We start from the raw sequence: 461,373 nt of genomic DNA, 5'->3' as shown, positions 1-461,373 counted from the left end.
CACTTGGACTTGCCGGATTCCACTAAGGATGCGGCCAAGCAACTGCGGGAGTTGGAGAAATCTGTCCGCAATCCTCTAGCTCACTTGATCAAACCCTTTGATGAAGAGGAACTCCACCGGACGACTGGATTCTCTTCCCAGCATTTTATGGAGCTTCTGGTGAGCTTGGCTCAGGAGACGGGGATTGTTTACCAGCGAGAACCTTTTTATTTCGATCAGGCCAATGCTGTTATCGAAGCACTCTTGTAAGGAGGAATACATGGATAAAATAAAAGACTTGCAAGAAATCATTGATCAGAGTAAACGGATCGTCTTTTTCGGTGGGGCTGGCGTCTCAACGGAGTCCAATATTCCAGACTTTCGTAGCTCAGATGGGGTCTATAGTGTCACCTTGGGTCGGCATTTTACGGCTGAGCAACTGGTCTCTCATACCATGTTTGAGCGTTATCCAGAGGACTTTTTCGACTTTTACAAGAAGTACCTGCTCTATCCAGATGCCAGGCCCAATGCAGCCCATCGCTATCTGGCTTGGCTGGAAGAAACTGGTAAACTCAAAGCAGTCGTGACGCAAAATATTGATAGTCTCCATGAAATGGCAGGGTCTAAAAAAGTCTTGAAACTCCATGGTAGTGCCGACCGTAATTACTGTACCGGTTGCCAGCGCTTTTATGATTTAGAGTCCTTTCTAGCTTTGGAAGGGCCTGTTCCACACTGTCTCGATTGTGGTAAGGTGGTCAAGCCGGATGTAACCCTCTACGAGGAACCTCTAGATATGGAGGTCTTTAGCCAAGCAGCCCAAGCCATCCAAGAAGCTGATCTACTGATTATCGGTGGTACCTCCCTCGTTGTCTACCCAGCAGCCAGCTTGATCCAGTATTTCCAAGGGAAGAAGCTGGTCGTCATCAATAAGACCAGTATCCCACAGGACAAGCAAGCAGACCTGGTCATCGAAGGGAAGATTGGGGAAGTGTTTTCGAAATTAAGACAATAAAAGAACACCTGAGAGAAGTGGAAACCCACTTGTTTCAGGTGTTTTATTGTGCTTGTGTAGCTAGTTAGTTCTTATTTATCAAATTGGACTTCCTCAAGTAAGTATTCGATAAATTTTTCACCCATCTTAGAGAGGCTAGCTTTTTCGTGTTGGATGTAGACCAGCTCGATTGGATCATCGATATCTAGCGGGATGGAAACGATATTGTCTCCATTGAGGTTGCTATTAAGGATCCCAGTCGCAATGGTGTAGCCGTCTAGACCAATCAAGAGATTGAAGAGGGTGGCACGGTCACTGACAACGATGGACTTCTTGTGATCCTCTTGGGAGAGGATCTCTTCTGAGAAGTAGAAGGAGTTGTGGGTCCCTTGGTCGTAGCTGAGATAAGGGAAGTCTTCTAGATCTTCTAATTTCACCACCTCTTTGTTCGCTAGAGGGTTAGTCTTGCTGACGAAGATATGAGGTTGGGCAGTGAAGAGGTGGGTTGCCTTAAGGTGGCTGTCATCCAGCATTTTTGAAAGGACATCCCGGTTGTACCCATTAAGGAAGAGGACACCGATCTCACTACGGAAGTTCTTGACGTCATCGATGATTTCCCAGGTTCTAGTCTCCCGTAGAAAGAGCTCGTATTTCTCCATGTCGCTTTTCTTTAGGAGAGAGACGAAGGCTTCGACAACGAAGGCATAGTGCTGGGAGGATACGCTAAAGAGCTCCCGATTGGCTACTGGATTTTTATAGCGTTCTTCTAGGAGTTGGGTCTGCTCGACAACTTGACGGGCATAAGAAAGGAACTCCATTCCATCCTTGGTCAGAGTAATCCCTTTGGGATTACGGATGAAGATATCAATCCCCATTTCTTTTTCCAAGTCCCGCACAGCATTGGACAAACTTGGCTGGGTGATGAAGAGTTGCTTGGACGCTTCATTCATAGAGCCTGTTTCGACGATTTTGATAATGTAATGTAATTGTTGGATTCTCATGCTTATATTTTAACATACTTTTGACAGAAAATCCTAGCTAGTATCAGTCTCTAGGAGGATTTTTTCCTATAAAACAGGTTTAGAATTGAAGGATTGATTGTAGCTTGATAGAATGATGGAAAAGATGATCTCTGGAGGCCTTATGAAAAGAATTGCTCACTGGTACAAAAAATGGAACCAGGAACTGGAAACTAAATTTTTAGCCAGTTTAGTAAAGATAAACTTTATGACCAACTTCCTGATATTTCTTAGTTTGTCTGTCTTTCTAATTATCAGGAGCTTGCCAGGAAATATCCAATCTTTGGGTTTCTGGAATGCTATTTTTGGAGTCGGAATTTACAGTGTTACAATTCTTGTTCATGCCCTAGTGGTTAGTTATTTTGTTCCAAATATCTTTGTGATTCTGTATGTTATTTCTCGCTGGTCTACGATACAGGCCCAGACCCTGGAAAAGGAGCTAGTCGGTGTCTATGAAGAGAAAGAAGAAGAAAAAATTAAACGAAGGGTCAACAATCGCAAGTACTTTGTGATCCTTTGGATAGGAGTCTTTGGCAGCATCCTGGAATTCTTCGTCATCTATCTAGTAAAAGATTTGACGAGTTATGATTGGACCCAGCAGCTCATTAATGAGCAGAAGCATACCATGATTTGGTCGGAGGCGCTACCGACGATCCTTATTTTGGCACTGATTTCCTTCCTAGCTTTGGTCATCTATTCTTACCGAGATGCCAATTCCTTGTCCCCACTTTTGAATATCTTTTGTATCAGTGGGATATTGATGGGATTGGTGCTAGTAGTGGTATTTGACATCCAGGTGCAAGTCATCGGTTGTCACACGGTCTTCTTGTTGGTTTATTCTATTAGTCTTCTGCGGACCAGGATGAAGGAGTGGGAGGGCGAGTCTGATCCCAATAGGGCCTATGACAATCCAATTCTCCAGCGCTTTCACCTGATCCTCCACCAATCCAAACACTGGCCTTGGTTGGCAGTCGTCTTTGCCCTCCCCTTGTTAGCGCTATTGGTCATGATCCTCATGCTCTTTGGTCAACGTCCTGATAGCTTGGTCAAGGCCTGGACCAATACGGCAGACTGGACCTTTTCGGAAAAGATCCCTCCTCAGAATCTCATCATGGATGAGCACTATCTCTGTACGGTTGCGGCTGGTGGCCATGAAAAAGTTGTCAAGCCCCAACAGATGGGAGTCCGGCACGGTCATCCTGTTGTGGTGAATCGCCAGCTCTGTATTTCCAATGCCTTTGAGCAGGTTCTAGAAGAAAAGACGCCACGTTTCCATCGATTCCTGCGTCGCAATTATGACCGCTATGGCTATCCCTTTGCCAAACATATCAAGAAGAAATGGGCCATGGATGTCATTTACTATCTGATGAAGCCCCTGGAATGGGTCTTTTTGTTGGTTCTCTACTTGGTCGATCGCAAGCCAGAAAATCGCATCGCTTTACAGTATATCCCACCGGTACCAGAAGGGTTTTCTCCTGAGACAGATGGGAAATGAGCGGAGCCATCGGCTTCTACTTGACAAGCGACAAGGAGAGCGATATAATGAGACAAATTTAACCTTTAAGGGGTCCAGAGAGGCCTGCAAGGAAAGACAGAAAAAAGATCAGCGGACTGAGTCTAGCTGATCATTTGTAGGACCTTGCTTTTGCGAGGTCTTTTTTGCTGGAAGAAAGAAGAGGAAACCAATGGTCAGTGACAGCTGTAAAAAACGGTTTGGAAAAATCATGATGGAAGACATGGAGTTAATCGCTCAAGAAGAGATTGCGCCACGGATTTTTTCAATGGTCTTGAAGGGGGAAATGGTGGAGCAGATGTTGCCGGGGCAGTTTCTCCATATTCGTGTACCGGATGACTCTAAGCTCCTCCGTCGTCCCATTTCTATCTCTGAGATAGATCCAGACAGCCAGACCTGTCGCCTCATCTATCGGGTAGAAGGGGGAGGGACAGCCATCTTTTCTCAGCTGCCTGTCGGTAGGTTCCTCAGTGTCATGGGTCCTCAAGGAAATGGCTTTGACCTAAAAGGTCTTGGTCAAGGGGCGCGTGCTTTAATTATCGGCGGAGGGATCGGAGTGCCTCCTTTGGTCCAAGTGGCCAAACAGCTACATGAGCAGGGAGTAGAAGTCCATTCTGTCCTTGGATTTGCCAATAAAGAAGCTGTGATCCTGGAAGAAGAATTGAAGCAGTACGGCCAAGTCACCATTACAACAGACGATGGTTCATATGGTACCAAGGGTTATGTGTCAACAATCGTTGATCAGATGGACCAGGAGTTTGATGCTATCTATTCTTGTGGGGCACCTGGTATGCTCAAATATGTCAATACCAAATTCCATGACCATCCTCGCGCCTACATTTCTATGGAATCGCGTATGGCTTGTGGGATGGGTGCTTGCTATGCCTGTGTAGTGCATCTGGAAAATGAAAGCCAAGCAGCTAATAAGCGCGTGTGTGAAGACGGACCGGTCTTTGAAACTGGTACGATTGTGATGTAGGGAGGAAAGTATGACAAGTAATCGATTAGCTGTATCCTTACCAGGATTAGACTTGAAAAATCCCATTATTCCGGCTTCTGGCTGTTTTGGCTTTGGTCAGGAATATGCCAAATACTATGACTTAGACCTGCTTGGATCCATTATGATCAAGGCGACAACTGCTGAGGCTCGCTTCGGAAATCCGACACCACGCGTTGCTGAGACGCCAGCAGGCATGCTCAATGCCATTGGGCTCCAAAATCCAGGCGTAGACGTGGTCCTAGCAGAGAAACTTCCTTGGTTGGCCCAGCATTATCCGGAGCTACCGATTATCGCCAATGTAGCTGGCTTCTCCAATGAAGAGTATGCAACGGTATCTGGCAAGATCTCGCAAGCGCCAAATGTCAAGGCCATCGAGCTCAATATCTCTTGTCCAAACGTAGATCATGGCAACAATGGCCTCTTAATCGGACAGGTTCCAGAGTTGGCTTATGATGCAGTAAAAGCAGCGGTAGAAGCTTCCTCCGTCCCTGTCTATGTCAAATTAACACCTAGTGTGGCGGACATTACTCAAGTCGCCAAGGCTGCAGAAGATGCAGGAGCGAGTGGCTTGACCATGATCAACACGCTGGTCGGGATGCGCTTTGACCTCAAGACAGGCAAGCCCATCATTGCCAATGGCACCGGAGGTATGTCAGGACCAGCTATCTTCCCAGTAGCATTGAAACTCATCCGCCAAGTAGCCCAATCGACCAAACTGCCGATTATTGGCATGGGTGGCGTGGATTCAGCAGAAGCAGCTATTGAGATGATGATTGCTGGTGCCTCTGCAATCGGAGTCGGAACTGCTAACTTTACAGATCCATATGCTTGTCCGACCATTATCCAAGACTTACCAAAGGTCATGGATCAGTATGGAATAACTAGCTTGGAAGATTTGCGTCGGCATGTCCGAGAAAATCTATTATAAGGATCATCAAGAGAACAAAAAACGCCTGCTGGCTACAACTCCAACAGGCTACTGAGTAAGCTACAACTAAAACAACCCTTACTCAGCATACAAAAATTTTACAGGAAAATCGAATCTTCGTCAAGAATTTGACATGTTTGTGAATCTTACCTAGTCGAAGAATGAAAAAAACAGATTGAATCCGAACGTTTTATGATTATTTCTTGACTTTTCTTTCATATCGTACTACAATGTAGAAAAACCTTTAAAGTGGTCCAGAGAGGCTCCTAAGGTCTAGACGGTGAATCAGGGTAGATACTACCTAATTTTCGTGTAACCTTGCCTCGGGCAAGGTTTTTTTGTGGAAAAAATGTCAGCCATAAAAAGGAGAAACCCATGCGTGAAGAACGTCCCATCATCGCCCTTGACTTTCCAGCTTTTGAAGATGTCAAAAACTTTTTAGAACATTTCCCAGAAGATGAAAAACTTTTTGTAAAAATCGGAATGGAATTTTTCTATGCAGTCGGACCAGAAATTGTTCACTATCTGAAAGGTCGTGGCCATAGCATTTTCTTGGATCTAAAATTGCACGATATCCCAAATACGGTTAAGTCAGCCATGTCTGTCCTAGGTACCTTTGGAGTGGATATGGTGACAGTTCATGCAGCCGGTGGTGTAGAGATGATGCGCGAAGCCAAAAAGGCACTTGGACCAGGAGCTAAGTTGGTGGCGGTGACTCAGTTGACCTCTACCAGTGAAGAAGACATGCGAGATTGCCAAAACATCCAAACCACTGTCCAAGAATCAGTTGTTAATTATGCCCGTAAGGCTCAAGAAGCTGGCTTGGATGGTGTCGTCTGCTCAGCCCATGAAGTAGATTTGATCAAGAAAGCTACATCCGAAGAGTTTGTCTGCGTCACCCCAGGGATCCGTCCTGCAGGAGCAGAAATTGGTGACCAAAAACGGGTCATGACCCCACAAGAAGCCCATGCCATCGGTTCAGACTACATCGTGGTTGGACGTCCGATCATACAAGCAGAAAACCCATGGGATGCCTACCATGAAATTAAGAGACAATGGAATGCGTAAGAGCTACTAAAAGTGGAACTTTTGGTAGCTCTACGGGAAGTCCTATGGGACCTTCCCTAACGCATTCACTAGATCACAGAAGAGAAAAAATCGTTTCTCTTCTGTGATCGTCGGAATAATAATTGCAAGTAAAAGTAAAACTTTTGTAGCTCTACGGGAAGTCCGATAGGACCTTCCCTAAACTATTCACTAGATTATGAGAATAAAAAGTATCGTTTTATTCTCATAATCGTCGGAACACTAATTGCTACTAAAAGTTAAACTTTTGTAGTTCTACGGGAAGCCTGATAGAGCCTTCCCTAAACTATTTACTAACCTGTACAGTTATTTAAAAATAAATCATTGATTTAATTCGTATTCGATTAAAATCGTAAAAAAGGAGTTATCATGTCATTAGCTAAAGATATTGCCAGCCATCTTCTAAAAATTGAAGCTGTTTATTTGAAACCAGAAGAGCCTTTTACTTGGGCTTCTGGGATCAAGTCCCCTATTTATACGGATAATCGTGTGACCCTCGCTTATCCAGAAACTCGTACCTTGATTGAAAATGGCTTCGTGGACAAAATCAAGGAAGCTTTCCCAGAAGTAGAAGTGATTGCTGGAACGGCAACTGCGGGGATTCCTCATGGTGCCATTATTGCGGACAAGATGAATTTGCCATTTGCCTACATTCGTAGCAAACCAAAAGACCATGGTGCTGGAAACCAAATCGAAGGCCGTGTACCACAAGGTCAAAAGATGGTGGTGGTTGAAGATTTGATTTCTACTGGTGGGTCTGTCTTAGATGCTGTCGCAGCTGCGAAGCGTGAAGGAGCAGATGTCCTTGGTGTGGTGGCTATCTTCACCTACCAATTGGAGAAAGCAGATAAGAAATTTGCGGAAGCTGGCGTTCAACTTGAAACCTTGTCAAACTATACTGAATTGATTCATTTGGCTGAAGAACAGGGTTATATCACTAATGAAGGTTTGGAACTGTTACGCCGTTTCAAAGAAAACCAAGAAACCTGGCAAGACTAAAGAAATAATGGAGGAGGGCCAAAGCTTGGCTCTCCTTTTGTTTTTGTGATGAAAGGAAATTTCATGAAGCTTGAAAGACGGATTCGTCTAAGTTTAGAAGAAAAAAAGCAGTGTGAACAGCTTGTAAGAGCCTGTCACCAAATTGACCATACTTATCGCTTGCCCTATTTGGATAATCTCTATAATGCTGATTTAACGATGCCAGCCTTTATCCTTGCATCGGTGGAGGGACAACTGGTTGGATTTTTGTCCATCTATGCGGATGAACCCAAAGAAGCTGAGGTTCAGCTCTTTGTGACACCTTCTTTTCGTAGACAAGGGATTGCTCGTTCCTTATGGGAAGACTTTATGGACTTGGCCCAAGACTATCAGTTAGAAGACCGACTGTATGTATCAGAGGTTCGGTTTTTGGAGCAACATCCGGAATTATTCAGTCATTTTCATTTTGTGGAGGCAGAGGAGGAAGACCACGAACTGTGGTTGGAGGCAACTTGTCAGGTCACCGACCATGAGAAGAGAGAAGGGCTGATGGTGTTAGAAGTTCAGGAGTCCATGCTCCAAGAGATCGCGCATTTTCAATCCAAGGCTTTTGAGACAGATCTTGACTATGCCCTCAAGTATGCGACCGAGTCTCTCGAGGGGCAGGATACCCGTCTCTTTGTCTTGCGTGACCAAGAGCAAGTTCTTGCTTCTGTTACGGTGGATCTATCTCAGGGAACGACCTATTTCTTTGGATTAGCCGTTGACCCGGATCATCTCCGCAAAGGGTACGCACGCTATCTCTTACGAAGTGTGATGAATCAGATGGCTGCAGAAGTGGAGCAGCAATTTCAGATTGTCGTTGAAAAAAAGAATCAAGCAGCCCTGAGTCTATATCTAGGGCTTGGCTTCACCATCCAAACTGAAGTCCTCTATTTGATGGAGAGCCGATAGAATCCAGCGAAATCCCTATTTTTTGCTATAATGGAGCTATGTTAGTAAAAAGTAAAAACATCTTATTTGGGGTGCTCCATCTGGTTATGTTGCTCCTGATGGTGCACTGGTTTGTCATTAGTGTCGTCTACCTAAAAGATATTTCGGGATGGGGCCTTGTAGTTGGGGGACTTATCTTTCTCCTAGCTTATATTGGTCGCTCCTATCTCAAAAGGGCCTTTGCCTGGTTGATGAAATACAAGACTGGATTGATGGTTGGAGCGATTCTAGTTCAGATTGTTTTTATGCTGTCTGCGGAACTCTTAATCCGTCGGGATGCTGCGGTGGTCTATACGGGAGCTTTTGGCCTTCTAAAAGAGTCCTCTATCTCTAGCTACCTGAGCCGGAATCCCAATAATCTTCCCTTGTTCTTGTACGAACGCTTTTTCTACCAACTCTTTGGTGGAGCGGGCCTCTGGGTCATGCAAGTTCTCAATATGGTCTTTGTGAATGCAGGAGCTATCCTCTTGTATCGTTTAGGGCTGAAACATTATGACCAAAAAGTGGCAGACTGGGTGTATACCCTCTATGTGGTCTTAATCTGTTATTCCCCTTATTTTTACTCCATGTATACGGATATTCCGCCTCTTCCTCTCATCGCCTTGCAATTAGGGCTAGCCTTGGATCTCTTAAAAGAGAGCGACAGTGGTGCACAATGGAAGACATCCTTGTGGCTAGGCCTCTTATCAGGGCTTACTATGCTGATTCGTCCGACGACTATTATTGTCGTGATGGCCTTTTGGATGGTCCTCTTCTTTAAAGGGCAGTGGAAGGTCTTTGGAAAAGTCTTTGCTTTAACCCTTTTATCAACTGGTCTGGTCTTTGGAGCTCTGAATACAGCTGTCAAACACCAAACAGCTGTCCCTATTTTAAAAGGGGAAGGGCTGGCTAAAGGACCGCTCTTGTTTATTAACTTGGGCTTGACGGATATTGGGCACAACCAAGCAGATATGAAAGAAGGGCTCTTGAAATATGTCGACGAAGATAAGCGAGACGAGTACAATAATGGGATGTTCAAGAACGAATATATCATTAAAGAAATCAAACGGCGCTTGAAGGAATATGGTCCGATTGGACTCCTGGGACATCTTTATACCAAGCAATCCTTAACGGTTGCAGAAGGGACACTTGGTTGGCTCTATCGGGATGTTGAATACGAAAAGACTCCGGTCATTAACCCTCTTTACGAGCCTTATACCAAGGATTTACCAGTTGCCAAATGGATTCGTACCTACTTCTTAAGTACAGATCGTCCTCAGTATCGTTATTATGAGTTCGTTAAACAGTTGTTTTGGATTGTGATGGCAGCTGGCCTGGTCCTTGTCTATCTCAGGAAGAAGAACGATGACGATTTCCACTTCCTATCGCTTGCTGTCTTTGGTGGTCTTCTCTTTTTGACCATCTTTGAAGGTGGCAAGACTCGTTATCTGATCCAATTTCTACCACAAATTCTCTTGTTAGCCTCTATTGGTTTGGCTGCTGGTCCAAGGAAATCTCAAGAGAACGGTTAATTATTTTATACTGTAAGGAGAAGCGATGGAACATTCAAGATGGCACCAATTGCTTAAGGAGCAGCTTCCAGAGGGCTACTTTAAGCAAATCAATCAATTTTTAGATCAGGTCTATGCATCAGGGACCATCTACCCACCTCGTGAAAAGGTTTTTCAGGCCTTAAAGACAACGAATCTGGAAGAGGTTAAGGTCGTGATTCTGGGTCAGGATCCCTATCACGGTCCTGGTCAAGCACAGGGGCTCAGCTTTTCTGTACCGGATGATATCCTAGCACCTCCATCCTTGCAAAACATTTTAAAGGAGTTGGCGGAAGATGTGGGGCTTAAGCCTTCCCATGACTTGACGCCTTGGGCAGAGCAAGGGGTTCTCTTACTCAATGCCTGTCTGACAGTGCCTGCTGGCCAAGCCAATGGGCACGCTGGCCTGATTTGGGAAGAGTTTACAGATGCAGTTATTCGCCTAGTCAGTCAAGAGGAAGAGCATGTTGTCTTTATTCTGTGGGGTGCCTATGCTCGGAAGAAGAAGTCTTTGATTGATGCAAGCAAACACTTGATTATTGAGAGTGCCCATCCCAGTCCCTTATCGGCCTATCGCGGTTTCTTTGGCTCTCGTCCTTTTTCAAGGGCTAACGCTTATTTAACAGAGATGGGTCGCGAGCCGATTGATTGGCTGCGAAGTTAGGAAAATAGAAAGAAGAAATAATGCCACAATTAGCTACAATTTGCTATATCGATAATGGAGAAGCGTTTTTGATGCTTCATCGCAATAAAAAGCCCAATGATGTCCATGAAGGCAAATGGATCGGTGTTGGTGGAAAATTAGAACGCGGGGAAACTCCTCAAGAATGTGCTGCTAGAGAAATTCTTGAAGAAACGGGTCTAGTTGCTAAGCCAGTTCTAAAAGGAATTATCACCTTCCCTGAATTTACTCCCGATCTAGACTGGTACACCTATGTCTTCAAGGTGACTGAGTTTGAAGGGGAACTCATCGAGTGTAACGAAGGGACGCTGGAGTGGGTGCCTTATGATCAAGTCTTAAGTAAGCCAACTTGGGAGGGGGACCACACCTTTGTTGAGTGGCTCTTGGAGGATAAACCCTTCTTTTCAGCTATGTTCCGCTATGATGGGGATCGCTTGCTAGAGACCCATGTTGATTTCTATGAATAAAGGAGTAGAAGATGTTAGTCATTAAAAATGGTCGGGTAATGGATCCAAAAACTGGTTTGGACCAAGTATGTGATCTTTTGGTAGATCAGGGGAAAATTGTGGAAATAGGTCCATCTCTTTCTTATGAAGGAGCCCAAGTTATCGATGCGAGTGGCAAGGTGGTAGCGCCAGGTTTGGTGGACATTCACGTTCACTTCCGTGAACCAGGTCAGACCCACAAGGAAGATATTCACACTGGGGCTCTCGCAGCTGCTGCAGGTGGTTTTACGACAGTCGTCATGATGGCCAATACCACTCCAACAATCTCGGATGTCGTGACCTTAAAAGAAGTCTTGGATTCTGCTGCTAAGGAAGCCATCCATGTAAAGACCGTTGCGACGGTTACCAAGAACTTTGATGGCCAACATCTCACCGACTTTGAAGGCTTGTTACAAGCTGGCGCTGTCGGTTTCTCAGATGATGGGATCCCGTTGCAAAGTACCAAGGTAGTCCGTCAGGCTTTGGAAGAAGCCAAACGTCTGGGGACCTTCATTAGTCTCCACGAAGAAGATCCAGAGTTGAACGGCATTCTGGGACTCAATGAGCACATTGCTCGGGAGCACTTCAAGGTTTGCGGAGCGACTGGAGTGGCAGAATACTCGATGGCAGCGCGGGATGCTATGATTGCTCACGCAACAGGTGGCCACCTCCACATCCAACACCTCTCGAAAGCTGAGAGTGTCAAGGTGGTCGAGTTTGCCCAAGCGATCGGTGCTCCTGTTACAGCAGAAGTAGCTCCTCAGCATTTTTCTAAGACTGAAGATCTCTTGCTGTCTAAGGGAAGCAATGCCAAGATGAATCCGCCTCTTCGTCTGGAAGAAGACCGTCGTGCAGTCATCGAAGGCTTGAAGTCAGGAGTCATTACCGTAATCGCAACGGACCACGCGCCTCATCATGCGGATGAAAAGAACGTAGCCGATATCACCAAGGCTCCTTCCGGCATGACAGGATTAGAGACTTCTCTATCGCTTGGTTTGACCTATTTGGTCCATGCAGGAGAGCTCAGCTTGATGGAACTCTTAGAAAAAATGACCTATAATCCCGCTAAATTATATAATTTTGAAGCGGGCTATTTGGAAGTCGGTGGACCAGCAGATATTGTGATTTTTGATCCGGATGCTGACCGTTTAGTGTCTGATCATTTTGCTTCCAAGGCAGCCAATTCCCCGTTTGTCGGTGAATCCCTCAAGGGACAAGTGGCCTATACTATCTGCCAGGGCAAGATTGTCTACCAAGCCTAAACCTGACTTAAAAATAAGAAAGTCAAATTGAAAGCTGGACGAATGAGGAGTATATGAATAGTAGAAAAATACTAGAGATGATCTTGTATTGTTTGGTCACTTTTCTGGTCTGCTTTTTTCTGGTCAATTGGCTCCTTCCTTCGGCAGAACCAGTGATGACCAAACCGTCAACAAGTGCCAAAAAGAAGGTAGTCACCTATGTAGCGATTGGGGATTCCTTGACTAAAGGCGTAGGAGATAGCACCAATCAAGGAGGGTTTGTCCCTCTGCTCGCTCAGAGTTTGACCAATGAAACAGGTCTTGAATTCAAAGCGATCAACTATGGTGTCTCTGGCAATACGAGTAGTCAAATTTTGTCACGCATACGGGAGAAAAAGGAGATTGGAAAGGACCTGAAGCAGGCTCAGTTACTGACCATTACTGTCGGGGGCAATGACCTGCGAAAGGCCATTCTTGAGGATACCAGTAACTTAGATCTGGACCGCTTTGAAAAAGCATCGAAGACCTATGAGAAAAATCTCAAACAGATCATCGAATTGGCTCGCAAGGACAACCCGGATCTGCCCGTTTACGTGGTGGGGATCTATAATCCCTTGTATCTCAATTTCCCCGATCTAACGGAATTGCAGACCCTTGTCGATCAGTGGAACCAAAGAACGGAGGAGACCCTCTCTGCCTATCAAGGCGTCTACTTTGTTCCAATCAATGACCTCCTCTATAAGGGAATTGATGGCAAGAGTGGGGTGACAGAATCCGAATTAGGAAAAGAAACTGTGACCAATGATGCCTTGTATGATGAGGATAGTTTCCATCCCAATAATACAGGCTACGAGATCATGAAAGAAGCCGTACTGGAGAAAATACATGCAACTGAGAAAAAATGGTTCGAGTGAGAAGAAGGTTAAGCCAGCAACCACAGGACCTCATTTTAAGGAGAGACGAGAAAAAACGCCGATTAACATCTGGAAATGGCTCTTTCTAGGCTTGGTCAGTTTCTTGCTGGCAACAAGTTTAGTCGTATGGACTCGTTTCTCAACGGTACGAGAGGATGTCCGGCAACTACAGACTCCTAGCCAAGGAGGAGATGTCAAGATCGGCAGTATGACCACAACTAGGGCTCAACTAAATGAAACCATCAAGGTCATGCTTAAAAGTTATCATTTGAGTGATTATCAACTGTATGCAGACAACCAACAGATGTTACTAGAGGGGAGGATGGACTTTTTAGGGAAGGAGTACCCGCTCTATATCTATTTCCAGCCAAGTAAGCTAGAGGATGGGAGTATCCTCCTGACCCTCAAGGATTTTTCAGTTGGGACCTTGAAACTTCCTAAGAAGACCGTGATGCAGGTGCTGTCTACAAACAAGGATCTACCTGACTTTGTGAAAATTGATAGCAAAGAAGCGACGATTAAGATCGAGCTTGCTAAGATTAAAAATGAGATGGATTTCTATGTCAAGGCCAATACCATTGATCTATACAATGATCAAATCATCTTTGATCTCTACAGGAAAAAATAAGAAGATCAGGCGAAAGTAAGAAAGTGACTTTCGCCTTTATTTTGTTTCTATTCAAAAAATTCAGAATATTGTAGAAAATTCTTGACATTCAATTTTCCCTATGCTAAAATACTAAACAAGACATCAATCAAAGGAGAAAGTCAAACATGAAAACAGCTAAGTTTATTCAATTTGCTTTGTTGTTGAGGTACTCGGGCTAGTGCAAAAGCATTAGTCCTGTTTGGCTTACCAAGCGGGAGTAACAAAACATCTCGCTTAGGTAACTGGCGAGATGTTTTTATTTTATTCACTATGTTTAGAAAAGAGGAGACCCTATGCGTAAAGTTGAATTTTTAGATACCAGTCTTCGGGATGGTGAACAGACTCCAGGAGTCAATTTCTCCATTAAAGAAAAGATTGCCATTGCCAAGCAATTGGAAAAGTGGGGCATTTCTGCTATTGAGGCTGGTTTTCCTGCAGCCAGTCCAGATTCCTTCACAGCTGTGCAGGAGATTGCAAAAGTCTTGACCAAGACAGCCGTGACAGGTTTGGCTCGCTCCGTTAAATCCGATATCGATGCTTGCTATGAAGCCTTGAAAGACGCCAAGTATCCGCAAGTTCACGTCTTTATCGCAACGAGTCCCATTCATCGGGAATTTAAACTCAACAAGACCAAGGAAGAAATTCTTGAAGCGATCAAGGAACACGTTTCTTATGCGCGTTCTAAGTTTGAAGTTGTTGAATTTTCTCCAGAAGATGCAACACGGACTGAATTGGATTTCCTCTTGCAAGTCGTCCAGACGGCAGTCGATGCAGGGGCTAGCTACATCAATATTCCGGATACAGTCGGTTTCACGACACCAGCAGAGTACGGAGCTATTTTCAAATACTTGATCGACCATGTCAAGACAGACCGTGAGATTATCTATTCCCCTCATTGCCATGATGATCTGGGAATGGCAGTCGCTAATAGCCTCGCCGCTGTCAAGAATGGAGCTGGTCGGGTCGAAGGTACTATCAATGGGATTGGGGAACGGGCTGGAAATGCTGCCCTTGAAGAAGTAGCGGTCGCTCTTAATATTCGCGAAGACTATTTCCAAGTGGAGAGTCCGATTGTCCTTAATGAAACCATCAACACCTCTGAGTTGGTCTCTCGTTACTCTGGGATTCCAATTCCTAAAAACAAGGCAGTGGTTGGCGGCAATGCCTTCTCACACGAGTCTGGGATTCACCAGGATGGAGTCCTTAAAAATCCTCTTACCTATGAAATCATCACTCCTGAGTTGGTGGGTGTCAAGAGCAATAGCCTCCCTCTTGGAAAATTGTCTGGTCGCCATGCCTTTGTAGAAAAACTGCATGAGTTGGGACTGGAATTCACAGAAGAAGACATCCAGCCATTGTTTGCTAAGTTCAAATCTCTGGCAGACAAGAAACACGAGATCACTGATGCCGATATCCGCGCCCTTGTTGCCGGTACAACAGTGGAAAATCCAGAAGGCTTCCACTTTGATGATCTTCGTCTCACAACCAATGAAGATGAAAGCATCACTGCAGCAGTCAGTCTGAAAAATGAAAATGGTGAAATTCTTGAATACCTTGCCAAAGGTCAAGGTTCAGTGGAAGCAATCTTTAACGCTATTGATCAATTCTTCCACCAAGAAGTTCGTCTGACTTCCTACACCATTGATGCGGTGACAGATGGAATTGATGCCCAAGCGCGTGTACTGGTCACTGTTGAAAACGAAGCAACGGATACCATCTTTAATGCCTCTGGTTTAGACTTTGACGTATTGAAGGCGTCAGCGATTGCCTATATCAATGCCAATACCCTAGTGCAAAAAGAGAATGCTGGAGAGATCGGTCACATTGTATCCTATCGTGATCTACCAGATGCCTAAAGGAGAACACTATGACCAAGAAGATTGTCGCCCTAGCTGGAGACGGGATTGGACCAGAGATCATGGAGGCTGGCCTGTCCGTGCTGAAAGCAGTGGCAGAAAAAACAAATTTTGACTATTCGGTCCAAGCTCATCCATTTGGGGGAGCAGGGATTGATGCGGAAGGTCATCCTCTACCAGCTTCTACTCTAGAAGCTACAAAGGAAGCTGATGCCATTCTCTTAGCAGCTATCGGAAGTCCTCAGTATGACCAAGCGCCGATTCGGCCGGAGCAAGGTTTGTTGGCTCTTCGTAAGGAGCTCAACCTTTATGCCAACATTCGTCCGGTCAAAATCTATGATGCCCTTAAGCACCTCTCTCCTTTGAAGGAGGAGCGCATTCAAGGTGTGGACTTCGTAGTGGTTCGAGAGCTCACTGGTGGGATCTACTTTGGAGAGCATATCTTAGAAGAAGATCAAGCACGGGATATCAACGACTACTCTGTTGAAGAAGTAGAGCGAATCGTGCGGAAGGCTTTTGAGATTGCACGGGGACGTCGCAAGAAAGTCACTAGCATTGATAAACAAAATGTCCTCGCAACCTCCAAGCTTTGGAGAAGAGTAGCTGATCGAGTGGCTCAAGACTTCCCGGATGTGACCTTGGAGCACCAGTTGGTAGACTCAGCAGCCATGCTCATGATTACCAATCCTTCTCGCTTTGATGTCATCGTGACGGAAAACCTCTTTGGTGATATCCTCTCAGACGAGTCGAGTGTCTTGTCTGGCACTCTTGGGGTTATGCCATCGGCTAGCCATTCAGAGTCAGGTCCGAGCATGTATGAGCCTATTCATGGATCGGCTCCAGATATTGCGGGTCAAGGCGTGGCGAATCCAGTCTCGATGATCCTCTCTGTTGCCATGATGATGCGAGAAAGTTTTGATCGAGAAGAAGATGCTAGCCGCATTGAAAAAGCAGTCGAAACGACTCTTGCTGCAGGAATCTTTACGAGAGACCTAGGAGGCAGTGCTTCGACAAAAGAAATGACAGAAGAGATTATAAAACGATTATGAGTGTAAAAGGAATGATTACTGGCTTGATCCTTCTATGGAATCTCTTCGTAGGGATTCTCTACGGAGTTGATAAGGAAAAGGCCAAAAGAAATGCCTGGCGGATACCAGAAAAGACCTTGCTCTTTTATGCTTTTGCAGTTGGAGGGCTTGGAGCCTGGATAGGAGGGCTACTCTTTCATCACAAGACACAGAAATGGTATTTTAAGGTCACCTGGCTCTTAGGAACCCTTCTCACACTTTACACACTCTACGCTTTATGGAGGTAAGGATGGCAGGAAAATCAATTTTTGATAAAATCTGGGAACGGCATGTAGTGACCGGTGAGGAAGGCCAGCCCCAACTCATGTATGTGGACCAACACTATATCCACGAGGTGACCAGTCCCCAGGCTTTTCAAGGGCTTAGAGACACTGGTAGACAGGTTCGGAGACCAGATTTAACCTTTGGAACCTTTGATCACAATGTCCCAACGGTTAACATTTATGATATCCGGGATGTGATTTCCAAGGCTCAAATTGATAAATTAGCTGAAAATGTCAAGGACTTTGGGATCGATCATGCAGGTCATGGTTCAGAAAAACAGGGAATTGTCCATATGGTTGGTCCTGAAACTGGCCGTACCCAGCCTGGAAAGTTCATTGTCTGTGGAGACAGCCATACGGCGACCCATGGAGCTTTCGGTGCCATTGCCTTTGGGATTGGGACCAGTGAGGTGGAGCATGTCTTTGCGACTCAGACCATCTGGCAGGTTAAACCGAAGAAACTCTTGGTCGAGTTTACTGGAAAGCCTCAGAAGGGGATTTATGCCAAGGACTATATTTTGGCCTTGATTGCTCGTTATGGCGTAGCCTGTGGGGTTGGCCATGTGGTCGAGTATAGAGGGGAAGCAATCGATAGCCTCACCATGGAAGAGCGGATGACCATCTGCAATATGTCCATTGAATTCGGCTCTAAGATGGGGATTATGAATCCAGATGAGACGACTTTTGACTATCTCCGTGGTCGTGAATGTATGCCAAAAGATTTTGAAGCTGCAGTAGCCGATTGGCAGTCCCTGGTCAGTGACAACGATGCGACATATGATAGAGTCATCACCATCGATGTATCCCAGTTAGCACCCATGGTGACCTGGGGGACCAACCCTTCTATGGGAGTCGACGTGGAAACAGCCTTCCCAGAAATTCGGGATATGAATGATGAACGGGCCTATGCCTACATGGATCTCCAACCAGGTCAAAAGGCTTCAGACATCGAGTTGGGCTATATCTTTATCGGATCTTGTACCAATGCCAGACTCAGCGATTTGCAGCTGGCTGCCCGTTTCGTAGAAGGGAAGAAAATTACCCCTAATTTAACCGCCATCGTAGTTCCAGGTTCCCGTCCTGTCAAACGAGCAGCGGAAAAAATGGGTTTGGATAAGATCTTTCTGGATGCTGGCTTTGAATGGCGTGATCCAGGATGCTCTATGTGTCTCGGGATGAATCCAGACAAGGTGCCGGATGGCGTCCACTGTGCCTCTACTAGCAACCGAAACTTTGAAGACCGCCAAGGATTTGGGGCTAAGACCCATCTCTGTAGCCCCGCAATGGCCGCTGCAGCAGCAATAGCCGGTCGCTTTGTCGATGTGCGCCAAATGCCAGAAGTTGAGTAAAAGGAGGAATCATGGAGAAATTTACCATTTATACGGGAACTACGGTTCCTTTGATGAACGATAATATCGATACCGACCAAATCCTCCCCAAGCAATTTTTAAAGCTGATTGATAAAAAAGGCTTTGGTAAATACCTCATGTACGCTTGGCGCTACTTGGATGATCAATACACCGAGGATCCAGAATTTATCTTTAACAAACCAGAATACAGCAAGGCAACCATCTTGATTACTGGCGACAATTTTGGGGCTGGTTCTTCTCGGGAGCACGCAGCCTGGGCTTTAGCTGATTATGGCTTTAAAGTCGTTATCGCCGGCTCTTTTGGAGATATCCATTACAATAATGAACTCAATAATGGGATGCTACCAATAGTCCAGCCTTTAGAGGTTCGTCAAAAGCTGGCAAGCTTGAAGCCGACAGATGAGGTAACGGTGGATTTGGAAGAGCAGAAGATCATCTCGCCTGTTGGAGAATTTAGCTTTGAGATCGATGGGGATTGGAAGAACAAATTACTCAACGGTCTAGATGATATTGGGATTACCCTCCAATACGAGGACTTGATTGCTGCTTATGAGAAGAATCGGCCCGCCTATTGGCAATAAAAATTGTATAGTTAATTAAGAATTTTCAGAAAATATATTGAAGCTTTTTGGGAATTTTGATAGAATAGAAAAAAAGAAATAGAAGAGGAACAAATTTATGACAAAACACATTCAATGGGACGGAACACTTTCACAAGAAGGATTTGACATTCTTAAAGGCGAGGGTGGTTGTATCGTCTGCCCTACCAAAGTCGGCTACATCATCATGACCAGCGACAAGGCTGGCTTGGAACGCAAGTTTGAAGCCAAAGAACGTAACCGCAACAAACCAGGTGTCGTTCTTTGCGGAAGTATGGATGAACTTCGTGCCCTTGCGCAATTGAATCCTGAAATCGAAGCCTTCTACCAAAAACATTGGGATGAAGATATCTTGCTTGGTTGTATCCTTCCTTGGCGTGAAGATGCCTATGCCAAATTACAAGCCTTCGGCGATGGACGTGAAGAACTCATGACAGATGTTCGTGGAACCAGCTGTTTTGTCATCAAATTCGGTAAAGCTGGTGAGCAAATCGCCAAAGAAATGTGGGAAAAAGAAGGCAAAATGGTTTATGCCTCTTCAGCTAACCCATCTGGTAAAGGAAATCGTGGGAAAGTCGAGGGAATCGGAGAGCGAATCGAAGGTGCCGTGGATTTGGTCATCGAAGCCGATGATTATGTAGCCTCTATCCAACCAGACAAGACTATTGAAACTCGCTATGAACAAGGAGTGATGGTTTCTATGGTTGATGCAGAAGGAAAACTCATCCCAGAACAAGGAGCAGGTAGCCGTTCTGTCAATACTTGCCCAGTCGTGATCCGTAAGGGATTGGATATCGACAAGATCATGATGCACTTATCTGATCATTTCAACTCTTGGAACTACCGCCAAGGGGAGTACTATTAAAAGATAGAAAAAAGGTCGTTACAGTTCGTAACGACCTTTTACTTGTCTATTTTATCGAATAGCTGATTTCCAACTTTAATAAGTCACGACATTAATCTCACCCTTGTCGTACTCAGCGATAAAGATGTCATCGACATTTTCAAATCCTTTTTTATTCAGTTCGGCCATAAGCCATTCTTCAGTTTTACCGATGGTCTCTAAGATTTCTACTTGGACTACACCATCTGTAATGATTGGGTATTTGGGATTTTCTTCTCCCATTCGAACGATTATGAGTTGGCCATTTTGTTCGATGACGGCTCTTTTGACTTCTTTCAATTGGAAGACCCCTTGAGAGCGCAACTTAAGAGCGACGTCAGAAGCAGAAAGGCCTTTTGAGCGACAAGCTTCTGGATCTAATTTTCCGTTTTTTATGATAATAGTTGGTTTTCCATCAATCAGATGTTTGATGAAGTAAACATTGGTATTAAGCCATTTGAGTGACAGAATCAAAATCGTCCAGATGATGAGGATGACGACATATTGAAGGATGGTAATCGAGCTATTGTAGATGACCCCGCCGATAATACCCCCGAGAACAAAGTTCTGTATTTGGTCTACTGCAGAACTTGGCGCTAAATTTCCTTTTCCTGTTACGTTAATAACAAAAACAAGAGAAAGAAGCCCCAGGCCAATTTAATTGCAATTGTAGCAAAAAAGCTTATCATTTTTCAACCTCCACCAGTTCTACATCTGTTTTATATAAGTCCATTTTTTCAAGTAAATAGCCATCTGGGTCTGTTCCGCTAATCGCACGATAGAATTGCTTGTCTACCTTGATAATAGCTCCGTCGGTCGTATCCGAAGTATTGACATAGACATCTTCTTTATCTACACCTAATTCTTTTGAAACAACTTCGATAAAGTGTAGGGAAGAGCGGAATTGATTGTCATTAGACTGATTGTTTTGAAAATTTGAAATGCCAATCAAAACAACGGCTACTAAGATTAAGACAGAAATAATAGACAATTCACGGAACTTACTTCCACGTTTATCCTTATATGCCTTAAATGCGAAAAAAGCCGTTACCAACACTAAGAGAATGGACATGATCACCATGACCCAATTTTGCTGGCTAATCTGACTCAATACATAATCATATGAATAGAATTTCATAAAAATCCTCCCGATTTTGAATTCAAGATATTATAAACTAAATCCTCCTTAACTGCAATGATTAAAAACAAAAGGAAGAAAAAACTTATAGAACTTTTTTAAAGAGAAGTGCTGACAAAGTGATCGCAAACAAAAAAACTAGAGCAAAAGCTCTAGTCTTTATGTTTTTGATGGGTGATGTTTTTTCCCCAGGAGATGATATTTTCATTCTTGTTGAGGATTCGTTTGATATTGTCCTTGTGGCGGATAATAATCAAGGTCGCTAAAGCGAGGACGACGATGGTAAAAATCAGATCGTAGCTCGGGAGAACCCAACCAGTCAGCGGGAGGATGAGGACTCCGATACTTGCCAAAATTGCGACTGTCACACTTGAAAAGGAAATCATGCTGGTCAAATAGAGGCTAACAAAGAAATAGATGGCTAAGAGGATGAGGAAAACGGGAGAGAAACCAATAAGAACCCCAGCACTGGTCGCGACTGCCTTGCCTCCTTTAAATCCTGCAAAAATGGGGAAGGTATGACCAAGGACTGCGAGAAGACCAAAGACCATTGGCGAAATCCCTGTAACCCCAAAAATAGTCGGCAATAAAACAGCCAAGGTTCCCTTGAGGAAATCAACAGCAAAGACGACCAGACCTGCCTTCGTACCTAGGATACGGAAGGTATTGGTGGTTCCTGTATTTCCAGAACCGTGTTCGCGGAGATTGATGTTAAAGAAGGCTTTTCCTATCCACAAACCAGAAGGGATAGAGCCTAATAGGTATGCTAATACGAGTAAAAGAATTGTTTTCATCATAGTTTCATTATATCAAAATTGCTTTGAATGAAAAAGAAAATTTCGTCCATAATTGTCACATCGGATAGTTGTTTTAAGCTAATCGCACTTAAATGGGCTACTTAAAGGGAGAGAAGAAAGAAAAATTTTGCAAAATTTCCTAAAAAGCTGTAATATAGAAAAGATGAACAAACAGGAGGTTCCTTGTGTCTAAAAAGGAAATCAACATTAATAATTATAATGACGATGCCATTCAGGTACTAGAAGGGTTGGATGCGGTCCGTAAACGTCCAGGGATGTATATTGGATCGACAGACGGGAATGGTCTCCACCATTTGGTCTGGGAAATTGTCGACAATGCCGTCGATGAAGCCTTATCTGGTTTTGGTTCTCAAATTGACGTTACAATTAACAAAGACGGTTCCCTATCTGTAGCGGACCAAGGTCGGGGGATGCCGACAGGGATGCATGCCATGGGTAAACCAACCGTTGAGGTCATCTTTACCGTCCTCCACGCAGGTGGGAAGTTTGGTCAAGGTGGGTATAAGACCTCTGGTGGTCTCCACGGAGTGGGATCTTCGGTCGTAAACGCCCTCTCTAGCTGGCTTGAGGTTGAGATTACCCGTGATGGAGCGGTCTATAAACAACGCTTTGAAAATGGTGGGAAACCAGTTACCACTCTTGAGAAGATAGGATCGGCACCTAAGTCTAAGACAGGGACCAAGGTTACCTTCATGCCGGATGCAACCATCTTCTCAACGACGGATTTCAAGTTTAATACTATTGCCGAACGGATCAAAGAATCAGCTTTCTTGCTCAAGGATGTGACGTTGACGCTGACTGATCTCCGTAAGGAAGAAGACAACCATGTGGCCTTCCATTACGAGAATGGGGTACAGGATTTCGTTGAGTACTTAAATGAAGATAAGGAAACCTTGACGCCGGTTCTCTACTTTAATGGAGAATCAGAAGGATTCCAAGTAGAAGTCGCTCTCCAGTACAATGATGGTTATTCTGACAATATCTTGTCCTTTGTCAATAATGTCCGCACCAAAGATGGGGGAACCCATGAGACAGGACTCAAGACTGCCATTACCAAGGCCATGAACGACTATGCAAGAAAAACAGGACTTCTCAAAGAAAAAGACAAGAACCTAGAAGGATCAGACTATCGTGAAGGTCTTTCAGCTGTTCTTTCGATCTTGGTTCCAGAAGCCCATTTGCAGTTTGAAGGGCAAACCAAGGACAAACTAGGAAGTCCACTGGCTCGTCCAGTTGTTGATGGCATTGTCGCTGACAAGTTGACCTTCTTCCTCATGGAAAATGGGGAATTAGCTTCCAATCTGATTCGCAAGGCCATCAAGGCCCGGGATGCGCGTGAAGCAGCTCGGAAGGCGCGTGATGAGAGTCGAAATGGCAAGAAGAACAAGAAGGACAAGGGGCTCTTGTCTGGTAAATTGACCCCGGCCCAGTCCAAGAATGCTGCTAAGAATGAACTCTATCTAGTCGAAGGAGACTCAGCTGGTGGATCGGCTAAGCAAGGTCGGGACCGCAAGTTCCAGGCCATCCTTCCACTTCGAGGGAAGGTTCTCAATACTGAAAAGGCCAACATGAGCGATATCCTCAAAAACGAGGAAATCAACACCATGATCTACACCATCGGTGCTGGAGTTGGGGCTGACTTTACGATCGAAGATGCCAACTATGACAAGATTATTATCATGACCGATGCGGATACGGATGGTGCCCACATTCAGACCTTGCTCCTAACTTTCTTCTATCGCTATATGCGTCCCTTGGTCGAAGCAGGACGTGTCTATATCGCCATGCCTCCTCTTTACAAGATGTCTAAAGGCAAAGGGAAAAAAGAAGAAGTGGCTTATGCCTGGACAGACAGTGAATTAGAAGACCTACGTCGAACTTTTGGCCGTGGAGCAACCCTTCAACGGTACAAAGGGTTGGGGGAAATGAATGCGGACCAACTTTGGGAAACCACCATGAACCCAGAGACCCGTACCTTGATCCGTGTCACCATTGATGACTTGGCGCGTGCAGAACGCCGTGTCTCAGTCCTAATGGGCGATAAGGCGGCCCCACGTCGTCAATGGATTGAAGATAACGTTAAGTTTACCCTGGAAGAGAGTGGAGTGTTTTAAGATGTTTATTATTAGAGTATTATTAGACATATTAAACAGATTCACAAAAAGATGTAATATTTTATATTTAGTCTATGATAATAATCAAAAGAAAAAGGTACAAGAAAGACTCGATGCATTGAAAGTTCTAGCAAATAAAGATTACATAATGAATAATGTTAGTTCTAAAACTAAACTTAGTGGCTATTTAATAAGAGCCATTGTTATGACAATTATAATGATATTTTTATTTATTATAATTATGTTCCTGGGTATATCTAACAATTTATTAATTGGAATCTTATTTATTTTTTTACTTTCTTTGTCACTGTCTTATGCATACAATACTATTTTATTACTTATATTATCTTTTAATAGATATTTACGTCGAATTTTATTTACTATTTTAATTTTTATAAATTCATTTATTTTGGGTGATATAATAATGGCAAGTATCTCAGATACAAATACTCCCAATAGAATATTAAACTTTTTCGATAATCTATTTAAGGAGTATTTATTAAAAACTTCTTGTGGTGATTTCGTATGCCTGTTTTGGTTAATTTTTACTTCAATTTCAGCCGGTTCTTGCATATCTCTTTATCTCGTTTTAAAGATACAAGATGTTTTTGAGATTGAAGCTATGGAGACTGAAAATCGCATGATACTTTTGATTCTTGCTATAGTAACATTTATAATCGGTATTGACATAGACAAAATTAGGCTAATTGGCATTCTTTGTTTAATATTAGTTGTTCAGACAGCTTTTTTTGAAGCTTATAATTCGTATATTCTTTCAAAAATGTATGAAAAAGCTCAAAATATTTTTCAAGAGCAATTGCTTTTAAAGAAACCAAGGTATAAAGAATTAAAGAAATGCTATTATTTTGGTGGAGAAAAGTATAAAGAAAAGTTATTAAGTACAGAAAAGTTTTTATTAATTATTGTAAAAAATGAACTAAAATCTTTAAAAGATTTAAAAAACTATGATGATTATAGACTTTATAAAGCAGTTAGGGCAAGAAATATAAAATTATGTAAGCAATACAGAAATAGCTCCAATAGTTTTATCTAGTTTTAATAAATTAATAAGATAAATAAATTCTTCATAAGAATATTATTTGACAAACTTTGATGTAATTCAATGTACTTTTTTTATTCTTGATGAGTTTTCTAGAATAAAGAGAGCTAGATAAAAATTGTGTATGTTAGTTTATCTATGATTTATCTATTTTTATGAAGTATTACTTAATTTATAGAGATAGTTTCAATTTTTTATACGAAGTAGGTGTTCCATGAAAACTGAAAATAAAATGATGGAACTGATTCTACAAATTGCTGAAACCCTGCAAGTGGAAGCAGTTGCCTTATCCGGATCGCGGACCAATTCAGAGTCTCCAAAAGATGAATTTCAGGACTACGATGTGGTCTATATTGTTGAGAATTTGAACGACTTGTTATCTGATTTATCTTGGCTAGACCAGTTTGGAATGCGTCTGATTGAACAGCACAATGTCCTTGGACACCGTCGTCTGTATCTCATGCTTTTTGAAGATGGCAATCGTATTGATTTGACCCTCTGTCCCAAGGAACACATCCAAGAGTGGGTGGATAGCGAGGCAGGTTTCAGAGTGCTAAAAGAAGAAAATGGTTTATTTGAAGCCTATCAGCCTAATGCCAAGCGCTATTGGACCGCTCCGCCCTCCGAAGAGGAATTTGCAGCATCCTGCAATGAATTTTGGTAGGTATCGACTTATGTCGTCAAAGGGATCCGAAGAAATCAGCTCATCTATGCGACCGATCACCTCTATGGCATTTGCCAGCAAGAATTGCTCAAGGTTCTAGCTTGGCAGGTGACAAGTGATAGGGGAGCAGTTGATATCGGAAAGAATTACAAGTACCTCTTTCACTATCTCCCAGCTGAGAAAGAGAAGGAATTCTCAGCACTGCTTGATTTATCCAGTTTCGATAAAATCACTCAGTCTTTATTTTCCACCATGAAGGGATTCGATCGAGAAGCTCAAATTCTGGCTCAAAAGATGGGGTTTACTTACGATAAGGAAGTGGCTGAGAAGATGATAGCTTATGCTAAAGAGAAACTTTCTAATCATTAATGAATCTATTTTAAACTAAAAAAAGATCCTTTGGTTACTTGGTGTAACTGAATACCTATATATATAAAAGACTACTCAACATTCTTTGAAAGGAGTTAAACGCGCCCAAAGTACTGTGTGAAAAAGATAAATGTTCTATTATCCTTAGCATTTTACGGGCGTTGTACCCTATATGAGTAATATCCAAAATATGTCCTTGGAGGACATCATGGGGGAGCGCTTTGGTCGCTACTCCAAATACATTATTCAAGAACGGGCTCTTCCTGATATTCGGGATGGCTTGAAACCTGTTCAACGGCGGATCCTTTATTCTATGAATAAGGATGGCAATACCCATGACAAGGGCTACCGCAAGTCGGCTAAGTCTGTCGGAAATATCATGGGGAATTTCCACCCTCACGGGGATAGTTCGATCTATGATGCCATGGTCCGCATGTCTCAAGACTGGAAGAATCGTGAGATTCTTGTTGAGATGCACGGTAACAATGGTTCCATGGACGGTGATCCACCGGCTGCCATGCGTTATACGGAAGCCCGTCTATCTGAAATTGCTGGTTATCTCCTTCAAGATATCGAAAAGAACACCGTACCATTTGCCTGGAACTTTGACGATACAGAAAAAGAGCCAACTGTTTTGCCTGCAGCCTTTCCTAACCTGTTGGTCAATGGAGCTACAGGTATTTCTGCTGGTTATGCGACAGATATTCCGCCCCATAACCTTGCTGAAGTCATCGATGCCGTGGTCTACATGATCGACCATCCTTCTGCTAAGGTAGACAAACTCATGGAGTTTCTACCTGGACCTGATTTTCCGACTGGTGCCATTATCCAAGGGCGCGATGAGATCAAGAAAGCTTATGAAACTGGTAAGGGACGGGTGGTTGTCCGCTCTAAGACAGAGATCGAGCAACTCAAAGGGGGCAAGCAGCAAATCGTCGTCACTGAGATTCCTTATGAGATCAACAAGGCCGTCTTGGTCAAGAAGATCGACGATGTTCGTGTCAATAACAAGGTGGCCGGTATTGCAGAAGTTCGGGATGAGTCTGACCGGGATGGTCTTCGCATTGCCATTGAGTTAAAGAAAGATGCCAATGCAGATCTAATCTTGAACTACTTGTTCAAGTACACAGATTTGCAGGTCAACTACAACTTCAATATGGTGGCAATTGACAACTATACCCCTCGTCAAGTGGGGATTGTACCGATTTTATCAAGCTACATTGCTCACCGTCGAGATATCATTGTCGCTCGCTCTCGCTTTGACAAGGAAAAGGCCGAACGACGCCTCCACATTGTAGAAGGTTTGATCCGCGTGATTTCCATCCTTGATGAAGTCATCGCTCTGATCCGTGCTTCTGATAACAAGGCAGATGCTAAGGAAAACCTTAAGATCAGCTATGATTTCACAGAAGAGCAAGCAGAAGCCATTGTCACCTTGCAATTGTACCGTTTGACCAATACAGATATCGTCACCTTGGAAGAAGAGCATGCTAACCTCAAGGAGCAAATCGCGACCTTGGCTGCTATCATAGGGGATGAACGGACTATGTTCAATCTCATGAAGAAGGAATTGCGTGAAGTTAAGAAGCTCTTTGGCAATCCGCGTCGTAGTGAGCTACAAGACACTGCTAAAACAATTGAGATTGATACAGCCAGCCTCATTGTCGAAGAAGAAACCTTCGTTAGCGTGACCCGTGCTGGTTATATCAAACGGACCTCTCCTCGTTCTTTCAATGCATCTACAGTGGAAGAAGTCGGTAAGCGGGACGACGATGAATTGATTTTCGTAGAGCCTGCTAAGACTACCCAGCATCTCTTACTCTTTACCAACTTGGGAAATGCCATTTATCGACCTGTTCATGAATTAGCAGATACCAAGTGGAAGGACATCGGTGAACACCTCAGTCAAACCTTGACCAATTTCGAGCAGGAAGAAGAAATTCTCTTTGCGGAGATTGTGGATCAATTTGAAGGAGTGACCTACTTCGCAGCTACCCAACAAGGCCAAATCAAGCGCTTTGAACGCAAGGAATTGAGCCCATGGCGGACCTATCGTTCTAAATCAACTAAGTACGCTAAACTGAAAGACCAAGAGGACCGTATCATAGCGGTTGCACCAGTTGTCCTCGAGGACATCATGATCATTACCAAAAATGGTTACGGCTTACGCTTCAATATTGAAGAAGTCCCAGTAGTTGGGGCCAAAGCAGCAGGTGTTAAAGCCATTAACCTCAAAGACGGGGATCAAGTGGCAGCCGTCTTTAAGTCGACGACGCCAAGCATGTACATTCTGACCCAGCGAGGCAGTCTGAAACGGATGTCCCAGGACGATATTCCAGTGACCAGCCGGGCTAAGCGGGGACTCCAAGTCCTTCGTGAATTAAAGTCTAAACCACACCGTGTCTTCAAGGCAGGTCCAGTCTTTACGGACCAAGGAGATTTTGATCTCTTTACGAGCCAGGAAGAAGTAGCAGAGCAGGATCAAATCCTTCAGATTACCTCCACAACAGGTCAGGTGACAGAAGTAGATGTTACCCAGCTCAGCTTGTCAGAACGAACTAGCAATGGTTCCTTTGTCAACGATCAAATCTCTGATCAAGAAGTCTATTCAGCTAGAATTAAGTAAGTAAAAGTCAGCTCATTTGTGGCTGGCTTTCTTGATTGATAAATTTTCAGAAAATTGCAAACTTCACTTGAAATTCTCATGAAATGGTGTAAAATAGAGTACATGAATAAAGTCATCTTCACAGGTGGCTCTTGCTATTTAGCAAGTCTTGAATGGAAGAAGGATAACAGACATGACAGTATCACTTGATTGGGAAAATCTTGGATTTTCTTATATGAAATTACCTTACCGCTACATCGCCTATTACCGCAATGGTGCTTGGGAAAAAGGAGAACTATCCGAAAATGCTACACTTCATATTTCGGAATCTTCTCCAAGTTTGCACTATGGACAGCAAGCTTTCGAGGGGCTGAAAGCCTACCGTACAAAAGATGGCAGTATTCAATTGTTCCGTCCAGATGAAAATGCCAAACGCCTGCAACGGACTGCTGATCGTCTTTTGATGCCTCAAGTTCCAACGGATATGTTTGTGGAAGCTTGTAAAGCAGTAGTGCGTGCCAATGAAGAATATGTCCCACCGTATGGAACAGGTGGAACACTCTATCTTCGTCCGCTTTTGATTGGAGTCGGAGATATCATAGGAGTGAAGCCAGCAGAAGAATACATCTTTACTATCTTTGCTATGCCAGTTGGAAACTACTTCAAGGGTGGCTTGGTTCCAACCAACTTCTTAATCCAAGACGAATATGACCGGGCAGCTCCTCATGGGACGGGTGCAGCGAAAGTCGGTGGAAACTATGCCGCTAGCCTCTTACCTGGTAAATTAGCTAAGTCTCGGAACTTCTCAGACGTGATTTACTTGGATCCAGCGACCCACACCAAGATTGAAGAAGTGGGATCTGCTAACTTCTTTGGAATCACAGCTGATAATGAGTTTGTGACTCCACTTAGCCCATCTATTCTGCCATCTATTACCAAGTATTCCTTGCTCTATCTTGCTGAGCATCGTCTTGGTTTGAAACCAATCGAAGGGGATGTCCCAATCGATCATCTAGACCGCTTTGTCGAAGCAGGGGCTTGTGGAACTGCCGCAGTTATTTCACCAATAGGTGGAGTTCAACACGGAGATGACTTCCATGTCTTCTACTCAGAAACAGAAGTAGGACCAATTACCCGCAAGCTTTATGATGAATTAACGGGCATCCAGTTTGGTGATATAGAAGCACCAGAAGGATGGATCTTCAAGGTAACTGAATAAATCAATCATAAGAGGGGGGGACTCCCTCTTTTTTCATAGGAATAAATACTAGCAAAACAAAATAATTTAATCATGAAACATTTTCGGCTTGCAAGCATGTGAAAATTTTTGTAAAATAAAGGGGTTGAAATGAGGTAGAAGAATGAGTAAAAAAGATAAAAAAATCGAAATTCAAATTGCAGATAGTAAAGTGGTTGTAGGTAAGGAAACCTTTGATGGCTATCAATTAACGATTGGGAAGAAGGCTATTGCTGAGATTGCTGATATGGGGGCTCAATTTGCCCTCGTTAAAAATGCATCTGTAGACAGTCTTTATAAATCCCTTGAAAAAGCAGTGGAAAGTGCCATCGAAAATTATAATTTGAACAAATAAGGGGTTGCATTTTAATAAAATCAATGGTATAATTGTGACTGTTGATTTGCTTGGAGAGATAGCGAAGAGGCTAAACGCGGCGGACTGTAAATCCGCTCCTTCGGGTTCGGGGGTTCGAATCCCTCTCTCTCCATTAGCGTTCATTGTGACGATGATAAAGTGACTAAGGTCAGCGCTCTTTTTGGGGTATAGCCAAGCGGTAAGGCAAGGGACTTTGACTCCCTCATGCGTTGGTTCGAATCCAGCTACCCCAGTTCTAGGTAATATCAGATAAGGTGGTAAAATATCTACTCAGGTATTTTATTTCTTTATATGAAGATGTCGTTGTAGATCATTTTGATTACGTTGCGAGTGCTTGCTTAGGAAAAATAATTATAAGTATGTCAAGTTTAGAAAACTTGATTGTTGGAGGATTTTTTAGATGAATGAATTTGAAGATTTGCTAAACAGTGTTAGCCAAGTTGAGCCAGGTGATGTTGTTACTGCTGAAGTTTTGACAGTTGACGCTACACAAGCTAACGTTGCAATCTCTGGAACTGGTGTCGAAGGTGTCTTGACTCTTCGCGAATTGACAAACGATCGTGATGCGGACATCAACGACTTGGTAAAACCAGGTGAAACACTTGAATTGCTTGTTCTTCGTCAAGTAGTTGGTAAAGATACTGATACAGTAACTTACCTTGTATCTAAAAAACGTTTGGAAGCTCGCAAAGCATGGGACAAATTGGTCGGACGTGAAGAAGAAGTTGTTACTGTTAAAGGAACTCGCGCTGTTAAGGGCGGACTTTCAGTAGAATTTGAAGGACTTCGTGGATTTATTCCAGCTTCAATGCTTGATACTCGTTTTGTACGTAACACTGAACGTTTCGTAGGTCAAGAATTTGATGCTAAAATCAAAGAAGTTGACGCTAAAGAAAACCGCTTCATCCTTTCTCGTCGTGAAGTTGTTGAAGCTGCATCAGCTGCAGCTCGCGCTGAAGTATTTGGTAAATTGAACGTTGGTGACGTTGTAACTGGTAAAGTTGCCCGTATTACTAGCTTCGGTGCTTTCATCGACCTTGGTGGTGTTGATGGATTGGTTCACTTGACTGAATTGTCACACGAACGCAACGTTTCACCTAAATCAGTCGTAACTGTTGGTGAAGAAATCGAAGTGAAAGTTCTTGACTTGAACGAAGAAGAAGGTCGCGTATCACTTTCATTGAAAGCTACAACACCTGGACCATGGGATGGCGTTGAACAAAAATTGGCTGCTGGTGATGTAATCGAAGGTACTGTTAAACGTTTGACTGACTTCGGTGCATTCGTTGAAGTATTGCCAGGTATCGATGGACTTGTACACATCTCACAAATTTCACACAAACGTGTTGAAAATCCAAAAGATGTGCTTAAAGTTGGACAAGAAGTAACTGTTAAAGTTCTTGAAGTAAATGCTGCTGATGAACGTGTATCACTTTCTATTAAAGCTCTTGAAGAACGTCCAGCTCAAGAAGAAGGCGAAAAACAAGAAAAACGTCAACAACGTCCACGTCGTCCAAAACAAGAAAAACGTGACTTTGAACTTCCAGAAACTCAAACTGGATTCTCAATGGCTGACTTGTTTGGCGATATTGAATTGTAATATTCAAAAAGCTTACCTCTCGGTAAGCTTTTTTTACTTGTAAAATTCTCGAGAATTTGATATACTATAACAGTTGCCACCCTTAGTGTAATGGATATCACGTAAGATTCCGGTTCTTGAGATGGGGGTTCGATTCCCTCAGGGTGGATGATTCATAACGAGGCTCCTCGGAGTCTTTTTTGCTCTTTCTTGGAGGAACATGCAATGTCAATAAAATTAATCTCCCATACCTTGATTGAGAAAGACGGGAAGTATATGCTTATCAAACGCTCGAAAATAAAGCGAGGTCTCCCTAATGTCTATCCATCTTATTGGGATATTCCAGGTGGAAGTGTAGAAGAGAATGAATTGCCCAACGAGGCTGCTCTACGTGAGTCTATGGAGGAGGTTAATCAAAAGCTTCGGATTAATAAGATTATCCACGAAGATAGTCAATTTGATGCTAGCAAAGATACTGTCTTTACACGCCTAGTTTATGCTGGCGAGATTTTGGAAGAGCGTGATTTTATATTAGATCCAGAAGAGCATACAGACTTTATCTGGATTTCTTCTTTGAAAGACATAGAGAGCAATCTCGTTGTGCCTTATTTGCTTGAAATCCTTGCTGACAAATCCAAATAAAGCAACTAAAAAACATCCCCTTTTAATAAGGAGATGTTTTTTTCTTAGTTTTTAGAAGCTGCTTGGAATTCTGGGTTCTTCCATGCTTCGTCGATAATCGCTTGCAATTCTTTTGCAGAAGCTTGCATTTTTTGTGTTTCAGCGTCGTTCAATGGAATGTTTACTGGACGAACGATACCGTGTGCACCAACGATCGCTGGTTGACCGATAAAGACGTTCTCAACTCCGTATTGACCTTCTTGGAAGACTGAAAGTGGAAGTACTGCATTTTCATCATCAAGGATAGCACGAGTAATACGAGCAAGGGCAACGGCGATACCGTAGTAAGTAGCACCTTTCTTGTTGATGATTGAGTAAGCAGCATCACGTACAGAGATGAAGAGATCTACAAGGTCAGCTTCGTTCAAGTCACGGTTTGCTTGCAACCACTGTTCCAATTTCACACCAGCAACGTTAGCATGTGACCAAACAGCGAACTCTGAGTCTCCGTGTTCACCCATGATGTAGGCGTGAACCGAACGTGCATCAACACCGATAGTTTCAGCAAGAGCTTGACGGAAACGAGCTGAGTCAAGAGAAGTACCAGAACCGATAACACGTTCTTTAGGGAAACCTGAGAATTTCCAAGTAGAGTATGTCAAGACGTCAACTGGGTTTGCAGCTACAAGGAAGATACCGTTAAATCCTGAAGCAACGACTTGCTCAACGATAGATTTGTTGATGGCAAGGTTTTTACCAACGAGGTCAAGACGAGTTTCGCCTGGTTTTTGAGGAGCGCCTGCTGTAATAACAACTAAGTCTGCATCCGCACAGTCTTCGTACTTAGCAGCATAGATCTTCTTAGGTGAAGTGAAGGCAAGGGCATGGCTAAGGTCTTCTGCATCACCAACCGCTTTTTCAAATAATTGAGGGATTTCGATGATACCAAGTTCTTGTGCGATTCCTTGAGTAACAAGTGCAAAAGCGTAAGATGAACCTACCGCACCATCACCAACAAGGATAACTTTTTTATGTTGTTTAGTTAAAGTCATTTTCTAAACGTCTCCTTCATTTTTTTTGGGCTTTCCCCATTCGGTTTTATTCTACCACTTTTGCATTTTTTTGTCACGATTTTACGCCTAATTTGGATGATGTAAACGTTTTTACTCTTGTGTTCCGAAGGAGAAAAAAAGCACTAAATGTGTTATAATAGTATGGTGAATTAATTAAAGAGAGGCATTGTTTTAATGCAGGATAATAACTTAGTTGATGTTAATTTAGCATCGGAAATGAAGACCAGTTTTATCGATTACGCTATGAGTGTTATCGTGTCTCGGGCTCTTCCTGACGTTCGAGATGGTTTAAAACCAGTTCATCGTCGAATCCTATATGGAATGAATGAACTTGGTGTTACGCCAGATAAACCGCATAAGAAATCTGCCCGTATTACTGGGGATGTTATGGGTAAATATCATCCGCATGGGGACTCCTCTATTTATGAGGCTATGGTTCGAATGGCTCAATGGTGGAGTTATCGTTACATGCTTGTAGATGGGCATGGGAACTTTGGTTCTATGGACGGTGATGGTGCTGCCGCGCAACGTTATACCGAAGCACGTATGAGCAAGATTGCTCTTGAAATGCTTCGCGATATCAATAAAAATACCGTTGATTTTGTTGCTAATTATGATGCCAATGAACGAGAACCTGTTGTTTTACCAGCTCGTTTCCCAAATCTTTTAGTCAATGGTGCCACAGGGATTGCCGTTGGTATGGCGACAAATATCCCGCCACACAACCTCGGTGAGTCTATTGATGCTGTCAAGTTAATGATGGACAATCCTGATGTGACAACGCGTGAGTTGATGGAAGTCCTTCCTGGACCAGACTTCCCTACTGGGGCCTTGGTCATGGGCAAATCAGGTATTCATAAGGCCTATGAAACAGGAAAGGGCTCAATTGTCTTACGTTCTCGCACGGAGATTGAAGAGACTAAAACAGGGCGCGAACGCATTGTCGTTACAGAATTCCCTTATATGGTCAATAAGACTAAAGTGCATGAACACATCGTTCGCTTGGTTCAAGAAAAACGAATTGATGGAATTACGGCAGTTCGAGATGAGTCCAACCGTGAAGGGGTTCGTTTCGTCATTGAAGTCCGTCGCGATGCATCAGCCAATGTTATCTTAAACAACCTCTTCAAGATGACCCAAATGCAGACCAACTTTGGTTTCAACATGTTGGCTATCCAAAACGGTGTCCCTAAGATTCTCTCTCTTCGTGAGATCCTAGGATCTTATATTGAGCACCAAAAAGAAGTAGTGACTCGTCGGACGATTTTTGATAAAGAGAAGGCGGAAGCTCGTGCCCATATCTTGGAAGGTCTCTTAATCGCTCTTGATCACATCGATGAAGTGATTAAAATCATCCGTAATAGCCAGACAGATGCAGAAGCTCAAGCTGAATTGATGAGTAAGTTTAAGCTTTCTGAGCGCCAAAGTCAAGCTATCTTGGATATGCGTCTTCGTCGTTTGACTGGTTTGGAACGTGATAAGATTCAAAGCGAATACGATGACCTCATTGCTTTGATTGCTGATCTCGCTGACATTTTAGCCAAGCCAGAGCGTGTGGTCGCGATCATCAAGGAAGAGCTGGATGAAGTAAAACGCAAGTTTGGAGATCCACGTCGCACGGAGTTGATGGTGGGAGAAGTTCTTTCACTGGAAGACGAAGACTTGATTGAAGAGACCAATGTATTGATTACACTGTCTAATAAAGGCTACATCAAACGCTTGGATCAGGATGAATTTACTGCTCAAAAACGTGGGGGACGTGGTGTTCAAGGTACAGGGGTCAAGGATGATGACTTTGTCCGTGAATTGGTTTCTACCAGTACCCATGATCGTTTGCTCTTCTTTACCAATAAGGGTCGGGTATATCGTCTCAAAGGCTATGAAATCCCTGAATACGGCCGTACAGCTAAGGGACTTCCGATTGTCAACTTGCTGAAGCTAGACGATGGAGAATCCATTCAGACAATTATAAACGTCGCTCAGGATCGTAGTGAAGACGCCTATCTCTTCTTTACAACCCGTTCAGGTTTGGTGAAACGGACTAGTGTAGCTGAGTTTGCCAATATTCGTCAAAATGGGTTGAAAGCTCTTAACCTCAAAGATGAGGATGAACTGATCAACGTCTTCCTCACTGATGGGAATACGGACGTTATCATTGGGACTAAATTTGGGTATTCTGTCCGCTTCAAAGAGTCTGTTGTACGGAATATGGGGCGTTCAGCAACTGGTGTCCGAGGTGTCAACCTTCGTCCAGGAGACCAAGTGGTCGGTGCAAGTGTCATTACAGATCAAGATGAAGTATTGATCATCACTGAAAAGGGATACGGTAAACGCACGCGTGCAGATGAGTATCCAACAAAAGGACGTGGTGGTAAAGGGATTAAAACTGCTAATGTAGCTGATAAAAATGGTCCTCTAGCTGGACTCATGACTGTCAAAGGAGATGAGGATTTGATGATTATCACCAATACAGGCGTCATGATTCGTACCAGCGTTGCCAATATTTCTCAAACTGGACGTTCGACCATGGGTGTAAAAGTCATGCGTCTGGATCAAGATGCCCAGATCGTAACCTTTACAACGGTTCAAGCTGACGAAAAAGATGAGTCAGAGACTGAAACTGAAAGTGAAGGGTAGGATAAGAAATGGCTTCAAGAAGAAAAAAGAAGAAAACAAGCTTACGCAATCGCTTGATTAATATCTTTGCTACCTTGCTGATCCTTTTGTCTATTGCTCTGATCTTTAATGCTCCGATTCGGAACATGATCATGGTTTGGCATACCAATCAGTACCAGGTTAGCAAGGTATCGAAAAAGACCATCGATAAGAATAAAGATGCCAAGACTAGCTTTGATTTTAAAGAAGTTAAATCGCTTTCTACAGAATCTGTTATCAATGCCCAGTGGCAGGCACAGAAGTTGCCTGTTATTGGGGGGATTGCCATTCCAGAATTGAAAATGAACCTTCCGATTTTTAAAGGCTTAGATAATGTGGGACTCTATTATGGGGCAGGTACTATGAAAGAGGACCAAGTTATGGGGCAAAGGAATTACTCCCTGGCTAGTCACCATGTCTTTGGTTTGACCGGGGCAAATGAAATGCTCTTTTCTCCATTAGAACATGCCAAAGCTGGAATGAAAATCTATATCACTGATAAGGAAAAAGTCTATACCTATGTCATCAATTCTGTTGAAACAGTGACGCCAGATCGAGTCGATGTCATAGCAGATAGAGAAGGGGTAAATGAAATTACCCTGGTGACCTGTGAGGATGCTGCAGCAACTTATCGTACGATTGTAAAAGGTACTTTGGAAACTTCAGTAGATTACTCAAAAGCACCAAAAGATATACTAGAAGCTTTCACTGAATCTTATAATCAAATGCAATTATAATCAACTTAAAAAGAGGTCCTTGACCTCTTTTTTTGTTAATTTTCTGCCAACTTGTAAGAGGATAGTCATAAAATGTTACCTGACTGACATATTTTTGCATGCTTTCTATTTTATAATAGAAGAGTGATAGAAAGAAGCTTGGAGGAACCGAATGCACACAGAAGATATCTATACTTTGTTAAGAAACTTCTATGGCTTACTGGTCAATGATTTTCCAAAAACGGGGCTCATTACCAAGGGGATCTACGAAGTTGAACAGGTCTTTGAAACCATTAAAAACCTTCCTGATAATCAAGAGCACTTAATTCGATACGAAATTCGTCAATTCCTAGCGACTTTGGAACAAGTGCAAGAAGGCTATAGAATTAACTTTTCAAACGAAGAAAATCGAATCCTTGAAAACCTAAGAGAAGTAGTTTGTCCTATATAAATTTATACAGAATCATCCATTTTCCTCCTCAATTGCGAATTATTAATTGAGGAGGTTTTTATGTATCATATTGTATTTCAAGAATCTGGTCTTTTACCTAGAGAACGTTTGCTAACAGAAGGCCCTGATAAACTCAGTCATCAAGAATTGCTATCCATCTTATTACGGACGGGGAACAAAAATAAAACAGTCTACGAGATTGCTCAGGACTTGTTGGGCTCACTAAAGAGTTTAAAGGAACTGGCTAGTATGAGCCTTCAGGAGTTACAGGAAGTTCCAGGAATTGGGAAAGTAAAGGCCATTGAGCTATTAGCTGCTATTGAACTTGGGAAACGAATCCAGACCTCCCAAGTGATTGAAACGGAACAAATCATGAGTAGTCAGAAGCTAGCAAAAATGATGCAACAAAAAATAGGCCATGAGAAACAGGAGCATTTACTGGCCTTGTATCTGAATACCCAAAATCAAATTATTCATCAGCAAGTGATTTTTATCGGTACAGTCAATCGTAGCATTGCAGAACCTCGAGAGATCTTGCACTATGCCATCAAGCATATGGCGACGTCCTTAATCTTAGTTCACAACCATCCATCCGGAATCATTCATCCGAGCAAGAATGATGATGGCGTTACTCAACAAATGATTGAAGCCTGCAATTGTCTAGGAATTGTTTTTCTTGACCATCTGATTGTCTCAACTGATGATTATTACAGCTACCGGGAGGAGACAGATTTATTGGTATAGAAAAGAGGCTGGGACAAAAGTCCTAGCCTCTCAATTGTCTTTGGATTATCGAGCAAGACGCAGTGGTTGAGTGGGCTCTAATATGCTGATTTCATCAGCTTTTACAGCCCTACTCAACTGTGCGGAGGTGGGACGACGAAATCGAATTCTAACCAATTACCGATTTCTGTCCCACTCTCTTGCTTATCATGAATTTTTGCGCATAAAGTAGAGAAGGGTTTGCAGTTCGCTGGTTAGATCGACATATTGGACAACCACATCCTTTGGAACTGTTAGGTGTACTGGAGAAAAGCTAAGGATTCCCTTGATACCAGCTTCAACCAGTAAATCTGCAACTTCTTGAGATTTTACACTTGGAACGGTTAAAATAGCTGTTTGAATCTCTTGACCCTCTAGTTTTTCTTTTAGTGTTGAGATGCCGTAAATCGGAATGTTATCTTTACTTTTAGTACCGATTAAGTCATGATCATCCGTATCAAATGCCATGACAATCTTCATTTTGTTTCGCTCATGGAAGCGATAGTGAAGCAGGGCACTTCCCATATTTCCAATCCCGACGATAGCAACATTGGTGATGGAGTTATCATTTAAGAGATCTGCGAAGAAGTTCATTAACTTTTTGACATCATAACCAAAACCACGTCGTCCTAACTCTCCGAAGTAGGAGAAGTCGCGACGAACAGTCGCGGAGTCAATACCGATGGCTTCAGCGATCTGTTTTGAATTTGCTCGCTCGATTTTCTCTGCATTAAAGCGTTTAAAAATGCGGTAATACAAGGAGAGTCGTTTGGCAGTAGCACGAGGAATTGGATTAGTCTTATCTTGTTTCACAATATCACAACCTTTCAAATCTATTGTATAAAAAGTTTGTGAATAAAGCAACTATCTTCTACTAAAAAAACACCAAAATGGTGCTTTTCTTTGTTAGTTGGAATTTCTTAAATTCTGATCAAACTGAATCAGATAGCGATAGAAGTCACCGATTCTTCCAGTGAAAGGTAAAATTTGTCCCTTGTAGGTCACGGAAACAACCTGATAGGAATCTGGAAGGGTCACACAGCCTGAAAAAGCTAATAGACAGTGATCCAAATTATCGTAGCTAATCTGACGTTCCTTTTGGTATGCATCCAAATAGGTGAGGACTAGAGGAGCATTGGTCATTACTTCTCAATCCTTTCAAAGATTTCGCGCTCAACTAAACTGTCCATGAGGAAGTAGAATTTTTGTTGGATGATTTTGTTTTCTGGATTTTTAAAAATATTTACCAAACGAAGGCCTGACTTGTCAGTAATGTTAATTTTAAATCCTGTTAAATCCTTATTGATAATAATTTTTAGCTTAAAGCCATCTCCGCTATTTGGGACAGCTTCTAATAGACGATTTAATTCGTAGTTTCCAACCTTTGTTTGGGCAAAGGTATTGTCGCGTAGGGTATATTTTTTAATATTTGAATGGATTGCGTATGTGTAGTCGCAGTCTGTTAATGAGACAGAGGTTTCAAATGCCATGTAATTCTCCTAAAATTTTTTGAATAGTGGTTATAAAAGTATCGACCTCAGCAGTCGTATTGAATTCAGATAAACTAATGCGAATAGATTCCTTCAAGCGAGGCGAAGCTTCGCCGTAATACGCTGCAAGGACATGACTTGGTTGAACAGTTCCTGCTGTACAAGCAGAGCCGGTTGAGACTGAAATCCCTGCCATGTCTAAACGAAGCAGTAAGATATCATTGCTGATACCAGGAAAGCCAATATTTAAGACATGAGGAAGTTTGGAGTCTGTGCTATTCAGATAGAAATCTAGATCTTCTAGGCCAATTAGGATACGTTCAGATAAGCTCTGAACATACTGATAATTTGCTTCTAACTGATCAGTTGCTTCTTTGAGGGCTTGAGCCATTCCAGCAATTGAAATCAAGTTCTCTGTACTAGCCCGACGCTTGTCTTCTTGGTCACCCCCGTGTAAGAGATTGAAAAAGTCAGGCTTTCTAGCATAGAGGATGCCAACCCCTTTTGGCCCATGAAATTTATGGGCGGATGCAGTTAGGAAATCGATCCCTAGCTCTTCTGGTGCTACAGAAAGTTTACCAACGGCCTGGACAGCATCGACATGAAAAGTAGCAGGATGGTCTTTTAAAAGGTCAGAAATGGCCTTGATGGGTAAGAGATCGCCTGTTTCGTTATTGGCATACATGGTGGATACCAAAATAGTATCGGGACGAAGTGCAGCTCGAATATCTTCAGGACGAATCTTTTGATCAACGGGTTGAATAACGGTCACTTCAAACCCAAACTCCTCGACCAAGTAATCAATCGGTTCCAAAACGGCATGGTGCTCAATAGCCGTGGTAATAATATGTTTTCCTTTTTGTCTATGTTTGAGACAGTAGCCCTTTATGACAGTGTTATTGCTTTCTGTCCCGCCAGAAGTGAAGGTGATCTGTTGACTAGAGGTTTTTAAACAAGTTGCAACACATTCCCTGGCATCTCTAAGAATTTTTTTTGCTTGGCGACCGTGGGAGTGGAGACTAGATGGATTTCCAAAACTGGTTTCCATCGTTTCTGTCATGACCTTAATTACTCCTGGGCTTAGAGGAGTGGTTGCTGCATTGTCAAAATAAATCACGCCATCACCTTATTTCTTATGGTATGCAAAGAGTGGACTAACTGGTTTACGCTCTTGGATACGAACAAGGGCATCCCCAATCAAATCGCTTGCAGTAATGTATTTTACATTTTTTGGTTTTTGTTCTTGGGTTGCTACAGAGTCTGTAACTAAAATTTCTTTAATCGGTGCTTGGTCTAGTAATTCTGCAGCTCCTTTAACGAAAAGTCCGTGACTAGAAACAGCATAAATCTCAGTAGCGCCATCTCGTTGGACAATTTTTGCAGCTTCAGAGAAGGTTTTTCCTGTATTCAAAATATCATCGATAAGGATTGCTTTTTTGCCTTTGACATCCCCGATGATGTAGCCTTCGTCACGACTGGCATCGTCTTGGGCGTAGTCAATGATGGCAATTGGGGCATCTAGATATTCAGCAAGATTACGTGCTCGTTTCACTCCGGAGTTTTTAGGACTGACAACCACTACATCTGAACCGGTTAAGCCCTGTTTGATATAGTGATCAGCAAATAGAGGAATCGTGAACAAGTTGTCTACTGGGATATCGAAGAAGCCTTGTACTTGAACAGCATGAAGATCGAGTGTTACAACACGGTCTACTCCTGCCTTGACCAACATATTGGCAACCAATTTTGCTGTAATCGGTTCGCGAGGAGCAGCGGTACGGTCTTGACGAGCATAACCAAAGTATGGAAGAACGACGTTAACGGTATGAGCACTAGCTCGTTGGCAAGCATCTACCATGATTAACAATTCCATCAGGTGATTGTTAACAGGGTAGCTGGTAGATTGGATGATATAAATATCATAGCCACGAACACTTTCTTCGATATTAATTTGGATTTCACCATCTGAGAATTGACGTGAAGAAAGCTTTCCGAGTGGGATCCCAGCAACTTCCGAAATTTTTTTTGCAATTTCTTGATTGGAGTTAAGTGCGAAGAGCTTCATATTGTTTTTTTCTGACATGTGTTTGATCCTCATTTAGATATTTTTGTCTAGTCTTATTTTAGCAAAAAAATTCAGTAATTTCAGCTTTTTAGCAAACTTTGAGCTAATCTTGCCACTTTACTTTTTGCTGGCTTGTATTCGATTTGTTTTTCCTTGAGAAATTCGTGAAAATAAGTTTCATCTGAGGCTGCATCCACCTCCATTTCCAATTCATAGTCCTCAATAGAGTTATACCGACTACGGTCAAAGGCTAATAAGCCTTTAGGGATTTTTTTCTCTCGTCTCTCTGTTTCTAGACTTCCCCAGACATCTAAGGCAGCTAGTGGAATTTCTAAATCAGTGAGAAAGTTGGCAATCTCACCTTGAGGGATTTTTTTCTTGGATAGAAAAGCTTCTACTTGATCAAATGTAAGGGCTTGATTGTATTCGAAATGTCCTGCCTCTTGCGGTACTTTAAGGGTTAGCTCAGCCCGATCCGCTAAGGTACGAATGCGCAAGGCCATCTTATGATTTCGGATAGCTTGGTCAGGCGTATCGATATAGTGATTGGTTTGTTCGATAGGAGGTTGGTCCTTGAAAAAATCTTCAAGAGAGTGGTATTCTTCCTTGGTTAGTAAGGTTTTAAATTCAATTTCTAAATGATTCATAGCTACGTCCTTTTCTTTCGTTTGCAAGCTCTTTATGATATAATAATAGATGTGTTTATTTTATACAAAAAACTTTGAGATGACAAGGTGATTCAATGGCGATTGATTGGGAAAATTTTTTAGATCCCTATATCCAAGCAGTTGGTGAGTTGAAGATTAAGCTTCGTGGGATAAGAAAGCAGTATCGCAAACAACAAAAGCATTCCCCAATCGAGTTTGTGACCGGTCGTGTGAAGCCGATTGAGAGTATTCTCGAAAAAATGGAACGCAGAAATATTACTGAAGAAAATCTGGCTCAAGATATGCAAGATATTGCTGGTCTACGGGTTATGGTTCAATTTGTAGACGACGTGGATGAAGTACTAGAAGTCCTGCGTAAGCGTCAGGATATGCGCGTGGTCCAAGAACGCGACTATATTCGTCACAAGAAATCAAGTGGGTATCGAAGCTACCATGTAGTGGTTGAATATCCAGTAGATACCATTAATGGCTATGAAACGATTTTGGCAGAGATACAGATTCGTACCCTGTCTATGAATTTTTGGGCTACCATTGAACACTCACTAAATTACAAATATAAAGGAGATTTTCCGGACGAGATTAAGAAACGTCTTGAAGTCACTGCGAATTTGGCCTATCAACTCGATGAGGAAATGGGAGCCATTCGTGATGCCATTCAGGAGGCGCAAGCTCTTTTTGATCCTATGCATCGTAAATTAAACGATGGCGTCGGAAATAGTGATGATACAGATGAGGACTACAGGTAAGAAGGTTTCGATTATTCGAAATCGCAAACGCCAAAGCGAAGAGGTCTTTCAACAACTTCGTTATAAATTAAAAAAGAATAATTTTATCTTGACTGAAAAACATCCGGATATCGTGATCTCCATCGGTGGGGATGGCATGTTGCTTTCGGCTTTTCATAAATACGAGAGTCAATTAGATCGGGTTCGTTTCGTCGGGGTGCATACAGGCCATCTTGGATTTTATACGGACTATCTAGATGATGAGATTGACAAACTAGTAGAAAATCTTAAGTATGATACGGGTGCCAAGGTGTCTTATCCAATCCTGAATGTCAAAGTGACTTTTGAAAATGGGGATACGAAGATTATGCGAGCTCTTAACGAAGCGACGATAAAACGCAGTGATCGAACCATGGTAGCTGATTTAACCATCAATGGCGTTCATTTTGAGCGGTTTAGAGGGGATGGTATTACGGTTTCGACCCCTACAGGTAGTACAGCTTACAACAAATCTTTGGGAGGAGCTGTTCTTCATCCGACCATCGAAGCGCTTCAGATTGCTGAAATCGCTAGTCTGAATAATCGTGTTTATCGAACTTTGGGGTCATCAATCATTGTTCCCAAAAAAGATAAGATTGAAATCACACCTAGCCGACCAGGTTTTCACATTCTCTCTGTTGATAATTCAACCTATTCTTATCGAAATATCGCTCATATCGAGTACCAGATTGATAACCACAAGATCAATTTCGTAGCGAGCCCAAGCCATACTAGTTTCTGGAATCGGGTCAAGGATGCCTTTATTGGAGATATTGACGAATGAGGTTTGAATTTATCGCTGACGAACATGTCAAGGTTAAAACCTTTCTGAAAAAGCATCAGGTTTCAAAGGGGTTATTGGCCAAGGTAAAGTTTTCTGGAGGGCAGATTTTAGTGAATGGCATTGAACAAAATGCCATATATCTTCTTGATATAGGAGATAAGGTAACGATTGATATTCCCTCTGAGGAAGGCTATGAAGCCTTGGAGGCCATTGATCGTGATTTGGAAATCTTGTATGAAGACGATCATTTCTTGGTCCTCAACAAACCGGCAGGAGTGGCATCCATTCCTAGCTCTCTTCATTCCAATACCATTGCAAACTTTGTCAAGGGCTACTACGTTCGTAACCAGTATGAGAATCAGCTGGTTCATATTGTCACCCGTTTAGACAAGGATACCAGTGGGATCATGCTCTTTGCTAAACATGGCTATGCCCATGCTCGCTTAGATAAACAACTTCAGGCCAAGACCATCCAAAAACATTACTTTGCATTGGTAAAGGGGAAGGGTGAGTTGGCAAGTAAGGGTGACATCATTGCCCCCATTGCGCGTGATGAAGACTCCATCATTACGCGAAAGGTAGCAAAAGGTGGCAAGTATGCTCATACCAGCTACCAAGTTGTTCAGTCTTTTGGTGATATTCATCTAGTAGATATCCAGTTGCATACAGGTCGGACCCATCAGATACGCGTTCACTTTTCCCATATCGGTTTTCCACTTTTGGGAGATGATCTCTATGGAGGGTCGTTAGAAGATGGGATTCTTAGACAAGCCTTGCATTGCCATTCCTTGGCTTTCTATCATCCTTTTTGGGAAGAAGAACTTCGAATTGAAAGTTCTTTGCCAGATGATTTTAGCCAAGTCTTAAAACAGTTATCAAATATTTAATTTTTTCAAAGGAGAAACTCATGGAAGTTTTTGAAAGCCTCAAAGCCAACCTCGTTGGTAAGAATGCTCGTATTGTATTACCAGAAGGTGAAGAGCCTCGTATTCTGCAAGCAGCAAAACGCATTGTCAAAGAAACAGACGTAACGCCTGTTTTGCTTGGTAATCCAGATAAAATTCGCATTTACCTTGAAATTGAAGGGATTTTGGAAGGATACGAAGTTATCGACCCGCATTCTTACTCAGACTTTGATGAGATGGTAGCTTCCTTGGTAGAACGTCGTAAGGGTAAGATGACAGAAAAAGAAGCGCGTCAAATTTTGCAAGACGATGTCAACTACTTTGGTGTCATGTTGGTACATCTGGGAATCGTTGATGGTATGGTGTCAGGTGCGATTCACTCAACAGCTGCAACTGTTCGTCCAGCTCTTCAAATTATCAAAACTCGTCCAAATGTCAAACGGACTTCTGGTGCTTTCCTTATGGTTCGTGGATCTGAACGTTACTTGTTTGGAGACTGTGCTATTAACATCAATCCAGATGCTGAAGGCTTGGCTGAAATTGCCATCAACTCTGCTATCACAGCCAAGATGTTTGGGATTTATCCGAAAATCGCTATGTTGAGCTATTCAACAAAAGGTTCTGGTTTCGGTGAAAGTGTTGATAAAGTTGTTGAAGCAACAAAAATTGCTCATGAACTTCGTCCAGACTTAGAAATTGATGGAGAATTGCAATTTGATGCTGCCTTTGTACCAGAAACTGCAGCTTTAAAGGCTCCAGGAAGCAAGGTAGCAGGACAAGCCAATGTCTTTATCTTCCCGGGTATTGAAGCAGGTAATATTGGTTACAAGATGGCAGAACGTCTTGGTGGGTTTGCCGCAGTAGGTCCAGTTTTGCAAGGGTTGAACAAGCCAGTGAACGACCTTTCTCGCGGATGTAATGCAGATGACGTTTACAAATTGACCTTGATCACAGCAGCTCAAGCTGTTGAACAATAAGAATGATTGAAAGGCTCGGGATTTCTCTGGGCCTTTTTATGGTAAAGCCAGAATCGCTAAAGAGAAGTCATTCTATGGTATACTAGGAATATGATGGATTTAAAAGATTACGGAATTACCATGTGGGAGGAGGAAAAAATTGCCTCTTTCCGAGAAAAGTTATTAGCCTGGTACGATGCGCATAAGCGGGACCTTCCATGGAGACGAACACAGGATCCCTATAAAATATGGATTTCAGAGATTATGCTTCAGCAGACACGAGTGGATACCGTCATTCCCTATTATGAACGCTTTTTAGACTGGTTTCCAACTATTAAGGATCTGGCCAATGCACCAGAAGAAAAGCTTCTAAAAGCTTGGGAAGGTTTGGGCTATTACTCAAGGGTTCGCAACATGCAGAAAGCTGCTCAGCAGATGATGGAAGACCACGGTGGTGTGTTTCCATCAAGCTATGAGGCTATCTCAAAACTTAAAGGAATTGGACCTTATACTGCTGGTGCCATTGCGAGTATTGCTTTTGGTTTGCCAGAGCCAGCTGTGGATGGCAATGTCATGCGTGTTCTAGCCCGCTTGTTTGAGGTGGACTACGATATAGGAGTCCCGACCAATCGCAAGATTTTTCAAGCGATGATGGAGTTCTTGATTGATCCGGACCGTCCTGGTGACTTCAATCAAGCCTTGATGGATTTGGGCTCAGATATTGAGTCCCCGGTCAACCCACGGCCTGAAGAGAGTCCTGTAAAAGAGTTTAGCGCGGCTTATCAACATGGAACCATGGATCGTTATCCCATTAAGGCTCCTAAGAAGAAACCAGTGCCAGTCTATCTAACAGCCTTTATTATAATGGATAACCAAGGACGTTACTTGCTGGAGAAAAATGAGCGAGAAGGACTATTGTCAGGCTTTTGGCATTTTCCTTTGATTGAAGTGGATAGTCTATCTGAGAACCTGGGCCAATTGTCTCTACTGGATGGGCAGGGGCATTCAGTAGACAACCCAGAAATTCTTTCCTTTGAACAGGACTATGACTTGACCATTGATTGGCAGGACAGATCTTATCCTATCGTCCAGCATGTCTTTTCACATCGCAAGTGGCAGGTTCAACTTCGTTACGGACTGGTAAAAGAAGGAGAGCAAGAATCAAGTGAATCGACTGTTTGGTTAAGACCTGATGAATTTTCAGATTATCCTTTTGCCAAACCCCAGCAAAAGATTTGGACGACTTTTACGGAAAACGAAAAATGAGAGTGGGACAGAAATCGGTCATTCGTTAGAATTCGATTTCGTCGTCCCACCTCCGCACAGTTGAGTAGGGCTGTAAAAGCTGATGGAATCAGCGTAGTAGAGCCCACTCAACCAATACGTCTTGCTCGACAATCCAAAGACAATTGAGAGGCTAGGACTTTTGTCCCAGCCTCATTTTTTTTATAGATGAGCGAATGTTTTGATTTCTTCTTCTGACATGGATGAGTCGCAGCGAACGCTAACTTCCCCAGCTTCGACATGTAAAAATCCTGGGACAGTTGGAATACCATAGGTAGAACGGAAGGCTTGCAAAGCATCAAGTTGACTTGGTTCTTCACTATTAATGAAGTAGATATGAGCTTTTGTTTCAGCTACGACAGTTGCTAATTTAGCAGCGAACTTCCGGCAGTAAGGACAAGTCTTGCGTCCAATAAAGAAGGTTGCTGTTTCTTTTTTGTCGATGGCTTCTTGTGCACGCGCAACAGTGGTTACTTCAAGATCTTTAATATCTTCTAAAAATTGTTCCATGAGATTACCTCGCTTTCTTATAAATCTAGTATGCCATAAAGGACGAAAAATTGCTGTATTTTGATACGAAAAAAGATGAGATTGATTGATCTCATCTTTTGTGGTTGCTTATTTTACAAAGGCATTGATTTCAGCTTCGATGTTAGCAATTTTAGCTTGAGAATCTTCGTTGCTTTCACCAACAACGGCAATGTAGAACTTGATTTTTGGTTCTGTACCTGAAGGGCGAACGGCAATCCATGAACCATCAGCAAGTGTGTATTTCAAGACATCACTTGGAGGAGTCGTTAAGGCTGTTACAGTGCCATCAGCTGCAGTAGATGTTTGTGCTTTGAAGTCTTCAGTGATTGAAACTGCTGTTGCGTTAAATTCTTTTGGACCATTTTCACGGAATTTCGCCATGATTGCTTTGATTTGCTCAGCACCATCGACACCCGAAAGGGTAACAGAGATTGTCTTTTCTGCGTAGTAGCCGTATTCTTTGTAGATTTCTTCGATACCGTCAGCAAGTGTTAAACCACGAGAACGGTAGTAAGCTGCAAGTTCAGCAACGACAAGAACGGCTTGGATGGCATCTTTATCACGTACGAAAGGCTTAATCAAGTAACCGAAGCTTTCTTCAAATCCCATCATGTAAGTGTGATTGTGTTTTTCTTCGAATTCTTGAATTTTTTCAGCGATAAATTTGAAACCAGTCAAGACGTTAAACATGGTTGCGCCGTAGCTTTCAGCAATCTTTGTTACCAAGTCAGTTGAAACAATCGATTTGCAGAGGGCTGCATTTTCTGGAAGAGTTCCAGCGTTTTTGTGAGCTTCCAAGATGTACTTAGCCATGATGGCACCGATTTGGTTCCCTGAAAGGTTGAGGTAGCTGCCATCTTTTTGAAGAACTTCAACACCGACACGGTCAGCGTCAGGGTCCGTTGCAACAAGAACATCTGCACCAACTTGACGACCAAGTTCTTCAGCAAGGGCAAAGGCTGCTTGGCTTTCTGGGTTTGGAGATTTTACAGTTGAGAAGTCTGGGTCAGCAGTTGCTTGCGCTTCGACAACTTGAACAGAGTCAAATCCTGCTTGGGCAAGAGCACGACGAGCCAACATTTCACCAGTACCATGCAGTGGTGTGTAGACAATCTTCATGTCTTTACCAAATTCTTCAATTAAGGCAGGGTTGATGTTAACGTCCTTAACTTCTTTGAGGTATTCCACATCTACAGCTTCGCCGATGACTTCAATCAAGCCAGAAGCTTTTTCAGCTTCTACATCAGCAACTTCTACAGCGAAAGGATTGTCGATAGCACGGATGTAGGTAGTCAAAGCGTCTGCATCGTGTGGAGGCATTTGTCCACCGTCTTCACCATATACCTTATAACCATTAAATGGAGCTGGGTTGTGGCTAGCAGTAATCATGATACCCGCAAAGCAGTTGAGGTGACGAACAGCGAATGAAAGCTCTGGAGTTGGACGGAGACTTTCAAAAACATAAGATTTAATTCCGTGTTTTGCAAGAACTGCTGCTGATTCAAAGGCAAACTCTGGAGAGAAGTGACGACTATCATAAGCGATGGCTACACCACGTTCTTTCTCGTTTCCACCTTTTGATTCGATCAAACGAGCCAAACCTTCAGTTGCTTGGCGAACAACGTAGATATTAATGCGGTTTGTACCAGCACCAATCAAACCACGCATACCAGCAGTACCGAATTCAAGGTTTGTGTAAAAGGCATCTTCCTTTGTTTTTTCATCCATGCTTTCCAAATCACGACGAAGATAGTCTGGAAGATCTGCGAAATCAACCCATTTTTGGTAGTTTTCTTGGTAAGTCATAGTGCAACTCCTTATTTCTATAAATTAATCGCTTACATTATAGCAAATTTTTTCAGAAAATTCTAGCGATAATTGTAAATCTTTTCAAAAATAAGGAGGGAATTTCGGATAAAAAAAGGTCCAGACAAATCTGTCTCGACCTAACCTTTTATTTTATTTTTTCAAGAGATGGGATGACAGCAACCGTGATAAGGACTGTCGCTATGACCTCAATGAGTGAGTTAGTGGATACAATTAAGCCAAGAAAATGTTGAATTCCTTTTCCAAAGCTGTTACCGAAGAAGAAGTAAATCCCGCTTAAAACGAATACAGTATTCGTCATAGAACCAATCATCCCAGCTAGCATCAGTCCTGTACGATTGCGGATCCATCTATAGACAAAATAAGGTGTTACCCCGATGAGAATACGCGGTACTATAGCGATGACGAGGGAGTAGAGATTTCCGTGAGGGACAAAAGGACTAAAGAGATAGCTTGCTGGGGTTAAAACCAGTGTATTCATGGTGACACTAAAGAGTCCCATAAGCAATCCTAAAGTAGCTCCAATTCGTGGCCCGTAAATAATGGAGGCAATCACAACAGGAATATGAACCAAGGTTGGTTGAATGCCTGATGGAACAAATTGCAGAATGAAGGATGTCACAAAATGAATGGTAATCATGACCGCAAAAAATATAGCAATGCGTGAAATGGATGAGGATTTTTTCATAAACAGTTCTCCTTAATAGTTTGGACAATAGTATCTACAGTTGCAAGAGCTCCAGCTCCTTGATCGCCACAAGCCAGTAATGCTTCACGCGGTGGGATGATTTGGTAGCCGTAGCTTTTTAGGGTTTCAAGATTGTTTTGAGTAGCGGGGTGGTCCAACATCTTGGTATTCATAGCGGGTGCTAGGAATTTCTTTACCTCAGATGGTAGGGCCAAAGCAGTGCTTGTTACGATATTATCTGCTAAGCCGTGGGCTAATTTTGCAATGGTATTGGCACTAGCAGGAGCGACTAGAAAGAGATCGGCCTCTTTCCCCAAGTCAATATGTTGGATTTGTTTTGGATCCTCTTCCGTCATAACCTCCACCAGGACAGCTTGTTTGGAGAGAACTTGAAGAGTAAGAGGAGTGATAAAAGCTGTGGCTGCAGGAGTCATGAGAACCTTCACCTGGTGACCGAGCTTGGTCAATTGACTGGTGATGTCTGCCGCCTTATAGGCAGAAATACTCCCTGTTACAGCTAGTAGAATATTGGCCATAGGGTTTTATCCTTTGTTTGTAATGTGATGGTAGATTTTTTGAGCAATATCTGATTTTGTTTCAGCTAGTTGAACATCTTGATCACTGACTAAGTAAGCACGATGTTTTCCGTCTTGAATTTCGCTTAAGTCATTGGCAACAATCATTTCTGCCTGATTCTTTTCGAGACTAGCACGTGCGACGGATAGGAGTTGATCCTGTGGTACATTAACCAGCAGTTTAAAGCCAATTAAGCGAATGTCAGGATTCCACGTTTTTACTAAGGAAATCAACTTAGGATTTTTCTTCAAAAAGAGGATTTGGTAATCTTCTTCCGATGAAATCTTCGGTTCTTGATTGGTTTGCTGGAGAAATTGCTCTAAATTAGCAGCTTCTTTGACGGCTTGAAAACCTGACATATAGACAGGACTGTAGTCAGAGACAGCCATTGCATGGATGAGGACTTGGTGTGTTGGAGTTTCTTTCTCAAGAACTGTCTGAAGTTCAGCGACATCTTTGATGATCACTTTTGTTAAACGAGGATGTGCTTTCGGTTGAACCGCAGTTGGGGTGGTCACCAAAGTCACAGAAAATCCTGCCTCTAAAAATTGTTCGGAAATGATTTTTCCAAGTTGACCAGTGGAATGGTTAGTAATCGAACGAACTTGATCGATTTTTTCACTCGTTCCACCAGAAGTAATCAAAATATTCATAGGCTTATTTTACAAGAATTTTATATTTTAGTAAAGCCAAGAACACGGGTCTTCTTTTGTTTTTTTGTGGGGGAAAATGGAAGTAATGGGTAGGAATAGGGGACTCATAGTTATTTCGTATAGAGAGCTATAAAAAATTGGAATAAAGGGCGAAAAGGTCCATTTTAAAGGCAAAATCCGAACGAACTGGTAAAGTTTGAAATTTAAAATATATATCCTTGTGATATTTCTGTATAATAGATTTATTATATAGTGAGGAGATTCAGATGAAGACAGATATCGAGATTGCACAAAGTATTGAATTGAAACCAATCACAGATGTGGTAGAGAAATTGGGGATTCAGTTCGATGACTTAGAACTCTATGGAAAGTACAAGGCGAAATTAACCTTTGATAAGATCCAAGCGGTTCAGAAGGAAGAGCCAGGAAAACTTATCTTGGTGACAGCTATTAATCCGACTCCAGCAGGTGAAGGGAAGTCTACCATCACCATTGGTTTGGCAGATGCTTTAAATAAAATCGGGAAACAAACCATGATTGCCATTCGTGAACCTTCCTTAGGTCCAGTAATGGGGATTAAAGGGGGAGCAGCAGGTGGAGGCTATGCCCAAGTTCTCCCTATGGAGGATATCAACCTTCATTTCACGGGTGACATGCATGCCATTACGACAGCCAACAATGCTCTTTCAGCTTTGATCGACAATCATTTGCATCAAGGAAATGAGCTAGGCATCGACCAACGTCGGATTATCTGGAAACGGGTAGTGGACTTGAATGACCGTGCTTTGCGTCATGTTTCTGTCGGTCTCGGCGGCCCTCTCAATGGGATTCCTCGTGAAGATGGGTTTGATATCACTGTTGCTTCTGAGATTATGGCCATTCTTTGCTTGGCGACAGATATTGAAGACTTGAAAGGCCGTTTGGCTAATATTGTGATCGGGTACCGCTATGATAGTAGTCCAGTTTATGTCCGCGATTTAGAAGTGGAAGGGGCGCTTGCTTTAATCCTGAAAGATGCGATCAAGCCAAATTTGGTTCAAACCATCTATGGAACTCCAGCCTTTGTTCATGGGGGACCTTTTGCTAATATTGCCCATGGATGTAATTCGGTTTTAGCTACCTCAACCGCTCTTCGTTTAGCCGATTACGTGGTAACAGAAGCAGGTTTTGGGGCGGATTTGGGAGCTGAAAAATTCTTGGATATCAAAACACCAAATCTTCCTGTTAGCCCATCTGCAGTTGTCATTGTCGCAACGATTCGTGCTTTGAAGATGAATGGTGGAGTTGCCAAAGATGCTCTTTCTGAAGAAAATGTAGAAGCTGTTCGTTCAGGTTTTGCTAACTTGGAGCGCCACGTAGAAAATATGCGTAAGTTCGGAGTTCCTGTAGTAGTGGCTATTAATGAATTTGTCACAGATACAGAAGCTGAAATTGCAGCTCTGAAAGAACTCTGTGCTTCTATTCAAGTTCCTGTTGAACTGGCGAGCGTTTGGGCTGATGGTGCTGATGGAGGGTTGGCCCTAGCAGAAACAGTAGTGAAGACACTTGAAACAAGTCCAGCCAACTACTCTCGTCTTTATGATAATGACCTTTCTGTTGAAGAAAAGATCACTAAGATTGCCCAAGAAATTTACCGTGCAGACAATGTTGTCTTTGAGAAAAAAGCCAAAACTCAGATTGCTCAAATCGTGAAAAATGGCTGGGACAAGTTGCCAGTTTGTATGGCTAAAACCCAATATAGTTTTTCAGATGATCCAAGTCTCCTCGGGGCGCCAACTGGTTTTGACATTACCATTCGCGAATTGGTACCTAAGACTGGCGCAGGCTTCATTGTCGCTTTGACAGGTGAAGTGATGACCATGCCTGGATTACCAAAACGTCCTGCTGCTTTGAACATGGATGTAGCAGAAGATGGTCTTATTATTGGTTTATTTTAAAAATTAATAATTACATGGAGAAGGTTATGTTTGAAAAGTATTCGGAACAGATTCTATCAGAGTTTGATGACACGATTGGAAAATATGAAAGACTTTTAGAATATACTAAAACTACGCTAAAAAGTTTATTAAATGAAAAAAACATTAAGTTTCATGAAATTGAAGGAAGAATAAAAGATAAAGAAAGCTTAAAAAAGAAAATTGAAATAAAAGATAAATATACTGAGCTTTCTGATATAACTGATATTTGTGGTCTGAGGATTATAACTTTTTTTTCGGATGATGTAGATAGAATTGCCAACCTTTTAGAAAAGGAATTTAATTTAGATAAAGAAAATTCCATAGATAAACGAAAAAGTCAAGATCCAACAAAATTTGGTTATGTATCTTTACATTATATTTTACAATTAGATGGTATTAGAGCTGACCTGTCTGAAAATTTATGTTTGAAAGGTTTGAAATTTGAAGTTCAGATAAGGACAATTCTACAGCATGCTTGGGCTGAGATTGAACATGATTTCGGTTATAAAACTGAGCGAGATGTACCTGAAAATATAAGAAGAAGATTTTCTAGATTAGCTGGTTTAATAGAATTGGCTGATGATGAATTCATTGAAATTAAAAAATATGAGAAAGATTATCTTAATAGAGTTGAGGAAGAAATAATTAACCAATCAAAAAGTACTCAAATTGATTCTGTTAGTATTACTGCGTTATTAGATAGCGATTCTTATATGAATTTTATTAAAGAAAAATATAGTGAAAACAACATAGAAATTAGAACTCCTGGAGGTAAGTTCAAAGATGAAAGGATTTCTAAAATAGTTAGTTGCTGTGAATCTTTAGGTATTAATACAATTGAAGAATTGTTTGGAAGATTTAAGGAAGAATTTCCAGCATATTTTGAAGATTGGATTAAGGATAGAGCAAATTATTTTTATACATGGAATATTACACCATTGTTAGATATTTTATTATATATTAAACAATCTAATTAAGAATATAATATAGAGGTTGGCTGACAACCTCTATTTTTGTGTTTTGAGTTATAATAGAGAGATAGAAAGCGAGAGGAACATGCTGAAGATACGACCAGTCACTCTTAAAGATGCTCCTGAACTTGTCAGGATTTATGCTCCTTATGTTGAGAAAACAGCCATCACTTTCGAATACCAGATTCCGACAATTGAGGAATTTGAAGGGCGTATCGAAAAGATCCTTCAACGATTTCCCTATTTAGTAGCTGAAGAAGACGGTCAAGTCCTTGCTTATGCCTATGGGTCGACCTATTATGATCGATCAGCTTACGATTGGGCCGTGGAAGTATCCGTTTATGTGGATCAAGACCATCGTGGGCAAGGATTGGGTTCTCGTTTGTATGAGGCGTTAGAAATGGAATTGGAGGCGCGTGGTTATTTACGTTTTTTAGCTTGTATCGCTCTTCCTAATCCAGCTAGTATTGCTCTGCATGAGAAACGGGGCTATGTGAAAGTTGCTCATTTTCCTAAGATTGGCTATAAATTTGATCAATGGCATGATATTGTCTGGATGCAAAAAACAATCGAAGGGCCTGTAAAGCCCCTAATGTAAAAAACTGATGAAACTTGGCTTTCCTCTATTCTTTGAGAGGAATTCTAAAGCGAGCCTCTTGACAGCTCATATAATGTCATGGTAGACTAGATTCATGCGATGAGTCGATTGGCTCTTAGGAGCCTTTTGCGCTGAGGAGGTCTACATTCAATTGTAACGCAGGAGCGGACCTTGAACAGTTTTGTGAACCGGCTGTTCTCATCGAGAGATGCCTCGATCCCTTACCATTTGGTAAGGGATTTTTTTGTAGAAATTCATTGCAAGCAAATACTTAAATTTGTTTGCCACTTAAGACTACCGGTGATATAATGATGTAAATAAATGGTTTCATTTGTGTTTGAAAGGAGATGGTTATAGTGTATGATCAAAACAGTCCAAACAACAAGTGGTCACAAGAAACGTTTCAACGTATCAGTGAACTGGAGAAATTAGAACAATATCAGGCTAAGTTGCTAATTATGAAGGAACAAATGAAGAATAATCTTCATTGGAGAAACGCCACTATTCTTGGTGGTATTCTAGCTTTTCTCTCCTTCCAACTTGTTAGATGGCGAGCAGCGATTGTTATCATTCTTCTTGTAGTGGTGTTTTATTATTTACCAGCATACAAAAAACGAAAAGCCTTATTCGGAGATCAGGTTCGATCCAATGAAGAGATTTATATTACAGATTTTCTTTGTCCCATCCTGAAAGAAGTTTTTCCTCAAGCGGAGCTAACTCTGACAGCTGACTACCCAATGAATGTCCTGCAGGTCATTAGTCCGAGATCGACTAAGTTTGATTTCTTTCATCAATTGTCTTTCCATGATGAAAAGAATCTCGTAGTAGCCAATCTCTATGCTTATCACATCGAGACGCGAACCGAAAGAGACTCTAGTGGGGAAACTCATACGGTCAGAGAAGAAGTTGAAGATTTTGCTGGTCAGATTTTTTCATTAAAGGCTCCCATCTCATTTCCAGGGCACTTGAGAGTTGTTCCAACCAAGAAATCTTTGTTTTTAAAAAGAGAACTAAAAGGTGCCTATCCGGGTGCTGGACCTAATGAAGTCCAAATTGAAACAGAAGATATCCGAAACAATGAAAATTACAATATTTATTGTACAGATGAACTGGCTGCTCGAAAATTCTTAAAACCCAAGATCCTAGAATGGTTTGATCAGCAAATTTCTCAAAATGCTATGTGTGTGTATTTAGTACAAGATACACTCTATATTTCCTTATATACTAACCGCTACTTTTTCCCAACCCCCAATAGAAAAGAGGCAATCGAAAGTCTTTCGATTGCTGCAGAGTATCAAAAGCTCTGTAGAGAGATTGATCTCATTGATGAATTAACCAATATTTTTAAAGGAGAATAACTATGTCAGGTTTATTGATTGCCCTTATTGTTTTTGCTTTAGTAGTTGTTATGTGGTTTATCGGAGAAAGCAATCGATTGAACCGTTATCAAGTCATGATTGAAGAATCAAAGAGAACGGTCGATATCACCTTGGTTAAACGTTACGATACCATTTCGGAAATGTTGAAGGTCGCTAAGGCTTATGCTAAACATGAGGAGAAAGTCTTTAGTGAATTGGTAGCCCTTCGCCAAGGTGCTTCTATTCAAGAATCCAACCAAGTTATTTCCAATCAAAATGATGTTTTGGCCCAAATCCGAGCAGTGGGTGAGAATTATCCAGAGCTATTGTCTTCTAATCAATTCTTGGCCTTGCAAAAAGAAATTGCAGACGAAAATGAAGATTTGGCGGCTTCTAAACGCATTGTCAATAGCAATATTAGCCAAATCAACCAAGCCATTGTAACCTTCCCAACTTCAATAGTTGCAGGTATCAAAGGAATGCAACAGGTCCAGTTCCTATTGGAAGATACTCAAGGTAAGAAGGATTTGAGTGATTTGGATTATGAGATCCATTAATTTTTATAAAATGCGATTTTATATCTAGAAACTATCCCGGTCTTAGATCGGGATTTTTGTTTTTATAAATGCAAAATACGCTTTTCATTTACCTGGAAAAATAGTATAATAGATGAAATTCACAAATTTTTAGAAAATTCCGAAAGAGGTTTTATTATGGGATATACAGTTGCTGTTGTCGGTGCGACAGGTGCCGTTGGTGCTCAAATGATTAAGATGTTGGAAGAATCAACTCTTCCAATCGATAAGATTCGCTACCTTGCGTCTGCACGTTCTGCAGGAAAGGTCTTGCAATTCAAGGGCCAAGATGTGACTATTGAAGAAACAACAGAAGAAGCTTTTGAAGGAGTTGATATTGCTCTCTTCTCAGCTGGTGGTTCAACTTCTGCAAAATATGCACCTTATGCTGTGAAAGCAGGAGCAGTAGTTGTTGATAATACATCTTACTTCCGTCAAAATCCAGATGTACCATTGGTAGTTCCTGAAGTAAACGCTCATGCTCTCGATGCTCATAATGGGATTATCGCCTGTCCAAACTGTTCAACGATTCAAATGATGGTAGCTCTTGAACCAGTTCGTCAGAAATGGGGCTTGGACCGGATCATCGTTTCAACTTACCAAGCTGTTTCAGGTGCTGGTATGGGAGCCATTCTTGAAACCCAACGTGAATTGCGTGAAGTATTGAATGACGGCGTGGATCCACGTGATTTGCATGCGGATATCTTACCTTCAGGTGGCGATAAGAAACATTATCCAATCGCTTTTAACGCACTTCCACAAATTGATGTCTTCACTGATAATGATTATACCTATGAAGAGATGAAGATGACCAATGAAACTAAGAAAATCATGGAAGATGATAGTATCGCAGTTTCTGCAACTTGTGTGCGTATCCCCGTCTTGTCAGCTCACTCAGAGTCTGTCTACATCGAGACCAAGGAAGTAGCTCCAATCGAAGAAGTGAAAGCGGCCATTGCTGCCTTTCCTGGTGCTGTCTTGGAAGATGATGTCGCTCATCAAGTATACCCACAAGCGATTAACGCTGTTGGTTCTCGCGATACCTTTGTTGGTCGTATCCGTAAAGACTTGGATGCTGAAAAAGGGATCCATATGTGGGTTGTTTCCGATAACCTTCTTAAAGGGGCTGCTTGGAACTCAGTGCAAATCGCAGAAACCCTTCACGAACGTGGATTGGTACGCCCAACAACTGAGCTGAAGTTTGAGTTGAAATAATTCTATAACTGAATAATTTGTAATGGGGACAGTCATCAACTTTGGTGCTGTCCCTCTTCCCTATGATTGATTCGAGAAGGAGCATCAATGTCTTATCAAGATTTAAAAGATTGTAAAATGATTACCGCCTTTATCACCCCCTTTCATGAAGATGGCTCGATCAACTTTGAGGCCATTCCGCCCTTAATTGAGCATTTACTAGCCCATCACACAGATGGAATTCTCTTAGCTGGTACCACGGCCGAAAGTCCAACTCTGACACACGATGAAGAGCTCTTATTATTTGCTGCAGTTCAAAAGGTGGTGAACGGACGTGTTCCTTTGATTGCTGGTGTCGGGACCAATGAGACCCGAGATTCCATTGAGTTTGTAAAGGAAGTAGATCAGTTTGGTGGCTTTGCTGCTGGTTTGGCCATTGTTCCATACTACAACAAACCTTCTCAAGAAGGTATGTACCAGCATTTTAAGGCTATTGCGGACGCTTCTAACTTGCCAATTATTATTTACAATATTCCTGGGCGCGTGGTTGTTGAAATGACACCTGAAACTATGCTTCGATTAGCAGAGCATCCAAACATCATCGGTGTCAAAGAGTGTACAACCCTTGCCAATATGGCTTACTTAATCGAGCACAAGCCAGAGGAGTTTCTCATCTATACAGGGGAAGACGGGGATGCTTTCCACGCTATGAACCTTGGAGCAGACGGTGTGATTTCAGTAGCATCTCATACGAATGGTGATGAAATGCACGAAATGTTCCAAGCTATTGAGAATAATGATATTAAAAAGGCAGCGGCCATCCAGCGCAAATTTATCCCTAAAGTCAATGCTCTCTTCTCTTATCCAAGCCCAGCTCCTGTCAAAGCAGTCTTGAACTATATGGGCTTTGAAGCAGGGCCAACCCGTCTGCCATTGGTGCCAGCACCCGCTGAGGAAGCTAAGCGCATCATCAAGGTTGTAGTGGATGGAGATTACCATGCGACTAAAGAAATCATTACGGGAGTTCTTCGTCCGGATTATTGATGTCTTAGATTCTTGACAAATCCCCTATTTATTAAGATAATAGAAGTATATTGATGATCAAGGAGAATAAGATGGAAGTCATTAAACGTAGTGGTGAAGTTGTAGAATTTGACCCAGATAAAATCTATCAAGCTGTTTTGAAGGCGGCACAAACAGTCTATGTCTTGACGGATGATCTTCGCCAAAACTTGGCGCAAGTGACTAAGAAAGTTGTGATGGATTTGGAAGAAGCTAAAGTGGAACGTGCCACTATCAGCATGATCCAGTCAATGGTTGAGCACCGCTTACTTGGTGCTGGTTATATTACCATTGCTGAACACTATATTTCTTATCGTTTGCAACGAGATTTGGAACGAAGTGGTTATGGTGATCACATTGCTGTTCACTTGCATTTTGAGCAAATAAGATAAAAGAATACGCGGAGTTACGGTTGTAGCTTCGTTTTTTTGTAGGGCGAAAATGGGAAGCAGTTTCAAAAGCAAAAATCTGAATTCATGGTATAATAGATAGGATTGAATGTTGAAAGGATTTCATTTCATGGCGATTATTCAATGGTTTCCTGGACATATGTCCAAAGCTAGAAGACAAGTACAAGAAAATTTGAAATTTGTGGATTTTGTGACGGTTTTGGTGGACGCTCGTTTGCCTCTATCAAGTCAAAATCCCATGTTAACAAAAATTGTTGGTGACAAACCTAAATTGATGATTTTAAACAAGGTTGACTTGGCTGATCCTGTCGCAACAAAAGAATGGCAGGAGTATTTTGAGTCACAAGGAATCAAAACTTTGGCTATTAACTCTAAAGAGCAATCTACGGTTAAGAAGGTCACGGATGCGGCTAAGTCTTTGATGGCTGATAAAATTGCCCGTCAGAAGGAACGAGGGATTCAAATTGAAACTCTTCGGACCATGATTATTGGCATTCCCAATGCTGGTAAATCAACGCTGATGAACCGCTTAGCGGGGAAAAAGATTGCTGTCGTTGGAAATAAACCAGGGGTGACCAAGGGACAACAGTGGTTGAAAACCAATAAGGACCTTGAAATCTTGGATACCCCAGGAATTCTTTGGCCAAAATTTGAAGATGAAGATGTAGCTCTAAAATTAGCATTAACGGGTGCTATTAAGGATCAGTTATTGCCTATGGATGAGGTGACTATTTTTGGTCTGGAGTATTTTAAATCCCACTACCCAAAAGAGTTGCAAGAACGCTATAAGCAAATGAATTTGGAGCAGGAAGCGCCTGAAATTATCATGGAGATGACCCAACGCTTAGGTTTCCGAGATGATTATGATCGCTTCTACAGCTTGTTTGTCAAGGATGTACGAGATGGTCGTTTGGGTCGCTATACCCTTGATCGTGTAGGTGAAGTGGATGCCAACGATTAAAGAAATCAAAGAGTGTTTGACAACGATTGATAGGCTGGATCATCCTTTGTTTGAAGAGTTGATTGCTGATGGTCGAGCAGGTGTTCAGGCTGCTATTAGTAAACGAAAACGCGAACTCCAAAAGCAAGTTGAGGAAGACCTGCGTTTGGAAAAAATGTTAACCTATGAAAAAGAGCTCTATGCTCAAGGGATTCAACTCATTGCAGGAGTAGATGAAGTAGGGCGCGGCCCTTTGGCTGGCCCTGTAGTTGCTGCAGCCGTTATTCTGCCTGAAAATTGTAAGATCCTAGGTTTGAATGATAGCAAGAAAATCCCTAAATCGAAGCATCAAGCTATTTACCAAGCAGTTCTAGATCAGGCTCTTTCGGTTGGGATTGGGGTTAAAGATAATCAGGTCATTGATCAGGTCAATATTTATGAAGCAACGAAATTAGCCATGTTAGAGGCTATTCAAGAATTGGACCAACAGCCTCAACATCTCTTGATCGATGCTATGAAATTAGATGTTCCTATTTCACAGACTTCCATTATTAAAGGAGATGCTAATTCCCTGTCTATCGCGGCAGCTTCTATCGTGGCGAAGGTGACACGAGATCAGATGATGGCGGCATATGACCAAGAGTATCCAGGCTATGATTTTGGTCAGAATGCGGGGTATGGGACAACCAAGCATCTTGAAGGATTGGAAAAACATGGGGTTACTCCTATCCATCGCCGAAGCTTCGAACCCATTAAATCCATGACAGATGTTTACTAGGGGGGGAAGGAAATGCTCTTAGCCTTTGACATTGGAGGAACTTTTATTAAATATGCCTTAGTCGATGAAGATTATCAGGTGAGTGATTCTTCTAAAGTCCCGACACCAGATACTATTGAGGACTTCTGGGAAGCCCTCGAGCGCGTGATTTCCTCGTTCCAAAACCAAATTTCAGGGATTGCCATCTCATGTCCGGGTGAAATCAATAGTCGACTTGGTTTTGTCTTTAGAGGTGGACTTATTCCTTATTTAAGGAATATTCCTTTAGCTTCTCGTTTAACTAAGATGTTTCAAGTCCCTGTGATAGTTCTCAACGATGGAGATGCTGCAGGTTTGGCAGAAGCTCGAATTGGGAACCTCCAGGATTGTTACTGTGGTGCAACCTTTGTATTAGGAACTGGAGTAGGCTTGGCCTTGACTTCCAACGGTTCCTTAATTTCTACCTTGAATCTCAAGGATTATCTTCGTTGGCCAAGCTTAGGGGAGAAGCAAGTGTCTCCTGAACAAAAGCAATATCAGACCGAGATTTTGAGACATGGGATTTCCAGTTTGGTTCAAAATTTAGGATCTGCAGTCAATTTTGTGGCTAAAGCTAGTCATCTCTTAGAATTACCAGAAGAAGATGGAGTTCAAGTTTTTGAAGTCCTTGAAGCCGGCCATCATGAGGAATTGCAAGAATTATTTACTTCTTATTGTCGGGAAATTGCGATCCTAATCTATAACCTTCAGTCTTTGGTTCGGCTTGAAAAAGTGACGATTGGTGGGGGAATTAGTAGTCAACCCCTTCTTTTAGGAGAGATCAACCGTCAGTATAAAAGCCTGATGGAGGAAAGTGGGGAGCAACGATTTTCTTTAGTGGAGATTCAAGCAGCTCGTTACCACAACTCAAGTAATCTTTTGGGGGCAGTTTGTCATTTTAACATCTTAGAAATTCATTAAAAAGTTCTAGTTTTAGAGCTTTTTTTGTTTTCTTTTACGAATATTATAAATAGATAGTAGAAAATGAGGATTACGAATGAACAAATATGAACTTTATAAGTTAAAGGTTGCTGGCCTTTCTAATCTACAGGTTTTTAACATTGTTAATTACTGGGAAATGAATGGGGAATGGCCTTCTTTAGAATTAATTGCAAAAATTGCAGGGTGTCGCAATCAAGCTCTATTTATGGAACGGTACATTCGGATTGATGACAAGGTCTTAAGGGAAGAGTTTAAGGAGTTTGATTCGATCTCCATTATGGATCCGGAATATCCTGAAGAGCTTCTCTGGATGCATAACCCACCTGTTTTGTTGTTTTATTCAGGCAATATTGACCTACTTAAACATCCAAAAATAGCAGTTGTCGGGAGTCGATCCTGCAGCCGTACAGGAATTCAATCTGTCGAAAAAATCATTAACGAGTTAAACAACGAATTGATTGTGGTGAGTGGATTAGCCAAGGGGATAGACGCTGCGGCCCATTATGCTGCTATTCGAAACGGAGGAAAAACAATCGGGGTGATTGGTACTGGGTTAGATGTCTTTTATCCTAGATCCAATAAACAGTTGCAGAAGTACATGAGTGGGAGCCATTTAGTTTTAACAGAATATGGTCCCGGCCAAGGCCCTCAAAAACACCATTTTCCAGAACGCAATCGGATTATTGCTGGGCTTTCTAGAGCAGTGATTGTGGCGGAAGCGCGGTTGCGATCTGGAAGTTTGATCACCTGTGAGCGTGCTATGGAAGAAGGGCGGGATGTTTTTGCTATTCCTGGTTCAATCTTGGATGGACGTTCAGACGGCTGTCATCACCTCATTCAAGAAGGAGCAAAGCTGGTCACCAGTGGAAAAGATGTCCTAGATGAGTTTGAATTTTAAAATGAGTTTCTCTATAGGAGAACTTCACGGTTGACATCACGAAAAAAATAGTTTACACTCTATGAGGTTTATTACAAATAGAGGTAAAAAAGTGGCTACTAAAACAAAAAAGAAAACTACAACAGCTAAAAAGAATTTAGTTATTGTGGAGTCTCCTGCGAAAGCGAAGACGATTGAGAAGTATCTTGGTAGAAATTATAAGGTCATGGCCAGCGTGGGTCATATTCGTGACTTGAAAAAATCTACCATGTCTATTGATTTTGAGAACAACTACGAACCAGAGTACATCAATATTCGCGGAAAAGGTCCTTTGATCAATGATTTGAAAAAAGAGGCCAAAAAGGCTAAACAAGTCTTTCTCGCAAGTGACCCGGACCGTGAAGGAGAAGCGATTTCTTGGCACTTGGCGCATATTCTTCAGTTGGATAAGGAAGATAAGAACCGCGTCGTTTTCAACGAAATTACGAAGGATGCGGTAAAAAATGCCTTTCAAGAACCCCGTAAGATTGATATGGATCTGGTAGATGCTCAACAAGCGCGTCGTGTCTTGGACCGGATTGTAGGGTACTCCATTTCACCAATTCTATGGAAAAAGGTGAAGAAGGGACTTTCTGCTGGTCGGGTGCAGTCCGTTGCCCTTAAATTGATCATTGACCGGGAAGAAGAAATCAATGCCTTCCAACCAGAAGAATACTGGACAATTGATGGAACCTTTAAAAAGGGAACCAAGCAATTCCAAGCCAATTTCTATGGAATGAATGGCAAGAAGATGAAACTTCAAAACCAGGAGGATGTGAAAGCTGTTCTTTCGCATCTCGATGGGAAAGAGTATATCGTTGAAAAAGTTGAGAAAAAGGAACGTAAACGCAATGCACCGCTTCCTTACACAACTTCTTCCATGCAGATGGATGCAGCCAATAAGATTAACTTCCGTACACGTAAGACCATGATGGTGGCCCAGCAATTGTACGAAGGAATCAATATTGGATCTGGTGTTCAAGGTTTGATCACGTATATGCGTACGGACTCGACTCGGATTAGTCCAGTTGCTCAAAATGAAGCAGCTAGCTTTATCGTTGATCGATTTGGAGACAAGTATTCTAAGCATGGTAGCAGGGTTAAGAATGCTTCTGGTGCTCAAGATGCCCACGAAGCCATTCGTCCTTCTAGCGTCTACAATACTCCTGAGAAAATCGCCAAGTACCTAGACAAGGACCAGCTCAAGCTCTACACCTTGATCTGGAATCGTTTTGTGGCTAGTCAGATGACAGCAGCTGTTTTTGATACCATGAATGTCCGTTTGGGGCAAAATGGGGTCCAATATACAGCAAATGGAAGTCAGGTGAAGTTTGACGGCTATTTGGCGATCTATAATGATTCGGACAAGAATAAGATGCTACCGGACATGGAAGAAGGGGACACCGTCACTCAGGTCAACAGCAAACCTGAACAGCACTTTACCCAACCACCAGCTCGTTATTCTGAAGCGACCTTGATTAAGACTTTAGAAGAAAACGGTGTTGGTCGTCCTTCAACCTATGCACCGACCATTGAGACCATTCAAAAACGCTATTACGTGAAGCTTGTAGCTAAACGCTTCGAGCCAACCGAGTTAGGGGAAATCGTCAATAAACTAATTGTTGAATTCTTCCCAGATATCGTTAATGTGACCTTCACAGCGGAGATGGAAGGGAAACTCGATGATGTCGAACTCGGAAAAGAAGAGTGGCAAAAAGTCATTGATGCCTTCTACAAACCATTCTCTAAAGAAGTCGCGAAGGCTGAAGAAGAGATGGAAAAAATCCAAATCAAAGACGAACTAGCTGGTTTTGATTGTGAAGTCTGTGGCAGCCCGATGGTGATTAAATTAGGACGTTTTGGTAAGTTCTATGCTTGTAGTAATTTTCCAGATTGTCGTCATACTCAAGCCATTGTCAAAGAAATCGGGGTGGAGTGTCTTAATTGTCATCAGGGACAAATCATCGAGCGTAAAACCAAGCGCAACCGTATTTTCTATGGCTGTAATCGTTATCCGGAGTGTGAATTCACCTCTTGGGACAAGCCGATTGGTCGGGACTGTCCAAAATGTAGTCACTACCTAGTTGAAAAGAAAGTTCGTGGTGGTGGTAAGCAGGTCGTATGTAGCAATGGAGACTACGAAGAAGAAAAAGTGAAATAAGATTTTAGAATGATTCGATGTCTATTATAACGGCAATTTTTTAAAATGTCTGTTATAATAGACATTTTTGTTTTTTTCGTTATAATAGACACAAGGAGGTGAGCTTATGTATCTTGCTTTGATTGCAGATGTCATTGATTCCAAAATGGTTCAAGAACGTTTTGAGCTGCAAAAACAGGTAGAAAAAACGCTTCAAAAGATGAACGAATTATTTGGAGATTACCTGGCATCCCGTTTTACTTTGACCTTGGGGGATGAGTTTCAGGCACTTTTAGAAGTGGATGCTCCGGTTTTTCAAATCATAGATACCCTGCGTTCAGAACTAACCCCGACTCAACTTCGTTTTGGTATTGGTCTTGGAGAAATTGTAACAGCTATTGATCCCTTGCAAAGTATTGGAGCAGATGGCCCAGCCTATTGGAATGCACGCGCAGCCATCAATCTGGTTCATCAGAAAAATGACTACGGTAATACCCAGATTTATTTTTCAAGTGGGAAGGAAAACCAAGACTTTTTTGTGAACGCGCTTATTGCTTCAGGAGAAGCCATTCGTTCGAGTTGGCGTGGCAGTCAGGAAGAAATCCTGCTCGATCTTCTTAAGAGATGTGTATATAGTGAGAATTTTAGCCAGCAGGACTTGGCCCAATCACTGGAGATCAACCCAAGTGCTCTCTCAAAACGATTGAAAAGCAGTAGTATTCGGGTTTATTTACGAGGAAGAGCAGCGGCACTAGCTAGTATTCAAAGCTTAGCGAAAGGAGAAGCCTATGACCGGATTGTCTAGTATCGTCATGAATCCATACTTGCTTCTCTTGTTGAGTTGTCATTTGTTATCGGATTATTATTTTCAAAGCCAAAAGATGGCGGATCGCAAGGATCGGGATAGGAAAGTGTTAGGTCTTCACATTCTGTATGTAGCTCTGCCTCTGTTTGTCGTTTCCCTCTGTCATCTGGATTTGTGGTGGATTTGCTTGATTATTTTGCTGACTCATGCAGTGATTGATTACGGAAAACCTTGGGTGCAGAAGCAATTGAATTATACAGCTGCAAGGACTTTTGCGTTGGATCAAGTCTTGCATGTTGGTATCATTAGTTCCCTAGTCCTTTGGGGAGCTAAAAATGGCACGACTTACCTGTCTACTGATATCCTAAAGCTAATCTTTTATGTCCTTCTAGTAGGAAAGCCGACCAATATCGTCTTTAAAATTCTCTTTGCCAAGTACCAGCCGACGATGGCGGATAAAATGGATACCATCACTGGGGCTGGTTCCATGATTGGCTTCTTAGAGCGGTTGGTTATCGGTGCCTGTCTTGTGTACGGCCAATTTGCTTCTATCGGCCTGGTCTTTACGGCCAAATCCATCGCCCGCTACAATAAAATTTCGGAGAATCCAGCCTTTGCGGAGTATTACTTGATTGGGTCCTTATTCAGTATTCTATCGGCCCTCTTAGCAGCTTGGTTGTGCTTATAAGAAAACAACTAACAGACGAAAGTCCAGACAGGAAGAACTATCCTCCCTGTCTTTTTGCTTGTCTTTTTGGTATAATGGACCAAGTATGAATTTAGAAAGATTTGTGGGTGGCTAACAATCCAGTGGCTTGTTTTAATCTGGCCTTAGTTTTCACCCAAAGAGGTATTAGTGTCATGTCTCAATCTTATATCAATGTTATCGGTGCAGGCCTTGCTGGCTCGGAAGCGGCTTTCCAGATTGCCCAACAAGGAATCCCAGTGAAGCTTTATGAAATGCGTGGGGTCAAATCCACTCCGCAACACAAAACAGACAACTTTGCTGAGTTAGTGTGTTCCAACTCTCTCCGAGGAGATTCTCTAACCAATGCTGTTGGGCTCCTCAAAGAAGAAATGCGTCGTCTGGGTTCAGTCATCCTTGAAGCAGCTGAAGCGACTCGTGTACCGGCCGGTGGAGCACTTGCTGTGGACCGGGAGGGCTTTGCTAGTCGGGTAACTGAGAAGGTGTCCCAACACCCACTGATTGAAGTGATTCGCGATGAAATCACTGAATTGCCGACGGATGCCATCACAGTGGTCGCAACAGGACCCCTAACTAGCGATGCCTTGGCGGAAAAGATCCACGTGCTCAATGGTGGAGATGGCTTCTATTTCTATGATGCGGCAGCACCAATCATCGATGTCAATACCGTCGATATGAACAAGGTTTATCTCAAGTCTCGCTATGACAAGGGAGAAGCAGCTTATCTCAACTGTCCGATGACCAAACAAGAGTTTATGGATTTCCATGAGGCTTTGGTGAATGCGGAAGAAGCCCCACTCAACTCTTTCGAAAAAGAAAAGTATTTCGAAGGTTGTATGCCAATTGAAGTCATGGCTAAACGAGGGATTAAAACCATGCTCTATGGTCCTATGAAACCAGTTGGACTCGAGTATCCAGATGACTACAAAGGACCTCGTGACGGGGAGTTTAAGACCCCTTATGCGGTAGTCCAATTGCGCCAAGACAATGCAGCTGCTAGCCTCTACAATATCGTTGGCTTCCAAACTCACCTTAAATGGGGCGAGCAAAAGCGAGTCTTCCAAATGATTCCAGGTTTGGAAAACGCGGAATTTGTCAGATACGGCGTCATGCACCGTAATTCTTACATGGACTCCCCAAATCTGCTTGAACAAACCTACCGTTCGAAGAAACAAGCCAACCTCTTTTTTGCGGGGCAAATGACAGGGGTAGAAGGCTATGTCGAGTCGGCAGCTTCAGGCTTGGTTGCTGGGATTAATGCAGCTCGTCTCTTTAAAGGTGAAGAAGCATCTGTGTTCCCTGAAACAACAGCTATCGGAAGCTTGGCCCACTATATCACCCATGCTGATAGCAAGCACTTCCAACCAATGAATGTCAACTTTGGAATTATCAAAGAGCTAGAAGGCCCACGCGTTCGGGATAAAAAGGAACGTTATGAGAAAATTGCCGAACGTTCTTTACAAGATCTGGCAACATTTATTGGAAAATAAAGTCAATTAATGAAAAAGTTTGGAGAAATTCAGACTTTTTCTTATAAAAATGGTATAATGAATAAAAATTTAGAATATAGAGAGTTTTCTGACAATGAATAAATCCTATTTTTATTTAGAGATGAAGACACACGAGTTGAAAGTGCCTTATACCGGAAAACTCCGTCGTGTGCGAGTCTTATTACCTAAAAATTATGAAACAGATACTGATCGGCGCTACCCCGTAGTTTATTTCCATGATGGGCAAAATGTCTTCTATAGCAAGGAAGCCTATGTAGGTCACTCTTGGAAAGTCATTCCAGCCATTAAGCGGAATCCCGATATCAGTCGGATGATTGTCGTTGCCATTGACAATGATGGTTTGCAACGGATGAACGAATATTCTGCCTGGAAGTATAAGGAGTCTAATATTCCTGGGATGCAATTTGGTGGCAAGGGTATTGAGTACGGAGAGTTCGTTATGGAAGTGGTCAAACCTTTCATTGATCAAGAATATCGAACGCTTGCTGATCGAGAACATACAGCCATGATTGGCTCTTCGCTTGGTGGAAATATTACCCAATTTTTGGGCCTAGAATACCAAGATCAAATCGGTTGTCTGGGAGTCTTCTCCTCTGCCAACTGGTTGCACCAAGAGGCTTTTGACCGCTATATCGAGCGTAAAAAATTATACGCAGATCAACGCATTTACATCTATGTGGGGACTGAAGAGGCTGATGATACAGATAAAACGCTGATGGCGGGGAATATCAAGCAAGCCTATATTGACTCATCTCTTCGTTACTATCATGATGTCATTCAACAAGGAGTAGCTTTAGAAAATATCGCCATTCGGATTCAATCTGGGGCTATCCACCATGAAGAAGCCTGGGCAGAGCATTTACCGGAATGTCTTCGTTTCTTAGCAGAGAAGTGGGACTAGAAACTTTTAAATTTTTATCATAAAGAAAGAGGGAACCTATGAATATAGAACATCTTAGCCACTGGAGTGGCCAACTGAACCGTGAAATGTATCTAAACCGTTATGGACATGCAGGGATTCCTGTAGTGGTCTTTGCTTCATCAGGTGGAAGTCATAATGAGTACTATGACTTTGGTATGATTGATGCCTGTGCTCAGTTTATCGAAGAAGGACGGGTTCAATTTTTCACCCTTTCAAGTGTCGATAGTGAAAGCTGGCTTTGTAATTGGAAAAACCCTCACGACCGTGCAGAAATGCATCGTGCCTATGAACGCTACGTGATTGAAGAAGCCATTCCTTTCATTAAGCACAAAACGGGTTGGTTTGACCCAATGATGACAACCGGTTGCTCTATGGGAGCCTACCATGCCCTTAATTTCTTCTTGCAACATCCAGATGTTTTCAACAAAGTTGTAGCTTTGAGTGGTGTCTATGATGCTCGTTTCTTTGTTGGTGAGTTTGGTGGGGATGAAGCGATTTACCAAAACTCTCCATCTGATTATATTTGGCATCAAAATGATGGCTGGTTTATCGACCGTTACCGTCAGGCGGAAATTGTCATCTGTACTGGTCTTGGGGCTTGGGAACAGGACGGCCTTCCATCTTTCTACAAACTGAAAGAAGCCTTTGACCATAAAAATATTCCTGCATGGTTTGCAGAGTGGGGACACGATGTAGCCCATGATTGGGACTGGTGGCGCAAGCAAATGCCATATTTCTTAGGACAAATGTATCTATAAGTCAAAAAGGGAGGAGACCTCTATGAATTATCTTGTTATTTCACCTTATTATCCACAAAATTTCCAACAATTCACTATTGAACTAGCTAACAAAGGAATCACTGTCTTGGGTATTGGTCAAGAGCCGTACGAACAGTTAGATGAGCCTTTGCGCAATAGTTTGACAGAGTATTTCCGTGTAGAAAATATGGAAGACTTAGATGAAGTGAAGCGTGCAGTAGCCTTTCTGTTCTATAAACACGGCCCAATCGATCGCATCGAGTCTCACAATGAATACTGGTTGGAATTGGATGCAGCACTTCGTGAGCAATTTAATGTCTTTGGGGCCAAACCTAAAGATTTGAAGAAAACCAAGTTTAAATCAGAAATGAAAAAACTCTTCAAGAAAGCAGGAGTTCCTGTCGTTCCTGGTGCTGTGGTAAAAGCAGAAAAAGATATCGACAAGGCTGTGAAGAAGATTGGGTTGCCATTGATTGCCAAGCCTGATAATGGAGTAGGTGCAGCAGCGACCTTTAAACTTGAAACACCAGAAGATGTCGACCATTTTAAAGCAGAATGGGATGGACATACGGAGTACTTCTTTGAGAAATTCGTCACTTCTAGCGAGATTTGTACCTTCGATGGTCTGGTCGATCGCGATGGTAACATTGTCTTCTCAACTACTTTTGACTATGCCTATACGCCACTTGACTTAATGCTCTACAAAATGGACAATTCTTATTATGTCCTCAAAGAGATGGATCCAAAATTGCGTCAGTATGGGGAAGCGATTGTTAAAGCCTTTGGCATGAAGGAACGTTTCTTCCACATTGAGTTCTTCCGTGATGGGGATGACTATATTGCAATCGAGTACAATAATCGTCCAGCAGGTGGCTTTACCATTGATGTCTACAATTATGCACACTCTATTGACTTGTACCGTGGCTATGCAGCTCTCGTAGCTGGAGAACCTTTCCCAGCTTCTGAATTTGAGCCTTTGTATTGCTTGGCAACTTCGCGTCGTGCTAATGCGGCCTATGCCCTTTCTGAGGAAGAAGTTTTGGCCAAATACCAGCATCAATTCCGAGTGAAGAAGGAGATGCCTGCAGCCTTTGCGGAACTCCAAGGTGATTACCTTTACATGTTAACAACACCAAGTCGTGAAGAATTAGAACAAATGATTCATGACTTTGGTCAACGCGCTGAATAAAATTGTGCCGATAGGTCTCTCCTATCGGTTTTTTATTCCCAAATTATCAAGAATACTTCAATATAAAACTTTGTGAATCTTTTATATAACAGTTGTTAAAACCATTTATATCAAGAACTTATGAAGATTAGTTTGTGAAGAAAATTGAGCATTATTTTTGACAGTGTTTTCATTTTTGGCTAGAATGAAAATGAATGAATAATTGCTTAGAAAGGCGAAATAATGGCAACATTAGACAAAAGTCTCTTATTGGATATGTTCCGTAAAATGGAAGAAATCCGTCGCATGGACTTAAAAATTGCACAGTTAGTAAAAAAAGGGAAAGTGCCAGGAATGACGCACTTTTCTGTAGGTGAAGAAGCAGCCAATGTTGGAGCGATGTTGGCTTTAAACGATGACGATTTGCTGACCTCTAACCACCGTGGTCACGGACAAGCCATTGCAAAAGGAATCGACCTGAATGGAATGATGGCTGAAATCCTTGGTAAGTATACCGGTACTTGTAAAGGAAAGGGTGGCTCTATGCACATCGCCGACCTTGATGCCGGGAACCTCGGTGCCAACGGTATCGTCGGTGGTGGTATGGGGATTGCCGTAGGTGCAGCTCTTACCCAACAAATGCATAAGACTGGAAAGATTGTTGTCTGCTTCTTTGGGGACGGCGCAACCAATGAAGGTGTCTTCCACGAAGCGGTCAATATGGCTTCCATCTGGAATCTTCCAGTTATTTTCTACTGTATCAATAATGGTTATGGAATCTCTGCTGACATCAAGAAAATGACCAATGTGGAGCACATTCATGAGCGTAGTGCTGCTTACGGCATTCCAGGAATGTTTATTCCTGATGGTAACAACGTCATTGATGTCTATGAAGGATTCCAAAAAGCTGTTGAACACGTCCGCTCCGGTAAAGGTCCTGTCTTGATCGAAAGTGTCACCTATCGTTGGCTTGGTCACTCTTCATCTGACCCTGGTAAATACCGGACTCGTGAAGAAGTCGAAGAGTGGAAGAAGAAAGATCCGATTGAAAATCTTCGCAAGTATCTCCTTGAAAATGAAATTGCGAGCGCAGAAGAATTGGATCAGATTCAAGAAGAAGTGAAAGAAGCCGTTGAAGCTTCAGTGAAATTTGCGGAAGAAAGCCCATTCCCTCCACTCGAATCAGCTTTCGAAGATATTTACGCAGACTAAGGGGGAGTAGAGAATTATGGAAACAAAATTAATGTCATTCCGCGATACCATTATCCTTGCTATGTCTGAGGAAATGCGTCGCGACGAAAATGTATTGTTGATGGGGGAAGATGTCGGAGTTTTCGGTGGAGACTTTGGAACTTCTGTAGGGATGCTAGAGGAATTTGGTCCAGAACGTGTTCGTGATTGTCCGATTTCTGAGGCTGCGATCTCAGGTGCAGCAGCTGGTGCAGCCATGACTGGACTTCGTCCAATCGTTGATATGACCTTCATGGATTTCTCAGTGATTGCCATGGATGCTATCGTTAACCAAGCTGCGAAGACGCGCTACATGTTTGGTGGAAAAGGGCAAGTACCGATGACCGTTCGCTGTGCTGCTGGTAACGGAGTTGGTTCTGCAGCTCAACACTCCCAATCCTTGGAATCATGGTTCACCCATATTCCTGGTTTGAAAGTTGTTGCTCCAGGAACTCCAGCGGATATGAAGGGACTTCTCAAGTCATCTATCCGTGATAACAACCCCGTTATCATTCTTGAGTACAAATCAGAATTCAACCAAAAAGGGGAAGTGCCTGTTGATCCCGACTATACCATTCCACTTGGTGTCGGAGAAATCAAACGTGAGGGTACTGATGTCAGTGTCGTAACTTACGGGAAAATGCTTCGTCGTGTTATGCAAGCAGCTGAAGAATTAGCTGAAGAAGGCATTTCAGTAGAGGTAGTTGACCCACGTACCTTGGTTCCACTTGATAAAGAGATTATTATTAATTCTGTTAAGAAAACAGGAAAAGTCGTCCTTGTCAATGATGCCCATAAAACAAGTGGTTATATCGGTGAAATCTCAGCTATCATTTCTGAATCAGAAGCATTTGATTACTTGGATGCACCAATCCGTCGTTGTGCGGGGGAAGATGTGCCAATGCCTTACGCACAAAACCTTGAAAATGCAATGATTCCAACAGTTGAAAGCATCAAAGATGCCATTCGGAAAACGTATAATAAAGAATAAGACATAATTTAAATTATGTAGTATCTGTTGAATTAGACGAAGAAACTTTGTATCTTTAAGATGCAAAGTTCTCTGCGTCCTTGATATCTTAGATTAGAGCACGGGCTAAAAGCTCAGAAAAAAGATAAATCTCCTTGACTTCATCGAAGTCTGCGTAGATTTCCTATTTTTCGGTCGCTTTTAAACGCCCTTAGTATCTTATAATTGAATCCGGACGGAGGTCTGTGAAAAAAAGATAGATTTCCTTGTGTTCATCGAACACATCGTCAATCTCCTATTTTTTCTTTGTCCTCTTCGTCCTTGATATCTTAGTATAGAATAGGAGAGGTCATGGCTGATGATAAGCTAAGAGCGACTCCTGCGGCTAGAAAATTAGCGGATGATTTAGGGATCAACCTCTATGATGTTTCTGGTTCAGGCGCAAACGGTCGTGTCCACAAAGAAGACGTGGAAACATATAAAGACACAAATGTGGTTCGCATTTCACCACTTGCAAAACGAATTGCTTTAGAACACAATATTGCTTGGCAAGAAATTCAAGGAACTTGTCATCGTGGCAAGATCATGAAGAAGGATGTCCTTGCTTTCCTTCCTGAGAATATTGAGAAGGATACCATTAAGTCACCTGCTCAAATTGAGAAGGTAGAAGAGGCTCCTGATCATGTAACACCTTATGGTGAAATCGAGCGAATTCCGATGACACCAATGCGTAAGGTGATTGCTCAACGGATGGTGGAATCTTATTTGACAGCACCAACCTTTACATTGAACTATGACGTCGATATGTCTCAAATGTTGGCCCTTCGTAAGAAGGTATTGGATCCAATCATGGAGGCAACTGGCAAGAAAGTCACTGTAACAGATTTGCTTTCACTTGCAGTTGTTAAGACTTTGATGAAACATCCATACATCAATGCGTCATTGACGGAAGATGGCAAAACCATCATCACTCACAACTATGTCAACTTGGCTATGGCGGTTGGGATGGACAATGGACTGATGACACCGGTTGTCTATAATGCAGAAAAGATGACTTTATCAGAGTTGGTGGTAGCCTTCAAGGACGTTATCGGACGTACCTTGGATGGTAAGCTTGCTCCAAGCGAATTGCAAAATTCAACTTTTACCATCAGTAACTTGGGGATGTTTGGTGTTCAATCTTTTGGACCGATTATCAACCAACCAAACTCTGCCATTCTTGGGGTTAGCGCAACTGTTGAAAAACCAGTTGTAGTTAATGGTGAAATCGTCATTCGTCCAATCATGAGCTTGGGCTTGACCATTGACCACCGCGTTGTCGATGGTATGGCTGGTGCCAAATTCATGAAAGACTTGAAAGCCTTGATTGAAGACCCGATTTCAATGTTGGTCTAATCAACGAGAGAGAATAGAAACAAGAAAAAGAGGGAAATAAAATGGCCTTAGAAGTAATTATGCCAAAAGCCGGCGTAGATATGACCGAAGGACAAATCGTTCAGTGGAATAAAAAAGTCGGCGAATTTGTAAAAGAAGGAGAAATTCTCCTTGAAATCATGACAGATAAAGTCAGCATGGAATTGGAAGCTGAAGAAGATGGCTACTTGATTGCTATCTTAAAGGGGGACGGCGAGACTGTTCCTGTAACAGAAGTTATCGGTTACCTTGGTGAAGAAGGGGAGAACATCCCAACAGCTGGAGCAGCTACTCCAGAAGCAAGTCCAGCGCCAGCTGTAGCAAGTGCTTCAAACGATGATGGTAAGAGCGATGATGCTTATGATATCGTTGTTATTGGTGGTGGACCTGCTGGTTATGTTGCTGCCATTAAAGCAGCTCAATTAGGTGGTAAGGTTGCTCTTGTTGAGAAATCTGAACTTGGTGGAACTTGTTTGAACCGTGGATGTATCCCAACTAAGACTTACCTACACAACGCTGAAATCATTGAAAATATCGGTCATGCGGCAAACCGTGGGATCATCATTGACAATCCTAGCTTCACAGTAGATATGGACAAGGTTCTTGAAACCAAGAACAAGGTCGTAAATACTTTGGTTGGTGGTGTTGCAGGACTTCTTCGTAGCTACGGAGTTGATGTTCATAAGGGTATCGGTACCATTACGAAAGATAAGAATGTTTTGGTCAATGGTTCTGAGTTACTTGAAACTAAGAAGATTATCCTTGCTGGTGGTTCAAAAGTCAGCAAGATTAACGTTCCTGGCATGGAATCATCCCTTGTGATGACTAGTGATGACATCTTGGATATGAACGAAGTCCCAGAAAGCCTTGTGATCATTGGTGGTGGGGTTGTCGGTATCGAACTTGGTCAAGCCTTTATGACCTTTGGTTCTAAGGTTACGGTCATCGAAATGATGGACCGGATCGTGCCAGCTATGGATGCGGAAGTATCTAAGAACCTTCGTTTGATCCTTGAGCGCAAGGGTATGACTATCTTGACAGATACTAAACTGCAAGAAATCATTGAAGAAGATGGCAAACTCCGTATCAAGGTTGAAGGAAAAGACGATATCATCTCAAACAAAGCTCTTCTTTCAATCGGTCGTGTTCCAGATCTTGAAGGAATCGGTGAAGTGGAGTTTGAATTGGATCGTGGTCGTATCAAGGTTAACGAGTACATGGAAACATCTGTTCCAGGTATCTATGCGCCAGGTGATATCAACGGTACGAAGATGTTAGCTCACGCTGCCTTCCGTATGGGTGAAGTAGCGGCTGAAAATGCCCTTAAAGGAAACCACGCTGTTGCCAAATTGAACTTAACTCCTGCAGCTATCTATACACTTCCAGAAGTTGCGGCTGTTGGTTTGACAGAAGAACAAGCTCGTGAGAAATATGATGTCCAAATCGGTAAATTCAATTTTGCCGCAAACGGACGTGCCATTGCATCAGATGCGGCTCAAGGTTTTGTTAAGGTCATTGCAGACAAGAAATATGGTGAAGTTCTTGGGGTTCACATCATTGGTCCAGCAGCTGCTGAATTGATCAACGAAGCTTCTACTATCATTGAGATGGAAATCACTGTAGAAGAAATGCTCAAGACCATTCATGGTCACCCAACCTTCTCAGAAGTGATGTACGAAGCCTTTGCGGATGTACTTGGCTTGGCAGTTCATTCACCTAAGAAGAAATAATATTATTCTTTCAACTAAATTTTCTTTAAGTAGTACGGACGGCAGCGACCTCTATTAGAGTTCCATGCCTAAAAATTGAGCCACTTGTCTCAATTTTTCCGAGAAATGTAACGATAACTCGTTACATTTCTTTTTACTACTTCAGAAAATTAAGTGAAATTTAACTATTTTGTCTAATGCTCATTCTGCTATGAGTAGGATTTATAAAACGAATTTTTTGGAATTACTATGAAATACATTATCAATCATTCAAACGACACTGCTTTTAATATTGCTTTAGAGGAATATGCTTTTAAACACCTTTTGGACGAGGATCAAATCTTCCTTCTTTGGATTAACAAACCATCTATCATTGTAGGTCGTCACCAAAATACCATCGAGGAAATTAACCGTGACTATGTTCGTGAAAATGGAATTGAAGTAGTCCGTCGAATCAGTGGTGGTGGAGCTGTTTACCATGATTTGAACAACCTAAACTATACAATCATTTCAAAAGAAGATGAAAACAAGGCCTTTGACTTCAAGAGCTTCTCTACTCCAGTTATCAATACTTTAGCTGAACTTGGTGTTAAAGCTGAATTTACAGGCCGTAATGACTTAGAAATCGACGGTAAGAAATTCTGTGGGAATGCCCAAGCCTACATCAATGGTCGGATCATGCACCATGGTTGCCTTCTCTTTGACGTTGATTTGTCAGTCCTTGCCAATGCTCTCAAGGTATCTAAAGACAAGTTCGAGTCTAAAGGGGTTAAATCGGTTCGTGCTCGTGTGACCAATATTATCGATGAATTGCCAGAAAAAATCACGGTTGAAGAGTTCCGTGACCTGCTTTTGGACTACATGAAAAAAGAATATCCTGAAATGACAGAATATGTATTTTCAGATGAAGAATTGGCTGAAATCAATCGCATCAAAGAAACTAAGTTTGGAACTTGGGACTGGAACTATGGGAAGTCCCCTGAATACAATGTTCGTCGTGGCACTAAATTCCCTAGCGGTAAGGTGGAAATCTTTGCGAATGTTATTGAATCCAAAATCCAAGACATCAAGATTTATGGAGACTTCTTTGGTATCGAAGACGTAGCAGCAGTAGAAGATGTCCTTCGTGGTGTTAAATACGAACGCGAAGACGTCCTCAAAGCCCTTCAAACCATTAACTTAGGTCGTTACTTCGCAGGAATCACTGCAGAAGAAATTGCTGAGGCAGTGGTTGAATAAAGTCATAAGAGAGTGGGACAGAAATCGGTAATTCGTTAGAATTCGATTTCGTCGTCCCACCTCCGCACAGTTGAGTAGGGCTGTAAAAGCTGATGAATTCAGCCTAGTAGAGCCCACTCAACCACTGCGTCTTGCTCCACAATCCAAAGACAATTGAGAGGCTAGGACTTTTGTCCCAGCCTCTTTTTTGAAACTAGTTTCACATAGAAATTATTGTTTTACGAAGGATTTTGTGGTATAGTAAAGGTGAAAAAGTGTATTCGCTTACAAAGAATGTAACTGTAATTTATAAAACTCAGGAATTACGAAACAACGAAAATGATTGACTAGCTAGGTATTACTTTCCTTTTCTGCTTTAGAAAGTGTGATGATATGAAACGTGTATTTATTATTTTATCAAACCTTTTCATCTCTAGCTTTTTGATTTGGATTGCCTTTATTTTTCCAAATACGGTTATCCACCAAAGTCTTCCGGTAGTAGGTGTGGTAAGACAAGATAAGAGCGTCACATATGAAGAGTTATCTTCCAGTTTAGACCGCTTGGCAAGGGAAAATCATAGTATAATTGCCCGTCAGATACAAAGAACAGACTCTAAGGGGCAGGTTGTTTTCACCTATGAAATCTACGGAGAAGGAAAACTTCCTCTTGGGATTAAAAGAGAGAAGAAAGAACTGGCTGCCAAAGAAAGCCTGCTAACGAATTATTATGTATTAACAGGTGAATTGGAAACTGAAAAGCTGGATCAAACTCTTCATACTCTTGGTTTCTCACAAACCTTTATTGTGAAACCGAATCCTCTGCAGACCTTTATTGCCTTTTTTGGCTCCGGTTCACAATCACTTGCCTTAGTCATTTTTATCATTAGTTTTAGCGCTTTGACGATTATACAAAAAACACTTGAAATGAGAAGCGCTGGGATTCGATATATCTCAGGAATGAGACGCTTGCAACTTTTCGGACATTCTTTAAAAGCTGATAGTATAGAGTTGCTTTTGGGGTGTATAGGCGCAAGTATAATGGGTGCTGTTCTGATTTATTGCTTTCAATTGACACCTTTTTCCTATTCCCTCGTCATTTCCAGTAGTATTATTTACAATGGGATTTTACTAATTTTGTCTGTTTTCTTATCCTTCCTCTTTGCATATAGTATTCAAACGATTCATTTAGTCCCCCTTTTAAAAGGGAAGGTTCCATTGAAGCGCATATTGGTTTTCCTCTTTATTTGTCAATTTCTCGCTGTGGCATTAATTGGCCTTGCGATTCATCGAATCAGTATTTATGGATCAGTCTGGCAAACTCACCAAGAGGGAAGTGAGGCTTGGTTAAAACAGTCGAATTGGGTCCAAATTAGTACAAGTCGGGAGGATTTTTCACAGAAAACAAACAAAGAGACGCAAATTGAGAACAGTGCAAAATGGTCTAAGCTCATCGAGTCTGGAATCGAAAATGGTGGTCTTTTAGCTTATCATAATCTCGTATCTTTTAGTTCAAAAGGAGTTATGACGGATCCTAGTACAGGTAAAGAGTTTTCCATCACAGATTACGATCCTCTTGCACGAACTCTCTATGTAACTCCAAATTACCTCGAAATCCAAGGTGTTCCAGTTTCTCCTGAAGAAAAAGATCACTTAAATCACTTACAAGCAGGAGAATTTGGCCTCTTACTTCCGGAAAAATTAAAAGGTCGAGAAGAGGAGATGATCAACCGATATGAAGATTATCTATCTCCTCGAGATGACCAAGGAAATATCACCTTATCAATGAAGGCGCAGGTAACGTATATTCCGAATCATCAAAAACGCTTTATCTACAACAACACACCAATCAGCTATAAACAATTCTTTACAGATCCTGTTTTAGTGGTTATACAACCTGAAAGTTTTGGAGGCTATGAAAATCCATATTTCACCGATCTAAATTCCTACCTTTATTTTAATGGGCTTCAAAATAGTAAAAAGCTAGTCGCTGAGTATAATCTTGAAAAAAGTGTTAGTCAGTACGACTATGCAGTGGACGTTTACCAGCAAATGGCCCAATTCATACAAATAGAAAATCTCATGGCGATTGCAGGAGGAGTCTTTGGTATAGCAACCTCTGTTCTTCTCTTTAACACCATGAATTTCCTATATTTTGAAGAGTTTAGGAAACAAATCTTCTTGAAGAAGATTGCAGGTCTGGGATTTGTAAACATTCACCAAATGATTATGCTTTCAGAAAGTAGCCTCTTACTATTAGGAAGCCTCCTGGTATTCATTCTCACTTCGGAATGGTGGATTGCTCTTGTCACTCTCTTGCTATTTATTACTAATGCTTGGTTCATTCTCCTGTATCGGTCTCATAAAGAAGACCACTTGTTAGCCACTGTATTGAAAGGAGCCTAATATGATTAGCATAGAACATTTAACCAAATCATTTGGCCAACGAACGGTCTTTCAAGATTTGAGCTTGCAATTTACAGAAGGTAAGGTCTATGCTCTGATCGGAAATAGTGGGTGTGGTAAAACAACCTTGCTTAATATCTTGGCGAAGATAGAGCCTTATGAAGAAGGGAGTATAAGCTATCAAGGGCAAGAACTGAAACAGATCAAACAGCATCACTTCTTTAAGAATGAATTAGGTTATCTCTTTCAAAACTTTGGCCTACTTGAAAACGAGACTATCGCTACAAATTTAGATTTGGGATTGATTGGGCAAAAATTAACGAAAAAAGAGAAGAAGCAGCAAGAAGAAGAAGTGCTCAAAAAAGTAGGATTGGCTTACCTTGCTCTGGATCAAAAGATTTATGAATTATCTGGGGGAGAGGCGCAACGTGTCGCATTAGCTAAAGTTATTTTAAAAGATCCACCTTTAATTTTGGCAGATGAACTAACTGCAGCACTGGATCCAGAAACCTCACAAGAGGTGATGGACTTGCTCTTAATGTTAAAGAATCAAGAGCGTATAATCATTATTGCAACCCATAATCCAGCGATTTGGGAAAAAGCTGACGAAGTGGTAAAACTCAACTAGTCCATGACTGAAGAATAATGGTAGGATCTTCTGTATTATCTTTTATAGTTAGCTATTCAGGAGGTAAGAGCTGATGAAAAAAGATTCGTTCAAACAAAAATTTTTAGGTTTTATCATCGTTGCTATTATCATTCTATTATCAGCCTGCACTCTTGTAGGACCACAAAAAAAATCTCCTTCCTGTAGTACCAATGTGTCTAGGAAAATAGGATTCGAGGAAAGAAAGGCAGAAGATTTATTAAAAAATTCTATTTCTATCCCTTATCCAGATGGAAAAATCTTTACACCTACCGCGCTGTCAAATGATGGGATTGCTTATGGCGAGGCTGTTGATCAAGGACACGAAGATCAGAATTATCTTGCCAGTATGAATTTACATACCAAGGAGTTTCAAAAGATAAAAGATGTTGAAAAGACATCTAATCTGACTCATGTAGCTGTTAGCTATGTAGATCATGATATTGTTGTTTTTGAAGAGTATGATCAACTCAATCAGACAGGGATTTACTATCTTTGGAAGATAAAAGACAAATCTTTAACGACACTGATTGATAGGAGACCTATCGGAACGGTTCCAGTTACTCAAGTAGCTCGATCCAACCAGAAACTCTTTATAAATTATGAAGTAGGCGATAGCCTATATCAAATTGAAGAATTTGACCTTGAAACAGGGGTTCATCAGACGATTGAATCAGGAAATAGCGGTTTTCCAACTGTCTTTAAGGATTGCTTGTATTATGTACAAATTGATAACACAACTTTAACCACAAAAATTGTAGCCTACTCCTTAAGTGATGGGCAGAAAAAGGTTATAGATCAAACAAAGGATGATCAACGCTATTATGTCGATTTATTGACGAATGGGCACAATCTCCTTTACTTGGTTGCAAATAATAAAGATGCTTCATTTACCTTTGAAAATAAAAACCATAAGAAGATATTTTCTACTTCACAGGCAGAAACCTCCATATATCGCAATATTTATCTCACCTATATGGGAGAAAGAAGAAGTGAGGAGCGTGTTAAATCACAGTATTATTTGTGGGATTTAAAGCATCAGATTCATTATTTATATGATCATGGACCAATTTTGCTATCAGATAAAGGAATTTTATGGATTCAATTCAAAAAGAAGGATAGTGAGATTCCAAAAGGTGAAATCTATCGAAATGAAAACTCTGTAATGCGCTATCAAGAATGGTAGAAAGGAGAAAAAACTTGAAAAAGTTTATCTATTCATTGTATTTCTGACTTTTCTTTGTTTATCTGGCTATACAGAGACACAAATAGAAAGCCAAATAATTTCTTCCATCTCTCGTAAAGTAACTTCCTCTTCATCAACAACAGTCATTGTAAAAAAAAAGGATTGTAAGGAATACCGTACCAATGACAGCAGAAGTGATGAGTGATTAAAAATAAAGAAGGGAAGACGAAATGGCACTATTACAAATTATTGGTCTAAATAAATCGTATAACAAAAAGAAAGTAATTGAAGATTTGTCATTTGAGTTGCAGAGTGGCGAAATAATGGGACTCATTGGACAAAATGGTTCTGGGAAAACTACAATATTCAAGACGATTTTAGGTTTAGTAAAAAAAGAATCTGGTGAAATTAAAATCAATGGGAAACTAATTGAAGGGAACTCAAAGGGTTATTTGAATACTATCGGTACGATTATTGAATATCCTACATTTTATGAATCTTTAACAGCTAGACAGAATTTAATGCTTATTTCTAGTCTTTATGATGAAGTAAACTTATCAAAAGAAGATCTTTTAAATTATCTGCATTTAGTAGGTTTAGACAATAGTGTGGATTGTAAAGTATCTAGTTTTTCATTAGGTATGAAACAACGTTTGGGACTTGCTCAAGCCTTAATTCATCAGCCAACTATCTTATTATTAGATGAACCATTCAATGGACTAGATCCCATAGGAATGAAAGAATTTAGAGACTTGCTCATTGAATTGTCTAAAAAAGGAGTTGGGATTGTAATTTCGAGTCATTCATTGGAAGAATTAAGTAAGTTAGTGGATACAGTTACAATTATCAATCAAGGGAAAGTAATTTTCCAAGGGAAAAAGACAGAATTTTTATCACTTGGATCTATAAAGAACGTTTGGTTGTTGAAAACTGATAACTTAGAACTTACAAAGTCTATCTTAAATAACTTAAACATTGTTTTTACTGAGAGAATAGAGCAACTTGAGTTATCTTTAGATATAGAATCAATGAAAGAGGTAAAGGAGAAACTACTCACAGAGTTATTACGTCAGGATATCTCCATCATATATTTTTCTGAGAAACAAAATAATTTTGAAGATATTTTTATCAAAATGCAGAGAGATATGGAGGTTTGATATGCTTAAATTAATAAAGATTGAGTTGTTCAAATTATTTGCTGGGAAAAAGATTTTCTATGTTTTTGGAGGGTTTGTTTGTGTCATTTCTCTATTGATACTGTATCTAAGAATGGTTGCACCAGAATCTTCATTTGGAAATGTTTTTAAAACCTCCAGCGATACATTTTCGATATTTGCTTTGATAGTAGGAGTTATAGTAGCATTAGTACCGTTTTATCAAGAAATTCAGCAAAAAACAATTAAATCATTGTTAGTCACACCGGTTAAACGAGTAGAAATTTTGTTTTCGAAATTGTTAGCATCTATTTTTACCTCATTCTTAATTTTAGTTGTTTTAAGTTTAACATCTTTTATAGCGACAACATTACTATTTGGATTTTTTAAAGTTGGAGCTTACTCTTCATCTGCAGATAATATGCTTACTTTTACGGCCGGATTAATTCAAATTATTACAACGTTTTTTACAACTATTTTTTATAGTACTACAATTATTTGTTTATTTTTGATAACAAATTCTTTATCGAGTACCTTAGTTGGAGTTGTTTTGTTAAGAGGTTTAGGAGAACTGATTTCAAGAAGTTTATTAGACAAAAATAACTTATTATTATCTTTTAGCCCATTAGGAGTATTGAATATTTTAAACCCTGTTTCAAGGAATATTTCGATAATTAGCTACACCATTCAACTACTTTTAACTGTTATTTATTCAATTGTAATTTATTACATTGCTATTAAACGGTTTGAAAACAAAGAATTCTAAAGATTGCTTCAAAATCAAATTCATGAATCGGGAGAATGGTTTTCCAATTGGAGTAAGAAATCATACAAATTAATGAAATTAAAGAAAATAAAGAATAAAAGAGCGTAAGATTCGATAAAAAATGAACCGCACCCCACAAGTTAGACAGAAAAAATCTAACTTTTGGGGTGTTTTATTATGAAATTAACATATAAGGATAAGGTTCAGATATATGAACTTAGAAAACAAGGGCGAAGCTTCAAAGAGCTTTCAAATATATTCGGAATAAATATTCCTAATCTTAGGTACATGATTAAATTGATTGATCGTTATGGAATAGAAATCGTCAAAAAAGGAAAGAATTGTTACTATTCTCCTGAACTAAAACAAGAGATCATTGATAAAGTTCTTCTTGAGGGGCGTTCACAAATTAGGGTGTCTCTGGATTATGCTCTTCCAAGTAGTGGATTACTTTCGAATTGGCTGGCACAATATAAGAAAAACGGGTATACTATTGTTGAGAAAACAAGAGGGAGACCACCTAAAATGGGACGTAAGCCAAAGAAGAGATTTGAAGATATGACAGAATTAGAACGTCTTCAAGCAGAAAATGAGTACTTGAGAGCGGAGAATACCATTCTAAAAAAGTTGAGAGAACTCCGATTGAGGGACGAAAAGGAGCAAGAAGAAAAACGGAAATTGTTCAAGGACTGGTAATAGAGTTTTCTTTAGATATCCTTCTAAAGATTATTATGCTTGCCCGTTCAACCTATTATTACCACTTAAAACAGCTGGAACAAAGCGATAAGGATTATGATATTAAAGCTGAAATTCAGTCAATTTATACTGAGCATAAAGGAAATTACGGCTATCGTCGTATGACTCTAGAATTACTAAATCGTGGCTTCGTAGTGAACCATAAGAAGGTGCAGCGTCTTATGAAAGTACTTGATTTAACGGCTCGAATTCGCCGTAAAAGGAAGTATTCTTCATACCAAGGAGAGGTTGGCAAGAAAGCAGATAACCTTATTCAACGTCAATTTGAAGCAACCAAACCAATGCAAAAGTGCTACACAGATGTGACAGAATTTGCCATTCCAGCAAGCAGTCAAAAGCTCTATTTATCGCCGGTTTTAGATGGATTTAATAGCGAAATTATCTCCTACAATCTTTCTACTTCGCCGAACTTAGCACAAGTAAAGACGATGTTAGAACAAGCCTTCTCAGAGGAATACTACGAGAACACTATACTCCATAGTGACCAGGGCTGGCAATACCAACACGATTCTTATCATCAGTTCTTAGAGAGTAGGGGGATTCAGCCATCCATGTCACGTAAGGGTAACAGCACAGACAATGGCATGATGGAATCTTTCTTTGGCATTTTGAAATCCGAAATGTTTTATGGCTATGAGAAGACCTTCCAATCACTTAACCAATTGGAACAGGCTATTGTAAACTATATTGATTATTACAACAACAAACGAATTAAGGTAAAACTAAAAGGACTTAGTCCTGTGCAGTACAGAACTAAATCCTTTACTTAAATTATTTGTCTAACTTTTTGGGGTCAGTACAAAATCCTACGCTCTTTTTCTAACACTAAAATATTACATAATTTATATTATGTATCTTACAAACTATCCAAGGCATTTTTCTGTTCGTCATTAACGATATGCGTATACAAGTCCGTTACCTGTGTGCTAGCATGTCCCAGCTGATGGCTGACCAAAACTTGGGATTTGGTTGCATCATAGAGACGGGTTGCAAGAGTATGGCGCAGTTTGTGGGGAGTTACGCGGACTTTAAAGTCTTCTGAATACTTGGCCACCATCTTTTCAACACTAGAAGCATCAATTCGGTTTGGAACACCTCGATACAAGGTCAGAAAGAGGGCTGTATCAGTCTTTTCTGTCTTATAACGTTTGTCTCGAATAGCAAGATATTGCTCTAAATAAGGCTTAGCAAAGGCAGCGACATTAACTGAGTCTCTTTTTCCACCTTTTCGAGTGACGTCAATCACCATCATCTTAAGATTGAGATCTCGAAGATCTAGGTTAACTGCCTCAGAGAGACGGACACCAGATGCAAGAAGGAGTGCGATAATGGCTAAATCACGCTCTTTATTCTTATTAAAGGAAGATAAGGCACGATTGGAGAGTGTTTGAGGGTACTCCTGGTCGATATAGTTGAGAAAACCTTCTGTTTCATCCCCTAAAAAGAGCTTTTGCTTGATATTTTCAGCTCGGGCCGCCAAGGTTTCTTTCTTTTTCTTGGTAGCAACCTTCTTCATGACATTACGGTAGAAATAAGGTTCCCCTTGCTCGTTTTCAACTTCCTCAGTCAAATACTTATACAGACTAGAAAGTGCCGAAAGGGTACGGTTAATGGTTGTTTGAGAAACCCCGTTTTTCGTCGTATTGGCATTGAGCAGAGGACGTTCACGCAAGTAAAGGATAAAGGATTCCATGTCTTTCTTCGTCATGTGCTCCAGAACCTCTAAAGGGATATTAGCCATGGTGTCAGCATCTGATATACCAGATTCCAAGACCCAGGTGAAAAATCGATCGTATTCCTTTAAATATTCGTATAAGGTCGTAAAACTATATGGAACGGCCAGTTTTGATTGGTAATATTCTAAGACGTACCATGGCATGACTTGTTTGAGTTTATCAATCCGTTCTAATAAGATCTCGCGTTTCATGTTATTCTCCAAATCTTTCTATACTAGTAGTATAGCATAGCTAGACATATTTTTCAAGAAAATTATAGTTTTTCGGAAAGATGTTATAGGGGATCTATAGGACTGTTTTAGTTTTCTTTCTATACATTTATGTAACCAAAAATTTATTTTAAGCCAATTATACTTAATTATGTACTTTATTTAAGTGAAAACTAAATATTTTTTCAAATGTACATTTTCTTATACCTCAATTTGTAAAATTAAGCTAATCAGAAAAAGAGTTCTACATATAAATAGAACTCTTATAATCTAGGATATTGTGTTGACTCTCTAGTTATTCTTTAATGCTTCTTTAATTTCACCGATTGTTGCTGATACAGTTTTATCTTGAAATGATTTTACTTCTTTATTGCCATCTTTATCAATTGTTTCAACTGGGTTACTGTAATCGTTGGTTGAGCTAGTTGAAAATCCACCTGAATCGTCCGCAATAATTAGTTGATCATCGGGTAGGTTTAAGAAATATTCGTTAATTTCTTTTTCTGACTTGTTTTTTAGAAGTTCCTTATAAATTTCAATTGTTTGATTTTCTTTTTGAGCACTTCCTAACGAATTGGCAATAACAGGGTTTAATAAAGCAAATGAAATTAATCCCACAGTCAAAATAGTTAATGTTAAAGGTAAAATTTTTTTAGTCATTTTTTAAACCTTCTTTCTTTTAATTTATTAAGAGTATACTAACCAGTTGGTTTCTTACTTAGAATGCTTAAGTTACAGCAAATCTCCTTTCTGGGTAAATCTCTACCCTACCCAACTTAATTATATTCATGATTGTGTTAGAATTCAATTTATTGTATTTGAAACTAGTTCCAGATTTTGAACTTTAAATTTCTTATTAAGCATTAATTATTATTGAAAAAGTGTACAAATAGATTTCTTAGATTAGATGATATAAAGTACTAAAAAACATACAAAATAACACTAGAAAATAATGTACAAAACAAAAATAAAGCACACTTTTTAAAGAATGTACTTTATGCTTCTAATTCAGTTGTATCAATGGTTTAGCTCTAGTTAGGTCAATTGTACATAAACTTTTAGTTTTTTTAAACACAATAAAATCAGCAAATCTCACGGATCTACTGATTGTTTTTTTCTCTAACTTATTTTTCTACATATCGAAGGGAAATCTTGCTACCACAGAGCCAATTGTACACACGATCATTGACTTGGACGTTCATAGCTTCATGGGCATATTCTGGCATGATTAAATGCTCTTTTGGACCTTCTAATCGATTATAAATGGCAAACTGTGTCACAGGATAACAGACATCATCATCTAATCCTGTAATCATGTGAACCTTTCCTTTAATGCGATGGGCAAAATTTTTCACATCAATATAGGCTAATGTCTCCATGATTTGGTCTTCCGTTTCATGGAATGGATCATGGAATTTGAAATAACGGAAAAGCTCGTCATAGGCTTCGCTAGTGTTCCCAATCTCTAATACACGTCTGAAATCCGATAAGAATGGATAAATGGCTACAGTTTGTTGAATCCGTGGATTCAGTCCAGCAGCAACCAGGGCCAGGGCACCGCCTTGAGAGGCTCCATAGCTGGCGAGTTTGCTGTTGTCAACTTGAGGAAAGCTAGCTACAATTTCTATTAACTGGTAAAGATCTAAGTAAACATCCTTATAAAATAGCTCATCTGGACCTTCCACAGCTCCGCGGATAATCTGTCCTTTTACAGTATTTCCAAGTGGTGATCGATCTCCGTCTGTTGAATAGCCTGATTGACCTCTTACGTCCATAGACACAACTCCATAGCCAGCTACTGTATAAGCCAGCATGTCTGTCCAATCCCAACAACGGCCCATATAACCATGAAAATGGAAAATAACTGGAATCTTTTGATCTGTTTTTGGGAAAACAATTCGCGCATAAACAAGACCATCTCGTGTTCCTTTAAAGGTCAATTCATAACAAACAACATTTGGAATGCTGAAATCTCGTTCTTCAAGCTTGTATTCAGGAAGTTCAGCAATGTTTGCTAAGGCTTGATTCCAAAAGGTATCAAAGTCTGCGGGCACTTCATCACGCCCCTTATAATCTTTCATTGTTTTTAATAATTTGGGATTTTTCATAAAATCTTCCTTAAGTATGTGTAATCGCTACCAAAAATGTACCATATTTACTTAAGGATTGCAAGAGACAAATAAAAATTACATAACCGAAATTATGTAATTAATTATAGATTCAAAAATAGATTTAATTGTTTCACTAGCTCTGGATTAGTGGGTAATGCAGAATGATGAGCCTTTCGACCTTTTAAATTTACTTCTGTATAGGCTTGTTTCTCAAAAATAGATTTTGCTGCTTGTGCACTAGAAAGAGGGACGATGCCGTCTGATTTCCCAGCAAAGCTACCAACAAAGTTAAGGACCTCTACTTCTTTTCCTAGGCGATGCTTCCATATTTGAAAATCATCATACATCTCTTGATTGAATCGGTAAGGACTACCAATAATAGCGAGCTTGCTTACGGTCAGCTTTTTCTTCTCTAAAAAGCCACTCTCCAATAAACCAGTCAAAACTAGTCCACCATTGGAGTGTCCGACTGCCTTAAACTCTGTAAAATAATAGTGATCAAGAAGATAGGTTAAAGCTTTCTTAAGGGATTCGATTTGCTGCTTGATATTGCTGTAGCCATCTCGATTGTTTTCAAAGCCAATCACAATCATCGGGTTCGGCTCTTTCGTATTCAGTCTTCCTTCCATCTCTATAGAATCATCTTTGTTGACTTTTATTTTTAAGAGACTCTGTTTTTTTCTAGAAAAGCGATGGAGCATGCGGATGGTTCTGTTGAATCGCTGGATACTAGCCGAACTTCCAGGTACAAAGATGATCGGTCTGATCGGTGGTTTCTTCGACCCTTTAGGAAATTCAAAGGGCTTTCTGTGCGAAGAAAACAGTCTTATAAAGAAACGAATGAGTTGTTGAAATAGTTTTTTTAACATGTTTCCTCTAGTAGTAGTTTCTAAAAGAACCCAGAACAGTGTGTTCCAGGCCCTTATTAGAAAGAATTATTTCCGTTTTTTCTTATTCTTGCGCATTTGTTTGGCCATCTTGTTCATCGCCCGTTTCATCATGAACTCGCCGGCTTTTCCTTTGAGACCACCACCGAACATTTGGCTCATGTCAGGCATCCCAGCGCCTCCACCAAGAGCTGACAAGTCAGGCATCCCGCCTTGTCCCATCATGCCTTCGAGGGCTGACATATCAGGCATGCCACCAGGCATATTCTTCGGCATATTATTTGGATTAAGCCCCATTTGTTTCATCATCTTGTTCATATCGCCTGATAGGACACCTTGCATCATCTGTTTGGCTTGGTTAAAGTCTTTTATGAATTTGTTGACTTCGACAAAGCTGTTTCCTGAACCAGCAGCAATCCGACGGCGACGGCTAGGGTTCAACAAATCTGGATTCTCCCGTTCAGCTGGGGTCATGGATGATACAATCGCGCGTTTGCGAGCAATTTCTCGTTCATCGACTTTAAGGTTCTTCATGGCTGGATTGTTGGCCATACCTGGAAGCATCTTGAGCAGGTCTTCCATTGGTCCCATGTTTTGAACCTGATCTAACTGATCGATAAAGTCGTTGAAATCAAAGGTATTTTCCCGCATCTTCTCAGCGAGTTCAATGGAGCGTTTCTCATCGTATTCTTGAGAAGCCTTCTCGATCAGCGTCAGCATATCCCCCATACCGAGGATCCGGCCAGACATGCGGTCTGGGTGGAAGGTTTCGATATCAGTGATTTTTTCACCAGTACCAGTGAACTTGATTGGTTTTCCAGTAATCTGACGGACAGAAAGGGCCGCACCACCACGGGTATCCCCATCAATCTTGGTCAAGATGACCCCGGTCACTTCGAGTTGTTCGTTGAACTCACGCGCCACATTGGCCGCTTCTTGACCGATCATGGCATCGACGACCAAGAGGATTTCATTCGGCTCAGCAAGAGCTTTGACATCGCGCAACTCGCCCATGAGTTTTTCATCGATTTGCAGACGACCAGCAGTATCGATCAAGACATAGTCATTGTGGTTGGCTCTTGCTTGCTCCAAACCTTGACGTACGATCTCGACTGCAGGGACTTCTGTTCCCAATGAGAAGACAGGGACATTGATCTGTTGACCAAGCGTCTTCAACTGGTCGATGGCAGCTGGACGATAGATATCGGCCGCAATCATCAAAGGACGTGCATTTTCTTCCTTGACCAATTTGTTAGCCAATTTCCCAGCAAAGGTTGTTTTACCAGCCCCTTGAAGACCGACCATCATGATAATGGTTGGAATTTTTGGAGATTTGATAATGTCTGCTGTCTCAGAACCCAAAATGGCTGTCAATTCTTCATCGACAATCTTCACGATTTGTTGGGCAGGGTTCAGGGTTTCAATAACCTCATGCCCTACGGCCCGCTCGCGGACCCGTTTGATGAAGTCTTTTACAACAGGAAGGGCAACGTCGGCCTCTAAGAGGGCTAGACGAATCTCTTTGGTTGCCTCTTGGACATCCGCTTCAGAGATTTTCCCTTTCTTACGAAGATTCTTAAAGACGTTCTGTAAACGTTCGGTTAAACTTTCAAATGCCATACTACTTCTCCTATTACAGGTATTTTAATCTTGTTTATTCTCGGTTATCAATGCTAGATAAAACAGCGATTTGCTCTTGTAGATAAGCGTCATTAGGATACTTGTCAGAGATCTGGTCGAAAATCTGGCTACGTACAATGTAATCCGAGTACATGTGTAATTTCATCTCATAATCCTCTAGGATTTTCTCCGTCCGCTTGATATTATCATAAACAGCTTGGCGACTAACACCGAACTCTTCAGCAATCTCAGCCAAGCTGTAATCATCTGCATAATAGAGCTCGATATAGTTCATCTGCTTGTCTGTCAAAAGTGCTGCGTAAAACTCAAAGAGAGCATTCATTCGGTTGGTTTTCTCAATTTCCATACCTTTCATTATATCAAAAAAGCCCACTAAAGACTAGCGGGACTTGATGCTTTTTGAGTTGAAATAAGAGGATTGATCATCAGAGTTTCAGAGCTAACATATTAACCGTCATCCCTGCGGCAGTTCCCATTAAGAAGATGGTATCTCCTTCTTTGACAAGGCCATGATCTAGGGCGTAAGCTAGGCCAAAAGGCACCGCAACAGAAACCATGTTTCCGTAATCGCTAACGATGTTAAGATACTGATGGTCTGGTACTCCTAATTTCTCCATGACTAAAGGAAGAGCACGACTGGCTTGGTGAGGAATGATATAGTCTACATCGGCAAGCGAAAGACCAACCTTGTCTTGAAATTCTTGGAACATTTCTGGAATAACACGCGCAGAAAGTAAGAGAATTTTCTTCCCTTTCATGTCAAACATGAAGTCGGTTTTGGTCGCTTCGCTATAATGTTTTGGATGGTAGGCTGTTAAACCGCCGCGAATCTCTGTATCATGGGCCCCCTTAGACCAGGTCCGTTGAAGGCTTGCAATCACTCCTAAATCTTCCGTCGTGCTTTCAAAGATAAAAGCAGCTGCCCCATCACTAAACAATTCATAGCTTTCTTTCTGCTTTGGATTAAGACCTAGGCTTCCCACCTCACTTGAAACAATGAGGACACGCTTGTACTCGCCACCTTCGATCAGATAAGAAATGGTACTGAGGGCTGAAATAAAGCTGGTACAAGTGGTATTGATATCCATAGCTGGAATGGTCAAGTCTTTGGCCACTCGTTCATGGATTAGAGCTGCCGTACATGGAATCGGCTGAACCCCAACGGCGCTCGCTGAAACTAGGCAGTCAATATCTGCCATGGTCAATTCTGCCTGCTTTAGAGCCTGTTCAATAGCACGAGCGGCTAGGTCGATCTGAGATTCTTCATCTTCTTTTATGCGGTAACGTGTCTGGTCCTTAAAGGTGACTTGATGCTTGGGTAAGGCTGTTCCATAGCCTTTAATACGAACGTGTCTTTGTACACTTGTCATAATGCTTCCTCCTATTTTTGAAGACGTTGTACGCGCTTGAGTTTGCGACTTGTGTCCCATTGGTAGTCAATAAAGGTAAGAGTGGGCATGATAAAGCCCTTTTGATCTGCTAAGACTTGAAATTGGTTGCGGATAGCCTCTTCTATCTCAGGTGAACGTTTGCTGAGAGCAACCTGAACTTGTCCATCATCTGTTTGAGTCACTTGATAGTCTTGAATCCCTTCGACAAAGAGGATACAACGCCGAATGAAGTCTGGATAAACCATCTGTAGCTCGCCGTCTGCTTTCTTGAAATAAAAGATATCGTCTGATCGCCCCTCAATTTTAGCAATCCGTGTAAAGACAGAACCACAACTGCAGAGTTCAGGATCCTCTACCAGAATATCATTGAGCCGGTAGCGGAAAATGGGTTGGCTACTACGTTTAAAATCTGTAATGATAGGATAAAAACGGTGGTCATCCAAATAGTCTTTTTCCACTGATAAAATGTCCTCGTTGAGGTGCAAGTTCCCCTCAGAACAGGTACAGGCTAAGAAACCTTCTGTCGCTTGGTAGACCTGATCGACCTTAGACAGATGAAATGCCTGACGGATAAGGTCCCGGTCCCGATCCTCTAAGATTTCAGCGACGGAAACGACCTTTCGGGGTTGAATCTGTAGGGCCTGACTCTCTAGATATTTGGTTAAATCCAATAAGGTAGAGGCTGGAGCCACAAGGATAGTCGGCTGGTAGTCATTCAAACGCCCGATATGCTCTTGGCTATCTTTGAAAATATCAAAATATTCTAAGCGAATCAAGGGAGAATTGATGGTTTGATAGAGCTCGTTATCAGCACGGAGGAAAAAGGCAATGCGGTGCCCAAAGAGCTTCCCTTTGGGAAGCATTTTAGCGAGAATAGCGGCTGCCCACATACTACGTTCTGTCTCTGTCGTGATAAAAATGCCTCGGTGGCCGGAGCTACCAGAGGAAAGACCAACTGCTACTTCTCCTTGCATCTCTGTAAAATCACGAGACTGCTCTCCTCGAATGGCCATTTCAAGAGCCTTGTCCCGATCGATTCCTTGGGTGTTTAACTCATTGAAATGCTCCATCATAAAGGTCTTGTCCATATAGCGGAAGTCCTTTGGAACGTCTTGAGCGAAATAGGGCGAATGTTGGAGTAAGAAGTCCTGGTATTTTTGCAGCTCTTTCTCTTGGTAGCGCTCGAGTTCCTCTCGGTTCTTAAAGCGGTGCCCCCAGCGGGTCTGGCAAAAGGTTTTAAGAAAGGTCCATTTTTTCATCTAGTATCCTTTCTACCCGATCCATTGGATCATGACTGACAAGAACAGCGATCCCTTGATGTAGCAATGACCGCAAGAAATTGACGTTTTCTAAATAGGCCTCAACATTATCCTGAACTTGACTAGGAATCCAGCGCATCTGCTCTGTCAAGGGAAGAAGGTCAATTCCCCAACAGAGATCAGCCCCGATAAACAATTGGTACTCTGGAAGGAATAGGCAACCCTGTCCCTTAGCGTGCCCATCATGGGAACTAAGGAGAATACTGCCGTCTCCAAAGATATCCTCTGTTGCCGTATAAGGAAAAAGAGGATTGGTTTCTTGAGGTTGCATGATTTGGACGGATTCTTCAAAATGATCCGGCAAAAACTCTTTAAAAATTAAATCCTTAAAGCTGGGCTTCTGGTAGACCTGATAGGCTTTCTCGGTGACCAAGAAGCGCGCCTGTTTGAAACAACCCGCTCCTCCTAAATGGTCTGGATGAAAATGCGAGAGGATGACATAAGAAATGTCATCTGGTGAAATCCCTGTCGCTTGAAGCAAGCAATCAATCTGGTCTTCCTTTTTCATCTGCATAGGAGTTCCAAGACGGTAATAAAGATAACGGAGTTTACTTTTGATCTCATAATGATAGCCAGTGTCGTAGAGAATACAACCGTGTTCTCGGTGTTTGAGGAGATAGACGCCTGCTGGAAAAACCATCTTCTTTCTTTTCTGCCCTTTAAAGAGCAAGGCGAGATTGCTAGTACAAAAGCCAGCAGGGAAGTACTTAATGCTTTCGATAATCTTGGACATACTGGGCAATTCCCTCCTTGATGCTGATGCGTGGCTCATAGCCCAACTCTTGTCTTGCTTTTGAAATATCAAGAGTCTGACTATAACGCAATAGGTAGTAGGTATAGCGAGTTAATGGTGGCTCTCCCTTTAGAGGTAAGACCCGATAAAGAACCTCTAAGCTAGAAGCTAAGCCACCTAGAAGAAAGGCAGGTAGCTTTTTATAACGAATAGGAAATCCCAAGCCCTGCAAGGCTTCTTCTATTAGTTCTTTAAAAGGAGTCGGCTCGCCGTTGGTAATGTTATAGACTTGCCCTTCTGCCCTATCTGCTTTCAGAGCCAAAGCGATGGCCAAGGCAACATTCTCGACACAGGTCATGTCCATCAATTGCTTGCCCTCTTTGATTAAGGGGATTCCAATTTCCTGGCTTAGCTTGAGAACTCGCGGAAGGATGCTTGTATCCCCAATGCCAAAGAGCCCACGTGGACGAAGGATGATACTTGGAACATCCGGGTAAGAAGGAAAGAGCTTCTCTGATAGCAGCTTACTTTTGATGTAGTTATTTAAATGATTTTCAGCTGGAGCATCTTCTTCTTTGATGTCGATTTGGTCTTTTGGTGCAGCGTAAATACTTGGTGAAGAAACATAGACCAAGCGATGTATTTTATTAGTACGACAAGCTTCTAAAACATGCTGGGTACCAAGGACATTGGCTTGGTAAAAACTTTCCCAAGGCCCCCAAACCGTTGATAAAGCTCCAGCATGGACGACCATTTCAACGCCCTTGCATGCCTCTTCTACTGCTTGCTTGGAACTTAGATCCCCTTTGAAAAACTCTACCTGGTCAGAAACCAAGCTTTTTCCTACTGCTTCATTCCGACCAAAGGCGCGAACAAAGTAGCCTTCTGCTACTAACTCTTTTACCACGTATTTTCCGAGAAAACCTGTTGCTCCTGTTACGAGTACTTTCATGGCGCCTCCTTTTTAATTAAGCGATGAATTTCTTTCTTTAAAATGCTGGTGGGATCATAGGCTAGAGCTCTTTTTTGGAGCTCTTTGAGTTGGGCCCAGTCTTTTCTTGCAAGTAATTGCTCAAAGGCTTGGGCAATCTTTTGACTCTTGTCCTTGGGAGCTTGCAAGGCTACTCCTGCTTCTACTCCACGAACAGCATAATCATATTGGTCATAGTCATGCGGAAGGATTAAGGCTGGAATCCCATTTTTGATGCATTGAAAGAAAATCCCTGCTCCACCATGGTGGATAACATAATCCATTTGTGGGATATAACTTTCATAAGGGAGATAAGTAAGAATGGATACATTGTCTAAGAGCTTCTCTGTTTGGAAAGATTCAGCCCCTTTGCCTAAGGTAACAAAGAACTGGCATTCTGGATGTTGTTGAGCCAAGATTAGGGTTTGCCGAACGATGTTATCCTGCGCCCAGGCAAGTTGAGTGCCTAAGGAGACTAGAACCTTTTTTTTATTCGAAAAAGGAGTGAGATCAAAGTGATAATCAGAAGATTTCTCAACAGATGAGCCAACTGGTCCTACCCAATGATAATAGGGAGGAAAGCCTTTTTTTAATTCCACTTCTTCCATTCCGATGCCAAGGATTGAGTAGGGAGAATAGATGGTTTCCCATCCGTCCTTATTGTAGAGACGGAAATGATATTGTTTTAAACGACTTCTCAAAGAGAAAGTCGCTAGACGCTTGATAAGTCTGGTCAATTTTCTAGCTAAGCTATGCTTCAGTTGATCAAACCTAGTTTGCTCACTTCCCATCCCTGCAAAAAAGCAAGGTGGGCCAAGAGGTGTTTCCATTGCAAATTGGGTCGCCATGCTAGTCATCCAAGGGATTTCCAATTCCTCTGCAATCAAACCACCAGAAAGTGTCACATAGTCCGCAATGACTAGATCTGGACCATGAGCAGTCCATTCTTCTCGTAACTGGTCAGAAACGATATTCATTAAATCTAATCCATTAGAAAGCTGCTTATAGGCAGTCAGCAGATTTAATTGACGATGGTTAGTAGATATTTTATCGAAAAAATCCACCTGGTCTTTCATAATTGGGACAACAGTAAAGCCCATATCTTCAGCTACTTTTTGCTTTTGTGGTCCTGTAAAAATTTGAATCTCATAGTTAGGATCATGCAATAATGGGGCTAAAAGTAAAAGGACAGGATAAAGATGGCCACTGAGAGGCACCACAACAGCATCGATTTTAATCCGAGACATAAAACCTCCGTGTGTTGAATTGACATGATAGGGATTGTGTCGTCTAATTATTTTCTAAGTAAAATTCAAACCGCTCTCCAACATACTGACTCTTTACATATTCAAAGGCTGTGCCATTATCTAAGTAAGAAACTTGCGTCAGCCCAAGGATGGCCTGTCCTTTAGGGATTTCTAGATATTCAGCAATCTTTTCTTTAGCTAAGCGAGCGTAGATGGTTTGTTGAGATTTACCAATGCGATAGCCATGCTTTTCTAAGGTTTGGAAGAAATGGCTGGTTACTTCTTCTTTTTTGAAGTTCTTGATAAATTTCTCTGGGATGGAGGTGACTTCATAAACAACAGGGACACCATCCGCATAACGAACCCGTTCCATACGTACGATGGTTTCAGTCTTGTCGATACCAAGCTTATCTACTTCTTGTAGGCTTGGTATGGTGCGTTTGTATGATATAACCTGTGTCGAAGGGATCTTTCCTTGGGCCTTCATGATTTCAGTAAAACTGGTTGTCCCCCGCATCTTTTCCTGGACGCGCGTGCTAGCGACAAAGGTCCCACTGCCTACACGACGCTCCAGTACTCCTTCTTCTACCAAGAGAGTGATGGCTTGACGGAGGGTCATCCGACTCACCTGGAACTTTTCTGCCAGGTCCCGTTCGCTTGGTAAGCGTTGTCCGATTTTCCAGATTTTCTGGTCAATCTCTGCCTTGATTTGGTCGTGAATTTGAATGTATGCTGGGATCATATTGCTACTCTTTCTATCTATTACAACCTATTGTAGCGCAAATTTATCAAATCTTCAATCCTAGTCAGTCTTGATTGGTAATGAAGGGCCTTTTGTGTTAGAATAGAGGAAAAGATTTTTCTAGAAGAAGGGGAAAAGATGACAAACCTATCAACTGATTTGCATGATGTTGAAAAAATTATCGTGCTTGACTACGGTAGCCAGTACAATCAGCTTATTTCACGTCGTATTCGTGAGATTGGTGTCTTTTCAGAATTGAAGAGCCACAAAATTACTGCAGCTGAAGTTCGTGAAATCAATCCAGTTGGGATCGTTCTTTCAGGCGGACCAAACTCAGTGTATGAAGAAGGGTCTTTCGATATTGATCCTGAAATTTTTGAACTTGGCATTCCAATTCTTGGGATCTGTTATGGAATGCAGCTATTAACTCACAAGCTTGGAGGAAAGGTTGTACCCGCAGGGGACGCTGGTAACCGTGAGTATGGTCAATCTGAGTTAAACTTAGCTGAATCTTCTGCCCTCTTTGAGGGAACACCTGATAAACAGTTGGTCTTGATGAGCCACGGTGATGCTGTAACAGAAATCCCTGCTGACTTTGTCCGTACAGGTACTTCTGCTGACTGTCCGTATGCTTCGATTGAGAATCCTGACAAGAAAATCTATGGTATCCAATTCCACCCTGAAGTTCGCCACTCAGTTCACGGCTATGATATCCTTCGCAACTTTGCCTTGAATATCTGTGGTGCCAAAGGTGACTGGACCATGGATAACTTTATCGAGATGCAAATCAAACAAATCCGTGAGAAAGTTGGAGACAAACGTGTTCTCCTTGGTCTCTCTGGTGGTGTTGACTCTTCTGTTGTTGGGGTTCTTCTCCAAAAAGCTATCGGAGATCAATTGATCTGTATCTTTGTAGACCACGGTCTTCTCCGTAAAGGGGAAGCTGACCAAGTTATGGATATGCTTGGTGGTAAGTTTGGTTTGAACATTGTCAAAGCAGACGCTGCCAAACGTTTCTTGGACAAGTTGGCAGGTGTATCTGATCCTGAACAAAAACGGAAGATTATCGGTAACGAGTTTGTCTATGTCTTTGATGATGAAGCAAGCAAGCTGAAAGATGTGAAATTCTTAGCACAAGGAACACTCTATACAGACGTCATCGAGTCAGGTACGGATACTGCTCAAACTATCAAGTCTCACCACAACGTGGGTGGTCTTCCAGAAGATATGCAGTTTGAACTCATCGAACCACTCAACACTCTTTACAAGGATGAGGTTCGTGCTCTTGGAACTGAACTTGGTATGCCAGACCACATCGTATGGCGCCAACCATTCCCAGGCCCAGGGCTTGCTATCCGTGTCATGGGTGAAATTACTGAAGAAAAACTTGAAACAGTCCGTGAATCAGATGCTATCCTTCGTGAAGAAATCGCTAAAGCTGGTCTTGACCGCGACATCTGGCAATACTTCACTGTTAACACTGGCGTTCGTTCAGTAGGTGTTATGGGCGATGGTCGTACTTACGACTATACCATTGCCATCCGTGCTATCACTTCTATCGACGGTATGACAGCTGACTTCGCTAAGATTCCTTGGGAAGTTCTCCAAAAAATCTCCGTTCGTATCGTAAACGAAGTTGACCACGTTAACCGCATCGTCTATGATATTACAAGTAAACCACCTGCAACTGTTGAGTGGGAATAGAATGAATTGACAACATAACGCTTGAAATCATTGATTTCAGCGTTTTTTTTATATATGTAAGACAGCATTTATAATCAAAATGCCCCAAATGAAAAAACCTCTTGTATGAATCTAGCGCTTATGTTATGATAGTTTAAAACTATTCCTTTTGAGTAAGGAATTCATAAAGTTAGGAGAATCAAATGTCAGAAATTACCGTATCTCGTCAAACTGGCCTTGTAGGTGTATTAATGAAGGTAAACGTTTATATCAATGGAGAATGTGTTGCCAACTTAAGCAAAGACGAAACCGTTACACTACCGCTTCCTGAAGGGCTTGATATGGTTAAGCTCTACGTAGATCAAAGAGGAGCCTTCACACGTTCTAAGGAAGTGATCGTAAAAGCTGGTCAAACTGCTGTTATTAAAGCATCAGCTATGAAAACACTTCTAGGTATTTTCGGAAAAATCTTAGGTATTCCTTATCTCTCAATCGAAGTAACAGATTAAGAGAGTGGGATAGAAATCGGTAATTCGTTAGAATTCGATTTCGTCGTCCCACCTCCGCACAGCTTAGTAGAGCCCACTCAACCACTGCGTCTTGCTCGATAATCCAAAGACAATTGAGAGGCTAGGACTTTTGTCCCAGCCTCTTTTTTGTAATCTTTATTTCTTCTTGATTTGATGACGATGAACATGATAAACCATTAATCCGATTCCAAGGAGAACCAGGACTCCCAGTCCAATCATAGGATACAAAGGAAGCTTGTTGGTTTCTTTCAGTAGTGTTTCTGTATTGAGCTTGGTATCAATCGTATTAAAGCTATCTCCTGCTTTCTCAATGATATCCTGTTTTAGAGCTTTGAGGGACTTGACAAGGTTTTTATCAGAGCTTAGCTGACTATTAGAAAGCTTACTAGCAAAATCAACTAATTGTTTGGTTTGTTCATCCGTTATAGCGTCCTCTAGTTGGTAGTTTTTTAGAATCTTTGAAACCAGTTTTTGGAAATCTTTCTTCTCGAGCTTTTTGTCTTGATTGCTTCCTGTTAGCGCTGCGATTTTAAGATCGATGACAGCTACATTGAGTTTATCTTCATGAAAGTCTTTTTTACGGGCACTGTCTTTATAGATGGTTGCAAGCAGGGATAATTCTTCCTGAGCAAATGTTTTGTTTTCATCAGATATGGTGCTACCATTTTGCTCAAGGGAGTATGCTACCGCTGCAAGGGCACTCAGGCCTGATGCTTCTATTGGAGACGCAATCGTGATATCCGCATGCTCTAGCCCAAGAGTGGTCAGTGCATTGCGATGCATATCCGCTGTTACTTCTGTTATATTTTGAGGAGTGACAATGTGCACGCTAATAGGCGCTTTCTTGGCTTGTTTCTGTAGTTTAACGGAGGAATAATGATCTCCGTTCTCATCAATAGTAAAACTTGTATAAGCAGAAGGATTCATGGTTTTCCATTCCTTCTCCTTTTCTTCGTTATACATCAAGAGACTGAGGGTTTGCTTGACTTGAAATTCATCCAATGATGAGCCAATGACATAGTCAGGTTGGCTATATTTTTGATCAATGACTTTCTGAATGGTTGCGTCTGCAAAAACTGTTGAAGAGCTTGCAAGGAGTGCAAACCAGCTTGCGATAAAGAATCCAATAAATTTTCTGACTGGTTTCATACTTTCTCAATAACCCCTTCTAGAATACTAATACGTTTTCGGACAATAAAAAGGAAGCAGGTTTTATCCCTTTGCCTCCTTTTTAGTTTATCCTTTTTATCTTAAGACTGCCTTACAGCTTCTTTAAAAACAGATGACAGTTTTCTCCATAAAAAAACAAGGGATCCTTCCCTTGTTTAGAGTGATTGTTTGTATTAGAACCAGAAAAAGAGTTTCATGATGAACTGATTCATTTCAACGAGACGTGAATAATAATAATTTCCCCCATTAACGTAGAGCTCTGAGCCATGTAAAAATGAAATAGGATGGAGATAAAGATAGGTCTTACCAGTGACATTTCCAAGACTCGGTGCAACCACTTCTTTTGAGTATTTACGGGCTAATTCAAGACTATTTTTCCCGCCATTTTTAGCTACATATTCAATGTAATCTTGTCCAAAATTATAAGCCTGGACAGCAGTCCAACGATCAACACCCTTCTCCTTTGCTTTTCGCAGATTCTCAGAGAGGGTTTGAATCCCTTGCCGGATACTTTCTTTGTTATTGGTGATGGAATTTGTCTGGCCGGTTGCACTTTCACTGGCCTGCATGACATCATCTTCCTTGCCCTTGGTCTCTGTATAAATCATAGCAAGAATCAGGTCTTCATTCGTACCGGTATCTTCTTCAGCCAGTACTTCACGCACTAAGGTACGATAAGTCATGACCTGCTTGACATCCCGGTGTATCTGATAGCCCTTGTATATGAAAAAGACGAGCAAGAGGCAAAAGAAAACTTTTATTATTCGTTTCATCATTATTTATTCTGAATGTCCTCTATATTCTTGATGAGGATCGAGTAGGTCCCATTCTCATTCTGGATGAACTCTACTGATTCAGCATCTTCGTAAACATGGTTAGGGACCAAAAGCTCAATTCCGTTTGAAAGGGAGAGTTTTTGGTTTTCAAATTTTTTCAATTGGCGACTGGCATCAATCTCATCGAAGCGAACAGGGTCTGGAATAGTCTCTTTCACCTGATCGACAAAACTGAGTCGAGCCGTTAGGTTGTTATCAAACAAATCATTGGCTAATTTTTCAGGTGACAGTTCATTCTCTTCTTCCAATTGATTGAAAATAGCTGTTTTGACCTTGGATTGGAACTGAAAATCATCTTGTTGGAAATTCTCAGCAATCCGTTGGGCCGTTTTTTCGATTTCTTTGATCGATTTTTTAGGTGAAATCTTGGGTTGCTCCTGGAGGAGATTCTCAGAGAAATAGTTTAAGAAAGACCCATTGTACTTGATTCGTTTTTCAATCAAATGGTACTTGCGGCTTTGAAGATTGATCACCAAAGCTTCATCGGCACCCGTTCCGAAACCAGGTAGATTGTTTTGTGTCAGCTTGATTGGATTGTCTACTTCTCCCCCAAGATGGGTCAAGGTTTCCCGTAAGGCAATCCGAAGAAAGGCAAAGTGGTCGACTCCTTCTTTTGAGAATTGGATGAACACCAAATCGTTGGTCTTTTGATTCTCAGATACGATAAATTCTTCTTTCCAGCGGTTGGCTACGGCTACTGAAGTTTCTAGCAGATCATCCGTGATCATCTCAAGGAATGGATGATCTTCCTCAAAAATGCCGGTCTTGGCCTCATCAGAATAGACCCGTTCTATCTTTTTACGCAAGTATTCCTCAATTTTTGGTGTAATATTGAGGAATTTATCTGCTAAATAGAGTTCTGTATCATCTGGGCTGAATTGATGAATGATGGCTTTCTTTACGTAAATATCCATAAGATGGTTTAGTCCTCATAAAGTGGAAAGGCATCCGTCAAGGATTTGACTTGGCCACGCACTTCTTCTAATACAGTTGGGTTATCTGCGTTTTTCAAGGTTTTGATCATCAGTTCAGCCACAGTACGGCTTTCCTCTACACCAAAACCACGAGCGGTGATGGCTGCCGCCCCAATTCGAATCCCACTAGTCTTAAATGGAGACAAGGTTTCGTAAGGGATGGAGTTCTTATTGAGGGTAATGTTGACCTCGTCCAGTAAGTTTTGCGCCACTTTCCCATTTTCAACGACTTTAGTCACATCAACAAGGAAAAGGTGGTTCTCAGTTCCGCCTGAAATGACACGGAAATCAGGATCTTGTAAAAAGACATCAGCCATGGCCTGACTGTTTTTAATCACGTTACCGGCATATTCTTTAAAGGCTGGATCGAGGGCTTCTTTGAAAGCAACGGCTTTGGCTGCAACGACGTGCTCCAGTGGTCCTCCTTGGATACCAGGGAAGATGGCAGAATTGATCTTTTTCGCCAAGTCTTCATCATTTGTCAAAATCAAGCCGCCACGTGGGCCACGAAGAGTTTTGTGAGTCGTCGTAGTCGTGATATGAGCATAAGGAACTGGGCTTGGATGAAGACCTGCAGCGACCAACCCAGCTATATGGGCCATATCGACCATGAGTTTAGCCCCTACTGCATCTGCAATCTCACGGAATTTTGAGAAATCAATGATGTGAGAGTAGGCTGAAGCACCTGCTACAATCAACTTTGGCTTGACTTCTTGGGCTTGTTTTAAGATAGCGTCAAAATCTAAGAGTTCTGTTTCCGGATCTACGCTATAAGATACAAAGTTATAAGTTTGCCCTGAGAAGCTTACAGAAGCTCCGTGAGTCAAATGCCCACCTGCAGCCAGATCCATTCCCATAACAGTGTCTCCAGGCTCAATCAAAGCCATATAGGCAGCACAGTTGGCCTGACTACCTGAGTGGGGTTGAACATTGGCAAACTTAGCCCCAAAAATTTCCTTAGCGCGTTCGATGGCCAGGTTTTCGACGACGTCTACGACATCAGTCCCACCATAGTAACGACGACCCGGATAGCCTTCTGCGTATTTATTGGTCAGGATAGACCCTTGTGCCGCCATAACAGCCTTGGAGACCACGTTTTCAGAAGCGATCAACTCGATATTGTTTTGTTGGCGCTCTTCCTCTTTTGCAATCGCATCCCATAAAGCCGCATCATAGGCTTTGTAATCTTCTTTGTCAAAAATCATAGGTCTTCTCCTTAAATAAATTTTATAAAACGTTTTTGTAGCTTATCACAGCTATAACCGACATGTTCGTAGAAGGCGTGAGCTTCGGTGCGGTAATCTGCAGAATTCAAGCGAATAAAAGCGTACCCACGTTGATTGGCTTCTACTTCTAAACCTTGAAGCAAGGTTTTACCAATCCCTTTGCCTTGTTGATAGGGCAAAACGGCTAAGGCCAAAATATTAAAACCTGGATCCGAGTAAAGTGACTGGTAAATTTCTGCATGAACATAACCAAGCAGTTGTTGGGTCACGCTATCTTCAAACCCGATGAAAAAATGGTGAGCATCTTTAGTTAGTTTAGCTAGTTGCTGGGCTGTTTTCTCAGTAGAAAAAGAGTAGCCTAATGCTTGCTCGTTAATCTGACACAAAGCTTCCACATCTGTTAATAACAGGTTACGTAACATCTTCTTCCTCCTCGAAAGGAATCTCTGGTACACGCTGAAAAATCTCCGAACGTGTAATGGCCCCCTGACGCAAGATGCGAGCTTTAGGACCCGTGAGGTCAAGAATAGTTGAATCCTGCCCAGTTAGAAAGCTATCATCTTCAAGTCCTAAAACTCCATGGCCAAGTTCCTTAAGAATTTGCTGGCACTGGGTTCCACTAGCTTTCCCTGAGAGATTGGCAGAAGGTCCAATCAAGGGACCTGTTTTATGAATTAATTCCAACGTCTTTGGATGGGCTGGCATGCGAAAGCCAACCGTAGCCATTCCAGAATTGATCCAAGCTGGAACCTTTTCATTAGCCTCAAGGATGATGGTTAAAGGGCCTGGTAAAAAACTTGCGATTAGTTTTGATAGATAGGGTGGTTGATTCTTCGAATAAAATCGAATTCCCTCTTCACTGGAAATATTGAGGTTCATAGCCTTCTCGCGAGGGCGCTGCTTTAGAGCATAGACCTGATCAACCGCTGCTTTATCCAAGGCCTTGGCAAAGAGCCCATAGACAGTTTCAGTCGGTAAGACAACTGCATAACCAGCTTCTAATTCTTTCTCAAATAGATCCATTGTCCACCACCACCATTCTATCCTGTCCAAATTGGTCTTTCAGAACGCGAACTCGTTTGTTGGGAAAAGCCTCTTGAAAGAGCTCTTTTACTTTCTTACCTTGCTTATAACCGATTTCTAGATAGATTTTTCCATCTGGTGTTAATACATTCGGTGCTTGCTGAGCAATCTTTTCATAGATGGCATAGCCGTCTCTATCTGCAAAGAGAGCCAAGTGGGGTTCAGAGGCTAATACATTGGCTCCGACTTCTTCTAGATCATCCCGAGAGATATAGGGAGGGTTGGACACAATCAGGTCATAGGAACCTGCTATCTGGTCCAGAACGTCTGAAGTTTTGAAATCAACGACTGCTTCTAGCTGGTTAGCATTTTCCTGAGCAAGCTCCAAAGCCTCTTCTGACACATCACTAGCTTGAACCTGCCAGTTAAGTCTAGCAAGGGCTAAGCTAATGGCAATGGCACCACTTCCTGTTCCAATATCCAGAACTCGTAGGGGTTCCCCGTCGTTTTCTTCAAGAATGAGTGCAACCAATTCTTCCGTTTCAGGTCTAGGAATTAGCACTCGCTCATCAACTGTAAAAACATGGCCACAAAAGTCGGCGCTCCCAATAATATACTGGGCAGGGATGTGCTGTTTCAACTGCTCAAAGATGGAATCAAGTAAGGCCTGATCCTCTACTTCCACTTCTTTTTGCAAGGCAAGGACAAAGTCTGTAAAGGTCCAGTTTTTTAAAGCACGATATGCGAAGGAGAGGCTTTCTGCTTCCTCTCCAACGGCTATTAATGCTTCTTCATACTGGGCTAATAATGGTCCCAACAACATTATTTGTTCAACTCTTCTAGTTTTTGTGTTTGATCATACAAGACTAAAGCATCGACCACTTCATCTAATTTACCAGATAAGATGGTATCCAATTTTTGAAGGGTCAAGCCAATCCTGTGATCGGTCACACGGTTTTGAGGGAAGTTGTAAGTCCGGATCCGCTCTGAACGGTCACCAGTACCGATAGTAGACTTACGCTCAGCGTCCTGCTCGTCTTGGGCAATCTGAGCAAAGTGGTCAGCCACACGCGCACGGATGATCTTCATGGCTTTTTCACGGTTCTTCTGTTGCGTCCGTTCTTCCTGCATCTCTACCTTGATGTTAGTAGGTAAGTGGACGATACGAACGGCTGTTGCGACCTTGTTGACGTTCTGTCCACCCGCACCAGATGCGTGGTAGATATCGATCCGAAGGTCTTTTGGATCAATGTCGTATTCAACTTCTTCGATTTCTGGCATGACTAGAACGGTTGCTGTCGATGTATGGACACGACCTTGGCTTTCCGTCACAGGAACTCGTTGTACCCGGTGGGCACCTGATTCGTACTTAAGTTTTGAATAGACAGATTGACCAGATACCATGGCCACTACTTCTTTGATCCCGCCAACGCCATTGTAGGAAGCTTCCATGACTTCAAAGCGCCAGCCTTGACTTTCCGCGTATTTTTGATACATCTGCAAGAGGTCACCAGCAAACAACTGGGCTTCGTCTCCTCCTGCTGCTCCACGGATTTCCAAGATAATGTTCTTATCATCGTTTGGATCTTTTGGAAGAAGTAAGATCTTTAGTTTTTCTTCGTACTCTTCTTTTTCAGCCTTGGCGTCTTTGAGCTCTTGCTTGGCCATTTCTTCCAAATCTGAATCGCCGCCTGCTTCCTTGATCATTTCTTCAGCATCAACGATATTTTGAAGGACTTGTTTGTACTCTCGGTAGGCTGTCACCGTGTCACGAGTGGAAGCCTCTTCTTTTGAAAGCTCCATAAAGCGTTTGGTATCAGAGACCATATCTGGGTCACTCAATAACTCTCCTAACTCCTCGTATCGGTCTTCCACAGCTTGTAGTTGATCATAGATATTCATGTTTGCTCCTTAATTCTTGGTTGTTAGATCATAGATTGCTACAATTTCGTCTTCTATGACTTGGCCAGTTTCTTTAAATCCATAATGGAGATAACAAGATCTCGCATGTTTATTTTCTGGTTCATATGATAACCAAAGACTTGTTGCTTTTCCAGCTGGCTCTGTTCGAACAAAGTCAATGACTGCATCCATAGTTGGTTTAAAATAGCCTAAACCTTGAAATCGCTTATCTATCATAAAACGAAATAACAAGTAGTTCCCCTTGCTGATCCCAATTTTCTGGTCATAGGCAATCATAACAAAACCAACTAATACTTCCTTATCATAAATTGCTAAGGGAGCTATAAAATCACCATTTTTATCATATACATAGGCTTCAGCTAAACTAATGGAATTGGATGCAATAAAATTCCTTTGGTTTGGATGAACTTCTAGATTTAAAACGTCAAAATAATTCTCTATTGTAATATATTTTAAACAAATAGACATTTTTATCCTCTCTAAAACGTTCTAGACGCTTTCAGTTGGAATGTCCAGATTAAAATAATGTTTGCGGCAAACCGAGATATAGGTCTCATGCCCACCAATCTGGATTTGCTCTCCATCATAGACAGGTTTCCCGGCTTGCGTGCGCAAGACCATGGTCGCTTTTCGAGAACAGTATTGGCAGATAGTCTTGATTTCCTCGATCTTGTCCGCTAGCAACAGCAAATGTTCAGAACCCTCAAAGAGTTCGTTTCGGAAATCATTTTTGAGGCCAAAAGCCATGACAGGCACATCTAGTTCATCGACGACTCTGGCAAGATCATAGACGTGGTGACGTTTCAAAAACTGAGCTTCATCGATTAAGACACAGTAGGGTTTCTCTTCCAAACTTTGGATATAACCGAAGATATCTGTCTCGTCTTCAATTGCGATGGCTTCCCGTTTCATACCAATCCGGCTAGAAACAACTCCAAATCCATCGCGCGTATCGATCGCAGAGGTCATGATGACCACGCTTTTACCTTGCTCTTCATAATTATGGGCCACCTTCAAAATTTCGATGGTCTTCCCCGAGTTCATCGTCCCATATTTATAATATAATTGTGCCATTTTCCTTCTGATCTCTCTAAAATGTGTTTCATTATATTATAACACGGGCCGTAAATTAGGGCAACTTATAGAAAGACTCTCCATTGTATGGGAAGCTTTCTCAGGAAGATGATTCGGAATCCTATAGAGCCTTCATTTCTCTTGTTCAATCACGCAAAAATTTAACTTGGTTGCCACATATTTTTCCTAATTTGAGAATAAAAAAAGCGTCTATCATTTCCCTGACAAAATGACAAACGCATGGTGAGAGACCACTTCTCACAAATTAATTATACCATAATTCCTGAAGCTATGTAAGTAGGTAGTACTAAATATTGGTAAAAAATTTTTATATGGTTATTGAATCTATACTAGTAGCATCTACATAGACTCCTCCTTTTTATGTAAAATGTGATAAAATAAGATTAAGATTTATGAAGGAGGTGATGCAATGCCATTTGTACGTATTGATTTATTCGAAGGGCGCACCTTGGAACAAAAGAAAGCTTTGGCCAAGGAAGTAACCGAGGCTGTCGTTCGGAATACAGGTGCTCCCCAATCTGCAGTTCATGTCATTATCAATGATATGCCTGAAGGAACCTATTTCCCCCAAGGTGAAATGCGCACTAAATAAACAAAACAACCAGAAGCGCATTCTGGTTGTTTTTGTTTTTAAGAAATTTGGTATTTCTTTTGAATCTGCCATAGTCGCATTTGGTAACAAATACCACTAACGACAATGCTCGAAATTAAACCAATCCAGTAGGCGTACGGACCTAAGTTAGTGACATGATCTAAAAAGATCCCCAAGGGAATAGAGACACACCAGTAACTAAAGACACCAAGTAGGAAGGGAACGGTAGTGTCCTTGTAACCCCGAAGAATCCCTTGAATCGGTGCTGCGACCGTATCCGCTATTTGGAAAAGGAGGCTATAGGTCATGAAAATGGCTGTCTGATGAATAAATTTTGAGTCAGTTCCATAGAGTCCTGCCACTTGATAGCGATATAAATAAAGAAAAGAAAGGGTAAAAAAGGCAAACCCAAAGGCTGTCCATCGTCCAATCCTGCAATATTGACGAACGACATCGGGACGACCAGCCCCAATCTCGTAGGATACAATAATAGCCATGGTATTGGAGATGCTAGCTGGAAAAGCGTACATGAGAGTTGAAAAATTCATGGCCGACTGGTGACTGGCAATAGTCATAGATGGGAATTTAGCCATGAGCAAGCCGACTAAAGAAAAAATAATCACTTCAGCAAACACAATTCCACCAATCGGTAAGCCCAATCGAATCGTCTCTTTCATCTCTTTGAGATTGAGAGGTTGAATCTTCCATAGTTGGTAGATAGCTACTTTAGGGTGCTTAAAGAGGATCAAAAAAGCAATGATGAGAAGGACCCAGTAGGCCAAGGATGTCCCTAGTCCCGCTCCTGCTCCTCCTAGCTCAGGTAGTCCAAAAGCACCATAGATCAACATGTAGTTAAAACTAGCATTCAAAGGCAATAAGAGGAGCATGAGGTACATGGATAAGCGAGTGAGGCCCAAGGTATCCAGCAAGGAACGGACCACACTAAAGAGTAAGAGGGGCAAAATTCCTAGAGAGAGAAAGGCTAAATAATGGGTCGCAATCCCAGCTACGACACTTTCTAAACCAATTTTTCTTAGGACAATCGGTGCAATCAGCAAGACAAAAGCGATCAAGAGGACAGCCATCATAAAAGAGAGATAAATGAATTGATAAAAATCAGAAGCAATTCGTTTTTTATTGCCCTGCCCTAAATGATGACCGATAATTGGTGTTAAAGCTGACACAATCCCTGTTAAAAAGGTAAAAAAGGGATTCCAAAGACTTGTGGCAGTCGAGACTCCAGCTAAGTCTAAGGTATTGTATTGTCCCGTCATGGCTGTATCCACAAAACTAGCAGAGTAGTTGGCAAGTTGATAGACCAGGAGAGGGATAAATAGACTGATAAACAAGCGCAAGCGCTCTTTAAAATGATGGGTTAGATACATGGTAGGACTCTCTTCTTATCATGGTGAAATTTTCTCTTACCACTCTACTATATGTCTCCTTAAATGTCAAAAAAATTAAAAAACTGAAGATCTAACGGATCCTCAGTTTTTTTAGATTATTTTTTATTATGGTTCAAGATGGCGTTCAGAATGATAGCCAAGACACTGGCAACAACAATTCCGTTTGCAAAGAACATTTTAAAGGCGCTTGGTAGGCCATTAAAGAGGGTACTGTTGTTCAATCCTACCCCTGCTGCGATCGATACAGCTGCGATGAGGAAATTGTGCTCATTGTGTTCAAAATCGACACGAGCCAGAATCTGCATCCCCTGAATAGATACAAAACCAAACATAACCAGCATGGCTCCACCAAGTACTGGACTTGGAATGATTTGTGCCAAAGCTCCAAACTTAGGAAGGAGACCAAGGAGAACGAGGAAACCAGCTGCATAGTAGATTGGAAGACGAGTCTTGATACCAGACAATTTCACCAAGCCTACGTTTTGTGAGAATCCAGTGTAAGGGAAGGTATTGAAGATACCACCGAGAAGTACGGCCAACCCTTCAGCGCGGTAGCCATTACGGAGGCGCGTGCTATCAATTGGATCTTTTGTAATATCCGAAAGTGCAAGATAAACACCAGTCGATTCCACCATTGAAACAGTTGCGATGATACACATCATAACGATTGAGGTGATTTCAAACTTAGGAGCTCCAAAGAAGAACGGTGTTGGAACATGAAGAATAGGGGCCTGATCCACGGGCGTGAAGTCCACCAAGCCCATAGAAGCTGCAATAGCTGTCCCAACGATCAACCCAATCAAAATAGAGATGGATTTGATAAAGCCTGTCGTATAGATATTAACCACGAGAATGATGAGAATGGTAATCACGGCCAAAAACAAACTTTGAACCGTTGGTTCTGCTGCATTGTTTCCCATGTTCCCAATCGCAACTGGAATCAAGGTCAAACCGATTGTGGTAATGACAGATCCTGTCACAATAGATGGGAAGAGGTTGGCAATTTTAGAGAAGAAACCTGAGACCAGAACGACGTAAATCCCGGAAACAATCAAGGCTCCAAACATAGCCCCACTACCATGGCTAGCCCCAATCATGCTAAGAGGTGCCACGGACTGGAAGGCCACCCCGAGGACGACCGGTAGACCAATCCCAAAATATTTGTTTAACTGCAATTGCAGGAAGGTGGCTACCCCACACATAAAGATATCTGTAGAGATCAGATAGGTTAGTTGGTGGGCATTATAGCCCAAAGCGCCCGCAATCATAATCGGTACTAAAATAGAACCCGAATACATGGCCAATAGGTGCTGCAAGCCTAGAATGGCTGCCTGTGAATGATTTTCTTGCTTTTGCATTAGATGTCTGCCTCCTTGAATACAACTTGACCATTTTCAAAACGGTCCAAACGAGCTAGGGATACAACAGGGTAGCCGAGTTCTTCTAACAGTCCACGGCCTTCTTGGAAGGATTTTTCAATGACGATTCCAACTGCTTCTACACGTGCCCCAGCTTGTTCGATAATCTGGATCAAGCCTTTAGCAGCTTGGCCATTTGCTAGAAAGTCATCAATGATCAAGATGCGATCATCTGGTGATAAAAACTTGCCAGCAATGGAAACGGTACTGGTCACTTGCTTGGTAAAGGAATAGACTTCTGCTGTCAAAATCCCTTCATTCATGGTAATATTCTTGGCTTTTTTAGCGAAGATCATAGGAAGTTCCAAAGCTTCTGCCACATAGAGGGCAGGAGCGATTCCGGAAGCTTCGATGGTGACAACTTTAGTCAGTCCAGCATCTTTAAATCGATTCGCAAAAGCCTTCCCAACTTCTTTCATCAACTGGTAATCCACTTGGTGGGTCAAGAAGGAATCGACCTTGAGGATATTCTCTCCCAGGACATTTCCGTCTTTCAATATGCGTTCTTCTAATAATTTCATGTTTTCTCCTAAACAGTTTGGAACAAAAAATAGAGACTTACCAAGTAAGCCTCTACAGAATCCAAGTATTCCTGGATCAATCTAAGACTTACTTATTGTTAGGTGTTCCGGCACCTTGTAGAGACCTTGCGCCAATCCGCAAGATAAATAAGTAATTGTAGTTTTAATGAGAGTCACCATTCCAGATAGAATTCTTTACGATGACATAATCGACATGCTTGAGATCAGCAACCTTGCGACCTCCAGCATAGGAAATAGAACTTTGCAAGTCTTGCTCCATCTCCGTCAAGGTATCTTGCAGGTGACCTTTGGCTGGTAGGAGGATTTTCTTACCTTCAACATTTTTATAGGCCCCTTTTTGGTACTCAGAAGCAGATCCATAATACTCTTTGAAGGATTCCCCATCGACTTCAACGGTTTTCCCTGGGCTTTCAATGTGGCCTGCAAAGAGTGAGCCAATCATGACCATGCTGGCACCAAAACGAATGGATTTAGCAATATCTCCGTGCGTCCGAATCCCCCCGTCCGCAATAATCGGCTTGCGAGCTGCTTTTGAACACCAACGAAGGGCTGCTAACTGCCAACCGCCAGTACCAAAGCCAGTCTTCACTTTGGTGATGCAGACCTTACCAGGACCGATCCCGACCTTGGTAGCATCCGCTCCAGCATTTTCCAACTCACGAACGGCCTCAGGTGTTCCGACATTTCCTGCGATGACAAAGGTATCTGGCAACTCCTTCTTGATATGCTGGATCATTTGGATGACACTATCTGAGTGACCGTGAGCGATATCGATGGTGATGTATTCAGGGGCATCGTCCTTGAGTTGAGTCACAAAGTCGTACTCATAGTCTTTTACTCCAACTGAGATAGAAGCGATTAATCCCTGATCGTGCATACGTTTGATAAAGGGAATACGTCCATCTTCGTCAAAGCGGTGCATAATGTAAAAATAGCCCCCTTTAGCCAGTTGCTCAGCTACGTCCTCATCTAGGATGGTCTGCATGTTGGCAGGTACGACTGGCAACTTGAAAGTGTGCTTACCAAACTGAACTGTGGTGTCAGCTTCTGCACGACTTTTGATAATGCACTTGTTAGGGATTAATTGAATATCTTCGTAATCAAAGATTGGAAATTCGTTTAACATACGGATTGAAATCTCGTTTCTAAATTTTAAATCGTGATAGGTCATCACTACGCCTTCCGACGTTTCCATTCAAGATTATAACAAAGATACGGAGTCGATTCAATTAGAATGCTGATTATATAATTAATGTTCGGAAATTACTAGACGATTATTTAGAACAACTTCTATATATGAGTTATTTATGAACAAACGCCAACCCAATTGATGATTTCTTTGCTGACAAGCTTAGGGACTGCTGTATAAAAATCGTGACCGAGATCCTTTAAGAGTACCTTCTTGATAGAGGGATCTAATGTCTCAAGGGCTTTAGCTCTCCAAGTGGGTTCTTCCTTGTATTTAGGACCAATGAATAAGGCCTTGGTATCTGTGAGAGGAACTTGAAAAGATCGGAGGTTCCGTCTGAGTCTCAGCAAGGTAAGAATAACTTGTGGATCTAAATCCAGTTCATAATGATGGAGGTCAGAATTCCAACGATAACTGGCTTGGATGGCCTTTATAGTCGCTGGCGAAGGATTGTCCGTATCTCCAAGTTCACTCGCAACCGCTTCTTCTAGAGATGAAAATACCTGATGCTTCAGATAGGCGACTGTCTCTTCAAGTTCCTGCTCTAGTGGTAAGATCTGGTCCATGTCAAGATAGCCACCATCTAGCAGAACCAGGTGTGTAATTTGCGGTATCTTGGATGCTAGGTATCGAGCCAAATCTCCACCTAGTGAATGGGCAATGATGCAAGTAGTTTCATTAGTATCCACATGCGCTTTAAACCAATCTACTAAATGGTTTGCAGATTCCAGTTTTACCTTATAGGGATCTAGATAGGTGATGGGGTATGGAAAGCAGTGAGCGAATTCGGTTATATGATTTTCGTTACTTCCGAGACCTCCGATAAAGTAAAACCTCATTCTTTCACCTCTATTTCCTTAATGATTCTGGCTGGATTTCCAGCTAGGACTACATTATTCCCGAAGGATTTGGTCACCACTGCACCAGCTCCAACGACAACATTATTGCCTAAGGTAACGCCTGGAAGAATGATAGCTCCACCCCCCGCCCAAAAGTTGTCTCCAATCGTTATCGGAGCTCCATATTCTTTTCCTGAATTCCGCTCATATGGATCTAGCGGATGGAGAGGCGTGAGAAATTGGCAATTGGGGCCAATCATGGCGTTCTTTCCAATCCTGATTGGGCAGACATCCAGCATGGTTAGGTTCCAGTTGGCATAAAAATTTTCACCCAAGTGGATATTCACCCCATAATCACAAGCCAAGAAGGGATGCAAGGATAGATTTTCTCCAGTAGACCCGAACCAACTTTTTATGAGTTGACTCCGCTTCTCTCCATCTGCTTCCTGGTTAAAGGCATATTGCTTGGCCCGAGCTTCTTCTGCCAACTTCCTCAATTCTGGATCCATGGGACTGTAAAACTCGCCAGCAATCATCTTTTCATATTCCGTTTTCATAATTATCTCCGCTCTATAGTAAAAAACCACTCATAGTGAGTGGACTTGTTTATCTCTTAATGGTACATCAGGTAGCCATCGAAGAGCTCAAATATTTTTCCTATCGCTCGGAAAACAAGAGCCGCAACAAGGGCAATCAGCAAGAAGTAAGCTACAGCAAAAATCACACTAATGATCATCATGACACACTCCTATTTAATGTACTTTTTCCACCCTCTATTATACTCCTGGCCTATTTTAGATTCAAGGAAAACGCTATCAAAACTTGATTTGTTTTCAATTTGTAATTTACAAAAATTTTCAGACGGTTCAAAAATAATAAAAAGCAGGATTCTTACTCAGATATCGTTTTAACTATCTACTCCTGCTTTTACTATTATTGAAAATGAAAGAACAAAAGATAGTTCTGTCAGAAAATATTATGAAAGCTAAGCTATTATTCTTCGAGCTTATCCGTCTTTTCTTTGTCCTCTTCTTTTTCAGGAGCGCCATTGTTGACAGCTGACTTGAATTCAGAGAACATTTTTCCAAGCGAGTGTCCTAACTCAGGCAAACGCTTTGGTCCAAAGATTAAGAGGGCTCCCAGGATAATTATAATCAGTCCTGGTGCACCGATATCACGTAAAATTCCCATATTTATCTCCTTTTTTGTATGCGGTTATAGATGACGCGACTGATGCCCAGACTTACTTCGTAAAGCAAGATCAGTGGCACGGTCATTGCTAAATCACTGATAAAATCAGCTGGTGTCAGGACGACTGCCAGTACCAGCAATAGAAAGTAGGCTATCCGGCGGTAGCGCCTTAACCAGTCTGGCGTTAAAATATGAATCGAGGTCAAAAAAGCTACAAGGACCGGCAATTCAAACAAGACACCCAAAGGCACTGTCGTATGAAAGATAAAGGCCAAGTAGTTCTGTGCCGTTAACTGAATGGTAAACTGGCCTTGTCCTAACGTTAAGAGTACCTCTAAGATAGCTGGACTAACTAGATAATAGCCGAAGAGTAAGCCAACCAAGAAACAAATCAAACTGGCTGGCACATAGAGTAGGATAACTCCTGCTTCTCCTTTTCTTAAAGCTGGCTTTACAAATTGCCAGACTTGAAAGAGGGTGAAGGGCAGGGTGATGGTAAAGGCCATTAAGCTCGCCAACTGAAGGTAGATGCTTAAAATGTCATTAGGGCCAAGGACCAAGAGTTTCTCTCGAAATCCAGCCGTCAAAAAGGCATAAAGCTGATCAGAAAACAAGAGGGCTCCACAAAAGACAAGGAAAAAACAAAGAATACAAGCGATGAAGCGTCGCCTAAACTCGCTTAAATGCTCTACAATAGTGAGCCTTCTATCTTCATTTTTCATGTTGCTTCACCGTCACAATCCCGACAATAAGAACGAATAGAACTTGGCAAGCAAGAACTTCCCAGCTCGGATAGATTCCCGCCCAATCAATGGTTGGGAAATTACTCAAGATATGATTTGGAAGCATGTTGGTTAATTGGAGCGCGTGCAGGCTCACCCCTAGCATCTTAAAAGCCAGTGCATAGATCATCCAAGTCAGGACGAAGAAAATCTTATGTGGCTTGACTAGATGACTTGCCTTGGTCATAAGAATGGCGAGAATGGCTAAAACTTCAAGTGCCAAGCCAATCCCTAGGAAGAAATCAAAGGAGCGAATACGAGGGAGGATTCCCACATAGAAGAGAATGGTCTCAGCTCCCTCACGGAAGACAGCTAAGAAACTGAGGGCAAACATGGAAATGAAACTGCCAGTTGCTGTCACAGCCTTCATCTGACTTTCCATGAATTGGTTCCATTTTTTAACGGAGGACTTACGATGTAGCCAAATCCCAATGACGATCATCATGCCTACTGCGATAATTCCTACTGCTCCTTCAATGACCTCACGGTTGGAAGCTGAAGTAACAGCTGGGAATAAGAATTGAAGAGCTACTGCAATGGCTGCACTCGCTAGAATACCTAGAAGAGCCCCTGCATAAACCCATTTCAAGCCTTTGAATAGTTTTGCTGACTTGAGAACGGTCACTAAAGCCATGACAATCAAAAGCGCTTCAACTCCCTCACGTAAGAGGATCAACATAGCGTCAACCGCCGAATAGGAAGCGGTGGTATCAATAGCAGATAGATCACTAATCAGAGCTTCCAGTTGTTTTTGATACTTGCTTTCGTTCCCCTTGACCATGATGACAGGACTCTGACTTTCCACCCGAGTATAGAGACCAGGATTGGTCGTGCTGACATCGCCCTCGATTGTTGGCCAAATGGTAATGAATTCCTTCATGGCTTGACTAGCTTGGCTAGTGTCATTGGCTTGGAAGAGGCTCAGAGCTTTCTTAAGGAGCTTGATCCCGTCTGAAAGGGTCAGATTGGAGCTTGTTTCCTCAATCTTTTCCCCACTAATAAATTGATCCAACACATTTTTTAGGTCATTGTAAGAAGATTGGATGGAGTCAAAGTTTGTAGGCTCTGTTTCGATCGCACTTCTCAAGAAGGAAATGGCTGTTTCTACCTTTCCGTAATAAGCGGTACTGTGATCTCTGACAACCGCTTCATTCCGGGTCCAGGTGTTGTTTAAATCAGCGTAAGCCTTTCGTGTCGCTTGGAGATCCTTTGCCGTGATCGCCTCTTGTAGCTTCTCAAAGTAAGGCTGCAAGCGAGTTTCTAGCTTCTCCTTTTCAGCATCCAGATCGACTGGATTTTGCTCTTTTTCAAAGGCTAGCAAGGAAGTGGAGACAGTCACCAATTGCTTTTCTGTGATCTCGCCTTCCAAGTCCAGACTTTTCTGGACTTCTTTTCCTGCCTTGGAATCATGATTGGCTTTCTTCAGAAATTCTTCTTTTATCTCTGCAACAAGAGTGTGAGCCTTTTCTTGATCCTTATCCCGAACTGCTGTCGTTGCATCTGTGATTTTGATAAAGAGATCACTATAAGACTCAGCTTGGACAGGGGTGACGATGAAAAAGAGACAGGCTACTAGGACGACTATCAATTTATTCAAATAAGTCTTGACCAATGTATCCTCCTTCCTTCACACCTCCGAAGCAGGCAAAGAGGCCACTGCCAATATGGGTCACATATTCATTCATCTTATCGTCTGCCCCAAGATTGGTTTGGATTTTCACAAAGCTGTCTGGATCCTTTTGAAAGGCAATAAAAAGCAATCCTGCATCAAACTGCCCCGTTTTCGGATCAATCCCATCAGAGTAAGAATAAGAGCGTCGCAAAATTGGCAGATCCACTTCTTTGGCCAAACGGACATGTGAGTCAACTGGTAAGAGGGAGAGGTCCACTTCGTCAAACTCGTTTTGCTTTCCAAATGGTGCGCCACTTTCTTTATAGCGTCCAAAGGTATTTTCTTGCTCCTGCAGGTTGGTCCGGTCCCAGGTCTCTAGGTGCATGATAATCCTGCGGACAGCCATATAAGAGCCGTTTTTCATCCAGTCATTACTATCAGCCCAGACCACCTTATCAAAATATTTCTCCGTTGTGACGTTGGCAGTCCCATCCTTAAAGCCAAAAAGGTTCCTTGGAGTTTCCATACGATCCCCAATAGCAGCAAAGCCTAATTGGCTCCACTTCATGGTCACCTTGTTCCGTCCTTTACGGATTAGATTGCGGACAGCATGAAAGGCCACCTGCTCATCATCTGCACATGCTTGGATAACGATATCACCACCCGTATACTGCTCTCTCAACTGTTCCTTAGGAAAAGCTGGCAGATCCCGGAAGAGTTTGGGACGTTTCTTCTCAAGGCCTAGTTTGGCCAGAAAGCTTGCCGAAACACCAAAGGTTAGGGTGAGGCGGTAAGGATTTAGTCCGACTGTTTCTCCTGTATCACTTGGAGGCAAGAGAGCGTTGGATCCATCTTTTTTGACCAGTTCCCCATTGACTAATTTCTGGCTATAATCTGTCCAGTCTTTAAACAACTGAATCAATTCGTTTTTATCTGTCGTCCGGAGATCCAGCACCACAAAATAGATATTCTTCTGCATGGGTGTGGTAATTCCAGCCTGATGCTTGCCGTAAAAACTAATCTCTTCTTGACCGTCTGCGATATTCTTGGAGCCTTGCTCCTTATTAGCGAAAAAAGCAGAAGCACCGGAGAGACCAAGTGCTAAGCCTGCTCCCCCAATACCTGCTTTTTTCAGAAATTCGCGACGATCCATCTTCTTTTCAAAAAATTTATCGTCTTTTGTCATTGTTATTTACCATTTAAAATGATTCCCATTTGAGAGAGTGGTTCCCCCAATTTTGTAACTGCTTCTGCTAGTTCTTTGGTATCTTTTTCTGTTAGATCTGTATATGATTTATAGTTGGAATCATCTGTCATATGTTTGTCTAACAGGTCATTCACCGCCTTGAATTCTGTTTCAAGGTTTTTCACTAGCTTGGCATCCTTCTTCTCAATAAGAGGTTTGAAGAGAGCAAAGATCTTTTCAGCCCCTTCAATATTGGCACGGAAGTCATAGAGATCTGTATGAGAGAAAATTTCTTCCTCCCCAGTGATCTTTTGTGTCGCCACTTCATTCAAGAGGTCAACCGCACCTGTCAACATCAAATCTGGCGTCACTTCTACTGTCGCAATCTTAGCTTTCAGCTCTTTGATATCATTGACCAATTGTTCTGCATATTTTTCAGTGCCTTCGGTGGTATTTTCTTCCCACAAGATGCGTTCGATACGGTGGAAGCCTGACCATCCTTCTTCAGATTTGTTTTCGTCAACATAGTCAACTAAACGGAAGTCAATCTTGACATCAGACTCCCCAAAGCTTTCAGCGATCGGTTCAGATCGTTCATAAGACATCCGAATCAAAGGATAGACCTTCTTGGCTTCTTCTAAATCACCACTTTTGAGGACTCTTTGAAATTCCTCTGTATCTTTTAACAATTGATCGATTTGGCCTTGCACAAACTCCTTGTATTCACTTGTCGCTTGATCCAAGGCTTTTTGGTCTTCTTTAGACAATTTCACTGTCGAAGAGGAACTATTTGTAGTCGTGTTTTTTGAAGATGGATTGGCACAGCCTGCTAATAAAGCGACTGATAAGAGTGTTACTGCAAGTTTTTTCATGAGAATTTCTCCTGGATTCGTTTTTTCGTAGTCTATTATAGCAAAGATTTTCTCATTTTTCAACAATTGTCAGAAAACTTTAATAAAATGAATTAAAGGAGTAATTCTTTCACCCGACCGATATCTGTCTCTTTTACTACCAGATAGATGCTATCTCCTAGATAGAGGCGGGTGCTACCATGTACTGTACTATTTTTGCCATTATGCTGGTGAGTTGTGATCAGGAGGTCTCTCGGTAGGTCTAAATCTCGAACCTGACGGCCTGCTATTTTCTCTGATACTGGAATTTCGATCAGGGTTAAGACATCTGAACCGCTGGTCACCTCAGGCATCAATTGCTCCAGCATAGCTTCGTAGACAGGGGCACCTTTTACTAGATCCATGGTAATGTAAGCTGTCAAAGTCACCAAGCCAATCGGCATCAAGGTTCGTACATCTCCTACCATTTCGGTCACTAGAATCATGGCTGTCAAGGGCGCTTTTGAAATGGCACTGAAATAACCACTCATTCCTAAAATGACAAACAAGGGGAGTTGATTAGAATGTATGAGACCAAACTGCAATAACACTGTAGCAACCAAGGCTCCTAAGACAGAGCCAAGAGCTAGAATCGGAAGAAAGATGCCACCAGGAAGACCACTACCGTAACTGATCATACTCCAGATAAAACGAATAGCAAAATAAAGGAACAAGGTCTGGACACTAAGAGGAATGTGGGCTAGGTCTAAAACTAAGTGGTGACCACCTCCCAGTAGATGAGGGAAATAGAAACCAATTGGTAGAATCAAAAGAAAGGCAAAGATGGAATGATAAGGAGCTGTTACATGAAGCCAGTTGCCTAGTTTTTCATAGACACGTCCAATATTTAAAACAGCTATTTCATAGAGATAGCCAGATAGTCCGAGAAAAATACCCATGGCAAGAAAAATCCAATAGCTGGATAAATCGATATGGGGGATGTGATCGGGCATGTTTAAAACAGGAGTTTGACCGAAAACGTTGAGAGAGACAAAGTTGGCGACCAAACTAGCAGCCAAGGTAGATATCCAGAAGACTCGAGAAAAGTGATGATAAACTTCTTCTACTACAAAGAGAAGACCCGCAATCGGAGCGTTGAAAGCTGCTGCCAAACCTGCTGCAGACCCACTTGCAATCAAGGCCCTTTCTTCTACTGGACTAAGAGCAAGTTTTTTAGACAAGCCCTTTCCTCCCATGGCGCCAAGCTGGATACTTGGACCCTCACGACCTAACATCAAGCCACTTGCAATTGCTAGGATTCCTAAAATGTATTTCTGCCAAAGTGTGGTCCACCAGTCTATTTGAAGTAATCCTTTTAATTCTGCTTCAACTTGGGGAATACCGGAGCCCTTTACGTTTTGGTTCTTTTTGATCAGTTGGCTTGCTAATAGAATAATAAAAAGATACATAGAGAGGATGATGATCCAATTGATCGGACTTCTTCCAAGATCTTTATATAACCCCTGAACAAAATGAAAGAAATGCTCAATAAAAAAACGAAAACTCGAGACGATCGCGCCAACTACGAGTCCCACTAAAGCACCTCTGCTAACCTGAGATAAAATAGATCTTGAGGTCGATTTAAATTCTTTTTGGATTTGCTGACTTTGTTTCATAAATTTTCTTAAACTCCAAGATTGATTGTCTTTATTATACTATTTTTCAATGTTCTTGAATATGAGCAAAGTGAAAAAACGCTCGAATGAGCGTTTTTTCACTTAATTATTCAGCAGTTAAAGCTGCCATTGTGATGTAGTTGTATGGTTTATTGAAGTGTGGCAAGAAGAACAAGTCTGTCAATGCCAATTTTTCAATTGTTACATGTTCTTGGATTGCCAATGAGAACATGTGGATACCCATTGAGATTGCAGCATCGCGTGATACCATTTGGGCACCAAGGATTTGACGGTTATCTTTATTATAGACGATCTTGATGGCAACTTCATGGTTATCGTGTTTGATAAATTCAGGTTTTTGAAGGTCATTGAAGCCAGTTTCTCCAGCATTGAAACCAGCAGCTTTTGCTTTTTCAAGAGTCAAACCAGTTGAAACCATGTGAAGTCCATAGATAGAGATACCGTTAGAACCTTGCACACCGATTCCTTCAAGCTCATGTCCGCAAGCGTTATAAGCACCTACGATACCAGTACGTACCGCGTTTGATGCAAGAGCGATGTAGCTAGTGTCTTTACGAGCATTGTCATAAACAGTCGCACAGTCACCTACAGCGAATACGCCTGGGATAGAAGTTTCTTGTTTCTTGTCTACAAGGAAGGCACCGTTACGGAAGAGTTCGATTTTACCATCAGCAAGATCTGTGTTTGGACGGAAACCAACTGCAAGGACAACCATATCTACATCAAATGTTTCTTTGTCAGTGATCAAGCGTTCTACTTTACCGTCACCTTGGATGGCTTTAACAGTTTGACCAAGTGCCAAACGGATATTGTGGTCTTCCAAGTTTTTCGCCATCATTTGAGTGAAGTCTTTGTCATAGTATCCGTTCAAGACAGTGTCTACGATATCAACAAGGACCACTTCTTTTCCAAGACGTTCGAAAGCTTCAGCAAGCTCAACACCGATGTAACCACCACCGACAACAGCGATACGCTCCAGGTGTTTGCTCTTATCTTCAAGTTTGTTAATAACTTCTTCAGCATTTTGGTACAATTTAACGAATTGGACGTTTTCAAGAGTTGCTTTGAATTCACGGTTACCTTTAACAATTTCAACACCTTCGATTGGTGGCAAGATTGGAGTTGAACCAGTTGCGAAGATCAATTTTTCATATGATTCTTTGTGTTCTTTACCTTCGACTTCTGCAGTCACAACTTTGTTGTCGTAGTCGATCGAAAGAACTGGTGAGTTCATGTAAACTTTAGCACCTTTAGCTTCTAATTTTTCTTTATCAGAATAGAACAAGCCTTCAGGTCCATCAATTTGTTCACCAATCCAAAGAGCCATTCCGCATCCAAGGAATGAGATGTTTGAGTTTTGGTCAAAAACAACGATTTCATTTTCGTTTCCAAAATTATCCAACATTGTGTTGATACATGCAGTCCCAGCATGGTTAGCACCCACAACTACGATTTTACTCATAGAAATAATCCTACCTTTAATTTTATTTACCATACAATTATAACATGAAAATGGTATCGTTTCCAATTTTTTTGCTTACAATTTGTGATATTATTTTCATGTTATAATTGCATAAGTCCTGAAAAATGTCAATAAATTTGCTCAGGGGGATTGTGAAATGGCTTTCTTTTTGTTAAACTTGAAGTAGGTGAATATTGGAAAGGTGGTTTACTATTTGTGGAACTAACTAGTCGATCCGAACGCCTAATGGGCTCCACCATAACCGTTTCGATTTCTCATCAACAAGCTGACCAAATACTGGCAGATTGCTTTAGTCTCCTGCGATCCTATGAGCATCGCTTTAGTGCTAATGACCCTTCTTCTGAATTGATGGAGGTCAATCAAAAGGCTGGCATTGAACCCGTAGAGGTTCATCCTGATCTTTTTTCACTGATTGCTCTAGGAACCAGCCATAGTCAAGCGCAAGGAAGTCATTTAAACATTGCGATTGGTCCACTTGTCCAAACTTGGAGAATTGGTTTCTCTGATGCTAGGAAACCTGATCAAGGGGAAATTGAACAAGCCCTAACAGTCATCGACTCTCATCAGATTTGCTTGGATCCGGATCAACAAACTGTTTTTCTCAAAAGAAAAGGGATGAAAATTGATCTAGGTGCTTTAGCAAAGGGATTTAGTGCTGATTTACTAGCTAACTATCTCAGGAGTCAGGGGATTGAACAGGCTTTAATTGATTTGGGAGGCAATATCCTTACCCTTGGTCAAAACCCTGTCAGTCATCGCCCTTGGCGAATTGGGATCCAAGACCCTCAGCTTCCAAGAGGAGAACATTTACTGGTTCTATCTGTAACAGATAAGTCCGTCGTTACGTCAGGTACCTATGTTCGTCACCTCGAAGTTGACGGCCAGTCCTTCCATCATATTTTTGATCCCCAAACCGGCTATCCTGTCGAAACGGAACTGGCAAGTCTCACGATTATTTCTGATCGATCAGTTGACGGAGAGATTTGGACCACCCGCTTGTTCGGTGAAGAACCGAGCAACATTTTAAACATTGTTGAAACCTTACCTGGCATGGATGCTATTCTAGTCTATCAGTCAGGTCGCATCGCCTATACTAGTGGGCTTCATGATTATTTGTAATTTTAATTTCAGAAAGGAATTTCCATGACAAAACTTATTGCGATCGTTGGAACAAACTCCAAACGTTCAACAAACCGCCAACTACTTCAATATATGCAAAAGCATTTTGCTGACAAGGCAGAGATTGAGTTAGTTGAGATCAAAGATATCCCTGTCTTCAACAAGCCAGCCAACAAACAAGTTCCTGAAGCTATCTTAGAGATTGCTGCGAAAATTGAGGAAGCTGATGGCGTCATCATTGGTACACCGGAATATGATCACTCCATCCCTGCTGTATTGATGAGTGCACTTGCTTGGCTATCTTATGGGATCTACCCATTATTAAGCAAACCAGTGATGATTACTGGTGCTTCTTATGGTACACTTGGTTCATCTCGTGCCCAATTGCAACTGCGTCAAATCTTGAACTCACCAGAAATTAAAGCCACTGTCCTTCCAGACGAATTCTTGCTTTCTCACTCTCTTCAAGCATTTGATCAAAATGGTGACTTAGTAGATCTTGACGTCATCAAGAAATTGGATGCTATCTTTGATGACTTCCGTATCTTTGTTAAAGTTACTGAAAAATTGCGCAACGCTCAAGAATTACTTCGTAAAGATGCCGAAGACTTCGACTGGGAAAACTTGTAAGATAGGAGACATACTAGCATGAAATTTGTAGGACTTGTAGGATCTAACTACGACCAATCATATAACCGCAAACTTTTGGAATTCATCCGTCGTCATTTCAAGATCAAATTTGAATTAGAGGTTCTTGAAATCGACGAAGTTCCAATGTTCAACCAAGATGAAAAATGGGACGAAAGCTTCCAATTGCGTCTCCTTAACAATAAAATCACTCGTGCCGATGGAGTCATTATTGCAACTCCTGAACACAACCACACCATTTCAGCAGGACTAAAATCTGTTTTAGAATGGCTTTCCTATGAAGTGCATCCTTTTGAAAGCAAACCTGTCATGATTGTAGGTGCTTCTTACTACGACCAAGGAACTTCTCGTGCTCAAGTTCACCTTCGTAAGATTCTGGATGCTCCAGGTGTCAATGCCTATACCCTTCCAGGTAACGAATTCCTTCTCGGAAAAGCGAAAGAAGCTTTTGACGCAGATGGCAACATCACGAACGAAGGAACAGTTAAATTCCTTGAAACTTGTTTAGATAACTTTGTGAAATACGTAGGAGTCGTTTCTAAATTGAAAAAACCAAAACCAATTGAACCAGAAGATTTGGATTGCGGAAAACCAATCGCTACTACCATCACTGAGGTTGACCCAGATGATCCAGATTGGGTAGAAAAAGTTGCAGAAATTACAGGTGCTGTATCAGGCGATACTTATGTCAAATTGGACCACGGTATCCTGACTGTTAATCAAATCGATATGTTCTTAAAAGCTATGCCATTTGAGTTAACTTATGCGGATGATAACAACCAATTCCTCTACTACAACAATGCTCACCAAGATCCAGATACGATGTTTGCTAAACGCGTGCCACCTCAATCTGGTAGCCGGATGTCAACTGTTCATGGTTCACTTCCACCAGCACGTATGAAAAACGTTGAATGGGTAATCGGCACTCTTCGCAACGGAAACCAGGAATATGTACGTACTATTGTTCCAGGATCCCCTGAAGGCGTGATTAATACTCATAACTACCAAGCAATGTACTATCCAGATGGCTCATATGCTGGTATCAATGAGATCGTCTTTAACTTCCAACCATGGTTGGACTGGTATCTTCAAACAACAGGTCAACGCCTTGTAGGCGGTAGCGGACCATTTGCTCCTGCTGGTGGTCATGGTGATGCAGATGCAACTTCAGGTGCTTCAGATGCTGGAGGACACGGTGACGGAGCTGCTGATGCTACATCTGGTGCAAGCAACTAATAAAAAGAGGCTAGGACTTTTGTCCTAGCCTCTTAATTGTCTTTGGATTGTCGAGCAAGACGCAGTGGTTGAGTGGCCTCTACTACGCTGATTTCATCAGCTTTTACAGCCCTACTCAACTGTGCGGAGGTGGGACAACGAAATCGAATTCTAACGAATTACCGATTTCTGTCCCACTCTCTTTTTTATTTCAACTCTTTGATAATCTTCTTGGCATCTTCGTTTGAAATAGCCCCTAATTGAACATGTCCAATCTTTCCTTGGCTATCGATAAAGACCTCAGTAGGGATCGAACGAACCTGGTAATCCATAAAGGCAGATCCGTCTGGATTGTACAAAACAGGCACTGATTGATAATCTTGTTGGGCAAACCATTCAACAAACTCATCTTCTGTTTTTTCCCCTTGCATTCCAGGCGCCATAACCGTGAGAATCTCAAAGTCACGGTCCTTTTCTTCAACTAATTTATTGAGTTCAGGCATGCTTTGGCGACAAGGACCACACCAAGTCGCCCAGAATTTCAAGTAAACCTTTTTACCTCTGTAGTCTGAAAGTTTAATCGTGTTCCCCTTCATATCCTTTAGCTCGAAGTCACTCGCTTCTTTTCCTACTAAAGGATGTTTGCTAGCGGTTGTGTTGGTCATTGATTGATTATTCATTGATTGATTATTCATGCCACTTTCGGACTGATTCATAGAGCAAGCAGTCAGGATAGACAGAGAAAGAAGCGAAAAACAGGCGTATTTAATAACTTTCATAATGAGTAAACCTCCATTTGATTTATGAAAAGATAGCAGACAAGCTATTCAATTGTCCCAAGAGTAACAAAATCCCCATAATGATGATGATCAAGCCACCAATCTTCTTTAGTAACAAGAGATGGGGTTTTAGACGATTAAAGTATGGGAGAACGATCCCAGATGCTAGAGCTAGGAGTAAGAATGGGATAGCCATCCCTAATGTATAAATGAAAAGGTAAACGGCTCCCATAAGGGCATCTTGGCCATTAGATGCTGCTAAGGCAAGTACAGAGCCAAGAACAGGACCAATACATGGCGTCCATCCAAAGCTAAAACCAAGTCCAAGGAGAAAAGCTGAAAATAATTCATTCTTGTGCTTGTTTGCCCCGAAATCCATTGTCTTCTGTTTCTCTAGGAAATTAAAATGAAAGACTTCCATCTGATGAAGACCTAGGATAATGATCAACGCTCCCATCAGGTAACGGAACCAGTTGGTGTACATGATCTGACCAAGCAAACCTGCCCCAAAACCAATGAGGAGGAAAATAACAGAAATCCCTGCGATAAAACACAAGGTCTTTACAATCCCATGCCAGCGAATCTTTTTCCCAAAAATCTGAACTGATTTTTCCTGATCGCTTCCTAGCAAGACGCCGATATATACCGGAAGCAATGGAAAGACACAGGGAGAGAAAAAGGAGAGAATGCCTGCCAGAAAGACCGTAAAGGAGAAAACAATTTGATTCATAAAACACTCCGTATATTGATATGCTACAACTAGTATAACACTCCAACAGCTAAATTAAAAATTTCTGCTACGCTTTGATTATTAAATATTCATTTAGAAACTAGTTTCAAAACCAAACAAAAACTCCAAAGAACATAACTTTGGAGTTCAATTGACTACCTATTCCTCTTCTGCACTTTGTTTATTTGGCAAGAAAAGCGAAAGGACAATACCAACTATTGCTGGTAGTAACCATGGGAGGGATTGAGCAGCAAACGGCAAGTGCTTAATGATGTTTGCTAGTCCTGCAAGTTTAAAGGTACTTGACAGAACATCTGCAATCGCAACCAAGCTAACTAGAAACATAGTCAGTTGCATTCCTGGTTTTGATAATTGAGTAAATTTATTTACAATCACAATCAACACGATAGTAATGGTGATTGGATAGAGGACCATCAAAACAGGCAATGAATAGGCAATAATGGCACTCAAACCAAGATTGGCAATTGAGAATCCAATCAAAGTGAAGACTGTCGCATAGACCTTGTAAGAGATTTTAGGGAAGGTGTTATGGAAGAATTCCCCAGTTGACACGATCAAACCGGCTGTTGTTGTGAAACAAGTCACCGTCACCATACCTGCGAGGAAGATTTGAGCAACTGGGCCAAAGATAGCCTTGGTCGCTTCTGAGAGGACATAGACCCCTTTATTGGCATCAGATGCCATCACTTTTGCTGGAATTGGGAAATGATTTCCAAGGTAACCCAAGCCAATGTATAAAATACTAAAGCCAATGGCTACGACGATCCCAACGATCCAGATGGTTTTAATGTACTCTTTCTTGCTGGTGAAACCAAGTTGATTAAGAGTAGTCACTGCGATAACGCTAAAGGCTACTGAAGCAAGGGCATCCAAGGTGTTATAGCCTTCAAGGAAACCTTGACCAAAGGCAGATGCTTGGTAGGCTTCTGTTGCCACTTGAGGCGCGTGTCCGCTGTACTTGAGAGCACCTAGGACAACCAGTACAACGATCAAGATAGCAAAGACAGGGGTTAAAATCCGACCAATACTATCTAAGATTTTAGAAGGATACAAGGCAATCAAATAGGCCAAACAGAAATAAATCAAGGTAAAGATAAAGAGACTCAGTCTACCACTTGATTGTCCTAACAATGGAGCGATCCCAACCTCGTAGGAAACAGTAGCCGTTCTTGGAATAGCAAAGAAGGGACCAATAGACAGATACAAGGCTACCAGATAAACGATGGCAAACCAAGGAGCAATTTTTCGTGAAATCTCATGGATATACCCTTTAGGATTGAGTGTCCCAATAATCAAGGTGATAATCGCAATCCCTACTCCTGATAAGACAAATCCAGCAATAGCTGGCCAAAAATGGCTACCCGACTGGGCACCTAGCGCAGGTGGAAAGATCAAATTCCCTGCACCGAAGAAAATACCAAATAACAACAAACCTGTTAAGGAACCTTTTCGTAACATGTGTTCTCCTTTACATTTTTCAATCTTTTCTAGTATAACAGCTTTTATCCACCACGGCAATTCTTTTTTTCTGAATCTATTGATTTTCTCAATTGGCAGCTAAGGCTTTTAACAACATTGAACGATTGTGGAGTTAATGAGCACATTTTAGTCAATTGTGCTACAATATAACTACTACTACATCTAGGAGTCATCATGTTTCTAAATATATTCTGGTTGATTCCAGCTACCATTTTTTTATTTTTCTTTTTGAACGACCGCAGAAGACTGATCAATGCTTACCTCTTTTCAATAAGTTTCGGCCTTTTCCTCCTAATTTCCGCCCTTCTACTAGTTGTTCGTACGGAGCTTTGGTTTAACCAAAAGGTTGCCATCATTATCTTTTCAATACTTGCTATCCTTGTTTTACTCAGTATTATTTTCTCAACTGTTTTTCTTCTTTTTAACGGCCATCAAATGATATCTTTTGAAGGCAAAAGGTTGGCTAATCTCCTCTCGCTCCTATATGGGATCTTTATTATCGGCGCCTTGGCGCTTCATTTCCTTCCTGATTTCCCAGGAAAAGATATCTTGATTTACCCAACAGACTTCGCGCTCTTTTACTCGACTTTTCTTTATCTTTCTTATGTTTTATATGGGACTTTTTGCAATTACTTCCCCGTTCGTAAAGAGCCGGATGCTATCATTGTCCTTGGCTCTGGTCTAATTGGGGATAAAGTACCACCACTTTTGGCCCAGCGTCTCACTAAAGGAAAGGCTATCTATGAGCAGTTCGAGGGGCGACCAAAACTAATTGTTTCTGGTGGACAAGGAGCAGACGAATTGACTTCTGAAGCTACTGCTATGGCAAACTACTTGATAGAACAGGGGGTACCAAAGGAAGACATTTTGATCGAGAATCGTTCTCGAACGACTTTTGAGAATCTGACCTTTAGCAAGGCTATTCTTGAAGATCAGGGACTAGGAAAGAGTGTCCTGGTGGTGACCAACTCCTTTCACGCTCTTCGGGCTGGTGTCTTTATGAGACGATTAAAAATCCCTGGACGCAGTGTCGGTTCAAAAACAGCTTTTTATTATCTCCCATCAGCTTGGATCCGAGAAACGGTTGGGCTAGTTTCTCTCTATTGGAAATGGCATGCTGCTTTCTTAGCTTTTCTGTTTCTGCCTTGGTTTTTTTCACAAATCATGAGACTGATTGAGTTCATTATTCAGCATCTAAACTAAAAACCATGGGATAACCCATGGTTTTCTTGTCTAATGATCACTAAAGCGTCTGTATTCAATACGGAAATCAAAGTAATTCTCTGCTTGCAGTTTATGGAAGATGTCCCGATAAGCCTCTTCATCAAATTGATCGCCTCGATAAAGAATCTCAAAACTCAGATCATCGTATTCTAAAAAGGCATTGGCTGTTTTGAAGCCGTTCCGCAAATAGAAGTCCATCCGAGCCCGTCGTTGTTCTAGATTGTCACATTCTTCATCCAATCGCTCAACTTCTAACAACATTGTCCGTTGGTAAAACTCGACTAATTTTTCAATGATTTCTTGACCATAGCCGTGGCTTCGCAAGTGTGGCATAATGGCAAAGAAGCTGACGTAAAAGGCCTTGGCATTTGAAATAGCAAAGGCAAATCCGACAAATTCTTCCTCATTGTAAAAAGCAAAAAAATGAGCATCATCATTGTCCGTATAGCGTAAAAACTCCGATAAAGGAATCCGTTCCTCTTCAGGGAAAGCCTCGATATTCAACCGCTCGACTTTATCCAGATCTGAGAACGTTTCAGTGATTAATTGGCTGGTTAAGCGCATAAAGCCTCCATTTCTGCTTCGATTATAGCAAATAAAATAACCCCTTTCAAGAAATCCGACTTTTAACAAAAACAAGTGATTTGCCAAACAAAAAAAGAGCTAATGCTCTTTTTGTTTGTCTTATTTTGCCACTTCTTCTTTTTTGGAGAATTGGCTCATATACAAGTCGTAATAGAATCCTTTTGCATCCAAAAGAGACTCATGAGTCCCTTGTTCGATGATCTGCCCCTCTTTAAGGACTAAAATCTTATCTGCTTCTTGGATAGTAGACAAGCGGTGGGCAATGACAAAGCTAGTCCGCCCCTTCATCAAGTTCTTCATAGCCTTTTGAATCAAGAGTTCTAGACGGGTATCCACTGAAGAAGTTGCTTCATCTAAAATCAATATTTTTGGATCGGCCAGAAGAGCACGCGCAATGGTCAACAATTGTTTTTGCCCCAAAGAGATATTGCTAGACTCCTGGTTCATCTCCATGTTGTAGCCCCCCGGAAGTGTCCGGATAAAGTGATCGACATTGGCAGCCTTGGCAGCAGCAACAATCTCTTCGTCTGTTGCTTCCAAGTTCCCAAAGCGCAGATTTTCTTTAATGGTCCCTTCATAGAGCCAAGCATCCTGAAGAACCATCCCAAACTGTTTGCGATAGTCTTGGCGAGATAGGTCGCGGATATCATGACCATCCACTGTAATAGCACCCTTGGTCACGTCGTAGAAACGCATAAGAAGATTGATCAGGGTCGTTTTCCCTGCTCCTGTCGGTCCGACAATAGCCACCATCTCCCCAGGATTGACCTCTAGGTTAAAATCACGGATCAACGGTTTATCTTCCACATATTGGAAGTCTACATGGTTAAAGCTAACCTGCCCTGTCAATTCCGTGTCCAGAGATTCATTTTTACCGAGCACTTCATCTGGTTCATCAAGGACTTGGAAGACCCGGTCTAGTGAAGATTTGGCACTTTGCAAGGTGCCAGCTAACTGACTCAAGTTTTGAACAGGCTGATTGATTTGCCAGACATACTGGACAAAAGCCTGCATGTTCCCAACTGTAAGTCGACCGGCAAGAACTTGAATAGCCCCGATAACTGCGACCAAAAGGTAGGTCAAATCAGAGATCGCATTAAGAATAGGCATCATCAGTCCAGAAATAAAATTCGCTTTAAATCCAACTTGCTGGAGTCGACGGGTAATGTCGCGGAAGTCTTCTTGCGATGATTCTTCACGTACATAAAGTTTTAAGACGTTGAAGCCGCTCAAATTTTCTTGAACAAAACCATTTAAAGCCCCAAGGACATCAGCCTGCTCTTTAAAATAAGGCTGGGATTTCTTCATAATAAATTGAGCACCGAAGAAGGTGATTGGAATAGAAGCAATCACGATTAACCCCAAAGTGAGGTTGAGATAAAGCACCATAGCAATGACCAAGGTTAAGGTGAAAATCGCATTTACTATTTGAAGGAAAGACTGTTGCAAGGCATTAGAAACCGTTTCGACATCGCTGGTAAAGCGACCGAGAAGATCTCCGAATTGGTGCTGATCAAAATAAGAAACAGGGATGCGATTGATTTTTTCAGATAAGTCATTGCGCATATCCTCAATCATGCTTTGAACAGTATTGGTCATGAAATAGTTGGAATAATAAGAACCAAGTTCATATAAAACTCCACGGAAGAGATAGACAATCATAACCCAGCCAACATAGCCAACATTAATCTGAGCCCCTGCTACTCCTCTAGCCATATCTGTCAGGTTAGCTGTCAATTCAGTAATAGCAAGCCCTAGGATATAAGGTTCAATGACACTCATAACCACACTCAGAATTTTTAGAAGAGTAGCAAAAATAACAGCATAGCGATAAGCTTTTAAGTAGCCCCAAAGGCGTACAAAACTAGAACGTTTTTCTTTCATTTTCTCCTCCCTCCTAATCTTCTGTTAATGATTGGTTATTCAACTGGGAACGAGCAATCTCGCTGTAGATTTCATTGGTTGCTAATAGTTCCTCGTGTGTGCCACGACCAACGATTTCTCCATGATCCAAGACAATGATTTGATCCGCATCCATAATGGTCCCAACCCGCTGGGCTACGATTAAGACAGTTGCATCTCCAGTTACTTCTTTTAGACGTTTTCGAAGTGTTGCATCTGTCTTGTAGTCAAGAGCCGAGAAGGAATCATCAAAGATATAGATATCTGGTTCCTTAACAACCGCACGCGCAATGGATAGACGTTGCTTTTGACCTCCAGAAAGGTTGCTCCCCCCTTCAGCTAAATGAGTGTCAAACTGCTCTTCTTTGCTTTCGATAAACTCTTTAGCTTGGGCCACATCTGCTGCCTTGTCTAGCTCTTCAATGCTGGCATCTTCTTTTCCGTAACGAAGGTTTTCAGCGATGGTCCCTGTGAAGAGCAAGGCCTTCTGTGGAATGAATCCAATCTTATGACGCAAGGCTTTAACATTGAAATCACGCACATCTACACCATCCACTAAAATTTTCCCTAAGGTCACATCATAGAATCGAGGAATGAGCTGGACCAGAGAGGATTTCCCAGAACCGGTCGATCCGATAAAGGCGATGGTTTCACCCGGTTTAGCCTTAAAGGAAATATTATGAAGGACTGGACTCTCCGTTTCACCAGGATAGGCAAAGGTAACATTGTCAAATTCAAGATAGCCCTTGGTTTCTGTCTCAGTAACCCCTTTTTCATTAGGATCAATGGAAATGGGCATGTCCATGATTTCTTTCAAACGATGACTAGAGACAGACGTCCGTGGATACATAGTAAAGAGATTGGCTAGGAAAAGGAAAGAAAGCAAGGCATGGAAACTGTATTCGATAAAGGCGACAAGATTCCCGATTTCTAAGCTCCCATCCCCTAGAGGATCCAAGGCAAACCACACAATAGCAACAATCATGGCAATGATGATTTGAACAAAGAGTGGCTCCGTCAAACCGGTCAATTTAAAGAGTTTATTAGAGTTGTCCGCATAAACTGCATTGGCTTTGCCAAACTTTTCTTCTTGGAATTCCTCACGCGCAAAGGCACGAATAACCCGAAGGCCTGTGAGATTTTCTCGCGCATATTGATTGAGCTTATCCAGGGTTTCCTGCTGCTTCTCTGACAAAGGTCTGGTCTTGATAGCTACATACCAGACGACCACGGCCAAAAATGGCATCGAAATCGCCACAATCCAAGCAAGCGATGGACTCGTTTGTAAAATCAACAGAATACTTGACAGCATCATGATAGGGGTAATGACCCCAAGTTTTAACATCTGGTCAGAAAACTGCATCAGGACAAAAGCATCAGACGTCATCCGCGTCACTAAGGAAGAAACACCAATTTTTTCATACTCATGGTGAGAATATTCCTGAAGCTTCTCATAAAGGTCATTGCGCATATCCATGACCATGGTTGTAGTAATCTTTCCAACCGCATAGGCTAGAACGATTCGCCCGAGAATCCCTACGATGATCACACCAAACATAACCCAGGCCCAGAAATAAACTCGCTCTATATCTCTCGGATTGATCCCCTCATCAATCATACGAGCAAGAACAGTTGGCAGCCCAAGGTTAACAATCACAAAAAAGATGGCAGCTGTAAAATTCAAGCACAACCATTTTGGATATTTTCTCAAATAAGACCAAATATATCCCATACCTTTCTCCTCCCTATACAATAAAAAAGCACCCTTAAGTACTTTTTAAGCTATTTTAGAAAGCACGTTGCCTCCTCCAATTCATCCCTATTATATCAGATCCCGCTTAGGCTAGCAAGGAAAAGAGCAGATGAAAAGCAAGGAATAAAAAAGAGGATAGCCTCAGCTATCCCTTCTAAATACGATTATTTTTGACGTTTGAATTTTGCATCTTTGAAGAAAGCAAATGTTTCGCTATCGTTAGACTTAAATTTACTCAAGTCCAAAGTTAAAACATCCCCGTCAATCTTATACTTGACTTTATCATTACCACCTTCTTCTGACTCAAGAGTTTTGCTACCTTGATCAGCTTTTAGGTCAAATGATTTCTTTCTATTATTTCCTAGGGCATTCATTTCAACAGTCAATTTGGCTTTTTTATCTTTAATTTCGATCGTCATTGATAATGCAATTTGACCAGCGACTTTCTCAAGCTGCTCATCAGTAGCTCCTTGCTCTTTAAGGATACTTTCTATTTTCTCCTTATCAGCTTTATAGACATATTTCCCATTATCGCTAGTTGTAGAACCACAAGCTACAAGGAAAACCGCACCAACTGCCAACAAAGCAGCAAAGACAAGACGTTTAAAGTATTTCATCAGAAATCTCCTTTTTTGTTTATAGGAACTATTTTAGCAAAAAAATAGAAGTCTAACAACATAATAAATTAGTAAGAACTTGAAAAGATATGGAAGTGGCTTGTGATTATAGAATCGCTAAATGAGATTTAAAGGTGGAAGTTTATTGTATGAGTTAAAAACTGTATTTTAACAGTACAATACTTTTTCTTGTAAATATAAAATATTTCCAATATATTGAATAATAGAATTTAAATTTAAGGCAGTTTATTTATGAAAGGAAACGATCATTCTAAAGACAAAGATTAATACTCTCCTTTTTCTTATTAATAATTTCAAATTGTTAAAATGCTATATATACTCCAATAAGACTTAGATACTATCTAGAAATATAGCTTTTCATTAAAGAAAATTATAACAAGGGTCATACACTCGACATAGGACAAAAGTAAATCTGTACAATATAGATCTATATTCAAAATTGTACACAAAAAACCGAGGCCTAAACCTCGGTTTTCATTTTGATTGGAAACTCTATTATTTAAGAGTAACTGAAGCTCCAGCTTCTTCCAATTTAGCTTTGATTTCTTCAGCTTCAGCTGTAGCAACACCTTCTTTAACAAGTGCTGGTGCTCCATCAACAAGTTCTTTAGCTTCTTTAAGACCAAGACCTGTGATTTCACGTACAACTTTGATAACGCCGACTTTCTTGTCGCCTGCAGATGTCAATTCAACGTCGAATGAATCTTTAGCAGCACCAGCGTCAGCAGCACCAGCTGCAGCAACAGCTACAGGAGCAGCTGCAGTTACACCAAATTCTTCTTCGATAGCTTTTACAAGGTCGTTCAATTCAAGAATTGAAGCTTCTTTAATTTCAGCAATAATGTTTTCAATGTTCAATGCCATTGTTATTTCCTCCAAATAAGTTTTAAATTTTTAATTTATATTTTTTTGTAGCTAGGCTACGCTGCGTAGCTTAAAATTAAGCTGCGTCTTCTTTGTTGTCTGCAACCGCTTTGACTGCAAGAGCAACGTTGCGCACTGGCGCTTGAAGTACAGAAAGGAGCATAGAAAGAAGTCCTTCGCGGTTTGGAAGAGTTGCAAGAGCAAGAATCTCTTCTTTAGATGCGACAGCGCCTTCGATTGCACCACCTTTGATTTCAAGTGCGTCAGCGGTTTTAGAAAAGTCGTTCAAGATTTTCGCTGGTGCGATAACATCTTCGTTAGAAAATGCTACTGCAGATGGTCCAACAAATACAGATGCCAATTCTTCAAGACCAGCTTTTTCAGCTGCACGACGTAAGATTGAGTTTTTAATAACTTTATACTCAACTTCGCTTCCACGAAGCTCACGACGAAGAACTGTATCTTGGTCAACTGTTAAACCACGAGCGTCAACAACGACGATAGAAGCAGCAGCTTTCATTTTCTCAGCTACTACATCAACTAGTTCCGCTTTTTTAGCAATAATTGCTTCACTCATTAGTGTGTTCACCTCCGTAATTATTTTGCTTGGGGAATTTTTCCAAAAGAAAAACGCGCCCAAACCTAGACACGAAAGTACAATACGCTTCTTTTTACATGATACGTTTTGTCCTTGGTAGGATATTTATGAGTCTAGCTCCCCTACTGTCTTAGGCAGTTTTTTCAAACCGTTATTAAGTGTATCACATAAAAAAAAGAATGCAAGTATTTTTGCAAACTTTTTTAAAAAATCTTAATCTTTATAAATAGTCTTTGTACGATTGAGCCACGCATAGGCCAAGCCCATGATGACTCCTCCTCCTACCCAATTCCCTACAAAAGTGACAGTGTAATGACGAAGAACATTGAAGAACTCTAGATGAGGCAAATCTTTCGCAATAGAATTAAAAGTAGCTAATGAGAAAGAAGCAAAGTTCGCCGCAATGTGTTCATTGGTAAGGAAAACAAACATATAAATTGCTGACAAAGCCATCAGAACTTTCGCTGTTTCATCTTTAAAGAATAAATAGGACAAAATAGCTATATTAACAAAGATGTTGGCAATAACCCCTTCAAAGAAGACCAATTGATTCGAACGTTGGAGCTTCATCTCTACAACCGATCCAAGAAAGCCTTTTGGATTTAGGTTTGAAAATGCACTAGTCTGTCCAAAGAGGAAAGCAAGGAACAAAGCACCGACTAGGTTAAAAAATGTACAATAGAGTAAAATTTCTAAAGCTTTCTTCCAATTAATCTTCTTTAAATAAACACCAGCTGTAAGGTACATCATATTGGAAGTCGTTAACTCACTATTTAAGAATAGTAAATAAACCAATCCCCACGCAAAAATAAATGGGAATAAGAAACGACCAGAACCAGGCAAGAAAGTGTTGAGAAGGTCTGCCCCCACAATCCCTACTGCAGTACTCATTGTCAAAAACGCACCCGCGAACATAGAGCGAACCGCATAACGAGCTTTAGAAGCCGTATACAATTCTTCCTTCTTCTGACATGCTGCTTCTACCTTAAGAACAAAATTTGATTCTCCCATCTGAATCTCCTTATATATTGAATTTGTGAACTTCTTCATTATATCATAGAATAGACTATCTGAAAAGGTTTTCAGAAAAATTTAAAGTAAAAATCCTAAGTCCCACAAGAAAAATAAAAAAATCGATTTAAAACGATAAAATAAAAAACAGACTTTGAGAGTCTGTTTAAAATTCAATTTAAATCATATCTTACAAGAAACGATTCGCCCAAGCAATATCCAAGTTCAAGATTTCTTGTGTTGTATATTGTTGGCGATAAGGATTGTAGACAGTACCTTCATAGCCACCATACACACTAGGTGAGTCATACTGAGTAAGGTTGTAAGTTTCAATGATATGGTTCAATTTTGCATAGTAACTAGTGTCAGTAGCATAGACACCGGTTAAAGCAGCTGTTGCATCCTGATAGCTTGTTGTATTGCTCTTCCAAGCGCCAGCAAAATGACCTTGTTTCAAAACTGCAACGTAGTCTTGCAATGATTCATAGTAGCTAGGGTATGAACGGAAAGCATCGTTGATGGTATAGGCATTCCCAGCACCATCATCTTCCCATGTTTGCATCACTGTTGATTGACCAGCATAACTACCTTTAATACCAAAAAGGTTGTAGTGTGGATAAGATGACAAACCAGATTGACCAGCTCCACTTTCTAAGATAGCTTGAGCAATCATAACTGATGCATACAGATCATTTTCTTGACCAAGCTGACGAGCAGATTCACCGATTTGTGAGATGAAAGCTTCTGTTGGATCTGCGTATTGAGAATAAGCCTCATCGTTAGCACCAACGTTTCCTACATGCTCGCTCATTGCTGCCGCTACTGTTCCTGCAGCTACCAGAGCTACTAAGGATCCAACCAATTTCGATTTATTTAGTATTTTTTTCAATGTGATAATCTCCTAATTTTTTAACGAAAACTCTTTAAGATGATTATAGCACATAAAAGCATTAAATTGTTGAGTTCAATATTACGTTTTAATTACAATATCGAGATAAATCAAACAAATAAATAACAGGCTAGCGACAATACGATTTATTCCGAAAAACTATAGTCGAAAATTGCATCCCAAGCTTCTTCCACTCCAGTTTTATTGACCGATGAGAAGATGATAAAGGTATCTGTTTTATCAAAATCCAATTTCTTCTTGATCATGGATTCATGCTTGTTCCATTTTCCTCTTGGAATTTTGTCGGCTTTCGTCGCAACCAAGATAACAGGAATCTCGTAATATTTTAAAAACTCATACATCTGGACATCATCTGCTGAGGGTTCATGACGAAGATCTACCAAGCTGACAACCGCTCTTAAATTTTCTCTCGTTGTCAGATATTCTTCAATCATCTTGCCCCATTTCTCGCGTTCTTTTTTGGAGACACGGGCATAACCATAGCCGGGTACATCGACAAAACGAAGCTGGTCATCGATATTGAAAAAGTTTAATAATTGTGTTTTTCCTGGTTTTCCTGATGTACGGGCCAAATTCTTGCGATTCAACATGGTATTAATAAAAGAAGACTTGCCGACATTTGATCGACCGGCAAGTGCAACTTCTGGGATATCATCTTGAGGATAATGACCTTTATTGGTAGCGCTCAAGAGGATATCCGCATTATGAGTATTTACTTTCATAGAATTTCTTTCTAGGCAGTTTCTAAAATTGGTTTTTCGGTTCCGTTAACTGCTTCTTTAGTGATTCGAACCAGTTTGACGTCTTCTTGACTTGGAACTTCAAACATCACATCCAACATAGTTTCTTCGATGATAGAGCGTAGTCCACGAGCACCTGTCTTGCGTTCGATAGCTTTACTTGCAATCTCTTCAAGTGCTTCGTCATCAAATTCTAATTCAACATCATCAAAGGATAAGAGAGCTTGGTATTGTTTCACCAAGGCATTTCTTGGTTCTTTCAAAATACGAACCAAGTCATCCACTGTCAATTGCTCTAATGCAGCAAGAACAGGAAGACGACCGATTAACTCAGGAATAATACCGAATTTTTGAATATCTTCTGCAATGATTTCTTGCATATAAGAGCTGGATTCATCAATGGCTTTGTTATTTTTCCCAAATCCGATAATCTTTTCACCAAGACGTTGCTTCACAATTTCTTCAATTCCATCAAAGGCTCCACCAACGATGAAAAGAATGTTTTTGGTGTCAACTTGGATCATCTCTTGTTGAGGATGCTTGCGTCCGCCTTGAGGTGGAACACTCGCTACAGTACCCTCGATGATCTTCAAGAGGGCTTGCTGTACCCCTTCACCAGATACATCACGAGTGATCGAGACGTTCTCGCTCTTCTTAGCAATCTTATCGATTTCATCAACATAGATGATGCCACGTTCTGCACGTTCAATATTGAAGTCAGCCGCTTGCAAGAGCTTAAGAAGGATGTTTTCAACGTCTTCTCCGACGTAACCCGCTTCTGTCAAGGCTGTGGCATCGGCGATGGCAAATGGAACATTCAAGCTCTTAGCAAGCGTTTGAGCCAAGAAAGTTTTTCCTGAACCTGTAGGACCGACCATCAAAATGTTTGATTTTTGTAAATCCACATCATTGTCATCTTCACGATTTTCGTGGAAGTTAATCCGTTTGTAGTGATTGTAGACAGCTACTGCTAGTGCTCGTTTAGCACGATCTTGACCGATGACATAGTGGTTAAGGATATTGAGAAGTTCGATTGGTTTTGGAACCTCTGAAAGGTCTGCCAAGACTTCCTCAGCTAATTCTTCTCGAATGATTTCTTGAGCTAACTCAACACATTCATTACAGATAAAGGCATTGTTCCCAGCAATAATCTTCTGTACTTCGTCTTGGTTCTTACCACAAAACGAACAATAAACCATCATATCGTTTGATTGATTTGTAGGCATTTTCTTCTCCCGATTCTATAGTCTGTTTGTAATTTATTTAAATAAAGTCATATAAAAGGCGTGAATAGAATTCACAAGATTAGTAAAGGCATTTAATAAGAAGAGGGTGGCTAAGCCATAGCGCTTTTTCCGAAGAGTCTGGGAAGCACATACCAGGCAAATCACGCATAAAACTGCTGTAAAAAAGCCAAAGATACTACGTTCCATCAACTAGTCTTCCTTTCTTTTAAAATGTCTAATAGTAAAGTCGTAAGGGTTTTTTTCATCTTTTTCGATTGTCCGCTCGTCTAATAATTGAAACTGGTCCCACCGGAAGTCTTCCGGGAAGTAGGTATCTCCTTCCAATTCGGCATCGATGACAGTCTGATAGAGCTCCTCTAGATGAGGCTCGAAAAGACGGATGACCTTCTCACCACCGATAATAAAGAGTGACAAATCCTGTCCCTTATACCAGTTTAAAACGTCTTCAACTGAGGTTTTTAACAAAACCTCTTCATTCTCTACATCATACTTGTCATCTCTAGAGAGAATGATATTGGTCCGATTTGGGAGGACTCGTTTGTTTAAACCTTCGTAGGTAACTCTTCCCATAAGGATCGCATGGCCTGTAGTCGTTTGTTTAAAGTGCTGCAATTCAGCTGGTAAATGCCAAGGCATCACCTGGTCCTTGCCGATCACTCCATTCTTCGTCTGAGCCCAAATGCCAATTACTTTCTTACTCATTCTTACATCCTTTACACTGATACTTCTATTTTATCAAATTTTTCTAGAAAAGACTGTTTCTAACTATTGCTTCCTCGATCAAAAATTTCTATTTTTTCCGTTAAAAAAACCGCGATTTCTCGCGGTTTTAATGAGACAAATCCTAGATCTTAGTCTTCTTTTTTGCGTTTAGCAAATCCGAACAATGAGAGACCTGCTAAAGCACTAAAGATTGCAAGACCAGCAGTAGAAGATTCTTTTGTTCCTGTATTTGGAAGTTGTGCAGTAGGATTTTGTGGATCGATATACTTCACTTCTTCTTTCGTTTCTGGAACGACAGGAATCGTTGGCTCTTCTGGTTTTGGTTGTGGAGTAGGTTGTGGTTGCGGCTGTGGTGTCGGAGTTGGATCCGGCGTTGGAGTTGGTGTCACAGTCTTCTTGTAGATATGTTGAGTATTTCCATCTTTATCTACAATAGTCTTCACGAAGTCATAACCTAGGATATCTTTCTTCGGTTGCTTACCATCTTCTGTTGGGTAACCTGGGATTACTTTTCCATCTTCATCCACATGAGTCGTTACTAATTTTTCATAGACATGCTCTGTATCACCATTTGGTAATTTTTTCGTTTCAACAAAGCGGTATCCTGGAATTTCAGCTTTCGGTTGTTCGCCATCAACTGTAGGGTATCCTGGGATTTCCTTGCCTTCCTTATCAACAAACTTAGTGATTGGAAGAACAGTTGGTGTGTAAGTTGCAGAAGCTTTTGTTCCGTTCACATCTTCACGAACTACTGTCACTGCTGGTGCAGTACCAGTAAATTCAGGTTCTGGAGTGAAGGTTACTGTTCCGTCTGCTGCTACTGTGTAAGTACCAACACCTGGAATTGTCTTCGTAGTTGAACCATCGTCAAAGGTTGCTGGAACTTCGTCATTCATTGGTACACGGCTATCACCTTCTGTGAAACTTGGTTTACCTGTTTGAGTAGCACCCTTCTTACCAATTGAAGTAACTGGTTCAGCTGTTGGTGCAACAGGAGTCACAGTTGGTGTGTACTTCGCTGTAATAGCTGTACCGTTCTTGTCAACACGTTTCACAGTTACGCCTGTACCTGTTCCTGTGAATGATTTTTCTGGTACGAAGGTTACTGTTCCATCTGGAGCAACTGTATAAGTTCCTTCGCCTGGAATTGTCTTCGTAGTTGATCCATCTTCAAAGGTGGCTGGAACTTCATCATCCATTGGTACACTTGGGTTACCAGGCGTGAAGCTTGGTTTACCAGATTGTGTTTGACCTTGGATGTCTGTAGAAGTTGCTGGCTCAGCTGTTGGAGTCACCGGAGTCACAGTTGGTGTGTAGGTCGCAGAAGCTTTTGTTCCGTTCACATCTTCACGAACTACTGTCACTGCTGGTGCAGTTCCGACAAATGATTTCTCTGGTACGAAAGTCACTGTTCCGTCAGCTGCTACTGTGTAAGTACCAACACCTGGAATTGTCTTCGTAGTTGAACCATCGTCAAAGGTTGCTGGAACCTCATCATTCATCGGTACACGGCTATCACCTTCTGTGAAGCTTGGTTTACCTGTTTGTGTAGCACCTTGTACATCAGTAGATACTGCTGGAGTACCAGTTGGTGTTACTGGTGTTACGGTTGGTGTGTACATAGCTTTCACAACTGTACCATTCTTATCTTGGCGTTGAACCACGATTCCTGCTGCGGTTCCAACAAATGATTTTTCTGGTACGAAGGTTACAGTTCCGTCTGGAGCAACTGTGTATGTACCTTCACCTGGAACAACCTTAGTAGTTGAACCGTCAACAAATGTTGCAGGTACATCATCGTCCATTGGCACTGCAGGATTTCCTTCTGTGAAGCTTGGTTTGCCTGTTTGAGTAGCACCTTGAATATCAGTTGATGTAGCTGGTTCTGCTGTTGGAACTACTGAAGTGATGTATGGTGTGTACGTTGTACGTGCAAAGGTACCATTTGCATCTTCCATTGAAACGCCTACAGGAAGAACTTCACCTGAGTAAGCTTTGTTAGTTGGAGTGAAGATCACTTCACCTTTCTCTTTATCTACTGTGAAGATACCGATGATATCTCCTGCAGGTGAGAAGGCATCCAATTGATCAGTTGGGTTACCAGAATCATCGTAAAGTTTCAAGGTTGAAGGGTTCATTGGGGCAATTGGGTCCCCTTCTGTGAAGGTTGGTTTGCCTGTTTGAACAATTCCTTGAGGTGCTTCTGATCTAGCTGGTTCTGCTGTTGGAGTAATTGGAGTTACAGTTGGTGTGTAAGTTGCAGAAGCTTTGGTTCCGTTCATATCTTCACGAACCACTGTCACTGCGGGTGCTTCACCAACAAAGCGTGGGTCTGGTGTGAAGGTTACGGTTCCATCTGCTGCTACTGTGTAGATACCAACAGTCGGAATTTCCTTAGTAGTTGAACCATCTTCAAAGGTTGCAGGAACTGCATCGTTCATAGGAACATTTTCATGACCTGCTGTGAAGCTTGGTTTACCTGTTTGGGTTTGACCTTGCTTATCAGTTGAAGTTGCTGGCTCAGCAGTTGGGGTTACTGGTGTCACTGTTGGTGTGTAAGTTGCAGTAACTGGAGTACCGTTCTTATCAACACGTTTCACGGTTACTCCTGTACCTGTTCTTGTGAATGATTTTTCTGGTACGAAGGTTACAGTTCCATCTGGAGCAACTGTGTAAGTTCCTTCACCTGGAATGGTCTTCGTAGTTGAACCATCTTCGAAGGTTGCTGGAGTATCCTCATCGATTGGAACATTTGGATTTCCTTCGGTGAAGGTTGGTTTACCAGATTGTGTTTGACCTTGGATATCTGTCGATGTTGCATCTTCAGAAGTTGGAACGACTGGAGTAATCTTAGGTGTGTAAGTTGTTTCTACAGTTGTTCCATTTGTATCAGCTGCTTGAACCTTAACTGGAACCACATCACCTGAGTAAGATTTATCTGTTGGTGTGAAGGTTACAACACCTGTTTCTTTATCAACTGTGAAGGCACCGATCACGTCACCTGCAGGTGATTTCGCTTCTACTGATGCGGCTAGTTGACCATTTTCATCAAGAAGAGTAATGGTATCCTTGTCGATTGGTGCAACGGGGTCACCTTCAGTGAAGGTTACGGTTCCAGTTTGAACCAAACCTTGAGGTGCTTCAGATTCAGCAGGAGTTGCTGTTGGGGTTACTGGAGTCACAGTTGGTGTGTAAGTCGCAGAGGCTTTGGTTCCATTCTTATCTTCACGAACAACTGTTACGGCTGGTGCTTTACCTGTGAATGATTTTTCAGGGACAAAGGTTACAGTTCCGTCTGCTGCTACTGTGTAAGTACCAACACCGTCGACTGTCTTAGTCGTTGAGCCATCGTCAAATGTTGCTGGAACATCATCGTTCATTGGTACTCGGCTGTCACCTTCAGTAAATTCAGGCTTACCTGTTTGGGTTTGACCTTGTTTACCTGTTGTTTCAACTGGTGTAGCAGTTGGAGTTACTGGTGTCACAGTTGGTGTGTAAGTAGCAGAAGCTTTGGTTCCGTTCTTATCTTCACGAACAACCGTCACGGCTGGTGCAGTTCCAACGAATGATTTTTCTGGTACAAATGTAACAGTACCGTCTGCTGCTACTGTGTAAGTACCAACACCGTCTACGGTCTTAGTTGTTGACCCATCGTCGAATGTTGCTGGAACATCTTCGTTGATTTCAACAGTCTTTTCAACGCCATCAACCGTTACAGTTCCACCCTTGAATTCAGGTTTACCTGTTTGAGTGGCACCTTGAACATCTTTTGTTTCAGCTGGTGTTGCAGTTGGTGTTACTGGAACAATCTCTGGTGTGTAAGTTGTATCCACCTTGATACCGTTTGAGCTTTCAGCTTGAACCTTGGCTGGTGTGACTGCACCAGTGTATGATTTATCAGTCGGTGTGAAAGTTACTTGACCAGTTGCTGGGTCGATTGTGAAGTTACCAATTACGGTTGTACCGTCTGCCGCATAAGCTGGTGTCGTTGAAACTTCGTTACCATCTTTATCTAGCAATGTGTAGCTATTGTCTTTAATGGTAATAGCTTTATCTTGACCATTTACTTGAACAGGTGTTCCTGCAAAGGTTGGTGTACCGGTTTGAGTCGCACCTTGGATATCTTTTGAAGTTGCAGGGTTTGCAGTTGGAACTGCTGGCACAACAGTTGGTGTGTAGGTCGCATCTGAAGTAATGGTTGCAGTCTTACCATTAGCATTTGTAATAGTAGCAGTTGCCTGAACAGTTACTCCTTTTGCAGTACCAACAAAGTCTTTTTCTGGCGTAAATGTTACTGCTCCAGTCGTTGGGTCGATAGTATAGCTACCTTCACCTGCTACTGTCACTGTTGTTTCATCAGTTGGTTGACCAGTTGCTGGATCCATCAATTTCTTGCTAGTGATTTCAGCAGTCTTGTCGTTACTCAAATCAAAGGTTGGTGTTTGGGTTTGTGGAACGTTTTGGATGTCCTCAGAAACTTTATTTGTTGGAGTAAGAGTAACTGGGTTCACCGTTGGTGTGTAAGTCGCAGATGCTTTGGTTCCATTCTTGTCTTCACGAACAACGGTGACGGCTGGTGCTTTTCCTGTAAAGCTTGGTTCTGGAACAAATGTTACAGTTCCGTCGGTTGCTACTGTATAAGTACCAACGCCATCGACTGTCTTAGAAGTAGATCCATCATCGAAGGTTGCTGCAACAGCATCGTTCATTGGTACACGGCTGTCGCCTTCAGTGAATACAGGTTTACCAGTTTGTGTAGCCCCTTGAACACCTGTTGTTTCAGCTGGTGTTGCTGTTGGCGTTACTGGTGTTACGGTTGGTGTGTAAGTAGCTGAAGCCTTAGTTCCGTTCATGTCTTCACGGATAACAGTTACTGCAGGTGCTGTACCGATAAATGTTTTTTCTGGAACGAAGGTTACTGTTCCATCTGCAGCTACTGTGAAAGTACCTACACCGTCTACAGTCTTCGTAGTTGAACCATCGTCAAATGTCGCTGGAACATCTTCATTGATTTCTACTGTTTTCTCAACGCCATTAACCGTTACAGTTCCACCCTTGAATTCAGGTTTACCTGTTTGTGTTACACCTTGAATATCAGTTGTTTCAGCTGGTGTTGCTGTTGGGGTTACTGGTAATACTGTTGGTGTGTATGTTGCAGAAGCTTTGGTTCCGTTCTTATCTTCACGAACAACTGTCACAGCTGGTGCAGTTCCTACGAATGATTTTTCAGGAACAAATGTAACAGTACCGTCTGCTGCTACTATGTAAGTACCAACGCCATCTACTGTCTTGGTAGTTGAGCCATTATCAAATGTTGCTGGAACATCATCGTTCATTGGTACACGGCTTTCGCCTTCTGTGAAGGTTGGTTTACCTGATTGAGTGGCACCTTGAATGTCTGTTGTTTCCGCTGGTGTCGCAGTTGGTACTACTGGAATGATCTTAGGTGTGTATGTTGTTTCAGTAACAGTTCTGTTTGTGTCTTTAGCTTGAACCTTAACTGGAACAACTTCACCTGAGTATGATTTATCAGTTGGTGTGAAGGTTACAACACCTGTTTCTTTATCGACTGTGAAAGTACCTATTTCTTTACCTTCTGGTGATTTAGCAACTACAGATGCAGCTGGTTGACCATTTTCATCAAGAAGAGTAATGGTATCTTTATCGATTGGTGCCACTGGATCACCTTCTGTGAAGGTTACAGTTCCAGTTTGAACCACACCTTGAGGCCCTTCTGATTCAGCTGGAGTTGCAGTTGGAGTTACTGGAACAATCTCAGGTGTGTAAGTTGTATCAACCTTGATTCCGTTTGAGCTTTCAGTTTGAACCTTAACAGGTGTTACTTTACCTGTGTAAGATTTAGCAGTTGGTGTGAATGTTACAGTACCAGTTGCGGGATCGATAGTGAAGGTACCGATTGGTGTTGTACCATCCTCTGCATAAGCTGGTGTGCTTGAAACTTCGTTCCCGTCATTATCCAAGAGTGTATAGCTATTGTCTTTAATCGTAATAGCTTTATCTTCACCATTTACTTGGACAGTCGTTCCTGCAAAGCTTGGTGTCCCTGTTTGTGTTGCCCCTTGAACATCTTTAGAAGTTGCAGGGCTTCCAGTTGGAACAGCTGGCACTACAGTTGGTGTATATTTCGCGTCTGAAGTAATTGTTGCTGTCTTACCATTAGCATTGGTAATAGTCGCAGTTGCTTGAACGGTTACACCTTTTGCTGTTCCAACAAAATCTTTTTCAGGAGTAAATGTCACAGCACCAGTAGTAGGATCGATTGTGTATGTTCCTTCCCCTGCTACTGTTACAGTTGTTTCATCAGTCGGTTGACCAGTTGCGGGATCCACCAATTTCTTGCTTGTTATTTTCGCAGCCTTGTCGTTACTCAACTCAAATGTAGGAGTTTGAGTTTGAGGAACATTTTGAACATCCTCAGAAACCTTGTCTGTAGGAGTCACTGTGATTGGTGTGGCAGTTGGTGTGTACTTAGCAGTTGCAGTCTTAAGAGCATTATCTGGCACTCTACCATCTTTGTCACGACCAACTGGAGCCGTAAGAGAAACTGTTACCCCCTTGGCAGTTCCAGTAAATCCTGGTTCTGGTACAAAAGTAACCTTGCCAGTCAACTCGTCTAGATAGTAAATCCCTTCTCCTTCTACAGTCAAAACAGGATCATTGATGACATTTCCAGTCGCTGGATCGACAAACTTAGCCGGATAATCAAAATCAGGTGTAATTTTAACTTTCTCACCATTACTATTTGTTCCTTCAAGAGAGAATTCTGGCGTACCAGTTTGACTAGCTCCTTGAACATCCGTAGATTTCTTGTCTTCCCCTTCAATATTTTTAGGAGTAACAGTTGGAATGTAAAGGCCATCCATACTATCCATCACTTCATTAATTGAAGGTAATATTGTTTTATCTTTAGAAATCCAATCTGTTGTATAACCATTGTCATCTGTACGACGGATACTTATACCGCTCGCAGTTCCTACAAAGTTATCTTCTGGAGTAAATTCAATATCTACGTTATTACCGTTTGGAGTAGCTTTATATTTACCTTCTCCTGGTATTACATAATATCCATCAGCTTTTGGATTTACTACTTGTTTCGTTCTATTATCAATAATAACTGGAGCTACAGTTTGATCGATTTCTGCATTTTTATCACGGTTGTACTTGTATAGTCCTTGAGCCGTGAAAGCAACTGTTGCTGTTTGTGTCGCTCCTTGAACATCAATTGTTTCTTTACGTTCACCTTTTGGAGGGAAAGTAATTTGAGTTTTAAAGTCTTCTACTTCTCCAGATAGTGCTAAACCTGTTGGGTTTTCAACGTCTGATGAATTGTTAGCAATACGAACACGTGTACCTAATTCAGTAACACTTGGGTCAATCATTGTTTTTGCATTTCTGAAATCAAGTCTAACTGTTCCATCTTTTGTAACAGTTGCCAATTCAGAACGTTCATCCTCATCGAATGTTCCATTTTGGTTAAAGTCGATCCAACCGTAAACATACGCTTTAGCAGCGCCACCAGTATGTGCTTCAACATCTAAAGTATACGTTCCTGGACGAGTACGGTCTAATTTAATCATATCATTAGTTTGACCTTTTAAGTTATCAGGTAAGATTTGATCAACACCTTCATCGGCTGAAATAGTGTTGTCATCACCTGTCCAGTCTTTTGCGTTATTTTCATCCATATCAGGACTTACAGTTCCTAAGTATGGTTGAGCAAGTTTTGTACCTGTTACACCGTCTACCGTTCCAATTGAGTGTTGTGCTTTTCCATAACTTTCTGGAGCGTCTCCTTCATCAAGAGGGAAGAATCCAAGCATAGCAGATTGTTTCCCTGATGAAGCGATATAAAGTCCCACTTCTGAAGCTCCTTGAGTCATAACTAGAGGTACTGAAAAACGGTTAGCAGACACGTTTGGTCCGAAAACTCCAGTTCCTAATCCTCCCGTAACTTGGTCTGGACTACCAAAGTATTTCCACGCTACTGGTTTTTTATCTGGGCCAACCTCATTAGCATTACGAAGTAGTTCTAAGTTTAGTCCTGTTATTTTAGTACCATTTACATCAACAAATTTTGATCTACTGTATTTATTTGCGGGATCAAAATAATTGTGTGTGTCTTGAACTACATACGTTTCCCCATTTCTCCCATAAGGAGTTTTTTTCCATTCTCCGATATGTTTCCAACCAGTACCATTTGTAGTGAATAATACTAATTCACCAGGGTTAGCTGACTCACCATCAGCAGCTACTACTGCTGGTTTTACTGACTTACCACGGAATGTTGCAGAAATCTCAAATTGAACACCGATATTCCCACCATTATAATCTGATGAAATTGTTGTTCGTTTTGTACCAGTATCAATTCCTTCTAAACGAATTTCAGTCCATCGGTTTTGAGCATCTGCTACTACTAGTGCCTCTTCTGAGTTTGCAAAAGCTGCTTTAGTTTTAGGATCTCCAATAGTTCCAATGTATCCATTTTTTGCATTTGGATCATATGTAGCTTTTTCTGCTTCTGTAGCACCTTGTGCTTCCATACGGTTTTTATAGATTTCAGTTGCTTGGAATGGTTTAAGACTCTTAACCTTAATGTTAACTATATATCCAGGCATAATTTCTTTAGTGTAAGTTGATCCTACTTGAAGAGCTGTTCTACCGTCTTTAGATGTTGTAGTATTAGTCCAAGCAGTTGTATCTCCAAAATCTAACCAGTTAATTTGTTTAACTAGTTCTTTTGCATTAACTTTAGAAAATTCTGTTGGTTTTTCTGCTTTTGGTGTTGATGTTGCATCTTCAACATCATCTCCGATAAGATTGGGATCATTAGCTTCTCTCAAAGCACGACGACTTCGACGACGTCCACCTGTTTCAGCAGTAAATGGCGTGTTAGATACAGGTTGAACTGAAGCAAGTGTAGCTACTTCTTTGTTAGCTGTTTCAGTCGTAGCTGTAGTAATGTTTTCAGGACGATCCACTGCTTCAACTTTTGGAGTTTCTGAGCTTGTTACTGCCTGTGACTCCGCAGATGCTACCGAACTCGCTGAGGACGAAACACTAGCAGGAGTTTCCGTTACTGGTGTTACTGGTGCGTCAGCTTGATAAGTTGTCGCTACCGTTAAAGCACTTGGATTACTTGTTGTAGTGCTTGCTGTAGCTGTTGATGTTTCTGTTGGACTAGCAACTGTAGAAACTGCATCATAAGCAGCTTCTGATGCTTCTTCAGCATCAACACCAGTTGCTGTACCAACCATCACGAGCGTTCCTAAGAGGACCGAGCAAACTCCCACATTCAATTTACGAATAGAGAATCGGCTTATACGGTCGTTGAATAAATCCTTACTCATTTATTGCCTCCATGTTTTCTGTTAAAATATTTATATTAAAATGTGTTTAGCTATTTTAGCTTGAACTTTTTTATTCTACCAAATTTATGTGATGGCTCAAAGAGATTTGCTTAAAAATATTGAATAATATAATTTGAATTTTTGTAAAAGAAAACAAGCTCCTTATTCCACATGGAATAGGAGCTTATGCGCTTTCGCTAAATAGCCAAATCAAACTTCAATTGAGGTTTGACTGGATCATAATCTTCCAAAACAAAGTCCTCGGCTTTAATCTCAAAGAAATTGGTGCCATCTGGCACATTCAGTACCAAGCGAGGCTGGCAATCCGAGGGCTCGCGCCGGAGTAATTCCTCCGCCTGTTCGAATTGGTTATCATAGATGTGAAGGTTGTTGATAAAGTAAAAGAACTTGCCAACCTTCCAGCCAAAATGCTTGGCGATCATCATCTGAAGAGCTACATACTGCATGGCATTGATATGGTGCGCTACCAACATGTCATTCGAACGTTGGGTCAAGGTCGCATCCAGATAGATTTCCCCGTCGACACGCCGCACATCAAACATGGTTTGAAAAGCACAAGGTAAGAGCCCTTCGCTCTCCTCAAAGGCTTGATAGTCCCAGAGAGAAATGATATTGCGTCGATTCCAGGGATTGGCTTCCAGCTGTTTGAGAATCTTGTTGATGATGTCGTGCTTTTTAACGACAGCACCATAACGCTCTCCAATTGTTCCCGTTTCTCCTACTTCCCAGTCATTCCAGTAATGAACTTGGTATTTATCATTTAGGAGTTCCAGACTATTGGACTGGTCCTGGTAGATCCAGAGCATCTCCTTGATGGCGGACTTGATGGCGATAGGACGAAGAGTCGTAATAGGAAACTCGCCCTTTGCCAGATCAAACTCCATAAATGCCCCAGTGATGTATTTGGAATTGGCAGTTGTGCCATCCTTGTACTTGGGCCGAGCTTGCTCAGACCAGACGCCTTCTTCCATAATTCTTCGAATATTTTCTTTAAAAAGGATATCTGCTTTTGTCATTCATTCTCCTTAAATACTGTAATACCTTCATTATAACACAGGATAAAAAAAGGAGTGGGAAAGAACTTCGCAAAATATAAAAGGTTCCCTAAACCTTTTCAATCTTCTCACCCCCGCATAGCTTCAACAGTCTGGGAGACTGTTGAAGGTTGCAGATAAATGAAACTTTGTTTCCCTCATTAGGTCATCTTTGAAGCTTTAAAAGCGAGCAAATACTTAGGAAACTAGCTTCGCAAGTTTAATATGCCACCTCAAAGCAGTGCTTTGAGCAATCAACCACTGTGCCCTGCTGTTATTGCTATCAATCACAAAGGCTGGACAATTTTTGCCCAGCCTATTTCTGTATGATTCTATTGTAGTACAAGTGATGCAGCACCAATCACACCTGCATCATTTCCAAGATTAGCAAGCACCAGTTGGGTTGAGGTCCGAACTTGTGGGAAGGTATTTTCATTAAAGACCTTTTGAACCCCATCCAAGAGGAATTGACCAGCTGCTGATACACCACCACCAATGACGATGTTGGCTGGGTTCAAGACACTAGCGATGTTGGCACAAGCAATACCCAAGTATTGAGAGAAATGACGGTAGACAATCAAGGCCAACTCATCTCCATCTTTAGCAAGATCAAAGACTGTCTTAGCTGTAACTTCTTCGCCATCATCAATGAGACGTTTCAAGGTCGCATCTCCTGCATATTCATCTGCATAGCGACGAGTCAAATTGACAATCCCAGTCGCTGAAGCCACTGTTTCCAAGCAACCTTTCTTACCACAGGTACAATCAAATGGACGATCGAAGTCTACTGTGATATGACCAAGCTCACCAGCTACACCACCAGCACCGTGCAAGAGTTTTCCTTCCGCAACGATACCGCCGCCAACACCAGTTCCAAGTGTCATGAAGACGACATCTGGTTGATTTTCACCAGCACCTTTCCAGCGTTCCCCTAGGGCAGCTACGTTGGCATCATTATCGATGAAGAAAGGAATTCCCAAGGCAGACTCAATATCTTTCTTGATGGGTTGTACGGTTTTCCAGTTGAGGTTGTAAGCTCCAACGACAGTTCCTTCAAAACGATCCACTGCACCAGGAGATCCCATCCCGATTCCAATAAAATCTTCTGCGGATAAGTTTAATAACTCCAAGCGGTGTTGGATGGAAGCGATGATATCAGGAACGATGTGGCTTCCTTCGTCAAGGATGTTGGTCTTGATAGACCACTTCTCTTGAATCTCTCCTTCTTGCGTCAAAATGGCAAATTTAACAGATGTTCCACCTAAGTCAATACCAATAATTTTTTTGGACATTTTATACTCCTTTGTTCCTATTCTCTTGACACTAGTATACCAAAATGTGAAAAGGGTTTCAATTGTTTTTCAAGAATTCTCTCAATTTCATTTGCAAAAAAAGAACCTGTCCGCAAAAACACAGACAGTTTTCTTTACTCTTCGTTATGAAGTTTTAAAAAGAGTCTCAAGGATTGAACGCCAATTATGAAGAAGAACAATCCTAAAATATGTAACAAGAAGACACTAATAGATAGAGGACTAACAATGAGAAACAATCCTGTAAACAGTTGAATAAGCCCCCAAAATGTAAATTTCTTGGATAATTCTTCAGATCGTTTGGAAAGGTAATGGGCCTTTTTCAAACTCAAAGCAGACTTATACAAGAGCCAAATACCGAGTGTGATCGGAAAGACAATTGGCAAGGTCTTGTAGCCATATAGTAAGAGATAGACTGCAAAGACTAGCGAGACCACACTTTGAAATAAATAGGGATCCGACAAGGTCGCTTGGGTCCGTAGACGGTAGTAACGTGATAAGCGCGAAACTGAAATCAAGAAGAATCCCAGAGAAATCAACCAACTAAAGGTGGCAATTTTTTCGATTGGATTCACAAAGAGAATAAAACCAATGCCACAAAATAAAAATGATGACAATAACAGACTGTATTTGCTAATATGATGCATTCTTCCTCCTTTAGTTTTCTGCCAACTCACTCAAGTACTCATACCGTTCATACTTGGCTAAGAGACGCTCGTTTTCTTCATCCATCTGACGTTGGAGACTGGCCAACTTACCAAAGTCAGAACCATTCTCATTCATCTCAGTCTCAATGGCTACGATTTTGTTTTCAATCTCTTCAATATCACTCTCAATGGTCGCCCACTCCTGCTTTTCCTGGTAGCTCATCCGTTTCTTCTCTTCTCGGACTTTGACTACCTTTTCTTTTTCAGGTTTGCTACTTTCAGCAACCATTTCTAGCTCAAACTTTTTCTCATCTAAGTAATCCGTATAATTTCCAAAGAATTCGCGGATGCCACCATTTTCAAAAGCTAAAATTTTTGAAGCAACCTTATCTAGAAAATAACGATCGTGGCTAACGGTGATGACTGGTCCACCAAAGCCTTGTAGGAAGTTCTCTAACACTGTCAAGGTCGCGATATCCAAATCATTGGTCGGTTCGTCCAAGAGCAAGACATTTGGTTTTTCGATGAGAAGTTTCAAGAGATAAAGACGCTTCTTCTCCCCACCAGAAAGTTTCTCAATCAAGGTGCCATGGGTCGAACGCGGAAAGAGGAATTGTTCCAGTAGCTCCGCAATCGATGTAGATCCTGCACTAGTCTTGACTTCTTCTGCTACTTCTTGCAGGAAGTTAATCATCCGCTTACTTTCATCTAAACCTTCGATCTGCTGCGAGAAGTAAGCAATTCGCACCGTTTCTCCGATAACGACCTTTCCAGCAGTCGGTTGGAGTTTTCCGGCAATCAGATTGAGCAGAGTTGATTTCCCAACACCGTTATCACCCACAATACCAATCCGATCCTTGTTTTGAACCAATAGGTTAAACTGCTGCAGAATCGGCCCTTGGTCATAGGCGAAATCGACATCTTGAAATTCAATGACTTTCTTACCAATCCGACTAGTTTCAAAGGACATTTCCAAATCTGTTTCTGTCGTCTGATGGGATAGATCCTTCTTGAGGTCGTGGAAGCGATTGATCCGCGCCTGTTGCTTGGTAGCACGCGCCTGCGGTTGCCGACGCATCCAGGTCAATTCTTGCTTATAGAGCTGCTGCTTCTTGTGAAGAAGAGCCGCATCTCGCTCATCCTGCTCAGCTTTCAAGCGGACATAATCCTGGTAGTTCCCTTGGTATTCAACTAGACCAGCACGATCCAGCTCAAAAATACGAGTTGAAATATTGTCCAAGAAATAACGGTCATGGGTGATGAAAAGAACGGTTTTCTTAGAGTTCTTCAAAAAATTAGTCAACCATTCGATGGTATCAATATCCAAATGGTTGGTTGGTTCATCTAACAGCAGCAAATCATGGTCTCCTAGGAGAACTTGTGCCAGCTGGACACGGCGACGCAAGCCACCCGATAAACTTCCAACCTTAGCAGATAGATCCTGAATGCCTAGTTTGGTCAGGACTGTTTTGACCTGGCTTTCGATTTCCCATGCATTGAGAGAATCCATCTCCGCCATGACTTTTTCCAGTTTCACTTGCTGACTTTCATCGTACTGGCTCGTCAACAGTTCATACTGACGAATCAATTGGAGTTCTTTCACATCTTCTGACAACACTGTATCGAGGACTGTCTTGCTATCATCAAATTGAGGTTCTTGGGTCAGATAACCAATCTTATAATCATTCTTTGCAGAAAAAGGAGAACGATCTCCGTCATAGCCTGAACGACCAGACAAAACATCTAAGAGAGTTGTTTTCCCTGTCCCATTGACCCCGATTAGTCCAATCCGGTCCAGCTCATGAATGATAAAAGAAATCTCTTTAAAGACCGTCTTATCCCCGACGGACTTGGTTAGTTTTTCAACGATAAAATCGCTCATGCTTCTCCCTTCATCTCTTCAAGATAGTGGCTCAAAAAATTGCCAATCGCTTTTTTGTCATTCTCTAATTCCCCATCTACAATGGCCCATTCAATGGCAGATAGCACTTGTCCTAGACTTGGACCTGGTTTTAAGTTGTATTCCTTCATCAGCATCCCACCATTGACTACAATTTCGTGTTTATCATGAATAGCTAGACTATCATACAATTCTTCGATAACTTGGAAATCTACGGGCAAGCCATGAGCCTGACGTAGTTCTTCCGCTGACAAGAGGAGATTGCGATCATAACGATAGACATCCCGACGATTTAAGCTAGCCTTTTCACGCAAGCGGTAGATTTCAACCAGCTGTTCTACCTTCTTAGCAAAGTCTCGTGACGTTTTCCATTTCTTGAAAAAAGCAGAGACCTTATTCTCATCTAAGGTTAAGAGTAAGGCAGCCCAAGCTTGTTCCGAACTCGTAAAGGTATAGTCCATAGACAGCTGAAAAAGTTTCTCTAGTGACAATTGGCTATTTTGTAAGAGAGGTAGATACTGATAGCTCTGGCTAGCAATCACACCCTCTAAGCCCTTGCGCCAATAAGGAGCCAAGAGGAGTTTATCCAACTCAATAAAGATCCGCTCGACAGAGATTTTCTCTAACAAGGGGGCGCAATCTGCCATGGCCTTAAAGGTCTCTTCTTCTAGATCAAAGCCAAGACTGGCCTGAAAGCGAAAACCACGCATGATCCGAAGGGCATCTTCGTTAAAACGTTCTGTCGCTACACCTACAGCTCGTAAAACCCGATTCTCCAAATCTTCTAGTCCGTTGAAGAGGTCAATAATTTCCCCTTCCTCACTCAACGCAAAGGAATTGACGGTAAAATCGCGGCGCTTGAGATCTTCTTCTAAGGAACGGACAAAATTAACCGCACTTGGTCTGCGAAAATCGACGTAGACATCCTCTGTCCGAAAGGTGGTAATTTCATATTCTTGATGATTTTCAAGAACCAGGACCGTCCCGTGTTCAATCCCGACATCAATGGTTCGCTCAAAAATAGCCTTGGTCTCTTCTGGGTAAGAGGAGGAAGCGATATCGACATCGTGGATGGGACGACCTAAAATGGCGTCTCTCACAGAGCCACCGACAAAATAAGCTTCATAACCAGCTCTACGAATCTTTTCTAATATTGGCAAAGCCTCCTGAAATTCAGAAGGCAGTTTTTTTAATCTCATAATAGATGTTCTAAACCATAGACAAGCTCATGACGCTTGACTACTTCTTTTACTCCTAGATTGACCCCTGTCATGAAGGACACCCGATCGTAGGAATCGTGGCGTAAGGTCAATCCTTCTCCTTGACTACCGAAAATCACTTCTTGATGGGCTACCAGACCAGGCAAGCGAACCGAATGGATGTGCATGCCTTGGTAGTTAGCACCGCGTGCACCTGGAAGGCTTTCTTCTTCATCTGGCGCTCCCTGCTCTTTTGGTTGACGGACCTGACTAATGAGTTCAGCCGTCTTCACAGCAGTCCCACTCGGTGCATCCTTTTTCTTATCGTGGTGCAACTCGATAATCTCTACATTTGGAAAGTACTTCGCTGCTTGCGCTGCAAATTGCATGAGCAAGACTGCTCCAATGGCAAAGTTTGGCGCAATGAGGCCTCCAAGATTCTTCTCACGAGACAATTCAATCAAGTCAGTGATTTCTTCCGTTGTAAATCCTGTTGTCCCAACTACAGGCGCTAGTCCATGCTCCAAAGCAAAGCGGGTATGTTCATAAGCCACTTTAGGAATGGTGAAGTCAATCCACACATCCGCATCAAGGGACAAAATCCCTTCCTTGGTGGTAAAAACTGGAACACCTGCTAGTTCTTTTTCAGACGCATGGGGATCAATCAAGCCGACTAATTCTAGCTCAGGATCCTCTAACACCATGTGATAAGCCGCTTGACCCATTCGCCCTTTAAAACCTGCAATTACTACTTTAATCGGCATGTTTTCTCCTTATACTTTCGGTACAAAACTAATAGCAACGCTATGATTTCCTAAGTGTGTACCAATGACACTGCCAAAAGTCGCAAATGGAATCTCACCAGTAAAACCGTCTTGATGAAGAATATCACGAAGCGTTTCTGCTTTATCCAGTGCATTCCCATGAATGATAATAATCTGATAGTCTTTATCCGCAGTTCCTTCTTTGACAATCTCAGCTAAAAGTTTAATGGCTTTTTTCTCAGTACGAACTTTCTCATACACTTCAATCACGCCTTCCTCGTTAAAATAGAGGATGGGCTTGATGCTGAGAAGATTCCCAAGGATTGCAGCTCCATTAGAGAGACGGCCACCTTTGACCAAATGATTGAGATCATCCACCATAATATAGGCAGAAGTCCCATCGATTTGAATCTGAATATTGGCCAGGATTTCATCGAATGATCGACCTTCATCTGCCCATTTGATAGCTTCTTCGGCCATCCACCCAAGTGGGGCACTAGTAATCTTAGAATCTGGAAAAGCAATAGTTAGATTCGGAAACTCTTCCTTCAAATACTGGATATTCTGATAAAATCCAGAAATGCCAGAAGAAAGGAAAATCCCTAAAACATGGGTATAGCCTTTAGCTTCTAGTTGCATCAAGAGTTCTTCTAATTCCGCGATACTAGGTTGGCTCGTTTTCGGAAGTTCAGACGAAGCTTCCATCTTTTGATAAAACTCTTTTGCTGTCAGGTTTTTACCTTCTACGTAAGATACTCCATCAATGACAACTGGAATATCTAGGACAAATAAATTATCGTGTCCTCTTGATTCATCTGATAGATAGGCAGAAGAATCTGTGATGACTGCTAATTTCATGCATTAAAACTCCAAATTAATCCCTGGTAAATCAAGGGCGATTTCAGTTACCTCATAGGTCAAACGATTCAGCATATTCAAGCAAGGACGAGCTAGTTCTTCCACTTCTTCTTTGCTGAATTCACTTGGCTCACTGACCAAACGATTGTGAATGTGGTTGATTTGGGTAATGGTCCCGCTGATGACAAAGCCATCAAAGACAATCATATAGGTCAAAATAACGATTAAAGAGGTTGTCTTCAACTCTGTATCGCGTTGAATTAATTGAAAGTTGACGTCTACTTTTGTCTCGGGAGTTCCATTTTCTTTTTCCCATTCAAAGTTACGAGCATCATAATGATACTGGCTGACGAATTCTTTTTCACGTTGGATATCCATACTTGTTCTCCTAAAAATAAGCGTTATGAAAATTATACCATAAATTAAATCAAGATTCTATTGCAGAACCATGTCTTTTCATACTGTTTTCTATCAAAGAAAGAGAAAAAGGCTGGGGAAATTCCAACCTTTTCGTCATGATTAGTTTTTAGGTTTGCGAAGCAATCCGAACAAGATACCACTTACAACTGCACCGATCAATACGAACAAGATGTAAAGAAGTGGATTTGATGTAAGAGCGATAACGAAGATTCCTCCGTGAGGAGCCATAAGTTTCAAGCCTGCAAGACCAACAAGGGCACCTGTCAATGCAGAACCTGCAATGAAGCTAGGGATGGCACGAGCTGGGTCAGCTGCACCGAATGGAATGGCACCTTCTGTGATGAAGGAAAGACCCATAACGATGTTTGTCAAACCTGAATCACGTTCTTCTTGTGTGAATTTATCTTTGAACAAGACAGTTGCTACGAAGACTGCCAATGGAGGAACCATACCAGCCGCCATAACGGCTGCCATAACAATAGAACCACCTGAAGCAACAGATTCAGCAAGTGTACCTGTAGCGAAGACATAAGCGGCTTTGTTAACTGGTCCACCCATATCGACAGCCATCATACCGCCGACGAGAAGTCCAAGAAGGACAGCTGAGCTACCTGACAAGCTTGAAAGGAAGTTGTTAAGACCAGTATTGATCGCTGACATTGGAATGTTGATAAGGAACATCAAGAAACCTGTCAAACCAACACCAAGTAATGGCAAGAGAAGGATCGAGCGGATACCTTCGAGTGAACGTGGAAGACCTGCAAGGGCTTTGCGTAGGAAGAGAACGACTCCACCCGCAAGGAAACCACCTACCAAAGCTCCAAGGAAACCAGATGATACGGCGGCTGGCAATTCGCCTTTAGCAGCACCGAAAGCGATGTTACCAAATGCTGAACCTGAGCTCGCAATGGAACCAGCAACGAAACCTGCTACAAAACCAGGTTTTTCAGCGATGGAGAATCCGATGTACCCTGCAAGTACAGGAAGCATGAAGCCAAAGGCTGCACCACCGATTGTTTTAAATTGAGCTGCTAATTCATGGTATGAACCAAGTTGAGACAATTGATCTTGAGGCACCCCAAGAATTTGGTCGATCAAGAAGGCAAGGGCGATCAAGATCCCACCACCGATAACGAATGGAAGCATTTGAGAAACCCCACTCATCAAGTGTTTGTAGAAGGCTCCACCTAAGCTCAATTTTTCTTGGCTAGCGCTTGCTTCTGCTGCATTTTCAGCGTGGAAGACATCTGCTTTGCCATCCAAGATGGTTTGAATCAATTCTTCGGTTTGACGGATACCAGCTGCGACTGGTTTAGAGATCAATTTTTTGCCATCGAAACGAGCTGTTTCAACTGCTTTATCTGCCGCAATGATCACCCCTTCAGCTTTGGCGATTTCTTCAGCTGTCAAACGGTTGCCGACACCGGATGCACCGTTTGTTTCAACACGGACCGTAACTCCCATTTCTTCACCTTTTTTGATGAGGGCTTCTTCTGCCATGTAAGTGTGGGCGATACCAGTTGTACATGCTGTAACGGCAACAATGAGCGGTTTGTCAGATGTTGCTGCTTCTTTGACTGCTTCTGCTTTTTTCGCTTCTTCTGCTGCAGCTACTTGCTCTTCCGCATCAAAGGCTGCGATCACTTGCTCAGGAGTGCTTGCTTGGCGAAGTTTGTCCGCAAATCCTGGTTTCATCAAGTACTTAGACAATTCAGCAAGGGCTGCCAAGTGAGTGTCGTTTGCTCCTTCTGGAGCTGCGATCATGAAGAACAAATCAGTCGGTTGCCCATCAAGTGATGCGTAATCAACACCTTTGTTTGATTTTGCAAACAAGACCGTTGCTTCTTTGACAGCTTCATTTTTGCTGTGCGGCATAGCAATTCCGTCACCCAAACCAGTTGAAGTTTGTGCTTCACGGTTCATAATCCCAGTCTTGAAGGTTTCAAAATCTGTCACCACACCATTGTCAACGAGCGATTGGACCATCTCATTGATCACACCCTCTTTATCTGTTGCTTGGAGATCAAACAACATCACGTTTTTATTTAAAACGTCTTGAATTTTCATAGTTTTTCTACCTCTACTTTTTCATAAGTTTCTTTAATATAGTCAGCTGTCGCCAAATCATCTGAGAAGGTGGTCGCTGTTCCACAAGCCACTCCCCATTTGAAGGCTTCGATGACATCTCCTGTCGTTGCGAGCTTCCCAGTGAAGCCTGCTACCATAGAATCGCCAGCTCCGACTGAATTCTTCACTTGCCCTTTGATTGGTTTTGCGAAGTAAGTGCCGCTTGGACTGACAAGAAGAGCACCATCACCCGCCATGGAAATAATGACGTTTTGTGCACCCTTTGCCAAGATTTCTTTGGCATAGCGTTCGATTTCTGGCAATTCCGTCAAGGTAACGCCAAAAATATCTCCCAACTCATGGTTGTTTGGTTTGACCAATTGCGGATTGAATTCCAAGGAATCAATCAAGGTTTGCCCTTCAAAGTCGCAAACCACTTGCGCACCTGTCGCACGAGTTGCTGCGATCAATTGTTTGTAAACGGCATTTCCAAGTGAAGATGGGGCAGATCCTGCAAAGACTACCACATCATCTGCTGCTAAACTTGATAGGATGCTGAGCAATTCTTGCAACTGAGCTTCCGTCACTTCTGGGCCATTGCCATTGATCTCCGTTTCCTCATCGGCTTTGATTTTGACGTTGATCCGGGTATCTTGGTCCACTGTCACAAAGTTGGTTGAAATGGCTTCGCTAGTCAGCACGTCTTCCAGGAAGCGTCCTGTGAAGCCACCGATAAATCCTGTCGCTGTGTTCTCGATATCAAGTCGCTTCAAGACACGACTGACATTGATTCCCTTACCACCGGCAAATTTATCTTCCGAAGCCATCCGATTGACCGCCCCTGTCTCTACATGATCGAGACGGACGATGTAATCAATCGCTGGATTTAATGTAACTGTATAAATCAAACCTCTATAACCTCCGTTTTTTCTTTTAATTTAGAAAGGATTTCCGTATCTGAAGCATTGGTAATGATGGTTGCTCTCTTAACCGGGGCTACCTTAACAAAAGATGTCCGCCCAAGTTTCGACGAGTCTAGAAGAATGTAAGTATTCTTTGCATTCTCTAGAATGGCGCGTTTGACGGCCCCTTCTTCAAGATCCGGTGTGCTGTAGGACTCCAGGTCGACGCCATTCATCCCAATAAAAGCTCGATCGAAGCTCAACTGGCCGATTTGATTCAAAGCTATTCCTCCGATGCTAGCGTCAGTCGACGTTTTGACCATCCCGCCGATGATGACCGTCGGAATATCTCTCTCCACTAAACTAGCTGCATGGTGAATGGAATTGGTCACAACTGTAACGGTTGGATTGGCCAACTCATGAACTAATAATTCATTGGTAGTTCCTGCATCGATAAAGACAACTTCAAAATCTTTGATCAATTCTGCTGCTTTTTTTGCAATAGCAGATTTTTCTTGCACGTTTTTGATTGCTTTATCTTTATTGCTTTCTTCTTCCTGCAAGGAATGAAGACTTTCAGCCCCACCGTGAATCCGTCTCAGTTTATTCTCAGCTTCTAATTCATCCAAATCACGTCGAACCGTTGATTCTGAGGAGTTTAACTCTTGGACCAAATCTTCAATAGAGACGATTCGCTCTTTGATAACCTTTTCTAAAATGATGTGTTTTCGTTCAGATTTTAACATATAACCTCCTTTCGGAAACGATTACAAGGACTATTATACTCTCTTATCTTTCAAAGTCAAGCACTAAATATCATTTTCTTTCATTTTCTATCATTTTTTCTATTACTCTAACTTTTAAACTACCTATTGAACCATCAATCATAGTCCTGTAAACCGTTAAATAATTCACCAATTTCAACTTTCTGCGCAAGAAAAAGAGGCTGGAACAAAAATCCTAGCCTCTCAATTTTCTTTAGATTGTCGAGCAAGACGCAGTGGTTGAGTCGGCTCTACCACGCTGATTTCATCAGCTTTTACAGCTATTGATCTTTTTTAAACCCAAGTCCTCGGAACCATTTAGATAATCCCTTTTTTCTCTTTTTTTCTTCTCTTCCTGCATCTTCTTGAAAGTCATCTTCAGCTTCTAACGGATCCTCTGTTTGACTAGAATCATCTTGAGAAAGCTGAGCCTGATAAGTTGCTCCTTCCTCCCCTGCTACTGCAGATTTTTCTCCATTATCACTCGACTTAATCTTCTCTATCCGACTCCTGAAATCGCTAGCCTCTTTTTGATAAGACATAAAAGTTTCAAACTCTGCCTCAAACTGTGCTTTTTTCTCTTCGAGTTCAGTTTTTGCGGAAGCCACCAAGGCCTGGGCATCAACTAGCAGTTCAGATGAATTGGTAAACAGTTTTAGATGACTTTTTGCTTGCATTAATTGTTTTTGAGCGATTTGAAGTTGGGCATGTGCTCCTTCAAGCTTAGATGCAGTCTCTTTCGCTGCATTCTGTAAAGCTTCTAATTGCTTTTTATCTTCTTCTAATGCTAGAGTAACATTTTTCAAGGCTTTTTCTTTCGGGCTAATACTACCTTGTATACGAGCTCGTGATACTGCCAGTGAGTTTTCCGCTTCCTTGACTTCTGTCGACGCAGCCTGCCATTTTTTCATCGCTGAAGCTAGGTTACGTTGTGCACGCGCCAATAGTTGCTCATGACTTGCAAGAGAATTCTTGACATCGAATAAATGACCAGAAAGAATATTGATGCGAGACTCTTGGTTAATCTTTTCGACCTTTAGACTCTCCAATGTATTTTTTACAGCCTTCACATCTGCTTTTGTCGTCCTTGCATCGGCAACTTTTCTCATCCACTTGGTCAGTTCTTCACTGGTATAAAGCGGACTTCCTTCTTCAAAGAAAGCTGCTTGAGATACTTCTAAATCTGGATCATAGGCAACTGAAATGGCCTTGTATTGATTTCCCATCATGTGGACATAGTGTCCAACCTTAGCAAATAGCTCCGGTTCCACTTTTCTGGAGATTTGTCTAGGATCTAACTGACTTTCATCCGTCGATAAACCATATTGATGAGCCAGTTGACGATAGAGGTCTTTTTCACTATACCAGATGGCAACAGCTTCTCTAGGCCGATACCCCCAAGCCACATTTTCATTCTCCTGGAAGTTGGACTGTTCTGACCGATGGTTTACATAGTACTCTGTTTGGAGTTGACTAGCAGGTAACTGATAAGGAGCTACCAAAAGTTCCGCTAAACCAGCCTGGCGCCGATATTGATTGACGGCATCAACAATTTCTAACGCTTTTAAGACGTTATCTAATCTAGTGACCTTTCCACCTGCCAGCTGGTCCTCTTCACTCCTACGGCGATAAAGAGCCAAGGCTTCGACAGCGCCTTGGTCACCTGCCTTGGCCCACTCTTGAAGTAAGGTCTCATAGCTTGCCTGTTGAAGATTGATGGGACTCAGCATTGCCGCTTCACGGACCTGTTCTAACTCCACTTCTTTTAGGGAAATTTGATGGGCTAATCTCTCAATTTTCTCCTGTGCACCAGCAATCTCACTGGAAACCTGCTTTAAGACCTGGGGCACATTGGCATGAGTTTCTGTCAAATTAACCACTAATGCTTGAGCTATTTTTACTTCGTTTTGCGCCTGCTCCTCTTTTTGCTGTGCATTGGCTAATACTGTCTCATCGTTCTGGATGGGTTGTTTGGCTTTTCTCAATTCATTACCTGCAATATCAACAAGCAACTGTTGAGCAGCGATTTTATTCTCTTGATTCTTTATAGCAGAACGGACTTGTTGATCAGATTCTGTTGCTTGGCGTACCTTCTCTTCTTCTAAAATAACAACTGCTTCAGCAACCGCAACTTCATTCTCAGTTTTGCCAATGGAGCTTAGATTGGAGTCTTGAATCCTTGTTTCAGTGATTTGCAGGTTCGCTTCCGCAGCTTCCAGACCAGATTTGGCTACATTGTATTCAGATTGAGCTTGATTCAAGCGCAAACGTTGGTCTTCTACTCTTTTTTCAGCTTTTAACAACTGTTCATTTAAGATATCCACATCCATAAAACTTGTATCCATTCCAATCACATCCGTCGATTGCTGATCAGCAGTGTCCTTCTGGGCGATCTCCTCTGCTTGCGCCTTATGTCCAGCCAAACCTGAAAAGAGGGTTGTCTCTGCGACACCCGTTGTAAAGACTGATTTTCTTATTTTTTTGCCCATTGCAAATACCACCAAAACTTTTTCATATCTCTTCTCTCTCCACTTTAGAATACCACATTTTGTTACCAATAACTAGTAGGATGAGGAAGATTTTTTATTATTTTTATGGCAAAAGAAAAACAGCAAAGGCTGTTATTCTTCTTGTTTAATTTTCTCCAATATCTTCTCTTCTTCTGCTGTCAATTTATAGTTTTCTAGCAGATCAGGGCGACGCTCCAAGGTCTTTTTCAAACTCTGATAGAGACGCCATTGACGGATATTTTCATGGTGACCACTCATGAGGACATCTGGAACTGTCATCCCTCGGTATTCATAGGGCCGAGTGTATTGAGGATATTCTAGAAGCCCAGACGAGAAACTATCATCCTGGTGACTGGACTCTTTTCCGATCACCTCTGGAATCAAGCGAACTGTCGCATCAATCATGGTCATGGCAGCTAGCTCACCACCGGTCAAGACATAATCGCCGAGAGAAATCTCATCTGTCACTAAGGTCTTGATCCGTTCGTCGTAGCCCTCATAGTGACCGCAGATAAAGATCAATTCTTCTTCTTGAGCTAATTCTTCTGCGTAACTTTGATCAAAGGTCCGACCTGCTGGATCAAGTAAGATCACGCGCGGGTTCTTTTTCTCAATGGCATCAAAGGTATCGAAAATGGGCTGAGCGCGTAAGAGCATGCCCTGCCCGCCACCATAAGGTTCATCATCCACATGACGGGCTTTCTCTGCGTTTTCACGGAAATTATGGTAGTTGATCTCGAGAATTCCCTTTTCACGCGCCTTTCCGACAATAGAGTGCTCCAAAGGCGAAAACATTTCTGGAAAGAGGGTTAAAATATCAATCTTCATCGTCTAACCCTTCTAAGATGTCTACATCCACCCGATTTCCTGGGATATCAATACTGAGGACTACTGGTGGGATATAAGGCAGGAGAAGGTCACGTTTTCCTTTGCGTTTTACGACCCAAACATCATTGGCACCTGGTTGCAGGATTTCCTTGATCTGACCGATGAGGTTGTCATTTTCGTATACATCAAGGCCAATGATCTCATGGTAATAAAACTCACCCTCATCCAAATCTGTCAAGTCTCCCTCAGCAACTTTGAGGCTAAAACCCTTGAACTTTTCGATGGCATTGATATGGTACATATCCTTAAACTTGATGATGTCGAAGTTCTTGTGCTTGCGGTGGCTAGCAATGGTCACTGTTTGGACAAACTGATCCTTCTCATCAAAGAGGGCCAATTCAGCTCCTTTTTTAAAACGCTCTTCCGCAAAGTCTGTCACAGACAAGACCCGCATCTCTCCTTGTAAGCCTTGGGTATTGACAATTTTCCCAACGTTAAAATAATTCATTTTATTCTTTATATTCCTCTTTTAATTAATTTATCTCTACAGTTCTCTAATAAGAGCTGCAATTTTTTCCGATTCTGACCACTGTAGATAGTGGTGGTTTCCACCTAGAATGAGTTTTGTATTAGAATTCCAATATTCTGAATCTCTGTACTCTTTTTCTCTGTACGCCTGACAAAATACGAAAACAGGAATATTATCTGCTAAGGACAAACTATCAAAATCTTCAGAAGTAATATTTACAGATATCTGAAATCCAGGAACTTGCTTTTCCAATTCTAAGCCCTTTTCTTCCATCAATTTCCAAATCAGTCTATCAGTTTCAGGTTCAAATGTTGCTTGAGTTAGTCCCTTAAAATAATTTTCCGGACCACATTCTTCGATCATTCTCATTTGCTCTTCCATTTTTGGATAAGGATTTTTTGAAAAATCAGCAAACATTATATTTTTTGTTGTTGGTTCAATTGCTATCAAGGCTTGACACTTAATTGGTTGACTCATTAACTTTAAAGCCAAAACACCACTTAAACTATGAACACAAAGTATATAATTGGAAATTTCCAATCCTTTCAGGATTTCGTATACCGCTTCAACAAGATTATCCAAATTAATTCCTGTTTGATTATGAATCGGACTCCTACCTGTATTCGGAAAATCAATCGTAAGGTAACCTATTGAGGAAGGAAGTTTTTCAAGTATTGGTAGAAAATTTTCATAACTCGGTATCAAACCAGCACCATTTAAACAAACTAGTACTTTATTTCTCTTTTTATAAGTAACAGAGAAACAACCAATCTTTGTAGTTACTTCAAATCGGTTCATATCAAAACAACTCTTTCTAAACAACAATTCACTTAACAACCTTACGTTTTATTTTATCACGTTCAAAGGATTTTCTCAAATGCTCTTTTCTGCTAGAAACTGCTCCAAATCCTTCTGGTGCTGGTATTTGACAGCTGCTGTTTTATCTTTTTCAAAAATTGTTTTAGTAAGGTCAATCTCATTAATGGCAGCGATGGCAACCGTATAGTGTATGATATCAGCCAGTTCTTTGGCCAATTCCTCATTTGAGTCCTGAACCCCTTCTTTTCGTCCAGAACGACCATTTAAGACCTCGGCAACTTCCCCAACCTCTTCGACGAGCTTGATAAACAGACCTTCTTCCGTACGACCGTCTTTGTAATGTTCTTTTAAATAGGCTTGTAATTGCCGAATGGTCACTTCTTTCATAGCTTCTCCTTGCAACAAAAAAACGGGACAGAGTCCCGCCTTTTATTTTTCGTCAATAACGATTCTTACTTTTTTATCTTCAGTTGGGACAGAGTAGACAATCGTTCTTATCGCAGAAATGGTGCGACCTTTCCGACCGATCACTCGACCAACATCGCTAGGATCAAGGTCAAGGTGGTACTCCAAGAATTCAGGAGTATCTTCGATCTTGATGGTTAAGGCATCCGGTTGTGAAATCAAGGGTTTCACAATTGCAATAATAAGATTTTCAATCGTATCCATACATCAACCTACTTTATGATTATTTTGAGAATTTAGAATCGTGGAATTTCTTCAATACACCTTCTTTTGAAAGGATATTGCGAACTGTATCTGAAGGTTGAGCTCCATCAGCCAACCATGCAAGAACGCGGTCTTCTTTCAAAGTTACTTGGTTTTCTTCAACAAGTGGATTGTAAGTTCCAACTGTTTCGATGAAACGTCCATCACGTGGTGAACGTGAATCTGCTACGTTGATACGGTAGTAAGGTTTTTTCTTAGAACCCATACGAGTCAAACGAATTTTAACTGCCATTTTTATAAGTCTCTTTTCTATATTTTAATTTTCGGTGAAATAGACAAGCTATTTAGCACATGATCTATTATAACACATTTTATAGACCTGTCAAGAAAAAAACTTGACACTATTAAAAATTTTTTAATCGATCTCAAAGTAATAAGATCCTTCATTTTTTGTATCCGATTCAATCACATAGTTCCCAGGGGGAAGACCGGATACATCCAAGTGCTTCCCTTCATATTCTTTGGCGAGGGAAGTCACTGTAACGGTAAAGGAAAATCCCTTAATTTGGCGGTAGGTAGCATAATCCAAGGTCAGAATCCCTCGAAGATCCGTTTCTCCAGCTTTTTCAGCAGCCAGTAAGTCTCTTGCCAATTGATCTTCAAAATCGGGATTTTGGATTGGTAAGTTGAGACCAACCTCACTTACCTCGAGGCCTTGTTGATGAAATCGCTCTTTTATCTCTTGCTTTAATTGTTGAAATCCTTGAGATTCCGTAAAGGCTCTTTCAAAGAACGGAGCTACTAACCAACTGTTGTAATGTTGAGCCAGTTCTTCAGCCGTGTCATAATTTCTCCCAATTTCTTCTTTGGATAGGAGGCTTGCATAGGGAAAGTCAAACTGAACTGTCTTTCCCTGAACTCCTTCTTGATAGCTATAAGCATATTTGGTCGAGATGCCATGGAGTTCAGCTGCTTTAAAACTTACGTCACCTTTAAATCCCGCTTCCTGATAAAAGCCAGAAATTTGCTCTTGGATTTTCTTTTCTTCTTGATTAGTAAAATAAAAGAGAAAACAAATCAAGAGAGCGACCACTGTGAAGAATGCACGAACCAGGTAGCCGACCCATTTCTTGATGTTGAATGGTATTTGTTTAAATATATTCATTTATCCATAATAACAAAAAACTAGCCCGAGAGCTAGTTTGTAATAAATCTTTACTTAAGGATATCCAATAACTCTTGATAGTCAGCAACGACATAGGTTGGCACTGCTTGACTGGTATTTTCTTTGTGATCCGGATTGTACCAGACGGTATCAATCCCTCCAGCATTCCCTCCGGCGATATCGGCCGTCAGAGAATCCCCAATCATGAGAGCTTGCTCCTTGGTAAAACCTGGGATCAGGTTCCCGATCTTTTCATAAAAGGCCACTTCCGGTTTTTGAGTTCCTAATTGTTCAGAAATGAAGATATCTTTGAAATAAGGGGTGATGGAAGATTGCTTCAAACGCCCTTGCTGAATAGCGGTAACGCCGTTGGTAGCACCGTAGAGCTGGTAACCTCTTTCTACCAACTTGGCCAGCAAGTCTTCCGCTCCTGGAAAGCTCTGTCCTTGTTGACGGATATAATCCTGGTAACGCAAAGCCATTTCTTCACCATCTACTTGTCTTCCAAAATGGGCAAAGGCGATTGCAAACCGGCTATTAATCAAATCTTTTTTACTAATCTTTTTTTGCTCCAAATCCTTCCAAAGCCCTTGGTTCATGGGTTTGTAGTAATCCTTAAAGGCTTGAATATCCTGAACCCCCTGGTCCTTGAGAAATTGTGTTAAGGCCACTTCCTCCGCTGTATCAAAGTCCAACAAGGTGTGGTCTAGGTCAAATAGTAAAAATGAATATGTCATTACAAACGATCCTTTAATTTTTCTACAAATAAATAGGCTGCTGGGCAAGTGAGGGTATTCTTGATGGTCAAATGATTGATCTGGTAGATTTTCTTGCGGTCCGTATGAGGGAATTCTCGGCAAGCCTTGGGACGCACATCATAGATAGAACAGAGATTATCGCCACCCAAGAAAGGGCAAGGCATGGATTTAAAAACCTTGTCTCCATCTTCATCGACTTCTAAAAACTCTGCTTCAAAGGCAGGCAACTTCATCTTGAAATACTTGGCAATGCGCGTGATATCAGCTTCTTTAAAATCGGGTCCTAGGGTCTTACAGCAGTTGGCGCAGGCGGTACAATCAATTTCTTGAAATACTTCATCGTGAATCTCTTGCGCTATTTTATCTAGATTTTTAGGGGGCTTCTTTTTCAGATTCGCCAATACCTTGCGATGCTCCTTTTGCTTTTGGAGCGCTAACTGATGGTATTTTTCTAAGTCAATTTCTTGAGTCATAAACTACTTTCTAATTGCTAAATGGATAAGAGCATTATACCATAGAGGCCGTAAAAAAGGGAGTGGGACAGAACTCCGAGAAATTTAAAGAGGTTGAAAAGGTTCCCCAAACCTTTTCAATCTTCCCACCCCCGCATAGCTCCAACAGTCTGGGAGACTGTTGGAGGTTGCAGATAAAGGAAACTTCGTTTCACTCATTAGGTTATCTTTGGAGCTAAAAAGCGAACAAAGATGCCAATCAACCACTGCGTCATGTAGTTATTTCTATTAAACATTAATGACTGAATAGTTTAAGCCAAACTCTCACTTGATTAATCCGTCACGGCACCTGTTCCATCAAGGCTCCAAGTGTCTTCTACATAGGAGGTTAATTGAGCTAATGTTTTTTCATCTCCAAGACAGGCAATGTAATACAACTTCCCATCTATTTGAAAAAACCAGCAAGTAACATATCGACCCGACTTAAGAATCATGTTTAATTGGATGGCTACATTTCCTCCAACTTTGCTAGTAGATCTCCACGATTTTACTACTTTATTTATTTCGTTCAAGTCATTCTCAAATCTTTGAGCCATCACTTCATTAAAATCTTCTTCTTCGGCGACACCCGCTCTTTCTCTAGTAGTAGCGTTCAAAATAATCGCATTATCCACGCTTTTATCTGAGTATTGGATATTATCTCCACCTTCTTCATTTGTATATTTTACCCAGTCACTTGGAATATTGACATACCCTTGATCTGCTGATCCAACTCGTTTCGTTTCTGCGAAACTCTTATCATGATCTGATATTTCTTCCTTTACCTTGCTACTTGATTTTGTTGTTTCTTTTGCCACATTCGTGGAACTAGATGGTGCTGACGATTTACTAGACTCTTTCTTTGGACTAGTACAAGCAAAGAGACTGACAACAGACAAAAACGTAACTGACGCCAGTAAGAACTTATTTTTCATCTTTCTCTCCTCTATGATAGATTATATACACTAGTCTAACATCTTATACTTTATTTTAAAAGGACCAGTTTAATTTCTTACCAAAAAAAGAACTAATTCAAACTGACGAACTGTTTGAATTAGTCCCTGCTTTCTTAAGGATATACAACCCGAGAGATTCTTTGCTAACCAGGTTGTAAGAAGTTAATTGTTCCAAGAAATAGAACTTAATGACTGCGTCCAAATCTTATTCTATCATGTATTGAAAATTGGTGATAATAGAACCAACTTCCTCACGAATGCATTAGGCTTTTGGACCTTTCTCATCCAAACTCCAAGTTTCCTCAATGTATGGAATGAATTGAGCCAAGGTCTCTTTATCCCCTTCAAAAGACATCAAGTATACCTTATCATCCTTTTGGAAGACCCAAGTAATGAGGTACTGTCCAGATTTAAGGATAATATTGAGCTGCAAGGCTTCATTCCCTGATACAGTGGTCTTCGCTCCCCACATTTTCTCTACTTCTTTATTGTCATTCCAATAGTAAGCAATTCGGTTCGCAATCAACTCTGCGTTGAAGACTTCCCCTTCACCGACATTTGCTTTCTCTTTGGTATACCCATTCATAGTAACGATATTATAAGCACTTCCATCCGTAAATTGAATGCTGTCTCCACCATCTATATCTGTAAATTTAATCCACTTACTTGGGATATCGATATAGCCATAATCGGCAGAACCAACCCGTTTGGTTTCGACAGAACTCTTGGTATCATCCGATGATTTTGACTCTACCTTACTAGATGTTTTTTTGCTAGATGATTTTTTACTCTTTTTCACCACCTCAGTGGAACTAGACTCAGATGACAATGGTTTTCTAGACTCTTTTTTAGGAGTGCTACAAGCTACAAGAGCAAGAACTGACAAGACCGAAACGGTCGCAAGTAAGAACTTATTTTTCATCTTTCCTCTCCTTTGTGATGGATTTTGATACCTCTAGTTTAACACGTTCTACTTAGATTTGAAAGCACTATTTGTCTAGCCCGATAGAAAAACGTCCCTAGCGGGACGCTCCATTTGTTCTATTATTCCAAAGAAAAGCTTATTCCTCATCCATTGACAGAACTGACAAGAAGGCTTCCTGTGGTACTTCTACTGAACCGATAGCTTTCATTCGTTTCTTACCGGCTTTTTGTTTTTCAAGAAGCTTCCGTTTCCGTGAGACGTCCCCACCATAACACTTGGCCAAGACGTTCTTCCGAAGGGCCTTGATATCAGTACGAGCCACGATCTTATGACCGATAGCTGCTTGGATAGGCACTTCAAACTGTTGACGAGGGATAATCTTCTTGAGCTTCTCAACAATCAACTTACCACGTTCATAGGCAAAGTCCTTGTGAACGATAAAGCTGAGGGCATCGACGGTATCTCCATTGAGGAGAATATCCATCTTAACCAGTTTGGATGGACGGTATTCAGACAACTCATAGTCAAAGCTTGCATAGCCACGAGTAGAGGATTTCAATTTATCAAAGAAATCAAAGACAATTTCCGCCAGTGGGATTTGATAGATCACATTAACCCGATTTTCATCGATGTAGTCCATGGTCACAAAGTCCCCACGTTTGCGTTGAGCCAATTCCATGACAGCTCCGACAAACTCTTGCGGCACCATGATTTGCGCTTTGACATAAGGTTCTTCGATTGAAGCAATCTTGGTTGGATCTGGGAACTCAGATGGGTTCGACACATCTAGCACTTCTCCATCTGTCAAATTGACCTTATAGATTACAGACGGCGCTGTCATGATCAAGTCAATATTGAACTCGCGCTCCAAGCGTTCCTGGATAACGTCCATATGAAGGAGTCCTAAGAAACCACAACGGAAACCAAAACCAAGGGCTTGAGATGTTTCAGGCTCAAATTGAAGACTAGCGTCATTCAATTGCAATTTTTCCAAGGCTTCACGAAGATCATTGTATTTGTTAGATTCGATTGGGTAAAGACCGGCAAAGACCATTGGGTTCATTTGCTTGTAACCATGAAGGGGCTCACTTGCTGGATTGGTCGCTAGGGTCACCGTATCCCCGACACGAGTATCTGCAACCGTCTTGATAGAGGCTGCAATATAACCAACGTCCCCTGTAGCCAGGAAATCACGGCCAACTGCTTTAGGAGTAAAAATTCCAACCTCAGTTACATCAAAAGTCTTGCCATTACTCATCAACTGGATGGTATCGCCCGGCTTCACCATACCATTTACCACACGAACTTGGAGAATGACTCCACGATACGGGTCGTATACTGAGTCAAAGATCAAGGCTTGCAAGGGAGCAGCAACGTCCCCAGTAGGAGCAGGGACTTTCTCGACGATTTGTTCCAAAATCTCTTCGATCCCGATTCCAGCCTTGGCAGAAGCTAGAACTGCCTCACTGGCATCCAGGCCAATGACATCTTCTACTTCTGTGCGCACACGTTCTGGATCAGCGGCTGGTAAGTCAATCTTATTAATGACTGGAAGAATCTCCAAGTCATTATCCAAAGCAAGATAGACATTGGCTAGGGTCTGCGCCTCAATCCCTTGAGCCGCATCCACTACGAGAATCGCACCCTCACAGGCAGCTAGCGAACGAGAAACCTCATAGGTAAAGTCCACGTGTCCTGGTGTGTCAATCAAGTGGAAAATATAGGTCTCCCCATCTTTAGCTGTATAGTTCAACTCGATAGCATTGAGCTTAATGGTAATCCCACGTTCCCGTTCCAGGTCCATGCTGTCTAAAAGCTGAGCTTGCATTTCCCGACTAGAAACGGTTTCTGTTTTTTCTAAGATTCGGTCCGCCAAGGTTGACTTTCCGTGGTCAATATGGGCGATAATCGAAAAGTTCCGAATCTTCTCTTGTCGTTTTTTTAATTCTTCTAAATTTGGCATAATCATCTTCCTAGTAAAATTAATCGTACTCTTCATTATAACAAAAAAGATAGGCCTTTGCCTATCTTAATCCATTATTTTCAAAAATCGCTTCTGCGTTCTATTTCCCTCATAGCCTATTCGTTCGTAAAAGACATGGGCTTCTTTTCGATGAGAGGCAGAACTCAAACGAATAAAGGAATAGTTATGAGTTTGAGCAAGAGCTTCAATTCGCTCCATCAATTGCCGACCAATCCCACATCCTTGGGCAGAAGGGAAAACAGCAAGTCCTAAAACATTCAAACCCGGATCGCTATATATACTCTCATAGGCTTCTGCTTCGACATAACCAAGAATATTTCCTGTTTGGTCATCTTCGAATACAAAGCAAAAATGACCCGAGTCTGGCTGATTAAATTTATTGATCTGAGACGCTACTTTCTCAAGAGTCGAATCATACCCCAAAGCTTGGTGGCACAAATCTCGAATTTGACCTGCATCTTTGACTTGAACTGTACGAATCATACTTCAACCTCCATGAAGTCTTTTTTTATTATTTTAGACCTTATTCCCAAAAAAATCAAGGATAATATAATAATATTTTATAGATTGATACGATTTATATCCAATCAATCTTTTTTCACATTTATCAAGGATTTCTATTTACTTTTTCGATTTAATTCGCTATAATGAATTGTAATGTAAAAGGAGGTGAAGCTCGTGGCAAGAGGACGTGGAAAAGCAAGCCCACAGGATAAAGAGGCTTTGCGTATTATTTCCGAAAAAATAAGAGAACTATTAAAGGTTCAAAATAAGAAACAGGTCGATTTATCTCGTACAACCGGTATTCCAGCTAGTACCTTGACTGGCTATGTGAAAGGTACTTCTCTCCCAGTCAGTGAGAACTTAGAAAAGATCGCTAGCTTCTTTGAAATTCCCATCTCTGACCTGGATCCCCGTTATGGGCAACCAGATACCTTGGAGGATTCTAAGATTGAGTTTATCTATAAGCAACTAGATGAGGATTTTCAAGATTCCCTCCTAGAGGAAGCCAATCGCTTATTGGTTTTACAAGCGGAACGCAAACGGATTGAAAAAAAATACACACCCTATACTGTCTTTGACAGTTATGCTGCTAGTCAAAGTGCTTCTAAGGGAGATTTGGTGTGGTTTGATCAAAAACTGGCCTATGATCTAGCTCTTTGGATCCATACTGACTCGTTAGAACCTAAATATCCAAAGGGATCTGTTGCCCTAATCAAGCAAACTTTCTACGATACTGCTGGTGCCATCTATGCTATTGAGTACGATGGGCAAACCTTGATTAAACGTGTCTTTCGTGAAGCTCAAGGGATCCGTCTTGTCTCTCTCAATAAAAAGTATAGTGACAAGGTCATTCCGCTAGAAGAGGAACCAAGAGTAATTGGTAAAGTCATTGCTAGCTTTCTACCAGCTAAGGAGGAGGAGCTATGATCCGATTAATCGCTATTGATTTAGATGGGACTCTTTTATCACCAGATAAAACCATTAGTCCTGCTAATAAGCAGGCTCTTTTGGATGCTGAAGCTGCTGGTGTTCACGTCGTCATCTGTACAGGACGTCCCCTATCTGGTGTCCGTCCAATCTTTGAAGAGATTGGATTCAGAAGTAACCACTCCTACTCGGTGATTAATAATGGTTGTACAACTGTCAACTCTTCAGATTGGTCTGTCATCAGCTATGATGCCTTATCTGAAGAAGATTTGGTTTATCTCGATCAACTGACGCAGGAGATTCGTCCTCAATTAAGTTTATTTGATTTAAATCGCTATATCATTTTGAATCAGGAACCTTCCGAAATAGCCAAAATGGATGCCGGTATTGTTTCTACAGTACCTGTAGCACTTGGCTTAGAAGAACTCCTTGAGGCCCAACCAATTTTCCAAGGGATGTTTATTGATCAGAAAGAGCAAATTGATGCCTTCCAAGAAACCTATGAAGATGCATTAGCCCAACGCTTCCATACTATTCGCTCTCAGCCTATTCTCTTTGAAATTCTTCCAAAAGGCGTAAACAAAGCTACTGGTTTAAGAGCTCTTGCGGACCACCTGGGTATTCCTAGAGAGCAAGTCATGGCTATTGGCGATGAGAACAATGATATTGAAATGATTGAGTACGCGGGTCTTGGAGTTGCTATGGGCAATGCTCCATCTGCTATAAAAGCCTTGGCTGATGTCACTACCACTTCTAACGAAGAAGATGGTGTCGCCACTGCTATCAAGCGCTATGTTTTACAAGCACAGAACTAGAAAAGGAAAAACAAATGAAATACCCAACATTATTAGAACGATTTTTAACCTACGTCAAAGTCAACACTCGCTCTGATGAGACTTCAACAACAACTCCTAGTACAGCTTCTCAAGTAGAGTTTGCAAAGAATGTGCTACTCCCTGAAATGGAACGAGTTGGACTTCAGAATGTCTACTATCTTCCAAATGGTTTTGCCATTGGAACTCTTCCAGCAAACGATCCAAGTCTCACACGAAAGATTGGCTTTATCTCACATATGGATACAGCTGATTTCAATGCGGAAAACATCAGTCCTCAAGTCATTAAAAACTATGATGGTGGCGCTATTTCTCTTGGTGATTCCGGTTATTCACTAGATCCTGCTGACTTTGCTAACCTCCATAACTACAAAGATCAAACCTTGATTACTACTGACGGTACGACCCTTCTTGGTGCAGATGATAAATCAGGGATTGCTGAGATTATGACAGCCATCGAATACTTGAATGCTCATCCAGAAATCAAACACTGCGAAATCCGAGTTGGCTTTGGACCAGATGAAGAAATCGGAGTCGGAGCAGATAAGTTTGATGCAGAAGATTTCAATGATGACTTTGCCTATACAGTTGACGGTGGTCCTCTTGGTGAATTGCAATACGAAACCTTCTCCGCTGCAGGAGCTGAAATTACCTTCAAAGGTCGCAATGTGCACCCTGGTACTGCTAAGAACCAAATGGTGAATGCACTTCAGTTAGCCATTGACTTCCACAATCAACTCCCTGAAGAAGAACGCCCTGAAAAAACAGATGGGTACCAAGGCTTCTTCCATTTGATGAATATCGATGGGACTGTTGAAGAAGCACATGCTAGCTACATCATCCGTGACTTTGAGACAGAGAATTTTGAAGCTCGTAAAGCCATGATGGAAGACATCGCAAACAAGATGAACCAAGAACTTGGTGCCGAACGTGTTCTCTTGACTCTTAAAGATCAGTACTACAACATGAAACAAGTCATCGAGAAAGACATGACACCAGTCAACTTGGCTAAGGAAGTCATGGAAGATCTAGGCATTACTCCTATTATTGAACCAATCCGCGGTGGTACAGACGGTTCTAAGATTTCCTTCATGGGAATTCCAACTCCAAACATCTTCGCTGGTGGCGAAAATATGCACGGTCGCTTTGAATATGTCAGTCTTCAAACCATGGAGCGTGCCGTCGACACCATTATCGGTATTGTTAGCCATTCTTAATTCCATATACTTAACAAAAATGAGGCTGGGACAAAAGTCCTAGCCTCTTAATTGTTTTTGGATGGTCGAGCAAGACGCAGTGGTTGAGTGGGCTTTACTACGCTGATTTCGTCAGCTTTTACAGCCCTACTCAACTGTGCGGAGGTGGGACGACGAAATCGAATTCTAACGAATTTCCGATTTCTGTCCCACTCTCTTTTAATTTCTTTTAATCCATGTATTCTACCCTAGCAAACTGTCCATCGATTTGACTCTGGTAACTTTCATAAACAGAAAGAGGAATTCGTAAGCAGGTATTAGCCACTTGGCCAACGAAAGGTAGATTACTAAGAAGGACTACTTTTCTTCCAGCTTCCTTCTCTGTTCTCAGACGTTCAATGATTTGTAGAATCCTTCTAGGTTCGTCTGGAGATCCTCGATCAACCAACAAGGTCCAGTCACTCCAGTCTGATGCCTCGTCCTCTCCACAAATAGAACTAAAGAAGGTCACCTCTTCTCCAACATGACCAAATCCAGCTGTCAAATCCAAAGGGTGAAACTTTAAAGAATGATTTATTTGGGGCTTTTCTTGTCTCTCGTACAAGTAGATATTATACAAGAACTGGAGATAGAAAGGATCCATACGACTCAAGTCACAAACTTCCTCCATTTCAAAACCTCTATGTAGAGCTTCTAAAATAGATGAAAATCTGTAGGGCATCCGTTTAGCAATCCGTTGAATCAATTCATCGTCCGAAACATCCTTTAGAATATTCTTAGGCCATTGGTCCGAACCAAAATTTTCAACAGCTTGCTGATAGGCTTCTTCTAGACTAGTTCCAAACCCATAGAGAGAACCGATTGAGTTAATCTGAGTATTGAGGACCCTTGAAATTTTCTCTATTGGAAAGACAGGGAGTTTAAACAAAATTCGGTCAAGACTCGGTTCAAACAAGGCTGTTAATCCCTTCATTGTTGGATGGGGCAGGTCTAAGAGATGATCCCCCAACTTGAGGCACAAAGCTTGATGATAAAGCGAATAACCTAAGGCCATGGACATTGTCGAAAAGGAATCGGAGGCAAAAGGATTGACCTCAAGAATATAAAATTGATAACTCTTTGGATCTAGCGCAAACTTGATGGAGGTCGCTCCAACCAATCTCAGATGTCGAACAATCGACAAAGCTGCCTCCCGCAAGGTCTGGTGCTCTGTATCCGTCAAGGTCAGACTAGGGATGACTTGATAGGAATCACTGGAATGGATCCCCACCGGGTCTACACTCTCAATATTTCCCGCAAGATAATAATTATCCTGTCGATCTCGGACTACGACGTATTCCAACTCCTTGAAACCAACTGTCGAAAACTCCAACAAACACTGACCTTGTGGCGATACTTCTAGCCCATTTTCGACAGCCTCACATAAATCATCCAAGTTATTAGCGATCCGACGGCCTTGCCCATGCTTGCTGGCAAGTGGCCAAACAACAATAGGAAATTGAATCTGCTCCGAAAACTCAATGGCCTCTCTGACTGTCGAAACCAAGGAAGAGGAAGGAACTTGATAACCCAAGTCCTGTAAAAATGACTTTTGGTCTGCCTGATGGTAAAAGGCTCTGTACTGTCGAAGCGAAGTTCCTAGAGTACGGATCTTGTGCTCCTTAAGAAACCCAATTTCCTCCAATCGGAATAATAAGCCAAGGAGTTGCTTGTCCGCAAAAGACAGTAGTAAGTTTCTTGTATTTGTTGCTAGAAGGGCTTCTTTTAGACTATCCAACTTTAAACGAATAACGGAAACAGCATCTCCAGCTTCTTTGGTAATCTCGTTCTCATCTCCACAATAGAGGATTTCTGTTTGGTAGCCACGTTCTTTTAATAAGGGACAAGAAGTGAGTGCTCCAAGCAAACTGACATCATTGAAGGATTCTGCACACAAAAGTGATACTTGATTCATGACCATAACTCCTCCCTTCTTTTGTCTAATTTACTTTCAATCAGATCCATAAATTCATCATAGAAATAGAGACTTTCTCTTGGTCCTGGACTGGACTCAATTTGATAGAGGACACCAATCAAGGGAAGATAGCGGTGACGAAAAGCCTCGATAGAGTGATCATGAAGCTCCTCATGGGTAATCAGAAAATCAAGTGGAAGGGTATCGCGTTCAATGTTGTACTGGTGATTCTGGCTAGTAATTTCGACCTTCCCAGTAGCAACCTCTTTTACTGGAATGTTGAGTCCTCGATGAGGCCTTTTTAGGTTGTTGAGGCTGCCTCCGTGGGCAAGGGCCAGTAATTCTGCCCCCAAGCCGATTCCCATAATCGGTATATGAGGATCATTTTTAGCAATGACCTGGCAAATACTATCAATATGATGGGGATTCCCTGGACCACTGGATAGAATAATCCCATCCGGTTGCAAATCCTTCAATTCTTTCAATTTAACGGAATAAGGAACAACCGTTACATTACATCCTCTCGCGATTAATTGACGTAAAACCGAATGACGCAAGCCCAGATCGATCAAGACAATACTCTTTCCAAATCCTGGCGCTGCATAAGGGGTTTTGGTTGACACTTGACGGACTTGGTCAAAAGGTAGGACGGTTGCTCGAAGTTGATCTAGGATATGCTCAATCGCATCCCCTTCATTAACCACTGTAGCCTTCATACTCCCATACTTAGAAACAATTTTAGCCAGCCTTCTGGTATCGACTCCTTGAATTCCTGGAATGTTGTGTTTCTTCAGATAGGCATCCAAGGACAACTGTTTGCGCCAATTACTGGGATGGCTCGCTAATTGGTTCACTACCACAGCTAGACAACCTGGAAAAATCGATTCGTAATCATCTCGATTGATTCCTGTTGTTCCAATAACTGGAAAAGTAAAGGCTAATATTTGACCCTTATAGGATTGATCGGTAATCAATTCTTGATAACCCGTCATGGCAGAATTTAAGACCAATTCCCCACTGACATAGGTATCAGCTCCAAAACCAGTTCCTTCAAAAACCGTCCCATCTTCTAATACTAAGAGACGTTTTACCATAAATTCTCCTTACAAACTCAAAAAGAAAAGTGAGAAAAGACCACCTTTTTGTAGACTCTCTCACTTCTCCTTTCTCTTTTACATATTATTTACGTCCAGCTAAAACCGCTTCGATGATCGCCATGCGGACAAAGACACCATTGGTCATTTGCTCCACGATGCGTGATTTAGGAGCTTCTACCAAGTGGTCAGCAATCTCCACATCACGGTTTACTGGAGCTGGGTGCATCAAGATAGCTGTGTCTTTCATACGATCATAGCGTTCTTGTGTCAACCCATGCAAACGATGGTAGTTCTCTTTTGAGAAGAGAGACTCATAGTCATGACGCTCGTGTTGCACACGGAGGAACATCATGACATCGACCTCTTCAATGACTTCATCAATCGTCACAAAGGTTCCATATTCTTCGAACTCCGCACTTCTCCACTCGTCTGGACCAGCAAAGTAGAGGGTTGCGCCCAAGCGTTTCAAGATTTGCATATTGGATTTTGCAACCCGTGAGTGATCCAAGTCACCAGCGATACAAACCTTCAAACCATCAAAGTGACCAAACTCTTGATAGATGGTCATCAAGTCTAGTAAACTTTGGCTTGGGTGTTGACCAGACCCATCTCCCCCGTTGACAATTGAGGCTGTGATGGTTGGACTTTCAATCAATTGCTTGTAGTAGTCTACTTCTGGGTGACGGATGACGCAGATATCTACTCCGAGAGCTGACATGGTCAAAATCGTATCATAGAGAGTTTCACCCTTGTTTACAGAGCTCGTTTTCACATCAAAGTCAAGGAGATCACAACCCAATTTCAACTCAGCCACTTCAAATGCTTTGTGCGTACGTGTTGACGACTCAAAGAAGAGATTAGACACGATATGTTGCTCGTCATAATGAGCCTTTGCTCCATTTTTAAACTCGATTCCACGCTTAATCAAAGCCATAACTTCTTCGTTTGATAAAGCTTCCATTGAGACAAGGTTTTTAAGTGCGATTTGATTTGTAGACATGTTGTAACTCCATTCCAAAGATATGCATATGTGAAAACGATACAGGAAGCTCCCTCAGTCACTCCTGTATATAGCGACGATTTGAAAACTACCTTATTCACTCACCTCGATCAAGATGCGATCTTGACCATCCAGCTCAGTCATCTCAACAATGATTTCCTCTGATCGACTTGTTGGAATGTTCTTTCCAACATAATCTGGTCGGATCGGCAATTCTCTATGACCACGATCCACAAGGACTGCCAGGCTGACACGCGATGGACGTCCACGACTGACAAGATTATCGATAGCTGCTCGAATGGTCCGACCTGTATAAAGGACATCATCAATCAGGATGACATCTTTGCCAGTAATATCTACTGGTAAAACGGTTGAATCTTCTGTTACTTTAATATCATCACGGAAAGGCTTGGTATCCAATTCACAGACTGGAACTTCTATTTGTTCTAGTTGTGCTAACCGTTCTTTGATGCGATTGGCAATGAATACGCCACGAGTTTTGATCCCTACCAAAACAATTTGGCTCAGATCCTTATTCCGTTCGATGATTTCATAAGTGATGCGAGTAATAGCACGCTTCATGGTCAGATCATCAACGACTTCTTTGATCTTCATCTTTTCCTCCTAATTGATAGAAAAAAGCCTCCCTTTATCAAGGAGGCTTCAGAAAAATACTAAGAGATAAGACCTAGAACGCATCTAGTTCACCCCTTATTTTGATCAGACTCCTTGCCTGCCTCACGGGACAGGATTAAAGGACTATTTAATTATCCATACTATATCACAGTTTATAGAGGGATGCAAGAAAAAACTTATTTTTTTCTACTAATGTTCGGATTCTTATCAACAAATCTTCTCTTTAATAATGATCTGTTCCTTTTTTACCAATCCTCTTCAGGGCAAACAGGCCACATCCAGCTAGTAAATAAGCGATAAAAATGATAGTCGCCATCTTAGCGACATAGAGCCAGCCAAAACGATTGACATTGATAAAGAAATAAGGGAAAGGACTGTCTTTAGCGCCAGGTACTGGCCATTTAAGGACCAAACCGTTGAGAAGAGCAAAGACCATATAGAGCAAAGGAAGCAAGGTCCAAGCTAATGGATCCGACTTACGGTATTGTTTAGGTTTATCAATCACCAGGGTATCAAAGAAGAACATCAAGGGAACAATGTAGTGACAGAGGAAGTTTTCCAAGCGGTAAAACTTCTCAGGTGTCGCGATGGGTGCTAGCATAAAGTGGTAGATGACACAGGTGATCATGATAGACATGGTGACACCACCCTTCAAGCGAAGATAGCCCTGGGTCTGGGTTGAACGACCACGAAGCATGCGCCAGACCATGTCCCCCATAAAGAACATGACCAACATGTTGGACAAAATGGTGTAATAGAGCATCATTCCAAAGCCACCATGCTTGGTGAGTTGTAGATAAACACCGATAACACTTAAGATAAACAATAGAAAACGATAGCTAAATAATAGTTTGAATTTCATAGTATTCTCCTGAAAGAAAAGGGCTAGGCCCTTCAGTTTAATCAGGAACTTTCCTTAAGTGAAGACGGACGTCAGCGAACTTCTTCGAAGTTCCATGACTTAGTTTTGAACCTAAAGTTTCAAAACTCCCGAGTACTTGAAACAATACTGTTTCAAGTACTTTTCTCACAGCGGAAAGTTCCTTTTAAACTTAAACAACTCAATTAATTAATTTGTATACTTTATAAAGAACTATTTCTTCTTATTCTTAGATCTTCTTCACAAATTCTGATTTGAGTTTCATTGCGCCAAATCCATCAATCTTGCAATCAATGTTGTGGTCGCCTTCAACAATGCGAATGTTTTTCACGCGCGTTCCTTGTTTCAAATCTTTTGGTGCACCCTTGACTTTCAAGTCTTTGATTAAGGTGACGGTATCCCCATCAGCCAATTTGTTTCCATTGGCATCAATCGCAACGACACCATCTTCTTCAACGACTTCAGCTGGGTTCCATTCATAAGCACATTCTGGACAGACCAAGAGGGCTCCATCTTCATAGACATATTCTGAATGACATTTTGGACAGTTTGGTAAGTTATTCATTTCAATCTCCTTAGCAAAATTAACTCCCATAGTATACCATGAAAGGGAAAATTTGACAAATACTGCTCAACTCTAGCATTTTGTACAAAAGAGGAGGCAACTCGGCCTCCTAGAATCGATGATAACCTTTAATCTTCTTGTAATTCTTGAATACCTCGAATCACGCGTACTCCTGCTTGACTCCTATCTCGTAGTTCTTCTTCAGAGTATGGGAAGGTATTGATCAAGATACTTTGCATACCAATACTTTTCGCTACAGCTACATCTGTAGTGAAGTCATTCCCTACCATAACCGTTTTATCAGGATTCAACTGGTGTTCTTTGATGACTTTCACGAGAAATTCGGACTGAGGTTTGCGAATCCCAGCATCTGACGACAGATAAATATCATGGAAAATCTCTCTCAAGCCGAGCAAATCAATCTCTGGGTTGGTAAAGTCCGCTTGTGCATTAGATAAGAGATAGAGCCGACAACCTGCAGCCTTCATATTTTCTAAGACTTCTTTCGTGTGTGGGTAAAGCTCCAAGCGTTTGCGAGAGAGAACACGGAAGGTCCGAGCAATCAAACGCCCCCACTCTTTGAGATGATGGACACTGGCTCCTGTTGGATGACTTTCTAGATAAAGTTGAACAAAGATCACGGTCAAGTCAATCTCCGGATAAGTGACTTGTTTTTCCTTAGCGATACTTTCCTCAGCTTGCTTCACCAACTCCTTATAGCGTGCTTGCAGGCTTTCCCCTGTATAATGAGCACCATAGGATTGGTAGATTTGGGCCATGGTCTCCCACAAGACTGGACTCGACTCATCGGTTTCGATATCGACCAAGGTTCCATAAAAATCAAAAATATAGTTTTTAAATGCGTACTTTTGCTGATTCATCTCTTTCTCCCGTTACAAACATGGTAAAGGTGGCCTTACAGACATTGGCACCTTCCTGATTGGTAATATCGACATCGACAACCCGAGTTGTCCGACCACTGTGGACACATTCCCCGTGAATCGTTAGGACATCTCCTAGGCGGCCTGCTTTCAAATAATTAATGGAAGACTGCAAGGTTACACCATCTACTCCCTGCGAAATGACGACCAAGCCACTGATCTGGTCACACAGGGTAAAGAGATAGCCACCGTGCGCGTTTCCATAATAATTAAGAGATGATTCAACGACCTTCGTTGTCACAACAACATGGCCATCTCTCATGGTTTCGATCTCGTAATTTTCAAATGCAGCAATGGCATCAAAGTGAAAATCCTTCATGTTAAAACCTCTTCCCCCTATATAAGGTATTCCTAAACTCTTCCATCATACTATTTTTTTCCACTTCTTACAAGAATAAGAAAAGAGCTAGTGTTACCTAACTCCTTAATAGCGAAATTTTTCCCAACCATCATCTGTTCGTTTACGATAATAGTACTCGGATAAATCTGGGTCTTCCATCACTTCCAGCAGAGGAAGCATGTCGTAGGACAAGTTCAACTTTTCTAATTGGTCCTTCTCAACCCAAGAAACTTCTCCTTCTTCAGATGATCTAAGCTGGCCTGAAAATTCTGTCGCTTTATAGCAAAAGACAATATAGCGGCCTCCCTCATCTGGCTCCCAGTCTTTAACTGCGACCAGTTTTGGATCTGCAATTGTCAGTCCTGTCTCTTCGTAGACTTCACGGATGACAGACTCTACTAGACTCTCTCCTTCTTCGATATGGCCTCCAGGAAAAGCATAGCCAGCCCAGTGAGTCTTTTCAGGTGAGCGGTATTGGAGGACTACTTTCCCATTTTCAAGATCTTCGACCATGCAAAGATTGCACAGTATAGTAGGCGTTGTACGTGACATATATTTCCTTTCTATGATATTGACAATTAATCAATATAAACTTTTTTCTTTATCTCTTTTTTCATCACAAAGGGATTTACCAGCTCATGGTATTCATCAAAGGCATCTAAAAGGGAACCTCTCTGAAAGACAATTGACTTCTCTTTTAAATAATACTCCGAGTGAATCGTTATCGAACCATGACCATCAAAACTAAAGAAAAACACAATGAATAATACTAAGATCAAGCTAGCAAAGAAACTAAAAAGTAGCCCCACTACATTCTTCCAATTGACTGTGTGAGTTCGATAAAAGAGATGCCAGATATGACAAAAAACTGTCACAGCTCCTAGATACAACCAAGGATTCCACAGGAGCGGAGTAAAGGCGTAACCATTGTAGCCTAATACAAAGTTCGCAAAAACAAAAAGTAAAAGAATAAGATACACGATCTTAAACAGGTTCATATACTTTCCCATGATGAAACTCTCCCTTACCTTAAATAATGATCAGTAGAATATGAACCCCCAATCGTAACCAATGATCAATGAGAGGCGTATCCGGATCACTATTTTTGCTATCTAAGAATAGGCTAAGAGATAGCAAAAGCAAGGCAAGGGCAATTACTATTTTAAGAGATAGCATCATACCGCCAATAGCAAGAGCAGCTAGAAAGCCAAAAAATGGCAACGGGCTAAATAAAAATGACAAAAAACTGAAATAGAGCATAAACAAAGAGAGTATCAATAAGCCGTAAACAATCAACTTAGTGAAAATTGAGACACTTTTCCCTTCTCTTTTCATTTTTGATAGTGAATAAATGACATAGATCATATAGATAAAAAGTAGCATATCGAATTATTCCTATGTTTTATAAATTATGTTAATAGTTTAACCTAAACCTATTCAAAAAACAACTAAAGACACGAACTTATGAGAACAAACTGACGTTTCATCAGAGTTTCTTCACTTCTGCTGCTACCTTTCGGAGATGCTGTTCCCGTATGCTAGCGGTGTTCACATCCCGGCCGACTTCTCCCAAGATGCAGACGCGCTTGGTTTTAATCCCACAGTGGTTCAAAACTGCATTCTTCAAAACAGAGATGCCATAACTATCTGGAATGTTGAGAGGGCCTGAAAAGATCTTGTACCACCAAGTTGGCGCCATGGAAGTCGCATAAATACTGGCTGTTTTCCCTTTGAGCAACTTCTTAAATTGCTCGCCTCTAAGGTAATTCCAGATAAAGCTTCCCTGGTCATTGGCCGAGTAGGCAATCCCCGGTGTAAAGACCCGGTCGATCCAGCCCTTCATAAGGCTCGGCATACTACTCCACCAGATGGGATAAACAAAGATCAAGTGATCCGCCCACTGGATTAATTCTTGAGAACGAAGGATAAAAGAATCTTCTTCCATCCGTTTTCGATAGCCATAACGTAAAACAGGATCAAAGTCCTCTTCATTAAGGTTGATGACTTCAAGTTCATGGCGACCTGAGTCAATATTTTCGACAATAGTTTGAAAAATAGCCTGACAGTAACTTTCCTTATCAGGATGCCCATTGATGACTAAAATTTTCATTCGTATTCTCCTTCAAGTCTTTTTTTCGTTCAATCTCTTTCATTCTTTATACTTGATTAATTGATAATGGCTCAAAGATTGATAGATACGTCTTTTAGGAATTTTTGTTTGAAGAACACATCATCCGCAATTCCTTAACAGGTTTTCCAAGTTCACGAATTTTTTCTTGACCATCCAAAGTAAAACCCATTTTTTGATAAAAAGCAATGGCACGCTTATTATCTTTCAATACCCATAAATAAATTTCAGAAAAATGATCAAGAGCAACAAATGCAGCATGCATTAACTGTTTACTCACACCTTTTCCATAGTAATCTTTTAAAACATATAAGGCAATGATTTCACCAGCTTGAATGGTCTCATCATGGTAATTTCCATAGCTGATAAATCCAACGACCTTCTTTCCATCCATCGCGATCAAGGTATTTTCTGGATACTTTTGACTAAAGAAACGACATCTATCCAATGTCATCGTCTCCTGAAATTCTGGAGGCAAAAGGTCGTCATAAGACTCCCTCCATGTTTGCCAGTGAACCAGAGATTTTCCTTCTATCTCTTCAGGAGTTTCCATTATTTTAATGATAATCTTCATTCGTTTTATCCTATCTAATCCAAGGCCTTGACTTCCAACATCATATCACGGATCTGAGCTGCCAACTCGAAATCAAGCACTTCGACAGCGGCCTGCATCTGACCTTGCAGTTTTTTGACCAGTTCTTTGCGCTCTTGGCGGTTGAGACTGGTGATATCCACTTCCTTGTCCTCTTCCTTAGCCACAACCTTGGTAACAGAGATGAGATCACGGATTTCTTTCTTGATGGTTTGTGGGACAATGCCATGCTCTTCGTTATAGGCCATCTGAATCTGACGACGACGAGCTGTTTCATCAATCGCACGTTGCATAGACTGGGTCATGGTATCCGCATACATGATGACATGGCCTTCGCTATTACGGGCTGCACGACCGATGGTCTGGATCAGTCCGCGTTCATTACGGAGAAAACCTTCCTTGTCCGCATCAAGAATAGCCACCAGACTAACTTCTGGTACGTCTATCCCTTCCCGAAGAAGGTTGATACCGACAAGTACATCAAAGACACCCAAACGCAAATCACGGATAATCTCCGTCCGCTCCAAGGTCTTAATGTCCGAGTGCATGTATTTCACCTTGACGCCCATTTCCTTGAAGTAGTCCGTCAAATCTTCTGCCATCTTCTTGGTCAGGGTGGTGACAAAGGTCCGCTCTCCACGTTCTACTCGCGCATTGATCTCACCCAAGAGATCGTCCATTTGTCCCATAGTCGGACGCACTTCCACCTCTGGATCCAGAAGACCAGTCGGACGAATGATTTGCTCGATGACGGTATCAGTTTGTTCCATCTCATAATCGCCTGGTGTCGCAGACACATAGACGATCTGATGGACATGACTTTCAAACTCCTCACGACGAAGAGGCCGGTTATCCAGAGCAGACGGCAAACGGAAACCATAGTTGACCAACATCTCCTTACGCGAGCGGTCTCCATTGTACATTCCCTTGATTTGTCCCATGGTCATGTGGCTTTCGTCAATCATAATGAGAAAATCTTCTGGGAAGAAGTCAAGAAGGGTGTAAGGTGGCTCTCCTTCACTCCGTCCGTCCATGTGACGGGAGTAGTTTTCTACCCCATTGGTGTAGCCCATTTCCCTAAGCATTTCAATATCATACTCGGTCCGTTGTTTCAGGCGCTGGGCTTCTAAGAGCTTGCCTTCTTTTTCAAAGACTTTCAACTGTTCTTCTAGTTCCGCCTGAATCTTGGCTATGGCTACTTCCATATGGTCATCATTGGTCACGAAGTGAGTGGCTGGGAAGATCGCTAAGTGGTCCACTTCACCAAGGACTTGACCCGTCAAAGCTTCGACCTCACGGATGCGATCAATTTCGTCCCCGAAAAACTCAACGCGAAAGGCATGTTCATCACGCGAAGCTGGGAAAATCTCGACCACATCCCCACGGACACGGAATTTCCCCCGTTGAAAGTCGATGTCATTGCGCTCAAACTGGATATCCACCAAGTCGTTCAGCAGTTTATCGCGAGAAATCTCGAGACCTGGGCGTAGGCTCACCACGCTATCCGAGTATTCTTTGGGAGAACCCAACCCATAGATACATGAAACAGACGCAACTACAATGACGTCATTGCGCTCTAAGAGGGCTGAGGTTGCTGAGTGACGAAGCTTGTCAATCTCATCATTGACCGAGCTATCTTTTTCGATATAGGTATCACTCGAAGGCACATAGGCTTCAGGCTGGTAGTAATCGTAGTAAGAGACGAAATACTCGACCGCATTTTCAGGGAAAAATTCCTTGAACTCTCCATAGAGCTGGCCTGCTAGGGTTTTATTGTGGGCGATGACCAAGGTCGGTTTATTCACTTGGGCAATGACTTGACTCATGGTATAGGTCTTGCCCGTACCAGTCGCCCCCATCAAGATTTGGGCCTTCTCGCCTCCCTCGATGTTATCTACCAACTGCTCGATGGCCTGCGGTTGGTCCCCAGACGGTTGGTATTTTGATACTAGTTTAAATTTGTTGTCTGTTACTCGATTAATCATCTCTTTGTCCTCTCATATATAGACCTTATTTTACCATAAATCACCAGAATTCTCTGTGATGAGGAATGAAGAGAGAAGACAACATGTTACAAAATGATACGTTAAATCGGGATATGTCCGAATTACAACATCATTAATTGGACACGCATTAGCATAAAAACTAAACAAGACTCTCGCAATTACTTCGAAAGTCTTGTCTTTTATTCTAAAACCATGCAATACGTAATAAACATCAATGTCATTGATTTACAAAATTAGCAAGGTTTGCTCATCAGTATCATTTTTATTTATTACTTAACTTCTTGATTCCTTACCAATAAGTAGATTGTTGCTCCAAGTGAACATACCAGTCCAATAACGTAAATACAGAGTTGCAGATTGGAAGCTCTCCCTAATATTGTATCTGCAACAATATTATAAAATAGGTAACTAGTCAATGGTTCCACTACTCTTTCTATGAATGGTTGTACTAAAATAGGAAATAGAAATAAAATAGCTAAACTCCCCATTGGACTTTTGAAAAAATAACTTAAAAAGTGAGAAATCAAAAAGTATTGGATGGAGCCAATCAAATAGAAGCTGAAAATTTCTAAACTGACACCATTTTCGCTACTAAAAAAATGAAACCATATAAGCAGTACAATGAAATACAAGGTTGATTGTAGTACTACATCACATAACTCTACGAACAGGATCCTAATTGAACTGAAGATCCTTTTTCCACTTACCAAATAAACTAGTTTTGTTTCATGTGATTGTAACTCAACAAATGCATTAACACACCCAATACTAACAGAGAGCATTGAGGCAAAAACAAGAGCTTGCTTTATAGATAATTGTACAACAGTATCATTGATTGAAACTGGTAACACACCGAAGAGACACACAAAACCTATCAAAAGTGACTGTATAGCTATCTGGTACTTTACAGGTCTTAAACTATATTTTTTGACGATCAGACTAAAAAATATTCTTGCCATTCTTCCTCCTCATTCGAATCATTTCTACAACCATTATGAACACCAAGAACAAGATCCCTTCTACTACTAAAAGTGTAAAGCCGTACAATTGGCTCATTTGACTCCCTTCGATTCGGCCAAATGCAAATGACTTTGCTCCAATCAAAGGCAATAGATTTTCTATTTTAGAGGAAATTCCTCTTAGAATACCTGATAAACTGATTACCAATAATATAACATCTGCAATTAATGCAGTCATTGATTTTTTCGTTACGATTACGAAAAGTAAAGCTAATAAAGTAAGAACGATTGCAAATATCATAACTCTTACCGTAACATCTAAGAACAAAGTCAATTCTAAATAATTCTTTAAAGTTGAATCTAGAAAAATGAGTAAGATAACAGCATTTACTATAGAAATTATTAAAGTAGAAAGTAACGATAAGACAATCGAACTTGCCATAAACCCAGTAAGACGAACTTTCCAGTTTGGGATCAATAACTGAGTAAAATTATCATCACCAAATTGGTAATGGGTTGAATAAACAAGTGAAACCAAGATTGGCAAGAAAATAACACTTGCTTGGTAGGGGGAGGATAAGAGAGCATCCCTGACTGTATAGACTAGATTCGATGATAACATAGACGGTTCAAGGTTAACTGCTTGGCCATTTCCTTCTACTAAGGCATTTATCACCTGAATATTTTGAATTGTAAAAAATATGCTGACTCCCAAAATAAGAAAAAAAGTGAATTTAAAAGTAGCTAAACTACAATATTTATAGAGGTCACTAAAAAAGGAACGTTTCAACATATTATTCACCTTCTTTCCCTTCGAGCGCCTTAAAATATGCTTCCTCAAAAGATCCAAACTCTTTCAAAATATCTTTTGTAGGAGCATCAATAACAATTTTCCCATTAGAAATACCAACTAGATGATCTACAGTTAATTCTAACTCACTCATATAATGACTGGTCATTAAGACAGTTTTACCTTCATTGACAAAAGATTGTAAAAAATTACGTACCCAGCGAATTCCTTCTGGATCTAGTCCATTGATTGGTTCATCTAAAATTAAGATGTCAGGATTTGCTAATAAGGCTGTTGCTAACCCAAGACGTTGCTTCATTCCTAATGAATAGTCTTTTACTTTTTTATTTTTAGCTTCACTTAACCCCACCAACTCTAAACATTCCTTGCACCTATTTCTATCAACCCCACAAGCCAAGCCAATCCACCGAAGATGCTGGAATCCTGTTCTGGTTGGGTAAGGTTGACAACTATCGAGAAATGATCCAACAATACAAAAAGGATTATCTCCCAATTGAGAGTATTTTTTGCCATCGATCAACGCCATTCCCATTTGACTATTTTCTAAACCAAGTAAAATTCTAATTAAAGTTGATTTTCCGGATCCATTCGGTCCAATCAATCCAGTAATCTCACCTTTCTTAGCTTTGAAAGACACGTTTTGAAGGACAATTTTATTATTATATTCCTTATGTAGCTTTTGAATTGTTATCATTCATTCTTTTTCCTTTCAGACTTTTAGTGAAATTCCACCTTCACTTGGAGTAAGTATAACAGGAGAAAATCAGGAAAATCTCAGAATAATAATTTTTTTCATTTCTAACAAATTGCATTCCATATTTGCTATAATATGCTCATATAATTGGAGGAACTATGACGTATAAAATTTTAGCCATTGACGATGATGAAAAAATCTTACGATTAATAGGGAATGCATTAAAAGCGAACAACTTTCACGTGGAAACTCGTAAATATATAGAGGAGATCAATATCTGTGACTTTACTGGATTCGATCTAATTTTACTTGACGTTATGATGCCTATTTCTGGTTTAGAAATCTGTCTCTCCATTCGTTCACAAATTGCTACCCCAATCCTATTTCTAACCGCTAAAGATTTTGAAGAAGATTTACTAAAAGGGATTCAAGCTGGGGCAGATGATTACATCACAAAACCATTCAGCATTAAAGAATTAATTGCAAGAATTCAAATGCATCTTCGTAGAGAAGAAAGATCACATCATGCCTCTAAAGAAGAGATGGATTCAAATATAACTTTTAATCGAGATCGTCAAGAAGTTTATTATCAATCAAAGAGAATATCACTAACTAAGCGAGAGTTTGATTTACTTTATCTTTTAGCAAAAAATGAGAACCGAATATTTAGCATAGAAGAACTTTACAATTACCTCTATCCTGTAGACTCTGATGCACAACTACGATCCATTACTGAATATATCTATCAAATCAGACAAAAATTTAAGATTCATCAAATTGATCCCATTAAAACAGTATGGGGAGGAGGATACAAATGGAAAAAGAATTGACAATCAAGCAACTCATTAAGCGTACCTACCTTAAAATCATTTGGCAATTTCTTCTATGTCTGATACTTTTTTACATAGTTCCAGCTCTTCTATCTTCTGTATCTGGAATTAATGAGAAAAATGCCAATCACTTTGCTTTATTTTTTAGCGTCAGTTCTTGGATTTATCTTTGCATCATTTTAATTTTTATCATTGTAATAAATATTAGACGGTTATTAACCAAGATTCAAAAAGAAATGAACATGGTTTATCATAGTGGTCTATATTTCACCAAAAATGAACATCACCATTTGCAGATTAAAGAATTTATTGAAACAAATGAACTAATCGAAAAAATGCAATCTGATATAAAAAATAGGATTGAACTTGAAAAAGAACAAAAAAAGAACTCATGTTTCAAGTATCTAGCGCTGCACATGATCTTCGAACTCCTCTAACTGTCATCAGAGGAAATGCTGAATTCTTACAATCTACCAAACAAACACCTCAAGTAATGGAATGTCTAAAAGATCTTGAGCAAGCAAGTATTCAGTTAAACGATTATTTTAACCACTTCATCCAATACTCCAAAACCTTTTACGACCATGATATTCAACTTGAAAACATATCAATTAAACAAGTAACTCATCAATTGAAAGAACACATCACTCCTTTACTCCCTAAAAATACACAATTTGTTTTTACAAACACAGTAACTCCATCAACAAAAATTGCAATTCATTCCAATCTATTTTTCCGAGCAATCACAAATATCATTAATAATGCAATACAACATCAAAAAGAAAATGATGCACAAATCCAGCTAACAATTTCACAAGAAAATAGTCAATTAGTTCTAACTATTTGGAATAACCAATCTAGTTTTTCAAAAAATATACTACAACATGCCGGAAATCTTTTCTATAAAGAGGACCAAGCAAGAACACCCTCTCAAGAAAGTCATTATGGACTTGGTTTATCTTTCGTGAAACGCGTCATGAAACTTCATAATGGAACTATGCATTTAGAGAATATTAATCTTGGTGCACAAGTCAAACTAATCATTCCCATTATTATATAGAAAAAGCCGAACTCATCAATATGTGTTCGACTCAGAATACAGACAAACGTCGTTTTTGGTGTTTGTCTTTTTCATATATGACTTTCAGCCATTACACAGAGGTTAGTCATCAAACTTTTCTTTCCTCTCCCCTAAGCGATAAACAATCACTAGGGATACAAGAAGAACCAAAGTAGTGATAATCGATCCTTCTGCACCAAATGCTCCTCCGGTTAGCCAGTCAGGTCCTGATCCCATGGTAAAGCTAAAGATAGACGCATCTGCGCCCGTCCCACTGACTTGAAAACCAAGGAGATTTCCTTGTACATAGTTCCAAGTCCCGTGTTGGGCGACTACTAGCCAGATACTGTCGGTGTAGATAAGGAGCAGACCAGCTAGCACTCCATCAAGGACAATATTCAGTACGGATAAGAAGGTCACTCCTGAATTTCCCAGATGAAGAATGCCAAAGAGACTACTAGAAATCACGATCGCTAAGGGTAGATTGGCTCTTGCTGCAATCCGAGTTAGGAGCCAACCCCGTGTGGCTACTTCTTCTGTACCACCTTGAAGGAGCCAAAATGGGAATAAACCTAGAATAAAAAGAATGGGTTCTAAACTTAATTCATTCAGCTCAAAAGTCCCGATTCCCCCTACCTGGTAGACAAGGGCAATCACACCCATTTGAAGCAGTGAAATCAAGATTCCCCAACCTAGATACTTGAGCCAGTTCTTTTTTATAAAACCTAAAGTCGATAAGGGATTCTTCTCAATGAACTTCACCCAAAAAATAAAGAGTAAAAGAATAAATACGAAACTGAAGAGCTCATAATAGAGAATGTAATGGTAGAAGAACTCTTGAACACCTACTCCTCCATTCCCTGGTGAAAAGAGCTCTACTAGAAACCCTAATCCAATTGAAAAAGGTCCAAGCAATTCATTTCCAAGCCAAAGCCCACCTTCAACAAATAGGAAGGTTAAAAAGACATAGAACAGTGTAGAAATGAGCACTGGCCATGTGGTGTTAGTTTTTATATCCTGAATAATCTTCCCTTTCTTCATCATCAGCCTCCATTTATCTAATAGCTCCATTGTAACAAAGAAAACCTGAGACTGCAAGACAAAGTCATGTTAGATAACCTGACATTGATTGGTTGGATTTCTTGATTTTAGGTTTCATTTATGATATGATAATACTTGTAAAAAATAAATGATGAAATTCATACTTGTTTTCAGTATGAATTCTTTATTTTTTTAACCCTTTTGGGTATTCCTTCCATAGCTCATTATGAGTCTATTGGATTAGATATAAAGGAGAACGAAATGAAGAAAAAACTAGTAGCTTGTTTGCTTTTCTTATTTCCACTATTCGCCTTTGCGAGCCAAGCACAGGCTGAAACTGTTAAGGTCGTTTTCGATACGGCATATGCACCCTTCGAATTTAAAGACTCAGACCAAGTTTATAAAGGAATTGACGTTGAAATTTTGGACAAGGTCGCTGAAATCAACGGTTGGACATTAGACAAGTCTTTCCCAGGCTTTGATGCGGCTGTCAACATGGTCCAATCCGGCCAAGCCGATGCCATTATGGCAGGGATGACCAAGACCAAAGAGCGCGAACAAGTCTTTGCTATGTCTGATACCTACTATGATACAAAAGTCGTGATTGCGACCAAGAAAGCTAATAAGATCACTTCCTATGACCAGCTCAAAGGCAAAACAGTCGGTGTCAAAAATGGAACTGCTGCTCAACGCTTCCTTCAAAAGAACAAGGACAAGTACGGCTATAACATTAAGACCTTCGACACCAGCGATCTGATGAATAACAGTCTATCAACTGGTGCAGTGGATGCCATTATGGACGACCAACCTGTTATTGAATACGCCATTAAGCAAGGACAAGACCTTTCTATTAATATGGAAGGAGAAGCTGTTGGAAGCTTTGCTTTTGGGGTCAAAAAAGATGGGTCCCATGAAAACCTTATTAAACAATTTAATACTGCCCTTGCTCAAATGAAAAAAGATGGTACGCTAGACCAAATTATCGAAAAATGGACTGGCAGCAGCCAATCATCATCTTCAACAACGACTACCGCCAGCACTTCTGCTGTTCCAGAAACGAGCACTGAAGCCGGCCAAAAGGCGACTCCTAAGAAGAAAAAATACAAAATTTCTAGTGATTCCTCTTTTGCTCCCTTCGTCTTCCAAAATGATCAAAGTAAATATACTGGGATTGATATGGAATTGATTAAGGCGATCGCTAAAGATCAAGGCTTTACTCTAGAAATTAGCAATCCCGGATTTGATGCCGCGGTCAGTGATGTTCAGAACGGAAATGCGGACGGAATGATTGCCGGCATGACTATTACTGATGCGCGTAAGGCAACCTTTGACTTTTCTGATCCATACTATACAACAAATTCGATTCTTGCTGTTCAAGAAAGTAGTAAAATTTCTTCCTACGAAGACCTAAAAGGAAAAACAGTCGGTGTCAAAAATGGTACTGCTTCTCAAACTTTCCTCGAGGAAAACAAGAGTAAGTATGGCTATAAAATCAAAACCTTTTCAGATGGGGCTTCTATGTATGATAGCTTGAACTCTGGTTCTGTAGCTGCCATCATGGATGACGAACCTGTTATCAAATACGCCATTAAACAAGGACGTAAATTCAAAACACCTATCGAAGGTACTCCAAGTGGTCAAATTGCCTTTGCTGTCCAAAAAGATTCGAACCCTGAATTGATTGAAATGTTCAACAACGGTTTGGCCAACTTAAAAGAAAGTGGCGAATACCAAAAGATCTTGGACAAGTACCTTTCAAGTGATAGTGATGAAACCACAGACTCTACTTCAGTAGATGAAACGACTATCTGGGGCTTGCTCCAAAACAACTACAAACAATTGTTAAGTGGACTTGGTGTCACTATTGCACTAGCACTTCTTTCATTTGCGATTGCTATGGTGATTGGGATCATCTTCGGGATGTTCAGTGTCAGTCCTTATAAATGGCTTCGTTGGACTGCTGAGATTTTCGTCGATGTCATCCGTGGTATCCCACTGATGATTCTTGCTGCCTTTATCTTCTGGGGAATTCCTAATTTGATCGAGTCCATGACGGGTCACCAATCACCAATCAATGACTTCCTTGCAGGTACGATTGCTCTCTCACTCAATGCTGCTGCTTATATTGCTGAGATTGTTCGTGGTGGGATTCAAGCCGTACCAGCTGGACAGATGGAAGCTAGTCGAAGTCTCGGGATCTCATACAGCAAGACCATGCGCAAGATTATCTTGCCTCAAGCAACCAAACTCATGCTTCCAAACTTCGTCAACCAATTTGTTATTGCACTGAAAGATACGACGATTGTGTCAGCTATCGGTTTGGTCGAGCTCTTCCAGACTGGTAAGATTATCATTGCTCGAAACTACCAAAGTTTCAAGATGTATGCGATCCTTGCCGTCTTTTACCTCGTCATCATTACCTTATTGACACGCTTTGCAAAACGATTAGAAAAGAGGGCTAACTAATGGCTAAATTAAAAATTGATGTCCATGACCTCCATAAATATTACGGTGAAAATGAGGTCCTAAAAGGCATCTCAACAAAATTCTACGAAGGAGATGTGGTTTGTATTATCGGTCCATCTGGTTCTGGTAAATCCACCTTCCTTCGCAGTCTCAATCTTCTCGAAGAAGTAACCAAGGGACAGATTACTGTGAACGGTTATGACTTGACTGATCCAAAAACCAACATTGATATCGTTCGTGAAAATGTCGGGATGGTTTTCCAGCACTTTAACCTCTTCCCTCATATGAGTGTTATTGAAAACATCATGTTTGCTCCCGTAGAGCACAAACGCATGAGTCGGGAAGAAGCTAGAGAACTAGCAATGGAACTCTTGGAAAAGGTTGGACTTGCAGACAAAGCTGACGTCAGTCCTGATAGTCTATCAGGTGGTCAGAAACAGCGGGTGGCCATTGCGCGTGGTTTGGCAATGAAGCCAGATGTCATGCTCTTTGACGAACCTACTTCAGCCCTTGACCCTGAGATGGTCGGAGATGTACTAAACGTTATGAAGGACTTGGCTAAGCAAGGGATGACCATGATTATCGTTACTCACGAGATGGGATTTGCCCGCCAAGTAGCCAACCGAGTAATTTTCACAGCAGACGGTGAATTCCTCGAAGACGGCAAACCAGACCAAATCTTCGACAACCCACAACACCCACGATTGAAAGAATTCTTGGATAAAGTCTTAAACGTGTAATAGAAATATAAGAGGCTGGGACAAAAGTCCTAGCCTCTCAATTGTCTTTGGATTGTCGAGCAAGACGCAGTGGTTGAGTGGGCTCTACTACGCTGATTTCATCAGCTTTTACAGCCCTACTCAACTGTGCGGAGGTGGGACGACGAAATCGAATTCTAACGAATTACCGATTTCTGTCCCACTCCCTTTTTTCTTCTTCCAAATATAAAAAATATTAAGAAATTTCATTTAAATAACTTGCTAAATGAAGCAAAAAACTATAACATAGTAGAGTGTCTTTTGACTAAATATGTGATTAAAGGATGATTATGAAAAAATTATTAGAAAAGGTTAGTATCCTTTCCTTATCTCTTGTATTAACAACGTCTTTTTCGATTTCGAGTGCACTTCCCTATATGTTTGAATACTATAAGGATCTCCCAAAAAGTCAAATCGAACTATTAGTATCTCTTCCATCCGCTGGAATTATGGTCACCCTCTTTCTCAACACTTTTATCGAACGCTTCTTAGATGAGAGAAAGATGATTATCACCGGTCTATTAATCCTCTCAATCTTTGGAATGGTCCCTTTCTTTAACCAAGCCTATCCTATCCTCTTCATCTCTCGTTTCATCTTTGGGATGGGAGTCGGATTGATCAATGCTAAGGCTATTTCAATTATCAGCGAACGCTACCAGGGACGAGAACGAATCCAAACTCTTGGTTTTCGTGGTTCTGCCGAAGTCGTAGGGACAGCCCTCGTCACTTTATTGGTCGGCTTCCTCCTCCAATTTGGCTGGACTTCTAGCTTCCTAGCCTACGGGGCTGGATTAATCGTTCTCTTTCTCTTCATGACCTTTGTCCCTTACCACCAGCAAGAGGAAAGTCAACATATCCACGCCAATCATAAAGAACCACTCCAAAAAGAAGAATGGAAGTTGACTATTATTTTAGCCATTGTAGCCGCTATGATCGTTCTATGCAACGTCGGAGTGACTCTTCGCATTCCTAGTATTGTCGCCTACACTTTCAAGGATCAGCATAATTCAGCCAGCTTCATTCTAAGTGCTATGCAATTGATTGGCATTCTAGCTGGTCTCACCTTCTCTGGTCTTGTTCATTTGTTCAAGAGCAAATTGATCACTTATGCCGGGATTGCTTACGGAATCTCCATGATGGCTGTAGCACTTTCACCAAGTATCCCTCTTCTGGCTCTTTCCGCCCTCTTCTCAGGCTATACATACAGTACTGCTCTTACCATGGTTTTCCAAATCTTGTCAGCCAAGATTCCTGCTAGACGATTAAACCAGGTGACCTCGGTAGCCGTCTTGGGCTGTAGCTTCGGAGCGGCCATTACACCTTTCGCCCTCAATACCATCGGTCTTATCTCCGACAGCAACGCTTTTATCTTTAATGTATTAGGTATTGCTATGGCTCTCCTAGCCTTCTCACTTCTCTATCTTTTAAAAGATCAACAGGATTAAACACAAAAGACTGGATTACCATCCAGTCTTGTTTGAATGTAGACAAACTATTATTTTACATAAAACAGCTAGATACTTTCAAAATATGACTTATTTTGCCATTTAAGAAGATTAAAAACTTTCCGCTGTGAGAAAAGTGCCTGAAACACAATAGTTTCAGGCACTCGGGAGTTTTGAGACCTTAGGCTCAAAACTAAGTCATGGAACTTCTTCGAAGTTCGCTGACGTCCGCACTCACCTAAGGAAAGTTTTTCGGAAGACTTTATCTTCAATCTGACAAGACTGGATTACCATCCAGTCTTGTTTTGTCTTACTGATTCGAAAGTTGGGCAGTTTGCATTTTGTAATAAATACCTTTTTGTGCCATCAACTCCGAATGATCGCCATGTTCAACGATATTTCCATCTACCATGACAAGAATCAAGTCTGCATTCTCAATCGTAGACAGGCGATGGGCGATCACAAAGCTGGTCCGACCCACCATCAGCTTATTAAAAGCATCCTGGATGAGCAACTCCGTCCGCGTATCAATGGAAGATGTTGCCTCATCTAGTATTAGAATCTTAGGCACTGCAAGAAAGACCCGTGCAATGGTCAGAAGCTGTCTTTGTCCTTGAGAGAGGGAATCCCCCGCATCTGCTAGATAGGTATCATAGCCATCTGGAAGCTGTTGAATAAAGAAATCAGCATTGGCAGCCCTAGCTGCTTGAATCACGTCTTCCCGACTAGCATTCGGGCATCCAAATGCGATATTTTCATGAACCGTTCCCACTTTGAGCCAAGTCTCTTGAAGGTCCATCCCAAACTGCTTACGGTAACTAGCTAAAGTATAGCTAGTTACAGCTTCTTGGTCTAAGAGCAAGCGACCTTGATCGACCTCATAAAATCTCATGAGAAGGTTAATCAGTGTGGATTTCCCAGCCCCAGTCGGACCGACAATGGCTACCTTGCTAGCAGGCGGGATGGAAACGGAGAGGTCCTTTATGAGGGGCTGATCAGGGCGATACCCAAAGCTAATATGATCAAATTGGACAGCTCCTTCTACAGCCTCTTCTTGCAAGTCTTTCTTGCCACTTTCTTTCACTTCCTCTTGATCCAAGACACTATAGAGCCGTTCGGCACAGGCCAAGGCACTTTGCAACTCAGCAAGAACAGATGAGATGTCATTGAAGGGTTTGGTATACTGATTGACATAGTTGAGGAAGGTCACCAACTGGCCAACAGTAAAGCCAGTACCCGATAGGATTCGGAAGGCTCCAAATCCCGTCACCAACGCATAAATTAGGGCATTGACAAAGCGCGTCGCAGGATTAACGGTGGAGGAATAAAAAATCGCTTCTTGAGAGTAACCAGCATAGTCGCCATTGATCTCGATAAACTTCCTATGAAATGCATCCTGAGCATTGAAGGCTTGAAGCAAGCTTTCTTGACTAAGAGATTCTTCAATCATCTGCGTCTGAGCCCCACGCGCCTGGGTCTGCATCCTGAAGAGATGGTAAGAACGCTTGGCAATAAAGCGGGCGATAAAGAGTGATAAGGGTGTCAAGATCAAGACCATCCCCATCATCATCCAATCCAATCGGGCCATACTAGCTATGGTCACTAGAATCGTAAGAAGACCAACAAAGAACTGACTGAAGACCATGAATAAACCATTGTTCAGTTGTTCAACGTCCGTGGTCAAGCGACTGACCAAATCCCCAGTGCCTTGACGGTCCAGGTAAGATAAAGGAAGGACATGCACTTTCTGGATGACCTTTTCCCTTAAATCCTTACTGTAGCGATAGATCATCTGATTGTAAATTAAAGGATTCAACCATTGAATCAAGGTTGCAAAGAGGATCACTAGACCCATTTGCAGGATAAGTGGGAGTATGAGGTGAGCTGCATCAGGGAGGACCACTAAGTCTATTGCCCGCCCGATTAGGATAGGGATATAAACGGTCAACAAGACTTGTAAGATGGTTCCCAGACTGGCTAAGATTGGCCAAATGGGCTGTTTGGCTATATCAGCAAGCAAGCGCCGTAAATAAGTCTTCTGTTTCATTCTGCCCCCTCCTCTCTCTTCTGTTGGGAGTAATGAATCTCTTGGTATAAAGGATTCGTTGCCAGCAAGTCCTCATGACTTCCCAGGCCGACTTGACGACCTTTATCTAAGACGAGAATTTGCTCAGCACTTCGTAGACTATTGGTCCGCTGCGAAATGAGAATGAGGCTTGTCTCCGTCAATTCCTCTTTTAGAGCCTGTAAAAGTCGTGCTTCTGTCAAATAGTCCAAGGCAGATGTAGAATCATCCAATACCAAAAATGGTGCTTGGCGAAGGATAGCACGTGCTATGGTCAAACGTTGACATTGACCACCAGAAAAATTCCGTCCAAAAGCTTCTACGGGAGCCTCTAGTCCTCCCTCTTTCTCACGGACGAAATCAGCTGCTTGCGCAACTTCCAAGGCCCACCACAACTTCTCCTCACTCGGCTCTGCATCTAATCCCAAGGTTAAATTCGAACGAATGCTTCCTTTAAAGAGCTCAGCCTTTTGAGGTACCACTGCTACCCAGTCACGCCACTGACGAAGGGCCTTGGGACTCTGTCCATCTTTAAAGACACTTACACTACCCTGGCTTGGGCTATAAAGATGCCCTAGCAATTGAACCAGAGTGGACTTCCCTGATCCTGTCCCTCCAATAATTCCCAAGGTTTGTCCCTTCTTTAACGATAAATCAATACCTTCTAAGGATGGTTTTGCGGCTAAAGGATAGGTAAAGACAAGGTCTTGGATATGAAGAGCCAGCTGAGGGTCAGAAACAGATGCATCATCCAACTCTTGATCCAGCTCTTCACTTTTCTCATCAAAGACCTGGACTATCCGACCAGCAGCAATATAGCTTTGGTTGAGCGATGTTACCAACATGGCCAACTTCAATAATTCTGTTAAGATTTGAAGCAGGTAATTGACCAAAGCGACCAACATTCCTTGACTGAGGGTCCCCATTTGAATAGAGGATTGCCCTTGCCAAAGAATACAAATCAAGGTTCCATTCACGACGAGGAAAGTCAAGGGACTGATTAAACTAGACCATTTAGAGACCACTAATTGCCACTTAGTATAGTCTTGGTTAACCTCATTAAACTCTGCTTCTTCGTGAGCTGCCTGCCCAAAGGCGCGGATAACCCTCATCCCTTGTAACTGCTGACGCGTGATGGTAACCATTCGGTCCGTAATTTTCCTGATGCGCGCATAAAGAGGATTGACCAGACGAGACATAAGGACAATGATGAGGGACAAGAGAGCAACCATACCAATAAACCACAGGGTCAGTTGCGGACTAATGGTGAAGGCCATAAAAATCGAACCAAAAACAACAATTGGCGCACGGAGAAATAGACGTAAAAAGAGATTAATCCCCGTTTGAATCTGATAGGTATCACTGGTTAAGCGCGTCACGAGACTTGAAGTGGTTAAACGGTCTCTTTGCTCCTTAGACAAGCTGAGAATCTTCTCATACAGGTCATTAGTCAATTCCTTGGTATAGCCTACTGCTGCTTTTGATGAATAATATTGGGCCGTTATCGCTACAAGAACCCCAAAACCAGCAAAAACAAATAAGAGACCAACCAGTCCAAATATCCCCCCTTGATCCTGACGGGGGATGAGCTGATCGACCAGATGGGCAATTAAAAGTGGAACCAGTAATTCAAAAGTTGCTTCTAACAACTTGAAAAACGGTCCCAGTATGGTTTCTTTTTTATAATTCCTGAAGTATTTCAATAAGTCTTTCATACTAGTCATTTTTCTTTCTAATGGATGTACTTATTTTACCACAATTTAGAAAGATAAAAAAACTCTCCCTGCAAAGCAGAGAGAGTCGAATAATGACCTGATGAAGGTCAGAAATTTTATTCCGTCTTTGTCCCCTTGTTTAAGATCTTGCCCATTTTCCCTAATCCAATCAGTAAGAGAGGGAAAGAGATGAGTGTTATCAGGCCTAGCACAAGAAAAACAGCTACAAATCCACAACTATCAATGAACCAACCAGTCAGTGGGAAGATCACGATCATGGAAAGACTAAACATCATTGAGTTGATACTCAGCATGGTTGCTCGCACACTAGAAGGCAGATAAGATTGTAACTCATTGTAGTAGATGGGTTGATAAACGGCATAAAGGGCATTGGTCAAGAGATAGACACTCAGATAGGCGAATGGAGTCCTTACACCTACCAAAAACAAGGCCACCCCTGTCAATGCAACCAAAACCGGAAAGACTTGATTACTATTCCATTTTTTCCCGATTTGACTGGCCAGATAAACCGCTAGGAGATTGATTCCACTACCAATCAACATGATGAGCGAAACTTGCCAACTGGCTAAGTCACTAATTTTCTGTTGGTAGTAAAAATAAAACATACACATGATGGTTCCTACCAGCTGATAGGTGAGCATCCAGTAAAAAAGTACTGGTTTTTCCTGCCATTCTTGTTTCACTACTACCAATATCCTTTTTAAGGTCAAATGATTTCTTTCACCACTCTTGCTCTCTGGCTCCTTCATCAGAAAAATCAAGACTATGGAAAGCAAGGAAAGACCAATAGCAATTAGGTAGGTCCAAGCCAAGGCGCCATGAACAAAGAAGCCTGCCACAACGGTACCTAAAGTTCGGGTGACTTCGGCCACGCCAGACAAAAAGCTAGAAATCTGAAGATACCGGTCCTTTTGCCCTGCTTCTACCGCAGAATCGTATAAGAAAGCAGTGCTGGTTCCCGAGTCAAAATTATAAGACCAAGCACTGACCATCATAGCGATAGCATAAATCCAAAAATTCCCCTGACCAAACAAGATCAAGATAGAGGATCCAATGCTGGCCAAGCGAGCCAAATAGAGATTGGTCTTGTAACTAAATCGGTCGGCTAACATACCAGATGGGATCTCGCACAAGAGGCTCGTCCCATGAAAGATACTTTCTAATAGACCGATTTGAAGCAAGGAAAGACCATTTTGAATAAAGAATAAAATCCAAAAACTGGTAATTCCGAAGTAAGAAGTGAATTCCAGACCTGCTAGGAGTGGAATATTGCCTTTGTAAGTTCTTTTAAACATTTTTTTCTCTCTTTCAATAAGTAATATGATTGTTTCTAAAAGACTTACTGAGATTTGCCTACATTTTCTCCACCTCTTTCATTTAAAGTGAGAGTGGGACAGAAATCGCTAATTCGTTAGAATTCAATTTCGTCGTCCCACCTCCGCACAGTTGAGTAGGGCTGTAAAAGCTGATGAAATCAGCGTGGTAGAGCCCACTCAACCACTGCGTCTTGCTTGATAATCCAAAGACAATTGAGAGGCTAGGACTTTTGTCCCAGCCTCATAGTTATTAAGGTTTGATACGGTGCAACATACGTGGGAATGGAATGGCTTCACGGATGTGTTTTGTACCTGCTGCGAAGGTAACCATACGCTCGATACCGATACCAAATCCGCCGTGTGGAACTGTACCGTATTTACGAAGGTCAAGGTAAAATTCATATTCTGTACGATCCATACCAAGAGATTCCATCTTCGCTACAAGGGCATCGTAATCTTCCTCACGCATTGAACCACCGATGATTTCTCCGTAACCTTCTGGTGCGAGCAAGTCTGCACAAAGAACGCGGTCTGGATTTCCAGGAACTGGCTTCATGTAGAAGGCCTTGATAGCTGCTGGGTAGTTCATGACAAAGGTTGGTACACCAAAGTGGTTTGAAATCCATGTTTCATGTGGTGAACCGAAGTCATCACCATGTTCAAGATGTTCGTAGTCCGCATCTTCATCATTTTCATGCTCTTGCAAGAGATCAATCGCTTCATCATAAGTGATCCGTTTGAATGGTTCTGCAATATAGCGTTTCAAGAGCTCAGTATCACGCTCCAATGTTTCCAAAGCTTGAGGAGCACGGTCCAACACACCTTGAAGCAAAGCTTTAACATAAGCTTCTTGTAAGTCAAGTGACTCGTCGTGTGTCAAGTATGAGTACTCAGCGTCCATCATCCAGAACTCAGTCAAGTGACGACGAGTCTTAGATTTCTCAGCACGGAATACTGGACCAAAGTCAAAGACGCGACCAAGGGCCATAGCACCCGCTTCAAGATAAAGCTGACCAGATTGGCTCAAGTAAGCTGGAGTACCAAAGTAGTCTGTTTCAAAAAGTTCAGTCGAATCTTCTGCCGCATTTCCTGAAAGAATTGGGCTATCAAACTTCATGAAGCCGTTCTTATCGAAGAACTCATAAGTTGCATAGATGATAGCATTACGGATTTGCATCACAGCAACTTGCTTGCGTGAACGCAACCACAAGTGACGGTTGTCCATCAAGAAGTCTGTTCCATGCTCTTTTGGAGTGATTGGGTAGTCTTGAGATTCACCAATCACTTCGATGTCTGTAATATCGAGCTCATAACCAAATTTAGAACGCTCGTCTTCTTTAACAATCCCTGTCACGAAAACAGAAGTTTCTTGGCTTAGACGTTTGATAGTATCAAATTTTTCAAGACCTACTTCTTCGCCGAATTTTTCGATAAAGTTTGGTTTGAAAGCAACACCTTGGAAGAAGGCCGTTCCGTCACGCAATTGCAAGAATGCGATCTTCCCTTTTCCTGATTTATTCGCCACCCAAGCACCGATGGTCACTTCTTGACCGACATAGTCCTTTACTTCGATGATGGTAATCCGTTTTGTCATAATAGATCTTCCTTTTCTCATTGTACTTGTCCGAAGACATGGTCACCTTTCATTTTACCACAAATAATAGCCGATAGCTATCTCTCACAATCTAAAAATCCGTCTTTTTTAACGAAAGCTGACATTTTTTAAGAAAAGTCAATCAACTTTTTCAAATTCTTGAACCGATTTAAATATTTTATCCTATATTTTGATTTTTCATAGGAAAATCCAGTTTTTTTAGTCTTTTTAGCAACTGTTTTTGACAAGTCAAAAGCTTACAAGTTATACTAACTGTATGTATAAGGAGAAAATATGAAAAAGAAAATTCAACTCACTACGGGATTGTGTGCAGCTGTTTTAGCCCTCAGTCTCGCAACAATAACATTAGCAGATGAGCAGACAACACCTGTCACTGCTCCTATCACTGAACGACAAGATAGGCTTGCTCCTATTTCAGCAACTTCAGATAGTTCAGTTGCTACAGTTACAAACGAAGCAATAGCTCCACTTCCTAGTGAAGAAACAATAACCCCAACAGTTGAGGAATCAACCCCAGCTCCTGCTGAAACTCCAGAAGATCCACGAATCTCTGAAATTCGTGTCATCCATCGTCGTCGCACTCTGAAACCAGACTTTTCTCCAATTGCATCTTCTACAGATGTCGTCTACAAGACAGTTGAAGCCCGCGCTTTTACCGAATATGACGTATCTGGTAATGGCCCAGCAACCGTTACAGATGAATATGGAAAAACATGGTATCGAGTGAGATACTCTGAGCTTGATATTAAAGATGGATTCCATTACAAGAGCGCTCCTGAAAAAGGAACTGCTACCGCGCCCGTTATTGAAGTCATTCATCTCTATGACGATATCGATTTGAATCCTGAAGTTGTAAAACGTGCTCGTTTTGTAGACGATAAGGGACAAGAAATTGCTCCTTCTCAAGAAAACAGTGTCGAGCGGAGCCTTGATTTGGCTTATGAAGCTGGTCTCCCAACAGCACCCGCTCAGATCCAAGCTAATGGAAAAACTTATACCTTCCAATCTGCTGACAAAGGAGAATTGACCTCTCATAAACTCCATGTTTCTAACCTAGTTACTGTAACCTATTTCTATAAAGAAGTGACAAGCACTCTTGATGAGAAACCGGTGACTCCTTCTACTCCAGAAAAACCTGTTCAGAAACTTCGTCTTCCAAAAGGAAATAATGGAGCCAAAACACGCGTACCTGTTAGCAAGAAGGCTCCAGCAAAACCATCTAGTCCAGAAGTGAAAAAATTCCGCCTCCCAAAAGGAAACAATGGGGCTAAGACCCGTGTTCCTGTGAAAAAAGGGAACACTATTCTTTCTGTCGATTTCTTATAATTCTAAAGAAAAGAGAGTGGGACAGAAATCGGTAATTCGTTAGAATTCGATTTCATCGTCCCACCTCCGCACAGTTGAGTAGGGCTGTAAAAAGCTGATGAAATCAGCGTAGTAGAGCCCACTCAACCACTGCGTCTTGCTCGATAATCCAAAGACAATTGAGAGGCTAGGACTTTTGTCCCAGCCTCTTAATTTTTAATTTTCCATAAATTGATGCAAGCGACGAACTGCTTCCTTCAGGGTCTCCAAGTCAGTTGCATAGCTAAGACGGATATTCTCTGGAGCTCCAAATCCAGCACCTGTGATGAGGGCAACTCCCACTTCTTCCAAGATGGCAGTTGCAAACTCTGTCACATCCGTATAACCTTTCATCTCCATGGCTTTTTTGACATTTGGGAAGAGATAGAAAGCTCCCTGTGGCTTAATCACATCAAAACCTGGAACTTCGCACAAAAGAGGATAAATGGTGTTCAAGCGCTCCTCAAAGGCTTGACGCATCACCTCTACTGAGTCTTGTGGCCCTGTCAAGGCTTCAATCGTAGCATACTGCGATACAGCTGTCAGGTTGGAAGTTGTTTGACCAGTCAGTTTACTCATAGCTCCGATGATTTCTGGATCACCAACCGCATAACCAACCCGCCAACCTGTCATGGCGTAGGCTTTTGAAACCCCGTTAATGACAACCGTTTGTTTGCGGATGGCTTCCGATAAGCTTGAAATCGGAACGAACTCATTTCCGTTATAGACCAGGCGACCATAGATATCATCCGCTAGGATAATAATTTCATGTTCGATAGCCCAATTCCCAATGGCTAGGAGTTCGTCCTTGCTATAAATCATTCCCGTCGGATTAGAAGGAGAGTTTAAGACCAAGACCTTGGTCTTTTCTGTGCGAGCTTCTTCCAATTGCTCAACGGATACCTTAAAATCATTGGCTTGGTGTCCCTTAACATAGACAGGAACCCCTTCTGCCATCAGGACCTGATCTCCATAGCTGACCCAGTATGGTGTTGGAATGATGACCTCATCACCTGGATTGAGCACAGCCATAAAGAAGGTATAGAGCGAAAACTTCGCACCAGTCGCAAAGGTGACTTGATTTGGTGAAACGGAATATCCATAATAGCGTTCGAAATAGGTATTGACGGCAGCCTTTAATGCTGGCATGCCAGAAGCAACCGTATAAAAGGAAGCCCGCCCATCGCGAATAGCTTGAACTGCAGCATCCTGAATATTCTCAGGAGTGTGAAAATCAGGCTGGCCCAAGGTTAGAAAGAGGATATCTTTTCCTTCTGCCTTAAGTTTTTTTGCTTTGGCATCACTTGCTAGGGTGACACTTTCTTCCATCTTTAATACACGATCAGAAATTTTCATACCTTACCTACTTTCTATTTGGGACCAGCTACAGACGAACCAACTTAGACTAAGATTCTACCAAAACTGGCTACAACACCTATATTATACACCATCTATCTGACTTGGAGCAAGATTTTACTAAGGATTACCCAGAAACTTTACTCCTTCTTACTATTGGACAAGTAAATAATTTGAGATTAAAGTTAACAGACCTATTTATTGTGTTGATAATTCTATTACCTTGTCACCCGCCTGTAATGTATTTGATATTAAGGCTTAATAGCGTCTAATACTATTTATTGATAAAATAATAGTATGAAGAATTTAGAAAAACTATTTGAAGAGGCCCAAACAGAATTAAAAACCATGATTATCTTTCACAAGGCGGAACGGACTTTTCGTGCAGCAGAGTCCCATGTCTTTAAGGACCATCAGTTGACCCCTACTCAGTTTTCCGTTTTGGAAACCTTGTATAGTAAGGGGGATCTGCGGATTCAGAACCTGATTGACAGTATTTTAGCGACCTCTGGAAATATGACTGTCGTCATTCGAAACATGGTGCGTGATGGATGGATCAAGCGTGAAACCGATCCAGACGACCGTCGTGCCTGCATTGTTTCTTTGACAGAAAAGGGACGTAAAAAAATTATCGAAGTACTTCCTGATCATATACAAAATGTTCAAAAAGTTATGAGTGTCTTTAGTGAAGAAGAACAAAAACAACTGCAAACTCTTCTGAAAAAATTAAAGGGCTCCCACTAAATTCTAATCATTCAATCAGTCGTGTTCATGGCTAACTATGAACGCGTTTTTTTTATACTCAAGAACAAAATGTACTAGTAGTTGCTGACTAGTACCTTCTATTTTACTCATATTTCACAAAGACTAATTGTTTTTCAGTCGATAACGCAGACTGGTATGCAAAGCCACTAAAGGTTAGCTGCTTCATCTCTTCGACCTTTGTAATCTGCTTCTCTAATAAAGCTGTCACAAAAGCCCCACGCGCTTTCTTTGAAATGGTTGAGTGAACCTTCAACTGCCCATTCTTCTCTTCAAGGAATTTAAAAGTTACCATCCGATTTTGAATCTCCTTAGAAAAGACTGTTTCAAACTCACTGGAAAGTAAAGAAATAATCAGGTCTTCACCTTGAAGGGCTTTATCATAGAATGCCTTCCAAAAAGTCTTTAAGGATTTCCCTTGGACCTTAAGCTTCATTAGAAAGTCCAAACGATGGGGAGCAATCGAAGCAAGGGCTGGAATCACCCCGTAAAGAGCTGAGGTAATTAAAAGGTGCTCTTGCACGTAAGCTTCTTCTTCCTTTGTCCAGTCTGTTCGGCGAATATTCCGATACATAAGGCCGTCAAAGAGCCTCAAAGCAGGGTATGTCTTAGCTGTACCAGACTTGAGTGCTTTGATCCGCTGATCCTCCTCACTTGCTCGCTCTATAGAAATCTTATAAAGTGAGGCTAACTCTTCTAGAGATAATGAAGCTAAGGCATCGATGACCTCTTGTGTCTCATTTGATACAGGATTCCCCGTTTTTTCTAGGGTATCCAGATTCATTTCTTTTGCAGTTGGAATTAATAGTTTCATAGAATTATTTTACCATATTTCACTTTCGCTTGACATAAAATCATCAACATGTTATCATCTAGTTACGAAAACCAGATATCAAAGAGGTGACAACTATTTTATTCAACTACAGTTATCCCAAGTGGGAAGAAATTCCTGATATTGACCTTTATTTGGACCAAGTCCTCCTCTATGTCAATAAGGTTTGTGCGCCTTTTATCTCAAAAACAGACAAGGGCTTGACAGCCTCCATGGTCAATAATTACGTTAAACACAGTTATCTGCCAAAACCAGATAAGAAGAAATACAAGCGACAGCAGGTTGCCCGTCTCATTGCTATTACGACCTTAAAAACGGTCTTTTCCATCCAAGAGATTGCAGCAACTTTGAACCTCCTGCAGAGTCAAGCTGATTCTGCAGACCTCTATAATAGTTTTGTAGACTTCCTACATGAGGAAAAAGAACCTTTGGCACCTATTATCGAATCTGCCTGTCGTACCGTGCTACTCTACCAAGAAACCCTATCCTATATCCATGTTCATTCTGAGGAGGAAAAATAAAAGTGAATTATGCTAGTAAATTAAGTAAACGATTATCCTTTGGAGAGGAAGTCGCAAATAGTGTCACCCATGCAGTCGGTGCCGTTTTGATGCTCTTTCTCTTACCAACTTCTGCTATTTATAGTTATGAAACACATGGGACTCTATCAGCTGTCGGGACTTCTATTTTTGTCATCAGTCTCTTTCTCATGTTTCTCTCATCGACCATCTACCATGCTATGGCCTATGACTCACCTCAGAAGTATGTCCTTCGAATCATCGATCACTCCATGATTTATATTGCCATAGCAGGTAGCTACACACCCGTCGTCCTTTCTCTCATGAACAACTGGTTCGGCTATGCCATTATCCTGATTCAATGGGGGACGACTATTTTTGGGATACTCTACAAGATTTTTGCTAAGAAGGTAAATGAAAAATTCAGTCTGGCCCTCTATTTGATTATGGGTTGGTTGGTGATTTTTATCATCCCGCAGATCATTAGCCAAACAAGTCCAACCTTCTGGGGCTTGATGCTGATGGGTGGCCTATGTTACACAGTTGGAGCTGGATTCTACGCCAAAAAGAAGCCTTACTTTCATATGATTTGGCATCTCTTCATCCTAGCTGCTTCTGCTCTCCAATATATCGCGATTGTGTATGTCATGTAAGAGACTGGGACTTCCAAAACGGGAGTCTAAGAATATTGACCTACATTTTTATTTAATACAATTCAAGAGAAGCTGAAAAATTTTAAATAATACACTAGTAGGTTCGTTTAAACAAATACTGAAACTTTATCATCAATCAAGGACTCTCAAAATGGGAGTCTTTTTTATTATTCTTTACTTGCAATTTTAACCCCAATTGACTACAATAAAGAAAAATTGTACGGGGACAGTTATGACAACCAAATACCAAAAGATTTTTACAACATTGAAAAACCAGATTGACCAAGGAATCCTAAAAACCGGAGACCGCCTGCCTTCTGTTCGCCAACTGGCCAGTCAGTATGCTTGTAGCAAGGACACTGTCCAGCGTGCCTTGCTTGAGCTCAGCTATAAAAACTACATCTATGCCAAGCCCCAAAGTGGCTACTATGTCTTGGAGGAAGAGACAGTGAAGCATACCGACCTTCCTCTACGTCTCAAGGAAGATCGCTTTCAGGCCTTTGAAGACTTCCGGACTTGTATCAATGAAACTTTAATAGGCCGTGATAATTACCTCTTCAACTACTATGAAAAGCAGGAAGGTCTAGTCGACCTCCGTCACTCTATTGCTTCTCTCCTTCGAGAAGATGCGATATACACCCAAGAGCAACAAATCATTATTACCTCAGGGACCCAGCAAGCTCTCTACCTCCTAAGCCAGGTAGCCTTTCCGAACCAAAAAGAAGAAATCTTAGTAGAACAGCCAACCTACTATCGTATCAATAAGCTCATCAAAGACCAGGACTTGCCTTACCAAAGTATTAGTCGTTCGCCCAAAGGAATTGACTTTGATCAATTGGAAACGATCTTTAAAACCGGCAAGATCAAATTTTTCTATACCATTCCGCGCCACCATTACCCGCTGGGACATAGTTATAGCAAGCAAGAGAAGGAACAGATATTAGCCTTAGCAAAGCTTTATGATGTCTATATTGTCGAAGACGATTACTTGGGGGATTATGATCCGCATTTTTCACCTAGCTTTCATTACCTGGATGCATCCGACCGGGTCATCTACATCAAGTCTTTTTCTACCAGCCTCTTCTCTGCCCTTCGGATCACTTCTATGGTCCTGCCCCAAGCCCTCCTAGCCCCTGTCTTAAAATTGAAGGGAACACTTGACTACGAGAGTAACTTGGTCATGCAGAAGGCCTTGAGTCTCTATATTGACAATGGCATGTTTGCCAAAAATAAAGGTCTCCTTCACCAACAGCAAGCCATCCAAACAGAGCAGGCTACTTCTCTTCTCTATCAACATTCTCTCCCCATTCCCGCTTGGCCTGTCATTGGGGGAGTCTTGCTAGATTTGAGACAAGTTTCTTCGATTGCACGACTAAAACACAGTGGACTTCCCCTTCGCTTCTTTGAACCAGCCTATATCCAAACTTGTCCCTATGCCTTTGCCCGCATTGAACAGGACAAACTGGAAGAAGTATTGGGAAAGATTCAAGCTTATCTGTGATGCATCCTCACCAGATTATCTTATGATTTATTTTTATATATAAAACTATGTTACAAAATAATTACATTTATTACAAATAAAGCTTGACATCTGTAACAATAGGAGTATAATCTAAGTCAGAAAGATATAGAGGTGATTTTATGAAACGATCTATAATTCGTTGGACTGCAGCCTCTCTTGTGGCTGCATCACTTGGACTTGCTTCGGGAGGATGTGGCACAAAAGCAAAAACTCCTTCTTCATCCGAAAAAGCTTCTAGCTCAAAAGTTGAGAAAAAACCAAAAGCTAGTTTGAACAAGAAAACTACCGTTTCTTCTTCTCAGACAAAAGAAGGGGTCGATTCTTCAAATCAAGCAAGTAATACACCCGCTTCATCTGAAACAAGTAAGGCTGGAGATACCACTTCAACTAATCAAACTGTCGTTCCTGCAGATCTTGTCGGTACTTGGGTAGGATCTAGTCCTCAAGCAGATAGCATCAAAATGACTGTTGAAGCCAATGGGGATATTACAACTGTTGTTAGCTTTAAAAATGATAGTGAACCAACCCGCACAGCTACCTATACTGCAAGAGCTATTCAAGCATCTGGAAATGTCTATTATTGGGACTCTGAAGGACTTGACGGGGCAGATGCACTTCTTCCAGGTATTACCGGTTTAGGAGTTGCAAATTTCCGTTTCAGACCAGGATTTATCCTAGAGGAAGGACACTATACTCCGATAGCCTTTACTACAGATATTAATACAGATTTTGACTATAATAATTACAAAGATTTCCACTTCTCATTGACCAAAGAATAATAGGGCTGGGAATTTCTCCACTATAAAAAGAGAGTGGGACAGAAATCGGTAATTCGTTAGAATTCGATTTCGTCGTCCCACCTCCGCACAGTTGAGCAGGGCTGTAAAAGCTGATGAAATCAGCGTAGTAGAGCCCACTCAACCACTGCGTCTTGCTCGATAATCCAAAGACAATTGAAAGGCTAGGACTTTTGTCCCAGCCTCTTTTTTATGTTTCAATCGCTTTTCCTCATGATTTGGGATTAACCTTACTTCTTAGTCAGGGCCCAGCTCTTAGCCACAAGCCCAAAGAGAAGATCATCTTCTACTCGACCATCCAAAGGAATGCTGATCCAGTACTTCTTATTCATATGATAAGCCGGATAGAAATGGGGTTCTTCTAAGAGTTGGCTAACATGATCTTGTTTAATATTTAAGACCTCAATCTTTCCTTCCTGCCTCGCATCTAGCTTGGACCAGTCTATCTTCATCAAGACGCCAAACCATTTGAGATCCTTTTGATGACGGAAGACACCCGAGTCCGGAGAACGGTCCCAGAGGTATTCGATGGGACGGTCATATTGCTGGCTGATCCAATCCACCAAGCGCTTGGTCTGAGGATACAAAAAATCTTTGACAGCAAAACAGGAGCTTCTGATGTCTTCTAAGGCCTGCTGGCAAGCTTCTCTGACTTGGCCAACATATTGACCAACCATCTGGTCCATATGAAGCTGCACATAGTCGTCGCCTGTCTCCTGATCCACTAGCCAAAAATGCACTTGCTTACCTTGGACAGTCACATAAAGTTTGAAGTCTCCATCCAGGACCAGTTGATCATAGTGAAACTTCTCTCCCTGCTTTGAAAACCCATAAGCTAGGGCTTTTTCTTTGTCTATACTGTATTTCTCAAAATAATCTGGTAAAAACACGCTCTACTCCTTTCCCTCCAGTATACCAAAAATCAAGAAAAAAGAGCTGAGATTTCTTCCTCAACTCATATGCATTTAAAAGACAACACGAGTTCCATGGACCTGATCCACCCCTGGAAGGTCAAGGAAAAGCTGTCGATTCTCCAAAGAGATACCACCACCTGCCAAGATTTCTAACTGGCCATCAGCTAACTGTGCATACTCTTTGTAGCGCTCTAAACGAAGTTTTAAGTCTGTTTCTGGACTTCCAGCTCTCGTTAATAGTCGCGTCACGCCCACTTCCTTCATCCACTCGATACTCGGAGCTTGATCTTCTAAAGGAATCTGGTCAAATGCCATATGCATGGTCAATTCAAATCCTTGGCTGGCTTGGATGAAACGAAGCATGGCATCTTTATCCAGCTGGTTGTCAGCAGTCAAAACCCCAACAGCCAAGCCATCAACACCCAGGTCACGGGCAACTTTCCAATCTTCTAACATAATGTCTAGCTCTTGCTCAGAGTATACAAAATCTCCACCTCGTGGACGAATCATAACGATGACCTTGGCCTGATAATCTTTAGCAAGCTTCACAGCCTCTTTGATCACACCATAGCTTGGAGTCGTACCTCCAACTGCTAAGTTATCACATAATTCTACACGACGCGCTCCTGCTTGAAAAGCCTTCTCTAACAGTGTTATGTTCTCTGCACAAAATTCATATAATGGCATCCTAAATCTCCCTGTATTTGAAATCGTTTTCTTGTTCTACCTTACTCTTTTTTCAATGCTTTGTCAATTAGAAAAACCATCGGCATCATCAGAAACCAATGGTTGATGCTTAATAGGAAATTGGAACGATAATTTGTAATACCATGTTCCCTTTTTCGACCTTCGCAGAATGGATTTGGTAGCCACTTGTCGGCAAGGTCACTTGAATGTGATTCTCTGTCATAGTAGCTCCTGTACCCTCTTGGTTAACTTTTTCAGCAATCTTTGAAGCAACCAAACTACGTGGAATCGGCAGATGTCCAAGACGGGCCCGTTCTAGGTTCAAGGTCAATTGTTGATCCGTCACACTAGCTGAAAAGTCCATGCTCACCATGGTTTCCACCGGTCCCAGTTCAATCGGAACCTGAACATTGATATAGTCTCCATTCATAGCAACTGCTGTATTGAGGAGAGTTTCATCTGAAACTTCTCCAAGCATTCCTTTAATAACTTGGCGCAATTGAGGAGAATTCAGTTGAAGCTCTGTTTGTAGGCCAGAAGCAGTCACGTCTGCAGTAGAGAGGCCTTCTTGAGCCAGATCTACCAGTGAAGTATTCACTGTCACATTTTTAAATTGTTCTTGAGTCGAAACCTTTGCTGGTATCAAGAAAACTGCTAAGACAATAACTAGGAGGAAGGTCAGTCCGATGAGTCGTTTGATCCATTTCCACATATGGTCACCTCTTTTCGTTGTGATGGATAGAAGAGAATTCATCTCTATCACTATTGATCTATTCTTTTTTTAAAATATGACTTCTATTCTACCCTAATTTTTCAAAAAAAGCGAACGAGAGGAATAAGGTGCACATAAAAAAAGAGGTGGGAAAAATCCCAACCCCTATTTGAATGTTAATGGAATTGCATACCACCATCCACGATGATGGTTTGTCCTGTAATGTAGTTTGAATCAGGACCAGCAAGGAAGCTAACCGCTGCAGCGACATCTTCGGGTTCTGACAAACGTTTGAGAGTAATATCTTTAGCGAAAGTTTGCATACCCCATTCGTCATCTTTACCAGCGTTCTTACCAACTTCATGAGCATCATTAAATTGAATAAGATAACTGGTGAATAACTGTGCTTATTATCATGACAAAACACTTATTTCGCCTATTTTTTTGAGGGTTATTTCATGCTACACTTATCATAAGAGAATCAAACAATAAGGAGATCAAACAATGAAAGAATTTATGGATAAATTGAATAACTTACCTAAGCCAGTTCAATATATTATTGCGATCATTATTTTCTTTATCGCGTTTTCCATTTCTAATAGCTTGTTTTAAAAAATGGAAAGAAACAATTCTCATTAAAACAGCACCCTGGATTTATCCAGTGTGCTGTTTTATGTTCCAATTGCAATCAGAATTATTACTTGATATAGTCATTATTAACTAACTATCACTTTCTTCATTTTCTCTGATTTCTTGATGATGCTTCCCATTTGAACGCCACCGTCTTTATAGTTTCTATAATAACGGCCAGCTCCATCTCCAATATAGCTGATCGGTGAGAAAGTATCGCTCTTGAAGGTACCATCTTCGTCAATCAAGTCTTCTTCTACTTCACGACGGGTTACACGAGCGATAATATTGGTCAATGCTCCACATTCGACAAATTCAACAACTTGGCATTCAATGGAAACTGGACAAGCCGTTACCATTGGAGCGTCTACTGTTTCCCCAATTGTATAGTCTAGACCTGTAAGAGCAAACTTGTCCTTGCGACTATTGAAACCAGCAATTTCAACCTCTGTTAAGAGCTCCTCTGTAGGGATATTCACGGTGAACGATCCGTGTTTTTTAATTTCTGTGACGGCATTTCCTTTGGTTCTCATAGCGACTACCATCATACTACCGAGAGTATAGGCTGAACTAGAGGTCGAAATATTATATCCATGCGCATCATCCTTGTATCCTAAGAAAAATACAGGAAATCCAAAATATAATTTACGTGTTTCAAATGTTTGTTTCACACTTTTCTCCTTTTTATTGCTTCTTGTTCCGGAACATCAGGTAGCTTCCGCTAGATCCTGAATTTCACGGGTAAATTGGCCATTTTCTAAGATCAGGATGCGATCACAAATGGCCCGGCACAATTGCTCATCGTGAGCGATGAAGATAAAGGTATTCTGATACTTACCATGAATCTTATAAAGCAATTGTAAAATCTGTACCTGGGTTTTGGGATCCAAACCACTGAGAGATTCATCAAAAATAATGACATCTGGGTTTAGGAGCAAGGTTCTGGCAATGCAAACTCTTTGCAACTGGCCACCACTTAATTCTCTTGCTCTTTTTTCTAGTACTTCTGATGGTAGACGACCTACCTCTTTTAAAACAGTGTCGACCTGCTCCATCGGAAAATCTTTGGGAAGAGCTTCTAGCAAGATTTCTCTCACAGTAAATCGTGGATTGACTGCGTGAAAAGAATCTTGGAAAACGACCAAGATGCGAACACCGTCCTCTTTGATGGAATAGGTTTTGCCATCTAAGAGAACCTGTCCTTGACTTGGCTGTTCAATTCCTAAGATGACTCTTGCCAGCGTAGACTTGCCACTCCCACTTTCTCCCATAATTCCAACAATTTCGCCTTTTTTGATGGATAGATTGCAATGGTCTAATACAGTTTTTCCTTGATAGTTGACCGTAATATCTTTACATTCCAGCATTATTTCTGATCACCTGCTTCAAATCTTGTTCTAAGAATAATTCCTTGGTATAGCTTTCTTTTGGAGCTGTCAAAAGATCCTCAGTTTTTCCAAATTCAACGACTTTGCCCTTCTCCAAGACCAACATATTGCCCCCGAGTTCCCTCGCTAAATAATAGTCATGGGTAACGGTAATAACCGTCTTGTGCTGATCCAGTAAGTCTTTGATCAAGCTTAGGATCATCTCACGATTCACCCGATCGACTGCTGAGGTTGGTTCGTCTAGTATAATCGTTTCTGGATCTAGACATAAGATCATGCCTAACATAATCCGTTGGAGCATGCCTCCACTTAGTTCGAAGGAGTATTGCTGGAGAACCGATTCTGGATTTGCGATCCGAACCTTTTCTAGAACGTCAAGAGCTTTCTTGCGGCATTCACTTTTGGAAAGAGTTGAGTGACTTTTTATGGTCTCATAGAAATGCGTCCAAATCGTTTGAAAGGGATTAAACATGGACATGGGATTTTGAACCAAATAGGCGATCTTTTGCCCTCTAAAGGCGTTCCAGTCTTTGTCTGAAAAAGAATCTAGATGGAGATCCCCATAATGAATCGATCCAGTCTGTTTCATGTTCCGAGGGATAATTCCTATTAAAGCCTTAGTTAAGAGCGTTTTTCCAGATCCACTTTCTCCCACCACTAGCAGGGATTGGCCTAAGGGATGGGTGAAAGAAACCCGATCCAGACGAGACTCCTCCTGATCGACAAGAGAAAGATCTTTAATGATGAATGATTCCATTCTTCTCTCCTTTCTCTTCGATATATTCACCAAATAGGTTAAAGGAAATGACGGTTAAAAAGATAGCTAAGCCTGGTGCGATCATCATCCAAGGCGCCACTCGGAAGTAAGCCCGCGCATCATGCAACATTAAGCCCCACTCCGAAACATTGGGTTGGACTCCAATTCCTAAGAAAGAAAAACCAGAAATCATCAGAATGATATTCCCGATGTTCATGAGAAGAATCACCAGTACGGGCTTGTAGATAAAGGGCAAAATATGGTTTTTGAGGATATGAAATGACCCCATTCCCATGATCTGGGAACTAATCACATAGGGCTCTTGTTTGGTAGAAATGACCAGATTTGTCACAATCCTTGCATAGTAGATCCATTCGATAATGACAATGGCAATGATCATATTGCTCATCCCTTGTCCCAAGATTCCAACAGTAGCAAGTGAAAGAAGAAAACTCGGAAAGGCCATCAAGACATTGGTCAGCCAAAGAAAGGCACCTTCCATTTTTCCTTGATACCAACCTACAACCAAACCTACGATAAAGCCGGTCACTACTTCTAAGACACTAATTGCGACGGCTAAGAATAAGGAATAGCGTGCACCATATAAGAGTCTCGAAAAAACATCTCTTCCCAATTGGTCTGTCCCTAAAAGATGTTGGGGACTTGGACTTAAGAGCTTATTAGAAACATCTACATATTGCGGATCATAAGGCGCTATAAAGGAGGCAAACAAAGCAAGGAAAACCAAGAGACCTAATATGAAAATAGAAAACATCACACTTTTTTTCATGATTCATTACCTCTCTTCCTTACTCGTGGGTCAATCCAGTGGTTGACAGCTTGTGTCATGCCATTATTCAATAAGAATAGCAAGCCAAATAACATCATACATCCCTGAATTAAGGGAGTATCGATCGATCGAATCGCCTCTACAAACAAACTGCCTAATCCATTCCAGGAGAAGACTTCTTCAACAATCAAGGAACCCGTCATCAAATAGACAAAGGTTAGACTTAAACCAGTCGCAATGGATGGCAAAGCATTTCGAAGAATATGATTGGGTAAAAGATAGCGTAGTTTAACCCCTCTCATGCGCGCATTTTCAACATGTGGACTCTCCAACTGGGTCGATACAGCCTTTCTCACCAAGGCAATATATTGGCCAATCAGCGAAAAGCTTAAGGTGATACTTGGTAAGACGATGCTGAGAGGTTCATTTTTACCAGATACAGGCAATAAGCCTAATTTCACAGAAAAAATAAAAATCAACATGTATCCCAACCAAAAGGCAGGCATGGATACCGAGGTAAAGCCAAGGAAGCGCACGCATTTGTCAAAGAAGGAATTGGTCTTCAAGCCACTGATAACCCCAATGGGAATAGAAACGACAATAATCAGAATAAAGGAAGTCACTCCTAAATAAAAAGTGGATAGGAAACGACCAGCAATTAAACTGACAACGGATTCCTTCAGTAAATAAGAGGTTCCAAAGTCCAGGTGAAGAACTTTTACGAACCAAGATAGATATTGTTCAATCCAGGATTTGTCCAAGCCCAAATAGCTTCTTGCATTTTCAAGAGCTGCTGGAGTGATTGGCAAATGCCGAATTCGCAGATAATTCTCTGCTGGATCCTGCGACGTAAATTTTGTGAGGATAAAGGTAATAATAGAGATAACTAGTAAACCACTTATAAAACTAATAATTTTTTTTAAAACAGCTTTCATATCATATAAAACGTAGATCCTAAAACAATGTAATCCGCTTTAAAAGATCAACATTGATCCTCTAAAGCGGAGTTCCATATCAAAATAAAAGGATTGTCACTTTGATGGAGGCCACATTGTCTACTTCATTCAAGACCTTGTCCTTATTTGTTCACTTTTTCGATATAGCGAACTGGAAGGGCATTTTCTTCTGGAGCAAAACGAACATTTTTCAACTCACCTGTACGATAAATAGAGATCACTGACTGATAAGTCAATGGGATATAAACTGCTTCTTCATGGAGCAAGGTCAAAGCTTTCTTATAGCCAGCATCTACTTTATCTTCGTCAGCTTCTGTCAAGGTTTGTTTGATGGTTTCATCCAATTCTTTCTTAATTGGAAGGGATTCAAGAGAAACATTTTCTGGGTGACCATGTGCAGACTCAGCTGTCAATGCTGTCATCCATGCGTGAGGGTCCCATGGAGCTCCCCAAGAGAAAGTGAGCATCATATCAAAGTTCCCTGTTTTCGCATTTGCCCAATAATCGTCTTCTTCCATGGCCGTCAATTTCACTTCGACACCAATTTTCTTCAATTCGCCTTGGAAATACTCTGCAAGATCTTTATCAGTTGCTTTTGTAGAAATGTAAGGGAAATTCAATTCCATCTTCTTGCCATCTTTGGCACGGATTCCATCAGATCCCTTCTTCCAACCAGCAGCATCCAACATTTTTTCTGCTTCTTTTTCGTCAAATGTATATGGTTTTAAGCCAGCATCTGAGTGTGGAGTTGATTTAGAGAAGATGGTATCGGCAGGAGTTTCTGCCCCCATGAACAATTTCTCTGCAATTTCTTTTTTGTTAATGGCATGGTTAATAGCTTTACGAACATTCTTATCTTGGAAGACTTCTTGTTTGGCATTCAAGAGCAACAAGCGAGTAGACATTGGTTGCGAAACATCCGTTGTATATTTCTTATCTTTCTTGTATTGAGCGAAGGTATTTAAACCAATCACACCATTTCCATACAGCAAATCTACTTTTCCAGATTCAAATTCTAAAGCACGTGTTTGGGCATCTGGAATAATCTTGATGGTCACTTCTTTCAGTTTTGGTTTTTCACCCCAGTAGTTTTCATTCCGTGCAAAAGTGATGTATTCGTTAGATTTTTTATCTTTGACCACCCATTGACCAGTACCAATAGGGGATTTGATTTTATTCTTAGTTGTATCATCACCATCCGGGAAGCTGGCATCTGCTAAGAAACGAATTGGACGAATCATAGAAAGATCGTAAAGTGTGGCACTGTATGGTTCTTTAAGGGTAATTTCAAAGGTATGATCATCAACAACTTTGTAACTATCCAAAACATTGGTAAAGTTAAACCATTCATGGTTTCCTTTGTTTTCTTTTGAGAAGATCGTATCGAAATTCCGCTTCACATTGGCTGCGTTGAAATCAGAGCCATCTGAGAATTTGGCTTTTCTCAAGTTGAAAGTATAGGTTTTCCCATCTTCACTAACTTTCCAGCTCTCAGCTAAGGCAGGCTCAATTTTCCCATTGTCTCCATAACGGACAAGACCTTCATACACCAAATCTTGAATAATAAATTGATCCGGGTTGTATACGTGTGGATTGACATCTCCAAAGTCTTCGCCCCAGGCAAGGGTGATTTTATCTTTTTCAGCGCTGCTGTCTGCAGACTTGCCATTCTGCTGGCAGGCAGCTAAACACAAAACTGCTAAACTCGTAACAGCTAATTTCCAAAATTTCTTCATTATAAAAACCTCATGATTGATTATTTTTATTAACACTAGTTTGTAAGGCATCTCCAAATTTTGTAATCAATAAAATGACCCCGATTAAGAAGATGCAAGGAAAAGCGACGATCCAGGGAGCCTCCTGGATATAGGTGCGACCATCATTCATCATGGCTCCCCATTCTGGAGACGGTGCTTGCGCGCCTAGTCCAACAAAACTAAGGCCAGCAATCTCCATGATGATCGTCGAAACATTAAAAGTCATGGTAGTGACAATTTGCGGAAATAAACTAGGAACATAGTAATTTTTGATGGTGTTCCAAAAGTTATTTCCGTACATTTTTGCTGATTGAACATAGAATTCATGTTTTAAACGCAGGGTCAGCGACCGAGTGATGTAGGCATATTTGGTCCAAGCCGTTAAGCCAATCGCTATGACCGTTTGTTGCAAACCTACTCCTAACAGGCTCACAATAGCAATCACTAAGACGATAGATGGAAAGGACTGAAAAGCCGTAATAAACAAGAAAATAGCGCGATCCAACTTCCCACCGATCAAGGCACTGGTCACTCCAATAAAAGAACCAACTAGGGTGACAAAGAGAAGGATCCCAACTGCAGGCACAATGGTTTGTACCCCACCACTTAGGGTTCGAGCAAATACAGAGCGGCCCACGGCATCTGTACCAAACCATTCTTGACTATTGGGTGCTTGGAGGGCATTTCCTAAATGGACCTTGGTAATGCTGTCTCCTAAAAAGAAGGGAGACAGACAAGAAATCAAGAGGACCAAGAGAAGGCATCCAGCCAAGAGATAGAGGTTGCGGTTACTAACTTTTTTCATCGCTTAGCCTCCATTTCCTTTAGGACTAGCCTCTTTCTTAAAAAGAAGGAAGTGGGTTGGTTGCGATAGACGGGCCTTAGGATTTAACCAGGTGATCAAGGCTTGGGTGGTGAAATTAACAAGCAATACCCCAAGTGTAATCACCAGAACAGCTCCTTGGACCAGAGGATAATCCCGATTGACCACAACTGCAATCAGCATTTTTCCGATGCCTGGCCAAGAGAATAAATACTCTATAATGGCAACACCTCCTAACAGAGAACCCAGTGACAAACTCACCAATGTCAACAAAAAGGGAAGGGTATTATACAAGACATCCTTAAAAAGAATGCGACCTTCCGGTATGCCACGTCCTCTTGCGCCTTCTACTGCTGGCGACTGCAGCTCATCAATGATAGCCGTTCTCAATTGAGGAATATAGCGTGTAGACATGGTCAGCGCCATGGTAGAAATCGGTAAAATTAAGCCCCATTCATTTGCGGTTGACTGAATAGGAAACCAGCCAAGCTTGACTGAAAAGACAAGCATCAAGAGAATTCCAATGACAAAACTAGGAATGGCATTTAAAAATGCGCAGACCGTCATTATCAATCGATCCAGTCGACTACCGATATGATAGGCTGCATAAATCGAGAGAGGAAGGGATATGGCAAGGGTTGCCAGCAAGATGTGGATCCCTAGATAGATCGTATTTGGAAAGTAAAAGACCAATTGATCCCAAACTGGGGCTCCTGTACGATAGCTGATCCCAAAATTTCCCTGGAGGATGTTTCCTAACCATCTCAGATATTGCAAAATAAAACTATCGTTTAAGCCCATCTCAGCTCGTTTTATCTCTAGTAGTTCTTTGGTATAAGGAATTCCTTGCGCATTTAAGATACTTTCTGCAGGGTCCCCTTTAGCCAGATACACTAACAAGAAAGAAAGAAAACTAACACAGAGCAGGATCAAAACCATTTGAAATAGTAATTTGATGAAATATCTTGTCATGGCTCCCTTCCTTCTTCCTGATAAGGTTTCATCAACAGTTTGGTGTAGTCCGACTGAGGATTTCGCAAAACGTCTGACATCACCCCATTCTCTTGAATTTTTCCATCTTTTAGTACCATGATTTCATCACAAAATTGGCTGACCAGCGCAATATCGTGTGAAATAAAGAGAAAAGATGTTTGGGAGCTATTCTGAATCTCTTCTAAGAGTTCCATCACTCCCTCTTGGACGGTCACGTCTAAGGCACTGGTGATCTCATCACAAATTAATAAGTCAGGTTGGACCAAGAGAGCCCTGGCAATGGCCATCCGTTGACATTCTCCACCACTTAATTGGTGGGGAAATTGCTGGGCCAGGACAGGATCCAAGCCAACCCTTTCCAGGAGTTGGTGAATCTTCTCTTCCATCTCCTTCTTAGTCTTACAAATCTTAAAATTCTGGCAAACCTCTTCTAAACTTGCTTGTAAGGTCCTTTTGGGATGAAAGGCTTCTTGAGGCTGTTGAGAGATGTACTGGACCTTTTTGTAAAGCTCAAGGTCAGTAAAACTTGTCAGCGATTGCCCCAGAAACTGAATCCTTCCCTCTTGCACATCCAGGAGTCGACTCAGAATTTTGGCAATGGTACTTTTACCCGAACCAGATTCTCCGACCAAACCAAGCCGATGACCCTTATTTAGAGTAAAGGACACATCAAAAACACCAGCCTGATGATGAAGTGGATCTTGATAATGATGAGTGAGATCTTTACATTCGAGTAAATAGGTCATTTGGTGACTCCTGCTACAATTTTAGTTTGGGAATAGCCCTTAGTAATTTCTGGGTGTAGGGATGTTGCGGATTTTGGAAAATTTGGTCGCGTCTTCCTTCTTCCACAATCCTCCCCTCCTTCATAACCAAGATCCTATCTGCCAACTTTTTAGCGACACTCATATCATGAGTGACAAATAAGAGGCTGGATTCTTCGGTCCTTAGCAATTGAATCAAGGTTTGAATAAACGATTCCTTGGAGAGAACATCCAGGGCACTGGTCGGCTCATCTGCCAAGAGCAATTTAGGATGAGTGGCTAAGGCCAAAGCAATGGCCACTCGTTGCATCATACCTCCACTGAGTTCAAAAGGATACTTTGATGGTACCTGTGCTGGATCTAAGCCAACCATCTGGAGGCATTCCTCTAAAGATCTCATCTTTTCTACTTGAGAGCGATGACTCTTGACGAGATCCTCGTAATGGTCTTTGATTTTACGGTTGTTGTTAAAACCTAGACTGGACTGCTGCGTCACCCAGGCCAATTCTGTCCCTACAAAGGGATAAGAAACCCGCTTCTTTTGTGGGCTGATGGCCTGATCCCTATAAGAAATACTGCCTTGGGTAATGACTAAGTCATTCAAGGGAAGACCCAAAAGCAGTTTTAAAATCGTTGTTTTGCCACTGCCACTTTCTCCGACGATTCCGACTGCTTCACCTGCCGAAACGGTTAGAGAAAGTTGATCTAAAATAATCTTGGACGGGGAAGAAACCGTGACATTCGTCAGTTGCAACATAGCTTTACTCCTTCGAGAGTTTATTTGTTACATGGTAATAATCTGTTGGATGGGATTCCAAATGAGAGATGGATTTGTCCATGACGATGGCAACTTTATAAAATCCAATGATTGTATAACCATAATCCTTATCCACAAGGGCTTGAATGTCCTTGCTTAATTGGATCCGTTTTTTCTGATCGGTCTCAGTTGCTAGGGCTTCGATCTTCTGATCAGCTTCCGCATTGCTATAATGACCGATATTTCCTACTCCCCCAGTTTTGACAGCTGAGTTAAAGTAAGCATATGGATCGCCAATCGGAGCAGCTACTACAGCATAAGGTGTGAAGGCATAATCTTTCTCCGTTGCGACTGCACTCACTTCCACCTTACGAATCTTCGCTTCAATTCCAACCTCTTTTAATTGTTGTTGAGAAGCTTCAATGGCTAACGGCATTTCTGGTAAACGAGTAAAGGAGAGCAATTCAATCGTGACTTTCTTTCCATCTTTTTCACGGTAGCCATCTCCATCGGTATCCTTGTAGCCAGCCTCATCTAACAGTTTCTTCGCTTTTTCTACATTGAACTCATGAACACTTTTATCCAAAGCAAAATCAGAGCTAGAAGGGAAAGGCCCTGTGGCTGGAACAGCAGCTCCTTTAAAGAGGGATTCTGTATAAGTTTTCTTGTCGACCAAAGTATCCAAAGCTTGACGGAACTGATCATCAGCTATATAAGGATCTTCAAAGTTGTAGACATAGCTTAAGTAACGGCCACCTTCTTTTTCAGATATTTTATAATGGTTGTCTTTTTTAAAGCTTGCTAAATTAGCATATGGGAGCCCATAAACAGCATCAACTTCTTTGGATTGTAGGGCAGCAGAAATCGCTGTTGGATCAGAGAAATATTTAATCTTGACCTGTGCAACCTTGGCTTTACCACCCCAATAATTTGAATAGGCCTCTAATGTAGCGCCTGTTTCTGGCGTATAGGTCTTGATTAAAAATGGTCCTGTTCCTACTGGAGCTTTATCTGATGCAGATTTTCCATCCACATCTACAATGACTGAGTATGGTTCAGCCAATAGATTTTTCATAATAGGCTGTTCTGATTTTGTTTTGATAGTTACGGTTTGACCTTCAGAATGGATACTCTCTATTCCAAGATCAGCAGCTGCACGCTTACTCTTTTCAATCAATCGTTTCAAAGAGGATTCAACCTTCGCACCCGTCATTTTTTCTCCATTTTGGAAAGTAACATCATTGCGAAGGGTAATTTTCCACTCCAATTGTGAGGTTTGTTCCATTTTTTCAGCTAGCCATGGTTCTGGTTCTAATTGATCATTCATTTTAAATAAAGTTTCTCCCACCCCATAACGAATGGTGAACCAACCATTATACTCGTCTGCCGGATCGATATTGATTGGAAACTGGGTATAACCAATCGTCACCGTTTGAGCATTCTTAGTTACTTCTGGTGATGATGGTTGATTAGTTTTTGCACAACCTAAAAGGGATAGACTCATGAGAGTCACTCCGATCATAAATTTCCATTTTTTCATTTGTATCCTCATTCTATTAATTTATTTTTTCTTCAAGAAAGTAAGAACAAAAGAAAATTTCTCTTACCTTCTTGACCCAGTTTCCATCTTCATCAGCTTTCGCTTGCATGATCCTTCTCGCCACCTTCTGTAAGTAACATTTCTTCCCAAGGATCCTTGTCTTCTAGGAGTAAAACAGTACCTTGAGGGATATCAATCGACCAAAAGTCAGCTTCCGGATCTACTAAAAATTGATAAATCAAGCGCAAAACACCTAGATGCCCAACTATCGCAATTTCATCATCATCTGTTTCACGAATCTCTTCGACAATGGATTGGACCCGATCTTTAAATTTTTGAAAGGGTTCTGCCTTAGATGGAGTTACGTCAAAGGGACTTTCCAACCATTCTTCCCAAACTAAGGGAAAGGCAGCTTGAATTTCATTGGCCGTTCTTCCCTCCCATAGTCCGAAATCTCTTTCATTCAATGCTTTATATGCTTTGGGGATCTGATCTGGAAAAATGATGGTAGCTGTTTCTTGAGTTCTTTTGAGCTGACTGGTATAGATCCGAGAAATGTCTCTTCCTTTCAGCAACTGATGAATATTACTTGCTTGCTCTTTTCCTGTTTCATTGATAGAAACATCCGCTTTTCCGTAGAAAAAACGTTTTTTATTAAAGTCTGTTTCCCCATGACGAATCAGGTACCACTTTTTTACTGTCATATGATCATTCCTAACAAAAATAATATCTGTGCTACTTCTACTGATGCTCCTAAGGTATCTCCTGTCTCCCCGTCAATCTTTTGGTAAACGAACCAGCGAAAGGCAAGAGTCCCTAGAATGACCAAACTATAAGCAAGGAGCCCTTTTAACCAAAAACCTCCAATAAGGACAGCCAGTGGGACAATCTGAGCTAAAAGGATCGAACTAGTTTTTGTACCAGAAAAGAAATTTCCAGAGCCACCTGATTCACGTGCATAGCGCATCTTGTAAAGCTGCATGGTTAAACCAACCTTCCCAATCATCGATAAAGAAGCTACAATAAGCCACTTAGGTTGAGGAAGATAAGGTCCCATCGCGATCATAAGGCCGTAATAGAAAATCAAAGCCAAGACACCATTGCTTCCAATACGGCTGTCTTTCATAATTTCCAACATTCGGTCCTTAGAACGTGAAGAGAACAATCCGTCTGCTGTATCAGCAAGGCCGTCCAAATGAAAGCCTCCGGTGAGAAGCACATCAAAGAACAAGGTTAAAATCCAGGCAATGGTGTCAGGAAGCACCAAAGAAGTTAAAACAAAAAATAAGGAGGAAATGAGACCTACTAGGAGACCAAAAAGCGTTAAAATTGGAACTCCTTTTCGAACATAGGAGAGATCAACCGCTTTGGGAATCACAATCCGACTAAAAAATTGTGTATAGATAATGAGTGCTGAAATCATTTTAACTGCTGTGCTAGCCCACAAATAACTAAGTAGACTTCACTTGCCTCCTTTGCAATTAATTGATTGACCCGACCTTGAAGATCTCTAAAGTATCGTCCAAGACGAGTGTCCGGAACGATGCCAAGCCCCACTTCATTAGTGACAATCCAAAAAGTAGCTTGGCGCTTCTTCATAGCAGCTAACAGCAAAGCCCACTCGGATACGAGGGCATCCAAAATACGTGCTTGTTCTGCCTTGCTTAAAAACTGCTCGTCTGATAAGAAACCTTTCTCTGGGTACCAGTCATTGACCAGATCAAACAGTCGATTGGTGGTTAACATAGTGGCACAGTCTAATAAGTAATCGCTATGATGGTCTTGTTCAATCCATTTAGCTAAGTCCCGGTATTGTTCAAGCGTATCCCAGCTTTGTGGACGTCTTTGTTGATGGAGCTTGACCCGTTCCTGCCACTCTGGATCTTCTTTCATAATGAGACCTGTTGCGATGTAACAAACCCCTTCCTTCTGGATGAGTTTTGATTCAGCAAAGGAGGATTTACCACTACGAGCACCACCTGTGACTAAAACAATCTTCCCCATATTTTTCCTCTCATTATAACTGGCTAAAGGCTTTATCAAAAGCAGCTAAGGTGCGGTCTAGATCCTCATAAGAATGAGCACTTGATAAGAAGTTGCTTTCATATTGAGATGGAGCAATATAAACCCCTTCTTGCAAAAGTAGCCCATGTGCCTTGGCAAAAAGTTGATGGTCCGCTTGTTTAGAATCCTCAAAATTCAATACTGGTTTTTCTGAGAAGAAAAATCCAAACATGGTTCCAACAGAAACCACTTGAAGAGCTACCCCATGTTTTTCGGCTAAATTGCGGATGCCCTGACAGAGATAAGCAGTCTTTTCGACCGTGTGATCAAAGACTTCCTTGGTCAATAGGCGTAAGTTTTCATAACCAGCTGCCATGGCGATCGGATTCCCTGATAAGGTTCCAGCTTGATAAATATCTCCTAAAGGAGCGATTTGATTCATGTATTGAGCCTTACCACCAAAAGCAGCCACTGGGAAACCACCTCCGATGACTTTCCCCAAACATATCAAATCAGGGTCAACTTTATACAAGCCTACTGCCCCTTGATAATGTGCACGAAAACCAGTCATGACTTCATCAATAATGAAGAGAGAGCCAGCTTCTGTTGTTAGACGGCGAATCTCTTCAATGAATTCTTTATGTCCTGGAATCAAGCCCATGTTTCCTGCAATAGCTTCTACAATGACACAAGCGATTTCATGACCATGCTCTTCAAAACAAGTTCGCAATGCATCTAAATCGTTATAAGGAAGGGCAATCGTCTCACGCGCCACCTCAGGTATGACACCCGCTGAATCTGCAATTCCAAAGCTTGCTACACCAGAGCCAGCTTGAACCAAGAAAGAATCACTATGACCATGGTAGCAACCAATAAATTTCACTACCTTTGGTCTTTTGGTAATCCCACGCGCTAAACGGATGGCACTCATGGTTGCCTCTGTACCAGAATTGACCATTCGAATTCTCTCTACAAAAGGGAGACGTTCTTTAATAAGCTTGCCTAGTTTGATTTCACGTGGACTCGGTGCACCATAACTGGTTCCTTCCCATAGGGCATCTTGTACTTTTTCAAGAACATCTTTTGGAGCATGTCCTAAAATCATTGGTCCCCAAGAGAGCACGTAATCCACAAATTGATTCCCATCTACATCATAGAGATAAGATCCTTGAGCATGGTCTATAAAGAGAGGATTGCCACCGACTGCCTTAAAAGCTCGTACAGGGCTATTGACACCACCTGGGAAAATGGATTCTGCTTCCTTGAAGTAATCATTTGATTGTGTTCGTTTCATTTTTCAACCTAGCCTTTCAAATATCCTGCTACATCCTTGGCAAAATAAGATATGATTAAATCCGCTCCTGCTCGCTTCATTCCGATGAGACTTTCCAGGACCACTGCTCTCTCATCAATCCAACCTTGGGCAGCAGCAGCCTTCACCATACTGTATTCCCCACTGACATTGTATGCCACAAGTGGAAGATTGCTTTGATTTCGTAAATCTCTTAAGACATCTAAGAAGGCAAGAGCTGGTTTTACCATTAGGAAATCTGCTCCTTCTTCTTCATCACTTTGAGCCTCCCGCAGAGCTTCTAAACGGTTTGCTGGATCCATCTGATAGGTTTTTCTATCACCAAATGCCGGAGCACTCTCACCAGCATCACGAAATGGTCCATAAAAACTAGAAGCAAATTTAACCGAATAAGACATAATCGGTACCATGTCAAAGCCAGACTTGTCTAAGCCTTCTCGAATCGCTGCAACATATCCATCCATGGCATTAGACGGTGCAATGATATCTGCTCCCGCTTCAGCTTGACTAATCGCTACTTGGACTAAGCGTTCCAAAGAAAGATCGTTTACAACCGTTTCACCATCTAGAATGCCACAATGTCCGTGACTTGTAAATTCGCATAGACAGGTATCTGCTATGAGAATTAAATCTGGATAGTGTTGCTTAATCAAGCGAAGAGCTTTTTGAACAATCCCATCTGGGTTAGAGGCCTCTGAACCAACTTCATCCTTTACAGCTGGAATCCCAAATATAATAAAGGATTTGATCCCGAGTTGTACACAGGATTCGACTTCTTCTAGAAGATCTGCTAAGGCAAATTGATAGACTCCTGGCATGGAGGCCACTTCTTCTTTTTGCTCTAGATTCTCCTTTACAAAGAGTGGTTGAATAAAGTCATTGACACTGAGAGTCGTTTCTCTTACCAAATCTCTCATGAGAGGATTTTTTCTTAGTCTACGATGTCTTTTAAAATTCATGTTCTTTAATCTCCTTTATGATCAGCTCAACCAATTTCACCATTGATGGACTTGAAGGAATATAGTTTACGGAAACACCACAATCTAAAACAGCTTTTGCTGTAGTCTCTCCAATAACACCAATTTGGTGATGTTTTGGCAAAGAAAGCCCTTCTTGATAAAAAACATCCCAGGCTGATGGACTAGCAAAGGTCCATACACATGGTTCTTTTAAGGATAGAAGCTCTCTTATTTTAGCGATTCCCTCTTGATTGGCAACAGTTTGATAGAGGGGCCAAGCATAAACATCATGCCCCAATTCTTGTAACATTTTTGGATAGGTTGGATTAGCAAGATCACTGTGTGGGAACAAAATAGCTTGATGATACCCGTATCGACTTGCCCACTCCTTGATAAAATCAACTCCATACTGGCTACTAGACTCAAAAGTGACATCAATATCATGTTCTTTTAATAGCTTACTAGTCTGGCTTCCAATCGACGCAATCTTTAGATCAGGTTTCAAATAGGGAAGAAATAATTTGACGGTATTGGCACTGGTAAAGAAGACCCAATCAGCTTTGTCCAGTTTGTCATCCAGCATTGGTGGAATCGGATTGCCTTGCGTGCAAATCAATGGTGCATGCATCCATCTTACTTGGTTCTGGTACAGTAGGGTTTGTAATTCGACAGAAGGTTCCTGTTCCCTTGTAAAAATAATTAAGCTTCCCACCATTTGTCTGTTAAGGCTCCTTTTTCCATTAATTGCTCCAGAGCACGTTTGGGAAGATCGCTACCATCCTTAGACGTAAGAGCTACATAAAGGCAACGATCTTTGGCATCCGCCAACATAGTCTCTAAGTGATAGTGACCATCGATATATTGAGCATGTGCTCCTACTGGGAAGGTACAATCCGCATTCATCAAGCTTAAGAAACATCTTTCCAATTGGATGCAGTTTTCTACTTCTTTATCATGGATAGAAGCCAATATTTCCAGGACTTCCTCATCATCTTCCCGACATTCAATTGCTAATGCCCCTTGTGAAACCGCAGGTATGAATTCGTGCGGATTTAGAAATTCTATATTCAGAGAGGGTGACTGATCCAAGTAACCAATTCGTTTCAAACCAGCAGCGGCTAGGACGATTGCATCGCATTCACCTTCTTGTAATTTTCGAATTCTAGAATCAATATTTCCACGTAAGGGTTTGAATTGAAGATCATTTCTTAAACTTTGAAGTTGTACCTGACGTCGAATACTACTGGTCCCTACAACTGCTCCTTGAGGAAGAGTGGCTAAGGTCATGCCTTCTTCTCTATAAATCAGACAATCTCTGACATCTTCTCGCTCTGGTATTGCCCCAATGGTACAGCCATCCACAAGAATAGAAGGAACATCTTTTAAACTATGAATGGCTATATCAATGTCTCTATTTAAGAGAGCCTGCTCAATTTCCTTTACAAAAACGCCTTTTCCCCCAATGGTTTGAAGGGAAACATGTACTAAACGATCCCCTTGAGTTTTATACGGTACCAATTCAAATTCAACATCAGGATGGCATTCTTTTAAACGATCAACCATCATTTTTGTCTGGGTCATAGCCAACTGACTTTTTCTCGTTCCGACTTTAATGCTTCTCATGGTTTACTTCCCTTCCACTATGAAGATCGAATATTTTTGCAATCAAGGCAATGTCATATTCTGAATTTTCTCCTACAGACATTTCTTTTAGTTGCAATAAAGGTTCCTTCAAAATTTGATTGATGATACTCTTCATATGCTTGGAAATTTGTTTCTTTTCCCGTTCAGTGAGATCTGGTAGTTTACGCAACAAACTCTCCATAGCTGATTCTTGAGCCTGAATGGCTTTTTCTCGAATCTCTTGAATCAGAGGAATAATTCCCAACTGCTGCTTCCACTCTTCAAAACTCACTAGTTCACTGGAGATCTCTGCTTCGATATTCTTGGCAATTTCATTTCGTTCTTCAAAGAAGGTTTCCAATTCACTGGTGATATTTTCAATATTGTGAATGGTTATGGAAGGATTTGGATGGCAGGTCCGTGGCAAACACAAGTCGAAAACGATCGCTCCTGTTTTCAACATATCTGGATATAAAATATAGCCTTCTGACTTTATGGCTGTAAAAATAATATCCGCATCCTTTACGGCCTCATCCAACTCATCCCATGAATAGGCCTGAATCCGTTCTTCCGTTAAATAAGGATCTGCCTTTGAAAGGGTGCGGTTCACCAAGCGGATAGACTTAAATGGACGTTGTAACACATATTTGGTCACCAATTGACCAATTTCCCCTAAGCCAATGACAACGATCTTTGTGTTTTCATAATCAAGGTCTTCCCTATCCAACATTTGTAAAGAAGTTAACCCAATAGACATGGGGCGAGCATTTATCCGGTAGACATCATGCATCCTTTTTGCAAAGGTCACTGCTTGTCGAAAAGCTTGATTAAGTACAATCCCAGTAGTTCCAGTTTCTTGCGCAGTCAAAAAGGCCTGCTTTAATTGCCCAAGAACTTGGGTTTCACCAACTATCTTGGAATCTAAACCGATGGATACCCGGAATAAATGTTCTAAGGCCTCATTGCCCTCTTTAAACGTAAGATAAGGCTCCAATTCTTCAACATCTATCTGAAACCAATCCGCTAGAAAGTGCTTGGAATAATACCGACCAGTATGTAACTGATCAACAACTAAGTACAACTCTGTCCGGTTACAGGTTGAAAGGATGACATCCTCCAGAATACTTTTTTCTGCTTTTAATTTTTTGAGCGCAGCAATTTTTTCCTCATCAGAAAAATGTACACGCTCTAAAACTGATAAGGGTGCTACACGATGGGTGACACCAACATATAATAAATACATTCTATCCGCCTCGTTCTTATAATTGATCTAAAAGTTGTTCTATCTTTTTTCTAACTTCTTTTGAGCGCGATGGAGATAAACCATTGGTAGAAATCATGACGGATAATTCATTATTTGATGCAATTGCAACATTATAAAAGTCGGAATTTTTCTTATCCCCTGTATTATTCACGAACTGACTAGGGTGCGCCTCTTCCATCACTTTTTTATTGACTTCCTGGTTATCTGTGCAGGCAAATACCAATTTTGCCCCTTCCAAATCCCCAGTTTGGTAGCTTCTTTGAATCCATTCAACCTGCGATTTAGGAATCACTTCATTGATTTCAGGACTAATGACTGTAACCTTGGCCCCTTCTGACAACAAAGTCTTAATCTTGCGGGCTGCTACTTTTCCCCCACCAATAATGACGACTGGTTTATTTTGGATATTCATCATGACAGGATACATGACTATTCTCCCTCTTTTCTTTCTCTAAAAATCTTAGCACTTCGTTTATAGACTGTATCTTTGACTTCTAGGCGATGGTTGACCAAGCGAGCTATGACAAAGAAGTAATCTGACAAGCGATTGATATAGATCAAGCCGACTTCATTGACCATTTCATCTGCTTCAATGACAGCAACCATTTTTCGCTCCAATCGACGGGTCATAGTACGAGCAACATGACAGAGACTGGCGATCCGATGGCCGCCAGGAATAATGAAGCGATCAATCTTTTCTGGAATGTGCATATAAGCATCCATTTTTTCTTCTAGGAAGGTAATATCTGATTCCTTTTGTTTGTATGGTCTCAATTCTCTAGGAGTAGCAAGATCGCTTCCACAGTCAAATAAATGTTGCTGAATCTCTTCACATTCTTCTCTGATATCATCTAATTCTTTGTATTCCTTCATTTCAGATACCAGGTAGCCAACTTGAGAACACAATTCATCCATGGTCCCGTATGCCTCCACACGAATATGTGTTTTAGACACACGATCCCCACCATATAGTCGGGTAAACCCTTTATCCCCATACTTTGTGTAAATTCTCATTAAAGCTCTTCTCCGTTCATAATCTGGTAAATCTTTTTCATATCGACTGCATCACGAATAACTGCTGCCAGTTTATCATATTGCAAATCCTTAAATTCTTTGAGATCAATCGCCTGATCTGTGATAGGTTCCAAGCCCTTTTCCAGGCGGATTTGGTTCAAATAATCGCGCGTCCATTGAGAATTATCAAAAACTCCGTGAAGATAGGTTCCTTGGATTCGTTTATCTGGTGAAACGGCACCATCATACCTACTAGTCTCTTCGCCATTCTGAAGAACAATGCGAGAAAAAGGCGATACCTGATCTGAAATTTCAGTTTCTCCCATATGGATTTCGTAACCTTCCAAGAGTTGCCCCTCATGTTCTGCTTGAACTTGAGTGGTGCGTTTGGTTCCTTGCATCTGGGTTTCAACATCAAGAAGTCCCAATCCTTCAATTTCATCCAATTCTGATTCGACATGGTTTGGATCTGAAATTTTCTTTCCTAAAAGTTGGAAGCCCCCACAAATTCCAAAAATGCGAATACCCTGATCAGCGCACTGACGGATTTCATCAACAATCCCTGAATCTTGGAGAACTTGCATATCTTCGATAGTATTTTTGCTTCCAGGTAGAATCAAGAGATCCGGATTTCCAATGGCATCCCCTGGCATGACATAACGAACTGAAACGTCCGGTTGAATTTCCAAACTATGAAAATCTGTGAAGTTGGAGATGCGTTTTAGGGTGATAATGGCCACATCCAGGTCTTTTTCATGATTAAAGCTGCGTCCTTTACTACCTAAAGCGACACTATCCTCACTATCAATATCGATATCTGCATAAGGGACCACACCTAGGACAGGCACGTGGGTAAGCTCTTCGATCATATCGATTCCAGATTGAAGGAGGGCAACATCTCCCCTAAATTTATTGATCAGAACCCCTTTGATCCGTTTTCGGTCCTCTTCTGGCATTAATTCGATTGTACCATAAATAGAGGCAAATACTCCTCCCTTGTCAATATCAGCAACTAAGATGACCGGAGCATCAACCAGACGCGCCATTCCCATATTGACGATATCGCGTTCGTTTAAGTTGATTTCTGCTGGACTACCCGCACCTTCTAGGATAATGGCGTCGTATTCCTGGTCTAGTTCTTGATAGACTTCTTTGATTTTAGGCAGTAACTCCTGCTTAAATTCATGGTAATCCACCGCATCCATATCTTTAAGGACTTTGCCCATAAAAACAACTTGGGATTTACGATCCGAAGTTGGTTTCAGTAGGACAGGATTCATGCGAACATCTGGATCGATACCTGCGGCTTCTGCTTGTACGACCTGAGCTCTCCCCATCTCAAATCCTTTTTTGGTGATAAAAGAATTTAAAGCCATATTTTGGGATTTAAAGGGAACAACTGTGTAACCATCTTGTTTTAAAATACGACACAAACCCGCGGCAATTAAACTTTTACCTGCATCGGAAGCCGTCCCCTGAATCATTAATGATTTTGCCATAGATATCCTTCTTTCAACTGTTCAAACAGAATTTCTTCATTTTCGACTAAAGGTGTTTGGATGGCCTGATGGAGTTTGACAATCCATGGGACCGAAAGGCCTGCATCCAGTAGAATCTCTTCTTTTTGAAATACTTCGTATTTCGTCCCTTGGGTCATGATTTTTCCTTTTTTAATCAGGTAAGCATAATCACAACAATCATACATAAGATCCATGTCGTGGCTGGTAACAATAATGCTCGTTCCGTTAGAAACTAGTTTTTTCATAATCATGGCCATTTGGTCCCGCCCTTTAGGATCCAATCCAGCGGTCGGCTCATCTAAGAGCAAAAATCGTGGTTTGAGGGCCAACATTCCTGCAATAGCAACTTTTTTCTTTTGGCCATAACTCAAGTATTGTACCGGACGGTCCTGCAACTCTTTGATATCCATTAACTCAATGGCTTCTCGCACTCGTTTTTCGCACTCTTCTTCCGGATACCCCAAATTCTCTAATGCCATGCCGATGTCATCTTTGGCAATGGTATAAAACAGTTGTTGTTCCGGATTTTGAAAGACCATATTGACTTCTTGTCGATAGGAAAATAAATCTTTCTTTTTGTCTTGAATGAGCTGCTGATCCAAATAAACACTACCTTCTTGGGGTTTAAGCAGTTTGGTCATCACCTTCATCAAGGTAGATTTCCCTGAACCATTGGTACCAATGATCCCGGTAATTTTACCTTCCATGAACTCCATATTCACATGTTCTAAGGCTTTTAAATCATCAAACAAAACCGTAATATTCTCTAATTTCAACATATTTTTATTCCTCCTCATCGAGTTCTTTAGCTTGCGCAAATTTTAAGCTTAAGACCTCATTTAACCGTTGATTGTCAGCCAATAATTTCACAAACAAGGTATTGGCTAATCTTCCCCAGCCAAGATAACTTTTTTTCTTATTGACAAATGAAAACTTCAAATCTAAGGTATCTCGAATGGTTAAAAATTCGATTAAGACTAGAAAGATAAAGCGATACATAAGAACGATTAATTCCATTAAGATAGCCGGCAAATGAAGGGTTTTACAAAGCTTCATCATCTGGTTAAAGGGAATGGTTAAAGCCATAAAATAGGTTGAAATTAAAGAACAGTAAATTCTCATAACAATTGGTCTAACTTGTTTAGCAGAAGAATGAAAAACTCCTAAATAGCCATGACTTCCAACTGGAATGGCCATTAAAAACTGATGACTATTTTCACCATAGCTAATGACAAAAGTCGCCATACTTAATAAAATGAAAATAGATGGATAGCGAAACCAGCTCAAGTATTTTAAAATAGGAAGTCTAGCAATATAACACGTCAAGGGGACAATGATAGCAATTAGTAGAATTTGTAAGGGGAGGAAACCAGAGAAAGAAATGACCATTAACAAAATATACAAACTGAACTTATGCAGCACTGGAACTGCAGTCCAACGGTTGTTATAAGCATAGCGATCAATCACAAACATAGTTTCCTCCCATACAAATACTTAATAAACTAAATTATTTTTCTTGATGTTTTTTTCCTCTTTGGTAACCGATGACATAAAAGATAATCCCCGCACCGATACTACCTTGAAGGGTAAAGAGCAAGCTTTCAACTTCTGATCCTGGTGGTTCAAACAAAGGTGAGAACCATGGTTCATAATCTTTCTGGATAGTAGAAATCGCATTTTCTGCAGCATCATCCGTACCACTATATTCTACTCCCTTAGGAGCAAATAAGAAAGCACCGACAATAATCACAACAATGGCAGCTAATAACAAAAGATTTTTTTGTTTTTTCATAGGAAGAGCCCCTCTCTTTCTGTCGCATTTTCAGAAATCAAGTTATAGAAGATAACTGTAAGTAGTCCTTCTACAATGGCAATTGGAATTTGCGTAATTAGAAAGACTCCTAAGAACTTAATGGTTGACCCTACAAATCCAGTGGTTGGATCCGGGAAGACCAATCCAAGTTGAAGGGAAGTTGTTGCGTAAGTCGCTAAATCTGCAATCATCGCACACAAGAAGAGTGAGACTGGTTTAGATAGTTTCAAAGAACGACTGAATTTATAAACTGCAAATCCGACAAAAGGACCAACTACAGCCATTGAAAAAGCATTGGCACCAAGGGTTGTCAAACCACCATGGGCTAAAAGAAGAGCTTGGAACAACAAACAAATGGTTCCTAGTACACTAATAACAGATGGCCCAAACATAGCAGTTCCCAAACCAACACCGGTTGGGTGAGAGCTAGATCCTGTTACTGAAGGGATCTTCAATGAGGATAAGATAAAGATAAAGGCACCGGATAAGGCCAACATGGTTTTTGAATTTGGATCTTTTGAAACAATCTTCTTAATTTTTATCAAACCTAAAATGAAAAATGGTAAAAATAACAAGAACCAAACAATACACCATACTAATGGGAGATAGCCTTCCATAATGTGCATAGCAGATACAGGTTGAGGTCTAAAGATAAGTAGCAATACTAAAAGAGCAATTGCTATCATTTTTTTACGTTGTTTCATAATATCACTCCTTTTTCATTACCCTAATGGATGTTTCTTAACCAATAGGGTTGTAAAATAATCCAATTTGTCATCGACTGTTAAGTCCGACACTCCGTACAAAATTCTTTGCTTTTCAGTAGAGGCACGACTGACTAAAAAAGTTTTTTCAATATGGAACGACCGTGTAGCCATCTTGCTTTAAAATACGGCAAAGCCCTCGGCAATTAAACTTTTACCAGCATCTGAAGCTGTTCCCTGAATCATTAACGATTTTGCCATAGGTATCCTTCTTTCAACTGCTCAAATAGAATCTCTTCATTTTCAACAAGGGGTGTCTGGATTGCCTGATGAAGTTTGACAATCCATGGGACAGAAAGTCCAGCATCCAACAACAACTTTTCCTCCTGGAACACTTCATATTTTGTCCCTTGAGTCATAATCTTGCCTTTCTTGATGAGGTAGGCATAGTCACAACAGTCATACATGAGATCCATGTCGTGGCTGGTAACAATAATGCTGGTTCCATTGGAAACTAGTTTTTTCATAATTATGGCCATTTGGTCCCGCCCTTTAGGATCCAATCCAGCAGTCGGCTCGTCTAACAATAGAAAACGTGGTTTGAGAGCTAACATCCCCGCAATGGCTACTTTTTTCTTTTGGCCGTAACTCAAATATTGCACCGGTCGATCCTGCAACTCTTCGATATCCATCAGTTCAATGGCTTCTTGAACCCGTTTCTCACACTCCTCTTTGGAGTATCCTAAATTCTCTAATGCCATGCCAATATCATCTTTTGCAATGGTATAAAACAATTGTTGCTCCGGATTTTGAAAGACCATATTGACTTCTTGCCGGTAAGCAAACAAAGCTTTCTTCTTATCTTGAATGACCTGATTATCCAAACTCACACTGCCTTCTTGGGGCTTGAGCAGTTTGGTCATCACCTTCATCAGGGTAGATTTCCCTGAACCATTGGTTCCAATAATTCCAGTGATCTTTCCTTCCATGAATTCCATATTCACATGGTCCACAGCTTTCAAATCATCAAATAAAACTGTAATATTCTCTAATTTTAACATTTTTTATTCCTCTTCATCAATTTCTTTAGCTTGAGCAAATTTCAGGGTTAAGACATCATTTAACCGTTGATTGTCAGCCAATAATTTCACAAACAAGGTATTGGCTAATCTTCCCCAGCCAAGATAACTTTTTTTCTTATTGACAAATGAAAATTTCAAATCTAAGGTATCTCGAATGGTCAAAAATTCGATTAAGACTAAAAAGATAAAGCGATACATGAGGACGATTAATTCCATTAGAATATCTGGCAAATGGAGACTCTTAAAAAGCTTCATCATTTGATTAAAGGGAATGGTTAAAGCCATAAAATAGCTTGAAATTAAAGAACAGTATATTCTCATCATAATAGGAAGCACTTGTTTTGCCGAAGCATGGAAAATACCAAAATAGCCATTGCTTCCTACAGGGATGGCCATTAAAAACTGATGACTATTTTCACCATAGCTGAAAACAAAGGTTGCCATACTCAATAAGATAAAAATCGATGGGTAACGAAACCAGCCTAAGTATTTAAAAACTGGAATTTTGGCAATATAGCAAGTCAGAGGTACCATTACAACTATTAACAAAATTTGTAAAGGAAGGAAACCAGAGAACGAGATAACCATCAATAAAACATATAAAATAAATTTATGCAGCACTGGAACTGCAGTCCAACGGTTGTTATAAGCATAGCGATCAATCACAAACATAGTTTCCTCCCATACAAATACTTAATAAACTAAATTATTTTTCTTGATGTTTTTTTCCTCTTTGGTAACCGATGACATAAAAGATAATCCCCGCACCGATACTACCTTGAAGGGTAAAGAGCAAGCTTTCAACTTCTGATCCTGGTGGTTCGAACAAGGGTGAGAACCATGGTTCATAATCTTTCTGGATAGTAGAAATCGCATTTTCTGCAGCATCATCCGTACCACTATATTCTACTCCCTTAGGCGCAAATAAGAAAGCACCGACAATAATCACAACAATGGCAGCTAATAACAAAAGATTTTTTTGTTTTTTCATAGGAAGAGCCCCTCTCTTTCTGTCGCATTTTCAGAAATCAGGTTATAGAAGATAACAGTAAGCAATCCTTCTACAATGGCAATTGGAATTTGCGTAATCAGAAAGACTCCTAAGAACTTAATGGTTGAACCCACAAATCCAGTAGTTGGATCTGGGAAGACCAATCCAAGTTGAAGGGAAGTTGTTGCGTATGTTGCTAAGTCAGCAATCATCGCACACAAGAAGAGTGAGATTGGTTTAGATAGTTTCAAAGAACGACTGAATTTATAAACTGCAAATCCGACAAAAGGACCAACTACTGCCATTGAAAAAGCATTGGCTCCAAGGGTTGTCAAACCACCATGGGCTAAAAGAAGAGCTTGGAACAGCAAACAAATCGTTCCTAGTACACTAATAACAGATGGCCCAAACATAGCAGTTCCCAAACCAACGCCGGTTGGGTGAGAGCTAGATCCTGTTACTGAAGGGATCTTCAATGAGGATAAGATAAAGATAAAGGCACCGGATAAGGCCAACATGGTTTTTGAATTTGGATCTTTTGAAATAATCTTCTTAATTTTGACCAATCCAAAAATGAAGAATGGTAAAAATAGCAAGAACCAGACAATACACCATACTAAAGGTAGATAGCCTTCCATAATATGCATGGCAGCGACCGGTTGAGGTCTAAAAATAATCAGCAAAGCTAGGATAGCAATTGCTAGCATTTTATTATTACGTTTCATAATAGAATTCCTCTTTTCTTACCCCAAGGGGCTTTTTTTTACTAATAACGTTGTAAAATAATCCAATCTATCATCGACTGTTAAGTCCGATACTCCGTACAAAATCCTTTGCTTTTCAGTAGAGGCATGACTGACTAAAAATGTTTTTTCAATCAGGTCGTACTTCTCCAACAAGGGAAGAATCACATCCAAATGATTGGCCACTTTCATAATCACAACTGTATCATGAATCGCCAGTGCTTGGTCAATCTTATCCGCATCTGCTGTAGCAGGAACAACTGCAAAGGACTCTTCATCCATGGTCAACGGTTGGCCCAAAACAGAAGCCATGCTACCAAATGAGGTAATCCCAGGAATGGTTTGGGTATCAATGCTATTCCCAATTAGTCTCAAGAGGTAACTATAGGTACTATAGACCATCGGATCCCCTAATGTGATAAAGCCAACATTCTTCCCAGCCTTTACATCTTCTACAATTTCAGCAGCAATTTGTTCCCATTGAGGTTCTTTCTTTTCTAGCGAACGAACCATTGGAAAATGGCGTTGTTTAATCTCAAGTTGATCGCTGACATAGGGACTCGCAATCGTCAATGCCACACTCTTGGAGCCGCGTTTGGCTTCTGGAGTGTATAAAATATCCAAGGTTTCCAAAATATTTTTAGCTTTAACGGTTACGAGCTCACTGTCTCCTGGACCAATCCCAATACCGTAAAATGTTGCCATTTTTGACCTCCTATTGAATAATTTTTTCTAGGTGTTGAACATAGAGTTCTTGAACACTTGGGTATTCACCAAGTCCAATCAAGTGTGTCTCTACTTGGTATCCTTTTTCTGTAAAGAAGTGCTTCCATGATCCTTCTTCATCCGAACACAAATCATTTGTCGCATGATCCCCAGCCACTAACATAAAGGGAGCAAGGTGAACTTTTTTAATGCCTTTAGCTTCTAGACGTTTTTCAAGTAACTCTACCGGAGGATAAGACTCGACACAACCGATATAGACAGCTTCATCCGTCAACATATGATCCAAAGCGGCGTAGGCAGTAAAGGCATAATGCTGACTACCATGTCCCATTAGGATGGTTGCTTCATCTACATCATTATTATTGTATTCTTTTACAAGGATATTTGCAACATTTTCATAATCTTCTTCACTAAAAAGAAGAGGTTTCCCGATTTTTAGAAGTTCAAAATCTTCTTTAAACTGGTTGGCTTGGTGAACCACTTTTTCATATTCACTTCCCAAGATAATGTGGAGTGGTTGAATATAAACTTCCTTGACACCATCCTTTTTCAATTGTTCCAATAATTGGTTCACAGTTGGAACTGAGATTCCTTCATTTTCTTTAATGCGCTTAATGACAACATTCGAAGTGAAGGCACGGTGGACCTGAAAATCTGGGAATCGCTGTTGAATGGTTTCTTCACAGGCTTGAATCGTTTTCTTTCGTGTTTCAGGATAGGTTGTTCCGAAACTGACAACAATAATCGCTTTAGTCATTTTCACTTTCCCTTCTAAAAAAAGTTTGGCAAGCTTCACAAACCGATTTTAAGGTTCTCACTTCTGTTTCAATCAACTGATGATAGCCAGCTTTTTCCAATACAGACCTAGTATTGTCTCCCATAATGACAATTGGTTTCTCTTTCCAATTCTCTTGGGTTTTCTCTGCCATCAAAACAAAGTGGTAAGCTGCAGCAGAGTTTGGCAAACAGATCAGCTGGATATCCTCTGCATGATAAGAGAAAGATTCACTTTCAAAGGCTACAGAATGAGTGGTGTGGATTGGGAAAGGCAAAGCTTCTGCTACTGCTTTTTCCTTAATATCAGAAGTGAGAGTGATCCAGTTTCCTTCTTGCTCCCTCATCTGTTTTACAAAATTTTCTTCTGCGAAATCATTGATTTGATCATACAGGCGAATTCCTGCTTCTTTAATGGTCTTGATGGTATGATGACCACTTGCTACAATCTTCAGATGGCTGAGACTCCGAATATCCAGATCCTCTTGTTGCAAATAGGAAACAAAGAAATTCCAAGAGCTTGGATCTGTCACTACTAAACCGTCAATACTAGAAAGTTGGGGAAGTTGCAGTTCTTTTGCAAGCAATTTAGTTGGTGACTGAAAAGCATACACTGTCGCCCCAGCATCCTTCAAGAGTTTAGGAAGCTTGGCATTAGGAGTTTCTTGCACCAAAACAGTTCGACTGAACAAAGGCAGTTTTTCATGGTAGTTTAATTCCTCACGGAAGGCAACAACGTCCCCAATCACAATTAAACTTGGTGCTTTCATCTGGAGTTTTTCAGCCAGTTCAACAATGGTCTCTAATTTTCCATCAATAGAACGTTGTTGAGGATGAGTAGCCCATTCGATAATCGCAACCGGAGTTTCCTTATCGTAGCCACGAACCATCAATTCCTCACAAATGGTCTGCAAGTTTTTCATTCCCATGAGGAAGACTAGAGTTCCTTTTAAGTGGGAAATAGCATCCCAGTTCAGTGCTTCACTGGCATCTTGTAGATGCCCAGTAAAGACATGAAAGCTAGTCGCGATATTTCTAAAGGTCATAGGGATCCCTGCATAGGCAAGGCCAGCAATAGCAGAGGTAATTCCTGGTACAACTTCAAAGGGAATTCCTTCTTGGATAAGAGTTTGAGCTTCCTCTCCTCCTCGGCCAAAGATATAGGGATCGCCACTTTTTAGGCGAACAACTTTTTTCCCTTCTTTGGCTTTTGCAACCAAGACTTCTTCAATTTTTTCTTGAGAAACACATGGTTGATTAGGGATCTTACCAACATAGATCTTTTCACAGTTCGCTTTTGTGTAGGTCAGAAGCATGGGATTCACTAAGCGGTCATAGATTAGAACATCCGCCTCTTCTAGTCTCCGTGCTCCTTTAATAGAGATTAATTCTTCATCCCCTGGACCCGCGCCTACTAAACTAACAAAGCCGCTCATCCATTCACCTCTTTCTTTAAATGGGTCTCCAATTCCTCAATAGTTGACACTACTTTAGGATAGTTGACAATAGGTCGTGAAATAATCACACAATCCATTCCTAGTTCTTGACAGCCTTCGATTTTTTCCCGAATCCCACCAATACTTCCACTTTCTTTGGAAACAAATACTTCCGCTTTCGAGCGAGCCAGCAATTCTTTGTTGCACTCTTTAGAGAAAGGAGCCTTAATCGCATCAATTTGATCCGGAACAAGTCCCAACTCTTCACAACCTTTTAGAACTTCTGAAGTCGGAAGAACACGAACCACAATACGCGACTCTGGTAAACCATGGACAAATAATGGCAAAGTTTTGCTCCCAGTACCTAAGTAGACTGTTTTATACTCTTTCCCTTTGATGTATTCAATGGCTTCTTCTGTCGAATGGACAACAGTAGCACCCGATAAGTCGATGGTGGCTTGTCTTTCAAAGCGCACATATGGAATTCCCGCCTGATTGGCTGCTTTCATCGCTTCTTGAGAGACAATATCCGCAAAGGGATGCGAAGCATCAATAATTTCATCAACGTCATTCTCTTTGATGAAAGCAACCATTTGGTCAGCTGTCATTCTTCCTTGGACCACGTCCTGCCCAAATTTAGAAGCTAAATGGCGGCCATAATCCGACACAACAGAGGTAGTCACCGGGATATTCTGTTGCGAGAGGAATTCAAGAATCTCTGTACTTTCAGCTGTTCCACCGAAAAGTAGTTTCATCATAGTGTATATCCTCGAGGTGTGATCATGCGTCCATTTTTTACATAAGTCTCTTTGTTTCCAACAATGACAATTGTAGTCATGTCTACAAGAGTTTCATCCAAGTCTTCAATCGTAGTAAGCACAATTTGTTCTTCCTTACGTCCGATATCCTTACCGATACCAACAATCGTATCTTTGGCTTTGTATTCAGACATAATTTCAAGTGCTCTTGCTAAGTGCTCTGGACGACCTTTACTTCTTGGATTATATAGACAAACGACAAAGTCACCTTGTGCTGCTGCATGAAGACGTTTTTCAATCATTTCCCATGGAGTCATCAAGTCACTAAGGGAAATATGACAGAAGTCGTTCATGAGAGGTGCTCCCATCACTGCAGCTGCCCCAAGGCTTGCTGTAATTCCTGGTACAACCTTCACTTCAAGCGTATCGTTCTCTTCTAATAACTCAAGAATCAAACCAGCCATCCCATAGACACCGGCATCCCCACTCGAAACAACCCCAACATTTTTTTCAGTTTCGTGAGCTAGATCAATGGCTTTTTGACAGCGTTCAATTTCATGACGCATCCCAGTCGCAACCATTTCTTTATCTTTTACAAGATCTTTGATCAAACGCATGTAGGTAGAATACCCTACAATAATTTCACAATCCTTGATTGCTTCCAATGCCTCTTGAGACATCAATTCTTCTTTACCTGGGCCAAGTCCAATAACGTATAACATATGTATTTCTCCTTAAATTTAATATTTAATAATTGTTAACTAATTTACCAAGTGCAAATGTTGCACTATTTTGTGCGAACCGTTGGGTCAGCACATTTCCTTTACTTGCAAGGTCTGCACTAGCAAGCGCCACACTACCAACCCCAACAGTCTTCTTGACAAATTCCGATTGCGGATATTTATCCGCCACCACTAACAACTCCTCTTTAGAGTATGTGTGGAAAGGACAGTCAAGTTGTTGGGCTAATTCTAGTATTGCCTGTTCATTTTTCTTGACATCAATACTAGCAATTTTTGCGATTTCTGAACCGGAAATTCCCTCTTGTTCACAAAAGGCACGAAAAGATTCCATAAATGTGGAAGGTGGAAGATCCTTCTTTGCTCCAACTCCTAAAACATAGGGTTTTGGATGAATCAGGGCTACCACTTCTTCGTCAACCTCAACTGCTTGAGAGGTTAACCAAATAAATGGGCTCTTAGTAGCAAGGACTTCCTGAATCTGATATTCTTCAATCACTGTTAGACCTCTCAGGTCAGACACCCAAGGCTTTTCTTGATAAAAATAGACACAGTCTTTATTTGCTAGATAAGAATTAAATACTTTCACTAAGTGGCGCAATTCTTCCCGCCACCCATTTACTTCTTTCGCAATATTATCCAAGGCTACAACATTTTGTGTATCTGTTGCAGTCGTGATCACTGGATTTGAATCTAATAATTCAGCAATTTTAAGAGTAACCTGATTGGCCCCACCTAAGTGACCACTCAATAAACTAATCACATGATTGGCTTTTTCATCCATCACGATCACAGCAGGATCTGTTGTTTTGTCTTTAATAACGGGAGCAATGCCTCTGACAACCGCACCAATCGCCATGATACAAATCAAGACATCCACTTCTTGGAATACCGTCCGAAGTCCTTCAATGACACGTCCTTCAATCGGTACCGTCCGAGAGTCAGCGATTTTCACAGTGGTATAGACCGGACAATCAATCCCAAGTTTTTCCTTGAGCTCTAGTCCGAGATTTTTTGCGTTGTTAGTAACCGCCACAATGGCGTAACGAGGGGAATCATTTAGCATGCGAACTCAATCCTTTACGGAATTCATGGTGAAAATCTTCGTGATAGAGTTTAGAGTAGTAAAACTCTTCACCTAAGAAATCTCCAACTAAAATCAAGGCAGTTTTTCTAATTTTAGCTTCTTTAACCTTCTCAGCAATGGTCTCCAATGTCCCAAAGACCTTGCGTTCATCTGGCCAAGTTGCCTTATAGATTACTGCGACAGGTGTTTCTATTGGATAGCCACCCTCAACCAATTCAGCCACCACTTTTTCAATCCCCTGTACAGATAAGAAAATGGCCATAGAAGTTCTGTGCTGAGCATAGCTTCGGAGGGATTCTCGTTCAGGAACAGGGGTCCGTCCGGCCATGCGAGTGATAATCACACTTTGAGAGACTTCAGGGACCGTATATTCTGTTCCAATACTTGAGGCAGCTCCTAGGAAAGAGCTCACCCCAGGAATACAGTCAAACTCAATTCCTCTCTTCTTCATCTCTTCTGTTTGCTCACGAATAGAACCATAGATAGAGAAATCGCCTGTTTGTAAGCGAACGACGTCTTTTCCAGCTTTCACTGCTTCTTCCATGACATCGATAATTTCCATCAAATGCATAGACGCGCTATCATGAATCTCCGCACCTTCCTTACAATATTGAAGAAGATCAGGATTCACGAGGGAACCCGCATAAATGACCACATCCGCTTGGGATAATTTTCGATAACCTTTTAGGGTAATGAGCTCCACATCACCAGGTCCTGCGCCTACAAAATGTACAATTGACATACCTTTATTTCCTTTCTGGTTTCACAGCTGAAACAATAATCGTAGGGTTTTGCTGTTTGAAATAATGCCCTTTTCCTAGGGCAGACCATCTGCTTGCTTGAATGGATACGACGTCTAAGTCTTGACATTCCATCTCTTCAGCAAGTTGAATCGCTTCCATAGCATTTTCCAAGAGGATAAAGTTTAACACAAAACGTCCTCCCGGAACTAACAGATGTTCACACCACTCAAAGATTTCAGCCATATTGCCCCCGGTTCCACCAACAAATATCGCATCGAATTGACCTTCTAGCTCAACAGGAGCTTTGCCTTTTATTAGAGTAATATTCTGACAGCCAAAGTAGTCAATATTCTCCTGTGTCAAGGCAACAGCATCTTCATTTTGTTCAATTGCAACGACTTCCAAATTTGGAAAGGAAACAGCTGCTTGAATCGTTACACTGCCCGTACCAGAGCCAACATCCAACATTCTCTTAGCTTTATGTAAGTCTAATTTATCAATACTGATTGCTCTGACTTCTTCTTTGGTCATTGGGACCTTTGCTCTAATAAATGCCGAATCCTTCATTTAGTATCACCACCACATTCATTTCATATTGACGATCAATCACTTGGTCCTCTGCTAAAATTTCAATTTTTTCATCTTCATAGCTAAGATTTTCACCAATGACTAAAACTTTTTTCAATCCCCGTTTCATCACTTCTTGCGCTATTTCATAGGGACCAATTTTCTTATCCGTCACCATAAATACCTTCGGTAGAGAAAGCAAGAAATCAAAATCAGGAATTTTTGCATGACTGCTTGTTAAGTAGGCATCATTCATAGGGAGAAAGACTTTGCTCGCGAGATACTGGAAGGAAGAAATCCCTGGCTGAATCACCACGCGCCCTTTAAATTTCTCAGACAACCATTTTCCCAAACCATAGATTAGGGGATCGCCCGATGCTAGATAAAGAATGGTTGCATCTTCTGGATAAGACACGATTAATTGAGCCAACTCCGCAAGTTTCTTTGGAGGTACAACTCCTTTTTCTTGATAGGTAGCTGGAAGGATTTCTAAATGTCGCTCACTTCCAAGAATATAGTCTGCCTTCTGATAGATCTCTTCACTTCCCAAAAGACCAAAGGAAGGGGCTCCTGGCCCTATTCCAATTACATAGATCACGTCCATTCCTCCGCTATTTCTTCTAATGTTTGGGTTGAAGCTAGATAGCCAGCTTCTGTCCCAAAGGTTACTACATCAATGCTGACTTCCGGCTTCCGATTCCGCAGCAACCGCTCCGAACGGAATTTCATCTTGTCCACCAGCACTTGATAAACTTCTTCGTAGTGATACTCCTCAATCAAGGTCCCAGCTGCATCTGTTGTAATACACTGATCCACTTTCTCAAGAAGTTCAACTGGAGCACCCAGCAAGGCTAGATTGGCCATAATGATTTCCATTCGCGCATCTGAGTCTTTACTGTGAGTTGAGAAAATCCCACCAGCGACCTTGACAAATTTACCCATGTGACCAACCATCAGGACGCGAGTAAAGCCAATCCGCTGGACTTCTTTAAGGACATGACCAACAAAGTTACTCATGTTCACAATTCGATGAGGTGGAATTCCCAGCACATTGGTCGCAAAGTCCTCGCCATAATTTCCGGGTGCTAATACAACCGATCGATAGCCTTGATTGTACAACATGGTTAATTCAATCGTAATGGAGGCTTTCCAACTCTCTTCCGACATAGGATTGACAATTCCTGTCGTCCCCAAAATGGAGATTCCACCTACAATTCCTAAGCGTGAATTATAGGTTAACTTGGCTGTTTCTTCTCCACCCGGTACCGAAATAATAATTTTGGCTCCGCAGTTTGTACCAAGTAATTGCCGGGCTGTTTTTTCAATCATAGCCCGAGGAGTTGGGTTAATGGCTGCCATCCCAACATCACATTTCAGTCCTTTTTGTGTGACGCGACCAACACCTTCTCCTCCATCGATCTCAATGTCGTTTGAATCCGGCAAGAGAGTCACTGTCGAATAAATCAGGAGTCCGTGCGTCGCATCTGCATCATCACCACCATCCTTTTCGACAGCGGCACTGGCAGTAAGTTCACCAAAAGAAGGATCTTTGATATCCATTGTTACTTCGACACCATTGGCCGTAGAAACTGTAACTTTTTCTTCGATATCTTGATTGAGAATCATACTAATCGCTGCGGCTGTCGCTGCTGTCGCACAAGTTCCAGTAGTAAACCCTTTTCTTAGTTTTTTTCCATTGACATATGCATAATCATCCATATAGTTCCATTTCCTTCACTACTTAATTATTTGGGACTACGAAGCGTTGGTAATCATCCATTTCTTGTTTGTACTGGTACAAAATAGCATTGACCACTGCAGCTGCAATCGTACTTCCACCCTTACTTCCCAATGCAACAATAGAAGGAATTGGGCTATCATGAAGCTTCTGTTTTGATTCAGCTGCACCGACAAAGCCAACCGGAACACCAATAACAGCATCAGGGACTAGTGTTCCTTCTTCTACCATATCCAAGACTTTAAAGATAGAAGTTGGAGCGTTTCCGAATACAAACAATTTAGGACCCAATTCATTGGCCGCATGTTCTACCGCTGCCATAGAACGAGTGATCCCTTTTGCCTTAGCTTCTTCAAAGATTGCTGGTTCATTTACCAAACATCTGTAGGCCACCCCTAGTTCATCCAAGATTCTTTTATTAAATCCACCTAGAACCATGGTCGTATCTGTAAAAATGGTTCCCTTATTTTTGATAACATCTAGAATATGGTCGATAGCATCATTTGAAAATTTGATATTGTAGAGGTAATCGAAATCTGCACTCGCAAAAACAACTCGTTTCCAAACTGCTTCATGAAATGGATTATCAAAAACAATATCTGAATGTTCCTGATCAATGATTTCTTGAATCTTTTTAAAGCTAGCTTCTTCAATCTGATTTGATACTTTTATATAACTCATGAATACCTTATCCTTTTTTATCATTTAAAGCTGTTGAATAACGAACATAGTCTTCTGTTACGATCGTTTGCATTTGATAGATAATCGCGTTAATAATGGCCACAACAAGGGTACTTCCCCCTTTACGTCCTTCATTGACCATAACAGGCAAATCGGTCGCTAATAAAGCTTCCTTAGACTCTAAGACATTGATAAATCCAACGGGCACACCGATAATCGCGTCTACCTCAACTTTTTTCTCTTTGATCAAATCAAGGAGATGGAACAAAGCAGTCGGAGCACCACCAAAAGCAAATACTTTAGGCCCTTCGATCTCTGTTGCTTTTTCAATAGCAGCCATTGCTCGAGTAATGTTTTTTCCTTAGCAAGTTGGATGACATCTTCATCATTAATCAAGCAACGGTAGGAAACGCCCATTTGGTCCAACACCCGTTTATTGATCCCATTTAAGGAAATGCTAGAATCCACAATGATGGTCCCTTTATTTTGAATCACATCAACTATTCGTTCATTAACATGATTGATAAATTTCATGGTATAGAGATAGTCAAAATCACCCGTGGTATGAATGGCACGTTTAATAATCGCCTCTTCCATGTCTTCATGGAATTCATAGCCAGGATGATCCTGGTCGATCACCGATTGAATGATCTGAAAACTTTTTTCCTCAATGGAGGAAGGGTTTTTAATATAGGACATACATACTCCTCTTTTAATAAATTACAAGAATAAGATAAATAATTGACAAAACGAACGTTGAAATCGTCGTTGTCATATAGAGCATAGAAATAGATGTTAAAATATCATCTGCTTCTACGCTTCTATTTGGGTCTCCAATAGTTGGTTTTGAAATCAACTCGCCATGATAGACATGAGCTCCCCCTAATTGTATCCCTAAGGCTCCTGCAACAACAGATTCAGGGAAAGCACTATTTGGACTCGCATGTTGGTAGCGATCTCTCCAGCCAATTTTTATGGCATTTCTAAAATCTAATTGCAAAATCCGAGCACTTGCCAACATAAAGAACCAGGTGAAACGAGCAGGGATTAGATTGACTAAATCATCCATTTTAGCTGAAACAAATCCAATCTTTCGATATTTGGCTGTTTTATAGCCTACCATTGAATCTAGTGTATTAATAGCCTTGTAGCCCATTGCTAGAACTGGACCACCAAGAAATAGGCAGAATAAGGGACCGATTACGCCATCACTAGCATTTTCTGCTACCGTTTCAATGGTCGCATTACAAATTTCAGGAATAGAAAGTTGATCTGTTTCTCTCCCAACAATCATGCCAACCTGATATCTAGCCTTTTCAATGGAACCAGACTGAATAGCTTGGTAGACCTTAAGAGCTTCAAAAGCTAGAGAACGAGTTGCCAAACAAGTGTAAGCTAGATAAATCCAAATCCCCCAATAGAGAATAGGGTGCAACTGACTAGCGCCCCACAAGATTCCATAAGTGACGGAAACTGTTAAGCTAACCGTAGAGATCCACAGAAGTACGCCAAACAGAAAAGGAAATTTTGTTTTTAGGTTCTCTAGTTTCAAACAAGCATAAATAAAATTTCCAATCAGCTTAACTGGGTGGGGCCAAGAATACGGATCTCCAATCAACCAATCCAGAACGAGAGCGATAAAAATTGCAATAACTATCATTTCTTAGACTCCAAGATATAATCAAGCCAATTCATAAGGAGTTGTTCCTTTTGATAAAAGTGAACATGGAGGTAACTTGCAAAAGTTTTCCCTTTCTGGTAGCCCCCAGTCCAATTGGAAACCACTTCTCCGTCTCTTTCTTTTCTAAGGTTTAAAACAGTTTTTTCAGAAGTATTGAAGATGGAATGATGGAACTCATGACCTCGAACTTCCGTACCAGACGGACCAAATAAAGAATTTTCGTTGGTGGTTGCAAAACAGTAACCAAACCGTTTTAGACCATTAGTCATCACACTCGTGCCATCAAATATCCCAACCATTTCATAAGAATGATCTTCGATCTCAAGATTTTTTCCAAGATACATCAAGCCTCCACATTCAGCATAAATGGGGATTCCTTTTTGATGAGCTTCTAGAACGGATTCTCTAAAGGAGCGATTATCAGATAATTCTTTTGCAAACAACTCCGGATATCCCCCACCAAAATAATATGCATCAGCTTCCGGTAACCGTTCATCTTTTAAGGGACTAAATGGAATGAGCTCGACATTAGCACTTCTTAACAAATCCAGATTGTCTTCGTAATAAAAATGAAAGGCGTCATCCAGTGCATAACCAATGGTTAACTGGGTAGAATTCTCAAGTTTGAATGGAGAAGAAAGTTCAATTGACTCTCTATCAACCTTCTCCAATAGACGCTCAAACTGAATGGTTTTTTTAGCCTGCTCTCCAAGAATAGCAAACTTTTCTTCAAGATCATCCATCTCCACATCCGGAATCAATCCCAAATGCCTTGAAGGTAGTTCAACTTGAACATTTTTTGGAAAATAACCCAAGACTTCTATATCAGTGTAGCGCTCAATCGCCCCCTTAATCAGCTGATAATGGGTTTCCGAAGCCACACGATTGACAATGACACCAACAATATTTACCGCTGGATCAAATGAAGAAAAGCCATGGACAATTGCTGCCGCTGAAGTCGAGGTTGATTTCCCATCAATAATTAAAACAACAGGTAGATTTAGCTGTTTGGCAACAGAGGCAGAAGAGGCACAATCTTTATCTGTTCCTAAACCATCATAGAGTCCCATCACCCCTTCTACCACTGCGACATCAGAATTATGATGCCAACGATAATAAGACCAATTCAAGTGATCTGTTTCTGGAATTAAAAAACTATCTAGGTTACGAGATGGATTTTTCGTGATACGGCTATGGTAGGAAGTGTCAATATAATCAGGGCCTACTTTGTAAGATTGAACGATATAACCCATATCTGTTAAAGCTTTCAAGACAGCCAGTGTAATTGTTGTTTTTCCAACACCACTTGATACACCAGCCAACATAAACTGCTTCATCTAAACACTCCTTTAATCTCTAAAAAAACGGAGCCACAAAAAATACGACTATCTTTTGTAGCTCCGTTGCTTTATTATTTTACTTAACACTTCGTTGTGCTTAACTTGAAATTTATCGAGACAAGTTAACATTATTTTAATATAAATTATAGTAAATGTCAATAATTTTCTGAAAACGTTCACAAAAAAGGGCATGATAAACATGCTCTTTCTTCTTTATATGTTTAGTCTTATCCTTGCCAATCTGCTGGATAAGTCACATAAATAAAGCGCGCTTTATCCTTAACAGAGAACTGAATATCGCTTCCCTTTGGAATAAAGATGATTTCACCTGGACCAGCACTCATCACTTCATCACCAGAGATAACATCCAAACGACCTTCGATCACATAATCAACTTCATCATAGTCTAAATGCCATGGGAATGTTGTCTTGTCCATTGTCATCAATCCTAAGCCAAGTCGAGGACTTTCTTCAAGAGTCAAAAGATCACGTGTATAGACTTGATGTTCAGGATTTCCTGTGTCCAAACGATCTTCAGGACGAACATCTAAGCTTGGTAGTGAAATAGAAGCTACACCAGCTTTACTAACACGTTTAGCAGAACCTTTACCTGCCAATTCTTCTAGAAGAATTTTGCGAACCAAAGATTCAATATCTGTACGATTATAATCCATTTACCAATACCTCCGATTAGGCTTCTTTCTTAGTCAAGAAGTAGGCAAGTAATAGGGCAGTAACCCCACCTACAAACTTACCAATCATCATTGGAACAATCATCTTAGGAGCTTGTCCAGCTGTAAATCCTAAGTGGTCCCCGATAACGAATGAAGCAGATACAGCAAAGGCAATATTTAAGATCTTACCACGTTTGTCCATATCTTTTAACATCTGGAACATAGCAATGTTGTTTGCCAAAGAAGCAACCAAACCAGCAGCTCCTACTTCGTTCATTCCCAATGATTTACCGATTGCTGAAAGAGGTTTGTTAGCTACTTTAGTAAAGACAGCAACTAAACCAAATGCACCAGCCAAGGTTACAGCGATTGAACCAACAACGACAAATGCTTCTTGAAGGGTTTCTGCACCTTTTGGATAAAGTTCAAGCAACCATTTATTACCAGTCAAGAGTTGTGCAGCACCAAATGCCAAACCTAAAGTTGCGATCACAACAATGATTTGACCAAAGATCTCAAAACCTTTAATCATTCCATTTGGAATAAGAAGCAATCCTAGGAAAATGAGGGCAGATACAATGACAATAGGGATCAAGTTGATTAACAAAGTACCAAATGACAAACCTGGAACAAGCAATCCACCAACAAAACATCCGACAGGAACAGTTACCAAACCGTACAAAATACCACGAGCCAAGAAAGGACGATCTGATTTTTCAATAATACCTAAGGCAACAGGGATTGTGAACACGATCGTTGGTCCCATCATAGAACCTAAAACGTAGGCAGCAAAATCACCAACAGCTTTATCTTGTGCTAAGCTCAAGGCTAAAGGTGCTCCACCCATATCATTCGCGATAAATGTTGTTGCAAAAATCGAAGGATCCGCACCAACCAAACCATAAAGAGGAACAATGATAGGTTTTAATAAATCAGCTAACAAAGGAGCTACAACCATAATCCCAGCCATAGAAAGCGCTAGCGCTCCCATAGCCATAATTCCTTCTTCAAACTGCTCACTAAGGCCCAATTTCCCGCCGATACATTTATCAATTGCACCAACAAGCATAAAGAGAACCATAATGTAAATGATAATTTCATTTATACTCATAAATTCTTCCCTACTTTCAATAATCATCCAGTTGATATTCAACTTTATCTATAATCCCAACAATAACCATATCCACTGGAACATCCTGTCTATTCAAACTCACTCGAGCAGAACTTCCTGTAGTAACCAATACTTGATCACCTTCACCAGCACCAATACAGTCTGCAGCAATCACTAAAGCAGGATCTGTTTGATGGTCATTCAGTTGTCGCTCGACCACTAAAAACTTTAATCCATTAAGTTTTTCATCTTTTCTTGTAGCCCACAGACTCCCTTTCACTTTCCCAACAAACATCTCGCTGCTCCTTATTCTTCAATTTTAATATTGTGACGTTTTAAATAATCTTTCGCAAGCGCTGTCACAATCATTCCTTTTTTAAGACGAATACTATCATTATCAGATAGATTCATTTCAATTAATTTTTTTTCAGTTAGCAAGCCAACCTTCTCAACAGTTTTATGTGTTGAGCTACTTTTTGACACATCTTGGACAGGATTATTGTTTTCTCCACCAGTACTTTCTTCAAGGATAGATACCAATTCTTCTTTTTTATAGAATTGAACACCATATCTAACCAGTTTTTCGTACTGTTCTTGAAGATCTTGGAACAACAATGCTTTAGAGGTCTGTTTATATTGATGGAAATCAAATAATTCATTTAGAACCAAAACTTTCTTTCCCTTTAATAGACTCTTAATCACCACTGCCTCATCCGATGTAAGTGGACACAAAGAAGCAATCCGGAGCATTGCATCAAAACCAATTGATTCTACTAGAATGATGTCAGCACAACTTGATTTTTTTTCAACTTGATAGCCTTCTCTATCCAAAATATCTGGAGTATCAAATGCTCCAATAACAAATACAGAAGACTTGTATGATTCAACCTGTATTTTATCCATTAAACGGTCTGTAATCAAATCTACAATTTTATCTAGATTTTCCATTTTTGACCTACCTCCATCAAGCAATACTAGTCTTTAATTATACGACCACGGATTCCTTTGCTAAAACCACAAGCATTGGCTTCATCGTAATCAATATGCATATAAGTTGCAAATTTTGGGCTAACACGAATCACAACATCATCAAAAATTAAAGGTCTTGCCCCTTCAACTTTTACTTTTACAATATCATGATTTTTCACACCAATTTTTTCTGCATCTTCAGGTGTCATATGAACATGGCGTTTTGCTACAATCAACCCTTTATCCAAAGAAACTGATTTATCTCCATTCACCAATACAATACCTGGAGTACCCTCAATATCACCGCTTTCACGAATAGGAGCTTTTACTCCTAATTGTAAGCAGTCTGTAAGTGATACCTCTACTTGAGACTCTTTTCTAACAGGTCCCAAAATAACGACATTATGAAAAGCTCCTTTTGGACCCACTACAGTCAAACGTTCTTTTGAAGCATACTGACCAGGTTGAGATAAATCTTTCGCCTTGGTCAATTCATAACCAGTTCCGAACAAAGCATCTAATTCTTTGCGACTTAAATGCACATGTCGACCACTGGCTTCCACTTCAAAGGAGCTGTCTAGTTCATTTTGAATCCTATCAATAACTTTATCAATTAAATTTTCAAATGACATTGTTATTCTCCACATTCTATTCTAAAATAAGCCACACTAAAACTTCAATTGATTTCAATAATGTGATTAGTTTATCCGCATAAACATCTTGATTGTTAGACGATACTAAGGTCAATTCCTCTCGGATATTTATAATTTCAAGATATAACTCATAGCAAGAAAGTTTCCAATCCTCACATTTGTAATCAACTCTTACACTTCCTTGATCCAACTGTTTAATGACTCGAATTGACTGTAAATCTTCATTTGTCCCAAAATTTGGGTTATAAAATGAGATATCTTCTTCAATATAACAGCCGACAATCTTTTCTACTATTTGTAGTAGATTTCCCAATTGATCAACTTTTTCATCTAAATAAGCAAGATGGAGTTCTTTTTGGCATCTTAGAAAATAGGTATATAGTTTCGTTAGCTTGAAAAGTAGTGGATACACAGCAGACTCTTCTAGAGACGAAACAGTCATATGAAATGGTTTACTAATCTCTGTTTGAGTTTTAGTTGGCGAATCAGAATAAGCTACTTGAATATGGCGATCATGCAAGAAACCTCTTGCAGCTGGAGTCAATTTGTCCTCACTAGAAAGTTTTAGAACATTTTGCTCACTGACCTGACCATTTTTGATGAGCTTCCTAATTCGTGATTCAGTATAAACTGTCATGCATTCACATCCTTCTACCACAAATTAAACACAGGGATACAACGAGGTTGAGATGTAACTTCCCAACCTCGCTCAGCTATTAACATGAATGAATATTCTTTACATCAAAATGCTTATTCCTATCAAAACATTAATTGCTGATTACCTGCATGAGAAATTTTGAAAATCTACTCTTTATGAGGTAGGATTACTTCTACTTCTGAATGTGGACGTGGGATGACATGTACAGAAATCAATTCACCTACATTTTCAGCTGCTGCTGCACCTGCATCTGTTGCAGCTTTAACAGCACCTACGTCACCACGAACCATTACAGTTACCAAACCAGCTCCGACTTGTTGTTTACCAATCAATGTAACGTTTGCTGCTTTTACCATAGCATCTGCTGCTTCGATAGCACCTACTAAACCTTTTGTTTCAACCATTCCTAATGCGTTTGCGTTTGACATATTCTTTTCCTCCTATTATTGACTTAAACTTAATTATTCAGCTGATGGATGTGGTAAAATTACTTCTACTTCTGAATGTGGACGTGGGATGACATGTACAGAAATCAATTCACCTACATTTTCAGCTGCTGCCGCACCTGCATCTGTTGCAGCTTTAACAGCACCTACGTCACCACGAACCATTACAGTTACCAAACCAGCTCCGACTTGTTGTTTACCAATCAATGTAACGTTCGCTGCTTTTACCATAGCATCTGCTGCTTCGATAGCAGCTACTAAACCTTTTGTTTCAACCATTCCTAATGCATTTGCGTTTGCCATTTTAATTTCCTCCAATTATGAAATAAGTAAATTATTTAGTTAATTTTGATAACACACGTTGAACAAGTAAATCGACCAATTGTTCCTCATCAATTTGTTTTTCAACTTGACAGTCAAGACACTCTTGATTTTCAGTCTTTCTCAAATCTGCTAATTCTGCTGTACCATATGCAACTCGGCGAATATTAATCAGATTCAATGGGCTGACATTATCAGAAGTAGCACTTCCACCGACAGCTCCACAACCTAAGGTAAAGGCTGGGAACAAGCCTGTTGTAGCACCAACTCCTCCAAGTGCTGCAGGAGTGTTGACCAAAAGTCTTGAAACAGGTTTTCTTAAAGCAAATTCACGAACGATGTTTTCATTTTGTGTATGGATTGCTAAAGTATGACCTGCTCCTTCATGGTGAAGAATACGAATACTCAATTCACACGCTTCTTCCCATGTTTTAACAGTGTAGAAACCTAGAACTGGAGCGAGTTTTTCCATTGAGTAAGGATATTGTTTACCAACACCTTCTCCATCAGCAATCAAGACACGCGCATCATCAGGAACAGAGATTCCAGCTAGTTTTGCAATGACTTGAGGAGTCTTACCTACCATTTTTGGATTCATTGCTCCACTTGGTAAAATGATGAAGGCTCCTAATTTCTTAGCATCTTCTTTTGGAACGAAGTAAGCACCTTGACGTTTAAACTCTTCGACAACCTTTTCTTTCATTTCTTCTTCGACAATGATTGATTGTTCTGAAGCACAGATCACACCATTATCGAATGTTTTTGAATCAAGAATTTGACGAACAGCTTTAGGAACATCTGCAGTTTTTTCAATAAATGCTGGTCCATTACCAGGTCCTACACCAATTGCAGGAGTTCCTGAAGAATAGGCAGCTTTTACCATCGCATTCCCACCAGTTGCTAAAATCAGATTTGTATCCTTGTGTTTCATCAACTCATTAGTTGCTTCAATAGAAACACGTTGAATCACACTGACAGCACCTTCTGGGCACCCAGCTGAAACTGCTGCCTTTTTAATAATATCAACTGTTTCATTAATACATTTTGCAGCATGTGGGTGTGGAGAGAAGACAATACTGTTTCCACCTTTTAATGCGATAAGCGCTTTGTACATAACTGTTGAAGTTGGATTGGTTGAAGGAATTAACCCAGCAACGACACCAACTGGAACACCTACTTCAATAACTTTATTTTCTTTATCTTCACGCAAAATACCAACTGTGCGCATATCCTTGATTTCTTCAAGGATGCCTTTTGAAGCAAGTGCATTCTTAAGAACTTTATCTTGCCACTTACCAAATCCAGTTTCTTCTGCGGCCATTTTGGCTAAACGTTCTCTTTGATCATAACAAGCTTTAGCTACAACTTTTACAATGGTATCGATTTGTTCTTGACTCATCAATGCTAGTTTTTGTTGAGCAACTTTAGCTCGTTGAATCAAATGGCGAACTTCCTGAATAGATAAAAGATCTTTATCTTCAATATACATTCAACTTTCTCCTATGATTTCAATTTCAGTAAAGCTTGAATAAGTAGTTGTTTGTTCGCAAATTTAATTTCTTTCTTAGACAGATCGACTTTATCTTCCCGATAAGCAATACTTCTTAATTCAACAACTTTGAATTTTTTTAATTCTTCCTCAGAATATTTCAGGTGTTCTTCTGTTGAATTTTCCTCTTCAACCACAATATCAGAAACAATATCGGAAACAATTTCTTCAACGCTAGTTTCTTCAACGCTAATTTCTTCAACGCTAGTTTCTTCAACTTCTGACACTAAAGGTTCTAGACTTACCTCAGTTATTTCTAATGAATCAAGATCATTTGATTCACTTTCTTCAACAGATGAGGTAGTTTCAACTTTTGACACTTCTTTACTCTCTTCCTTACGAATTGGAATGAGGATTGAATCTGTTTGTGAGTCTAGTCGTGCAATCACATGACTATGAAGATAGTAAGGTTGTTCCTGTGCAATCTCAACTGCAGCTTCTACAGCTGATCTTACTGCACTAACGTCGCCTACTAACTGAACTGTGTTCAAACCTGACTTAACAGTTTCTACATTTAATAGTGAGACATTTGCAGCTTTCAAAGCAGCATCTGCTACAACAATTGCTCCAAGAAAACCTCGCACTTCAATTAATCCAAGTGCCTTTTCTACCATGAGCATACCTCATCTTAATAATTCTGTGGATTGTCTGCAATACTAATAACAGTTCGTGCAAATGCATCACACGCAGCACGACAAGCAGATTGAGATCCAGTCAATAAACCACCAGCAAAGTTTGTTTCACTTGGTGGACCATAGAATGCTCCAACCGTCACATCAGCAGCTTTTAAAGCAGCATCCAAACCTACCATAGCTTCAGCAGGAGGGGCAATCAAGTAAGCAATTGCTGTACCTTCTTGTGCATTAGCACCTTCAGACAAATAAGTACCTGCTCTTGAAATACAGTGAGCAAAATATGGGATACTATCATCATCATTTGCGCTATAGAAGCTAGCTCCGTTTTCAATTTCATAGACCACAACATCCAAGCCACTGCGAACCTCTTCTGGGTTTGGCCCAGCCAAGATACCGATTACTTCACCAGCTAGTTTAGTTGAGGCATTTCCAGCTCCAGCATACATACTGCGAGCGTAAACAACTTCAACATCGGCTGCCTTTGTTGCTTCATCCAAAGCAACATAGGTTACATCATCGCAGTCAGAGGTAATAATTCCCAAACTTCTGTGATGTGGTTTCAATTCCAATGATGCTGCTAACCCTGCATCTACATTAGAAATCAATAATGCACTTAATACGTTAGCGCCAAGTCTATCATTTCTCAAAATCTAAACCCCTTTTCTATTTTAATTCTACACCTGACTTCTTATTATCAAGAATCTTCTTAATAATTTCAGCCACGTAGGCACCAGCTTCAACTGCTGGAGTTCCACCTTTATGGATATTTGATACTACTGTACGACGAGATTCTGGCATACCAACTGTAGGTTTATAAGCCATGTAAGCACTCATAGATTCAGCTGTTACCAAGCCAGGACGTTCACCTACAAGCATACAGATCACTTCAGCACCTGTAAGTTCAGCAATTTGGTCCATTGCTGCAACACGGGCATGTTTGATGAAAAGAACTTCATTATATTCAAGACCAAACATTTTTAAACCTTGTTTCAAAGCTGGCAAGAAATCCTTTACGTTTGCTTCAATGGCTGATGAACTCAATCCATCACCAACAACGATCTGGACTTTAGGATTTGATATACAAGATTCTTTAATGATTTTTTGTTGATCTTCTGGGAATACACGACCATAGTCTGGACGAGTTAAGTATTCATCCTTAGTTGCTGCTTTGGTTTGAACTGGAATGAATCCCATTTCTTTAACAAAATCATCTGATACATAAGAGAATACTGCATCTTGTGCTGCCGCATGGTCAGCACGGAAACGAAGAACTGTTTCAGTCTTGTAACGGTTACCTGCTCTCCACAATCCCAAACGAGCTGGTGTGAATTTTTTAATTTTACGATAAGCTTCTTCGTTAATGGCATTCGGAATCAAAAATTGTTCCTGAATATCCACTTCTGTGATATCTGGAATCATTCCATCCTCAATGAGGCTTTCTTCTTTATCAGGTTGAACACCATTACTCACAGGCGCCTTCAAATCAGAGTTAACTGTTCGCACCTCTTTTTCAGGCTCTGTTATAGCATTCGTATCTAATTCACTTAACAAAGAACGAATCATTTCTTTCAAATCTTGTTCATTCACTGTCAGTACCTCCTCACTAATTTCGTTTCATAAAGACAGATCCATCTCCACCAATTTCAGTAAGATGTCCATCTTTCATCAATCCCATGCCTTCCATCCATTCTTCAAATTCTTTGATTGGACGTTTGTTCAAGAGATCACGCATTGTTGCAGTTTCATGGTAACCAGTAGTTTGGTAGTTCAACATGATATCATCTCCATGAGGAATTGCCATGATGTAGTTAACGTTTGCTGCACCAAGTAGAACCAATAGATTTTCAGCATCATTTTGATCGGCTTTCATGTGGTTAGTGTAACAGATATCACAACCCATAGAAATACCAGTCAGTTTACCCATGAAGTGGTCTTCCAAACCTGCACGAATAACTTGTTTTGAATCGTACAAATATTCAGGTCCGATGAATCCTACTACTGTATTTACCAAGAATGGATCAAAGCGTTTTGCAAAACCATAACAACGTGCTTCCATTGTTACCTGGTCAGCACCATGGTGAGCGTCTGAAGACAATTCAGAACCTTGACCAGTTTCAAAGTACATCACGTTTGGACCAGCTGCAGTACCAACTTTTTGAGCCGTATCTTTAGCTTCCTGAATCACTTTAGCATTAAAACCAAAGGCTTCATTTCCTTTTTCAGAACCAGCGATAGATTGGAAGACCAATCCTGTTGGAGCGCCTTGGTTCATTGCTTCAATTTGAGTTGTAACGTGAGCTAGTACACAGTGTTGTGTTGGGATCTTATACTCTTCAATAAAGTCATTGAATTTATGAAGAACACGTTTTGTACTTTCTACAGAGTCATCAACTGGGTTCAACCCTAGAAGAGCATCCCCACATCCATAGGCAAAACCTTCCATTGTAGAAGCCATGATACCATCAGGATCATCTGTAGTGTGGTTTGGTTGCAAACGAGATGAGAAGGTTCCAGGCATACCGATAGTTGTATTAGCGCGTTTAGTGATGATGATCTTATTCGCTGCGACAATCAAGTCAAGGTTAGTCATCAACTTAGCAACGGCTGCGACCATTTCTGAAGTCAAGCCACGAGATAGCCATTGAATGTCTACATTTTGATGTTTGTTATCCAAAATCCACTCACGGAGTTCAGAAACTGTCCAGTTCTTAATTTTTTCATAAGTTCGAAGGTTTACATCATCGATAATAATGCGTGTTACTTCGTCTTCTTCGTATGGTACAACTGGGTTGTTAAACAAATCGGAAAGTTTTAATTGTGATAAAACTACCTTAGCTGCCACACGTTCTTCAGAAGATTCAGCAGCTACGCCCGCAAGTTGGTCACCCGACTTGTATTCATTGGCTTTAGCTAGAACTTCTTTTACTGATTTGAATTCATAGACTCTTCCAAATAATTTTGTCTTTAAAATCATTTAAAGTCTCCTCCCTTAATAATTATCTTAATTAAAAACTAACGTTTTAACGACGACCGGTAAAACAGATCCCTCTATCACTGGATTACCAATGTCTATATAGTCCCCATTTTGAACATCAACGGAATCTATACATACAAATGGATAATCCTTTGGTAAAATAGCAAACAAACATTGTCCCAAAACTTTAGCCATATCTTCTCTCACGACCACAAGTAAGGGAATATTTTTTCGAATCGTTTCACCCATTCCTTCGACGATTGCTGTAGCATATTCTTGTACTCTTACAAAACTTGGACTTTTTTCTCCATTAAGTGCTAAAGCAACCTGTTGGACCTCATTTTCCAAAGTAAACCATTCTAATTTATCACGAATGATCTTGGTTAATTTTTCGCAACTTTCTAGTTCATCGTCCTTGGCTAATTTCAAAACAGGAATGTTTCGAATCGGTAGTGTTTTGGAAATATAAGTAATGGTACTTCCACTAACTTCTGTTGTATGGCTACCAGCACCCACAACTGTTGCCCGAATAGTTTCGGCCGATTCAATTACTTTCTTTTGTTCGAAAATTTTTGATTGACGAATGGCGCGTCCAAGTATGATACCAATGTCCCCGTAAGCGAAATCATTAGCTACAGCTTCTTCAGTAATAGTATCTGCTACTCCGCCAGAAAACGAAACACAATTAATTTCATAATCCAACCTTAAACCATGGTTGGTTTGTAAGAATTCATAATATGAAGCATCAACATCTAGGCCAACAGCCTTTTCTAATACACGGACCATAATTTGAATGAGTTTATTCAACTCATCCTTATTAACAATATCATTTAAGAACAATCTTAAACTCTCTTGTTTAATAATTTCTTGTAATTTTGGTGCAATGTATTGGATTTTATAGGTGGTTGGATCAATTTTGATCAAGCGTCCACCAATATCTAGACATCCAGTATCTATGACGTCCCCTTCGCGAAACGCTGCGAAGTTTGAAGTTCCACCTCCAATATCAATATTTACTACTGACGTATGGTGTTCCTGAGAATATTGATGAGCACAAGCGCCCTTGCCTGCGATGATACTCTCAAGGTCTGGTCCAGCAGTAGCAACTACGAAATCACCTGCGTAACCACTCAAGGCTTGTAAAACCTGACTAGCATTTTCCTTTCTAGCCGTTTCACCGGTAATGATCACAGCCCCCATTTGAATATTTTGCTTTTCAATTCCTGCTTTTTTATATTCTTGAATAACAAAGTCTTTTATCTTATCAACTTCTATCAAAGATTGATGAGAGATGGGTGTAAAAATAATTTTACTTTTATAAAGGACTTTTTTATCCGTTATATAAACTCGCGGAATTGTAAATACTGAAGCAATATTTTCAATGGTAAGTTCAGATAGGACTAGTTGAGTAGTTGCAGTTCCTAGGTCTAACCCAACACTCAAAATTTTATCCGACATAGGAAACCTCCAAAAAAGACGCCTAAAGAATGCACTGAAACATCGTTTCTGCATTCTTTAAGCGTCATTGCTTTTCGACTGACTTCATTGTTAGTCTTTAATTATTTACACTTTAAAAATTATCTTAACTTGCGTTCCCTCATGACTTGAGGTTGTTACAAGTCTTCCGGATAATTTGCTATCTACAAATCGTTGAACAAGGATTAAACCAAGATGCTCTTGGCCCACGGCTTCAACATTGTAACCGCTACCATTATCAATTACTTGTATACGTATTATATCATCATTTTTCGTCATTTGCAAACGAATACATTGATTTTTTTTATTTTTTTGATATTTTTTATTGGAAAAAGCATGCTCATAAGCATTTTGTAATAATTCATTAATAACCAGTGCCAATGATGATGCTCTATTATGATCTAGATAGATTTGATAACATAACTCCAATTTTAATTGAATATCAGGTCTTTCTGCAAAACAGCGTTGAAGATTAGATGAAACAATTTCAATCAGGGACTTCAGATCGATTTGCTCATGTTCTTGACTAGAAAGAAGCTCGTAGGTAGCAGCAATCGAGAATATCCGGTTAATACAATCTTCGAAAGCAACTTTTGTACCCGATTCTTTGACCTGTGCTCCTTGCAATCGCAATAAAGAAATAATAGTTTGAAGGTGATTTTTAACTCTGTGATTAATTTCTCGAGACGCTATCACACTCTCTTGGATCTCTTTGTCTTTTTCTTGAAGGTCACTGATATCCCTTATGGTAATAACGGTTTGATGATTGCGAGCATTGGGGTAACACTTCACTTGAAAATAGTGCTTCCCATACTTAACAGTTTTATTACTATCTGAAAAATGATCTTCTACTAATTCAGAAAAGATGGTTCCATCCAAGGAAAGATTATCATAATGCATCCCTTGAACACTATCCAAGTAGCCTAACTTCGTTCGATATAAGATAACAGCAGACTGATTACAATGGAGTAGAAATCCTCCTTGATCAAACACTAATACTGCATCTTCTACATAATCTAATAAGGATACTTCGTCTTCTCGACTTGATTCTGAAGGAGCCTGAAAAATATAGGAATTGTCACCTTTAGAAGGCTTGAGAGAGAAGCCAGACGAAAAGCTATTTGAAAAATCACTTTCAACAATTAAAGTAGCAATGACTTTTTCTCCTCTAGTAATCGGAAAAACAGTCTGTTCAATTGCAACTCCTTCTTGCGATTGTCCACGGAGTCCAACAGAAGGAACCCCTGTCTGGAGAGTTCGTAACACCCCTGGTTCGTTTTCCAAAAATGCTGATTGCCCTACCACTGTCTTTTCATACAAGCTTTCCTTTGTATGAGGCTTTCTATGAAAAACAACAATTGCATGGTCCGAATAAATATTTTTGACATCGATGAAGACGTCCTTATCCATAAACTCTTTGCTAGATAAAACCGCCTCTGATTGCCGAATCAAGTAATCAATATCCGCCTCGTTTAAATCCGTTTTATCTTCACAAAATTTCTTTATTTGATTATTGTGCTTCATTATTTAATAACAGCAATTTTGCAATTTCAATCATTGGAACGCGTTTTTGCATACTAATGGTCCTAATCTGTTTAAAAGCTTCAGGTTCTGAAAGATTATCTCTTGTCATCAAAAGCCCTTTTGCCTTTTCTAAAAGAATTCGATCGTCGAGCTTTTTACTAATTTTGATTAATTCTTTTGAAAGTAATTGCTGTTGCCGCCCTTTCTCTATACAAACTGCTATTGTAGGAATTAACGATTTTGCATCCAACGGTTTTACTAAATAGGCACTCGCACCCGTTAAACTCGCTTTTTGAACATAATGATCATCATTAAATGCAGAGAGAATAATCACCCCATACGCTAATCCATCATCTAGTATCTTTTTCCCCGCAGATAATCCGTCCAGTAATGGTAATTTAATATCCATAATGACTAGATCGAAAAAGTGTTTTTGGCAAAGTTCGATAGCTTCAAAACCATCACTTGCTTCTGCAGCCACTTCATAATCTGACTGTTCTAAAATTTGTCTGATATCTAAGCGAATAATTGGATCATCATCACAAATTAGTATTCTGCCCTTCATGAAATCCTTCCCTCGTTTGAAATTATGTTCTTGTTACAATGGTACTTGAAAAGCCTAGTATTTCCTCTAAGCCATTTAGAACCGCATGGAGTGAAGCATCTACTGATGCAACATCTCCAGTCATTACAACCGATCCACTAAAGCGATCGACAAAACCAATCTGTACTCCCGCTGCTTTCGTAGCAATATCCACAGCAATAATAGCTGCCTCACTTGGAGTGATGGTTAATATTCCAATAGCATCTTGAAAATCAGTCTGTAACCCCAATTTTTCAAAAATTACTGGATCAGGACTCGCAATCAAATGAGCTAATGTGACTTGTTTCCCAGGGACATATTCCTGAATCATTCTTTGTTTTTCCGACATATATTACCACCTCTGGATTGGTTTTACACTAAATATAGTTCTAAATAATATGATTATACTATAATTGGTATCCGCTTTCAACTCAAAAATTTCACAATCTTTGTTTCAAAGGTCTATCTGTCTTCTAGCTATAGGCTTAAACGATAGGTTTCTCGAGCAATCATCAATTCTTCATTAGTTTGGACGACAAGGATTTTACATTTGGAATTGGCATCTTGGATATACAAACTACCATTTTCATTTAGCTCTTTGTTCACAGACATTCCGAACACCTGTAATTTATCAACAACCAAGGAACGGATTAGAGCTGCATTCTCTCCAATTCCTCCAGTAAATACTAAAGCATCAAGTCCATCAAGATCTACTATATAGGATGCTATTGTATGGGCTACACGATTCACAAACATCTCAATAGCTAATATTGCTTTTTGATTCCCTTTCGTCACGGCTTGAATCAAATCACGCATATCATTGCTCATTTCGGAAATTCCAAGAAGACCTGAAGCTTCATTCAGTAGTTTCTTAACTTCATGGATTGGCATCTTCTGTCTTTCAACCAAGTAAGGGATGATCATTGGGTCAATACTTCCACATCGCGAACCCATCATTAATCCATCAATAGGGGTGAAGCCCATACTCGTATTCACTGACTGCTGCTCTTTGATCGCACAAATACTGGCACCATTTCCTAAATGACAACTAATGATTTTAACATTTTCCTTAGCATGCTCTTCTTGCTGAAAGATCTTTTCTACCGTTTCTGCAATATAGGCGTGGCTGATGCCATGAAAACCATATTTTCGAACATGAAACTTTTCGTACAAACTATAAGGCAAGGGATAAAGGTAGTGAACCGGTTCCATGGTCTGATGGAAAGAAGTGTCAAAAACAGCGACATTTTTGATGCTAGGAAAATGAGTTTTAAATGACTTGATAACAGAAAGACTGATCGGATTATGGCTCGGTGCCAAATCTCCTAAATCTGAAATGATCTCCTCATTTTTTTCATCTACCAATACAGATCCTTTAAAACTCTCTCCTCCATGGGCAACCCGATGACCAACTCCAACAATCTCTTCTATTGAATGAATTTCTCCACTCTCTACAAGAGTCCCTAGCAAAACTTGAACTGCAAATTCATGGCTAGGAATACAAACATTTTTTTGAACTTGGTTTCTTTTAGTTTGATACTTTACTTTACCATCTTTAAAACCGATTCGATCAAAGATCCCTTTAGCTATTACTGCTTCACTTGGCATTTCTAGTAACTGAAATTTCAAAGATGAGCTTCCTGCATTGATTGCTAATATTTTATCCGACATTTTTTCACCTTCTAAATAAAGAAGTAGGACAGACCTTATTTCAATAGCTTCTGTCCTACAATCTATTATGTACAACTTTTTAAACAATCATGCTTGTTCTCATCAAGTTGTATATTTTTCTGCTTTTTTCCGTATTCCACGATTACATGATATTGACAAGTAGGACTGCTAAAATCGCTCCAATAGTAGGACCCACTATTGGAATCCAGGCATAAGACCAATTTGCATCCCCTTTATTTGGAATTGGTAAAATAGCATACGCTAAGCGAGGACCGAAATCACGGGCTGGATTGAGGGCAAATCCTGTAGTTGACCCCAAAGACAGACCCACTGCCATGATTAATAAACCAACTAATACAGGTGTCAATCCAGGTGTGATTTCACCATGGGTAATCATCAGCAAAGCAAAGATAAAGAAGAAAGTCGCAATAATTTCACTTAGTAAATTATAGAAAGGATTTGGAATCGCTGGACCCGTTGCAAAAATGCCCACTGAATTTCCTTCTTCCTGACTGGTTTCCTTAAAGTGTGTATGGTACATCACCGTTATAATCGCAGCACCAACGAAAGCTCCTGCTACTTGCGCAATGATGTAACCAAACACTTGATCCCAAGGGAATGATCCGCCAATTGCAAATGCAATGGTAACTGATGGATTTAAATGGCCACCTGAATTATAAAATCCCGCCGTATAAACGCCTAGAGTAACTGCTAAGCCCCAAGCAAAGACTGCTGTGAACCAGCTAGGAGCAAAATTTTTAGCGATTGCCTTGTTCAAATTGAGAGATGCTCCAAGACCATTACCAAAGACTATCAGGACCATTGTCCCTAAGAATTCACCTAAATATTTTTCCATTATGATACCTCTACTTATTATCTATCAATGGCATATAACGCAATTTCTTGGTCTTGTATAGAATTTCCACCACTGACTCCAATGGACCCCAGTAGATGTTCTCCCTCAAAAATTGGAACCCCACCAGAAAGACTGACAATTTTATTGTCCAACATCATTTCCAATTGATATAACCATTGTCCCGGTTGCGTTAATGGTTTTAAATCTTTTGATTCCATCTTCATTCCTACAGCAGTATATGCTTTTTTATAAGCCATCTCATCGCTAACTAATAACGCATGTTCCATTCTATAAGTCATGATGACGCGAGCACTTGAATCAAGAATCGTAATGACAACATCAACTTGTAAGTCTTTTGCTTTTTTCACTGCTCTTTGTACAATATCCCACGCCTTTTGATAGAGTGGATTGGAATAATTCGAATAATTTGATTCAACAGGATAACGATTCAAAATTTCTTTAAGGATCTCTAAAGTCATTTTTTTAATTTTATCCTCATTCATCGTCACTTTAACCACCTCCTGCTAATCTTGAACTAAAATGTAACATCAAAAATCGAACTTGTGTTAAAGGGTACCCCTTTAACTAACCGAGCGGCATTCGTGCCCAATAAACGTAACTCCCGATTTCCAACACCGTCATATTGTTTAATTCTATAAACATATTTTTCTTTGGGTAAATTCCTATAATGAAGGACGATATCATGTTTATTGGCCGCTATGCCAACTAGTAAGGACGATTCATGAGAAGCACGATGGGCTGTTAAAACAACATCTTCAACTGTTTCTGCCTGAATATATTCAAACGGTATCCCTTCTTCTTCAATACCAAAACCAACTTGATCAAAAACAGCTGTTTCACTATCCTTTGGGATATAGAAAATGATCTTTGGTTTATTAGATAATTGAATAGTCATAACGGCCACCCTCTGCCTCTCTAGCATACGTCAAGATTAACCCAGTGGCTACAGCATTCCTTGGCCCTTCATTTCCTCGTACATTTCCGCGACCTGCTACGATGGCATGTTGTGACAAGGCTTCTGTCACTAGCTGCGGAATTTCAAAGTCTAATGCAGAACCACCAACAATGACGACGAAAGGAATATCACGAATATTTTCCGTAGGACTCACCCGTTTCAGAGCACGAATCGCATTGGTGACAAATACACGCTCTTTAGCAGATTGCCGAACCAAGCGAATCTTCTCAATGGAAAAGTCCTGGTTGTTCAACGGAACAAACTCTTGTTCACCTTTTACTATAACCACACGTGCAAATAAATCACTCGATAAGGGTTGATCAAAGAATTGAACAGTTCCGTCTTCATGACGGATATGGAAAAGACTCTCAACTTTAGCTAAAGGATATTTTTTGATATCTTCCGCCAAATGACGATTCTCAAGGCCAAGCTCTGAGTTAATCAGCATGGTCACCATATCCCCTGCTCCTGCCAAGTGAATAGCATGGATCTCACCCTGCTTATTAATGATGGAAGCATCTGTAGAACCGGCACCCAAATCCAAAATAGCAAGTGGCGTGTCAGATCCTGGAGTCGTTAAAGCCCCTAAAATAGCCGCTTCTGCTTCAGAACCTCCTATTTCAACTGGGATGCCCAACTCATGCTTAATTTCTTTAGCTATGATAGACATTTGAAGTTTATCAGAATTAACCATAGAAGCAATACCAACCGCTTGTTCCATAGAAAATTCACCAGCTAAGCCACCCTGAACGGAGATCGGAACAAAGGTATTCACTGCTAATAAATCTTGAATAGCTATCTGATCTTGACTTTTATCTGTCAGTTTGGCCATGGTTTGCCGTACTTTTTCAAGCATGCCACCGACGTTTGTTCCAGCTTCTCCAATTACATTTTGGATATTTTTGGCAAGGACCACCTGCTCCATGATCGCTTCAGAACCCTTAGAAACATCCACACGTAAGATTTGATTTTCACCAATAATTTGTATGGTCCCTGCTGGAATTTTACGGGCTTTGACATCACCTTTTGGCGTTTTAATCACAACCGCTGAACGATTTCCAATCAGGGCACGCGCGATTGGCACAATGCTCTTTGTTTCTTCCGGATTCAGTTCAAAAACAGTCGCAATCCCATAAGGATTAGATAACTGTGTAATGACTTTTCCCTGCTCTACAACTTCTACCGCAGCTAACATACCCAAAGGTACCTTATCAATATATAGAATCTCATCAACGATCGGGATTTTAGATCTTAAACGATTATTGACCAAGACACCATCATCTGCTTGGAGCACAGCCCCTTGAATGTTGTAATCGTTTTCAAAATAAGCATTAATCAGCTTCGCTACTAAATCAAAATCAATATCCTTTGGAACAACTACAATATAAGGCTCCGTTTTCACTTGATTAATTAAGTCAAGAATATGGACCGTTTTCCCGACACCTAAACCAAGTCCGCCTGGTGTCCGAGGATTATGACCAATCATTGTGGATTCTGTGATCACAGTTTCTGTAATGGTTTCCATAGCTACGTCCCCGATAACTGGCGTTGCTTCGTTAATGCGAATCAAACTAATATCTTTTAAATCAAGTGACGTCTTAGCCATTAATTTGCGAAGAGAATCATAGATTCCATGAACATTTTCTTTCGTTCCCTTAATACCAGTCGTATCAGAAATAGCAGATGAAAGGAAGTGAAGTTTATTTTGTGCAGTATCAAATGCTGCTAACGCAGTTTCTGTTGAGGAATTCCCAATATCAACACCAATGATATATTTCACTATTTTCCTCCAATTCTATCGCGCTGCTAATTATCGCCTTTCAATTTCTTACGACGTTCATAATGTTCAGCAGCTTCTCTAATAAATCCTGCACAAATCTTTGCTTGATATTGTGTTTCCAATTCTTCTGCAATGGATAAGAGTTCCTCTTTAGAAGAACGATAAGGGCGTAAAGCATTGTAAATTTCTAGAACACGTTTGTCTGGAACACGAGTCAATTCAGCAGCCCGAGAAAAGTTATATTGAATAGCCTCACGACCAGAATTTTTGGCGATTTCACCTTGTTTAATTAGAATCTCTGGTTTAATCCGTAAGTCCTGAGATGAAATTTGACCTGAAAGAATATTTTCCAATGTAACATCTTCAAATTTCTTGTTATCTCCAATTTTAATCCAGTCTGGATGCTTTTTAGCAATTGGATAATCATTAGCTGTTGCTTCGTCTTGATTGCTACTTGAAAAGCTTGGAGCACTTGTCTCAGAACGATTCATTTGTTCTAAGATTTGTTTTACTAATAATTCAACTGATTCTGCCATTGTGGACCTCCTACTTTAAATTAACACACACTCATCTGCAGGCTTACCTTTTACGACCAATTTTGTTTCTTTAATGTGAAGTAAAGCTGAGTAAGCCTGATATTTTGGACGTGCCATTTGATCATTCAAGGTAGGAACAGGATTTGGTGTTTCACCTTTTGCATATTTGGCAGCATTTTTACCGATTAAACGATAGGTTTCAGGAGTCAAGAGTGGGGCTTGAGGGAAGAGTTCAAGATTACTCAATGGTGGTAAATCACGTTGGTGGATAACAGTAGTCCCTTTGGACTGTACACCAATAGAAATTCCAGATCCAGAAAGGTGATCCCCTTCAACAGCTACGAAAGCCACGTCAGACGAACGATACACTTTCACAATCCGAGCTTTCAAGCCTTCTTCTTCGATTCCTGCAATTAATTGTCTCAATACTTCAGTGTGCGGTATGTCAACCATTGTTTTAACTTGCTGTTCCCCAAAAGCTGGACCAACTGCAATGACAACTTCGTCAACAGATTGACTTGGCTGAGCAACCCCAACTTTTCGAATAACTGTTCCCTCATTGACGGATGCCGTAGTTGTAGCATCTACATGATGAGTTGGTTCTACATGATCGTTAGATTCTGCTTTAACTTCTTTTAACACACTCTCGATGATCGAGCGCAACAACGTTTCATTTATTTCTGTCATCGTTAGGTCCTCCTATATATCACGAGGGTCGATCGCACGTGGAATATCTTTAACCTTTTCCCATTCTTCTCCCACTAGGCGATGTCCAGTTCCGACACCAACATAATCGTTCGGAGAGTTAATAGCTGATATAACATTCCAATCTTTATCGAAAATAGCAGAAGTTTGTAAAAAGTCACCTGCAGCACGTTGTTTAAACAAATTCAAGAGTTCATTGGCAATTTCTGGGAAGCCATTGTTTGCCAAAGCCTTAATAAGATCCACACCTTGAACACCACGTTCAAGGATACCTTGAGCCGCTTTGATATCTTCAACCTTATCACGGTCAGGCATATCTTTTGAACCGTGTGCATAAGTCGCCGCTTCCACTTCTTCATCTGTGATAGCAGGTAAACCTAAGCCTTTAAATAGAGCTTGCATCACGCGGGCAGCTTTATTCCGTACTTTGATAACTTCTTCTTCACGAACAGGGCGCAAACCACCATCTACACGTAAGTCACGTTGCAGAACATTGTAGTCGTCAAAATCTTCAGCATCCCAGTTAGATCCAGCAAACATATTGTCATAGTTTGGAGTTGCAGAATATCCAGAGTTAATAAAATCGGTACCAGGTGCAAACTGCATTAAGGTACGTACAGAACGCCGCAAATCTGAGTGAGTAAATGTTTGGTCATTTGAAGAGGCACATTCAAGGTCCAGCATCGTCGCAATTAAGTTTTCAGCAACGACTGCACGAATACCACTTGGAACAGCTGCTGGAATACCAATACAACTAACAGAACCATTTTGTGTTCCTTGAACACCCGCAGCTTTTGTAATATATAGACAGCGAGCTTCCAAGTAAAGCATAGACTTACCTTCTGCTTGTCCCATTTGAACTTCTGAACCAGTTCCTGAAGTAAAACGCATCTTCAATCCACGAGAAGCATAGGCAGACGCCAAAAAGGCTTTTGACCAAGGAGTATCATCACCATCTGTAAATACATCTTCTGTACCATAAACGGAGATAGTTTCAGCATAAGCTGTGAAGCCACGCATACCAAATTCAAGTTCTGTTGCTTCTTCCAATGAACACTGAGTGAGAACTCCAGGACGACCAACTTGCGAACCAATCATAAGAGACAAGGCATTGAAAGGTGCATAACGAACAACGGCTACTGTGGTTTCTTGTTCAGCAAATCCACGCAGAGCCCCTTCTGCAGCATCCGCAGCAATCTGTACCGGATTATCATTCACGTTTGTAACGTGCGCTTGTGTTGCTGTTTGTTTCCGTGTCCGCATTTTTTGCAAACACATCATGATTTCAACAACATTCATGTGATTCACAACTTCACAAATTTTTGCAGGAGTCATTGCTTTGGTCAATCGAACAATTTCAGAACGTGGTACATTCGGAGTTAAAATTTTGTTAGCGATCTCTTTAGAATCCATTCGAACAACTTCTTCTGCATGTTTCAAATCAATTCCATAAGTAGCGATAAACTGATCGATTAAATCAAATTCTTCTCTTGCTTTTCCATCTAATTCAACTACGACGCCATTTTCAATACGAATACTAGGCTTTGGATCATTAGGGCTATCCATAGCCACTAAACCTTCTTCAACCCACTCTGTTACGAATCCATCCTGATTAATTGGTCGTTTACTGAGAACTTCAAAACGTTTTGATTTAGTCATGTTTCATTCCCCCATTCTCTAAATGTAGGATGGCTGACCATTCACTGGTGTGTCACCGAGACTTCCAAGCAATTGAAGCCCGATTTCTCTTGCAGAAACGACAGCTTGTCTCACTGCTCCAGAATCACCACTGATAAACAAAATAACCTCATTTGAATGGCTTGTTCCACCATTACCTGGTGAAGCATAACCAACAACATCAACTGTAGCTGATTTAACTGCAGTATCCGCCATAACAACTCCGATGGCTGCAGGCGCACCTACAATGAGACCAAAGGCACGACCAACTTCAGCACCAAAAGCTGTTTCGATGGCATGGCTTGCTCTCGCAGTGTATTGCAATTCGATATGGCCTGCTTCATTGGCATAGACATCCCCAAATGTACGATTGACTTCTCCTAAAGTTACTTCTACTGCACGGCGTACATCTGATACATCTTCTCCACCAAAGATAATTAAGTTACCATGTCCTGCTCCACCTTTTGTATCACGAGGTAATTCGATGCTAACGATCTCTGTATTTGTAGCTTTTACAGCTTCATCTGCAGCCATAATATGAGGTCCAGCTCCTGTACGAGCACCTACAATACCAATAGACCGATAGTATTTTTTCAACTTCATAGCATCCAACAACTGTTGATCGACATTGGCAATCACGAGACCAATGGTATCTCCTGTTGGATTTGAACCAACAAATTCAGTAACATTACAATTATTAGCCATTTTATTACTCCTTTATGTATGATAAAAACGACTGTAATATTTTTAAAAAGCCTGTTCTACAACTTTCAACAATTCTTCAACTGTAGGAACTCTTGGATTCGTAATCGTACACTTATCCACTAAGGCTGCTTCTGCAATCTCCCGCTTATTTTCATTAAAATCTTCAAGTCCTACTCCATAAGCGCTCAATGAAGTTGGGTGATCTAATTTCTTCTGAAGTTTCCGAACAGCATCGACTAGTTGTCGTACACCAAGAACAGGTGTAGAAGCACTCAAGCCTAATAAACGAGCAATCTGTTGATAGCGTTCAGCAGTTTCTTTATTCAAATTACCTGTGCGGACACCATTAGTTGTAACATTGGCATTATACTGGATAATATGTGGCATTAAGATGCTGTTGAGACGTCCATGTGGGATATGGAATTTTGCTCCTGCGGCATGGGCGATACTATGATTGATCCCCAATGAAGCTGAGTTGAAGGCCATTCCTGCCAAAGTAGAGGCTACATGCATTTTTTCACGAGCTTCTAAATCATGGCCATCTTTGTATGCACGAGGTAAGTATTCAAAAACTAATTTGATAGCTTTTTCAGCTAAAGCGTCAGAAAAATCAGTTGCTTTATTAGAAACATAAGCCTCGATTGCATGCGTCAACACATCCATACCAGTATCAGCTGTGATATTAGCTGGTAAAGTTTCCACCAAATTCGAATCCAAAATTGCGACATCCGGTAAAATATCCCAATCGACAATCGGATACTTCTGTTCTTTCTCTGCATCGGTAATCACTGCAAAACTAGTTACTTCAGAGCCTGTACCACTAGTAGTCGGTATAGAGATTAGTTTCACATCTTTAAAGACACCTTGTTTCTTAGCAAAGTAATACATGGCTTTAGAAGCATCGATTGCAGATCCCCCACCAACTGATAAGACAATATCGATTGATTTTCCTTCAGTAGCTTTAATCCCTGCCACGATGACATCAATTGGCGGATCTGGAACGATATCCGTAAAGATCACAAGATCGTTACTTGTATCTAAGAATTCAAGAATTCGATCCAACTGTCCAGATTCTTTTAAAAATGGATCAGCAACAACCAATATCGATTGGTTGTGATAATCGCCCAAGTGAGCCAAGGCACCCTTACCGACATAAATTTGTGTTTTGTAGTAAATGTTATACATTTGTTCCCCTTTCTTTCTTGAGTTTCATTATTTTACCTCCTTTACTAGATGAAACTCTTCAGAATACATAAAAAGAAGCCACATGAAATACAGCCAAACCACACAAAGTTTTGGCATATTTCATATAGCTTCGTCGCTTAAATTTGTACTCCTTTGTACTTTATAAAAAGTATACCATAAAAACGTTTTCAACGCAAAAGAAAAAGCATATATTTTTATATTTTTAAGCATAATACTTGCAGTTTCTTCTAGATCATGATATCATGTAATTACTAGAAATGATTTTGGTACTTTTAAGGGTATGGAAGTTTGGTGAAAATCCAACACGGTCCCGCCACTGTGATAAGCTTTGCTTTAAGTCAGGTCTTTATTCTTAAATTTTAGTAGATTTCACGCCTCGATGTAAGGTGGTGATGTCAGTTAGGAAATACACCAAAATAGTGCTTTCCCCTATTGACTCTACGTTTAAGTACGTATCATTTTCTAAGGATGGATTTTCCATCATCTGCGAGGAAGCAGAGTCAATATTTGGAGAGCTACTGTTAACCAATGATGCTTAACACGAAGTTTGTACACTGATGTACATATGGCTTTCGAATGTGAACCTTACCTTTCCCTCTGGGGAGGTAAGGTTTTTTATATTTTCCTAAAGGATGCTCTATTCAAAAACTTTAGTCTCGACATCAACAGAAAAGCACTACCCTATTTTAGTTTGGGTAGTGCTTTTTCTATTAGCTATTATTCTTCTGTGCCCAACGCTCCACATCTGCCTTTGTAATATTGTGGAACACCTTAGCTCCTCTTTCATAAGGAATATCTTGGCAGTGTTTACGATAGTTAATGACACGTGCAAGCGCAAAGAAATAATCAGATAAACGATTGATAAAAATCAAGACTTGATTATTGATTTCATTCGTCCACATGGTCGCTACCACAAGGCGCTCTGCACGCCGAGCAATGGTTCTTGCTACATGAATCATAGAAGCAATTTCATCGCCACCAGGTAAAATAAATCTTTCCAGAGCTGGCGGGATATCCGCATAAGTATCAATTCGTTCTTCAATCCATTTAACGAGGCTTTCATCTACTTTATATGGGTATACACCATGAGGAGTAGACAAATCAGAACCACAATCAAACAGGTAATTCTGTAACTGATACAGTTCGTCTCTCAATTCATCAGCTGGATCCATTTTACTAATCGTATAACCGACCCAAGTGTTTAATTCATCTACGGTACCATAAGCATTGACACGATCTGAATCTTTTGCAACACTTTGGCCACCTACTAATTTTGTAAGGCCTTTATCTCCAGTCTTTGTATATAGTTGCATATTTTCCTCCTTTATTAGCCTTTATCTAATGTCGACGTAGTCATCCCGGTCCAGTTTTCCCTCCTCAAAAGTTGGCATACGCTCTATGGTGTATACAGAACTTTCCATTAAAAAGAAAGCTAAAGGACAACCTGATCCTTCCCCTAAGCGCATATCCATCTGAAGCATCGGGGATAAGCCTAAATAATCCGAAACAATTTGATAGCCCGGTTCTGTAGAACAATGAGATGGAAAACAGTAGTCAACTACTTCTTTCTTTAACTGTGAAGCAATTAAGAATCCTGTCAAAGAAATCAACCCATCAATGACACAAGGAAGTTGGTACTGGGCACAAGCTAAATAGGTGCCAACCATCCCCAACATGTCTAGGCCACCAACTTTGGAGACGAGATCGATGATATCACTATAGGGAGCGTGTTTGGTTACCGCTTCTTGAATGACAGCTGCTTTATGAGCCTTCATATCTTCAGTCACACCCGCTCCGTAACCTGTTACCTTTTGGGCAGGAATTCCCAAAGTGGCAGCAATGACTGCTGCGGAAGTTGTGGTATTTCCAACCCCCATCTCTCCTGTTCCAAATAAGGTATAGCCCTGATTGATCTTTTCAACTGTTCTTCTATACCCAACTAAAATAGCTTCAATGGCTTCCTCTCGAGTCATGGCAGCTTCTTTTAGCATATTGCGAGTTCCATGTAACACATGGTCCGGATTATCGGAATAAATTTGACTCTTACAACCAATATCAATGACACAAATATCAGACCCAGCATGTTCTGCAATATTACAAACCCCTGCTTTACCATTTCTGATATTATTGGCTACAATAAAGGTTGTTTCGATAGGATTTGAGGAGATTCCTTCTTCACAAATTCCATTATCCGCTACATAGATCATGACGATTTTTTTTGATAGCTGGATTTTGTTAGGAAACATCGCATATAGCTTGGCATAAATTTTTTCCATTTTACCTAATGCACCAAGAGGTTTTGCTAAGTGATCACACACCTTTACACCCTCTTCTAATGCTGTAGCATTAATGGGTACAATTTTATCTAAGATTTGATTTAATTCTTCTTGCCTATTCAAGGATCTCCTCCACCTTCTTTACATGGGTACAATTTTATCTAAGATTTGATTTAATTCTTCTTGACTATTCAAGGATCTCCTCCACCTTCTTTACCTGGAGCCCGTCGTATATAATCTTGCTTAGATTTCTGAGAGAATAGTAGCTTGCTAAAGGATGATGAGACAGTCGTTCTTCTAACTCAGCCATGCGCATCAGTTTCTCTTCTGTCAGCAGAATGCCAACAATACTACCACTATGGGCAACATTAACCCCTAGTAAACCTAATTCATTTACTATGTCGATAATATCGTTTAAATAGGGTTTGGGTAGTCGTTTATTATTCAATAAAGCACTTTTAGTCGCAACGGCGCCTAATAGCTGCACATTTTGCTTGTCACAGGCTATTTTAAAATCAGTCAACAATGTTTTTGATTGGTCAGCAGGATATAAGGGACTATCCGTCATTCTTATGAAAGTCGTCGTATCAACCATTTGATCTGGCTCTAGAATGTACACATATAGCTTTGGCTTCCACCTTGTCTGCCATTGAATCGCACCATTAAGAGGATTCATCACGGTCCAGTCTGAAAATCCAACGGAGTCACTTGGTTCAATCTTTGAACAAAGACTGGTTAATAAGGGAACCGATACTTTTTCATGTCTATAGGCAGAATAAGCTCCTAAGATCGAGAGCATATCCGCTGTACTGCTAGAATAGCCCTTCCCAACAGAAATATCTGTTTGAAAAGTATAGTCGAAATCTATCTGATCTGTTAGTTCATTGATGACTTGCAGCATTTTAGGCCGCAACTCTTCTTCCATGACACCTGTTTGAGGGCCAATCACTACTTGACTTTTCTTTTCAATGGCATATGACATCAAAAACTCTTCACCATCTACCACACATTGAAACAATTCTCCGCAAGAGCCTGGACAAGATGCTTTTACTGCCCTCATCACTCTTCTTTTCCTCCAAGAATCGCTTCTAAGGTAGCTAATAAACAGCTATTCTCCTCTCTACTACGAACCGCAATGCGGTAGTAATCACTCGTCAAATTGCGATAGTTCGCACAGGAGCGGATAAAAATGTTATTGCGCCATAATTCTTCACGTAAATCCTTAGATCCCGTATACTGAAAGAAAATATAATTGACACTTGGTTTTAGAACCCTTAATGAAGAAAAAGATTTCAAGGATTGATAGAGGAAGTCTTTCTCCTTCTGTAACCATTTTAAAGTTTGAGTTTGATAATCTCGATCCTTTAAAATCACCGGCAAGGCTTGAAGAGCCAATGCATTGATCGTCCATGGAGCTCTTCGTTCATTAATTTTTGCTAAACAAGGATGAATCCCCAGAGCGTAGCCTAAGCGTAATCCTGGTATAGCGTAAAATTTCGTTAAAGAGCGAACGACAATCGCATTTGCGAAATCACTCAAGTACGGAACAAAACTATATGCTTCCTCGTCTTCTAAAAAGTCAATAAAAGCTTCATCTAGTATATAATGAATATTCTGTTCCATCAATTTTTTTCCGATTTCTAGCAGGTGACCAACTAGAGCAAGGGAGCCAGTTGGATTATTAGGATTACACAATAGGACAACATCTCCAGCTTCCAATTGGTCTATAGCGGATAATAGACCTTCCACAGTCCAAGTAAAATGAGGAGCTGTTAAATGATGATAAAGAATTTCTGTCCCTTCTTGATGAAAAGCTTTTTCATATTCCATGAAGGTGGGACTTAAAATCAGTAATCTCTTTGGCTTTAAGGTTTGAGCTAGTTCGTAAAATAAGCCAACTGCACCATTTGACAAAAGTATTTCTAGGTCTTGATTTCCATGATGATCCCTCAGCAAATCCTTTTCATATTGGTTTGTGATGTCCGGATATTCCGTAATTCTATCAATACTGTCCACTAAGACTTGGCGGAGGCTTGTAGAAACTCCAAGCGGATTGATATTGGCACTAAAATCAATCCAATTCTCAGAAGAGTTCCCTTTTTTTTCAGCTAATAGACGTCCATTCCCTCCGTGTTCAACAATCATACACGTCTCCTTCTTGAAAATTATAGTAGTACCACTAGATTATATCATGTTTACTCACTTTCAAGAAAGGTTTTTAATTCGTCTATTCCTGTATTTTCAGTGGAGGAAATTTCAAAAATCTGTTTTACGCCAGCTCCTAACAGCTGTTTGCGAGCAAATTCTAATTGTTCCTCAGAGTCTACTAGATCAATCTTACTAATGATTCCGATGACATCCTGGGTAAATAATGAAGAAAATCCTTGAGGAAAAGTTTGCATAGTTGAATTGGCTGCAATTAAGAGCCCAATAATTTCAGCTTCAGCCGCAGTCACCGTCAACGCATTATAATAACGTCTATGTTGTAAAAATTCTCCAGGCGTATCAATAATACTATCGTGGAATTGTACTGCTTGTGTTTTATAATACTGAATATCTAATCCTTTTAATCGTTGGGTTAGAGTAGTTTTACCAACCCCAACCGAACCAACAAACATGATTTTCCTCATATATGTCCCCTATTTTTTGATCAACTGAGCTTCGTCAGTTCCTAACTTAATGGTTTCTCTACTCTTGACCAAAACACCCTTGTTTTCGTCACGACCTTGTAGGAAATACTTAGCATCTTTGCTATCATATGTATCTACAGCAGTCTGTGATAACAAACCAATTCCTTTAGAAGGATCACGCAAGAGATTGAAGAGAATACCCATTTGTAATCCATCAAAGTCTTTCAACATTGCATAGTCCCCATTACTATCTCCCGCAATTAGGATAGGATCTTGGTTACCATGCTTGTCAGCAATGAATTTCTTGATTGTTTTCGTTTTTCCTTCGCCTTGTGTTTGGAAGTAGTCATTATTGTATTCTGATTGAATAACACCAGATTCATCTTTTACTAGTTCCATACCGTAAACATGGTCGTCAGTGATGTTGTAACCATATTTTTCTTTGGTTGCAAAAGGAACAATAACATCACGGAAAGATGCTGACACAACATAGACTTCAATACCGTTGTCCTGGAGAGCTTTATAAAGATTTTGCATTTCTTTTACGGTACGAACGCCACGTTTAAATTTGATTTCAACCTGCCCAGCTTCACCCTTTAAGCTTTCAGGACTTTCCCAAGTTTCGAAGACTAAATCTTCCTCAAGAGCCCGATCAATAGCTTTTTCGGTCAAGGCTTGAACCTCTTCAGAAGTCATTCCAGTAAACAAATAGGTTACCCATGGATAAGAAATATCTGAACTGAAAGTTCCACCAATCGCTTCGTAAAGATAACGTAATTTTGCACTGAAATCTTTGTACTCATTTAATTCTTTAACTTCTTCTAAGCTCTTTGACCCATTAAACCCCTTGTACTCATTGTAAATTACTGTATAATCAGAAACAATGTCCTTAGCAATCTTATGAATATTGACTGGTTTACCTTCTTTATTGTTATGGTCTTCCGTAAAGTCATCTTCCGGAATATTAGTACGAATCGCTTTGTCTAACTCTTCTGGAGTCATCTTAAATCCTAGGTTTTCAATTTGATAAGTAAAGGTTGCTTCACCAATATCATTGATGACCGTTGTATTGTCCCAGTCAAATACAGCATACGGTTTTGCAGATTCGTCATATTTAGAACTAGATTTCCCATTTTCCTTAATGACATTGCTTAATTTCTTATAAAGTTTATCCTCCCATTGACCACGTTCAAGGACTTGTTCTTCTTTCTTAACACTTGTTTCTTGACTAGCTTTGCTTGATTCCGTCGTTTTAGACGACTCTGAAGATTGACAGCCAAACATAAAAAGAGCAAGACCACACACTAAAAGTAATCGATGTTTTCTCATTGAAAAACCTCCAAATAAATATTTTTGAACTACAAAAAGGCAACAAAGCATCTATGATTTGAAACGGTTGCTTCATTGCAATCATAGGCCTCATTGCCTTATGTATATTGACAAATCTATTATACTAACCTAACTATAAAATGTCAACCGAAAACGGTTTCATTTTTAGAAAAAAAACGATATCCATGTAATTTTTTTCTACCACATAGAATATCATTTTAGAATGATAGCAAAATCTAGTTCTTTAGAATCGTAAAAACATCCATTCTAACCTACTACTACTTGATTTAACAGCATTCTTTTACATATCTTTACAGATGATTTATTATTCATCAAATAATCTTCCTCATGAATTGAAAAAGCCCTCTTTCGAAGGCTTTTAAGATATTCATTAAAACATACTAAATACGACAACTGCTAATACCGCACCGATGATTGGACCAACTACTGGTATCCAAGCGTAACCCCAGTCACCATCTCCTTTGTTAGGAATAGGAATGAGGCTGTGCATGATACGAGGTCCTAGGTCACGAGCTGGGTTGAGAGCGTAGCCTGTAGTTCCACCGAGAGACAAACCAATCCCTACAATCAAGCTACCAACGGCAAAAGTACCGAGTCCTGCTTGAAGGTCATAAAGACCAAGTGCAAAGATAGTCAGAAGCAAGACAAAGGTTCCAAGGATTTCACTGATGACGTTTGAAGTAGTATCCTTAATAGCTGGACCAGTACTAAAGGTTGCAAGGATATTTCCAGGATTTTTTTCTGCTAGGTAATGCGGTTTGAACTGTAACCAGACAAGGACTTGCCCTACCATGGCTCCAGCGAATTGAGCGATGATATAAGGAATCACAGATGCCCAAGCTAGTCCACCATTAAGAGCAACCCCAATTGTCACCGCTGGATTCAAATGTGCCGGACTTAACTTGCCAGAGATAAAGGCTGCCACTGCAACTGCAATCCCCCAACCAAGAGTAATGACGATCCAACCTGAGTTATGGCTCTTTGTTTTTGGAAGAACCACTCCTGCTACAACCCCATTTCCCAAAAGAATCAGGATTAAGGTCCCTAAAAATTCACCAAATAATTCTTTCATATGATTTATTTCTCCATTATAAAGAGGGGCCGGTCAGATATTCTCCTTTCCAACCCCTTTTTGTTTTTCTTAATTTTTTAATGCTGCCAAGTCATTGTTTTCCAAAGCGACTTGCAAGTCTTTGCGGTAGCCAACTTTTTCATCTTCTGACCATTCATAGAAGCGTCCCATTTCATCCAAAACGGGTTCGACCATCGCATCTAAGCTATCCCGCATGAAGAGCATGTGGTTTGTCCTACGAAGAAGGAAGTCAACTGGGCTAAGTGCCAATTCATTGCGCATTGCATAGTGAAGTGATAAGGTATCTGCTAGGCTCAATCCAGGTGCTTGTTCCACGCTATGAGCAAGAGCGAAGACCTTAGGTGCATTGGATCCGTATAGGTTAGCTAGGTAGTGAGCTTCCTTGCTATCCAAGCCACGAGATACGCCAAGTTGAGCAAAGGCTTCGATTTCAGAATCCACGTTCGTTGGATTAATTTCTCCACCTGATACTGGATAGGTCTTAGAGTTAATCAATTTGAACTGACGGTCGAATTCTTCCTTGAGAATGGTCAAGACACGCTCCATAGCTCCTTCAGCCATCTTGCGGTAGTCTGTAATCTTCCCACCAGCAAGGGTCAAAAGACCACTGTCATCGCGATCAAGGCTTGATCCACGAGAAACAGCAGATGGATCCAAATGTTTTTCAGAAGTGCTACCTTCCAAATGGCTGATTGCTGATTCAACATCTTCACGCGATTTTTCTTTAGAAAGATAGCCTTCAACTGTTGCAATCAAAGCATTAAAGCTCTCATCACTGATAGTGCCGTTGTTTCCACCATTGTAGTCAGAAGCACTGTTTCCTGAGATCAACGGACGAAGACCAGCCCAGCTACTTTCGATATCATCGATGGTGATGTGAGCTTCTGGGAAGCGGTTATTCACGATTCCCAACAAGTAGTCGACATCTTCTTGAGTTACTTTTGGATGCTCTAAATCACCAGTGTAGTCTGTGTCGGTTGTTCCGAAGTAAGTTTTGTTTTCACGTGGCAAGACGAAGACCATCCGACCATCTCCAAGCCCTGTGTCGAAGTAGACTGGTTGAGAAACTTTGATCTTGCTAGAATCTACGACCAAGTGCACACCCTTGGTTGGACGCATTTGTGAATGCTGTTCTCCATCGTTTGAGAGGTTACGTACTTTATCGCTCCAAGGACCAGTTGTATTAATCACCAAACGAGCCTTGATTTCAAAGACTTCATCAGTCAAGAGATCACGCGCTACTACACCTGTAATCTTACCAGATTCATCAAAGAGGAATCCTTCTGCTTTTACGTGGTTGGCGATGAGAGCACCATCTTGGTTGGCACGTTTGATATTTTCAATCACCAATCGAGCATCGTTGTTACGGAAGTCTAGGTAAACCCCGCCACCAACAAGACCTTCTTGTTTCAATTCAGGTTCCCGAGCCAACACTTCTTCTTTGGTCAAGACCTTGTTGGCAGCTGGTGTATTGCTGACACCTGCCAAGAGGTCATAGAGGTCCATGGCTACCTTGAGACGGAAGAGGCTAAAAGTTGCCCCATCTTCATCATAGACTGGTAAGAGCATTGGGTCTGGTTTTGGAATATGAGGAGCAATTTGTTGCACTACTGCACGTTCTGATACCGTATCTGATACCACTTCTACGTCAAATTGTTTGAGGTAACGAAGTCCACCGTGGACCAATTTTGTTGAACGGCTTGATGTCCCTTCCGCAAAGTCCTGCATTTCAATCAAACCTGTTTCAAGACCACTTGCTGCTGCTTGCAAGGCTACCCCAGCACCTATGATCCCACCCCCGATAATCAAAAGATCCAGGGTGCGTTCTTGCATTTTCTTAATCGATAATTCACGAGTTTTCTTTGAAAATTCCATCATTCTTCACTTTCTATCCTACTGGACTCTTGACTAGTCTTCAACTTCTGCAAAGAGTTGGGTAGCTTTAACAGCTTTCTTCCATCCTTTGTAGAGTTGTTCTTTACGAGATTCGTTCATAGAAGGCTCGAAGACTTCACCAGTTGCATTGAGTTCTTTCAATTCATCTAGGTCTTTCCAGTAGCCGACTGACAGACCAGCAAGGAAGGCTGCCCCCAAAGCTGTTGTTTCCAAGTTTTTGGCACGAGCGATATCAATACCGAGAATATCCGCTTGGAATTGCATCAAGAAGTTATTCATAGCTGCTCCACCGTCCACTTTAAGGACTTGAATAGCCGTCTTAGAATCAACTTGCATGGTATCAATGATATCCCGTACTTGATAAGCGATGGATTGAAGAGTCGCCTTGATAAAGTCTTCTTTGGTTGTTCCACGAGTCAAGCCAAAGACAGAACCACGAGCATTTTGATTCCAGTATGGTGCTCCTAGACCTGTAAAGGCTGGTACTACATAGACTTCATCGTTGTTGTGAGAATCACGCGCATATTGTTCAGATTCAGGTGAGTTTTCCACCATACGAAGACCATCACGAAGCCATTGAATGGCACTACCCGCGATAAAGATAGATCCTTCTAAGGCATAGTATACTTTCCCGTTAATTCCATATCCAATAGTAGTCAGCAAGTTATTTTCAGATAGCTGCATCTCTTCACCTGTATTCATGATGATGAAAGATCCAGTACCATAAGTATTTTTAACCATACCTGGTTCAAAGGCCAACTGTCCAAAGAGGGCTGCTTGTTGGTCACCCGCCATACCTGAGATAGGAACTTCTCCACCGTAGAAATGGAAAGGAGCTGTTTTCCCATAGATTTCAGAGTTTGAACGCACTTCTGGAAGCATAGCCTTTGGAATATTGAGGATTTCCAAGATCTCATCGTCCCATTTTAGGTCTTTGATATTGTAGAGCATGGTACGAGCAGCGTTTGAATAGTCTGTTACGTGAGAAGCTCCGTCTGTCAACTTCCAAACCAACCAAGTATCGATGGTTCCAAAGAGCAATTCTCCTTTTTCAGCACGTTCTTGTGCTCCTTCTACATGGTCCAAGATCCAGCGAATCTTAGTTGCTGAGAAGTAGGCATCAATGACCAAACCTGTTTTTTGGTGGAATTTTTCGACATAACCTTGGCTCTTAAGCTGTTCAGCTAAAGGAGCTGTTTGGCGAGACTGCCAAACAATGGCATTGTAGATTGGAAGTCCAGTATTCTTATCCCAAACAACGGTTGTTTCTCGTTGGTTAGTAATTCCGATAGCTTCGATTTGTCCTGGTTTGATGCCACTCTCGATAAAGGCACCAGCGATAACAGACTGAACAGAATTCCAGATTTCATTTGGATTGTGTTCAACCCAACCAGCTTGAGGGAAAATTTGCGTGAACTCTTTTTGACTTGAGCTTACTTTTTCTCCTTTTTTATTAAAAATGATGGCTCTAGAACTTGTTGTTCCTTGATCAATGGCCATAATGTATTTTTCTTGTGACATGAACTGTCCTCCTGGGAAAAGAAATATTCTTTAGGAGATGTACTCCTTACAATCTCTAGTATACAAAATAAATCGCTTTCATGATCATCAATTTTTTTAAAAATTTAAAAAAATATGAGGAGCGTCTATTGAATCGTTAGAGCCAGAAGAGATTTCCACACTTCTGTTATATTAAATTTTCTGACAAATCTAAGCAATTTCCAGCAAAAAAAGAGAGTGGGACAGAAATCGGTAATTCGTTAGAATTCGATTTCGTCGTCCCACCTCCGCACAGTTGAGTAGGGCTGTAAAAGCTGATGAAATCAGCATAGTAGAGCCCACTCAACCACTGCGTCTTGCTCGACAATTCAAAGACAATTCAGAGGCTAGGACTTTTATCCCAGCCTCTCTTCTGACATACTAAGTATTGGTATCCCCATAGATCATCTGGCGAATATTGGCTAGATCAATTAGGTCTAGGTCATATTTCAAATAATAGACAGGGATCCGCTGGGTATGGCTAATAGGATTGTTGGTCACAATCAAATCGTAATCTGAAGCTGGATCAAAGGCTTCAATGGTAATAAAACGATTGTACTCTAAGTAGCGCTTGAGGACTTCTGTCATCCGTGTATAGCCTAAATAGCCCACTGTTAAGTCTAAGCCAATCTTAATTTGTCTCCCACTATTTTCTGCGATATAATCCATTAACTGGAGCCACTCCCACTTGATTTTTTTTTTCCAGAGTTGTCCCTTGGCAAAAGATCGGAAGTTTGCTAAAGATAGTGACTGCTACTTCTCTATAATCATGACTAGTAAAGACATAAGGATTGTGGCTTTCAAGTTGGTACTTATACTTGTCTTGAAGAAGATAGCCTGTAAAAAGATAGACCTGTCCACAAATTTGGCTTAATTCATAGGTCACAGGGCCTTCGATATAATCCCCTAATAACTTCTGCGTTTTCATCTCTTGAATGAGTTGCGTCGTCAAATTACCAATCTCTCCCCCAAAGCCTAAGATGTACTCCATAGTATGAAGCGGGAGGATCCGGTGGGTGACAAGGAAAGCAAAGAGGACTAACATCTCTCCATCTTCATGGCTAAGAGCGATGTGTTTCCCAGAAAAGAACTGGTTTACCCGACGAAACAAGCGTTGGTAAAAAATGTTGTCCGTATAGCCCTTCATCTTCTGTTCAATTTCTTTAAACTGACAGGCATTGACCTTAAGTCGTTGCTGGGTAATGTGGGACCAGAGAACAAAATCCAAGCGTTGGCCTTGAGACAACTGGGCACCACAGAGCTCTTCTAAGGTTTCAATTTCGGTTTGTCTTTCTTTCTTGGCAAGTTCTTGTTTCCAGTCTTCACTAGCCCAAACCTTTCGTAGCAAGCCAAAATAAAAATAACGAATTTTATGTTCAGGACCCTTGAGGCGCCCATTGTGGATGGAAAATTGAAACTCAGCTAATAATTTGTTTAAGCCCGAAATATGTCGCCCTAATGTCGCTTCACTAATCAAGAGCTCCTGAGCTAATTGTTGAGCTTGAAATTGACCTTGATAAAGCAAATAGATCAATAGTTGGTACTTGATAGCATTGTCCAAAAAAGCCCGTCGAATGTCACGCCCCTTTGTATCCGAACCCACAAGAAGGCGAAGATTTTCATCTTCTAGTTCAATGGAAAGGGCCAGTTGATTCTCTTTGGCCTTGTCATTGATCAGTGCAAGATATTTGTTCAAGGTTGCTTTGGAAAAATCTGTCTCCGCCATCACTTCTGACAGACTGCTTGGAGAATGTTGCTGCAGATGAGACAGGATTAAAAACTGCCCACCCTCACTTTTTTCCATTAAATCAGCTAAATGCATTTTCAGAAAACCCTTCCATAATATTAGTTTTAGCATAACACAAAACTTATGAAAGTCGAAATATAATGCTTACCAGTTCCTTCTATATATTGCCCATCACTAAATTATAAAACCTCCCACCGAAATTGGATGAGAGATCAAACTCCATTTCTATGATTTTCGTATAGCCACTAGCCAAGAGGATACTAGGATTTCAATAATAACCAGAAGGATAATCTGAGGAAGAGAACTCTGAACCAGCATGAGAACAGCTAGACTATCGATCAACATATGAGAGAGGATACAAGGAACAGCTCCTTTCGAGTACTCCTTGAGAGCTCCAAATAGGAAGGTATTCCCTAAAATCATCAGGTAAAAGATGAGATAGTTGGACGAACCTGCTGTAATCCAAGGGAGTTGATAGATAGGGATGTGCCAGAGGAACCAGACAAGGGAAAGAACCATCATTTTAGATATAAAGTGCTTGCTAAAGGAAAGATGCTCTTGTAAAAACCAACGCCAACCTACTTCTTCCAGACCTCCATATAAAAAGGTCCAGGGGAAATAGAGGAAGAAGGCCAAGAGGGAGTTCCCAGTAAAGCGGACATTCATGAGCAGGATGGAGATCCCATAATAAATGATGGGGATGAAGAAGGCTAGCATCCAGGACAGGTTACTTTCTTTTTGAAGAAAGATCTTTTTGAAAAATTCTCCCAGGGATTTAGTTTCACCTAAGACGATGGAAAAGCAAAGAGCCGTTATCATGGGAATCAAATTCATTAGGATAAAAAGAAGTGAGGCCCCCATACTACTCCTATCTGGGAAACACCATAGGATAACTTGCTCTACTATATATGTAGCAAGGAGGGCTGTCAGTGCATACCAGATAGCGACTGATTGTTTTGAAATAAATTTGCTCATTATTTCTCCTTTACATTTACATACTTCTTTCTTGCAATCATGATTGCTAAACTAATAATAAGAAATTTACTGACTAGAGATAGCCATCCATCTTCATTCACTAGAATCTGAGACAAGGAATTGATACAGGCATGAGTCATAACACAAATCCATAAATTTTTCGTTTTATGATACAAGGCCGATAAGATAAAGCAGTTAGTTAGCAGACCTACTAGAAACGGAAACAACTGAATGACAGCTAAAGAACCATCAATGTAAAAGTAAAAAAGATGCCAGATAGACCAGGCTAAAAAAGTGATCAAAGTAGCTGAAAGATAAGGTATTCTTTCCTCCAAGGTTGGTTGAAAGAAATAACGCCAGCCAATTTCTTCAATTCCACCAAAAAGAAGAGCCTTGAAAAAGAGCACCACTGGCAAGACCAACGATTGAGTGGTAATCTTAGCACCTAAAATAAATGGGAAAAAGTCAAGCAGCAAGAAAACAAGCACCAAACAATAATTTGCTAAACTGTCTTTGACTTGAAAAAAATCTTTGAGAACTTGTTTAAAACTAGATTGATGGTAACTAATGCTTGCAAGACTGCCCCACAAAGCTGATGACAAACCACCTACAATAACAGCGATGATCCCCATTGGTGATGTAAAATCAACCTTCACTCCTCCTACTCTTAAAAAGCAAACCAAAAGGCTGACTCCTAATACTTGACCAAAGGTTCCTAACAAATACATAGATAGGGCTTGCTTTCTACTCATTCGTGATTCCTTTTCTATTCTTTCATCTAGTTCATGGCTCTATTAGATTTGGAGCTTCCCCCTAATCCGCATCAACCCAAAGATGGTATTGTTCACAGTGTAGACATCGAAAGAGATAGCCACACATAGAACCATCCTTGACTAAGTATTCAGCCACATCCTGAAATTCATCACGCGCCTCATATTCTTCCAAAACTTGCTCTGCAATGCCCATCTCTTCCAGTTCACGAGTGCCAACTGTCCCCATATAGGCACAGTAGTCTTGGCAACAAGAGAGCCAATATTCGCCCTGCCAACTACTATAGCCTGGAGTTTGACAGAAGAGGATCTGATCTTTTTCCTTATCCATGACCCCTTGCCAATCAGCATCTTGGATAAACTCTGCTTCAAACTTTTGGGCAGCACGACCAGTAGAAATACAAGTTGGACAGAGATGTCTTAGCTCTTCTACACAATAAGCTCTCAGAGCATAATAGATGGTGTGATCTTCCCCACACGAAGGGCAGGTCTTAGGCTCCCCTTCCTTAAAGGAACCCGTCGCTAGTGGATCCGGATGATAGCGGAAGGTTGGCAATTCACGAACTTTCTCCTTATGAGCCTCTTTTTCTTTTTCGGTTAATGGACGAGAGAGAGCAAAACGATCTCCATGACTTAGACTCATCTTTTCTAAGGTGAAAAGTTTCTTAACTTGCTTGCGATCAGACTTGTCTACTAGCTCTGAGAAGAGAGCAAAGGCACTGGCATACAAGCCCAACTCCTGATACACATCCACCAAGACCTGCTTAGCTTCTGGAGTTCCCAGTACGGTCAGCCGATCCGCAAATTCATAGAAAGCCAGCACGCTGGATGAATCCTTATCTTGCGCTTGGAACTGCTTTTTTAAGTGGATATATTCTTTCATAGAATCGTTCATAGAATTGCTCACTTTCGTTTTTATAGAGAATCAAATCCTAGTTTTTTTCTTCAGGTGATTGTATTCTAGCGTTGAAAATGTACTTTAAACCCATACTTACCAGCATTTTGCTTGAGTTTTTCAACCAACAGTTCATTCTGTTTACTTTTACCAAAAAAGAAGGGAATGGTCTTTCCATTTCTGAGTTCGATATAGAAAGCATAGCGACTCCCACCACCAGCGCGACCACGGAGCAATAAGTAGGTTATCTGCTTCATCTCTTTCAATGGGATCATACGACGACTGAAACACAAAGGCACATGAATGTAGAAGATGCCATGGTTAATATGGAAGGGCGCAAAGAAGGGACCACCACTACGTTTAGCGATTGCCCTTCTTCTCAAGATAAGGAGAACAGTGAAAAAAAGCAAGAAAACTAGCACAAATAAAATTAGAGTATACTCTATTATCTTTCTAAATTCTAACACGCTGTCTTTCATCCTCTATTTCATCTCAACCCATTTTTCATTGTCCATGATAAAGGGCTTAGCTAGACCTTCACCGGTGTAATCTTGGTATTTGGTCTCCAAGTATTTGTAGACATCTTCCTTGGTCGCAAATTTGATGGCTTGGTAAGGTTCTTCAAAGGTTAGCTTTTCAACAAAGAGATAGCCGTCCTTTGCAGGAACCAAGACACCGACGTGCCCGACAAATAGGGTATTTCCGTCTAGGTTATCATGAACGATGACGGAAAGCATGCGTGCATTTTCATTGAACTTGAAGTGAGAAAAATACTCTTCCATCTTCTTGGCATGGACTTTGACATCCGTTGTCGCCTCTGTCGGAACCCGTGAATAGAGAATGTTAAAAGCTTCCTTGTCTGCCTCATCGAAGACTTTCCCTTTTTCAATCGCATCATTGTCCACGAACAAGAGTTCACTGTCCGCCTGCTGCTTAGGAATCTCGATGCGGTTCTTCAGCAAGGTATAACTATTGATCCGGCAGTTGGTCCCGACGAAATCTCCCTTTTTCTTGGTCCACAAGTCACTAATCTTCTCCACATCGTATTCCGTCTTTTTGAAGGTGCTAAAGTCGCCCGTCAAGCCAACAGAACCAACGATATTATCATAGTCCGTTACTAGACCTAAAAACTTGTCTACACTCTCCTGATCCAAATAAGCAGATAAGAGAGCACGCACTTCTTCGACACTAGCCTTGCTATTGAGGTTGCTGTAAGTTCCCTTGTAGTGCTCCTTGTCTGAACTGGCCTTTTGGACAGTGGAGCTCTCCTGCTTTTCCTTGGATTGCTTTTGGTTGGTCCCACAAGCTGCTAAAGCAAAGATAGCCAGGGCACAGCTAGTAAGGAGCATGATTTTTTTAGATGGTTTCATAAACTGGTTCCTTTTCTATATACTAAGATGTTTTGTAACATTGAATTGCGATTTATAACATGATTCATTTCTTTTTCTATCGAATCTCCTTATCCTATATTATAGTTTAAAACGGACTTAGCTCCAACTATTTTTCACGAAATGAGGAAACTTTATAGGTAGCAAAAAAAGAGCTGGCAGACTATCCAGCTCTTCAATATGTTACATTGGACTTATTTTGTATTCATCCCTGTTCAACTAGCAATTATTGGTAGAAAACGTGTTTTGATCATCATTATGCCTCTTTTCATCATTTTCTATCCTAGCTATTTTATATTCATCAGCCTCTTTTAAGTTCTTCAAATCAAAATTAAAATTATTGTTTAATTCAACCAATCTACTTGAGCATGTTCTATTGCGTACTCAGCTTCTTCTTGAGTAAATTTTCTTTTTATGACAAGTAATTCTAATAACTCCTCTTTTGACATGTTTCCAGGGTTTGCAATAGCTTCCACTTTTTTTACAGCTTCCTCCTTCCAATCGAAATTAACTTGTTCTATAGCATAGTCAGCCTCTTCTTGAGTAAACAGTTCAACATTTATAAGTTGCCAAACTAACATTTCTTTTGAAAAATGAAACATTTGAAGTGATTTTGCTTTTAAAACAGCTTGCTCTTTCCAGTCTATATTAAGTTTATTCATAGCGTACTGGCAAGCATCCTCTGAATACCAACTTGTTAGATCTTGTTCAATTTTCTGTTTCGATAAATGAGATTTTTCTGACAAAAAGAGAGCTTTTACATATGCATCTGTAGATTTATTTGAATTTTTATAATCATAATACTTCGTACTAGAACTTGAAGTCTTACTAGAACTTGAAGAAGAGTATTTTTTATAATCATAATAATTCGTACTAGAATTTGAAGAAGAGTATTCTTGTACAGGATAAGTTACCTTTGATCCTGAATGTGAATTTTGCCATTCATTATAACTTCTTTGATAACTATATACCATAAAAGCTATCCATATTACCATCATTCCAACCATCGCAAAAATAACTGTAAAAAATTTTCTCATAATGACTACCTTTACTTGTTTTTCTCCAATGGAATACTTGATTTATCTTGACTACTTTCATGAGTATTATACCATAAAATATTGTTCATTTTTATTTACTAAAGTAAAAGTCATTATACAATGCATAAAAAAGTGACTGCAATATTTCAACTGCAATCACTCGCTCAATTGTGAGATAAAAAATAACAAAGGATTATTTAATCTTATGTTTGTTCATCTTTTCTTCAAAGACTTCTGTCATGATGACACGCAATTCTTCCCGTTCTTTTTCAGGAAGGTCTCCTTGGCGCTTGGCCACGGCATAGAGTTCAGGATAGCGCATGGCTACACGCTCGATCGTCTTTGTTGTCGCATGCCCTCTGACAAAGAAAGGAATACGCTTGATCCATTCTTGCGGGACAAGAGCGAGCAACTTCTTCGCCGCTTCTTTATCAGAAATCTCAGCTGTACTCAAACCTTGGTTGATTTGTTCTTGTTCTTTTTCTGTAAAATCTTTTAATTCCATATCCATCTCCTTATTCTACTAATTTCTTTACCTAAGGACACATTATACACCTATGTAGGGAAAAGTACAATTAAAGGAACTGAAAAATAGAGCAAGGGCAAGTCAGCCCTCACTCTATCTTTTAGTCGTTAAATCTTATGAAGTATAGTGATCTTAGATTTATTGTGGAGCATCTCCTTTTTGTTTTAAGTAATAGTCACTTGCCTCCGTTAGTTTTTTATAATAATGATCGTAACTCTTACTAAATTGTCTAATCAGGGGAATTGCTACTTCATAGTAGTGATGGTCGATCAAAAATATTTTCAGTTGATCTTATATATTTTCCATTGGACTTGTTTTGAAATCATCACTGTTCAAATAGCGATCATAAATAGAAATTGTGTCCTTATTTTCATTATGCCACTTTTCATAACTTTCTACCGCAGCTATCTTAGCTTCATTACCCTCTTTTAAGGTCTTTAAATAAATACTAGAACTATTGTCTAATCCAACAAATCTATTTTTGCATGTTCTATAGCATACTCAGCTTCTTCTTGAGTGAATTTTTTATTCTCAACAAGTATTTCTAATAACTTTTCTTTCGAAATCTTGCCACTGTTTACATAAGATTCCGCTTCTTTCACAGCATTCTCCTTCCAATCGAAATTAACTTGTTCTACAGCATAGTCATCCTCTTTTTGAGTAAATAGTTCAACATTTATAAGTTGCTCAACTAACCCTTCTTTTGAATAACGATACTTTTGAAGTGATTTTGCTACTAAAACAGCCCGTTCTTTCCAATCTATATTAAGCTTATATACAGCGTACTGGTTAGCCCCCTCTGAATAGTTATAAATCTTTATTTTATCTTTGATAGCCTGCATCGAAATTGGAGAATCCTCTGACAGTTCTTTAGCTGTTGCATATGCCTTTCTAAATTCTTCTTCTACTAAAGTTGGAGAAAAAAGTTTTTTAACAAGCAAATTAAATAATAATTCGAAATTATCATTATATTCATCAATTGAATTAGAGTATTTTTCTACAGGATAAGTTTCTTTTGTCCATGAATAACTCGAATGATTATGAGCTTCTTCATAAGCTTTAATATATCCATTATACATAATAGCGAACATTCCTATCAACAATACAAAAATCGCAAAAATAAATATCAAAAATTTTTTCATAATGAATACCTTTACTTGTTTTTAGTCAAATTAATTTGTTATTTTGTTCTTAATAAAAAAATATTGTAAACTCTACGGTCTCATTCATACAAATACTTCCTTACTATATTTGTCTTTTTCTTTAAGGATAGGATAGGATAAACAATCTGTACCCTATTCTTCTTTTGGTTGGACTTGCGTATGGGCTAGCAGATCTCCTAGATGCCTCTTATCTCTCCGAAACATCGTCATTGCCAGTAAGGAGACTGCGAGTGAAGTCGCCGAAATAGAGAGGCTAATGGATAACATATCAAAATCACTATAGAAGCCATGAATCGTGCCCATATGACCGAGTTGCCAAGGTAAAAATTTGATGACATTTCTAATCAAGCTAGCTTGCACTGTTTTTTTCTGGTAGACCAGTTCAAGTCCTGCTTTTCCCTTCCCAAAACTCCCATTTTTTGCATAATCCAAGTATGTGAACAGGAGGGTGATTGGCAAAATAGAAGTTAAAAATACAAGCCACTGCGACTGAATTTCTGTAAACTCTGGGACACCATTAAAAAAGATGGTGTAAATAAGCATAGAAACTATAAACAGAAGAACTAAATAAGTTAGAATGAAAAGATAATCGAATAGAAATTCTATCATTCTTTTTTTAACCGAAATAGGATTGATTGCTAACATCTTCATCACCGTCTCCCCCTTTCTCATCTCCTATTATAATATAAGGGTACGAATAAAGAAACAATTTATAAAAAAAGACTGAAATACCTCAATTTCAGTCTTCTTTCTTACTAATTTTCCCTATAAATAACAAAGCCATTTGGCTGAATGATCAAGCAATCATGGGAAATGCTTCCAAGACTCATCAGATCTGCCTGTCCTCTTTCTAAGACAACATCTTTCTTCGACTGGTTAAAGTAGGCTTTGAGCATGTTACCTTCATGCCGCCATTCTACTGCCACTACATCTGGCTCTACCTCTTCCAGACTCACTTTACCATACTGAATCATGCCTGCTACTTCTTTTCGGAGCTGGATCAAGTCCTTCATAAAGTTCAGCATGTCATTATCAGCTACCACACGCTCCCATGGCATGACACGGCGGCAATCTGGGTCTGGACCACCGATGAGGGCTAGCTCTGTTCCATAATAGATACAGGGCGTACCCCGTTGCAGATAAAGAAAGGTCAGAGCAGACTTGACAGACTGAAGATCTCCTTTGCCCGTCGTCAAAATGCGCTCTGTATCATGGGAGTCCAAGAGGTTAAACATCACCTCAGAAATCTGTTGCCTGTAGTACATAGACTGGCTATTGATCTCCCAAATGAAGCGCTGGGTCTCCTTATGCCCCCGCAGGAAATAATCCTTGATACTTTCAGAGAGGGGATAGTTCATAACGGCATGGAACTCATCGCCCTTGAGCCAAGGTTGGGACGAATGCCAGATTTCCCCGAGGATATAGAGATCCGGCTTCTTGGCCAAGACCGCCTTACGGAAATCCCGCCAGAATTGATGGTCGATCTCATTGGCTACGTCCAGGCGCCAAGCATCAATATCAAACTCTTCAATCCAATAAGTCGCAACCTTCAAGAGATAGGCCTTCACCTCAGGATTAGCCGTATTGAGCTTAGGCATATAGCCCGCAAAGGCAAAAGCATGGTAAGACAAGTCGCGACTATTCCACAGATTTTCTGAGGAGACAGGGAACTCTTTAATATGGAACCAGTCCTTGTAAATCGAATCCTTCCCGTATTTGACCACATCCTGCCATTGGGGTGAATCATAACCAATATGGTTAAAGACGGCATCCAGCATAATCTTCATCCCACGCGCATGGGCCTCTTTCACTAGCTGGCGGAAGGTCTCCTGATCACCAAAATGTTGATCAATTTCAAAATAGTCAACGGTATCGTATTTGTGGTTGCTCGGCGATTCAAAAATCGGGCAAAGATAGAGACCTGTAATTCCTAACTCCTGCAAATAATCTAAATGATCAATAATGCCTTGCAAATCTCCACCAAAGAAATCCAATACTTGAGGGGAAATAGAGGCATCCCAAGGACGGACACCTTCTGGTGAAATGGCTGGATTCCCATTAGCAAAGCGCTCAGGGAAGATTTGGTACCAAATCGTCTGCGCCACCCAATCCGGAACATCACACCCATCAATCTCATGGATAAAGGGAAGCTTAAAACCGTTCATGACGAAGTCCAGGTTCTCCTTGTTATAGGCTGCCACACCTCGATCTCCGTACAAGATCTTCTCTCCCGTTGTGTCCTCTAATTCAAAGAGGTACTGGATCCTTGCATGGCGGACAGATACCGACACTTGCCAATAATCAAAGAGGTCGTCTGTCGTCACCTTGTCCATTTCCTTGGTCGCCTCATAAAGATCCTCTATAAAAATAAAGGGATCCCCATAGTGCAAGACAATCCGTTTGATATCTTCTTTCTTGGTCCGGATGCGAATATGGAGCTGGCCATCCTTATAAAGATAGGCATACTCCGATTCAGGCCGATGATAAATCGCTGTTAATTCCATCTGTCTCGTCTCCTACTATATTCTCTTTTCATCATTTACCGTTTTATGCAAACGATTACATAAAATCATTTATTAGTATACAACTTTATGAAAAGGTTTGCAATATGTTGAGAGAGATAATTTTAGACTACTAACTTTATAAGATTGTAATGCACACAAAAAGCCCAGCGATTGGGCTATAAGATCTTTATTGAATTATTCTTAAATAGTTATTTCAATATTTTTATACAAAATGTCCGCCTTGTCACATCAAAGAGAGGTGGGCGGTCCTATTAATTACATTATACAGTTTTTACTAGATAATTCAAGTGTTATTCGTATTTTTTAAAATTTACTTACACAATTATTCATACAATCACAATCAGAAAATTAAACCTACAAGTATAGTTCAAAAATAGATCATTCTAGTTTGCACTTTCCAGAATGGCCTCTTCTCTCAGTCGCTCCACGTCTTCTACCGTGGGATGCCATCCTTCAATCATATTGGTGCTCAGAGCAAACCAGACGCTCTTAAAAACCTTTTTGTTGTCAAAAATCACACCCATAATCATCATTTTTTCTTTATCTACATTTAAGGTCATATTCTACCTCCGTCCTATTATTATAGCATATTTTCAGTCATTTTAGTTCTCCTATTTAGTACTTACCCTACACAAAAAGCCCAACAATTGGGCTTTCTCATTATCAAAATAACTTATACTCATTCCTTACTTGTATGCCGCTTTCCAAGGCTTAGCGCTTGCTCTTCTGACATTTGAACAACCTTAGAAAAGTTAGTATTGCGAGGCATACTGTCCAAAGAATACCAATATACATCCGCACTCCCATTTCTGGCTACATAAACTACTGGAGCCAGTTGAGGAGTTGGTGCTGCAGGCTCTACAGGTTGAACTGGCTGTGCAGGCACTGCTGGCTGACTCGGTTGAGGGGCTTGACTTGGTTGCGTCTCTACAGAAGGGCTGGCTGGTTGTGGTTGGCTACTTGGTTCTGTCGGCACTAAAGATGGCTTGGCAGTTCCCTTCAGATAGTCAATGGTCGCATTCTTAGAGTAGTTGTCCAAGGTAACGGTGGTAATCCCATAAGCATCTACTGACTCTTTGGGACTACTTAGATGGATAGGCAGAAGGTTGCCATCTCGATCAATTCCTACATATTGCAAGGTCACCTGCCGAGGAATCAATTCATCCCCCGTGTAGACAGGTGTCACCTTGTAGTCCAGCCAATAATTGGGGTGGGTGGCTAGCCAGCTATCGAGTCGTTTCTCGTAGTAGAGCATGCCCTCCACATTGCTATCCGCTGTCCCTTTATAATTCCCCGTATTGGTCCAGGCAGTTAGAGGAACCAGATTTTTCCCTTCATTGCTCAGACCACTAAACTGATAGCCGATCAAATGCCCTCTGTGGAACAACCAGGCCTTCTTTCCTTTATTTCCATAAGCAATCTTATAATTGTGCCAGCCAACCGGATTATAGCTGAGACGTGGTTCTCTTTTTTTCTTTGGCTCATCCTTGTCCTGCAGCTGAATATGAGCGGAGGTCGCACGACCCAAATGATCAAACTCACCTAGAACGAGCTGCTTGTTACTAGTAAAAGGTAGCAGATTAAGACTTTGGTAGTCCAATACTGATTGCTGAGCTTGAACTCCTTGAACAAAGGTTAAAGACATGAAAATCGCGACTATTCCTACGAAGATATTTTTCAAAAACCGTTTTGTAACCATAATAAACTCCCGTATTACTATCTAGTATTATTATAGCAGAAAAAAGCGGTTACAGAACAAATAATTTTTTAGAACCTATTTTATGCTATTTTTATTACTAGTAGACTATCAGGGATTTCAAAATATTATTTTTAATTCTATTATTTGAATGTATGGTAAAATAACTAAAATAATGCTAAAAAGCAACGTTAAAACGATAAATGCCACGTAAAGTAGCAAAAATAATGATAATGCAACTTCTACTTGCTTGTGCTGTAATCATCGTTTATTCTATACTAAAATCAGTCATATTGCTACTTTATGACAAATTACATCATAAAATATAGAGGAGGTCATACAACATGACATTTGCTGAAAATTTAAAATCCATACGTAAACAAGTAGGGATGTCACAAGAACTTTTAGCTGAAAAAATCGGTGTATCCAGACAAGCTGTAACAAAGTGGGAAACTGGTGCTGGAATTCCAGATATCGAAAATATGATATCCATCTCAAACCTATTTAACATCTCTATCGATGAGCTAATCTGTAATGAAAGAACTAGTCTTAAGACAAGCGAATATCTTTTTGAAAGTATCACAGAGTATGATATCGATAAGATAAAGAGCTATGATATGAAATTTGGAGGCGCAGAAAAGTTTGTATTGTCTGGATACAAGGGAGAAAAAATTCGAGTTCGTCTGGTATCTAACCTTCTTCCTACACTTCAAAATGATTTTAAAGTAAAAATTGATGATAGTAGAAAAAGAATTGACGTAGATGTAAAACGTTATAATGGTGTAACAGAGGCAACGGCTAAAGAAACTGTCAGTATCTTTGTGCAAATCCCAACTCCCTATATTAGTCACATTGAATGTGCGGTTCGTGCAGAGTCTGTAGAAATTCACTCCCTAGAATGTGACAATATCGAACTTGACGTTAAGACATCTCGTTTAACCCTAGAAGATATTTCAGGTAAAGTAAAAATAAACTGTAATCTTGATATGGAAGTATTATGTCATTCATTAAACGGTGAAGTTAACATTAACCAGATTTCAGCAACATCCAGAATTCGTATTCCTGAAAACAGCCTATTTACTGCTGTCACCAAAGGGATTGGAACAAACATTTATTATGAAAAAAATGGGCAAAAAACTGAACCTTTCGATTTACCCGATGCAGATAATATAATTGAATTGAATGGTATTAAGAGTGAACTGGTTATCTATACAGCTGAAAAAAGAGGGTAACTAAATGAATGTAAATTATTTAAAAAGATACATCATCAGTTCTTATGTACTTGTTTGGGCACTCATTATTTTCGTAGCAGCTCCTGCAAGTTTAGTATTTAAGGTTCCACCTGTTATCATGTGGATTGTACGAAATATCGTCGCATGGTCTCCATCATACCTGCTTTTATTTGGATGGAAGTATTTCAGGACTGATGAGAAAAGAACAACTTTCCTTAAGCGGTGTTTCTCTGCTAAAGTTTCGTTACTCCCACTTCTATCTTCATTTGGTCTTACATTTGGGCTCAGTATTTTATCACTCTTCATCTACTCACTTATAACCCCAAAAACAATGCTCTCCTACATCAATCTAGGAACCGTATCATTGCCACTAAGTGTTTTCTTATCATTTACATCAGGTCCGACTGGTGAAGAATTAGGGTGGCGAGGTTATATGAGAGAAGAATTTAATAAAAAATATCATTTTTTAAAATCCTCTATATACCAAGGCCTAGTCTGGTGTTTCTGGCATACACTTCTGTGGGTTGTAGATTCAAAATTTACGGACTGGCGGGCCGTTCCTTATATTATTTCTAATATAGTTGTGATTACATCTATTACTATTTGTATGAATATTATTTTGGAAAAATATAATAATCTGATTTATTCTATTTTCATGCATTTTGGCTTTAATATCGTTTATGTATTTTTGGATGCAGATATCGGATTTTTTATCATTTTGACCTTGCTATACCTACTTATCACACCGATTGCAATTCATATACGAAATAAAACTGTGGAGGGATTGTGATTGGAAAAATCCTCCATTAACCGTAAAAAATTTGACTTTAAAGGTCCTCCTACAAACTGGCTGTTTAACTTGTTACAAACATAAAAAAGCGAGATAAATTGTATAATCATATAAAAAGAACACCAACAAAAAAATCATCTGTTGGTGTTCTCTTCATTTTTAGATTTCTGAAAAAAACTCTTAACCATGTATCAGTAGATACCCTTTATCTCTATTTTTCATGAACATTGTCTTATAAACCGCAGATTACAGTCTTAATATATATGGAGAAATACATCTATTCTAAATCAACTTATATTCATACCACTCTTCATCTACTTTCTGAAATCCCAAAGCCAAAAACATTCTTTGACTTTGAGTATTAAAAGGATAAATTTGAGCAGTTACCTTAACCATTTCTTTCTCTTTGGCCAGCTGTATCATTTCAGAAATACATCGTCTTCCGATCTGTAAATTTTGATACTCTTTGCTGATCACTATAGAAAGTTCCGAGTTATCTTGAAGTGTCACATCCCCAACTAACACTCCCTCATATTGGATATAATAGCAAGATCCGTGTGAAGTTAGGTAATCATACATTTTATGAAGTTTTTTTAGATCGTAAATCTGTTCAGTATTATCAACTTGTTTGCAAATCTCACTATCTTGATACCAAAGAAGGGAAATGTCATCATTCCTATAATAAGGAATAAGAGTGATCTGTTCGTCTACTATTCTATTCATCATGACTTGTTCTTATTTCTATCTAGAGGTTTCTTCCAATACTTCAATATTCCCCATCAACCAATTGGACATCTTTTTGCCCTTGTCTTTATAAGGGTTGGGAGGAAACAAGGTGAAAGGGGGATGCTGGCATCTGGGAAGAATAGTTCTACGCTTATCGTTCGCTCGCGATTATGATTGACGTAGGCTGTAAAATAGATATGGTAATGTCCACTCACATCACCACCATTATCATACTCGCCCCTAGCAGTATTTGGTAATAATGTCACAGATTCTATGTCCTGCTTTTCCCGGGCTAAGTGTGCGATGATCTCACGCGTTATAGCAGCCTCATGATTTCTGACGAAATTCCCATCATCACTATATCCAGGATGCTCACTAAGAGAATAGAAAACAAGGACCATCAGAAAGGGGAGAGAAATTAAAAAAATGATTAGCTCATTTGATTTTAACATGGGGGTTCTCATCCTACTTATAAAAAATCTTGACCCAATCCTGCTTTGCACTATGGATACGAGCAACATACACTGTATGCTTCTCAATATAATAAAATGCGAGATAGTTCTCTATTGGCATATAACGATAGGGTTTTCCATCATTCGTCATCTCACCATAGCCCCGGCTTGATACCAGAGGACAGGGTTCTTTTTTCTATGACTTCTCTTTCTTTTCTCGAAAATGAAAAAGTTTTTGTCAAGCAAATTTTTTTAAAATAATCTTGTTCATGACCTTACGTAACGATGTATAATAAGTATGAGGAGGTGGGTAATGATGGCTAAATATAGAGCAATTCCGGAAGGATTTATGACAGTTGGGCTACTTGCTAAGAAAATGAACCTTACTGTCCGTACTCTACAATATTATGATAAAGAAGGGTTGCTTTCCCCATCGGCAGAAAGTGAGGGTGGTCGCAGGCTTTATACCGATAAAGATTTAGTACTACTCCATCAGATATTGTCTTTAAAATCATTAGGTTTTTCTCTCAAGGATATAAAGTGGCGTTTGATCTCTTTGAAAACACCTGATGATGTTGCTAAAGCTCTTACGGAGCAGGCAGATGTTCTTCGTAAAAATATAGAACAACTTAAGGATTCTTTGGTCGCAATAGAGCAGTTAAAGGCAGAAGTTTTACAAATACAGACGGTCAATTTTAAGAAGTATGCAGACATCATTGTCAATCTACAGATGAAGAATGACTCCTACTCTCTCATTAAGCGCTTTGATGATGATACGCTCGACCAGATACGCAGTCGATTTGACAAGAAAAGCGGACTAGACTTTATGGACAGATTGAACCGCCTAAGTGATCAAATCGTAGAGCTTCAAAAAGAAAACATACCAGCCGAAAGCGAACAAAGCCAACAGGTTGTGAAAGAATACTGGGGCTTGATTATGGAGTTTACAAATGGTGATATGAGCATGCTTCCTAAGTTGATGGAAGTTGGTACTATTGATACCGCCTCAAACGCTTGGGAAGAAAAGCAAAAAATCGTCAATGATTATATAGGACCTGCCCTGCAAGTCTATTTTTCAAGGCTTGGAACAAATCCCTTTGAGGAGGTAGAACCATGAAAGACGCGATAAAGATTTCTGGATTAAAGAAAAGTTATGGTAGCAAATTGGTTCTTGGAGGCCTCGATTTTCAAATCAAACAAGGAGAAATATTTGCTCTGCTCGGAGTAAACGGAGCTGGTAAAACAACAACGCTTGAATGTATCGAAGGTCTGAGAAAATATGACGAAGGCACTATAGTTGTAAATGGGAAAACCGGAATTCAACTACAGTCCTCCTCTCTACCCGTCCACATCAAACCGATGGAAGCCATAAAACTCTTTGCAAAATGGAATCATACACACATTGATGATGTTATGCTAAAGGCCCTTGGCATAAAAGAAATTGAAGAGTCGCAATACATAGAATTATCCACTGGGCAAAAAAGAAGATTACATCTTGCTCTTGCACTTATCAGTAATCCAGATATTATTTTTCTCGATGAACCGACAGCGGGACTTGATGTTGAAGGACGACTATCTCTCCATGAACAAATCCGAAAGCTCAAATCACAGGAAAAGACAATCGTCTTGGCAAGCCACGATATGGCCGAAGTTGAAACCCTATGTGACCGCATTGCCATTTTGAATAGTGGTAAGATCGTTTTTTGTGGTACTCCTTCAGAACTGACAGAAAAACTTGGAAGAAAATATTTCATCCATTTAAAAACACAGGAAGGGGAGAATACATATGAAACAGATACGATCGAGGATAGCTTAATTTCATTATTGGAAGAATGCAAACAGAAAAATATCCAGATATTGGATATCAAGGTTGATCGTGGCACACTGGAGCAGCATTTCATTGAAATAGCAAGGAGGGGTTTGGAATGACTGGGTTTTTATATAGCCTAACATTACAGTGGAAATTGGACATACGAAGTAAGTCTCTCTTGGTTACTTACTATATTGTACCGCTTATTTTCTTTCTTCTCATGGGTGGTATTTTTACTTCCGTTATGCCTGAAATGGGTAGCACACCTATACAGTCAATGATTGTCATGAGTGTTTCAATGGGAGCCTTTCTCGGTTTACCGCCTTCCTTGATTGAAACATACGGAAGCGACATAAAAAAGATTTATAAAGCAAATGGTGTGCCTATTCATTTAGGATTGGTGACAATGGTTTTCTCTGCCTTTGTTCATTTGATGATTACCTGCATGGTGATCCTACTACTTGCTCCAATTTTATTTAAAGCAAATCTACCAAGTCAATTTCCCTTATTCTTTCTCGCGCTTGCCATCTACATTTTTGTATCGTTGAGTATCGGAAGTATACTGGGCCTTACTGTTAATAATCAAGCAAAGCTGACCATGATAGCACAACTTATCTTTTTACCATCAATTATGCTCTCAGGAATCATGTTTCCCATCACCTTACTGCCTGATTTTCTCCAAGCAATAGGGCGTCTTTTCCCCGCTTCTTGGGGATTCCGATTGATGGTCGATTATGGTTTTGGTCTTGAAAATCTTTGGTATCTGATTCTTGTATCCTGTATCTCAGTAATGACTTGTATCCTCCTCTTGAATAAACAAAAATCTAACTAGGTGTCTGGATAATGCCATGGTAGCATTTACTTTAAAACAAAAAGCGACGAGATTGTTTCTTATCTCGTCGCTTTAGTGTTTTTGGTTGTTTTTATCTAGTTTACTCTATATCATTTTTTCATGCAGGACAGTACAATGGTCCTAGAAATTGCAGTAAGAATATCATTATCGCTGCCTAAAATGTTAGAGTCAATTATGGCATATCAGATTCATTACACATTTCCAATGAATCACTCTTTAAAAATGGTACCACCAAATCAATCCACTCTTGAGGCAGGTAAGCTGACAAATATCCATGATTATAACCCTTTGCTTCATACAAGATCGTGTTGGGATGTAGTTGTTGAAATAATTTTGCCGATGCTTTCACACAGTTCGATTCTTTTTCACCATAGATATACAGAACCTGCGCCTTGCTTGCAGAAATCGTGTCCTCCAGCTTGTAACGCCCCATATAGGTTTTGTATATGGTCACCAATGTTTTGATAGGCGTCCTTGGAAGATCCTCCAAATAATAAGCTTTTATCTCCTCTGGATAAGCCAGTTTAGGATAGAGTTTGTCCATCATGCTTAACTGGAGTTTGCAAGAGAATTTACTGAACATCAGTTTGCCAAATAGTGATACTAGAAAGATGCTGATTTTAGCTAATCTTGGTTGAGGAATACAGAGGCTTCTGTCTATAATGGCCTTCTCAGCTATCTCGCTGTCTAAGGACAAAAGCTCCATAGCAATTTGACCGCCAAGCGAAACACCACCAATCGCAAACAACTTCCCGCCACAGTGTTCTTTGAAATAGTCTAGGATCTCCAAAGCAGAATCTTCCGTAGAAATATAATCGAGTTGATATTCTTCACCGTGGCCATTCAAAGTGGGTAGAATAATACGGTATTCTTCTGACAAGATTCGTGCTTGACGAAGATAGTTCCACCAAGAACTACCACCGCCATGTATCAGCAAGATAGGAGGCAAATTCTTATCCCCAAATTCATGGAATTTCATATTTAAACTCCTTACTGTAAGACTTTCACTAGATACATCCTTTTTTAACGTTATTGTACTGATATTTTTAGACAGAGTTTTTATTATCTATCTCACAAAAAAGAATGAAACTGCCACTCCTTTCTGAAATCTATACCTCCACCTATTTCTCCAGTTTTATCACCTTATCATAGCGCTTCAAGTCCTCTTCACTATAGTGATGAATCACTTCTACAAGTGTTTGAGGGAGGGAGAAGAGAAGTTGACTGATTTTCTCTTGATTATTAAAGTCCAGATTAGCTTTGACCTCATCAGCTAGGATAAATTGGCGATTGTGATAGAGAGCACGGGCAATTTCCAAGCGCTGCTTCTCACCGCCTGACAGAGTCTGGTTGCTAAGGTTTTTGTTTTGAAGAGTTTTCAAACCAGTTTGCCGAAGGATTTCATCCATCCTTACAGTATCAAGTTTTTGTCCCAAAGCAATATTTTCCTCTAGGCTCAAACCATCAAAGATATGACTAGATTGAAGAATATAGGCTCCTGCCTGATAGAGTTCATCCGAGGTTAGCTCTTGCCCATGGTAGCGAATCCGACCATGACTAGGCTCAATTTCACCATAGATTAGGTTCAGTAAGGTCGTTTTTCCAGATCCACTTTCTCCGATAATGGCAATCTTTTCCCCTTCCTCAATAGTGAGATCACAAGAGGCTAGGATTTCTTGACCATCACGCTCTACACTGACTCTCTCTAACTGGATAGGAAAGACGGAATCTTCGAGAACAGAAGGCATATCCAGGTCTACTCTCAATAATTTTTGATATTTGTCACAGAGAGACTTGGCTGATTTTCTAGTATTGATAAAGTAAGATAACTCCTGAAATTGATAGCCAATATTATACGATACGAGGTAAATCCCTACAAAGCTGGCTGCAGATAGGTAGTTATAATAGGTCATGAAACCACCAATGACAATAGGCGCAACAGAGCAAAAAGCATCAATTCCATTGATAAAGAGACTATTTATGGTCCGTTGCTTTTCATAGGCAATTTCTTCCTTTAGAGCCTTGTGCAAATCTTTAGAGAACAGTTTGTAAAACAAGCTTTGTCCTCGATAATACCGTATGGAACGAGCACCTGCGATCATATTGGTTGCTTGAGAGACATAGGCTTGATTAGCTAAGGACTTCTCCTTCGTAATTTCATCCAAACGTTTAGAGCCAATTCCACTACAAAGAACAGGTATCGAATAAAAAATGATAAAGAGCAATCCAAGATAAAAATTAGTCCAAAGAGCATAACAGATAGAGACAATTGTAAATCCCAAAGAAGAAATGATAATAACAGTCGGCTCAATATAATTATCTTCTAGCTGTTTTACATCATTTTCCAAGTCTGACAAAACTTCTTCATCTGCTATCCGACGGCTATATAGAAAAGTCTGAAAGATATCCTTCTTAATACCCGACTTGAAGTCTGTCAGCACTCGTGCATAGTAATAACGTTTCCCCGCCAAACCCAGCAAGAGAATCAAATTTCCAACAATTCCCCAAAACAAGACCTGCCATAGCAAATGCAACTGGTGATTGGTAAAACTAGAGACAATATACTGAATCAAAGCTGGGGTAATGATAGCCTCCAGCCAAGTAATCATAATTGCCACAAAATAGATGAATAAGTGCTTCTTAGTTACATAAGATCTAAGCATAACGTATAAACCTCCTGAAGTTATTTACCGACTTAGATAGTCGTTTTTTCTAGATGGGGATATAATAGGAGCCTGAATATTTAAATGAAACCATTAAACGTAACTATACATTATTGATTAATGATTTGAACTAATCGATTATAGTGATCCTCCGCACTTTCATCAAAGCGGCTCCATTTTGAATTAGTCGCTTGCTCTACTTCTTTCAAAAATTCAGATGTCTCATATGTCAACTTTAAAAGTTTTTTCACAACTTCTTCAAAATTTTCTCTTGATAACTGAGTCTCTCTAGAGTACTTAAAACCACGTTCTGTTATAATTGAAGGTCTGGTTCTCGAATTAATTTGATCATCAGAAAATCTATTAAGATGAGCCAAATCATTTCTTAGAGAGAAGAGATTATCTAATTTACCTATTACATCAACATCATCTATATTAATATCTAAAAGTTTTGAATACTTTTTATATTTTCCAGAAAATTTTTTTCCATTAGAATATTTTGTTGCAATGTTATTTAAACATTGTAAATACACTTTGGAATCGTAATTTTTCTTTAGGTCTTTCATTAATTTCTCTTTTTTTATCCCCTCAAAACCTTTTACTAACAAATCTATATTGAGTTTTAGCAACTCTTTGATTGAATCCTTAAAATACAACTCAAGGACACCTGTCAATCTTAAAATATAATAGTTTACAAAGGTACTATACATTTTTGAAGAGATTTCCTCTAAGTCAGTGAATATTGGAGCAATATACTTTTTATCAAAGTCATCTTCAATTATCCCTTCCTTAATACTTTGCTTAATTGCTCGGTTCTGCAATATTGTAAAATCAGACTCAAGCACTTGCAACATAATAATTGACTCGCCTCTTAATTCATTCACTAAATTTGAAAATATATGATAGGATGCTCCAATCTCTCCGTTAGCTTTGTTTGCTGATTTATCACGTTCCATACTCATTCTGTGCTTTCTCCCCTACTTAATTAATAGTTCTATTTTATCCCATAAACTCAAAAAAGACCATAGCTAGAACGCCTACTCTCTTAGCTATAGACTTATAAATTCTCTTTTGTTACTTTTAAAAATTTAACGATGATGCTGCCGTTTTCACTGATTGAATTCTCTTTGATTATTATCAAGCGTCAAATTTAGATAAGTTTCATGGTACCTTTCCAGTTTTTGTTCTTCATTAAAATTACTCCACTTCACTTCTAGATTTTCCTTATTTTCTCGAAAAACCTCTATGGACCTGAGGAAAGCTTGCTGCAGGGTTTCTTCATCAATATGGCGATTGGTGCACCCCCACCAAAGCTAAAAAAGCCACTGTTGCCAGTGACTTCATAAAACTTTTCGCTAAAAGGTTTCTAGGCTTTCATGAGCAGTGATACCGCCTCAACATGAAACGAGTGAACACTAAGTATGTCAAATGAACCTGTATGTATGTGGAAACATGTCTATAACACTTTTAACGATATCACAAGATTGTTGTTAAAAGGGTTTCCCTCAACAAACTGAAATTTATCAATGCTCATCATTACTGACAATTTTTAAGTTAATCCAAGCAAATTTCTATTTTAATTCTATCTGGATCTTCAAAATAGACTGCATAATGTTCTGCACCACCGGCATATGGATATTTATCATCATAAAGCAAAACTATATTTCTCTGAATAAGATTCTTCCTAATTTGATCGATTTTATCCTTAGTTTGACATCGAAAAGCAAGATGATTTAAGCCTATATTACATCTATTGTATCCGTTATTAAGATACTTTTCTTTTGTCTGTACAAAAACAATAGAAAATTCGTCCTTTTTATAGGAAAATCCGTTTTCCCATTCTTGAAACAACTCAAAACCTAAAATGCTAAGTATCCAAGAATAGAACTCCTTGGTTTTATCTAAATTACTTACATAAATGTCAATATGATGCATTGTTCCCTCTCCATCTAGTGCTGAAAATATCAATATACTCACTTCTACTTCGTTGATGTCTCAGCTCGTACAAGCAGTGATACGGCCTCAACGTGTGGTAATATTCTGCTTTTATACTAATAAACAAAAGGCAATTAAAAACATTTTGAAATGATACTGTGGACCGGAAAGTTGATCACTTCTTCCAAAAGAAATAACATCCATTCTATAATTTAAAATCCTTTTCTTTACTAATTCAATTACTAGCCAATATAGTATAAACCAATAAAAATGATGATAAAAATAACATAGTAGCCAGTCTTACAACTTACTACTTTTCATATGATAATTTACAAATGTCTTTCCAGCCACTCGATCTTTTTAAAATCCTTATTGTCATTGTGATCATTTCGATAGGAGTCTTGAGAAGAAGCTTTGTAAATACTTAGATACTGCCCCAGACTTGGAAGACGAAAAGTGATGCCTTCAATGTGAATAAGCTCTATATCTGATTCCGAAACTCCTGCAAAATCAGGTAAGGAATCGATACTTCCAAATTCAACACTCACTCTATCCTTTTGGAATTCATGCTCATGAATGTCTATTAAGACGTAGCCTAAGTCTTTCATCACTTTCATTATCTTGTCCCAGTCATAAATTCTGAGATGATCAGGTGCTTCCCAACCTCTAGGATCACCAGGCACATGAATGTCAATGTCAGACGGCTCCCAATTTTCTTTCGTTCTAAACTCCAATCCCAAAGAACCCATCAGTGTTGGTGTAATTCCGACTCGATTTAAATGGAAACAAATAGTTTTAAATTCTTCAAATAAGAGACTCATGTTTACTCTAAGCCCTTCATATAAATGTTCGTTATTTCTACTTTATTACCTTGAACAAAATCATTTTCATTTTCTAGGGTATATCCAGTTATTTTGGGTACAAATTCTTTTCCTTCTTTTAAGGACCCAAATGCAACTAGATCTTTATAGGAAGGATTTTGATACAATTCCAACATATACATCTCTAGTCTTTCTGATTTTTGAACGATTATCCACATTTCACTAACAAACTTAAACACTCAGCGGTTCGCTGTTACCGTATCGTTTCGTCGTAATCTCCTCACTCTACGACAGCTATGCCCCAAGGCACCTTCTCGACCTTCAGTCTCAGCTTGTCCCATGGGCAGAACATCTGCTTCTACTTCACTGATGCCTCAACTTGTGGTGGTAGCGTTCTTCTATACTAATGGATAAGGAAAGAAAAAGTGATTTTAGAATTTTAATGTGGAAATAAATATTAACTATAGTAAAAATTAACTTTCTAAATGTTCTTCAATAATCGGTTTTATACTCTAGTTTATAAATAAGAAATTCTGAACTGCATGTAAGCTTTTATAAATTCCAGAGTCTAAATCTTTCTGAATATTTAATGGAATTTCTAAAGTAACTTAATTTAATGACATAATTATAACTTACCTCTTAATTCTATCGTTCTAGTTTATTCAAAAATAAAATCAGCAATTCGTTTAGCAGCTTTTTCTGTTGCCACTTCAATGTCAGTTTTAGTCCAAGTGTCATTTACATAATTAACAAGAGATTTAGCTATTGGGAACTTACTACCTATATATCCATGACCACTTGTGATTGTATTCTCTCTTTTTGTTCTAAACCAAGCATCTCCAATTCCACGATTAATTTCGGATTCAAGGAGAATCTTATTACCAAGCTTCTCAGCATAATCTCTAAATTCTTCCTGGCTTTCTAGTCCAGCATCTGACATAATATTTTCTCTATTCAAACCACTTTGCGGCATAATATGTTCAATATCAATATTTCCATTTAAATTAAAGTCCATACCTTTTTCCAATGAAAATAGGAATTCATTTACATAAAGAATAGAATTTGAAACTCCACTTTCAGTCAAAGTTTGTTTAACGTCTTCATAAACAAAATTAGTATGAATATGGTTTTTATTTTTAAAATAAGTTCGTTGATTGAAATTGAATCGACTTGACTGTACATCAGATTAATTTCTTCTAGGAAGCCTTTAAAAAGTTTATGGCTATATGAGAGTTCAGATAATTCAATCAAAACTCCAAGTCTAAGTAAGTATTCCAGATATGTGTTATCTTGTCTGAAAAATAAATAACTACTAACAAAAGGTCGTAAATTACCGTTTAATTTATTTATCAATCGACCATTGATAGTATCAGATACTCGTTCAAAATTATTTAAGATTGTATTTAGCTCAGCAGTAAACAGAACATCTTCATTCAATAGATGTTTATTTTTTGAGAAAAAGGCTCTTATACCAGGATTTCTTCGATCAGCACTGTTTTGTTCTGAAAGTTTTACGAAAATATAGTGAGTAATTAACGCATTTAAGTCTAATCTAGATGAATCTGTACGTTGTACAATCTCTTGCCAATTTTTTTCGAAGCTTTTCCTATCTGATGCGTTTGCGGTTGTCTTAGATACAATTACTTCAATTGGGGCCAATGGAACACCAGTCCCATTTAAGGAATTGAAAATATTTATAGCCTGATCAGTATTATAACTTGTAATGGTAATCACTTGGCAATTATCAATAAAGTGGTTAGCAAAATTGATAAGAGTAAAAACATTCAATTCGTTACACATATTGTAAAAATATCTAAAGTTTTTATAGAAGTTAGTATAGCGGTTGTCTTTCTGGCGACGATAGATTTGGTGAACTCTATCTTTAATAGATATAAAATCTTTACCTAGCAAGATAGTAGTCATCTCACTAGCATATTTTTCTGAAATCGAATGATTTATATACTTTATTCTATCATCGCTAGGATAATACAGTCCATCAACGAAATCATCTTTTTCGTCATCTGAAACATTGAAAAGCATTGTGACAATCTGCTCTTTAAGACCATTAAGACGTTTCACTAATCTGCGTGCATCAGTATCTAGAGTCGGTTGAAGTTCAAGCTCATTATCAATCTTCAATAAGATTGCCTTAAGAAGTAACATAAATGTCGTTGTTCTTTGCTGGCCATCAATCAAGGTTACTTCATGCTCTTCTCCAGATTCTTGAGCAATGAGAACAGCTCCAAAGAAATAATTGTCTTGGGAACTATCATCGAAATTTTCCATATGAAGATTAATATCTTCAATGAGTTGTTCACATTGTGGTACTTGCCAAGCATAGGGTCTCTGATAGGTAGGAATATAAAATTCTGATTTTTCAAAATAAGATTTTATTGTTTGTAAAGCCGGTTGAATATCGTTTCTCATTCAGATTCTCCAATAATTTTTTCTTATGGTATTATATCACGAAAACGCTGACATTTAAATTCTAAGTATATCCGAACAATCTAACGATTTAAAAGCATTTTAAAGATGACATGTTGTACCATTATAACTTGAAATCTATCTACATCCCTAAATAAAAGCCTTGAAAGATTAAAATTTCAAGGATTTTATTGAATTAAATTGTATCATCTAACTTCTACTTATCTCCCTGGATCAAACCTTGCTTAAGTTTCATTAATAGGGGATACGTTAATTTCCGTTAACGCCTAGTCTATGGTAACAACTCCGTACCCCCTAGGGTTTATAGAAATAGATTGACAGCCTATCAGGCTATCACATCAAGATACTCAACTTGTATTCTCACTCCGATACTTCCCCAGCACATAAGAAAAAGCCTTACCTACAAGGCTTTTCATAATTCCTTTCGTTTCAAGGCTTTTACGCTTTTACAAGCAATAATACACACTCCACGTGGTGGGTCTGTGGGACTCAAAAGGTTCAGTGAACCTTTTGAGGATTAGCAACGTTTCACTAACAAACTTACACATTCAACATGTGGTGCTTGTATACTCCTATATTATAGAACGAAAGTGATAGAGTTGTTGTTTAAAATTAAACTTTAGAATGAAACTATTTTATAGTTCCCTTTTTTCAACTTTATAGCTGATAATTGTCACTTAATAAATTTACTTGCTAACTTGTAAACTTTTTGAATCTCTTTACTCTTAATATCCCAACCATCAAGTTCTTCTTTAATTAACTCTGGAAATTTTTTGCTAATATCCCTCAAAGAATTGCCGACTGATTTTCTAACATATTCACTAGAATCTTCTTTTAATGTTGCGATTCGTTTAATAGCTTCATCTGGATTATCCTTGAAATATGGTCTACTCGTCCATATTCTCAAACCTTCTGTAACAGCTCTTCTAACATTTGGATTATTATTTTGGAGCCAGTCGTCAATAACCGGAAGAGATTTTTCATAACCTGTTTGCTTACAAAATTCATCAAATGCTTTTGCTAATACTTCTTGAACTCTCCAATTATCATCTTTTGAAACCTCATCCCTCATGAAGATCAAAATTTCTTCATACGATGACAAATAGCCGAAGAGAAATACACTATACATTCTAACTTGATATACATTGGATTTAAAGGCTAAAAATGCTAATTCTTTAGTATACGCATTATCGTTTGATAGATAGTCAGCAAGAGCTCTTTGCTCTTCCTCTTTAAATCCATTTTCTATTAAAGAGAATTCTTTTTCTAAATTTAAAATATATTCTTTCATGTAACTTGACCCCAAACCAATCATGCATTTTTTTCGCTTTCGTTTTAGGTTCTCTTCCAAAAGACTGATTCCATTTTCCTTTACTTCTACATCTTCAAATTTATGGTTCATCCGGTAGCAGTTGCTTCTTGAGTCGCAATAAATACACCCATTAGTGCACCCTCTGAATAAATTCATTCTATTCTTTGAAGAGAGAATTCCTTTTACTTCTTTAAAATGCACTTTACTACCCTAATTTCCTCTATTTTAATTTACATTTTTTCTGATGAGCTTTTAATTTTTTCATAGCCCAATCATAATGACTTGCAGTGGTACTTACAAAATAGGAACCCAGTGTACTCCCCCCAACCCATTTATATACACCTTTTGAAAAAAGTTCTTCGTTTGTAAAGGTTTCAGCCAACTGTAAAACATCGCTATGGGATTTATGAAACATTTTAGTTGCGTCTTCAAGAGAAGTATTTTGATGTTTCTTCCAAAATTCTACATTCAGATCTCCATAAGTTTTCCAATTGTACGGCTCAGGCAAAAACGGTTTTTCTTCTCCCTTTTGATTGGAATGTACCCAATTCAAAATAAGCTGATGCCATTCATAGAGATGGATTAAAACATCTCTTAGATTCTTATCTCTTTTCCAGTGGGCTTCTTTTTTCTTTTCATCTTTTGAAAAGTCAAATGGTGTATTTAACTCTTCCTCAGTCATCTTTGAGATAAATAAATTTAACTTTTCATAGTTTTCATTAGCAACAATCATTAAATCATTTTTTGTCGTTGGTCTTGGCATAACAAGTCCCTCCTATTTCACTGAATATCTTAATATAGTTTTTGTTTTTCTTTTAATGTCCTGTTTTTATTACTTAGGTATATTTCTTTATGAAAATCACCTATTCTTGTAAGATCAAGTTTTCTTGCAAATTCATTCATCAGTTCAAATGACTTTGGCTCATCATCATAACTTCCAACATGTAAAATATGGATAGATTTACCCTCTTCTATTTCTCTAAAACTTATCTCATCATACAATACGTTGTGCTTTTTCTTTTTTACATTTTCAAGTGCATTTGTGAATATCTCTTGTGTAATAAAATCAGGTTGTTTAATCATCAATGTGTATTCCAGTTTATTTTTATCAAGCTCTTCTCCATTTACTTTTTTCCAAAAGCCTTCTAATGGATATACCGTAAAATCTGTAATATCGTTATCAGTTTTATTTTTCATTGCATTTTTAAACAACATTTTAATGGCATAGGCTAGAGAATATAATGCGGATATTCTATCTGAGAAATCCACTTCATTCGGATTTCCTTTACCTTTTAACAAAATAAATTTTTGCTTTGGCACTTCTACAATGATAGGTGTTTGCTTTACACCATAAAGATTTTTTTCTTGTTTTCTCCATTCATATTTCATTATCCAGTTCTCCCTTTACATCTGGTTATTTTTATTATACAGGAAGATACTTGACACCATTGTCCTTGCTTTCTTAGTTCATAAATCCGAACTTTATCTTCATAATTCAATTTCATAATAAAACACCCCAAAATTTAGATTTTTTCTGTCTAGCTTTTGGGGTGCAGTTCACCTATCCACTTCACTAATTTTTTGATATTTAAACACGCCAAAGTAAGCCCAACCTGATCCTCCATTTTGGACTTTCCTTTCTCTCTAGTGTATCTCAAATTATGGTACTCCTCAGCCCGCTCAATTGTTTCTTTGCGCTTCTTATAGAGTTCTTTCATTTCTCTTTTGTGACGAATCTCCTCACAAAATTCAAGGGCATCTTTCCAGACATGTCTCGTTACTACTTTTTGAAAATTCTTGCTTTGGGTACAAACGGATAATAAAGAACAGGAAACACATACTTTGGGATTACTCTTATACTCACGGTAGCCTTCTCGAGTAGTAGTGCGATAGCTTAATACTTGATTCTCTGGACAGACATAATGGTCATCACTTGTATCATAAACAAAATTACTAGGCCTTAAGTTCCCCTTTACTCCCTTTGGTCGAGTATAAGGGAAGACAGGAATGATATTACGTTCTAACAAATAATGGGCAATAGCTGGGGTCTTGTAACCTGAATCCGCAATAATATAGTGTGGGGAGAATGGCTCTAACTTTGAAAAAAGAGCAGGGAAAGCCTGACTATCATGAACATTTCCTGCTTCAACCGTATAAGCTAAGGCCCATCCATGCTTATCGCAAGCAACTTGAGCAGAATAGGCAAATACTTCCTTGTGTTCGCCCTTATGGAAGCATCCACACTCAGGATCTGTCGTTGAGATTTTCTTTTCCTTAGCCTCACTTTCTTTTGCGGGCTTTAAGGACTTTTTTTCGTGTTTTTTCCGATCTAAATCAATCTCAACTGCCAATTGTTCACTCATAAATTTAGCTTGTTGGTCTACCATTTCCTTACGATACTTGTGACTATTAGCTGCCGCTTTGATATGGGTACCATCCACAAATATTTCAGAAGGATCAATTAAGCCAGCATACAAAGCATGGTTGAGAACTTGGGAAAAAATCTCGGAAATGAGTTCTTTATCTTGAAAACGACGGCTGTAATTCTTTCCATAGGTAGTAAAATGAGGGACCTTATCATCTAAAGTTAGTCCAAGAAACCAGCGATAGGCCACGTTTACTTCAATCTCTTTCATGGTTTGGCGCATGGAACGAATACCATAAAAACATTTGATTAAAGGAATTTTGACTAACATGACGGGATCAAGACTAGGACGACCGTTATTTGGACTATAGGTATCTTCTACCAAGTCATAAATAAAGTCAAAATCAACCTTTGAATCTACTTGTCGAAGAAAGTGATCTTTTGGGACCAATTCGTCTATTGTATAGAAACCATATTGCTTGCGATTATAATCAGGTTTTTCTTAGTGAAACATAGGGAACACCTCACAACTCTTCTTACCTCTATTATACGACTTTCCAAAAAGAAAAGCCTACGATAGGCTTTTTCATCTGACAATATCTTTATACATATCTGGTCTTCTGTCTCTAAAGAGACCCCAATTCAGGCGCTCATTCGCTCCCTTGTCAAGGTCATAAGTAGTTAACAAGATAGCTTCGCCTTGTCGTTCTGCTTGACTTAAAATAGCTCCTGTTTCATCAGTCATAAAGGATGAACCGTAGAAATTAAGACTAGAACTTTGCCCTCCATTTTCCTCACAAGGAGTGACTTCTTCTAAACCATAACGATTGGCTGCAATAACTGGCACAATATTTGCTGCTGCGTGTCCTTGCATGGTACGTTGCCAATGACCACAACTATCTGTATCCAAAATAGGCTCTGATCCAATGGCTGTTGGATAAAAGAGCAATTCTGCGCCATTTAGTGCAAGGCAACGGGCTGTTTCTGGGAACCACTGATCCCAACAAATGCCAATACCAATCTTGGCATAGCGAGTATCCCAGACCTTGAAACCTGTGTTTCCAGGAGTAAAGAAGAATTTTTCTTGATAATAATGGTCATCTGGTATGTGTGTCTTCCGATAAACGCCTAGTACTTCTCCATCTGCATCAATGACAGCAATGGAATTGTATAATACATTACCATCTTTTTCATAGAAACTGATCGGTAAAACGACCTTTAGTTCCTTGGCAATCACTTTAAAATGCTGAATAGCCGTATTTTCTGTCACCGACTGGGCATACTGGTAGTAGTCATACTGACGTTCCTGACAGAAATAGGGACGTTCAAATAATTCAGGCAAGAGAATAATTTGGGCTCCTTTGTCTGCAGCTTGTCGAACTAAGCGTTCAGCTGTTTGGATATTGGTTTCCACATCCTTAGCGCATTGCATCTGAATAGCTGCAACCGTTACATTTCTCATCTTTTTCTCCTATTCTGGAATTTGTTGGGTAATACAGTGGATATTTCCACCACCTAAAAGAATATCTCTTGCAGGAATTCCGACAACTTCACGGTCTGGAAAACACTGGCTCAGAATATCCAAGGCCACTTGGTCGTTTTCATCCCGAAATTGTGGAACCAAGACAGACTTATTAGCAATGTAAAAATTCACATAGGAAGCTGCTAAACGTTCACCTGCATAGCGTTCTTCTTCACCTTCTTCATAAGTATAGCCCGGCAAATCATCTTCCGTCACTACTTGATGAATAGCTGGGATTGGAAGTTTATGAATAGTGAAACTTCGATCTTTTGCATCGGTTTCCTTCTCTAAAAGAGCTAGATCTGCTGTAGACATGGCATACTGAGGATCATCTTGGTCGTCCGTCCAAGCTAAAACAACCTCAGCAGGACCAACAAAGGCTGCAACATTGTCGACGTGTTCATTTGTCTCGTCTTGATAAATACCGTAAGGCAACCAAATGACTTTTTCGGCACCAAGACTCTCTAGTAAGATCTTTTCAATCTCCTCTTTAGTCAGGTGAGGATTGCGACCAGGACTGAGCAAACAACTTTCAGTCACAAGTATAGTTCCTTGACCGTCACTATGAATAGCTCCGCCTTCCAGTACAAATGGTTTGGCATCGTAAACAGGTATATCTAAGACTTCTGCAAAGCGACTGGCTACTTGGTCATCTGCTTCATAGTCTTGGTAAAGACCGTCAACAGCACCACCCCAGGCATTGAAAGACCAATCTACCGCTAACTTTTCCCTTTGATCATTGAGGAGAATAGTTGGACCAGTATCACGTGCCCAGGCATCATTTGTCTGAATATCTAGATAAACAACATTGTCTCCAAGATAGGATTGTGCTTCAGATAGATAGTCCTCCTCAACCAAAAGGTAGACTGTTTCCCCCTGAGCAATCGTTTTGATAATCTGGCTAAAAGCTTTTTTTGCAGCCTTTCCTTGAAAAGGCCAAGACCCTGGTCGAGTAGGCCATATCATGAGAGTCCCATGATGGGGTTCATACTCTGCAGGCATCCGGTAACCTAATTTCTTTGGGCTGTCCATCATGATAATCTCTCCTTAAAGTCTTGGTAGCCAAATGCTTTGACTAGACTGCACTCACCCTCTTTATCCATGAGATACAAACTTGGAAGCCCAATGCCGTTAAAGGTATTATTTTTGACAAAGGAGTAAATAGCCATGTCTTCAAAATAGAGGCGATCACCGATTTCAATCGGTTTTTCAAAGCTGTAATCCCCAATGATATCCCCTGTAAGACAAGTATTTGAAGAGAGTCTATAAGTATAAGGTTTTTCTTGCGCTTCAAAACCATCTCTCAATGGAGGGCGATAAGGCATCTCAAGAACATCTGGCATATGGCAGCTTGCTGAAGCATCTAACACCAAGGTCTCAATCCCGTTTTCAACAATATCTAAGACTTCTGTCGCTAGATAGCCCGCATTAAGGGCAATAGCTTCTCCTGGCTCGATATAGATGTCAAGGTTATAAGTTTCTCGAATGCGTTTAATCTCAGAAATCAGTAAGTCCACATCATAGTCATCTCTCGTAATATGATGACCACCACCCATATTGAGCCATTTAACTTGATGCAAATAGGCTCCAAACTGCTCTTCTACTGCTTTCAAGGTTGTCTCTAAATCATCTGCCCCCTGCTCACAAAGAGTATGAAAATGAAGCCCGTCAACCAAGTCCAGCAAATCACTAGGTATCTTGTCTGAAGTCACTCCAAAACGAGAGCCAGGAGCACAAGGATCATAAAGCGCGTGGTCACCCTGCGTTGAACATTTAGGATTGAGGCGTAGACCGACACTGATACCAGCTTCACGACAACGTTGACCATATTTTCGTAATTGTCTCTCTGAGTTAAAGACAATATGATCAGATATTTTAAGCAACTCTTCCATATCTGATTCCTTGAAAGCTGGCGCAAAAACATGGACTTCCCCAGGGAACTCTTCTCTAGCTAACTTAGCCTCATAGAATCCACTAGCCGTCGTACCTGACAGATACTGACTAATCAAAGGATAGGTTTTATAGAGGGAATAAGCTTTTTGAGCCAGTAGAACCTTACAGCCAGTTTTTTCTTGAACCTCTTGTAAAATGCGGCAATTCTCTTCTAATTTTCCTAAGTCAATGATATAAGAAGGCGTTGGTACTTGTTCTAATTTCATTAGTCCACCATTTGTGGATTTTCAACAACAACCCATGGCAAACCGTATTTATTCAAAGCTTCCATGAATGGGTCTGGATCCAATTCTTCAAGGTTATAAACTCCTGGTTGTTTCCAAGTACCATCCATAACTAATTTTGTCCCAATCATGGCTGGAACACCTGTTGTGTAAGAAATGGCTTGTGAACCAACTTCTGCGTAACATTCTTGATGGTCGCAAACATTGTAGATGTAGATGGTCTTTTCAACGCCATCTTTGACACCTGTAAAGATACATCCAATATTAGTTTTACCAACAGTACGTGGGCCAAGGCTTGCAGGATCTGGAAGCAAGGCTTTCAAGAATTGGATTGGTACGATTTCTTGTCCGTTAAAATTAATAGTATCTGTACGAAGGAGACCAACGTTTTCCAAGCATTTCATGTGAGTTAGATAAGATTGGCCAAAAGTCATAAAGAAGCGAATCCGTTTAACTCCTGGAATATTCTTTGCTAATGATTCGATTTCTTCATGGTGGAGGAGATACATGTCTTTTTGGCCAACTTGAGGGAAATCATACTCACGTTTAATAGACATAGCTTCGACTTCTACCCACTTTCCATCTTCCCAGTAAGAACCTGGTGCAGAAACCTCACGTAGATTGATTTCTGGGTTAAAGTTTGTCGCAAATGGATAACCGTGGTCACCACCATTACAGTCTAAAATATCGATATAGTGGATTTCGTCAAAGTAATGTTTGAGTGCATAAGCTGAAAAGACGCTGGTTACCCCTGGATCAAAACCAGATCCAAGCAAGGCAGTCAGACCTGCTTCCTTGAATTTCTCTTGGTAAGCCCATTGCCATGAGTAGTCAAAGTAAGCTGTAAAACCAAGTTCCTTACAACGTTTCTCATAAATAGAACGCCATTCAGGGTCTTCTGTGTCCTCAGCCTCATAGTTGGCAGTATCGATATAGTGCACACCTGTAGCCAAACAAGCATCCATAATAGTCAAATCTTGGTATGGTAGAGCTACGTTCAAAACAGCTTCTGGTTTGTAGCTTTCAATCAAGGCAATCACTTCTTCTACCTTGTCCGCATCAAGAGCAGCTGTCTCAATCTTAGTATTTGTTTTGCCTTCTAATTTAGCCTTCAAGTCATCACATTTTGACTTGGTACGGCTTGCAATCATAATCTCTTTAAAAGTTTCGCTGTCTTGACAAATCTTTGAAATAGCAACCTGGGCAACGCCCCCACATCCGATAACTAATAAACGACTCATTTTCTTCCTTCCTCTTCCTCTAAAATGTCTTCTACATACTTAGGCAACATAAAGGCACCAATATGTAGGTTTGCAGTGTAGTATTCTGTGAAAAGCTGGCGTTTTTTCCAACCTTCCTTGTCAAAATCTTTGACAGGGTGGTATTTTTTAGATGCAAACCCAAATAACCAATAGCCTGCAGGACTGGTAGGGATATGTGCCTGATAAACTCGACTAATTGGAAAGGCTTGATTAACCTTACGGTGCATGCTTCGACAAGCTGACTCATCTTCGTCAAAGAAGGGACTACCATGCTGGTAAATCATGATTCCGTCCTCTTTCAAGGCTCTGTAACTATTGCCGTAAAATTCCTTGGTAAAGAGCCCTTCCGTATGGCCAAATGGATCAGTCGCATCGTTAATGATAATGTCGTAATCATTTTCACAGTTTCTCAAAAACCTTAGTCCATTTTGGTAGTAAATGGTGACGCGAGGGTCATCAAGTCCTGCAGCAAAGTCTGGAAAATACTCTCGACAAACCTCTACCAGCATCTCATCTGGTTCTACAATATCGATTTGTTCCAATTCTGGATAGAGAGTTAATACTTGGGCAACACCACCGTCACCACCCCCAATAACCAAGACTTTCTTTGGATTGGGATGGACAGCCATAGGAACGTGGACGGTCATTTCGTTGTAGACAAAATCATCTGCATCCGAGAACAAGACATGCCCATTTAAAATCAAAATCTTCCCAAAAGCTGGAGTATCTAATACTTCAATATCCTGCCACTCACTTTTTCCAGCATAGAGTTGTTTGGCAGTTCTCAATGATAATTTCACATCTGGAGTATGAACTTCAGAAAACCATAAATCCATCTAGTTCTCCTTTCTTTCAATAACATTGATGTGATTGACCTCTGGATCTTCCGTTCCTTGGAGGGAACAACCACGTTCCTTTGCAAATTTGATATAATCGACAAGACCTTGTGTAATCCGTTCACCTGGCGCTAGGATAGGAATCCCAGGAGGGTAACACATGACAAATTCCCCACAGACTTGTCCAACGGACTCGTCCAAGGTTAAGCTTCTTCTCTCTGAGTAGAAGGCTTCCTGTGGAGATAGCACCAACTCTGGTTGGATATATTCGCCAGCGATCAAGTCCTTCCCATCTCGTGAGTATAGTCTCTTGATATCAGCTAGAGCACCAACCAAGCGTTCAATGTCTTGGATACGGTCACCAATCGAAATGTAGGCCAAGATATTGCCAATATCACCAAACTCAATCTGAATGTCATATTCATCCCGTAAGAGATCATAAACTTCAATACCTGTTAGTCCAATTCCCTGAGTGTAAACTGACAGCTTGGTCACATCAAAATCAAAGACCGACACACCGTCTACTAGCTCTTTTGAGTAGGCATAGTAGCCACCGATGGCATTGATTTCACGACGAGCGTACTCAGATAGCTCAATGACCTTCTCAAATGACTCTTTACCACGAAGGGCCAAATTGCGGCGTGAAATATCCAAACTAGACATTAACAAATAGGATGCTGATGTTGATTGGGTCAGGTTAATGATTTGACGCACGTACTCAGGATTCATCTGATCGCCAACTAAAAGAAGCGAACTTTGAGTCAAGCTGCCACCAGACTTATGCATAGATACGGCTGACATATCTGCTCCAGCGTCCATAGCAGATAGAGGAAGTTTATCTGTAAAGTGGAGATGAGCACCGTGTGCCTCGTCTACTAAGACTTTCATTCCTGCAGCGTGGGCCATCTCTGTTAGCCCCTTTAAGTCTGAACAAATCCCATAGTAGGTAGGATTGTTGATTAAGATAGCCTTGGCATCCGGATGGTCCTTAATAGCTTGTGCCACACGCTCATTTTCAAGCCCCAAAGCAATACCGATTTTGGGATCCACACTCATCTCGATATAGATGGGAATAGCTCCACATAAAACGAGTGCATTGATGGCTGATTTATGGACATTTCGTGGTAGGATGATTTTATCACCTGCTTTACAGGTGGAAAGAATCATGGTTTGCACGGATGAGGTTGTCCCGCCAATCATTAAAAAGGCATGGGCAGCTCCAAAAGCCTCTGCTGCTAGCTCTTCTGCATCTCTGATAATCGAAATAGGATGCCCAAGATTGTCCAAGGGCTTCATAGAATTGACATCAATACCAACGCATTTTTCCCCTAAAAGTTCAACTAACTCTGGATTCCCACGGCCACGCTTATGACCTGGTACATCGAAAGGAACAATCCTTTTCTTTCGTAACTTAACTAACCCCTCATAAATGGGAGCTTGGTTCTGATTTAACATTATGAAGACATACTCCTTTACTTTATTTTCTACACCTGAGCTAAAATCAGGTGTTATAGGAAACTTATGAAAAAAGAGCAGGTTGGCACCTGCTCTACAATCTACTGACGTGTTTATGTTTGTTTCTTTTGAGTATGTCTGTTCCTGATGTTTCCTAACTCTCTAGTAGCAAATATTACGTACTTTATTGATCGTTTCACAAGATGACGTGTGCTTTCACCACACTAACAAATGTATACGAATTAGAACTAATGTCCTAACATCAACTTATAAAAGTAGGCTTTTAACCCTATCAATAATGTGGCTTTTCAACCACGCTTCGGCATTCAACCCTGCCTGTCCGTAGGCATTTTTTACTCGGGTTTATATTTGCTAGAAAACATCATCTCATTTTCTAAGCTTCATCAATATATCATGTTTTCAGAGACTTGTAAAGTATTTTCAGAACTTTTTTAAAACAATTTAATATTTAGTTCGTGTAATTTATTCAACCCAGAAATAGAAATCGTTTTAAATTTAAATCAAAAACAAAAAAAGGAACTAAATAAATTAATTCCTTTAGATAGGAATAAGCAAATTCAACTATTCAAAATCGTATTTACTCATCACGCGCTACTTTGGCAGCTAGTTTAAAATCAGTCATCAAATAATTTTCATCTAGACGGATAAGACTATAATACTCATTCCAAAATAGAGAGTCACTGTTACTTGACCACTGTAATCCATACCATAATTGAGTGACATCACTTGTATTTGATGGTGGGATTGACCATAGATGCTTTTTGAAAGTTTCTTGAACACGTGGAACATCAAGTCGACTAGTCAAGTCGAGTTCATCCAATTTCAAAGTGATAGAATGTTTCTTAGCTTCTTCAATGCTATCCTTATTAAATCGAACCTGAATAACCTTAGAATCTTCTAGAACCACGTTCTTATCTTCTGCCCCGTAAAAGGAAATACTCCCAAGAACTATGCCATCTTTTGCAAAGAGATAGGGAGCGTAGGGAACAGCATTGCTATCAAGTCTGAAGCCTTTTTCGATAGTGACTGATTTATCTCCTGAATACTTTTTGAAACTGCCGTCTGTCAGGAGTTCTTCGTAGTCGCTACCACCATCACCTTGTCTTACATAGATATCAAATCCAGCTTCCATCAGATCACTTGCTTTGGTTTCTGCTAACGTGATTTTACTTTCATTAATTTGCAAAATTGGTGCTTGAGGTGGCAAACCAATCGTGAGATTAAACATGATTCCTACTAGAAAGACCATCAAGGTTATAAGGAGGGCAAGTAATGACTTTCCAGTCCTTTTTCTTGCATTGAAAAGGGCCATTAGAGCAGGTAGGAGGATCATTTTGGCTAAAATAGAATTCCCCACACCGCCTCTATTTAAGGTCTGAAAAGCAAAGATCCCTGCGATTGCAATCAGGGACAGGTAGACAAAAATCTCGCCTAGACCCAGTTTTTCTGTTCGAGTTTGTTGGTTTACAGGGGATTCGTACAATGACTGTCCATTCTCTTTCCTCTTTTTTAGAAAGAGATAAAAGCCCAGACCGAGTAGCAGATTAAAAATTGCAAAAGCAATTAAAGTACCTATAATCACCGTTCTACCCATGGCTCTCTACTCCTTTATGTTCTCTCTCAAATCTTATCTTTCTCTTTAATGTCCAATTCCCAACTAATAAAACCAGCAAGAAGAAGGGGCCACCTTCTATCAGTACAATCGGTAAAGCCAGTAGAGCAATCATCAAAAAACTAGCTTGCTTTTGACGCCAACTACCGCCCCATTCTCCGTTTATCAGTTCACCTAAATAATCGATGTAGTCAGTAAACCAAGTCAATAAGGGATTTTGAAAATCATTGAGCCTTAGGTAAATGAACATAGCAGAATATAGCAAAACATAAAGAATTCCAAGGACTAGAATAATCTTTTGACTAGTTCGAGTAGCCTCTAGAACGATTTTTTCTCTCTTCTCTGGTTTTATGTTCTTGAGACTTGGATTCTTACAAGAGAGTTTTTCAAATCTATAGACCAGAAATCGGTAGAGATAATACTTTTTTATATCACGCTTCATAAAACCCCCAATCTAGGAAGGACACTCAATTATAAATCATGGTTTAAACATCTAATTTCAAGGAATTTTCTTCCAAATAAACGGCTTTTGACTCAGTGATTTTGATTTTTTGATCTTCTGAAAAGCCAATGGTTTCACCGTCCTTTAAGGTGACATCACTGCCTAAAACATACTGAAGAATAGACAAGAGGAAATAATATAAGTCATCGCTATTCATAGGAGACTCGATAATTTCAATCTCAGTTTTTCCAAACTCTTTCAAACCATAAGTGTAAATACTAGTTTTATCTCCCTGGTTGATAATTCCCATATAAATCCAGAGTTGAAGAGGAAGCATTTCTTCTTTCAAAAGGTCAGCTAGGTCTAGATAAAGATCTTTGGGCAAGAGCAAGGTGGTAGAACCCTGATAAATACCAATAGCTGATTGACTAGTTTTTAGAATAGAGGCATTGACTTTAGTTAATAAGGAATAAGTTTCTACTGGCGAAAGATTATCAGACAAAATAGTAACAATGGCGTGTTGTGTGTGCTCCTGTGTTTCCTTCTCAACATCCTGCCAGAGGTAAGAATAGGCATACAATTCTTCAAATTCTTGACTTGGGATAGGTAAATCCATTAAAGTCAGCGCAACGAGAGCACCATCAATCACAAAAGTTGCACTAGAATCATCCCCAGAAACTTCAGAAATTTCAAGCCCCCAGTGAGTTTTCAATTCCTGAACGACCTGATCTAAAGAATAGGCCTGCTTGCCTTTGAAGAGGGTCATGGACAAGATTAGTTGTTTTTTCTTTTCTGACTTTTCTTTCTTACTAGTAAATAGATTTTTTAAAAAATTCATAGGACTTCTCCTTTTTTCATATTAGTTGGGAAGCAAAGCTATCTTGGTCAAAGTGAGTCGAGATGCCAAGTTTCCTCATCCTCAAAACCGTAGAATTTCTCATCAAGTAGCCAATTTTCATCCACCAATCTAAGTACAAACTGATGCTTCATTTCTAAAGCTTCTTGATAATGGGTGATGACTCTTGCTTCTTCAGCTTTTGTCATGATAAAATCTACAGAAAAATCATTCCTTTGAACATAGTTATACTCACTTGGGGAGCCATAAGAATTTCGAACTCCTCCTTCCAAGCATTTTTGAGTCACTCGTCCAGTTATAAGTTGAATTTGTCTATGAAAATAGTCATCCATAAGATCATTCCACAAAGGGTGAAGCTGATTAGATGGGATTCCAAGGGCTTCTTTTTCCTTATCCAGTGCTCTGTTACGCTCAAAAATTTCCTCTTCTAACAAGGTTAAACTTTTGAGTAAATCAAGCAATGGTGTGATAATTATTTCTGCTACAGTTTGATATTTTTCAGGGGTATTTTTATAGTTCACTCTCATAATAAGCCTCTTAATCATCCTGGATTAATTGCTTTACTTCTATGTCTGAAAGTTGTCCATCCATGTAGAGTTTCCTAAGTAAATCTTTATCTACGGTAATTTCATAATAGTCAGTCACAAACTCATGAAATCTCTCAAAGCTATCAAAAAGGTAAGAGAGCAACCATTCTCCGCCATCCTGATCTTGGTAAGTCTGTTGATGCGCGTGACCATCATACCAGATAAAGAAGGTTGTTTCATCTTTTTGGTCTTCTGAATAAAGTGAGACATACTTTTCATCCAGTCCTTTATAAAAACTATCGATGATATCTTGATTCCACTCGTCAGCAGCAAACTGGCTTAAACTACTTTCATGATCAAAGCCTTTTATAAGGATCATTTTATCAGTCAAAATCACATCTAAAGAATCACCAGAGCCATTGTCAATAAGATATCGGAGTCCATAGTCTTCCTCAGTCTTAATCACGAGTCTAAGCCAATCCTCACTCGGATCTGTTAGATACTCATCAATGACCAGCAAGGCATCTAAGAGAGTCTTTATCTTGTCCCAATCAATCTTTCTCATCTCTAAAAACCTCCATCTTATTCTTGCAATTTATCAAGATCACAAGCCCTATAACGAGCTGTTAGATAGCCTGAAAAGCTAATCTGAGGGATATTCCACTCATTAGGTAAATAAATCGAACAATCTACCTGATCACCTAGAGGGGAACATGCTGAGAAGACATATCTTCCCAAATCCTCATTATTAGGATTTCTTTCAACTTGACCCAATCTGCTAGTATTGAACCAGTCTTTAAACAGTAACCAGATTTGCTCGGCATCTTCGTTTAATAGGGAGACTTTCAAGTTGTAGCTAATTCCGACCCTACATCTTTTTTTGAATCCTGACTCATCAGCCTTACAAACTTTTATCGATCCCTTGTCATACTGCCAGTTATCACTATCTAATAGGGGAAATTGAACAGATAGATTGTCTTTAAATCCCTGCATAGTATCAAATAAATCTTTGGAGGCGGCTTCGAATAATTCTAGTTCTTCCATAGTCTTCTCTTTAATTTTCATAGCTAATCACATTTCGATTTAATCTGCATCGACCCAGATCTGGTATTTTTGACAATGGAGACATCTAAACAAATAACCACAGATAGGCCCGTCTTTGACCAAGTAGTCTTCTATCTCTTGATATTCTTCACGCGCTTCATAGTCTGCCAAGACTTGCTCAGCGATTCCCATATCCTTCAATTCTCGAGTTCCAACTGTACCCAAGTAAGCACAATAATCTTGGCAACAAGAAAGCCAATATTCTCCCTGCCAACTAGAGTAGCCTGGGGTCTGACAAAAAAGCAGCTGATTCTTTTCTGGATCCAATTCACCTTGCCACTCGGCATCTTGGATAAATTCCGCATCGAATTTCTTAGCTGCTTGACCGTTTGCAATACAAGTTGGGCAGAGATGTACTATCTCTTCAATACTATAGGGTCTAAGAGCATAATAAACATTACTTTCTTTCCCACAAGATGGACAAAGCTTGGCTTCTCCTTCAACAAATGAACCTGTAGCTAAGGGATCTGGATGATAGAGAAAATGTGGCAAGTTTTTTAACAAGTCCTGTCTTTGCTTCTTCTCTTCTTTTCTTAGAGGACGAGGAAGGGCAAAACGATCGCCATGACTCTGACTCATTTCTTGTAAACGGCTCAGTTTCTTTAATTGTTTTCGGTCTGGTTTATCTAAGATTTCGGTAAATAAGCTATAGGCACTAGTGTAGAGACCCAATTGGTCATAGAGGTCAACTAAGACTTTTTTAGCTTCTAAATTCTCAGACTTAGCTAATTCATCAGCTAAATCATAGAGTGCCGCAACACTGGAAGAATTTCCATCTTGTTCCATGTATTGATTTTTTAAAGTAATATACTTTTCTAGAAATGGATTCATGGGGCTACCTTTCTAATGGAATATAAAAACCTTAACAAATGGTCACTAAGACATTCCCCTTGTGGTTTAAGATTTCCTTGTAAAAGGCTTTCATTTTGACAAAGCAGGTTAAAATATCATCCTTTATTTCTTCCTCTTCCTCAAGATAATCCCAAATATCAGGATACAAGTCGGCTTTCTTGCATGCTTCCATACTAAAGTCTTTCAAAGCCTTGTCCATATCAAATTCTTCTAAAGCTTAACTGATAGCCGAAATTCTCGATTTTTCAGTATAGGCGATATATTCAGATACATCCTCTAGAGGAGTCACCCCTAAAACAGCTTCTCTCAAGGGATTGTCATCCAAAAATTCTGAACTACTAAATCCTGTCATGACAAAGAGAAGAGCATCCCACATTTTGTCAATATCTATTAAGATATCATGAGTATCAGCGGAATCCTCAGCAAAATCTAACAAGTCATCTTCTTGGTTAGAAAGACATTTTATTTGTTCTAATTCATTGTCTGGTAAATATTGATAATTGGCAATCATTCCCATGATTTTTCTCCTTTGAATCTTGTAGGATAATACTGATGTTTTTAGCTCTATTTTATAGAAAATGCTATAATGGAGCTAAGAAATTGTTTTATTGAATGTTAAATAGAGGGAATAGTCATGTTCACTAGTATTGTTTTAGGGTTTTATGCTCTTTTCTTTCTATCCTTATCCTTTACTATCTATCTCTATATCAGACTCGTAGTTGCGGTCAGACAAGGGAAAGATGTCCCAAAATGGATCTATAAACTTGGCCAAGCTGTTCAAGGAAGAATTCACGTTGACTATGAAGAAACCACTGATGCTAATGCCCTTAAAGAGATTCATTGGTTCTTTCTAATCTATCTAATCGTAAATCTCCTCGTATTGGCTGGCTTCTACTATCATGGTAATAGCTTTCCTCAAGCCATTTATGAATGTTTGAAAAAACAATTTTTTATCGTACTTGTTAGTATGGTTTTAAAAAGTATTGGGAAATTTATCGTATTAGCTATAAGAAAAAACTTTCAAAACAGTCATGCCTATGCATCAACCAAGGCTTTTATAGGAACAGCTTTTTTAACGAGCTATGTTTTTATGTTTTGCATGATGATGAGTGGCCTTCCAGCTCAACCCGTTCCAGTAACCATTCAAGATACCACTGTCATTATCGGGGAGACCAAGGCTTCCGAGCTTTTAGACCAAGGCTATACCTTTGGAGATAAAGGCGCAGAGAGCTCCATCACCAATCCCAAAAATGACCACTTCTACTACGGTCAGCTTCTCGAAGTCAAGCGGGATAATCAGTCCTTTGGCTTTATGAGCCTTACCCCCACAGGTAAAGATACTGATCAGCTCAAAAACTGCATCATCACCTATTACAGATCACCTAAGGATAACAAGCAACTAGAAGAAATTTCCATCAATCATATCAAGCTAGCAAATCTCAAGCTCCAAGATTTTCAAACACGAAAATTAATCGATATCTTTGAAGTCAATCCAGCTGATTATAACGTCTCTGATAAGGATAACAACTTTATCCTAACCATCCAAACAGCAGATTACGACCTCTGGAAAAGATACCGTATTGAATCCAAGTTCAATTCAGATGGTTCGATTGATAGCTATGGAGTCAGAGCCCAACATAGCATGTGGGAATGATTCACCATTTCCCCCTTTATCACATAAGCATTAAACTGGAAAAATATCATCGACGAGTTTGTAGCTTTCGATGAATCGAAGGCCAGAAGAACCTTTATCTCTAGTGATTTCTTCATAAATATCTTCTAAATTATGGGCAGGTGCCAGCATCCAAAGACTAAAAGGTCTAAGTTTCACTTGTCCAATTTTTTCAATATTATCTAATAATTGTCCTAAATCTTTGTGATTGAACCAGCAATCTGTAACCAGAGCAAACTTTGTATTGTCCATCTTACAGGAGATATGACTGGTCAAAAAATCATCGATGGTGGGCTTTTTTGTCTGTAAGAGGCGCGTGCAAGCAAAATGATACTCAAGCTTTCTAGGACTCTGCTCAACAATAGATACAAAGACAAGACCATACTCATCTTGGAACTTAACAACAAGGATATCTCCTTCTTCAAAGTAAGGTTTGCGTTTAGTTTTGGCTTTAGGGACCTTTAGAGGCCTAGGATTTTCAGTTTGCAACTGGATAGCAAGTTTATCCAAGAACTTTTGCCTTTGCTTCAAAGCCTTTGAATCTATTTCCAACCAAAATGGATCAGCCCCTTTTTTGATAAGCTCCAAGGTTTTATCTCTGATATCGTCTGTCAGGTGACCAATCTTCCACAGTGAGTAGGCAAGAGCAGTCCAATAAATCTCTGTAAAAAAGTCTGTTTGACAGTAATCTTTCTCCGCATCGAGGATATCCTTGATAATATTGGCTACATGATCACCATCTCTATAGCGACCAACTACCTCATTGTAAATGTCATACCCTTGATCACTGTCAATGATTTTAACGCCATTAATTGCCATTCTCAACTCCTAATGCTCAATCGACATCTTATTGATAAATCTCAAGCTTATTTAATCTTATGCTTGTTCATTTTCTCTTGGAAAATATCTGTAAGAATTTGTCGCAATTCTTGAGCTTCCTTTTCAGGAAGTTGGCCTTCTTGTTCAGCTACAGCATACAACTCCGGATACTCGAGCGATACTCTCTTAACAGTACGTGTAATAGCATGTTTTCTAACAAAAAATGGAATCCGTTTAATCATATCTTGAGGAATTAATGCGATAATCTTATTTTACAAGATAGGTTTTCCCGATTTCCATTTTCATGATAGATATTTCTCCTTAAGAAGCTAGATAGTGCTAGATGTTTCTCTTTACTGCTCAATCCGTCTACTCAAGCAGTGGCATACACTCACAAAGAACTTTGTGTGACTATTGAATATCTTCCATCGCTTCTTTCACATATTCTTCGACATCTTCAATCTCTACAAACAGCGGGTCTAAGTGGCATAAGAAGTGCCAATCTTCGGTGCCGCGTTTTCTGTAGAGAATCGCTTCGCCGTCTTCACTTCCGAAAAAGCTTCTGTCAACTTCATACCCTTTGTTTTCTAGGAATGCTTTTGCCTTGCGGAAGTTTGCTTCTCGTGCTTCGACATAAGCTTTCACTTCATCGTTATTCACGACATATGCATCTACTTTTGTAGCTCCTTCGATCATTTTATCGTTTTTAACGGATAGATTCGAAATTTCTTTCCAAATAATGTCCACATTTTCCTCAGAATTAAACGAAAATCTAGATAAAGGGACAATATTTCCATTGAAGACAATCTCCATATAATCCGGTAGATTTTTTGGATTAAAATACTCCACATCAAAACTATCTTCTTTTTCTAAAGTATATCCCGGGATTTGCGCTACAAAGGCTCTTCCCTCTTCTAAAGAATCAAACACGACTAAATCTTTTTTATAATCACCTTGATACAATTCCAATATAACCATCGATAACCCTCCTAGCTTGTTGTTTCAAGTATGCTCTCCAAATCACGCTTTTCCACACTCATGTATTCGACTTCTTTTGTTCCTTCATTGTAAAGATAGCATCTAAAAATCAATTGATCTCCTGTCGGAAACAGCGTGTCTATCCCAGAGTAGTCTCCTTGGCATATATCTATTACCATTTCATCAATGATCTCTAATGTCTCTAAATGAAACACGAACCATCTTTCTTCCGTTGTGGAGAATACACCGTAAGAATTGTTAATCTTCCAAACGTTTGATAACCCATCCTGTTCAAATACAGGGAATCGTTGGCTAAATGTTATTTGAAAATCATGATTCGATATCTTATAAAATTCCGTCGTGTAAAAATTTACCAACAACGAACTATCCTCGTGAATCGTAAAAACATACACCAGATTTCGTGGAAATTTATGTCTCACACTTAGTTCATGATTCAAAAATTCAAGGCAAAAGTCCTGTGAGCCGTCCTGTCCCGCTGTTAATGAAACGATGACTCTATTATCAGAGAAACCCTTAAAAGTTACCTCAGAATCAAGAAAGCTATCTTCCAGATTTAAACAAGAACTTTGAAGATTCTTTTCGTCTCTCACTTCAATCCGGATTTCATGGCTACTTTTTCGATAAGCAAACCATATTAAGTTATTTTTCTGAGATTGATGGCAGCCAATGAGTGTACCTTCTTTGGTATTTATATTTTCAAACCCCTTATCGGATTGGTGATGATTGTCAATTAAACAATTTTCATTCACTTTTTTAAAACGGCTAAGTTGAATCACTCGGTTCACCTCCATCTGGTCTCGGAAATTTAACGATTATCGAGCAACAGCCTTTTTTCTATAAATTCATCCAACTTCCTTTTCCCATCGTCTGAGCACCTCTTTCAAAGGCTCATCGAGATAGCTATAGGCCTTGTCTTTAATCCACTCAGGAATTCCATAAGCTGCCTCGGCGATACTTCCTGTGATTGCAGCAAGAGTGTCGCTGTCCCCACCAAGAGAAATCGCATTTCGAATAGCATCTTCAAAATCTGTACTTTCAAGAAAGGCAATGATGGCCTGAGGTACCGTATTCTGGCAAGTTTCATTAAAACGATAAGTAGGACGAATTTCATCTAGTGTTTGAGAAAGATTATATCCATACTCTTGTTCTATGTGTTCCTTGATGAGTCTCTTACACTCTGTAGGATTATCGTTGATCGGTTTTCCATAGTCGCCACTGTAACCTCCAAAGTAATAACGACACATAAAGATAGCATCAGACGTCGCCATAGCTCCTTTGACCCCCTCTGGATGGTTATGAGTCACCTCTGCAGAAAGTCGTGCAACTGCTCTTCTGGACGGCCAGGCTCCCGTTCGTGCACAGAAACTACAATCCATGGTCCAGGCACATGGAGAAACACGCATTGCTGAGCCATTTCCAAAGCTATTATAAGGTTCTCGATCGTCGCCATCAACCCAATTCCCAAATCTTGCACCGTAACCTGCATCGGGATACATTCTACCATATTTCTTCATGGCATTAATAAAGTCATCCTTCTGACCACCGTTCATGATGGCTTCAGCAACAGCACAGGTCATAACCGTATCATCAGTGAAAAAACAATCCTCACGAAATAATAGAAAGTCTTTCGTTTTAATATTGCCCCATTCGTAAACAGAACCTACAATGTCTCCAACTATTGCCCCTAGCATAAGATTTCTCCTTACAGCATATCAGATTTCCAATGGGTCGCTCTTTAAAAATGGTACCACCAACTCAATCCACTCTTGAGGCAGGTAAGTTGATAAATAGCCGTGGTTATAGCCCTTTGCTTCATACAGGATCGTATTGGAATGTAGCTGCTGAAACAATCTAGCTGACTCTTTCACATAGTTCAATTCTTTTTCACCATAGATATACAGAACCTTGGCCTTGCTAGTAGAAATTGTATCCTTGAGCTTGTAACACCCCATATAGGTTTTGAAAATAGTCACTAATGTTTTGATAGGCGTCCTTGGCAGATCCTCCAAATAATATGCTTTTATCTCTTCTGGATAAGCCAGTTTAGGATAGAGTTTGTCCATCATGCTTAACTGGAGTTTGCAAGAGAATTTACTGAACATCAGTTTACCAAACAGAGACACTAGAAAGATGCTGATTTTATCTAGCCTTGGTTGAGGAATACAGAGGCTTCCGTCTATAATAGCCTTCTCAGCTATCTCGCTGTCTAAGGACAAAAGCTCCATAGCAATTTGACCACCAAGCGAAACACCACCAATCGCAAACAACTTCCCGCCACAGTTGGCTTTGATATAGTTTAGGATTTCCAAAGCAGAATCTTCCGTAGAAACATAATCGAGATGATATTCTTCACCGTGACCATTCAAAGTAGGTAAAATAACACGGTATTCTTTTGATAAGATCCGTGCTTGACGAAGATAATTCCACCAAGAACTGCCACCGCCGTGTATTAGTAAAATAGGAGGCAAATTCTTATCACCAAATTCATGGAATTTCATGTTTAAACTCCTTACTGTGAGACTTTAACTCGTAGTGATAAAAATCATCTGTTTTAAAGATAGTTAGATATATTTGAAATTGAGCAAATAATCCTGACATTTCTTCAAATTGATATTTAAGCTCTTTTATTATTCAGTCTTCTTCTTGTTCAAGTACCAACTAGGAATGATTTGATTCAAATCATCATACCATTCTAAAATTTCCCTAGCTTGATGTTGCATTACTGATATTTCTTCAGCTCCGTATGGTATAGCCCATGGCAGAGCACCAACTAGGTTATTTAGAATATAGATAGCGAGAAGCTTCCAAAATAAATCGGGAACCTTATGATCAAAATATCCATCTATCATACCAGACGCAAAAGAGGGAGAGACTTGAGCAGACCATACAATACGATTGAATTCCTCCCAAGGATCTCCAAGGTCAAATCGATCAAAGTCAATGACATAAATTTTACGATCTTCACCAATCATGAAATTTCCGATATGATAATCTCCATGTTGGAAAACCTGAGGTCTGTCTTTTAACCATTCTCGATTTGCATTTAAAAACTCAATAAAAATCTGACCATTTTCGTATTGAACGGGGCATTCTTTATATTTTTTGATTTTGTCATCAATTTTACGATTAAAAAAGGATTCCCAATCTTCACGAACTTCTGTAACAGGAAGAGAATGAATTTTTCGAAGGATTCTTCCTGCTTCTACTCCGTAAGTGTATTGTTGTTCTTTCGAAACAGTTAAAATGGTTTCTCTTGCATCTTTCCCGTCTATCCATTCGTGTAAAGAATGTACTTCGTCATCGCAGAGTTCTATGCTAATTGGCTTACACATCGGAATTCCAAGAGAAGCCACTTTCTCCATCATATCAAATTCAAATTTTTTAGAATCTAACTTCTCCTTATCAGAAACACGCAAGAAATATTTTTGCTGATTTTGATCTGTCACACAATATTTTTTATCATCTGACCAGCCTTTATTTATGGCTATCTTACTACTAAAATTCATCACGCACTCTCCGATTCACTTTCCAACACTTCTTGCAGTTTTCACTAGTAACCCATCCAGTTTGTCTACACTTTAGTTACCTAGATCAAGATTTAGATAATGAAAACTAGTCAATTTTCTCAATAATGTTTCCAAGTTTATCCAATACAAGACATGAATGATCATTTAGTGGAATTATGGGAACATGAACGAGTTCTTCAGCTCTATCCTTATTAGCTTTATCATTCCAGGAATCATAATGGACACTAATTAAAAACTGACTAAAGAGTCCTAATCCATTTTTTATCTTTATATGATGATCTGAATGATCATTAGGTGAAACATAGACTTTTTCTCCTAATAATAGGGCTCCTGCAGAAAATCCCATAACTTTCGCCCCTTTATTCAGCATATGAACGATATAATTTTTGAACTCCTGATTGACATAAGTAGCTAGATACTTTTCCGTATTTCCACCACCGATGATGATGACATCAGCATCTAGATAGCTATCAAAATCAATCTGCTCAGTGTCCAAGAGTAAGTAATCAGTGTTTAGGTTAGAAAAATGGCTTCGGAAAACTTCCGTGTACTTTTTCATATACGGTTCCAAATTTTCTCGATAAACTGTAAAAATGACAATTCTTTCGATCTTCCTTGATGACAAAATTTTATTAACAATCGTATGGTTCTTTATCGGTGGATTTCCACCCATCAAAAAAATTTGTGCTTCCATTTTTTCTTTGTCCTTTCTCAAAAACGAGGCAAAGATGGTACTCCAACTTTTAATCTGTCCATACAAGTTTTACCGATAGCTCTCAGAAACTCTTCGCATCTACCGAATTTCAGAACAAAGGCAGCTCATTCTGATTTCATATCAGCCTCTCGTAATAGCCTATCTTCTATTTGCTTTTACCTATCTTTTTCCTCTGCTAGACACTCTAGTTCCTCGATAGAATGACGATGTCTGTGCTTCTCTTCTGTTAGATAATGCTTGTGGACATGCGAATGCCTTACCGTATGCGTGTGGGTACTTCCGCCATGGCTATGCGTGAATGTATGCTGGTGTTCATGGTCATGTTGGCGAATAAACGTATCGACTACCACTAAAGCAGAACCAATGACCATCACGATCAAGGCGATCACATACATCCAGGATAAGGATTCACTTAAAAATACAAAAGCAAGGAGAGCCCCGATCAAGGGATTGACAGCATAATAGGCACTAGTTTTAGCTGCTCCGAGAACATTCTGGGCTCTCACATACATGAAAATGCTGAGTCCGTAAGCCACAAAACCTAAAGCCAAGGCAATGGCGATATAGCCAAATCCTGGAAAGGACTCTTTTTTTATAAGGGAAATGACCAGAGCGCCAAGACCTGAGCATAGGCCTTTTAGCATCACAATTTGATAGGTGCTCTTTGATGATAGTTCTCTAGTGCAGTTATTTTCAAGTCCCCAGCAAACGGTAGCCATGATCACCAGCAAAGAACCATAAGAGAAATGAAAGCTGTCTGTTCCTTCAAACGACAGCAAGATGCTTGACAGGGTGATTAGCCCAATAGCTACCCATAATCTTTTGGTTACAGCTTCTTTGAAGAGAATCAAGGCAATGACTGTCGTCGCCACAATTTCAAAATTCCCGAGAAGCGATGCATTGGCAGAGGAACCATAGCTGATTCCAAGCATCAGAAAAATCGGTGCAGCAATATCGAGAACAATCATTCCGACAATATAGGGAAGTTCGGCTTTTGTCAGGCTCTCAGCTTTCTCCCTGTCCTTCTTATTAAAGAGTGACATCATCCCAATACCAATCCCAGCACCAAGATACAACAATGCTGCCATTGTAGTCGGGCCCACATGCTGCAAAAGAACCTTTGATATCGGTACATTTATGGCATAAAAAACAGCTGCCAGAAAGGCAAACATAATTGCTTTGAGCTTATTTTTCTCCATCAATTTTACTCCTCTATTTCATTATTTCTGGTCATGACCTCTATATCACAGCCTAGATCCAAACCAAAGTATCACTCCATCCAAACAGGAATTCGCCTAGAACTCAAAAGGTTTGGGGAGTTCAAATCTCCAGTGGAGCTTTGAAGCATCTCGCCTTGAAATGTCAAAGCGAGAGGTTTAGCTACGTTTTACCAACAAGCTCATACACTCGACATGCGCAGTCACCGAGAACATATTCACATGCTTTTTAACGATCGCATAAGGTTATCGTTAAATGGTATTACCTAGATAAACTGAGATTTTATTATTTCTTTTTCTTTGGTTTTGGTGCAGGTAACTCATCATACATTGAATTAAATAAGCCGGTTAAATATTCTTTGTTGTCAACATCATCTACCAATAGCATTTCCTTTGCACCTTCATACGGCAATTCGTATTCTACATTCGGCATATACGCAATTGCAGATTTGACAGGCTTCACTAAAAATCTATCATCATAAATTCCACCTATGATTTTCCCTCGATAATAAATTATATACTCACCCATCATTGCTCTATATGATATTTCTTCTAACTCGGACAATTGTTCTAAAATGAAATCTAAATATTCTTTACTTGAAGCCATTTTTGCTATCTCCCTTAATTACTAAAATTTCAATAGTCCATTTTCATCAAATTGAAAATTGGGTCCCCAAGAAACTTCCCAATAATATCCATCTAAATCCGAAAAATATGCGTGATATCCACCCCAGAAAAGTCCCAGTGGCTCTTTTACAATTTTTCCACCTGCTTTTCATTACTAATTCTAGTACTCGCCAATATAGTATAAATTAAATAACCAATAAAAATGATAATAAAAATAACATAGTAGCCAGTCTTACAACTTACTACTTTTCATATGATAATTTACAAATGTCTTTCCAGCCACTCGATCTTTTTAAAATCCTTATTGTTATTGTGATCATTTCGATAGGAGTCTTGAGAAGAAGCTTTGTAAATACTTAGATACTGCCCCAGACTTGGAAGACGAAAAGTGATGCCTTCAATGTGAATAAGCTCTATATCCGATTCCGAAACTCCTGCAAAATCAGGTAAGGAATCGATACTTCCAAATTCAACACTCACTCGATCCTTTTTGAATTCATGCTCATGAATATCTATTAAGACGTAGCCTAAGTCTTTCATCACTTTCATTATCTTGTCCCAGTCATAAATTCTGAGATAATCAGGTGCTTCCCAACCTCTAGGGTCACCAGGCACATGAATGTCAATGTCAGACGGCCCCCAATTTTCTTTCGTTCTAAATTCCAATCCCAAAGACCCCATCAGTGTCGGTGTAATTCCGGCTCGATTTAAATGGAAACAAATGGTTTTAAATTCTTCAAATAAGAGACTCATGTTCACTCTAAACCTTTCATCTAAATGTTCGTTATTTCTACTTTATTACCTTGAACAAAATCATCTTCATTTTCTAGAGTATATCCAGTTATTTTGGATACAAATTCTTTTCCTTCTTTTAAGGACCCAAATGCGACTAGATCTTTATAATAAGGATTTTGATATAATTCCAACATATACATCTCTAGTCCTTCTGATTTTTGAACAATTATCCACATTTCACTAACAAACTTACACACTCAGCGGTTCGCTGTTGCCGTATCGTTTCGTCGTAAACTCCTTACTCTTCGACAGCTATCCCATGGGCAGAACATCTGCTTCTACTTCGCTGATGCCTCAGCTCGTACAAGCAGTGATACTGCCTCAACATGTGGTGCTGTAAACTTCTATAATATATAATGAAAATGATAGAGTATTTTATAAAATTATACTATAAACCGAAAGAGAATTACACACTCAACTCAAACAACTTATAAAACTCACCTCTCCTATCAATCAAATCACTAAAAGAACCATCTTCAACAATAACGCCATCTTTCATAAAGAGAATTCTATCGTATTTTTTCAAAATGTTCTTATTCAACTTGTGAGTTACTACAAGTGCAGTCAAATTTTGAATATCCAAGATTGAACTTTCAATTTCAGTAGTTACTTGATTATCCAAAGATGAGGTTGCCTCGTCCAATAATAAGATTGGTGTTTTTCGAATCAAGGCACGCGCAATACTAAGTCTTTGTTTTTGTCCGCCAGATAGATTTGAGCCATTCTCTCCACATAAAGTTTGTAGACCAGATTCATTTTCTAAAACATAACTTTCTAAACCTGACTGCTGTACAGCTTGTTTTATTTCCTCATCAGTGAAGGATTGATTAAGTGTAATATTTGCTCTTAAAGTATCATCAAAGATATAAACGTCTTGCTGAACAATAGTCATTAAGTTATAAAGACTCTCTGCTGAAATAGCTTGTATATCTTGATTATCAATTGAAATATGTCCACTTGTTACATCGTAAAAACGCAGTAATAGATTGAGCAAAGTTGATTTCCCACTCCCTGACATTCCTACAATTGCAATTTTTTCTCCTTTTTTAATCTTCAAAGATAAATGATTAAAAATTTTTTCTTCAGCATTAGGGTAAGAAAAGTCTATATTTGAAAAAGAAATAACATCATCGAAATATTCTTTCGTTTCACCAGTCTGAAGTTCGGTTACATCTTTTACCTCAAATGCATCTAGTGTTGCCTGACCTTCACGGAATTTACTCATTCCCATACCAACTTCATTTAGTGGCATTACTACAAAATTGACCAGTTGAACAATAGCTGTTACACTTCCAATTGTGGTATAGCCATTAAAAACAAGATACATTCCTCCACCAAAGGCTACTAAAAAACAATCATCCCCGAAAGCTGCGAAATAACATTAGCTAAAACATCAAATTTCCCTTTTATAAAATTTATTTCATCAAATTTTTCACTTTCATGACTATAATCCTCACAGATAGCCTCTTTCACATTAAAACTTTTGATAACAAGAAATCCTGCTAAAATATCTTTAACCTTAGCTAAATACTTCTGATCTGCAATCATAGCACTATTTTGTAGAGAGGCTGATTTTTGTCCAATAAATCCTGAAATCATCATTGGAATAATGCTAGCAATGATTACTAATAAGGTCAAAAACCAATTACCTATAAACATAGCTAGGAGTGAAAAAATCATTAAGGAAAGGTTTTTTGAAATATTAAAATACTGGTGTAGATAATCTTGCTCAATTTTCTTCATATTTTCAGTTAATACAGAAATAAATTTCCCTGATTTTTCTTTAGAAAAGTTTCTATAATCGCTATCTAAAATAGATTGGAACACCTTGTTTTTGTATGTTGACATGATTTGCCTAACAAGTTTATTTCTCAATCGAAGAGATATAAAGTTGAGTCCTGCATAGATGAAAATAACACTAGCTCCTACTAGTACCGCTTGAGTTAAGGCATCTTCATTATGGGACATACCACTATCAATAATCCCTTTAATAGAATAAGCAAAAGCAATATTAGTTAAAGGGACCAGTATATTAAATATCATGAAAGCATAGAAAGCCTTCTGATGGTTCTTTATCAATTGTTTCATCCTTAATCTACCTCATAATTCTTAATTTCATTTAGAAAATGAGACATAAAATATTCTTCTAAGTTAATATTCTCTCTCCTAATCTCTTTCATAGAGACCTGTTCTACCATTTCTCCATTTTTGATAAAACCAATTTTATCTGCTATCTGTGAAATTTCCGATAATATATGACTCGATATTAGTATTGTAATTCCATGCTCCTTAGAAAGCGACAACAAAAGATTTCGAATTTCTTGAATTCCTATTGGATCTAAACCATTGATTGGCTCATCTAAAATTAACAATTTAGGTTTTGTTAGAAAGGCACGAGCTAAACCAAGCCTTTGCCTCATTCCTAATGAAAAATCTTTTACTTTTTTAGTCGTATTTTTTAATCCGACCATTCTTAAGGCTCTTATCATATCTGATTCAATAATATTTTTCCCCATATACTGAGCGTGAATTTCCAAAATTTCTTTTGCAGTGCAATTATCATAAAAAATTGGTGATTCAATAATACTTCCAATCTGACTTAGGATTTCTTCTCTGTGTTCTTGTAGATTTTTCCCAAAAATTTCAATACTACCTGATGTAATTGTTGATAAGGATAACATACATTTCATTAACGTTGTTTTCCCTGCACCATTCGGTCCTAAAAAACCATAGATTTCTCCTTCAGCAATTTGAAGGTTGATACCACTTAAAATTTCTTCTTTATCAATAGTTTTAAAAACTTCTTTTATTTCAACAATATTTCTCATTTCTATCTCTCTTTCTATATCCAGCTTTAAATGCAAGATTTTTTTCCCGGAGCATAAATACTAACTTATACAGTCTCTTTTTTTACAGAAATCATCAAGGAATTATAACTTGACTTCGTTTAAACTCAACTATGCTACTTGATATTAATATCTTTTCTTGAAATAGTATAAATTGAAAATGAAACAATCGTTAAACTTATGAAACTAGCAAATATTAAGAAGAATAAGTTATCAGCAATATTATTAGATAAACTTCCTGGACTTACATTTGAAAGTAATGCTGCTAAACCAAGCCCTGTAAGCATTGTTATAGCTGTTGAATGCTTAATCACACCTAAAACAAATGGTAGTAACCCTATTAGTACTGTTGCAAACGTTATTCCAGCTAAGTTAATTAATTGACTAGCTATAGGGATATAACTAGATTCAGTTACAACAGCCATGAATCTAATGAATAATTGAATCACTAAATGTGCAGAAAAATGTGCAATAAATGCTATTAGAATGACTGAAAGAATTTTTCCCCATAGTAACTTTATTTTAGAAATAGGATAAGAAAACAACTGAAAAATTGTTCTTCGTTTAAATTCATCAATAATAATCATAGACAATAAATAAGATTCGAAAATCAAAAATGCTGCTTTTGTAAATAAAGATGAAAACAATGAAGCTACAATTGCCCAACCTTCCCATTTACCAGTAACTCTAATAACATTAGAATCCTGTCCAGTGAATTCTCCTAGTTTATTGTCAGTACCTAAACCCATAATAATGATTGCTGTAATACCTAACACTATAAATATAGTACACAACCAGGCTAAAAATAATTTAGATTTAGAAACTTTATTTAATTCAATTTTAATAAGCGACAACATAGATTCTTTCCTCCAAAGCGTAAATAAAGAATAAACTATTCAGACTAATCTCGACAAATATTTAAAAATAAACTTATTCTTCAGACAATGTCACTATACATACTATCGGTATGTATATACTAAAAACAAACATACCTACGGTATGTATAATAGATTTTTAATAACACACTTAAAGTATGTTATTTTTTAATTATAAATTATGTAAGATAATTTATTCAATTGATAATACATAAATAGAAATGAGTATTAACAAGAATGTCATGCGACGACTTATTTACTATTTTTTTAAGTGTTCGAATAAGTTGAAAATCACCTCCATCATTTCATCAGAAATTAACTGTACCCCTAGACCTTCAAAAGTAAGTTTAATGAAATTCATTTTGCGCTTTAATTCTACTAATGAAAAAACGGAAATTTGAAAACCAATCCAAATATTTAGAGTTAAAACAATTAAATCTGCTAGCTCTTCTGGATATTCTGTTTTAATAGACCCATCTTCAACTCCTTCGTAAACTTTTTCTCTAATTTCGGGTAAAAAATCAGAAAATAGACCTAGATACTGCTCCCCTAACAAACGTGGACTTCTTAGCATGATTGAGGCAGAGTATACGAGCCTTTGGTGTTCAAAATTAGAGAAAGAGTCCATCAAAGAATTTTGTATCTTTTCTAATCCAGTATTTCCTCTCCAATTATAATTTAAAATTTCTTGATTATTTTCGCTAATGATTGTTTGAAGTATATCATATTTAGACTCAAAATGATGATAGATAACACCTTTTGTTAGTCCACCTAAGCCATCTATGATATCTTGTATTGACGTATTATCAAATCCTTTTTCTAAAAATAAATTTTTGGAGACCTCTAGTATTTTTTTTCTAGTTTCATGTGAGTTTCTATTCCTTGCCATTTTAGTCCCTCTCTAACATACCGAAGGTATGTAATTCTATTGTAGTGGAAGTAACTATTAATGTCAAGTTCTTTATTGGAATATGCAAAAAAAGCCTTACAATCAAGGCTTGTCATTATCGCTTCGCTAAAATGTTTTAACGAAAAAGTTACCAGTAGTACCTTTTCTCACTCAGATATTGTTCTTTTTGTTCTCTAGAATTTTCATGATTTCTAATTCCTAGTAATTCGTCTGTTGAAGAAACTATTGGGTCGATCCAGTCAGCTTTGGATCTAATCCAATCAATTTCTTCTTTACTAAGATTGCCTGCTATCTCTAGTTTATCTGCCATCAATCTTAAATCATTTGCAGTTTGAAAATCTTCTAACATATTAAGAAGAGACATTGTCCGATTCTTCTCATCTTCGATTTTATTTTGTAATTTTCTTTTTCGCTCTTGTTCTTCTTCGTATAGTCTTTCTCTCTCTTCACGTTCAAGTCGTAAGTTCTTAACTTTATAATACTCTTGGTAAATTAAAACAATTATTTCTGGGATTAATTCCTCAATCGAGATTTCTTTAGTATCTTTAATGTATTTACCATCTATTATCTTAAATCGAAATTTTCCATTTGCTATATAGTCATACTTCTTTATTCTTGGTTTATAAGCATATCCATTAAACTTAATGCTATCATTGTACTCTGCTAGTTCTTTAGCTTCTTCTTTTGTTAATTCATGAATTACTTTATCTGTTGATTCTATAACTTCAAAACGAACAATGTCCTTATCAATTTGAATATCCCAACCTGAAGTTACATTATCACCGATTCTTTCAATAACAGTAACTAGTGTATCTAAAAAGCGATATAAACGTGGAAGAGAATTTAGTGAAATATTTTTTACAAACTTAGGTTCTTTTAAATCATTATATCTGTGCCTAGAATCAAAGTAAGGATAGGAAGCAGCTTTTTCCCTCTTATTCCACTCTGCAATTTTATCCCTTAGATTAGCTACAGATTTATGTAATCTCTTATTTGGAGACTGGTTTAGATTCGAAACTGTTTCAATAATACGCTCTATTTTATCGTCCTCTAAGAATGATAATGAACTTCTTATACTAGTTGTATCAAGTTTAACAGTATCTTCTTTTTTATCTTCCGTACTATCTTCTTTATATTTAGCAGCTTTAATTCTACTGTTCTTTAAACTTTTTCTATCAATATGAACCTCATTTATGTTATTTTGTGGTAATGGAACGATAAGTTCACTTAAGTCTTGTCCAGTATTCTTACGATACCAATAACTACCCTTTGGAATTGGGATTTCAAATTCTTTACATTTCTTGAGTAAGTCAGAATAACTTAAATCATATTTCAATGAAACTTGTTTCGCACTTATCTCCCAGATTTCTTCATAGAGTTCTTCTCTAGAAAAGGTCTTTATTATCTTCATTTGAAACACCTTTACCCTTATACTTTACATCACCATTTTTATATTTACCAAGCGAAAACGCAAATTCAAAAACTTCTAATTCTTCACTTCTGCATTTTCGCTTAATATAAAAAGTAAATCTTGTTTTAAACCATTAAATTCCTCTATAATTTTATCTAAACTAGTTTCAATATTCTCAACACGGATTTCTGATAGCTTACCGTGATTGTATGAAATCATTCTTTCAGCGATAATATGATATGACCAACTCTCAGTGAAACGTCTGTCTCTTTCTTCATTATGAATAGCAAAACCAATTGGGAGAAGATTATTTCTAAGACCTATAGCAACTGCCTGTGAACTTATACCTAAATAATCACCTGCTATTTTTAATGTGATTTTATTTAATTTTCTAATATCTTCGTCGGTATATTTCGGCATGTTAGTACTCCTTTGTTATAATTCAAAATGCAGTATCATCTATGTAAAAATATCTTGATAGAATGCTGTATAGTCCTTTTCTTAACTATAAAAATAATATGTGGTACATAGTACTCCGAAGGCTAATAATTTATTCAATTAAAATTTACTATCAATCAAAACTAATCTCCTCGGATTCATAGTTACTATGTTTTCTACGAATTCCAAAAATCTTTTTTGGTAAATTATCTTTTACTATTGTTCTTTACTTTTTCTGTAAGGTGAAACACACCATTTAAAAGTAAATCCATTAATTAGCTCCAGATTTAGATGTAAATAGTTATTTATTATCTAGGTCAAAACCAATCTGCCGAAATCCCATATCAAGAATTTTCATTTGAGGATATAGCATATCAGCAACAATAAAATTCTTTTGGACTGAATCTAATTGTTCTATGTTTTTCTCATAAAAATTTACTAGTTATAAAATAGATTTAATGTTATAGATTCCACTTGCGATCTTTTGAGATCTTATTCCAGTAACAAAATATCTATCATATGCCGAAACATAACCAAGTGTGCCCATTTCGATATATCTATGTGATTACAATTAATTTTAACTATCTAGAAAATCTTTCAAAATTTCAAAAACTTCATTCCGATTCAATAAAATATCATCATTTTGAGGAATAGTTGATATCACAGACTCAAGTTCTATCACAAAACGGTGCATATCTGCTTTCACCGTGTCACTAGAGGTTATATTTGACAGTTTGTCACTCCCTAATAATAAAGCTGTTAATCGAGTAATATCGTTCAAATGTTTTTTAATAGCTTTACTTAAACCTTGAGTACCTGTTGCAGAGCGTTCTCTCATATCCAACCAAGCTTTAGCCTTGAAAATAATTAAACCACGATTACTCAACACCGAGTATCCCTGAACGTATTCTTTTTCATGCACCAATATATTATAATAATCCTTATCCAATAGTAAGGCTGACAAACTAGCATCTTCATCAAAATGTAAGGGGATTTCTCTCCCCTCCTTTTTTAATGGGTATTCTGGTAAAATACTAAATAATTCAATCATAGAAGGAAAGTCAGGTTTATTTGTTGTAAATCGAAATAGCTGTGCTTTTTCATCCTTCTGACTTCCTTGATATTCTCCCAATTCTAAAAAGTGATTCAAGGTATCATAAAATTCCTTATTTTTTAATTCATCAATGATTACCATATCATAATCTTTTGTTGTCCGACTTTTAAATCCTTGCGAGTCCAATACAATAGAGGTTGCAGTCCCTCCAATCAAAACATAATAGTCTTGAAAATTCGCAAACATTTCTTGAAAAATAGCTTTCGTATTAGCTGGCATCATCTTCTCCTAGATACTGTAATATATTACTTTTTAGTACTTCAATCTCTTCCTCTACACGTGGATCATCATCATCTTTTAAGGTCAAATAAAGAGAAATAGGATCAACAAACTGTCTATCTTGAGTTTCTTTAAAATCGTTCCAAAATTCAGATACAAAAGGACTATATCGCCATATCTCCAATACCTTGCCTTCTAAAATATGCTGAGAAAGTGGCAAGGATAATTTATTGAATTGTCTCTGTGATATGACATAGCTACTATTTTCATCTGATTCAGCTAAAAAAGTCAAATAGGATAAAGCATAAGTACCACCGTATAAAAGCATAGAATCAGATTGTATCTTCTTTAGATCAAAATCTGACAACAAGAGCCGTTTTTTGATGGGATTAAATAAAAATGACTCGGATTTTAAGAATAATTCTTTTTTTGATGCAGTATATGTGTAAAGTTTATTTGGCTTGTTCAACCAATTTAAAGTTTTAAAAGTTCTCAAACACCTATAAATTGTTGAGTTTGGCAGTCCAGTTATCTGTGAAAGCAAATCAACATCTACTACTTTTTGACCTTTTGTCAATAAAAAGGCAATCCAAGTTAATTGTTCACTAGGTGTTAATTCCTTAAATACTTCAACATCATGATTAGCATTCAATGCTAATCCCAATGGAGGGAAGAAGAGATTCCCCTTGAAGTCTACAAAAGGAACTCTAGCTTGAAGGAGTTGTTTTTTTTCATTGTCTGATAGCTTTGAAAACACCAAAATAACATCCATGCTAGCTTTTCTACCTATAGTACGAGCTTGAGTAACAAATGAGTTTAAACTTCCTCTTCTCTTTTCTTTAATCAATAAAAATGACTCCTTATGAAACTTCATTTTGGCATATTGAAATCTTTTTTCAAAACTGATTGGTAAAGTTAAAGCTATTTTTTCAACACTTACATTAATATAAAACGATTGAAAAATAGAAATTATCTTTTTAAAATTCATTATTTTTTCCTTTTTATCATTATGTATGTATTTTATCATTTTAAATGATAAAATACAATTTTTTTGATAATAAAAAAATGACTTACATAAACTATAAGTCACCAAAATATTACAAAATTTCAAGTAAAGACTCTCTATTTCGTCGTATAAGTAAAATTCATAGCATTATCTGGTTGAGAAAACGGTCTGTCATCGACATTCATTTCCGATGCCAGAAATGAATCATTTGGATAGACCTTCTTGACAAAAGACACATGACCATATGGAACAAAGGTTCCATTACTACCACCGAAAAAGGAGATAATAACTTCAGCACTTGGACAGGTGGTTGCGTTCGTATGTGGGAACATATTAACAGACTTTTTAACGATAACATAAGATTATCGTTAAAAGAGTTTAACTCGACAAAATAGGCTTTACTTAAATGAAATCCACTCTTCCTTTGATAGACAGGTTATGTGTTCTGTGCGAAGAACACCTTCCAATGCACACGGAACGTTCTCTTTTGTATGATGATAACGGAAACCACATTTTTCCTGAACTCTCTGTGACTTTGTATTGCCGTCAAAATAACCGCACCACAATTTCTCCAGATTCAGGCCATCAAATCCATGGCTCATTATCTCACGAACTGCTTCTGGTATCAGACCCTGACCCCAATACGGAACTCCTATCCAGTAACCAATCTCCGCATCAGCATCAGGAATACCTATATTACTTGCAGAACCGAGCATCAATCCGATGCTGCCCACTGGTTGCATGGTTTCTTTTAAAACGATGGCGTATGTCTCAGGTGCGGAAAAAACACTTTTTATAATCTCTCTGCTGTTTTCAACACTAGTATGTACAGGCCAACCTGCAATCGGACCAACCTCTGGATGACTAGCATATTGAAATAAATCATTGGCATCTCTTTCTTCCCATGGGCGAAGAATAAATCTCTCCGTTTCTAAAATCATTTTTCTCTCCTTAAATTCCATCTGTTTATAAAATTTCTTCAGATGAAAGTTTTTACGATTTCACCAGCAAACATACTACCTCAGCGGTTCGCTATTACCGTATCGTTTCGTCATATACTCCTTACTCTACAACAGCTATCGCATGGGCAGATCATCTACTTCGCCGATGCCTCAGCTCGTACAAGCAGTGATACTGCCTCAACATGCATTGATGGTTACCACCTATACTATGAAACGAAATAATCGTAGTCGAAAGATTTGAATTAAATCATTAAACGGAACTTACCACAGTACTGTTAAGTTTACTGCCTTAAAGTGAAGATTATACAAGTTTGCAATATAAGTTGTAAATGGGAAAGTCTTTATAAGCTTCTTGCATATCTCCACTCATTTTTTTCCAATATAAATCAGCTTGTCTCCTAGTTCCCAGTAACACCGCAATACCAAAACAGATTTCTGCTTCAGTTTGATATTTAAGTAAAAGGGAATTTAACTTCTCTACATCAACATCTGAAAGCTCTTCTTGTCTTTGTTTTAACTGTAGATGATTAATCATAGTTCTAGGTTTATCATGCGAATGAGCGATATTCCAATCAGATAGCTGATTTGCCCACTTCAATAATTCAAGCTTTTTATTTGTTTCTTCAATCTTGTCGTAGGCTGATATAATTCTAACCAAAGTATCATTGGCATCTATCTTAGAACCTGTCGTATCTAGCAAACGATTATATGAGGAAATTACCGCATCAAAATCACAATTATCAATTTGAACCCAATCATCAATTGAAAATAATTCAAATAACGAGATGTCCTCCGTATCATTAACAGCCTCATCGGTACTTCTGCACCAGGGGGTATCTTTAAAAATATTAATTAGATAACCATCCTTAGGAGTAGTTTGATGGTATAACAACAAAAAATGTAGATTTCCGACTCGGATATTCATTAATTTAGATTCATCAAAATTCAATGATACTTTTTTATTATTTATCAATCCATCTTCAAGTAATAAAAGATGACTACGAGATTTATTATCAAATTCTGATAACTCTAAAGGTTTAGTAATCCCTAATTCTTCTAGACTACTCTTTAACTTATTAAGTTCTTTCAACTCATTATTTAGATTAAGACCTTCTAGTTGCTTTAAATTTTCATTCTCGAAATCCAGTCTCTGTTCATCAATATAGATATAACCCTTCTCAGAAAATTCAATTAAGGATTGTGTATTAGAAATAGCATCTGGAAGTTTACTTGGTCTTTCATAAGAAAAAGAAAATTTTTTGTCGGTTCTTGAAAGGACACTGATAGAGAAACCTGGGCCAAATTTTAGTTCTACACTACCATCGGAATTACGGATTCTTTTCACATCTTTGAAAATTTGATTCTCACCTATTTTTATAACTAAATCTGTATTCTCTAAGATACTTGCTATTTCAATACTGTTTGCTACTGGAATTTCTATACCTGTCGCTTCATCAAATACATATGGAAATATCTCATGTTTTCTTTGATAATTGAAAACACTCGTTGGTGAAGAACCCCTAAAATAAAATCTGAATTCCTTGTCTTTCGGAATACTCTCTATTAAATGATTGTTTTGTTGGAAAAAACTAAACTGTTTCTTTCTGTGATCTAAAAAATCTAAAAGAGTAGGGTATAGTTCAGCCTCTTCTAAATCATAGATATCAAGAGTAATTTTTTGCTGAGTTCCCGGTTTAATATCTTTATGTTTTAGAATTTTTTTCACTGTGACAGGAAGAATAGACTTGAAACATATTTTTCTTAATTCATTATTATCACTAATAAATACTACAAATAAAACCGCGCCACCTTCAGATTGATATGCCTTCAAGTCCGTGATATTCATATCAAATTTATTTAATCTTGTTTTTCTCGTTGAGGATTTAACTTGAACTGGAACAGTACCTAAAATATCTGACTTGCTGCTTGAGTTTTCTTTTAATACATGGATACTACCATCCCATATAGGTGTTCTGTCATTTGTAGTTATATAGGATTGCAAACATTCATTTTTATTTATCAGAAGATTGAGATAATCTATGCCAAGGGATTCAATTTTTGCACTATTAGCCATTATAACTCCTCAATCAAGTATATTTTTGCAAATTTACCTTCTTTAATTATATCATACATTTATAGAAAAGCCTGAGAATGGCATTGAAAGAATACTGAGAAAAAGCTTACATATCTGATTAATACAAAAAGGCCATAGCTAGAGTACCTCCTCTCTTATCTATGGCCTTATAAATTATCTTCGGTTCCTTCTAAAAAATTAACGGTGATGTTACCGTCCTCTCCTAGACTAATCTTCTCAAGTACCTAATACATCTTTCTTCCATTGAATTCTTCCTGATCACCGCCTAGCAACTCCTCCAATTGAGTCGCATGGTACCTCTACAGTTTTTGTTCTTCGCTAAAATTATGCCACCTCTCTTATAGCGTTTCCTTATTTTTAAGAAGAAACTATAAGGCTCCACTGGAGGTCTGCTGCAGTATTTCTTCATCAATATAGTGCTTTGTACACCTCAACCAAAGCTAAAAAAGCCACTGTTTCCAGTGACTACATAAAACTTTTCGCTAAAAGGTTCTAGACTTTCACAAGCAAAGCTACACATTCCACGTGATGCGTTTGCGTGACTCAAAAGGTTCAGTGAACCTTTTGAGGATTAACTGCGTTTTGCCAACAAGCTCATACACTCGGCGGTTCGCTGTTGCCTTATCGTTTCGTCGTAAACTCCTTACTCTACGACAGCTATCCCATGGGCAGATCATCTACTTCTACTTCGCTGATGCCTCAGCTCGTACAAGCAGTGATACTGCCTCAACATGATGCGTTTGCGGGACTCAAAAGGTTCAGTGAACCTTTTGAGGATTAACCGCGTTTCACCAACAAGCTTACACACTCGACATGATGCGTCTGCGGAAAAAGATCAACCGGTTGTACTTTCTTCAATTCGTATCCCAATTCTTGATAGAGTTTGATATCACGCGCCATGGTTGCGACATTACAGGAGATATAGGCGATGCGGTCAGCTCCTGTTTGGGCGCTTGCTTTGATAAAGCTTTCGGTCAAGCCCTTGCGTGGTGGGTCAACTAGGATGGCGGTTGGTTGGATGCCTTCCTTGAGCCAATTCTTCATGGCATTTTCAGCTGTGTCACAGACATAGTGGGCATTGGTGATATTGTTTAACGCAGCATTCTTCTGGCTATTCTCCACAGCTTCAGGGATGACTTCTACCCCATAGACTTCCTTGACATGCTTGGCAACTGACAAGCCAATGGTCCCAATTCCGGAGTAGGCATCAATCACCACATCCTCTTCTTTTAAGTCCGCAAAGTCAATGGCTGTTTGATAGAGCTTCTCTGCCATTTCTGTATTGACCTGGTAAAAGGCTGGTCCAGAGATTTGGAAATCATTACCCAACATTTGGTCGGTAATATAATCTTGGCCATAAAGCGTACGCCATTCTTTCCCAAAAATAGCATTGGTATTTTGGTCGTTAATGTTTTGCATGACAGATTTAATGACTGGGAATTGCTTGATCAACTGCTCGATCAACTGGTCCACACGGAAAATCTTGGGACGAGTGGTGACCAAAATGACCATAATTTCTCCAGAATGATGGCCACGACGAACAACAAGGTTACGAATCAAGCCAGACTGTTCCTTCTCATCATAAGGCTTGAGATCAAAACGACGAATCAAATCCCGAAGAGCCAAGACCACTTGGTCAATGACTGGATCTTGGATGTAGAAATCTTCGATCGGCATCAAATCATGAGAGTTCTTCCGAAAGAAGCCAGTCTCGACCTGACCATTGACACGACGAACAGGGACTTGGGCCTTGTTGCGGTATTGGACAGGATGGTCCATTCCCAAGGTCAGGGGTACTTCCATATCAGATATACCTGCCATTTTATATAGACTATCCTTGACCTGCTTGGCCTTGAATTTTAATTGCTCGGTATAAGCTAGGTGGCCCAAGTCGGCAATCCCTGTTCGCAAGTAAGCCAGGTCTAGTTCTTCATTACGATAAGGGGATTTTTCTAGGTACTCCTCTACTTTTCCGTAGCCAATCTTTTTGTTGACTTTAAGCACGAGCATGCGGATGACTTCTCCTGGCAGGGCATTCTCCACAAAAAAGACCAAGCCATCGACCTTAGCCACTCCTGCTCCTTCGTGGGTCAAATCAACAATCTCAACGTCTACAATTTCATTTTTCTTTACCATGGTGTTCAATCTTTCTACAAATTAAAAGGGATGGAGTTTTCAAAACTCCTATCCCTTAATTATATCATCTTAAACCCATTTGGGACAATTTCTTTTTATAAGCATCAAAATCCACTAAGAGACCTTGACCGCCATACATATCATAGGCATCGACCCAATCACCATTTTCTGGAATAGTAATGCGTTCAATCCCCTTGCTGGCACTTCCAACTAAGCCAATCCCATTTGTCAATAGGAAGGAGAAGGGTACATTGGTAGAGGTCATAGCGAAGACCTTTCCTAGTGCTTCAGATCCAGTAAAGAGCTTGGTTGGATCCTTGATTTGGTGAACAATGGCAGACATAACTTCTTGTTGGCGTCTCGTCCGGCCAAAGTCGCCCTCATCATCCTTACGGAAACGAGCATAGTTGAGGAGGGTACGGCCATCCATCCGTTGTTTTCCGACCTTAATGGTCTGATTCGGAACGACCCCATCCTTCATATTCAAGTCATCAGGAACTTCAACCTCAGAAACGGTTTCACCATCAATGGTGGAAAACTGAGCATTCATCTCCACCCCGTTAGGGAAGAGGGTATCAATGGCTGTCGCAAAGGTTTGGAAATCGACCATGGCATAGTATTGGATATCAATGTCAAAGTTATCCTTGAGCATCTGACGGACCAATTCCGCCCCTTGGTTGTTATTCTGCTCTCCAATGGTAAAGGCAGTATTCAGCTTCTGGTCATAGTAATCTTGATATTCTGGATCTGTTTGCTGGCTCACGCCATCAATATGTACCAGAGTATCCCGCATGAAGCTGACCAGTTTCACCTTGCCGTCCTTGTTGTTGACATTGACGACCATGATAGAGTCCGTTCGCGTCTCAGACGAGCTTTCCCCTATTCGACCATCTGTTCCCAAGATCAGGATATTGACCCCGTCTTTGGTCTTCTGACCGTTGAAATACTCTTTAACAGCTGGTTGGGCGTTGGTCCCACCAGGTTTGCTATTCAAGCCTTTGAGAAACATAAAGACCATTCCACCAAGGACCAATAAGAAGAAGATGGCTATCCATTTTAAAATACGTTTGAAGCGAATCTTTCTTCCCTTCTTACGTTTGGGAAGAGTGGCTACGTCCTCTCGATTCTTTTTATTGGTTTTAGGTTTGTCCTTCCGGCTACGTGATGGATAGACTGGTAATTCGTCAGAATTGTCTTCTCCTCTGCTTGAAGGAACAACTGACTCTTCTGCTCTTGCTGAAACGGGATCATCTTGGAATCGTCCCTCTGATTTATTTTTTAAATACTTGTATTCCAACTGCTCTTTTTCATTCAGGTAATGGTAGTTGGAATAAAGATAATCCAATCTCTTTTGTTCATGATAGGATAGGCTTTCTGATTCTCTACTCATACGTTCTCCGTTTCATTGTCGTTTAGTACATAGACCAAATAGTGGCCCAAGGTTTTGATGGATGCTCCTAGGTATTCCAGTTCTTGATAGGCAGAAGCAAACAGTGATTCATCAGCATCCACCACATCGATAATAAAAAAATACTCCCCTAGGGCCGTCTTTAAAGGACGACTTTCAATTTTTGTTAAATTTAATTCTCTTGAAGCAAATGTAGATAGGGCCTGGCATAAGGAGCCCGCAATATTACTTGGTAAGGTAATAGCCAAACTATCCTTGCAGGCAGCTTTCTTCAGTGAGTGACTGCCTTCAAAAGGTCGCTGACCAAGGATCCAAAAGCGGGTGAAATTTTGATCCATCTCTTGAATATTGCTGGCCACCACTTCCAGACCATATTCATCCTTGGCCTCTAAAGGCGCAATGGCTGCGATAGGAAGTTCCGGATGTTGAGAGACATATCGAGCTGCATAGGATGTCGAAGTTGTCATCTCCAGTCTGGCTTGAGGGAAATGCTCCTGGACATAGGCTTTCCCTTGGGCTAAAGCTTGTGGATGCGAATAGATCACTTCAATGGCTTGATCCTGCTTAACTGCCAAGAGTTGTTGCTTTATGGGATAGACTACTTCTGCGATAGCCTGAAAATGAGCCTGGTGAAAGAGGTAGTCAATCGTCTCATGAACACTGCCTTCGATAGAGTTCTCAACAGGTATGACCGCATACTCTACTTGAGCGGATTCATAAGCTTTGATCACTTCTGTGATAGACCCGTAAGGGCATAATGTCGCGTCTTCAAAACTTTCAAGGGCAACATGATGGGTAAAGGATCCCTTAGGACCGAGATAAGCTACAATCATTGGATCATCTCCACAATTTCTTCAGGTGTCTTATCAGCAACATCAATCACATGTGTGGCTACTTCTTCATATAAGGGCAGACGTTGTTCATACAAGGTACGAAACTCTTCTTGGCTCTTATCAAGAAAGAGAGGGCGCTTAGTTACAGGATCAGTTGCCAGTCGTTGATAGAGGTGATCAAAATCAATCCGCAAATAAATATTACAAGGGTTCTTTTTGAGGAGCTCGCGATTTTCTGGCTTCAGGACAATGCCACCACCAGTTGCAATGACAGAGCTCTCTTGATTAAGTAACTCTTGCAATAAAAGTGACTCTTGCAAGCGAAAACTCTCCTCACCATAGCGGGTAAAATAGTCAACAATCGGCATTTCTAAGCGTCGAACTAAGAGTGCATCCATATCAGCAAAAGCTGGATCCAACAAACGACTAATGGTCGTTTTCCCTGCTCCCATAAAGCCAAGTAGTATTTTAGGCATGAGACACCTTTTCTAAGTCTGCAAAGAAGGAAGGGTAACTGGTATTAATTGCTTCAGCACGCGCAAGCTCCACTTCACCATCGCTTACAAGCAAGGCTGCGATAGCTCCCATCATGCCGATCCGGTGATCGCCAAAGGTTTGTAGACTAGCACCATGCAAAGGCGTTTTCCCTTCAATGATCATACCATCCTCTGTTGGAGTGATGGAAGCTCCCATGGCATTTAGACTATCCGCCACGACTTGAATGCGATCCGTTTCTTTAACTTTTAATTCTTCAGCATCTTTGATAATGGTTTTCCCAGAAGCTTGGGTTGCCAAAAGAGCAATGATTGGAAGCTCATCAATCAAGCGAGGAATCAGATCACCTGAAATTTCAGTTCCATGGAGGTCTGAAGTCTCTACGACAAGGGTCGCAGCTTTAGCAAGTGGATCAAGATCCAAGATTTGAAGCTTGCCACCCATTTTTTCAATAACCTCTAGGATACCTGTACGAGTTTCATTGATCCCGACATTCTCCAGACGAATTTGACTATTAGGAACAATCAAACCAGCTACCAACCAAAAGGCTGCACTGGAAATATCACCTGGTACCGTCACCTCACAGGCTTGGAAGCTTTGAGGCCCACGTAGGCGAATTTCTTTGTCCTTCACGCTGATCCGGCCACCAAACTGCTGAATCATATCTTCGGTGTGGTTTCGTGTCAGTTCTTTCTCTAGAATGACTGACTCCCCTTCTGCTTGCATGGCAGCAAATAGAAGAGCTGACTTGACCTGAGCAGAGGCTACGGGTAATGAATAGTGGATTGGTTGTAAGTCTTTTGTTCCATGAAGATGAAGTGGCAACATGTCTCGCTCTGTTTGCCCCTGAACAGTGACTCCCATCTCTCGAAGAGGGATCGCCACCCGATCCATTGGTCGTTTTGATAAGCTGTCATCTCCAACCATGGTGACTGGGAAGGGACTTCCTGCTAAGACACCCGCTATCAATCGAGTAGAGGTGCCTGAATTCCCCATATCCAGATCATTCTTAGGTTGTTGAAAGGCTTCGAAGCCTTTCCCCTCAATGGTGATCACTTGACCATCATCTTGGATAGAGACGCCTAGGTCCCTAAATACTTGAATAGTGGATAAGACATCTTCACCACGTAAGATATCATAGACCTTAGTGGTTCCATGCGCAAGGCTACCAAAGATAATCGAACGATGACTGATTGATTTATCCCCTGGAACACGAATAATTCCATTTAAACCCTTACAATTCGTTTGTAATTTCATGGCTTACCCCTTCAAGCTTTTCTAAAAATTTTACCATAAAAAACAGCCATTTTCAATGTTCACTTGGAAGGACCCGCAAGATGGGATAGAAAAAGAGGCTGGGACAAAAGTCCTAGCCTCTCATTTGTCTTTGGATTTTCGAGCAAGACGCAGTGGTTGAGCGGGCTCTACTACGCTGATTTCATCAGCTTTTACAGCCCTACTCAACTGTGCGGAGGTGGGACGACGAAATCGAATTCTAACGAATTAACGATTTCTGTTCCACTCTCTCTCCCTTATTTAAATAAATCTTGAACTGGATCAAAAATAATCCGTTCAATATCTCCTAGATAAACTGATAGTTGCTGTTGTTTGGTGAAAAATTCATTCACAATTGGGTTTCCTTGTAATTTTTCAGCAAATTCTTGCATTTTCTTTTGTTGGTCTTCAGTTGGCATTTGTCCAGACTGGATAACTCCATGAATTTCTTGTTGGAAAACGAGATAGTCTCCGAATAACGCTTTTGCATCGGCATCGGCATCAATGGCTTCCTTACTAGCAAGAACAGCTTTGTATTCTGGTAGGTCACGAATTCCTCGAGACAACTCATTAGCTACATCATAAATATTTGACATGTGATTTCTCCTTAACGATTTGGTTTCATTCTATTATACAAAGATTATCTGATATCTTGTATTAGAAACTGATATTTTAATTAAAAATCCTACTTGGGACCTATTTGATTACCACACTATAATCTGTTTGTTCAGTGATCAGGGCTTCAGCCCGCGCTTGATCCGCAGCTGTCTTGAAGGAAATCTGGAGAATCCCATAGACATCTTCCCGATTTTCTTCATTGATATGAATATTAACCAAGGAGGTACCGCGAAGCAACTCCAATATCCGAAGGATGACATCTTCTTCGTCTGGGACATCCACAAAAATATCGAAGGTGCTTTCCACCCCACCACGTTTGTGGATCTGCATGTGCTGGCGTTCCTCTCGACTCTGATCAAAGAAGGACCAGATCGCCTCTTCTTGCCCTTGGCGAATCATGTCGGCAACTTGGTCAAGACGATGCTGAAAATCGGCAATCCGATCAAGAACAGCAGATGGATTGGACAGTAAGATAGAGGTCCACATGCTGGGCTCACTCTCCGCAATCCGCGTCATATCACGAAATCCTCCTGCAGCAAAGCGACCTGCTAGGCTGTGCTCCTCTGTATAAGCAGCTGCTTGTCCCATAAGGGTTGCAGCCAATACATGAGGAAAGTGGCTGATTTGAGAAGTGACTCGATCGTGTTCAATAGGATCCACCTCGATGAAACGTGCTCCAATCCCTGAGAGCAAATCCTTCATTTCCAAAATAGCGCTGGGATCCGTCGCCACTGTTGGAGTAAAAATGTAATAAGCATTTTCAAAGAGGGTGGAATCTGCAGAGGCAGCCCCTGTCTTGTGACTCCCCGCCATGGGATGCCCACCGACAAAACGGACTGGGAGATGGTTAAAAGCTTCTTGACCTGCTTTTACAATCGCCCCCTTGGTCGAACCCACATCCGTTACAATAACCCCTTCTTTCAGTGGTATGTTTGCCAATTGCTGAAAGGTTTGAATCGTTTGCTTCACAGGTAAGGAGACAATGATGACATCTGCTTGAGAAGCAAATTCTTCAAGATCTGCCGTCACCTTATCAACAATCCCCTTCTTCAAAGCAATATCCCGTGAGGCTTGACTGCGATTATACCCTAATAGGGTTACCTGAGGATGGGCTTTCCGGATCCCCATAGCTAACGAAGCTCCAATCAGTCCTAGACCGACGATATAAACAACCTTTTCTTCCATCTATTTCTCCACTTAGAAAGCCTTGGTATAGGCCCGATGACGCTCGACAGCTTCTTTCAATTCCTCTAGATTATCAGAAGAGAACTTGTCTAAGACTTCTGTGGCTAAGACCGTTGCCACCACAGCCTCCATGACAACTCCTGCAGCTGGAAGTGCTGTTGGGTCACTCCGCTCCACTGTTGCCTTATATGGCTCATGGGTTTCAATATCGACACTCATGAGGGGCTTATAAAGGGTCGGGATTGGTTTCATAACCCCACGGACAATAATTGGCTCTCCATTGGTCATGCCCCCTTCAAATCCGCCCAGATGATTGGTTCGACGAGTATAGCCATCTTGCTCAGACCAGAGGATTTCGTCCATGACCTGACTACCCTTGAGACGACCTGCTTCAAAGCCTAAACCAAACTCAACTCCTTTAAAGGCATTGATGGAGACAACCCCTTGAGCAATCTTGGCATCTAATTTTTTGTCCCATTGGACAAAAGAGCCCAGACCGACAGGCACACCACCTACAATGGTTTCAACGATCCCTCCGATGGTTTCTCCTTCTTTCTTCACGCTATCGATATAGGCCTTGATTTCTTCTTCTCGCTCTCGATTGACGATGGAAACCTCGGATTGGGCGACCGCTTCTTTGATTTGGGATACCGTCAGATTTTCTGGAACGTCTACTTCGATGCCACCAAAATTAACGATGTGGCTAGCTACTTGAATCCCGATTTCTTCTAATAACCGTTTGGCTACTGCACCAACTGCAACTCGCATAGTTGTTTCCCGAGCCGATGACCGTTCCAAGGAGTTACGCAAGTCATCGAAGCGGTACTTGATCCCACCGACCAAATCAGCGTGGCCTGGACGAGGTTTAGTAATTTTCCGAAGCTCTTTTTTCTTTTCTTCCACATCACTGACAGACATGATCTCCAGCCATTTTTGATGGTCTAGATTGGTGACATGCAAGGCGATGGGCCCTCCCATGGTCAATCCATGGCGAACTCCGGAGGTGATCTCGACCTGATCGTTTTCAATCTTCATCCGTGCTCCACGACCGTAGCCACCTTGGCGACGTCTTAACTCAGCATTGATAAAATCAGCCGTCAAAGGTAGTCCTGCAGGCACTCCTTCAATAATGGCTGTTAGTCGTGGTCCGTGTGATTCTCCTGCTGTTAAATAACGCATGGTATCTCCTTTGTCGGTTTTCTAGTTTAAGAAGTCTCTCATTTCTTCCAATGGGACTGGATGAATCTGACAAGTCCCAATTTCTGGTACCAAAACGAGGTTCAACTGATTGCCCCTCGCCTTCTTGTCCAAGGTCAAGGCCTGATAAAGTTCTTGTTTATCCCAACTGTGGAATTCTACTGGTAAGCTAAATTTTTGGCACATTTGGCGGATAGCCTGCGTTAACCCTGCTTGAACCAATCCCTTAGCTTCTGCCACCTTAGTGACTTGCACCATTCCAATCGCTACGGCTTCTCCGTGCATGACCTGACCATAACCTGCTGTTGCTTCGATCGCATGACCAAGGGTATGACCAAAATTCAGGTAAAGTCGAATGCCCTGGTCTAGCTCATCTTCGACGACCATCTTGCGCTTAACTTGACAGGAATGGGCAATCAGGGATTCTGCATGGTCATAGATAGACTCGATGGAGCCATCCATCCCTTCTAATTCTTCCCATAAGGCTGGATCCTCAATGAGTCCATACTTGATAACTTCTCCCATCCCCTCTATCAACTCCCGCTGACCAAGGGTTCGCAGCACTTCAGGATCAATCAAAACTCCATCAGGTTGGGCAAAGGTTCCCACCATGTTCTTAGCATAGAGTGTGTTTACTCCAGTCTTACCTCCGATTGAGGAGTCAACTTGAGCTGTCAAACTAGTCGGAACTTGGACGAAATGAATCCCACGCATGTAAGTGGAAGCTACAAATCCAGCAAGATCACCGACAACACCACCCCCAAGAGCAAGGATGCCATCTGATCGCGTCATGCCATTCTTCGCTAAGAATTCATAGACTTTTTGAACGGTTGTCAGATTTTTACTGGCTTCTCCTTCTAGGAACTCATAGCTAACCACTGTAAAACCTTTACTTTCAAGGATTTTCACAACCTGACTTGCATATAGAGATCCCACATGGTTGTCTGTTATGACTGCTACTTTTTGAGCTTTCCATAATTGACTGAGCCAGGTTCCAACCTTTTGGATTGCGCCATTCTCAATGACAATCTCATAACCATTCTTTGGCAGATCAACATTCACCTTCATAAGGATCTCCTTTCAAATCCATGTGAAAAAGATTACAATTTCACTATTGTATAAAAATAGAAAACAGAGGCTACTTAACTAAGTTTTTCTGTTTTCTAACATCATTTTTCTAATACATAATCCGGGTATTCCAATTTCAAGGCTTGCCAGACTTCCTTCTCTGGGAATGTTTTGTCCGTCATCAGTTCAAAGGCTAGGCCAGCTTGATGAAACAGCATTCCCAGGCCATTTACCGTTTGCACCTCTTGTTCTTCAGCTAATTGAAGAAAAGGTGTCTTGGCAGGAAAATAAGCTAAATCAGCCACTAGACATCCTTTAGGAAAGTTAAAGTCCTTAGGAACTGGAAGAGAAACCCCGTCCATTCCAAGTCCTGTAGCATTGATCAATAAATTCGTCCCCTCTATCGTTGCATTCAACTGATCCCGACTGGATAAGTCATGCAGGACAATTGAAAAAGCAAGAACTTCAGATAGTGGAGAAAAGATAGCTTGATACTTGGTTAAACTTTCTGGACGAACAAACAAATGTATCTCTCCAACTCCTTGCCGAATAGCTTCTACGACGATGGCAGTTGCTGCCCCACCTGCTCCTAAAAGAACCATTTTTTTCTTGTCAATAGAAAAATTCTTAGGGAGACTCTTCAGAAAACCAAGTCCGTCTGTGTTGTATCCTGTTAAACGACCATCTTTCTGAACAATTGTATTGACCGAACCAATAAGTTGCGCGCTTCCATCTACCTGATCTAAAAATGGCAAGACCTTTTTCTTATAGGGCATGGAAATATTGGCCCCCAACATATCCAGTACTCGTAACTGTTGAAGACTTTGTGCAACTTCATCTTCTTCCACTTCCCAAGCAAGATAGACCGCATTGGTAGCGGTTAGTTGGTAAGCATGATTGTGAATAAAGGGAGAGATACTATGACGAATGGGCTTGGCAATGACAGCCGCCATTCGCGTATAGCCATCAATCTTCATCTAAGATCTCCCGAATCTTGTGCATGCTGGACAAACTGATTTGACCTGGTGCACTTTCCTCCCCTACACTGGCATAGGACCAAACCGAACCAGTTAAATCGGCAGCAATGCGAGAGATTCGGCCAATTTTCCCCATAGAAATGGTAACGAACTCTTGTTCTGGATTCAGCGTCTTAAAGCCACGTGTATAGTTCATCAAATCAAGAACATCCTGCTCGGTATGAGCCATCACAGATACCTTGACCAATTTTGGTGTAAAGCTGGTTAATTCTGACATAATCTCCATCATGTTTTCAGGTGTTTCCTGGAAATTATGGTAGCTTAAGCAAAGATTGGAATAATCCATCATCTGATTAAATTCGGCCTGATGACCAAAGTACTCAAAGTCGACATAGTCTGGATGATAGATGTTGTTGATATCATGGATAAGGGCTACGTACTCTTCACCAGAAAGGTCAATTTCACCTCCCTGCTCCCGTGTCCGCAACGTAAATAAAATCTCACGACCGGCAAATTTTTCAAAGATGGCAGGCGCAACTTGTAAGATATCATGTTTGTCCAAATAATCCGCACGCCATTCAATGACATCTGCATCCTGATAACGACTGGCATCAATGGCCTGTGCTTCTTCAAAATTTCTTGGCATTACAGAAACGACTAATTTCATTGATCCACCTTAATTGTAAAAACTTTCAAGTAATTACTACTTTCTTCATTTTCATTGTATCGAAAATCAGCTGGAAGTCCTACTTCACTGATATAGCGATGTTTTTGGCCTTTGAAGCCCTTTTCAATTTCTTTTTTAAATTTATCTCGACTGACATTAGCAGCGTTGGTACTTGCAATCAAAATCCCTTTTGGATTTAAAATCTCTAGGGACTGCTCAATCAGTTTGTGATAATCCTTCGCAACAGAGAAGGTACGCTTCTTATTGCGAGCAAAACTCGGCGGATCTAAAACGATCACATCATAAGTCAAGGCATGACGCTTGGCATACTTATAATAATCAAAAACGTCCATGACAATAAAGCGGTGCTGGTCCAATTCTAGACCATTTGCCACAAAATGAGCTTGGGATAGTTCCCGACTACGCTTGGCAAGATCGACAGAAGTTGTTTCTACAGCTCCTCCCATGGCAGCTGCTACCGAAAAAGCCGCTGTGTAGGAAAACATATTGAGTAAGGATTTACCTGCAGCTAAGCCATCTACTAAGCTAGCACGCACATCATGTTGGTCCAAGAAAATCCCTGTCATCAAGCCATCATTCAGAAAGACTTGGTAACGAACTCCATTTTCCAAAATACAGAAGGTCTCTGGAGCTTTTTGACCAAATAGATGAGCCGACTCATAACCTGGATCCTTAAAGCGGATTTTTTCATATCCTCCCAAGACTTCGGGAAAAACCTCTTGAAAAGCCACAACAAGCAGCTCTCGGATTTGATAGACAAAGGCATTGTAAATGGAAAAGACGGCATAATCTTCATAGAGATCAATCGTTAAACCACCAAATCCGTCGCCTTCTTGATTAAAAATTCTAAAAGCAGTATCCAATTCCGACTGATAATAAGACTGACGTTTTGACTTAGCCTCAGCAAATAAATGACTAAAATAGGCCCGATCCAAGGTGATTTTCTTCGTAGAAATCACCCAACCAAGCCCCTTGTTTTGCTCGGAAAGGTAGGCTGTTCCCAAAAAATGCCCCGAAGCTGTGACCAGCTCGACGACCTCATTATCAAAGGGGAGTTGCCCGAAATCAATCTTCTCTAAAATCTTATAACCTTTATGGATTTTTTTCTCGACTTGTCGGTTAATTGTCAGCTTTCTCATACCTTATATTATATCAAATTTTTGGAAATTTCACAAAGTCTCCTACCTAAAAATGCGACTTATACGGAAGATTTGAAACTCCTATTTGACATTCCTCCTACTTTTGTTGACTAATTGTTTCATCATCTCAGACTTAAGAGTTTTGTCCCGAATTAAACACTTGCTTTATTTTCAAAACGTTTTAAATTATGGTATACTGTTGTAAGAAAATTTTTAGGAAATAAGGCAAGGAAGTATATTTTTGTGAAAAAAATTACCAAAACGATACTCGATGCTATGAGTACCAGACTAGGATTTGTCTTTACCCTACTGATGCTTTATTGGTTTAAAACCATGTGGGCCTATACAGTAGACTTTAATCTAGATATTCAAGGCTTTTATCAGGTTTTTCTCGCAGTGATCAACCCGATTCCACTTAGCCTCTTATTCATCGGTCTCGCTTTTTATATTAAGAGAACCAAACTCTTTTATTTGCTATCTTTTAGCATCTATGTCATTTTATTTATCTGGTTGATATCCAACTCGATTTATTATCGTGAGTTTACAGACTTCGTAACAGTCAATACCATGCTAGCCTCTAGTAAGGTTTCTGCTGGTCTTGGAGCTGCAGCCTTAGAATTGTTCCGACCTTGGGACATCATCTATGTTTTAGACTTCCCGATTCTAGCTTTCCTCTTTTTAAAGAAATTGGTCAAACTAGATCCCCGTCCTTTTAACAAGCGGGCAAGTTTTGCAGTCACCTCTCTCTCTGCTATGCTCTTCTCTGCCAACCTTTTCTTGGCGGAGATTGACCGTCCGGAATTATTAACGCGTGGATTCTCCAATTACTATGTGGTTCGTGCACTTGGCTTGCCAGCCTTCCTAGGTTACAGTGCCAACCAGACCTACATGGCCAATAAAGAACGCTCAAAGGCTTCTGAAGTAGATTTGAAGCCGGTTGAAGAGTATGTTGCTAGCCATTATGCTCAACCAAATCCAGAAACCTTTGGTCTTGCTAAAGGTCGTAATGTTATCTATATTCACTTGGAAAGCTTCCAACAATTCTTGATCGACTATAAATTGAAGGTTGACGACAAAGAATACGAAGTGACCCCTTTTATCAACTCGCTCTATCATTCAAATGAAACCTTTGCATTTGCCAATGTCTTTAACCAGGTAAAAGCTGGAAAAACATCCGATGCAGAGACGATGATTGAAACAGGCTTGTTCGGTTTGAACCAAGGTTCCTTTATGGTGAACTACGGTGGTACCAATACCCAGCAAGCAGCGCCTTTCATTCTTTCTAAGAATGGCTACCAATCCAGTGCTGTCTTCCACGGGAATGCCGGGAGCTTCTGGAATCGTAATACAGCCTATAAACAATGGGGCTACCATTACTTCTTTGATGCCTCATACTTTACCAAGCAAGATGATACCAACTCCTTCCAATATGGACTCAACGACAAGATCATGTTGAAGGATTCTATCAAGTACTTGGAACACATGCAACAACCGTTTTATACCAAGTTCATTACGGTTTCCAATCATTATCCTTATACGACAAGTTTGATCGGGGATGAAATTGGATTCCCTCTAGCTGAAACACAGGATGAAACAATTAATGGTTATTTCGCAACAGCCAATTATCTAGATTCATCCATTAAGGCCTTCTTCGATTATCTCAAAGCTTCTGGCTTATATGAGAACTCCATTATCGTTTTGTACGGTGACCACTATGGTATTTCAAACTCTCGGAATCCAGCTCTAGCTCCTTTACTGGATAAGAACTCGGAGACTTGGTCAAGTTATGACAATGCCATGTTGCAACGCGTGCCTTATATGGTAGTGATTCCAGGTATGAACAAGGGGAAAGTGATTGAAACTTACGGTGGTGAGATTGATATGCTTCCAACATTGGAACACTTGTTAGGAATTGATTCGAAGAACTTCCTTCAAGTCGGACAAGACTTATTATCTCCAGATCATAGTCAAATCGTTGCTTTCCGTTCATCTAACTACTTTGTGACCCCTGAGTATACAAGTTACAGTGGCCGGACTTATTATACGAAGACTGGTGAAGAAATCACCAATCCTGACGAAACAACGAAAGAACAACTCGATAAGATCCGTGAGGCAGCGAATCTACAACTCAAGATTAGTGATAGTATTCAGACTGGAGACCTCTTACGGTTCTATACAGGAAATAATCTTGGAAAAGTCAACCCAGATGACTACTCCTACAATAACTCGATGAAAGCATTGAAGAAAATAGAAAAAGAAAAAGGGGATGCATCAACCAGTCTCTATAGCCAAAAAGGCAATCAGTCAACGGTTGATCTCTTTAAGGCACCTAGCTACAAGGAACTCCATCCTGAACAGTTCAGTTCTTCTTCATCATCGAGTGAGGATTCTAGCTCAAGCAGTTCAACTTCATCTTCATCAGAAAAAAAATGAGAGTGGGACAGAAATCGGTAATTCGTTAGAATTCGATTTCGTCGTCCCACCTCCGCACAGTTGAGTAGGGCTGTAAAAGCTGATGAATTCAGCGTAGTAGAGCCCACTCAACCACTGCGTCTTGCTCGATAATCCAAAAACAATTGAGAGGCTAGGACTTTTGTCCCAGCCTCATTTTTTTGTTTATTTCTTCCATTCAAAGACGGAAGCTGTTAAATTCTCAACATAGAATGGCCGTTTGTTTCGACTATTTCCAACAAGAAGCTCCAGATGATCTGCGTTCTGGAGATAGAATGGAAGTCCACTGGTGTTAAAGATAACATAATAGTGTTTATCCCAATTTAATTCAAAGACAACAACACCACTGCCCATATCTGCTGTATGTACAAAGACATGTTGGTAGATTTCCTCATAAGATTCAAGCGACAAGGCAGGTAAGGTCTTCTTCAAATGAATCAATTGGCGAACATAGTCAATCGTATCCTTATTAACAGACACTAAATCCCAATCGACTTGGTTGACGGCATCTGGCGCATTATAGGAATTCATGGCCCGTTCTCGGTCTTGAGGAGTCACTTCCCCATCTTCACCCGTTGCAACCAACTTTGTTCGTAGAAACTCTTGTCCGACCTGCATAAAGGCCATCCCTTGGAAGAGGAGATTCATGGCTGTTGCCACTTCTACCTGCTTCTTAATTTTTTCCTGAGAGTCATTTGGATGGACATAAGAAAGTAAATCATAGAGGTTGTAGTTATCATGGGCCTCCACATAGTTGAGGACCTGACTTGGAGTTAGGAAGGTTCCCAACTCTGCACTTCCCAGAACTGACCTCGCAATGATGTCTTCTGTAGACTTCCGACTGACATAGCCTCGTTTGACAGAGCCAAAGACCTCAGCGCCCTTGATGGCATCTCGAGAGGTATCATTAAAGAAGCCAACTTCAGCCATTTGATAAGCATTGTCCTTCTTGGCCTTATCCTTTGGAGCCAAGCCTGTCCCCATATCCCAACCTTCTCCATAGAGGAGGATCCGTGGATCAATCGCATCCATGGCTTCACGGATTTCATTCATCGTATCCACATCGTGAATCCCCATCAAGTCAAAGCGGAAACCGTCAATCTTATATTCCGTTACCCAATGTGTCAAGGAATCAATCATGAACTTGCGATACATCTCATGCTCACTGGCTGTCTCATTTCCAACACCGGTACCATTTTGGAAGGATCCATCTGGATTCATTCGGTAATAATAATCAGGAACAGTTTTTTGAAAGGCACCATCTTCTGTCGAATAGATATGATTATAAACCACATCCATAACCACTGAGATCCCTGCTTCATGGTAGGCATGAATCATTTCTTTTAACTCGCGCATGGTGGTCTTAGGATCGTGAGGTTTGGTCGAATAACAAGTCTCAGGTGCTGAATGATTCTGTACATCGTAGCCCCAGTTGTAGAGGACCTTACCCTCGTCATCATAAGTCTTATAGCGGTCGGTAACTGGTTGCAGTTGCACCACATTAACCCCTAATTCCTTAATGTAATCAAAAGCAGTAGCATCACCATGAACATTCTTAGTCCCAGTCTGGTGAGCCCCTCTGTAGGTTCCTCGATAGGCTTCATCCACACCGGAAGTTGGAGAAATGGTCAAATCCCGGACATGCATTTCATAGATAACCGCCTGACAGGGATTATCCAGCCGCCAGTCAGCTTTCTCATAAGCTTCTGTTTGAAAGGCAGGGAAGATACGATCATGATGGGATAGAATAGCTGATTTTTTCCCATTTTCACTGGTAGCAATCGTATAAGGATCACGCGCAATCTCCGTATGGTAATCAAAATAAACCTTGTACTGATAGGCCAGTCCACTGAGGTTCCCCATGACATCCGCATACCAGACACCACAATTATTTCGAACATGGTCGCTAGATTCACGCTGGCCACGAACCATTGGGACAATCTTCCAAACCTTGCTGTCATTAGCGACAGAATCATAGATGAGGAGGTCTACTTTATTGGCAGTAGGTGCCCAGATTTTAAAGCGGTAATCATCATCCTGCTGGCGATAGCCCAACCATCCTTGGTATCCCCATTTGGCATCAAATTCCTGGTAATGAGTCGCCATATCAAAAGCATGTGGCTTCCGACGGCTGTATTCATGACTCGTCATGGCAGCCTGTAAGGAATAATAAACAGTATCATCCCCTTGAATTAGCCAGACTTCCCGCACATGCCCTTCAGGCAATAGTTCAATATGGTATTCATCTGACTGACTGATCCAGTTTCCTTCCTTGATGATGACATGGCCAAACCGTTGAGGTGTCTCACAGTTATAAACTAAGAGCCCTTCAACTCCAAAATAATCGAGCTTGGAGAAAGACACTTCCTCTCCCCAAACTCCTTCATGCCACTTCCACATATCACGTGCAAAATAATCGCCTACAGGATGATGGTAGTGGATTTTAACTTGATACTGATGCATCTTATTGTATTTCCTATTTCCTAACTAAGAAGAAACTAACATTGCCCACTCTCAGCAATGATTCACCATTATTCTTCTAATTTATATTCCGAATGGACCAAAGCATCGTCATTAATTTCATCGATGTTGGCAAAAAATTCTAAGTGATTGTGGAAGACTTCCAGTTCCACCGGTGTATCTCCACCGTATTCACCATCTAAATTGATCTTGAACTCTTCTTTCTGATCCAAAACTTCAATCTTCAATTTAGAGGTTTTGAGGTATTCAATATTTGAATCATTGACATGTTTTCCACCATTGACAGCTTGCATAATCAAAGACAACATATCAAATAATTTAGCGGTTTTCACTAAAATTAAAGTGAAATTTCCATCATCAAGTTTAGCATCTGGTGCCACGCTTTCAAAGCCACCAATCGAATTGGTCAAAGCCACGAACACAAGAGAAACTGGTCCAACATAGACCCCATTGTCGTGTTCAATTCGTACCTTGCGAGTTTTATTTTTAGGGAACTTCTTCACTGCTTCGGCCACATAAGCAAAATAGCCATAACGCGACTTCACCTCACTCGGCACACTAAAGGTCAATTCAGATAAGGTCCCTGCAGCAGCAATATTGATAAAATATTTACTGCCATAAGCACGACCAATATCCATTTGAATGGTTTGATTCTTCTCAATGATCCGTGCAGCTGCAACTGGATCCCCCATTGGAATCTTCAGAGCACGTGCGTAATCATTGGTTGTTCCCGTAGGGATAAAAGCCATTTTTGGACGGTGTTCAAGACTAGCAACCCCGTTGACCACCTCATTAATGGTCCCATCTCCCCCAGCAGCAATGATCAAATCAAAACCGGCTTTTGCAGCCCGTTCTGCTTCTAATTGAGCCGATAAGGGCTCAGGAGTGGTCTGATAGGCACTTGTTTCGTAGCCCACATCTTCTAACACATCCAAGACTTCTGCGATGTTCTTTTTAATGATTTCCTGACCAGAGGTCGGATTATAAATCACTCGTGCTTTTTTAATCTTATTTTCCATACATGCCTCTATAAACTTTCAAGCCAGGCTTCATCCTGTATTTCAATCGATAACTCCTGAGCTTTGCTTAATTTACTTCCCGCATCGCTACCTGCAACTAATAGGTCTGTATTCTTGGACACGGAGCCTGTGACTTTTGCCCCTAAGGCTTCTAATTTAGCCTTAGCTTCAGAACGTGTTAGACGTTCCAGTTTACCTGTTAAGACAACTGTTTTACCAGACAATGGTGCATCTGCTGCGACCTTTTGTCCCAGGTAATCTAAGTTTACCCCAGCATCCTTAAGCTCTTCTAAAAGAAGTTGAGAGCCTTCCTGAGCAAAATAACGCTTAAGACTTTCGGCAACCACCATTCCTAAACTGTCTATCGCTGCAATTCTTTCTACTTCTGCTTCTGCTAAAGCTGGAATGGAATGAAACTCTTGGAGCAAGAGCTGGCTAGCCTTACTTCCTACATGACGAATTCCCAGTCCAAACAATAGTTTTTCAGCAGAATTCCCCTTAGACGCCTGAATAGCATCAATTAACTTCTGGGCAGATTTTTCTTTAAAGCCATCCAATTGTAAGAGATCATCCACGGTCAGGCGATAAATACCTGCTACATCTTGAACCAGTTCTTTAGAAAACAGTTTTTCAACCACTGCTGGCCCCAAGCCTGTAATGTTCATGGCATCACGGCTAGCAAAGTGAGCGAGTCCTTCTTTTATTTGAGCCGGACAGCGGGGATTGATACAACGCAAGGCTACTTCATCTTCAAAATGAAGCAGCTCGCTCTGACAACTCGGACAGTGACTTGGAATCTCCAATCGCTCTTCCGATACTCGTTTATCCATGACAACACGCAAGACAGCTGGAATAATATCCCCTGCTTTATAGACAATGACGGTATCGTCTTTGCGAATATCTTTCTCAGCAATGTAATCTACATTATGAAGGGTAGCCCGACTGACCGTCGTACCTGCTAACTGAACTGGCGTCAAATTAGCCGTTGGTGTCACCACTCCTGTCCGACCAACTGTCCAATCAACTGACAAGAGTTTTGCTTCCTTCTCCTCAGCTGGGAATTTGTAAGCCACTGCCCATTTGGGAGCCTTGACGGTAAAGCCTAGTTCTTCCTGAATAGCTAGATCATTCACCTTAATCACGACCCCATCGATATCATAAGGAAGTTGGTCGCGCATGGCTGCCACTTCTTGAATATAGGCCCAGACTTGCTCGATACTAGTCACTGTCTTGTGATGAGGATTGACAACAAAACCGAGTCGTTCTAATTTAGCTAAGACCTTCTCTTGACTCGTTTGGTCAGTTGGACTCGCTTCTTGATAGAGGAAGGTCGCGAGTTTTCGCTCCGCAACAATCTTCGTATCCAACTGTCTAAGAGTACCAGCTGCTGCATTCCGAGGATTCGCAAACTCTGCTTCCCCATTTTCTTGGCGAGACAAGTTAACAGCATCAAAAGATGCACGGGGCATATAACATTCTCCGCGAACTGTTAAAGTAAGAGGTTCTGGCAAGACTAGAGGAATATCGCGAACTCGCTTGAGGTTCTCAGTGATATTTTCTCCAATGCTCCCATCCCCCCGTGTAGCACCCGTTTCAAGAACTCCTTCGACATAAGAAAGTGAAATAGACAGGCCATCAATTTTTAATTCACATACATAGGTGACAGCAGGGAATTCTTTGCGAACCCGTTGATCAAAGGCCACTAATTCTTCATAAGAAAAGGCGTCCTGCAAGCTATAAAGTGGGTAAGTATGCTGGTATTTTTCAAACCCTTTAAGAATCGTTCCTCCGACTCGATGGGTTGGGCTGTTGGGCTGGACCAACTCCGGATGGGCTTCCTCTAACGCGACCAATTCCCGATAGAGTTTGTCGTACTCATAATCCGATACGGACGGAGCATCTTTTGTATAATATTCTTCTGCATAGTGATTCAGGAGTGTCACTAGCTCTTTCATTCTGGTTTCCATATCCCTATTTTACCATAAAAACGCTTTACTGGGGCCTTTCTGACTACTTCACTAGCGAAAAAATATCGTTTTTCAGAATAAATCGGATGTGGGCATGGCATCAAAAAAAGAGGCTGGGACAAAGTCCTAGCCTCTCAATTGTCTTTGGATTATCGAGCAAGACGCAGTGGTTGAGTGGGCTCTACTACGCTGATTTCATCAGCTTTTACAGCCCTTCTCAACTGTGCGGAGGTGGGACGACGAAATCGAATTCTAACGAATTACCGATTTCTGTCCCACTCTCTAGTGGATTATTGAGTCAAATCAATTCGTTGGGCAATCTTTTTGATCAAAATAGCTCCGACAATCAGGGAAGCAAATTCACCCAAACCAGTTGTCAACCAATTCAAGAAGAATGGTGTTTTGTTTAAGATATGCAATTCTAAGGCAATCGTAAACATAGAGAGGGCAAAGAAAATTGAGAATAAGAAATGATCCTTGCGAATCCATCCATTAAAGAGATCTGTCTTTTCATAGCGTTTAAAGAGATATACTCCAAGTGTAACGAAGACCAAAGTAGATCCACCACCAACGACCACGTCGACAATCCCATAACTCAAAAAGTTAGAAATCATACACCCAATTGTCACCGACCAAATATATTTCCGATTATAGAAAGCCATGAAATTGAGCATTTCAGAGACACGGAATTGGATCTCATTGCTTCCGATGGCATTCAATGGGGGAGTAATGGTCAAGGCCACATAGAGAGCTGCAACTAGGGCAATCTGTGCCAAGTCACGAACAGTATAGTTTTTCATCGTTTTCTCCTTTAGCGGTTTTCCCGCATCTAATATGCTTGGTGAAAGAAGCTAAGCACCAAGGGTTGATCTTTGCTAATGAAACCCATCTAATAGAGTTGCATGCGACAAATCAACTTTATAAGTATAGCACAAATAAGGGAATTATGATAGACTAATTGTATGAAAAAACTAGTCCATCGAATCTTTAATAATGAAATTTTAGCCTACCTGATCTTTGGTGTTGCTACAACGATTGTTTCTGTTGCTACTCGGCTGATTGTTTTCCAACTGACAGACCAGGAACAACTAGCTACCTTGATTGGAAATATTGCCGGCATTCTCTTTGCTTTTGCTACCAATGATACTATTGTCTTTAAACAAGAAAGAAAAGGCTGGTTTAAACGGTTAATTGTCTTCACTTTCGCTAGAATGGGTACTCTGATTCTGGATCTCCTAATGACCACAATCTTTGTGACCCAGTATCCGCAAATCATTGGTCAGTTTGTCAACATGAATCGGACGGCTATCAATACCATCGAAACCTTTGCTGCCCAATTTATGATTGTCATTTTGAACTATGTTTTCAGTAAACTTTTTGTCTTCCGAAATAAGAAGTAACTTCCGTGAAAAGCCAAAAATGAGGCTGGGACAAAAGTCCCAGCCTCTCAATTGTCTTTGGATTGTCGAGCAAGACGCAGTGGTTGAGTGGGACGACGAAATCGAATTCTAACCAATTTCCCGATTTCTGTCCCACTCTCCTTTTTTAAACTTCTAAACTAGATGTTTGGGCAGTAAAATAAGTAATCTTTCCTTCTACCCCAAAATAGTCCTTGACTAGGCCTTTTAATTCGTCCATGGCAGCTTGGACGCGTTCCGCTTGCTCTTCAGTCACTGCTTCCATCACAAGAATAGCCTGTCGAGTTTCTTCTGTCAGCATGGTCCTTTGAGCTTCCCGCCAGTTTAAACAACGGCAAACAGCCCCTTCTTGGTCATAATAGATAATCTCTTCCGGCAAAGCTGGAGCATCTTCCTCCGCTCCTAGCGGGAAGAATGGCTCTCCACCCTTGGCTTTCCCTAAAGATAAGCCTCCGGCTAATTTTTCCATATCCTCACCACCACATGGGATAGCATAGGCAAGAGATACACTATTATACAGATCCACTAAAGGATTGATAGGATAAAACTCCCGGCCTTGCGAAACACGTTTCAATAAGGCTTCAATGGAAGAACGAGCTCCTTTTTTTGTCTTGAATTTGGTAAAAGCCTGACGCCATTCTTGAACGACTGGGCTGGCAGTGAATTGTTCATCATCGATGAAGACTTTTGATCGAGCGACTCCCTTGTCAAGTAAATCCTTAAAATAGGGATCCTTGCTTTCGTCGACGTGGTTGTCAATACCTTCTACTGTCATCACCACTACTTGTGCTTGGGGAAACAAATCCCAAAACTCTTGATCTACTGTAAATTTCATTTCTTTTCCTCACTATAATTTCTTTTTTTGCCTTTTTTAACTAGCTCCCAATCCGCCGCAATGTTTTCTCTCATCTTTGAAAGCCATTCCTCTAATTGAAGGGCTTCTGCTTTTGAAAACCCCTTTAGGGCAGTCTTCTCAGAATAAGCATGCTCAGCAAGGATAAAAGGATAAAGCGCTTGTCCCTTTTCCGTTAGAATCCATTTTTTTATCTTTTGATTGGAAGAATCAGTTAATTCTCGGATGAGACCTTTATCAGCTAATTTTTTAACAGAGCGGGCTACTGTTGAGCGATCCACTTTTAATAAATCGGATAACTCCTCTTGAATGATCCCTGGTTGCTCCCCGATCCGTACTAAATATAGGTATTGACCTCTTGCCAGATCCAAATCTCGGAACTCAATATTGGCAATCGAATCTAAGGCTCGGGCTATGATGCCAATCTCTCTTAGAACCTTCATCTGTTCCTCCTTTCTTTATGAATGATTCTATCACATTTTTATTGCAAATGCAACAAAAATAACAACCAGAAAAAAGCCGGCTGAAAACCGGCTTGCTCCTATTTTATTCTTTAACATCAGTCCTGTTTTTTTCTCAAGTTTTTAAGATGGAAACGACGCTTGAGAGAAGCTTCCTTTTGGTGAAAAGCTACCTTAGAAGACTTGTACTTGGCTACCACATCCCCATCTTTTGTTTCAAATCTCGCTTCAATCGCATATTGAATACTAGCATTTAAGATACAGCCAATAATCAACACCTTAGCTACCAGGATAAACCAGAACATAATGATTGCTAAAAGGACTGACCCGAAGAAACGAGCATCTAGGAAACTCGTGATGTAGTGATCAACATATTTCCAGAAAATATTCAAGGTCAAATAAAGGACTGCTGTCACAAAGATGGCTCCTGGAAAGACATAGCGAAACTTAGGAATTTTGATATTGGGTAGGGTGTAATAGAGCAAGAGCAAGGTTAAAAAGAGAAGGAAGTAAACCGAAGGTCCTGAAATATTTAAGAGACGAAGGTAGATACTTTCATCAAACTTAAAAATCTCATAGACAGAACGAATAATCATCCGGCCAAACATGGTCAAAACCAGAGATAGACCAAACAGACCTTGCAGAGCAAAACTAATCAAAATACTGAAGATTCTCGACCAGATAATCCCCCTCTCCTTCTCCACTCCATAACTTTTATTGAAGGCTCTCTGCAGGTAAGCGATACACTGTGAGGAGACCCATAAAGCCGAAATGATGGAGAAACTCAGTAAACCAGTAGACGGCTTAGTAAGCACTGATGAAATCACTTGCAAGACAATGCGGTACATGGAGGCAGGTAATACTTCACGCAAGGTCAGCAAAATCTGAGTCGGACGAATCTGAAAGTAAGGGAGAATATTGGCTGCAATCAACAATAAAGGGAGAATGGAAATCAATAAATAATAGGCCACTGCTATACTTGTGATGTCCGATTCAGAGGCCATATAAAAGCGCAAGAACCCCTTTATAAACGGTCGTTGGCCTAGCCATTTTAGAAACTTTTTCATATCTTTCCTCCCCTAAACAAAGTCATAAAAAGAGAAAAGAGCGAAACCGTTATTTATCTTCAGCTCCATTCTTTCCTCTCTACTTATTTTAATAGGTTCCTTCTTCGCCTTGACTGGTCAAAATAACCGGTCCATCTTTAGTAATAACAAACTGATGTTCGTACTGACAAGAAAGTCCACCGTCAAGGGTTTTGTGGGCCCAACCTGTCTTCATATCGGTATCGATTTCCCAAGTTCCGGTATTAATCATTGGTTCAATGGTGAGTACCATCCCTTCACGTAATCGCAAGCCACGTCCTGCACGTCCGTAATGAGGCACCATTGGTTCTTCATGCATAGTTGGTCCTACACCGTGACCGACCAAATCGCGTACTACACCATAACCTTTGCTTTCAGCATATTCTTGAATCGCAGCTCCGATATCACCTAGACGATTTCCGACAACCGCTTGTTCAATCCCCCTATAGAGACATTCTTTGGTGACATCCATGAGATCTTTGACTTCTTGGGAAACATTCCCAACTGCATAGGCCCAGCAAGAATCAGCCAAACCACCAGAGTAGTTTTCTGTATACTTTTTCACCTGTGCAACATTATCAAAGTCCAACTTTGAGACATCAACAACAGACTTGTCTAAGGGTTCAGACAAGACCATATCCACCTTTAAGAGGTCACCATCTTTTAAGACATAGTGGCGAGGAAAGGCGTGAGCTACCTCATCATTGATCCCACAACATGTCGCATAGGGATAGTCCATCAGACTTCCTTCTACACCGATCTGAAGGGGCAAGACATTGGCTTCTTTACAGCGACGTCGAACATACTCTTCTACTTCCCACAGATCGAGACCTGGTTTGATCAAATCCCGAAGGCCAATATGGATACTAGCAAGAAAGTCTCCTGCTCGGTCCATGGCTTCGATTTCACGCTGTGATTTCAATGTAATCATCTATTTCCTACTTCCATTCTAATTAATTTTCAAAGTGACGGTGGCCTTCGTAACTAACTGTAAATTCAAATACAAATCAAAATCTATAATAGCCGATCGTCTAGTCTGTCGGACAATACGCGTTTCAATCCGCAAGGTATCGTCCACTTGAACAGCTTGGAGGTAATAGACCAAGAGCTGTTCGATAATTAAATTTTTTCCAGAATTCATCATGAGTTGGCGAGTGACTGTTGTTAGAACTTCAGTGAGAACACCATTCGAGAGAACACCACTCTTTTCTAACATACTTGGTTCAACCGTCAATTCAAAATGATTGGCTTGCAGAACTACTTTTTGACTGATTTGTTCACTGAAGGTTGGCAAGCCCGACAATTGCTCCTTGCTCATCCGGTCCATGACCGCACGACGAGTAATAACCCCTAACAGGGTCTGATTGCTGCGAATAACAGGAATCATCTCAAAATCTTCTGCAATCATGCGTTGACTGACATTGGCGATACTAGAAGATAGGTTTGTCGTAAAGACGCTACGGGACATGACCTTGTCCAGAGTTGTCTGGGGCGTCTTGTCTCCGGCATCTCGCATGGTCACCACTCCAACAACCATCTGGTGTTGATTGACGACAGGAAAACGACTAAACCGGCTTTTTCTTACCAAATCTAGATAGTCACGTACGGTATCTGTTTCCCGCAAAAAACCATATTCATGCATAGGCGAATAGACTTGTTCGACCGTTAGAATATCTGTTTTAATTTGCATGTTGGCGAGAGCACGGTTGATCATGGTCGCCACGGTATAGGTATCATGCTTGGTACGTAGGATAGGAGTTTGACCACTGCGACCCAGTTCCAAAATAGAAGGATCGACGTCAAAACCACCGGTTACAAGAACAGCATTGTCGTGTTGGAGAGCCAGACGTTGGATATTGGTTCGGTCTCCCACAATGAGGAGTCCACCTTCAGAGACATAATCTAAAATATGCTCTTCTGTCATGGCCCCGATATAAAACTTGTTGAACTCTCGTTCTAGCCCTTCTTTTCCTGCCAAGACTTCCGAACCGGTAATTTCTACAATCTCTCGGAAAGTCAGATGTTCTAGGACTGCCTTTTTGGACTTGACACGAACTGTCCCACTACGAGGTCTCGTTTCAACAATTCCACGATTTTCAGCTTCTTTAATGGCCCGATAGGCGGTCCCATCACTCACCTGCAAATAATTCGAGATACTTCTCACACTGACACGTTTGCCAATGGGTAGTTTCTCCAAATAATCTAAAATCGCTTGGTGTTTACTCATTGAGATCTCCTCTATCTATGCAGAACTCGTAATAATCCCGCATCTTTCGGGTATAGCGGTCACTCCCCTTGAATTGCCGTTTCAAACTATAACCGGCATGTAAAGCCACCTGTTGACTGGCTATATTTTCAACATGGGTAATGATTCGGACTTGTTTGAGATGAAATTCCTGAAAGGACAAGAAGGTAATCTCTTTGACAACCTCTGTCATGAGGCCTTGACCCCAATAGTTCTTGTGTAAGAAATAACCAAGTTCTGCTTCTTTCTTAATTTCATCCAACTTTTCAAACTTAATCGATCCAATCACACGGTCTGTTCCCTTGTCACAAATCGCCCATATTCCTAAAGGATTCTTTAGAAAATAATTGGCCAAGACATACTGGCATTCCTCTAGGGACGTTTGTGCTGGGAAAATAAAAGGCAAATTCTCTGGATTGGAGGATATGGCATAAAAGTCAGCCGCATCACTATATAGAAAGGGCCTCAAGAAGAGGCGCTCTGTTTCAAAACATGAAAATGCTGCTAGTTGCGTCCAAATGTTCATAAAAATCGTTCGTTATGCTTCATCAATCAGCTCGATGTCAGCTCCCAATTGTTGCAATTTTTCAATAATATGCGAATAGCCACGAAGGATAAACTCAATATTGGTAATCTCCGTTCTACCCTGTGCCATCAATCCAGCAATCACCAAGGCAGCGCCTGCACGCAAGTCTGTCGCCTTAACTGGAGCTCCTGTTAATTGGTTTGGTCCTTGGTAAACAATGCGATCACCAACTGTTTCAATGGTCGCTCCCATGCGCATCAGTTCAGCCACATGGTTGACCCGCTTTTGATAAATGGTATCTACGATGCTTCCCTTTCCATTAGCGGTCAAGAGCAAAGGAGTCAAGGGTTGTTGCAAATCAGTTGCAAATCCAGGGTAAGGAGAGGTTTTAATGTGAACAGCTTTCAGATTTTCTTGCTTTTCAACAAACACACTATCCTCAGAAATGGTCATCCGAACACCCATTTCTTCCAGCTTAGCGATAAAGCTTTCCAAGTGTTCATAAAGGACATTGTTGATTTGAATCCCTTCTCCAACAGCTGCAGCAAGGGCGATATAGGTCCCTGCTTCGATGCGATCTGGAATCACTTGGTGACGTGTCCCGTGGAGAAAGTCTACTCCTTCAATGGTAATGATATCTGTACCCGCACCACGAATGTGTGCTCCCATATTATTGAGAAGGGTCACGACGTCAATAATCTCAGGTTCACGAGCAGCGTTTTCAATAACAGTACGACCTTCCGCCTTAACAGCAGCCAGAATGGTATTAATAGTTGCTCCAACGCTAACCGTATCCATATAGATAGCTGCGCCACGGAGACGCTCCCCATTTGTGGAAAGGTTCATACTCGAACCATCCATGGTCATCTTAGCGCCCATCGCCTCAAAGGCTTTCAAATGCAGATCAATGGGACGTGGACCTAGGTCACATCCACCTGGTAGACCGACAGTTGCCTGGCCATAACGTCCCAATAGACTTCCGTAGAAATAGTAAGAAGCGCGAAGACTGTTGATCTTTCCAAATGGCATTGGCATATCTTGTACACCACGCGGATCGATAATAAGAGTCTCCCCATCTCGCTCCACCTTTGCCCCCATGAGGGTCATAATGTCAATCAAGCTAGCCACATCTGATATATCTGGAACACCATCAAGGGTCACAATTTCGTCTGCTAAAATAGTTGCTGGAATGAGGGCCACCACACTATTTTTTGCACCACTAATGGTCACCTCACCTTTTAAAGGGTGACCACCATTAATTATAATTTTTTTCATGTAAATATGTATAAGCTCTTTCAATCATTCGGTAAAAAATTACCGCATCTATTATATCATAAAAACGCTTCATTTTCCACTACTTCTTATCTTTTGATCGGTCCATCCAATCCTTAAAAAACCTCAACTATATGTTTTGCTATTTTTTTATATTTTTGCTTGCAAACCTAATTTATTTATGTGTTCTCTTGTTGTTTTTTTAAAAAAGGCAGCCCTTTTCGGACCGCCTTTCCTGACTTTATTTCACTTCATTTCCTAATTCATATTTACTGCCTTTTAAAGCTCGACTCAAAGACCATTTCCAAGGTTTCCCTTCAATGGTTACTTGTTTTTTCTCTAAATCAACTTTTACTTCTTCCACACCTTTTACTGCGGATAATTTTTCAGTGACAGCATTGGCACAACCTTGGCATTTCATTCCACTAATTTCGTATGTTTTTGACATAATTATTTTCCTTTCTTTTACTCGAGGAGGTAACTTTTCTCCTAGTTCTTACAATTTTTTTCTCTTTAATCTGAGAGCATTCAGTACAACCGATACTGAACTAAAACTCATGGCTAGACCTGCTAACATCGGGTTTAAGAGCGGGCCACCAAAGAGATAGAGAAGCCCCATCGCCACCGGAATGGCTAAAACATTGTAGATAAAGGCCCAGAACAAGTTTTCCTTGATGGTCTTAATCGTGTAACGACTAATTTCCAAGGCTCGGACAACATCCATCAATTGCGGTTTCATGACGACGATATCGGCACTTTCCATAGCGATATCTGTCCCAGATCCCATGGCAATCCCGATATCCGCAGTTGCAAGAGCTGGTGCATCGTTGATTCCATCTCCCACCATGATCACAGACTTGCCTTCTGCTTGCAAATCTTGGATCACCCGTGATTTTTCTTGAGGAAGCACTTGACTGATGATCTGCTGGATTCCAGCCTTCTTGGCAATAGCCTGAGCAGTCCGTTCATTATCCCCAGTCAGCATGATGACCTTCTTGCCCATTTTTTCTAGGCTAGCAACCATTTCTAAACTATCTTCCTTGATCCGGTCTGCTACCCCAAAAAGGGCCATGAGTTGTCCATCTTCAGCTAAGAAAATCGGGGTTTGTCCATCCTGAGTTAAGTCCTCCAAGTCAGCCTTGGCAAGATGAATATCGATTCCTTCCTCATCCATGAGCGTTTGATTCCCAGCCAGATAAACCTTCCCACCATAGTTAGCAGTGAGGCCCCTTCCTGTTAGACTAGAGAAGTTTTCCATCTCTAAGATGTCTACATGCTCTTCTTTCGCAGCATCCAAAATAGCTTGTCCCAATGGATGCTCGGACTTGGCTTCCAGAGAAGCTAGGACTTGTAAGGCATGGTTCGTTTGACCATAGGTATAGGAAGAAGACAACTGAGGTTTACCTTGAGTGATGGTCCCCGTTTTATCAAAGACCAAGACTTGCGCTTGGTGAGCTAACTCAAGGACATCCCCCCTCTTGTAGAGGATTCCATGCTCTGCCCCTAAGCCTGTGCCCACCATAATGGCTGTCGGAGTCGCCAAGCCTAGGGCACATGGACAGGCAATGACCAAGACACTGATCGTAACCGTCATAGCAAAGGTGAAAGTTTCACCCATGATAAAGTACCAAAAGAGGCCTGATAAGAGGGCAATCCCCATGACTACAGGGACAAAGACTCCTGCCACTTGATCCGCAATCTTGGCAATCGGTGCTTTGGTTTGTTGGGCATCTTCCACCAGCTGAATGATTTGTGCTAGTAAGGTATCCCGACCAACTTTCTCAGCCCGATAAACCAAACTACCTTGTCCATTAATGGAACCTGCGTAAACTGGACTGCCTTCAGTTTTTTGGATGGGGATAGATTCACCCGTCAGCATGCTTTCATCAATGGCTGATTGTCCGGAAACCACTTGACCATCAACGGCTATTTTTTCACCTGGTTTGACCAGGATCTGATCTCCAATGACCAAGTCTTCTACAGGTAGTTTCACTTCCTTTCCATCACGTAGGACCGTTGCCTCTTTAGCCGCCAGATGCATGAGCTTTTTGATAGCTTGAGAAGTACGCCCTTTTGATAATGTTTCAAAATACTTACCCAAAGTAATCAAGGTTAAAATCACGGCTACAGATTCAAAATAAAGCTGGTGCACGTGATGGTGGTGGCCAAGCAAAATGTGATAAGTCCCATAAAGACTATAAAGAAAGGCTGCACTAGTCGCTAGAGCTACCAAAGCATCCATATTGGGATGGCCTTTTAGAAGGGTTCGGAAGCCATTTCGATAAAAGGCTCGTCCAAAGATCATCACGGGAATGGTCAAGAACAAAAGAACAAGAGTATAAGCCACAGGTGCTTGATCAGGTGAAACAAATGCAGGTGCCGGTAGGCCAATCATGGGCCCCATTGCTAGATAAAAGAGAGGCAGGGTGAAGACGGAAGACCAAAAGAGGCGTTTTCGGATCACTTGTAGCTTGTCACCTTCTCGCTCTTCTTGGCTCTTAGCTGTATCTGGATTGTATACTACTGCCTCATAACCGGCGTCCGCTACTGCTTTTGAAATAGCCTCTGGACTCAAAGGTTCCCCCTGATATTCAACCGTCATTTTTTCAGTGGTTAGGTTGACTGTCGCTTTTTCAACACCCTCAAGATGGTTAACAGCTTTCTCCACATTGATCACACAGGATGCACACGTCATCCCATTGACGACAAAAGTTTCTTCTTTCATTTATCTTCCTCCACATGACTGGCACAGTGACACTGGCCAGGTTGGCAATCACATTGAACCCGCTCCACGCTCACTTTCGAAGCCAGGAGGTCTTGCAACCCCTTCATTTGCTCCTCGGTCATAGGGGTTTGCTGGATTAATCGCTCCAATATGTGACCATGCTTGGTCAAGCAGATCTTACTTAAAACTTCATTAACAGCTGTAAAATTAGCCTCTTCTTCATTGAGGATGGTCTGATACAAATAGGTCCGACCTTCTCTTCGGCTTGTCAAATAGCCTTTATCAGCCAATCGTCCTAAGAGGGTTTTCACCGTCGAAGCTGACCAGTCCTGCTTGGTGGAGAGAATCTTGGTTATTTCTGTAGAAGTCGCTTCCCCCTTAGTCCAGAGAACTCTCATGACTTCCCATTCCGCACTTGAAATCTTTGCCATTCTTTTACCTTTCTAGCTCTCATCAAGAACAATTAATTTACATTTGTAGTTACATTATACACCTTCCATTTTGTTTGTCAATAGTTTTGTTTACTTTTGTAGATTAATTTCATAAAAAGAGAGTGGGACAGAAATCGGTAATTCGTTAGAATTCGATTTCGTCGTCCCACCTCCGCACAGTTGAGTAGGGCAGTAAAAGCTGATGAAATCAGCGTAGTAGAGCCCACTCAACCACTGCGTCTTGCTCGACAATCCAAAAACAATAAAGAGGCTAGGACTTTTGTCCCAGCCTCATAATTTTGAGAAATATTAGTAAAATCCATTTGATGTCGAGAAAGAGAATGACAAACAAGTGATTGTCTTGCCTGAAGAGACGAAGGAACGGATAACGGGTGATTTGTTTGAGGGACTTTATCGGAAACGACAGATTGGATTTGGAAAACTCTTCAAGACTATCAAGAAAGAATTAGACTTAGATGATGTCGAAGATGGTAATCTTGTTCAGACTGGAGAGGATAGTCAAGAAGTATCGCGAGGTCAGGAAATTGTAGCCGTTTGGAATTGGCAGAGAAAGAATTATTTTTTACAGTTACTAAGAAATATGTTAGTCAGTTTTATTATTAGATGTATTTAATTTGCTGTAGTAATTGACAATTACGGCTGATAAGCATCCAAAAAAAATAAGTCCATATACAGTTAAAAAGACGCTAGTAATACGTCCGATTAGAGTAGTAGCTAGTATATCTCCGTAACCTACTGTTGTTGATGTGACAAAAGCATACCATAGTCCATCCCAGTAATTACTTATTTGAGGTTCAACTAATAAAAGTATTCCTCCTGAAATAAAAATAAAACTTACAAAACTTATCAAAAATTGATTAAAACCTGTAACTTTTATAATATGAAATAGAGTATTTAAACGTTTCATTTGGTTCTCCTTTGTTATAGTGTTAATGAAAATTATAGCATACAAAAAGTGTTTAAATATGTATTTTAGACACTTTTTATATTAATTTTTATTATGTTTTCTTGATAGTAAGCCTCTATCGTTACAAGCTCGTTTGTGGTAAGATGAGTATAGGTCATTTATCTTAGTTCCTTTCAGACAAATGTGGTGTTTATCTGAGCCTAACATAGATGGCTTTTTCTGTCTAGCTTCGTTTTACAAATTGGGTTATTTATTCTTCATAAGATTTGAAGGGTTGATCTTTTTTAGGGTATCGTGTCGGTGTGATTGACAGTCCCATCTTATCTTTTTCGTGTAGCAATTCAATGACTAGGGAAACCATGATCAGTACCATGATGAGTGAAAATGGAAAGGCTACGATAATCAGCGTATTTTGCAAGGCTACTAAGCCCCCTGAAAGAAGTAAGACGATGGCAATAGTCGCAAGTAGTACGCCCCAGAAGATTTTAAGGTTATTCTTTGGTTTGAGATTCCCATCATCAGAGAGCATAGCTAGCACATAGGTCGCAGAGTCTGCTGACGTGATAAAGAAGGTAATGATCAAGATGATGGCAACAACGGAGGCAATAAAACCAAATGGCAGTTGACTGAAGGTTGCAAACAAGGTCTGCTCACTTGGAAACTGTGTTAAATCTACATTTCCAAGTGATTGAACATGCGTTGAAAGTGTTCCAAAGGTAGAAAACCATAAAAAGCTTAATACAGTCGGTGCTAATAAGACGATGGATAGAAATTGTCTGATACTACGTCCTTTAGAAATTCTGGCAATAAAAACTCCCACGAATGGTGACCAAGAAATCCACCAAGCCCAATAGAAAATCGTCCAAGTATTGATCCAGTCACGATTGTATTGACCAAAGGAACCAGCACTGAAACTCATACGGAAGAAATTGGAAATATACAGTCCGATACTATCGGTCAAGGTATTAAAAATCTGGACTGTGGGACCGATGATTATGGTGATGGCGAGTAGTCCAATCGCTAAAATAAGATTGGTGTTTGATAAGATTTTTACCCCTTTTCCAAGACCAGAAAGGGCTGAAATGGTAAAGAGGATGGTTGTGATAATGATGATAATAACTTGCACAAGGGCATTGTTTGGAATACCAAAGAGGTAGTTGAGTCCCCCATTGATTTGGGCTGCCCCAAAACCAAGAGTGGTTGCCACCCCGATAACAGTAGCGACCACTGTAATCGTATCTAAAATCTTACCAAGGCTACCGTTTGTTTTTTTACCAAACAAGGGCTTTAAGGTAACCGATAAAAGATATTTCTCTTTTTTTCGGAAACCAAAGTAGGCGAGGGCCAGGGCGATTAAAGCATATATTGCCCAGGCATGGATGCCCCAGTGAAAGAAAGTGTAACGGAAAGCATCGGCTAAGGCTTCCTGCGACCCTGGGGTAGCTCGTACCGTTGAAATGGCATAATGGGATAAGGGCTCTGCGGCACCGTAGAAGACAAGGCCGATTCCCATTCCAGCAGAAAATATCATGGCAATCCAAGAGATAGTAGAGTGTTCAGGCACCGAATTGGGTTCCCCCAGTTTGATTTGCCCAACGGGACTAACCAGGAAAAAGCCACAAAGTAGAACGATTGACGTGACCAGTAATAAGTAAAACCAGCCAAGTTTATCTGAAATAACTTCCCTTAGTTGTTCTGACCAAACTTGGTAGCCGTCAGGCATAACAATACCAAGAAGGACCAGGATAGCCAGTAGCACAAAAGAGGTTTTTAAGACCGGCGTTAAATTTTTAGTTGACATAAAATCTCCTTTCATTCTCTACCATTATATCAAAAATGATAATAACTTAAAAATGAGGGGAGATTAGATAACACCCAGCTAGTTATAATTTTTAGTTGATTAACTAGAGACGTTTAAGAACCTAAATTGTCAAATTAAGTTAGACTTTTCAAGTAACTCAGAAAAACTTGGTAGGGTGATTGATAATTCAATGATTTCCTAGGAATTCTATTTCTTGAGAGTGGGACAGAAATCGGTAATTCGTTAGAATTCGATTTCGTCGTCCCACCTCCGCACAGTTGAGTAGGGCTGTAAAAGCTGATGAAATCAGCGTAGTAGAGCCCACTCAACCACTGCGTCTTTCTCGATAATCCAAAGATAATTGAGAGGCTAGGACTTTTGTCCCGGCCTCCTTTCTATCTCCTTAGTTAACTGCTTCTTTTAAGGCTTCTACCTTGTCCAAACGTTCCCATGGTAGATCGATATCAGTACGTCCCATATGTCCATAAGCCGCTGTTTGACGGTAGATTGGACGTTTGAGATCCAACATTTGAATAATCCCTGCAGGACGAAGGTCAAAGATTTGACGCGCTGCTGCTTCTAATTTGCTTTCAGCAACTGTTCCTGTACCGAAAGTATCGATACGAACAGATACAGGGTGAGCCACCCCAATCGCATAAGCCAATTGCACTTCTGCCTTCTTAGCAAGCCCTGCTGCCACGATGTTTTTAGCGATATAGCGAGCTGCATAAGAAGCGGAACGGTCCACCTTAGTCGCATCCTTACCTGAGAAGGCACCACCACCGTGACGTGAGTATCCACCATAGGTATCCACGATGATCTTCCGACCCGTCAAACCTGAGTCTCCTTGAGGTCCTCCGATAACGAAACGACCAGTTGGATTGATGAAGAATTTTGTTTCATCATCCAGATAAGAAGCTGGAATCACTTCCTTGATGACCTTGTTGATCACATCTTGGTGGATTTGTTCATTGCTGACATCTGGATCGTGTTGAGTTGAAATAACCACCGTATCCACGCGCACTGGCTGGTCATTTTCATCATACTCAACAGTGACTTGTGACTTGGCATCTGGACGAAGGTAGCTGATATCACCAGACTTCCGAAGCTCTGCCAACCGACGAACCAACTTGTGACTGAGTGAAATTGGTAATGGCATGAGTTCTTCTGTTTCATCCACCGCAAAACCAAACATGATACCTTGGTCACCTGCACCAATCAAGTCAAGTGGATCTTGGTCTGCGTTTCCACGGACTTCCAAAGCTTCATTAACCCCTTGAGCGATATCAGGAGATTGTTCCACCAAAGATGGGTGGACTCCCACTGTTTCAGCCGAGAATCCATACTCAGTGTTTGTATAACCAATCTCTGCAATGGTATCACGAACCACACGGTTAATATCGACATAAGCTGTAGTTGAAATCTCACCAAAGACATGCACGGAACCAGTATAAACAGCTGTTTCTGCAGCCACGTGTGCTTCTGGATCTTGCTCTAAAATAGCATCCAAAATAGCATCTGAAATTTGGTCTGCAATCTTATCTGGATGCCCCTCAGATACCGATTCAGACGTGAATAATTTACGTTCTGACATAAAAATGTCCCCCCTTAAAAAATAATCGTTATAGAGTTACAAAGAACTGGTAGATGCTTTCTACCACCTTATCGGGACCATATAACTTAACTATTATATCACGATTTTGCACCAGTATTCCTTTTTTTATAAAAAGAAAAAGATATAGTTTGAAACTATATCTTTTAACTTAACCTCTTTCCAACTCTAATTCCTACAGTAGCAAGGTCCCTATTAATACAAGGATAGTGGAAATGATAGATGGAATTTGAATACCTAACCAAGCTGGATCACCAGCAAAAAGCATGGAGGCAAAATAGAGAGTTACTGAAACAAATAGCATCGTCTTATTAGCCGTTTTCGTTCCAATGCCAAGCAAGACTGTCGCAGCAATATAACAAGTAAGATAAGATCCCAAAAAGATTAGGAAAACAATTCCCCATGGTCCTGCTATCACAGCACTACCTATAAAAAGCATCAGTAAGCCCATATTTACGAAAAATACAAGAGTTAGAAGGCCCCTATTAGGAACAGAATTTTCTGGACCTTGATCCGCCATTGGTGGCTGAGCAGGATTTTCTGGACCTTGATCCGACATTTGTGGTTGAACAGGATTTTCTAGATCTTGATACGTCATTGGTGGCTGAGTAGAATTTTCTGGGGCTTGTTCCGCCATTGGTGGCTGAGCAGGATTTTCTGGACCTTGATCCGACATTTGTGGTTGAACAGGATTTTCTAGATCTTGATACGTCATTGGTGGCTGAGTAGGATTTTCTGGGCCTTGAGCCCCCATTGGTGGCTGAGCAGGGTTTTCTGGGCCTTGAGCCCCCATTCGTGGCTGAATAGATTCTTCAGGCATTCCGTCTTTGTCTTGGTTTGTTTCACAATTTAGCTGTTGATCTGTCATAATTTTCTCCTGACATTTTTCTAAAATATTTTGCCTTTCTTAAAAAGCTGGAATTAACGAATTTCTATGTGATATTCACTGAATCCTTCCATACATCAAATGACATTTTAAAAATATACAAGTTGATAGAATTTCTTGACTCGATAAGATCATTGATCAAGCAAATACTGATTTAAAAGAGTTTCTCCCTTCTTAATATCTCAATACTTCTTTAACTTCTTTCGCTAGGATTGTTCCAATTAAAACAAGAATAGCTAAAACTATCGGTGCAATTCGGAAAACTCCCCAGTCTGGATCATAAGCTAAAATAATGGACAGTATATAAAGTACGAAACTCGTATAGAGTAGCGTCTTATTTCCTTTCTCCATCCCTATTCTAAGAAAAATGGCCCCAATAGCAATACTTAATAAGTTTGGTCCTAGAAAAATTAAAATGAAAAGTCCCCAAGCATTACCCGAAAGTGCAAAGTAAGAGATAAACAATACAAGATAGATAATGGATAAGTAAAAGGCGACTGAAAGAAGAATGGAAGTAAATTTGATTTTTGTTGGATAATTCTGAATAGGTGCCGAATTAAAACCATCTCCACTTATCCTAATCCTATCTTTATTTTCTTCAACATTATTCTGCTGATCTGGCATAGCTTTCTCCTTTCCTTTTCTTATTATTTTATTTATGTTTTCTTTTAAAACAATTATACACTATTCCATTATTCTTTTATTATATCCATCTATTCAATACTATCTCTTAAAAACTAATTTCAAGAGTAAGCTTTAGCCTATCTAAACTAAAAGTTCTCTTTATTCTTTATTTTATCCTTATATCCCATAGAATTGCTCCTTGTAAAATGTCGAGGACCAAACAAACTGAGATAAACTGTAACGGAAGGATTGGATACCAGGTATGCTCTTTTCTAATCGAAGAACATAATCGTACCCGATCCATTTTCATTACCTGCTATCCAAACAGTCGAAATATAAAGAAAGGTTACAAAATAAATTAGCCCTGATACCATTTATTTCACTCCACTTTCAAAGTAAAGTATAAATTGATTTATTACCTCTCATTATAACACAATTTGTAACCGCTTCCTCCATATTTTCTCGCTATATAAAAAAGATAGGATTTTTCGCCCTATCTTCTATAATTACTCTCCATTATCAAACATTACAGTTCCGAAAAAAACCACTATAGCTATTACAATAGGCATAAACAAAAATATTCCCCCAGCTGGGTCATACACTGCAATCATCGAAACAAAATATAAAACTGCGGATGTATAGAGACTTATTCTATTCCCCATCGTTTTTCCGTTCCAAAGCAGAAGGGTCGCAATGATAATACAGAGAAAATGGAGTTGTAGCATAATTGTCCATTCACTAAATGCAATCGCGACGAGTAGAGACCATCCTAGGTATATATTTGCTAAAACAAGTGCAATAGATAGTACTATCGTACTTCCGAATCTTTTTTCTGGCTTCATGTCATTGTTAGAAAGGAGACTATCTCCTAAAACATATGCCTCTTTGTCTTTATTTTTTGGGGGATTCTGCTCTTCCCCCGCCATGGATGGCTGAACAGCCCCCTCAGTCACACCTTGATGCCCTTGGTTTGATTCATATTGTGGATCTTGATCTGTCATCGCTATTCCTCCTCTTTTATAAGGTTAAGTGATTTAGAGTTTCTTACTCCTATTATACCCCATTTGATGATCTATTGCATCAGCTATGATGAGTGATAAATTTTATCTATCAGCTTGATAAATTATCCATATTATTCAAATGATTTTTTTCGTGTTACAATGACTGTATTATTTTCTAATCAGTAAGGTAGCATTTCTTTTTTCCTTGCTCATTAGAGAGGAGGAAATCATTTTTGGATTGGTCAATTGTTGAACAATATTTTCCACTCTACCAGCAGGCCTTTTTCTTGACCTTTCACATTGCAGTATGGGGGATTTTAGGTTCATTTCTTTTAGGACTGATTGTCAGTATCATCCGACATTATCGTATACCGATTTTAAGTCAACTAGCTGGCTGTTACATCGAACTTTCTCGAAATACACCGCTCTTGATTCAGCTCTTCTTCCTCTACTTTGGATTGCCAAGGATAGGAATCGTCCTTTCTTCAGAAGTCTGTGCAACGATTGGTCTCATCTTTTTAGGTGGTTCCTATATGGCTGAGTCCTTCCGAAGCGGTCTAGAAGCTGTCAGCCAAACCCAGCATGAAATCGGTCTCTCCATTGGACTAACACCCAGACAGGTCTTTCGCTATGTGATTCTACCGCAAGCGACCGCAGTGGCTCTGCCTTCCTTTAGTGCCAATGTCATTTTCCTGATTAAAGAGACCTCTGTATTCTCTGTAGTCGCTTTAGCTGACCTCATGTATGTCGCAAAAGATTTGATCGGACTCTATTACGAGACAGATATCGCCCTGACCATGTTGGTCATTGCCTATCTACTTCTCTTGCTACCGATTTCACTTCTCTTTAGTTGGATAGAAAGGAGATTACGCCATGCAGGATTCGGGAATCCAAGTACTCTTTCAGGGAAATAATCTCCTTCGGATACTCCAAGGCTTGGGCGTGACCATTGGGATTTCCATTATCTCTGTCTTCCTATCCATGATCCTTGGAACTTTACTCGGAATCGTGATGACTTCCCATTCAAAAGTCATTCGTCTGCTCACTCGCTTTTATCTGGAATTTATCCGGATTATGCCCCAGTTGGTCTTGCTCTTTATCGTATACTTTGGTTTGGCCCGCAATTTCAACATAAACATTTCCGGTGAAAGTTCAGCCATTATCGTCTTTACCCTTTGGGGAACGGCTGAGATGGGAGATTTAGTCCGAGGGGCCATCACTTCTCTTCCAAAACACCAGTTTGAAAGTGGACAAGCCTTAGGATTAAGCAAGGTCCAACTATACCGCTACATCATCATCCCACAGGTTCTCAGACGCTTGCTTCCGCAAGCTATTAACCTGATTACCCGTATGATAAAGACAACCTCCTTAGTGGTCCTCATCGGGGTTGTAGAAGTTACCAAGGTCGGCCAACAAATCATCGATAGCAACCGCCTGACCATCCCAACCGCTTCTTTTTGGATTTATGGAACCATTTTAGTCTTGTACTTTATTGTCTGCTTCCCTATTTCCAAATTAGCAGGACAGTTAGAAAACCACTGGAGGAATTAATATGTCTGAAACCATTTTAGAAATCAAGTACCTAAAAAAATCCTTTGGAGACACTCCTATCCTCCAAGGGCTTTCCCTCAAGGTTCAAAAAGGGGAGGTCGTGGTGATCTTGGGGCCTTCTGGTTGTGGTAAGAGTACCCTCCTTCGTTGTATCAATGGCTTAGAAACTATCCAAGCTGGCGATATCCTCTTGGATGGTCAATCCATTACAAAAAACCAAAAAGACTTCCACCTGGTCCGCCAAAAGATTGGGATGGTCTTCCAAAGTTATGAACTCTTCCCCCATTTAGACGTCCTCCAAAACTTGATTCTTGGTCCTACAAAAGCTCAAGGACGAGCTAAAGAGGAAGTCATCAAGGAAGCAGAAGAGTTACTGGAACGGGTCGGTCTCTTGGAGAAGAAACATAGCTACGCAAGGCAGTTGTCTGGTGGACAGAAGCAACGGGTAGCCATCGTCCGCTCCCTCCTCATGCATCCAGAAATTATCCTCTTCGATGAGGTGACAGCCTCTCTAGACCCTGAGATGGTGCGGGAAGTCCTAGAACTCATCAACGACCTGGCTCAAGAAGGACGGACCATGATTCTGGTGACCCACGAGTTACAGTTCGCACAAGCTATTGCCGATCGAATCATTTTCTTGGATCAGGGCAAAATTGCCGAAGAAGGAAGTGCTCACTCCTTCTTTACCAACCCACAAACCCAACGAGCACAAGAATTTTTAAATGTATTTGACTTTAGCCAATTTGGCTCATATCTATAAAGGAGATTTTTATGAAATTCATTAAACCAATTTTAGTTCTTTTTACCTTCGCTCTCGCTTTGCTCTTTATCACTGCATGTGGCTCTAGCAAGTCATCATCTTCTTCTACCGGCTCTAAAGCACGTACTATTGAAGAAATCAAGAAAAGTGGCGAGCTTCGTATCGCAGTCTTTGGAGACAAAAAACCTTTTGGTTATGTTGATAATGATGGATCCTACCAAGGTTACGATATCGAACTAGGAAACCAATTAGCTAAAGACCTTGGTGTCAAACCGAAATATGTATCAGTGGATGCGGCTAACCGTGCGGAATACCTGATCTCTAATAAAGTGGATATCACCTTAGCCAACTTCACCGTAACAGATGAGCGGAAGAAACAAGTAGACTTCGCCCTTCCTTACATGAAGGTTTCACTCGGTGTGGTATCTCCTAAAGATAAGGTCATCACAGATGTGAAACAATTGGAAGGAAAAACCTTGATCGTAACCAAGGGAACTACTGCTGAAACCTACTTCGAAAAGAACCATCCAGAAGTAAAACTTCAAAAATATGACCAATACAGCGATGCCTATCAAGCTCTTCTAGATGGACGTGGCGATGCCTTCTCAACAGACAACACAGAAGTCCTTGCTTGGGCTCTTGAAAACAAAGGATACGAAGTTGGAATTACATCACTTGGTGATCCAGATACTATCGCACCAGCGGTTCAAAAAGGAAACAAAGAACTCCTCGATTTCATTAACGATGACATTCAAAAGCTTGGAAAAGAAAACTTCTTCCACAAAGCTTACGAGAAAACTCTTCACCCAACCTACGGCGATGCTGCAAAAGCAGATGACCTCGTTGTTGAAGGTGGCGAAGTGAAATAACAAATAAGAGAGTGGGACAGAAATCGGTAATTCGTTAGAATTCGATTTCGTCGTCCCACCTCCGCACAGTTGAGTAGGGCTGTAAAAGCTGATGAAATCAGCGTAGTAGAGCCCACTCAACCACTGCGTCTTGCTCGACAATCCAAAGACAATTGAGAGGCTAGGACTTTTGTCCCAGCCTCTTTTTCTTGTCAAAAACTATTTTCCACTTGTGGCATCTAGTCGTTTCCTCCAAAAGCATATACCTAATAGGACATCGATGGTTAAACAGACAGAGAGGATCTGTAGAGGCCAGAGCAATCCATAAACAGCTGATAGACCATAGAAAATACTTGCCGAAGCCCAGAGAAGTCGAGATTCTATCGCCAAAGCGAACTGGCTTGAGACAAAGCCGATTGTGAATAAAACCAAATGGATACCCGTTGCATAAAAAAGGATGAAGGCAAAAGGGCCGGTCAGGAAGAGTCCGATGATACCCAAGCCGTAATAAGTAAGACCTAGCCATTTGGGAAGAGCAAAAAGATACGAATAAAGAGACGATGCATTTCCTTTATTGGTTAAGACCCCGTTAACAGGCTGTCTAGAGTTCTCAAACGACTGATTGCTATTGTCGTCTTGCTCCAAAGTCACGTCCACTGTAGGCCTTTCTTGCCCAGTCTCTAACCCCTTTGTTACTACTCCTTCACCATTATCACTCGATTGGTTCCCAAATAACATAACAAGGGGAGCGATAACTAATTTTTCTTTCATCAAGACGAATACATTAGGATAGCCAAATCGTTTTGGGTAAGAAAGCAAATCGGATAATAAGGACGAAGATTCCTTATTTCCGGAGATTACCTCATCCGATCCCCATTGACTTTCTAACCGCTCAGCTGACTCTTCTTCATCTCCACTTGCAGCACCATCTTTGTCAGTATAGACACTTGACCGCGTCCCAAGCAGCTTCTGCAAGCTTTCCTTCTGTCTATATACCAGATAAAGGGAAATGACAGAATGGTAAAAAGGAATGGGTGAAGTCGTCTTTAAAACGAGTAGGTCTAGCGTGACAGAAGGGAGATAGTAACAAGCATAAAGGCAACTGAGCACAAATAGGACCTTCTGACTCTTAATGACGAAGAAACTGGACAACAAGATGACAAGCAGGACTTCTTGGTCCACTCCTTCAAATAATCTCCAGTAAATGTCAGATTTTGAATGATCCAATATATTCCACAAGCGTAAGACAACAGGAATCCTATCGACCAATTGTAAGATACTGATCCCCAAGGAAACCAACGGAACGATTGGATACCAAGTCCCTTCCTGACCAACTAAAGAACGAAGACGAGGCCACTCCACCTTATTGATCATGATCAGGACAATCGCTAAGGTTGGAAGTTGAGAAAGTCTCATCACAACCTCAGTACCAAACAAAGCAATGGGAACCTCTTGTGGCCAAAAGATGCTGAGGACGAGGAAGAGAGCATAAAGAAGAAGCCCCTCCGCCTTCTCCTGGTCTTTCCAGATTTTAACTGTGAGAAAGACTTGAATAGCCATCCATAAAAGAATCTGAATGATTGACAACCAGATAATAGGGGGATTCTCTCCGTTTCCAGGCTCTCCGGATAAGAGCATAAATACTTGAAAAAGAGCCTCAAGAATCTGGACTAGTAAGAGAATGAGGTAGCAAATTTTACGGTTCATCACAATCTCCTCCCTCTAGACGAATCAGTGAAGCGTGAACTCAAAAATAAGCTTTCAATATAATTGTAGGTAGTGAGACAGCAATCCATTCTTAAATAAAGTCTGCCTCTGCAATAGCTTCTTTGACCACTTCCAATGGAAGATGGACTAGCTCTACTTCTTTTTCACGATAGAGATACTGAGCATATTCATCGATGCGGTATTGATGGATATAAACTACCCGCTTGCAGCCTACTTGAAGCAGCTGCTTGGTACAGTTGAGGCAAGGGAAATGGGTCACATAGGCTGTGAAACCTTTGGGAATCCCCCGTTCCGCTCCCTGTAAAATGGCATTGACCTCTGCATGGAGGGTCCGAACACAGTGTCCCTCCACCATGAGGCAGTCATGATCCAAGCAATGCTCCGTACCAGAGACAGAGCCATTGTAACCCGTCGCAACCACCTTATGATCCTTGACCAATACAGCACCCACCTTGGCTCGCTTACAAGTTGCTCGATTTGATATTAACAAAGCCTGTGCTGCAAAATACTCATCCCAAGCTAATCGTTTATGTCCCACAGTCTTGTCCTCCTTCATGAACATTCTAAATTTTTTTCATTATAGCACGAAATCAGCAAGAAAAAAAGATAACACTGTCACAGCCGATTCGTTCACTCAAAGAAAAAGAGATCCATGCGGATCTCTTTATTAATTATTTACCAAGTTTTGCTTTAGCTGCATCTGCAAGAGCTGTGAAAGCTGCTGCATCGTTAACAGCCAAGTCAGCAAGCATTTTACGGTTAACTTCGATCTCAGCCAATTTCAAACCATGCATCAATTGTGAGTATGAAAGTCCGTTCATACGAGCTGCCGCATTGATACGTGTGATCCACAATTTGCGGAAGTCACGTTTCTTTTGACGACGGTCACGGTATGCATAGTAGTAAGAGTTCATTACTTGTTCTTTTGCAGTACGGAACAAGATGTGTTTAGCTCCATAGTAACCTTTAGCTAATTTAAGAATACGTTTACGACGTTTGCGTGATACAACGCCACCTTTAACACGTGCCATTTATATTTCCTCCAATATTTCCTAGAATTCTTTACTTACAAATACGCGATTATTTCAAGCGAGTAAGCATTGCTTTGATACGTTTGAAATCTCCTGAATGCACCATAGATGCTTTACGAAGATGACGACGTTGTTTCTTAGTTTTTCCGTGGAAACGGTGAGAAGTGTAAGCACGGAAACGTTTAAGTCCACCAGAACCTGTACGTTTGAAACGTTTAGCTGATGCGCGGTGTGTTTTTTGTTTTGGCATGATATTTTCTCCTTTTTTTAACTTTCTGACAGATTATTTCTTGTCAGTTGCTGGTGCCAACTGCATGAACATTTGACGACCATCCATTTTAGCACGTTGTTCGATGATAGCAATATCTTGAGTTGCTTCAGCGAAATCGGCTAAAACTTTTGCCCCAATCTCTTTATGGGTGATCATACGACCCTTAAAGCGAATGGAAACCTTCACTTTGTTCCCTTTTTCAAGGAACTTGCGAGCATTGCGAAGTTTTGTATCGAAATCACCCTTGTCGATAACTGGGCTCAAACGAACTTCTTTCACGGTCACAACGCTTTGTTTTTTGCGTTGTTCTTTTTGTTTCTTCTGGTACTCAAATTTGAACTTACCGTAGTCCATAATTTTCGCAACAGGAGGTTTAGCTTGAGGTTGAATGAGAACCAAGTCCACATTAGCGTCGTCCGCAAGTGCTTGCGCTTCACCAAGTGGTTTGATACCCAATTGTTCGCCCTCAAGACCGATTAAGCGAACTTCACGTACACGAATTTCATCATTGATGAATAAGTCTTGCTTTGCTATGGTTTTCACCTCTTTTTTTATTTTAGAGAAAAACAAGAGCGGACTTGCTAACGCAAACCCGCACTACATGATTATATTTCATTTCTGAAACTTGATCCGTAGGGGCCAGACAACGTTAGTCGCAAGGCGAGAAGTTCTCACTTCTGCTTTTCTCAACTTTTATATGATATCAAGTTTATGATGGATTGTCAAGGATTTTTTTTGCTTTTTCTTCAATAAATGCAACCACTTGATCAATTCCGACACCAGTCGTATCAAAATGAATGGCATCGTCTGCTGGTTTCAATGGCGAAACCTCTCGGTGACTGTCTTTGTAGTCCCGCTCAGCAATTTCTTTTTTCAATACTTCTAAATCTGTTTCAATGCCCTTGCTCAAATTTTCCTTATAGCGACGTACTGCACGTTCTTCTACAGAAGCCACTAGGAAAATCTTCAATTCTGCATCTGGTAAGACAACCGTCCCAATATCACGACCGTCCATGACGATCCCACCTTGAGCAGCAATCTGTTGTTGCTGGGCTACCAAGCGCTCACGGACAGGAGCCAAGGCAGATACCCAAGAGACATTATTGGTCACTTCATTGTCACGAATTGGATGAGTCACATCGACATCAGCTACGAAGACTAATTGCTGCCCGTCTTCAGAGCGCCCAAAGCTCACAGGATATTGGTTCAGCAAATCAACCAACTGGTCAACATCTGCTTCAGTCAGATCATGACGAAGAGCCAGATAGGTCGCTGCGCGATACATGGCACCCGTATCGAGATAAGTGTAGCCTAAATTTTTAGCAATAATCTTAGCAACAGTTGACTTCCCGCTAGATGCAGGGCCATCAATCGCGATTTGAATCTGTTTCATAGCTTATCCTTTATTTAATCTTGACGACATCTCCTGGATTTGCATACCATGATCCAGTAGACATGTGAGATGGATTCAGTTGCTCTAATTCGGCGATCGAAATGCCAGCACGCGCCGCAATTGCTGCTTCTCCTTCACCAGCTAGGACTGTAATCGTACCTTCTTCAGATTCTTCTGCACTTGCTTCCTCTGTCTGTTCTGCAGCTGGAGCACTACTTGCTGCAACGACTGTTGTTTCACCATTGTAGAAACCGCTCATTTGTTTCTTCTTATCGCTTCCACCTGTAGAAAGGTAAACTAAGAAGCAGACCATCGCTACAATAATAATAAAGAAAATAATCGCCAAGATGGTCAACAAGCGATCAGCTTTTATCCCATTTAATTTGTTTGTTCGTTTCAATGTTTCTTCTCCGTCATCATAAATTTCTTCTTCCCATGGCTCTTTCGGCATAACTTCCTCCTTGTGTTTTCCTGTTAAAATCATTACAATATAGATATGAAAATAACCTTAATACCTGAACGTTGTATCGCATGTGGCCTTTGCCAAACATATTCGGACATTTTTGACTATCACGATAATGGCATCGTTAAGTTCGCCTCTGAGGATGAACGATTGGAAAAGGAATTTCCTACCGATGCTTCTATCCAAGAAGCAGTTAAAAATTGTCCAACCCGAGCTCTTATCAAAGATTAAGAGCTTTTTTCATTATCTGCATAGTAGAGTTGATAATAGTCCACATGGATAAAGTTATCTGTCAACTCAATCTCACCCTTAAAATGATCATTCAAGGCTAAGGCATTGATAAAGTATTTTTTGGGCCACTTACGCATACAGAAGGTCCGACTTCTTGATCCATCGTTGAAAATTAACTTGATGGAATTCTTTGTAACTTCCACTTTTTCAATCGATGAAATCGGAACTTTTATAGGAGTTAATGGATTCGCCGTTATAATCCGTAAAATCCCATCATCGTAGATCGTAAAATAGCGATGCACTCCTACAGCCAGCAAGGCCATAAAGAGAAAGAATGAAAAGAGTACCACCGTCGGGATACTGGAACTCTCATACATTAGAGCTAGTCCAATAAAGACGGGTATAACCGATAATGACCAATAGGTAATCAGCATGGATAAATCAGGCTGCCAATGGTATCGGATTTTCCCAAAAATCTTAATCATATGCGGAACCCCCTCCTACTAGTTTAGCATAAAATCAACAAAAATAGAACAGGAAAGCCTGTTCTATTTTTAATAATTTAAGTTATCAAATAACCTGATCAAAACGGTAGGAAATTTGTAAGCATGAATCAATTTTTGGCAGTAGGTACTTTGAAGAAATCTTTTGATAAATAGCCTTTGCCACTAATCAAATCATATTCAACCATTTTGAGATCCTCAGCGATTTCCAACGCTTCTCCTTCCAAAGCTTTTTTGTCAACACTTGCTTTCTTCAACACTTCCGTCAAGAGAGCATAGTATGGAGAGACCTTAGAGTTGGTTTGTTCAAAGACCATAGCAGAGAAATCACTCGAGTTGACTAAAGGATAGTCTAATTTAGGAGCATCGAAATTACTCCAAATAAAGTAGTCTGTTTGGTATTGACCTTCTGGATAGTTCTTAAAGGCAGATTCTGGATATAAACCAGGCAAATGATCTCCGTAAAAAACAACTGTAATCTTTTTATCGATTTTGGATAGCTTTTCTAGGAAATCTTGGGTGGCTTTGTCAGTAAACGTTAATAACCTTGAATAATTTGTCAAACGAGTATTCACATCCTCTGAGAAACCTTTGCCGGAAGCTGTTACATCTGATGGTTCCCCTGCAATAAATGGGGCGTGATTCTGCATCGTAATGACTGAGAAAAACTGACTCTGCTTAGGATTTAAATCTTTTAGGACTGCATTATAGGTTGATTGGTCACTAACATGAATTTCCTGGTATCCTACATTATATTCCTTTTTGTCATCAATACTTACAAACTTATCAAAATCCAGTCTATTATAGATAACATCTCTTGAATAGTTAATTTTTGATTCAAAATGGATAATTTCCTTATTTTTAGGTGCAAAAGAATCACTTATCGAAATTAACGGTTGCATTTTCGGAGCAACATCTGAGTATAGAACAGAGACGGTAGGGCTGATATTATAAAATGGTAAACCTGTTAAAGTTTGAAATTCCATATTAGCCGTACCACCGCCGTAGCCATCTGATTTCATTAAACCACTTGTCACTTTTGACTTTATATCTTGAATATTTGGGATAGGATTTCTAGAAATTGTCACTCCTTCTATTCTGCTAGGATCCGAAAAACTCTCACTTAGAACATAGATGATGGTCTGTTGATCGATAACTTCATTTCTTGTTTGATTGATTTCAGAGGCTTGATTAGAGTATTTCTTTTCAATCTCAAGCATTTTTTCTTTACTATATCCCTCCGGTTTTATCATGACTTCTGTTGTCAATTGATTGAACCAGACAAAAGCTAACGACCGATACCTGGCATTAATCGAATTCCCCAGCCATTTCGTATCCTGAAAGTTATTCAATAAGGTGATAACTGGTACTTTCTCCGAAATTACGCCATTTTCTTTTTGGTCAAAGATAGAATATACTTTATAACCAAATAATACAAGAGCCAAAAGTGTAAGATAGCGAATTATCGTTGACCGTATAATTTTCCCTGTGTAAATATATCGTCTGCCGAGAATATAGGTAACCGATAAACCAACAGCAACTGCTATGACAATGAGCATAAAGGAGACATCAACAAAGCTAAATAAAACGGACGGTTGAGATAACCAGACCAAATCACTCGGTAAAATAGGTTCTCCCCTCATACTGAATTTAACAGCGTTGGCAACAACGAAAGAAACACTACTAAAGACTATTAGAATCGTTGTAAACCAATATCTATTGATCAATACATATAGAGAGATATATAGAAACACGAGACAGAGGATAGGAAATACGACTCCACCTGGAAAAATCGAATAACCAACAAGCAAGTCTCCTGCTCCAAGTCCAAGTTGCACACCAGTGTTAGATAGAATAGCTAGACTAATACTAGTCATAACAGCCAGTGAAAAACTCGATCTATTTTTAACTAAGTCTATTTGACCTTTGACAAAAAACAATCCGATAAGAGTTAAAAGAATAGAGAAACCAATCATTCTAAACTCGACAAACCAGAATTGCGACAGGGAATACTTGCCTCCTCCGGTTTTTCCAATGCCATCAAACAAATACCAGGTCGTACGATAGAGAGTTGAAGGAATTTTAGAATCTGTTAAAACAAAAGTTGTTAAAATACTAGAATGCAATAAGTATTCAAATAGTTTTCCAATTGGTCTCGTTTTTCTTTTAACAGCCTTGTTATCAAACCACTGTCTAATAGTTGAAAATAAGAGTGAACTAGCAACTAATACCGATACAAAAACAATTGAGTTGGTCTGCCAAAAACCATTCTTGGCAAAATCGAATACCTGATATTTCAGTACATTAATATGAAGGGCAACTTCAACTGAATAAGAAAGAATTAAATAGACACTATAGGATACAATAATCTTTAAAGCAAAAATTCGCTTTAAATCATATTGAGATATTAAGGCAACTAAAACGACTGTTGCAAGCCCAAAATAAATCCCACAGTGATTAATCAATGCTATAACGGAACCCGTTGCTCCTAGTTTCTCGGCAATCACATGCTGAACTAGATACGTATTAATGACAAGAAATAAGACGAGGAGAGCAAAGGAATACAGTTGAGTTCTCGTTAATTTTTGATAGTTTCTTATAAGAAACTCTTTTAAATTAAACTTCTTTTTTCTCTTCATTTTTCTCCCCATAACTATGATGTTTAAATTATAATAATCAACCCTGAATTTGTGTATAAATCCCAATACTAATCGTTAAAATGTTCAAAAAGATGAGTGCATATTGTAACGATATATCAAAATGTGAATCCTCACTTTGAGCAATATCAGCTATACCCACTTTTTTGTGGAACCATGTGCCGAAATAAAGTGGTAGAAACATTAAAATATAATAATAGTAACGACCTTGAACCCCACCAACAACAATATCACCTGTGTGATATACACGAGGATCTCCAGAAATCGCAACAATAATTAGGGTTGCTGTACCTAAAAGTAAAAGCAAACTGTAGTATTTAAAGAATTTAGGCAGTTCAATCTTATTTCTAAGAATAATAATGAATAGAATGAAAAAGAAAGTGAAAATTGAAGCTGCGATTAAAAATGCTGATTTTTCAGAAACATACTTTAATGGATCTGAAATAAAATCATTAATAATTCCATGCGGTGCTAAGAATAAAGTTCGTAACAATGGCAACGGATGCGTTAAGAAATAAAATAGACCTGGACCTTCCCCTGAAATTGAACTTCCAGAAGGGAATAATTTAATAATACCAACATAAATAAATGATATAAATAGATTTAAAAGAAATAGTAAGGAAGAAAATGACCTCATTTTTTTATCTTTATAATATCTATTTGGTAAAACAGACAACAAACTTCCGGTTAATATAAAAGGAAATTTCGAAAATGCAAAAAGTAATGTCGTACATTGAAAAGCAATTGCATATTTTTTATCAACTTTATTTTTCTCAGAGAGTACATTTGTTAATAATGCTAACGCAATTAAACTAGCTCCAAAATATAAGTAATCATAATGGTAACCAGCGATAATATATAAAACAGCTGGGAACGTAGAAAAAAGATAAATAGCTTCTCTGAATACCTTACTGATTTTTAATGCAAGATAAGCTAAAATTGCAAAGGCTATAACTTCGAAAATTCTTCCTAAATAATAAGAAACATATACTTTTTTCGAGATCAGTTTACCGATGGACCATCCAATAGCATTAGGGAGAAAGGCCGGATTGTCAAATCCAACTCTTGTTCCTCTAATTTTACTATCTTTATGTTCTACACTATACCAGTACTGTGAGGATTTTTTCCCAGGGTTTCTTAAAGCATCGTAACCAAATACAGAATCATAGTCTTCTAGCTTTTCATCCGAATACTTAAAAATCGGACTATCTGTTATACTAATGACGTTTGGCAAGTGCGACTCTTCATCCAATCCATATTGAACTGGCTTGACAACAGAAATAAAACTACCAAATATAACTATTAACAGAAACGCATTCCGTGGTAATTTATCAGAGTCTTTTGAATTAAACAGCAACAGATAGATAACTGATGCTATTATTAGAATTAACACTTTCTTATTCAAAGTAAATTCAAATAAACTGGTCAAAAAAATCCTTGAGAACAAGATTAAGACGATTGCAATGATAATATTTCTTAACTTTTCTTTATCAAATAAACTCACAAGATTTCCTCTACTTTCTCTTGAGAAGTCTCAACATAATATATTTTATTGCTCTTGCTGGCCCAATCACGATATACTTTAAGGCTCCTTTAATCCCACCGATTTGATTAAAGTCCACGAAGGTATGTGGTTGGAGATCCTCTCGATTGTTCAACTGCTTATTATCGATAAATGGTGTGAGAACGTGTGGATTTTGGGAAATCCTAAAGTCATATTTTTGATCCCAGGCAATGTAGACTAATAAGCGTTCAATCGCATGAAGGATCGAATTTTGAGGAAGAGGTTCAGCTGGAACATCTGCTGCTTTCAAATTCAAATCAAAGAGTGGTTTCAAAGCATCATACTTAAACCAAACAAAGGTGCCATAGCTCATAACAAAAGTATTGAGATTTTTGAAATCAATTGTCTTGGTCGCTCCCATCCGTTGCCAGAGCTTGTTCATCTCTGGTGAAATGAGAACTTCATTCCAGGCAACCACTATTCGATTGTATCGGAAGAAGGTTGGAATATCTGCGATGGTGATTCCAACTTTTGGATTGGCTTCCATATTGGCAAGGATTTTATCTGCCGGTTTAACCAACATATCAATCAATTCTTTCCGCCAAGATTCACCAGCCCAGAAATCTGCTTCTTTGGATTTCTTGGTATGAAAATGGCCGACATAATCATAGTGAGAGAGTTGCTCTTTTAAGAGCAACATTGGTAACACATCTCGTCCAATGTTTCCAGTCACCACGACTGTCGCAACTTGGGCCCGATTAGAAAGAATCTCCTCAATAGCCTGTTTCTTCTCTTCTACATCTGTCGTAATCCACAAGTCATAAGCAAAATGAAAAGCTTGGAAAGCATCTAGAAATTCTTCTAAGAGGTCCACATAAAAGACATGGAGATGAACCGCAACTTTTTTATCAAATGTGTCTCCTAAGTCTTGATCCTTCAAATACTTACGGGATAAGAGATAAGGATAGTCCGGACGGTCAATCATAGACATGTGGTTAAGAATCAAATCCAATGGATAGTCCGATACACGCTCCAATTCATCAAAAATATAAGGCATGATTCCTTCATTGTTTGCAATGGTTTTGACTTTGATGAAAGGAACCTTATGTTTAAGAATCACTGTAGGATTGTAGTAAGAAAAGTCTGGATAGAGCATCCCAGTTGTATCTTCATGGATGGTATCAAAGACAGTTTTATAGCGAAAACCAGCATCCAGGAAATTCGTTGTGACCTTAGTCTCGTAGTTATCGATCACATCTTGGACATTGGTAAAGTCTTGAACGCCCTGCCAAAACTCATGGAAAGTACTTGATTCAATAACCTGTTTTTTAAAACAGAGATAATAACTCTGAATATGTTCGTTAAAATCCTTGTCTTTCCGGTAATTGGTCATTCCCCAAAAATCTACTTCAGGGTCATTTTCAAACTGCTGATAAATTGATTCTAAATCCCAAAGCGGTCCAAAGCAGGTATCATTCATGAGGGTAACAGAATCAAAGTGAGACAGTTGATCAAAGCCGACTGTCTTCATTCCATCCCGCCAAGCAGCGAAGTCAAAGCCACTATTTTGGCGCTCAAGAATATCATCCACCAACTGTTGGGAAGACAAATGATCCTTCACATCTTCTGGTAGCTGACTATTAGAGATAAAGACCACCCGTGAATACAAGGGACGAATTTTTTCTAATTGGTAGAGTACATGCCCACTAATAAAATTAAACTTATTGTAGTGAACATATAAAAGTAAATGTTGCATATTATTTCCTTATTCTTAAGAATTTCAAGATCTTTGTTGGAATGGTCCAACGGCGAGAATGGATGACTGTATTATATGCTTCTTTCGTAGCTTGTAACTCTGCCTCAATATTTTTCAAACTATTTTGACAATCTAACATTTCGGCAGCAAAAACTTTTCCAATATAATCCGGTGCAGAGGGATTATCTATAGAAATCATTTTATAGCTCAGTTGATACACACCTTCTTCTTCAACTTCATAAATCAATTGAGGATCTGGTTCACAAAAAAGAAACAAATTATCTGTAACGATACCATTACTATAAACTGGCGAGCAAACCTTTCCGTTAGAATCTCTCAATTCAACATCAGAGTAATAACTAGGATTTTCCGAAAGATCAACTCGAATAACAGAAGTTCCCTTCGGAATTTCGATTGTCAGGCAATCTTCTTTTTGAAGCAGTTTGGTCAAGGTACGATCTTCCGAATAGGTGTTTTCTTCATCTCCCAAATAAATCGTAACAGATTCCATCCCAATGTGTGAAAGAGAATCCATTGGTTTGGAAAGACGAATTTCATACGTATTATTACGATCTAAAAGAATCTTCGTCATCTCTTTAAAATCGGAATTTGGATATTTATCAAGATACTCAAGTTGTGTTTTCAACAACTTATGAAATCGTCGTTCTAATTTTTTAAAATCAGTTGGACGAGAATCCGATCCTTGGTTTATAGTATAGGCGACCGTTGCTTCATTCAGATAAGCCAAAGAAGTCCGTTGAAAGAGCTCCAGTTGTAGATTGAAGGTATCGTCTGATGTCGTGAGATCTAATTCTTGGTTCACTTCTAACATCAAGTCTCTATCTACTAACCAGGTCGATGCCATGGTAAAACCTCTAGTGGCAAGCATTTTTTCGTAGGTATCTGCTAACGGAATCGTCTGATTGGCAAAGCCAGCCTTAGAAACAAAATTGCCATGATCATCATAGATATCAAAATCAGTATTGGACCATTTGCAGTCTGGCTTACTGGCCAATAAGTTTACTTGCTTCTGAAGTTTTAAAGGATCTATCCAAAAATCATCTCCGTCACAGCGAGCAATGTAGTACCCACGCGCTTCCTTACAGATAGCTACCCAGGTTTTGGCGATTCCCTGATTTTCATCCTGATAAAAAGCACGAATCAGATTAGGGTAGTTTTCTTGATAGTCCTGAATAATGGAGCGAGATCCATCGCTTGAAGCGTCGTCCACCAAGATAATCTCAATAGCAAACTCTGTTTGTTGCGCTAGGAAGCTATCGATTGTCTTCTTTAGCCAGGGTTCTTTATTAAAAACTGTACAAATAATCGAAACAAAAGGCGTCGTTTCCATATCTCCCTCAGTCTAGTCAGTCATTGACCATGTTCCATTGCGTTGGATTAAGCCACTTGCTGCATCCATTGCTGATTTATCATCCAAAGCTATATCATCTCGATTGATAAAAATTAGTGGGGTTTGCGTAGCATCTGAAAAGGCCAGCATCTGCCCTTCAGCATCCCTTACTGTCACTTCTAATTTCATTTTCAAGTCATTCACCGTTGGAAGGGAACAAGTGTAGTGAACTGTTTTATGTCCAGCCCCACTCATCAGCTGATCCATAGAATTATCATTGTAGATCCAAATATTCCGATCGATATCTGTTAAAGACAGTGCGATATAGGTTTGAATATCTTCACGAACATCGAAATCAATCTGAAACTGAATTGCATCTTGGGGACGTAACTTGTTGGAACTTAACAGTTGAAGCTGAAAGTTTTCAACCAAAACCTGTTCTTCCTGATTGGGCTTACCCGCTCCACCAGCTTCTCCTCCCTGTTGCAAAGGGGCTGTATTATCGAAACTATACTGATTGGCTACATTTTCAGGACTCCCAATTGCCTTCACTAAACCATTTTCAATCAAAACAGCCTTGTTACAATATTTCTTGACGGCTCCCATATCATGGGTAACTAGGATAGTGGTTTTCCCTGATTTCTTCCGTTCTTGGAAGTAATCATTACACTTGCGCTGGAAGGCTTCGTCTCCTACTGCTAGGACCTCGTCCAAAATCAAGATATCACCTTGGGCCTTGATCGCAACCGAAAAAGCTAGACGAACCTGCATCCCTGATGAGTAGTTCTTGAGTTTTTGGTTCATGAAGTCATGCAACTCAGCAAAGTCTACGATGTCATCATACATGGCATCAATTTCAGCTGTTGAGAAGCCTAGCATGGCCCCGTTCATATAGACATTTTCTCGACCGGTCAGTTCAGGGTTAAAACCGACGCCAAGCTCGATAAAGGATACCAACTTCCCATCGATGGTGACGGAACCTTTTTCCGGCACATAGATTTCTGAAATGATTTTTAAGAGGGTTGATTTTCCAGAACCATTTCTTCCGAGGATCCCGAAAAAGTCTCCTTTTTCTACTTCAAAAGAAATATCCTTAAGAACGTGCTGTTCTTTGTACCCTTTAATGCCTTTGAAGCGATTAACCATAGCCGTCCGAAGACTGTTAGTTGCCTCTGTTGGCAACTTAAAGTACTTGCTGACATGGTCTACTTTTACTGCAATTTGTTTATCTGTCATTAGAGAATCTCCGCAAATTTCTTAGCATGTTTGTTAAAGTAAGCAAAGCCAGCAATAAAAATAAGAATTGGCAAGACATAAGGAATCAGTACCAAGAACTTATTCTCCACCAAAAGCCAGACTGGGGTGTTTGCCTTATCAATCAAGAAATAACGCATGTCTTGAATAATTTGAGCCAAGGGATTCATCATGACCAACTTAGCAGCCCATGGATTGCGATCTGCGATAAAGGTAATCGGGTAGATAATTGGCGTTGCGTACAAACCAGCTTGCAAGAGCACTTCCCAAACTTGACCTAGGTCACGGAAACGGACAAAAAATGTCCCTAAGATCAATGCACATCCTGTCGCCATCAAGAATAACTCAAAGAATAGCGGAATGACCATCAAGGCTGTCCAAGAAAATGTCACCCCATTAAAGAATGAAAAAATCAAGACCACAACCAGGTTAATGACAAAGTTAATCGCTGCTCCTGAAATTGCGGACAAGACAATGATGTGTTTGGAGAAGTTCAACTTTCGTAACAGGTCGCCTCGACTAACGATCGACACCATCCCCATGGAGGTCGCTTCTGAGAAGAAGCCCCAGACTACATTTGCCAACAAAAGGGCAACTGGGAAATGGGGTACATCTCCACCCAAGCGTAAAAATCGGATGAAGACAATATACATAATACTAAATGTCATCAAGGGCTTTAAAATCGACCAAAGATAACCAATTGCTGATCCTTGGTAGCGTAATTTAAAGTCTGTTTTAATTAACTCTCGTAATAAAATTCGATTTTTCTGACTAAAAACGTCAAACATTATTTTTTACCTCGATATGCAAACTTTGTCAGAATCAAGCTAGTAAACACAAAGGTGTGAAAAGCTCGGTTCTTACGGTAACCATACTGACGAAGTCGTCTCAAACGTTCTCTTAGTGGTACGTCCATGATGGTCACAAAGTTTTCAATAATTTCTTTATTTTGGGGACTGACTAGCAGATCCAATAAATTTTTTGCTTGTTCTTGACTGGACTCGATGAGATTCCAATATTTAGAAAACAAAATATGAGGGCGAACCCAGTTTTTAACCCGTTTTCTTAGGGTTCGAGCTCCTAGAACGTTGCTACTGTGCTGACGGTACAACTCTGTCGGTTGATCGATATAGATGAGCTTCCCAAAGGCAGCTGCCAACAATGCTAGGTACCAATCATGCATGAGAAGCGCATGTTGTTCCTGACCTGTCCATAAGTCAGCCAGGGCATGGTTAATCATGGCTACTCCACCAGTTACCGTATTTTCCGTCAATTCTTGAATCAGTTCCGTATTAGCATGATCAGACTGGGTGCGAATCATACTTTCATGTTGCACATTCAAGTTTTCATCAACCACTTTTAAATCTGTGTAGACTAGCAAAGGCTCCTCTTGCGGATGTTTCTCTGCTTCTTCCACTTGTAGGGCAATCTTTTCAGGAAGCCAGACATCGTCTTGGTCACTGAAGCAATAAAGATCAGCCTTTTCATATTTTAAGAGTGTGTGAAAACTCTTGATGACACCCAGATTTTCGGTGGCTCCTTGATTGATAAAGCGGATGCGCTCATCCTGAGCTACCAGCTCTTGAATGATTTCCACCGTACCATCTCTTGACCCATCATCCCGGATCAAGAGTTGCCAGTCTGGATAAGTCTGGTCTTGGATACTTTTGACTTGCTCTTTTAGATACTGCTCACCATTGTAGGTGGACAACAAGATATTTACTTTCATGATAAGAATAATTCCTCGTACTCACCTACAATTTTTTCCCAGGTAAAGTTTTGCTTCATGTTGGCTTTGGCTAATTGACCCCATTTAGATACATCCTCTAAAGAATCAACCTGGTCAATCAAATGAGCCAAATTCCCAGTTTCTTTGGTCCAATATTGGGCTGTATCCTTTGCAACCGTTTGGTTAAAGGAAACACCTAAAACCAAATTCAGATCCGTCTGAGCGAGAGCCTCTAGGAGACCTGGATTGGTTCCTCCCACTTCATGACCATGAATATAGGCAAAGGCTTCTTTACGAATATACTTCAACAGGTCTTGATCGTAGACCGTTCCTACGAATTTTACACGTGGATCCTGATCAAAGCCGGTTCGAGTTCGAAGCTCTTCAAAATAGGGATTGCCTTCATGATTACAAATGATGACTAAATCCCGCTTGGTAGAAGAGGCAATGAATTCACGAATGGCTGTCTCATAATTATTTTCTGGGACAAAGCGACCCAAAATCAAGTAATAGTTTTTCTCTTGTGTCTGCCACTTGTGATAGAGTTCTCTGACCTTCCTATCCTGACTGGTCAGGCTGGTCGGAGATAAGTCCGTCCCATAGGCAACATAGGTCGTCTTGGACCAAGGGTAGGCTTCCTTAATATAGGAATCGATACCAGGATTGTCAGAAATCACCAAATCCGCATGGCGCGTCATGATCTTTTCAGAATACTTGAGATAGGCTTGGATCGGTTTGGCCCACTTGGCCCGCTTCCACTCCAGTCCATCTGGATTGATATAGAATTTCCCACCCATTTTATGAATCTTACGCGCAAAGGGTGCCACAAAGGCCCCAATTGTATTGCCCAAAACATAAAAAATCGGCTGTGCAATTCCCTGCTTCTTAATGACCTTCAAGGCATAGTTGATGGCCATCATATCATAGGCAATGACACGCGCTGGCCCAAGCTTTGGTGCTTTGATCGTGAAACAATCGACACCCTTATAGTCAAAATGATGATAAGCTTGATCATTAGAAAGGCAAGCAACATGGTACTGGATTTCCGAAGACACTTGATGGGAGACCAATTGGTCCACAAAAGTCTCAAAACCGCCATATTGAGCCGGAAGCCCACGACTTCCGATAATAAAAACGTGTTGCATAATATTCCCTTTCTAACAATTTACAGTCTATTCAATTATACCATTTTCTAGGCTTTTTGCCTAATTCAAACAGAAAAGCGACCCTAGGGCCGCTTCTCTTTACACTTATTTCACTTCTTGTTTATAGAACTCTTTCAAGGCATCCTTCCAGCTTGGAATGACGAATCCTGTAGCTTTCGCTTTTGCTAAACTCATCGTTGAGTTAAGTGGGCGTTTAGCCTTAGCTGGGAATTGGCTAGAATCCACTGGTTTCACTTCAACATCAGTATCTTTGAGGATCTCAACTGCAAAGTCATACCAAGTTGTGTCTCCTTCTGCATCATTTGATAAGTGGTAATAACCATATTCTTTACGGTTTTCAGCCAAATAGGTCATAAATTCTGCTAAAGTACGTGTCCAAGTTGGACGGCCATGTTGATCATTAACAACAGTCAAAGTCTTATGAGTCTTGGCTAGGTTTCGCATCGTAAAGACGAAGTTTTTACCATAATTTCCAAAGACCCAAGCTGTACGGATGATGTAGAAGTTAGAAACATGCTTCTCAACCAATTCTTCTCCCATGCGTTTTGTACGACCGTACTCTGTTTGGGGATCTGGTTGATCGTCTACTTCCCATTCTTGCCCAACTGGCTTATTCCCATCAAACACATAGTCCGTAGAAATATAGACTAGGGTTGCCCCATGTTTTTCAGACGCTTTCGCTACATTTTCCGTACCAGTCACGTTGATAGCATAGTCCAACTCTTTCCCTTCATCTTCAGCAGCATCAACGGCTGTATAGGCAGCACAGTGATAGATTAGAGTTGGCTTCACTTGCGCAAAAACCTCATCTACTTTCTCTGCATTTGTGATGTCCATTTCAGCTACATCAACAGCTACATATTCTTCATTTCGTTCATCTAACAAATGGCGAAGCTCCGTTCCAAGTTGACCATTTGCACCTGTAATTAAAATCATAGTAATTTCCTTTCAAATGCTTTTTCCCTATCATTATAGCAAAAAAAGCAGAAGTTTTCTGCTTTTTACTTGCTTTTCTCCTTGATGACATAGATTGGACGTTTCTTGGTTTCCATAAATATTTTTCCAATATATTTACCTAATATTCCGATGGTTAGCAATTGGAATCCTCCAAGAAAGAGAATCACCGTCATGAGGGATGGCCATCCAGAAGTTGGATCTCCAAATACTAAGGTCCGGATCACAATCAGAACCATCATGACAAAGGCTAACACCCAAGATAACAGTCCACCAATAAAGGCAATATTTAGTGGGGCGTCTGAGAAGTTTACAATCCCTTCGATCGAGTATTTGAAGAGGGACCAAAAATTCCATGAAGTCTCTCCTGCCACGCGCTCTACATTTTTATATTCTAGGTATTCTGTCTCAAATCCAACCCAGGCGAAAATCCCCTTAGAGAACCGATTGTACTCAGATAGTTTAAGAATGGCATCGACCATGGGACGACGCATCAAACGAAAATCACGCGCCCCGTCAACCATTTCAACTTGGCTGATATGATTGATCAATTTATAAAACATCCGTGCAAAGAAGGATCGAATTGGCGGTTCCCCATCACGGGTTACCCGACGGGTTCCGACGCAGTCCAAATTGGGCTGTTGATCCAACCTCTGCTTCATTTCGATCAATAACTCTGGCGGATCTTGTAAGTCCACATCCATGACCGTTACGTAATCTCCTGTAGCGTGTTGGAGGCCAGCATAGAGTGCAGCTTCCTTCCCAAAGTTCCGTGAAAAAGAAAGATAATGGGCACAAGGATTCAAGAGATTGAGTTCACGTAAAACGTCTAACGTTTTATCAGAAGACCCATCATTAATAAAAATAAATTCAAATTCTTCCCCCATGGAGGTCCGAACCCTTTCCATTTTTTCATAAAACAATGGAATCGATTCTTCTTCATTAAAACACGGGACTACAACTGATATAACCATTCATTGCTCCTATTAACATTTGCTACTATCTTATCGGTAAACTATAAATTCTCTAACTATCCTTTACAATACAGTTTTGCAAACAGTTTTAATAAACCGACTTTTTCAATCAAGTTCATTGTAAAGATAGCTAATTTAACCATCAATCTCTCATCTCTAATTTCTCGATTAAAAACAGAAAGTATGGACTTCATTCCATTTATCCTGATCCAGTCATTAATTTCTTTATATTGACGTAAAAACTCTTCACTTGTGGAATGTCTCCCACCGTCCAATAACCAATAAAGAGTAAATTTTTTTATAAAGAATTTAATTAATTTAGTTTCAGAAAAATCATTTGGGATAATCCCTGCTATCTTATCAAGAACATTCTTGATATCTAATTTTGGATTAAAACCCTTATTTAATGTATTAGATGCACTATTCTCATTGTAAAACCAATTATATCCACAATATGGTATGGTTCTAATATTATTAGATTTTGTATATACGGTTAAACTGAATAATAAATCCTCAGCCAACGGAATATCTGGAAAAGAAAGTTCGTTATCTACTATAAATTTTTTTCTATAGATGCGAGCACATGGTGAAATTGATCTATATTTCGACCATTTATCTTTACCCAATTGGATAGAAAATAGTTGTTTACCATCTTGGTTTACTCTCTGAAGTCCACCAATAACTGCATCATCCATCCCTCTTGAGATTTCATCGTAAAATACTTGCAAGTAGTCTGGGTTTATGTAATCATCACTGTCAATAAACATGATGAATTCACCTTTCGCAAGCTTAATACCTTCATTTCTAGTATATGCCGCACCTTTATTTTCTCGGCTCAAAATTCTAATATTTGTAGAAAATTGTTGGTATTCATTCAATATTTTGAACGAACCATCTTTTGAACCATCATCAATTGCAATAATTTCATATGATTTAAAACTTTGGTTCAAAACTGAATCTATACATCTTTTCAGGTATAATTCTGCATTATATACTGGAATAATAACACTAATCTTAGGCGCTTCTTTCACAATTTTATCCTTTATATTTATAAACATCACTCATAGTTTTTCAGATAAGCAAGAAAATAGAACTTTTATGTTGTTAGCAAACCTCAAACGAGTAATATTTAACCATTTGTATCCTGACTCTTTTTATAAAAACGATTTAAACATTTCGCTAGTCCTTTTGGCCAAAAAAGATTATACATCATGTAATCTTCCTTAGTTCGAGTATTATCACTAATGGTATTACTCGTTTCAGAATCTTCATGAATACGATGGCACATTAATTTTTTTGGAACATATACAAATCTGCCATCATATTTAGCTAAATGATACCAAGCAAGCCAGTCCAGGCTAACTCTCCATTCCTCATCAAATCTAAACTCCTTAACCAATTCTAAATTATAAGTTACAGCAGGGCAACAAATCGGATTTCCAAAAGCAAGAATACGATTTCTCCACCATTTAGTTTTAGGGAATAATGAAATTGTTTTTAACATTAATGATTTGATTTTTAGATTTGAAGTCGGTTTAATGACCTCTCCATTTTTTTCTTCAAAATAATCAGAATAAAGAATGATAGCATCTTGATGCTTCTTTATCCTGTCTTGAATTTCCATTAAATAAGTTGGTTCATAATAATCATCCTGGTGGGCAATCGTAGCATATTGAGTGGTAACAAAAGATAAGGCATTATTCCAATCTTTCCCAATCCCACCACCTACACTTGTATTAAACGGAATGGCATATTTTTGACAAATACTTTCGATAAATACACTTGGAGTAGAGGTGTACAAAATAATATTACTTTTTACGGTTTGGCTTAATAACGATTTTATACAATCCTCTAAATAAGGGCTATCCCCGTAGGCACAAATTACAAATGTATGATCATTCCACTGATTCATATTTTTGAATTTCCTTCCTTCTCATAATTACAAAGACAATCCAACTCGCAAGTGTGTAAAATAACATAACTATAACAAAACTAAGCCCTGCTCCAAACAAGCCAAATTCTCTCATCGCTAGAGGCGTAAGAAGATTTGTCAACAATGCCATTGCGATATAAACATAGAGTAGATAGACTTGCTTCCTCAATATAATTAAAAAATCACCTATGACAGAAGCTATAGAATATAAAAAGCCGGAAAGCACTAAAATAGTAAGCAATAAACTATAATTTGATAAATCAATACCACTTATAATATTCAAAATAGGGATCCCTATCAAATAGGCCAGAATTGATACTACCAGTCCCAAAATCATAAGCAATAATAAAATCTTTCGAATCATAGCATTAAACGTATGAAATCTTTTTTCTGACCATTGTTTTGCCAAATCAGTAATTAACGGTCTTAATGCTAATACAAATAAACTCATAAAGAAAACAGGCATGAATAGAATACTGAAGTCTCTTTGAGCACCTTCACGTAATACACCCTCGACTAGCAATTTATCAATCACTTGTTTTGGATAATTCAATACATACACTAATAAAAAACCATTGACAAACAAGGGAAGGCAAGTTTTCATGATACTAATTGAACGCTTAAATGTAGTATATGAAATCTGATTAAAGGGTATCGTTCTAATTTGTTTGGATTGGAAATAATCACCTAAAAAAACAAATAAAACATTAAATAAGCATAAACAAATTAAAGAAAAAATTAAAGAATTTAAAAGTAACAAACTAATTAGGAGAATGATTGTGCTCAAACCATAACGTAGCACCATTAATTTCCCTGCTATATCTAAACGTTCATGTTGCTGAAACAATCCTTGGAATAAGTCAGAAAAAGCATCACAAGAACGATAAAGCACCGTTAGGATTATAATTAAAAATAAATTTCCTTTTCCAACATTATTTCCATTAAAAAGTAAATATGGAAATAATGTGACTAACATCAAACAAACTGTTATTACCCTAGTTAGCCAATACTCCAAATAGGAGTATGTTTCTTTCAAATCAGTCGCCTGATAATTTCTTACTTGAAACATACCAATGACAATCCAGAGATTCCCAATTGCATAAGCCAAACTAAAATTATCAGCATCACTTGCGGAAGTATATCGAGAGACAATAATCAAATACAATATAGAAACTGCAGCCGCTGCTATATTGCCAGCAAAATTCCAAAAATAGACACTCCTATTTGCTTTATTGTTCATTTTCATTCTCACTTCTTAATAAGGCGATTGTTTGTGACAATTTCTTAATCTGTACTGATTGCTTTGATACAGTACGAGTTAATGAAAATATTAAAAATATTAATAAAAATGTACTCAATAAAAAAACAAAGTTACTTAATGTCTGAATCCCAAGAAATTCAGATATTGCTCCAATCAAATTAGGAAACCAAATGACTGGCAACGAAAGTAAGCAAAGAATGAGCCAAGAAATAACATTTCTCATTTCAACGAGTTTCTTTGCAACTAGTCTCAGAATATAAACCATAAAAATAATTACAATAATTGTCAACCAAATATTTAGCATTTTATTTCTTATATCCTCCACCAATTCTAGCCAATAACATTGCCATAGTTACTTTAATCATATAGTAAACAGATTTGCTTAATGTGATAGATGATTCCCCGTGCTCTCGTTCGTTCATCAATACAGGCACTTCTGCAACTGAGTATCCTGAGGTTAACAGGGACACAATCGTCTCTGGTTCTGGATAATCACTTGGATATTGCTTGGCGAATTCCTCAATCACTTTTCGGTCAGCAACTCGTAAACCAGAAGTTGGATCTGTTACCTTTTGACCCGTCAAAACCTTGATTAATTTTTCAAAAAATGAAATTCCAATCCGCCGCGCGAATGAGGATTGGAAACCTTGATTTTCAATGAAACGAGAACCAATCACCATGTTGACTTTTTGTTCTTGAAGAACTTCTAACATTTTTTTAATAAATTCAGGATTGTGTTGGCCGTCTCCGTCTACTTGGACAGCGTATTGGTAGCTGTGTCTAACTGCATATTGATATCCTGTTTGTACAGCACCACCAATTCCTAAATTGATGGGTAAATCAATGACATTAAATTGATTCCTTTTACAAATTTCCAGAGTATTGTCTGTAGAACAATCATTGATAATGACATAGTCAAATTCTGGCGTATGTTCCTCAATCATCTTGATTGTTTTTTCTATATTACCACTTTCATTATAAGCAGGAATAATAATTAGCAATTCTGAAGTTCTCAATACTTCTACATTCCCTTCTAAGCATATCACTTCATTATACTATATTTAAGGCTTTTTTTCTAGTTCAGGACAATGCTTAGAAGTACGCAAACTACTAAAAATCAGCTCCCCTAAAAAATAGGAAAGCTGGTGATTCAATCTATGTGATTAATTTTCTCTTTCTTTTAGTTGGACGATTCCCATTCCGACTAAAAGAACGATTCCCAACACACTTGAAGTGACTTCAAAGTTGGTGGTCATTCCAGTTTGCGGCAAATAAAGTCCTTCCTTACGAGTACTGCTTACTTGAGGGAGATTTTCATCCACCGTCTCTGATGTTTCTTGTTGGTAGTTAACAGCTAGTGGTACCAGCGTATTCTTCTTGCTAGGCTCAACTGCTAATGAACCTGACTCGTATGGTGTATAATCCTTGTTTGGTGTCTGCTCTTTCTGATCCACAGTAGGCACGAGGGTATCCAGTGGATATTCTGGTAGGGGTTCTTCAACCAGTGGAAGGACCTGATAAGCCTCATCCTTCTCATTTGGAACATACCAAGCATAGCGAAGACTACTTTTTTGAACAGTTGGTATTTCTGCTACGATGGACCGTGTTTTCAAACGATAGGAATACGGATCATCCGTCCATACATAGTTACTATCAAAGGTGGTAAAGACTAAGCCCAGTTTATGCCCCTTCTTAACCGTGTAAAGATTTGGTTGTAGATAGACGGTGTAGTTCCGAAACTCTCCGAGCTTGGGATCGATGCTACTACTTGAGCTAGCGGAGGCATAGCCTGCATCAGGATTGGCTAGGTTGATCCAACCAGAAGAGATGACCTTATACTTGGTTTTAATGGTTCCAAATTGTTTGTTGGCAATATTTTTTAGATTGCTTCCCATCCAGTAGCCTGATTCAGAAAGCGTGTTAAGAGGCATTTCTTGGTATTTATAGCCAGCTTCATCATAAGTAATCTTATTGGAAGCGACATCAAATTCCTCATCGGAGAGATCGACCAGTTGCACATTGACTTGGTAGTCTTTGATCTTTTGATTGGTTAGCTTGGCTAAGGCAGCTTGGAAATGGACGGGAATATGCCCTTTAATAGTCACATCTTCGGTGGCCTCAGCTGCAAACAAAGCATTGGCAGTAGACGATTGCTTGGTGGTATGAGAATCCCGATTGGTCCAATCCATTCCTGCCCCATAGTAATCATTATCAATGGTTTCTTCTTCTCGTCTAGAAAGGGTCTTCAGGGTCAATTGATTGCTAGACTCCCAGCTAGAATAGTGTTCCCACTTAGATGGATCGTAGTTATTAGACACGGTTACTTCTGGTAAAGACTCTACCTGATTTTCTGCATCATATAGGTAGTGACTAAACCAAAGATTGAGAAGGTCACTAACACTTTGTTGGCCCTCTTTAATTCCGAAGCGTTTATTGACAGGATAAATATGATCTCCTTGATAGAGGTAGAGCTTCACAGGTTGCCCAGCCTTCTTCAAAGTTTGATACATCAGGTCAAAGTGTTTGGTTCTGACATTATCATCATTTAGCCCATGCATGACTAGGGCACTGGCCTTGAATTTTTCTGGATGAAGGGTATAATCGCGATTTTTCCAGATGTCGCTATAATTATAGCCATGTTTATGTTGGTCGCGATTCAACTGAGTAATGTAGCGGGCATAGTCCTCTTTAATCTTGTTCCAATCAGCCGGATCTAGAATCCGATTGGATACATAGACAGACAAATGAGACAAATCTCTATAAGGACCGACGTTAAAGGTCGTTCCTTGACTGTTGTAATAATCATACCAACTTGCGATTCCAGCTGCAGGGACGATAGTCTTTAAGCCTTCGACTCCTGTCGCAGCCACTCCAAAAGTAGTTGTTCCTGCCCATGACAGGCCTGTCATACCGACTTTTCCATTTGACCAGTCTGCTTTAATAGCAATATTCGATGTCTTATCTGTATAAGCAACACGTTTGCCATTTAGCCATTCAATGACACTCTTATAACCAGCTACTTCCAGGTCGCTTCCTGTTGTATTAATTCCCTCTGACTGATAGCTTCCCAATCCAGATGTGGTGACGACCGCATAGCCCCGAACCAAGAAATAGTTGTACCAGTTAATATTTTCATAATCGTACCGGGTAAAAGTCTCATCACTCTCGTTTGGATTTTTATAGTACCAGTCTTTGGAATCCGCCTTTTTGGCATGTGCTAAAGTCGTAGTAGAACCAGTTTGACGACGAGGATCTACATAACGATAGAGTTTCTTGTTGTCAAACTTGCCCTCTTCTTTTAGACCAATTTCGCCAAGGGTTTCCTTATTAGTTGTTCCTGCTACGTAAGGACTTGCCTCATAGATAGTAGAGGCTTTGAAATCCCCATTAGCAACAGCTTTCGGTAGTTGAACAAATGTTTTAATAAGATCTCTTTTGCCATCTCCATCTGTATCATAGTCTGATTCGACATAGACCACAAAGCGGACGATATCACTCTTTTCATTAGAATAGCCAGTTTCTACATCACCCGGAGTAAAAGGAAAAATAGGCTGGGTCTTGCCATTAAGGATGAGAGGTTCTTTTTTCTCTGCACGATAGGCCTCTCTTAATTTCTTAGCAATTGAAATCATATGGTTTAGATTCTGAACAGGCTCATCCTTGCCTACCCCGTCCGGAATCATCCCCAAGCTCTTTGCAAACTCAAGACGATCTTCAACCGTTGCACCCGTTTGATCCGGTTTGGCCTCTGCCCATTTGAGTAACTCAACTGCTGTTTCCCCTATACTTAGATTCTGATTTGCTACATGTGGGTTTTCAATCAGACTAGAAAGTTTTTCAGGCGTTTCTGATACCGATAAAGGTTTCGGTAACCCTCCTAAAGTATCGTCAGTTTCAGTTAGCTTGCTAGCGTCCACCTCCACTGGGCGCTCTTTCTCAGCATCTACTTCCTCTACTGACTCAAGGCTTGTAGCTTCATACTGGGCATTGTTCTGAGGATTTTCTGTGGAAACAAGTTCTGGCAAACCGACTAGTTCAGTATCTGCTCCAGTAGACTTTTCGGAGACTTCATCAGCCCGAACCTGAGTGGCTATTACTATAGGTGAGAGCAATAAAGCAGACAAGATAATAGACAACTTCTTTTTCCTCATAATAAAACTCCTTTAAGTTTCTATAGTTTGAAAGAAGGAAGACCTTTCAAATATAATGACAGCGTTTACATTCCCATTGTAATCCCTCCACACTTTATAGTCAAATCAAATAAATAAGTATCATATAAATATAATCTTTCTGAAAGTTGAAATAATTGAAAGGACCTATGATAAATATTTTATTGTTTTCAAGCCCTCTTTTCACACAAAAAAGCAAGTTTCAATCCGTTTTTTTCCGGTAGAAACTTGCTTTAACTTTTATAGAATTTTATCCTACTTGCGATACATCTTCACTTGTAGGTAGAGATCGTTATAGACGCCTAACCACTTCTTGCCAAGTTGTTCATAGACTTCTAAGTTCTTTAGCGTGTCATCACTTGGGTAGAAGGCCTGGTCTTCTTGGACCTCTTCTGGTAGCATCTTCTTAGCTTCTTTGTTCGGTGTGGAATAACCGACATAGAGCGCATTCTTATATGCATTTTCTGGGCGAAGCATAAAGTTGATAAAGGCGTAAGCCGCTTCTTTATTCTTCACTGTCTTTGGAATGACAATATTATCAAACCAAAGGTTGCTGGCTTCTGATGGGACCACATAACGAAGGTCTTCATTAGCATCTAGCATTTGACTGGCTTCACCGGAGAAGGTCACCCCAATAGCCGCATTGTTCTGGATCATGTAGCCTTTCATTTCATCGGCTACAAGGGCCTTAATATTGGGCATCAAGGTATAGAGCTTATCAACAGACTCTTGTAATTGCTGAGGATCCTTAGAATTGAGACTATAGCCTAAGCTATTGAGTCCAATCCCCATGACCTCACGCGCCCCATCGTACATCATGATGTCATTCTTGTACTCTGGTCTCCATAGATCCTCCCAGTGCTCAGGAGCCTTATCAACCATCTTGCTATTGTAGATGATGCCAAGAGTTCCCCAGAAATAAGGAACTGAATACTGATTGTCCGGATCAAAATCCAAGTCCAAGAAACGTGGATCGATATTGTCTAAGCCTTTTAGTTTAGACTTATCCAACTTTTCAAGCAGGTTTTCGTCCATCATCTTAGCGATCATGTATTCACTTGGGATAGCAATATCGTATGCCGTTCCCCCTTGCTTGATTTTGGTGTACATAGCTTCATTGGAATCAAAGGTATTGTATTGGACTTGAACACCTGTTTCTTTGGTAAATTCCTCAAGCAATTCAGGATCGATATAATCTCCCCAGTTGTAGATGACCAACTTGTCACTGTCTTTTGGATTGGTCTTGGCTTCAAGACGGGCACTTAGCCCCGCTAACACCAGGATCACAACGACAATCCCTAGCAAGAATGAATAGAGTTTTTTCATACTGTCTCCTCCTTCTCTCTAGTGATGAAGTAATAGCCAACCACCAGTAAGATACTGAAGAGGAAGACCAGGGCAGAAAGGGCATTGATATTCAATGAAATCCCTTGGCGAGCACGTGAGTAAATCTCAACAGACAAGGTCGTAAAACCATTTCCCGTGACAAAGAAGGTCACCGCAAAGTCATCCAAGGAATAGGTAAAGGCCATAAAGTAACCGGCGATAATGGCAGGTGTCAAATAAGGAAGCATGATTTCCTTCAACATCTGCACCTGATTAGCTCCTAGATCATAGGCCGCATTGACCATATCACGGTTCATTTCTTTCAAGCGTGGCAAGACCATCAACACTACGATTGGAATCGAGAAGGCCACGTGACTCATCAAGACAGAGGCAAAGCCAAGCTGGAACTTGATCGTCGTAAAGAGGATCAGGAAGCTAGCCCCGATCATAACGTCAGGTGCCACCATGAGGATGTTATTGATGGACAAAAACGGCCCTTCAAATTTCTTCTTAGATTGGTAGATATAGATCGCCCCAAAGGTCCCAATAATGGTCGCAATCAATGCTGACAAGAAGGCCAAAAGGAAGGTCTGTGAGAGGATCAACATGAGACGCGTATCCTCAAAGAGACTTTGGAAATGCTCCAAGGTAAAGCCTGTAAAAGCATTCATATTCCCGCCAGCATTAAAGGCATAGGCAATCAAGTAGAAGATTGGTAGATAAAGGAGCAGGAAAATCAATCCTAAATAGATACGTGAAATCTTTTTCATCGTTCACTCCTTTCTCTCGTTACCCACATGACTAAGAGCATAGCAAGGATCAAGACCACTCCAATGGTCGAACCCATTCCCCAGTTTTGCGTTGTGAGGAAATGTTGCTCGATGGCAGTCCCCAGCGTAATCACTCGGTTTCCTCCGATCAAACGCGTCAACATGAAGAGACTCAAACTTGGAATAAAGACCGATTGGACACCAGAGCGAACCCCATTCATAGACAGCGGAAAGACAACCCGACGGAAGGTATCCCACTTATTAGCTCCTAGGTCATAGCTAGCGTTGATGAGATTTAGATCCAAATCATCCAAGACATTGAAGATAGGAAGGATCATAAAGGGCAACTCAATGTAACTAGCGACAAAAATGAAAGAAAAGTCCGTAAAGAGGATCTGTTGAGGACCAATCCCGATAAAGCTCAAGAATTGGTTAATAGATCCCCCTTGACCAAAGATCCCGATAAAGGCATAAGCCTTGAGCAGGAGGTTGACCCAGGTCGGAAGGACGATCAGCATGAGCCAGAGTTGACGATGCTTGAGTTGGGTCAAAAAATAAGCTGTCGGATAAGAAATCAAGAGCGTTACAAAGGTAACGATCCCAGCGTAGAGAATGGAGTTAAAACTCATCTTCAAATAAGTCCAATTCTGCGCTGTAAAAAAGGTTTGATAATTCTCTAAGGAACCCTGTCCCTGGACATTGACAAAGGATTGCCAGATGATCAAGGCTACGGGAGCCAAGACAAAGAGGAGGATCCAGAGAAAATAGGGAACCACAAAGAGGTTAGAGGTTGTTTTCTTCATCTCTTTCCTCCTCGATGGCATTGATCAATCCAGCTTCTTGCTCTTCCACTTCTACGTATTCTTCGATCCGAGCATCAAACTCTTCTTCCGTTTCATTGAGACGCATGACGTGGATATCTTCTGGCTCAAAGTCCAGGCCGATTTCTTCACCCACGATAGCCTTACGCGTCGAGTGAATCATCCACTCATTGCCCAATTCATCATAAGCGATGATTTCATAGTGAACGCCACGGAAAAGTTGCGTATCCACCTTCACCTGCAGCTTGCCTTCTTCAGGCAGTGTAATCCGCAAGTCTTCGGGACGAATCACGACTTCGACCGGTTCGTTTGGCCTCATCCCTCCATCGACCGACTCAAAGCGTTTGCCGTTGAATTCTACTAGGTAGTCTTCGATCATGATCCCTGGAAGGATGTTGGACTCACCGATAAAGGTCGCAACAAAATGGTTGATGGGCTCATCGTAGATATCAACTGGTGTCCCTGACTGGACGATTTCTCCTTCGTTCATAACGAAGATCCAGTCACTCATCGCTAGCGCTTCTTCCTGGTCATGGGTTACAAAAACAAAGGTAATACCCAAGCGTTGTTGCAATTCACGAAGCTCATACTGCATGTCCGTCCGCAACTTCAAGTCGAGAGCAGACAAGGGCTCATCCAAGAGGACTACTCGCGGTTCATTGATAATCGCCCGTGCAATGGCTACCCGCTGGCGTTGTCCACCAGAAAGTTTCTGGATGGAACGTTTCTCAAAGCCTCCCAATTGCACCATCTTGAGGACTTCAGTCACTCGTTTCTCGATATCAGCCTTGTCTACCTTCTTCAAACGAAGGGGGAAGGCAACATTCTCAAACACATTCATGTGTGGGAAAAGGGCATAGGATTGGAAGACGGTATGGACGTCCCGTTTGTTAGTCGGCACATCATTGATCCGAACACCATCTAAGAGGACATCCCCTGTTGAAGCGTCTAACAAACCAGCAATGATATTCAGAATCGTTGATTTACCAGATCCTGAAGCACCGAGGAGGGTATAGAATTTCCCTTCTTCCAACTCAAAGTTGATATCTTTGAGAACCACTGTATCGCTGTCTTCAAATACTTTTGAGACATTTCTAAACTCAATAATTGGTTTTTTCAATTCACATAAATTCCTTCTTTTTCATGCGTTTCCTTCTGAGACCAACCACTAGTCTCATAGGCTGACGAGCGAACCCGTCAGGCCACCAACACCTCTCGGGGACTTATAAGACTGCCCCACCTATTTTCGGTATCGATAGGCACTCACCCCCCTTCTAAAGTAGGAAGGGTCTACCCTAGAGTAGCCCTTATTCCATCTCGAACCCTTAATCTTTCCCAATAATACGGACTTCGCGCTCCAAGGTCACACCAGCTGATTTTTCAACTGTTGCGATGACATGAGCGATTAAGTCTTCATAATTTTTGGCAGTACCATGATCGACATTGATCATAAAGCCAGCATGCTTTTCTGAAACCTCTACACCACCAATCCGGTGTCCCTTTAATCCAGCTTCACTAATCAATTGTCCAGCAAAGTGACCCACTGGCCGTTTAAAGACCGAACCACAAGATGGATACTCAAGTGGTTGCTTAAGCTCACGCAAATGAGTCAAGCGAGCCATTTCTTGATTGATCTGATCATAGTTGCCTGGCGCTAGAGCAAACTTAGCAGCAATCACCACATCTCCTGTCTCTTGGATCTTGGAATGACGATAGCCAAAGGCTAATTCTTCTGCTGTTAAGGTTTTAATTTCTCCTTCTGGCGTCAAGACCTTACACGATTTGAGAATGTGGGCAATTTCACCACCATAGGCGCCAGCATTCATATAGACAGCTCCACCGATGCTACCTGGAATCCCACAGGCAAATTCAAAACCTGTCAAGCTATGGTAGCGGGCTACATGAGTCACATCGATCAGCTTAGCACCTGCCTCTGCTTCAATCACATACCCATTGACCCGGATATCATGAAAATGATCAAACATGATCACAAAGCCTTCAATCCCACTGTCACGGACGATAATATTGGAAGAATTCCCCAAGACCATCCAAGGGATTTCCTGGGCATTTGCAAAGGTAACAATTCGTTTTAATTCATATTGATTGCGAGGAAAGGCTAAATAATCTGCCGCCCCTCCAACCTTGGTATAGGTATATTGTTTGAGTGGCTCATTGAACAAAATCTCAATACCAGCCAACTCCTCTTTGATTTGCTTTACGATTTCCATCTCACAACTCTCTTCTATACGTTATCTTATCCATTATAACAAAAACCAGCCCACTTTTCGACCCAGAAGTAAAAAACAGAAACAGCCAAAGGACCGATTCTGTTTTAATTTTTTTAAACAAGGGTTAATTGAATTAGCCAATCTTACGTGCAATACCACGTGTTTTTTGAGTAGACAAGGCCGAGCTAATGGCAACACCACCCCCAATAATAGTGAAGACTGCCAACATAAAGAAGTTAAAGAAGTATTTTTCAGGTGCTTCACCATTTAGTACAAGGGAATTGATCAAATCAAATCCATCACTAAAGTCGAGTCCAAGCTGTTTAACTGCTTCTAAGGCATAGTCAAATTGGTGAACGAGAACAATAGTCACCAACAAGAGGATACTAGAAATAACTGCACCAAGTTTGCTAAATTTCTTCCCTAAGATCTCATAGCCTTTGACAACACAGATCCCAAGGATAAAACCAGCATAAAAAGCTACGTAGCCGAGACGGGCAATAAAAAGAGTAACAGCCCCTCCAATAATGGCACCAATAAAGGCACCGACTGTTCCAAGAAGGACATTTTCTTTCTGACTATTATATGAATCTGTTTCAATTTTTAATTGGGAACTCACAATTTGATAGTTTTCTTCATTCATCAAGAAAAGGGAATCTCCAATCTGGTAGAGACCAACCGGTCCTTTTTCACCAGAGTAGCCACAAACAGTGTAGAAGCCATTGGTTTGTAAAAATTCCAGGATTTCTGTTAAGGCTTGGTGAATGTTTTCAATCGTTTTTGCTTTGGTCATCCCAGCTTTTACAGTGAAAGTTGTGACATATTGGTTGAGGCTAATGCTCTTTAGAACAGAAGATTCTTTGACCATTTGATGCAATTGAGCCGCTGCTTCCTCTGCATCATCACGTGAGACAGAAAGAGCAATGGTAAAAACATTTTTTGTGTCGGTTTCTTTCATTAAGAAGAAATAGCCAGAGTTTTCCCCATAAATAGATGAGGTTTCCGGATCATACTGGAATCCAAGTTCCGTAGCAAGTTGATGACGTTCAAAGTCTTTCATTAGAATTACAATCTCCTTTACAATTCTATCTATCTTTCGAATAATTGTTTATTATCCTAAAATAATTTGATAGACAAATGATTTATAGAACTATTTTATCATAGATAAATAAAATTAGATAGACTAATTTAGCCTATCTAATCATTTTTTATGGAATCAAGATTCGCTGTCCTCTACCTTAACACCAGTTGTGTCAATCTTTAGTGAGAAGACCTGACCATTTAAGCCCTTAGACTCCAAGTCTTTGGCAAAGGCTTCTGCATGTTCAACTGGAAGCAAGGTCATAATAGTTGGACCTGCACCAGAAAGGTAAGTGGCATAAGCATCGTGTTGATGTGCAACTTCTTTCACCTGAGGGAACTCTGCAACCAACTGTTGGCGGTAGCGCTCATGGAAGCGATCCGCTTCAATAGCTTTTCCTGCGACTCGTAAGTCCCCCTTAGCAAGAGCAGCAATGGCCACGTTTGCAATTGAACTAGCTGCCACAGCTTCCTTATACGTCCACTCACTAGGAAGGACGTTTCGACTATCGCTGGTCTTAAGTTCGTAATTGGGAACAAAGGCTACCAAAGCACACTCAGGGAATGGAAGGACCAAATGATTGGTCTGCTGATCCACATAGCTCGCTACGACCAGATTTCCAAAAATAGCTGGGGCTACGTTATCAGGATGCCCTTCAATTTTTGTCGCAATTTCTAGTTTATCTTCATCACTTAGAGCTAGCTTGCCCAGTTGATTGGCCAACTCAATCCCCGCTACGATAACAGAGCTAGAAGAACCAAGTCCACGCGCCAAAGGCACTTCACTGGTCATCTTGAGACGATGAGGAGGCAAATCAGCTGCGACTTGGAGAGCAGTTTGAAGCAAGAGATTCTCTTCGTCGCTTGGAATCTCCTCTCCCAAATCGTGTTCAATCCACCAGTTTTCTTGCGCTTCTAGCACATCAATGGTCAAATACTTAGAAACAGCGATTCCAACAGAATCAAATCCGGGTCCTACATTGGCACTGGTTGCTGGAACAATAATCTTCATGCTTATTCTCCTAAGACCTTAAAGGTATTCAAGAGTTCGAAATTCGGCTCTGAATCCAGTTTTTCAACCAAGTTCTTGAATTGTGTCTGATTGACTTGGTGGGTAATGATGACCACACTTGCATAGTGACCATCCGTGTCTTCTTGGAGGATTTGCTTGAAGGAAGCTCCTTCTGCATTAAAGATCTCCGCGAGACGCAAGATTTGACCAGTCGCATCTGGTGCCTTGATTGAGAAGTAATAATTGTTCTTCACATCTTCAGGCTTAGCCAATTGAAGAGGGCGGCTGTACTCATTGAAGGCTTTACCGATCGTTCCTTCTTTTAGACGACGGACAATGCGAACGATGTCGGCTACAACACTAGTCGCAGTTGGTTTTTGGCCTGCACCTGGTCCGTAGTACATAGACTCACCAATCCCGATAGATTCCACATAGACCGCGTTCATAACGTCGTTCACGCCAGCAAGTGGATGTTGTTTTGGAAGGAAGGTTGGTGTCACTTCTGCTGCAATCCCTGACTCTGTTTCTACAATGGATCCGACAAGCTTAATCACATAGCCAAGGCTTTGAGCGACTGAGACATCTTGAGGAGTGATCTGGCTGATCCCTTTGTGACCCACTTGATCAAATTGGATGTTCATCCCAAAGGCAAATTGACTCAAGATCACCATCTTGTAGGCAGCATCGATCCCTTCGACGTCATTGGTTGGGTCACTTTCAGCGTAACCAAGTCGTTGCGCTTCTGCTAAAGCATCTTCATAAGTCCAGCCTTCTTCCACCATTTTGGTCATCATGAAATTAGATGTTCCATTGACCACACCGAGAACTTTGGTCACCTTGTCAGAAGCCAAGGAATTCACCAAGGTCCGAAGGATTGGGATCCCACCCGCTACGGCCGCTTCATAATAAAGAGCTACTCGGTGTTTTTGAGCAACCTCTAACAATTCACTTCCATGAACAGCTAGAAGGTCTTTGTTCGCAGAGACCACATGCTTACCTGCTTCCAGAGCACGGGTGATAAAGGTCTTCGCTGGCTCAATCCGGCCCATCAATTCAACTACGATGGCAATCTCTTTGTCTTCAATGATCTCATCGACATTGGTCACAAAGTTGTAGTCATGGCCAGCCGCTTGCAAGCTTTGCTTTTCCGCATCATCACGAATCAAGACCTTAGCGATCTCAATGTCATCCTGAGCAGCCTGGCTGATTTTTTCATGGTTTTCTTTTAATAAAAATGGTACGCCACTGGCAACAGTACCAAATCCTAATAAGGCAATTTTAACAGACATGTTGGTCTCCTTAAAAATCTAATATATTCCATTATATCAAAAACTAGGCCCTTCTGACTAGTTCTTTGGCCTTCATCCTCTACAAGAACTTTACCTTTTGGGATTTAGACCTCCTCTTCAAAGCAACTAGCAACTCATTCCTACAAAAGCCAGCGAGATTCCCTGAAATTTTTCCCCAATTGTAACTTTGTCTTTAAATGATTTCCTGTCCCTATGATATAATGATAAAGAATAAGAAAGGGGTCACTATGAATCACCGAAAAAGACGCGTCCCAAAGAAAATACGATTATTACTTATTTTAAATGCTTTTCTGTTATTCTGCATCTTCATTTTAGGCTTTCTCCTATTGAATCGTGTTGCAACAACTCCCGTTGCTGACAAGCAAGAAATAAAAACAAGTCAGACGATGAAACAGCAAAGAGCTACTACTAAATGGGTAAAACAAGATCAACATGTAAAAATCCCGATCCTCATGTACCACGCTGTTCACACGATGGCCCCTTCAGAAGAAGCCAATGCCAACCTTATTGTAGCACCAGAAACTTTCGAGAGTCATCTCAAAGCCTTAAAAGAGGCCGGTTACTACACTTTAACTCCTGAAGAAGCTTATCGGGCACTCACAAAAAACGAACTGCCGGAAGGTGGCAAAGTCGTTTGGTTGACCTTTGATGATGGAATTGCTGACTTTTATACCATAGTCTATCCTCTCCTAAAAAAATACCAAATGACCGCAACCAACAATATCATTACTTCTTTTTCTGACGAAGAAAGACCCAGTGTTTTAACCTTCGATCAGATCAAAGAAATGAAAGCGCAAGGTATAACCTTTGAGAGTCATACGGTATCTCACCCAGACTTGGCCCAATCAGATAGCTCTCGTCAGGAATCTGAATTGGCGACTTCCAAACAAGTATTAGACAAGAAACTGCATCAAACCACTACCACCATTGTCTACCCAGCCGGTCGCTACTCTGATGTCACCATGGAACTAGCAAAAAACAATGGCTACAAAATGGGCTTAACAACCAACAATGGACTAGCTAGTCTAGACGATGGCCTCTACTCACTAAAACGCCTGCGGATCTTACCAACTACAACAGCAGAAAACCTACTTGCCGAAATGCAACCTAATCCATAAACATACAAAAAGCACGAGTCCGAATGACTCGTGCTTTCTTTCTCCATAATGGAGGCTTTTATTTCGATTTGATGTAGTTCACACCATCTGCTTTTGGTGCAACCGACTTACCAAAGAAGGCTGCTAGTACGATGATGGTCAACACATACGGAGCAATACGGAGGTATACTCCAGGAATATGGGCAAGGAAAGGAATCTGCGTAGACACAACCGCCAAGGCTTGTGAAAGGCCAAAGAATAGACTTGATAGCATGGCACCGATTGGGCTCCATTTACCAAAGATCATAGCCGCTAGCGCGATAAATCCAGGTCCCACAATGGTAGTGGCAGAGAAATTGACAGAAGCAGATTGCGCATACAAGGCACCCCCAACTCCTCCTAAAAATCCAGAGATGAGCACACCATAGTAACGCATGAGGTAAACATTAATCCCTAGGGTATCCGCAGCTTGTGGATGTTCACCAACTGAGCGAAGGCGAAGACCAAATTTCGTTTTAAACATGATAAACCATGCTACAAATGAAAATCCAATCGCGACATATCCCATTAAACTTGTATTCTTGAAGAAGATATCGCCAATGACAGGAATATCAGACAAGAAAGGAAAATCAAATTTACCAAAAGACAAATCGATATTGTTGGTTTGACCTTTTCCGTAGATGGCTTTTACCAAGAAGACAGCTAAGGCAGGAGCCAACAAGTTCAATACTGTACCACTCACCACGTGGTCAGCACGGAAGTTAATAGTCGCTACCGCATGGATGGCAGAGAAAATAAGACCAACCAAACCACCTGCAAGGAGAGATAACCAGATTGTCATGCCACCAAGAGAGCTAGCAAAAGTCAAGTTAAACACAACCCCTGTGAAAGCTCCCATAACCATGATACCTTCCAAACCGACATTAACGACACCAGCATGTTCGGAGTAGGCTCCTCCGATACTAGTGAAAATGAGGGGAGCAGCATAGACCAGCATATTCGATACAAGTATCGTTAGTATAGCAACAGTATTCATTCTTACTCTACTCCTTTCATTTGTTTCTTAGGCTTGATGTATTTTTCGATAATGTAATGAGCACTTACAAAGAAGATAATCGAAGCTGTCACAATATTGACAAGTTCTGGTGGAATAGTCGCTGTGGTCATACCTGGTGCACCTGTTTGCAAGGTTCCAAGCAAGAAGGCCGCAAAGACAATCCCAATAGGAGAATTACTAGCAAGTAGAGCAACTGCCATCCCATTAAATCCAACAGCCAAGGAACCAGCTTGAACATAAACGTTCTGGAAGGTACCAATTCCTTCTACTGCTCCACCAATCCCACATAGGGCACCTGAAATCACCATGGAAAGGATGATGGTCCGTTTAGCTGACATCCCTGCATAGTCTGAAGCATTGGGGTTAAGACCAACAGAACGAATTTCAAAGCCAAGTGTTGTTTTCTTGATAATGAACCAAATCACTGCAACGGCAATCAAGGCAATGAAGATCCCGATATTCATCCGTGACTTAGTCAATTCTGTCAAGAACCCTAGGCGGTAACTTGCATTTGCTCCTACTGGGATACTAGATTCAGAATCGACCATGAACTTTTTAGGGAAGTTCCGGATGATTTCATTTCCAGCAAACAGTACAATGTAGTTCATCATAATGGTAACGATTACTTCACTCGTTCCCAAAAATGCTCGTAGGAGTCCTGGAATCAATCCAATGAAACCACCGGCAATTGCAGCCACAAGGACGGTCAAAGGAATCATCAGAATGCGAGGAATATCTGGGAAGGATAGAGCGAACCATACAGCCGCAATCCAACCTGCCAAAGCTTGTCCAGGTAAACCGACATTAAAAAATCCAGCTCGACTGGCTACCGCAAATCCGAGAGCAATCAATATCAGTGGTCCCATAGAACGGAAAATTTCACCCACATTTTTTATGGAACCAAAAGCTGTCTTGAAGAGTTCTTCATAACCCCAAAGAGCATCATAACCAAAGATCCACATAATAATGGCTCCGAGGATGATTCCTAGGATTACAGAAATAAAAGGAATAGCAATTTGTCTTGTATTTTTATTCATTTGAAGCCTCCTTGATTTCTCCACCAGCCATTAGAATACCAAGCTCTTGTTTGTTGGTCTCAGATGGCTTCACAATACCTTGGATTTTTCCATCATGAATAACAGCAATCCGGTCTGATAGATTTAGAATTTCATCTAATTCGAAGCTGACAACGAGGACGGCTTTTCCTTTATCACGTTCACCAATCAAACGTTTATGGATGTACTCAATCGCACCAACGTCCAATCCACGTGTCGGTTGGCTAACGATCAACAAATCTGGATTCCGATCAACTTCACGAGCAATAATGGCCTTTTGTTGATTTCCTCCTGATAGAGCGCTTGCTGGCACAATCTCGTTGGCTGCACGAACGTCAAACTCTTCCATCAACTTGCGGGCATAGGAATTAATTTGATTGTAATTCAAGACACCATTCTTGCTAAGTGGTTCTTTGTAGTAAGTTTGAAGTGCGATGTTTTCAGAAAGCATCATTTCGAGCACAAGACCATCACGATGACGATCTTCAGGCACGTGGCTGACATTCATTTCAGTAATCTTACGTGGGGAAAGGCCAACAACTTCTTGTCCCTTAATTTTGATACTACCTGATTTGACTTTACGGAGTCCGGTAATAGCCTGGATCAATTCACTCTGACCATTCCCATCAATCCCTGCAATCCCGACAATTTCGCCTGCGCGAACATCAAGAGATAGCTCTTTGACCGCAGGAACACCACGGTTTTCATTCACGACTAAGTCAGAAATTGCAAGAACCACTTCTTTAGGCTGTGCTTCTTCTTTTTCTGTTACGAAAGAAACTGAGCGCCCAACCATCATTTCTGCCAAATCTTTATTGGTAGCACCTTCGATACCAACGGTTTGAATAGATTTACCACGACGAATAACTGTGACACGGTCTGCAACGGCACGAATTTCATCTAGTTTGTGAGTGATAAGGATGATAGATTTCCCTTCTTTAACAAGGGTTTTCATAATTTCCATCAACTCCAAAATTTCAGCAGGAGTTAACACTGCAGTAGGCTCATCGAAAATCAGAATATCAGCTCCGCGATAGAGCGTCTTCAAGATTTCTACACGTTGTTGAGCACCGACAGAAATATCTTCAACTTTTGCGGTAGGATCCACAGCCAAGCCGTAGCGTTCTGACAACTCAAGGATATCTGCATTAGCTTTTTTCAAATCTAATACACCTTTATTAGTAACTTCGCTACCAAGAATGATATTTTCTGCAACAGTGAAAGCTTCCACCAACATGAAGTGCTGGTGAACCATTCCAATTCCTAGAGAAGCAGCCTTAGAAGGAGAATCTAGTTTTTCAGACTTCCCATTGACCACAATTTCTCCGCTCGTTGGTTCCAAAAGACCAGCCAACATATTCATCAGGGTTGATTTCCCAGCTCCATTTTCACCAAGAAGTGCATGAATTTCACCTTTACGCAATTCGAGGTTGATTTTGTCGTTTGCGACAAATTCACCAAAGATTTTGGTAATTTCACGCATCTCAATGACGTTTTCGTGTGCCATTCGAATATTCCTTTCTAGAAAACTATATTTTATTTCAGTAGGACCTGCTAAACGAGTTAGTAAGTTCTATTGAGACAAAATGTCCCAACACCTCATAAAAAAGCGACCCAAGAAGGATGGATCGCTTCTGGAAGGTTTTATTTCTCAGGTGCTTTTACACTACCATCGATAATTTGTTTTTTAGCATCTTCTACTGCTTTTTTAGCATCTTCAGAAAGATTAGAAGTTGTCAAATCAACACCACCATCTTTCAAACCAAATGTGATCACTTTTCCACCTGGGAATTTGCCATCAGCAGTTTGAGTTGCGATTTCTTGAACAGTTTTACCAACTTGTTTCAAAGTAGAAGCCAATACGAAGTTAGATTCTTTACCATCTTTTGAAGTGTATTTACCTTCATCAACTTGGTCACGGTCTACACCAAGAACCCAAACTTTTTCGTCTTCGTTTTTCTTCTCGTTCAAGTCTTTTGCTTCCTTGAAGACACCAGCTCCTGTACCACCAGCAGCTTGGTAAATAACGTCAGCTCCTGCAGCGTATTGTGTCGCTGCAATGGTTCTACCTTTTTCAGGGTTGTTGAAGTCTTCAGCATATTGTACGTCTACTGAAATGTCTTTGTTTACAGACTTCACGCCTGCTTCAAATCCTTTTTCGAAACGAGTGATAACTTCACCACGTGCTCCACCGATGAAACCAACTTTGTTAGTCTTAGTTGTTTTGGCAGCAGCAACCCCTGCAAGATAAGCAGCTTCATTATCTGCAAAAACAGCAGATGCTACGTTCTTTTTGTCGCCTACAACAGAGTCAATGATAACATAGTTGATATCAGCATTTTCATCTGCAGCAGCTGTAACAGCTGGAGCAAGTTTGTAACCAACACCGTAAACTAATTTGTAGCCGTTTGTAGCAGCTTGGCTAAAGTTATTTGCAAAATCTGCTTCACTTGTAGATTGGAAATAAGTAAAGCCGTTATCTTTAGAAAGACCGTTTTCTTTACCCCAAGCTTGTAGACCTTCCCATGCAGATTGGTTAAATGATTTATCATCAACACCACCTGTGTCAGTAACGATAGCAGCTTTTAAATCAGTTTTTGCATCTGAAGAATCTTTGCGAGACGCACGATTTCCACATGCAGCAAGTCCGATTGCAGCGACAGTTACTAGACCTAGGCCTAACCATTGTTTCTTGTTCATTTCTGAACCTCCTAAATAAGATATGCAACTAAGTTGCGGATTAATGAAAGGGTCAATAGACCGCCTTTACAGATGTTACTAGGTAAGATCTGTAAAGGAATATGGAAGCAATTCCTTGACCGTCATCACGACCGTCGATTTATCTTTGGCTACCAGAGTAACCGGTAGGTCTGGCTCGAAAAATTCAGCCATCACCTGGCGACAAGCACCACAGGGTGAAACTGGTTTTTCCGTCTGACCATAAATAATTAATTCCTTAAATGAACGCTCTCCTTCTGAAACAGCCTTAAAGATGGCTGTCCGCTCGCCACAATTGGTCAAGCCGAAGCTCGCATTTTCAACATTGACTCCTGTATAAATCTTTCCCTCTGCTGTAACTAAGACAGCTCCAATTGGAAAGTGAGAATAAGGCACGTAAGCATTCTCGCTTGTTTTTACAGCTAGGTCAATCAACTCAGTAGTCGCCATGGGCTACTTCTCCCTTCATGATGGCTACTCCAGAGGAAGTGCCGATTCGGTTAGCACCCGCTTGGATCATAGCTTGAGCATCCTCATAGCTACGAGTACCTCCAGATGCTTTCACTCCCATATCCGGTCCAACAACCTGGCGCATGAGGGCAACATCCTCAACGTTTGCTCCACCACTAGAGAAGCCAGTCGAAGTTTTCACAAAGTCTGCTCCTGCCAATTTGGCAATCTGGCAAGCCACTACTTTTTCAGTTTCAGTTAATAAGCAAGTTTCGATAATCACTTTTACCAAGCGATCGCCACTTGCTTCTACAACGGCCTGAATATCTTCTTCTACTAATGTCAGATTTTTTGATTTCAAGGCACCGATATTGATGACCATATCGATCTCATCGGCTCCATTTTGGATGGCATTTTGAGTTTCAAATGCTTTAACAGCTGGTGTGTTCGCGCCAAGAGGAAAACCAATCACCGTACACACTTTTACATCTGAATCCCGAAGTCCTTCTGCAGCGAAGTTAACCCAGGTCGGTTGGACACAAACACTCGCAAAATCATATTCTTTCGCTTCTTCGATCAAAGCCTCGATTTGTTCTTGTTGTGCATCAGGTTTTAATAATGTGTGGTCAATATATTTGTTTAATTTCATTAATAAATCTCCCCCCCAAATGAATTACGAAACGATTTCAATAATCTCTGAAACGCTTACAACCTCGTCTAGTATTTTAACATTTTTTTGGAATTCTGCAATGTTTTTTTGACAAATTTCTAAATTTGTATAAATAGTTGCAACAAGCTCCCCTTTTTGAACAGGATCACCGACTTTCTTAGCAAAAACAATTCCTGTTTCATAGTCTAAATCATCTGATTTTACTGCTCTGCCAGCCCCCAGACGCATAGCGAAGAGTCCGTGTTCCATGGCAGGCAAGGCTGCAATATAGCCATCCTCTTCTGCATAGACAGGCACCTGTTCTTTTACCTGAACTGGACGGTAGAGATCTTCTAAATCGCCACCTTGAGCAAGGACCATTTCTTCAAATTTCTTCAGAGCTTTGCCGGCTGTCAGATGTTGCTTGACTTCTTCCAAGCTGGCCGTTACCCCGCCAAGCTCCAACATAATTTGAGCCAATTCACAAATGAAGTGGGTGACATCTTCTCTACCTTTGCCTTGAAGAATATCTAAGGCTTCAAGAATTTCAAGACGGTTCCCAATGCTGGTTCCCAAAGGTTGGCTCATATCCGTCAAGACAGCAATGGTCTTGCGCCCGACAGCATTTCCAAGGTCCACCATAGTGCGGGCCAATTCACGCGCCTCTTCGATGGTCTTCATAAAGGCCCCTTCTCCAACGGTAACATCGAGAAGGATAGCATCTGCTCCAGCCGCAATCTTCTTACTCATAACGGAACTGGCAATCAATGGAATCGTGTCAACTGTTGCCGTCACATCTCGAAGTGCATAGAGAAGCTTATCCGCCATGACCAATTGATCAGATTGGCCGATAACAGAAAGACCAATGTCTTGTACTTGTTTGATGAACTCTTCTTGGGTCCGCTCAACTTGGAATCCCTTAATCGATTCCAATTTATCAATGGTCCCCCCTGTATGTCCAAGACCACGACCACTCATCTTGGCTACTGGAACTCCAAAGCTGGCTACTAGAGGGGCCAATACAATCGTTACTTTGTCCCCTACACCACCTGTTGAGTGTTTGTCCACCTTGATGCCTTTAATAGCGGAAAGGTCGAATTGCTCCCCTGTCTCCACCATCTTCATGGTCAAATCTGAAATTTCTCGGGTCGTCATCCCCTTGAAATAAACCGCCATGGCAAAGGCAGCCATTTGATAATCAGGTACTGTTCCAGCCACATAGCCTTCGATCAACCAATGAATCTCATCTTTACTCAACTCAATGCCATCACGTTTTTTCTGAATGATATCTACAGCTCTCATGTGACTTTTTCACTCCTTAAAATATAATAACCTTTGTCTTTTTTGAGGATTTCACAATTCCCAAAGACTTCCTCCATTTTGGCCTTCGCACTTGGAGCTCCCTGTTTTTTCTGGATGACAATGGTTAAGTCTCCACCAGGATTCAAATGGTCAAAACTTCCAGAAAGCACTTGATGGACTACCTTTTTCCCAGCCCGAATGGGAGGATTACTGATAATATGATCAAAACTTCCCTCAACCTGATCATAAACATTGGATTGGAAGATTTTTGCTTCAACTTGATTTAAATCTGCGTTTTTCTGAGCTAGATCTAAAGCCCGTGTATTGACGTCTACCATAGTCGCATGGATCCCTTGGGCCTTAACCAAAGAGAGACCAAGTGGACCATACCCGCAACCAACATCCAAAACCGTCTCTCCTTGCTGGAAGGACAAACAAGATAAAAGGACTTGGCTACCAAAGTCGATCATTTTCTTACTAAAAACACCGGCATCCGTCAGAAATTTCATCCGCTCCCCTAAAAGAACCACATCTAACTCATGGATATCATGTTGGGCATCTGGATGTTCGTCATAGTACATTTTACTCATATTAGCATTATAGCATAATTTAACCTATTTTTAAATCGTTTACAGAAGATCTCAAAACTGATATACTAAAGGTCACTATGGAGGAAAGGCTTGCAATGGATAAAGAATTTCTACACTTCGAAAAGATCAATCGACAAACTTGGCAAAATCTCCACCGGAAATCAACCCCTCCTCTGTCTGAAGAGGAATTGAATTCAATCAAGAGTTTTAACGACCTCATTAGCTTGCAAGATGTAACAGATATCTACTTACCCTTGACACATCTGATTCAAATCTACAAAAAAGCGAAAGAGGATTTAGCATTCTCAAAAGGCATTTTTCTCCAACAGGAAAGTAAAAAACAGCCTTTTATGATTGGAATTTCAGGGAGCGTGGCTGTCGGCAAATCAACGACTAGTCGTCTCCTTCAAATCCTTCTTTCTCGGACCTTTTCAGATTCTACTGTTGAATTGGTGACCACCGATGGTTTCTTGTATCCCAACGCCACCTTGATTGAACAAAACATTCTCAATCGCAAGGGCTTCCCTGAAAGTTATGATATGGAGCTCCTTTTGGATTTCCTCAACCAACTCAAAAATGGTCAAAGCTATCAAATCCCCGTCTATTCTCACGAGATTTATGATATCGTCCCTGACCAGAAGCAAACCATCCAAGCTGCGGACTTCATTATCGTAGAAGGAATCAACGTCTTTCAGAATCCTCAAAATGATCGGCTCTATATGACAGACTTCTTTGACTTCTCCATCTATGTGGATGCTGAGGTTGCCAATATTGAATCCTGGTATATCGATCGCTTTAAAAAGTTGTTGGACCGTGCAAAGGATGATCCAAACAACTACTACCACCGCTTTACCAAGCAACCTGAAGAAGAAGTCCTCGCCTTCGCTCATCAGGTATGGGAGTCGATCAACCTCTTAAATCTAAAAGACTATATCGAGCCCACCCGGAACCGAGCCGAACTGATCCTGCACAAATCTGCCAACCATGAGATCGACGAAATCTATCTCAAGAGATAAGAGTTTTAAGACAAAATGATCTTTAAAAAAATAGCGATTCGAAGAAAAATTAGTTTGGGCTTGTCAAAAGAAAAGTTTTCAGATATAATAAGAGAGTTAGATTATCATTGGAGGTGAAAAAATTGGCAAACATTAAATCAGCTATCAAACGCGCTGAATTGAACGTTAAACAAAACGAAAAAAACTCAGCTCAAAAATCAGCTATGCGTACTGCAATCAAAGCTTTTGAAGCAAACCCATCTGAAGAACTTTACCGCGCTGCTAGCTCAGCTATCGATAAAGCAGAAACTAAAGGTTTGATCCACAAAAACAAAGCTAGCCGTGACAAAGCACGTCTTGCAGCAAAACTTGGCTAATCAAGCATTGCATACAAAATGAGCTCCTCGGAGCTTTTTTTGTTGCTTCCAAATGAGGAGAAGACATGAAAATTATGATTATCGGCTATTCAGGATCCGGCAAGTCAACTTTGGCTGAAAACCTAGCCCGTTACTACTCCATTCCAAAGCTCCACATGGATACCCTTCAATTTCAACCGGGTTGGATAGACAGTGACCGAGATTGGATGGAGCAAGAAATGAAACAGTTTCTCAGCGATCATAGAGACTGGGTTATTGATGGCAATTACTCTTGCTGCTGCTATGAGGAGAGAATGGAGCAAGCCGACCAGATCATCTTTCTCAACTTCTCTCGTTGGAACTGCCTCTATAGAGGGTGGAAACGATATCGCCGTTATAAAGGCCGCGTCCGTGAGAGTATGGCAGAAGGCTGCCCTGAACGCTTTGACTGGGAATTCATCCGTTGGATTCTCTGGGATGGACGAACAAAAACTGCCAGAGTAAGGTATCAAAACATCCACTCCACCTACCCCGAAAAATTTATCTCTCTCAGGAATCAAAAGGAACTGGACCGTTTCCTAGATAAAGTAAAAAATGATCTACCGGAATCGAAGTAAACACTCGATCTAGTAGATCATTTTTCTTATTTTCTTTTCTTTTGTGGAAACAAGGGAAGACCTAAGGAAGCCATCTTCTCCGCCGGCACCTTCATGCCATCCTTAATCCACTTGGCTAGGACAGAGACAATAGCTGAGCTGAGGAAGGAATTCAGATAACTAGCTGGGCCTTGTGAGGATTTTTGACTTTTACTCCTCTTTTCCAGAAATTCATAAACGGCCTTGGTGAGCAGTTTCTCAAAATTATAATCGACGGCCAAGCTGATAATGCGGGCTTCCTTCTTGGCCTCTTTAAAGAGATAGACCCAAATCTGGTACAAATCGGTCTTGAAATTATAGCCTTCCAAAGACTTGGTAATCTTCGAAACAGTTGATTGGAAGATGGATTCGAGCAATTCTTCTTTTGACTCGTAATTTCGGTAAAAAGCTGCACGAGAAACGCCTGCTCTCTCCACCAATTCTGAAATGGTAATCTTTTTCAAGTCCTTTTTATCCAACAACTGAAGCAAGGAAATCTCCAAGGATTCCCGTGTGATGGCATTGCTTTCTTGGTTGGACCGTTTCAAATTTTCTAAGGATTTTTCTGATATCTTTCTTTCTGCCATAACACTTACTTTCTATCTGTATCATCTGAATGTATCTGCTTTCAGAGAATGCAACTTCATGATATAATTGTAAAAAAAGACTAACCACTTGTCAATGTACAATTATTTACATTTTGAGGTAATAAAAATGACATGGAAAATTATTGCAGATTCTGGCTGTGATTATCGTACTTACGAAAGTGCTGCACCAGATACTAGCTTTGTTTCAGTGCCCCTTACCATTCAGATTGGTGAGACCATCTATACAGACGACGCTAATCTGGATACAGATAAAATGATGGAAGATATGTATGCAACGACTACTGCTTCCAAATCAGCTTGTCCTAGTCCTGATGACTTTATGAGAGCCTTTGAGGGAGCTGACAATATTATCGTTGTTACCATCACTGGAACTTTGTCTGGTAGCCACAATAGTGCTCAAGTCGCTAAAAAGCTTTATCAAGAAGATCATCCGACTACCAACATTCACGTGATTGATAGCTTATCAGCTGGTGGTGAAGTGGATCTACTCGTTCGTAAACTTCATCAACTCATCGCCCAAGACCTTGACTTTGATCAAGTGGTCGAAGTCATCACCAAATACCAAGAAAAAACCAAACTAATCTTTGTCCTTGCTAAAGTCGATAATTTGGTCAAAAATGGCCGACTCAATAAAATTATCGGAACAGTTGTCGGCCTCTTAAACATCCGTATGGTCGGCCAAGCCAGCGATACTGGAACCCTTGAGCTCCTCCATAAAGCCCGTGGCCAAAAGAAAGCTATTTCCACTACTTTTGAAGAAATGCTCAAAGCCGGCTATAAAGGTGGACATATCACCATCGCTCATCGTCGCAACGATAAATTCGTAGAACAACTCTCTGCCTTGGTCCATGAAAAGTTCGCCAATGCGGATATCGAAGTTCTTCCAACCTCAGGCCTCTGCAGCTTCTACGCTGAAGAAGGTGGCCTCTTAATCGGCTATGAAATGTAACAACAAACTATAAAAGAGGCTGGGACAAAAGTCCTAGCCTCTCAATTGTCTTTGGATTATCGAGCAAGACGCAGTGGTTGAGTGGGCTCTACTACGCTGATTTCATCAGTTTTTACAGCCCTACTCAACTGTGCGGAGGTGGGACGACGAAATCGAATTCTAACGAATTACCGATTTCTGTCCCACTCTCTTTTACCATACAGATTCCCTCCGGTCAGGACCAGAGGGAATTTTTTTATTCACCAATCTCTTGGTTAAATTTATAAAAAGTACGTTTATAGATAGAAACAGTTGCAAAAGTTCCTATAGCTGCAATGAGAAGATAAATCACACTAGCAATCAAGGTGGTGAAGGCCACAGCAGAGAGATAGAAAGCAAATCCTATCAAAATTAGCATGACGATAATAAAGATAAAGATCAATAAGCCTCTCAGAGCAGCATTTCCTCTATTACGGTTCATCAGATCCGTTACAGTCGACCAATTGGTCGTTAAGAGCTTGTAGTCTCGTCTAAAAGCGATCACACTCAAACTCAAACTGGTCAAAAACCAAATCAACAACATAGCTAGAAGGGAGAGGGGATGGACCCCAAAGTAGCAAGATACCCCTACTAAGAGCACGATCGGCAAAGCAGACTGGACCGAAAAGAGGATCCAAAATTTCTTCAAACAATAGCGCTTAAAGTCAATCGGAAGGGCACGAAGATAAGCGAAATTTTCCCGCTCCAAGGAAATCCCAATACTGGTCAAGCTTTCGACAGAGTTGAAAACTCCAATCATAAAAGCAATCAGCGATAAAGGAAGGAGATATTGGGCCGTGAGGTAGTTTTCAATTTGGAGGGAAGCTCGCGATGCCCCTAAAAACAAGCCAAATGTGAACAGATAAGGGAAAATCGCCATCATGAAGATGACCTGGGTCAGCAAGGTACCATCACTCAGAAGCCGTTTATGATAGGAAACGGTAAAGCGATGAAAGGCCTTCTGATCTCCTAGCTTCATCTGACTCACCCGCTCCTTGACCGCATGGCTGGAAGAAACCTCAAGGGCAGCATCATAGAAATGAGGCAAGACCTGACTTTTTACCAGCCAAAGAAGGACTACTAGAACCAATACCCAAGCCAACATCCCCACTAGTGCAGCTGAATCCAAAGGATTCAAGATAAATGTATGAAAGACCTCTATCGGAGGAAAAATACTGGGTTGAGTGACCAGATCACCCGCTGCCGAGTGCTCTGACTGGAGCATATTGATATAAAGATAGGCTCCAATGGAAATGAGACTACTCAATCCAATGATGAGGTTAGACACCAAACTCGTGTGTTTCTTAAAGACAGCTGATTTGGTAATCAGATGGGATAGGAACAAGGTGCCTAAAAAGAGGATGGAGAGGAGAATCATGGCACAAAGAAGGCCAAGAAGGAGCCCCACCAAAACATTTCCCCCTGCTTGAATAGGAAGAATGATGAAATAACTCAGCATTGGAAGCAGGGCCATCAAGAGTACTAAGATGACCGAAATACTCTTTCCTGCAATCACTTCTGCATCCGAAAAGGCATAGGGACGGTAAAATTGTAAATCCTTGCTTTCGTAAAAGACATTGTAAAAACTCATCAAGCCTTGGGATATAGCTAAGAGCGCAAAGAGCGTAATCATATTGACAAAGGGACCAGGGCTAGAGACAAAATCGTTGGCACTAGAAAGTATCCCAAAAAGGAAGAGATAAAGGAGACCGATAAATATATAGGTCCGAATGGACTGGGCGGAAACATTGACCTTCCTAGTCGGATCCTTTTCCTGCTTCTTTCTAAATTTCGCTAATTGCGCAGGCTGAGTCGCATAGATAATGTTGACATCGACTAGGCGACGAACCATTTTAAGACGCATCTGGACTCACCTCTTCTCTTCGACCAGCCAGTCCAAGATAAATGGACTCTAGGCTTTGTTCTGGGTGTTGCCCCTTTAATTCCTCGATGGTGCCATAAAAGATGAGGTTCCCCTTCTTCAGAATGGCAATCTTATCACAGAGCTGTTCTGCTACTTCGAGGACATGGGTAGAGAAGATGACAGTGTTGCCCTTGTCCGCATGCTCCCGCATCATCTGCTTCAGATCGTAAGAGGCTTGGGGATCCAAACCAGTCATAGGCTCATCTAGAACCCAGATGTCTGGATCAGATAGAAGAGCCCCGATGACAAAGACCTTCTGGCGCATCCCATGAGAGAAAGACTCAATGACCTCATAACGATGACTAGCAAAGTCAAACAGATGCAGCAAATGCTCCAAGCGGTCATCACATTCCTGCTGGCTCATATCATAAGAAGTAGCGACCAACTCCCAAAATTCATTGGCCGTCAAACGAAGGAAGAGATCTGGCGAATCGGCTACGTAGCCAATTTTCTTCTTTATTTCCAAGCGATTGCTATAGAGGTCTTTCCCATCTACTAGGATTCTACCAGTCGTCGGGGTGATGACACTGACCAGACTCTTAATGGTTGTTGATTTCCCGGCTCCATTATGGCCGATCAATCCGACAATTTGCCCATCTTCAATGGTTAAGTTCAAATGGTTCAATGCCAGTTGACCATCGTAATCCTTGGTGACACCTTGAAATTCAATCATAGATTCTCCTTCTCCTATTCCACTTCCCTAATGAAAGAAAGTGGTTACTTATTTTGCCTATATTTTAGTCCTCTTTTCCTCATTTGTCAATGGAAAACTTAAGTATTAAAGCAATTCATCAAAGCGATAGAGAAGGCCAAACAGATAACTAGGAATGGTATCTAGGAGATCCTCCATAAAGACCCGCTCTCCTCTTTGATGGAGTTCCTTGCCCCAAGGTCCCAAATTGACTGCTGGCACTTGGATCTGGGCAATTTTTTCCAGATCCAACTCGTAGACTTGAGAAGGGGTCGCCAAACTATCCAAGACGACCTGATAGCTTGCTAGGTCTCTCTCCAAGGCGCAATAACTGGTATCACAAATGCCCATGAAGTATTCCTCCACCTTCAGGGTCAAGCCGCGTCTTCCTAAATAATGGCGGTAATCATCCACCAGGGTGCCAATTTTGAGACTGGTGTTTGGTAAAGAGCGACAGTTCATGGATGGGTAATAGGGTGGTGCAAAGCCAATAACGACCAATGGAGTCTTCTCCGCTAGGAAGTCTAAGTAAGCTTGGATCTGCTGGATGGCAATGGCCTGATAGCTGACTCCAGTTAAGAAAGCTTGGTAGGCCCTTTGCTCACATTGCTCTTGGAAGCTTGAAAAGCCTTCCTTCTTTTGGCAACGATCCAGCAATTCTTGATAGCTGATCACCCATGGCTGAGCTATCAAATGTTCTTGTCCCGCTTGGTCCTGGAGGGACAGGTATTTGACATTAAACTCATCAACCGCTTCCTGGCTCAACTCCTTGATGCGTTGCAGCAATTCCTGAGGGGTCTTTTTCAGATGCAGCACACTGAAATAGCCAGCAGCGTAGAGGACCGTCGATACATCATATTGCTCCTTCAAATCTCGCAGATAAGACCAAGAAGGGAGAGGAGACTGCTCTCCCAGCGCTTGGTCGGATAGGTCTGGATGGAGATCCAATTTCGATGCGACTGCGATTAAGAGAGAGAGGGCGTTGATTCCTTTTAGAGGCTCCTTCATATGGGATAAGACACCCTGAGTCACGACGACTGGCATGAGCTTGCCGACAGTACCGATGTGCAGGATCTTCTCCTTATCACTAGTGGCTTCAAAGGGTTCTGAATCGACCGCTAAGACATAGTCCAAGTCAAACTCATCTTTTAACTGACAGAGCAAACTTAATGCTCCTCTCATCCCACGTGAATAGGACTCCTCATCTCCCACAGATAGGTAGAGGAGGTTGACCTGACCCCCTTCTGGATCGGAGGCGTAGGCTTCTAAGACACCCAGTTGGAGCGCTAAAGCCGCCTTCATGTCACAAGAACCTCGTCCAAATTGCCATTGGCCAGAATCTAGGTCCTCCTGCATTTCTGATCGAAAATCAATGCCCTTCAAGGCTTGAACCAGTGCCTCGGAATCCAAAGCTATAGGGGCTAGGGGACCGTAATCTTCTAGATCTACCGTATCGTGGTGGTGAAAGAGGATCACTGTCTTTTTCTTGCCCTTATCGACCAAGGCCCAATTGACACTGCGATGAAGATGGTCATTGGGAAGAGGGTAGCGACCAAAGTGCTGGGGGTGACTCTTGAAATATGGAATAGACCCAATTCGTTGGTCTAGATAGTCTTCTATCTCCCTTTCTGTCTCGGTATTAGTAAAGCTCGGTATGGACATTGCCTCTTGAAAAATGGTGGCAATTTGTTCTTGGAAATGTTCTATGGATCTCAATGAAAGCCTCCTTCTGATGTACTGGATCCTTTGGTATGCTATCACCCTTGGGCGATCAGTCTGGTATTATTGATCTTCTTTGCGACGATAGACAACTTTCCACAAGCTAGTCGCAAGGACGGTTAGCAAGCCATAAACTGTCCAGATATTTACTGTTTCTCCAGTTTCCGGCAAGTGAGCTTCCTCCTTTTCAGGCAAGCGAGCGACACTTTCCTCTCCTTGGCTTTTGCTTTCGCTGACATGTGCTAATTGAGCCAATTCTTCTTTCTGTTCTTTACGGAAGTCCATTTGGTCTCGTCCGACTGGTGGTTGTTGTTCCAGATGACTAGCTTGATCAGCAACAGAGACCTTACCGGCTTCTTCCACTACAGTAGGCTTCTTCTTAGCGATTGGGAGAATACGATCTGCCAAGCTTGCATATTCGGTATCCTTTTCACTTGGTTGGTAGCGGAATAAGAGCGACCGACTAGCTTCGACAGTTGGGATGGTTGTTGAAATAGAGTCTGTCTTGAAGGTCACTTCATATGGATCCGCAAAATAGATATAATCCGGATCATAGGTGTGTAGGCTCAAGACCAGACGATGACCTTTTTTCACTGAATACAAGTTCGGTTGCAAGTACATGGTGTAATCATGGAATTCATGTTCTTTCACATCGATGGACCGGCTAGAGCTAGCAGAGTCATAGCGAGAAGCTGGATTGGCCAGATTCATCCAACCACGCGCAATTACCACACTCTTAACCTTGTGGGTCTTGTAACGTTTGAGAGGCAAGGTTTCAAGGTTGCTACCATTCCAGTAGCCTGTCTCATCGATGGTTTCTTTTTCCAGTGTGCGCGTGCTGTAGCCATCTTTATCATAGGTGATTTCTTCCTTGACCACATCAAATTCCTCATCGGAAACATCCATCAGGGTCGCACTGACATGGGCATGGTTCTTGTCTCCCTTGACAAAAGCTGCGCTAAAATGCACCGGAATATGACCTTTGATGGTCGTATCTTGGTCGACGGTGGCTGCATAGGAAGCTGCCACTTCGGAAGAATGGAAGGCTGCATCCTGGTTGCGTGTGGTCCAGTTGTTTCCCGTGCCATAGTAATCACCCGTCACAGTTACCTCTTCACGCTTGGAATAGATCCGACCTGAGATAGCTTGATCCGTATCCCATTTGTCAAAACGGTGCCACTTGCTAGGATCCAAATTGTCCTGAGCCGTTACTTGTGGGAGATTTTCAATGCCATTTTCGATACCGTAGAGGTAATGGCTATACCAGAGATTCATCAGGTCATTAAAGGCTTGTCCTGCCACTTCTGTCCCTGACCAACGAGTGGATGGATAGATGTGATTGCCCTGGTGGAGCAAGACCTTGGGATCGATTCCTGCCTTCTTATAGGCTTCCAGCATAAGTTCGAAATGTTTAGGCTTGACGTTGTCATCATTGAGCCCTTGGATAATAAGAGGGGCTGCCTTTAAGTTGCTTGCATTTAAGGTGTAGTCGCGTTTGGCATATTCTTCGTTGTAATTATGACCATCCTTGTGCTGGAGTTCATTGAGCTTGGTGATATAGGCTGCATAGTAATCCTTGACCTTGTCCCAATCTTCCTTGTCAAGGATCCGGCCTGAAGTATAGACAGATAACCAGGAAAGGTCATTGGAAGCTCCGGTATCAAGGGGAGATCCTTGGCTGTTGAAATGGTCATACCAACTGGCAATCCCTGCTGCTGGCACAATGGTCTTGAGACCTTCCACTCCAGTAGACGCCACTCCAAAAGTTGTCGTACCTGCCCAAGACAAGCCTGTCATAGCAACATTGCCGTTGGACCAGTCTGCCTTGACTTCGTGGTTGCTAGTCTTATCAGAGTAGGCTTTGCGTTTGCCGTTAAGCCACTCCACGATATTCTTGTATGCGGCCACTTCAAGATCAGAGCCGGTCGTATTGATCCCATCGGATCCTTTAGAGCCCAAACCACTACTGGTCACCACTGCATAGCCACGAACCAAGTAGTAATTGTACCAGTTGAGATTTTCGTAATCATAATGCGTATAATCTTCAGAGCTTTCACGCGGATTGACGTAGTACCAATCCTTTGGATCAGCCGCTTTGGCTACTTCTTCTGTCGTAACAGTCTTGGTTGCTTGGCGTTTGGCAGGTTTTTCATAGAGCTTGGCCATCTCGAAGTTTCCACCTTCTTTAAGGCCAATCCCTTCTAAAGTCCGCTCTTCGGTCGTCCCTGTTACATAAGGGCTAGCTTCAAAGATACTGGCAGCCTTATAGTCCCCATTGACAGCAGCTTTTGGCACCTGTACAAAGGTCTTGACTAAATCAGGTTTGCCATCTCCATCCGTATCATAGTCAGTTTCAACATAGACAATATAGCGGACGATGTCACTCTTATCATAGGAATAATGCTCAATATCATCCCCAGGTGAAAATGGGAAGACGGGCTGGGCTCGTCCATTCAAAAAGAGAGGTTTCTTCCGCTCTGCTCGGTATGCAGTATGGAGCTTTTTAGCCACTTCCACCATGCTGGAGAGATCTGTAACTGGAGCAGTACCCTCTACTCCCTCCTTGACCATTCCTAAGCTCTTAGCAAATGCCAATCGGTCTTTATCAGTTGATCCGACTTGGTTTTCCTTGGTCGAAGCCCAGTTCAAGAGGTGGTTGACAGCGTCTATCACTGTAGCTTCCTTCTTCACATCTGCCTCTGCTACTGGTTGACCTGTCACTTCTGAAAGTTCTCCTAGAGTCACTTTAGAAGCGCTAGAAACTGGAGAAGGATTCTTCTCTGCAACTGACACTTCTGCTGATTGAGGAGCATCACTAGTAGGCTGGACAGGAGCTTTTTCTGCTACAGCAGTCTCCTTGGTCGGAGAGGATTCATTTCCCGTTGTCGGCTGAATCGTTGTAGGACCTGTTTCAGCAGTCGCTTGATCCAAGTTAGGTTGATTCGTAAGCTCCTTCTTAGGAGACAGCTCCCCACTTGCTGGAACTGCATCTGAAATAGGAGTGGCTTCAACTGTACTTGGCTGTCCCACCTGGGTAGTCAAGGCTGGTTCTACACCATTCGTAGCTACTTCCTCCGCCTGGACATGGCGCGCCAAAACAACTGGACTCAGTAACAAACTTGCAAAAACAATCGAAACAAGGCTAGATTTTTTCATATACAAACTCCTTTGAAAGGTGTCGTTTTAACGGATTATCCGAAACGACAACAATAAGTAGACAAGATCATTTTTCAATAGATGCAGTAAAAACGAACCCTCCTTTCAACAACGGCATCTCCTCCTGTCAGCAAGCTAGAATTCCTCCCATCTGGTATTACGCTAGCTTTCAAACAGGATAACAACTTAACTGACAGCAGGGAAGATCCTACAGACATTCCTTCCTGTCAATCAAATGATGGAGACACTTCTTCGACTTATAGTCCCTTTTTAGACAGATTGAGCCAACTTGGACAAAACCGAAAAAAATAGTTCCTATTCATGAGGGCAAATTCCCCATTTTTCTCATGCGAGAGCTCATTTCTAGCCCATTTATCCTTAATCCAATAAAGACAGCGTTTTCGAGAGTGCAAACCTTTGCCCTATCCTGTCATTTTTGGTAAAATAAGGCATTATTCACGAAAGATGAGAACAAAATGGAAAATCAAACCTTAATGCAATATTTTGAATGGTACTTACCTTCGGATGGTCAACACTGGTCCCGCTTAGCTGCAGATGCCCCTCAGCTGGCAGACTTGGGCATTCGTAAAATCTGGATGCCACCTGCTTTTAAAGCGACATCTGCCAATGATGTCGGCTATGGCGTCTATGACCTTTTTGACCTTGGAGAATTTGACCAAAAAGGGACTGTCCGCACCAAGTATGGATTCAAAGAGGACTACTTGCAAGCCATCCAGGCCTTAAAAGAAGCTGGAATTCAGCCCATGGCCGATGTGGTCCTCAACCATAAGGCAGCAGCCGATGGCCTTGAAAAGTTTGAAGTGGTCGAAGTGGACCCTAACGATCGGACCATCGTCTTGACTGAGCCTTTTACTATCAAAGGATGGACAAAATTTACCTTTGATGGTCGAAATGGTGCCTACAATGACTTCCACTGGCACTGGTACCACTTCACCGGTACCGACTACGATGCTTCCCGCAATAAGAGTGGCATCTACCAAATCCAAGGGGAAAACAAAGGTTGGGCTCAGGATGATCTGGTCGACAGCGAAAACGGCAACTATGATTACCTCATGTACGCTGATATCGACTTCAAACACCCAGAAGTGGTCGAAAACCTCAACCAATGGGCTGAATGGTTTATTGAAACAACTGAGGTAGAAGGCTTCCGTCTCGATGCGGTTAAACACATCGACTCCTTCTTTATGAAGAACTTCATCCAGCAAATCACGGACAAATACGGAGACGATTTCTATGTATTTGGTGAGTTTTGGAACGGGGATGAACAAAGCAACAATGACTACCTAGCCAGCATTGACTACCAGTTCGACTTAGTCGACGTTGCCCTCCACCAAAATCTCTTTAGAGCTAGCCAAGAAGGGGAAAACTTTGATTTAACCACTATTTTCAATGGTACACTCGCAAGCAATCATCCAGAAAGTGCTGTAACCTTTGTCGATAATCACGATACCCAGAGAGGACAAGCTTTAGAGTCTACTGTTGGTGAATGGTTCAAACCTGCCGCTTATGCCCTCATTCTCCTCCGCGAGGCTGGACTTCCATGTGTCTTTTACGGAGACTATTACGGGATTTCAGGGGACTTTGCTCAGCAGGATTTCCAACCCGAGCTTGATCAACTCCTTCGTATCCGCAAAGACTTATCCTACGGTGAACAAAAAGACTACTTTGACGATCCTAACTGCATTGGTTGGACTCGCTCTGGAACGGAAGAGTCTGCTCCTATCGCCTGCGTGATTTCAAATGCGGCTGCATCTGCCAAACGCATGGAAATCGGCCAAGCATATGCAGGACAGACCTACTACGATGCCCTAGGAAATTACCAAGAACCCGTTCAAATCCAAGAAGACGGCTGGGCTGATTTCCCAGTCTCAGAACGCTCTGTCAGCGTATGGATTTTGGCAGACTAACTAGAAAATTTAATTGACTGAAGAGGCTGGGACAAAAGTTCTAGCCTTTCAATTGTCTTTGGATTGTCGAGCAAGACGCAGTGGTTGAGTGGGCTCTACTACGCTGATTTCATCAGCTTTTACAGCCCTACTCAACTGTGCGGAGGTGGGACGACGAAATCGAATTCTAACGAATGACCGATTTCTGTCCCACTCTCTTTCTTATATTTTATAGTAAACCACAGGTTCATTCTAACACCTTAGGAAAGCGCTGTCAATTCCTTATCTTATTCTGTTAACAAATTCATAAAAAGAAAAAACTCGCCCACTTCCATCATCGGAAATGAACGAGCTTGATTCGCTAAGAAGCATGGGCTTTTTTTATCTTAGCTTAATTCCGCAACAATCGCTTTGAGTTGTTCTTTGGTGTGAACACCAGCGACTTGTTTCACCACTTGGCCATCTTTCTTGAACAAGAGTGTTGGGATGGACATGATGCCGAAGTTACGAGCAGTGTTTGGATTTTCATCCACATCCATCTTAAAGATCTTCAAGTCATCTTCATGGATCTCTTCTGCCAACTGTTCCAAGATTGGTGCCTGCATCCGGCAAGGACCACACCAAGTTGCCCAAAAGTCCACCAAGACCAAGCCTTGGCTAGTTTCTTGTTCAAATGTTGCATCTGTTAGTACATGTACCATAGTTCCTCCTTTGATCAGTGCTTTCCACTAATCTCTCATTGATAGTTCTATTCTACACCAAAATTCAAGTTTTTAGAAATATTTGCTACGTTCTCAGCCTTGGACATCTTCTTTCTTTTTCTTCCAGAAAAGAAGGCTAGACAAGAGGAGGGTACCTAACCCATAGAATCCTATCCATTCCTCTTCAGTGCCTGTTTGAGGAAGCTGATCTGCTTTTTCTTGCGCTGCAACAACTGCTTTACCCGTCTCATAGACAAATGTTTGTCCATAAGCAACAGATAGAGATTCTGGTTTTGCAGTTTCTTTCTCAGCCGTTTTGACGAGAGGACGAAGATTTGTACTAGCAGGAATCTCTGATTTACCATATCTTTCAGGATCTGGAAGGACTGGCAGATGGTATTCTTCGATGTAATGAACCGCTGGTTCTACCAATTTGGCTCCTTGAATCTCAGGAAGGGCAGCATATGCTGTATCAGCTGCGTTAGGAAGATAAGTAGCTACTTGCGAACGCGTCCCTTCTACAATCGGAATGCTCGCACGGATCGAATCTGTCTTGAAGGTGACTTCATAAGGATTTTCAACGGTTAAGTCAGATGGATCATAGGTATTGAAGACTAGGGCTAGCTTGTGGCCCTTTTTAACCGTATAGAGGTTTGGTTGAAGATGGACCGTATAGTCGTGGAATTCTCCAACTTTTGGCTCGATACTATTTCTTGAACTAGCTGAATCATAGCCAGACTCAGGGTTGGCCAGGTTGATCCATCCTTTGGCAATGACCTTGTATTTGGTCTTAATGGTCTCAAACTCTGCTACAGAGAGATTAGAAAGGTTACCTCCCATCCAGAAGCCGTCTGCTTTTTTATCTGCTTTGACGCCACCGTTGCTGACCACATCAAATTCCTCATCAGAGACGTCGACTAAAAGGGCATTGATCTGGAAGTTTTTGCCTTTCCCCTTAGCCAGGGCTGCCTTGAAGTGCACAGGGATATGCCCTTTGATGGTAGTATCTTCTGTCACTTCTGACACAAAGGTCATGTTGGCTTTTGAAGAACCTTGGCTCACAGTTTCGTTGCGTTTAGCAATCTCTATGCCAGCTCCTGCGTAATCACTTGAAATCGTCTCTTCCAAGCGTTTCGACTGGGCATTGAGGAAGAGGCGTTGTGAAGTCTTCCAGTTATCATAAGTGGTCCACTTGCTTGGGTCATAGTTGTTCTGTGCTAAAACCGCTGGCAAGTTTTCGACCTGATTGTCCACGCCATAGAGGTAATGGGTCAACCAGGTATTGAGCAGGTCATAGAAATCTTGGCCATTGGCCTGGATACCATAACCACGAGACATGGCTGCTGGATAGACGTGGTCTCCCTGGTGGAGATAGAGCTTGACATTTTGGCCTGCCTTCTTGAGGGCATCGTACATGAGTTCAAAATGCTTGGTTTTAACGTTGTCATCATTCAAGCCGTGAACCAAGAGGGCACTGGTCTTGAATTTTTCAGGATGAAGGGTATAATCCCGCTCCTTCCAGACATCGCTGTAATTGCGTTCGTGCGCATTTTGATCCTTGTTGAGCTGGTTGATATAGTTGGCATAATTTTGCCAAATACCAGCCCAGTCTTTTTCATCTAGAATCCGAGTCCCGACATAGAGGGATAACCAAGATAAATCACTATATGGTGGGTTCCCATAGGCTGTTCCTTGACTATTGAAATAATCATACCAAGAAGCAATCCCAGCAGCTGGTACGATGGTCTTTAGACCTTCGACTCCTGTACCTGCCACACCAAAGGTCGTTGTTCCAGCCCAGGATAGACCGGTCATGGCAACATTTCCTGTAGCCCAGTCTGCCTTGATTTCGACATTGCTGGTCTTATCGGTGTAGGCCTTGCGTTTGCCATTGACCCACTCGATAATATTCTTAAAGGCATTGATTTCGAGATCAGATCCTGTGGTGTTAAATCCTTCTGATCCCTTGGTACCAAGTCCTGCACTGGAGATAAAAGCATAGCCTCTGACCAAGAAATAGTCGTACCAGTTGAGATTTTCATAGTCATAGATATACTCGTAGGGACTGTAGTAATACCAATCCGAAGCCTTGGCCTTCTTAGCCGCTTCTACTGTTGACGAGTTTCCAACTGCCTGACGTTTAGCCGGTTGCTTCCGCAACTTCTTCATATCATAGGAGCCATCTGTCGGCAAGCCCAAGCTTTCAAGAGTCACATAGTTCTCATCCAAGGTTCCTGCTACATAAGGACGTGCTTCCAGAATGGTCGCCGCCTTAAAGTCTCCTCTGGCAACCGCCTTAGGCAACTGGACAATGGCCTTGACTAGATCCGGCTTGCCATCCGCATCTGTATCGTAATCGGTCTCCACATAGACTGGGAAGCGGACGATTTCGCTATCCTCATAGTGGTAGTCTTCATCTGATTTTTCCCCAGTTGTATAAGGGAAGATGGGTTGAGCCCGCCCATTTAAAAAGAGAGGAGCTTTCTTTTCAGACCGATAGGCATCATAGAGTTTCTTAGCAATGCTATACATATTGGTCAGCTCTTCTTGACTGACCTTGCGGTTCAAGTCTTCTTGAGTACTGATCATTCCTAGACTCTTAGCAAAGCGTTCCCGATCCGCAGCCGATTGACCGACCTGTTTGGAATCCGTCGCAGCCCACTGAAGCAATTCATCAACAGCATTTTGAACCGTTAATTCCTTGTCCTTGAGCTCACTATTTGCCAAGCTTCCTGTATAAGAGGTCAAGGCTTGTCCTGTAGCAGGAGTTGATGTTCCCGTCGAAACCACTGGACTAGCCGGAACACCTGCCCCCTGAGGTGCCTGTGGAAGATTTGTTTTCTCAGTTACCGTCACGGTCTTTTCTTGTCCGACTGGCTGGTCAACCTTCTCCGTCTCTGCCGGACCAATTGGACTCGGTCCTGCAGGTTCAGAAGTCTCTACTTCCTTCTTAGGTTCCACACTTGGAGCGGATGCAGACTGGTCTGCTTGAGATTGGGAAGCTGCTCCTTCAGAAGCTACAGGCTCCGGAGCCACCTGAGTCACGACTTCTTTCTTCGGAGCAAGCTCTGCTAGGTTCTCATCTGCTGCTACCACTTGATTTAAGACAAATGGAGCTAGTAGCAGGCTTGAAGCCACCATGGACACCACTGTTTTCTTTTTCATAAAAGAGACCTCACTATTTTGTAATCAATACAGCTATTATACTATGTAAGCGCTTTTATAGCAAATTCTGAACAAGAAAAAAATCGAGGCAAATTTGCCTCGATCAAAAGATGTTTATTTCACGTGATCTTTTAATTCTTCTTGAGCTTTTTGGTTAGACTCTGCTTGCTCTTTCTTCCATTTTTCAAGAGCTTTGTTGTAGTCTTCGGTTGTTACAGGCTTATCTTGAAGTTCCATACCTTTGTAGACAACGTTGTCTTTCCCTTTACCACCAGTCCAGCCAAATGGTGCTGAGAATGGTACGACACGAGTCAAGAATGGACGACCAGTCTTAGAAGTAGTTGGGATGACCAAAGCACTATCCGTCAACCAAGCTTGAGCTGCAGCATATTTCTCATAACGTTTGTTAAGGTCTTGTGTTTCAGCTCCTGCTTCTGTTACCATCTTCTCAAAGTCGTACAAGCCAACTTTCTTAGCTGCCTCATTGTTTTCGCTTGGGTCAAATCCAAGGAAGGTACGAGTGTTTTCACCAGAAGAAGCTTTCAAGATATCAAGGTAAGTTGATGGGTCTTGATAGTCTGGGCTCCAACCAACGTTATCTGAGATATCCCAGTCTTCGTCTTCTGCTTTAGCAGCAAAGAGCGTCACGTTCAAGAGGTCTTCTTTGGATACCATATGGATGTCGACAACGACGTTTTCTTTTCCAAGCGTACTTTCAACCGATTGTTTGAAAGATTGAGCACGTTGAACCTTAGATTGAGTCGTTTGGTCAACTGGCATATCCAAGTGGATTGGGAATTTCACACCGTCTGCTTCAAGTGCAGATTTTGCTTTTGCAAACTCTTCTTTAGCTTGTTTTTCGTTGTAAAGACCATTCTGACCATCGTCAAGATTTGCATCTTTCCACTCGTCTCCATAAGTCACCAACTCAGATTTAACCATCTCACCGAAGGTCTTGCCATCTGCTTGAACGAATGTAGGTGGGATGTACAAGTTACGGATCAGTTTGCTTGCTCCATCTTTACCATTTGCTTGAGCAGCATAAGATTCACGGTCAAAGGCAAAGCTGATTGCTTGACGGAAGTCTTTGTTCAAAAGAGCTTTCTTAGTAGATGATTTTTCTTCATCTGTTGTTTTTGCAGTGTACTTGTAAGACTGACGGTCGATATTCACACCGATAACGAAGGTGCTGGCATCTTGAGGAGTGTAGATGATCTCATCTTTAAACTTCTTAGCTTGGTCTGTAAATCCAGGTCCAGTCGGGAACAATTTAGCAAGGCTAAGAGCGTTGTCCTCAAATGAGTTAGCCAATTTACTTTGGTCTTGACCATCATAGTACTCTAGCTTAACATCTGTGATGTGAACGTTGTCCTTATCCCAGTAGTTTTCATTCTTGCTCATCTCGATAGATGATTTAGAAGTAAAGCTCTTCAAGATGTATGGACCATTGTAAAGAAGGGAACTCGTGTCACTTGCTTGGGCAAATTTATCCCCTTTAGATTCTACGAACTTCTCGTTGATTGGGAAAGTGATTCCAAGAGTCAACTTAGAATTCCAGAAAGGCTCTGCTTGGTTCAAAGTGATTTGAAGGGTATGATCATCGACTGCTTTAATGCCTACATTTTTGAAGTCTGAAGTCTTACCTTCAACATAATCATTCAAGCCCTTGATAGAGTTTTGAATGATGTAGAGCATTTCAGACTTGTGGTCAGCAGCATATTTGATACCTGCAACGAAGTCATCTGCCGTCACGTCCGCATACTCTTCCCCTTCTGAATCATACCATTTGGCATCATCACGAAGTTTGTAAGTATAAGTCAAGCCATCTTCTGAAACTGTCCAATCTTTAGCAAGTGAAGGAATCAAATTTCCATACTTGTCGTTTTCAAACAATCCATCGATCAAGTTTCCTGTGATTTCATGGGTTGCAGCTTTACCAGATGTGATGTAGTTCAAGTTTTCAGGTTCTGTCTCATAGACGTAAGAGAATTTTTGACCTGCTTCACTTGATTTTGAGCTTGAGCTTGAGCTTGATGATTTAGAACCACCGGAACATGCTGCAAGAATACCTGCTGAAAGAAGAGCTACTCCTGCAAGAGCAATGACATTTCTTTTTTTCATTGTTTACTCCTAATAAATTTTTAAGGTTGTCATAAGATTATACCACAAAGATTTTCAGAAGAGAAGTAATTTTCTGAAAATTTATTAAATTTTGTAATTTTTCTTATCCTTAGCATTTAATAAAGTGTGAACCATAGTCTACAAAGTCCTTAACATCGCTGGTTTTACCCTCATGAAGGTCCCGAACAATTTTCGACCCCACGATGACACCATCCGATACCTGATTAAAGCGTTGGATATCTTCTTTGGTAGAGACCCCAAAGCCTGTCAGTACTGGAATAGTGGCCAAGTCTCTTAAGGTCGCTAAGTGCTGATCCAAGTCATCCCGGTAGTTGCCCATTTTCCCAGTAACCCCATTGATAGCTACCGCATAGATAAAGCCTTCTGCTTCTTGGATCAAGGCCTTCTGCCGTTCGATACCTGTGGTCAAGCTGACCAAAGGAACAAGGGCAATATCACTTCCTTCCAAGTAAGGTGCCATCATATCCGCATGTTCATTTGGCAGATCTGGAATGATCAAGCCTTTGACAGAGGTAGAAGCCAATTCTTTAATAAAGGCTTCAATCCCATATTGGTAGACCGGATTGATATAGGTCATGATGACCAGAGGAATCTTGGTCTCTTGTTCTTGGAGTTTTTTTACTATAGCTGTTAAAGTCACTCCCTTGGCCAAACTACGTTGCCCAGCCATTTCGATGACTGGCCCATCCGCTACAGGGTCCGACCATGGAATACCAACTTCAATAGACGATGCTCCACTTTCTTCTAAGAGTTGGATGGTGTCAAAGAGGCCATCCAGTCCACGCTCGTGATCCCCCGCCATGATGTAAGGGACGAAGATCCCACGCTTGCTGTCTATAATGGCTTGTAAATGCTGTGTTAATGTTTTCGTCATTTCTACTTCCCTTCCGCTTCAAACCGTTCTTTTACCTGCATGACATCCTTGTCTCCACGACCAGATAAGCAGACGATGAGCGTTTGGTCCGGAGTCATTTTTGTTGCGACCTTTTGCGCTAGAGCGATAGCATGACTGGACTCCAATGCTGGAATGATCCCTTCCAAACGAGAAAGCAACTTAAATCCTTCGAGGGCTTCTTCATCCGTGATGGAATCATAGCTTGCCCGGCCAATTTCATTAAAATAGCAATGCTCTGGCCCCACACCAGGATAATCCAATCCAGCTGAGATAGAGAAAGCTTCCATGATCTGTCCATGGGCATCTTGAAGCACTTCCATCAAGGCTCCGTGAAGAATTCCTGGACGACCTTTGGCAAAGGTTGCCGCGTGTTTGCCCGTATCCAAACCAAGACCAGAGGCTTCTGCTCCGTACATGGCTACTGATTCGTCTTCTACGAAAGGGTAGAACATACCAATGGCATTGGAGCCTCCACCGATACAGGCTAGGACCGCGTCAGGAAGTTTTCCACCTGAGACTTCAGCAAACTGACGTTTGGCTTCCTTACCAATCACGGATTGAAAATCTCGGACAATCTCTGGGAAGGGAGCTGGTCCAAGGGCAGATCCCATGATGTAGTGAGTATCATCAATCCCAGCTACCCATGCACGAAGGGCGGCATTGACCGCATCTTTCAGCACGCGCGATCCGTCTGTCACACTATGGACTTTTGCTCCCAAGAGTTCCATCCGAAAGACATTGAGAGCTTGGCGTTTGACATCTTCTTCCCCCATGTAGATGGTACACTCCATCTCAAAGAGTGCTGCTGCCGTCGCTGTTGCAACTCCGTGTTGACCAGCTCCTGTCTCCGCGATGATCTTTTTCTTGCCCATCCGTTTAGCCAGCAAGACCTGACCTAGGGCATTGTTAATCTTGTGAGCCCCTGTATGGTTGAGGTCTTCCCGTTTCAGGTAGATTTGTGCTCCACCGATGTGCTTGGAGAGGCTTTTGGCGTGGTAAAGTGGAGTTTCCCGCCCTACATAATTCTTGAGCAAGTCATCCAATTCCTCTTGAAAGCTTGGATCTGCTTTAGCTTCTCGGTATGCCTTATCCAGTTCGATCACGGCTGTCATCAGGGTTTCTGGGACAAACTGGCCCCCGAATTTTCCATAAAACCCTTTTTCATCCGGTAGTTGATAGTTCATGCTTTCGCTCCTTCTATAAATGCTTTTATCTTTTCTATATCTTTGTGTCCGTCTGTTTCGACCCCTGAAGAGACATCCAGAGCATAGGGCTGAAAGGTCTCTCGAGCTTGGCGGACATTGTCCACTGTCAAGCCCCCTGCAATAAAGAAGTCCTGCTGGATCTTCTGATCTTT

At 40.6% G+C, this 461,373-nt stretch carries 448 protein-coding genes, 3 tRNA genes, 13 pseudogenes, 3 riboswitches and 2 other annotated features (2 of these 469 running past the window's edge); of the genes and pseudogenes, 112 read left to right on the top strand and 352 right to left on the bottom strand.

Features of this window, described 5'->3' with window-relative positions; all coding sequences use genetic code 11:
• A protein-coding gene (locus HMPREF9421_RS07675) for a hypothetical protein (protein ID WP_006596450.1) crosses the window boundary here: on the top strand, positions 1-249 show its end. It extends 510 nt beyond the left edge of the window; 249 of the gene's 759 nt are visible here — the last part of the coding sequence; its start codon lies beyond the left edge, outside the window; its stop codon occupies positions 247-249.
• A 10-nt stretch (positions 250-259) separates the two neighbouring features.
• Positions 260-991 (top strand): NAD-dependent protein deacylase, encoded by a 732-nt coding sequence (locus HMPREF9421_RS07670; RefSeq protein ID WP_006596449.1) that lies wholly within the window; start codon positions 260-262, stop codon positions 989-991.
• Between the two features lie 71 nt (positions 992-1,062).
• On the opposite strand, the gene HMPREF9421_RS07665 is transcribed toward HMPREF9421_RS07670, so the two are convergent.
• Positions 1,063-1,971 (bottom strand): LysR family transcriptional regulator, encoded by a 909-nt coding sequence (locus HMPREF9421_RS07665; RefSeq protein ID WP_006596448.1) that lies wholly within the window; start codon positions 1,969-1,971, stop codon positions 1,063-1,065.
• Positions 1,972-2,113: 142 nt separating this feature from the next.
• On the opposite strand from HMPREF9421_RS07665, the gene HMPREF9421_RS07660 reads away from it, so the two are divergent.
• The 18 genes from HMPREF9421_RS07660 to HMPREF9421_RS07575 all read left to right on the top strand — a co-directional run bounded on the left by HMPREF9421_RS07660 (position 2,114) and on the right by HMPREF9421_RS07575 (position 20,028).
• Entirely contained in the window at positions 2,114-3,484 is a 1,371-nt protein-coding gene (locus HMPREF9421_RS07660; RefSeq protein WP_006597260.1) for a DUF6688 domain-containing protein, read from the top strand.
• Between the two features lie 190 nt (positions 3,485-3,674).
• The gene (locus HMPREF9421_RS07655) at positions 3,675-4,481 is read left to right on the top strand and encodes a dihydroorotate dehydrogenase electron transfer subunit (RefSeq protein WP_006596446.1); all 807 of its coding nucleotides are present in this window, start codon (positions 3,675-3,677) and stop codon (positions 4,479-4,481) included.
• A 10-nt stretch (positions 4,482-4,491) separates the two neighbouring features.
• Positions 4,492-5,430, top strand: a complete 939-nt coding sequence (locus tag HMPREF9421_RS07650; protein WP_006596445.1) for a dihydroorotate dehydrogenase — start codon at positions 4,492-4,494, stop codon at positions 5,428-5,430.
• Between the two features lie 375 nt (positions 5,431-5,805).
• Positions 5,806-6,498: an orotidine-5'-phosphate decarboxylase gene (gene pyrF / locus HMPREF9421_RS07645; RefSeq protein WP_006596444.1), complete on the top strand. Its 693-nt coding sequence runs from the start codon at positions 5,806-5,808 to the stop codon at positions 6,496-6,498.
• Positions 6,499-6,885: 387 nt separating this feature from the next.
• Positions 6,886-7,515: an orotate phosphoribosyltransferase gene (pyrE, locus tag HMPREF9421_RS07640; protein ID WP_006596443.1), complete on the top strand. Its 630-nt coding sequence runs from the start codon at positions 6,886-6,888 to the stop codon at positions 7,513-7,515.
• A gap of 63 nt (positions 7,516-7,578) precedes the next feature.
• Complete coding sequence (locus tag HMPREF9421_RS07635) at positions 7,579-8,448, top strand: GNAT family N-acetyltransferase (RefSeq protein ID WP_006597235.1); 870 nt, start codon at positions 7,579-7,581, stop codon at positions 8,446-8,448.
• 38 nt (positions 8,449-8,486) lie between these two features.
• On the top strand, positions 8,487-9,998 hold the full coding sequence (locus HMPREF9421_RS07630) for a glycosyltransferase family 39 protein (RefSeq protein WP_006596441.1): 1,512 nt from the start codon (positions 8,487-8,489) through the stop codon (positions 9,996-9,998).
• A gap of 25 nt (positions 9,999-10,023) precedes the next feature.
• Positions 10,024-10,680, top strand: a complete 657-nt coding sequence (locus HMPREF9421_RS07625; RefSeq protein WP_006596440.1) for a uracil-DNA glycosylase — start codon at positions 10,024-10,026, stop codon at positions 10,678-10,680.
• Between the two features lie 20 nt (positions 10,681-10,700).
• Positions 10,701-11,165, top strand: coding sequence for an NUDIX hydrolase (locus HMPREF9421_RS07620; RefSeq protein ID WP_006596439.1), 465 nt, complete (start codon positions 10,701-10,703; stop codon positions 11,163-11,165).
• A gap of 11 nt (positions 11,166-11,176) precedes the next feature.
• Positions 11,177-12,445 (top strand): dihydroorotase, encoded by a 1,269-nt coding sequence (locus tag HMPREF9421_RS07615; RefSeq protein WP_006596438.1) that lies wholly within the window; start codon positions 11,177-11,179, stop codon positions 12,443-12,445.
• Between the two features lie 53 nt (positions 12,446-12,498).
• On the top strand, positions 12,499-13,338 hold the full coding sequence (locus tag HMPREF9421_RS07610; protein ID WP_006596437.1) for an SGNH/GDSL hydrolase family protein: 840 nt from the start codon (positions 12,499-12,501) through the stop codon (positions 13,336-13,338).
• Positions 13,310-13,966, top strand: coding sequence for a YpmS family protein (locus HMPREF9421_RS07605; RefSeq protein ID WP_006596436.1), 657 nt, complete (start codon positions 13,310-13,312; stop codon positions 13,964-13,966). Before HMPREF9421_RS07610 ends, HMPREF9421_RS07605 begins: the two co-directional genes overlap by 29 nt.
• 314 nt (positions 13,967-14,280) lie before the next feature.
• Positions 14,281-15,843 (top strand): 2-isopropylmalate synthase, encoded by a 1,563-nt coding sequence (locus HMPREF9421_RS07600; protein WP_006596435.1) that lies wholly within the window; start codon positions 14,281-14,283, stop codon positions 15,841-15,843.
• 11 nt (positions 15,844-15,854) lie between these two features.
• A complete protein-coding gene (leuB, locus tag HMPREF9421_RS07595) occupies positions 15,855-16,892 on the top strand; it encodes a 3-isopropylmalate dehydrogenase (protein ID WP_006596434.1) in 1,038 nt (345 codons plus the stop codon).
• A complete protein-coding gene (locus tag HMPREF9421_RS07590; RefSeq protein ID WP_006596433.1) occupies positions 16,889-17,158 on the top strand; it encodes a DUF1294 domain-containing protein in 270 nt (89 codons plus the stop codon). Before leuB ends, HMPREF9421_RS07590 begins: the two co-directional genes overlap by 4 nt.
• 2 nt (positions 17,159-17,160) lie before the next feature.
• Entirely contained in the window at positions 17,161-18,543 is a 1,383-nt protein-coding gene (gene leuC / locus HMPREF9421_RS07585; protein WP_006597258.1) for a 3-isopropylmalate dehydratase large subunit, read from the top strand.
• Positions 18,544-18,554: 11 nt separating this feature from the next.
• Complete coding sequence (leuD, locus tag HMPREF9421_RS07580) at positions 18,555-19,145, top strand: 3-isopropylmalate dehydratase small subunit (RefSeq protein WP_006596431.1); 591 nt, start codon at positions 18,555-18,557, stop codon at positions 19,143-19,145.
• A gap of 97 nt (positions 19,146-19,242) precedes the next feature.
• On the top strand, positions 19,243-20,028 hold the full coding sequence (locus HMPREF9421_RS07575; RefSeq protein WP_006596430.1) for an L-threonylcarbamoyladenylate synthase: 786 nt from the start codon (positions 19,243-19,245) through the stop codon (positions 20,026-20,028).
• Between the two features lie 75 nt (positions 20,029-20,103).
• On the opposite strand, the gene HMPREF9421_RS07570 is transcribed toward HMPREF9421_RS07575, so the two are convergent.
• The 3 genes from HMPREF9421_RS07570 to plsY all read right to left on the bottom strand — a co-directional run bounded on the left by HMPREF9421_RS07570 (position 20,104) and on the right by plsY (position 21,978).
• Positions 20,104-20,703 carry a YetF domain-containing protein gene (locus HMPREF9421_RS07570; RefSeq protein WP_081453587.1) on the bottom strand — a complete coding sequence of 200 codons (600 nt, stop codon included), beginning with the start codon at positions 20,701-20,703 and terminating at the stop codon, positions 20,104-20,106.
• Positions 20,704-20,731: 28 nt separating this feature from the next.
• On the bottom strand, positions 20,732-21,184 hold the full coding sequence (locus HMPREF9421_RS07565; protein ID WP_006596428.1) for a DUF3290 family protein: 453 nt from the start codon (positions 21,182-21,184) through the stop codon (positions 20,732-20,734).
• Positions 21,185-21,336: 152 nt separating this feature from the next.
• Positions 21,337-21,978, bottom strand: a complete 642-nt coding sequence (gene plsY / locus HMPREF9421_RS07560; RefSeq protein WP_006597226.1) for a glycerol-3-phosphate 1-O-acyltransferase PlsY — start codon at positions 21,976-21,978, stop codon at positions 21,337-21,339.
• A gap of 188 nt (positions 21,979-22,166) precedes the next feature.
• Here plsY and parE point away from each other — a divergent pair, with 188 nt between their 5' ends.
• The 11 genes and pseudogenes from parE (at position 22,167) to HMPREF9421_RS07500 (ending at position 32,648) form a co-directional block, all read left to right on the top strand.
• Positions 22,167-24,116 (top strand): DNA topoisomerase IV subunit B, encoded by a 1,950-nt coding sequence (parE, locus tag HMPREF9421_RS07555; RefSeq protein ID WP_006596426.1) that lies wholly within the window; start codon positions 22,167-22,169, stop codon positions 24,114-24,116.
• Position 24,117: 1 nt separating this feature from the next.
• Positions 24,118-25,170 carry a hypothetical protein gene (locus HMPREF9421_RS07550; RefSeq protein WP_006596425.1) on the top strand — a complete coding sequence of 351 codons (1,053 nt, stop codon included), beginning with the start codon at positions 24,118-24,120 and terminating at the stop codon, positions 25,168-25,170.
• A gap of 220 nt (positions 25,171-25,390) precedes the next feature.
• Positions 25,391-26,209 (top strand): annotated as a pseudogene (locus HMPREF9421_RS10815) (aminoglycoside 6-adenylyltransferase).
• Between the two features lie 172 nt (positions 26,210-26,381).
• Complete coding sequence (parC, locus tag HMPREF9421_RS07535) at positions 26,382-28,835, top strand: DNA topoisomerase IV subunit A (protein WP_006596422.1); 2,454 nt, start codon at positions 26,382-26,384, stop codon at positions 28,833-28,835.
• A 172-nt stretch (positions 28,836-29,007) separates the two neighbouring features.
• The gene (locus HMPREF9421_RS07530) at positions 29,008-30,033 is read left to right on the top strand and encodes a branched-chain amino acid aminotransferase (RefSeq protein ID WP_006596421.1); all 1,026 of its coding nucleotides are present in this window, start codon (positions 29,008-29,010) and stop codon (positions 30,031-30,033) included.
• Between the two features lie 142 nt (positions 30,034-30,175).
• Entirely contained in the window at positions 30,176-30,406 is a 231-nt protein-coding gene (locus tag HMPREF9421_RS07525; RefSeq protein ID WP_006596420.1) for a DUF2969 domain-containing protein, read from the top strand.
• Between the two features lie 52 nt (positions 30,407-30,458).
• Positions 30,459-30,539: transfer RNA gene (locus HMPREF9421_RS07520), tRNA-Tyr, on the top strand.
• A gap of 49 nt (positions 30,540-30,588) precedes the next feature.
• Positions 30,589-30,660: transfer RNA gene (locus tag HMPREF9421_RS07515), tRNA-Gln, on the top strand.
• A 167-nt stretch (positions 30,661-30,827) separates the two neighbouring features.
• A complete protein-coding gene (gene rpsA, locus HMPREF9421_RS07510; RefSeq protein ID WP_006596419.1) occupies positions 30,828-32,027 on the top strand; it encodes a 30S ribosomal protein S1 in 1,200 nt (399 codons plus the stop codon).
• A 76-nt stretch (positions 32,028-32,103) separates the two neighbouring features.
• A tRNA-Arg gene (locus HMPREF9421_RS07505) sits at positions 32,104-32,175 on the top strand.
• 56 nt (positions 32,176-32,231) lie between these two features.
• The gene (locus HMPREF9421_RS07500) at positions 32,232-32,648 is read left to right on the top strand and encodes an NUDIX hydrolase (protein WP_006596418.1); all 417 of its coding nucleotides are present in this window, start codon (positions 32,232-32,234) and stop codon (positions 32,646-32,648) included.
• A gap of 44 nt (positions 32,649-32,692) precedes the next feature.
• Here HMPREF9421_RS07500 and HMPREF9421_RS07495 read toward each other — a convergent pair whose 3' ends face one another.
• The gene (locus HMPREF9421_RS07495) at positions 32,693-33,679 is read right to left on the bottom strand and encodes an L-lactate dehydrogenase (RefSeq protein WP_006596417.1); all 987 of its coding nucleotides are present in this window, start codon (positions 33,677-33,679) and stop codon (positions 32,693-32,695) included.
• 195 nt (positions 33,680-33,874) lie between these two features.
• Here HMPREF9421_RS07495 and gyrA point away from each other — a divergent pair, with 195 nt between their 5' ends.
• The 4 genes from gyrA (at position 33,875) to radC (ending at position 38,266) form a co-directional block, all read left to right on the top strand.
• Positions 33,875-36,337, top strand: coding sequence for a DNA gyrase subunit A (gyrA, locus tag HMPREF9421_RS07490; RefSeq protein ID WP_006596416.1), 2,463 nt, complete (start codon positions 33,875-33,877; stop codon positions 36,335-36,337).
• Positions 36,338-36,345: 8 nt separating this feature from the next.
• Positions 36,346-37,092, top strand: coding sequence for a class A sortase (locus HMPREF9421_RS07485; protein WP_006596415.1), 747 nt, complete (start codon positions 36,346-36,348; stop codon positions 37,090-37,092).
• Between the two features lie 151 nt (positions 37,093-37,243).
• The gene (locus tag HMPREF9421_RS07480) at positions 37,244-37,522 is read left to right on the top strand and encodes a hypothetical protein (protein ID WP_006596413.1); all 279 of its coding nucleotides are present in this window, start codon (positions 37,244-37,246) and stop codon (positions 37,520-37,522) included.
• A 60-nt stretch (positions 37,523-37,582) separates the two neighbouring features.
• Complete coding sequence (radC, locus tag HMPREF9421_RS07475) at positions 37,583-38,266, top strand: RadC family protein (RefSeq protein WP_006596412.1); 684 nt, start codon at positions 37,583-37,585, stop codon at positions 38,264-38,266.
• A gap of 186 nt (positions 38,267-38,452) precedes the next feature.
• Here radC and HMPREF9421_RS07470 read toward each other — a convergent pair whose 3' ends face one another.
• The 6 genes from HMPREF9421_RS07470 to HMPREF9421_RS07445 all read right to left on the bottom strand — a co-directional run bounded on the left by HMPREF9421_RS07470 (position 38,453) and on the right by HMPREF9421_RS07445 (position 42,486).
• Positions 38,453-39,097 carry a redox-sensing transcriptional repressor Rex gene (locus HMPREF9421_RS07470; RefSeq protein ID WP_040803064.1) on the bottom strand — a complete coding sequence of 215 codons (645 nt, stop codon included), beginning with the start codon at positions 39,095-39,097 and terminating at the stop codon, positions 38,453-38,455.
• Between the two features lie 93 nt (positions 39,098-39,190).
• Positions 39,191-39,427 carry a DUF4649 family protein gene (locus HMPREF9421_RS07465; protein WP_006596410.1) on the bottom strand — a complete coding sequence of 79 codons (237 nt, stop codon included), beginning with the start codon at positions 39,425-39,427 and terminating at the stop codon, positions 39,191-39,193.
• On the bottom strand, positions 39,427-39,774 hold the full coding sequence (locus HMPREF9421_RS07460) for a DUF1831 domain-containing protein (protein ID WP_006596409.1): 348 nt from the start codon (positions 39,772-39,774) through the stop codon (positions 39,427-39,429). Before HMPREF9421_RS07460 ends, HMPREF9421_RS07465 begins: the two co-directional genes overlap by 1 nt.
• On the bottom strand, positions 39,764-40,891 hold the full coding sequence (locus tag HMPREF9421_RS07455) for a cysteine desulfurase family protein (RefSeq protein WP_006596408.1): 1,128 nt from the start codon (positions 40,889-40,891) through the stop codon (positions 39,764-39,766). Before HMPREF9421_RS07455 ends, HMPREF9421_RS07460 begins: the two co-directional genes overlap by 11 nt.
• Before the next feature lie 9 nt (positions 40,892-40,900).
• Positions 40,901-41,857: a ribose-phosphate diphosphokinase gene (locus HMPREF9421_RS07450; RefSeq protein ID WP_040803062.1), complete on the bottom strand. Its 957-nt coding sequence runs from the start codon at positions 41,855-41,857 to the stop codon at positions 40,901-40,903.
• Between the two features lie 62 nt (positions 41,858-41,919).
• The gene (locus HMPREF9421_RS07445; protein WP_006597251.1) at positions 41,920-42,486 is read right to left on the bottom strand and encodes a CYTH domain-containing protein; all 567 of its coding nucleotides are present in this window, start codon (positions 42,484-42,486) and stop codon (positions 41,920-41,922) included.
• A 95-nt stretch (positions 42,487-42,581) separates the two neighbouring features.
• Between HMPREF9421_RS07445 and yjbM the strand changes: the two genes are divergently transcribed.
• From yjbM to mutY, 5 genes are all read left to right on the top strand, one after another.
• On the top strand, positions 42,582-43,253 hold the full coding sequence (yjbM, locus tag HMPREF9421_RS07440) for a GTP diphosphokinase (RefSeq protein ID WP_006596405.1): 672 nt from the start codon (positions 42,582-42,584) through the stop codon (positions 43,251-43,253).
• Positions 43,237-44,055 (top strand): NAD kinase, encoded by an 819-nt coding sequence (locus HMPREF9421_RS07435; protein ID WP_006597238.1) that lies wholly within the window; start codon positions 43,237-43,239, stop codon positions 44,053-44,055. Before yjbM ends, HMPREF9421_RS07435 begins: the two co-directional genes overlap by 17 nt.
• Positions 44,052-44,942: an RluA family pseudouridine synthase gene (locus HMPREF9421_RS07430; protein WP_006596403.1), complete on the top strand. Its 891-nt coding sequence runs from the start codon at positions 44,052-44,054 to the stop codon at positions 44,940-44,942. The genes HMPREF9421_RS07435 and HMPREF9421_RS07430 overlap by 4 nt, the downstream gene beginning before the upstream one ends.
• A gap of 20 nt (positions 44,943-44,962) precedes the next feature.
• Positions 44,963-45,937: a phosphate acetyltransferase gene (pta, locus tag HMPREF9421_RS07425; protein ID WP_006596402.1), complete on the top strand. Its 975-nt coding sequence runs from the start codon at positions 44,963-44,965 to the stop codon at positions 45,935-45,937.
• A gap of 90 nt (positions 45,938-46,027) precedes the next feature.
• Positions 46,028-47,182, top strand: a complete 1,155-nt coding sequence (gene mutY, locus HMPREF9421_RS07420; RefSeq protein ID WP_006596401.1) for an A/G-specific adenine glycosylase — start codon at positions 46,028-46,030, stop codon at positions 47,180-47,182.
• A 180-nt stretch (positions 47,183-47,362) separates the two neighbouring features.
• Here the strand turns inward: mutY and HMPREF9421_RS07415 are convergent, their stop codons facing one another.
• The 5 genes from HMPREF9421_RS07415 to HMPREF9421_RS07395 form a co-directional block, all read right to left on the bottom strand.
• The gene (locus tag HMPREF9421_RS07415; protein WP_006596400.1) at positions 47,363-47,710 is read right to left on the bottom strand and encodes a DUF6568 family protein; all 348 of its coding nucleotides are present in this window, start codon (positions 47,708-47,710) and stop codon (positions 47,363-47,365) included.
• A 108-nt stretch (positions 47,711-47,818) separates the two neighbouring features.
• On the bottom strand, positions 47,819-49,537 hold the full coding sequence (locus HMPREF9421_RS07410; protein WP_006596399.1) for a phospho-sugar mutase: 1,719 nt from the start codon (positions 49,535-49,537) through the stop codon (positions 47,819-47,821).
• A gap of 148 nt (positions 49,538-49,685) precedes the next feature.
• A complete protein-coding gene (locus HMPREF9421_RS07405) occupies positions 49,686-50,246 on the bottom strand; it encodes an ECF transporter S component (protein ID WP_006596398.1) in 561 nt (186 codons plus the stop codon).
• Entirely contained in the window at positions 50,243-50,782 is a 540-nt protein-coding gene (gene coaC / locus HMPREF9421_RS07400; RefSeq protein ID WP_006596397.1) for a phosphopantothenoylcysteine decarboxylase, read from the bottom strand. The genes HMPREF9421_RS07405 and coaC overlap by 4 nt, the downstream gene beginning before the upstream one ends.
• A gap of 6 nt (positions 50,783-50,788) precedes the next feature.
• The gene (locus HMPREF9421_RS07395) at positions 50,789-51,475 is read right to left on the bottom strand and encodes a phosphopantothenate--cysteine ligase (RefSeq protein ID WP_006596396.1); all 687 of its coding nucleotides are present in this window, start codon (positions 51,473-51,475) and stop codon (positions 50,789-50,791) included.
• A 266-nt stretch (positions 51,476-51,741) separates the two neighbouring features.
• On the opposite strand from HMPREF9421_RS07395, the gene HMPREF9421_RS07390 reads away from it, so the two are divergent.
• The 30 genes from HMPREF9421_RS07390 (at position 51,742) to HMPREF9421_RS10415 (ending at position 85,426) form a co-directional block, all read left to right on the top strand.
• Entirely contained in the window at positions 51,742-53,412 is a 1,671-nt protein-coding gene (locus HMPREF9421_RS07390; protein WP_006596395.1) for a formate--tetrahydrofolate ligase, read from the top strand.
• A gap of 26 nt (positions 53,413-53,438) precedes the next feature.
• Positions 53,439-54,410 carry a GTP pyrophosphokinase gene (locus tag HMPREF9421_RS07385; RefSeq protein WP_006597234.1) on the top strand — a complete coding sequence of 324 codons (972 nt, stop codon included), beginning with the start codon at positions 53,439-53,441 and terminating at the stop codon, positions 54,408-54,410.
• Positions 54,411-54,489: 79 nt separating this feature from the next.
• A complete protein-coding gene (locus tag HMPREF9421_RS07380) occupies positions 54,490-55,002 on the top strand; it encodes a GNAT family N-acetyltransferase (protein ID WP_006596393.1) in 513 nt (170 codons plus the stop codon).
• Positions 55,003-55,349: 347 nt separating this feature from the next.
• Positions 55,350-56,360, top strand: coding sequence for a DUF3137 domain-containing protein (locus tag HMPREF9421_RS07375; RefSeq protein ID WP_006596392.1), 1,011 nt, complete (start codon positions 55,350-55,352; stop codon positions 56,358-56,360).
• A 2-nt stretch (positions 56,361-56,362) separates the two neighbouring features.
• Positions 56,363-56,917 carry a LemA family protein gene (locus tag HMPREF9421_RS07370; protein ID WP_006596391.1) on the top strand — a complete coding sequence of 185 codons (555 nt, stop codon included), beginning with the start codon at positions 56,363-56,365 and terminating at the stop codon, positions 56,915-56,917.
• Between the two features lie 156 nt (positions 56,918-57,073).
• Positions 57,074-58,150 (top strand): aspartate-semialdehyde dehydrogenase, encoded by a 1,077-nt coding sequence (locus tag HMPREF9421_RS07365; protein WP_006596390.1) that lies wholly within the window; start codon positions 57,074-57,076, stop codon positions 58,148-58,150.
• An 87-nt stretch (positions 58,151-58,237) separates the two neighbouring features.
• On the top strand, positions 58,238-59,173 hold the full coding sequence (dapA, locus tag HMPREF9421_RS07360; protein ID WP_006596389.1) for a 4-hydroxy-tetrahydrodipicolinate synthase: 936 nt from the start codon (positions 58,238-58,240) through the stop codon (positions 59,171-59,173).
• 71 nt (positions 59,174-59,244) lie between these two features.
• Positions 59,245-59,583, top strand: a complete 339-nt coding sequence (locus HMPREF9421_RS07355; RefSeq protein ID WP_006597242.1) for an ATP cone domain-containing protein — start codon at positions 59,245-59,247, stop codon at positions 59,581-59,583.
• A gap of 127 nt (positions 59,584-59,710) precedes the next feature.
• Positions 59,711-60,562: a ribosome biogenesis GTPase YlqF gene (gene ylqF, locus HMPREF9421_RS07350; protein ID WP_006597240.1), complete on the top strand. Its 852-nt coding sequence runs from the start codon at positions 59,711-59,713 to the stop codon at positions 60,560-60,562.
• Positions 60,549-61,319, top strand: coding sequence for a ribonuclease HII (locus HMPREF9421_RS07345; RefSeq protein ID WP_006596387.1), 771 nt, complete (start codon positions 60,549-60,551; stop codon positions 61,317-61,319). The genes ylqF and HMPREF9421_RS07345 overlap by 14 nt, the downstream gene beginning before the upstream one ends.
• 12 nt (positions 61,320-61,331) lie before the next feature.
• Positions 61,332-62,258: an ROK family protein gene (locus HMPREF9421_RS07340; protein WP_006596386.1), complete on the top strand. Its 927-nt coding sequence runs from the start codon at positions 61,332-61,334 to the stop codon at positions 62,256-62,258.
• A 76-nt stretch (positions 62,259-62,334) separates the two neighbouring features.
• On the top strand, positions 62,335-63,177 hold the full coding sequence (gene dprA, locus HMPREF9421_RS07335; protein WP_006596385.1) for a DNA-processing protein DprA: 843 nt from the start codon (positions 62,335-62,337) through the stop codon (positions 63,175-63,177).
• Positions 63,178-63,268: 91 nt separating this feature from the next.
• Complete coding sequence (gene topA / locus HMPREF9421_RS07330) at positions 63,269-65,356, top strand: type I DNA topoisomerase (RefSeq protein WP_040803059.1); 2,088 nt, start codon at positions 63,269-63,271, stop codon at positions 65,354-65,356.
• A gap of 106 nt (positions 65,357-65,462) precedes the next feature.
• On the top strand, positions 65,463-66,140 hold the full coding sequence (locus tag HMPREF9421_RS07325; protein WP_006596383.1) for a SatD family protein: 678 nt from the start codon (positions 65,463-65,465) through the stop codon (positions 66,138-66,140).
• Complete coding sequence (locus HMPREF9421_RS07320; RefSeq protein ID WP_006596382.1) at positions 66,124-66,828, top strand: DUF3307 domain-containing protein; 705 nt, start codon at positions 66,124-66,126, stop codon at positions 66,826-66,828. The genes HMPREF9421_RS07325 and HMPREF9421_RS07320 overlap by 17 nt, the downstream gene beginning before the upstream one ends.
• A gap of 173 nt (positions 66,829-67,001) precedes the next feature.
• Positions 67,002-68,336 (top strand): methylenetetrahydrofolate--tRNA-(uracil(54)-C(5))-methyltransferase (FADH(2)-oxidizing) TrmFO, encoded by a 1,335-nt coding sequence (trmFO, locus tag HMPREF9421_RS07315; RefSeq protein ID WP_006597247.1) that lies wholly within the window; start codon positions 67,002-67,004, stop codon positions 68,334-68,336.
• Between the two features lie 94 nt (positions 68,337-68,430).
• Complete coding sequence (locus HMPREF9421_RS07310; protein WP_006596380.1) at positions 68,431-69,258, top strand: alpha/beta hydrolase; 828 nt, start codon at positions 68,431-68,433, stop codon at positions 69,256-69,258.
• 38 nt (positions 69,259-69,296) lie between these two features.
• Positions 69,297-70,037 carry an esterase family protein gene (locus tag HMPREF9421_RS07305; protein WP_006596379.1) on the top strand — a complete coding sequence of 247 codons (741 nt, stop codon included), beginning with the start codon at positions 69,297-69,299 and terminating at the stop codon, positions 70,035-70,037.
• Positions 70,038-70,059: 22 nt separating this feature from the next.
• The gene (locus HMPREF9421_RS07300) at positions 70,060-71,226 is read left to right on the top strand and encodes an ATP-grasp domain-containing protein (RefSeq protein WP_006596378.1); all 1,167 of its coding nucleotides are present in this window, start codon (positions 70,060-70,062) and stop codon (positions 71,224-71,226) included.
• A 222-nt stretch (positions 71,227-71,448) separates the two neighbouring features.
• Positions 71,449-72,417, top strand: a complete 969-nt coding sequence (locus tag HMPREF9421_RS07295; RefSeq protein ID WP_006596377.1) for a thiamine pyrophosphate-dependent dehydrogenase E1 component subunit alpha — start codon at positions 71,449-71,451, stop codon at positions 72,415-72,417.
• A 16-nt stretch (positions 72,418-72,433) separates the two neighbouring features.
• Positions 72,434-73,426 (top strand): alpha-ketoacid dehydrogenase subunit beta, encoded by a 993-nt coding sequence (locus HMPREF9421_RS07290; protein ID WP_006596376.1) that lies wholly within the window; start codon positions 72,434-72,436, stop codon positions 73,424-73,426.
• 330 nt (positions 73,427-73,756) lie between these two features.
• On the top strand, positions 73,757-74,800 hold the full coding sequence (locus HMPREF9421_RS07285) for a dihydrolipoamide acetyltransferase (RefSeq protein WP_006596375.1): 1,044 nt from the start codon (positions 73,757-73,759) through the stop codon (positions 74,798-74,800).
• A 41-nt stretch (positions 74,801-74,841) separates the two neighbouring features.
• Positions 74,842-76,548 (top strand): dihydrolipoyl dehydrogenase, encoded by a 1,707-nt coding sequence (gene lpdA, locus HMPREF9421_RS07280; protein ID WP_006596374.1) that lies wholly within the window; start codon positions 74,842-74,844, stop codon positions 76,546-76,548.
• A 228-nt stretch (positions 76,549-76,776) separates the two neighbouring features.
• The gene (locus HMPREF9421_RS07275; RefSeq protein ID WP_006596373.1) at positions 76,777-77,766 is read left to right on the top strand and encodes a lipoate--protein ligase; all 990 of its coding nucleotides are present in this window, start codon (positions 76,777-76,779) and stop codon (positions 77,764-77,766) included.
• A 372-nt stretch (positions 77,767-78,138) separates the two neighbouring features.
• Entirely contained in the window at positions 78,139-80,148 is a 2,010-nt protein-coding gene (locus HMPREF9421_RS07270) for a DUF1430 domain-containing protein (protein WP_006596372.1), read from the top strand.
• A gap of 1 nt (position 80,149) precedes the next feature.
• Positions 80,150-80,776, top strand: coding sequence for a putative bacteriocin export ABC transporter (locus HMPREF9421_RS07265; RefSeq protein ID WP_006596371.1), 627 nt, complete (start codon positions 80,150-80,152; stop codon positions 80,774-80,776).
• A 73-nt stretch (positions 80,777-80,849) separates the two neighbouring features.
• The gene (locus HMPREF9421_RS07260; RefSeq protein WP_006596370.1) at positions 80,850-81,980 is read left to right on the top strand and encodes a hypothetical protein; all 1,131 of its coding nucleotides are present in this window, start codon (positions 80,850-80,852) and stop codon (positions 81,978-81,980) included.
• 230 nt (positions 81,981-82,210) lie between these two features.
• Positions 82,211-83,137, top strand: a complete 927-nt coding sequence (locus tag HMPREF9421_RS07255) for an ABC transporter ATP-binding protein (RefSeq protein WP_006596369.1) — start codon at positions 82,211-82,213, stop codon at positions 83,135-83,137.
• 1 nt (position 83,138) lies between these two features.
• Positions 83,139-83,900, top strand: a complete 762-nt coding sequence (locus HMPREF9421_RS07250) for an ABC transporter permease (RefSeq protein ID WP_006596368.1) — start codon at positions 83,139-83,141, stop codon at positions 83,898-83,900.
• 177 nt (positions 83,901-84,077) lie between these two features.
• Positions 84,078-85,426 (top strand): IS3 family transposase gene (locus HMPREF9421_RS10415; RefSeq protein WP_111674432.1). Its coding sequence is split into 2 segments (ribosomal slippage): positions 84,078-84,519 and positions 84,519-85,426, totalling 1,350 coding nucleotides; the frame shifts between segments, so codons are not numbered across the junction.
• A gap of 86 nt (positions 85,427-85,512) precedes the next feature.
• Here HMPREF9421_RS10415 and xerS read toward each other — a convergent pair.
• The 12 genes from xerS to HMPREF9421_RS07180 all read right to left on the bottom strand — a co-directional run bounded on the left by xerS (position 85,513) and on the right by HMPREF9421_RS07180 (position 97,642).
• Positions 85,513-86,583: a tyrosine recombinase XerS gene (gene xerS / locus HMPREF9421_RS07235; RefSeq protein ID WP_006596365.1), complete on the bottom strand. Its 1,071-nt coding sequence runs from the start codon at positions 86,581-86,583 to the stop codon at positions 85,513-85,515.
• A gap of 309 nt (positions 86,584-86,892) precedes the next feature.
• Positions 86,893-87,261: a hypothetical protein gene (locus HMPREF9421_RS07230; protein WP_006596364.1), complete on the bottom strand. Its 369-nt coding sequence runs from the start codon at positions 87,259-87,261 to the stop codon at positions 86,893-86,895.
• A gap of 464 nt (positions 87,262-87,725) precedes the next feature.
• A complete protein-coding gene (locus HMPREF9421_RS07225) occupies positions 87,726-88,709 on the bottom strand; it encodes an acetylxylan esterase (RefSeq protein WP_006596363.1) in 984 nt (327 codons plus the stop codon).
• 104 nt (positions 88,710-88,813) lie between these two features.
• The gene (locus tag HMPREF9421_RS07220; protein WP_006596362.1) at positions 88,814-89,581 is read right to left on the bottom strand and encodes an alpha/beta hydrolase; all 768 of its coding nucleotides are present in this window, start codon (positions 89,579-89,581) and stop codon (positions 88,814-88,816) included.
• Positions 89,582-89,647: 66 nt separating this feature from the next.
• A complete protein-coding gene (ffh, locus tag HMPREF9421_RS07215; protein ID WP_006596361.1) occupies positions 89,648-91,219 on the bottom strand; it encodes a signal recognition particle protein in 1,572 nt (523 codons plus the stop codon).
• Positions 91,220-91,253: 34 nt separating this feature from the next.
• Entirely contained in the window at positions 91,254-91,586 is a 333-nt protein-coding gene (locus HMPREF9421_RS07210) for a putative DNA-binding protein (protein WP_006597341.1), read from the bottom strand.
• 79 nt (positions 91,587-91,665) lie between these two features.
• The gene (locus HMPREF9421_RS07205; protein ID WP_006596359.1) at positions 91,666-92,610 is read right to left on the bottom strand and encodes a 3-oxoacyl-[acyl-carrier-protein] synthase III C-terminal domain-containing protein; all 945 of its coding nucleotides are present in this window, start codon (positions 92,608-92,610) and stop codon (positions 91,666-91,668) included.
• Positions 92,611-92,621: 11 nt separating this feature from the next.
• Complete coding sequence (locus tag HMPREF9421_RS07200) at positions 92,622-93,890, bottom strand: F390 synthetase-related protein (RefSeq protein ID WP_006596358.1); 1,269 nt, start codon at positions 93,888-93,890, stop codon at positions 92,622-92,624.
• Positions 93,868-94,683, bottom strand: a complete 816-nt coding sequence (locus tag HMPREF9421_RS07195; protein ID WP_006596357.1) for an MBL fold metallo-hydrolase — start codon at positions 94,681-94,683, stop codon at positions 93,868-93,870. Before HMPREF9421_RS07195 ends, HMPREF9421_RS07200 begins: the two co-directional genes overlap by 23 nt.
• A complete protein-coding gene (locus HMPREF9421_RS07190; RefSeq protein ID WP_006596356.1) occupies positions 94,658-95,635 on the bottom strand; it encodes an NAD-dependent epimerase/dehydratase family protein in 978 nt (325 codons plus the stop codon). The genes HMPREF9421_RS07195 and HMPREF9421_RS07190 overlap by 26 nt, the downstream gene beginning before the upstream one ends.
• On the bottom strand, positions 95,632-96,900 hold the full coding sequence (locus tag HMPREF9421_RS07185; RefSeq protein WP_006596355.1) for a glycosyltransferase: 1,269 nt from the start codon (positions 96,898-96,900) through the stop codon (positions 95,632-95,634). The genes HMPREF9421_RS07190 and HMPREF9421_RS07185 overlap by 4 nt, the downstream gene beginning before the upstream one ends.
• A 43-nt stretch (positions 96,901-96,943) precedes the next feature.
• Positions 96,944-97,642 carry a GntR family transcriptional regulator gene (locus HMPREF9421_RS07180; RefSeq protein WP_006596354.1) on the bottom strand — a complete coding sequence of 233 codons (699 nt, stop codon included), beginning with the start codon at positions 97,640-97,642 and terminating at the stop codon, positions 96,944-96,946.
• Positions 97,643-97,780: 138 nt separating this feature from the next.
• On the opposite strand from HMPREF9421_RS07180, the gene guaA reads away from it, so the two are divergent.
• Positions 97,781-99,346 (top strand): glutamine-hydrolyzing GMP synthase, encoded by a 1,566-nt coding sequence (guaA, locus tag HMPREF9421_RS07175; RefSeq protein ID WP_006596353.1) that lies wholly within the window; start codon positions 97,781-97,783, stop codon positions 99,344-99,346.
• 182 nt (positions 99,347-99,528) lie between these two features.
• Positions 99,529-99,834: a hypothetical protein gene (locus HMPREF9421_RS07170; protein ID WP_006596352.1), complete on the top strand. Its 306-nt coding sequence runs from the start codon at positions 99,529-99,531 to the stop codon at positions 99,832-99,834.
• A 156-nt stretch (positions 99,835-99,990) separates the two neighbouring features.
• Here the strand turns inward: HMPREF9421_RS07170 and HMPREF9421_RS07165 are convergent, their stop codons facing one another.
• From HMPREF9421_RS07165 to HMPREF9421_RS07120, 10 genes are all read right to left on the bottom strand, one after another.
• Positions 99,991-101,004, bottom strand: a complete 1,014-nt coding sequence (locus HMPREF9421_RS07165; RefSeq protein ID WP_006596351.1) for a DUF1002 domain-containing protein — start codon at positions 101,002-101,004, stop codon at positions 99,991-99,993.
• Positions 101,005-101,198: 194 nt separating this feature from the next.
• Complete coding sequence (locus HMPREF9421_RS07160) at positions 101,199-101,801, bottom strand: lysozyme family protein (RefSeq protein ID WP_006596350.1); 603 nt, start codon at positions 101,799-101,801, stop codon at positions 101,199-101,201.
• Complete coding sequence (locus tag HMPREF9421_RS07155; protein ID WP_006596349.1) at positions 101,801-102,775, bottom strand: nucleoid-associated protein; 975 nt, start codon at positions 102,773-102,775, stop codon at positions 101,801-101,803. Before HMPREF9421_RS07155 ends, HMPREF9421_RS07160 begins: the two co-directional genes overlap by 1 nt.
• Before the next feature lie 8 nt (positions 102,776-102,783).
• Positions 102,784-104,040, bottom strand: coding sequence for a serine hydroxymethyltransferase (glyA, locus tag HMPREF9421_RS07150; protein ID WP_006596348.1), 1,257 nt, complete (start codon positions 104,038-104,040; stop codon positions 102,784-102,786).
• 11 nt (positions 104,041-104,051) lie between these two features.
• Positions 104,052-104,483: a GNAT family N-acetyltransferase gene (locus tag HMPREF9421_RS07145; protein WP_006596347.1), complete on the bottom strand. Its 432-nt coding sequence runs from the start codon at positions 104,481-104,483 to the stop codon at positions 104,052-104,054.
• A complete protein-coding gene (locus tag HMPREF9421_RS07140; RefSeq protein WP_006596346.1) occupies positions 104,473-105,084 on the bottom strand; it encodes an L-threonylcarbamoyladenylate synthase in 612 nt (203 codons plus the stop codon). Before HMPREF9421_RS07140 ends, HMPREF9421_RS07145 begins: the two co-directional genes overlap by 11 nt.
• Positions 105,071-105,907, bottom strand: coding sequence for a peptide chain release factor N(5)-glutamine methyltransferase (gene prmC / locus HMPREF9421_RS07135; protein WP_006596345.1), 837 nt, complete (start codon positions 105,905-105,907; stop codon positions 105,071-105,073). Before prmC ends, HMPREF9421_RS07140 begins: the two co-directional genes overlap by 14 nt.
• The gene (gene prfA / locus HMPREF9421_RS07130) at positions 105,907-106,986 is read right to left on the bottom strand and encodes a peptide chain release factor 1 (protein ID WP_006596344.1); all 1,080 of its coding nucleotides are present in this window, start codon (positions 106,984-106,986) and stop codon (positions 105,907-105,909) included. Before prfA ends, prmC begins: the two co-directional genes overlap by 1 nt.
• 9 nt (positions 106,987-106,995) lie before the next feature.
• On the bottom strand, positions 106,996-107,475 hold the full coding sequence (locus HMPREF9421_RS07125) for a GNAT family N-acetyltransferase (protein WP_006596343.1): 480 nt from the start codon (positions 107,473-107,475) through the stop codon (positions 106,996-106,998).
• 21 nt (positions 107,476-107,496) lie between these two features.
• The gene (locus tag HMPREF9421_RS07120) at positions 107,497-108,081 is read right to left on the bottom strand and encodes a thymidine kinase (protein ID WP_006596342.1); all 585 of its coding nucleotides are present in this window, start codon (positions 108,079-108,081) and stop codon (positions 107,497-107,499) included.
• A gap of 430 nt (positions 108,082-108,511) precedes the next feature.
• On the opposite strand from HMPREF9421_RS07120, the gene HMPREF9421_RS07115 reads away from it, so the two are divergent.
• Positions 108,512-108,694: a 4-oxalocrotonate tautomerase gene (locus HMPREF9421_RS07115; RefSeq protein WP_001117401.1), complete on the top strand. Its 183-nt coding sequence runs from the start codon at positions 108,512-108,514 to the stop codon at positions 108,692-108,694.
• Positions 108,695-108,732: 38 nt separating this feature from the next.
• On the opposite strand, the gene HMPREF9421_RS07110 is transcribed toward HMPREF9421_RS07115, so the two are convergent.
• From HMPREF9421_RS07110 to nox, 14 genes are all read right to left on the bottom strand, one after another.
• Complete coding sequence (locus tag HMPREF9421_RS07110; RefSeq protein ID WP_006596341.1) at positions 108,733-110,079, bottom strand: MATE family efflux transporter; 1,347 nt, start codon at positions 110,077-110,079, stop codon at positions 108,733-108,735.
• 116 nt (positions 110,080-110,195) lie between these two features.
• Positions 110,196-111,458, bottom strand: coding sequence for a nucleobase:cation symporter-2 family protein (locus tag HMPREF9421_RS07105; protein ID WP_006596340.1), 1,263 nt, complete (start codon positions 111,456-111,458; stop codon positions 110,196-110,198).
• Entirely contained in the window at positions 111,458-112,039 is a 582-nt protein-coding gene (locus tag HMPREF9421_RS07100) for a xanthine phosphoribosyltransferase (protein ID WP_006596339.1), read from the bottom strand. Before HMPREF9421_RS07100 ends, HMPREF9421_RS07105 begins: the two co-directional genes overlap by 1 nt.
• Before the next feature lie 75 nt (positions 112,040-112,114).
• A riboswitch (purine riboswitch) is annotated at positions 112,115-112,210 on the bottom strand.
• Positions 112,203-113,186, bottom strand: a complete 984-nt coding sequence (gene guaC / locus HMPREF9421_RS07095; RefSeq protein ID WP_040803046.1) for a GMP reductase — start codon at positions 113,184-113,186, stop codon at positions 112,203-112,205. (Overlaps the previous riboswitch by 8 nt.)
• A 179-nt stretch (positions 113,187-113,365) precedes the next feature.
• A complete protein-coding gene (locus HMPREF9421_RS07090) occupies positions 113,366-114,088 on the bottom strand; it encodes an alpha/beta fold hydrolase (RefSeq protein WP_006596337.1) in 723 nt (240 codons plus the stop codon).
• Positions 114,085-114,645, bottom strand: a complete 561-nt coding sequence (locus HMPREF9421_RS07085; RefSeq protein WP_006596336.1) for a sugar O-acetyltransferase — start codon at positions 114,643-114,645, stop codon at positions 114,085-114,087. The genes HMPREF9421_RS07090 and HMPREF9421_RS07085 overlap by 4 nt, the downstream gene beginning before the upstream one ends.
• A 56-nt stretch (positions 114,646-114,701) precedes the next feature.
• Positions 114,702-114,827, bottom strand: coding sequence for a hypothetical protein (locus HMPREF9421_RS11105; RefSeq protein WP_255216908.1), 126 nt, complete (start codon positions 114,825-114,827; stop codon positions 114,702-114,704).
• 254 nt (positions 114,828-115,081) lie between these two features.
• Positions 115,082-115,279, bottom strand: a complete 198-nt coding sequence (locus HMPREF9421_RS07080) for a twin-arginine translocase TatA/TatE family subunit (protein WP_006596334.1) — start codon at positions 115,277-115,279, stop codon at positions 115,082-115,084.
• 2 nt (positions 115,280-115,281) lie between these two features.
• Entirely contained in the window at positions 115,282-116,001 is a 720-nt protein-coding gene (gene tatC / locus HMPREF9421_RS07075) for a twin-arginine translocase subunit TatC (protein WP_006596333.1), read from the bottom strand.
• Positions 115,991-117,673, bottom strand: coding sequence for an FTR1 family iron permease (locus HMPREF9421_RS07070; RefSeq protein ID WP_006596332.1), 1,683 nt, complete (start codon positions 117,671-117,673; stop codon positions 115,991-115,993). Before HMPREF9421_RS07070 ends, tatC begins: the two co-directional genes overlap by 11 nt.
• Complete coding sequence (gene efeB / locus HMPREF9421_RS07065) at positions 117,651-118,859, bottom strand: iron uptake transporter deferrochelatase/peroxidase subunit (protein WP_006596331.1); 1,209 nt, start codon at positions 118,857-118,859, stop codon at positions 117,651-117,653. Before efeB ends, HMPREF9421_RS07070 begins: the two co-directional genes overlap by 23 nt.
• Positions 118,860-118,861: 2 nt before the next feature.
• On the bottom strand, positions 118,862-119,731 hold the full coding sequence (efeO, locus tag HMPREF9421_RS07060; RefSeq protein ID WP_006597360.1) for an iron uptake system protein EfeO: 870 nt from the start codon (positions 119,729-119,731) through the stop codon (positions 118,862-118,864).
• A 92-nt stretch (positions 119,732-119,823) separates the two neighbouring features.
• A complete protein-coding gene (locus HMPREF9421_RS07055; protein ID WP_006596329.1) occupies positions 119,824-121,365 on the bottom strand; it encodes a ClC family H(+)/Cl(-) exchange transporter in 1,542 nt (513 codons plus the stop codon).
• Positions 121,366-121,471: 106 nt separating this feature from the next.
• The gene (nox, locus tag HMPREF9421_RS07050) at positions 121,472-122,848 is read right to left on the bottom strand and encodes a H2O-forming NADH oxidase (RefSeq protein ID WP_040803040.1); all 1,377 of its coding nucleotides are present in this window, start codon (positions 122,846-122,848) and stop codon (positions 121,472-121,474) included.
• A 246-nt stretch (positions 122,849-123,094) separates the two neighbouring features.
• On the opposite strand from nox, the gene HMPREF9421_RS07045 reads away from it, so the two are divergent.
• From HMPREF9421_RS07045 to HMPREF9421_RS07035, 3 genes are read left to right on the top strand one after another with little or no spacing between them, the layout of a single operon-like run.
• Complete coding sequence (locus tag HMPREF9421_RS07045; RefSeq protein ID WP_050786737.1) at positions 123,095-123,988, top strand: FAD:protein FMN transferase; 894 nt, start codon at positions 123,095-123,097, stop codon at positions 123,986-123,988.
• A 24-nt stretch (positions 123,989-124,012) separates the two neighbouring features.
• Entirely contained in the window at positions 124,013-124,618 is a 606-nt protein-coding gene (locus tag HMPREF9421_RS07040; RefSeq protein WP_006596326.1) for an NADPH-dependent FMN reductase, read from the top strand.
• A gap of 18 nt (positions 124,619-124,636) precedes the next feature.
• Entirely contained in the window at positions 124,637-125,872 is a 1,236-nt protein-coding gene (locus HMPREF9421_RS07035) for an NAD(P)H-dependent oxidoreductase (protein WP_006596325.1), read from the top strand.
• Between the two features lie 185 nt (positions 125,873-126,057).
• Here HMPREF9421_RS07035 and HMPREF9421_RS07030 read toward each other — a convergent pair whose 3' ends face one another.
• From HMPREF9421_RS07030 to brnQ, 3 genes are all read right to left on the bottom strand, one after another.
• Positions 126,058-126,630: a TlpA family protein disulfide reductase gene (locus HMPREF9421_RS07030; protein ID WP_006596324.1), complete on the bottom strand. Its 573-nt coding sequence runs from the start codon at positions 126,628-126,630 to the stop codon at positions 126,058-126,060.
• Positions 126,631-126,652: 22 nt separating this feature from the next.
• On the bottom strand, positions 126,653-127,360 hold the full coding sequence (gene ccdA2 / locus HMPREF9421_RS07025; RefSeq protein ID WP_006596323.1) for a thiol-disulfide oxidoreductase-associated membrane protein CcdA2: 708 nt from the start codon (positions 127,358-127,360) through the stop codon (positions 126,653-126,655).
• A 159-nt stretch (positions 127,361-127,519) separates the two neighbouring features.
• The gene (brnQ, locus tag HMPREF9421_RS07020; RefSeq protein ID WP_006597357.1) at positions 127,520-128,839 is read right to left on the bottom strand and encodes a branched-chain amino acid transport system II carrier protein; all 1,320 of its coding nucleotides are present in this window, start codon (positions 128,837-128,839) and stop codon (positions 127,520-127,522) included.
• A gap of 195 nt (positions 128,840-129,034) precedes the next feature.
• On the opposite strand from brnQ, the gene HMPREF9421_RS07015 reads away from it, so the two are divergent.
• On the top strand, positions 129,035-130,063 hold the full coding sequence (locus HMPREF9421_RS07015; protein WP_006596321.1) for a YdcF family protein: 1,029 nt from the start codon (positions 129,035-129,037) through the stop codon (positions 130,061-130,063).
• A 30-nt stretch (positions 130,064-130,093) separates the two neighbouring features.
• Here the strand turns inward: HMPREF9421_RS07015 and HMPREF9421_RS07010 are convergent, their stop codons facing one another.
• From HMPREF9421_RS07010 to HMPREF9421_RS06825, 37 genes are all read right to left on the bottom strand, one after another.
• Entirely contained in the window at positions 130,094-130,648 is a 555-nt protein-coding gene (locus HMPREF9421_RS07010; protein ID WP_006596320.1) for a GNAT family N-acetyltransferase, read from the bottom strand.
• Positions 130,649-130,768: 120 nt separating this feature from the next.
• A complete protein-coding gene (locus HMPREF9421_RS07005) occupies positions 130,769-132,553 on the bottom strand; it encodes an ABC transporter ATP-binding protein (protein WP_006596319.1) in 1,785 nt (594 codons plus the stop codon).
• 13 nt (positions 132,554-132,566) lie between these two features.
• On the bottom strand, positions 132,567-134,303 hold the full coding sequence (locus HMPREF9421_RS07000; RefSeq protein ID WP_006596318.1) for an ABC transporter ATP-binding protein: 1,737 nt from the start codon (positions 134,301-134,303) through the stop codon (positions 132,567-132,569).
• A 185-nt stretch (positions 134,304-134,488) separates the two neighbouring features.
• Positions 134,489-134,941, bottom strand: coding sequence for a hypothetical protein (locus HMPREF9421_RS06995; RefSeq protein WP_006596317.1), 453 nt, complete (start codon positions 134,939-134,941; stop codon positions 134,489-134,491).
• A gap of 516 nt (positions 134,942-135,457) precedes the next feature.
• Entirely contained in the window at positions 135,458-135,826 is a 369-nt protein-coding gene (gene rplL / locus HMPREF9421_RS06990; RefSeq protein WP_001196965.1) for a 50S ribosomal protein L7/L12, read from the bottom strand.
• A gap of 76 nt (positions 135,827-135,902) precedes the next feature.
• The gene (gene rplJ, locus HMPREF9421_RS06985; protein WP_006596316.1) at positions 135,903-136,403 is read right to left on the bottom strand and encodes a 50S ribosomal protein L10; all 501 of its coding nucleotides are present in this window, start codon (positions 136,401-136,403) and stop codon (positions 135,903-135,905) included.
• A gap of 38 nt (positions 136,404-136,441) precedes the next feature.
• Positions 136,442-136,577: a sequence feature (ribosomal protein L10 leader region), on the bottom strand.
• Between the two features lie 60 nt (positions 136,578-136,637).
• Positions 136,638-137,435 carry a formate/nitrite transporter family protein gene (locus tag HMPREF9421_RS06980; RefSeq protein WP_006597355.1) on the bottom strand — a complete coding sequence of 266 codons (798 nt, stop codon included), beginning with the start codon at positions 137,433-137,435 and terminating at the stop codon, positions 136,638-136,640.
• 190 nt (positions 137,436-137,625) lie between these two features.
• On the bottom strand, positions 137,626-138,324 hold the full coding sequence (locus HMPREF9421_RS06975) for a glucosaminidase domain-containing protein (protein ID WP_006596314.1): 699 nt from the start codon (positions 138,322-138,324) through the stop codon (positions 137,626-137,628).
• A gap of 146 nt (positions 138,325-138,470) precedes the next feature.
• Entirely contained in the window at positions 138,471-139,067 is a 597-nt protein-coding gene (gene yihA / locus HMPREF9421_RS06970; protein ID WP_006596313.1) for a ribosome biogenesis GTP-binding protein YihA/YsxC, read from the bottom strand.
• Between the two features lie 11 nt (positions 139,068-139,078).
• A complete protein-coding gene (clpX, locus tag HMPREF9421_RS06965; RefSeq protein WP_006596312.1) occupies positions 139,079-140,311 on the bottom strand; it encodes an ATP-dependent Clp protease ATP-binding subunit ClpX in 1,233 nt (410 codons plus the stop codon).
• Between the two features lie 210 nt (positions 140,312-140,521).
• Complete coding sequence (locus HMPREF9421_RS06955) at positions 140,522-141,034, bottom strand: dihydrofolate reductase (protein ID WP_006596310.1); 513 nt, start codon at positions 141,032-141,034, stop codon at positions 140,522-140,524.
• A 149-nt stretch (positions 141,035-141,183) separates the two neighbouring features.
• Positions 141,184-150,423, bottom strand: coding sequence for a CshA/CshB family fibrillar adhesin-related protein (locus HMPREF9421_RS06950; RefSeq protein ID WP_081453584.1), 9,240 nt, complete (start codon positions 150,421-150,423; stop codon positions 141,184-141,186).
• Positions 150,424-150,620: 197 nt separating this feature from the next.
• On the bottom strand, positions 150,621-151,460 hold the full coding sequence (locus tag HMPREF9421_RS06945) for a thymidylate synthase (RefSeq protein WP_006596308.1): 840 nt from the start codon (positions 151,458-151,460) through the stop codon (positions 150,621-150,623).
• A 350-nt stretch (positions 151,461-151,810) separates the two neighbouring features.
• The gene (locus HMPREF9421_RS06940) at positions 151,811-152,770 is read right to left on the bottom strand and encodes an ROK family glucokinase (protein ID WP_006596307.1); all 960 of its coding nucleotides are present in this window, start codon (positions 152,768-152,770) and stop codon (positions 151,811-151,813) included.
• A gap of 134 nt (positions 152,771-152,904) precedes the next feature.
• On the bottom strand, positions 152,905-153,435 hold the full coding sequence (locus tag HMPREF9421_RS06935) for a DUF308 domain-containing protein (RefSeq protein ID WP_006597344.1): 531 nt from the start codon (positions 153,433-153,435) through the stop codon (positions 152,905-152,907).
• 10 nt (positions 153,436-153,445) lie between these two features.
• Positions 153,446-155,317, bottom strand: a complete 1,872-nt coding sequence (locus HMPREF9421_RS06930; RefSeq protein ID WP_006596305.1) for an ABC-F family ATP-binding cassette domain-containing protein — start codon at positions 155,315-155,317, stop codon at positions 153,446-153,448.
• Complete coding sequence (locus HMPREF9421_RS06925) at positions 155,314-156,534, bottom strand: CCA tRNA nucleotidyltransferase (RefSeq protein WP_006596304.1); 1,221 nt, start codon at positions 156,532-156,534, stop codon at positions 155,314-155,316. The genes HMPREF9421_RS06930 and HMPREF9421_RS06925 overlap by 4 nt, the downstream gene beginning before the upstream one ends.
• Complete coding sequence (gene dapB / locus HMPREF9421_RS06920) at positions 156,531-157,298, bottom strand: 4-hydroxy-tetrahydrodipicolinate reductase (RefSeq protein ID WP_006596303.1); 768 nt, start codon at positions 157,296-157,298, stop codon at positions 156,531-156,533. Before dapB ends, HMPREF9421_RS06925 begins: the two co-directional genes overlap by 4 nt.
• Positions 157,299-157,307: 9 nt before the next feature.
• Positions 157,308-158,156, bottom strand: coding sequence for a DegV family protein (locus HMPREF9421_RS06915; protein WP_006596302.1), 849 nt, complete (start codon positions 158,154-158,156; stop codon positions 157,308-157,310).
• A gap of 3 nt (positions 158,157-158,159) precedes the next feature.
• Complete coding sequence (locus tag HMPREF9421_RS06910) at positions 158,160-158,534, bottom strand: DUF1149 family protein (RefSeq protein WP_006596301.1); 375 nt, start codon at positions 158,532-158,534, stop codon at positions 158,160-158,162.
• A gap of 141 nt (positions 158,535-158,675) precedes the next feature.
• On the bottom strand, positions 158,676-160,643 hold the full coding sequence (locus tag HMPREF9421_RS06905; RefSeq protein WP_006596300.1) for a PTS fructose transporter subunit IIABC: 1,968 nt from the start codon (positions 160,641-160,643) through the stop codon (positions 158,676-158,678).
• A complete protein-coding gene (gene pfkB / locus HMPREF9421_RS06900; protein WP_006596299.1) occupies positions 160,640-161,551 on the bottom strand; it encodes a 1-phosphofructokinase in 912 nt (303 codons plus the stop codon). Before pfkB ends, HMPREF9421_RS06905 begins: the two co-directional genes overlap by 4 nt.
• On the bottom strand, positions 161,548-162,291 hold the full coding sequence (locus tag HMPREF9421_RS06895) for a DeoR/GlpR family DNA-binding transcription regulator (RefSeq protein ID WP_006596298.1): 744 nt from the start codon (positions 162,289-162,291) through the stop codon (positions 161,548-161,550). Before HMPREF9421_RS06895 ends, pfkB begins: the two co-directional genes overlap by 4 nt.
• Before the next feature lie 299 nt (positions 162,292-162,590).
• Entirely contained in the window at positions 162,591-164,798 is a 2,208-nt protein-coding gene (locus HMPREF9421_RS06890) for a coiled-coil domain-containing protein (RefSeq protein ID WP_006597352.1), read from the bottom strand.
• Between the two features lie 132 nt (positions 164,799-164,930).
• A complete protein-coding gene (trmD, locus tag HMPREF9421_RS06885; RefSeq protein WP_006596296.1) occupies positions 164,931-165,647 on the bottom strand; it encodes a tRNA (guanosine(37)-N1)-methyltransferase TrmD in 717 nt (238 codons plus the stop codon).
• Positions 165,637-166,155 (bottom strand): ribosome maturation factor RimM, encoded by a 519-nt coding sequence (rimM, locus tag HMPREF9421_RS06880; protein WP_006596295.1) that lies wholly within the window; start codon positions 166,153-166,155, stop codon positions 165,637-165,639. The genes trmD and rimM overlap by 11 nt, the downstream gene beginning before the upstream one ends.
• Positions 166,156-166,191: 36 nt before the next feature.
• The gene (locus HMPREF9421_RS06875; RefSeq protein WP_006596294.1) at positions 166,192-166,974 is read right to left on the bottom strand and encodes an alpha/beta fold hydrolase; all 783 of its coding nucleotides are present in this window, start codon (positions 166,972-166,974) and stop codon (positions 166,192-166,194) included.
• 75 nt (positions 166,975-167,049) lie between these two features.
• On the bottom strand, positions 167,050-167,382 hold the full coding sequence (locus HMPREF9421_RS06870; protein WP_006596293.1) for a MazG nucleotide pyrophosphohydrolase domain-containing protein: 333 nt from the start codon (positions 167,380-167,382) through the stop codon (positions 167,050-167,052).
• 42 nt (positions 167,383-167,424) lie between these two features.
• The gene (gene kphA / locus HMPREF9421_RS06865) at positions 167,425-167,664 is read right to left on the bottom strand and encodes an RNA-binding protein KphA (protein WP_003001620.1); all 240 of its coding nucleotides are present in this window, start codon (positions 167,662-167,664) and stop codon (positions 167,425-167,427) included.
• A gap of 19 nt (positions 167,665-167,683) precedes the next feature.
• Positions 167,684-167,956: a 30S ribosomal protein S16 gene (gene rpsP / locus HMPREF9421_RS06860; RefSeq protein WP_006596292.1), complete on the bottom strand. Its 273-nt coding sequence runs from the start codon at positions 167,954-167,956 to the stop codon at positions 167,684-167,686.
• A 123-nt stretch (positions 167,957-168,079) separates the two neighbouring features.
• Positions 168,080-168,829: a hypothetical protein gene (locus HMPREF9421_RS06855; RefSeq protein ID WP_006596291.1), complete on the bottom strand. Its 750-nt coding sequence runs from the start codon at positions 168,827-168,829 to the stop codon at positions 168,080-168,082.
• 50 nt (positions 168,830-168,879) lie between these two features.
• Positions 168,880-169,566 (bottom strand): pyrimidine 5'-nucleotidase PynA, encoded by a 687-nt coding sequence (gene pynA / locus HMPREF9421_RS06850; RefSeq protein ID WP_006596290.1) that lies wholly within the window; start codon positions 169,564-169,566, stop codon positions 168,880-168,882.
• Positions 169,566-170,060 (bottom strand): YkgJ family cysteine cluster protein, encoded by a 495-nt coding sequence (locus HMPREF9421_RS06845; RefSeq protein WP_006596289.1) that lies wholly within the window; start codon positions 170,058-170,060, stop codon positions 169,566-169,568. The genes pynA and HMPREF9421_RS06845 overlap by 1 nt, the downstream gene beginning before the upstream one ends.
• A gap of 311 nt (positions 170,061-170,371) precedes the next feature.
• Entirely contained in the window at positions 170,372-171,013 is a 642-nt protein-coding gene (locus HMPREF9421_RS06840) for a hypothetical protein (RefSeq protein WP_006596288.1), read from the bottom strand.
• Between the two features lie 283 nt (positions 171,014-171,296).
• Positions 171,297-171,956, bottom strand: coding sequence for a hypothetical protein (locus HMPREF9421_RS06835; protein ID WP_006596287.1), 660 nt, complete (start codon positions 171,954-171,956; stop codon positions 171,297-171,299).
• A gap of 139 nt (positions 171,957-172,095) precedes the next feature.
• The gene (lepA, locus tag HMPREF9421_RS06830) at positions 172,096-173,922 is read right to left on the bottom strand and encodes a translation elongation factor 4 (RefSeq protein ID WP_006597337.1); all 1,827 of its coding nucleotides are present in this window, start codon (positions 173,920-173,922) and stop codon (positions 172,096-172,098) included.
• 66 nt (positions 173,923-173,988) lie between these two features.
• Positions 173,989-174,426, bottom strand: coding sequence for a GNAT family N-acetyltransferase (locus tag HMPREF9421_RS06825; RefSeq protein WP_006596285.1), 438 nt, complete (start codon positions 174,424-174,426; stop codon positions 173,989-173,991).
• 195 nt (positions 174,427-174,621) lie between these two features.
• On the opposite strand from HMPREF9421_RS06825, the gene HMPREF9421_RS06820 reads away from it, so the two are divergent.
• From HMPREF9421_RS06820 to pepT, 3 genes are read left to right on the top strand one after another with little or no spacing between them, the layout of a single operon-like run.
• Positions 174,622-175,374: a LexA family transcriptional regulator gene (locus HMPREF9421_RS06820; protein WP_006597350.1), complete on the top strand. Its 753-nt coding sequence runs from the start codon at positions 174,622-174,624 to the stop codon at positions 175,372-175,374.
• Positions 175,371-176,189 carry a Cof-type HAD-IIB family hydrolase gene (locus HMPREF9421_RS06815; RefSeq protein WP_006596283.1) on the top strand — a complete coding sequence of 273 codons (819 nt, stop codon included), beginning with the start codon at positions 175,371-175,373 and terminating at the stop codon, positions 176,187-176,189. Before HMPREF9421_RS06820 ends, HMPREF9421_RS06815 begins: the two co-directional genes overlap by 4 nt.
• Positions 176,190-176,203: 14 nt before the next feature.
• The gene (gene pepT, locus HMPREF9421_RS06810; RefSeq protein WP_006596282.1) at positions 176,204-177,424 is read left to right on the top strand and encodes a peptidase T; all 1,221 of its coding nucleotides are present in this window, start codon (positions 176,204-176,206) and stop codon (positions 177,422-177,424) included.
• 208 nt (positions 177,425-177,632) lie between these two features.
• On the opposite strand, the gene HMPREF9421_RS06805 is transcribed toward pepT, so the two are convergent.
• The 17 genes from HMPREF9421_RS06805 to HMPREF9421_RS06725 all read right to left on the bottom strand — a co-directional run bounded on the left by HMPREF9421_RS06805 (position 177,633) and on the right by HMPREF9421_RS06725 (position 192,006).
• The gene (locus tag HMPREF9421_RS06805; protein ID WP_006597339.1) at positions 177,633-179,357 is read right to left on the bottom strand and encodes an ATP-binding protein; all 1,725 of its coding nucleotides are present in this window, start codon (positions 179,355-179,357) and stop codon (positions 177,633-177,635) included.
• Positions 179,354-180,451 carry a carbamoyl phosphate synthase small subunit gene (locus HMPREF9421_RS06800; protein WP_006596280.1) on the bottom strand — a complete coding sequence of 366 codons (1,098 nt, stop codon included), beginning with the start codon at positions 180,449-180,451 and terminating at the stop codon, positions 179,354-179,356. Before HMPREF9421_RS06800 ends, HMPREF9421_RS06805 begins: the two co-directional genes overlap by 4 nt.
• A gap of 85 nt (positions 180,452-180,536) precedes the next feature.
• Entirely contained in the window at positions 180,537-181,454 is a 918-nt protein-coding gene (locus HMPREF9421_RS06795) for an aspartate carbamoyltransferase catalytic subunit (protein ID WP_006596279.1), read from the bottom strand.
• A gap of 93 nt (positions 181,455-181,547) precedes the next feature.
• Positions 181,548-182,069, bottom strand: coding sequence for a bifunctional pyr operon transcriptional regulator/uracil phosphoribosyltransferase PyrR (gene pyrR, locus HMPREF9421_RS06790; RefSeq protein WP_006596278.1), 522 nt, complete (start codon positions 182,067-182,069; stop codon positions 181,548-181,550).
• Positions 182,070-182,313: 244 nt separating this feature from the next.
• Entirely contained in the window at positions 182,314-182,952 is a 639-nt protein-coding gene (locus tag HMPREF9421_RS06785) for a Pr6Pr family membrane protein (RefSeq protein WP_006596277.1), read from the bottom strand.
• 247 nt (positions 182,953-183,199) lie between these two features.
• Positions 183,200-183,535 carry a zinc ribbon domain-containing protein YjdM gene (locus HMPREF9421_RS06780; RefSeq protein ID WP_006597346.1) on the bottom strand — a complete coding sequence of 112 codons (336 nt, stop codon included), beginning with the start codon at positions 183,533-183,535 and terminating at the stop codon, positions 183,200-183,202.
• Positions 183,536-183,663: 128 nt separating this feature from the next.
• A complete protein-coding gene (locus HMPREF9421_RS06775) occupies positions 183,664-184,416 on the bottom strand; it encodes an HAD family hydrolase (RefSeq protein WP_006596275.1) in 753 nt (250 codons plus the stop codon).
• Positions 184,391-184,795: a PaaI family thioesterase gene (locus HMPREF9421_RS06770; RefSeq protein WP_006596274.1), complete on the bottom strand. Its 405-nt coding sequence runs from the start codon at positions 184,793-184,795 to the stop codon at positions 184,391-184,393. The genes HMPREF9421_RS06775 and HMPREF9421_RS06770 overlap by 26 nt, the downstream gene beginning before the upstream one ends.
• Before the next feature lie 105 nt (positions 184,796-184,900).
• On the bottom strand, positions 184,901-185,368 hold the full coding sequence (locus HMPREF9421_RS06765) for an 8-oxo-dGTP diphosphatase (RefSeq protein WP_174263581.1): 468 nt from the start codon (positions 185,366-185,368) through the stop codon (positions 184,901-184,903).
• 26 nt (positions 185,369-185,394) lie between these two features.
• Positions 185,395-185,826 carry a hypothetical protein gene (locus HMPREF9421_RS06760; protein ID WP_006596272.1) on the bottom strand — a complete coding sequence of 144 codons (432 nt, stop codon included), beginning with the start codon at positions 185,824-185,826 and terminating at the stop codon, positions 185,395-185,397.
• A 19-nt stretch (positions 185,827-185,845) separates the two neighbouring features.
• On the bottom strand, positions 185,846-186,199 hold the full coding sequence (locus HMPREF9421_RS06755; RefSeq protein WP_006596271.1) for a hypothetical protein: 354 nt from the start codon (positions 186,197-186,199) through the stop codon (positions 185,846-185,848).
• Between the two features lie 103 nt (positions 186,200-186,302).
• Positions 186,303-186,926, bottom strand: coding sequence for an NAD(P)H-dependent oxidoreductase (locus HMPREF9421_RS06750; protein WP_006596270.1), 624 nt, complete (start codon positions 186,924-186,926; stop codon positions 186,303-186,305).
• A gap of 94 nt (positions 186,927-187,020) precedes the next feature.
• Complete coding sequence (locus tag HMPREF9421_RS06745) at positions 187,021-187,518, bottom strand: GNAT family N-acetyltransferase (protein WP_006596269.1); 498 nt, start codon at positions 187,516-187,518, stop codon at positions 187,021-187,023.
• Between the two features lie 14 nt (positions 187,519-187,532).
• Entirely contained in the window at positions 187,533-189,521 is a 1,989-nt protein-coding gene (gene uvrB, locus HMPREF9421_RS06740; protein WP_006596268.1) for an excinuclease ABC subunit UvrB, read from the bottom strand.
• A gap of 290 nt (positions 189,522-189,811) precedes the next feature.
• Complete coding sequence (locus tag HMPREF9421_RS06735; RefSeq protein ID WP_006596267.1) at positions 189,812-190,501, bottom strand: hypothetical protein; 690 nt, start codon at positions 190,499-190,501, stop codon at positions 189,812-189,814.
• Positions 190,482-191,294 (bottom strand): hypothetical protein, encoded by an 813-nt coding sequence (locus HMPREF9421_RS06730; RefSeq protein WP_006597338.1) that lies wholly within the window; start codon positions 191,292-191,294, stop codon positions 190,482-190,484. The genes HMPREF9421_RS06735 and HMPREF9421_RS06730 overlap by 20 nt, the downstream gene beginning before the upstream one ends.
• Before the next feature lies 1 nt (position 191,295).
• Positions 191,296-192,006 carry an ABC transporter ATP-binding protein gene (locus HMPREF9421_RS06725; RefSeq protein WP_006596265.1) on the bottom strand — a complete coding sequence of 237 codons (711 nt, stop codon included), beginning with the start codon at positions 192,004-192,006 and terminating at the stop codon, positions 191,296-191,298.
• Positions 192,007-192,164: 158 nt separating this feature from the next.
• Here HMPREF9421_RS06725 and HMPREF9421_RS06720 point away from each other — a divergent pair, with 158 nt between their 5' ends.
• Genes HMPREF9421_RS06720 through HMPREF9421_RS11065 form a run of 3 tightly spaced genes read left to right on the top strand, consistent with a single transcriptional unit; the run spans position 192,165 to position 193,896 of the window.
• Positions 192,165-192,836 (top strand): response regulator transcription factor, encoded by a 672-nt coding sequence (locus HMPREF9421_RS06720; RefSeq protein WP_006596264.1) that lies wholly within the window; start codon positions 192,165-192,167, stop codon positions 192,834-192,836.
• Positions 192,821-193,273 carry a hypothetical protein gene (locus tag HMPREF9421_RS11070; protein WP_006596263.1) on the top strand — a complete coding sequence of 151 codons (453 nt, stop codon included), beginning with the start codon at positions 192,821-192,823 and terminating at the stop codon, positions 193,271-193,273. The genes HMPREF9421_RS06720 and HMPREF9421_RS11070 overlap by 16 nt, the downstream gene beginning before the upstream one ends.
• On the top strand, positions 193,228-193,896 hold the full coding sequence (locus HMPREF9421_RS11065; protein ID WP_006596262.1) for a sensor histidine kinase: 669 nt from the start codon (positions 193,228-193,230) through the stop codon (positions 193,894-193,896). Before HMPREF9421_RS11070 ends, HMPREF9421_RS11065 begins: the two co-directional genes overlap by 46 nt.
• A 102-nt stretch (positions 193,897-193,998) precedes the next feature.
• On the opposite strand, the gene HMPREF9421_RS06705 is transcribed toward HMPREF9421_RS11065, so the two are convergent.
• Complete coding sequence (locus tag HMPREF9421_RS06705; protein WP_006597347.1) at positions 193,999-194,937, bottom strand: CPBP family intramembrane glutamic endopeptidase; 939 nt, start codon at positions 194,935-194,937, stop codon at positions 193,999-194,001.
• A 261-nt stretch (positions 194,938-195,198) separates the two neighbouring features.
• On the opposite strand from HMPREF9421_RS06705, the gene HMPREF9421_RS06700 reads away from it, so the two are divergent.
• From HMPREF9421_RS06700 to HMPREF9421_RS06690, 3 genes are all read left to right on the top strand, one after another.
• Complete coding sequence (locus tag HMPREF9421_RS06700) at positions 195,199-197,403, top strand: ABC transporter substrate-binding protein/permease (RefSeq protein ID WP_006597345.1); 2,205 nt, start codon at positions 195,199-195,201, stop codon at positions 197,401-197,403.
• Positions 197,403-198,143, top strand: coding sequence for an amino acid ABC transporter ATP-binding protein (locus tag HMPREF9421_RS06695; RefSeq protein ID WP_006596259.1), 741 nt, complete (start codon positions 197,403-197,405; stop codon positions 198,141-198,143). Before HMPREF9421_RS06700 ends, HMPREF9421_RS06695 begins: the two co-directional genes overlap by 1 nt.
• 308 nt (positions 198,144-198,451) lie before the next feature.
• Positions 198,452-199,606: an MFS transporter gene (locus HMPREF9421_RS06690; protein WP_040803031.1), complete on the top strand. Its 1,155-nt coding sequence runs from the start codon at positions 198,452-198,454 to the stop codon at positions 199,604-199,606.
• Positions 199,607-199,916: 310 nt separating this feature from the next.
• Here HMPREF9421_RS06690 and HMPREF9421_RS06685 read toward each other — a convergent pair whose 3' ends face one another.
• The 4 genes from HMPREF9421_RS06685 to asnS all read right to left on the bottom strand — a co-directional run bounded on the left by HMPREF9421_RS06685 (position 199,917) and on the right by asnS (position 206,317).
• The gene (locus HMPREF9421_RS06685) at positions 199,917-201,653 is read right to left on the bottom strand and encodes an ABC transporter ATP-binding protein (protein ID WP_006596257.1); all 1,737 of its coding nucleotides are present in this window, start codon (positions 201,651-201,653) and stop codon (positions 199,917-199,919) included.
• Entirely contained in the window at positions 201,650-203,386 is a 1,737-nt protein-coding gene (locus HMPREF9421_RS06680; RefSeq protein WP_006597311.1) for an ABC transporter ATP-binding protein, read from the bottom strand. The genes HMPREF9421_RS06685 and HMPREF9421_RS06680 overlap by 4 nt, the downstream gene beginning before the upstream one ends.
• A 116-nt stretch (positions 203,387-203,502) precedes the next feature.
• The gene (locus tag HMPREF9421_RS06675; RefSeq protein ID WP_006596255.1) at positions 203,503-204,702 is read right to left on the bottom strand and encodes an MFS transporter; all 1,200 of its coding nucleotides are present in this window, start codon (positions 204,700-204,702) and stop codon (positions 203,503-203,505) included.
• Positions 204,703-204,973: 271 nt separating this feature from the next.
• The gene (asnS, locus tag HMPREF9421_RS06670) at positions 204,974-206,317 is read right to left on the bottom strand and encodes an asparagine--tRNA ligase (protein WP_006597308.1); all 1,344 of its coding nucleotides are present in this window, start codon (positions 206,315-206,317) and stop codon (positions 204,974-204,976) included.
• A 294-nt stretch (positions 206,318-206,611) separates the two neighbouring features.
• Between asnS and HMPREF9421_RS06665 the strand changes: the two genes are divergently transcribed.
• Positions 206,612-207,664 carry a hypothetical protein gene (locus HMPREF9421_RS06665; RefSeq protein WP_006596252.1) on the top strand — a complete coding sequence of 351 codons (1,053 nt, stop codon included), beginning with the start codon at positions 206,612-206,614 and terminating at the stop codon, positions 207,662-207,664.
• A gap of 195 nt (positions 207,665-207,859) precedes the next feature.
• On the opposite strand, the gene HMPREF9421_RS06660 is transcribed toward HMPREF9421_RS06665, so the two are convergent.
• On the bottom strand, positions 207,860-209,038 hold the full coding sequence (locus HMPREF9421_RS06660) for a pyridoxal phosphate-dependent aminotransferase (protein ID WP_006596251.1): 1,179 nt from the start codon (positions 209,036-209,038) through the stop codon (positions 207,860-207,862).
• A 297-nt stretch (positions 209,039-209,335) separates the two neighbouring features.
• Here HMPREF9421_RS06660 and HMPREF9421_RS06655 point away from each other — a divergent pair, with 297 nt between their 5' ends.
• On the top strand, positions 209,336-209,782 hold the full coding sequence (locus tag HMPREF9421_RS06655; RefSeq protein WP_006596250.1) for a MarR family winged helix-turn-helix transcriptional regulator: 447 nt from the start codon (positions 209,336-209,338) through the stop codon (positions 209,780-209,782).
• 103 nt (positions 209,783-209,885) lie between these two features.
• On the opposite strand, the gene yaaA is transcribed toward HMPREF9421_RS06655, so the two are convergent.
• Entirely contained in the window at positions 209,886-210,614 is a 729-nt protein-coding gene (gene yaaA, locus HMPREF9421_RS06650) for a peroxide stress protein YaaA (RefSeq protein ID WP_006596249.1), read from the bottom strand.
• 95 nt (positions 210,615-210,709) lie between these two features.
• Here yaaA and HMPREF9421_RS06645 point away from each other — a divergent pair, with 95 nt between their 5' ends.
• From HMPREF9421_RS06645 to HMPREF9421_RS06630, 4 genes are all read left to right on the top strand, one after another.
• Positions 210,710-211,153, top strand: coding sequence for a DUF1836 domain-containing protein (locus HMPREF9421_RS06645; protein ID WP_174263580.1), 444 nt, complete (start codon positions 210,710-210,712; stop codon positions 211,151-211,153).
• A 2-nt stretch (positions 211,154-211,155) separates the two neighbouring features.
• Positions 211,156-211,803, top strand: coding sequence for a PAQR family membrane homeostasis protein TrhA (gene trhA / locus HMPREF9421_RS06640; RefSeq protein WP_006596247.1), 648 nt, complete (start codon positions 211,156-211,158; stop codon positions 211,801-211,803).
• Between the two features lie 232 nt (positions 211,804-212,035).
• Complete coding sequence (locus HMPREF9421_RS06635) at positions 212,036-213,304, top strand: aminotransferase-like domain-containing protein (protein WP_006596246.1); 1,269 nt, start codon at positions 212,036-212,038, stop codon at positions 213,302-213,304.
• Between the two features lie 140 nt (positions 213,305-213,444).
• A complete protein-coding gene (locus tag HMPREF9421_RS06630; RefSeq protein WP_006596245.1) occupies positions 213,445-214,104 on the top strand; it encodes a hypothetical protein in 660 nt (219 codons plus the stop codon).
• Positions 214,105-214,352: 248 nt separating this feature from the next.
• Here the strand turns inward: HMPREF9421_RS06630 and HMPREF9421_RS06625 are convergent, their stop codons facing one another.
• The 98 genes and pseudogenes from HMPREF9421_RS06625 to HMPREF9421_RS06150 form a co-directional block, all read right to left on the bottom strand.
• Positions 214,353-215,012 carry an MmcQ/YjbR family DNA-binding protein gene (locus HMPREF9421_RS06625; RefSeq protein ID WP_006596244.1) on the bottom strand — a complete coding sequence of 220 codons (660 nt, stop codon included), beginning with the start codon at positions 215,010-215,012 and terminating at the stop codon, positions 214,353-214,355.
• Positions 215,013-215,087: 75 nt separating this feature from the next.
• A complete protein-coding gene (locus tag HMPREF9421_RS06620) occupies positions 215,088-215,723 on the bottom strand; it encodes a copper homeostasis protein CutC (RefSeq protein WP_006596243.1) in 636 nt (211 codons plus the stop codon).
• Between the two features lie 109 nt (positions 215,724-215,832).
• Entirely contained in the window at positions 215,833-216,435 is a 603-nt protein-coding gene (locus HMPREF9421_RS06615) for a hypothetical protein (RefSeq protein WP_006597309.1), read from the bottom strand.
• A 176-nt stretch (positions 216,436-216,611) separates the two neighbouring features.
• Positions 216,612-216,806: pseudogene (locus HMPREF9421_RS10385) on the bottom strand (SDR family oxidoreductase); the annotation flags it as partial.
• A gap of 345 nt (positions 216,807-217,151) precedes the next feature.
• The gene (locus HMPREF9421_RS06610; protein WP_006596239.1) at positions 217,152-217,736 is read right to left on the bottom strand and encodes a flavin reductase family protein; all 585 of its coding nucleotides are present in this window, start codon (positions 217,734-217,736) and stop codon (positions 217,152-217,154) included.
• A 36-nt stretch (positions 217,737-217,772) separates the two neighbouring features.
• On the bottom strand, positions 217,773-218,432 hold the full coding sequence (locus HMPREF9421_RS06605; RefSeq protein WP_006596238.1) for an ABC transporter ATP-binding protein: 660 nt from the start codon (positions 218,430-218,432) through the stop codon (positions 217,773-217,775).
• Positions 218,419-219,210 (bottom strand): ATP-binding cassette domain-containing protein, encoded by a 792-nt coding sequence (locus HMPREF9421_RS06600; RefSeq protein WP_006596237.1) that lies wholly within the window; start codon positions 219,208-219,210, stop codon positions 218,419-218,421. Before HMPREF9421_RS06600 ends, HMPREF9421_RS06605 begins: the two co-directional genes overlap by 14 nt.
• Positions 219,191-220,000: an ABC transporter permease gene (locus HMPREF9421_RS06595; RefSeq protein ID WP_006596236.1), complete on the bottom strand. Its 810-nt coding sequence runs from the start codon at positions 219,998-220,000 to the stop codon at positions 219,191-219,193. The genes HMPREF9421_RS06600 and HMPREF9421_RS06595 overlap by 20 nt, the downstream gene beginning before the upstream one ends.
• Positions 219,997-220,935, bottom strand: a complete 939-nt coding sequence (locus HMPREF9421_RS06590) for an ABC transporter permease (protein ID WP_006596235.1) — start codon at positions 220,933-220,935, stop codon at positions 219,997-219,999. Before HMPREF9421_RS06590 ends, HMPREF9421_RS06595 begins: the two co-directional genes overlap by 4 nt.
• A gap of 143 nt (positions 220,936-221,078) precedes the next feature.
• The gene (gene nikA / locus HMPREF9421_RS06585; protein WP_040803030.1) at positions 221,079-222,692 is read right to left on the bottom strand and encodes a nickel ABC transporter substrate-binding protein; all 1,614 of its coding nucleotides are present in this window, start codon (positions 222,690-222,692) and stop codon (positions 221,079-221,081) included.
• A 10-nt stretch (positions 222,693-222,702) separates the two neighbouring features.
• Positions 222,703-223,518, bottom strand: coding sequence for an ABC transporter permease (locus tag HMPREF9421_RS06580; protein ID WP_006596233.1), 816 nt, complete (start codon positions 223,516-223,518; stop codon positions 222,703-222,705).
• Between the two features lie 3 nt (positions 223,519-223,521).
• The gene (locus HMPREF9421_RS06575; protein WP_006596232.1) at positions 223,522-224,508 is read right to left on the bottom strand and encodes an ABC transporter permease; all 987 of its coding nucleotides are present in this window, start codon (positions 224,506-224,508) and stop codon (positions 223,522-223,524) included.
• Positions 224,505-225,275, bottom strand: coding sequence for an ABC transporter ATP-binding protein (locus HMPREF9421_RS06570; RefSeq protein ID WP_006596231.1), 771 nt, complete (start codon positions 225,273-225,275; stop codon positions 224,505-224,507). Before HMPREF9421_RS06570 ends, HMPREF9421_RS06575 begins: the two co-directional genes overlap by 4 nt.
• A gap of 13 nt (positions 225,276-225,288) precedes the next feature.
• A complete protein-coding gene (locus tag HMPREF9421_RS06565) occupies positions 225,289-226,050 on the bottom strand; it encodes an ATP-binding cassette domain-containing protein (protein ID WP_006596230.1) in 762 nt (253 codons plus the stop codon).
• Positions 226,051-226,054: 4 nt separating this feature from the next.
• Entirely contained in the window at positions 226,055-227,590 is a 1,536-nt protein-coding gene (locus HMPREF9421_RS06560; protein ID WP_006597312.1) for an ABC transporter substrate-binding protein, read from the bottom strand.
• A 92-nt stretch (positions 227,591-227,682) separates the two neighbouring features.
• Entirely contained in the window at positions 227,683-228,294 is a 612-nt protein-coding gene (locus tag HMPREF9421_RS06555; protein WP_006596228.1) for a histidine phosphatase family protein, read from the bottom strand.
• The gene (gene cobS / locus HMPREF9421_RS06550) at positions 228,291-229,013 is read right to left on the bottom strand and encodes an adenosylcobinamide-GDP ribazoletransferase (RefSeq protein WP_006596227.1); all 723 of its coding nucleotides are present in this window, start codon (positions 229,011-229,013) and stop codon (positions 228,291-228,293) included. Before cobS ends, HMPREF9421_RS06555 begins: the two co-directional genes overlap by 4 nt.
• Positions 229,010-229,594, bottom strand: coding sequence for a bifunctional adenosylcobinamide kinase/adenosylcobinamide-phosphate guanylyltransferase (cobU, locus tag HMPREF9421_RS06545; protein WP_006596226.1), 585 nt, complete (start codon positions 229,592-229,594; stop codon positions 229,010-229,012). Before cobU ends, cobS begins: the two co-directional genes overlap by 4 nt.
• Before the next feature lie 13 nt (positions 229,595-229,607).
• Positions 229,608-230,888 carry a glutamate-1-semialdehyde 2,1-aminomutase gene (gene hemL / locus HMPREF9421_RS06540; protein ID WP_003006970.1) on the bottom strand — a complete coding sequence of 427 codons (1,281 nt, stop codon included), beginning with the start codon at positions 230,886-230,888 and terminating at the stop codon, positions 229,608-229,610.
• 8 nt (positions 230,889-230,896) lie between these two features.
• Positions 230,897-231,865: a porphobilinogen synthase gene (gene hemB, locus HMPREF9421_RS06535; protein WP_006596225.1), complete on the bottom strand. Its 969-nt coding sequence runs from the start codon at positions 231,863-231,865 to the stop codon at positions 230,897-230,899.
• Complete coding sequence (locus tag HMPREF9421_RS06530; RefSeq protein ID WP_006596224.1) at positions 231,855-232,580, bottom strand: uroporphyrinogen-III synthase; 726 nt, start codon at positions 232,578-232,580, stop codon at positions 231,855-231,857. The genes hemB and HMPREF9421_RS06530 overlap by 11 nt, the downstream gene beginning before the upstream one ends.
• A complete protein-coding gene (hemC, locus tag HMPREF9421_RS06525; RefSeq protein WP_006596223.1) occupies positions 232,565-233,488 on the bottom strand; it encodes a hydroxymethylbilane synthase in 924 nt (307 codons plus the stop codon). The genes HMPREF9421_RS06530 and hemC overlap by 16 nt, the downstream gene beginning before the upstream one ends.
• On the bottom strand, positions 233,475-234,731 hold the full coding sequence (gene hemA, locus HMPREF9421_RS06520; protein ID WP_006596222.1) for a glutamyl-tRNA reductase: 1,257 nt from the start codon (positions 234,729-234,731) through the stop codon (positions 233,475-233,477). The genes hemC and hemA overlap by 14 nt, the downstream gene beginning before the upstream one ends.
• 16 nt (positions 234,732-234,747) lie before the next feature.
• Positions 234,748-235,179: a precorrin-2 dehydrogenase/sirohydrochlorin ferrochelatase family protein gene (locus HMPREF9421_RS06515; RefSeq protein WP_006596221.1), complete on the bottom strand. Its 432-nt coding sequence runs from the start codon at positions 235,177-235,179 to the stop codon at positions 234,748-234,750.
• 2 nt (positions 235,180-235,181) lie between these two features.
• Positions 235,182-235,766, bottom strand: coding sequence for a cob(I)yrinic acid a,c-diamide adenosyltransferase (locus HMPREF9421_RS06510; protein ID WP_006596220.1), 585 nt, complete (start codon positions 235,764-235,766; stop codon positions 235,182-235,184).
• On the bottom strand, positions 235,766-237,265 hold the full coding sequence (locus tag HMPREF9421_RS06505) for a cobyric acid synthase (RefSeq protein ID WP_006596219.1): 1,500 nt from the start codon (positions 237,263-237,265) through the stop codon (positions 235,766-235,768). The genes HMPREF9421_RS06510 and HMPREF9421_RS06505 overlap by 1 nt, the downstream gene beginning before the upstream one ends.
• Positions 237,250-238,065, bottom strand: a complete 816-nt coding sequence (locus HMPREF9421_RS06500) for an energy-coupling factor ABC transporter ATP-binding protein (RefSeq protein WP_040803029.1) — start codon at positions 238,063-238,065, stop codon at positions 237,250-237,252. Before HMPREF9421_RS06500 ends, HMPREF9421_RS06505 begins: the two co-directional genes overlap by 16 nt.
• A 4-nt stretch (positions 238,066-238,069) precedes the next feature.
• Positions 238,070-238,759, bottom strand: a complete 690-nt coding sequence (locus HMPREF9421_RS06495) for a CbiQ family ECF transporter T component (protein ID WP_006596217.1) — start codon at positions 238,757-238,759, stop codon at positions 238,070-238,072.
• Between the two features lie 34 nt (positions 238,760-238,793).
• On the bottom strand, positions 238,794-239,078 hold the full coding sequence (locus tag HMPREF9421_RS06490; protein ID WP_006596212.1) for an energy-coupling factor ABC transporter substrate-binding protein: 285 nt from the start codon (positions 239,076-239,078) through the stop codon (positions 238,794-238,796).
• Positions 239,075-239,803, bottom strand: coding sequence for an energy-coupling factor ABC transporter permease (locus HMPREF9421_RS06485; protein ID WP_006596216.1), 729 nt, complete (start codon positions 239,801-239,803; stop codon positions 239,075-239,077). Before HMPREF9421_RS06485 ends, HMPREF9421_RS06490 begins: the two co-directional genes overlap by 4 nt.
• Before the next feature lie 151 nt (positions 239,804-239,954).
• Positions 239,955-240,064: pseudogene (locus tag HMPREF9421_RS11185) on the bottom strand (nucleotide-binding protein); the annotation flags it as partial.
• Positions 240,049-240,864, bottom strand: coding sequence for an energy-coupling factor ABC transporter ATP-binding protein (locus tag HMPREF9421_RS06480; protein ID WP_006596214.1), 816 nt, complete (start codon positions 240,862-240,864; stop codon positions 240,049-240,051). The pseudogene HMPREF9421_RS11185 and the gene HMPREF9421_RS06480, both read right to left, overlap by 16 nt.
• A 3-nt stretch (positions 240,865-240,867) precedes the next feature.
• Complete coding sequence (locus HMPREF9421_RS06475) at positions 240,868-241,557, bottom strand: CbiQ family ECF transporter T component (protein ID WP_006596213.1); 690 nt, start codon at positions 241,555-241,557, stop codon at positions 240,868-240,870.
• A 34-nt stretch (positions 241,558-241,591) separates the two neighbouring features.
• On the bottom strand, positions 241,592-241,876 hold the full coding sequence (locus HMPREF9421_RS06470; RefSeq protein ID WP_006596212.1) for an energy-coupling factor ABC transporter substrate-binding protein: 285 nt from the start codon (positions 241,874-241,876) through the stop codon (positions 241,592-241,594).
• Positions 241,873-242,601, bottom strand: a complete 729-nt coding sequence (locus tag HMPREF9421_RS06465) for an energy-coupling factor ABC transporter permease (RefSeq protein WP_006596211.1) — start codon at positions 242,599-242,601, stop codon at positions 241,873-241,875. The genes HMPREF9421_RS06470 and HMPREF9421_RS06465 overlap by 4 nt, the downstream gene beginning before the upstream one ends.
• Before the next feature lie 18 nt (positions 242,602-242,619).
• Complete coding sequence (locus HMPREF9421_RS06460; protein WP_006596210.1) at positions 242,620-243,324, bottom strand: cobalt-factor II C(20)-methyltransferase; 705 nt, start codon at positions 243,322-243,324, stop codon at positions 242,620-242,622.
• A gap of 10 nt (positions 243,325-243,334) precedes the next feature.
• Entirely contained in the window at positions 243,335-244,102 is a 768-nt protein-coding gene (locus tag HMPREF9421_RS06455) for a sirohydrochlorin cobaltochelatase (RefSeq protein ID WP_006596209.1), read from the bottom strand.
• Positions 244,095-245,555 carry a uroporphyrinogen-III C-methyltransferase gene (gene cobA / locus HMPREF9421_RS06450; RefSeq protein ID WP_006596208.1) on the bottom strand — a complete coding sequence of 487 codons (1,461 nt, stop codon included), beginning with the start codon at positions 245,553-245,555 and terminating at the stop codon, positions 244,095-244,097. Before cobA ends, HMPREF9421_RS06455 begins: the two co-directional genes overlap by 8 nt.
• Positions 245,552-246,313: a precorrin-6A reductase gene (gene cobK / locus HMPREF9421_RS06445; RefSeq protein WP_006596207.1), complete on the bottom strand. Its 762-nt coding sequence runs from the start codon at positions 246,311-246,313 to the stop codon at positions 245,552-245,554. Before cobK ends, cobA begins: the two co-directional genes overlap by 4 nt.
• Positions 246,310-247,035 (bottom strand): precorrin-3B C(17)-methyltransferase, encoded by a 726-nt coding sequence (cobJ, locus tag HMPREF9421_RS06440; protein WP_006596206.1) that lies wholly within the window; start codon positions 247,033-247,035, stop codon positions 246,310-246,312. The genes cobK and cobJ overlap by 4 nt, the downstream gene beginning before the upstream one ends.
• A 25-nt stretch (positions 247,036-247,060) precedes the next feature.
• Positions 247,061-248,119, bottom strand: coding sequence for a cobalt-precorrin 5A hydrolase (locus HMPREF9421_RS06435; protein WP_006596205.1), 1,059 nt, complete (start codon positions 248,117-248,119; stop codon positions 247,061-247,063).
• Positions 248,109-248,882: a cobalt-precorrin-4 methyltransferase gene (locus tag HMPREF9421_RS06430; RefSeq protein WP_006596204.1), complete on the bottom strand. Its 774-nt coding sequence runs from the start codon at positions 248,880-248,882 to the stop codon at positions 248,109-248,111. The genes HMPREF9421_RS06435 and HMPREF9421_RS06430 overlap by 11 nt, the downstream gene beginning before the upstream one ends.
• A 4-nt stretch (positions 248,883-248,886) precedes the next feature.
• Positions 248,887-249,450: a decarboxylating cobalt-precorrin-6B (C(15))-methyltransferase gene (locus tag HMPREF9421_RS06425; protein WP_006596203.1), complete on the bottom strand. Its 564-nt coding sequence runs from the start codon at positions 249,448-249,450 to the stop codon at positions 248,887-248,889.
• Entirely contained in the window at positions 249,428-250,054 is a 627-nt protein-coding gene (locus HMPREF9421_RS06420) for a cobalt-precorrin-7 (C(5))-methyltransferase (protein ID WP_006596202.1), read from the bottom strand. The genes HMPREF9421_RS06425 and HMPREF9421_RS06420 overlap by 23 nt, the downstream gene beginning before the upstream one ends.
• Complete coding sequence (cbiD, locus tag HMPREF9421_RS06415; protein ID WP_006596201.1) at positions 250,045-251,169, bottom strand: cobalt-precorrin-5B (C(1))-methyltransferase CbiD; 1,125 nt, start codon at positions 251,167-251,169, stop codon at positions 250,045-250,047. The genes HMPREF9421_RS06420 and cbiD overlap by 10 nt, the downstream gene beginning before the upstream one ends.
• Positions 251,170-251,191: 22 nt before the next feature.
• Positions 251,192-251,869: a cobalt-precorrin-8 methylmutase gene (locus tag HMPREF9421_RS06410; protein ID WP_006597203.1), complete on the bottom strand. Its 678-nt coding sequence runs from the start codon at positions 251,867-251,869 to the stop codon at positions 251,192-251,194.
• A 7-nt stretch (positions 251,870-251,876) separates the two neighbouring features.
• A pseudogene (locus HMPREF9421_RS06400) lies at positions 251,877-252,568 on the bottom strand (cobalt-precorrin-8 methylmutase).
• A gap of 13 nt (positions 252,569-252,581) precedes the next feature.
• On the bottom strand, positions 252,582-253,529 hold the full coding sequence (cbiB, locus tag HMPREF9421_RS06395; RefSeq protein ID WP_006596197.1) for an adenosylcobinamide-phosphate synthase CbiB: 948 nt from the start codon (positions 253,527-253,529) through the stop codon (positions 252,582-252,584).
• Positions 253,526-254,887, bottom strand: coding sequence for a cobyrinic acid a,c-diamide synthase CobB (locus HMPREF9421_RS06390; protein WP_006596196.1), 1,362 nt, complete (start codon positions 254,885-254,887; stop codon positions 253,526-253,528). The genes cbiB and HMPREF9421_RS06390 overlap by 4 nt, the downstream gene beginning before the upstream one ends.
• A 230-nt stretch (positions 254,888-255,117) precedes the next feature.
• On the bottom strand, positions 255,118-255,564 hold the full coding sequence (locus tag HMPREF9421_RS06385) for a cupin domain-containing protein (protein WP_003006908.1): 447 nt from the start codon (positions 255,562-255,564) through the stop codon (positions 255,118-255,120).
• Positions 255,565-255,580: 16 nt separating this feature from the next.
• Positions 255,581-256,675, bottom strand: coding sequence for an ethanolamine utilization protein EutH (locus HMPREF9421_RS06380; protein WP_006597220.1), 1,095 nt, complete (start codon positions 256,673-256,675; stop codon positions 255,581-255,583).
• A 16-nt stretch (positions 256,676-256,691) separates the two neighbouring features.
• Complete coding sequence (locus HMPREF9421_RS06375) at positions 256,692-256,970, bottom strand: EutN/CcmL family microcompartment protein (protein ID WP_006596194.1); 279 nt, start codon at positions 256,968-256,970, stop codon at positions 256,692-256,694.
• 11 nt (positions 256,971-256,981) lie between these two features.
• The gene (locus HMPREF9421_RS06370) at positions 256,982-257,623 is read right to left on the bottom strand and encodes a hypothetical protein (RefSeq protein WP_006596193.1); all 642 of its coding nucleotides are present in this window, start codon (positions 257,621-257,623) and stop codon (positions 256,982-256,984) included.
• 26 nt (positions 257,624-257,649) lie between these two features.
• Positions 257,650-258,276, bottom strand: a complete 627-nt coding sequence (gene eutD, locus HMPREF9421_RS06365) for an ethanolamine utilization phosphate acetyltransferase EutD (RefSeq protein ID WP_006597204.1) — start codon at positions 258,274-258,276, stop codon at positions 257,650-257,652.
• A 16-nt stretch (positions 258,277-258,292) separates the two neighbouring features.
• Positions 258,293-258,934 carry a hypothetical protein gene (locus tag HMPREF9421_RS06360; RefSeq protein WP_006596191.1) on the bottom strand — a complete coding sequence of 214 codons (642 nt, stop codon included), beginning with the start codon at positions 258,932-258,934 and terminating at the stop codon, positions 258,293-258,295.
• A 167-nt stretch (positions 258,935-259,101) separates the two neighbouring features.
• Positions 259,102-259,383: a BMC domain-containing protein gene (locus tag HMPREF9421_RS06355; RefSeq protein ID WP_006596190.1), complete on the bottom strand. Its 282-nt coding sequence runs from the start codon at positions 259,381-259,383 to the stop codon at positions 259,102-259,104.
• Positions 259,384-259,416: 33 nt separating this feature from the next.
• Positions 259,417-259,704 carry a propanediol utilization microcompartment protein PduA gene (gene pduA, locus HMPREF9421_RS06350; protein ID WP_006596189.1) on the bottom strand — a complete coding sequence of 96 codons (288 nt, stop codon included), beginning with the start codon at positions 259,702-259,704 and terminating at the stop codon, positions 259,417-259,419.
• Between the two features lie 31 nt (positions 259,705-259,735).
• Entirely contained in the window at positions 259,736-261,211 is a 1,476-nt protein-coding gene (locus HMPREF9421_RS06345; RefSeq protein ID WP_006596188.1) for an acetaldehyde dehydrogenase (acetylating), read from the bottom strand.
• Positions 261,212-261,222: 11 nt separating this feature from the next.
• Entirely contained in the window at positions 261,223-261,885 is a 663-nt protein-coding gene (locus HMPREF9421_RS06340) for a BMC domain-containing protein (RefSeq protein WP_006597207.1), read from the bottom strand.
• A 14-nt stretch (positions 261,886-261,899) separates the two neighbouring features.
• Entirely contained in the window at positions 261,900-262,553 is a 654-nt protein-coding gene (gene eutL / locus HMPREF9421_RS06335; protein WP_006596186.1) for an ethanolamine utilization microcompartment protein EutL, read from the bottom strand.
• Between the two features lie 16 nt (positions 262,554-262,569).
• Positions 262,570-263,493, bottom strand: a complete 924-nt coding sequence (gene eutC / locus HMPREF9421_RS06330; RefSeq protein ID WP_006596185.1) for an ethanolamine ammonia-lyase subunit EutC — start codon at positions 263,491-263,493, stop codon at positions 262,570-262,572.
• A gap of 16 nt (positions 263,494-263,509) precedes the next feature.
• A complete protein-coding gene (locus tag HMPREF9421_RS06325; protein WP_006596184.1) occupies positions 263,510-264,880 on the bottom strand; it encodes an ethanolamine ammonia-lyase subunit EutB in 1,371 nt (456 codons plus the stop codon).
• Between the two features lie 27 nt (positions 264,881-264,907).
• On the bottom strand, positions 264,908-266,338 hold the full coding sequence (eutA, locus tag HMPREF9421_RS06320; RefSeq protein ID WP_006597210.1) for an ethanolamine ammonia-lyase reactivating factor EutA: 1,431 nt from the start codon (positions 266,336-266,338) through the stop codon (positions 264,908-264,910).
• Between the two features lie 105 nt (positions 266,339-266,443).
• Positions 266,444-267,880, bottom strand: coding sequence for a sensor histidine kinase (locus HMPREF9421_RS06315; RefSeq protein WP_006596182.1), 1,437 nt, complete (start codon positions 267,878-267,880; stop codon positions 266,444-266,446).
• Positions 267,867-268,445: an ANTAR domain-containing response regulator gene (locus tag HMPREF9421_RS06310; RefSeq protein WP_006596181.1), complete on the bottom strand. Its 579-nt coding sequence runs from the start codon at positions 268,443-268,445 to the stop codon at positions 267,867-267,869. The genes HMPREF9421_RS06315 and HMPREF9421_RS06310 overlap by 14 nt, the downstream gene beginning before the upstream one ends.
• Before the next feature lie 22 nt (positions 268,446-268,467).
• Positions 268,468-268,812 carry a BMC domain-containing protein gene (locus tag HMPREF9421_RS06305; RefSeq protein WP_006596180.1) on the bottom strand — a complete coding sequence of 115 codons (345 nt, stop codon included), beginning with the start codon at positions 268,810-268,812 and terminating at the stop codon, positions 268,468-268,470.
• 128 nt (positions 268,813-268,940) lie between these two features.
• Positions 268,941-270,134: an acetate/propionate family kinase gene (locus HMPREF9421_RS06300; protein ID WP_006597215.1), complete on the bottom strand. Its 1,194-nt coding sequence runs from the start codon at positions 270,132-270,134 to the stop codon at positions 268,941-268,943.
• Positions 270,135-270,276: 142 nt separating this feature from the next.
• Positions 270,277-270,990, bottom strand: coding sequence for an MIP/aquaporin family protein (locus tag HMPREF9421_RS06295; protein WP_006596178.1), 714 nt, complete (start codon positions 270,988-270,990; stop codon positions 270,277-270,279).
• Between the two features lie 17 nt (positions 270,991-271,007).
• The gene (locus tag HMPREF9421_RS06290; protein ID WP_231911648.1) at positions 271,008-271,493 is read right to left on the bottom strand and encodes a GlcG/HbpS family heme-binding protein; all 486 of its coding nucleotides are present in this window, start codon (positions 271,491-271,493) and stop codon (positions 271,008-271,010) included.
• Between the two features lie 32 nt (positions 271,494-271,525).
• Complete coding sequence (locus HMPREF9421_RS06285) at positions 271,526-271,906, bottom strand: glycerol dehydratase reactivase beta/small subunit family protein (RefSeq protein ID WP_006596176.1); 381 nt, start codon at positions 271,904-271,906, stop codon at positions 271,526-271,528.
• Positions 271,887-273,746: a diol dehydratase reactivase subunit alpha gene (locus HMPREF9421_RS06280; protein WP_006596175.1), complete on the bottom strand. Its 1,860-nt coding sequence runs from the start codon at positions 273,744-273,746 to the stop codon at positions 271,887-271,889. The genes HMPREF9421_RS06285 and HMPREF9421_RS06280 overlap by 20 nt, the downstream gene beginning before the upstream one ends.
• Positions 273,747-273,772: 26 nt before the next feature.
• Positions 273,773-274,282 carry a diol dehydratase small subunit gene (locus HMPREF9421_RS06275; RefSeq protein ID WP_006596174.1) on the bottom strand — a complete coding sequence of 170 codons (510 nt, stop codon included), beginning with the start codon at positions 274,280-274,282 and terminating at the stop codon, positions 273,773-273,775.
• 15 nt (positions 274,283-274,297) lie between these two features.
• Positions 274,298-274,969 carry a propanediol/glycerol family dehydratase medium subunit gene (locus HMPREF9421_RS06270; protein WP_006596173.1) on the bottom strand — a complete coding sequence of 224 codons (672 nt, stop codon included), beginning with the start codon at positions 274,967-274,969 and terminating at the stop codon, positions 274,298-274,300.
• Positions 274,970-274,981: 12 nt separating this feature from the next.
• Positions 274,982-276,646 (bottom strand): propanediol/glycerol family dehydratase large subunit, encoded by a 1,665-nt coding sequence (locus HMPREF9421_RS06265; protein ID WP_006596172.1) that lies wholly within the window; start codon positions 276,644-276,646, stop codon positions 274,982-274,984.
• A gap of 18 nt (positions 276,647-276,664) precedes the next feature.
• Entirely contained in the window at positions 276,665-277,369 is a 705-nt protein-coding gene (pduB, locus tag HMPREF9421_RS06260; RefSeq protein WP_006596171.1) for a propanediol utilization microcompartment protein PduB, read from the bottom strand.
• Positions 277,370-277,411: 42 nt separating this feature from the next.
• Complete coding sequence (locus HMPREF9421_RS06255; protein ID WP_006596170.1) at positions 277,412-278,554, bottom strand: 1-propanol dehydrogenase PduQ; 1,143 nt, start codon at positions 278,552-278,554, stop codon at positions 277,412-277,414.
• 276 nt (positions 278,555-278,830) lie between these two features.
• Positions 278,831-278,976, top strand: a riboswitch (adenosylcobalamin (AdoCbl) riboswitch).
• A gap of 309 nt (positions 278,977-279,285) precedes the next feature.
• Positions 279,286-279,888: a cob(I)yrinic acid a,c-diamide adenosyltransferase gene (locus tag HMPREF9421_RS06250; protein ID WP_006596169.1), complete on the bottom strand. Its 603-nt coding sequence runs from the start codon at positions 279,886-279,888 to the stop codon at positions 279,286-279,288.
• A 21-nt stretch (positions 279,889-279,909) separates the two neighbouring features.
• On the bottom strand, positions 279,910-280,974 hold the full coding sequence (cobT, locus tag HMPREF9421_RS06245) for a nicotinate-nucleotide--dimethylbenzimidazole phosphoribosyltransferase (protein ID WP_006596168.1): 1,065 nt from the start codon (positions 280,972-280,974) through the stop codon (positions 279,910-279,912).
• A 64-nt stretch (positions 280,975-281,038) separates the two neighbouring features.
• Positions 281,039-281,911, bottom strand: coding sequence for a GHMP family kinase ATP-binding protein (locus tag HMPREF9421_RS06240; protein WP_006596167.1), 873 nt, complete (start codon positions 281,909-281,911; stop codon positions 281,039-281,041).
• Positions 281,911-282,996, bottom strand: coding sequence for a threonine-phosphate decarboxylase (locus tag HMPREF9421_RS06235; RefSeq protein ID WP_006596166.1), 1,086 nt, complete (start codon positions 282,994-282,996; stop codon positions 281,911-281,913). Before HMPREF9421_RS06235 ends, HMPREF9421_RS06240 begins: the two co-directional genes overlap by 1 nt.
• Before the next feature lie 50 nt (positions 282,997-283,046).
• On the bottom strand, positions 283,047-283,481 hold the full coding sequence (locus HMPREF9421_RS06230; RefSeq protein ID WP_006596165.1) for a EutP/PduV family microcompartment system protein: 435 nt from the start codon (positions 283,479-283,481) through the stop codon (positions 283,047-283,049).
• A 9-nt stretch (positions 283,482-283,490) separates the two neighbouring features.
• Entirely contained in the window at positions 283,491-284,810 is a 1,320-nt protein-coding gene (locus HMPREF9421_RS06225) for a haloacid dehalogenase-like hydrolase (RefSeq protein ID WP_006597225.1), read from the bottom strand.
• A gap of 391 nt (positions 284,811-285,201) precedes the next feature.
• Positions 285,202-285,903 carry an MIP/aquaporin family protein gene (locus tag HMPREF9421_RS06220; RefSeq protein ID WP_006596163.1) on the bottom strand — a complete coding sequence of 234 codons (702 nt, stop codon included), beginning with the start codon at positions 285,901-285,903 and terminating at the stop codon, positions 285,202-285,204.
• 69 nt (positions 285,904-285,972) lie between these two features.
• The gene (glpO, locus tag HMPREF9421_RS06215) at positions 285,973-287,799 is read right to left on the bottom strand and encodes a type 1 glycerol-3-phosphate oxidase (protein ID WP_040803025.1); all 1,827 of its coding nucleotides are present in this window, start codon (positions 287,797-287,799) and stop codon (positions 285,973-285,975) included.
• 33 nt (positions 287,800-287,832) lie between these two features.
• Positions 287,833-289,341: a glycerol kinase GlpK gene (gene glpK, locus HMPREF9421_RS06210; RefSeq protein WP_006596161.1), complete on the bottom strand. Its 1,509-nt coding sequence runs from the start codon at positions 289,339-289,341 to the stop codon at positions 287,833-287,835.
• Between the two features lie 399 nt (positions 289,342-289,740).
• A pseudogene (locus HMPREF9421_RS06205) lies at positions 289,741-291,181 on the bottom strand (helix-turn-helix domain-containing protein).
• Positions 291,182-291,331: 150 nt separating this feature from the next.
• The gene (locus tag HMPREF9421_RS06200) at positions 291,332-292,081 is read right to left on the bottom strand and encodes a CPBP family intramembrane glutamic endopeptidase (RefSeq protein ID WP_006596158.1); all 750 of its coding nucleotides are present in this window, start codon (positions 292,079-292,081) and stop codon (positions 291,332-291,334) included.
• Positions 292,081-292,833, bottom strand: coding sequence for a CPBP family intramembrane glutamic endopeptidase (locus HMPREF9421_RS06195; protein WP_006596157.1), 753 nt, complete (start codon positions 292,831-292,833; stop codon positions 292,081-292,083). The genes HMPREF9421_RS06200 and HMPREF9421_RS06195 overlap by 1 nt, the downstream gene beginning before the upstream one ends.
• Before the next feature lie 61 nt (positions 292,834-292,894).
• Positions 292,895-293,746 (bottom strand): CbrC family protein, encoded by an 852-nt coding sequence (locus tag HMPREF9421_RS06190; RefSeq protein ID WP_006596156.1) that lies wholly within the window; start codon positions 293,744-293,746, stop codon positions 292,895-292,897.
• 65 nt (positions 293,747-293,811) lie between these two features.
• The gene (locus tag HMPREF9421_RS06185; protein ID WP_006596155.1) at positions 293,812-294,225 is read right to left on the bottom strand and encodes a hypothetical protein; all 414 of its coding nucleotides are present in this window, start codon (positions 294,223-294,225) and stop codon (positions 293,812-293,814) included.
• 3 nt (positions 294,226-294,228) lie between these two features.
• Complete coding sequence (locus HMPREF9421_RS06180) at positions 294,229-295,116, bottom strand: DUF4300 family protein (RefSeq protein ID WP_006596154.1); 888 nt, start codon at positions 295,114-295,116, stop codon at positions 294,229-294,231.
• Between the two features lie 362 nt (positions 295,117-295,478).
• The gene (locus tag HMPREF9421_RS06175; protein WP_006596152.1) at positions 295,479-296,171 is read right to left on the bottom strand and encodes an Ltp family lipoprotein; all 693 of its coding nucleotides are present in this window, start codon (positions 296,169-296,171) and stop codon (positions 295,479-295,481) included.
• A 193-nt stretch (positions 296,172-296,364) separates the two neighbouring features.
• A complete protein-coding gene (locus HMPREF9421_RS06170) occupies positions 296,365-296,676 on the bottom strand; it encodes a hypothetical protein (protein WP_006597213.1) in 312 nt (103 codons plus the stop codon).
• A 482-nt stretch (positions 296,677-297,158) separates the two neighbouring features.
• Positions 297,159-297,839, bottom strand: coding sequence for an Ltp family lipoprotein (locus tag HMPREF9421_RS06165; protein ID WP_006596149.1), 681 nt, complete (start codon positions 297,837-297,839; stop codon positions 297,159-297,161).
• Between the two features lie 153 nt (positions 297,840-297,992).
• Complete coding sequence (locus HMPREF9421_RS06160) at positions 297,993-298,532, bottom strand: RDD family protein (RefSeq protein ID WP_006596148.1); 540 nt, start codon at positions 298,530-298,532, stop codon at positions 297,993-297,995.
• A gap of 83 nt (positions 298,533-298,615) precedes the next feature.
• A complete protein-coding gene (locus HMPREF9421_RS06155; protein ID WP_006596147.1) occupies positions 298,616-300,364 on the bottom strand; it encodes a glycoside hydrolase family 13 protein in 1,749 nt (582 codons plus the stop codon).
• Positions 300,365-300,768: 404 nt separating this feature from the next.
• A complete protein-coding gene (locus HMPREF9421_RS10980) occupies positions 300,769-300,945 on the bottom strand; it encodes a hypothetical protein (protein WP_006596146.1) in 177 nt (58 codons plus the stop codon).
• A gap of 119 nt (positions 300,946-301,064) precedes the next feature.
• Entirely contained in the window at positions 301,065-302,084 is a 1,020-nt protein-coding gene (locus tag HMPREF9421_RS06150) for a DNA/RNA non-specific endonuclease (protein ID WP_006596145.1), read from the bottom strand.
• 341 nt (positions 302,085-302,425) lie between these two features.
• Here HMPREF9421_RS06150 and HMPREF9421_RS06145 point away from each other — a divergent pair, with 341 nt between their 5' ends.
• Together HMPREF9421_RS06145 and HMPREF9421_RS06140 are read left to right on the top strand one after the other, a co-directional pair.
• Positions 302,426-303,313, top strand: coding sequence for a helix-turn-helix domain-containing protein (locus HMPREF9421_RS06145; RefSeq protein ID WP_006596144.1), 888 nt, complete (start codon positions 302,426-302,428; stop codon positions 303,311-303,313).
• Between the two features lie 4 nt (positions 303,314-303,317).
• Entirely contained in the window at positions 303,318-304,103 is a 786-nt protein-coding gene (locus HMPREF9421_RS06140) for a CPBP family intramembrane glutamic endopeptidase (RefSeq protein ID WP_006596143.1), read from the top strand.
• Positions 304,104-304,385: 282 nt separating this feature from the next.
• On the opposite strand, the gene HMPREF9421_RS06135 is transcribed toward HMPREF9421_RS06140, so the two are convergent.
• The 3 genes and pseudogenes from HMPREF9421_RS06135 to HMPREF9421_RS11060 form a co-directional block, all read right to left on the bottom strand.
• Positions 304,386-304,829, bottom strand: a complete 444-nt coding sequence (locus HMPREF9421_RS06135) for a GNAT family N-acetyltransferase (protein WP_006596141.1) — start codon at positions 304,827-304,829, stop codon at positions 304,386-304,388.
• Positions 304,830-304,882: 53 nt separating this feature from the next.
• A complete protein-coding gene (locus HMPREF9421_RS06130) occupies positions 304,883-305,281 on the bottom strand; it encodes a hypothetical protein (RefSeq protein WP_231911630.1) in 399 nt (132 codons plus the stop codon).
• A gap of 13 nt (positions 305,282-305,294) precedes the next feature.
• Positions 305,295-305,471 (bottom strand): annotated as a pseudogene (locus tag HMPREF9421_RS11060) (type II toxin-antitoxin system RelE/ParE family toxin); the annotation flags it as partial.
• Positions 305,472-305,594: 123 nt separating this feature from the next.
• Between HMPREF9421_RS11060 and HMPREF9421_RS06125 the strand changes: the two are divergent.
• From HMPREF9421_RS06125 to HMPREF9421_RS06115, 3 genes are read left to right on the top strand one after another with little or no spacing between them, the layout of a single operon-like run.
• On the top strand, positions 305,595-306,398 hold the full coding sequence (locus HMPREF9421_RS06125) for a MerR family transcriptional regulator (protein ID WP_006597069.1): 804 nt from the start codon (positions 305,595-305,597) through the stop codon (positions 306,396-306,398).
• Positions 306,395-307,210: an ABC transporter ATP-binding protein gene (locus HMPREF9421_RS06120; protein ID WP_006596137.1), complete on the top strand. Its 816-nt coding sequence runs from the start codon at positions 306,395-306,397 to the stop codon at positions 307,208-307,210. Before HMPREF9421_RS06125 ends, HMPREF9421_RS06120 begins: the two co-directional genes overlap by 4 nt.
• Positions 307,207-307,923, top strand: coding sequence for an ABC transporter permease (locus tag HMPREF9421_RS06115; RefSeq protein WP_006596136.1), 717 nt, complete (start codon positions 307,207-307,209; stop codon positions 307,921-307,923). Before HMPREF9421_RS06120 ends, HMPREF9421_RS06115 begins: the two co-directional genes overlap by 4 nt.
• Before the next feature lie 193 nt (positions 307,924-308,116).
• Here the strand turns inward: HMPREF9421_RS06115 and HMPREF9421_RS06110 are convergent, their stop codons facing one another.
• The 26 genes and pseudogenes from HMPREF9421_RS06110 to HMPREF9421_RS10755 form a co-directional block, all read right to left on the bottom strand.
• The gene (locus tag HMPREF9421_RS06110) at positions 308,117-308,923 is read right to left on the bottom strand and encodes an alpha/beta fold hydrolase (protein WP_006596135.1); all 807 of its coding nucleotides are present in this window, start codon (positions 308,921-308,923) and stop codon (positions 308,117-308,119) included.
• A gap of 142 nt (positions 308,924-309,065) precedes the next feature.
• The gene (gene gggC, locus HMPREF9421_RS06105) at positions 309,066-310,607 is read right to left on the bottom strand and encodes a streptosactin export ABC transporter GggC (RefSeq protein WP_006596134.1); all 1,542 of its coding nucleotides are present in this window, start codon (positions 310,605-310,607) and stop codon (positions 309,066-309,068) included.
• Between the two features lie 110 nt (positions 310,608-310,717).
• Positions 310,718-311,569, bottom strand: a complete 852-nt coding sequence (locus HMPREF9421_RS06100) for a HEPN domain-containing protein (RefSeq protein ID WP_006596133.1) — start codon at positions 311,567-311,569, stop codon at positions 310,718-310,720.
• 592 nt (positions 311,570-312,161) lie between these two features.
• Positions 312,162-312,542, bottom strand: a complete 381-nt coding sequence (locus HMPREF9421_RS06095; RefSeq protein ID WP_040803020.1) for a VOC family protein — start codon at positions 312,540-312,542, stop codon at positions 312,162-312,164.
• Positions 312,543-312,871: 329 nt separating this feature from the next.
• Entirely contained in the window at positions 312,872-313,363 is a 492-nt protein-coding gene (locus HMPREF9421_RS06090; RefSeq protein ID WP_006596131.1) for a hypothetical protein, read from the bottom strand.
• A gap of 2 nt (positions 313,364-313,365) precedes the next feature.
• The gene (locus HMPREF9421_RS06085; RefSeq protein WP_006597066.1) at positions 313,366-313,539 is read right to left on the bottom strand and encodes a hypothetical protein; all 174 of its coding nucleotides are present in this window, start codon (positions 313,537-313,539) and stop codon (positions 313,366-313,368) included.
• A 482-nt stretch (positions 313,540-314,021) separates the two neighbouring features.
• A complete protein-coding gene (locus HMPREF9421_RS11055) occupies positions 314,022-314,378 on the bottom strand; it encodes an HNH endonuclease family protein (RefSeq protein WP_478078780.1) in 357 nt (118 codons plus the stop codon).
• Between the two features lie 65 nt (positions 314,379-314,443).
• The gene (locus HMPREF9421_RS06080; protein ID WP_006596128.1) at positions 314,444-315,790 is read right to left on the bottom strand and encodes a DUF262 domain-containing protein; all 1,347 of its coding nucleotides are present in this window, start codon (positions 315,788-315,790) and stop codon (positions 314,444-314,446) included.
• 691 nt (positions 315,791-316,481) lie between these two features.
• Entirely contained in the window at positions 316,482-317,099 is a 618-nt protein-coding gene (locus tag HMPREF9421_RS06075; protein WP_040803256.1) for a DNA alkylation repair protein, read from the bottom strand.
• Between the two features lie 241 nt (positions 317,100-317,340).
• Complete coding sequence (locus HMPREF9421_RS06070) at positions 317,341-317,883, bottom strand: ClbS/DfsB family four-helix bundle protein (RefSeq protein WP_006596126.1); 543 nt, start codon at positions 317,881-317,883, stop codon at positions 317,341-317,343.
• A 12-nt stretch (positions 317,884-317,895) separates the two neighbouring features.
• A pseudogene (locus HMPREF9421_RS06065) lies at positions 317,896-318,509 on the bottom strand (GyrI-like domain-containing protein).
• A 179-nt stretch (positions 318,510-318,688) separates the two neighbouring features.
• Positions 318,689-319,999 (bottom strand): annotated as a pseudogene (locus HMPREF9421_RS06060) (IS1182 family transposase); the annotation flags it as partial.
• Positions 320,000-320,071: 72 nt separating this feature from the next.
• Entirely contained in the window at positions 320,072-320,947 is an 876-nt protein-coding gene (gene aguB / locus HMPREF9421_RS06055) for an N-carbamoylputrescine amidase (RefSeq protein ID WP_006596123.1), read from the bottom strand.
• A 9-nt stretch (positions 320,948-320,956) separates the two neighbouring features.
• A complete protein-coding gene (gene aguA, locus HMPREF9421_RS06050; protein ID WP_006596122.1) occupies positions 320,957-322,042 on the bottom strand; it encodes an agmatine deiminase in 1,086 nt (361 codons plus the stop codon).
• A complete protein-coding gene (gene nspC / locus HMPREF9421_RS06045; protein WP_006596121.1) occupies positions 322,039-323,166 on the bottom strand; it encodes a carboxynorspermidine decarboxylase in 1,128 nt (375 codons plus the stop codon). The genes aguA and nspC overlap by 4 nt, the downstream gene beginning before the upstream one ends.
• Positions 323,166-324,425: a saccharopine dehydrogenase family protein gene (locus HMPREF9421_RS06040; protein WP_006596120.1), complete on the bottom strand. Its 1,260-nt coding sequence runs from the start codon at positions 324,423-324,425 to the stop codon at positions 323,166-323,168. Before HMPREF9421_RS06040 ends, nspC begins: the two co-directional genes overlap by 1 nt.
• Positions 324,422-325,282, bottom strand: coding sequence for a polyamine aminopropyltransferase (gene speE / locus HMPREF9421_RS06035; protein WP_006596119.1), 861 nt, complete (start codon positions 325,280-325,282; stop codon positions 324,422-324,424). Before speE ends, HMPREF9421_RS06040 begins: the two co-directional genes overlap by 4 nt.
• Positions 325,283-326,737 (bottom strand): aminotransferase class I/II-fold pyridoxal phosphate-dependent enzyme, encoded by a 1,455-nt coding sequence (locus tag HMPREF9421_RS06030; protein ID WP_006596118.1) that lies wholly within the window; start codon positions 326,735-326,737, stop codon positions 325,283-325,285.
• A 598-nt stretch (positions 326,738-327,335) separates the two neighbouring features.
• Complete coding sequence (locus HMPREF9421_RS06025) at positions 327,336-328,352, bottom strand: hypothetical protein (RefSeq protein WP_006596117.1); 1,017 nt, start codon at positions 328,350-328,352, stop codon at positions 327,336-327,338.
• Positions 328,345-328,812 (bottom strand): hypothetical protein, encoded by a 468-nt coding sequence (locus HMPREF9421_RS06020; RefSeq protein ID WP_006596116.1) that lies wholly within the window; start codon positions 328,810-328,812, stop codon positions 328,345-328,347. Before HMPREF9421_RS06020 ends, HMPREF9421_RS06025 begins: the two co-directional genes overlap by 8 nt.
• Before the next feature lie 43 nt (positions 328,813-328,855).
• The gene (locus tag HMPREF9421_RS06015; protein WP_006596115.1) at positions 328,856-329,650 is read right to left on the bottom strand and encodes a DUF4261 domain-containing protein; all 795 of its coding nucleotides are present in this window, start codon (positions 329,648-329,650) and stop codon (positions 328,856-328,858) included.
• A gap of 47 nt (positions 329,651-329,697) precedes the next feature.
• Complete coding sequence (locus tag HMPREF9421_RS06010) at positions 329,698-330,195, bottom strand: hypothetical protein (RefSeq protein WP_006597268.1); 498 nt, start codon at positions 330,193-330,195, stop codon at positions 329,698-329,700.
• A gap of 10 nt (positions 330,196-330,205) precedes the next feature.
• Positions 330,206-330,760: a hypothetical protein gene (locus tag HMPREF9421_RS06005; RefSeq protein WP_006596113.1), complete on the bottom strand. Its 555-nt coding sequence runs from the start codon at positions 330,758-330,760 to the stop codon at positions 330,206-330,208.
• A gap of 17 nt (positions 330,761-330,777) precedes the next feature.
• On the bottom strand, positions 330,778-331,260 hold the full coding sequence (locus tag HMPREF9421_RS06000; protein WP_006596112.1) for a hypothetical protein: 483 nt from the start codon (positions 331,258-331,260) through the stop codon (positions 330,778-330,780).
• An 18-nt stretch (positions 331,261-331,278) separates the two neighbouring features.
• Positions 331,279-332,130: a CbrC family protein gene (locus HMPREF9421_RS05995; RefSeq protein WP_006596111.1), complete on the bottom strand. Its 852-nt coding sequence runs from the start codon at positions 332,128-332,130 to the stop codon at positions 331,279-331,281.
• Between the two features lie 31 nt (positions 332,131-332,161).
• A pseudogene (locus HMPREF9421_RS10755) lies at positions 332,162-332,668 on the bottom strand (YfbM family protein).
• A 117-nt stretch (positions 332,669-332,785) separates the two neighbouring features.
• Between HMPREF9421_RS10755 and HMPREF9421_RS05985 the strand changes: the two are divergent.
• Positions 332,786-333,805, top strand: coding sequence for a hypothetical protein (locus HMPREF9421_RS05985; RefSeq protein ID WP_006596108.1), 1,020 nt, complete (start codon positions 332,786-332,788; stop codon positions 333,803-333,805).
• A gap of 30 nt (positions 333,806-333,835) precedes the next feature.
• On the opposite strand, the gene HMPREF9421_RS05980 is transcribed toward HMPREF9421_RS05985, so the two are convergent.
• From HMPREF9421_RS05980 to HMPREF9421_RS05815, 38 genes and pseudogenes are all read right to left on the bottom strand, one after another.
• Entirely contained in the window at positions 333,836-334,642 is an 807-nt protein-coding gene (locus HMPREF9421_RS05980) for a hypothetical protein (RefSeq protein WP_006596107.1), read from the bottom strand.
• 47 nt (positions 334,643-334,689) lie between these two features.
• Positions 334,690-334,884 carry a hypothetical protein gene (locus HMPREF9421_RS05975; protein WP_006596106.1) on the bottom strand — a complete coding sequence of 65 codons (195 nt, stop codon included), beginning with the start codon at positions 334,882-334,884 and terminating at the stop codon, positions 334,690-334,692.
• A 169-nt stretch (positions 334,885-335,053) separates the two neighbouring features.
• Complete coding sequence (locus tag HMPREF9421_RS05970; RefSeq protein ID WP_006596105.1) at positions 335,054-335,620, bottom strand: hypothetical protein; 567 nt, start codon at positions 335,618-335,620, stop codon at positions 335,054-335,056.
• A gap of 11 nt (positions 335,621-335,631) precedes the next feature.
• Entirely contained in the window at positions 335,632-336,417 is a 786-nt protein-coding gene (locus tag HMPREF9421_RS05965) for a hypothetical protein (RefSeq protein ID WP_006597266.1), read from the bottom strand.
• 66 nt (positions 336,418-336,483) lie between these two features.
• Positions 336,484-337,332, bottom strand: a complete 849-nt coding sequence (locus HMPREF9421_RS05960) for an ADP-ribosylglycohydrolase family protein (protein ID WP_006596103.1) — start codon at positions 337,330-337,332, stop codon at positions 336,484-336,486.
• Positions 337,333-337,353: 21 nt separating this feature from the next.
• Positions 337,354-338,139 (bottom strand): alpha/beta hydrolase, encoded by a 786-nt coding sequence (locus HMPREF9421_RS05955; RefSeq protein WP_006596102.1) that lies wholly within the window; start codon positions 338,137-338,139, stop codon positions 337,354-337,356.
• A 129-nt stretch (positions 338,140-338,268) separates the two neighbouring features.
• Positions 338,269-339,147 (bottom strand): aminoglycoside phosphotransferase family protein, encoded by an 879-nt coding sequence (locus tag HMPREF9421_RS05950; RefSeq protein ID WP_006596101.1) that lies wholly within the window; start codon positions 339,145-339,147, stop codon positions 338,269-338,271.
• A gap of 106 nt (positions 339,148-339,253) precedes the next feature.
• Positions 339,254-339,862 (bottom strand): Type 1 glutamine amidotransferase-like domain-containing protein, encoded by a 609-nt coding sequence (locus tag HMPREF9421_RS05945; RefSeq protein ID WP_006597267.1) that lies wholly within the window; start codon positions 339,860-339,862, stop codon positions 339,254-339,256.
• Positions 339,863-340,038: 176 nt separating this feature from the next.
• Positions 340,039-341,082 carry a DMT family transporter gene (locus HMPREF9421_RS05940; RefSeq protein ID WP_006596099.1) on the bottom strand — a complete coding sequence of 348 codons (1,044 nt, stop codon included), beginning with the start codon at positions 341,080-341,082 and terminating at the stop codon, positions 340,039-340,041.
• Positions 341,083-341,386: 304 nt separating this feature from the next.
• On the bottom strand, positions 341,387-341,707 hold the full coding sequence (locus HMPREF9421_RS05935; protein WP_003003487.1) for a TfoX/Sxy family protein: 321 nt from the start codon (positions 341,705-341,707) through the stop codon (positions 341,387-341,389).
• Positions 341,708-341,728: 21 nt separating this feature from the next.
• A pseudogene (locus HMPREF9421_RS10370) lies at positions 341,729-341,869 on the bottom strand (VOC family protein); the annotation flags it as partial.
• A pseudogene (locus HMPREF9421_RS11160) lies at positions 341,854-341,946 on the bottom strand (CPBP family intramembrane glutamic endopeptidase); the annotation flags it as partial. The pseudogenes HMPREF9421_RS11160 and HMPREF9421_RS10370, both read right to left, overlap by 16 nt.
• Before the next feature lie 42 nt (positions 341,947-341,988).
• Positions 341,989-342,480: a hypothetical protein gene (locus HMPREF9421_RS05930; protein ID WP_006596098.1), complete on the bottom strand. Its 492-nt coding sequence runs from the start codon at positions 342,478-342,480 to the stop codon at positions 341,989-341,991.
• A 20-nt stretch (positions 342,481-342,500) separates the two neighbouring features.
• Complete coding sequence (locus tag HMPREF9421_RS10970) at positions 342,501-342,656, bottom strand: hypothetical protein (RefSeq protein ID WP_006597263.1); 156 nt, start codon at positions 342,654-342,656, stop codon at positions 342,501-342,503.
• Between the two features lie 272 nt (positions 342,657-342,928).
• A pseudogene (locus HMPREF9421_RS05925) lies at positions 342,929-344,610 on the bottom strand (ABC transporter ATP-binding protein).
• Between the two features lie 2 nt (positions 344,611-344,612).
• Positions 344,613-345,350, bottom strand: coding sequence for an ABC transporter ATP-binding protein (locus tag HMPREF9421_RS05920; RefSeq protein WP_006597273.1), 738 nt, complete (start codon positions 345,348-345,350; stop codon positions 344,613-344,615).
• Between the two features lie 134 nt (positions 345,351-345,484).
• Entirely contained in the window at positions 345,485-346,225 is a 741-nt protein-coding gene (locus HMPREF9421_RS05915; protein WP_006596093.1) for an ABC transporter permease, read from the bottom strand.
• Positions 346,226-346,502: 277 nt separating this feature from the next.
• Positions 346,503-347,132 carry a TetR/AcrR family transcriptional regulator gene (locus HMPREF9421_RS05910; RefSeq protein WP_006596092.1) on the bottom strand — a complete coding sequence of 210 codons (630 nt, stop codon included), beginning with the start codon at positions 347,130-347,132 and terminating at the stop codon, positions 346,503-346,505.
• 148 nt (positions 347,133-347,280) lie between these two features.
• On the bottom strand, positions 347,281-348,564 hold the full coding sequence (locus tag HMPREF9421_RS05905) for a hypothetical protein (RefSeq protein WP_006596091.1): 1,284 nt from the start codon (positions 348,562-348,564) through the stop codon (positions 347,281-347,283).
• Positions 348,565-348,639: 75 nt separating this feature from the next.
• On the bottom strand, positions 348,640-348,984 hold the full coding sequence (locus HMPREF9421_RS05900) for a hypothetical protein (RefSeq protein WP_001127479.1): 345 nt from the start codon (positions 348,982-348,984) through the stop codon (positions 348,640-348,642).
• A 595-nt stretch (positions 348,985-349,579) separates the two neighbouring features.
• Positions 349,580-349,840, bottom strand: a complete 261-nt coding sequence (locus tag HMPREF9421_RS11005) for a hypothetical protein (RefSeq protein ID WP_197708618.1) — start codon at positions 349,838-349,840, stop codon at positions 349,580-349,582.
• Positions 349,841-349,870: 30 nt separating this feature from the next.
• A pseudogene (locus tag HMPREF9421_RS11000) lies at positions 349,871-350,335 on the bottom strand (hypothetical protein); the annotation flags it as partial.
• The gene (locus tag HMPREF9421_RS05890) at positions 350,325-351,323 is read right to left on the bottom strand and encodes a hypothetical protein (RefSeq protein WP_006597126.1); all 999 of its coding nucleotides are present in this window, start codon (positions 351,321-351,323) and stop codon (positions 350,325-350,327) included. The pseudogene HMPREF9421_RS11000 and the gene HMPREF9421_RS05890, both read right to left, overlap by 11 nt.
• 134 nt (positions 351,324-351,457) lie before the next feature.
• A complete protein-coding gene (locus HMPREF9421_RS05885) occupies positions 351,458-351,673 on the bottom strand; it encodes a CHAP domain-containing protein (RefSeq protein ID WP_006596088.1) in 216 nt (71 codons plus the stop codon).
• A gap of 66 nt (positions 351,674-351,739) precedes the next feature.
• Positions 351,740-352,282: a GNAT family N-acetyltransferase gene (locus HMPREF9421_RS05880; protein WP_197708611.1), complete on the bottom strand. Its 543-nt coding sequence runs from the start codon at positions 352,280-352,282 to the stop codon at positions 351,740-351,742.
• A 322-nt stretch (positions 352,283-352,604) separates the two neighbouring features.
• On the bottom strand, positions 352,605-354,377 hold the full coding sequence (locus tag HMPREF9421_RS05875; protein ID WP_006596086.1) for a hypothetical protein: 1,773 nt from the start codon (positions 354,375-354,377) through the stop codon (positions 352,605-352,607).
• 798 nt (positions 354,378-355,175) lie between these two features.
• Positions 355,176-356,534 carry a 23S rRNA (uracil(1939)-C(5))-methyltransferase RlmD gene (gene rlmD / locus HMPREF9421_RS05870; protein ID WP_006596085.1) on the bottom strand — a complete coding sequence of 453 codons (1,359 nt, stop codon included), beginning with the start codon at positions 356,532-356,534 and terminating at the stop codon, positions 355,176-355,178.
• 64 nt (positions 356,535-356,598) lie between these two features.
• Positions 356,599-357,924 carry an LCP family protein gene (locus HMPREF9421_RS05865; protein WP_006596084.1) on the bottom strand — a complete coding sequence of 442 codons (1,326 nt, stop codon included), beginning with the start codon at positions 357,922-357,924 and terminating at the stop codon, positions 356,599-356,601.
• Positions 357,921-358,775: a prephenate dehydratase gene (pheA, locus tag HMPREF9421_RS05860; RefSeq protein WP_006596083.1), complete on the bottom strand. Its 855-nt coding sequence runs from the start codon at positions 358,773-358,775 to the stop codon at positions 357,921-357,923. Before pheA ends, HMPREF9421_RS05865 begins: the two co-directional genes overlap by 4 nt.
• Positions 358,772-359,251, bottom strand: a complete 480-nt coding sequence (locus HMPREF9421_RS05855) for a shikimate kinase (protein WP_006596082.1) — start codon at positions 359,249-359,251, stop codon at positions 358,772-358,774. The genes pheA and HMPREF9421_RS05855 overlap by 4 nt, the downstream gene beginning before the upstream one ends.
• Positions 359,244-360,527, bottom strand: a complete 1,284-nt coding sequence (aroA, locus tag HMPREF9421_RS05850; protein WP_006596081.1) for a 3-phosphoshikimate 1-carboxyvinyltransferase — start codon at positions 360,525-360,527, stop codon at positions 359,244-359,246. The genes HMPREF9421_RS05855 and aroA overlap by 8 nt, the downstream gene beginning before the upstream one ends.
• A 275-nt stretch (positions 360,528-360,802) precedes the next feature.
• The gene (locus HMPREF9421_RS05845) at positions 360,803-361,141 is read right to left on the bottom strand and encodes a YlbF/YmcA family competence regulator (protein WP_006596080.1); all 339 of its coding nucleotides are present in this window, start codon (positions 361,139-361,141) and stop codon (positions 360,803-360,805) included.
• A 100-nt stretch (positions 361,142-361,241) separates the two neighbouring features.
• Entirely contained in the window at positions 361,242-362,348 is a 1,107-nt protein-coding gene (locus tag HMPREF9421_RS05840) for a prephenate dehydrogenase (protein ID WP_006596079.1), read from the bottom strand.
• 12 nt (positions 362,349-362,360) lie between these two features.
• Entirely contained in the window at positions 362,361-363,527 is a 1,167-nt protein-coding gene (aroC, locus tag HMPREF9421_RS05835; RefSeq protein WP_006596078.1) for a chorismate synthase, read from the bottom strand.
• Between the two features lie 21 nt (positions 363,528-363,548).
• Entirely contained in the window at positions 363,549-364,613 is a 1,065-nt protein-coding gene (aroB, locus tag HMPREF9421_RS05830) for a 3-dehydroquinate synthase (RefSeq protein ID WP_006596077.1), read from the bottom strand.
• 101 nt (positions 364,614-364,714) lie between these two features.
• Complete coding sequence (gene aroE / locus HMPREF9421_RS05825; protein ID WP_006596076.1) at positions 364,715-365,590, bottom strand: shikimate dehydrogenase; 876 nt, start codon at positions 365,588-365,590, stop codon at positions 364,715-364,717.
• Entirely contained in the window at positions 365,580-366,257 is a 678-nt protein-coding gene (gene aroD, locus HMPREF9421_RS05820; RefSeq protein ID WP_006596075.1) for a type I 3-dehydroquinate dehydratase, read from the bottom strand. The genes aroE and aroD overlap by 11 nt, the downstream gene beginning before the upstream one ends.
• Positions 366,254-367,417, bottom strand: a complete 1,164-nt coding sequence (locus tag HMPREF9421_RS05815) for a class I SAM-dependent rRNA methyltransferase (RefSeq protein ID WP_006596074.1) — start codon at positions 367,415-367,417, stop codon at positions 366,254-366,256. Before HMPREF9421_RS05815 ends, aroD begins: the two co-directional genes overlap by 4 nt.
• 243 nt (positions 367,418-367,660) lie before the next feature.
• Here HMPREF9421_RS05815 and HMPREF9421_RS05810 point away from each other — a divergent pair, with 243 nt between their 5' ends.
• Positions 367,661-369,850, top strand: a complete 2,190-nt coding sequence (locus tag HMPREF9421_RS05810; RefSeq protein WP_006596073.1) for an LTA synthase family protein — start codon at positions 367,661-367,663, stop codon at positions 369,848-369,850.
• 183 nt (positions 369,851-370,033) lie between these two features.
• On the opposite strand, the gene pulA is transcribed toward HMPREF9421_RS05810, so the two are convergent.
• The 4 genes from pulA to HMPREF9421_RS05790 all read right to left on the bottom strand — a co-directional run bounded on the left by pulA (position 370,034) and on the right by HMPREF9421_RS05790 (position 376,135).
• Complete coding sequence (gene pulA, locus HMPREF9421_RS05805; protein ID WP_006596072.1) at positions 370,034-372,331, bottom strand: type I pullulanase; 2,298 nt, start codon at positions 372,329-372,331, stop codon at positions 370,034-370,036.
• Positions 372,332-372,399: 68 nt separating this feature from the next.
• A complete protein-coding gene (locus HMPREF9421_RS05800) occupies positions 372,400-373,368 on the bottom strand; it encodes a diacylglycerol kinase family lipid kinase (protein WP_006596071.1) in 969 nt (322 codons plus the stop codon).
• An 8-nt stretch (positions 373,369-373,376) separates the two neighbouring features.
• Positions 373,377-375,335: an NAD-dependent DNA ligase LigA gene (ligA, locus tag HMPREF9421_RS05795; protein WP_006596070.1), complete on the bottom strand. Its 1,959-nt coding sequence runs from the start codon at positions 375,333-375,335 to the stop codon at positions 373,377-373,379.
• Between the two features lie 290 nt (positions 375,336-375,625).
• Positions 375,626-376,135, bottom strand: a complete 510-nt coding sequence (locus HMPREF9421_RS05790) for a QueT transporter family protein (RefSeq protein ID WP_006596069.1) — start codon at positions 376,133-376,135, stop codon at positions 375,626-375,628.
• A riboswitch (PreQ1 riboswitch) is annotated at positions 376,133-376,269 on the bottom strand. It overlaps the preceding gene by 3 nt.
• Before the next feature lie 28 nt (positions 376,270-376,297).
• On the opposite strand from HMPREF9421_RS05790, the gene HMPREF9421_RS05785 reads away from it, so the two are divergent.
• Complete coding sequence (locus tag HMPREF9421_RS05785) at positions 376,298-376,735, top strand: GtrA family protein (protein WP_006596068.1); 438 nt, start codon at positions 376,298-376,300, stop codon at positions 376,733-376,735.
• Positions 376,736-376,880: 145 nt separating this feature from the next.
• Here HMPREF9421_RS05785 and HMPREF9421_RS05780 read toward each other — a convergent pair whose 3' ends face one another.
• From HMPREF9421_RS05780 to HMPREF9421_RS05735, 10 genes are all read right to left on the bottom strand, one after another.
• The gene (locus HMPREF9421_RS05780; protein ID WP_006596067.1) at positions 376,881-377,588 is read right to left on the bottom strand and encodes a B3/B4 domain-containing protein; all 708 of its coding nucleotides are present in this window, start codon (positions 377,586-377,588) and stop codon (positions 376,881-376,883) included.
• Complete coding sequence (locus tag HMPREF9421_RS05775; protein WP_006596066.1) at positions 377,585-378,049, bottom strand: MarR family winged helix-turn-helix transcriptional regulator; 465 nt, start codon at positions 378,047-378,049, stop codon at positions 377,585-377,587. Before HMPREF9421_RS05775 ends, HMPREF9421_RS05780 begins: the two co-directional genes overlap by 4 nt.
• Before the next feature lie 116 nt (positions 378,050-378,165).
• Positions 378,166-379,134 carry a YihY/virulence factor BrkB family protein gene (locus HMPREF9421_RS05770; protein ID WP_006596065.1) on the bottom strand — a complete coding sequence of 323 codons (969 nt, stop codon included), beginning with the start codon at positions 379,132-379,134 and terminating at the stop codon, positions 378,166-378,168.
• Positions 379,135-379,222: 88 nt separating this feature from the next.
• On the bottom strand, positions 379,223-380,083 hold the full coding sequence (locus HMPREF9421_RS05765; RefSeq protein ID WP_006596064.1) for a methionyl aminopeptidase: 861 nt from the start codon (positions 380,081-380,083) through the stop codon (positions 379,223-379,225).
• Positions 380,084-380,101: 18 nt separating this feature from the next.
• Complete coding sequence (gene spxR / locus HMPREF9421_RS05760) at positions 380,102-381,379, bottom strand: CBS-HotDog domain-containing transcription factor SpxR (protein WP_006596063.1); 1,278 nt, start codon at positions 381,377-381,379, stop codon at positions 380,102-380,104.
• The gene (locus HMPREF9421_RS05755; RefSeq protein ID WP_006596062.1) at positions 381,372-381,923 is read right to left on the bottom strand and encodes a GNAT family N-acetyltransferase; all 552 of its coding nucleotides are present in this window, start codon (positions 381,921-381,923) and stop codon (positions 381,372-381,374) included. The genes spxR and HMPREF9421_RS05755 overlap by 8 nt, the downstream gene beginning before the upstream one ends.
• Positions 381,924-381,935: 12 nt before the next feature.
• On the bottom strand, positions 381,936-383,198 hold the full coding sequence (locus tag HMPREF9421_RS05750; RefSeq protein WP_006596061.1) for a UDP-N-acetylglucosamine 1-carboxyvinyltransferase: 1,263 nt from the start codon (positions 383,196-383,198) through the stop codon (positions 381,936-381,938).
• 238 nt (positions 383,199-383,436) lie between these two features.
• Positions 383,437-383,643 (bottom strand): copper chaperone CopZ, encoded by a 207-nt coding sequence (gene copZ, locus HMPREF9421_RS05745; protein ID WP_006596060.1) that lies wholly within the window; start codon positions 383,641-383,643, stop codon positions 383,437-383,439.
• Positions 383,644-383,691: 48 nt separating this feature from the next.
• Positions 383,692-385,920, bottom strand: a complete 2,229-nt coding sequence (locus HMPREF9421_RS05740) for a heavy metal translocating P-type ATPase (RefSeq protein ID WP_006596059.1) — start codon at positions 385,918-385,920, stop codon at positions 383,692-383,694.
• The gene (locus HMPREF9421_RS05735; protein ID WP_006596058.1) at positions 385,917-386,351 is read right to left on the bottom strand and encodes a CopY/TcrY family copper transport repressor; all 435 of its coding nucleotides are present in this window, start codon (positions 386,349-386,351) and stop codon (positions 385,917-385,919) included. Before HMPREF9421_RS05735 ends, HMPREF9421_RS05740 begins: the two co-directional genes overlap by 4 nt.
• A gap of 352 nt (positions 386,352-386,703) precedes the next feature.
• Here HMPREF9421_RS05735 and HMPREF9421_RS05730 point away from each other — a divergent pair, with 352 nt between their 5' ends.
• Entirely contained in the window at positions 386,704-386,985 is a 282-nt protein-coding gene (locus HMPREF9421_RS05730; RefSeq protein ID WP_002891204.1) for a protein rep, read from the top strand.
• Here HMPREF9421_RS05730 and HMPREF9421_RS05725 read toward each other — a convergent pair.
• From HMPREF9421_RS05725 to HMPREF9421_RS05700, 6 genes are all read right to left on the bottom strand, one after another.
• The gene (locus tag HMPREF9421_RS05725; RefSeq protein WP_003096828.1) at positions 386,956-387,279 is read right to left on the bottom strand and encodes a potassium channel family protein; all 324 of its coding nucleotides are present in this window, start codon (positions 387,277-387,279) and stop codon (positions 386,956-386,958) included. The genes HMPREF9421_RS05730 and HMPREF9421_RS05725 overlap by 30 nt on opposite strands.
• Before the next feature lie 250 nt (positions 387,280-387,529).
• Positions 387,530-389,080, bottom strand: coding sequence for a BCCT family transporter (locus HMPREF9421_RS05720; protein WP_040803013.1), 1,551 nt, complete (start codon positions 389,078-389,080; stop codon positions 387,530-387,532).
• A 403-nt stretch (positions 389,081-389,483) separates the two neighbouring features.
• Positions 389,484-390,674 (bottom strand): methionine adenosyltransferase, encoded by a 1,191-nt coding sequence (metK, locus tag HMPREF9421_RS05715; protein ID WP_006596055.1) that lies wholly within the window; start codon positions 390,672-390,674, stop codon positions 389,484-389,486.
• A 193-nt stretch (positions 390,675-390,867) separates the two neighbouring features.
• Positions 390,868-391,560: an ABC transporter permease gene (locus tag HMPREF9421_RS05710; protein WP_006596054.1), complete on the bottom strand. Its 693-nt coding sequence runs from the start codon at positions 391,558-391,560 to the stop codon at positions 390,868-390,870.
• A 192-nt stretch (positions 391,561-391,752) separates the two neighbouring features.
• Positions 391,753-392,202, bottom strand: coding sequence for a hypothetical protein (locus tag HMPREF9421_RS05705; protein WP_006596053.1), 450 nt, complete (start codon positions 392,200-392,202; stop codon positions 391,753-391,755).
• A 506-nt stretch (positions 392,203-392,708) separates the two neighbouring features.
• On the bottom strand, positions 392,709-393,203 hold the full coding sequence (locus HMPREF9421_RS05700) for a hypothetical protein (protein WP_006596052.1): 495 nt from the start codon (positions 393,201-393,203) through the stop codon (positions 392,709-392,711).
• A gap of 233 nt (positions 393,204-393,436) precedes the next feature.
• Here HMPREF9421_RS05700 and HMPREF9421_RS05695 point away from each other — a divergent pair, with 233 nt between their 5' ends.
• From HMPREF9421_RS05695 to HMPREF9421_RS05680, 4 genes are read left to right on the top strand one after another with little or no spacing between them, the layout of a single operon-like run.
• A complete protein-coding gene (locus tag HMPREF9421_RS05695; protein WP_006596051.1) occupies positions 393,437-394,117 on the top strand; it encodes an amino acid ABC transporter permease in 681 nt (226 codons plus the stop codon).
• The gene (locus HMPREF9421_RS05690) at positions 394,077-394,754 is read left to right on the top strand and encodes an amino acid ABC transporter permease (RefSeq protein ID WP_006596050.1); all 678 of its coding nucleotides are present in this window, start codon (positions 394,077-394,079) and stop codon (positions 394,752-394,754) included. The genes HMPREF9421_RS05695 and HMPREF9421_RS05690 overlap by 41 nt, the downstream gene beginning before the upstream one ends.
• A gap of 1 nt (position 394,755) precedes the next feature.
• Positions 394,756-395,514, top strand: coding sequence for an amino acid ABC transporter ATP-binding protein (locus HMPREF9421_RS05685; RefSeq protein WP_006596049.1), 759 nt, complete (start codon positions 394,756-394,758; stop codon positions 395,512-395,514).
• Between the two features lie 11 nt (positions 395,515-395,525).
• On the top strand, positions 395,526-396,383 hold the full coding sequence (locus HMPREF9421_RS05680; protein WP_006596048.1) for a cysteine ABC transporter substrate-binding protein: 858 nt from the start codon (positions 395,526-395,528) through the stop codon (positions 396,381-396,383).
• Positions 396,384-396,581: 198 nt separating this feature from the next.
• On the opposite strand, the gene HMPREF9421_RS05675 is transcribed toward HMPREF9421_RS05680, so the two are convergent.
• The 7 genes from HMPREF9421_RS05675 to HMPREF9421_RS05645 all read right to left on the bottom strand — a co-directional run bounded on the left by HMPREF9421_RS05675 (position 396,582) and on the right by HMPREF9421_RS05645 (position 401,236).
• Positions 396,582-398,069 carry a hypothetical protein gene (locus HMPREF9421_RS05675; RefSeq protein ID WP_006596047.1) on the bottom strand — a complete coding sequence of 496 codons (1,488 nt, stop codon included), beginning with the start codon at positions 398,067-398,069 and terminating at the stop codon, positions 396,582-396,584.
• A gap of 91 nt (positions 398,070-398,160) precedes the next feature.
• A complete protein-coding gene (locus HMPREF9421_RS05670; RefSeq protein ID WP_006597396.1) occupies positions 398,161-398,628 on the bottom strand; it encodes a deoxycytidylate deaminase in 468 nt (155 codons plus the stop codon).
• A gap of 133 nt (positions 398,629-398,761) precedes the next feature.
• Entirely contained in the window at positions 398,762-399,121 is a 360-nt protein-coding gene (rplT, locus tag HMPREF9421_RS05665) for a 50S ribosomal protein L20 (protein WP_000124834.1), read from the bottom strand.
• Between the two features lie 49 nt (positions 399,122-399,170).
• On the bottom strand, positions 399,171-399,371 hold the full coding sequence (gene rpmI / locus HMPREF9421_RS05660; RefSeq protein ID WP_001125942.1) for a 50S ribosomal protein L35: 201 nt from the start codon (positions 399,369-399,371) through the stop codon (positions 399,171-399,173).
• A 33-nt stretch (positions 399,372-399,404) separates the two neighbouring features.
• The gene (infC, locus tag HMPREF9421_RS05655; protein WP_006597373.1) at positions 399,405-399,935 is read right to left on the bottom strand and encodes a translation initiation factor IF-3; all 531 of its coding nucleotides are present in this window, start codon (positions 399,933-399,935) and stop codon (positions 399,405-399,407) included.
• A gap of 15 nt (positions 399,936-399,950) precedes the next feature.
• Positions 399,951-400,081 (bottom strand) — a sequence feature (ribosomal protein L20 leader region).
• Between the two features lie 20 nt (positions 400,082-400,101).
• Entirely contained in the window at positions 400,102-400,785 is a 684-nt protein-coding gene (gene cmk, locus HMPREF9421_RS05650; RefSeq protein WP_006596044.1) for a (d)CMP kinase, read from the bottom strand.
• Between the two features lie 10 nt (positions 400,786-400,795).
• Complete coding sequence (locus HMPREF9421_RS05645; protein ID WP_006597409.1) at positions 400,796-401,236, bottom strand: SAG1386/EF1546 family surface-associated protein; 441 nt, start codon at positions 401,234-401,236, stop codon at positions 400,796-400,798.
• A 45-nt stretch (positions 401,237-401,281) separates the two neighbouring features.
• On the opposite strand from HMPREF9421_RS05645, the gene HMPREF9421_RS05640 reads away from it, so the two are divergent.
• Positions 401,282-401,479 (top strand): ferredoxin, encoded by a 198-nt coding sequence (locus tag HMPREF9421_RS05640; RefSeq protein ID WP_006596042.1) that lies wholly within the window; start codon positions 401,282-401,284, stop codon positions 401,477-401,479.
• Here the strand turns inward: HMPREF9421_RS05640 and HMPREF9421_RS05635 are convergent.
• The 25 genes from HMPREF9421_RS05635 to HMPREF9421_RS05515 form a co-directional block, all read right to left on the bottom strand.
• Complete coding sequence (locus tag HMPREF9421_RS05635) at positions 401,476-401,964, bottom strand: EbsA family protein (protein WP_006596041.1); 489 nt, start codon at positions 401,962-401,964, stop codon at positions 401,476-401,478. The genes HMPREF9421_RS05640 and HMPREF9421_RS05635 overlap by 4 nt on opposite strands.
• A gap of 128 nt (positions 401,965-402,092) precedes the next feature.
• Positions 402,093-404,621, bottom strand: a complete 2,529-nt coding sequence (locus HMPREF9421_RS05630) for an LTA synthase family protein (RefSeq protein WP_006597375.1) — start codon at positions 404,619-404,621, stop codon at positions 402,093-402,095.
• A 37-nt stretch (positions 404,622-404,658) separates the two neighbouring features.
• Positions 404,659-406,143, bottom strand: a complete 1,485-nt coding sequence (locus HMPREF9421_RS05625) for a DUF2142 domain-containing protein (protein WP_006596039.1) — start codon at positions 406,141-406,143, stop codon at positions 404,659-404,661.
• A 10-nt stretch (positions 406,144-406,153) separates the two neighbouring features.
• Positions 406,154-407,899, bottom strand: coding sequence for a rhamnan synthesis F family protein (locus tag HMPREF9421_RS05620; protein ID WP_006596038.1), 1,746 nt, complete (start codon positions 407,897-407,899; stop codon positions 406,154-406,156).
• Position 407,900: 1 nt separating this feature from the next.
• Positions 407,901-409,250: a glycosyltransferase gene (locus tag HMPREF9421_RS05615; protein ID WP_006596037.1), complete on the bottom strand. Its 1,350-nt coding sequence runs from the start codon at positions 409,248-409,250 to the stop codon at positions 407,901-407,903.
• Between the two features lie 12 nt (positions 409,251-409,262).
• Entirely contained in the window at positions 409,263-410,486 is a 1,224-nt protein-coding gene (locus tag HMPREF9421_RS05610) for an ABC transporter ATP-binding protein (RefSeq protein ID WP_006596036.1), read from the bottom strand.
• The gene (locus tag HMPREF9421_RS05605; protein WP_006596035.1) at positions 410,486-411,292 is read right to left on the bottom strand and encodes an ABC transporter permease; all 807 of its coding nucleotides are present in this window, start codon (positions 411,290-411,292) and stop codon (positions 410,486-410,488) included. Before HMPREF9421_RS05605 ends, HMPREF9421_RS05610 begins: the two co-directional genes overlap by 1 nt.
• The gene (locus HMPREF9421_RS05600) at positions 411,292-412,233 is read right to left on the bottom strand and encodes a glycosyltransferase family 2 protein (RefSeq protein ID WP_006596034.1); all 942 of its coding nucleotides are present in this window, start codon (positions 412,231-412,233) and stop codon (positions 411,292-411,294) included. Before HMPREF9421_RS05600 ends, HMPREF9421_RS05605 begins: the two co-directional genes overlap by 1 nt.
• A complete protein-coding gene (cps2T, locus tag HMPREF9421_RS05595; protein WP_006596033.1) occupies positions 412,230-413,378 on the bottom strand; it encodes a beta 1-4 rhamnosyltransferase Cps2T in 1,149 nt (382 codons plus the stop codon). Before cps2T ends, HMPREF9421_RS05600 begins: the two co-directional genes overlap by 4 nt.
• 105 nt (positions 413,379-413,483) lie before the next feature.
• Entirely contained in the window at positions 413,484-414,335 is an 852-nt protein-coding gene (gene rfbD, locus HMPREF9421_RS05590) for a dTDP-4-dehydrorhamnose reductase (protein WP_006596032.1), read from the bottom strand.
• A gap of 65 nt (positions 414,336-414,400) precedes the next feature.
• Positions 414,401-415,327 (bottom strand): glycosyltransferase family 2 protein, encoded by a 927-nt coding sequence (locus tag HMPREF9421_RS05585; protein ID WP_006596031.1) that lies wholly within the window; start codon positions 415,325-415,327, stop codon positions 414,401-414,403.
• A 56-nt stretch (positions 415,328-415,383) separates the two neighbouring features.
• Entirely contained in the window at positions 415,384-416,358 is a 975-nt protein-coding gene (locus HMPREF9421_RS05580; RefSeq protein ID WP_231911631.1) for a glycosyltransferase family 2 protein, read from the bottom strand.
• A gap of 98 nt (positions 416,359-416,456) precedes the next feature.
• Entirely contained in the window at positions 416,457-417,239 is a 783-nt protein-coding gene (locus tag HMPREF9421_RS05575) for a glycosyltransferase family 2 protein (protein ID WP_006596029.1), read from the bottom strand.
• Entirely contained in the window at positions 417,223-418,506 is a 1,284-nt protein-coding gene (locus tag HMPREF9421_RS05570; protein ID WP_006596028.1) for a lipopolysaccharide biosynthesis protein, read from the bottom strand. The genes HMPREF9421_RS05575 and HMPREF9421_RS05570 overlap by 17 nt, the downstream gene beginning before the upstream one ends.
• Entirely contained in the window at positions 418,490-418,825 is a 336-nt protein-coding gene (locus HMPREF9421_RS05565) for a DUF2304 domain-containing protein (protein WP_040803007.1), read from the bottom strand. Before HMPREF9421_RS05565 ends, HMPREF9421_RS05570 begins: the two co-directional genes overlap by 17 nt.
• A 1-nt stretch (position 418,826) precedes the next feature.
• Positions 418,827-419,537, bottom strand: a complete 711-nt coding sequence (locus tag HMPREF9421_RS05560; protein WP_006597366.1) for a glycosyltransferase family 2 protein — start codon at positions 419,535-419,537, stop codon at positions 418,827-418,829.
• A 147-nt stretch (positions 419,538-419,684) separates the two neighbouring features.
• Positions 419,685-422,672, bottom strand: coding sequence for a CocE/NonD family hydrolase (locus HMPREF9421_RS05555; protein ID WP_006596025.1), 2,988 nt, complete (start codon positions 422,670-422,672; stop codon positions 419,685-419,687).
• Between the two features lie 273 nt (positions 422,673-422,945).
• Positions 422,946-424,016 (bottom strand): ABC transporter substrate-binding protein, encoded by a 1,071-nt coding sequence (locus HMPREF9421_RS05550; protein ID WP_006596024.1) that lies wholly within the window; start codon positions 424,014-424,016, stop codon positions 422,946-422,948.
• Entirely contained in the window at positions 424,013-424,786 is a 774-nt protein-coding gene (locus HMPREF9421_RS05545; RefSeq protein WP_006596023.1) for an ABC transporter permease, read from the bottom strand. The genes HMPREF9421_RS05550 and HMPREF9421_RS05545 overlap by 4 nt, the downstream gene beginning before the upstream one ends.
• Positions 424,783-425,589: an ABC transporter permease gene (locus HMPREF9421_RS05540; protein ID WP_006596022.1), complete on the bottom strand. Its 807-nt coding sequence runs from the start codon at positions 425,587-425,589 to the stop codon at positions 424,783-424,785. Before HMPREF9421_RS05540 ends, HMPREF9421_RS05545 begins: the two co-directional genes overlap by 4 nt.
• Positions 425,570-426,727 (bottom strand): ABC transporter ATP-binding protein, encoded by a 1,158-nt coding sequence (locus HMPREF9421_RS05535; protein ID WP_006596021.1) that lies wholly within the window; start codon positions 426,725-426,727, stop codon positions 425,570-425,572. The genes HMPREF9421_RS05540 and HMPREF9421_RS05535 overlap by 20 nt, the downstream gene beginning before the upstream one ends.
• A gap of 205 nt (positions 426,728-426,932) precedes the next feature.
• Entirely contained in the window at positions 426,933-427,835 is a 903-nt protein-coding gene (gene murB, locus HMPREF9421_RS05530) for a UDP-N-acetylmuramate dehydrogenase (protein WP_006596020.1), read from the bottom strand.
• Positions 427,836-427,968: 133 nt separating this feature from the next.
• Positions 427,969-428,895 (bottom strand): hypothetical protein, encoded by a 927-nt coding sequence (locus HMPREF9421_RS05525; RefSeq protein ID WP_006596019.1) that lies wholly within the window; start codon positions 428,893-428,895, stop codon positions 427,969-427,971.
• Positions 428,896-429,051: 156 nt separating this feature from the next.
• Positions 429,052-429,927 (bottom strand): homoserine kinase, encoded by an 876-nt coding sequence (gene thrB / locus HMPREF9421_RS05520; RefSeq protein WP_006596018.1) that lies wholly within the window; start codon positions 429,925-429,927, stop codon positions 429,052-429,054.
• A gap of 2 nt (positions 429,928-429,929) precedes the next feature.
• Positions 429,930-431,216 carry a homoserine dehydrogenase gene (locus tag HMPREF9421_RS05515; protein ID WP_006596017.1) on the bottom strand — a complete coding sequence of 429 codons (1,287 nt, stop codon included), beginning with the start codon at positions 431,214-431,216 and terminating at the stop codon, positions 429,930-429,932.
• Positions 431,217-431,437: 221 nt separating this feature from the next.
• On the opposite strand from HMPREF9421_RS05515, the gene HMPREF9421_RS05510 reads away from it, so the two are divergent.
• Positions 431,438-432,355, top strand: coding sequence for a polysaccharide deacetylase family protein (locus HMPREF9421_RS05510; protein ID WP_006596015.1), 918 nt, complete (start codon positions 431,438-431,440; stop codon positions 432,353-432,355).
• 58 nt (positions 432,356-432,413) lie between these two features.
• Here HMPREF9421_RS05510 and HMPREF9421_RS05505 read toward each other — a convergent pair whose 3' ends face one another.
• The 8 genes from HMPREF9421_RS05505 to HMPREF9421_RS05470 form a co-directional block, all read right to left on the bottom strand.
• A complete protein-coding gene (locus HMPREF9421_RS05505) occupies positions 432,414-433,370 on the bottom strand; it encodes an ABC transporter permease (RefSeq protein ID WP_006596014.1) in 957 nt (318 codons plus the stop codon).
• Between the two features lie 2 nt (positions 433,371-433,372).
• The gene (locus tag HMPREF9421_RS05500) at positions 433,373-434,428 is read right to left on the bottom strand and encodes an ABC transporter permease (protein WP_006596013.1); all 1,056 of its coding nucleotides are present in this window, start codon (positions 434,426-434,428) and stop codon (positions 433,373-433,375) included.
• On the bottom strand, positions 434,421-435,953 hold the full coding sequence (locus HMPREF9421_RS05495) for an ABC transporter ATP-binding protein (protein ID WP_006596012.1): 1,533 nt from the start codon (positions 435,951-435,953) through the stop codon (positions 434,421-434,423). Before HMPREF9421_RS05495 ends, HMPREF9421_RS05500 begins: the two co-directional genes overlap by 8 nt.
• Positions 435,954-436,090: 137 nt before the next feature.
• Positions 436,091-437,146, bottom strand: coding sequence for a BMP family lipoprotein (locus tag HMPREF9421_RS05490; RefSeq protein ID WP_006596011.1), 1,056 nt, complete (start codon positions 437,144-437,146; stop codon positions 436,091-436,093).
• 78 nt (positions 437,147-437,224) lie between these two features.
• Positions 437,225-437,614, bottom strand: a complete 390-nt coding sequence (locus tag HMPREF9421_RS05485; RefSeq protein WP_006596010.1) for a cytidine deaminase — start codon at positions 437,612-437,614, stop codon at positions 437,225-437,227.
• A complete protein-coding gene (gene deoC, locus HMPREF9421_RS05480) occupies positions 437,601-438,263 on the bottom strand; it encodes a deoxyribose-phosphate aldolase (protein ID WP_006596009.1) in 663 nt (220 codons plus the stop codon). The genes HMPREF9421_RS05485 and deoC overlap by 14 nt, the downstream gene beginning before the upstream one ends.
• Positions 438,264-438,287: 24 nt before the next feature.
• Positions 438,288-439,565: a pyrimidine-nucleoside phosphorylase gene (locus tag HMPREF9421_RS05475; RefSeq protein ID WP_006596008.1), complete on the bottom strand. Its 1,278-nt coding sequence runs from the start codon at positions 439,563-439,565 to the stop codon at positions 438,288-438,290.
• A complete protein-coding gene (locus tag HMPREF9421_RS05470) occupies positions 439,562-440,155 on the bottom strand; it encodes a class I SAM-dependent methyltransferase (protein WP_006596007.1) in 594 nt (197 codons plus the stop codon). The genes HMPREF9421_RS05475 and HMPREF9421_RS05470 overlap by 4 nt, the downstream gene beginning before the upstream one ends.
• Positions 440,156-440,250: 95 nt before the next feature.
• On the opposite strand from HMPREF9421_RS05470, the gene coaA reads away from it, so the two are divergent.
• The 3 genes from coaA to HMPREF9421_RS05455 all read left to right on the top strand — a co-directional run bounded on the left by coaA (position 440,251) and on the right by HMPREF9421_RS05455 (position 442,123).
• Positions 440,251-441,171 (top strand): type I pantothenate kinase, encoded by a 921-nt coding sequence (gene coaA / locus HMPREF9421_RS05465; RefSeq protein WP_006597371.1) that lies wholly within the window; start codon positions 440,251-440,253, stop codon positions 441,169-441,171.
• Between the two features lie 107 nt (positions 441,172-441,278).
• Positions 441,279-441,527: a 30S ribosomal protein S20 gene (gene rpsT / locus HMPREF9421_RS05460; protein WP_023023719.1), complete on the top strand. Its 249-nt coding sequence runs from the start codon at positions 441,279-441,281 to the stop codon at positions 441,525-441,527.
• 65 nt (positions 441,528-441,592) lie between these two features.
• Complete coding sequence (locus HMPREF9421_RS05455) at positions 441,593-442,123, top strand: DNA topology modulation protein (protein ID WP_006596004.1); 531 nt, start codon at positions 441,593-441,595, stop codon at positions 442,121-442,123.
• A 26-nt stretch (positions 442,124-442,149) separates the two neighbouring features.
• Here HMPREF9421_RS05455 and HMPREF9421_RS05450 read toward each other — a convergent pair whose 3' ends face one another.
• Positions 442,150-442,728: a TetR/AcrR family transcriptional regulator gene (locus tag HMPREF9421_RS05450; protein ID WP_006596003.1), complete on the bottom strand. Its 579-nt coding sequence runs from the start codon at positions 442,726-442,728 to the stop codon at positions 442,150-442,152.
• Positions 442,729-442,855: 127 nt separating this feature from the next.
• Between HMPREF9421_RS05450 and HMPREF9421_RS05445 the strand changes: the two genes are divergently transcribed.
• Entirely contained in the window at positions 442,856-443,698 is an 843-nt protein-coding gene (locus HMPREF9421_RS05445; protein ID WP_006597376.1) for a DegV family protein, read from the top strand.
• Between the two features lie 235 nt (positions 443,699-443,933).
• On the opposite strand, the gene HMPREF9421_RS05440 is transcribed toward HMPREF9421_RS05445, so the two are convergent.
• From HMPREF9421_RS05440 to HMPREF9421_RS05425, 4 genes are all read right to left on the bottom strand, one after another.
• Positions 443,934-445,580, bottom strand: coding sequence for a hypothetical protein (locus HMPREF9421_RS05440; RefSeq protein WP_006596001.1), 1,647 nt, complete (start codon positions 445,578-445,580; stop codon positions 443,934-443,936).
• Entirely contained in the window at positions 445,570-446,313 is a 744-nt protein-coding gene (locus HMPREF9421_RS05435; protein ID WP_006596000.1) for an ABC transporter ATP-binding protein, read from the bottom strand. Before HMPREF9421_RS05435 ends, HMPREF9421_RS05440 begins: the two co-directional genes overlap by 11 nt.
• Before the next feature lie 105 nt (positions 446,314-446,418).
• A complete protein-coding gene (locus HMPREF9421_RS05430; RefSeq protein ID WP_050786741.1) occupies positions 446,419-447,993 on the bottom strand; it encodes a M20/M25/M40 family metallo-hydrolase in 1,575 nt (524 codons plus the stop codon).
• Positions 447,994-448,113: 120 nt separating this feature from the next.
• The gene (locus HMPREF9421_RS05425) at positions 448,114-451,206 is read right to left on the bottom strand and encodes a CocE/NonD family hydrolase (RefSeq protein WP_006595998.1); all 3,093 of its coding nucleotides are present in this window, start codon (positions 451,204-451,206) and stop codon (positions 448,114-448,116) included.
• Between the two features lie 476 nt (positions 451,207-451,682).
• Here HMPREF9421_RS05425 and HMPREF9421_RS05420 point away from each other — a divergent pair, with 476 nt between their 5' ends.
• The gene (locus tag HMPREF9421_RS05420; protein ID WP_006595997.1) at positions 451,683-453,134 is read left to right on the top strand and encodes an alpha-amylase; all 1,452 of its coding nucleotides are present in this window, start codon (positions 451,683-451,685) and stop codon (positions 453,132-453,134) included.
• Between the two features lie 365 nt (positions 453,135-453,499).
• On the opposite strand, the gene trxA is transcribed toward HMPREF9421_RS05420, so the two are convergent.
• From trxA to HMPREF9421_RS05390, 6 genes are all read right to left on the bottom strand, one after another.
• On the bottom strand, positions 453,500-453,814 hold the full coding sequence (trxA, locus tag HMPREF9421_RS05415) for a thioredoxin (protein ID WP_006595996.1): 315 nt from the start codon (positions 453,812-453,814) through the stop codon (positions 453,500-453,502).
• A 93-nt stretch (positions 453,815-453,907) separates the two neighbouring features.
• Entirely contained in the window at positions 453,908-456,979 is a 3,072-nt protein-coding gene (locus HMPREF9421_RS05410) for a CocE/NonD family hydrolase (RefSeq protein WP_006595995.1), read from the bottom strand.
• A 114-nt stretch (positions 456,980-457,093) separates the two neighbouring features.
• Positions 457,094-459,100 (bottom strand): peptide ABC transporter substrate-binding protein, encoded by a 2,007-nt coding sequence (locus HMPREF9421_RS05405; RefSeq protein ID WP_006595994.1) that lies wholly within the window; start codon positions 459,098-459,100, stop codon positions 457,094-457,096.
• A 109-nt stretch (positions 459,101-459,209) separates the two neighbouring features.
• Positions 459,210-459,995, bottom strand: coding sequence for a tryptophan synthase subunit alpha (gene trpA, locus HMPREF9421_RS05400; protein ID WP_006595993.1), 786 nt, complete (start codon positions 459,993-459,995; stop codon positions 459,210-459,212).
• 2 nt (positions 459,996-459,997) lie between these two features.
• On the bottom strand, positions 459,998-461,200 hold the full coding sequence (gene trpB / locus HMPREF9421_RS05395; protein ID WP_006595992.1) for a tryptophan synthase subunit beta: 1,203 nt from the start codon (positions 461,198-461,200) through the stop codon (positions 459,998-460,000).
• On the bottom strand, positions 461,197-461,373 hold the final stretch of the coding sequence (locus HMPREF9421_RS05390) for a phosphoribosylanthranilate isomerase (RefSeq protein ID WP_006595991.1). The gene runs 405 nt beyond the window's last position; 177 of the gene's 582 nt are visible here — the last part of the coding sequence; its start codon lies beyond the right edge, outside the window — the gene reads right to left on this strand; the stop codon is at positions 461,197-461,199. The genes trpB and HMPREF9421_RS05390 overlap by 4 nt, the downstream gene beginning before the upstream one ends.

Origin of the sequence: Streptococcus australis ATCC 700641, assembly GCF_000186465.1 — a bacterium.
Classification (GTDB): Bacteria; Bacillota; Bacilli; order Lactobacillales; family Streptococcaceae; genus Streptococcus; species Streptococcus australis.
Note: the sequence above shows the minus strand (reverse complement) of the source record. Positions and strands in the feature narration are given on the sequence as shown.

Excerpts from the sequence above, each read along its gene's own strand:
- HMPREF9421_RS07670 (WP_006596449.1), top strand. The coding sequence starts at position 260 with ATGGATAAAATAAAAGACTTGCAAGAAATCATTGATCAGAGTAAACGG.
- HMPREF9421_RS07665 (WP_006596448.1), bottom strand. The coding sequence starts at position 1,971 with ATGAGAATCCAACAATTACATTACATTATCAAAATCGTCGAAACAGGC.
- HMPREF9421_RS07660 (WP_006597260.1), top strand. The coding sequence starts at position 2,114 with ATGAAAAGAATTGCTCACTGGTACAAAAAATGGAACCAGGAACTGGAA.
- HMPREF9421_RS07655 (WP_006596446.1), top strand. The coding sequence starts at position 3,675 with ATGGTCAGTGACAGCTGTAAAAAACGGTTTGGAAAAATCATGATGGAA.
- HMPREF9421_RS07650 (WP_006596445.1), top strand. The coding sequence starts at position 4,492 with ATGACAAGTAATCGATTAGCTGTATCCTTACCAGGATTAGACTTGAAA.
- pyrF (WP_006596444.1), top strand. The coding sequence starts at position 5,806 with ATGCGTGAAGAACGTCCCATCATCGCCCTTGACTTTCCAGCTTTTGAA.
- pyrE (WP_006596443.1), top strand. The coding sequence starts at position 6,886 with ATGTCATTAGCTAAAGATATTGCCAGCCATCTTCTAAAAATTGAAGCT.
- HMPREF9421_RS07635 (WP_006597235.1), top strand. The coding sequence starts at position 7,579 with ATGAAGCTTGAAAGACGGATTCGTCTAAGTTTAGAAGAAAAAAAGCAG.
- HMPREF9421_RS07630 (WP_006596441.1), top strand. The coding sequence starts at position 8,487 with ATGTTAGTAAAAAGTAAAAACATCTTATTTGGGGTGCTCCATCTGGTT.
- HMPREF9421_RS07625 (WP_006596440.1), top strand. The coding sequence starts at position 10,024 with ATGGAACATTCAAGATGGCACCAATTGCTTAAGGAGCAGCTTCCAGAG.
- HMPREF9421_RS07620 (WP_006596439.1), top strand. The coding sequence starts at position 10,701 with ATGCCACAATTAGCTACAATTTGCTATATCGATAATGGAGAAGCGTTT.
- HMPREF9421_RS07615 (WP_006596438.1), top strand. The coding sequence starts at position 11,177 with ATGTTAGTCATTAAAAATGGTCGGGTAATGGATCCAAAAACTGGTTTG.
- HMPREF9421_RS07610 (WP_006596437.1), top strand. The coding sequence starts at position 12,499 with ATGAATAGTAGAAAAATACTAGAGATGATCTTGTATTGTTTGGTCACT.
- HMPREF9421_RS07605 (WP_006596436.1), top strand. The coding sequence starts at position 13,310 with ATGCAACTGAGAAAAAATGGTTCGAGTGAGAAGAAGGTTAAGCCAGCA.
- HMPREF9421_RS07600 (WP_006596435.1), top strand. The coding sequence starts at position 14,281 with ATGCGTAAAGTTGAATTTTTAGATACCAGTCTTCGGGATGGTGAACAG.
- leuB (WP_006596434.1), top strand. The coding sequence starts at position 15,855 with ATGACCAAGAAGATTGTCGCCCTAGCTGGAGACGGGATTGGACCAGAG.
- HMPREF9421_RS07590 (WP_006596433.1), top strand. The coding sequence starts at position 16,889 with ATGAGTGTAAAAGGAATGATTACTGGCTTGATCCTTCTATGGAATCTC.
- leuC (WP_006597258.1), top strand. The coding sequence starts at position 17,161 with ATGGCAGGAAAATCAATTTTTGATAAAATCTGGGAACGGCATGTAGTG.
- leuD (WP_006596431.1), top strand. The coding sequence starts at position 18,555 with ATGGAGAAATTTACCATTTATACGGGAACTACGGTTCCTTTGATGAAC.
- HMPREF9421_RS07575 (WP_006596430.1), top strand. The coding sequence starts at position 19,243 with ATGACAAAACACATTCAATGGGACGGAACACTTTCACAAGAAGGATTT.
- HMPREF9421_RS07565 (WP_006596428.1), bottom strand. The coding sequence starts at position 21,184 with ATGAAATTCTATTCATATGATTATGTATTGAGTCAGATTAGCCAGCAA.
- plsY (WP_006597226.1), bottom strand. The coding sequence starts at position 21,978 with ATGAAAACAATTCTTTTACTCGTATTAGCATACCTATTAGGCTCTATC.
- HMPREF9421_RS07550 (WP_006596425.1), top strand. The coding sequence starts at position 24,118 with ATGTTTATTATTAGAGTATTATTAGACATATTAAACAGATTCACAAAA.
- parC (WP_006596422.1), top strand. The coding sequence starts at position 26,382 with ATGAGTAATATCCAAAATATGTCCTTGGAGGACATCATGGGGGAGCGC.
- HMPREF9421_RS07530 (WP_006596421.1), top strand. The coding sequence starts at position 29,008 with ATGACAGTATCACTTGATTGGGAAAATCTTGGATTTTCTTATATGAAA.
- HMPREF9421_RS07525 (WP_006596420.1), top strand. The coding sequence starts at position 30,176 with ATGAGTAAAAAAGATAAAAAAATCGAAATTCAAATTGCAGATAGTAAA.
- rpsA (WP_006596419.1), top strand. The coding sequence starts at position 30,828 with ATGAATGAATTTGAAGATTTGCTAAACAGTGTTAGCCAAGTTGAGCCA.
- HMPREF9421_RS07500 (WP_006596418.1), top strand. The coding sequence starts at position 32,232 with ATGTCAATAAAATTAATCTCCCATACCTTGATTGAGAAAGACGGGAAG.
- HMPREF9421_RS07495 (WP_006596417.1), bottom strand. The coding sequence starts at position 33,679 with ATGACTTTAACTAAACAACATAAAAAAGTTATCCTTGTTGGTGATGGT.
- gyrA (WP_006596416.1), top strand. The coding sequence starts at position 33,875 with ATGCAGGATAATAACTTAGTTGATGTTAATTTAGCATCGGAAATGAAG.
- HMPREF9421_RS07485 (WP_006596415.1), top strand. The coding sequence starts at position 36,346 with ATGGCTTCAAGAAGAAAAAAGAAGAAAACAAGCTTACGCAATCGCTTG.
- HMPREF9421_RS07480 (WP_006596413.1), top strand. The coding sequence starts at position 37,244 with ATGCACACAGAAGATATCTATACTTTGTTAAGAAACTTCTATGGCTTA.
- radC (WP_006596412.1), top strand. The coding sequence starts at position 37,583 with ATGTATCATATTGTATTTCAAGAATCTGGTCTTTTACCTAGAGAACGT.
- HMPREF9421_RS07465 (WP_006596410.1), bottom strand. The coding sequence starts at position 39,427 with ATGACCAATGCTCCTCTAGTCCTCACCTATTTGGATGCATACCAAAAG.
- HMPREF9421_RS07460 (WP_006596409.1), bottom strand. The coding sequence starts at position 39,774 with ATGGCATTTGAAACCTCTGTCTCATTAACAGACTGCGACTACACATAC.
- HMPREF9421_RS07450 (WP_040803062.1), bottom strand. The coding sequence starts at position 41,857 with ATGTCAGAAAAAAACAATATGAAGCTCTTCGCACTTAACTCCAATCAA.
- HMPREF9421_RS07445 (WP_006597251.1), bottom strand. The coding sequence starts at position 42,486 with ATGAATCATTTAGAAATTGAATTTAAAACCTTACTAACCAAGGAAGAA.
- yjbM (WP_006596405.1), top strand. The coding sequence starts at position 42,582 with ATGGCGATTGATTGGGAAAATTTTTTAGATCCCTATATCCAAGCAGTT.
- HMPREF9421_RS07435 (WP_006597238.1), top strand. The coding sequence starts at position 43,237 with ATGAGGACTACAGGTAAGAAGGTTTCGATTATTCGAAATCGCAAACGC.
- HMPREF9421_RS07430 (WP_006596403.1), top strand. The coding sequence starts at position 44,052 with ATGAGGTTTGAATTTATCGCTGACGAACATGTCAAGGTTAAAACCTTT.
- pta (WP_006596402.1), top strand. The coding sequence starts at position 44,963 with ATGGAAGTTTTTGAAAGCCTCAAAGCCAACCTCGTTGGTAAGAATGCT.
- mutY (WP_006596401.1), top strand. The coding sequence starts at position 46,028 with ATGATGGATTTAAAAGATTACGGAATTACCATGTGGGAGGAGGAAAAA.
- HMPREF9421_RS07415 (WP_006596400.1), bottom strand. The coding sequence starts at position 47,710 with ATGGAACAATTTTTAGAAGATATTAAAGATCTTGAAGTAACCACTGTT.
- HMPREF9421_RS07410 (WP_006596399.1), bottom strand. The coding sequence starts at position 49,537 with ATGACTTACCAAGAAAACTACCAAAAATGGGTTGATTTCGCAGATCTT.
- HMPREF9421_RS07405 (WP_006596398.1), bottom strand. The coding sequence starts at position 50,246 with ATGAAAAAATCCTCATCCATTTCACGCATTGCTATATTTTTTGCGGTC.
- coaC (WP_006596397.1), bottom strand. The coding sequence starts at position 50,782 with ATGGCCAATATTCTACTAGCTGTAACAGGGAGTATTTCTGCCTATAAG.
- HMPREF9421_RS07395 (WP_006596396.1), bottom strand. The coding sequence starts at position 51,475 with ATGAATATTTTGATTACTTCTGGTGGAACGAGTGAAAAAATCGATCAA.
- HMPREF9421_RS07390 (WP_006596395.1), top strand. The coding sequence starts at position 51,742 with ATGAAGACAGATATCGAGATTGCACAAAGTATTGAATTGAAACCAATC.
- HMPREF9421_RS07385 (WP_006597234.1), top strand. The coding sequence starts at position 53,439 with ATGTTTGAAAAGTATTCGGAACAGATTCTATCAGAGTTTGATGACACG.
- HMPREF9421_RS07380 (WP_006596393.1), top strand. The coding sequence starts at position 54,490 with ATGCTGAAGATACGACCAGTCACTCTTAAAGATGCTCCTGAACTTGTC.
- HMPREF9421_RS07375 (WP_006596392.1), top strand. The coding sequence starts at position 55,350 with ATGGTTATAGTGTATGATCAAAACAGTCCAAACAACAAGTGGTCACAA.
- HMPREF9421_RS07370 (WP_006596391.1), top strand. The coding sequence starts at position 56,363 with ATGTCAGGTTTATTGATTGCCCTTATTGTTTTTGCTTTAGTAGTTGTT.
- HMPREF9421_RS07365 (WP_006596390.1), top strand. The coding sequence starts at position 57,074 with ATGGGATATACAGTTGCTGTTGTCGGTGCGACAGGTGCCGTTGGTGCT.
- dapA (WP_006596389.1), top strand. The coding sequence starts at position 58,238 with ATGTCTTATCAAGATTTAAAAGATTGTAAAATGATTACCGCCTTTATC.
- HMPREF9421_RS07355 (WP_006597242.1), top strand. The coding sequence starts at position 59,245 with ATGGAAGTCATTAAACGTAGTGGTGAAGTTGTAGAATTTGACCCAGAT.
- ylqF (WP_006597240.1), top strand. The coding sequence starts at position 59,711 with ATGGCGATTATTCAATGGTTTCCTGGACATATGTCCAAAGCTAGAAGA.
- HMPREF9421_RS07345 (WP_006596387.1), top strand. The coding sequence starts at position 60,549 with ATGCCAACGATTAAAGAAATCAAAGAGTGTTTGACAACGATTGATAGG.
- HMPREF9421_RS07340 (WP_006596386.1), top strand. The coding sequence starts at position 61,332 with ATGCTCTTAGCCTTTGACATTGGAGGAACTTTTATTAAATATGCCTTA.
- dprA (WP_006596385.1), top strand. The coding sequence starts at position 62,335 with ATGAACAAATATGAACTTTATAAGTTAAAGGTTGCTGGCCTTTCTAAT.
- HMPREF9421_RS07325 (WP_006596383.1), top strand. The coding sequence starts at position 65,463 with ATGTATCTTGCTTTGATTGCAGATGTCATTGATTCCAAAATGGTTCAA.
- HMPREF9421_RS07320 (WP_006596382.1), top strand. The coding sequence starts at position 66,124 with ATGACCGGATTGTCTAGTATCGTCATGAATCCATACTTGCTTCTCTTG.
- trmFO (WP_006597247.1), top strand. The coding sequence starts at position 67,002 with ATGTCTCAATCTTATATCAATGTTATCGGTGCAGGCCTTGCTGGCTCG.
- HMPREF9421_RS07310 (WP_006596380.1), top strand. The coding sequence starts at position 68,431 with ATGAATAAATCCTATTTTTATTTAGAGATGAAGACACACGAGTTGAAA.
- HMPREF9421_RS07305 (WP_006596379.1), top strand. The coding sequence starts at position 69,297 with ATGAATATAGAACATCTTAGCCACTGGAGTGGCCAACTGAACCGTGAA.
- HMPREF9421_RS07300 (WP_006596378.1), top strand. The coding sequence starts at position 70,060 with ATGAATTATCTTGTTATTTCACCTTATTATCCACAAAATTTCCAACAA.
- HMPREF9421_RS07295 (WP_006596377.1), top strand. The coding sequence starts at position 71,449 with ATGGCAACATTAGACAAAAGTCTCTTATTGGATATGTTCCGTAAAATG.
- HMPREF9421_RS07290 (WP_006596376.1), top strand. The coding sequence starts at position 72,434 with ATGGAAACAAAATTAATGTCATTCCGCGATACCATTATCCTTGCTATG.
- HMPREF9421_RS07285 (WP_006596375.1), top strand. The coding sequence starts at position 73,757 with ATGGCTGATGATAAGCTAAGAGCGACTCCTGCGGCTAGAAAATTAGCG.
- lpdA (WP_006596374.1), top strand. The coding sequence starts at position 74,842 with ATGGCCTTAGAAGTAATTATGCCAAAAGCCGGCGTAGATATGACCGAA.
- HMPREF9421_RS07275 (WP_006596373.1), top strand. The coding sequence starts at position 76,777 with ATGAAATACATTATCAATCATTCAAACGACACTGCTTTTAATATTGCT.
- HMPREF9421_RS07270 (WP_006596372.1), top strand. The coding sequence starts at position 78,139 with ATGAAACGTGTATTTATTATTTTATCAAACCTTTTCATCTCTAGCTTT.
- HMPREF9421_RS07265 (WP_006596371.1), top strand. The coding sequence starts at position 80,150 with ATGATTAGCATAGAACATTTAACCAAATCATTTGGCCAACGAACGGTC.
- HMPREF9421_RS07260 (WP_006596370.1), top strand. The coding sequence starts at position 80,850 with ATGAAAAAAGATTCGTTCAAACAAAAATTTTTAGGTTTTATCATCGTT.
- HMPREF9421_RS07255 (WP_006596369.1), top strand. The coding sequence starts at position 82,211 with ATGGCACTATTACAAATTATTGGTCTAAATAAATCGTATAACAAAAAG.
- HMPREF9421_RS07250 (WP_006596368.1), top strand. The coding sequence starts at position 83,139 with ATGCTTAAATTAATAAAGATTGAGTTGTTCAAATTATTTGCTGGGAAA.
- xerS (WP_006596365.1), bottom strand. The coding sequence starts at position 86,583 with ATGAAACGCGAGATCTTATTAGAACGGATTGATAAACTCAAACAAGTC.
- HMPREF9421_RS07230 (WP_006596364.1), bottom strand. The coding sequence starts at position 87,261 with ATGACTAAAAAAATTTTACCTTTAACATTAACTATTTTGACTGTGGGA.
- HMPREF9421_RS07225 (WP_006596363.1), bottom strand. The coding sequence starts at position 88,709 with ATGAAAAATCCCAAATTATTAAAAACAATGAAAGATTATAAGGGGCGT.
- HMPREF9421_RS07220 (WP_006596362.1), bottom strand. The coding sequence starts at position 89,581 with ATGTTAAAAAAACTATTTCAACAACTCATTCGTTTCTTTATAAGACTG.
- ffh (WP_006596361.1), bottom strand. The coding sequence starts at position 91,219 with ATGGCATTTGAAAGTTTAACCGAACGTTTACAGAACGTCTTTAAGAAT.
- HMPREF9421_RS07210 (WP_006597341.1), bottom strand. The coding sequence starts at position 91,586 with ATGGAAATTGAGAAAACCAACCGAATGAATGCTCTCTTTGAGTTTTAC.
- HMPREF9421_RS07205 (WP_006596359.1), bottom strand. The coding sequence starts at position 92,610 with ATGACAAGTGTACAAAGACACGTTCGTATTAAAGGCTATGGAACAGCC.
- HMPREF9421_RS07200 (WP_006596358.1), bottom strand. The coding sequence starts at position 93,890 with ATGAAAAAATGGACCTTTCTTAAAACCTTTTGCCAGACCCGCTGGGGG.
- HMPREF9421_RS07195 (WP_006596357.1), bottom strand. The coding sequence starts at position 94,683 with ATGTCCAAGATTATCGAAAGCATTAAGTACTTCCCTGCTGGCTTTTGT.
- HMPREF9421_RS07190 (WP_006596356.1), bottom strand. The coding sequence starts at position 95,635 with ATGAAAGTACTCGTAACAGGAGCAACAGGTTTTCTCGGAAAATACGTG.
- HMPREF9421_RS07185 (WP_006596355.1), bottom strand. The coding sequence starts at position 96,900 with ATGTCTCGGATTAAAATCGATGCTGTTGTGGTGCCTCTCAGTGGCCAT.
- HMPREF9421_RS07180 (WP_006596354.1), bottom strand. The coding sequence starts at position 97,642 with ATGATCCCAGCATACATTCAAATTCACGACCAAATCAAGGCAGAGATT.
- guaA (WP_006596353.1), top strand. The coding sequence starts at position 97,781 with ATGACAAACCTATCAACTGATTTGCATGATGTTGAAAAAATTATCGTG.
- HMPREF9421_RS07170 (WP_006596352.1), top strand. The coding sequence starts at position 99,529 with ATGTCAGAAATTACCGTATCTCGTCAAACTGGCCTTGTAGGTGTATTA.
- HMPREF9421_RS07165 (WP_006596351.1), bottom strand. The coding sequence starts at position 101,004 with ATGAAACCAGTCAGAAAATTTATTGGATTCTTTATCGCAAGCTGGTTT.
- HMPREF9421_RS07160 (WP_006596350.1), bottom strand. The coding sequence starts at position 101,801 with ATGATGAAACGAATAATAAAAGTTTTCTTTTGCCTCTTGCTCGTCTTT.
- HMPREF9421_RS07155 (WP_006596349.1), bottom strand. The coding sequence starts at position 102,775 with ATGGATATTTACGTAAAGAAAGCCATCATTCATCAATTCAGCCCAGAT.
- glyA (WP_006596348.1), bottom strand. The coding sequence starts at position 104,040 with ATGATTTTTGACAAAGAAGATTACAAAGCCTATGATGCGGCTTTATGG.
- HMPREF9421_RS07145 (WP_006596347.1), bottom strand. The coding sequence starts at position 104,483 with ATGTTACGTAACCTGTTATTAACAGATGTGGAAGCTTTGTGTCAGATT.
- HMPREF9421_RS07140 (WP_006596346.1), bottom strand. The coding sequence starts at position 105,084 with ATGGATCTATTTGAGAAAGAATTAGAAGCTGGTTATGCAGTTGTCTTA.
- prmC (WP_006596345.1), bottom strand. The coding sequence starts at position 105,907 with ATGTTGTTGGGACCATTATTAGCCCAGTATGAAGAAGCATTAATAGCC.
- prfA (WP_006596344.1), bottom strand. The coding sequence starts at position 106,986 with ATGAATATCTATGATCAACTACAAGCTGTGGAAGACCGATACGAGGAG.
- HMPREF9421_RS07125 (WP_006596343.1), bottom strand. The coding sequence starts at position 107,475 with ATGTCTATTTGTTTAAAATATATTACAATAGAGAATTATTTTGACGTT.
- HMPREF9421_RS07120 (WP_006596342.1), bottom strand. The coding sequence starts at position 108,081 with ATGGCACAATTATATTATAAATATGGGACGATGAACTCGGGGAAGACC.
- HMPREF9421_RS07115 (WP_001117401.1), top strand. The coding sequence starts at position 108,512 with ATGCCATTTGTACGTATTGATTTATTCGAAGGGCGCACCTTGGAACAA.
- HMPREF9421_RS07110 (WP_006596341.1), bottom strand. The coding sequence starts at position 110,079 with ATGTATCTAACCCATCATTTTAAAGAGCGCTTGCGCTTGTTTATCAGT.
- HMPREF9421_RS07105 (WP_006596340.1), bottom strand. The coding sequence starts at position 111,458 with ATGCAAAAGCAAGAAAATCATTCACAGGCAGCCATTCTAGGCTTGCAG.
- HMPREF9421_RS07100 (WP_006596339.1), bottom strand. The coding sequence starts at position 112,039 with ATGAAATTATTAGAAGAACGCATATTGAAAGACGGAAATGTCCTGGGA.
- guaC (WP_040803046.1), bottom strand. The coding sequence starts at position 113,186 with ATGTTAAACGAATTTCCAATCTTTGATTACGAAGATATTCAATTAATC.
- HMPREF9421_RS07090 (WP_006596337.1), bottom strand. The coding sequence starts at position 114,088 with ATGAGGTTTTACTTTATCGGAGGTCTCGGAAGTAACGAAAATCATATA.
- HMPREF9421_RS07085 (WP_006596336.1), bottom strand. The coding sequence starts at position 114,645 with ATGAAAACGGAATATGAAAAGATGATTGCTGGCGAGTTTTACAGTCCC.
- HMPREF9421_RS11105 (WP_255216908.1), bottom strand. The coding sequence starts at position 114,827 with ATGATGATCATTAGTGTGATTTTTGCTGTAGCTTACTTCTTGCTGATT.
- HMPREF9421_RS07080 (WP_006596334.1), bottom strand. The coding sequence starts at position 115,279 with ATGGGAATTTTACGTGATATCGGTGCACCAGGACTGATTATAATTATC.
- tatC (WP_006596333.1), bottom strand. The coding sequence starts at position 116,001 with ATGAAAAATGAAGATAGAAGGCTCACTATTGTAGAGCATTTAAGCGAG.
- efeB (WP_006596331.1), bottom strand. The coding sequence starts at position 118,859 with ATGACAAAAGACGATAAATTTTTTGAAAAGAAGATGGATCGTCGCGAA.
- efeO (WP_006597360.1), bottom strand. The coding sequence starts at position 119,731 with ATGAAAAAACTTGCAGTAACACTCTTATCAGTCGCTTTATTAGCAGGC.
- HMPREF9421_RS07055 (WP_006596329.1), bottom strand. The coding sequence starts at position 121,365 with ATGAAACAAAGTCAGCAAATCCAAAAAGAATTTAAATCGACCTCAAGA.
- nox (WP_040803040.1), bottom strand. The coding sequence starts at position 122,848 with ATGAGTAAAATCGTAGTTGTGGGTGCTAACCATGCTGGGACTGCATGT.
- HMPREF9421_RS07045 (WP_050786737.1), top strand. The coding sequence starts at position 123,095 with ATGGGCTCCACCATAACCGTTTCGATTTCTCATCAACAAGCTGACCAA.
- HMPREF9421_RS07040 (WP_006596326.1), top strand. The coding sequence starts at position 124,013 with ATGACAAAACTTATTGCGATCGTTGGAACAAACTCCAAACGTTCAACA.
- HMPREF9421_RS07035 (WP_006596325.1), top strand. The coding sequence starts at position 124,637 with ATGAAATTTGTAGGACTTGTAGGATCTAACTACGACCAATCATATAAC.
- HMPREF9421_RS07030 (WP_006596324.1), bottom strand. The coding sequence starts at position 126,630 with ATGAAAGTTATTAAATACGCCTGTTTTTCGCTTCTTTCTCTGTCTATC.
- ccdA2 (WP_006596323.1), bottom strand. The coding sequence starts at position 127,360 with ATGAATCAAATTGTTTTCTCCTTTACGGTCTTTCTGGCAGGCATTCTC.
- brnQ (WP_006597357.1), bottom strand. The coding sequence starts at position 128,839 with ATGTTACGAAAAGGTTCCTTAACAGGTTTGTTGTTATTTGGTATTTTC.
- HMPREF9421_RS07015 (WP_006596321.1), top strand. The coding sequence starts at position 129,035 with ATGTTTCTAAATATATTCTGGTTGATTCCAGCTACCATTTTTTTATTT.
- HMPREF9421_RS07010 (WP_006596320.1), bottom strand. The coding sequence starts at position 130,648 with ATGCGCTTAACCAGCCAATTAATCACTGAAACGTTCTCAGATCTGGAT.
- HMPREF9421_RS07005 (WP_006596319.1), bottom strand. The coding sequence starts at position 132,553 with ATGAAAGAAAAACGTTCTAGTTTTGTACGCCTTTGGGGCTACTTAAAA.
- HMPREF9421_RS07000 (WP_006596318.1), bottom strand. The coding sequence starts at position 134,303 with ATGGGATATATTTGGTCTTATTTGAGAAAATATCCAAAATGGTTGTGC.
- HMPREF9421_RS06995 (WP_006596317.1), bottom strand. The coding sequence starts at position 134,941 with ATGAAATACTTTAAACGTCTTGTCTTTGCTGCTTTGTTGGCAGTTGGT.
- rplL (WP_001196965.1), bottom strand. The coding sequence starts at position 135,826 with ATGGCATTGAACATTGAAAACATTATTGCTGAAATTAAAGAAGCTTCA.
- rplJ (WP_006596316.1), bottom strand. The coding sequence starts at position 136,403 with ATGAGTGAAGCAATTATTGCTAAAAAAGCGGAACTAGTTGATGTAGTA.
- HMPREF9421_RS06980 (WP_006597355.1), bottom strand. The coding sequence starts at position 137,435 with ATGGGAGAATCAAATTTTGTTCTTAAGGTAGAAGCAGCATGTCAGAAG.
- yihA (WP_006596313.1), bottom strand. The coding sequence starts at position 139,067 with ATGAAAGTAAATACTCATAATGCGGATATCCTCTTGAGCGCTACCAAT.
- clpX (WP_006596312.1), bottom strand. The coding sequence starts at position 140,311 with ATGCCTACAAATCAATCAAACGATATGATGGTTTATTGTTCGTTTTGT.
- HMPREF9421_RS06955 (WP_006596310.1), bottom strand. The coding sequence starts at position 141,034 with ATGAGTAAGAAAGTAATTGGCATTTGGGCTCAGACGAAGAATGGAGTG.
- HMPREF9421_RS06950 (WP_081453584.1), bottom strand. The coding sequence starts at position 150,423 with ATGAGTAAGGATTTATTCAACGACCGTATAAGCCGATTCTCTATTCGT.
- HMPREF9421_RS06945 (WP_006596308.1), bottom strand. The coding sequence starts at position 151,460 with ATGACAAAAGCAGATATCCTTTTTAAAGAAAATATTCGAAGAATTATG.
- HMPREF9421_RS06940 (WP_006596307.1), bottom strand. The coding sequence starts at position 152,770 with ATGTCCAAAAAAATTATTGGTATTGACTTAGGTGGAACATCTGTTAAA.
- HMPREF9421_RS06935 (WP_006597344.1), bottom strand. The coding sequence starts at position 153,435 with ATGCATCATATTAGCAAATACAGTCTGTTATTGTCATCATTTTTATTT.
- HMPREF9421_RS06930 (WP_006596305.1), bottom strand. The coding sequence starts at position 155,317 with ATGAGCGATTTTATCGTTGAAAAACTAACCAAGTCCGTCGGGGATAAG.
- HMPREF9421_RS06925 (WP_006596304.1), bottom strand. The coding sequence starts at position 156,534 with ATGAGATTAAAAAAACTGCCTTCTGAATTTCAGGAGGCTTTGCCAATA.
- dapB (WP_006596303.1), bottom strand. The coding sequence starts at position 157,298 with ATGCCGATTAAAGTAGTAATTGCAGGTTTTAAAGGGCGAATGGGTCAA.
- HMPREF9421_RS06915 (WP_006596302.1), bottom strand. The coding sequence starts at position 158,156 with ATGAAATTAGCAGTCATCACAGATTCTTCTGCCTATCTATCAGATGAA.
- HMPREF9421_RS06910 (WP_006596301.1), bottom strand. The coding sequence starts at position 158,534 with ATGGATATCCAACGTGAAAAAGAATTCGTCAGCCAGTATCATTATGAT.
- HMPREF9421_RS06905 (WP_006596300.1), bottom strand. The coding sequence starts at position 160,643 with ATGAAAATTCAAGACGTTTTAAATAAAAACGTGATGTTGTTTGATCTC.
- HMPREF9421_RS06895 (WP_006596298.1), bottom strand. The coding sequence starts at position 162,291 with ATGTTAAAATCTGAACGAAAACACATCATTTTAGAAAAGGTTATCAAA.
- HMPREF9421_RS06890 (WP_006597352.1), bottom strand. The coding sequence starts at position 164,798 with ATGGGCAAAAAAATAAGAAAATCAGTCTTTACAACGGGTGTCGCAGAG.
- trmD (WP_006596296.1), bottom strand. The coding sequence starts at position 165,647 with ATGAAGATTGATATTTTAACCCTCTTTCCAGAAATGTTTTCGCCTTTG.
- rimM (WP_006596295.1), bottom strand. The coding sequence starts at position 166,155 with ATGAATTATTTTAACGTTGGGAAAATTGTCAATACCCAAGGCTTACAA.
- HMPREF9421_RS06875 (WP_006596294.1), bottom strand. The coding sequence starts at position 166,974 with ATGAACCGATTTGAAGTAACTACAAAGATTGGTTGTTTCTCTGTTACT.
- HMPREF9421_RS06870 (WP_006596293.1), bottom strand. The coding sequence starts at position 167,382 with ATGAAAGAAGTGACCATTCGGCAATTACAAGCCTATTTAAAAGAACAT.
- kphA (WP_003001620.1), bottom strand. The coding sequence starts at position 167,664 with ATGGATACGATTGAAAATCTTATTATTGCAATTGTGAAACCCTTGATT.
- rpsP (WP_006596292.1), bottom strand. The coding sequence starts at position 167,956 with ATGGCAGTTAAAATTCGTTTGACTCGTATGGGTTCTAAGAAAAAACCT.
- HMPREF9421_RS06855 (WP_006596291.1), bottom strand. The coding sequence starts at position 168,829 with ATGAATATATTTAAACAAATACCATTCAACATCAAGAAATGGGTCGGC.
- pynA (WP_006596290.1), bottom strand. The coding sequence starts at position 169,566 with ATGACATATTCATTTTTACTATTTGACCTAGACCACACCTTGTTGGAC.
- HMPREF9421_RS06845 (WP_006596289.1), bottom strand. The coding sequence starts at position 170,060 with ATGACTCAAGAAATTGACTTAGAAAAATACCATCAGTTAGCGCTCCAA.
- HMPREF9421_RS06840 (WP_006596288.1), bottom strand. The coding sequence starts at position 171,013 with ATGAAAAATAAGTTCTTACTGGCGTCAGTTACGTTTTTGTCTGTTGTC.
- HMPREF9421_RS06835 (WP_006596287.1), bottom strand. The coding sequence starts at position 171,956 with ATGAAAAATAAGTTCTTACTTGCGACCGTTTCGGTCTTGTCAGTTCTT.
- lepA (WP_006597337.1), bottom strand. The coding sequence starts at position 173,922 with ATGCCAAATTTAGAAGAATTAAAAAAACGACAAGAGAAGATTCGGAAC.
- HMPREF9421_RS06825 (WP_006596285.1), bottom strand. The coding sequence starts at position 174,426 with ATGATTCGTACAGTTCAAGTCAAAGATGCAGGTCAAATTCGAGATTTG.
- HMPREF9421_RS06815 (WP_006596283.1), top strand. The coding sequence starts at position 175,371 with ATGATCCGATTAATCGCTATTGATTTAGATGGGACTCTTTTATCACCA.
- pepT (WP_006596282.1), top strand. The coding sequence starts at position 176,204 with ATGAAATACCCAACATTATTAGAACGATTTTTAACCTACGTCAAAGTC.
- HMPREF9421_RS06805 (WP_006597339.1), bottom strand. The coding sequence starts at position 179,357 with ATGAATCAAGTATCACTTTTGTGTGCAGAATCCTTCAATGATGTCAGT.
- HMPREF9421_RS06800 (WP_006596280.1), bottom strand. The coding sequence starts at position 180,451 with ATGGTAAAACGTCTCTTAGTATTAGAAGATGGGACGGTTTTTGAAGGA.
- HMPREF9421_RS06795 (WP_006596279.1), bottom strand. The coding sequence starts at position 181,454 with ATGTCTACAAATCAAATCGCACTTAAAAACCTTGTCTCAATGGAAGCT.
- pyrR (WP_006596278.1), bottom strand. The coding sequence starts at position 182,069 with ATGAAGATCAAAGAAGTCGTTGATGATCTGACCATGAAGCGTGCTATT.
- HMPREF9421_RS06785 (WP_006596277.1), bottom strand. The coding sequence starts at position 182,952 with ATGAAATTCAAACTATTATTTAGCTATCGTTTTCTATTGTTTATCTTA.
- HMPREF9421_RS06780 (WP_006597346.1), bottom strand. The coding sequence starts at position 183,535 with ATGAATAACTTACCAAACTGTCCAAAATGTCATTCAGAATATGTCTAT.
- HMPREF9421_RS06775 (WP_006596275.1), bottom strand. The coding sequence starts at position 184,416 with ATGAATCAGCAAAAGTACGCATTTAAAAACTATATTTTTGATTTTTAT.
- HMPREF9421_RS06770 (WP_006596274.1), bottom strand. The coding sequence starts at position 184,795 with ATGAAGGATTTTCACTTTGATGCCATTGCTGCATTTGAAAATTACGAG.
- HMPREF9421_RS06765 (WP_174263581.1), bottom strand. The coding sequence starts at position 185,368 with ATGTCACGTACAACGCCTACTATACTGTGCAATCTTTGCATGGTCGAA.
- HMPREF9421_RS06760 (WP_006596272.1), bottom strand. The coding sequence starts at position 185,826 with ATGGGAAAGTATATGAACCTGTTTAAGATCGTGTATCTTATTCTTTTA.
- HMPREF9421_RS06755 (WP_006596271.1), bottom strand. The coding sequence starts at position 186,199 with ATGCTACTTTTTATCTATATGATCTATGTCATTTATTCACTATCAAAA.
- HMPREF9421_RS06750 (WP_006596270.1), bottom strand. The coding sequence starts at position 186,926 with ATGAAAATTTTAGTCATCAATGGGCATCCTGATAAGGAAAGTTACTGT.
- HMPREF9421_RS06745 (WP_006596269.1), bottom strand. The coding sequence starts at position 187,518 with ATGAAGATTATCATTAAAATAATGGAAACTCCTGAAGAGATAGAAGGA.
- uvrB (WP_006596268.1), bottom strand. The coding sequence starts at position 189,521 with ATGATTAATCGAGTAACAGACAACAAATTTAAACTAGTATCAAAATAC.
- HMPREF9421_RS06735 (WP_006596267.1), bottom strand. The coding sequence starts at position 190,501 with ATGGCAAGAATATTTTTTAGTCTGATCGTCAAAAAATATAGTTTAAGA.
- HMPREF9421_RS06730 (WP_006597338.1), bottom strand. The coding sequence starts at position 191,294 with ATGTTGAAACGTTCCTTTTTTAGTGACCTCTATAAATATTGTAGTTTA.
- HMPREF9421_RS06725 (WP_006596265.1), bottom strand. The coding sequence starts at position 192,006 with ATGATAACAATTCAAAAGCTACATAAGGAATATAATAATAAAATTGTC.
- HMPREF9421_RS06720 (WP_006596264.1), top strand. The coding sequence starts at position 192,165 with ATGACGTATAAAATTTTAGCCATTGACGATGATGAAAAAATCTTACGA.
- HMPREF9421_RS11070 (WP_006596263.1), top strand. The coding sequence starts at position 192,821 with ATGGAAAAAGAATTGACAATCAAGCAACTCATTAAGCGTACCTACCTT.
- HMPREF9421_RS11065 (WP_006596262.1), top strand. The coding sequence starts at position 193,228 with ATGTTTCAAGTATCTAGCGCTGCACATGATCTTCGAACTCCTCTAACT.
- HMPREF9421_RS06705 (WP_006597347.1), bottom strand. The coding sequence starts at position 194,937 with ATGAAGAAAGGGAAGATTATTCAGGATATAAAAACTAACACCACATGG.
- HMPREF9421_RS06700 (WP_006597345.1), top strand. The coding sequence starts at position 195,199 with ATGAAGAAAAAACTAGTAGCTTGTTTGCTTTTCTTATTTCCACTATTC.
- HMPREF9421_RS06695 (WP_006596259.1), top strand. The coding sequence starts at position 197,403 with ATGGCTAAATTAAAAATTGATGTCCATGACCTCCATAAATATTACGGT.
- HMPREF9421_RS06690 (WP_040803031.1), top strand. The coding sequence starts at position 198,452 with ATGAAAAAATTATTAGAAAAGGTTAGTATCCTTTCCTTATCTCTTGTA.
- HMPREF9421_RS06685 (WP_006596257.1), bottom strand. The coding sequence starts at position 201,653 with ATGAAACAGAAGACTTATTTACGGCGCTTGCTTGCTGATATAGCCAAA.
- HMPREF9421_RS06680 (WP_006597311.1), bottom strand. The coding sequence starts at position 203,386 with ATGAAAGACTTATTGAAATACTTCAGGAATTATAAAAAAGAAACCATA.
- HMPREF9421_RS06675 (WP_006596255.1), bottom strand. The coding sequence starts at position 204,702 with ATGTTTAAAAGAACTTACAAAGGCAATATTCCACTCCTAGCAGGTCTG.
- asnS (WP_006597308.1), bottom strand. The coding sequence starts at position 206,317 with ATGACAAAACGGATTACCATCATCGAAGTAAAGGACTATGTCGGTCAA.
- HMPREF9421_RS06665 (WP_006596252.1), top strand. The coding sequence starts at position 206,612 with ATGAAAAAGAAAATTCAACTCACTACGGGATTGTGTGCAGCTGTTTTA.
- HMPREF9421_RS06660 (WP_006596251.1), bottom strand. The coding sequence starts at position 209,038 with ATGAAAATTTCTGATCGTGTATTAAAGATGGAAGAAAGTGTCACCCTA.
- HMPREF9421_RS06655 (WP_006596250.1), top strand. The coding sequence starts at position 209,336 with ATGAAGAATTTAGAAAAACTATTTGAAGAGGCCCAAACAGAATTAAAA.
- yaaA (WP_006596249.1), bottom strand. The coding sequence starts at position 210,614 with ATGAAACTATTAATTCCAACTGCAAAAGAAATGAATCTGGATACCCTA.
- HMPREF9421_RS06635 (WP_006596246.1), top strand. The coding sequence starts at position 212,036 with ATGACAACCAAATACCAAAAGATTTTTACAACATTGAAAAACCAGATT.
- HMPREF9421_RS06630 (WP_006596245.1), top strand. The coding sequence starts at position 213,445 with ATGAAACGATCTATAATTCGTTGGACTGCAGCCTCTCTTGTGGCTGCA.
- HMPREF9421_RS06620 (WP_006596243.1), bottom strand. The coding sequence starts at position 215,723 with ATGCCATTATATGAATTTTGTGCAGAGAACATAACACTGTTAGAGAAG.
- HMPREF9421_RS06615 (WP_006597309.1), bottom strand. The coding sequence starts at position 216,435 with ATGTGGAAATGGATCAAACGACTCATCGGACTGACCTTCCTCCTAGTT.
- HMPREF9421_RS06605 (WP_006596238.1), bottom strand. The coding sequence starts at position 218,432 with ATGCTGGAATGTAAAGATATTACGGTCAACTATCAAGGAAAAACTGTA.
- HMPREF9421_RS06600 (WP_006596237.1), bottom strand. The coding sequence starts at position 219,210 with ATGGAATCATTCATCATTAAAGATCTTTCTCTTGTCGATCAGGAGGAG.
- HMPREF9421_RS06595 (WP_006596236.1), bottom strand. The coding sequence starts at position 220,000 with ATGAAAAAAAGTGTGATGTTTTCTATTTTCATATTAGGTCTCTTGGTT.
- HMPREF9421_RS06590 (WP_006596235.1), bottom strand. The coding sequence starts at position 220,935 with ATGAAAGCTGTTTTAAAAAAAATTATTAGTTTTATAAGTGGTTTACTA.
- nikA (WP_040803030.1), bottom strand. The coding sequence starts at position 222,692 with ATGAAGAAATTTTGGAAATTAGCTGTTACGAGTTTAGCAGTTTTGTGT.
- HMPREF9421_RS06580 (WP_006596233.1), bottom strand. The coding sequence starts at position 223,518 with ATGAAAAAAGTTAGTAACCGCAACCTCTATCTCTTGGCTGGATGCCTT.
- HMPREF9421_RS06575 (WP_006596232.1), bottom strand. The coding sequence starts at position 224,508 with ATGACAAGATATTTCATCAAATTACTATTTCAAATGGTTTTGATCCTG.
- HMPREF9421_RS06570 (WP_006596231.1), bottom strand. The coding sequence starts at position 225,275 with ATGACCTATTTACTCGAATGTAAAGATCTCACTCATCATTATCAAGAT.
- HMPREF9421_RS06565 (WP_006596230.1), bottom strand. The coding sequence starts at position 226,050 with ATGTTGCAACTGACGAATGTCACGGTTTCTTCCCCGTCCAAGATTATT.
- HMPREF9421_RS06560 (WP_006597312.1), bottom strand. The coding sequence starts at position 227,590 with ATGAAAAAATGGAAATTTATGATCGGAGTGACTCTCATGAGTCTATCC.
- HMPREF9421_RS06555 (WP_006596228.1), bottom strand. The coding sequence starts at position 228,294 with ATGACAGTAAAAAAGTGGTACCTGATTCGTCATGGGGAAACAGACTTT.
- cobS (WP_006596227.1), bottom strand. The coding sequence starts at position 229,013 with ATGATTTCAGCACTCATTATCTATACACAATTTTTTAGTCGGATTGTG.
- cobU (WP_006596226.1), bottom strand. The coding sequence starts at position 229,594 with ATGGGGAAGATTGTTTTAGTCACAGGTGGTGCTCGTAGTGGTAAATCC.
- hemL (WP_003006970.1), bottom strand. The coding sequence starts at position 230,888 with ATGAAACGAACACAATCAAATGATTACTTCAAGGAAGCAGAATCCATT.
- hemB (WP_006596225.1), bottom strand. The coding sequence starts at position 231,865 with ATGAATTTTAAAAGACATCGTAGACTAAGAAAAAATCCTCTCATGAGA.
- HMPREF9421_RS06530 (WP_006596224.1), bottom strand. The coding sequence starts at position 232,580 with ATGGTGGGAAGCTTAATTATTTTTACAAGGGAACAGGAACCTTCTGTC.
- hemC (WP_006596223.1), bottom strand. The coding sequence starts at position 233,488 with ATGAGAAGCATTAAAGTCGGAACGAGAAAAAGTCAGTTGGCTATGACC.
- hemA (WP_006596222.1), bottom strand. The coding sequence starts at position 234,731 with ATGTATTTATTATATGTTGGTGTCACCCATCGTGTAGCACCCTTATCA.
- HMPREF9421_RS06515 (WP_006596221.1), bottom strand. The coding sequence starts at position 235,179 with ATGTATCCTGTCATGATGAATATCCAAAATAAACCAGTCGTCATTATT.
- HMPREF9421_RS06510 (WP_006596220.1), bottom strand. The coding sequence starts at position 235,766 with ATGAGAATTTACACAAAGTATGGGGATAAAGGGTTTACCCGACTATAT.
- HMPREF9421_RS06505 (WP_006596219.1), bottom strand. The coding sequence starts at position 237,265 with ATGGCAAAATCATTAATGATTCAGGGGACGGCTTCCGATGCAGGTAAA.
- HMPREF9421_RS06500 (WP_040803029.1), bottom strand. The coding sequence starts at position 238,065 with ATGTTGAAATTAGAGAATATTACGGTTTTGTTTGATGATTTAAAAGCC.
- HMPREF9421_RS06495 (WP_006596217.1), bottom strand. The coding sequence starts at position 238,759 with ATGTTTGTGATTGATCGCTATGCTTATAACAACCGTTGGACTGCAGTT.
- HMPREF9421_RS06490 (WP_006596212.1), bottom strand. The coding sequence starts at position 239,078 with ATGAAAAAACAAAAAAATCTTTTGTTATTAGCTGCCATTGTTGTGATT.
- HMPREF9421_RS06485 (WP_006596216.1), bottom strand. The coding sequence starts at position 239,803 with ATGAAACAACGTAAAAAAATGATAGCAATTGCTCTTTTAGTATTGCTA.
- HMPREF9421_RS06480 (WP_006596214.1), bottom strand. The coding sequence starts at position 240,864 with ATGTTAAAATTAGAGAATATTACAGTTTTATTTGATGATTTGAAAGCT.
- HMPREF9421_RS06475 (WP_006596213.1), bottom strand. The coding sequence starts at position 241,557 with ATGTTTGTGATTGATCGCTATGCTTATAACAACCGTTGGACTGCAGTT.
- HMPREF9421_RS06470 (WP_006596212.1), bottom strand. The coding sequence starts at position 241,876 with ATGAAAAAACAAAAAAATCTTTTGTTATTAGCTGCCATTGTTGTGATT.
- HMPREF9421_RS06465 (WP_006596211.1), bottom strand. The coding sequence starts at position 242,601 with ATGAAACGTAATAATAAAATGCTAGCAATTGCTATCCTAGCTTTGCTG.
- HMPREF9421_RS06460 (WP_006596210.1), bottom strand. The coding sequence starts at position 243,324 with ATGGCAACATTTTACGGTATTGGGATTGGTCCAGGAGACAGTGAGCTC.
- HMPREF9421_RS06455 (WP_006596209.1), bottom strand. The coding sequence starts at position 244,102 with ATGACTAAAGCGATTATTGTTGTCAGTTTCGGAACAACCTATCCTGAA.
- cobA (WP_006596208.1), bottom strand. The coding sequence starts at position 245,555 with ATGAGCGGCTTTGTTAGTTTAGTAGGCGCGGGTCCAGGGGATGAAGAA.
- cobK (WP_006596207.1), bottom strand. The coding sequence starts at position 246,313 with ATGATGAAACTACTTTTCGGTGGAACAGCTGAAAGTACAGAGATTCTT.
- cobJ (WP_006596206.1), bottom strand. The coding sequence starts at position 247,035 with ATGTTATACGTTATTGGACTTGGCCCAGGTAAAGAAGAATTGATGTCT.
- HMPREF9421_RS06435 (WP_006596205.1), bottom strand. The coding sequence starts at position 248,119 with ATGCTAAATGATTCCCCTCGTTACGCCATTGTGGCGGTTACTAACAAC.
- HMPREF9421_RS06430 (WP_006596204.1), bottom strand. The coding sequence starts at position 248,882 with ATGTCAATTGTACATTTTGTAGGCGCAGGACCTGGTGATGTGGAGCTC.
- HMPREF9421_RS06425 (WP_006596203.1), bottom strand. The coding sequence starts at position 249,450 with ATGAAGGATTCGGCATTTATTAGAGCAAAGGTCCCAATGACCAAAGAA.
- HMPREF9421_RS06420 (WP_006596202.1), bottom strand. The coding sequence starts at position 250,054 with ATGGACGTGATCTATGTAATTGGAATAGGGCCAGGAGCCCCTTCCTTT.
- cbiD (WP_006596201.1), bottom strand. The coding sequence starts at position 251,169 with ATGGATGATTATGCATATGTCAATGGAAAAAAACTAAGAAAAGGGTTT.
- HMPREF9421_RS06410 (WP_006597203.1), bottom strand. The coding sequence starts at position 251,869 with ATGAGTTATATAAAAGTATCAAATCAGATTGAAGAAGCTAGCTTTAAA.
- cbiB (WP_006596197.1), bottom strand. The coding sequence starts at position 253,529 with ATGATAGTTATTGCAATTTTTATCGCTCTCGTTCTGGATTGGTTGATT.
- HMPREF9421_RS06390 (WP_006596196.1), bottom strand. The coding sequence starts at position 254,887 with ATGAAGCAGTTTATGTTGGCTGGTGTATCAAGTGGTGTTGGAAAAACA.
- HMPREF9421_RS06385 (WP_003006908.1), bottom strand. The coding sequence starts at position 255,564 with ATGGATTATAATCGTACAGATATTGAATCTTTGGTTCGCAAAATTCTT.
- HMPREF9421_RS06380 (WP_006597220.1), bottom strand. The coding sequence starts at position 256,675 with ATGAGTATAAATGAAATTATCATTTACATTATGGTTCTCTTTATGCTT.
- HMPREF9421_RS06375 (WP_006596194.1), bottom strand. The coding sequence starts at position 256,970 with ATGTTTGTTGGGAAAGTGAAAGGGAGTCTGTGGGCTACAAGAAAAGAT.
- HMPREF9421_RS06370 (WP_006596193.1), bottom strand. The coding sequence starts at position 257,623 with ATGGAAAATCTAGATAAAATTGTAGATTTGATTACAGACCGTTTAATG.
- eutD (WP_006597204.1), bottom strand. The coding sequence starts at position 258,276 with ATGTCATTTGAAAATTTAATTGATAAAGTTATTGATAGGATTCAAAAT.
- HMPREF9421_RS06360 (WP_006596191.1), bottom strand. The coding sequence starts at position 258,934 with ATGACAGTTTATACTGAATCACGAATTAGGAAGCTCATCAAAAATGGT.
- HMPREF9421_RS06355 (WP_006596190.1), bottom strand. The coding sequence starts at position 259,383 with ATGTCAAACGCAAACGCATTAGGAATGGTTGAAACAAAAGGTTTAGTA.
- pduA (WP_006596189.1), bottom strand. The coding sequence starts at position 259,704 with ATGGCAAACGCAAATGCATTAGGAATGGTTGAAACAAAAGGTTTAGTA.
- HMPREF9421_RS06345 (WP_006596188.1), bottom strand. The coding sequence starts at position 261,211 with ATGTATATTGAAGATAAAGATCTTTTATCTATTCAGGAAGTTCGCCAT.
- HMPREF9421_RS06340 (WP_006597207.1), bottom strand. The coding sequence starts at position 261,885 with ATGGTAGAAAAGGCACTTGGATTAATTGAAGTGCGAGGTTTTCTTGGA.
- HMPREF9421_RS06325 (WP_006596184.1), bottom strand. The coding sequence starts at position 264,880 with ATGATTTTAAAGACAAAATTATTTGGAAGAGTCTATGAATTCAAATCA.
- eutA (WP_006597210.1), bottom strand. The coding sequence starts at position 266,338 with ATGTCGGATAAAATTTTGAGTGTTGGGTTAGACCTAGGAACTGCAACT.
- HMPREF9421_RS06315 (WP_006596182.1), bottom strand. The coding sequence starts at position 267,880 with ATGAAGCACAATAATCAAATAAAGAAATTTTGTGAAGATAAAACGGAT.
- HMPREF9421_RS06310 (WP_006596181.1), bottom strand. The coding sequence starts at position 268,445 with ATGAAGGGCAGAATACTAATTTGTGATGATGATCCAATTATTCGCTTA.
- HMPREF9421_RS06305 (WP_006596180.1), bottom strand. The coding sequence starts at position 268,812 with ATGTCGGAAAAACAAAGAATGATTCAGGAATATGTCCCTGGGAAACAA.
- HMPREF9421_RS06300 (WP_006597215.1), bottom strand. The coding sequence starts at position 270,134 with ATGTCGGATAAAATATTAGCAATCAATGCAGGAAGCTCATCTTTGAAA.
- HMPREF9421_RS06295 (WP_006596178.1), bottom strand. The coding sequence starts at position 270,990 with ATGGAAAAATATTTAGGTGAATTCTTAGGGACAATGGTCCTGATAGTC.
- HMPREF9421_RS06290 (WP_231911648.1), bottom strand. The coding sequence starts at position 271,493 with ATGAATGAGGATAAAATTAAAAAAATGACTTTAGAGATCCTTAAAGAA.
- HMPREF9421_RS06285 (WP_006596176.1), bottom strand. The coding sequence starts at position 271,906 with ATGACTATTCAATTATCTAATAAACCAAAGATCATTTTCTATATCCCA.
- HMPREF9421_RS06275 (WP_006596174.1), bottom strand. The coding sequence starts at position 274,282 with ATGGCAGAATCAGTTGAATTATTAGTAAAACAAATCTTAGAACAAATG.
- HMPREF9421_RS06270 (WP_006596173.1), bottom strand. The coding sequence starts at position 274,969 with ATGACAGAAATAAATGAAACGTTGTTGCGCTCGATCATCGAGAGTGTG.
- HMPREF9421_RS06265 (WP_006596172.1), bottom strand. The coding sequence starts at position 276,646 with ATGACTAAATCAAAACGTTTTGAAGTTCTCAGTAAACGACCAATTAAT.
- pduB (WP_006596171.1), bottom strand. The coding sequence starts at position 277,369 with ATGGCTAATAATTGTAATGTTACTGAATTTGTTGGTTCAAATCCAACA.
- HMPREF9421_RS06255 (WP_006596170.1), bottom strand. The coding sequence starts at position 278,554 with ATGTATAACATTTACTACAAAACACAAATTTATGTCGGTAAGGGTGCC.
- HMPREF9421_RS06250 (WP_006596169.1), bottom strand. The coding sequence starts at position 279,888 with ATGCAACTATATACAAAGACTGGAGATAAAGGCCTTACAAAATTAGTA.
- HMPREF9421_RS06240 (WP_006596167.1), bottom strand. The coding sequence starts at position 281,911 with ATGAGGGCAGTAAAAGCATCTTGTCCAGGCTCTTGCGGAGAATTGTTT.
- HMPREF9421_RS06235 (WP_006596166.1), bottom strand. The coding sequence starts at position 282,996 with ATGATTGTTGAACACGGAGGGAATGGACGTCTATTAGCTGAAAAAAAA.
- HMPREF9421_RS06230 (WP_006596165.1), bottom strand. The coding sequence starts at position 283,481 with ATGAGGAAAATCATGTTTGTTGGTTCGGTTGGGGTTGGTAAAACTACT.
- HMPREF9421_RS06225 (WP_006597225.1), bottom strand. The coding sequence starts at position 284,810 with ATGAGAAAACATCGATTACTTTTAGTGTGTGGTCTTGCTCTTTTTATG.
- HMPREF9421_RS06220 (WP_006596163.1), bottom strand. The coding sequence starts at position 285,903 with ATGAAAGAATTATTTGGTGAATTTTTAGGGACCTTAATCCTGATTCTT.
- glpO (WP_040803025.1), bottom strand. The coding sequence starts at position 287,799 with ATGGAATTTTCAAAGAAAACTCGTGAATTATCGATTAAGAAAATGCAA.
- glpK (WP_006596161.1), bottom strand. The coding sequence starts at position 289,341 with ATGTCACAAGAAAAATACATTATGGCCATTGATCAAGGAACAACAAGT.
- HMPREF9421_RS06200 (WP_006596158.1), bottom strand. The coding sequence starts at position 292,081 with ATGAGCAAATTTATTTCAAAACAATCAGTCGCTATCTGGTATGCACTG.
- HMPREF9421_RS06195 (WP_006596157.1), bottom strand. The coding sequence starts at position 292,833 with ATGAGTAGAAAGCAAGCCCTATCTATGTATTTGTTAGGAACCTTTGGT.
- HMPREF9421_RS06190 (WP_006596156.1), bottom strand. The coding sequence starts at position 293,746 with ATGAACGATTCTATGAAAGAATATATCCACTTAAAAAAGCAGTTCCAA.
- HMPREF9421_RS06185 (WP_006596155.1), bottom strand. The coding sequence starts at position 294,225 with ATGAAAGACAGCGTGTTAGAATTTAGAAAGATAATAGAGTATACTCTA.
- HMPREF9421_RS06180 (WP_006596154.1), bottom strand. The coding sequence starts at position 295,116 with ATGAAACCATCTAAAAAAATCATGCTCCTTACTAGCTGTGCCCTGGCT.
- HMPREF9421_RS06175 (WP_006596152.1), bottom strand. The coding sequence starts at position 296,171 with ATGAGAAAATTTTTTACAGTTATTTTTGCGATGGTTGGAATGATGGTA.
- HMPREF9421_RS06170 (WP_006597213.1), bottom strand. The coding sequence starts at position 296,676 with ATGGAATTAAAAGATTTTACAGAAAAAGAACAAGAACAAATCAACCAA.
- HMPREF9421_RS06165 (WP_006596149.1), bottom strand. The coding sequence starts at position 297,839 with ATGAAAAAATTTTTGATATTTATTTTTGCGATTTTTGTATTGTTGATA.
- HMPREF9421_RS06160 (WP_006596148.1), bottom strand. The coding sequence starts at position 298,532 with ATGAGAAAGGGGGAGACGGTGATGAAGATGTTAGCAATCAATCCTATT.
- HMPREF9421_RS06155 (WP_006596147.1), bottom strand. The coding sequence starts at position 300,364 with ATGGAATTAACAGCGATTTATCATCGGCCTGAATCGGAGTATGCCTAT.
- HMPREF9421_RS10980 (WP_006596146.1), bottom strand. The coding sequence starts at position 300,945 with ATGACCTTAAATGTAGATAAAGAAAAAATGATGATTATGGGTGTGATT.
- HMPREF9421_RS06150 (WP_006596145.1), bottom strand. The coding sequence starts at position 302,084 with ATGGTTACAAAACGGTTTTTGAAAAATATCTTCGTAGGAATAGTCGCG.
- HMPREF9421_RS06145 (WP_006596144.1), top strand. The coding sequence starts at position 302,426 with ATGACATTTGCTGAAAATTTAAAATCCATACGTAAACAAGTAGGGATG.
- HMPREF9421_RS06140 (WP_006596143.1), top strand. The coding sequence starts at position 303,318 with ATGAATGTAAATTATTTAAAAAGATACATCATCAGTTCTTATGTACTT.
- HMPREF9421_RS06135 (WP_006596141.1), bottom strand. The coding sequence starts at position 304,829 with ATGATGAATAGAATAGTAGACGAACAGATCACTCTTATTCCTTATTAT.
- HMPREF9421_RS06130 (WP_231911630.1), bottom strand. The coding sequence starts at position 305,281 with ATGTTAAAATCAAATGAGCTAATCATTTTTTTAATTTCTCTCCCCTTT.
- HMPREF9421_RS06125 (WP_006597069.1), top strand. The coding sequence starts at position 305,595 with ATGATGGCTAAATATAGAGCAATTCCGGAAGGATTTATGACAGTTGGG.
- HMPREF9421_RS06120 (WP_006596137.1), top strand. The coding sequence starts at position 306,395 with ATGAAAGACGCGATAAAGATTTCTGGATTAAAGAAAAGTTATGGTAGC.
- HMPREF9421_RS06115 (WP_006596136.1), top strand. The coding sequence starts at position 307,207 with ATGACTGGGTTTTTATATAGCCTAACATTACAGTGGAAATTGGACATA.
- HMPREF9421_RS06110 (WP_006596135.1), bottom strand. The coding sequence starts at position 308,923 with ATGAAATTCCATGAATTTGGGGATAAGAATTTGCCTCCTATCTTGCTG.
- gggC (WP_006596134.1), bottom strand. The coding sequence starts at position 310,607 with ATGCTTAGATCTTATGTAACTAAGAAGCACTTATTCATCTATTTTGTG.
- HMPREF9421_RS06100 (WP_006596133.1), bottom strand. The coding sequence starts at position 311,569 with ATGAGTATGGAACGTGATAAATCAGCAAACAAAGCTAACGGAGAGATT.
- HMPREF9421_RS06095 (WP_040803020.1), bottom strand. The coding sequence starts at position 312,542 with ATGCATCATATTGACATTTATGTAAGTAATTTAGATAAAACCAAGGAG.
- HMPREF9421_RS06090 (WP_006596131.1), bottom strand. The coding sequence starts at position 313,363 with ATGAGTCTCTTATTTGAAGAATTTAAAACTATTTGTTTCCATTTAAAT.
- HMPREF9421_RS06085 (WP_006597066.1), bottom strand. The coding sequence starts at position 313,539 with ATGTTGGAATTGTATCAAAATCCTTCCTATAAAGATCTAGTTGCATTT.
- HMPREF9421_RS11055 (WP_478078780.1), bottom strand. The coding sequence starts at position 314,378 with ATGGACTTTAATTTAAATGGAAATATTGATATTGAACATATTATGCCG.
- HMPREF9421_RS06080 (WP_006596128.1), bottom strand. The coding sequence starts at position 315,790 with ATGAGAAACGATATTCAACCGGCTTTACAAACAATAAAATCTTATTTT.
- HMPREF9421_RS06075 (WP_040803256.1), bottom strand. The coding sequence starts at position 317,099 with ATGAAAGAATATATTTTAAATTTAGAAAAAGAATTCTCTTTAATAGAA.
- HMPREF9421_RS06070 (WP_006596126.1), bottom strand. The coding sequence starts at position 317,883 with ATGCCAAGACCAACGACAAAAAATGATTTAATGATTGTTGCTAATGAA.
- aguB (WP_006596123.1), bottom strand. The coding sequence starts at position 320,947 with ATGAGAAATGTAACGGTTGCAGCTATTCAGATGCAATGCGCTAAGGAT.
- aguA (WP_006596122.1), bottom strand. The coding sequence starts at position 322,042 with ATGATGGACAGCCCAAAGAAATTAGGTTACCGGATGCCTGCAGAGTAT.
- nspC (WP_006596121.1), bottom strand. The coding sequence starts at position 323,166 with ATGAAATTAGAACAAGTACCAACGCCTTCTTATATCATTGACTTAGGA.
- HMPREF9421_RS06040 (WP_006596120.1), bottom strand. The coding sequence starts at position 324,425 with ATGAGTCGTTTATTAGTTATCGGATGTGGGGGCGTTGCCCAGGTTGCT.
- speE (WP_006596119.1), bottom strand. The coding sequence starts at position 325,282 with ATGGATTTATGGTTTTCTGAAGTTCATACTCCAGATGTGAAATTATCA.
- HMPREF9421_RS06030 (WP_006596118.1), bottom strand. The coding sequence starts at position 326,737 with ATGTTAAATCAGAACCAAGCTCCCATTTATGAGGGGTTAGTTAAGTTA.
- HMPREF9421_RS06025 (WP_006596117.1), bottom strand. The coding sequence starts at position 328,352 with ATGGGTAGAACGGTGATTATAGGTACTTTAATTGCTTTTGCAATTTTT.
- HMPREF9421_RS06020 (WP_006596116.1), bottom strand. The coding sequence starts at position 328,812 with ATGAAGCGTGATATAAAAAAGTATTATCTCTACCGATTTCTGGTCTAT.
- HMPREF9421_RS06015 (WP_006596115.1), bottom strand. The coding sequence starts at position 329,650 with ATGAATTTTTTAAAAAATCTATTTACTAGTAAGAAAGAAAAGTCAGAA.
- HMPREF9421_RS06010 (WP_006597268.1), bottom strand. The coding sequence starts at position 330,195 with ATGAGAGTGAACTATAAAAATACCCCTGAAAAATATCAAACTGTAGCA.
- HMPREF9421_RS06005 (WP_006596113.1), bottom strand. The coding sequence starts at position 330,760 with ATGAGAAAGATTGATTGGGACAAGATAAAGACTCTCTTAGATGCCTTG.
- HMPREF9421_RS06000 (WP_006596112.1), bottom strand. The coding sequence starts at position 331,260 with ATGAAAATTAAAGAGAAGACTATGGAAGAACTAGAATTATTCGAAGCC.
- HMPREF9421_RS05995 (WP_006596111.1), bottom strand. The coding sequence starts at position 332,130 with ATGAATCCATTTCTAGAAAAGTATATTACTTTAAAAAATCAATACATG.
- HMPREF9421_RS05985 (WP_006596108.1), top strand. The coding sequence starts at position 332,786 with ATGTTCACTAGTATTGTTTTAGGGTTTTATGCTCTTTTCTTTCTATCC.
- HMPREF9421_RS05980 (WP_006596107.1), bottom strand. The coding sequence starts at position 334,642 with ATGGCAATTAATGGCGTTAAAATCATTGACAGTGATCAAGGGTATGAC.
- HMPREF9421_RS05975 (WP_006596106.1), bottom strand. The coding sequence starts at position 334,884 with ATGATTAAACGGATTCCATTTTTTGTTAGAAAACATGCTATTACACGT.
- HMPREF9421_RS05970 (WP_006596105.1), bottom strand. The coding sequence starts at position 335,620 with ATGGTTATATTGGAATTGTATCAAGGTGATTATAAAAAAGATTTAGTC.
- HMPREF9421_RS05960 (WP_006596103.1), bottom strand. The coding sequence starts at position 337,332 with ATGCTAGGGGCAATAGTTGGAGACATTGTAGGTTCTGTTTACGAATGG.
- HMPREF9421_RS05955 (WP_006596102.1), bottom strand. The coding sequence starts at position 338,139 with ATGAAATTCCATGAATTTGGTGATAAGAATTTGCCTCCTATTTTACTA.
- HMPREF9421_RS05950 (WP_006596101.1), bottom strand. The coding sequence starts at position 339,147 with ATGAATTTTAGTAGTAAGATAGCCATAAATAAAGGCTGGTCAGATGAT.
- HMPREF9421_RS05945 (WP_006597267.1), bottom strand. The coding sequence starts at position 339,862 with ATGGAAGCACAAATTTTTTTGATGGGTGGAAATCCACCGATAAAGAAC.
- HMPREF9421_RS05940 (WP_006596099.1), bottom strand. The coding sequence starts at position 341,082 with ATGGAGAAAAATAAGCTCAAAGCAATTATGTTTGCCTTTCTGGCAGCT.
- HMPREF9421_RS05935 (WP_003003487.1), bottom strand. The coding sequence starts at position 341,707 with ATGGCTTCAAGTAAAGAATATTTAGATTTCATTTTAGAACAATTGTCC.
- HMPREF9421_RS05930 (WP_006596098.1), bottom strand. The coding sequence starts at position 342,480 with ATGAGTCTCTTATTTGAAGAATTTAAAACCATTTGTTTCCATTTAAAT.
- HMPREF9421_RS10970 (WP_006597263.1), bottom strand. The coding sequence starts at position 342,656 with ATGTTGGAATTATATCAAAATCCTTATTATAAAGATCTAGTCGCATTT.
- HMPREF9421_RS05920 (WP_006597273.1), bottom strand. The coding sequence starts at position 345,350 with ATGAGAAATATTGTTGAAATAAAAGAAGTTTTTAAAACTATTGATAAA.
- HMPREF9421_RS05915 (WP_006596093.1), bottom strand. The coding sequence starts at position 346,225 with ATGTTGTCGCTTATTAAAATTGAATTAAATAAAGTTTCTAAATCTAAA.
- HMPREF9421_RS05910 (WP_006596092.1), bottom strand. The coding sequence starts at position 347,132 with ATGGCAAGGAATAGAAACTCACATGAAACTAGAAAAAAAATACTAGAG.
- HMPREF9421_RS05905 (WP_006596091.1), bottom strand. The coding sequence starts at position 348,564 with ATGAAGATAATAAAGACCTTTTCTAGAGAAGAACTCTATGAAGAAATC.
- HMPREF9421_RS05900 (WP_001127479.1), bottom strand. The coding sequence starts at position 348,984 with ATGCCGAAATATACCGACGAAGATATTAGAAAATTAAATAAAATCACA.
- HMPREF9421_RS11005 (WP_197708618.1), bottom strand. The coding sequence starts at position 349,840 with ATGAGAGAACGCTCTGCAACAGGTACTCAAGGTTTAAGTAAAGCTATT.
- HMPREF9421_RS05890 (WP_006597126.1), bottom strand. The coding sequence starts at position 351,323 with ATGAATTTTAAAAAGATAATTTCTATTTTTCAATCGTTTTATATTAAT.
- HMPREF9421_RS05885 (WP_006596088.1), bottom strand. The coding sequence starts at position 351,673 with ATGTTCCCACATACGAACGCAACCACCTGTCCAAGTGCTGAAGTTATT.
- HMPREF9421_RS05880 (WP_197708611.1), bottom strand. The coding sequence starts at position 352,282 with ATGATTTTAGAAACGGAGAGATTTATTCTTCGCCCATGGGAAGAAAGA.
- HMPREF9421_RS05875 (WP_006596086.1), bottom strand. The coding sequence starts at position 354,377 with ATGGCTAATAGTGCAAAAATTGAATCCCTTGGCATAGATTATCTCAAT.
- rlmD (WP_006596085.1), bottom strand. The coding sequence starts at position 356,534 with ATGGTAAAGAAAAATGAAATTGTAGACGTTGAGATTGTTGATTTGACC.
- HMPREF9421_RS05865 (WP_006596084.1), bottom strand. The coding sequence starts at position 357,924 with ATGAGTAGAGAATCAGAAAGCCTATCCTATCATGAACAAAAGAGATTG.
- pheA (WP_006596083.1), bottom strand. The coding sequence starts at position 358,775 with ATGATTGTAGCTTATCTCGGTCCTAAGGGATCCTTTACCCATCATGTT.
- HMPREF9421_RS05855 (WP_006596082.1), bottom strand. The coding sequence starts at position 359,251 with ATGCCTAAAATACTACTTGGCTTTATGGGAGCAGGGAAAACGACCATT.
- aroA (WP_006596081.1), bottom strand. The coding sequence starts at position 360,527 with ATGAAATTACAAACGAATTGTAAGGGTTTAAATGGAATTATTCGTGTT.
- HMPREF9421_RS05845 (WP_006596080.1), bottom strand. The coding sequence starts at position 361,141 with ATGTCAAATATTTATGATGTAGCTAATGAGTTGTCTCGAGGAATTCGT.
- HMPREF9421_RS05840 (WP_006596079.1), bottom strand. The coding sequence starts at position 362,348 with ATGGAAGAAAAGGTTGTTTATATCGTCGGTCTAGGACTGATTGGAGCT.
- aroC (WP_006596078.1), bottom strand. The coding sequence starts at position 363,527 with ATGCGTTATTTAACAGCAGGAGAATCACACGGACCACGACTAACAGCC.
- aroB (WP_006596077.1), bottom strand. The coding sequence starts at position 364,613 with ATGAAGGTGAATGTTGATCTGCCAAAGAATGGTTATGAGATTGTCATT.
- aroE (WP_006596076.1), bottom strand. The coding sequence starts at position 365,590 with ATGAAGATTGATGGCTATACGCGAATGGCGGCTGTCATTGCCAAGCCC.
- aroD (WP_006596075.1), bottom strand. The coding sequence starts at position 366,257 with ATGAAATTAGTCGTTTCTGTAATGCCAAGAAATTTTGAAGAAGCACAG.
- HMPREF9421_RS05815 (WP_006596074.1), bottom strand. The coding sequence starts at position 367,417 with ATGAGAAAGCTGACAATTAACCGACAAGTCGAGAAAAAAATCCATAAA.
- pulA (WP_006596072.1), bottom strand. The coding sequence starts at position 372,331 with ATGCATCAGTATCAAGTTAAAATCCACTACCATCATCCTGTAGGCGAT.
- HMPREF9421_RS05800 (WP_006596071.1), bottom strand. The coding sequence starts at position 373,368 with ATGGAAAATAAGATTAAAAAAGCACGAGTGATTTATAATCCGACCTCT.
- ligA (WP_006596070.1), bottom strand. The coding sequence starts at position 375,335 with ATGGAAACCAGAATGAAAGAGCTAGTGACACTCCTGAATCACTATGCA.
- HMPREF9421_RS05790 (WP_006596069.1), bottom strand. The coding sequence starts at position 376,135 with ATGAAAAACTATACTGTTCGTGACTTGGCACAGATTGCCCTAGTTGCA.
- HMPREF9421_RS05785 (WP_006596068.1), top strand. The coding sequence starts at position 376,298 with ATGAAAAAACTAGTCCATCGAATCTTTAATAATGAAATTTTAGCCTAC.
- HMPREF9421_RS05780 (WP_006596067.1), bottom strand. The coding sequence starts at position 377,588 with ATGAAATTTACAGTAGATCAAGAGTTTTGGGATTTGTTTCCCCAAGCA.
- HMPREF9421_RS05775 (WP_006596066.1), bottom strand. The coding sequence starts at position 378,049 with ATGAAGGTTCTAAGAGAGATTGGCATCATAGCCCGAGCCTTAGATTCG.
- HMPREF9421_RS05770 (WP_006596065.1), bottom strand. The coding sequence starts at position 379,134 with ATGAAAAAGTTTCTAAAATGGCTAGGCCAACGACCGTTTATAAAGGGG.
- HMPREF9421_RS05765 (WP_006596064.1), bottom strand. The coding sequence starts at position 380,083 with ATGATTACATTGAAATCACAGCGTGAAATCGAAGCCATGGACCGAGCA.
- spxR (WP_006596063.1), bottom strand. The coding sequence starts at position 381,379 with ATGAGTAAACACCAAGCGATTTTAGATTATTTGGAGAAACTACCCATT.
- HMPREF9421_RS05755 (WP_006596062.1), bottom strand. The coding sequence starts at position 381,923 with ATGAACATTTGGACGCAACTAGCAGCATTTTCATGTTTTGAAACAGAG.
- HMPREF9421_RS05750 (WP_006596061.1), bottom strand. The coding sequence starts at position 383,198 with ATGAAAAAAATTATAATTAATGGTGGTCACCCTTTAAAAGGTGAGGTG.
- copZ (WP_006596060.1), bottom strand. The coding sequence starts at position 383,643 with ATGTCAAAAACATACGAAATTAGTGGAATGAAATGCCAAGGTTGTGCC.
- HMPREF9421_RS05740 (WP_006596059.1), bottom strand. The coding sequence starts at position 385,920 with ATGAAAGAAGAAACTTTTGTCGTCAATGGGATGACGTGTGCATCCTGT.
- HMPREF9421_RS05735 (WP_006596058.1), bottom strand. The coding sequence starts at position 386,351 with ATGGCAAAGATTTCAAGTGCGGAATGGGAAGTCATGAGAGTTCTCTGG.
- HMPREF9421_RS05725 (WP_003096828.1), bottom strand. The coding sequence starts at position 387,279 with ATGAAACGTTTAAATACTCTATTTCATATTATAAAAGTTACAGGTTTT.
- HMPREF9421_RS05720 (WP_040803013.1), bottom strand. The coding sequence starts at position 389,080 with ATGTCAACTAAAAATTTAACGCCGGTCTTAAAAACCTCTTTTGTGCTA.
- metK (WP_006596055.1), bottom strand. The coding sequence starts at position 390,674 with ATGTCAGAACGTAAATTATTCACGTCTGAATCGGTATCTGAGGGGCAT.
- HMPREF9421_RS05710 (WP_006596054.1), bottom strand. The coding sequence starts at position 391,560 with ATGACAGATCAACAGCTAAATTGTGAAACAAACCAAGACAAAGACGGA.
- HMPREF9421_RS05705 (WP_006596053.1), bottom strand. The coding sequence starts at position 392,202 with ATGCCAGATCAGCAGAATAATGTTGAAGAAAATAAAGATAGGATTAGG.
- HMPREF9421_RS05700 (WP_006596052.1), bottom strand. The coding sequence starts at position 393,203 with ATGACAGATCAAGATCCACAATATGAATCAAACCAAGGGCATCAAGGT.
- HMPREF9421_RS05690 (WP_006596050.1), top strand. The coding sequence starts at position 394,077 with ATGCAGGATTCGGGAATCCAAGTACTCTTTCAGGGAAATAATCTCCTT.
- HMPREF9421_RS05685 (WP_006596049.1), top strand. The coding sequence starts at position 394,756 with ATGTCTGAAACCATTTTAGAAATCAAGTACCTAAAAAAATCCTTTGGA.
- HMPREF9421_RS05680 (WP_006596048.1), top strand. The coding sequence starts at position 395,526 with ATGAAATTCATTAAACCAATTTTAGTTCTTTTTACCTTCGCTCTCGCT.
- HMPREF9421_RS05675 (WP_006596047.1), bottom strand. The coding sequence starts at position 398,069 with ATGAACCGTAAAATTTGCTACCTCATTCTCTTACTAGTCCAGATTCTT.
- rplT (WP_000124834.1), bottom strand. The coding sequence starts at position 399,121 with ATGGCACGTGTTAAAGGTGGCGTTGTATCACGCAAACGTCGTAAACGT.
- rpmI (WP_001125942.1), bottom strand. The coding sequence starts at position 399,371 with ATGCCAAAACAAAAAACACACCGCGCATCAGCTAAACGTTTCAAACGT.
- cmk (WP_006596044.1), bottom strand. The coding sequence starts at position 400,785 with ATGAAACAGATTCAAATCGCGATTGATGGCCCTGCATCTAGCGGGAAG.
- HMPREF9421_RS05645 (WP_006597409.1), bottom strand. The coding sequence starts at position 401,236 with ATGCCGAAAGAGCCATGGGAAGAAGAAATTTATGATGACGGAGAAGAA.
- HMPREF9421_RS05640 (WP_006596042.1), top strand. The coding sequence starts at position 401,282 with ATGAAAATAACCTTAATACCTGAACGTTGTATCGCATGTGGCCTTTGC.
- HMPREF9421_RS05635 (WP_006596041.1), bottom strand. The coding sequence starts at position 401,964 with ATGATTAAGATTTTTGGGAAAATCCGATACCATTGGCAGCCTGATTTA.
- HMPREF9421_RS05630 (WP_006597375.1), bottom strand. The coding sequence starts at position 404,621 with ATGAAGAGAAAAAAGAAGTTTAATTTAAAAGAGTTTCTTATAAGAAAC.
- HMPREF9421_RS05620 (WP_006596038.1), bottom strand. The coding sequence starts at position 407,899 with ATGCAACATTTACTTTTATATGTTCACTACAATAAGTTTAATTTTATT.
- HMPREF9421_RS05615 (WP_006596037.1), bottom strand. The coding sequence starts at position 409,250 with ATGGAAACGACGCCTTTTGTTTCGATTATTTGTACAGTTTTTAATAAA.
- HMPREF9421_RS05610 (WP_006596036.1), bottom strand. The coding sequence starts at position 410,486 with ATGACAGATAAACAAATTGCAGTAAAAGTAGACCATGTCAGCAAGTAC.
- HMPREF9421_RS05605 (WP_006596035.1), bottom strand. The coding sequence starts at position 411,292 with ATGTTTGACGTTTTTAGTCAGAAAAATCGAATTTTATTACGAGAGTTA.
- HMPREF9421_RS05600 (WP_006596034.1), bottom strand. The coding sequence starts at position 412,233 with ATGAAAGTAAATATCTTGTTGTCCACCTACAATGGTGAGCAGTATCTA.
- cps2T (WP_006596033.1), bottom strand. The coding sequence starts at position 413,378 with ATGCAACACGTTTTTATTATCGGAAGTCGTGGGCTTCCGGCTCAATAT.
- rfbD (WP_006596032.1), bottom strand. The coding sequence starts at position 414,335 with ATGATTTTAATTACAGGTGCAAATGGTCAACTTGGAACGGAGCTTCGC.
- HMPREF9421_RS05585 (WP_006596031.1), bottom strand. The coding sequence starts at position 415,327 with ATGGTTATATCAGTTGTAGTCCCGTGTTTTAATGAAGAAGAATCGATT.
- HMPREF9421_RS05575 (WP_006596029.1), bottom strand. The coding sequence starts at position 417,239 with ATGAATCAGTGGAATGATCATACATTTGTAATTTGTGCCTACGGGGAT.
- HMPREF9421_RS05570 (WP_006596028.1), bottom strand. The coding sequence starts at position 418,506 with ATGAAAATGAACAATAAAGCAAATAGGAGTGTCTATTTTTGGAATTTT.
- HMPREF9421_RS05565 (WP_040803007.1), bottom strand. The coding sequence starts at position 418,825 with ATGCTAAATATTTGGTTGACAATTATTGTAATTATTTTTATGGTTTAT.
- HMPREF9421_RS05555 (WP_006596025.1), bottom strand. The coding sequence starts at position 422,672 with ATGAGGAAAAAGAAGTTGTCTATTATCTTGTCTGCTTTATTGCTCTCA.
- HMPREF9421_RS05550 (WP_006596024.1), bottom strand. The coding sequence starts at position 424,016 with ATGAAAAAACTCTATTCATTCTTGCTAGGGATTGTCGTTGTGATCCTG.
- HMPREF9421_RS05545 (WP_006596023.1), bottom strand. The coding sequence starts at position 424,786 with ATGAAAAAGATTTCACGTATCTATTTAGGATTGATTTTCCTGCTCCTT.
- HMPREF9421_RS05540 (WP_006596022.1), bottom strand. The coding sequence starts at position 425,589 with ATGAAGAAAACAACCTCTAACCTCTTTGTGGTTCCCTATTTTCTCTGG.
- murB (WP_006596020.1), bottom strand. The coding sequence starts at position 427,835 with ATGGAAATCGTAAAGCAAATCAAAGAGGAGTTGGCTGGTATTGAGATT.
- HMPREF9421_RS05525 (WP_006596019.1), bottom strand. The coding sequence starts at position 428,895 with ATGAAAGACTTTGAACGTCATCAACTTGCTACGGAACTTGGATTCCAG.
- thrB (WP_006596018.1), bottom strand. The coding sequence starts at position 429,927 with ATGAAGATTATTGTTCCAGCAACCAGTGCCAATGTAGGACCCGGATTT.
- HMPREF9421_RS05515 (WP_006596017.1), bottom strand. The coding sequence starts at position 431,216 with ATGTCTGTTAAAATTGCCTTATTAGGATTTGGTACTGTTGCCAGTGGC.
- HMPREF9421_RS05510 (WP_006596015.1), top strand. The coding sequence starts at position 431,438 with ATGATAAAGAATAAGAAAGGGGTCACTATGAATCACCGAAAAAGACGC.
- HMPREF9421_RS05505 (WP_006596014.1), bottom strand. The coding sequence starts at position 433,370 with ATGAATACTGTTGCTATACTAACGATACTTGTATCGAATATGCTGGTC.
- HMPREF9421_RS05500 (WP_006596013.1), bottom strand. The coding sequence starts at position 434,428 with ATGAATAAAAATACAAGACAAATTGCTATTCCTTTTATTTCTGTAATC.
- HMPREF9421_RS05495 (WP_006596012.1), bottom strand. The coding sequence starts at position 435,953 with ATGGCACACGAAAACGTCATTGAGATGCGTGAAATTACCAAAATCTTT.
- HMPREF9421_RS05490 (WP_006596011.1), bottom strand. The coding sequence starts at position 437,146 with ATGAACAAGAAACAATGGTTAGGCCTAGGTCTAGTAACTGTCGCTGCA.
- HMPREF9421_RS05485 (WP_006596010.1), bottom strand. The coding sequence starts at position 437,614 with ATGGCGACTACTGAGTTGATTGACCTAGCTGTAAAAACAAGCGAGAAT.
- deoC (WP_006596009.1), bottom strand. The coding sequence starts at position 438,263 with ATGAAATTAAACAAATATATTGACCACACATTATTAAAACCTGATGCA.
- HMPREF9421_RS05475 (WP_006596008.1), bottom strand. The coding sequence starts at position 439,565 with ATGAGAGCTGTAGATATCATTCAGAAAAAACGTGATGGCATTGAGTTG.
- HMPREF9421_RS05470 (WP_006596007.1), bottom strand. The coding sequence starts at position 440,155 with ATGAGTAAAATGTACTATGACGAACATCCAGATGCCCAACATGATATC.
- coaA (WP_006597371.1), top strand. The coding sequence starts at position 440,251 with ATGGATAAAGAATTTCTACACTTCGAAAAGATCAATCGACAAACTTGG.
- HMPREF9421_RS05455 (WP_006596004.1), top strand. The coding sequence starts at position 441,593 with ATGAAAATTATGATTATCGGCTATTCAGGATCCGGCAAGTCAACTTTG.
- HMPREF9421_RS05450 (WP_006596003.1), bottom strand. The coding sequence starts at position 442,728 with ATGGCAGAAAGAAAGATATCAGAAAAATCCTTAGAAAATTTGAAACGG.
- HMPREF9421_RS05445 (WP_006597376.1), top strand. The coding sequence starts at position 442,856 with ATGACATGGAAAATTATTGCAGATTCTGGCTGTGATTATCGTACTTAC.
- HMPREF9421_RS05440 (WP_006596001.1), bottom strand. The coding sequence starts at position 445,580 with ATGCGTCTTAAAATGGTTCGTCGCCTAGTCGATGTCAACATTATCTAT.
- HMPREF9421_RS05435 (WP_006596000.1), bottom strand. The coding sequence starts at position 446,313 with ATGATTGAATTTCAAGGTGTCACCAAGGATTACGATGGTCAACTGGCA.
- HMPREF9421_RS05430 (WP_050786741.1), bottom strand. The coding sequence starts at position 447,993 with ATGTCCATACCGAGCTTTACTAATACCGAGACAGAAAGGGAGATAGAA.
- HMPREF9421_RS05425 (WP_006595998.1), bottom strand. The coding sequence starts at position 451,206 with ATGAAAAAATCTAGCCTTGTTTCGATTGTTTTTGCAAGTTTGTTACTG.
- HMPREF9421_RS05420 (WP_006595997.1), top strand. The coding sequence starts at position 451,683 with ATGGAAAATCAAACCTTAATGCAATATTTTGAATGGTACTTACCTTCG.
- trxA (WP_006595996.1), bottom strand. The coding sequence starts at position 453,814 with ATGGTACATGTACTAACAGATGCAACATTTGAACAAGAAACTAGCCAA.
- HMPREF9421_RS05410 (WP_006595995.1), bottom strand. The coding sequence starts at position 456,979 with ATGAAAAAGAAAACAGTGGTGTCCATGGTGGCTTCAAGCCTGCTACTA.
- HMPREF9421_RS05405 (WP_006595994.1), bottom strand. The coding sequence starts at position 459,100 with ATGAAAAAAAGAAATGTCATTGCTCTTGCAGGAGTAGCTCTTCTTTCA.
- trpA (WP_006595993.1), bottom strand. The coding sequence starts at position 459,995 with ATGACGAAAACATTAACACAGCATTTACAAGCCATTATAGACAGCAAG.
- trpB (WP_006595992.1), bottom strand. The coding sequence starts at position 461,200 with ATGAACTATCAACTACCGGATGAAAAAGGGTTTTATGGAAAATTCGGG.